The sequence below is a fragment of the Streptomyces sp. NPDC050546 genome, assembly GCF_044457425.1.
In the GTDB taxonomy this organism is placed as follows: Bacteria; Actinomycetota; Actinomycetes; order Streptomycetales; family Streptomycetaceae; genus Streptomyces.
The window spans coordinates 1-453,544 of record NZ_JBITGX010000001.1 but is presented as its reverse complement, the minus strand read 5'-3'; the positions used below and the strand labels follow the sequence as shown (position 1 = coordinate 453,544).

397 protein-coding genes and 9 pseudogenes (1 of these 406 cut by a window edge) are annotated in these 453,544 nt (G+C 71.6%); 207 read left to right on the top strand and 199 right to left on the bottom strand.

All coding sequences use genetic code 11. The features are described from left to right. The 3 genes from ACIBK5_RS02030 to ACIBK5_RS02020 all read right to left on the bottom strand — a co-directional run. Window positions 1-144, bottom strand: the start of a protein-coding gene (locus tag ACIBK5_RS02030) for a tryptophan 7-halogenase (protein ID WP_399015178.1). Its footprint begins 1,350 nt before the window's first position; only the first 144 of its 1,494 coding nucleotides appear in the window; it begins with the start codon at window positions 142-144; the stop codon falls past the left edge of the window. Next, complete coding sequence (locus ACIBK5_RS02025; protein ID WP_399015176.1) at window positions 141-8,222, bottom strand: type I polyketide synthase; 8,082 nt, start codon at window positions 8,220-8,222, stop codon at window positions 141-143. Before ACIBK5_RS02025 ends, ACIBK5_RS02030 begins: the two co-directional genes overlap by 4 nt. A gap of 70 nt (window positions 8,223-8,292) precedes the next feature. Next, the gene (locus ACIBK5_RS02020) at window positions 8,293-8,802 is read right to left on the bottom strand and encodes a DinB family protein (RefSeq protein WP_399015174.1); all 510 of its coding nucleotides are present in this window, start codon (window positions 8,800-8,802) and stop codon (window positions 8,293-8,295) included. A 441-nt stretch (window positions 8,803-9,243) separates the two neighbouring features. Between ACIBK5_RS02020 and ACIBK5_RS02015 the strand changes: the two genes are divergently transcribed. Then, window positions 9,244-10,191, top strand: coding sequence for a glutathione S-transferase C-terminal domain-containing protein (locus ACIBK5_RS02015; protein WP_399015173.1), 948 nt, complete (start codon window positions 9,244-9,246; stop codon window positions 10,189-10,191). Between the two features lie 354 nt (window positions 10,192-10,545). Continuing rightward, on the top strand, window positions 10,546-10,971 hold the full coding sequence (locus tag ACIBK5_RS02010; RefSeq protein ID WP_399015171.1) for a hypothetical protein: 426 nt from the start codon (window positions 10,546-10,548) through the stop codon (window positions 10,969-10,971). Window positions 10,972-11,013: 42 nt separating this feature from the next. Here ACIBK5_RS02010 and ACIBK5_RS02005 read toward each other — a convergent pair whose 3' ends face one another. After that, entirely contained in the window at window positions 11,014-12,522 is a 1,509-nt protein-coding gene (locus ACIBK5_RS02005; RefSeq protein WP_399015170.1) for an MFS transporter, read from the bottom strand. Between the two features lie 250 nt (window positions 12,523-12,772). Here ACIBK5_RS02005 and ACIBK5_RS02000 point away from each other — a divergent pair, with 250 nt between their 5' ends. Then, entirely contained in the window at window positions 12,773-13,444 is a 672-nt protein-coding gene (locus ACIBK5_RS02000; RefSeq protein WP_399015168.1) for a TetR/AcrR family transcriptional regulator, read from the top strand. Between the two features lie 217 nt (window positions 13,445-13,661). Then, a complete protein-coding gene (locus ACIBK5_RS01995) occupies window positions 13,662-14,195 on the top strand; it encodes an AAA family ATPase (protein ID WP_399016191.1) in 534 nt (177 codons plus the stop codon). Here ACIBK5_RS01995 and ACIBK5_RS01990 read toward each other — a convergent pair. Next, window positions 14,149-15,108, bottom strand: coding sequence for a LysR family transcriptional regulator (locus tag ACIBK5_RS01990; protein ID WP_399015166.1), 960 nt, complete (start codon window positions 15,106-15,108; stop codon window positions 14,149-14,151). The two genes, ACIBK5_RS01995 and ACIBK5_RS01990, sit on opposite strands and share 47 nt — an antisense overlap. A 95-nt stretch (window positions 15,109-15,203) precedes the next feature. Here ACIBK5_RS01990 and ACIBK5_RS01985 point away from each other — a divergent pair, with 95 nt between their 5' ends. The 6 genes from ACIBK5_RS01985 to ACIBK5_RS01960 all read left to right on the top strand — a co-directional run bounded on the left by ACIBK5_RS01985 (window position 15,204) and on the right by ACIBK5_RS01960 (window position 23,257). After that, window positions 15,204-16,361, top strand: a complete 1,158-nt coding sequence (locus ACIBK5_RS01985; protein WP_399015165.1) for a nuclear transport factor 2 family protein — start codon at window positions 15,204-15,206, stop codon at window positions 16,359-16,361. A gap of 30 nt (window positions 16,362-16,391) precedes the next feature. Then, window positions 16,392-16,805, top strand: coding sequence for a cytidine deaminase (locus ACIBK5_RS01980; protein ID WP_399015163.1), 414 nt, complete (start codon window positions 16,392-16,394; stop codon window positions 16,803-16,805). A 78-nt stretch (window positions 16,806-16,883) separates the two neighbouring features. After that, window positions 16,884-17,597, top strand: coding sequence for an SDR family NAD(P)-dependent oxidoreductase (locus tag ACIBK5_RS01975; RefSeq protein ID WP_399015160.1), 714 nt, complete (start codon window positions 16,884-16,886; stop codon window positions 17,595-17,597). A 155-nt stretch (window positions 17,598-17,752) separates the two neighbouring features. Next, window positions 17,753-20,077: a glycosyl hydrolase family 95 catalytic domain-containing protein gene (locus ACIBK5_RS01970; RefSeq protein WP_399015159.1), complete on the top strand. Its 2,325-nt coding sequence runs from the start codon at window positions 17,753-17,755 to the stop codon at window positions 20,075-20,077. 24 nt (window positions 20,078-20,101) lie between these two features. Further along, complete coding sequence (locus ACIBK5_RS01965) at window positions 20,102-21,997, top strand: glycoside hydrolase family 97 catalytic domain-containing protein (RefSeq protein ID WP_399015157.1); 1,896 nt, start codon at window positions 20,102-20,104, stop codon at window positions 21,995-21,997. A gap of 18 nt (window positions 21,998-22,015) precedes the next feature. Then, window positions 22,016-23,257: a glycoside hydrolase family 88 protein gene (locus ACIBK5_RS01960; RefSeq protein ID WP_399015155.1), complete on the top strand. Its 1,242-nt coding sequence runs from the start codon at window positions 22,016-22,018 to the stop codon at window positions 23,255-23,257. On the opposite strand, the gene ACIBK5_RS01955 is transcribed toward ACIBK5_RS01960, so the two are convergent. The 7 genes from ACIBK5_RS01955 to ACIBK5_RS01925 all read right to left on the bottom strand — a co-directional run bounded on the left by ACIBK5_RS01955 (window position 23,238) and on the right by ACIBK5_RS01925 (window position 31,347). After that, window positions 23,238-24,659, bottom strand: a complete 1,422-nt coding sequence (locus ACIBK5_RS01955; RefSeq protein WP_399015154.1) for an aminobutyraldehyde dehydrogenase — start codon at window positions 24,657-24,659, stop codon at window positions 23,238-23,240. The genes ACIBK5_RS01960 and ACIBK5_RS01955 overlap by 20 nt on opposite strands. Further along, window positions 24,652-25,971 (bottom strand): flavin monoamine oxidase family protein, encoded by a 1,320-nt coding sequence (locus ACIBK5_RS01950; protein WP_399015152.1) that lies wholly within the window; start codon window positions 25,969-25,971, stop codon window positions 24,652-24,654. Before ACIBK5_RS01950 ends, ACIBK5_RS01955 begins: the two co-directional genes overlap by 8 nt. A 31-nt stretch (window positions 25,972-26,002) precedes the next feature. Further along, window positions 26,003-27,073 carry an ABC transporter ATP-binding protein gene (locus ACIBK5_RS01945; protein ID WP_399015150.1) on the bottom strand — a complete coding sequence of 357 codons (1,071 nt, stop codon included), beginning with the start codon at window positions 27,071-27,073 and terminating at the stop codon, window positions 26,003-26,005. Window positions 27,074-27,076: 3 nt separating this feature from the next. Beyond that, window positions 27,077-27,958 (bottom strand): ABC transporter permease, encoded by an 882-nt coding sequence (locus ACIBK5_RS01940; protein ID WP_399015148.1) that lies wholly within the window; start codon window positions 27,956-27,958, stop codon window positions 27,077-27,079. After that, window positions 27,955-28,848 carry an ABC transporter permease gene (locus ACIBK5_RS01935; protein ID WP_399015146.1) on the bottom strand — a complete coding sequence of 298 codons (894 nt, stop codon included), beginning with the start codon at window positions 28,846-28,848 and terminating at the stop codon, window positions 27,955-27,957. The genes ACIBK5_RS01940 and ACIBK5_RS01935 overlap by 4 nt, the downstream gene beginning before the upstream one ends. 3 nt (window positions 28,849-28,851) lie before the next feature. Then, the gene (locus ACIBK5_RS01930) at window positions 28,852-29,976 is read right to left on the bottom strand and encodes a spermidine/putrescine ABC transporter substrate-binding protein (protein WP_399015144.1); all 1,125 of its coding nucleotides are present in this window, start codon (window positions 29,974-29,976) and stop codon (window positions 28,852-28,854) included. Between the two features lie 195 nt (window positions 29,977-30,171). Then, complete coding sequence (locus ACIBK5_RS01925) at window positions 30,172-31,347, bottom strand: aromatic ring-hydroxylating dioxygenase subunit alpha (RefSeq protein ID WP_399015143.1); 1,176 nt, start codon at window positions 31,345-31,347, stop codon at window positions 30,172-30,174. Between the two features lie 325 nt (window positions 31,348-31,672). Between ACIBK5_RS01925 and ACIBK5_RS01920 the strand changes: the two genes are divergently transcribed. The 9 genes from ACIBK5_RS01920 (at window position 31,673) to ACIBK5_RS01880 (ending at window position 40,466) form a co-directional block, all read left to right on the top strand. Then, window positions 31,673-32,092, top strand: coding sequence for a hypothetical protein (locus tag ACIBK5_RS01920; protein ID WP_399015141.1), 420 nt, complete (start codon window positions 31,673-31,675; stop codon window positions 32,090-32,092). Further along, window positions 32,089-33,312 carry an NADH-ubiquinone oxidoreductase-F iron-sulfur binding region domain-containing protein gene (locus ACIBK5_RS01915; RefSeq protein ID WP_399015139.1) on the top strand — a complete coding sequence of 408 codons (1,224 nt, stop codon included), beginning with the start codon at window positions 32,089-32,091 and terminating at the stop codon, window positions 33,310-33,312. The genes ACIBK5_RS01920 and ACIBK5_RS01915 overlap by 4 nt, the downstream gene beginning before the upstream one ends. Window positions 33,313-33,368: 56 nt before the next feature. Next, the gene (locus ACIBK5_RS01910) at window positions 33,369-33,560 is read left to right on the top strand and encodes a ferredoxin (RefSeq protein ID WP_399015137.1); all 192 of its coding nucleotides are present in this window, start codon (window positions 33,369-33,371) and stop codon (window positions 33,558-33,560) included. 1 nt (window position 33,561) lies between these two features. After that, window positions 33,562-35,616 carry an acetate--CoA ligase family protein gene (locus tag ACIBK5_RS01905; RefSeq protein WP_399015135.1) on the top strand — a complete coding sequence of 685 codons (2,055 nt, stop codon included), beginning with the start codon at window positions 33,562-33,564 and terminating at the stop codon, window positions 35,614-35,616. Between the two features lie 37 nt (window positions 35,617-35,653). After that, a complete protein-coding gene (locus tag ACIBK5_RS01900; protein WP_399015133.1) occupies window positions 35,654-36,826 on the top strand; it encodes an acyl-CoA dehydrogenase family protein in 1,173 nt (390 codons plus the stop codon). A 29-nt stretch (window positions 36,827-36,855) separates the two neighbouring features. Beyond that, window positions 36,856-38,028, top strand: a complete 1,173-nt coding sequence (locus ACIBK5_RS01895; RefSeq protein ID WP_399015130.1) for an acyl-CoA dehydrogenase family protein — start codon at window positions 36,856-36,858, stop codon at window positions 38,026-38,028. Window positions 38,029-38,080: 52 nt separating this feature from the next. Next, a complete protein-coding gene (locus tag ACIBK5_RS01890) occupies window positions 38,081-38,983 on the top strand; it encodes a 3-hydroxybutyryl-CoA dehydrogenase (RefSeq protein ID WP_399015128.1) in 903 nt (300 codons plus the stop codon). A gap of 47 nt (window positions 38,984-39,030) precedes the next feature. After that, entirely contained in the window at window positions 39,031-39,642 is a 612-nt protein-coding gene (locus ACIBK5_RS01885; protein ID WP_399015126.1) for a TetR/AcrR family transcriptional regulator, read from the top strand. Between the two features lie 86 nt (window positions 39,643-39,728). Further along, a complete protein-coding gene (locus ACIBK5_RS01880; protein WP_399015124.1) occupies window positions 39,729-40,466 on the top strand; it encodes an SDR family oxidoreductase in 738 nt (245 codons plus the stop codon). Window positions 40,467-40,476: 10 nt separating this feature from the next. On the opposite strand, the gene sigJ is transcribed toward ACIBK5_RS01880, so the two are convergent. Together sigJ and ACIBK5_RS01870 are read right to left on the bottom strand one after the other, a co-directional pair. Continuing rightward, window positions 40,477-41,391, bottom strand: coding sequence for an RNA polymerase sigma factor SigJ (sigJ, locus tag ACIBK5_RS01875; RefSeq protein WP_399015123.1), 915 nt, complete (start codon window positions 41,389-41,391; stop codon window positions 40,477-40,479). Window positions 41,392-41,461: 70 nt separating this feature from the next. Further along, window positions 41,462-43,141, bottom strand: coding sequence for an NAD-dependent malic enzyme (locus ACIBK5_RS01870; protein ID WP_399015121.1), 1,680 nt, complete (start codon window positions 43,139-43,141; stop codon window positions 41,462-41,464). Window positions 43,142-43,258: 117 nt separating this feature from the next. Here ACIBK5_RS01870 and ACIBK5_RS01865 point away from each other — a divergent pair, with 117 nt between their 5' ends. The 8 genes from ACIBK5_RS01865 to hypA all read left to right on the top strand — a co-directional run bounded on the left by ACIBK5_RS01865 (window position 43,259) and on the right by hypA (window position 49,745). After that, entirely contained in the window at window positions 43,259-44,806 is a 1,548-nt protein-coding gene (locus tag ACIBK5_RS01865) for a hypothetical protein (protein WP_399015119.1), read from the top strand. Window position 44,807: 1 nt separating this feature from the next. Further along, entirely contained in the window at window positions 44,808-45,899 is a 1,092-nt protein-coding gene (locus ACIBK5_RS01860; protein WP_399015118.1) for a hydrogenase expression protein HypE, read from the top strand. Window positions 45,900-45,969: 70 nt separating this feature from the next. Continuing rightward, a complete protein-coding gene (locus tag ACIBK5_RS01855) occupies window positions 45,970-47,763 on the top strand; it encodes a nickel-dependent hydrogenase large subunit (RefSeq protein ID WP_399015116.1) in 1,794 nt (597 codons plus the stop codon). Then, entirely contained in the window at window positions 47,756-48,307 is a 552-nt protein-coding gene (locus ACIBK5_RS01850; RefSeq protein ID WP_399015114.1) for a NifU family protein, read from the top strand. The genes ACIBK5_RS01855 and ACIBK5_RS01850 overlap by 8 nt, the downstream gene beginning before the upstream one ends. After that, a complete protein-coding gene (locus ACIBK5_RS01845; protein ID WP_399015112.1) occupies window positions 48,304-48,900 on the top strand; it encodes a DUF5947 family protein in 597 nt (198 codons plus the stop codon). The genes ACIBK5_RS01850 and ACIBK5_RS01845 overlap by 4 nt, the downstream gene beginning before the upstream one ends. Window positions 48,901-48,942: 42 nt before the next feature. Continuing rightward, entirely contained in the window at window positions 48,943-49,149 is a 207-nt protein-coding gene (locus tag ACIBK5_RS01840; protein WP_399015110.1) for a hypothetical protein, read from the top strand. Between the two features lie 34 nt (window positions 49,150-49,183). Continuing rightward, window positions 49,184-49,381, top strand: coding sequence for a hypothetical protein (locus ACIBK5_RS01835; RefSeq protein WP_399015108.1), 198 nt, complete (start codon window positions 49,184-49,186; stop codon window positions 49,379-49,381). Between the two features lie 7 nt (window positions 49,382-49,388). Then, on the top strand, window positions 49,389-49,745 hold the full coding sequence (gene hypA / locus ACIBK5_RS01830; RefSeq protein WP_391100310.1) for a hydrogenase maturation nickel metallochaperone HypA: 357 nt from the start codon (window positions 49,389-49,391) through the stop codon (window positions 49,743-49,745). Between the two features lie 50 nt (window positions 49,746-49,795). Here the strand turns inward: hypA and hypE are convergent, their stop codons facing one another. From hypE to ACIBK5_RS01785, 9 genes are all read right to left on the bottom strand, one after another. Then, on the bottom strand, window positions 49,796-50,866 hold the full coding sequence (hypE, locus tag ACIBK5_RS01825; protein ID WP_399015105.1) for a hydrogenase expression/formation protein HypE: 1,071 nt from the start codon (window positions 50,864-50,866) through the stop codon (window positions 49,796-49,798). Next, the gene (hypD, locus tag ACIBK5_RS01820) at window positions 50,859-52,001 is read right to left on the bottom strand and encodes a hydrogenase formation protein HypD (RefSeq protein ID WP_399015104.1); all 1,143 of its coding nucleotides are present in this window, start codon (window positions 51,999-52,001) and stop codon (window positions 50,859-50,861) included. Before hypD ends, hypE begins: the two co-directional genes overlap by 8 nt. Then, window positions 51,998-52,279, bottom strand: coding sequence for a HypC/HybG/HupF family hydrogenase formation chaperone (locus ACIBK5_RS01815; RefSeq protein WP_382488250.1), 282 nt, complete (start codon window positions 52,277-52,279; stop codon window positions 51,998-52,000). The genes hypD and ACIBK5_RS01815 overlap by 4 nt, the downstream gene beginning before the upstream one ends. 3 nt (window positions 52,280-52,282) lie before the next feature. After that, window positions 52,283-54,607, bottom strand: a complete 2,325-nt coding sequence (gene hypF / locus ACIBK5_RS01810) for a carbamoyltransferase HypF (RefSeq protein ID WP_399015102.1) — start codon at window positions 54,605-54,607, stop codon at window positions 52,283-52,285. After that, complete coding sequence (gene hypB / locus ACIBK5_RS01805; RefSeq protein ID WP_399015100.1) at window positions 54,604-55,347, bottom strand: hydrogenase nickel incorporation protein HypB; 744 nt, start codon at window positions 55,345-55,347, stop codon at window positions 54,604-54,606. The genes hypF and hypB overlap by 4 nt, the downstream gene beginning before the upstream one ends. A 49-nt stretch (window positions 55,348-55,396) precedes the next feature. Next, window positions 55,397-55,984, bottom strand: a complete 588-nt coding sequence (locus ACIBK5_RS01800) for a hydrogenase maturation protease (protein ID WP_399015098.1) — start codon at window positions 55,982-55,984, stop codon at window positions 55,397-55,399. After that, window positions 55,981-57,723, bottom strand: coding sequence for an enoyl-CoA hydratase-related protein (locus tag ACIBK5_RS01795; RefSeq protein WP_399015096.1), 1,743 nt, complete (start codon window positions 57,721-57,723; stop codon window positions 55,981-55,983). The genes ACIBK5_RS01800 and ACIBK5_RS01795 overlap by 4 nt, the downstream gene beginning before the upstream one ends. Before the next feature lie 77 nt (window positions 57,724-57,800). Next, on the bottom strand, window positions 57,801-59,291 hold the full coding sequence (locus tag ACIBK5_RS01790) for a family 43 glycosylhydrolase (RefSeq protein ID WP_399015095.1): 1,491 nt from the start codon (window positions 59,289-59,291) through the stop codon (window positions 57,801-57,803). After that, window positions 59,288-62,548, bottom strand: a complete 3,261-nt coding sequence (locus ACIBK5_RS01785; RefSeq protein WP_399015093.1) for a discoidin domain-containing protein — start codon at window positions 62,546-62,548, stop codon at window positions 59,288-59,290. Before ACIBK5_RS01785 ends, ACIBK5_RS01790 begins: the two co-directional genes overlap by 4 nt. Before the next feature lie 208 nt (window positions 62,549-62,756). On the opposite strand from ACIBK5_RS01785, the gene ACIBK5_RS01780 reads away from it, so the two are divergent. Further along, window positions 62,757-64,424 (top strand): glycoside hydrolase family 43 protein, encoded by a 1,668-nt coding sequence (locus ACIBK5_RS01780; protein WP_399015091.1) that lies wholly within the window; start codon window positions 62,757-62,759, stop codon window positions 64,422-64,424. Here the strand turns inward: ACIBK5_RS01780 and ACIBK5_RS01775 are convergent. From ACIBK5_RS01775 to ACIBK5_RS01750, 6 genes are read right to left on the bottom strand one after another with little or no spacing between them, the layout of a single operon-like run. Next, on the bottom strand, window positions 64,387-65,088 hold the full coding sequence (locus ACIBK5_RS01775; protein WP_399015089.1) for a TetR/AcrR family transcriptional regulator: 702 nt from the start codon (window positions 65,086-65,088) through the stop codon (window positions 64,387-64,389). The genes ACIBK5_RS01780 and ACIBK5_RS01775 overlap by 38 nt on opposite strands. Next, entirely contained in the window at window positions 65,055-67,061 is a 2,007-nt protein-coding gene (locus ACIBK5_RS01770) for a CocE/NonD family hydrolase (protein ID WP_399015087.1), read from the bottom strand. The genes ACIBK5_RS01775 and ACIBK5_RS01770 overlap by 34 nt, the downstream gene beginning before the upstream one ends. Further along, a complete protein-coding gene (locus tag ACIBK5_RS01765) occupies window positions 67,058-68,806 on the bottom strand; it encodes a dipeptide ABC transporter ATP-binding protein (protein ID WP_399015085.1) in 1,749 nt (582 codons plus the stop codon). The genes ACIBK5_RS01770 and ACIBK5_RS01765 overlap by 4 nt, the downstream gene beginning before the upstream one ends. After that, a complete protein-coding gene (locus tag ACIBK5_RS01760) occupies window positions 68,806-69,693 on the bottom strand; it encodes an ABC transporter permease (protein ID WP_399015083.1) in 888 nt (295 codons plus the stop codon). The genes ACIBK5_RS01765 and ACIBK5_RS01760 overlap by 1 nt, the downstream gene beginning before the upstream one ends. Then, window positions 69,690-70,646 carry an ABC transporter permease gene (locus ACIBK5_RS01755; RefSeq protein ID WP_399015082.1) on the bottom strand — a complete coding sequence of 319 codons (957 nt, stop codon included), beginning with the start codon at window positions 70,644-70,646 and terminating at the stop codon, window positions 69,690-69,692. Before ACIBK5_RS01755 ends, ACIBK5_RS01760 begins: the two co-directional genes overlap by 4 nt. A gap of 2 nt (window positions 70,647-70,648) precedes the next feature. Beyond that, on the bottom strand, window positions 70,649-72,232 hold the full coding sequence (locus ACIBK5_RS01750; RefSeq protein ID WP_399015080.1) for an ABC transporter substrate-binding protein: 1,584 nt from the start codon (window positions 72,230-72,232) through the stop codon (window positions 70,649-70,651). A gap of 214 nt (window positions 72,233-72,446) precedes the next feature. Here ACIBK5_RS01750 and ACIBK5_RS01745 point away from each other — a divergent pair, with 214 nt between their 5' ends. Together ACIBK5_RS01745 and ACIBK5_RS01740 are read left to right on the top strand one after the other, a co-directional pair. After that, window positions 72,447-73,205, top strand: a complete 759-nt coding sequence (locus ACIBK5_RS01745) for an IclR family transcriptional regulator (RefSeq protein WP_399015077.1) — start codon at window positions 72,447-72,449, stop codon at window positions 73,203-73,205. A 116-nt stretch (window positions 73,206-73,321) separates the two neighbouring features. After that, window positions 73,322-74,548 (top strand): PP2C family protein-serine/threonine phosphatase, encoded by a 1,227-nt coding sequence (locus tag ACIBK5_RS01740; protein ID WP_399015075.1) that lies wholly within the window; start codon window positions 73,322-73,324, stop codon window positions 74,546-74,548. Here ACIBK5_RS01740 and ACIBK5_RS01735 read toward each other — a convergent pair. Further along, a complete protein-coding gene (locus ACIBK5_RS01735) occupies window positions 74,515-75,777 on the bottom strand; it encodes an acyltransferase family protein (protein WP_399015073.1) in 1,263 nt (420 codons plus the stop codon). The two genes, ACIBK5_RS01740 and ACIBK5_RS01735, sit on opposite strands and share 34 nt — an antisense overlap. A gap of 84 nt (window positions 75,778-75,861) precedes the next feature. On the opposite strand from ACIBK5_RS01735, the gene ACIBK5_RS01730 reads away from it, so the two are divergent. Then, on the top strand, window positions 75,862-79,566 hold the full coding sequence (locus tag ACIBK5_RS01730; protein ID WP_399015071.1) for a helix-turn-helix domain-containing protein: 3,705 nt from the start codon (window positions 75,862-75,864) through the stop codon (window positions 79,564-79,566). Between the two features lie 4 nt (window positions 79,567-79,570). Here ACIBK5_RS01730 and paaK read toward each other — a convergent pair whose 3' ends face one another. Then, window positions 79,571-80,887, bottom strand: a complete 1,317-nt coding sequence (paaK, locus tag ACIBK5_RS01725; RefSeq protein ID WP_399016188.1) for a phenylacetate--CoA ligase PaaK — start codon at window positions 80,885-80,887, stop codon at window positions 79,571-79,573. A gap of 263 nt (window positions 80,888-81,150) precedes the next feature. Here paaK and paaA point away from each other — a divergent pair, with 263 nt between their 5' ends. Genes paaA through paaE form a run of 5 tightly spaced genes read left to right on the top strand, consistent with a single transcriptional unit; the run spans window position 81,151 to window position 84,892 of the window. Beyond that, window positions 81,151-82,137, top strand: coding sequence for a 1,2-phenylacetyl-CoA epoxidase subunit PaaA (gene paaA, locus ACIBK5_RS01720; protein ID WP_399015070.1), 987 nt, complete (start codon window positions 81,151-81,153; stop codon window positions 82,135-82,137). After that, the gene (gene paaB / locus ACIBK5_RS01715; RefSeq protein WP_399015068.1) at window positions 82,134-82,430 is read left to right on the top strand and encodes a 1,2-phenylacetyl-CoA epoxidase subunit PaaB; all 297 of its coding nucleotides are present in this window, start codon (window positions 82,134-82,136) and stop codon (window positions 82,428-82,430) included. The genes paaA and paaB overlap by 4 nt, the downstream gene beginning before the upstream one ends. A 10-nt stretch (window positions 82,431-82,440) precedes the next feature. Further along, window positions 82,441-83,268, top strand: a complete 828-nt coding sequence (gene paaC, locus ACIBK5_RS01710; protein WP_399015066.1) for a 1,2-phenylacetyl-CoA epoxidase subunit PaaC — start codon at window positions 82,441-82,443, stop codon at window positions 83,266-83,268. Further along, window positions 83,262-83,777 carry a 1,2-phenylacetyl-CoA epoxidase subunit PaaD gene (gene paaD, locus ACIBK5_RS01705; protein ID WP_399015064.1) on the top strand — a complete coding sequence of 172 codons (516 nt, stop codon included), beginning with the start codon at window positions 83,262-83,264 and terminating at the stop codon, window positions 83,775-83,777. Before paaC ends, paaD begins: the two co-directional genes overlap by 7 nt. Beyond that, complete coding sequence (gene paaE, locus ACIBK5_RS01700; protein ID WP_399015062.1) at window positions 83,777-84,892, top strand: 1,2-phenylacetyl-CoA epoxidase subunit PaaE; 1,116 nt, start codon at window positions 83,777-83,779, stop codon at window positions 84,890-84,892. Before paaD ends, paaE begins: the two co-directional genes overlap by 1 nt. Before the next feature lies 1 nt (window position 84,893). Here the strand turns inward: paaE and ACIBK5_RS01695 are convergent, their stop codons facing one another. Together ACIBK5_RS01695 and ACIBK5_RS01690 are read right to left on the bottom strand one after the other, a co-directional pair. Next, a complete protein-coding gene (locus ACIBK5_RS01695) occupies window positions 84,894-85,187 on the bottom strand; it encodes a hypothetical protein (RefSeq protein ID WP_399015061.1) in 294 nt (97 codons plus the stop codon). Window positions 85,188-85,265: 78 nt separating this feature from the next. Continuing rightward, window positions 85,266-86,879, bottom strand: a complete 1,614-nt coding sequence (locus ACIBK5_RS01690) for a PucR family transcriptional regulator (RefSeq protein ID WP_399015060.1) — start codon at window positions 86,877-86,879, stop codon at window positions 85,266-85,268. A 223-nt stretch (window positions 86,880-87,102) separates the two neighbouring features. On the opposite strand from ACIBK5_RS01690, the gene ACIBK5_RS01685 reads away from it, so the two are divergent. The 3 genes from ACIBK5_RS01685 to ACIBK5_RS01675 are packed head-to-tail and all read left to right on the top strand — an operon-like array spanning window position 87,103 to window position 92,689. Further along, a complete protein-coding gene (locus ACIBK5_RS01685) occupies window positions 87,103-88,371 on the top strand; it encodes an aspartate aminotransferase family protein (protein ID WP_399015058.1) in 1,269 nt (422 codons plus the stop codon). Further along, a complete protein-coding gene (locus ACIBK5_RS01680) occupies window positions 88,368-91,253 on the top strand; it encodes an FAD-binding and (Fe-S)-binding domain-containing protein (RefSeq protein WP_399015056.1) in 2,886 nt (961 codons plus the stop codon). The genes ACIBK5_RS01685 and ACIBK5_RS01680 overlap by 4 nt, the downstream gene beginning before the upstream one ends. Next, window positions 91,250-92,689 carry an NAD-dependent succinate-semialdehyde dehydrogenase gene (locus ACIBK5_RS01675; protein WP_399015054.1) on the top strand — a complete coding sequence of 480 codons (1,440 nt, stop codon included), beginning with the start codon at window positions 91,250-91,252 and terminating at the stop codon, window positions 92,687-92,689. The genes ACIBK5_RS01680 and ACIBK5_RS01675 overlap by 4 nt, the downstream gene beginning before the upstream one ends. Window positions 92,690-92,788: 99 nt before the next feature. Here the strand turns inward: ACIBK5_RS01675 and ACIBK5_RS01670 are convergent, their stop codons facing one another. Next, a complete protein-coding gene (locus ACIBK5_RS01670; protein WP_399016186.1) occupies window positions 92,789-93,535 on the bottom strand; it encodes an IclR family transcriptional regulator in 747 nt (248 codons plus the stop codon). A 269-nt stretch (window positions 93,536-93,804) separates the two neighbouring features. Here ACIBK5_RS01670 and solA point away from each other — a divergent pair, with 269 nt between their 5' ends. The 13 genes from solA to ACIBK5_RS01605 all read left to right on the top strand — a co-directional run bounded on the left by solA (window position 93,805) and on the right by ACIBK5_RS01605 (window position 108,987). Continuing rightward, window positions 93,805-94,938 carry an N-methyl-L-tryptophan oxidase gene (gene solA / locus ACIBK5_RS01665; protein WP_399015053.1) on the top strand — a complete coding sequence of 378 codons (1,134 nt, stop codon included), beginning with the start codon at window positions 93,805-93,807 and terminating at the stop codon, window positions 94,936-94,938. A 5-nt stretch (window positions 94,939-94,943) separates the two neighbouring features. After that, a complete protein-coding gene (locus tag ACIBK5_RS01660; protein WP_399015051.1) occupies window positions 94,944-95,942 on the top strand; it encodes a succinylglutamate desuccinylase/aspartoacylase family protein in 999 nt (332 codons plus the stop codon). Between the two features lie 118 nt (window positions 95,943-96,060). Further along, window positions 96,061-97,188: an extracellular solute-binding protein gene (locus ACIBK5_RS01655; RefSeq protein ID WP_399015049.1), complete on the top strand. Its 1,128-nt coding sequence runs from the start codon at window positions 96,061-96,063 to the stop codon at window positions 97,186-97,188. Beyond that, window positions 97,181-98,320, top strand: a complete 1,140-nt coding sequence (locus ACIBK5_RS01650) for an ABC transporter ATP-binding protein (protein WP_399015047.1) — start codon at window positions 97,181-97,183, stop codon at window positions 98,318-98,320. The genes ACIBK5_RS01655 and ACIBK5_RS01650 overlap by 8 nt, the downstream gene beginning before the upstream one ends. A 4-nt stretch (window positions 98,321-98,324) precedes the next feature. Continuing rightward, entirely contained in the window at window positions 98,325-99,245 is a 921-nt protein-coding gene (locus tag ACIBK5_RS01645) for an ABC transporter permease (protein ID WP_399015045.1), read from the top strand. After that, window positions 99,242-100,108 (top strand): ABC transporter permease, encoded by an 867-nt coding sequence (locus ACIBK5_RS01640; RefSeq protein ID WP_399015044.1) that lies wholly within the window; start codon window positions 99,242-99,244, stop codon window positions 100,106-100,108. The genes ACIBK5_RS01645 and ACIBK5_RS01640 overlap by 4 nt, the downstream gene beginning before the upstream one ends. Next, complete coding sequence (locus ACIBK5_RS01635; RefSeq protein WP_399015042.1) at window positions 100,105-101,505, top strand: aminotransferase class III-fold pyridoxal phosphate-dependent enzyme; 1,401 nt, start codon at window positions 100,105-100,107, stop codon at window positions 101,503-101,505. The genes ACIBK5_RS01640 and ACIBK5_RS01635 overlap by 4 nt, the downstream gene beginning before the upstream one ends. Before the next feature lie 42 nt (window positions 101,506-101,547). Further along, the gene (locus ACIBK5_RS01630; RefSeq protein WP_399015040.1) at window positions 101,548-102,501 is read left to right on the top strand and encodes a succinylglutamate desuccinylase/aspartoacylase family protein; all 954 of its coding nucleotides are present in this window, start codon (window positions 101,548-101,550) and stop codon (window positions 102,499-102,501) included. After that, window positions 102,498-103,952, top strand: coding sequence for an aldehyde dehydrogenase family protein (locus ACIBK5_RS01625; RefSeq protein WP_399015038.1), 1,455 nt, complete (start codon window positions 102,498-102,500; stop codon window positions 103,950-103,952). The genes ACIBK5_RS01630 and ACIBK5_RS01625 overlap by 4 nt, the downstream gene beginning before the upstream one ends. Next, window positions 103,949-104,887 carry an aldo/keto reductase gene (locus ACIBK5_RS01620; RefSeq protein ID WP_399015037.1) on the top strand — a complete coding sequence of 313 codons (939 nt, stop codon included), beginning with the start codon at window positions 103,949-103,951 and terminating at the stop codon, window positions 104,885-104,887. Before ACIBK5_RS01625 ends, ACIBK5_RS01620 begins: the two co-directional genes overlap by 4 nt. 35 nt (window positions 104,888-104,922) lie before the next feature. After that, a complete protein-coding gene (locus ACIBK5_RS01615) occupies window positions 104,923-105,588 on the top strand; it encodes a haloacid dehalogenase type II (protein WP_399015035.1) in 666 nt (221 codons plus the stop codon). Between the two features lie 29 nt (window positions 105,589-105,617). Further along, window positions 105,618-106,901, top strand: a complete 1,284-nt coding sequence (locus tag ACIBK5_RS01610; protein WP_399015032.1) for an NAD(P)/FAD-dependent oxidoreductase — start codon at window positions 105,618-105,620, stop codon at window positions 106,899-106,901. 76 nt (window positions 106,902-106,977) lie between these two features. After that, window positions 106,978-108,987 (top strand): heavy metal translocating P-type ATPase, encoded by a 2,010-nt coding sequence (locus ACIBK5_RS01605; protein ID WP_399016184.1) that lies wholly within the window; start codon window positions 106,978-106,980, stop codon window positions 108,985-108,987. A 5-nt stretch (window positions 108,988-108,992) separates the two neighbouring features. On the opposite strand, the gene ACIBK5_RS01600 is transcribed toward ACIBK5_RS01605, so the two are convergent. The 4 genes from ACIBK5_RS01600 to ACIBK5_RS01585 form a co-directional block, all read right to left on the bottom strand. After that, complete coding sequence (locus ACIBK5_RS01600) at window positions 108,993-110,060, bottom strand: LacI family DNA-binding transcriptional regulator (RefSeq protein WP_399015030.1); 1,068 nt, start codon at window positions 110,058-110,060, stop codon at window positions 108,993-108,995. An 87-nt stretch (window positions 110,061-110,147) separates the two neighbouring features. Further along, window positions 110,148-112,538: a beta-galactosidase gene (locus ACIBK5_RS01595; RefSeq protein WP_399016181.1), complete on the bottom strand. Its 2,391-nt coding sequence runs from the start codon at window positions 112,536-112,538 to the stop codon at window positions 110,148-110,150. Further along, window positions 112,532-114,298 (bottom strand): beta-galactosidase, encoded by a 1,767-nt coding sequence (locus ACIBK5_RS01590; protein ID WP_399015028.1) that lies wholly within the window; start codon window positions 114,296-114,298, stop codon window positions 112,532-112,534. The genes ACIBK5_RS01595 and ACIBK5_RS01590 overlap by 7 nt, the downstream gene beginning before the upstream one ends. Before the next feature lie 29 nt (window positions 114,299-114,327). Next, window positions 114,328-115,521: an MFS transporter gene (locus tag ACIBK5_RS01585; RefSeq protein WP_399015027.1), complete on the bottom strand. Its 1,194-nt coding sequence runs from the start codon at window positions 115,519-115,521 to the stop codon at window positions 114,328-114,330. Between the two features lie 173 nt (window positions 115,522-115,694). On the opposite strand from ACIBK5_RS01585, the gene ACIBK5_RS01580 reads away from it, so the two are divergent. The 3 genes from ACIBK5_RS01580 (at window position 115,695) to ACIBK5_RS01570 (ending at window position 117,680) form a co-directional block, all read left to right on the top strand. Continuing rightward, the gene (locus ACIBK5_RS01580) at window positions 115,695-116,354 is read left to right on the top strand and encodes a 1,4-alpha-glucan branching protein (RefSeq protein WP_399015025.1); all 660 of its coding nucleotides are present in this window, start codon (window positions 115,695-115,697) and stop codon (window positions 116,352-116,354) included. A gap of 35 nt (window positions 116,355-116,389) precedes the next feature. Next, window positions 116,390-117,130 carry a Type 1 glutamine amidotransferase-like domain-containing protein gene (locus ACIBK5_RS01575; protein WP_399015024.1) on the top strand — a complete coding sequence of 247 codons (741 nt, stop codon included), beginning with the start codon at window positions 116,390-116,392 and terminating at the stop codon, window positions 117,128-117,130. A 148-nt stretch (window positions 117,131-117,278) separates the two neighbouring features. Further along, on the top strand, window positions 117,279-117,680 hold the full coding sequence (locus tag ACIBK5_RS01570; protein ID WP_184595591.1) for an SseB family protein: 402 nt from the start codon (window positions 117,279-117,281) through the stop codon (window positions 117,678-117,680). 31 nt (window positions 117,681-117,711) lie between these two features. Here the strand turns inward: ACIBK5_RS01570 and ACIBK5_RS01565 are convergent, their stop codons facing one another. The 5 genes from ACIBK5_RS01565 to ACIBK5_RS01545 form a co-directional block, all read right to left on the bottom strand. After that, a complete protein-coding gene (locus tag ACIBK5_RS01565; protein ID WP_399015023.1) occupies window positions 117,712-118,101 on the bottom strand; it encodes a MarR family winged helix-turn-helix transcriptional regulator in 390 nt (129 codons plus the stop codon). 86 nt (window positions 118,102-118,187) lie between these two features. Further along, window positions 118,188-119,219 (bottom strand): LacI family DNA-binding transcriptional regulator, encoded by a 1,032-nt coding sequence (locus ACIBK5_RS01560; protein WP_399015022.1) that lies wholly within the window; start codon window positions 119,217-119,219, stop codon window positions 118,188-118,190. After that, a complete protein-coding gene (locus tag ACIBK5_RS01555; protein WP_399015020.1) occupies window positions 119,216-120,124 on the bottom strand; it encodes a carbohydrate ABC transporter permease in 909 nt (302 codons plus the stop codon). Before ACIBK5_RS01555 ends, ACIBK5_RS01560 begins: the two co-directional genes overlap by 4 nt. After that, window positions 120,121-121,098 carry a carbohydrate ABC transporter permease gene (locus ACIBK5_RS01550; RefSeq protein WP_399015018.1) on the bottom strand — a complete coding sequence of 326 codons (978 nt, stop codon included), beginning with the start codon at window positions 121,096-121,098 and terminating at the stop codon, window positions 120,121-120,123. The genes ACIBK5_RS01555 and ACIBK5_RS01550 overlap by 4 nt, the downstream gene beginning before the upstream one ends. Then, entirely contained in the window at window positions 121,095-122,414 is a 1,320-nt protein-coding gene (locus ACIBK5_RS01545) for an ABC transporter substrate-binding protein (RefSeq protein WP_399015016.1), read from the bottom strand. The genes ACIBK5_RS01550 and ACIBK5_RS01545 overlap by 4 nt, the downstream gene beginning before the upstream one ends. Before the next feature lie 184 nt (window positions 122,415-122,598). Here ACIBK5_RS01545 and ACIBK5_RS01540 point away from each other — a divergent pair, with 184 nt between their 5' ends. The 14 genes from ACIBK5_RS01540 to ACIBK5_RS01475 all read left to right on the top strand — a co-directional run bounded on the left by ACIBK5_RS01540 (window position 122,599) and on the right by ACIBK5_RS01475 (window position 138,478). Next, complete coding sequence (locus ACIBK5_RS01540) at window positions 122,599-124,620, top strand: beta-galactosidase (RefSeq protein WP_399015014.1); 2,022 nt, start codon at window positions 122,599-122,601, stop codon at window positions 124,618-124,620. Between the two features lie 112 nt (window positions 124,621-124,732). Further along, window positions 124,733-126,292, top strand: coding sequence for an arabinogalactan endo-beta-1,4-galactanase (locus ACIBK5_RS01535; protein WP_399015013.1), 1,560 nt, complete (start codon window positions 124,733-124,735; stop codon window positions 126,290-126,292). Window positions 126,293-126,456: 164 nt separating this feature from the next. Beyond that, window positions 126,457-126,714, top strand: a complete 258-nt coding sequence (locus ACIBK5_RS01530) for an ArsR/SmtB family transcription factor (protein WP_399015011.1) — start codon at window positions 126,457-126,459, stop codon at window positions 126,712-126,714. A gap of 50 nt (window positions 126,715-126,764) precedes the next feature. Further along, window positions 126,765-127,724 carry an SMP-30/gluconolactonase/LRE family protein gene (locus ACIBK5_RS01525; RefSeq protein ID WP_399016179.1) on the top strand — a complete coding sequence of 320 codons (960 nt, stop codon included), beginning with the start codon at window positions 126,765-126,767 and terminating at the stop codon, window positions 127,722-127,724. A gap of 194 nt (window positions 127,725-127,918) precedes the next feature. After that, window positions 127,919-128,401: a fluoride efflux transporter CrcB gene (crcB, locus tag ACIBK5_RS01520; protein WP_399015009.1), complete on the top strand. Its 483-nt coding sequence runs from the start codon at window positions 127,919-127,921 to the stop codon at window positions 128,399-128,401. Then, window positions 128,398-128,745, top strand: a complete 348-nt coding sequence (locus ACIBK5_RS01515; protein WP_399015007.1) for a fluoride efflux transporter FluC — start codon at window positions 128,398-128,400, stop codon at window positions 128,743-128,745. Before crcB ends, ACIBK5_RS01515 begins: the two co-directional genes overlap by 4 nt. A gap of 97 nt (window positions 128,746-128,842) precedes the next feature. Further along, complete coding sequence (locus tag ACIBK5_RS01510; protein WP_399015005.1) at window positions 128,843-129,679, top strand: undecaprenyl-diphosphate phosphatase; 837 nt, start codon at window positions 128,843-128,845, stop codon at window positions 129,677-129,679. Window positions 129,680-129,854: 175 nt separating this feature from the next. Continuing rightward, window positions 129,855-130,532, top strand: a complete 678-nt coding sequence (locus ACIBK5_RS01505) for a FadR/GntR family transcriptional regulator (protein ID WP_399015003.1) — start codon at window positions 129,855-129,857, stop codon at window positions 130,530-130,532. After that, complete coding sequence (locus tag ACIBK5_RS01500) at window positions 130,529-131,971, top strand: amino acid permease (protein ID WP_399015001.1); 1,443 nt, start codon at window positions 130,529-130,531, stop codon at window positions 131,969-131,971. Before ACIBK5_RS01505 ends, ACIBK5_RS01500 begins: the two co-directional genes overlap by 4 nt. Window positions 131,972-132,003: 32 nt before the next feature. Then, complete coding sequence (locus tag ACIBK5_RS01495) at window positions 132,004-133,020, top strand: asparaginase (RefSeq protein ID WP_399016177.1); 1,017 nt, start codon at window positions 132,004-132,006, stop codon at window positions 133,018-133,020. Between the two features lie 121 nt (window positions 133,021-133,141). Then, window positions 133,142-134,554 (top strand): aspartate ammonia-lyase, encoded by a 1,413-nt coding sequence (gene aspA, locus ACIBK5_RS01490; protein WP_399014999.1) that lies wholly within the window; start codon window positions 133,142-133,144, stop codon window positions 134,552-134,554. Between the two features lie 42 nt (window positions 134,555-134,596). Further along, the gene (locus ACIBK5_RS01485) at window positions 134,597-135,529 is read left to right on the top strand and encodes a glutaminase (RefSeq protein WP_399014998.1); all 933 of its coding nucleotides are present in this window, start codon (window positions 134,597-134,599) and stop codon (window positions 135,527-135,529) included. 184 nt (window positions 135,530-135,713) lie between these two features. Then, window positions 135,714-137,108, top strand: a complete 1,395-nt coding sequence (gene mptB, locus ACIBK5_RS01480; RefSeq protein WP_399014996.1) for a polyprenol phosphomannose-dependent alpha 1,6 mannosyltransferase MptB — start codon at window positions 135,714-135,716, stop codon at window positions 137,106-137,108. After that, window positions 137,105-138,478 carry a glycosyltransferase 87 family protein gene (locus ACIBK5_RS01475; RefSeq protein WP_399014994.1) on the top strand — a complete coding sequence of 458 codons (1,374 nt, stop codon included), beginning with the start codon at window positions 137,105-137,107 and terminating at the stop codon, window positions 138,476-138,478. The genes mptB and ACIBK5_RS01475 overlap by 4 nt, the downstream gene beginning before the upstream one ends. 35 nt (window positions 138,479-138,513) lie before the next feature. Here the strand turns inward: ACIBK5_RS01475 and ACIBK5_RS01470 are convergent. The 4 genes and pseudogenes from ACIBK5_RS01470 to ACIBK5_RS01455 all read right to left on the bottom strand — a co-directional run. Further along, window positions 138,514-139,374 (bottom strand): annotated as a pseudogene (locus ACIBK5_RS01470) (D-alanyl-D-alanine carboxypeptidase family protein); the annotation flags it as partial. 136 nt (window positions 139,375-139,510) lie between these two features. Continuing rightward, the gene (gene rho / locus ACIBK5_RS01465; RefSeq protein ID WP_399014992.1) at window positions 139,511-140,653 is read right to left on the bottom strand and encodes a transcription termination factor Rho; all 1,143 of its coding nucleotides are present in this window, start codon (window positions 140,651-140,653) and stop codon (window positions 139,511-139,513) included. 275 nt (window positions 140,654-140,928) lie between these two features. Then, entirely contained in the window at window positions 140,929-141,756 is an 828-nt protein-coding gene (locus tag ACIBK5_RS01460) for a class I SAM-dependent methyltransferase (RefSeq protein WP_399014990.1), read from the bottom strand. 25 nt (window positions 141,757-141,781) lie between these two features. After that, window positions 141,782-142,180 carry a nuclear transport factor 2 family protein gene (locus ACIBK5_RS01455; protein ID WP_399014989.1) on the bottom strand — a complete coding sequence of 133 codons (399 nt, stop codon included), beginning with the start codon at window positions 142,178-142,180 and terminating at the stop codon, window positions 141,782-141,784. A 69-nt stretch (window positions 142,181-142,249) separates the two neighbouring features. On the opposite strand from ACIBK5_RS01455, the gene ACIBK5_RS01450 reads away from it, so the two are divergent. Together ACIBK5_RS01450 and ACIBK5_RS01445 are read left to right on the top strand one after the other, a co-directional pair. Continuing rightward, window positions 142,250-142,813, top strand: coding sequence for a PadR family transcriptional regulator (locus tag ACIBK5_RS01450; RefSeq protein ID WP_399014986.1), 564 nt, complete (start codon window positions 142,250-142,252; stop codon window positions 142,811-142,813). A gap of 4 nt (window positions 142,814-142,817) precedes the next feature. After that, window positions 142,818-143,543, top strand: coding sequence for a class I SAM-dependent methyltransferase (locus tag ACIBK5_RS01445; protein ID WP_399014985.1), 726 nt, complete (start codon window positions 142,818-142,820; stop codon window positions 143,541-143,543). Here ACIBK5_RS01445 and ACIBK5_RS01440 read toward each other — a convergent pair. From ACIBK5_RS01440 to ACIBK5_RS01410, 7 genes are all read right to left on the bottom strand, one after another. After that, complete coding sequence (locus ACIBK5_RS01440; RefSeq protein ID WP_399014983.1) at window positions 143,540-144,319, bottom strand: GntR family transcriptional regulator; 780 nt, start codon at window positions 144,317-144,319, stop codon at window positions 143,540-143,542. The two genes, ACIBK5_RS01445 and ACIBK5_RS01440, sit on opposite strands and share 4 nt — an antisense overlap. Window positions 144,320-144,449: 130 nt before the next feature. Beyond that, entirely contained in the window at window positions 144,450-145,616 is a 1,167-nt protein-coding gene (locus ACIBK5_RS01435) for a serine hydrolase domain-containing protein (protein ID WP_399014981.1), read from the bottom strand. 112 nt (window positions 145,617-145,728) lie between these two features. Continuing rightward, window positions 145,729-146,697 (bottom strand): acetylxylan esterase, encoded by a 969-nt coding sequence (locus tag ACIBK5_RS01430; protein WP_399014980.1) that lies wholly within the window; start codon window positions 146,695-146,697, stop codon window positions 145,729-145,731. Window positions 146,698-146,850: 153 nt separating this feature from the next. Further along, window positions 146,851-147,435 (bottom strand): hypothetical protein, encoded by a 585-nt coding sequence (locus ACIBK5_RS01425; RefSeq protein ID WP_399014979.1) that lies wholly within the window; start codon window positions 147,433-147,435, stop codon window positions 146,851-146,853. 261 nt (window positions 147,436-147,696) lie between these two features. After that, on the bottom strand, window positions 147,697-148,452 hold the full coding sequence (locus ACIBK5_RS01420) for a ferredoxin reductase (protein WP_399014978.1): 756 nt from the start codon (window positions 148,450-148,452) through the stop codon (window positions 147,697-147,699). Further along, window positions 148,445-149,050 carry a sulfite oxidase-like oxidoreductase gene (locus tag ACIBK5_RS01415; protein ID WP_399014976.1) on the bottom strand — a complete coding sequence of 202 codons (606 nt, stop codon included), beginning with the start codon at window positions 149,048-149,050 and terminating at the stop codon, window positions 148,445-148,447. The genes ACIBK5_RS01420 and ACIBK5_RS01415 overlap by 8 nt, the downstream gene beginning before the upstream one ends. An 87-nt stretch (window positions 149,051-149,137) precedes the next feature. Continuing rightward, window positions 149,138-149,575: a MarR family winged helix-turn-helix transcriptional regulator gene (locus ACIBK5_RS01410; RefSeq protein WP_399014974.1), complete on the bottom strand. Its 438-nt coding sequence runs from the start codon at window positions 149,573-149,575 to the stop codon at window positions 149,138-149,140. Window positions 149,576-149,858: 283 nt separating this feature from the next. Here ACIBK5_RS01410 and ACIBK5_RS01405 point away from each other — a divergent pair, with 283 nt between their 5' ends. Further along, complete coding sequence (locus ACIBK5_RS01405; RefSeq protein WP_399014972.1) at window positions 149,859-150,695, top strand: putative protein N(5)-glutamine methyltransferase; 837 nt, start codon at window positions 149,859-149,861, stop codon at window positions 150,693-150,695. Here ACIBK5_RS01405 and ACIBK5_RS01400 read toward each other — a convergent pair. Continuing rightward, on the bottom strand, window positions 150,667-152,745 hold the full coding sequence (locus ACIBK5_RS01400) for a SpoIIE family protein phosphatase (protein ID WP_399014970.1): 2,079 nt from the start codon (window positions 152,743-152,745) through the stop codon (window positions 150,667-150,669). The two genes, ACIBK5_RS01405 and ACIBK5_RS01400, sit on opposite strands and share 29 nt — an antisense overlap. 243 nt (window positions 152,746-152,988) lie before the next feature. On the opposite strand from ACIBK5_RS01400, the gene ACIBK5_RS01395 reads away from it, so the two are divergent. From ACIBK5_RS01395 to ACIBK5_RS01385, 3 genes are all read left to right on the top strand, one after another. Further along, window positions 152,989-153,357 (top strand): hypothetical protein, encoded by a 369-nt coding sequence (locus ACIBK5_RS01395; RefSeq protein ID WP_215123612.1) that lies wholly within the window; start codon window positions 152,989-152,991, stop codon window positions 153,355-153,357. 111 nt (window positions 153,358-153,468) lie between these two features. Further along, a complete protein-coding gene (locus tag ACIBK5_RS01390; protein WP_399014968.1) occupies window positions 153,469-155,484 on the top strand; it encodes an FAD-dependent oxidoreductase in 2,016 nt (671 codons plus the stop codon). 32 nt (window positions 155,485-155,516) lie between these two features. Then, a complete protein-coding gene (locus ACIBK5_RS01385; RefSeq protein ID WP_399014966.1) occupies window positions 155,517-156,077 on the top strand; it encodes a PadR family transcriptional regulator in 561 nt (186 codons plus the stop codon). 66 nt (window positions 156,078-156,143) lie between these two features. On the opposite strand, the gene ACIBK5_RS01380 is transcribed toward ACIBK5_RS01385, so the two are convergent. After that, complete coding sequence (locus ACIBK5_RS01380; protein WP_399014963.1) at window positions 156,144-156,689, bottom strand: hypothetical protein; 546 nt, start codon at window positions 156,687-156,689, stop codon at window positions 156,144-156,146. Between the two features lie 322 nt (window positions 156,690-157,011). Continuing rightward, window positions 157,012-158,010: a fibronectin type III domain-containing protein gene (locus ACIBK5_RS01375; protein WP_399014961.1), complete on the bottom strand. Its 999-nt coding sequence runs from the start codon at window positions 158,008-158,010 to the stop codon at window positions 157,012-157,014. Window positions 158,011-158,423: 413 nt separating this feature from the next. On the opposite strand from ACIBK5_RS01375, the gene ACIBK5_RS01370 reads away from it, so the two are divergent. Further along, the gene (locus ACIBK5_RS01370) at window positions 158,424-159,122 is read left to right on the top strand and encodes a glycoside hydrolase family 75 protein (RefSeq protein WP_399014960.1); all 699 of its coding nucleotides are present in this window, start codon (window positions 158,424-158,426) and stop codon (window positions 159,120-159,122) included. Window positions 159,123-159,202: 80 nt separating this feature from the next. Here ACIBK5_RS01370 and ACIBK5_RS01365 read toward each other — a convergent pair whose 3' ends face one another. Genes ACIBK5_RS01365 through dhaK form a run of 3 tightly spaced genes read right to left on the bottom strand, consistent with a single transcriptional unit; the run spans window position 159,203 to window position 161,245 of the window. Beyond that, the gene (locus ACIBK5_RS01365) at window positions 159,203-159,613 is read right to left on the bottom strand and encodes a PTS-dependent dihydroxyacetone kinase phosphotransferase subunit DhaM (RefSeq protein WP_399014958.1); all 411 of its coding nucleotides are present in this window, start codon (window positions 159,611-159,613) and stop codon (window positions 159,203-159,205) included. Next, the gene (dhaL, locus tag ACIBK5_RS01360; protein WP_399014957.1) at window positions 159,606-160,205 is read right to left on the bottom strand and encodes a dihydroxyacetone kinase subunit DhaL; all 600 of its coding nucleotides are present in this window, start codon (window positions 160,203-160,205) and stop codon (window positions 159,606-159,608) included. Before dhaL ends, ACIBK5_RS01365 begins: the two co-directional genes overlap by 8 nt. Window positions 160,206-160,252: 47 nt before the next feature. Next, window positions 160,253-161,245, bottom strand: a complete 993-nt coding sequence (gene dhaK, locus ACIBK5_RS01355) for a dihydroxyacetone kinase subunit DhaK (RefSeq protein WP_399014955.1) — start codon at window positions 161,243-161,245, stop codon at window positions 160,253-160,255. Window positions 161,246-161,700: 455 nt separating this feature from the next. On the opposite strand from dhaK, the gene ACIBK5_RS01350 reads away from it, so the two are divergent. Beyond that, a complete protein-coding gene (locus ACIBK5_RS01350) occupies window positions 161,701-163,125 on the top strand; it encodes a DEAD/DEAH box helicase (RefSeq protein ID WP_399014953.1) in 1,425 nt (474 codons plus the stop codon). An 83-nt stretch (window positions 163,126-163,208) separates the two neighbouring features. Here ACIBK5_RS01350 and ACIBK5_RS01345 read toward each other — a convergent pair whose 3' ends face one another. After that, a complete protein-coding gene (locus ACIBK5_RS01345; RefSeq protein ID WP_399014952.1) occupies window positions 163,209-164,009 on the bottom strand; it encodes an MBL fold metallo-hydrolase in 801 nt (266 codons plus the stop codon). A gap of 137 nt (window positions 164,010-164,146) precedes the next feature. Here ACIBK5_RS01345 and ACIBK5_RS01340 point away from each other — a divergent pair, with 137 nt between their 5' ends. The 5 genes from ACIBK5_RS01340 to ACIBK5_RS01320 all read left to right on the top strand — a co-directional run bounded on the left by ACIBK5_RS01340 (window position 164,147) and on the right by ACIBK5_RS01320 (window position 167,817). After that, entirely contained in the window at window positions 164,147-165,046 is a 900-nt protein-coding gene (locus ACIBK5_RS01340; protein WP_399014950.1) for an AraC family transcriptional regulator, read from the top strand. 82 nt (window positions 165,047-165,128) lie between these two features. Next, entirely contained in the window at window positions 165,129-165,623 is a 495-nt protein-coding gene (locus ACIBK5_RS01335) for a MarR family winged helix-turn-helix transcriptional regulator (protein ID WP_399014948.1), read from the top strand. Window positions 165,624-165,947: 324 nt separating this feature from the next. Next, entirely contained in the window at window positions 165,948-166,559 is a 612-nt protein-coding gene (locus tag ACIBK5_RS01330) for a DsbA family protein (RefSeq protein ID WP_399016175.1), read from the top strand. A 35-nt stretch (window positions 166,560-166,594) separates the two neighbouring features. Further along, a complete protein-coding gene (locus ACIBK5_RS01325) occupies window positions 166,595-167,404 on the top strand; it encodes an MBL fold metallo-hydrolase (RefSeq protein WP_399014946.1) in 810 nt (269 codons plus the stop codon). A 2-nt stretch (window positions 167,405-167,406) separates the two neighbouring features. Next, window positions 167,407-167,817, top strand: coding sequence for a nuclear transport factor 2 family protein (locus ACIBK5_RS01320; RefSeq protein WP_399014944.1), 411 nt, complete (start codon window positions 167,407-167,409; stop codon window positions 167,815-167,817). A gap of 186 nt (window positions 167,818-168,003) precedes the next feature. On the opposite strand, the gene ACIBK5_RS01315 is transcribed toward ACIBK5_RS01320, so the two are convergent. From ACIBK5_RS01315 to ACIBK5_RS01305, 3 genes are all read right to left on the bottom strand, one after another. Further along, window positions 168,004-169,278, bottom strand: a complete 1,275-nt coding sequence (locus ACIBK5_RS01315; protein WP_399014941.1) for a multidrug effflux MFS transporter — start codon at window positions 169,276-169,278, stop codon at window positions 168,004-168,006. A gap of 306 nt (window positions 169,279-169,584) precedes the next feature. Then, window positions 169,585-169,995, bottom strand: coding sequence for a cupin domain-containing protein (locus ACIBK5_RS01310; protein WP_399014938.1), 411 nt, complete (start codon window positions 169,993-169,995; stop codon window positions 169,585-169,587). A gap of 36 nt (window positions 169,996-170,031) precedes the next feature. After that, window positions 170,032-171,048, bottom strand: coding sequence for a zinc-dependent alcohol dehydrogenase family protein (locus ACIBK5_RS01305; protein ID WP_399014936.1), 1,017 nt, complete (start codon window positions 171,046-171,048; stop codon window positions 170,032-170,034). Window positions 171,049-171,315: 267 nt separating this feature from the next. On the opposite strand from ACIBK5_RS01305, the gene ACIBK5_RS01300 reads away from it, so the two are divergent. Beyond that, window positions 171,316-172,206 carry a helix-turn-helix transcriptional regulator gene (locus ACIBK5_RS01300; protein ID WP_399014934.1) on the top strand — a complete coding sequence of 297 codons (891 nt, stop codon included), beginning with the start codon at window positions 171,316-171,318 and terminating at the stop codon, window positions 172,204-172,206. 88 nt (window positions 172,207-172,294) lie between these two features. On the opposite strand, the gene ACIBK5_RS01295 is transcribed toward ACIBK5_RS01300, so the two are convergent. After that, window positions 172,295-173,557, bottom strand: coding sequence for a cellulase-like family protein (locus ACIBK5_RS01295; protein ID WP_399014932.1), 1,263 nt, complete (start codon window positions 173,555-173,557; stop codon window positions 172,295-172,297). 76 nt (window positions 173,558-173,633) lie between these two features. Between ACIBK5_RS01295 and ACIBK5_RS01290 the strand changes: the two genes are divergently transcribed. After that, entirely contained in the window at window positions 173,634-175,682 is a 2,049-nt protein-coding gene (locus ACIBK5_RS01290) for a glycoside hydrolase family 2 protein (protein ID WP_399014929.1), read from the top strand. A gap of 63 nt (window positions 175,683-175,745) precedes the next feature. Here ACIBK5_RS01290 and ACIBK5_RS01285 read toward each other — a convergent pair whose 3' ends face one another. From ACIBK5_RS01285 to ACIBK5_RS01275, 3 genes are all read right to left on the bottom strand, one after another. Then, complete coding sequence (locus tag ACIBK5_RS01285) at window positions 175,746-176,675, bottom strand: carbohydrate ABC transporter permease (RefSeq protein ID WP_399014927.1); 930 nt, start codon at window positions 176,673-176,675, stop codon at window positions 175,746-175,748. Next, window positions 176,672-177,583 carry a carbohydrate ABC transporter permease gene (locus ACIBK5_RS01280; RefSeq protein WP_399014926.1) on the bottom strand — a complete coding sequence of 304 codons (912 nt, stop codon included), beginning with the start codon at window positions 177,581-177,583 and terminating at the stop codon, window positions 176,672-176,674. The genes ACIBK5_RS01285 and ACIBK5_RS01280 overlap by 4 nt, the downstream gene beginning before the upstream one ends. 64 nt (window positions 177,584-177,647) lie before the next feature. Then, window positions 177,648-178,991, bottom strand: a complete 1,344-nt coding sequence (locus tag ACIBK5_RS01275) for an ABC transporter substrate-binding protein (RefSeq protein ID WP_399014924.1) — start codon at window positions 178,989-178,991, stop codon at window positions 177,648-177,650. A 168-nt stretch (window positions 178,992-179,159) separates the two neighbouring features. Here ACIBK5_RS01275 and ACIBK5_RS01270 point away from each other — a divergent pair, with 168 nt between their 5' ends. From ACIBK5_RS01270 to ACIBK5_RS01245, 6 genes are read left to right on the top strand one after another with little or no spacing between them, the layout of a single operon-like run. Further along, complete coding sequence (locus ACIBK5_RS01270) at window positions 179,160-179,903, top strand: SDR family NAD(P)-dependent oxidoreductase (protein WP_399014922.1); 744 nt, start codon at window positions 179,160-179,162, stop codon at window positions 179,901-179,903. 55 nt (window positions 179,904-179,958) lie between these two features. After that, a complete protein-coding gene (locus tag ACIBK5_RS01265) occupies window positions 179,959-180,705 on the top strand; it encodes a FadR/GntR family transcriptional regulator (protein ID WP_399014920.1) in 747 nt (248 codons plus the stop codon). Beyond that, window positions 180,702-181,847, top strand: coding sequence for a galactonate dehydratase (gene dgoD / locus ACIBK5_RS01260; protein WP_399014918.1), 1,146 nt, complete (start codon window positions 180,702-180,704; stop codon window positions 181,845-181,847). Before ACIBK5_RS01265 ends, dgoD begins: the two co-directional genes overlap by 4 nt. A 52-nt stretch (window positions 181,848-181,899) precedes the next feature. After that, entirely contained in the window at window positions 181,900-182,520 is a 621-nt protein-coding gene (locus tag ACIBK5_RS01255; RefSeq protein WP_399014916.1) for a bifunctional 4-hydroxy-2-oxoglutarate aldolase/2-dehydro-3-deoxy-phosphogluconate aldolase, read from the top strand. A 41-nt stretch (window positions 182,521-182,561) separates the two neighbouring features. After that, on the top strand, window positions 182,562-183,482 hold the full coding sequence (locus ACIBK5_RS01250; RefSeq protein WP_399016172.1) for a sugar kinase: 921 nt from the start codon (window positions 182,562-182,564) through the stop codon (window positions 183,480-183,482). 17 nt (window positions 183,483-183,499) lie between these two features. Next, the gene (locus tag ACIBK5_RS01245; RefSeq protein ID WP_399014914.1) at window positions 183,500-184,378 is read left to right on the top strand and encodes an SMP-30/gluconolactonase/LRE family protein; all 879 of its coding nucleotides are present in this window, start codon (window positions 183,500-183,502) and stop codon (window positions 184,376-184,378) included. A gap of 399 nt (window positions 184,379-184,777) precedes the next feature. Here the strand turns inward: ACIBK5_RS01245 and ACIBK5_RS01240 are convergent, their stop codons facing one another. Then, window positions 184,778-185,620: an NAD(P)H-binding protein gene (locus ACIBK5_RS01240; protein ID WP_399014912.1), complete on the bottom strand. Its 843-nt coding sequence runs from the start codon at window positions 185,618-185,620 to the stop codon at window positions 184,778-184,780. Window positions 185,621-185,703: 83 nt separating this feature from the next. Between ACIBK5_RS01240 and ACIBK5_RS01235 the strand changes: the two genes are divergently transcribed. After that, the gene (locus ACIBK5_RS01235) at window positions 185,704-186,675 is read left to right on the top strand and encodes a cupin domain-containing protein (protein WP_399014909.1); all 972 of its coding nucleotides are present in this window, start codon (window positions 185,704-185,706) and stop codon (window positions 186,673-186,675) included. Window positions 186,676-186,715: 40 nt separating this feature from the next. Here ACIBK5_RS01235 and ACIBK5_RS01230 read toward each other — a convergent pair whose 3' ends face one another. Continuing rightward, complete coding sequence (locus ACIBK5_RS01230) at window positions 186,716-187,840, bottom strand: hypothetical protein (RefSeq protein ID WP_399014907.1); 1,125 nt, start codon at window positions 187,838-187,840, stop codon at window positions 186,716-186,718. Between the two features lie 305 nt (window positions 187,841-188,145). Between ACIBK5_RS01230 and ACIBK5_RS01225 the strand changes: the two genes are divergently transcribed. The 4 genes from ACIBK5_RS01225 to pstB are packed head-to-tail and all read left to right on the top strand — an operon-like array spanning window position 188,146 to window position 191,857. Further along, on the top strand, window positions 188,146-189,075 hold the full coding sequence (locus tag ACIBK5_RS01225; protein WP_399016170.1) for a PstS family phosphate ABC transporter substrate-binding protein: 930 nt from the start codon (window positions 188,146-188,148) through the stop codon (window positions 189,073-189,075). Further along, window positions 189,072-190,022, top strand: a complete 951-nt coding sequence (pstC, locus tag ACIBK5_RS01220; RefSeq protein ID WP_399014905.1) for a phosphate ABC transporter permease subunit PstC — start codon at window positions 189,072-189,074, stop codon at window positions 190,020-190,022. Before ACIBK5_RS01225 ends, pstC begins: the two co-directional genes overlap by 4 nt. Next, complete coding sequence (gene pstA, locus ACIBK5_RS01215) at window positions 190,022-190,933, top strand: phosphate ABC transporter permease PstA (protein ID WP_399014903.1); 912 nt, start codon at window positions 190,022-190,024, stop codon at window positions 190,931-190,933. Before pstC ends, pstA begins: the two co-directional genes overlap by 1 nt. Before the next feature lie 6 nt (window positions 190,934-190,939). Continuing rightward, complete coding sequence (gene pstB / locus ACIBK5_RS01210; protein ID WP_399014901.1) at window positions 190,940-191,857, top strand: phosphate ABC transporter ATP-binding protein PstB; 918 nt, start codon at window positions 190,940-190,942, stop codon at window positions 191,855-191,857. A gap of 36 nt (window positions 191,858-191,893) precedes the next feature. Here pstB and ACIBK5_RS01205 read toward each other — a convergent pair whose 3' ends face one another. Continuing rightward, window positions 191,894-192,352 carry an SRPBCC family protein gene (locus ACIBK5_RS01205; RefSeq protein ID WP_399014899.1) on the bottom strand — a complete coding sequence of 153 codons (459 nt, stop codon included), beginning with the start codon at window positions 192,350-192,352 and terminating at the stop codon, window positions 191,894-191,896. A 246-nt stretch (window positions 192,353-192,598) separates the two neighbouring features. On the opposite strand from ACIBK5_RS01205, the gene ACIBK5_RS01200 reads away from it, so the two are divergent. Further along, window positions 192,599-192,760 (top strand): hypothetical protein, encoded by a 162-nt coding sequence (locus ACIBK5_RS01200; protein ID WP_399014897.1) that lies wholly within the window; start codon window positions 192,599-192,601, stop codon window positions 192,758-192,760. Window positions 192,761-192,888: 128 nt separating this feature from the next. After that, window positions 192,889-193,254: pseudogene (locus ACIBK5_RS01195) on the top strand (hypothetical protein); the annotation flags it as partial. A 59-nt stretch (window positions 193,255-193,313) separates the two neighbouring features. Here ACIBK5_RS01195 and ACIBK5_RS01190 read toward each other — a convergent pair. Both ACIBK5_RS01190 and ACIBK5_RS01185 read right to left on the bottom strand, forming a co-directional pair. After that, window positions 193,314-194,288, bottom strand: coding sequence for a hypothetical protein (locus tag ACIBK5_RS01190; protein WP_399014895.1), 975 nt, complete (start codon window positions 194,286-194,288; stop codon window positions 193,314-193,316). A gap of 44 nt (window positions 194,289-194,332) precedes the next feature. Continuing rightward, window positions 194,333-195,031 carry a Crp/Fnr family transcriptional regulator gene (locus ACIBK5_RS01185; protein ID WP_399014893.1) on the bottom strand — a complete coding sequence of 233 codons (699 nt, stop codon included), beginning with the start codon at window positions 195,029-195,031 and terminating at the stop codon, window positions 194,333-194,335. Between the two features lie 190 nt (window positions 195,032-195,221). Between ACIBK5_RS01185 and ACIBK5_RS01180 the strand changes: the two genes are divergently transcribed. After that, the gene (locus ACIBK5_RS01180) at window positions 195,222-197,384 is read left to right on the top strand and encodes an Hsp70 family protein (protein ID WP_399014891.1); all 2,163 of its coding nucleotides are present in this window, start codon (window positions 195,222-195,224) and stop codon (window positions 197,382-197,384) included. Continuing rightward, the gene (locus tag ACIBK5_RS01175; protein ID WP_399014889.1) at window positions 197,381-198,781 is read left to right on the top strand and encodes an Hsp70 family protein; all 1,401 of its coding nucleotides are present in this window, start codon (window positions 197,381-197,383) and stop codon (window positions 198,779-198,781) included. The genes ACIBK5_RS01180 and ACIBK5_RS01175 overlap by 4 nt, the downstream gene beginning before the upstream one ends. 47 nt (window positions 198,782-198,828) lie before the next feature. Here the strand turns inward: ACIBK5_RS01175 and ACIBK5_RS01170 are convergent, their stop codons facing one another. From ACIBK5_RS01170 to ACIBK5_RS01135, 8 genes are all read right to left on the bottom strand, one after another. Further along, on the bottom strand, window positions 198,829-200,397 hold the full coding sequence (locus tag ACIBK5_RS01170; RefSeq protein ID WP_399014887.1) for a dynamin family protein: 1,569 nt from the start codon (window positions 200,395-200,397) through the stop codon (window positions 198,829-198,831). Beyond that, the gene (locus tag ACIBK5_RS01165; RefSeq protein WP_399014885.1) at window positions 200,394-202,376 is read right to left on the bottom strand and encodes a dynamin family protein; all 1,983 of its coding nucleotides are present in this window, start codon (window positions 202,374-202,376) and stop codon (window positions 200,394-200,396) included. Before ACIBK5_RS01165 ends, ACIBK5_RS01170 begins: the two co-directional genes overlap by 4 nt. A gap of 56 nt (window positions 202,377-202,432) precedes the next feature. Next, on the bottom strand, window positions 202,433-204,853 hold the full coding sequence (locus tag ACIBK5_RS01160; protein ID WP_399014883.1) for an Hsp70 family protein: 2,421 nt from the start codon (window positions 204,851-204,853) through the stop codon (window positions 202,433-202,435). Window positions 204,854-204,943: 90 nt separating this feature from the next. Beyond that, complete coding sequence (locus tag ACIBK5_RS01155) at window positions 204,944-205,141, bottom strand: hypothetical protein (protein WP_399014881.1); 198 nt, start codon at window positions 205,139-205,141, stop codon at window positions 204,944-204,946. After that, window positions 205,138-205,722 (bottom strand): RNA polymerase sigma factor, encoded by a 585-nt coding sequence (locus tag ACIBK5_RS01150; RefSeq protein ID WP_399014879.1) that lies wholly within the window; start codon window positions 205,720-205,722, stop codon window positions 205,138-205,140. The genes ACIBK5_RS01155 and ACIBK5_RS01150 overlap by 4 nt, the downstream gene beginning before the upstream one ends. A gap of 98 nt (window positions 205,723-205,820) precedes the next feature. Beyond that, a complete protein-coding gene (locus tag ACIBK5_RS01145) occupies window positions 205,821-208,130 on the bottom strand; it encodes an Hsp70 family protein (RefSeq protein WP_399014876.1) in 2,310 nt (769 codons plus the stop codon). After that, complete coding sequence (locus ACIBK5_RS01140; protein WP_399014874.1) at window positions 208,127-209,701, bottom strand: dynamin family protein; 1,575 nt, start codon at window positions 209,699-209,701, stop codon at window positions 208,127-208,129. Before ACIBK5_RS01140 ends, ACIBK5_RS01145 begins: the two co-directional genes overlap by 4 nt. Beyond that, window positions 209,698-211,833, bottom strand: a complete 2,136-nt coding sequence (locus tag ACIBK5_RS01135) for a dynamin family protein (RefSeq protein WP_399014872.1) — start codon at window positions 211,831-211,833, stop codon at window positions 209,698-209,700. The genes ACIBK5_RS01140 and ACIBK5_RS01135 overlap by 4 nt, the downstream gene beginning before the upstream one ends. A 344-nt stretch (window positions 211,834-212,177) precedes the next feature. Here ACIBK5_RS01135 and ACIBK5_RS01130 point away from each other — a divergent pair, with 344 nt between their 5' ends. Further along, window positions 212,178-215,408 carry a glycosyl hydrolase family 95 catalytic domain-containing protein gene (locus ACIBK5_RS01130; RefSeq protein WP_399014870.1) on the top strand — a complete coding sequence of 1,077 codons (3,231 nt, stop codon included), beginning with the start codon at window positions 212,178-212,180 and terminating at the stop codon, window positions 215,406-215,408. A gap of 77 nt (window positions 215,409-215,485) precedes the next feature. Here the strand turns inward: ACIBK5_RS01130 and ACIBK5_RS01125 are convergent, their stop codons facing one another. Then, window positions 215,486-218,080: a hypothetical protein gene (locus ACIBK5_RS01125; protein ID WP_399014868.1), complete on the bottom strand. Its 2,595-nt coding sequence runs from the start codon at window positions 218,078-218,080 to the stop codon at window positions 215,486-215,488. A 376-nt stretch (window positions 218,081-218,456) separates the two neighbouring features. Continuing rightward, the gene (gene rph / locus ACIBK5_RS01120) at window positions 218,457-221,075 is read right to left on the bottom strand and encodes a rifamycin-inactivating phosphotransferase (RefSeq protein ID WP_399014867.1); all 2,619 of its coding nucleotides are present in this window, start codon (window positions 221,073-221,075) and stop codon (window positions 218,457-218,459) included. A gap of 425 nt (window positions 221,076-221,500) precedes the next feature. On the opposite strand from rph, the gene ACIBK5_RS01115 reads away from it, so the two are divergent. Further along, a complete protein-coding gene (locus ACIBK5_RS01115; RefSeq protein ID WP_399014865.1) occupies window positions 221,501-222,067 on the top strand; it encodes a snapalysin family zinc-dependent metalloprotease in 567 nt (188 codons plus the stop codon). A 236-nt stretch (window positions 222,068-222,303) separates the two neighbouring features. On the opposite strand, the gene ACIBK5_RS01110 is transcribed toward ACIBK5_RS01115, so the two are convergent. Next, on the bottom strand, window positions 222,304-223,101 hold the full coding sequence (locus tag ACIBK5_RS01110) for an alpha/beta hydrolase (protein WP_399014864.1): 798 nt from the start codon (window positions 223,099-223,101) through the stop codon (window positions 222,304-222,306). Between the two features lie 98 nt (window positions 223,102-223,199). Further along, window positions 223,200-224,024, bottom strand: a complete 825-nt coding sequence (locus tag ACIBK5_RS01105) for an alpha/beta fold hydrolase (RefSeq protein WP_399014862.1) — start codon at window positions 224,022-224,024, stop codon at window positions 223,200-223,202. 300 nt (window positions 224,025-224,324) lie between these two features. Between ACIBK5_RS01105 and ACIBK5_RS01100 the strand changes: the two genes are divergently transcribed. After that, window positions 224,325-225,314: a helix-turn-helix domain-containing protein gene (locus ACIBK5_RS01100; RefSeq protein ID WP_399014860.1), complete on the top strand. Its 990-nt coding sequence runs from the start codon at window positions 224,325-224,327 to the stop codon at window positions 225,312-225,314. On the opposite strand, the gene ACIBK5_RS01095 is transcribed toward ACIBK5_RS01100, so the two are convergent. The 5 genes from ACIBK5_RS01095 to ACIBK5_RS01075 all read right to left on the bottom strand — a co-directional run bounded on the left by ACIBK5_RS01095 (window position 225,199) and on the right by ACIBK5_RS01075 (window position 228,768). Further along, window positions 225,199-225,705, bottom strand: coding sequence for a lasso peptide biosynthesis B2 protein (locus ACIBK5_RS01095; protein ID WP_399014858.1), 507 nt, complete (start codon window positions 225,703-225,705; stop codon window positions 225,199-225,201). The two genes, ACIBK5_RS01100 and ACIBK5_RS01095, sit on opposite strands and share 116 nt — an antisense overlap. Then, the gene (locus tag ACIBK5_RS01090; protein ID WP_399014856.1) at window positions 225,702-225,959 is read right to left on the bottom strand and encodes a lasso peptide biosynthesis PqqD family chaperone; all 258 of its coding nucleotides are present in this window, start codon (window positions 225,957-225,959) and stop codon (window positions 225,702-225,704) included. Before ACIBK5_RS01090 ends, ACIBK5_RS01095 begins: the two co-directional genes overlap by 4 nt. After that, entirely contained in the window at window positions 225,940-227,796 is a 1,857-nt protein-coding gene (locus tag ACIBK5_RS01085) for an asparagine synthase-related protein (protein ID WP_399014853.1), read from the bottom strand. The genes ACIBK5_RS01090 and ACIBK5_RS01085 overlap by 20 nt, the downstream gene beginning before the upstream one ends. A gap of 100 nt (window positions 227,797-227,896) precedes the next feature. Further along, a complete protein-coding gene (locus tag ACIBK5_RS01080; protein WP_399014851.1) occupies window positions 227,897-228,037 on the bottom strand; it encodes a lasso RiPP family leader peptide-containing protein in 141 nt (46 codons plus the stop codon). A gap of 212 nt (window positions 228,038-228,249) precedes the next feature. Then, on the bottom strand, window positions 228,250-228,768 hold the full coding sequence (locus tag ACIBK5_RS01075; protein WP_399014847.1) for a hypothetical protein: 519 nt from the start codon (window positions 228,766-228,768) through the stop codon (window positions 228,250-228,252). A gap of 183 nt (window positions 228,769-228,951) precedes the next feature. On the opposite strand from ACIBK5_RS01075, the gene ACIBK5_RS01070 reads away from it, so the two are divergent. Further along, window positions 228,952-230,667, top strand: coding sequence for an IlvD/Edd family dehydratase (locus ACIBK5_RS01070; protein ID WP_399014846.1), 1,716 nt, complete (start codon window positions 228,952-228,954; stop codon window positions 230,665-230,667). Window positions 230,668-230,688: 21 nt separating this feature from the next. Here ACIBK5_RS01070 and ACIBK5_RS01065 read toward each other — a convergent pair whose 3' ends face one another. Beyond that, entirely contained in the window at window positions 230,689-231,900 is a 1,212-nt protein-coding gene (locus ACIBK5_RS01065) for a cytochrome P450 (RefSeq protein ID WP_399014844.1), read from the bottom strand. Window positions 231,901-232,026: 126 nt separating this feature from the next. Here ACIBK5_RS01065 and ACIBK5_RS01060 point away from each other — a divergent pair, with 126 nt between their 5' ends. After that, the gene (locus ACIBK5_RS01060) at window positions 232,027-232,686 is read left to right on the top strand and encodes a TetR/AcrR family transcriptional regulator (RefSeq protein ID WP_399014842.1); all 660 of its coding nucleotides are present in this window, start codon (window positions 232,027-232,029) and stop codon (window positions 232,684-232,686) included. 9 nt (window positions 232,687-232,695) lie between these two features. Here ACIBK5_RS01060 and ACIBK5_RS01055 read toward each other — a convergent pair whose 3' ends face one another. Beyond that, complete coding sequence (locus ACIBK5_RS01055; RefSeq protein ID WP_399014839.1) at window positions 232,696-233,088, bottom strand: winged helix-turn-helix transcriptional regulator; 393 nt, start codon at window positions 233,086-233,088, stop codon at window positions 232,696-232,698. A 127-nt stretch (window positions 233,089-233,215) separates the two neighbouring features. On the opposite strand from ACIBK5_RS01055, the gene ACIBK5_RS01050 reads away from it, so the two are divergent. Beyond that, on the top strand, window positions 233,216-234,061 hold the full coding sequence (locus ACIBK5_RS01050; RefSeq protein WP_399014837.1) for an SDR family oxidoreductase: 846 nt from the start codon (window positions 233,216-233,218) through the stop codon (window positions 234,059-234,061). 105 nt (window positions 234,062-234,166) lie between these two features. Here ACIBK5_RS01050 and ACIBK5_RS01045 read toward each other — a convergent pair whose 3' ends face one another. From ACIBK5_RS01045 to ACIBK5_RS01020, 6 genes are all read right to left on the bottom strand, one after another. Continuing rightward, entirely contained in the window at window positions 234,167-235,066 is a 900-nt protein-coding gene (locus tag ACIBK5_RS01045; protein WP_399014834.1) for a TauD/TfdA dioxygenase family protein, read from the bottom strand. 102 nt (window positions 235,067-235,168) lie between these two features. Beyond that, entirely contained in the window at window positions 235,169-236,062 is an 894-nt protein-coding gene (locus ACIBK5_RS01040; RefSeq protein WP_399014832.1) for an ABC transporter permease, read from the bottom strand. Beyond that, window positions 236,059-236,895, bottom strand: coding sequence for an ABC transporter ATP-binding protein (locus ACIBK5_RS01035; protein ID WP_399014830.1), 837 nt, complete (start codon window positions 236,893-236,895; stop codon window positions 236,059-236,061). Before ACIBK5_RS01035 ends, ACIBK5_RS01040 begins: the two co-directional genes overlap by 4 nt. A gap of 5 nt (window positions 236,896-236,900) precedes the next feature. Next, window positions 236,901-237,917, bottom strand: coding sequence for an ABC transporter substrate-binding protein (locus ACIBK5_RS01030; protein ID WP_399014828.1), 1,017 nt, complete (start codon window positions 237,915-237,917; stop codon window positions 236,901-236,903). 268 nt (window positions 237,918-238,185) lie between these two features. After that, window positions 238,186-239,415: an acyl-CoA dehydrogenase family protein gene (locus tag ACIBK5_RS01025; RefSeq protein WP_399014827.1), complete on the bottom strand. Its 1,230-nt coding sequence runs from the start codon at window positions 239,413-239,415 to the stop codon at window positions 238,186-238,188. An 82-nt stretch (window positions 239,416-239,497) separates the two neighbouring features. Then, the gene (locus ACIBK5_RS01020) at window positions 239,498-240,190 is read right to left on the bottom strand and encodes an ABC transporter permease subunit (protein WP_399014825.1); all 693 of its coding nucleotides are present in this window, start codon (window positions 240,188-240,190) and stop codon (window positions 239,498-239,500) included. Between the two features lie 140 nt (window positions 240,191-240,330). On the opposite strand from ACIBK5_RS01020, the pseudogene ACIBK5_RS01015 reads away from it, so the two are divergent. After that, window positions 240,331-241,241, top strand: a pseudogene (locus tag ACIBK5_RS01015) (LLM class flavin-dependent oxidoreductase); the annotation flags it as partial. Window positions 241,242-241,299: 58 nt separating this feature from the next. Here the strand turns inward: ACIBK5_RS01015 and ACIBK5_RS01010 are convergent. The 5 genes from ACIBK5_RS01010 to ACIBK5_RS00990 all read right to left on the bottom strand — a co-directional run bounded on the left by ACIBK5_RS01010 (window position 241,300) and on the right by ACIBK5_RS00990 (window position 247,084). Further along, window positions 241,300-242,298 (bottom strand): sugar phosphate isomerase/epimerase family protein, encoded by a 999-nt coding sequence (locus ACIBK5_RS01010; protein ID WP_399014823.1) that lies wholly within the window; start codon window positions 242,296-242,298, stop codon window positions 241,300-241,302. Between the two features lie 26 nt (window positions 242,299-242,324). Beyond that, window positions 242,325-243,521: a Gfo/Idh/MocA family protein gene (locus ACIBK5_RS01005; protein ID WP_399014821.1), complete on the bottom strand. Its 1,197-nt coding sequence runs from the start codon at window positions 243,519-243,521 to the stop codon at window positions 242,325-242,327. 42 nt (window positions 243,522-243,563) lie between these two features. Next, window positions 243,564-245,006, bottom strand: coding sequence for a sugar porter family MFS transporter (locus ACIBK5_RS01000; RefSeq protein ID WP_399014819.1), 1,443 nt, complete (start codon window positions 245,004-245,006; stop codon window positions 243,564-243,566). Window positions 245,007-245,146: 140 nt separating this feature from the next. Continuing rightward, the gene (locus tag ACIBK5_RS00995) at window positions 245,147-246,004 is read right to left on the bottom strand and encodes a sugar phosphate isomerase/epimerase family protein (protein ID WP_399014818.1); all 858 of its coding nucleotides are present in this window, start codon (window positions 246,002-246,004) and stop codon (window positions 245,147-245,149) included. 48 nt (window positions 246,005-246,052) lie between these two features. Beyond that, window positions 246,053-247,084 carry a sugar ABC transporter substrate-binding protein gene (locus ACIBK5_RS00990; protein WP_399014816.1) on the bottom strand — a complete coding sequence of 344 codons (1,032 nt, stop codon included), beginning with the start codon at window positions 247,082-247,084 and terminating at the stop codon, window positions 246,053-246,055. 203 nt (window positions 247,085-247,287) lie between these two features. Here ACIBK5_RS00990 and ACIBK5_RS00985 point away from each other — a divergent pair, with 203 nt between their 5' ends. The 6 genes from ACIBK5_RS00985 (at window position 247,288) to ACIBK5_RS00960 (ending at window position 253,562) form a co-directional block, all read left to right on the top strand. Beyond that, window positions 247,288-248,325 (top strand): LacI family DNA-binding transcriptional regulator, encoded by a 1,038-nt coding sequence (locus tag ACIBK5_RS00985; RefSeq protein ID WP_399014815.1) that lies wholly within the window; start codon window positions 247,288-247,290, stop codon window positions 248,323-248,325. Between the two features lie 278 nt (window positions 248,326-248,603). Then, window positions 248,604-249,719 carry a sugar ABC transporter substrate-binding protein gene (locus ACIBK5_RS00980; protein WP_399014812.1) on the top strand — a complete coding sequence of 372 codons (1,116 nt, stop codon included), beginning with the start codon at window positions 248,604-248,606 and terminating at the stop codon, window positions 249,717-249,719. 99 nt (window positions 249,720-249,818) lie between these two features. Continuing rightward, window positions 249,819-250,880: an ABC transporter permease gene (locus ACIBK5_RS00975; protein WP_399014810.1), complete on the top strand. Its 1,062-nt coding sequence runs from the start codon at window positions 249,819-249,821 to the stop codon at window positions 250,878-250,880. A gap of 2 nt (window positions 250,881-250,882) precedes the next feature. After that, on the top strand, window positions 250,883-251,674 hold the full coding sequence (locus tag ACIBK5_RS00970; protein ID WP_399014808.1) for an ATP-binding cassette domain-containing protein: 792 nt from the start codon (window positions 250,883-250,885) through the stop codon (window positions 251,672-251,674). 129 nt (window positions 251,675-251,803) lie between these two features. Continuing rightward, window positions 251,804-252,904, top strand: a complete 1,101-nt coding sequence (locus tag ACIBK5_RS00965) for a winged helix DNA-binding domain-containing protein (RefSeq protein WP_399014806.1) — start codon at window positions 251,804-251,806, stop codon at window positions 252,902-252,904. A gap of 76 nt (window positions 252,905-252,980) precedes the next feature. After that, window positions 252,981-253,562 (top strand): hypothetical protein, encoded by a 582-nt coding sequence (locus tag ACIBK5_RS00960; protein WP_399014804.1) that lies wholly within the window; start codon window positions 252,981-252,983, stop codon window positions 253,560-253,562. 144 nt (window positions 253,563-253,706) lie between these two features. On the opposite strand, the gene ACIBK5_RS00955 is transcribed toward ACIBK5_RS00960, so the two are convergent. The 9 genes from ACIBK5_RS00955 to ACIBK5_RS00915 all read right to left on the bottom strand — a co-directional run bounded on the left by ACIBK5_RS00955 (window position 253,707) and on the right by ACIBK5_RS00915 (window position 262,221). Beyond that, a complete protein-coding gene (locus ACIBK5_RS00955) occupies window positions 253,707-254,960 on the bottom strand; it encodes a cation:proton antiporter (protein ID WP_399014803.1) in 1,254 nt (417 codons plus the stop codon). Between the two features lie 6 nt (window positions 254,961-254,966). Continuing rightward, window positions 254,967-255,452, bottom strand: coding sequence for a cation:proton antiporter regulatory subunit (locus tag ACIBK5_RS00950; protein WP_399014801.1), 486 nt, complete (start codon window positions 255,450-255,452; stop codon window positions 254,967-254,969). Between the two features lie 130 nt (window positions 255,453-255,582). Further along, window positions 255,583-256,038: a hypothetical protein gene (locus ACIBK5_RS00945; RefSeq protein ID WP_399014799.1), complete on the bottom strand. Its 456-nt coding sequence runs from the start codon at window positions 256,036-256,038 to the stop codon at window positions 255,583-255,585. A 104-nt stretch (window positions 256,039-256,142) separates the two neighbouring features. Beyond that, a complete protein-coding gene (locus ACIBK5_RS00940) occupies window positions 256,143-257,816 on the bottom strand; it encodes a purine-cytosine permease family protein (RefSeq protein WP_399014797.1) in 1,674 nt (557 codons plus the stop codon). Between the two features lie 121 nt (window positions 257,817-257,937). After that, window positions 257,938-259,200 carry a glycosyltransferase family 39 protein gene (locus tag ACIBK5_RS00935; RefSeq protein WP_399014796.1) on the bottom strand — a complete coding sequence of 421 codons (1,263 nt, stop codon included), beginning with the start codon at window positions 259,198-259,200 and terminating at the stop codon, window positions 257,938-257,940. Further along, a complete protein-coding gene (locus ACIBK5_RS00930; protein ID WP_399014795.1) occupies window positions 259,197-260,477 on the bottom strand; it encodes a glycosyltransferase in 1,281 nt (426 codons plus the stop codon). Before ACIBK5_RS00930 ends, ACIBK5_RS00935 begins: the two co-directional genes overlap by 4 nt. Before the next feature lie 137 nt (window positions 260,478-260,614). Beyond that, window positions 260,615-261,136 carry a cellulase gene (locus ACIBK5_RS00925; RefSeq protein ID WP_399014793.1) on the bottom strand — a complete coding sequence of 174 codons (522 nt, stop codon included), beginning with the start codon at window positions 261,134-261,136 and terminating at the stop codon, window positions 260,615-260,617. A gap of 11 nt (window positions 261,137-261,147) precedes the next feature. Beyond that, window positions 261,148-261,654, bottom strand: coding sequence for a SigE family RNA polymerase sigma factor (locus tag ACIBK5_RS00920; protein WP_399014791.1), 507 nt, complete (start codon window positions 261,652-261,654; stop codon window positions 261,148-261,150). A 201-nt stretch (window positions 261,655-261,855) separates the two neighbouring features. After that, window positions 261,856-262,221: a DUF6479 family protein gene (locus ACIBK5_RS00915; RefSeq protein WP_399014789.1), complete on the bottom strand. Its 366-nt coding sequence runs from the start codon at window positions 262,219-262,221 to the stop codon at window positions 261,856-261,858. A 103-nt stretch (window positions 262,222-262,324) separates the two neighbouring features. On the opposite strand from ACIBK5_RS00915, the gene ACIBK5_RS00910 reads away from it, so the two are divergent. Together ACIBK5_RS00910 and ACIBK5_RS00905 are read left to right on the top strand one after the other, a co-directional pair. Continuing rightward, window positions 262,325-262,699 (top strand): ferredoxin, encoded by a 375-nt coding sequence (locus ACIBK5_RS00910; RefSeq protein ID WP_382488425.1) that lies wholly within the window; start codon window positions 262,325-262,327, stop codon window positions 262,697-262,699. 109 nt (window positions 262,700-262,808) lie between these two features. Next, window positions 262,809-263,987 carry an acyl-CoA dehydrogenase family protein gene (locus ACIBK5_RS00905; protein ID WP_399014787.1) on the top strand — a complete coding sequence of 393 codons (1,179 nt, stop codon included), beginning with the start codon at window positions 262,809-262,811 and terminating at the stop codon, window positions 263,985-263,987. Window positions 263,988-264,053: 66 nt separating this feature from the next. Here the strand turns inward: ACIBK5_RS00905 and ACIBK5_RS00900 are convergent, their stop codons facing one another. Both ACIBK5_RS00900 and ACIBK5_RS00895 read right to left on the bottom strand, forming a co-directional pair. Further along, complete coding sequence (locus ACIBK5_RS00900) at window positions 264,054-264,560, bottom strand: hypothetical protein (protein WP_397663527.1); 507 nt, start codon at window positions 264,558-264,560, stop codon at window positions 264,054-264,056. Between the two features lie 471 nt (window positions 264,561-265,031). Beyond that, a complete protein-coding gene (locus ACIBK5_RS00895; RefSeq protein WP_399014785.1) occupies window positions 265,032-266,057 on the bottom strand; it encodes a hypothetical protein in 1,026 nt (341 codons plus the stop codon). 375 nt (window positions 266,058-266,432) lie between these two features. On the opposite strand from ACIBK5_RS00895, the gene ACIBK5_RS00890 reads away from it, so the two are divergent. Together ACIBK5_RS00890 and ACIBK5_RS00885 are read left to right on the top strand one after the other, a co-directional pair. After that, complete coding sequence (locus tag ACIBK5_RS00890; protein ID WP_359757736.1) at window positions 266,433-266,804, top strand: helix-turn-helix domain-containing protein; 372 nt, start codon at window positions 266,433-266,435, stop codon at window positions 266,802-266,804. A gap of 11 nt (window positions 266,805-266,815) precedes the next feature. Continuing rightward, window positions 266,816-267,370 carry an ImmA/IrrE family metallo-endopeptidase gene (locus ACIBK5_RS00885; RefSeq protein WP_392001909.1) on the top strand — a complete coding sequence of 185 codons (555 nt, stop codon included), beginning with the start codon at window positions 266,816-266,818 and terminating at the stop codon, window positions 267,368-267,370. Window positions 267,371-267,783: 413 nt separating this feature from the next. On the opposite strand, the gene ACIBK5_RS00880 is transcribed toward ACIBK5_RS00885, so the two are convergent. Next, window positions 267,784-269,562 (bottom strand): PucR family transcriptional regulator, encoded by a 1,779-nt coding sequence (locus tag ACIBK5_RS00880; RefSeq protein ID WP_399014783.1) that lies wholly within the window; start codon window positions 269,560-269,562, stop codon window positions 267,784-267,786. 223 nt (window positions 269,563-269,785) lie between these two features. Here ACIBK5_RS00880 and ACIBK5_RS00875 point away from each other — a divergent pair, with 223 nt between their 5' ends. From ACIBK5_RS00875 to ACIBK5_RS00815, 13 genes are all read left to right on the top strand, one after another. Further along, on the top strand, window positions 269,786-270,274 hold the full coding sequence (locus ACIBK5_RS00875) for a general stress protein (protein WP_399014781.1): 489 nt from the start codon (window positions 269,786-269,788) through the stop codon (window positions 270,272-270,274). Window positions 270,275-270,325: 51 nt separating this feature from the next. Further along, window positions 270,326-272,236: a molecular chaperone DnaK gene (dnaK, locus tag ACIBK5_RS00870; RefSeq protein ID WP_399014779.1), complete on the top strand. Its 1,911-nt coding sequence runs from the start codon at window positions 270,326-270,328 to the stop codon at window positions 272,234-272,236. A 9-nt stretch (window positions 272,237-272,245) separates the two neighbouring features. Further along, window positions 272,246-272,863 carry a nucleotide exchange factor GrpE gene (gene grpE, locus ACIBK5_RS00865; RefSeq protein ID WP_399014777.1) on the top strand — a complete coding sequence of 206 codons (618 nt, stop codon included), beginning with the start codon at window positions 272,246-272,248 and terminating at the stop codon, window positions 272,861-272,863. 6 nt (window positions 272,864-272,869) lie between these two features. Next, a complete protein-coding gene (locus tag ACIBK5_RS00860; protein WP_359636238.1) occupies window positions 272,870-273,823 on the top strand; it encodes a J domain-containing protein in 954 nt (317 codons plus the stop codon). Beyond that, window positions 273,823-274,230 (top strand): chaperone modulator CbpM, encoded by a 408-nt coding sequence (locus tag ACIBK5_RS00855; protein ID WP_399014774.1) that lies wholly within the window; start codon window positions 273,823-273,825, stop codon window positions 274,228-274,230. Before ACIBK5_RS00860 ends, ACIBK5_RS00855 begins: the two co-directional genes overlap by 1 nt. Beyond that, on the top strand, window positions 274,221-276,860 hold the full coding sequence (clpB, locus tag ACIBK5_RS00850; RefSeq protein ID WP_399014771.1) for an ATP-dependent chaperone ClpB: 2,640 nt from the start codon (window positions 274,221-274,223) through the stop codon (window positions 276,858-276,860). Before ACIBK5_RS00855 ends, clpB begins: the two co-directional genes overlap by 10 nt. Beyond that, window positions 276,857-277,315: a thioredoxin gene (gene trxA / locus ACIBK5_RS00845; RefSeq protein WP_399014769.1), complete on the top strand. Its 459-nt coding sequence runs from the start codon at window positions 276,857-276,859 to the stop codon at window positions 277,313-277,315. Before clpB ends, trxA begins: the two co-directional genes overlap by 4 nt. A gap of 6 nt (window positions 277,316-277,321) precedes the next feature. Next, window positions 277,322-277,585, top strand: a complete 264-nt coding sequence (locus tag ACIBK5_RS00840; protein WP_399014767.1) for a UBP-type zinc finger domain-containing protein — start codon at window positions 277,322-277,324, stop codon at window positions 277,583-277,585. After that, window positions 277,585-279,366 carry an FAD-dependent oxidoreductase gene (locus ACIBK5_RS00835; protein ID WP_399014765.1) on the top strand — a complete coding sequence of 594 codons (1,782 nt, stop codon included), beginning with the start codon at window positions 277,585-277,587 and terminating at the stop codon, window positions 279,364-279,366. Before ACIBK5_RS00840 ends, ACIBK5_RS00835 begins: the two co-directional genes overlap by 1 nt. A 47-nt stretch (window positions 279,367-279,413) precedes the next feature. Continuing rightward, entirely contained in the window at window positions 279,414-279,911 is a 498-nt protein-coding gene (locus ACIBK5_RS00830; RefSeq protein ID WP_399014763.1) for an Hsp20/alpha crystallin family protein, read from the top strand. Between the two features lie 473 nt (window positions 279,912-280,384). Then, window positions 280,385-282,316, top strand: a complete 1,932-nt coding sequence (locus ACIBK5_RS00825; RefSeq protein ID WP_399014761.1) for an MFS transporter — start codon at window positions 280,385-280,387, stop codon at window positions 282,314-282,316. Between the two features lie 21 nt (window positions 282,317-282,337). Continuing rightward, window positions 282,338-282,730, top strand: coding sequence for a DUF2267 domain-containing protein (locus tag ACIBK5_RS00820; protein ID WP_399014759.1), 393 nt, complete (start codon window positions 282,338-282,340; stop codon window positions 282,728-282,730). A gap of 35 nt (window positions 282,731-282,765) precedes the next feature. Next, window positions 282,766-283,194, top strand: a complete 429-nt coding sequence (locus ACIBK5_RS00815; protein WP_399014757.1) for a DUF2267 domain-containing protein — start codon at window positions 282,766-282,768, stop codon at window positions 283,192-283,194. A 63-nt stretch (window positions 283,195-283,257) separates the two neighbouring features. Here the strand turns inward: ACIBK5_RS00815 and ACIBK5_RS00810 are convergent, their stop codons facing one another. Both ACIBK5_RS00810 and ACIBK5_RS00805 read right to left on the bottom strand, forming a co-directional pair. Continuing rightward, the gene (locus ACIBK5_RS00810) at window positions 283,258-284,451 is read right to left on the bottom strand and encodes a PP2C family protein-serine/threonine phosphatase (protein WP_399014755.1); all 1,194 of its coding nucleotides are present in this window, start codon (window positions 284,449-284,451) and stop codon (window positions 283,258-283,260) included. Between the two features lie 149 nt (window positions 284,452-284,600). Further along, window positions 284,601-285,050, bottom strand: a complete 450-nt coding sequence (locus ACIBK5_RS00805; RefSeq protein ID WP_388166067.1) for a DUF1931 family protein — start codon at window positions 285,048-285,050, stop codon at window positions 284,601-284,603. Window positions 285,051-285,574: 524 nt separating this feature from the next. On the opposite strand from ACIBK5_RS00805, the gene ACIBK5_RS00800 reads away from it, so the two are divergent. After that, window positions 285,575-286,708, top strand: a complete 1,134-nt coding sequence (locus tag ACIBK5_RS00800; protein WP_399014753.1) for a hypothetical protein — start codon at window positions 285,575-285,577, stop codon at window positions 286,706-286,708. A 245-nt stretch (window positions 286,709-286,953) separates the two neighbouring features. Continuing rightward, window positions 286,954-289,128: an FUSC family protein gene (locus ACIBK5_RS00795; protein ID WP_399014751.1), complete on the top strand. Its 2,175-nt coding sequence runs from the start codon at window positions 286,954-286,956 to the stop codon at window positions 289,126-289,128. On the opposite strand, the gene ACIBK5_RS00790 is transcribed toward ACIBK5_RS00795, so the two are convergent. After that, complete coding sequence (locus ACIBK5_RS00790) at window positions 289,105-289,629, bottom strand: phosphate-starvation-inducible PsiE family protein (protein WP_399014749.1); 525 nt, start codon at window positions 289,627-289,629, stop codon at window positions 289,105-289,107. The two genes, ACIBK5_RS00795 and ACIBK5_RS00790, sit on opposite strands and share 24 nt — an antisense overlap. Before the next feature lie 514 nt (window positions 289,630-290,143). On the opposite strand from ACIBK5_RS00790, the gene ACIBK5_RS00785 reads away from it, so the two are divergent. From ACIBK5_RS00785 to ACIBK5_RS00775, 3 genes and pseudogenes are all read left to right on the top strand, one after another. Next, window positions 290,144-291,301, top strand: coding sequence for an acetate/propionate family kinase (locus ACIBK5_RS00785; protein ID WP_399014747.1), 1,158 nt, complete (start codon window positions 290,144-290,146; stop codon window positions 291,299-291,301). A gap of 45 nt (window positions 291,302-291,346) precedes the next feature. After that, window positions 291,347-291,457: pseudogene (locus ACIBK5_RS00780) on the top strand (DNA-binding protein); the annotation flags it as partial. A gap of 82 nt (window positions 291,458-291,539) precedes the next feature. Next, a pseudogene (locus tag ACIBK5_RS00775) lies at window positions 291,540-291,905 on the top strand (universal stress protein); the annotation flags it as partial. 113 nt (window positions 291,906-292,018) lie between these two features. Here ACIBK5_RS00775 and ACIBK5_RS00770 read toward each other — a convergent pair. Beyond that, window positions 292,019-292,261 carry a hypothetical protein gene (locus ACIBK5_RS00770; RefSeq protein ID WP_399014745.1) on the bottom strand — a complete coding sequence of 81 codons (243 nt, stop codon included), beginning with the start codon at window positions 292,259-292,261 and terminating at the stop codon, window positions 292,019-292,021. A 410-nt stretch (window positions 292,262-292,671) separates the two neighbouring features. Here ACIBK5_RS00770 and ACIBK5_RS00765 point away from each other — a divergent pair, with 410 nt between their 5' ends. From ACIBK5_RS00765 to ACIBK5_RS00735, 7 genes and pseudogenes are all read left to right on the top strand, one after another. Next, complete coding sequence (locus tag ACIBK5_RS00765; protein ID WP_399016267.1) at window positions 292,672-292,866, top strand: hypothetical protein; 195 nt, start codon at window positions 292,672-292,674, stop codon at window positions 292,864-292,866. After that, window positions 292,863-293,330 (top strand): annotated as a pseudogene (locus ACIBK5_RS00760) (hypothetical protein); the annotation flags it as partial. The gene ACIBK5_RS00765 and the pseudogene ACIBK5_RS00760, both read left to right, overlap by 4 nt. Continuing rightward, window positions 293,331-293,462 carry a hypothetical protein gene (locus tag ACIBK5_RS00755; RefSeq protein WP_399016264.1) on the top strand — a complete coding sequence of 44 codons (132 nt, stop codon included), beginning with the start codon at window positions 293,331-293,333 and terminating at the stop codon, window positions 293,460-293,462. It begins immediately after the preceding pseudogene. Window positions 293,463-293,545: 83 nt separating this feature from the next. Continuing rightward, window positions 293,546-293,869 (top strand): putative quinol monooxygenase, encoded by a 324-nt coding sequence (locus tag ACIBK5_RS00750; protein WP_399014742.1) that lies wholly within the window; start codon window positions 293,546-293,548, stop codon window positions 293,867-293,869. A gap of 72 nt (window positions 293,870-293,941) precedes the next feature. Then, window positions 293,942-294,961, top strand: coding sequence for a zinc-binding dehydrogenase (locus ACIBK5_RS00745; protein WP_399014740.1), 1,020 nt, complete (start codon window positions 293,942-293,944; stop codon window positions 294,959-294,961). 210 nt (window positions 294,962-295,171) lie between these two features. After that, window positions 295,172-295,861 carry a PaaI family thioesterase gene (locus tag ACIBK5_RS00740; RefSeq protein WP_399014738.1) on the top strand — a complete coding sequence of 230 codons (690 nt, stop codon included), beginning with the start codon at window positions 295,172-295,174 and terminating at the stop codon, window positions 295,859-295,861. 82 nt (window positions 295,862-295,943) lie between these two features. Beyond that, window positions 295,944-296,420 (top strand): 4-oxalocrotonate tautomerase family protein, encoded by a 477-nt coding sequence (locus ACIBK5_RS00735; RefSeq protein WP_399014735.1) that lies wholly within the window; start codon window positions 295,944-295,946, stop codon window positions 296,418-296,420. Window positions 296,421-296,445: 25 nt separating this feature from the next. On the opposite strand, the gene ACIBK5_RS00730 is transcribed toward ACIBK5_RS00735, so the two are convergent. Continuing rightward, window positions 296,446-297,030: a TetR/AcrR family transcriptional regulator gene (locus tag ACIBK5_RS00730; RefSeq protein WP_399014733.1), complete on the bottom strand. Its 585-nt coding sequence runs from the start codon at window positions 297,028-297,030 to the stop codon at window positions 296,446-296,448. 94 nt (window positions 297,031-297,124) lie between these two features. Next, a pseudogene (locus tag ACIBK5_RS00725) lies at window positions 297,125-297,855 on the bottom strand (helix-turn-helix transcriptional regulator). A gap of 59 nt (window positions 297,856-297,914) precedes the next feature. Between ACIBK5_RS00725 and ACIBK5_RS00720 the strand changes: the two are divergent. From ACIBK5_RS00720 to ACIBK5_RS00710, 3 genes are all read left to right on the top strand, one after another. Continuing rightward, window positions 297,915-298,658 (top strand): hypothetical protein, encoded by a 744-nt coding sequence (locus ACIBK5_RS00720; protein WP_399014731.1) that lies wholly within the window; start codon window positions 297,915-297,917, stop codon window positions 298,656-298,658. A 61-nt stretch (window positions 298,659-298,719) separates the two neighbouring features. Next, window positions 298,720-299,301, top strand: coding sequence for a TetR/AcrR family transcriptional regulator (locus ACIBK5_RS00715; protein WP_399014729.1), 582 nt, complete (start codon window positions 298,720-298,722; stop codon window positions 299,299-299,301). Between the two features lie 372 nt (window positions 299,302-299,673). Then, window positions 299,674-300,300 carry an NAD(P)-dependent oxidoreductase gene (locus tag ACIBK5_RS00710; protein WP_399014727.1) on the top strand — a complete coding sequence of 209 codons (627 nt, stop codon included), beginning with the start codon at window positions 299,674-299,676 and terminating at the stop codon, window positions 300,298-300,300. Between the two features lie 214 nt (window positions 300,301-300,514). Here the strand turns inward: ACIBK5_RS00710 and ACIBK5_RS00705 are convergent, their stop codons facing one another. Next, window positions 300,515-301,750 carry a glycosyltransferase gene (locus ACIBK5_RS00705; protein WP_399014725.1) on the bottom strand — a complete coding sequence of 412 codons (1,236 nt, stop codon included), beginning with the start codon at window positions 301,748-301,750 and terminating at the stop codon, window positions 300,515-300,517. A gap of 163 nt (window positions 301,751-301,913) precedes the next feature. Between ACIBK5_RS00705 and ACIBK5_RS00700 the strand changes: the two are divergent. The 3 genes and pseudogenes from ACIBK5_RS00700 to ACIBK5_RS00690 all read left to right on the top strand — a co-directional run. Next, window positions 301,914-302,508, top strand: a pseudogene (locus tag ACIBK5_RS00700) (transposase); the annotation flags it as partial. Window positions 302,509-302,935: 427 nt separating this feature from the next. Beyond that, on the top strand, window positions 302,936-304,915 hold the full coding sequence (locus ACIBK5_RS00695) for a M28 family peptidase (protein WP_399014723.1): 1,980 nt from the start codon (window positions 302,936-302,938) through the stop codon (window positions 304,913-304,915). Between the two features lie 54 nt (window positions 304,916-304,969). Then, window positions 304,970-306,985: a M36 family metallopeptidase gene (locus tag ACIBK5_RS00690; protein ID WP_399014721.1), complete on the top strand. Its 2,016-nt coding sequence runs from the start codon at window positions 304,970-304,972 to the stop codon at window positions 306,983-306,985. A gap of 37 nt (window positions 306,986-307,022) precedes the next feature. On the opposite strand, the gene ACIBK5_RS00685 is transcribed toward ACIBK5_RS00690, so the two are convergent. Further along, window positions 307,023-308,798, bottom strand: coding sequence for an ABC transporter permease subunit (locus tag ACIBK5_RS00685; RefSeq protein WP_399014719.1), 1,776 nt, complete (start codon window positions 308,796-308,798; stop codon window positions 307,023-307,025). A gap of 5 nt (window positions 308,799-308,803) precedes the next feature. Beyond that, window positions 308,804-310,321, bottom strand: a complete 1,518-nt coding sequence (locus tag ACIBK5_RS00680; protein WP_399014717.1) for an ABC transporter substrate-binding protein — start codon at window positions 310,319-310,321, stop codon at window positions 308,804-308,806. Window positions 310,322-310,526: 205 nt separating this feature from the next. Between ACIBK5_RS00680 and ACIBK5_RS00675 the strand changes: the two genes are divergently transcribed. The 3 genes from ACIBK5_RS00675 (at window position 310,527) to ACIBK5_RS00665 (ending at window position 315,390) form a co-directional block, all read left to right on the top strand. Beyond that, a complete protein-coding gene (locus ACIBK5_RS00675) occupies window positions 310,527-311,387 on the top strand; it encodes an oxygenase MpaB family protein (protein ID WP_399014715.1) in 861 nt (286 codons plus the stop codon). Window positions 311,388-311,453: 66 nt separating this feature from the next. Then, window positions 311,454-313,682, top strand: a complete 2,229-nt coding sequence (locus tag ACIBK5_RS00670; RefSeq protein ID WP_399014713.1) for a tetratricopeptide repeat protein — start codon at window positions 311,454-311,456, stop codon at window positions 313,680-313,682. A 130-nt stretch (window positions 313,683-313,812) separates the two neighbouring features. Further along, window positions 313,813-315,390, top strand: a complete 1,578-nt coding sequence (locus ACIBK5_RS00665) for a phytoene desaturase family protein (protein ID WP_399014710.1) — start codon at window positions 313,813-313,815, stop codon at window positions 315,388-315,390. A 4-nt stretch (window positions 315,391-315,394) separates the two neighbouring features. On the opposite strand, the gene ACIBK5_RS00660 is transcribed toward ACIBK5_RS00665, so the two are convergent. Beyond that, window positions 315,395-317,176 carry a serine hydrolase gene (locus tag ACIBK5_RS00660; protein ID WP_399014708.1) on the bottom strand — a complete coding sequence of 594 codons (1,782 nt, stop codon included), beginning with the start codon at window positions 317,174-317,176 and terminating at the stop codon, window positions 315,395-315,397. Between the two features lie 161 nt (window positions 317,177-317,337). Here ACIBK5_RS00660 and ACIBK5_RS00655 point away from each other — a divergent pair, with 161 nt between their 5' ends. The 3 genes from ACIBK5_RS00655 (at window position 317,338) to ACIBK5_RS00645 (ending at window position 321,359) form a co-directional block, all read left to right on the top strand. Further along, window positions 317,338-318,450: an NAD(P)H-dependent flavin oxidoreductase gene (locus ACIBK5_RS00655; RefSeq protein ID WP_399014705.1), complete on the top strand. Its 1,113-nt coding sequence runs from the start codon at window positions 317,338-317,340 to the stop codon at window positions 318,448-318,450. Beyond that, window positions 318,447-319,997, top strand: coding sequence for an acyl-CoA synthetase (locus tag ACIBK5_RS00650; RefSeq protein WP_399014702.1), 1,551 nt, complete (start codon window positions 318,447-318,449; stop codon window positions 319,995-319,997). The genes ACIBK5_RS00655 and ACIBK5_RS00650 overlap by 4 nt, the downstream gene beginning before the upstream one ends. A 102-nt stretch (window positions 319,998-320,099) precedes the next feature. Then, complete coding sequence (locus tag ACIBK5_RS00645) at window positions 320,100-321,359, top strand: DUF418 domain-containing protein (RefSeq protein WP_399014700.1); 1,260 nt, start codon at window positions 320,100-320,102, stop codon at window positions 321,357-321,359. A 43-nt stretch (window positions 321,360-321,402) separates the two neighbouring features. On the opposite strand, the gene ACIBK5_RS00640 is transcribed toward ACIBK5_RS00645, so the two are convergent. Beyond that, entirely contained in the window at window positions 321,403-323,829 is a 2,427-nt protein-coding gene (locus ACIBK5_RS00640) for an acylase (protein WP_399014698.1), read from the bottom strand. Between the two features lie 154 nt (window positions 323,830-323,983). Between ACIBK5_RS00640 and ACIBK5_RS00635 the strand changes: the two genes are divergently transcribed. The 3 genes and pseudogenes from ACIBK5_RS00635 to ACIBK5_RS00625 form a co-directional block, all read left to right on the top strand. Next, window positions 323,984-325,507, top strand: a complete 1,524-nt coding sequence (locus ACIBK5_RS00635; RefSeq protein WP_399014696.1) for an acyl-CoA synthetase — start codon at window positions 323,984-323,986, stop codon at window positions 325,505-325,507. A 61-nt stretch (window positions 325,508-325,568) separates the two neighbouring features. After that, entirely contained in the window at window positions 325,569-326,411 is an 843-nt protein-coding gene (locus ACIBK5_RS00630; RefSeq protein ID WP_399014693.1) for an alpha/beta fold hydrolase, read from the top strand. 65 nt (window positions 326,412-326,476) lie between these two features. Then, window positions 326,477-326,744: pseudogene (locus ACIBK5_RS00625) on the top strand (alpha/beta fold hydrolase); the annotation flags it as partial. Between the two features lie 2 nt (window positions 326,745-326,746). Here ACIBK5_RS00625 and ACIBK5_RS00620 read toward each other — a convergent pair. Then, entirely contained in the window at window positions 326,747-328,636 is a 1,890-nt protein-coding gene (locus ACIBK5_RS00620; RefSeq protein WP_399014691.1) for a sulfatase, read from the bottom strand. Between the two features lie 115 nt (window positions 328,637-328,751). Further along, window positions 328,752-330,371 carry an acyl-CoA synthetase gene (locus ACIBK5_RS00615; RefSeq protein ID WP_399014689.1) on the bottom strand — a complete coding sequence of 540 codons (1,620 nt, stop codon included), beginning with the start codon at window positions 330,369-330,371 and terminating at the stop codon, window positions 328,752-328,754. Between the two features lie 175 nt (window positions 330,372-330,546). Between ACIBK5_RS00615 and ACIBK5_RS00610 the strand changes: the two genes are divergently transcribed. The 8 genes from ACIBK5_RS00610 (at window position 330,547) to ACIBK5_RS00575 (ending at window position 337,181) form a co-directional block, all read left to right on the top strand. Continuing rightward, a complete protein-coding gene (locus ACIBK5_RS00610; RefSeq protein WP_399014687.1) occupies window positions 330,547-331,347 on the top strand; it encodes a crotonase/enoyl-CoA hydratase family protein in 801 nt (266 codons plus the stop codon). Between the two features lie 43 nt (window positions 331,348-331,390). After that, window positions 331,391-332,332: a Zn-ribbon domain-containing OB-fold protein gene (locus ACIBK5_RS00605; protein ID WP_399014684.1), complete on the top strand. Its 942-nt coding sequence runs from the start codon at window positions 331,391-331,393 to the stop codon at window positions 332,330-332,332. Next, the gene (locus tag ACIBK5_RS00600; RefSeq protein ID WP_399014683.1) at window positions 332,329-333,393 is read left to right on the top strand and encodes a thiolase domain-containing protein; all 1,065 of its coding nucleotides are present in this window, start codon (window positions 332,329-332,331) and stop codon (window positions 333,391-333,393) included. The genes ACIBK5_RS00605 and ACIBK5_RS00600 overlap by 4 nt, the downstream gene beginning before the upstream one ends. Beyond that, window positions 333,390-334,556, top strand: a complete 1,167-nt coding sequence (locus ACIBK5_RS00595; RefSeq protein WP_399014681.1) for a thiolase domain-containing protein — start codon at window positions 333,390-333,392, stop codon at window positions 334,554-334,556. The genes ACIBK5_RS00600 and ACIBK5_RS00595 overlap by 4 nt, the downstream gene beginning before the upstream one ends. A 106-nt stretch (window positions 334,557-334,662) precedes the next feature. Continuing rightward, window positions 334,663-334,905 (top strand): DUF397 domain-containing protein, encoded by a 243-nt coding sequence (locus tag ACIBK5_RS00590; RefSeq protein ID WP_382488474.1) that lies wholly within the window; start codon window positions 334,663-334,665, stop codon window positions 334,903-334,905. A 163-nt stretch (window positions 334,906-335,068) separates the two neighbouring features. Next, window positions 335,069-335,971 (top strand): universal stress protein, encoded by a 903-nt coding sequence (locus tag ACIBK5_RS00585; RefSeq protein ID WP_399014679.1) that lies wholly within the window; start codon window positions 335,069-335,071, stop codon window positions 335,969-335,971. A gap of 40 nt (window positions 335,972-336,011) precedes the next feature. Next, a complete protein-coding gene (locus tag ACIBK5_RS00580; protein ID WP_399014676.1) occupies window positions 336,012-336,611 on the top strand; it encodes a CGNR zinc finger domain-containing protein in 600 nt (199 codons plus the stop codon). 72 nt (window positions 336,612-336,683) lie between these two features. Continuing rightward, window positions 336,684-337,181: a hypothetical protein gene (locus tag ACIBK5_RS00575; RefSeq protein ID WP_003987988.1), complete on the top strand. Its 498-nt coding sequence runs from the start codon at window positions 336,684-336,686 to the stop codon at window positions 337,179-337,181. Between the two features lie 74 nt (window positions 337,182-337,255). Here the strand turns inward: ACIBK5_RS00575 and ACIBK5_RS00570 are convergent, their stop codons facing one another. Then, window positions 337,256-338,395, bottom strand: a complete 1,140-nt coding sequence (locus tag ACIBK5_RS00570; protein ID WP_399014674.1) for an aminoglycoside phosphotransferase family protein — start codon at window positions 338,393-338,395, stop codon at window positions 337,256-337,258. A gap of 234 nt (window positions 338,396-338,629) precedes the next feature. Here ACIBK5_RS00570 and ACIBK5_RS00565 point away from each other — a divergent pair, with 234 nt between their 5' ends. Beyond that, complete coding sequence (locus ACIBK5_RS00565; RefSeq protein WP_399014672.1) at window positions 338,630-340,123, top strand: hypothetical protein; 1,494 nt, start codon at window positions 338,630-338,632, stop codon at window positions 340,121-340,123. A 5-nt stretch (window positions 340,124-340,128) separates the two neighbouring features. Here ACIBK5_RS00565 and ACIBK5_RS00560 read toward each other — a convergent pair whose 3' ends face one another. The 3 genes from ACIBK5_RS00560 to ACIBK5_RS00550 form a co-directional block, all read right to left on the bottom strand. After that, window positions 340,129-341,538 (bottom strand): PP2C family protein-serine/threonine phosphatase, encoded by a 1,410-nt coding sequence (locus tag ACIBK5_RS00560; protein WP_399014670.1) that lies wholly within the window; start codon window positions 341,536-341,538, stop codon window positions 340,129-340,131. Between the two features lie 271 nt (window positions 341,539-341,809). Continuing rightward, window positions 341,810-342,904: a chemotaxis protein gene (locus ACIBK5_RS00555; protein ID WP_399014668.1), complete on the bottom strand. Its 1,095-nt coding sequence runs from the start codon at window positions 342,902-342,904 to the stop codon at window positions 341,810-341,812. Window positions 342,905-342,981: 77 nt separating this feature from the next. After that, complete coding sequence (locus ACIBK5_RS00550; RefSeq protein WP_399014666.1) at window positions 342,982-344,553, bottom strand: alpha/beta hydrolase; 1,572 nt, start codon at window positions 344,551-344,553, stop codon at window positions 342,982-342,984. 274 nt (window positions 344,554-344,827) lie between these two features. Between ACIBK5_RS00550 and ACIBK5_RS00545 the strand changes: the two genes are divergently transcribed. Then, window positions 344,828-345,511 carry a chaplin gene (locus tag ACIBK5_RS00545; RefSeq protein ID WP_399014665.1) on the top strand — a complete coding sequence of 228 codons (684 nt, stop codon included), beginning with the start codon at window positions 344,828-344,830 and terminating at the stop codon, window positions 345,509-345,511. Window positions 345,512-345,992: 481 nt separating this feature from the next. Here the strand turns inward: ACIBK5_RS00545 and ACIBK5_RS00540 are convergent, their stop codons facing one another. After that, window positions 345,993-346,727 carry a class I SAM-dependent methyltransferase gene (locus tag ACIBK5_RS00540; protein WP_399014663.1) on the bottom strand — a complete coding sequence of 245 codons (735 nt, stop codon included), beginning with the start codon at window positions 346,725-346,727 and terminating at the stop codon, window positions 345,993-345,995. A gap of 200 nt (window positions 346,728-346,927) precedes the next feature. Further along, the gene (locus ACIBK5_RS00535; RefSeq protein WP_399014661.1) at window positions 346,928-347,413 is read right to left on the bottom strand and encodes a nucleoside deaminase; all 486 of its coding nucleotides are present in this window, start codon (window positions 347,411-347,413) and stop codon (window positions 346,928-346,930) included. 146 nt (window positions 347,414-347,559) lie between these two features. Between ACIBK5_RS00535 and ACIBK5_RS00530 the strand changes: the two genes are divergently transcribed. Then, a complete protein-coding gene (locus ACIBK5_RS00530; protein ID WP_399016167.1) occupies window positions 347,560-348,483 on the top strand; it encodes an NAD-dependent epimerase/dehydratase family protein in 924 nt (307 codons plus the stop codon). A 143-nt stretch (window positions 348,484-348,626) separates the two neighbouring features. Here ACIBK5_RS00530 and ACIBK5_RS00525 read toward each other — a convergent pair whose 3' ends face one another. Both ACIBK5_RS00525 and ACIBK5_RS00520 read right to left on the bottom strand, forming a co-directional pair. Beyond that, a complete protein-coding gene (locus ACIBK5_RS00525; RefSeq protein ID WP_399014659.1) occupies window positions 348,627-348,890 on the bottom strand; it encodes a GlsB/YeaQ/YmgE family stress response membrane protein in 264 nt (87 codons plus the stop codon). 160 nt (window positions 348,891-349,050) lie between these two features. Then, window positions 349,051-349,491 carry an SPW repeat protein gene (locus ACIBK5_RS00520; protein WP_184595907.1) on the bottom strand — a complete coding sequence of 147 codons (441 nt, stop codon included), beginning with the start codon at window positions 349,489-349,491 and terminating at the stop codon, window positions 349,051-349,053. Between the two features lie 228 nt (window positions 349,492-349,719). Here ACIBK5_RS00520 and ACIBK5_RS00515 point away from each other — a divergent pair, with 228 nt between their 5' ends. Continuing rightward, window positions 349,720-349,929 carry a hypothetical protein gene (locus tag ACIBK5_RS00515; protein ID WP_399014657.1) on the top strand — a complete coding sequence of 70 codons (210 nt, stop codon included), beginning with the start codon at window positions 349,720-349,722 and terminating at the stop codon, window positions 349,927-349,929. Window positions 349,930-350,221: 292 nt separating this feature from the next. Here the strand turns inward: ACIBK5_RS00515 and ACIBK5_RS00510 are convergent, their stop codons facing one another. Further along, window positions 350,222-351,280 (bottom strand): acyl-CoA dehydrogenase family protein, encoded by a 1,059-nt coding sequence (locus tag ACIBK5_RS00510; protein ID WP_399014655.1) that lies wholly within the window; start codon window positions 351,278-351,280, stop codon window positions 350,222-350,224. A 115-nt stretch (window positions 351,281-351,395) separates the two neighbouring features. Between ACIBK5_RS00510 and ACIBK5_RS00505 the strand changes: the two genes are divergently transcribed. Both ACIBK5_RS00505 and ACIBK5_RS00500 read left to right on the top strand, forming a co-directional pair. Further along, window positions 351,396-351,746: a YciI family protein gene (locus ACIBK5_RS00505; protein WP_399014653.1), complete on the top strand. Its 351-nt coding sequence runs from the start codon at window positions 351,396-351,398 to the stop codon at window positions 351,744-351,746. Next, entirely contained in the window at window positions 351,746-352,936 is a 1,191-nt protein-coding gene (locus ACIBK5_RS00500; RefSeq protein WP_399014651.1) for an RNA polymerase sigma factor, read from the top strand. The genes ACIBK5_RS00505 and ACIBK5_RS00500 overlap by 1 nt, the downstream gene beginning before the upstream one ends. 13 nt (window positions 352,937-352,949) lie before the next feature. Here ACIBK5_RS00500 and ACIBK5_RS00495 read toward each other — a convergent pair whose 3' ends face one another. Then, window positions 352,950-354,062 (bottom strand): substrate-binding domain-containing protein, encoded by a 1,113-nt coding sequence (locus tag ACIBK5_RS00495; protein WP_399014649.1) that lies wholly within the window; start codon window positions 354,060-354,062, stop codon window positions 352,950-352,952. Between the two features lie 192 nt (window positions 354,063-354,254). Between ACIBK5_RS00495 and ACIBK5_RS00490 the strand changes: the two genes are divergently transcribed. The 4 genes from ACIBK5_RS00490 to ACIBK5_RS00475 all read left to right on the top strand — a co-directional run bounded on the left by ACIBK5_RS00490 (window position 354,255) and on the right by ACIBK5_RS00475 (window position 358,213). Next, a complete protein-coding gene (locus tag ACIBK5_RS00490) occupies window positions 354,255-354,692 on the top strand; it encodes a MarR family winged helix-turn-helix transcriptional regulator (protein WP_399014647.1) in 438 nt (145 codons plus the stop codon). A gap of 195 nt (window positions 354,693-354,887) precedes the next feature. After that, window positions 354,888-355,778, top strand: coding sequence for a glycoside hydrolase family 19 protein (locus tag ACIBK5_RS00485; RefSeq protein WP_399014645.1), 891 nt, complete (start codon window positions 354,888-354,890; stop codon window positions 355,776-355,778). A 110-nt stretch (window positions 355,779-355,888) separates the two neighbouring features. Beyond that, window positions 355,889-357,253, top strand: coding sequence for a phospholipase (locus ACIBK5_RS00480; RefSeq protein WP_399016165.1), 1,365 nt, complete (start codon window positions 355,889-355,891; stop codon window positions 357,251-357,253). A gap of 42 nt (window positions 357,254-357,295) precedes the next feature. Continuing rightward, window positions 357,296-358,213, top strand: coding sequence for an oxidoreductase (locus ACIBK5_RS00475; RefSeq protein WP_399014643.1), 918 nt, complete (start codon window positions 357,296-357,298; stop codon window positions 358,211-358,213). On the opposite strand, the gene ACIBK5_RS00470 is transcribed toward ACIBK5_RS00475, so the two are convergent. Further along, a complete protein-coding gene (locus ACIBK5_RS00470) occupies window positions 358,210-358,668 on the bottom strand; it encodes a pyridoxamine 5'-phosphate oxidase family protein (protein WP_399014640.1) in 459 nt (152 codons plus the stop codon). The two genes, ACIBK5_RS00475 and ACIBK5_RS00470, sit on opposite strands and share 4 nt — an antisense overlap. 153 nt (window positions 358,669-358,821) lie before the next feature. Here ACIBK5_RS00470 and ACIBK5_RS00465 point away from each other — a divergent pair, with 153 nt between their 5' ends. Beyond that, the gene (locus ACIBK5_RS00465; protein WP_399014639.1) at window positions 358,822-359,208 is read left to right on the top strand and encodes a VOC family protein; all 387 of its coding nucleotides are present in this window, start codon (window positions 358,822-358,824) and stop codon (window positions 359,206-359,208) included. A gap of 44 nt (window positions 359,209-359,252) precedes the next feature. Further along, window positions 359,253-360,332: an adenosine deaminase gene (locus ACIBK5_RS00460; RefSeq protein WP_399014637.1), complete on the top strand. Its 1,080-nt coding sequence runs from the start codon at window positions 359,253-359,255 to the stop codon at window positions 360,330-360,332. On the opposite strand, the gene ACIBK5_RS00455 is transcribed toward ACIBK5_RS00460, so the two are convergent. Both ACIBK5_RS00455 and ACIBK5_RS00450 read right to left on the bottom strand, forming a co-directional pair. Beyond that, window positions 360,314-360,829 carry a DUF664 domain-containing protein gene (locus tag ACIBK5_RS00455; protein WP_399014635.1) on the bottom strand — a complete coding sequence of 172 codons (516 nt, stop codon included), beginning with the start codon at window positions 360,827-360,829 and terminating at the stop codon, window positions 360,314-360,316. The two genes, ACIBK5_RS00460 and ACIBK5_RS00455, sit on opposite strands and share 19 nt — an antisense overlap. A 41-nt stretch (window positions 360,830-360,870) precedes the next feature. Then, window positions 360,871-361,755: a LysR substrate-binding domain-containing protein gene (locus tag ACIBK5_RS00450; protein WP_399014632.1), complete on the bottom strand. Its 885-nt coding sequence runs from the start codon at window positions 361,753-361,755 to the stop codon at window positions 360,871-360,873. A gap of 120 nt (window positions 361,756-361,875) precedes the next feature. Between ACIBK5_RS00450 and mgrA the strand changes: the two genes are divergently transcribed. Further along, window positions 361,876-362,868, top strand: coding sequence for an L-glyceraldehyde 3-phosphate reductase (mgrA, locus tag ACIBK5_RS00445; protein WP_399014630.1), 993 nt, complete (start codon window positions 361,876-361,878; stop codon window positions 362,866-362,868). Between the two features lie 44 nt (window positions 362,869-362,912). Here mgrA and ACIBK5_RS00440 read toward each other — a convergent pair whose 3' ends face one another. Next, entirely contained in the window at window positions 362,913-363,200 is a 288-nt protein-coding gene (locus tag ACIBK5_RS00440; RefSeq protein WP_399014628.1) for a DUF1905 domain-containing protein, read from the bottom strand. 69 nt (window positions 363,201-363,269) lie between these two features. Further along, window positions 363,270-363,653, bottom strand: coding sequence for a nuclear transport factor 2 family protein (locus ACIBK5_RS00435; RefSeq protein WP_399014626.1), 384 nt, complete (start codon window positions 363,651-363,653; stop codon window positions 363,270-363,272). A 328-nt stretch (window positions 363,654-363,981) separates the two neighbouring features. Here ACIBK5_RS00435 and ACIBK5_RS00430 point away from each other — a divergent pair, with 328 nt between their 5' ends. Genes ACIBK5_RS00430 through ACIBK5_RS00415 form a run of 4 tightly spaced genes read left to right on the top strand, consistent with a single transcriptional unit; the run spans window position 363,982 to window position 368,862 of the window. Then, window positions 363,982-364,392 (top strand): hypothetical protein, encoded by a 411-nt coding sequence (locus ACIBK5_RS00430; protein ID WP_382488502.1) that lies wholly within the window; start codon window positions 363,982-363,984, stop codon window positions 364,390-364,392. A 46-nt stretch (window positions 364,393-364,438) separates the two neighbouring features. Beyond that, window positions 364,439-366,769, top strand: coding sequence for an FHA domain-containing protein (locus ACIBK5_RS00425; RefSeq protein WP_399014623.1), 2,331 nt, complete (start codon window positions 364,439-364,441; stop codon window positions 366,767-366,769). Window positions 366,770-366,778: 9 nt separating this feature from the next. Continuing rightward, window positions 366,779-367,879: a hypothetical protein gene (locus ACIBK5_RS00420; protein WP_399014621.1), complete on the top strand. Its 1,101-nt coding sequence runs from the start codon at window positions 366,779-366,781 to the stop codon at window positions 367,877-367,879. Further along, window positions 367,876-368,862, top strand: coding sequence for a serine/threonine-protein kinase (locus ACIBK5_RS00415; protein WP_399014619.1), 987 nt, complete (start codon window positions 367,876-367,878; stop codon window positions 368,860-368,862). Before ACIBK5_RS00420 ends, ACIBK5_RS00415 begins: the two co-directional genes overlap by 4 nt. A gap of 10 nt (window positions 368,863-368,872) precedes the next feature. Here the strand turns inward: ACIBK5_RS00415 and ACIBK5_RS00410 are convergent, their stop codons facing one another. Then, window positions 368,873-370,171, bottom strand: coding sequence for a streptophobe family protein (locus tag ACIBK5_RS00410; protein ID WP_399014617.1), 1,299 nt, complete (start codon window positions 370,169-370,171; stop codon window positions 368,873-368,875). Window positions 370,172-370,545: 374 nt separating this feature from the next. Between ACIBK5_RS00410 and ACIBK5_RS00405 the strand changes: the two genes are divergently transcribed. After that, the gene (locus tag ACIBK5_RS00405) at window positions 370,546-371,478 is read left to right on the top strand and encodes a DUF6777 domain-containing protein (RefSeq protein WP_399014615.1); all 933 of its coding nucleotides are present in this window, start codon (window positions 370,546-370,548) and stop codon (window positions 371,476-371,478) included. Between the two features lies 1 nt (window position 371,479). Here the strand turns inward: ACIBK5_RS00405 and ACIBK5_RS00400 are convergent, their stop codons facing one another. The 3 genes from ACIBK5_RS00400 to ACIBK5_RS00390 are packed head-to-tail and all read right to left on the bottom strand — an operon-like array spanning window position 371,480 to window position 372,614. Then, entirely contained in the window at window positions 371,480-371,896 is a 417-nt protein-coding gene (locus ACIBK5_RS00400; RefSeq protein WP_399014613.1) for a PRC-barrel domain-containing protein, read from the bottom strand. Continuing rightward, window positions 371,893-372,477, bottom strand: a complete 585-nt coding sequence (locus tag ACIBK5_RS00395) for a PRC-barrel domain-containing protein (RefSeq protein ID WP_399014611.1) — start codon at window positions 372,475-372,477, stop codon at window positions 371,893-371,895. The genes ACIBK5_RS00400 and ACIBK5_RS00395 overlap by 4 nt, the downstream gene beginning before the upstream one ends. Continuing rightward, a complete protein-coding gene (locus ACIBK5_RS00390; RefSeq protein ID WP_399014609.1) occupies window positions 372,474-372,614 on the bottom strand; it encodes a hypothetical protein in 141 nt (46 codons plus the stop codon). Before ACIBK5_RS00390 ends, ACIBK5_RS00395 begins: the two co-directional genes overlap by 4 nt. Window positions 372,615-372,804: 190 nt before the next feature. Between ACIBK5_RS00390 and ACIBK5_RS00385 the strand changes: the two genes are divergently transcribed. After that, window positions 372,805-373,269, top strand: coding sequence for an ATP-binding protein (locus ACIBK5_RS00385; protein WP_399014606.1), 465 nt, complete (start codon window positions 372,805-372,807; stop codon window positions 373,267-373,269). Between the two features lie 170 nt (window positions 373,270-373,439). On the opposite strand, the gene ACIBK5_RS00380 is transcribed toward ACIBK5_RS00385, so the two are convergent. Then, window positions 373,440-374,324, bottom strand: coding sequence for an RNA polymerase sigma factor SigF (locus tag ACIBK5_RS00380; protein ID WP_399014604.1), 885 nt, complete (start codon window positions 374,322-374,324; stop codon window positions 373,440-373,442). 243 nt (window positions 374,325-374,567) lie between these two features. Here ACIBK5_RS00380 and ACIBK5_RS00375 point away from each other — a divergent pair, with 243 nt between their 5' ends. Then, entirely contained in the window at window positions 374,568-374,960 is a 393-nt protein-coding gene (locus ACIBK5_RS00375; protein ID WP_399014601.1) for a helix-turn-helix domain-containing protein, read from the top strand. A 21-nt stretch (window positions 374,961-374,981) separates the two neighbouring features. Here the strand turns inward: ACIBK5_RS00375 and ACIBK5_RS00370 are convergent, their stop codons facing one another. Together ACIBK5_RS00370 and ACIBK5_RS00365 are read right to left on the bottom strand one after the other, a co-directional pair. Beyond that, window positions 374,982-375,584, bottom strand: coding sequence for a ClpP family protease (locus tag ACIBK5_RS00370; RefSeq protein ID WP_399014598.1), 603 nt, complete (start codon window positions 375,582-375,584; stop codon window positions 374,982-374,984). Further along, complete coding sequence (locus ACIBK5_RS00365; protein ID WP_399014596.1) at window positions 375,584-376,225, bottom strand: ATP-dependent Clp protease proteolytic subunit; 642 nt, start codon at window positions 376,223-376,225, stop codon at window positions 375,584-375,586. Before ACIBK5_RS00365 ends, ACIBK5_RS00370 begins: the two co-directional genes overlap by 1 nt. Window positions 376,226-376,490: 265 nt before the next feature. On the opposite strand from ACIBK5_RS00365, the gene ACIBK5_RS00360 reads away from it, so the two are divergent. Then, window positions 376,491-376,973, top strand: a complete 483-nt coding sequence (locus ACIBK5_RS00360) for a VOC family protein (protein ID WP_399014594.1) — start codon at window positions 376,491-376,493, stop codon at window positions 376,971-376,973. Between the two features lie 39 nt (window positions 376,974-377,012). Here the strand turns inward: ACIBK5_RS00360 and ACIBK5_RS00355 are convergent, their stop codons facing one another. The 6 genes from ACIBK5_RS00355 to ACIBK5_RS00330 all read right to left on the bottom strand — a co-directional run bounded on the left by ACIBK5_RS00355 (window position 377,013) and on the right by ACIBK5_RS00330 (window position 384,576). Then, complete coding sequence (locus ACIBK5_RS00355; protein WP_399014592.1) at window positions 377,013-377,903, bottom strand: aminoglycoside phosphotransferase family protein; 891 nt, start codon at window positions 377,901-377,903, stop codon at window positions 377,013-377,015. A 17-nt stretch (window positions 377,904-377,920) separates the two neighbouring features. Continuing rightward, on the bottom strand, window positions 377,921-378,823 hold the full coding sequence (locus ACIBK5_RS00350; protein WP_399014590.1) for an SGNH/GDSL hydrolase family protein: 903 nt from the start codon (window positions 378,821-378,823) through the stop codon (window positions 377,921-377,923). 114 nt (window positions 378,824-378,937) lie between these two features. Further along, a complete protein-coding gene (locus ACIBK5_RS00345) occupies window positions 378,938-379,822 on the bottom strand; it encodes a geranyl diphosphate 2-C-methyltransferase (RefSeq protein ID WP_399014587.1) in 885 nt (294 codons plus the stop codon). A 44-nt stretch (window positions 379,823-379,866) separates the two neighbouring features. Beyond that, on the bottom strand, window positions 379,867-381,024 hold the full coding sequence (locus ACIBK5_RS00340; protein WP_399016163.1) for a family 2 encapsulin nanocompartment cargo protein terpene cyclase: 1,158 nt from the start codon (window positions 381,022-381,024) through the stop codon (window positions 379,867-379,869). A 610-nt stretch (window positions 381,025-381,634) separates the two neighbouring features. Further along, on the bottom strand, window positions 381,635-383,092 hold the full coding sequence (locus tag ACIBK5_RS00335) for a family 2B encapsulin nanocompartment shell protein (protein ID WP_399014585.1): 1,458 nt from the start codon (window positions 383,090-383,092) through the stop codon (window positions 381,635-381,637). 476 nt (window positions 383,093-383,568) lie between these two features. Then, window positions 383,569-384,576, bottom strand: coding sequence for a zinc-binding alcohol dehydrogenase family protein (locus ACIBK5_RS00330; RefSeq protein WP_399016161.1), 1,008 nt, complete (start codon window positions 384,574-384,576; stop codon window positions 383,569-383,571). Between the two features lie 144 nt (window positions 384,577-384,720). Here ACIBK5_RS00330 and ACIBK5_RS00325 point away from each other — a divergent pair, with 144 nt between their 5' ends. Together ACIBK5_RS00325 and ACIBK5_RS00320 are read left to right on the top strand one after the other, a co-directional pair. Further along, window positions 384,721-385,521, top strand: coding sequence for a VOC family protein (locus tag ACIBK5_RS00325; RefSeq protein ID WP_399014583.1), 801 nt, complete (start codon window positions 384,721-384,723; stop codon window positions 385,519-385,521). A 40-nt stretch (window positions 385,522-385,561) separates the two neighbouring features. Continuing rightward, entirely contained in the window at window positions 385,562-386,275 is a 714-nt protein-coding gene (locus ACIBK5_RS00320; RefSeq protein ID WP_399014581.1) for a ribonuclease H, read from the top strand. Here the strand turns inward: ACIBK5_RS00320 and ACIBK5_RS00315 are convergent, their stop codons facing one another. Both ACIBK5_RS00315 and ACIBK5_RS00310 read right to left on the bottom strand, forming a co-directional pair. After that, window positions 386,276-387,097: a tyrosinase family protein gene (locus tag ACIBK5_RS00315; RefSeq protein WP_399014579.1), complete on the bottom strand. Its 822-nt coding sequence runs from the start codon at window positions 387,095-387,097 to the stop codon at window positions 386,276-386,278. Between the two features lie 31 nt (window positions 387,098-387,128). After that, the gene (locus ACIBK5_RS00310; protein ID WP_399014577.1) at window positions 387,129-387,497 is read right to left on the bottom strand and encodes a tyrosinase cofactor; all 369 of its coding nucleotides are present in this window, start codon (window positions 387,495-387,497) and stop codon (window positions 387,129-387,131) included. Between the two features lie 398 nt (window positions 387,498-387,895). Here ACIBK5_RS00310 and ACIBK5_RS00305 point away from each other — a divergent pair, with 398 nt between their 5' ends. From ACIBK5_RS00305 to ACIBK5_RS00295, 3 genes are all read left to right on the top strand, one after another. Further along, window positions 387,896-389,359, top strand: a complete 1,464-nt coding sequence (locus ACIBK5_RS00305) for an MFS transporter (protein ID WP_399014575.1) — start codon at window positions 387,896-387,898, stop codon at window positions 389,357-389,359. Next, entirely contained in the window at window positions 389,356-389,940 is a 585-nt protein-coding gene (locus tag ACIBK5_RS00300; protein WP_399014573.1) for a TetR family transcriptional regulator, read from the top strand. The genes ACIBK5_RS00305 and ACIBK5_RS00300 overlap by 4 nt, the downstream gene beginning before the upstream one ends. 109 nt (window positions 389,941-390,049) lie before the next feature. Continuing rightward, window positions 390,050-390,589 (top strand): hypothetical protein, encoded by a 540-nt coding sequence (locus ACIBK5_RS00295; RefSeq protein WP_399014570.1) that lies wholly within the window; start codon window positions 390,050-390,052, stop codon window positions 390,587-390,589. Here ACIBK5_RS00295 and ACIBK5_RS00290 read toward each other — a convergent pair. Both ACIBK5_RS00290 and ACIBK5_RS00285 read right to left on the bottom strand, forming a co-directional pair. After that, window positions 390,507-391,313 carry an IS5 family transposase gene (locus tag ACIBK5_RS00290; protein ID WP_399014568.1) on the bottom strand — a complete coding sequence of 269 codons (807 nt, stop codon included), beginning with the start codon at window positions 391,311-391,313 and terminating at the stop codon, window positions 390,507-390,509. The genes ACIBK5_RS00295 and ACIBK5_RS00290 overlap by 83 nt on opposite strands. A 268-nt stretch (window positions 391,314-391,581) precedes the next feature. Further along, a complete protein-coding gene (locus tag ACIBK5_RS00285; RefSeq protein WP_399014566.1) occupies window positions 391,582-393,297 on the bottom strand; it encodes a cholesterol oxidase substrate-binding domain-containing protein in 1,716 nt (571 codons plus the stop codon). A 154-nt stretch (window positions 393,298-393,451) separates the two neighbouring features. Here ACIBK5_RS00285 and ACIBK5_RS00280 point away from each other — a divergent pair, with 154 nt between their 5' ends. Further along, on the top strand, window positions 393,452-394,435 hold the full coding sequence (locus ACIBK5_RS00280) for an aldo/keto reductase (RefSeq protein ID WP_399014564.1): 984 nt from the start codon (window positions 393,452-393,454) through the stop codon (window positions 394,433-394,435). A gap of 24 nt (window positions 394,436-394,459) precedes the next feature. Here the strand turns inward: ACIBK5_RS00280 and ACIBK5_RS00275 are convergent, their stop codons facing one another. Next, entirely contained in the window at window positions 394,460-394,804 is a 345-nt protein-coding gene (locus ACIBK5_RS00275) for a hypothetical protein (RefSeq protein ID WP_399014561.1), read from the bottom strand. 149 nt (window positions 394,805-394,953) lie between these two features. Between ACIBK5_RS00275 and ACIBK5_RS00270 the strand changes: the two genes are divergently transcribed. After that, a complete protein-coding gene (locus ACIBK5_RS00270; protein ID WP_399014559.1) occupies window positions 394,954-395,451 on the top strand; it encodes a DUF6328 family protein in 498 nt (165 codons plus the stop codon). Window positions 395,452-395,490: 39 nt separating this feature from the next. On the opposite strand, the gene ACIBK5_RS00265 is transcribed toward ACIBK5_RS00270, so the two are convergent. The 3 genes from ACIBK5_RS00265 to ACIBK5_RS00255 form a co-directional block, all read right to left on the bottom strand. Continuing rightward, the gene (locus ACIBK5_RS00265) at window positions 395,491-395,916 is read right to left on the bottom strand and encodes an SsgA family sporulation/cell division regulator (protein ID WP_399014557.1); all 426 of its coding nucleotides are present in this window, start codon (window positions 395,914-395,916) and stop codon (window positions 395,491-395,493) included. A 62-nt stretch (window positions 395,917-395,978) separates the two neighbouring features. Continuing rightward, a complete protein-coding gene (locus ACIBK5_RS00260) occupies window positions 395,979-397,010 on the bottom strand; it encodes a hypothetical protein (RefSeq protein ID WP_399014555.1) in 1,032 nt (343 codons plus the stop codon). A 91-nt stretch (window positions 397,011-397,101) separates the two neighbouring features. Continuing rightward, entirely contained in the window at window positions 397,102-398,073 is a 972-nt protein-coding gene (locus ACIBK5_RS00255; protein ID WP_399014553.1) for an LLM class F420-dependent oxidoreductase, read from the bottom strand. A 73-nt stretch (window positions 398,074-398,146) separates the two neighbouring features. Here ACIBK5_RS00255 and ACIBK5_RS00250 point away from each other — a divergent pair, with 73 nt between their 5' ends. Next, window positions 398,147-399,580 (top strand): serine hydrolase domain-containing protein, encoded by a 1,434-nt coding sequence (locus ACIBK5_RS00250; RefSeq protein WP_399014552.1) that lies wholly within the window; start codon window positions 398,147-398,149, stop codon window positions 399,578-399,580. Here ACIBK5_RS00250 and ACIBK5_RS00245 read toward each other — a convergent pair. From ACIBK5_RS00245 to ACIBK5_RS00220, 6 genes are all read right to left on the bottom strand, one after another. Then, the gene (locus tag ACIBK5_RS00245) at window positions 399,572-401,209 is read right to left on the bottom strand and encodes a serine/threonine protein kinase (RefSeq protein ID WP_399016159.1); all 1,638 of its coding nucleotides are present in this window, start codon (window positions 401,207-401,209) and stop codon (window positions 399,572-399,574) included. The genes ACIBK5_RS00250 and ACIBK5_RS00245 overlap by 9 nt on opposite strands. 343 nt (window positions 401,210-401,552) lie before the next feature. Beyond that, on the bottom strand, window positions 401,553-402,512 hold the full coding sequence (locus tag ACIBK5_RS00240) for a threonine/serine dehydratase (RefSeq protein WP_399014550.1): 960 nt from the start codon (window positions 402,510-402,512) through the stop codon (window positions 401,553-401,555). A 100-nt stretch (window positions 402,513-402,612) separates the two neighbouring features. Next, window positions 402,613-403,707: a polyprenyl synthetase family protein gene (locus ACIBK5_RS00235; RefSeq protein ID WP_399016157.1), complete on the bottom strand. Its 1,095-nt coding sequence runs from the start codon at window positions 403,705-403,707 to the stop codon at window positions 402,613-402,615. A 38-nt stretch (window positions 403,708-403,745) separates the two neighbouring features. After that, the gene (locus ACIBK5_RS00230) at window positions 403,746-404,813 is read right to left on the bottom strand and encodes a tetratricopeptide repeat protein (RefSeq protein WP_399014548.1); all 1,068 of its coding nucleotides are present in this window, start codon (window positions 404,811-404,813) and stop codon (window positions 403,746-403,748) included. Window positions 404,814-404,997: 184 nt separating this feature from the next. Next, on the bottom strand, window positions 404,998-405,675 hold the full coding sequence (locus ACIBK5_RS00225; protein ID WP_399014546.1) for an AIM24 family protein: 678 nt from the start codon (window positions 405,673-405,675) through the stop codon (window positions 404,998-405,000). Window positions 405,676-405,755: 80 nt separating this feature from the next. Then, window positions 405,756-407,114, bottom strand: coding sequence for a CAP domain-containing protein (locus tag ACIBK5_RS00220; RefSeq protein WP_399014545.1), 1,359 nt, complete (start codon window positions 407,112-407,114; stop codon window positions 405,756-405,758). A 331-nt stretch (window positions 407,115-407,445) separates the two neighbouring features. Here ACIBK5_RS00220 and ACIBK5_RS00215 point away from each other — a divergent pair, with 331 nt between their 5' ends. Beyond that, window positions 407,446-408,705 carry an SGNH/GDSL hydrolase family protein gene (locus tag ACIBK5_RS00215; protein WP_399014543.1) on the top strand — a complete coding sequence of 420 codons (1,260 nt, stop codon included), beginning with the start codon at window positions 407,446-407,448 and terminating at the stop codon, window positions 408,703-408,705. Between the two features lie 164 nt (window positions 408,706-408,869). Here ACIBK5_RS00215 and ACIBK5_RS00210 read toward each other — a convergent pair whose 3' ends face one another. From ACIBK5_RS00210 to ACIBK5_RS00195, 4 genes are read right to left on the bottom strand one after another with little or no spacing between them, the layout of a single operon-like run. Then, complete coding sequence (locus tag ACIBK5_RS00210; protein WP_399014541.1) at window positions 408,870-411,806, bottom strand: AAA family ATPase; 2,937 nt, start codon at window positions 411,804-411,806, stop codon at window positions 408,870-408,872. Between the two features lie 29 nt (window positions 411,807-411,835). Continuing rightward, window positions 411,836-412,198: a UBP-type zinc finger domain-containing protein gene (locus ACIBK5_RS00205; RefSeq protein WP_399014539.1), complete on the bottom strand. Its 363-nt coding sequence runs from the start codon at window positions 412,196-412,198 to the stop codon at window positions 411,836-411,838. Beyond that, window positions 412,195-413,640 (bottom strand): ATP-binding protein, encoded by a 1,446-nt coding sequence (locus ACIBK5_RS00200; RefSeq protein ID WP_399014537.1) that lies wholly within the window; start codon window positions 413,638-413,640, stop codon window positions 412,195-412,197. Before ACIBK5_RS00200 ends, ACIBK5_RS00205 begins: the two co-directional genes overlap by 4 nt. Further along, complete coding sequence (locus ACIBK5_RS00195; RefSeq protein WP_399014535.1) at window positions 413,637-415,313, bottom strand: FAD-dependent oxidoreductase; 1,677 nt, start codon at window positions 415,311-415,313, stop codon at window positions 413,637-413,639. The genes ACIBK5_RS00200 and ACIBK5_RS00195 overlap by 4 nt, the downstream gene beginning before the upstream one ends. A 188-nt stretch (window positions 415,314-415,501) precedes the next feature. Here ACIBK5_RS00195 and ACIBK5_RS00190 point away from each other — a divergent pair, with 188 nt between their 5' ends. After that, window positions 415,502-416,377: a universal stress protein gene (locus tag ACIBK5_RS00190; protein ID WP_399014533.1), complete on the top strand. Its 876-nt coding sequence runs from the start codon at window positions 415,502-415,504 to the stop codon at window positions 416,375-416,377. A 33-nt stretch (window positions 416,378-416,410) separates the two neighbouring features. Here the strand turns inward: ACIBK5_RS00190 and ACIBK5_RS00185 are convergent, their stop codons facing one another. The 3 genes from ACIBK5_RS00185 to ACIBK5_RS00175 all read right to left on the bottom strand — a co-directional run bounded on the left by ACIBK5_RS00185 (window position 416,411) and on the right by ACIBK5_RS00175 (window position 419,172). After that, window positions 416,411-417,643 carry a DUF4032 domain-containing protein gene (locus ACIBK5_RS00185; protein ID WP_399014531.1) on the bottom strand — a complete coding sequence of 411 codons (1,233 nt, stop codon included), beginning with the start codon at window positions 417,641-417,643 and terminating at the stop codon, window positions 416,411-416,413. 41 nt (window positions 417,644-417,684) lie between these two features. Continuing rightward, window positions 417,685-418,431, bottom strand: a complete 747-nt coding sequence (locus tag ACIBK5_RS00180) for an MBL fold metallo-hydrolase (RefSeq protein WP_399014529.1) — start codon at window positions 418,429-418,431, stop codon at window positions 417,685-417,687. Between the two features lie 117 nt (window positions 418,432-418,548). After that, entirely contained in the window at window positions 418,549-419,172 is a 624-nt protein-coding gene (locus ACIBK5_RS00175) for an alpha-ketoglutarate-dependent dioxygenase AlkB (protein WP_399014527.1), read from the bottom strand. A gap of 135 nt (window positions 419,173-419,307) precedes the next feature. Here ACIBK5_RS00175 and ACIBK5_RS00170 point away from each other — a divergent pair, with 135 nt between their 5' ends. Continuing rightward, window positions 419,308-419,940, top strand: a complete 633-nt coding sequence (locus tag ACIBK5_RS00170; protein ID WP_399014525.1) for a TetR/AcrR family transcriptional regulator — start codon at window positions 419,308-419,310, stop codon at window positions 419,938-419,940. A 17-nt stretch (window positions 419,941-419,957) separates the two neighbouring features. Further along, the gene (locus tag ACIBK5_RS00165; protein WP_399014523.1) at window positions 419,958-421,631 is read left to right on the top strand and encodes an FAD-binding dehydrogenase; all 1,674 of its coding nucleotides are present in this window, start codon (window positions 419,958-419,960) and stop codon (window positions 421,629-421,631) included. A gap of 19 nt (window positions 421,632-421,650) precedes the next feature. Here the strand turns inward: ACIBK5_RS00165 and ACIBK5_RS00160 are convergent, their stop codons facing one another. The 3 genes from ACIBK5_RS00160 to ACIBK5_RS00150 all read right to left on the bottom strand — a co-directional run bounded on the left by ACIBK5_RS00160 (window position 421,651) and on the right by ACIBK5_RS00150 (window position 423,649). Next, complete coding sequence (locus ACIBK5_RS00160) at window positions 421,651-422,001, bottom strand: DUF488 domain-containing protein (protein ID WP_399014520.1); 351 nt, start codon at window positions 421,999-422,001, stop codon at window positions 421,651-421,653. 75 nt (window positions 422,002-422,076) lie between these two features. Then, window positions 422,077-422,328, bottom strand: a complete 252-nt coding sequence (locus ACIBK5_RS00155) for a WhiB family transcriptional regulator (RefSeq protein WP_193478998.1) — start codon at window positions 422,326-422,328, stop codon at window positions 422,077-422,079. Between the two features lie 103 nt (window positions 422,329-422,431). After that, window positions 422,432-423,649: a saccharopine dehydrogenase family protein gene (locus ACIBK5_RS00150; RefSeq protein ID WP_399014517.1), complete on the bottom strand. Its 1,218-nt coding sequence runs from the start codon at window positions 423,647-423,649 to the stop codon at window positions 422,432-422,434. Window positions 423,650-423,761: 112 nt separating this feature from the next. Between ACIBK5_RS00150 and ACIBK5_RS00145 the strand changes: the two genes are divergently transcribed. Further along, window positions 423,762-424,469, top strand: a complete 708-nt coding sequence (locus tag ACIBK5_RS00145) for a TetR/AcrR family transcriptional regulator (protein ID WP_399014514.1) — start codon at window positions 423,762-423,764, stop codon at window positions 424,467-424,469. Between the two features lie 11 nt (window positions 424,470-424,480). Here the strand turns inward: ACIBK5_RS00145 and ACIBK5_RS00140 are convergent, their stop codons facing one another. Next, window positions 424,481-425,377: a LysR family transcriptional regulator ArgP gene (locus ACIBK5_RS00140; protein ID WP_399014512.1), complete on the bottom strand. Its 897-nt coding sequence runs from the start codon at window positions 425,375-425,377 to the stop codon at window positions 424,481-424,483. Window positions 425,378-425,458: 81 nt separating this feature from the next. On the opposite strand from ACIBK5_RS00140, the gene ACIBK5_RS00135 reads away from it, so the two are divergent. Both ACIBK5_RS00135 and ACIBK5_RS00130 read left to right on the top strand, forming a co-directional pair. Continuing rightward, window positions 425,459-426,076, top strand: a complete 618-nt coding sequence (locus tag ACIBK5_RS00135) for a LysE/ArgO family amino acid transporter (protein ID WP_399014510.1) — start codon at window positions 425,459-425,461, stop codon at window positions 426,074-426,076. A gap of 83 nt (window positions 426,077-426,159) precedes the next feature. Continuing rightward, on the top strand, window positions 426,160-427,452 hold the full coding sequence (locus ACIBK5_RS00130; RefSeq protein ID WP_399014509.1) for an MFS transporter: 1,293 nt from the start codon (window positions 426,160-426,162) through the stop codon (window positions 427,450-427,452). A 3-nt stretch (window positions 427,453-427,455) separates the two neighbouring features. On the opposite strand, the gene ACIBK5_RS00125 is transcribed toward ACIBK5_RS00130, so the two are convergent. The 3 genes from ACIBK5_RS00125 to ACIBK5_RS00115 all read right to left on the bottom strand — a co-directional run bounded on the left by ACIBK5_RS00125 (window position 427,456) and on the right by ACIBK5_RS00115 (window position 429,953). Then, the gene (locus ACIBK5_RS00125) at window positions 427,456-427,911 is read right to left on the bottom strand and encodes a cyclic nucleotide-binding domain-containing protein (protein WP_399014507.1); all 456 of its coding nucleotides are present in this window, start codon (window positions 427,909-427,911) and stop codon (window positions 427,456-427,458) included. Between the two features lie 272 nt (window positions 427,912-428,183). Then, window positions 428,184-429,662 (bottom strand): aminotransferase class I/II-fold pyridoxal phosphate-dependent enzyme, encoded by a 1,479-nt coding sequence (locus ACIBK5_RS00120; protein ID WP_399014505.1) that lies wholly within the window; start codon window positions 429,660-429,662, stop codon window positions 428,184-428,186. Window positions 429,663-429,731: 69 nt separating this feature from the next. After that, on the bottom strand, window positions 429,732-429,953 hold the full coding sequence (locus ACIBK5_RS00115) for a hypothetical protein (RefSeq protein WP_399014503.1): 222 nt from the start codon (window positions 429,951-429,953) through the stop codon (window positions 429,732-429,734). A gap of 273 nt (window positions 429,954-430,226) precedes the next feature. Between ACIBK5_RS00115 and ACIBK5_RS00110 the strand changes: the two genes are divergently transcribed. The 5 genes from ACIBK5_RS00110 (at window position 430,227) to ACIBK5_RS00090 (ending at window position 433,457) form a co-directional block, all read left to right on the top strand. Beyond that, entirely contained in the window at window positions 430,227-430,661 is a 435-nt protein-coding gene (locus ACIBK5_RS00110) for an ATP-binding protein (protein ID WP_399014500.1), read from the top strand. A gap of 201 nt (window positions 430,662-430,862) precedes the next feature. Beyond that, entirely contained in the window at window positions 430,863-431,726 is an 864-nt protein-coding gene (locus ACIBK5_RS00105; RefSeq protein ID WP_399014498.1) for a SigB/SigF/SigG family RNA polymerase sigma factor, read from the top strand. Between the two features lie 29 nt (window positions 431,727-431,755). Continuing rightward, the gene (locus ACIBK5_RS00100) at window positions 431,756-431,989 is read left to right on the top strand and encodes a DUF5133 domain-containing protein (protein WP_399014496.1); all 234 of its coding nucleotides are present in this window, start codon (window positions 431,756-431,758) and stop codon (window positions 431,987-431,989) included. A gap of 168 nt (window positions 431,990-432,157) precedes the next feature. Further along, entirely contained in the window at window positions 432,158-432,994 is an 837-nt protein-coding gene (locus tag ACIBK5_RS00095; protein ID WP_399014494.1) for a DUF1206 domain-containing protein, read from the top strand. 28 nt (window positions 432,995-433,022) lie between these two features. Next, complete coding sequence (locus tag ACIBK5_RS00090; protein WP_399014492.1) at window positions 433,023-433,457, top strand: hypothetical protein; 435 nt, start codon at window positions 433,023-433,025, stop codon at window positions 433,455-433,457. A gap of 12 nt (window positions 433,458-433,469) precedes the next feature. Here the strand turns inward: ACIBK5_RS00090 and ACIBK5_RS00085 are convergent, their stop codons facing one another. The 8 genes from ACIBK5_RS00085 to ACIBK5_RS00050 all read right to left on the bottom strand — a co-directional run bounded on the left by ACIBK5_RS00085 (window position 433,470) and on the right by ACIBK5_RS00050 (window position 442,922). Continuing rightward, window positions 433,470-435,713: an FUSC family protein gene (locus tag ACIBK5_RS00085; protein ID WP_399014490.1), complete on the bottom strand. Its 2,244-nt coding sequence runs from the start codon at window positions 435,711-435,713 to the stop codon at window positions 433,470-433,472. A gap of 95 nt (window positions 435,714-435,808) precedes the next feature. Next, window positions 435,809-437,182 (bottom strand): NAD(P)/FAD-dependent oxidoreductase, encoded by a 1,374-nt coding sequence (locus tag ACIBK5_RS00080; RefSeq protein WP_399014488.1) that lies wholly within the window; start codon window positions 437,180-437,182, stop codon window positions 435,809-435,811. Between the two features lie 218 nt (window positions 437,183-437,400). Further along, window positions 437,401-439,131 carry a PP2C family protein-serine/threonine phosphatase gene (locus tag ACIBK5_RS00075; protein ID WP_399014487.1) on the bottom strand — a complete coding sequence of 577 codons (1,731 nt, stop codon included), beginning with the start codon at window positions 439,129-439,131 and terminating at the stop codon, window positions 437,401-437,403. Continuing rightward, complete coding sequence (locus ACIBK5_RS00070; RefSeq protein WP_399014485.1) at window positions 439,128-440,513, bottom strand: SpoIIE family protein phosphatase; 1,386 nt, start codon at window positions 440,511-440,513, stop codon at window positions 439,128-439,130. The genes ACIBK5_RS00075 and ACIBK5_RS00070 overlap by 4 nt, the downstream gene beginning before the upstream one ends. Then, window positions 440,513-440,953 carry an anti-sigma regulatory factor gene (locus ACIBK5_RS00065; RefSeq protein WP_399014482.1) on the bottom strand — a complete coding sequence of 147 codons (441 nt, stop codon included), beginning with the start codon at window positions 440,951-440,953 and terminating at the stop codon, window positions 440,513-440,515. Before ACIBK5_RS00065 ends, ACIBK5_RS00070 begins: the two co-directional genes overlap by 1 nt. Beyond that, window positions 440,953-441,372, bottom strand: coding sequence for an STAS domain-containing protein (locus ACIBK5_RS00060; RefSeq protein ID WP_399014480.1), 420 nt, complete (start codon window positions 441,370-441,372; stop codon window positions 440,953-440,955). Before ACIBK5_RS00060 ends, ACIBK5_RS00065 begins: the two co-directional genes overlap by 1 nt. Beyond that, on the bottom strand, window positions 441,369-442,256 hold the full coding sequence (locus ACIBK5_RS00055) for an STAS domain-containing protein (RefSeq protein WP_399014478.1): 888 nt from the start codon (window positions 442,254-442,256) through the stop codon (window positions 441,369-441,371). The genes ACIBK5_RS00060 and ACIBK5_RS00055 overlap by 4 nt, the downstream gene beginning before the upstream one ends. Before the next feature lie 264 nt (window positions 442,257-442,520). Further along, window positions 442,521-442,922 carry an STAS domain-containing protein gene (locus ACIBK5_RS00050; protein WP_382488571.1) on the bottom strand — a complete coding sequence of 134 codons (402 nt, stop codon included), beginning with the start codon at window positions 442,920-442,922 and terminating at the stop codon, window positions 442,521-442,523. A gap of 341 nt (window positions 442,923-443,263) precedes the next feature. On the opposite strand from ACIBK5_RS00050, the gene ACIBK5_RS00045 reads away from it, so the two are divergent. Further along, window positions 443,264-443,635 carry a PRC-barrel domain containing protein gene (locus ACIBK5_RS00045; RefSeq protein ID WP_399014476.1) on the top strand — a complete coding sequence of 124 codons (372 nt, stop codon included), beginning with the start codon at window positions 443,264-443,266 and terminating at the stop codon, window positions 443,633-443,635. A gap of 61 nt (window positions 443,636-443,696) precedes the next feature. Here ACIBK5_RS00045 and ACIBK5_RS00040 read toward each other — a convergent pair whose 3' ends face one another. Further along, window positions 443,697-444,131 carry an ATP-binding protein gene (locus ACIBK5_RS00040; RefSeq protein WP_399014475.1) on the bottom strand — a complete coding sequence of 145 codons (435 nt, stop codon included), beginning with the start codon at window positions 444,129-444,131 and terminating at the stop codon, window positions 443,697-443,699. A gap of 114 nt (window positions 444,132-444,245) precedes the next feature. After that, the gene (locus tag ACIBK5_RS00035) at window positions 444,246-446,144 is read right to left on the bottom strand and encodes an AMP-dependent synthetase/ligase (RefSeq protein WP_399014472.1); all 1,899 of its coding nucleotides are present in this window, start codon (window positions 446,142-446,144) and stop codon (window positions 444,246-444,248) included. Between the two features lie 150 nt (window positions 446,145-446,294). On the opposite strand from ACIBK5_RS00035, the gene ACIBK5_RS00030 reads away from it, so the two are divergent. After that, on the top strand, window positions 446,295-446,528 hold the full coding sequence (locus tag ACIBK5_RS00030; protein WP_399014470.1) for a DUF6480 family protein: 234 nt from the start codon (window positions 446,295-446,297) through the stop codon (window positions 446,526-446,528). A gap of 52 nt (window positions 446,529-446,580) precedes the next feature. On the opposite strand, the gene ACIBK5_RS00025 is transcribed toward ACIBK5_RS00030, so the two are convergent. The 5 genes from ACIBK5_RS00025 to ACIBK5_RS00005 form a co-directional block, all read right to left on the bottom strand. Then, a complete protein-coding gene (locus ACIBK5_RS00025; protein ID WP_399014469.1) occupies window positions 446,581-447,669 on the bottom strand; it encodes a glutamate--cysteine ligase in 1,089 nt (362 codons plus the stop codon). A 112-nt stretch (window positions 447,670-447,781) separates the two neighbouring features. Next, window positions 447,782-449,989: a 1,4-alpha-glucan branching protein GlgB gene (gene glgB, locus ACIBK5_RS00020; RefSeq protein ID WP_399014466.1), complete on the bottom strand. Its 2,208-nt coding sequence runs from the start codon at window positions 449,987-449,989 to the stop codon at window positions 447,782-447,784. A 3-nt stretch (window positions 449,990-449,992) separates the two neighbouring features. Beyond that, window positions 449,993-451,363 carry a maltokinase gene (locus ACIBK5_RS00015; RefSeq protein ID WP_382488578.1) on the bottom strand — a complete coding sequence of 457 codons (1,371 nt, stop codon included), beginning with the start codon at window positions 451,361-451,363 and terminating at the stop codon, window positions 449,993-449,995. A 28-nt stretch (window positions 451,364-451,391) separates the two neighbouring features. After that, window positions 451,392-453,110: a maltose alpha-D-glucosyltransferase gene (treS, locus tag ACIBK5_RS00010; protein ID WP_399014464.1), complete on the bottom strand. Its 1,719-nt coding sequence runs from the start codon at window positions 453,108-453,110 to the stop codon at window positions 451,392-451,394. Next, window positions 453,107-453,544 (bottom strand): alpha-glucosidase C-terminal domain-containing protein (locus ACIBK5_RS00005; protein ID WP_399014462.1); only part of this gene is annotated, 438 nt, incomplete at its 5' end. The genes ACIBK5_RS00005 and treS, both read right to left, overlap by 4 nt.

Sequence of the window (453,544 nt, the reverse complement as noted above, 5' to 3'; positions counted from 1 at the left end):
GATCTGGTACCGCGGGAAGGTCTCCTTCTCGACGAGGAGGACGCGATGGCCATGCAGGGCGACGGCCGCCGAGACGGTCGACCCGGCCGGGCCGCCACCGACCACGATGACGTCGAAGTCCTGCGGGGGGTGGGCCGGATTCACCGGTCTCCCTTCGTCGTGCGCGCGTCGATCCAGGTGCGGATCGCCGACGCGGTGCTCTCCGCGTGTTCCCGCATCATCGTCAGATGGTCGCCGGGGACGTCCGCGATCTCGTGTGCCGTGGGCCAGGACGTCCGCCAGTGGTCCGCGTCGGCGGAGGCCGCCATGGCGGGTGTGGGCCGCAGCGCGCGCACAAGGAGAGTGGGCGAGGCGACCGGCTCGGGATCCCAGCCGAGGAAGATCCGGTTGTAGGCACCGATCGCGGCCAGGGCAGCGTCGTCGTCCTCGGTGAAGAGGGGCCGTCCGGTGTCCTGCGGCGGTGGGGCGCCCAGGGACAGCAGCCAGTCCTTGCCGCTGTTGTCCGGTGTGATGTGGTAGGTGTCCAGCAGGACCAGACCGGTCGGTGCCCGGCCCATGGTCTCCAGCCGGTGGGCCACCAGGTGCGCCACATTGCCGCCCGCCGAGCGTCCTACGACCACGAAGGGCTCGTCCCCGACGTGCCGCAGCACGTTCTCGGCCTGGGTGCGCGCCAGCGCGGCCCGGTCCTCCGGTACGGCGGCGCCGGCGCCGATCCCGGGGTGCGGGAACTCCAGAACCTTCAGGTCGTCCTGGAACGCGTGGTGGAAGCGAGGGAAGTCCCCGTCGTCCGACGCGAGCGAGGGATGGTAGGCCGGGAAGTAGACGACCGTCGGCCTGACGGAGCCGGAGCGGGCGTGGGAGCGGCGGATGGGGGGCAGTGCGTGCTCGCGCCCCTGGGCGGCCGGGAAGGTGGGCAGTGCCCAGGAGGCGGTGACGAGCAGATGCATCGCCGCCACCGGTCGGCCGGCCGCACTGACCGTCCTGAACAGCGAGGAGAGGGTGTACGCCTGGCGCTCGGCCCCTGCCGGCCCGGCCACCTCCGTGTTCTCGGGGACCGCGGCGGCGGTCGGTTCGCCGTCCAGCAGGCCGAGCACATGGCGTGCCAGTTCCTGGGCCGTACGGTGCTCGAACACCACCGCGGCCGACAGCCGGAGCTTCAGCGCGATGCTGAGCCGGTTGCGGATCTGCACGGCGGTGAGGGAGTCGAACCCCAGGTCGGCGAGGGTCTTGCCGGCCGGGAGCGCGTCGGCGTCCGGGTAACCGAGCACCGCGGCGACGTCGGCCCGCAGCAGCTCCACGAGCGCCGCCTCCCGCTCACCCGGGGGTACGGAGGCCAGCCGCTTCCGCCAGGCCCCCGGCTCCAGCATCTGCCCGGAAGGCCCGGCGGAACCGGAGGACGTCCCGGCGACGGCCGGCCGGTTCTGACGGACGAGCCCGCGCAACGGCGGCGGCAGGTGCCCCGCTCCGGACCGAAGCGCCGCCCGGTCCAGCAGGATCGGCGCCAGGACCGGCTCCGTCGAGCACAGCGCGGCGTCGAACAGGGCCAGGCCCTGCTGTGTCGACAGCGGCACGAGCACGTCACTTGCCTGTGAGCTCTGTGAGCTCTGTGAGCTCTGTGAGCTCTGTGGGCGCTGCTGGCGTTGTGGGGGCTGTGTGCGCTGCCCAGCCGCCATGCCGTCGGCGTGCTCCCACGGGCCCCACGCCAGCGACACCGCGGGGAGCCCCTCGGCGGCACGGCGCTGGACGAGGGCGTCGAGGAACGAGTTCGCTGCCGCGTAGTTGCCTTGACCAGCCCGGCCCAGCAGGCCGGATACGGAGGAGAACACGACGAACGCCGAGAGGTCCATGTCCCGGGTCAGTTCGTGCAGATGCCAGGCCGCGTCGGCCTTCGGCCCCAGCACGGCCGCCATCCGCCCGGGGGTCAGCGAGTCCAGCACGCCGTCGTCGAGGACCCCGGCGGCGTGCACCACCGCGGTCAGCGGCGGCTCGCAGCGTTTGATCACCTCGCCCAAGGCGGCGCGGTCGGCCGCGTCGCAGGCGACGACGGCGACCCGCGCTCCTGCCTCCTCCAGCGCGCCGCGCAGTTCCCGGGCTCCGGGCGCCTGCGGCCCACGGCGCCCGGTCAGCAGCAGATGCCGCACACCGTGCTCGGCGACCAGATGACGTGCCAGCTCCGCGCCGAGCGCGCCGGTGCCTCCGGTGATCAGCACCGTGCCGTTCGCGTCGAAGGGAGCCGCGGAGACCGAGGCAGCACCGGCCGCGACCAGTCGCGGGACCGTCACCTGCCCCTCCCGCACACGGAGTTGCGTCTCACCACCGGCGATCGCCGATGGCAGCATCCGCAGCGACTCGGGCCGCCCGTCCACATCCACCAGGACCACACGACCGGGCAGCTCCGACTGCGCCGCACGCACCAGCCCCCAGACCGCCGCGCCCGCCAGGTCCGGCACCGGCCCGGTGGCGTCCCGCGTCACGACCACCAGCGTTGAGCCCGCCGTACCCGGATCGCCCTGCCAGTCCTGAAGCGCCTTGAGTACACGGCAGGTCAGTTCGTGTACGGCGGAGAGTGGGTCGGCGCCGGTGGCACGGGCGATGGCTGTCACGGCGATGACCTCGGGGTTCGCGGGGCCGGGCAGGAACCCGGCGAGGTTCAGCTCGTCGGGCCCGCGCACCGTCCATGCGCGCTCATCGGTGTCGCCGGAGACGTCGAGGGCGGACCACTCAGGGCGTAGCAGAGCCCTTCGTACGATGTCGTCAGCCATGTTGTCAGCCATGTCGCCTGGCATGTTGCCTGTCGCGGCGGTCCGGTCGGCCGGGAGTTCCCTGGTGGCCAGCGAGTCCACGCGTGCCACGAGCCGGCCGGACGGGTCGGCCAGGGTCAGCGAGACCGTGTCCGGGCTCGTCGGCGTCACCCTGACCCGCAGCTCCGAGGCTCCCGAGGCGTACAGACTCACGCCGCTCCATGCGAACGGCACGCGGACCGTGCTCGTGCCGGCGGACCGGGCCAGCAGCGGCGCGTGCAACGCGGCGTCGAACAGCGCGGGGTGGAGTCCGAAGTGGCCCGCTTCCGACCTGTGCGACGGAGGCAGCCCGACGTCCGCGAACACATCGTCGCCGCGCCGCCAGACCGTGCGGACCCCCTGGAAGGCAGGCCCGTAGGCGAGCCCGGCCTCGGCGAGGGCGGCGTACGCGCCGGTGAGGTCCACCGCCTCGGCGCCCTGGGGAGGCCACTGGGTCAACTCGCCTTGCGTACCGCGACCCCGGCCCAGCTGTCCCGTGACATGCCTGGTCCATGAGGCGTCCTCGGCGGACTCCTCCGGCCGGGAGTAGATGTCGACCGTCCGCCGGCCCGAGTCGTCCCGCGCGCCCACCACGACCTGGACCCGCACCACCGCGGAACCGGGCAGCGCGAGCGGCGCCGGCAGCACGAGTTCGTCGACCGTGCCGCAGCCCACCTCGTCTCCCGCCCGCACGGCCATCTCGACGAACACCGTCGCCGGCACGATGACCCTCCCGGCGACGACATGATCCGCGAGCCAGGGGTGGGTCCCGAGGGACAACAGTCCGGTCAGCACCGTCCGCCCGGTGTCCGGCACCGGGAACGCCGGGCCCAGCAGGGGCCCGCCGTCGGCCGCCGCCGGGCGTGGCGCGTCCAGCCAGTACCGCTGCCGCTGGAAGGCGTACGTCGGCAGATCCACGCGGCGCGCGCCCGAACCCGCGTACACCGCCGCCCAGTCGACAGCGGCCCCGGCCACATGCAGCCGTGCCACGGCCGACAGCAGCGTCTCCGGCTCGTACGCCCCGCTTCGGGTCGCCACGGCGAGAACGGCGCCCGTCGCGGGCGCGTCGGGCAGACACTCGGTGGCCGCCGCGGTGAGAACGGGCCCGGGACCGAGTTCCAGGTAGGCGGAGACCCCGTCGTCCGCGAGCAGGCGCACGGCGTCGGCGAAGCGCACGGGAAGCCGGGCGTGCCGCGCCCAGTACTCGGGCGAGCACAGTTCCGCGGGCTCGGCGGGCCGGCCCGTCACGGTGGAGACGATCGGGATGCGCGGCGGCCGGAAGGTCAACTCCCTGGCCACACCCAGGAACGCGTCGAGCATCGGCTCGACCAGGGGTGAGTGGAAGGCATGGCTCACCCGCAGCCGTACGGCCCTGCGGCCCCGCGCCTCGAAGCGGCCCGCGACGGCGAGCACCGCTTCCCGCGAGCCCGAGATCACCACGGAACGCGGACCGTTGACGGAAGCGACCGCCGCCTGTGTCCCGAACTCGACCAGTGCCGTGCGGACTTCCTCCTCCGTCCCGTCCAGCGCCACCATCGCGCCGCCGTCGGGCAGTGCCTGCATCAGCCGGCCTCGCGCGGCGACGAGCGTCGCGGCATCGGGCAGATCGAGCACCCCGGCGACATGCGCGGCAGCCAGTTCGCCGACGGAGTGGCCCACCAGGCGATCGGCTCGCACGCCCCACGACTCGAGCAGCCGGAACAGCGCCACCTCGAAGGCGAACAGTCCGGCCTGGGTGAAGTCCGTACGGTCCACCAGAGCCGCCTCCGGTGAGCCCGGCTCGGCGGACAGCACCGCGCTGAGCGGCTGGGGGAGACGGTCGTCCAGATACCGGCAGATCTCGTCGAAGGCGTCGGCGAACGCCGGGAAGGCGGCGCGCAGTTCGGCGCCCATCCCGAGGCGCTGGGCGCCTTGCCCGGTGAACAGGAAGGCCGTACGGATCTCCGGGTCCGCCAGTCCTCGTACGACTCCTGGTGCGTCCCGGCCTTCGGCGAACGCGGTCAGCGCGTCCAGCATCCGGGTCCGGTCACCGGCCGGCACGAGCGCGCGATGGGGGAGGGCGGAGCGCGACACCGCCAGCGAGTAGGCGACGTCGGCGGGCGACAGCCCGGGCCGGTTCGCCCCGTCGGCCGCGAGCCGGCGGGCCTGGGTGCGCAGGGCGGGTTCGTCGGCGGCGGAGAGCAACCAGGGAACGATGGCGGAGACCGGACACGGCACGGGCGGCGCCGCCCCCGTTTCCACGGAGACCGCCGTCTCCCTCTCCGGCGCCTCCTCCAGAATCACGTGCGCGTTGGTCCCGCCGATCCCGAAAGCCGAGACCCCGGCGCGCCGCGGCCGGTCCGAAGCGGGCCAGGGCCGGGCGTCGGTCAGCAGTTCCACGCGACCGGAGGACCAGTCGACATGCGGTGAGGGCGAGTCGGCGTGGAGAGTCCGGGGCAGTTCGCCGTGCCGCAGGGCCTGCACCATCTTGATGACGCCGGCGACTCCGGCCGCCGCCTGTGTGTGCCCGAGGTTGGACTTGACCGACCCGAGCCACAGCGGCCGCTCGCGGCCCTGTCCGTACGTGGCCAGCAGGGCCCCCGCCTCGATGGGGTCGCCCAGCCTGGTGCCGGTGCCGTGGGCCTCCACCGCGTCCACGTCGGCGGCACGCAGCCCCGCGTCCGCCAGCGCCCGTGTGATCAGCCGCCGCTGTGCCGGCCCGTGGGGCGCGGCCAGTCCGTTGGACGCGCCGTCGGAGTTCACGGCGGAGCCGCGGAGCACGGCCAGGACCGGATGGCCGCGGCGCCGCGCGTCGGACAACCGCTCCAGCAGGACGAGGCCCACGCCCTCGCCCCAGGCCGTACCGTCGGCCGCCGCCGAGAACGACTTGCAGCGCCCGTCCGGCGACAGCCCGCGCTGCCGGCTGAACGCGAGGAACGGCTTGGGCGTCGCCATCAGCGTGACCCCGCCGGCCAGCGCCAGCGAACACTCGCCCGAGCGCAGCGCCCGCGCCGCTTGGTGCAGCGCCACCAGCGAGGACGAACACGCGGTGTCGACCGTGATCGCGGGACCGCGCAGACCGTAGACGTACGAGATCCGCCCCGAGGCCACGCTGCCCGCCGAGCCCAGCCCCAGGTGCGCCTCCAGCTCGTGGGAGCGGCTGAATCGGGCGGAGTAGTCGCCGTACATCACGCCCACGAACACGCCGGTGTCGCTCTCGCGCACCGAGGCCGGATCGATACCGGCCCGTTCCCACACCTCCCAGGACGTCTCCAGGAGCAGCCGCTGCTGCGGATCCATCGCGAGCGCCTCACGCGGCGAGATCCCGAACAGTCCGGCGTCGAACTCCGCGGCCCGGTGCAGGAATCCGCCGTGTCGCGTGTACGACGTGCCGATCCGGTCGGGATCCGGGTCGTACAGGGCGTCCAGGTCCCAGCCGCGGTCGGTCGGGAACTCCGAGATGGCGTCCCGCCCCAGCCTGACCAACTCCCAGAGGTCCTCAGGGGAGTTGACGTCACCGGGATACCGGCAGCCCATGGCGACGATCACGACGGGATCGTCGTCGGGGGACCGGTCCCGTGCGCGGGGCGCACGGTGATGGTCGTCGGACTCCTCCTCGAGGAGGGCCACGCGCAGGTACCGGGCGACCTCGGCCGGTGTCGGGTGGTCGAAGACCAGTGTCGACGGCAGGTCCAGGCCGGTCAGCTCGCCGAGCCGGTCCACCAGCTCGACGACGCCGACGGACGTCATGCCGAGATCGGCGAAGGGGCTGTCCGCGTCGGGCGGATCACCGGGCGTGGGCCGGCAGACCTCGGCCGTGGTGGTGAGCACCGTTTCGCGGAGCGCGCGTTCCCGGTCCTCCGGCGAGAGGGGCAGGAGCCGCTCGCGCAGGGCGGTTCGAGCGGTGTCGGCCCTGGCCGGAGCCGGGGCGGCCAGCGCGTGCCGGGCGATCTTGCCGGACGCGGTGCGCGGGACGGCGGCGATCTCGTGGATCTCGGCCGGCACCTTGTAGTCGGCCAGCCGAGTGCGGCACTCGGCGAGCACCCGCCGTGCGTCGATCCCCTCCGGTCCTGGTACGACGAAGGCGACCGGCACCTCGCCGAGCACGTCGTGCGGCACACCCACGACCACGGCCTCGGACACACCCGGACACCGCGCCAGGGCCTGTTCGATCTCCGTCGGGTGGATGTTCTCACCGCCGCGGATGATCAACTCGCTGACCCGGCCGGTGAGCCGGAGCTGGCCGTGCTCGACGCGGCGGCCCAGGTCGCCGGTGCGGTACCAGCCGTCCCGCAGTGCGGCGGCCGTCGCCTCGGGCTGCCCGTGGTACCCGGTCATCAGGCTCGGCCCGCGCACCCAGACCTCGCCCTCGGCACCGTCCGGGACGTCCTGGCCGCCGCGCGGGTCTACGAGGCGTACGTCCATGCCCGGGACGGGCACCCCGCAGGAACCGTCGACTCCGGGCCCGTCGGGGCGGTTCACCGCGATCATGCCGCAGGTCTCCGTACTGCCGTACGCGTCGAGCAGCGGAGCCCCGAGTGTCTCCTCCACGGCCGCGCGCAGAGCGGGACCGCTCGGCGCGCCGGCCACCACGCACATCCGCAGCGCCTGCGGGAGCCGGCCCGCCGAGTCGACCAGTCGGTGGTACGTCGTCGGCACGCCGGCCAGCATGGTGAAGGGCCCGCCGAGCCCCTCGTACGCCGTGAGCAGCTCCTGACGCAGTCCGCCCGGCGGGAGCAGCTCACCCGCGATCCGGGCGCTCGCGCCCACAGCGGTCACGCCCAGGATCGCCAGCGAGTGGCTGAAGCTGTGGAACAGCGGAAGCGGCCAGAGCAGCCGGTCGTCGGGCGAGAGGCCGAAGATGGGGGCGTAGCAGGCGGCCACGGACCACAACGCGGCCCGTTGCGTGGACAGCACGCCCTTGGGCCGCTGCGTGGTGCCCGAGGTGTAGAGCATCCAGGCAGGATCGTCGAGCCCGAGCAGGTCGATCTCCGCGGACGCGTCGCTCTCGACCGCGCTCAGGAACAGCGCGCCACCGTCCGGGACCGGTCCGGCCCCGGTGACCAGGACGCCCAGTCCGTCGTACGGCGGTCCCAGGCGCCGCAGTTGTGCGACGTGCGCGGCATCGGTGATGACCAACGCGGCGCCGCTGTCCTGAAGGAAGTGGGCCAGTTCGGCCTCGGAGGACCGCGGATCGAGCGGCACACCGACCATGCCCGCGCGCAGCACGGCGAGGCAGCTCTCCACCGCCTCCACGCAGTTGCCGAGGCAGATCGCGACGCGGTCGCCGCCGCGCAGCGCTGTCCGGGATTTCAGGTAGGAGGCCAGCGAGCGGGTGCGTCGCTCCAGCTCGGCGTAGGTGACGCTGCGCGCGGAGTCGGAGTAGGCGATCCGCTGCGGGGCCGCCTCGGCGTGCTGCCGCAACAGCTCCGGCACCGGCCGGATCAGCTCGTCACGCCTCATGTCTCCGCCTCCCAAGTCCCTCACGGTGCAACGATGTTGACCCTACGGGACCTGGGAGCGGCGCCCCGGGTCAGCTGGGGTGCGTCGTGTCGCCGAGGATCTGCTCGCGAAGGATCTCGGCGTGGCCGCAGTGCTGGGCCAGCTCGCGCAGTGTGTGGAGGTAGACCCAGCGCAGCGGCAGCGGGCCCCGGCGGTTGCCCTGCAGCACGTCGTCCAGCGTCAGCTTCTCCGTGGCCCGGCGGGACGCCGCGCACGCCCGCTGATGGGCTTCCTGGATCGAGGCGATCGTGTCGTCGTCGTGGAGGTCGAACGACTCGTCGGGCGAGTCGGGAATGCCGATCTCGCTACGGGACCGGTAGGTGATCGCCTCGTCGAACCAGACCTTCTCGACGAACGTGGCGTGCTTGACCAGGCCGAGCAGGGTGGTCTTCGACGGGACCAGCGACCGGCGCGCCTGCTCCTCGGTCAGCCCGTCGAGACTGTCGTGCAGCGCGGAACGATGCTCATCCAGGAAGACCTCGAACTGATCGCGGAACGCCGAGTGGAAGACGGCGGGTTCTGTCGTTGACTCGAAGACCATGAGCGCCACGATAGGCCGCTCAGGCTGTGCACCGTGCCGGCGTTGAGCGATCAGCGCGCCTGAGCACTGCGCACCGATCAGGGGAGGCGGAGGAGACGCGGCAGATCGCAGGCCCTCTTGACGTGGCGGGAAAGCCGCCTGACACTCCAGAGCAGAGATTCCTAGTGCATCGGTAGGAAATGATGGAGCGTCTGGAGCCGCCCGCCGACCGCGCGTCGCGCGCGGGCCGCTGGTCTCTGCTCCTCACCTCCCGCCGGCACATCGATCTCCTGCGCGTCTGCAGCGCGGCGAACCCCGTCCGCTGAACCGGCGGCGCCCCCGGCGCCGAGACCCCGCCGCGCACGGGTACGCGCCGACGCCGCCGCGCCCCCGTCCCCACGTGCGCCGCCCTCCCGCCGCACCTCCCAGAACCAGAAGCCGGATCCGGACCCAGGGAGACACATGCCCGCCGCACCCCTGACCACCGTGCCGTCCCTCCTCTCACCGCCGCCGTTCCGGGGCAGGATCGGCTGTGACGCCAACAGCGGCTACTACGCCGCGCCGCGCCGCTACCGCCTCCACCTCTCGCTGTCCTGCCCCCACTGTCTGCGGATCGCCGTCACCCACAGCCTGCTCGGCCTGGAGGACACCCTCCCGGTCGTGCTGCTGCCGGCCCTCCCCGACCGGCCCGACGGCGGACACTCCGCGCTGAGCCCCTTGTACGAGGCCAGCTCGCACCGGCATCCCGGACCAGCCCTCGCGCCGGTGCTGAGCGACACCTGGACCGGGCGGATCGTCACCACGCACTCCTCGCACATCCTCCGGGACCTGGCCCGGTGCTTCGGCGACGACGGCACTGACCGTCCCGTCCTCTACCCGGCCGGTGCGGAGGAGGAGACAGAGGCCGTCGAACGCCTCTGTGACCACGGCGTCAACGAGGCCGCACAGCTCGCCGGGCAGGCCGACACCGACGCCGCGGCACGCCACACAGCCCTCGGCAGCCTCCTTCGGGTCCTGGGCTCGCTGGAGTGGCGCCTCGCCGGCCAGGCCTTCGTCCTCGGCGATGAACTGACCGCCGCCGACGTGTGGTTGTGGGTGGCGCTGGTGCAGCTCGACACCGTCCACCGACTGCACCTGGACGCCGCCGCGGTCCACCGTGTCGCCGGCCATCCGCATCTGTGGTCCTACGCCCGACGGCTCGCCGCCCACCCCGCCTTCGGTCGCCATCTCGACCTGGACGGCATCGCCCGCAGGCACCACGCCCAGTGCCAAGGGCTGGAGGCCGCGGGGGCGGCGGTACAGATTCTCGACTGGGCCGTTCACATCGCGGAGGGGCCCGCTCGGCAGGGCCCGAACGGCCTCATGGAACCGCGAAACGCACTCCTCCTCAGTCCGCCCAACTCCGACTGACCTGCGACGACATGGGGCCCGCCTTATCGGAACACGGCGGGCTCCGTCCCCCCTCGGGAGGGCTGGTGATCCCAGACGGCCGACCTGGAAGGCACCCTCTTCGGGTCCGCACCTCCCTCTCTCCTGCTCCTGACGTGCCACCGAGACCCCGCGGCGCACCCGCCCCGGCGGCACCCTGGGCGAGTGGCGACACCTTGACCGACGCGGACAGTGACGATCTCCGCGTCCGGACCTCCTCCCGCGTCGCTCACGCGTTTGGCGGCCCTTCGCGAGAAGTGAGTGCCGGGAGCGGTCGAGGATTGACACGACATACGCGGCAGAACAGCCGGCCGCTACGCCGGAGGAGGCATCTACATGCGCCGTGCAGGTTTCGTCGTCGTCGCCACGACCGCGCTCACGCTGGGGACCGCCGGCCAGGGCTGGGCGGAGACCACCAGTGGCGACATCACCACCAGTTGGGGAGACCGGACCCGGGTCCAGCTGACCTGGGTCGACCGGAACTCCTTCCACAACGGCGCCCTGGCCGTGGCCGACCGGACCTGCGACGACCGGCCCGTCCACGCGACTCTCACCATCCAGACCGGATCCGGTGCCGCCCGACCTCTGAGCGAGTACCGCAACACCGACGGCTGCGACACGACCACCGACTTCCAGAACATCGCCGCCACCGACCCGACCGGCATCAGAAGCCTCACCATGACCCTGTGCCGCAGCGCACCCGGAACACCTGACGAGTGCGAGACCGGGTACATCGCCGCCAACCCCTACTACGGCTCCTGATCGCGGGCCGGAAGCTGCTCGTCGATCCGACCCGGCCGGGCCTCACATGTGCACCACGGGTGCCGCGTCGGGGTCGGTGGCCGGTATGTCGCGCCGGTAGAGGACGACGCTGATGACCAGGCCGGCGGCGAAGAAGGCGGCCGACCACCAGTAGGCGGTGGAGTAGCCCTCAAGACCGGCCTGCGCGAGAACGGCGGGGTCCTTGGGGTTCCGGCCGGCCAGGTAGTCGGTGACGGCGCTGGTGGAGAGGGTGTTGAGCAGTGCCGTACCGAGGGAGCCGCCGACCTGCTGCATGGTGTTCACGGCGGCGGAGGCGACCCCGGCGTCCTCGGCCCGCACCCCGGCCGTGGCCAGGCTCATGGCCGGGGCCATCACCAGGCCGAGGCCGAGTCCCGCCACGATCAGCGGGGGCAGGATGTCGGTGGTGTAGCTGCTGCTGAGGCCCAGACCCGTCAGCCACGCCATGCCGGCCGCGGCGAGGCCCATGCCCAGCGGCACGACCGCCTTGGGCCCGACGCGGGGGATCAGCACGGTGGAGGCGAGTGTCGAGGACAGCATGAGCGCGCCGACCATCGGCAGGAAGGCCAGTCCGGTCTTGATGGGGGTGTAGCCCAGGCTCTGCTGCAGGTAGTAGGTGAGGAAGAGGAAGACACCGAACATTCCGGCGCCGGTGATCAGGATGGAGACGAAGGAGGCGCCGCGGTTGCGGTCGAGCAGGACGCGCAGGGGCAGCAGAGGGTGGGTGGCGCGGGTCTGCCACCAGGTGAACGCGGCGAGCAGGACGGCGCCGGCGACCAGGAAGCCCCAGGTCCGCACGGAGCTCCAGTCGTGGCTCTCGGCGTTGGCGAAGCCATAGACCAGGCAGAACAGGCCGCCGGAGACGAGGACCGCGCCGGGGATGTCGATGGTGGCGCTCTTGTCGCGGGTGGTGCGCTGGAGCAGGAGCATGCCGCCGACGGCGGCGACAGCGGCGAAGACCAGGTTGACGTAGAGGGTCCACCGCCAGTCGAGGTGCTCGGTCAGGAAGCCGCCGAGGAGCAGGCCGATGGCGCCGCCCGCGCCGGCGATGGCGCCGTACACGCCGAAGGCCTTGGCGCGTTCCCTGGCGTCGGTGAAGGTCGTGGTCAGCAGGGACAGGGCGGCCGGGGCGAGCAGGGCGCCGAACAGACCCTGCGCGGCACGCGCCACGATGAGCACCTCGAAGCTGCCGGCGGCGCCTCCCAGCGCGGAGGCCCCGGCGAAGCCGACCAGGCCGACCAGGAAGGTCATCTTCCGGCCGAACAGGTCGGCGATGCGTCCGCCGAGCAGCAGCAGGCTGCCGAACGCGAGCGCGTAGGCGGTGACGACCCACTGCCGGTCCCCGTCGGAGAAGCCCAGATCCTTCTGGGCCGAGGGAAGCGCGATGTTCACGATCGTCCCGTCCAGCACCACCATGAGCTGGGCCAGTCCGATGACGGCCAGGATCCACCAGCGGTGAGGTGATGGTGTGCCGGCGGACGGAAGTGAGGACACGGGGGCCGCGCCGGCCGTGTCGGTGGAGGTCTTGGGCATGACGGGACTCCAGAGGAAGCGGGGCAGGGATCGGATGTCCGGTGTGATGCGGTGCGGGACGGCTGCGTCGATGGAGCTCGTCACGTGGGGCGGCCGGTGCGATGGCCGGTGATCCGGCCGAGTGACCTCGCGGGCCGGCTGACCGGCACTGCCTGACACCTGTCAGATTAGCTGTAATCTGACAGGTGTCAAGTAAGGTGATGGAGGGTCCCTAGGATGGCCCGGAGCACGAGCAGCGCAGGACGCACGCATGGAGGCAGTCGTGGGAGCACAAGCCGAATCCGCCCGACGGCCGGGGCGCCCCGGCGCGGACACTCCCGCGGTCCCGGGCGAGGAGAGCATCCTGCGGCGCGGACTGGAGGCCTTCGCAGAGCTGGGCTACGACCATGCCTCCGCGCGCGAGCTGGCCCGTCGCCTGGGCGTCAGCCACAACTTCATCAACGACCGGTACGGCTCCAAGGCGGCCTTCTGGCGCGCGGTGGTGGACCACGCGCTGGGAGCGCAGCTGGCGCGCCTGCCGAAGGTGGACGACGCGGTCGACGACGCCGAGGCCCTGCGGCGGATCATCACCGGCTTCTACCGGACCGCCGTGGACGAGCCGTTGATCGGCCGGCTCTTCGTCAGCGAGTTCGCCCGGGACTCCGAACGGCTGGACTATCTGTACGAGCAGTACATCGCGCCGACCCTGCGGCTCATGGAGCCCGGCATCGAGCGGCTCGTGGCCGCGGGGCGTATGGCGCCCGTGCCGATGCACGTGCTGTTCTTCGCGGTCATCCCGCCCGTCTCGGGCATGGTGGAGGTCCCGCTGGCGCGCCGCCTCGGCCGGCCCGACGCCGCCTCACCGGAACAGCTCACGGCCACGGCGGAGGCCCTGGCGACGCTGGTGGTCAACGGGCTGCTGGCGTCGGGACCGGCAACCTGATCCGACGCCAGGACGCCGGGACGCCGGGCCACCGGCCGAGCGGCCCCGCCTCTCGATGACGCTCGGGGGTCTGCCCGAACCGGCCGGGCGGCCCCGCCTCTCGGCGACGCTCGGGGGCCTGCCCGAACCGGCCGGGCGGCCCCGCCTCTCGGCGACGCTCGGGGGCCTGCCCGAACCGGCCGAGCCGGGCAGAGCCGTAGGTAACCTGACCGCCGTGATGGTGGGCACCGAAGAAACCCGGCTGGTCGTCCTGCGCGGCAACAGCGCCTCGGGCAAGTCGTCCGTCGCCGCCGCGCTCCGCGAGAGGTTCGGCCGCGGCCTGGCCCTGGTCGGCCAGGACAACCTCCGCCGCATCGTCCTGCGCGAGCGCGACCGGCCCGGTGCGGCGAACATCGGCCTGATCGACCTGACGGCCCGCTACGCGCTGGACGCCGGATTCCATGTCGTGGTCGAGGGCATCCTCTACGCCGACCGCTACGGCGACATGCTCGCCCGGCTGCGCGCCGACCATCGGGGCCCGAGCCACAGCTACTACCTGGACGTACCGTTCGCCGAAACCCTCGCCCGGCACGCCACCAAGCCGATCGCCGACGAGGTCGGCGAGGCACAGCTGCGCGCATGGCACCGGCCGCTCGATCTGCTGCCGGGCGGGGTCGAGACCGTCATCGGCGCCGGCAGCGCCCTGCACGAGACCGCCGATCGCATCATGCTCGAGACCGGCCTGGACCGCCTTCCCGCACTGGACCGCTGACCGGCACGGCGTGGGCCGCCGCCGGGCGGATCGAGGCGAACGCCGTGGCGAGGTGGTCGAGCAGCGGCGCTGCGGCGGGGTGCGGGTCACGGCGCGGGGTGATCGTGTAGATGCCGCGGGCCGGGGGGTCGACGAGGTCCACGGTGGTGACGTCGGTCCGCAGGGCGCGTGTCAGCACGCCGGGTATGAGCGCGATGGCGTGACCGGTCGCGACCAGGGCCAGTTTGCCGGGCAGATCGGCCGCGACGAGGTCGATACGGGCGCTGACTCCGGCGCGGGCGGCGTGCTGGCGCAGCAGCGCCGCCGAGCCGTCGTTGTCCTCGGCCCAGGTCTGCTCGGCCAGGTCGTGGATGTGCACCGGGCCGCGCCCGGCCCGCGGATGGTCGACGGGCAGTGCGACGACCATGTCGTCCAGCCCGAGGAGGCGTCGTTCGACCCGCGGGTCCTGGGGCAGCCCCGGCGGGGCGTCGGTGACGACGGCGATGTCGAGATCGCCGTCGAGCACGCGGCGGTGCAGCTCCGGGCTCAGGGCGGGGAGCAGACTCCACCGGACGGATCCGGTCTGCCGCAACAACGCCCGGATGGCTTCGGGCACGATGCCCGTGGCCAGAGAAGGCGTCGCACCGACGGCCAGCGGCCGGTTGATCGCCCCGTCATGAGCGTCTCGCGTGGCGCGAACGGCGCGGTCGGCCTCGTTCAGCGTGGTCTGGGCGTGGCGCCGGAACACCTCGCCGGCGGGCGTCGGACGGACGCCGCGCGCATGGCGTTCCATCAGGGGCACGCCGAGCTCCCGCTCCAGACCGGCGATCTGCCGGGAGACGGCCGACTGCGTGTGATGGAGTTCTGCCGCCGCCGCGGACAGCGACCCAAGGCGGCACACGGTCACGAACGTTCGCCACACCGTCAGCTCCATGGCGCCAGTATGCCCAGCGGGTATGCGAGTTCCGCAGGGCAGGGCTGCGAAGTCTGCGCTTGTCGCAGCCGACGCGGTGCACGAGTCTGGCGCCCATGACCACACCACACACGATCGCTGTCCTAGGCCTGGGGCGCATGGGCAACGCGATGGCGACCCGCCTGACCGGCCAGGGCCGGCACGTCGTCGGCTGGACCCGCTCAGGGCGCACGGCAGGCGCCGTCGAGACGACCGCCGATCCGGACGAGGCCGTGGCCAAGGCCGACCTCGTGCTCCTGGCCTTGTTCGACGGCCCGGCCTGCCTCCAGGTCCTCGACGAGGTCCGTGACGCGCTGCGCACAGACACGATCGTGCTGAACACCAGCACCGTCGCGCCCGCCGAAGCGTCCGAGCTGGCCCGGCGATTCGGCCCGTCCTACATCCACGCGCCCGTGCTCGGATCCGTGCCGGCCGCCGCCGAAGGCGCCCTGCGGATTCTCGCCGCCGGCGACCAGGACGCGGTCGGCCGCGTCCTGCCGGTTCTGGAAACGCTGGGCACCGTGCGGCGCGTGGCCGACGCCGCCACGGCCGCGGCGCTCAAGCTGATCGCCAACAACAGCCTCGCCGGCGCCGTCCTCGCGCTGCGCGACTCGCTGCGGCAGGCCGACGCCCTCGGCCTGCCCCGCGCCCAGGTGCTGGACGTCCTCGAACTCGGCCGGCTCGGCGGACTCGTGACCGCCAAGAGACCGTTCCTCGCCGGAGAATCGGCCGCTGTCACGGCCGAGTTCACCATCGGGGCGCTGGCCAAGGACATGGCTCTGCTGGCCGCCGCGTCGAACACCCCGCTGCGCGGCGCGGCCGGCCTGGCCGACCCTCCCGCCGACCCCGAGGCCGACATCGCCGTCGCCGCCACGGTCCCCGCCGTGGCGGACGCCGTGCTCGAACCGCTCCGCGCCTACATGCGCGGGCACGCCACCGGCGACCCCGCCCACTTCCGCGAGGCGTTCCTGCCCAGCGCGCACATCGAGGGACTCCGGGACGGGGCGTTCGTCTCGTGGCGCCTGGACGAGTACTGCGCTCTCTTCCCGGGCCGGCCGGCCCCGGACGAGGCGACCCGCTCCCGTCGCATCGACGCCGTCGACGCCCACGGCACGGTCGCGACCGCCACCATGACGCTGCGGCACGGCGCTGACCTGTTCACCGACATCTTCCTGCTGATCCGCGCCGACGACGGCTGGCGCATCGCCAACAAGGCCTATCAGCGACACTCGTGAGGATCCATTCCTGACGAAGGCTAGAGACCCATGACCACGCAGTCGCACCACGTCGACCACGAACTCATCAAGGCTGCGGCCGACATCGCCCGCACCCGTTGCCGTGGCGACAACCACACCATGGCGGCCGCGGCCCGCGCTCGGGACGGCCGGATCGTCACCGCGGTGAACGCCTATCACTTCACCGGAGGCCCCTGCGCCGAGCTGGTCCTCATCGGCGCGGCAGCCGCCCAGGGGGTCTACGAGCTGGACACGATCGTCGCCGTGGGGGACCGCGACCGGGGGGTCGTGCCTCCGTGCGGCCGGTGCCGTCAGGTCCTTCTCGACTACTTTCCCGCCCTCGGGGTCATCGTCGGCGAGGGCGACCGCGTCCGAACCGTCCCTGTCACCGACCTGCTCCCCGAGAGCTATGTCTGGGCCGACCACCAGATCGACACCGAGTAGGCCGCCAGTCGGAGCGAGTTGGCTCGTGGCGCAGAGCCAGACCCCGGAGAAGTCGATCTCAAGAAAGGGAGTTGACACATGGCACTGGTCCTGGTGACCGGCGCGGCCGACGGACTCGGGCGCGACACGGCGAACGCGCTGGCCGACGACGGGCACGAGGTGGTGATCCACGTCCGCAACCCGGCCCGTCTCACCGAGGTGGGCGACACGGCCCGGTGGAAGGGCGCCGTCACCGGAGATCTCGCCGAGCCGGAGGAGATCCGCGGGGTCGCCCGGCAGGCCTCCGGGTTCGGCCGTTTCGACGCCGTCATCCACAACGCCGGCGTCATGAACCGCCCGGAGGACGTCACCGTCAACACCGTCGCGCCCTATCTCCTGACGGCCCTGATGGAGAAGCCGGGCAGGCTCGTCCACCTCAGCAGTTCCATGCACCGGACCGGTTCCACCGACCTGCGACGGCTGACCTCCGGCACCGCTTCCTACGACGACACCAAGCTGTGGGTCACTGCACTCGCGCTCGCCTTCGCGTCCCGCTGGGAGGGAACGTCCAGCCACGCGGTCGACCCGGGGTGGGTCCCCACCCGCATGGGCGGTCGCCACGCACCGGACGACCTGATCGCCGGACATCAGACCCAGGTCTGGCTCGCCACACACCCCGACGTGACCCCGAGCACCGGCGGCTACTGGTACCACCAGCGGGTACAGACACCGCACCCCGCCTCGCGGGACGAACAGTTCCAGGCTCGTCTCATCGAAACCCTGGAGCACCACACGGGCGTCCCGCTCGACTGACCGCCTCCCTCGCCGCAGGCTGCGTGGCTGACGTTCCACCCCCGTGAACATACATCGGATGAGTCGCGCCACTGAGGTCATTGACAGGTGCACGAGTGCTGCTAGGTTCCGCGATACACCCGATGTATTGATGAGCCGTCAGCTCTGGAGGACGCATGACCTCACAGCCGGAGCACCATTCGAAGGTGGCCCGCAGAGCCGTACTCGGCACCGCCCTCTCCGGCGCGGCAGCAGCCGCCCTGCCCGGGACAGCGCACGCGGAGGAGCCCGAACCGTCGCTGCCGTCCGCCGCTGACGGGGGCGGCGGACGACGCCCCTGGAGACTCCGCGACACCATGACCACCGACGGTGCCTGGGCGAGGTTCCTGCGCGGCCAGGACCTGCTGTGGACCAGGCTGCCCACCCGCTGGTACGAGGGCCCGTTCCTCGGCGACGGGCTGCTCGGCAGCATGATCTACCGGGAGCCGGACGCCAACCGCATCCGCTTCACCGTCCAGCACGGCCGGGTCCAGGACCACCGCCCCGAGTTCGGCAGCGGCTGGGGCACCTGCCGTCTGCCGGTGGGGCACCTGACGCTCGACCCCGTCGGCACCATCACCGCCGTCGACTGGCGGCTGAGCCTGTGGAACGCCGAACTCACCGGCACGGTCACCACCACCGCCGGCACCCTCACCCTCTCCGCCCTGGTCCACGACGAGGTGCTCGCCGTCCGGGTCCGTGCCTCCGGCGGCGAGCGCGCCGACTGGACCTTCCACCCCGAGGAGGCCATCAGCCCCCGCAAGATCCAGGAGGCCCCGCCCGCCGGCTACACCCCCAACCCGCCCTGGACGACCCGGACCGCCGCCGACGGCACCGAGCAGGTCCTCCAGCCCCTCACCGGCGGCCAGACCGCCACCGCCCACCGGCGCGACGGCGACGAACTGCTGCTCAGCGTCGGGCACAGCGCCCCCTCCACCACCGCCGCCGAGGCCGACTCGCTCCGCAACCTGCGGCGAGCGACCTCGTACGGAACCCTCAGACGACGGCACACCCGCTGGTGGCACGCCTTCTACAAGAAGAGCTTCGTGTCGTTCCCCGACCAGCGGCTGCAGAGCTTCCACTGGATCCAGCTCTACAAGGTCGCCTCCGCCAGCCGCGCCGACGGCCCCGTGATGGCCACCTGCGGGCCGTGGCTGGAGCCCACCCCCTGGCCGGCGGTCTGGTGGAACCTCAACATCCAGCTGGAGTACTGGCTCGTCCACGGCTCCAACCACCTGGAACTCGACGCGCTCGCCACCACCCTGCGCCGCAACCAGGAACAGCTAGTCGCCAACGTGCCCGCCGCCTACCGCGCCGACAGCTCAGGCGTCGGACGCAGCTCCGACATGTTCGCCAACCGGGAGGTCGGCAGACCCGGCTCCGGCTCCGAGGTCGGCAACCTCACCTGGGCGCTGCACAACGTGTGGCTGTCCTACCGGCACTCCATGGACGAGGCCCTCCTGCGGGACACGGTCTTCCCGTTGCTGCGCCGGGCCGTCGCCTACTACCTGCACTTCCTCACCCCGGGCAGCGACGGCAAGCTCCATCTGCCCAGCACGCTCTCGCCCGAGTACCCCGTCGTACCGCCGCAGGACACCACCTACGACCTGGCCCTGATCCGCTGGGCCTGCCAAACCCTCATCGAGTCCGCCGAACTCCTCGGCATCGACGACGCGTCGGCCCCGCGCTGGCACGAGGTGCTGGCCAAGCTCACGCCCTACCCGGTCGACGGCAACGGCTACATGATCGGTGCCGGTACCCCCTACGCCCAGTCCCACCGGCACTACTCGCACCTGCTGATGGTGTACCCGCTGTACCTCGTCAACTGGGACCAGCCCGAGAACCGCGACCTGATCACCAGGTCGATCGAGCACTGGCACGCGCTCACCGGCGCCCACCGCGGCTACAGCTACACCGGGGCCGCCTCGATGTACGCGATGACCGGCGACGGCGACACCGCGATCACGTATTTGCGGAAGTTCTTCGACACCTCCACCCGCTACCCCTGCCAGGCCAACACCCACTACACCGAGGCCGGTCCGGTCATCGAGACACCGCTGTCCGCCTCGCAGTCCCTGCACGACATGTTCTGCCAGAGCTGGGGCGGTGTGATCCGGGTCTTTCCCGCTGTCCCCACCGCGTGGGCGGACCTCACCCTGCACGACTTCCGCACGCAGGGCGCCTTCCTGGTCAGCGCCGTCCGCAAGGCCGGCAAGACCCGGTTCATCCGGATCAGAAGCCTGGCGGGCGAGCCGCTCAAGCTGAAGCACGGGCTGGGCGGCCGGCTCACCGTACTCCTCGACGACGGCCGCCCCGCCCGCACCCGTGGCCTCGGCGAGGGAGTGCTCTCCATCGATCTGCCCAAGGGCCGCGAGGTGCTCGTCCACTCCGGCTCCCGCCCCGACCTCGTCATCGCGCCGGTCACTTTCAGCGAACCGGGCCCCGCCTGGGGACTGCCGTAAAGCCCACACACCTCGGAGGGTTCCATGGCCGTTCCGATCAGAACCGCGGTCGCCGCGCTGTGCACCGGCCTCGCGGCCACACTCCTCACGACCGTCCCCGCACGGGCCGAGAAGCAGGAGCACACCTGGGCGGTGTCCGCCTCCGCCTCCACACACGCACCCCGCGCACGGATCTCCCTGGACGAGAGCACCGGCACGCTGAGCCTGTCCGTGACCCGGGCCGGGCGTACGGTCATCGAGCCGTCGCCCGTCGGCATCGTCACCGAACAGGCCGATCTCTCCCAGGACTTGCGCTTCCTGCACCGCAAGAGCCGGACGATCGACGAGCGGTACCGCACCAAGTCCGGCAAACGACTGGACCGCCGGGTCCGCATGAACGAGACCCGGCTGTCGTTCGCCACCCCCAGGGGCGCCCGGCTCGACCTCCTGGTCCGGGCCTCCGCCGACGGCGTCGCCTACCGCTACGTCCTGCCCGCCGCGTCCGGCGACGTGCTCGGCGAGACCTCCGCCTTCCACCTGCCGCCGGACGCGAGCGCGTGGCTGGGCACCTACCGGGCCGACAACGAGGGCCAGTTCGTCCGGTACACGGCCGCCACCGCCCCCACCGGCGAGTACTCGGACCAGGCGCTGTTCGCGACCGACGGCGGCTACACCCTGCTCGCCGAGTCCGACCTCACCGGCGCCTACTCCGGCGCCCGGCTCGCCCACGACCAGGGCACCGGCGCCTACCGCGTCAAGCTCGCCGACGACCGGGTCCGCACCGACGGCCCCCTCACCACCCCCTGGCGGGCCATGGTCACCGGCGACCTCGCCACCGTCACCCGCTCCACCTTCACCGACGACCTCGCCCCCGCCTCCAAGGCCGGCGACACCTCCTGGATCAAGCCCGGCACCGCCCTGTGGACCTGGCTCGCCGGCGGCCGCCCGGCCGGGCAGAGCCTCGCCGCGCAGAAGGCCTACGTCGACTACGCCGCCGAACGCGGCTGGCCCTACGAGGCCGTCGACGCGGGCTGGTACTTCAAGGCCGACGCCTGGGACACCACCGACCCGGACTGGCAGACCAACAGCTGGATGCCCGAACTCGTCGACTACGCGCGCGCCAAGGGCGTCGGCATCATCGTCTGGATCCACCAGCGCGACCTCGACACGGCCGAGGAACGCGCCCGGTGGCTGCCCACCCTGGAACGCTGGGGCGTCAAGGGCGTCAAGATCGACTTCATGGACTCGGAGGCGCAGTCCACGCTCCGCTGGTACGACGCGATCCTCCCGGAGACCGCCGCCCACCACCTCCTGGTCAACTTCCACGGCTCCACGATCCCCAAGGGCATCCAGCGCACCTGGCCGCACGTCATGACCCTGGAGGGCGTCGCGGGCGAGGAGAAGCGCACCAACACCGCCGCCCACCTCACCACCCTGCCCTTCACCCGCAACGTCATCGGCTCCATGGACTTCACCCCCGGCGCCTTCCAGCGCGTCGCCCTGCGCCCCAACTCCGACGCCGCCGAGGTCGGCCTCAGCGTCGCCTACGAGTCGGGCCTGCAGATGTTCGCAGGCACCCCCGAGTCGTACGACGCCCGGCCGCTCGCCCGGGACTACTTCGACCAGGTCCCCGCGGCCTGGGACGACACCCGGCTGCTCGCCGGGCGTCCAGGACAGGAAGCCGTGCTCGCCCGCCGCGGCGGCGACCGCTGGTTCCTGGGCGGGGTGTACGCCGGCGCCGCCCGCAGGGCCGAGGTTCCGCTGACCATCGGTCCGGGACGCTGGCTGGTCGAGACGATCGAGGACGGTACCGGGGGTCTTGTCCAGAGGCGTCAGGTACTGCGCGGCGGCGACACGCTCGCCGTGGACGTCGTGGCCAACGGGGGCTTCGCCGGCATCGCCTGCGCCTGGCGCCCGGGCCTGACCAGCTGTCACCGCTGAGCTTTCTGGAGGACCAGTATGAGTGTTTCCCGACGTACGGTGCTGGCCACGGCGGCCGGTGCCGTGGCGACCGGCGCAACCGCGACACCGGCCGCGGCGACGACCTCCGACAAGACCCCGGCACCGACCCTGCGCACGCTCCGCGCGGCCGCCGACTACGCCGTCGAGAAGCTCCACGCCGTCGCACCGACCGTGACCGCCTTCCCCGTCGGCACGAAGTTCGAGAAGTGGACCTACTCACAGAGCGGCGACTGGGTCGGCGGGTTCTGGCCGGGCACGCTGTGGATGGCATGGCTCCACAGCAAGGACGAGGCCTTCCGTACGCTGGCGGCGGCCTCGGCCCGGAAGCTGGCCCCGCGCCAGTACGACACCGGCACCCACGACCTCGGCTTCCTCTTCTACCCGTCCTGGGTCACCGCCTGGCGGCTGACGGGCGAGGAAGCCTGGCGGGCGGGCGCCTTGCGGGCGGCCGACTCCCTGATCCAGCGGTACAACCCGCAGGGCCGTTTCATCAGAGCGTGGGGCGCGCTGAACGACGAGAAGAACGCCGGCCGGGTGATCATCGACACGATGATGAACCTCGACCTGCTGGCGTTCGCGAGCCGCCAGACCGGCGACGCGAAGTACCTGGACATCGCCGTGGAGCACGCGAGGACGACCCGGCGGTTCTTCCCGCGCCCGGACGGATCGACCCCGCACGTCTACGACTTCGACCCGAGGAGCGGCGCGCCGCTCGGCCCGGACACCGTGCAGGGGTACAGCCCCACGTCGTGCTGGTCGCGCGGGCAGGCGTGGGGCCTGTACGGATTCACCACGATGTACCGGAGGACCGGGAACCGGGACTTCCTGGCCACCGCCCGCGAGCTCGCGGACTTCGCGATCGGAGCGCTGACCCCGGACCACGTCCCGGTGTGGGATTACCGCGCTCCGCAGCAGCCCCACGACATCAAGGACGCGTCGGCCGGAGCGATCACGGCCTGCGGCCTCCTCGACCTGTCCGCCGCCACCGGCCGACAGGCCTATCGCGAGGTGGCGTTACGGCTGCTCACCGCCCTCTCGAAGACGTGCCTGACGCGCAACTCGGCCCGCGCGGAGGCGGTGGTGGCCCGCTGTACCCGCCACCGCCCGAACGAGGACGGCGTCGAGATCTCCCTCCCGTACGCCGACTACTACCTGCTGGAGGGCATCCTGCGAGTCTTGCGGCCGCAGGACGTCGACCGGGCGATCGACCTCTCCTCGGTCACAGCATCACGTGCTTGACCTGTGTGTAGTCGAGCAGACCGGTGAGCGAGAGATCGCTGCCGTACCCGGAGTGCCGCACGCCGCCGTGCGGCATCTCCGACACCGTCGTGCCATGGGTGTTGACCCAGACGATGCCGGTCCGCAGTGCGCGGCTCGCCCGCATGGCCCGGTCGTGGTCGCGAGTCCAGACGCTCGCGGCGAGTCCCTGGGGCACGCCGTTGGCCAGGCGGAAGGCCTCGGACTCGTCGGCGAAGGGCTGAACGGTGACGACCGGGCCGAACACCTCGCTCCGTACGATCTCGTCCTCCTGCCGGGCCCCGGCGACCACCGTGGCCTGGTGGAAGTAGCCGGAGCGGGGCAGGGCCGTGCCACCGGCGACGATCTCGGCGTGGTCCGGGAGCCTGTCCAACAGGCCGCGTACATGGGCTAGTTGCGCGGCATTGGCGAGCGGGCCGAACGCGGCCCGCTCGTCGTCCGGCGCTCCGGGCCGCAGGCCGGTTGCCCGTTCGGCGAAGCGGGCCAGGAAGCCGTCGTGGATCCGCCGGTCGACCAGGATCCTGGTCGCGGCCGTGCAGTCCTGCCCCGCGTTGTAGAACGACAGCGACGACAACTGCTCCACCGCGTCGTCGAGATCGGCGTCCGCGTGGATCAGCACCGGGGCGTTGCCGCCGAGTTCCAGGTGCAGCCGCTTCAGGTCCGTGGCCGCGGCGGCGGCGATCTCCTGCCCCGCGCGGACACTGCCCGTGACGGCCACCAGCCGCACGTCGGGGTGGCCGACGAGGGACCGCCCGGTGTCGCGGTCGCCGCACACGACGTTGAGCACGCCGGGCGGCAGCTGCTCGGTGGCCAGCCGGGCCAGGAGCACGGCCGAGGACGGTGTGGTGTCGGACGGCTTCAGGACGACCGTGTTGCCGGCGGCGAGCGCCGGGGCGATCTTCCACACGGCCATCATCAGCGGATAGTTCCACGGGGTGATCTGGGCACAGACGCCGACCGGCTCACGGCGCAGCACGGAGGTACGGCCCGGCGTGTACTCGGCGGCCGCCGCGCCCGGCAGGTTACGGGCGGCGCCCGCGAAGTACCGCAACACATCGACGATCGCGGGCAGTTCGTCGCCCAGGAACAGTGCGCGCGGCTTGCCCGTGTCGGCCACCTCGGCGTTCGCCACCGCACCGGCGTCCCGCTCCAGCGCGTCGGCGATCCGCAGCAGCGTCTCCTGCCGCTGCGCCGGAGTCGTCACCGACCAGCCGGGAAAGGCGTCTTCGGCCGCCCGGCAGGCCGCGTCCACGTCCTCGGGGCCGGAGAGCGGGGCCGTGCCGTGCGGGAGTCCGGTGGCCGGGTCGATCAGCCGCAGGGTGGCGCCGGAGGCGGCCGGTACCTCCTTGCCGCCGATGTGGTTCAGACGGTCGTTGTCATCCACGGCGCAGTGCCTCCTCGGCGGCGGCGCGGCCGGTGCGGACGGCGCCCTCCATGTATCCGGCGACCCACTGGTCGGAGCCACAGACGTAGAACGGCGGTTCATGGGTGCCGTGCAGCGGGCCGACCGCCATGACCTCGCCCGGCGGCCACTGGGTGACATAGCCCTGGGTCCACGGGTCGGTGCCCCACAGCCGCAGATGGCAGGAGGCCGGGCGGAGCGCCTCGTCGCCGAACATGCCGGCCATCTCGGCGAGCAGTTCGGGCGTGCGGAGCTGGGGCGGGGTGCCGAGCAGGACGCCGTAGCGCTCGGGTGGGATCAGGGCCGACAGGACGCCCTCGTTCTGCGGCCAGGTGCTGCCCAGCACGCCCTCGGACTCGGACAGTCCGTTGAGATCGGCCTCTCGCCAGAAGGGACGGTCGTATACGGCGGCGAACTTCGCGGCCACCGCGTGACGTTGGCGGTGCAGGGCGGCGAGCCTGGCCTCGCTGACCCCGCTGATCGCGACGGACCGCAGCGGGCCCACCGGGAGGGCGCTCACCACGGCGTTCGCCGTGAGGAGCTCGCCGGTGACCAGGCGCACGGTGCCGCGGTCCGGGCGGATGTCCAGGGCGGCGACGGGGGAGCCGAGCCGGATACGCGCTCCCAGCTCGCGGCCCATGACCTCGGCGAGCGTCGCCGAGCCGTCGGCGAGCCGCAGTCCCTCCCAGTCCTCGTAGTCGTAGTCGCCCGTGCCCGGCCCGGGGACCGCCGCGCTCTTGCGCAGCGCCGCCAGCAGGGAGATCCGCTCGTAGGAGCCGCCGGCCAGGGCGAGTTGGCCGATGTCCCACAGGCGTACCACTGCGGGCGTGGCCTGCCGGGAGCGCAGCCAGCCGGCGACCGACAGCCGGTCCAGGTCGGTCGCGTCCGGATGCGACCAGGGATTGTCGGGGTCGACGGAGGCGGCCAGGGCGCTGAACTCGGAGCTCAGGCGCTGGTGCAGGGCCGTGTCGCCGGGGCCGAACCAGTGCGGCGGGTCACCGGCCGAGCGGCCCTCCGGGGTGGCCCGGGTCATGCGGCCGGGTTCGACGACATAGCTGGGAACCAGCTTCAGGCCCAGCTCCTCGGCGAGCCGGAGATAGGCGGTGTGCCCGCGGCCGACGACCTCACCGCCCAGCTGGACGGTACGGCCGTCGGGCGTGCGGGTCTGCTCGACCCGGCCGCCGACCCGGTCGCGGGCCTCCAGGACGAGCACGTCGGTGCCGGCGGCGGCCAGGTCCCGGGCGGCGGAGAGCCCCGCCAACCCGGCACCCAGCACGATCACGTCGTGATGCATGGGTTCGCTTTCGTCAGAGATGTCGGGACGCTCAGGCCAGCACCAGACAGTGCTCGGGCCGCCAGCCGAACTCCACCGTCTCGCCGCCGCACCAGCGGTCCTCCATGCGCGCACGGGCCGTGTTCTGCTCCAGCACCGACAGCGTGACGCCGGGCGCGAGTTCGATCAGGTACGTCGTGGTCGGGCCGCTGTAGACGGTCTCGCGGATGACGCCGCTCAGCATCGACATACCGGGCTCGAAGTCCGACAGCCAGATCTTCTCGGGACGTACGGACACGCTGACGGCGGTGCCGTCCGCGATCTCGGAACGGGGGCCGACGGGCAGCGCGGGGCCCTTCTCCAGCGTCACCTCACCGCCCCGGTAGGTGCCGGTCATCAGGTTGGAGGTCCCCATGAAGGAGGCGACGAAGCCGGTGGCGGGGTGCTCGTAGATGTCCTCGGGGGTGCCGCACTGCTCGATGCGGCCCCCGTTCATCACGGCGATCCGGTCGGACATGGTCAGCGCCTCGTCCTGGTCGTGGGTGACGAAGACGAAGGTGATGCCGACCTCGCGCTGGATCTGCTTCAGCTCGACCTGCATCTGCCTGCGCAGCTTCAGGTCGAGGGCGGCCAGTGGCTCGTCGAGGAGCAGGACGGCCGGACGGTTGACCAGCGCGCGGGCCAGCGCGACGCGCTGCCGCTGACCGCCGGAGAGCGTGCCGGGCTTGCGGCCGGCCAGCCCGGCGAGCTGGACCAGCTCCAGCATCTCGCCGACCCGCCGCCGGATCTCCGCCCTGGCGACGCCCTTGCGCTTGAGACCGAAGCCCACGTTGTCGGCGATGCTCAGATGGTCGAAGAGCGCATAGCTCTGGAAGACCGTGTTGACGTTGCGCCTGTTCGGCGGCAGCGCGGTCACGTCCTCACCGCCGAGCAGCACCGATCCCTCGGTGGGGTCGCTGAACCCGCCGATCATGCGCAGCGTGGTGGTCTTGCCGCAGCCGGACGGGCCCAGCAGGGAGAAGAAGTGGCCGGCCTCGATGTCGAGATCGAGCTGGTGGACGGCGTAGGAGTCGGTGAACTGCTTGGAGACGCCGTCGAGCCGGACGGCGGGGGTCGCGTCCATGGATCACTTCCCGGAGAAGAGGTCGAGGCCGCCGCGGCGGCCGAAGAGGCGCGGGATGAACAGGGCCAGGGCGATCAGGGCGATGGATCCCGCGAGCATCAGGGTGCCGACCGCGTTGATGGTGGGCTGCACCCCGAAGCGGATCGCCGAGTAGATCCGCACCGACAGCGGCAGCGGGTCGACGCCGGTGGTGAAGTAGGCGAGCACGAAGTCGTCGAAGACCAGCGCGAAGATCAGCACGGCACTGGCCAGCACGGCGGGCAGCAGCGCGGGCAGGGTCACCAGCCGGACCGCCTGCCACCGGGTGGCCCCGAGGTCCATCGCGGCCTCCTCCACCTCCGGGTTCAGCGAGGCGACCCGCGAGCGGAGGACGACCGTGACGTACGAGATGGAGAAGGTGATCTCGGCGAGCATCACCGTGCCGGTGGACAGGGGCACGCCCAGTCCCTTGAAGAGCAGCATCGACGCGACGCCCGTGACGATCTCCGGCGTGATCAGCGGCACGAGCATGATCAGGCCGGCCAGCGAGCCCAGCCGGGTGCGGCACCGGACCAGGCCGAGCGCCAGCGCCACCCCGAGGAGGAGCGAACCGGCCATCGCCACCAGGGAGACGCGCAGGCTGGTGCCCAAGGAGGCGAGGAGGACGTCGTCGTGGGCGAAGGCGCGGTACCAGCGCAGACTGAACCCGTCGAACACCGTCAGTGACTTCTGGGAGTTGAAGGAGAACAGCGTCACCACGGCGATGGGCAGATAGAGCAGCGCGAAGAACAGCCCGGTGACCGCGACGAGGACACGGGGCCTGCGCTGGGCCCGGCCCCGTCGCGTGCGGGTGCGGGCAGCCGGACGGGACGGGGCGGTGGGGGAGGGGAGCCGGAGCAGGGTCATCGGCGTGCCTCCGCCTCGTCCTTGCGGGTCCTGCGCAGATAGCCGAGCATCCCGATCAGCAGGACCAGCATCAGCAGCATGGTGAGGGCGGAGCCGAGCGGCCAGTTCTGGCCCTGGAAGAACTTGTCCTGGATGAGGTTGCCGATCATGATCTGGTCCGGGCCTCCCATGAGCTGTGCGCTGACGAAGTCGCCCATCGCGGGCAGGAAGACCAGGACGAGCCCGGCCGCCGCGCCCTGCCGGGTGGCGGGCAGGGTGACGAAGAAGAAGGTGCGGACCGGGCCGCCGTACAGATCGCGGCCGGCCTCGATGAGGGAGACGTCCAGCCGTTCCAGGGCCGCGTACAGCGGGATGATCATGAAGACGACGAAGCCGTAGACGAGTCCCGCGACCACGCCGAAGCCGCTGTTGAGGATCTTCGTGCCGGCGTCGGCGAGACCCACCGCGCGCAGGGTGCGCAGCACGGGCCCGTCGTCGGAGAGGACCACGGACCAGCCGTACATCCGCACCAGGTAGTTGGCGAAGAACGGCACCACGATCGCGGCGATCAGCGCGTGCTTGTACCGCCCGCCGTGCAGGGCGATGGTGTACGCCACCGGATAGGCGATCAGCAGACAGATCAGGCAGGTCAGCAGCGCGTAGCCGAGGGAGCGGGCCAGGACCTCGGTGTAGGCGGGGTCCGCGAGGGCGCGGATGCCGGCGAGGTCGAAGCCGAAGCGCGGATTGCCCAGTTCGTCGGTGGTGCCGACGGCCAGGACGGCGACGAGGACCAGCGAGGCGATCAGGAAGCCCGTCATCCAGATGGTGCCGGGCAGCATGAGCCAGGTCCAGACGCGGGTGCCGTCGGCATCCCGGCGGCGGGTGCGGGAGGAGTGGCGCGGCAGTGCCATGTCTCAGCCCGCCTTCACATGGGTCCAGGCGGTGTCGCGGGCGTCCTCCGCCGCGCGGCCGCCGTTGCGGAAGAACAGGTCGGCCTTCAGGTCCGCCTCGGTGACGAGGCACTCGGGGAAGGGTGCGACCAGGTCGGCGTAGACCTTCTCGGCGCCCGCGACCGGCATCGGGTAGCCGATGTACTCGATGTTCCTCTTCACGTTCTCCGGCCGCAGCATGTAGTCGACGAACAGCATCGCGGTGCCGGGGTGGGGCGCGTTCCAGGGGATGGCGTAGCAGTCGGAGTTGATCGGCGAGCCCTCCTTGGGGGCCTGGAAGCCGAACACGGAAGGGTCCTCGGCCTGGTTGAGCATGGCGGCCATGTCGCCGCTCCACGCCTGCTGGATCAGCGCGTTGCCGTTGAGGAGGTTGTTGTAGCTGTCGCTGGAGAAGCCGCGCAGCCGCGGTCGCAGGGTGCCCAGCAGCGAGGTGATCCTGTCGAGGTCACCGGTGTCACCGGAACTGACGTCGAGACCGAGCGCGAGGGCGCCCATACCGAGCACCTCGTCGCGGTCGTCCAGCAGGAAGACCTTGCCCTTGGCCCTGTCGCTCCACAGGTCCCGCCAGCTGTCGGCGAGTTCACCGATCCGGTCGCGACGCCAGCCGATACCGGTCTTGTACGTCGTGAAGGGGACGGTGTGCGCGGAGCCCGGGTCGTACCAGGGGTCGGAGAAGTAGCTGGACGAGCCGAACACGGCCTGGGAGTTGGTGAGGTGGGAGTGGTCGATACGGCGCAGCCGGCCGCCGCGGACCAAGCGCTGGGCCCATTTCGCCGAGGGGAAGACGATGTCGTAGCGGTTGCCGGCGTTGAGCTTGGCGACCATGCCCTCCATCGAGTCGAAGTTCGACTGGACGACCTTGACTCCGTACTCCTTCTCGAAGCCCTTGAACACGGCCGGGTCGACGTAGTCGGCCCAGTTGAAGTAGACGAGATCACCGTCGACGCGCGGCTCGACCGGGGCGAGCCGGTCGGCGTCGGGTTTCTTCGCGGGCATGAACCCGCAGCCGCCGGCCGCGGCGCCCAGCAGGCCGCAGGCGCCCGCCCGCAGCACGGCACGGCGGGACGGCGGTATTGCCTCGGGGGACATGAAGCGTCCTCTCCGTCGAGGAACGGCACAACTCCAGGGCGGGACCGGCTGGTCGGCTCACTTCAGGCCCTGATTCCGCAGTGAAGACCGGTCTGGGGAGGTGCGTACGCGCGGGTCAGAAGGCGCGCGGTAAGGACGACGGGAGCCGGACGGCGGTGTCGCGCGGATGCGGTGAGCCGGCTGCTACCAAGGGCTTCACTCGGTGATCCCCTCCAGGTCCTCCCGGACCCGGCGGGCGAACCAGCCGACCGCGGCCTCGCGCTGCGAGAGCGGACCCGGCTCGAAACCGGGGGTGCGCATCCCGGCCTGCACCCGTTCCACCAGCTCGGCGTCCTCGTCGTTGGTGACCCAGCCGATGTGGATGTTGAGCCGCCGGGCCAGCCGGGTGCGGACGTCCTCGCCGAGCTTGGTGTAGAAGGCGCCGGGGATCGCCGCCCGGTCCTGGGCGGTGGGCAGGGCGGTCCACGCGAGCACGTGGTCAGGGTAGAAGTCGATGAGCGTGTTGGGGTAGATCACGGCGTACCGCCACACCCGCCGGTCCGCCTCGGCCAGCCCCGGCATCGGAGCCGCCAGCCGCTGGTAGAGCCGCTCGGTCCAGTTCGAGGAGGGCTTGTCGCGCAGCGGGGACTCGAAGAGGACGTAGTTCTCCCGCACGTCCACCGTGTACGCCTGGTAGTCGAGCAGTCGCATGAGCGAGGGATGGGCCACGGGGACGTGGTAGCCCTCCAGATAGTTGTCGACGATCACCTTCCAGTTGGCGTTCTGCTCCTCGCCGCCGGCCAGATCGTGGATGCGGTGCTTGCCGACGGGCACGAGACCGGGACCCGCGTAGCGCCCGACGGCCTCGGCGAGTCCGGCGCAGGTCTCGGAGAGCGGCGTCGCCTCGAGGTCGAGGTTGACGAAGACGAAGCCGAGGAAGGACTCGACATTGACCGGGTGCAGCCCGAGTCCGGGCTTGTCCAGACAGGGGATCCGGCGGGCCTCGGGGGCGCCGACCAGCCGTCCGTCCAGTTTGTAGGTCCAGCCGTGGTACGGGCAGCGGATCGCCTTGCCCGACGGCTCGGGGGCGGAGACCAGGCGGGTACCGCGGTGCCGGCAGACATTGAGGTGGGCCGCGAGGCCGCCGTCCTCGGTCCGCACGACCAGGACCTCCCGGCCGGCGGCGGTGGCGGCGAGCCGGGCGCCGGGCCCCGGCAGGTCGGACTCGTGGCAGACGAGCTGCCAGGACTTGGCGAAGATGCGGTCGGTCTCCGCCTTCGCGATGGCCGGATCGGTGTAGTAGCGGGCGGGCAGCGCTTCCCCGGGGTGCTCGAGCGGCGCCTGGGGCGGGGGAGAGGCGCTGGTCTCTGCCCGGGTGGTCGAGGGGTGCATGGGGTCCTCCTCCGCGCCGCTGCGGCGGCGATGGGCGGTGAGGCTGTGGCCGGTGCGGCTCCAAGAGCTGCCCATCCGGCTGACTGATTGGTTAGTCAGACTGGGACCACCGCGGAAGCAAGTCAAGACTTGTGGGCTGACTAATTAGTTAGTTAGTCTCGTGGCAGGTGGATGGCCGGGACCCGACGACGGATGCCCGGGCACACCCCGCCCGTACAGCTCCCCCGCCCTTCTCGCCACGGCGCCGGAGCATCCCCACTCACGTCATCGCCGCGCCACCCCCGTCTCCGGACCCCCGGGGGACGGCGCGACCCCGGAGGCACGCATGAGCGCTCGCCGAAGTCTGGTTTGGCTCGGCCTCACGCCCGAGCCCGAACAGGAGCTGCCCACCGCGGTGGCCGCCCTGCGGGCCCGGGCGGACGGCCGCCCGCCGTCGCCCCTCGTCGCCGCCGAGCGGCGGCGGGTCGAGCGGCTGGTGCTGCGCGGTACACAGCGCGGCTGGCTGCGCTACCTCGGCGAGGTCACCGAGCTGGTCGTCGAAGCCGCCGCCGGATCCGGGACGGCCGATCCGCGAGCCGCGCTGCTGGCCGGTGAGGTCGTCCTCGACCACCACCGCATGCTGATCGGCCTGCCCGGGGCCGGCTACGAACGCACGGCCGCACAACGGCGGGAGCTGGAGCGTGCGCTGGTCCGGCTGAGGTCTCGCGGGGCTCTGGGACGGTCCGAGCTCAGGAGCACCCTGTGACCGGCGTGTTCTCCCTCCTCCCCGAAGACGTCCTCATCCCCTCGCCCTCCGCCGCCGAGGACCTCTCCGGCTATCTCGCCGGCGGCGGCTACGCGCCGTTGCCCGCGCCCGACCGGCTGCTCGACCTGATCGGCGCGGCGGAGCTGCGCGGCCGCGGTGGCGCCGGTTTCCCCGCCGCCGTCAAGCTCCGCGCCGTCCGGGACGCACCGGGCTCGCACGTCGTCGTCGCCAACGGCGAAGAGGGCGAGCCCGGCTCCGTCAAGGACCGCTGGCTGCTGCGGCACCGGCCGCACACGGTCCTGGACGGACTGCGGCTGGCGGCCGCCGTGACCCGGGCCGGACGCGGCTATGTGTACGTCTCCGACGTCCTGGCCGAGCAGGCCGTCCGGCGCGCGCTCGCCGAGCGTCCCTTCGACCTGCGCCTGGACGTCGTACGGACGGAGCACGGCTATGTCGCCGGGGAGGAGACCGCGGTCGTACGACGCATCGACGGCGGCCCGGCCCTGCCGACCGCGAAACCACCGCGCCCCTTCGAAAGCGGTGTCGGCGGTGCGCCCACCCTCGTCGCCAACGTGGAGACCCTGGCCCGAATCGCGGCGATGCACACGCGGCCCGACGCGTCGGCCCTCGTCGCCGGTGCGCAGCTGGTGACTCTCTCGGGTACCGCCGACGCGGCGCTCGTCGAGGTGCCCGCCGGTACGCATCTGAAGGTCCTCGCCGACCTCTGCGGATACGGCAGGGCGGAAGCGGTCCTGCTGGGCGGCCTGTTCGGCGGTCTGTACGGCGAGGGCTGGCCGGACCTGCCGCTGGACCACGACCAGCTGCGCGCGGCCGGCGGAGCGCTCGGCTGCGGGGCACTGTACTTCCCGGGCCCGGACGACTGCCCGCTCGCCGTGGCCGTCGAGGCCGTCGCCTACCTGGCGGCCCAGAGCGCCCGGCAGTGCGGGGTGTGTGTCTCCGGCACCGGGGCGCTGGCCAGGACCCTGGCGTCCGTCGCACGCGGCGAGGCCGGCCATGACGCGGTCGGCAAGCTGCGCCGCTGGTCGGAGCAGCTGCCGGGCCGCGGGGCCTGCGGACTGCTCGATGCCGCCGCCCGTACCGCGGGCACCCTCCTCACCCACTTCCCGGACCGGATCGACACCCACCGCCGCCCCGGCTGCCCCGTCTGCGCGGGCGTCGCGCCCGAGGACGGGCGCCGCTTCACCGTGCCGGTGCCCTGAACCCCACCCCGCCCCCTTCTACGGCCCCGGCCCCCGCCGCTCCGAAAGGACCCGCCATGAAACTCCTGCTGGACTCCACCCGCTGCCATGGCTACGGCCTCTGCCAGGAACCCGCACCCGAGCTGATCGAGCTCGACGAGTGGGGCTACGCGCAGGTCCGCCCGGCCGAGGTGCCGGACGGTGCCGAGGAGGCCGCAGAGGCCGCCGTCGCCGCCTGCCCCAACTCCGCGCTGCGGCTGGAGAAGTGACATGGGACGTGACCTCTCCGCCCTCTTCGACCCCGTCTCCGTCGCCGTTGTCGGAGCCAGCGACGACCCGGCCAAGTACGGCCACGCCATCGCCGCCCAGGCCGTCCGTGCCGACGGCCGGCGCCCCGTGCACCTGGTCAACCGCCGCGGCGGCACGGTGCTCGGCCGCACCGTCGCCCCCAGCCTGAGCGCGATCGGCGAACCCGTCGACCTGGCGGTCGTCTCCGTGCCCGCCGCCGGTTTCGAGGACGCCGTCGACGAGGCCCTGCGGTGCGGGGCCCGGGCGATCGTCGCCATCACCGCCGGATTCGCCGAGACCGGCGACGCGGGGCGGACACGTCAGCAGGCCGTCGCCGAACGAGTCCGTGCCGCCGGTGCCGTGATGGTCGGGCCCAACTGCCTGGGGATCGCCGACAACACCACCGACCTCTTCCTGGCCTCCGACACCTTCACCCCCGGAGGTGTCGCGCTGCTCAGCCAGAGCGGCAACCTCGCCCTCGAACTCCAGCTCCGCTTCCGCCCGCACGGCCTCGGCTTCTCCCGGTTCGTGTCGCTCGGCAACCAGGCCGACGTCACCCTCGTCGACCTGCTCGCCGACTGCGCCCGGCACGAAGGCACTCGGGCCATCGCGGTCTACGCCGAGGACTTCGGCGACGGACGCGCCTTCGCCGAGGCCGCCGCCGACGCCGGGAAACCCGTCGTGCTGCTCACCGCCGGACGCGGCGACGCCTCCGCGCGCAGCGCGCAGTCGCACACCGGCGCGCTCACCACCTCGGCCGACGTGGTGAGCGCGGCCTGCCGGGCCGCCGGTGTGGAACTGGTCGCCACCCCTCGTGAACTCACCGTCGCCCTGGTCGCGTCGAGCGGCGGACGCCGGGCGTCCGGAGACAGGGTCGCCGTGCTCACGGACGGCGGCGGGCACGGCGTCGTCGCCGCCGACGCCGTCGAGGCGGCCGGGCTGGCCGTGCCCGAACTCCGGGAGCCCACCAGGCAACAGCTTCGCGAAGCCCTCTGGGAACAGTCGGCCGTCGCCAACCCGGTGGACCTCGCCGGGATGGGCGAGCAGGACCCCGGCTCGTACGCGGAGACCGTCGCCGCGCTGCTGGCGGCCGAGGAGGTCGACGCCGTGCTGATGACCGGCTACTTCGGCGGTTACGCGGCCGCCGACGGCGGGCTCGGCGGTGGCGGTGCGGCGCTCGCGGCCGGGGAACAGGAGGCCGCACGCGTGATCGCCGCCCGGCACCGCGCCGCCGCCAAGCCCATCGTGGTGCAGTCGATGTACCCCGAGTCCCCGAGCTGCCGCACGCTCGCCGCCGCCGGCATACCGGTCTTCGCCGCCACCGAGGACGCGGCCCGCGCCCTCGCCGTGACGGCTCCCGCCGGACGGCACACCGGGGTCACACCTCTTCCCCGGCCGGCATCCCCGCTGCGCGAGAGCGGCTACCTGGAGACCCGCAGAGCCCTGGAGGAAGCCGGACTCGCCTTCCCCGCCGCCCGTGAGGTCCACGACGAGGAGGAACTCCTGGCCGTCACGGAGGAGTTCGGGGGACCGTATGTCCTCAAGGCCCTCCACCTCCTGCACAAGTCCGACGCCGGGGGAGTGGCACTCGGCCTGGCCGGGCCCGGCGAACTGCTCGCCGCCTTCCGCGAGATGCGTGCCCGGCTCGGCGCCTCCTCCTACTCCGTGGAGGCCATGGCCGACCTGACCGACGGCATCGAGCTCATCGTGGGCGTCAACCAGGACCCGCGCTTCGGTCCCGTCGCCATGGTCGGCCTGGGCGGAGTGCTGGCGGAGGCACTGCACGACGTCGCCTTCACCCTCGCCCCCGTCCGCGCGGATCGGGCCGAGAGCCTGCTGCGCGGACTGCGCACCGCCGCCCTGCTCGACGGAGTGCGGGGCAAGCCACCCGTCGACGTCGCCGCCGCCGCGAAGGCCGTCGAGACGATCACGGCCTTCGCCGCCGCCCACCCGGAGATCGCCGAGATCGAGGTCAACCCCCTTCTCGTACGCCCCGACGGCGTGCTCGCCCTCGACTCCCGAGCCGTACTCGCCTGACCCAGCCGTTTTCGAACGCCCCACCGGAAGAGGCCCCATGGACATGCGCTACACCCCCGAGCAGGCCGACCTCAAGCGTCGCGCCGCCGGCTACGCACGGCTGCTCATGCGGTACGAGGACCAGTCCGAGCAGGCCGGCGGACCCCTGCCGCAGCAGCTCGTGACCGAACTGACCCGGGCCGCCATGGACGCCGGCGTCTACGCCATCAACATGCCCGCCGAATGGGGCGGCGCCGGACTCAGCCTGCTCGACCAGGTCATCGTCGAGGAGGAGTTCGGCAAGGTCACCAACTGCCTCTGGGACATTCCCTGGCGGCCCGCCAACGTGCTCGCCTACGGCGACGAGCGGCGGCGCGAGAAGTACCTGCTGCCCGTGATCCGCGCGGAGAAGTTCGACGCGTTCGCCGTCACCGAGCCGGGCGCGGGATCGGACCCGTCCTCCGGCACCTCCACGGCCGACCGCACCGACGGCGGCTGGGTGCTCAACGGCGAGAAGTGGTTCGTCACCTGCGGCGACATCGCCGACTTCCTGCTGGTGCAGGCGGACGCCGGGCCCGAGCGGCAGCCCACGCTGTTCTTCGTGGACCGGGCCGCGCCCGGCGTCGAGATGACCCGGGTCCCGCACTTCATGCACTCCGCGGTCAACGGGCACCCCGAGTTCACCTTCACCGACGTCTTCGTGGCCGACGAGGACGTGCTCGGCGGCGTCGGCAACGGTTACGAGCTCACCAAGGAATGGTTCACCGACGAACGCCTGATGATCGCGGCCCGTACGGTCGGCGCGGCCGAGCGTGCTCTCCGACTCGCCCGTGACTGGGCCGTGGAGCGCGAGCAGTTCGGAGCGCCCATCGCCTCGTACCAGCTGATCCAGGGCATGCTCGCGGACTGCGCCGTGGACATCGCCGTCAACCGGGCCTACACCCACCAGGTCGCCTGGGAGGCCGACCAGCCCGGCACCGACCGCAAGACGCTGCACGCCAAGGCCTCCACCGCCAAGCTCGCCGCCAGCGAGGCCGCAGGCCGGGTCGCCGACCGCTGCCTCCAGATCTTCGGCGGCCGGGGCTACGACCGCACCTACCCCGTCGAGCGCATGTACCGCGAGCTGCGCGTCGACCGGATCTGGGAGGGCACCTCCGAGATCCAGCGGCTGATCATCGCCAACGAGCTCATCAAGCGCGGCACACGCGCCCTTGCCCTGCCCACGCCCTGACTCCCCACCGTTCATCAGCGAGGACTTCCATGGACTTCCGCCTCACCCCGCGCCAGGTTCAGCTCAAGGCCGACGCGCGCGCCCTCACCGACTTCATCGCCACGTACGAGACACAGTGCGAGGAGGACAACGGCCTCCCCGCCGACGCCCACGCCAAGGTCCGTGACGCCGTCCTCGACGCCGGACTCCAGGCCGTCAACATGCCCGCCGAGTGGGGCGGCGCCGGGCTCACCATCGCCGAACAGGTCACCGTGCAGGAGGAGTTGGGGCGACTCACCGGCGCCCTTTGGGACATGGTGTGGCGGCCCGCGAACGCGCTGCGGTTCTGCACCCCCGAGCAGCGTGAGCGGTTCCTGGTCCCGGTGATCAACAGCGAGCGGCGCGACTGCTACGCCGTCACCGAGCCCGGCGCCGGATCCGACCCGCAGAACCTCGCCACCACGGCGACGAAGAACGACCGGGGCTGGGTCCTCAACGGCGAGAAGTGGTTCGTGACCGTCGGCGACCACGCCGACTTCATGATCGTGCTCGCGGCGGCCGGGCCGGAACGCGCACCCACCCTCTTCCTGGTCGACAAGGACACCCCCGGCATCGAGATGACCCGGGTCCCGCGCTGGATGCACACCTTCGTCTACGAGCACCCCGAGTTCACCTTCACCGACGTCCAGGTCGGCGACGACGCCGTGCTCGGCGGCATCGGCGAGGGATACGACATCACGCGTTCGTGGTTCACCGAGGAGCGCCTGATGATCGCCGCCCGCACCATCGGTGCGGCCGAGCGGGCCCTGGAGCTGTCCCGGGACTGGGCCGTGGAGCGCGAGCAGTTCGGGGCGCCGATCTCCTCGTACCAGCTGATCCAGGGCATGCTCGCCGACTGCGCGGTGGACATCGCCGTCAACCGGGCCTACACCCACCAGGTCGCCTGGGAGATCGACCAGGCCTCGGCCGAGGAGCGCAAGACCCTGCACGCCAAGGCGGCCATCGCCAAGCTCTCGGCGAGCGAGGCCTCGGGCCGGGTGATCGACCGGTGCCTCCAGATCCACGGCGGCCGGGGCTACGACCGCTCCTACGCCGTCGAGCGGCTCTACCGCGAGCTGCGCGTGGACCGGATCTGGGAGGGCACCTCCGAGATCCAGCGGCTGATCATCGCCAACGAACTCATCAAGCGCGGCTCGGGAGTTCTGGACCTGCCCAGCGCCTGACCCGCACCGTCGCGGACCAGAGAACCGTCGCAGACCGGAGAGAGGGATACGGATGACCGACATCAAGCGCGTGGGAGTCGTCGGCTGCGGGCTGATGGGCGCCGGCATCGCCGAGGTCTGCGCACGGGCCGGCGTACCGGTCACGGTCGTCGAGCGCGACGCGGAGGCGGCACGGACCGGCCGCCTCCGCATCACCCGCTCGCTGGACCGGGCCACCGCACACGGCAGACTGACCGGCGCACGACGCGAAACGGCCGGGTCCCTGATCACCGTCGGCCATGAACTCGAAGCCCTGCACGACCACGACCTGGTCATCGAGGCGGTCGCCGAGAACGAGACCCTCAAGGTCGATGTCTTCACCCGCCTCGACCGTGTGATCACCGGCGGGGACACGATCCTGGCGACCAACACCTCCTCCATCCCGGTCATCAGACTCGCCGCCGCGACGACCCGCCCCGACCGGGTCGTCGGAGCGCACTTCTTCAATCCCGTACCGGTCCTGCGCCTCGTCGAACTCGTGCCCTCGCTGCTCACCTCGCCCGCCACGGCGGCACGGGCCGAGGAGTTCGTGACCGGCACCCTCGGCAAGGAGGTGGTCCGGACCCGGGACAAGGCCGGGTTCGTCGTGAACGCGCTGCTCGTGCCGTATCTGCTGGCGGCGATCCGCATGGTGGAGTCGGGCAGCGCGACCGTCGAGGACGTCGACCGGGGCATGGTCCTCGGCTGCGCGCACCCGCTCGGCCCGCTGGCCCTGACGGACCTGATCGGCCTGGACACCACACGCGCCATCGCCGAGTCGCTGTACGCCGAGTTCCGCGAGCCCCAGTACTCACCGCCCCCGTTGCTGTCCCGGATGGTGGAGGCCGGTCTGCTGGGACGGAAGTCGGGGCGGGGCTTTCACACGTACGACGAAGAACCGCGGCAGGAGGCCCCGGTACCGGCGAGCCGGCCGTGAGGGAAGATGGTCATGGCCCACGACCACCGAACGAGGGGAGCCACCGGGTGTCCACCAAGGTGCGCACGGCAGACACGCGCGAGCGCATCCTGACCGCGGCGTGCGAGGTCATCGCCGACATCGGCTTCGAGAAGATCCGCATGCGCATGGTCGCCGAGCGCGCAGGGGTGTCGACGGCGCTGCTCCATTACCACTTCGACACCCGCGAGAAGCTGTTCACCGAGGCGATGACCCACTCCTTCGCCCACACGGCCGTCGACCTCGAACGGGACGCGGAAACGGCCCCGGCGGCGGTCATCCTGGCCCGCATCCTGCGCAACCTGCTGCCCACCGACCCCCAGCTCCACCAGGACTGGCGGCTCTGGCAGGAACTGTGGGTCAGGGCGTTGCGCGACGAGGCCACCCGGGTCTTCGCCGTGGACCTGTACGCGCAGCTGCACGCCTGGGTGGGGGACGCGGTACGGCGCGGTATCGACTCCGGCGAGTTCACGCCGACCGACGTCGACGACCTCAGCACGCTCGTGCTGTCCCTGAGCGACGGCTACGGCATCCGCCTCATGCTGCGCGACCCGACGGTCACCCTCGACTCGGCGCTCACCTCCGTCTGGCGCCATGTCTCCACCGCACTCGGCCTGCCGGACACCGTCCCTACGGATTGAGTCCCGGCCGGCTGTCACAGACCCGGGCCCTGCCCTGTCTCTCTGGTGAGTCAGCAACGTCAGCAACTCATCGAACGGAGACAGTGATGAAGATCGTGGTCGTCGGCGGAACGGGCCTCATCGGCTCGCAGGTGGTCACGCTCCTGCGCGACAGGGGACACGAGGCCGTGGCCGCCGCCCCCACCACGGGCGTCGACACGCTCACCGGCGAGGGCCTCGCCGAGGTCCTCAAGGGCGCGGACGTGGTCGTGGACGTGTCGAACTCGCCGTCCTTCGACGCGGAGCCGGCCCTGGACTTCTTCACCCGCTCGGCGCGGAACCTCTTCGCCGCCGAGAAGGAGGCGGGCGTCCGGCACCATGTCGGACTGTCCATCGTGGGTGTGGACCAGGTGCCCGGCTACGGCTACTACGAGGCCAAGGTCGCCCAGGAGAACGCCGTGCGCGGCAGCGGCGTGCCCTACAGCCTCGTGCGCGCCACCCAGTTCTTCGAGTTCATCGCCCCGGTGCTGGACATGTCCACCGAGGGCGGCGAGGTGCGCCTGCCGTCCCTGCGGCTGCGTCCGATCGCCTCCGCCGAAGTGGCCGCAGCCGTCGCCGAGGCGGCGCAGGGCGAACCGTCGAACGGCATCCGCAACATCGCCGGACCCGAGACACACGGCCTGGACCGGCTCGGTGAGCTCACCCTCGCGGCGAAGCCCGACGGCCGGACCGTCGTCAGGGACGAGACCGCCGGCCTGTTCGCGGGGATGCCCGACGTGCTCACCGGCGACGAGACCGCGCACGTCGCGGCCACCCGCTACGAGGAGTGGCTCCAGCAGCACTGAGGCCAGGAGGCTACGGGCGGTCGGTCAGCCTGCGGGCCGACCGCCCGTACGCCCTCAGCTTGTCCGGCGTCAGGACCCAGTAGAGCCCGTCGATGCCGTCAGGCCCCACGGTGGCGCTCACCAGGGCGACAGCCACCCCGCCCTGGGTGAGCAGCAGACCGGGCTGTCCGTTGGCCTGGACTATGCCGTAGTCGGCCCCGGGGAAGAACTTCTGGGCGAAGGCCGTCACCCTGGCCACGCGCCCGGCCCCCACGATCTCCAGCCGCGCCACGCCGCGCATGCCGTTGCCGTCCGCGTAGGCGACGACGTCGGCCGACAGCACGGTCTCCAGCGCGGCGACGTCACCGTGCCGCGCGGCGGCCACGAAGGCGTCGAGCAGCCGCCGGTGCTGCGCCGTGTCGACCGGTTCCCGGCGCTCGGCGGACAGCCGCTTGCGGGCCCGGCTGACGATCTGCCGCGTGTTGGCCTGGCTCAGCTCCAGCATGCCCGCGATCTCGTCGTACGCGTAGTCGAACGCCTCGCGCAGCACGTACGCCGCCCGCTCCACCGGATTCAGCCGCTCCAGGACCAGCAGCACGGCCAGCTCCAGCGCCTCGCCGCGCTCCGCGCCGACCTGCGGATCGACGCTCGTGTCCACGGGCTCGGGCAGCCATGGCCCGACGTAGGCCTCCCGGCGCACCCGCGCCGACTGCGCCACATTGATCGCCAGACGGGTGGTGATCTTCGCCAGGAACGCCCCGTGATCGAGCACCGCGCCCCGGTCGGCGCCCTGCCAGCGCAGCCACACGTCCTGCACCACGTCCTCGGCCTCGGACACGCTGCCCAGGACGCGGTAGGCGATACCGAACAGCCTCGGTCGCAAGCGCTCGAAGGCGTCCGCGGCCGCGTCCAGCGCGTCGTCGTCGAGGGGCTGCCGCTGGTCCATGCTGCCGATGCCTCCGGGGTCGACCGTCGTGTGTCCGACAGTACGTCCCCCGGAGTGCTCGGACGGGTTCCTAGGCCTCGTAGCGGGGTGTCCACTGCGCCTGTGCGACCGCCTCGCGCAGCTCCTCCTCCGTCGCCTGCGGGGCCACCCCGTCCTCGACGGCGGCGAGGGCCGCGGCCAGGGCGATCTCGCGGGCGGAGTCCCGCATCCCGGTCAGGGGCGGCAGCAGCGGCACGGGCCCGTCCTCGCCGTCCGCCGCACGCACCGCGCACTCGGCGACGGCACGCGCGGCGGCCACGAGCATGCGGTCGGTGACGCGCGTGGCGCGGCTCGCGGTCACCGCGAGCCCCATGGCCGGGAAGACGTACACGTTGTTCGACTGCGCCACCGGCACCTCGTGCCCGTCCACCGTCAGCGGCGGGAAGGGCGAGCCGGTGGCGATCAGGGCCCGGCCGTCGGTCCAGCGGGTGAGGTCGGCGGGCTCCGCCTCCGAGTGGGAGGTGGGGTTGGAGAGCGGGAAGACGACGGGCCGTTCGCACGTCGAGGCCATCTGCCGCACGATCTCCTCGGTGAACGCGCCGTGCGCCGTCGACAGCCCGATCAGCGCCGTCGGCTCGACGCGGCGCACCACCTCGGCGAGGCCGGTGCCGTCCCAGTGGGCCACCTCGCCGTCGTCCCGGGCGAACCTCCGCTGCTGCGGCGTCAGTTCGCCGCGGGAGCGCACCAGCAGGCCGTCGACGTCGAGGATCCAGAACCGTGCGGTGGCCTCGTCCTCCGGCAGCCCCCCGTCGAGCATGGCCGTACGGATCATGTCGGCGACGCCGATGGCCGCCGACCCCGCGCCCAGGATCACCAGCCGCTGGTCGGGCAGCGGGGTGCCCGCCACGTCCGCCGCGGTGGACAGGGCGCCGAGCGCGACGGCGGCGGTGCCCTGGATGTCGTCGTTGAACGTGAGCAGCCGGTCGCGGTAGCGGGCGAGGATCGGGTGGGCGTGGGCGGTGGCGAAGTCCTCCCACTGGAGCAGCGTGCCGGGCAGCTCCGCCTCGACGGCCGACACGAAGGCCTCGATCATCTCGTCGTACTCGGCGCCGGTCAGCCTGCGGTCACGCCGGCCGAGGTAGCGCGGGTTGTCCAGGAGGGCCTCGTTGTCCGTGCCGACGTCCAGGAAGATCGGCAGCGTCCGCGCCGGGTGGATGCCGCCGATCGCCGTGTAGAGGCTGAGCTTGCCGATCGGGATGCCCATGCCGCCGACGCCCTGGTCGCCCAGCCCCAGGATGCGCTGTCCGTCGGTGACCACGATGACGTCCACGTCGTGGTCCGGGTACGGGCGGTTGCGCAGGATGTCGCGGAAGCGGTCCCGGTCCTCCCAGCTCAGGAACAGCCCGCGCGGACGTCGGTAGATCTCGCTGAAACGCTGACAGGCCTCGCCCACCGTCGGCGTGTAGACGACCGGCAGCAGCTCCCCCAGGTACTCCGTGACCAGACGGTAGAAGAGGACCTCGTTGGTGTCCTGCAACTGCCGCAGATAGATGTGCCGGTTGAGGGGCTTGTCGTAGCCGTGGAACGCCTCGTAGGCGCGGGCGACCTGCTCGTCCAGGGTCTCCACGGCGGGCGGCAGCAGCCCGTCGAGCCCGAGCTCCGCGCGCTCCCGCCGGCTGAAGGCGGTGCCCTTGTTGACCAGCGGGTCGGCCAGGGTCGTGACGGCGGGGCTCGTGGTGGTGCGGGGGTGGTGATTCATGGGCTGGTCCATGAGGTGACGACTTCCCCACCCCGAACAGCCCAACCGAATGGGCCGGAGGAGGCGGGGGTGGATGAGCGGTGTGACCGTGGTGGAAGGGATGCGTGCACACACGGACGAGGAGGCGCGATGGCGGAGGGACTGGTCGAGGGCGGCAGGGCGTGCGCTGCCACCACGGGCGGGGCGGAACAGCCGCCGGAACGGTCCCGGGACGTCTTCGAGCAGCTGAGCGCCGTCGCCGACGCCGTCCTCTACGAGGGCTACCTCCTCTACCCCTACCGCCGGTCCTCGGCCAAGAACCGCGTCCGATGGCAGTTCGGGGTGCTGTTTCCCCGGGACTGGGTGGAGTCGGACGGCCCCGTCGTCCCCGGTGTGTCGGGCTCCGCCGACTCCTGGTACCAGCAGACCGAGTGTCTGCTGCGGATCCGGCGGCCCGGCGACGCCTCGGTCCGCGTGCGGATCCGCTACCTCCAGACGCAGCACAAGCAGGTGGAGGACAGCGGCCGGCACCCCGTCGCGTCGCTGCGCACCGACGACGGCACGGTGCATCTGACCTTCGACGAGGCGGTACCGCGCGAGTGCGACGTCGTGGTCCCCCTGCGTGAGCTCCTGGACACGGGACGCACCGTTCCCGTGGGCGCGGCGGCCGGCAGGGACGTCGAGCCGTTGCCCGCGGGCGCCGGGCGGGTGGTACGGCACCGCGACGAGGTACGGGCCGACACCACCGTCACCGCCGAGCGCCTCACCGACGACCTCTGCCGGCTGCGCGTCCGGACGGCCAACACCGGGCCCGCACCGGAGGGACGGGCCGCGCGTGACGAGGCCCTGCGACGCGCTCTCATCGCCACGCACACCCTCATCGGCGGCGACGGAGTGGAGTTCGTCTCGCTGATCGACCCGCCGGCGGAGCTGGCGGCACCCGCGCGCGCGTGCCGCAACGAGTTCACCTTCCCCGTCCTCGCCGGCGAAGCCGGGGACGCCGAAGGCACCGGGCCTCTCCTGCTGTCCGCGCCGATCATCCTCCCCGACCACCCCCAGGTCGCCCCCGAAAGCCCGGGCGACCTGCACGACGCCGCCGAGATCGACGAGATCCTCACCCTGCGCACGATGCTGCTGACCGACGAGGAGAAGCGCGAAGCGCGGGCCACCGACCCCCGCGCGGCCGCGATCCTCGACCGGGTCGACACCATGCCGCAGGAGGTCTTCGAACGGCTGCACGGCGCCGTCCGCTCCCTGGCACCGGTCGCCCCGGCCGCGACCGCTCCGGCGACCGCCGAACGCCCCGCCTGGTGGCAGGAGGGCGCCGACGACGGTCTCTCCCCGACCACCGACACCGTGCTCGTCGACGGCGTGCCCCTCGGCGGCGGCAGCCGCGTCCGGCTCCGTCCCCGCGGACGGGGCGCCGACGCCCAGGACATGTTCCTGGCCGGCCGGACCGCCGAGGTCGCCGCCGTCTTCCACGACGTGGACGGCAGCGTGCACCTCGCCGTCACCCTCGACGACGACCCCGCGGCCGAACTGCACACCTGGTACGGCCGCTTCCACTACTTCCGGCCCGACGAGCTCGAACCGCTCGAGCCCGCCGGAACCCCGGACGAGCCGTCGGCACCGGCTCCCGCCGCGGCACCAGCCCGGCACACGACCGACTCCGAGACCCCCGCAGCGGAGGCCGAGTGACATGACAACCAACAGCAGTACAGCCGAGGTCAGCAAGGAACCCGACCGCGCCGAGGACCGTAAGGGCTTCGACGAGATCACCATCCTCTGGATCTCCGAGGGCATGAGCTGCGACGGCGACACCGTGTCGCTGACCGCCGCCGACCAGCCCTCCATCGAGGACCTGGTGCTCGGTCTGATCCCGGGCCTGCCGAAGGTGAACCTGGTCAACAAGGTGCTCTCCCCGAGCCTGGGCGGCGAGGACTTCCTCGCTCCCTACCGGGCCGCCGTACGCGGCGACCTCGCCCCGTTCATCCTCGTCATCGAGGGCTCGGTCCCCAACCAGAACATCATCGAGGGCGACGGCTACTGGACGTCCTTCGGCAACGACCCGGAGACCGGCGAGCCGCAGCCCCTGAACTGGTGGATCGACCAACTGGCCCCCAAGGCCTGGGCGGTGGTGGCCGCCGGCACCTGCGCCACCTTCGGCGGCATCCACGCCATGTCCGGCAACCCCACCGGCTGCATGGGCCTGGCCGACTACCTCGGCTGGGACTACACCTCGCAGGGCGGGCTGCCCATCGTCAACGTGCCCGGCTGCCCGATCCAGCCCGAGAACTTCATGGAGACCCTGGTCTGGGTCCTCTACCACGCGGCCGGTTCCGCGCCCCCGCCGCCGCTGGACCACATGCTGCGCCCGCAGTGGCTGTTCGGGAAGACGGTCCACGAGGGCTGCGACCGCGGCTCGTACTACGAGCAGGGCAGCTTCGCCAAGGACTACAACTCGCCCAAGTGCCTGGTGAAGACGGGCTGTTGGGGTCCGGTCGTCAACTGCAACGTGCCCAAGCGCGGCTGGATGGCCGGCATCGGCGGCTGCCCCAACGTCGGCGGCATCTGCATCGGCTGCACGATGCCCGGCTTCCCCGACGCGTTCATGCCGTTCATGGACGAGCCTCCCGGCAGCACCCTGTCGTCGCTGGTCGTCAAGCCGTACGGAGCCGTCATCCGCCGGCTGCGCGGCGTGACCAACGAACTGGTCAACCACGAGCCCAGGTGGCGCCACAACAAGCGCAAGCTGACCAGCGGCTACGACCCGCACTGGCGGTCCTCGTGACGCCCGCCGCGCGCACGGGCGCGCACCCCACCACTCACCGGAACACCGACAGCGAGGGGCAGTACCACAGATGACCACCACCGAGGCCCGGCCCACGGAGCGCAAGCCGCCACAACTCGTGGACATGTCCTGGGATCCGATCACCCGGATCATCGGCAACCTGGGCATCTACACGAAGATCGACTTCGCCAACCGGGAAGTCGTCGAATGCCACAGCACCTCGTCGCTCTTCCGCGGCTACTCGGTGTTCATGAAGGGCAAGGACCCGCGCGACGCGGGCTTCATCACGTCCCGGATCTGCGGCATCTGCGGCGACAACCACACCACGTGCTCCGACTACGCCCAGCAGATGGCCTATGGCGTCAAGCCGCCCCCGCTCGCCGAGCACATCGTCAACCTCGGTGAGGCGGCGGAGTACATCTTCGACCACACGATCTTCCAGGACAACCTGGTCTTCGTGGACTTCTGCGAGGCGATGGTCAAGGCCACCACCCCCAGTGTGCTGGCCCGCGCCGAACGCACCGAGGCGCCCCGGGGCGAGACCCACGGCTACCGCACGATCGCCGACATCATGCGCGCCTTCAACCCCTTCGAGGGCGAGGTCTACAAGGAGGCCCTGAAGGTCAGCCGGATCACCCGCGAGATGTTCTGCCTCATGGAGGGGCGGCACGTCCACCCGTCCACGCTGTACCCGGGCGGTGTCGGCACGATGCCGCAGCCGACCGCCTTCACCGACTACCTCAGCCGGCTCATGCGGGTCATCGACTTCGTGAAGAAGTCCGTCGCCATGAACGACGACGTCTTCGACTTCTTCTACGAGGCGATGCCCGGCTACGAGGAGGTCGGCCGCCGCCGCACCCTGCTGGGCTGCTGGGGCGCCTTCCAGAACCCCAAGACCGTCGACTACCGCTACGAGACGATGAACTCCTGGGGCAAGGACATGTACGTCACCCCCGGCATCATCGTCGACGGCGAGCTGGTCACCAACAACCTCGTCGACATCAACCTCGGCCTGCGCATCATGCTGGGCAGCTCGTACTACGAGGACTGGGTGAACGAATCGCCCTTCGTCACGCACGACCCGCTCGGCAACCCCGTCGACATGCGCCACCCGTGGAACCAGACCACCGTCCCGGTGCCGCAGAAGCGCGACTTCGACGACAAGTACAGCTGGGTGATGAGCCCGCGCTGGTACGACAAGCGGACCGACGACCACCTCGCCCTCGACACCGGCGGCGGCCCGCTCGCCCGCCTGTGGTCGACCGCGCTGAGCGGCATCGTCGACACCCCGTACGTCAAGTCCACCGGCCACAGCGTGCGCATCTCGCTGCCCAAGGGCGAGTCGCTGCCGGAGACCACCCTGGAGTGGCGCATCCCCAAGTGGAGCAACACCATCGAACGCGACCGCGCCCGGCCGTACTTCGTCGCGTACGCGGCCGCCATGGCCCTCCAGTTCCTGGAAGAGGCCATGGGGATGGTGCGCGCGGGCGAGACCAAGGTGTTCGAGAACTACGAGGTGCCCGACGAGGCGATCGGCTGCGGCTTCCACGAGGCGGTGCGCGGCGTCCTCTCCCACCACCTGGTGATCAAGGACAAGAAGATCGCCAACTACCACCCGTACCCGCCCACGCCGTGGAACGCCAGCCCCCGCGACATCTACGGCACCCCAGGTCCGTACGAGGACGCCGTCCAGGGCCAGCCCATCTTCGAGGAGAACGGGCCGGACGAGTTCAAGGGCGTCGACATCATGCGCACGGTCCGCAGCTTCGACCCCTGTCTGCCCTGCGGTGTGCACATGTACGTCGGCAAGGGCAAGACGCTGACCACGCTGCACTCGCCGACGTACGGGGCGAACCATGGCTGAGGCCGCCGGAGCGCGGCTGGCCGACCCGGACGTCGAGGCCCGGCTCGCCCGGCTCGACGACCTGCTGGAAGGCCTGGAGTCCGCGCCCGGCCCCACCACCCGCTCCGCCACCGAGGCGGTCGCGCTCCTGACCGAGGTCTACGGCGAGGCTCTGGCCCGCGTCATGGACCACGTGGACGGGCAGCTGACCGAGAACCTGGTGGGCGACGAGCTGCTGGGCCACCTGCTGGTCCTGCACGACATCCACCCCGAGCCCGCCGAGCGCCGGGCGGCCCGAGCCGTCGAACGGCTGCGGCCCGCCGTGCAGGAGCGCGGCGGCGACGTGGAGTGGGCCGGGGTGGAGGGGCAGGTCGCCCGGGTGCGCCTGACCTCGGGCGGCGGGTGCGGCTCCGGCTGCGGCGGCGGAGGCTCCGAGGTCACCGACGCGGTCCGCGCTGCGGTCCTCGCCGTGGCTCCCGAGCTGACGGCGGTGGAGCCGCTGCCGAGCACGCCGGCCCCCGCGTTCGTACCGCTCACCACCCTGACGACCCGGGACGCTCGGTGACCACCGACGGGGCACTGGCCCGCCTCATCCGCTCCTCGGCCGACCGTACGGCGGCGGCCGCGGAGGAGGTGTGCGACCTGTGCGCCGCGCCCCTCGCCGACGAGCACGCCCATCTCCACGACGCCGGGCAGGACGAGGTGCGCTGTGTCTGCCGCCCCTGCTCGGTGCTGTTCGCCGAGTCCGGGGCGGGTGGCGGCCAGTCCCGGCTGGTGCCCCGGCGCCGGGTCCGGCTGCCGCACGTCGACACGGCGGTGCTGGGCGTACCGGTCGGTCTGGTCTTCTTCGTGCCCCGGGCGGACGGCACCGTCACCGCGCAGGGCCCGAGCCCGGCGGGGGCCATGCGGTGGGAGGTGGACGCGGCGGCCTGGCGGGAACTGGCCGGGACGGTTCCACAGCTCGCCACCGTGGAACCCGAGGTGGAGGCCCTGCTGGTCAACACGGTCCACGGTCTCGACCACCACTGGATCGTGCCGGTCGACGACTGCTACCGGATGGTCGCCGTCGTACGCCGGGAGTGGCGCGGCCTGTCCGGCGGAGGCCGGGTCTGGCCGGTCGTCGAACGGTTCTTCGAGGACCTCACCGAGCGGCCATGAGCACGCACTCCGCAGGTCGGAGGCGAGGAAGGAGCACACCCCATGGGCAGCATCAGAGTGGGCCGGCCCCAGGCGAAGCCCGACACCCCCGGGCACGTCACCGGCATGCACCAGGGCAACAGGGGACGGTACGAGGACCAGAAGGGGCACCACGAGGACGGCACCGCCGACGCGCGCCGCTCCACGGGGATCCACTGGAAGCGGCATGACGCCCTCGTGGAGGGCATGCCGAACATCTCGCCGGGATGAGAGCCGTTCTCGGACGGAGCAGGGAGTCGCCGCAATGAAGGTCAAGAGAGCACGCAGACCCGTCGCGCGCAGGCGAGGCGGCATGAGCGGACAGCGGGTGCTGAAGGCAGAAGCCGTCCTGGTGGGCGGTCTGGCCCTGGCACTGGTGTGCTGGGAATGGCCCAGCCTGAGGCGCGAGGCACGGATCTGGCGGATGTCCGGCGGGTTCCGCGCGGGCAACCGGTATCCGTGATCCGGCCGTGCACGAACTGTCGATCGCGACCGCGATCATCGAGCGGGCCGACGAGCTGGCCCGGGCGGACGGGACGGATGCCGTCTCGACCGTGACCGTCCGGGTCGGCGAACTGGCGGGCGTCGTCCCCGACGCCCTCGGGTTCGCCTTCGAGGTCGCCCGCGACGGCACCGCCCTCGCCGGGGCCAGGCTCGTGGTCGAGCAGGTCCCCGGGCAGGCCTGGTGCGGCCCGTGCGCCGAGGAGTTCCCGGTGGGCATGCCCCCGTTCTTCTGGTGCCCGCGCTGCGATCAGCCCTCCAGCGATCTGCGCAGCGGACGGGAGCTGGAGATCACGGGCATCGAGCCGTCACCGGCCCCCGCATAGCGCGAGTGGGCCCCGCCGGTACGTCCGGCGGGGCCCACTCGCACGCCCGGTCAGCAGATGCGCGGCAACTGCTCACCCAGTGGCAGATCCACCACCCGTGTCCCGCCGAGACCGGTGGCGACCACCACCATCCCGGGGTGCTCGGCGACGCACTCGCCGATCAGCGTGGCTCCGGTGCCCTGCGGATGGGCGCGCATCGCCGTGAGCACCTCGTCCGCCGCCGACGGGGGCACGAAGGCGACCAGCCGGCCCTCGTTGGCGACGTACAGGGGATCGAGACCGAGGAAGCCGCAGGCGTTCGCCACGGCGTCCGGCACCGGAATCACCCGCTCCTGGAGCCGCACCCCGGTCCCGGAGGCGCGGGCGATCTCGTTGAGTGACGCCGCCAGGCCGCCCCGGGTGGGGTCGCGCAGCACATGGATGTCCGGCGTGACGGCCAGCATCGCCGCCACCAGATCCGCCAGCGGTGCGGTGTCGCTGGCGACCTCGACCCCGAACTCCAGCCCCTCCCGCACACTCATGACCGCCACCCCGTGCAGCCCGATCGGCCCGCTGACGATCACGGCGTCACCGGGCCGCGCGCGCTGCGGCCGGATGTCCACGCCGTCGGGCACGAGCCCCACCCCGGCGGTGGTGACATACACCCCGTCGCCGTGCCCGGCATCGACGACCTTGGTGTCACCGGTGGCGATCGTGACCCCGGCGGCCTTCGCCGCAGTCCCCATGGCGCGCGCGATCCGCCCGACGACGGTCAGCTCCACGCCCTCCTCCAGTACGAAGGCGGCGGAGAGGTAGGCCGGCCGGGCACCGCTCATCGCGAGATCGTTGACGGTGCCGTTGACCGCGAGGTCGCCCAGGCTGCCGCCGGGGAAGAACAGCGGCCTGACCACGTACGAGTCGGTCGAGAACGCCAGCCGCGCGCCACCCAGTTCCAGGACCGCGGAGTCGGCCAGACCGGCCAGGGTGGCGTTGCCGTAGGCGGGGACGAAGACCTGCTCCATCAGCTCCGCCGACAGCGCGCCTCCGCCGCCGTGCCCCATCACCACGACCGGCTGGTCGCGCAGGGGAGCGGGGCAGGTCCAGTTCGCCGGGTCGACGGTGTCCGCGAGTTGTTCAGGCAACGGGGTTCATCTCCTCCCGCGCGGCCCGCTCGGCCTGCGGTGTCGCGGCGTTCATCCGGCGGTACAGGTAGTAGGCCGCGCAGGCGCCCTCGCTGGACACCATGGTGGCGCCGAGCGGATTGCGCGGGGTGCAGGTGGTGCCGAACGCCTCGCACTCGGTCGGCTTGATCAGCCCCTGGAGCACCTCGCCGCTGCGGCACTCGGCGGGCTCCTCGGTACGGATCCCGCTGACGTCGAAGCGGTGCTCGGCGTCGTACGAGCGGAAGGCGTCGGTCAGCCGCCAGCCGCTCAGCGGGATCGGCCCGATGCCGCGCCAGTTCCGGTCGGTGACCTCGAAGACCTCCTCGATCATGCGTACCGCGGCCGGATTGCCCTCCTCGCGCACCGCACGCGGATAGGCGTTCTCCACCCGGTGCTCACCGCGCTCCAGCTGCCGGACCGCCAGGCGGATCCCCTCCAGGATGTCCAGCGGCTCGAAGCCGGTCACCACCATCGGCACCCGGAACCGCTCGGCCAGCTCCGGGTACTCCGCCATGCCCATCACGCTGCACACATGCCCCGCGGCCAGAAAGCCCTGCACCCGGCAGGCGGGCGCCGTCATGATCGCCTCGACGGCCGGGGGAACCCGCACATGGGACACCAGCAGGCTGAAGTTGGTCAGGCCGAGGTGCCTCGCCTGGTGGACGGCCATCGCGTTGGCCGGGGCCGTGGTCTCGAAGCCGATCGCGAAGAACACCACCTCCCGGTCCGGGTGGCGGCGGGCCAGTTCCAGGGCGTCGAGCGGCGAGTAGACCACGCGTACGTCGCCGCCCTCGCCCTTGACCCGGAACAGGTCGCGGCCGGTGCCCGGCACCCGGAGCATGTCACCGAAGGAGCAGAAGATCACGCCGGGCCGCGAGGCGATCTCCAGCGCCTTGTCGATGACCTCCAGCGGCGTGACACAGACGGGGCAGCCGGGCCCGTGGATCAGTTCCACCTGCTCGGGCAGCAACTGGTCGATGCCGTGCCGGATGATCGAGTGGGTCTGACCGCCGCACACCTCCATCAGGGCCCACGGCCGGGTGGCGGTGGCGCGGATCTCGTCCAGCAGCCGCCGGGCCAGCTCGGGGTCGTTGAACTCGTCGATGTACTTCACGCTGTTCCCGCCTCCTTCGCCGCCTGCTCCCAGGCGTCCCCGAACTCCTCCTCCAGCAGCCCCAGTTCCTCGAACAGCTTCAGCGAGGCCAGGGCCGACTCCTCGTCCAGGCGCTGGAGTGCGAAGCCGACGTGCACGATGACGTACTCACCGACCCGCACATCGGACACGTACTCCAGGCACGCCTTCTTCTGCACGCCGCCGAAATCGATCAGCCCGGTGAGCGGTTCCGCGCCGTCGTCGATGGCCACGACCTTGCCGGGCACTGCCAAACACATGGGTCACTCCTCCTGTCGTAGGTGCGCCGCGACCACCAGCTGGCCGAGGGCCAGCCCGCCGTCGTTCGGCGGGACTTCGCCGTGGCGGAGCACCGCGAAGCCGTCTTCGGACAGCCGCCGCGCGCACTCCTCCTCCAGCAGCGCGTTGGCGAAGACCCCGCCGCTGAGGGCGACGGTGGCCAGGCCGGTGTCCTGACGCGCACGCCGGCAGATCTCCGCGACGGCCCCCGCCACCGCACGGTGGAAGCGGGCGGCGAGCACGGGGGCCGGAGTGCCGCGCCGCAGATCGGCGACAAGTGCGTGCAGCACGGGCGCCGGGTCGTACGTACCGGCGGTGAAGCCGAAGTCATAGGCCGAGGTGCCCTCGCCCCAGGCCGAAGCGGCGGCGGCCTCCAGCTCCAGGGCGGCCTGCGCCTCGTACCCCGCGCGATGGCACACGCCCACCAGGGACGACACGGCGTCGAAGAGCCGGCCCATGCTGGAGGTCGCCACGCAGGCCACCCCGCGCGTCAACTGCCTCCGTAGAACGGCCAGTTCGTCGGCCGCGCAGGCGGTCACACTGGGCAGATCCGCGTCCCACGCCAGGCCCGCCGCCCACAGCCGGGCCAGGGCCAGCCGGCACGGGTTGGCCACGCCCGCGTCCCCGCCGGGCAGTGGGGCGGGGGCCAGACGGGCGAAGCGCCGGTAGCCGGAGTAGTCGGCGAGCAGGATCTCACCGCCCCAGACGGTGCCGTCGTCGCCGTAGCCGGTGCCGTCGAAGGCGACGCCGATCACGGGCGCGGTGCCGTCGAGGCCGTGCTGGGCCATCGCCGAGGCGATGTGCGCGTGGTGGTGCTGGACGAAGACGGGCGCGACCCGGTGGGCCCGCCGACGGGCCCACCGCGCGGAGTGGTACCCCGGGTGCCGGTCGGCGGCGACGAGCTCGGGGGTGACGCCGGTCAGCGACCGCATGTGCGCCTCGGCCCGCCGGGCCGCCTCCAGGGTGGCCAGATCGCCCATGTCGCCGATGTGCGGGCCGAACCAGGCGTGGTCGCCCTCGCCGAGACACAGGGCGTTCTTCAGATCCCCGCCGACGGCGAGCGTCGGGCGCACCGCGACGGGCAGCCGCAGCGGACGGGGCACGTACCCCCGGGACCGGCGCAGCACCTGCTCGGTTCCGTCGGCGCGCACCCGCAGCAGCGAGTCGTCGCAGGGCGAGGAGATGGGCCGGTCGTGGGTGAGCCAGGCGTCGGCCAGACCGGCCAGCCGGGTCAGCGCCTCGTCGTCGTCCGTGACGATCGGCTCGCCGGAACGGTTGCCGCTCGTCATGACCAGCACGCGCGGGCCCGGCGGATCGTCGGGCAGGCCGAACAGCAGGGTGTGCACGGGCGTGTAGGGCAGCATGACGCCGAGATGCGGGCTGCCGGGACAGACGCCGGGTGCGAGGCCCGCCGGCTCCGCTCGCCGCCGCAGCAGCACGATGGGGCGCCGCGCGCTGGTGAGGGCGGCCACCTCAGCCGTGGAGGGGGTGGCGATCCTGCGTACCGCGTCGAGGTCCGCGCACATCACCGCGAACGGCTTGCCTCCGCGCGCCTTGCGGGTGCGCAGCGTCTCTACGGCCCGCGCGTCGCCGGCGTCACACGCCAGGTGGTAGCCGCCGAGGCCCTTCACGGCGACGATTCCCCCGGCGGCAAGCAGCGCCCGCGCCCCGGCCAGGGCGTCGGCGTCCCGCGCCGGGCGCACATCGCTCCCCGCTGCGGGCACCAGACGCAGCCGGGGGCCGCACGCGGGGCAGGCCACGGGCTGGGCGTGGAAGCGCCGGTCGCCGGGATCGCCGTACTCCCGGGCGCAGTCGGCGCACATCGGGAAACCGGCCATGGTCGTGACCGCCCGGTCGTACGGCATGCCCGTGGCGATGGTGAAGCGGGGCCCGCAGTGGGTGCACGTGACGAACGGGTGCCGGTGACGGCGGTCGGCCGGATCGGCCACTTCCCGCAGACAGTCGGGGCAGGTCGCCGTGTCGGGCGGGAGCAGGGTGCGACCGGGGGAACGGTCGGTGGAAAGGATGCTGAAGGTGATGTCGGCGCCGCTGACCGGCAGGTCCTCGAACCCGACGCCGGTGACCGTGGCCAACGGCGGCGGCTCCTGGGCCAGCCGGTCGCAGAAGTCGGCGATGCCCTGCGGCGGTCCCTCCACCTCGATGAGGACACCGCTCGCCGTGTTGCTCACGAACCCCGCGAGCGCGAGATCGGTGGCCAGGCGGTGCACGAAGGGGCGGAACCCCACGCCCTGCACCGTGCCGCGCACGGTGACGCGGCGGCGCACCGCCTGAGCGGCGGGCGCCGTCACGAGACGAGGCCGGCTTCGGTGCCCTCGTGGGAGTGAGAATGGGAGTGCGGCCGGGGTGCCAAGGGAGGCCGGTGCACGGGGGCCCCGTCCCGCACGGCGAGCACCCGCTCCAGGACGGTGTCGACACCGTCGTCGGTCCGGGCGCAGGAGAACAGCAGCTCCACCCCGGGGTTGACGCGCTGGACATTGGCGGCGAAGGCGGCCTGGTCGAACCCGGCCGGCCCGGCCAGATCGATCTTGGTGAGCACCACCAGATGGGCGGACCCGAAGGCCGTGGGGTACTTCAGCGGCTTGTCCTCGCCCTCCGTCACCGCCATCAGCACGATCCGCAGGCTCTCGCCGAGGTCGTAGGAGGCCGGGCAGACGAGGTTGCCGACGTTCTCCACGAACAGCAGCGAGGTGTCCCCGGGCAGCCAGCTCTCCACATGGCCGCGCAGCTGCCGCGCCTCCAGATGGCACAACCCGTCCGTCAGCAGCTGCTTCACCGGGGCGCCCGAACGGGCGAGCCGGTCGGCGTCGTTCTCGGTGGCCAGGTCGGCGGTGAGCGCGGCCACCGGAAGGCCCCGCTCCACCGCCCTGGCCAGCACCCGCCCGAGCAGCTCCGTCTTGCCGCTGCCCGGGCTGGACAGCAGGTTGACCACGCTCACACCCCGCCGGGCCAGCTCCTCGCGCAGCCCCGCGGCCAGGGAGTCGTTCTTCGCCAGGACGGCCTGGGTGACCTCGTCCACGGAATCGCACATGGGGCCGCTCCTCGCGGTAGGTAAGGACATCGGTAGGGAAATCAGTCCGCTACCGATCCTCCGCGCCGCCGCTCACCGTGCCCGGCAGCCCGGCCGACGACAGGGCGGCGGATTCGTCCGGGCGGCTCAACGGGGGTGTGGCCGCCGGGTCGGCGAGCAGCACCGGAACCATGGTGTGCAGCGCCGTCACGGCCCGCCCGACCGCCTCGCGCACCGTCATGCTGACGCCCGGCGCGATGTCCTCGTCGGCGGGTGCCCGCAGCTCTGGCTCGCAGGCGAGGACGAGGACACGCGGCAGCGGCTCGTCGCCCAGGTGGGCGGCCAGGGCGAGGACCTTCGCCGGGTCCATGCCGTGCGCCTCGGGCGGGGCGCCCGCCGTGCCGCCGTCCGGCAGGTCCGGCTCGACCAGCGACAGGGTGCCCGGCTCGTGCCCCCGTACCGCCGCGTCGACCAGGACGGCCGTGTCGTAGCCGTCGAGCAGCTCGTACGCCAGGTCCATCCCGCGGATGCCGAAGTCCCGCACCCGCACCTCGGGCGGCAGCGGCTTCCGCTCCAGGGCCCGGATCACCTCGGGGCCGAAGGCGTCGTCCGCGAGGAAGATGTTGCCGACGCCCGCCACGAGCAGCCGCGCGCTCATCGAGCGTCCCCGGTGAGCAGCGGCCTGGGGGAGCCGGTCGGGAGCTTGCGGACGAAGGCGGACCGCAGCGCGTGGTACGGGGCCTGACGGTCGAAGAAGATCGTGCGCATACGGGCGAGTTCGGTCCGCCGGTATTCGGCGAGGGGGCGCTGGAGCTCGTCCGCGTGACGTGCCGTGGTCTTGGCGGTGATCCGGGCTGCCAGGTCCGGGTCCTCGGCGACCGCGGCGGCCAGCCGCTCGACCTCGGCCGTGAACTCCTCTGCCCGGGTGGGCACCAGACGGTCCACCAGCCCGATCCGCTCAGCCGTCGCGGCGCTCACCGGCAGCGCCTCGGCCGTCAGCCGCTCGGCGGTCTCGGCTCCCACGCGGCGCGGCAGCGAGTACGTCCAGTACTCCGAGCCGTACAGGCCCATGTTGCGGTAGTGCGGGTTGAGGACGCCGCCCCTGCGGCACCAGACCTCGTCCGCGGCCAGGGCGAGCATGACACCGCCGGCCGCCGCGTTGCCGCCGAGCGCCGCCACCACCAGCCGGTCGGTGGTGCGCAGCACGGCCTCGACCACGTCGTTCATGGCGTTGAGGTTGGACCAGGACTCGCCCGCCGGGTCGCTCGACGCCTCGATGACGTTGAGATGGATGCCGTTGGAGAAGAAGTCACGGGCGCCGCCGAGCACCAGCACCGACGTCGGGCGGCTGAGCGCGTACCGGTAGGCGGCGAGCAGCCTGCGGCAGTGGGTCGTGCTCATCGCCCCGCCGGGGAACGAGAAGGCCAGGAAGCCGACCGCACCGTGCTGCCGGTAGCGGATGTCCGTCCAGGTGGTGCGGTCCCGGGGCAGTTCGAGCGGGGCGGCGATCTCGGGCAGCCAGTGCGGGCGGTCGCTCGAGGTCGGCAGGCCGTGGGATCCGGGCGGGGCCGGGAACGTGGCGAGGACGGAGGCCGCCGGCCGGCGGAACGGCGCCGGATCGCCGGAGCTCTTGCGGGGGCGCAGCTCCGGGATCCACACCGCGCCGTCCCGGGTGGCCCGGCAGACCGCGCCGGACCGGGTCGCGAGCAGTTCCCCGGGCTCCCCCCGCAGCCGGTCCTCGGGGTGCCCCCCGTGCAGGAACACCTCCCGGCCGCAGATCTCGTCCCGGACGCCGGGCTGCGAGTCCGCCGCGCGGAGCTTGCGCAGCACCGTCTCCGTGCTGTCCCGCTCCCAGTCGATCCGACGCCGCTCCTGGCGGAAGAAGTCCCGCCACACCACGTGGATCCCGGGCTCGCTCTGCGGGCGCGGTTTGTACGAGCCGTCGGCGTATCGCCGCACGGCCTGGAGGACCGCGGCTGTCGCCGCGTCCGCGACCTCGTTGCGGTACACGTTGCTCTTGCCCGCCGGCGGCACGGGGAAGGACCCGTCCGCCCACACATCGCCCGCGTCCATCGCCGCCTCGGCCTGAAGCACCGTCACGCCCCACTCGGACGCCCCCTCGGCGATCGCCCAGTCCAGCGACGACGGGCCCCGGTCGCCCGGCGGCCCCGGGTGCACGATCAGGCAGGTGTGCTCCTGCCACACATCCTCCGGCAGGGCCGACTTCAGCATCGGGGCGACGACCAGGTCCGGGCGCACCTCCTGTACGGCGGCCCGGACCGCGTCGGCGCCGTGCGAGGCGAGGACGACGTCGACCCGGTGCCCCTCATCCGACAGTTCCGCGTACACACGCTGGGACAGGCTGTTGAACGCGCTGACGACGAGCAAGATGTCCATAGCATGGGATGCTCGCCGGTCGGACGAGGGCCGAGAAGTACCATTGCGGCGTTTCGCGCCCCTCGCCCGCTTCCGGGCTACTCTCCCGACGGAGCGGTCAGCGGAACCCCCAGGCCGACCGGGGTGCCGAAGTTCGGCGTGCCGTCGGCGTTCCAGGTGAATTTCTGCGCCCTCGTGGAGCGGTTCATGTCGCAGCCGCCGCCCGCGGAACTGTTGGCGTGGTACACCATCCAGTCCTCCGTGCCGTCCGGGGACTTGAAGAAGCCGTTGTGGCCGGGGCCGTACACCCCGTTGGCGTTGGACCGCTGGAAGACCGGGTTCGGTGACTTGACCCAGGAGGAGGAGCTGAGCGGGTCGCCGCCGTTGTACGTGAGCATGCCCAGCTTGTAGTCGGGCGTGGAGCAGTGGCTCGCGGAGTAGACGATGAAGGTCTTCCCGTTGCGCTGGAGGACCTCGGCGCCCTCGTTGACCGCGCCGCCCACCGTCTCCCAGCCGTACGTGGGGGTGGAGAGGATCCGGCGCGTGCCGCTCGCGGTCCACGGGTTGGACAGCGGCCGGATGAACATCGGCTGCGAGCCGTTGTAGAAGGTGCCGAGCAGATACAGCTTGCCGTTCAGCTGGAGAATGCCCGGGTCCAGCTCCCAGGTGTTGTCCTGGGACGGGTCGAGCAGGTCCGCCTTGAAGGTGTAGGGGCCCATCGGGTCCTGCCCGGCGCTCTCCAGGACATGGATCCGCTGGGTGCCCAGGTCGAACGGCTCCCGCCCCGCGGTGTAGTAGAAGTACCACCGCTTGCCGTTCGGGCCGTCGAGCAGATGGAACTCCGGGGCCCACATCGTGCCCGCCCCGTTGGGCCTGGTCAGATTGAAGATCACCTGTTCGGCGGCCGTGGCGAGGCCTCCCAGCGTGCGGGACCTGCGCATGGTGACCGTCGAGTTCCAGGTCGTCGTGGCCAGGTAGTAGTAGCCGTCGTGGTAGGTCAGCCAGGGGTCGGGGCCGCGCTGGGCGATCGGGTTGGTGAAGGTGTTCGGGCTCGTGCCGCCGCCGGTGAAGCCCGACAGCCGCCACACCCTGCCGTTCGCGGCGGAGCACGGCAGCTGCACCAGGCCGGTGTTCGACGCCGGCGAACCTCCGCTCGGCGCCACGCACTTGCCCGAGGCCGTGGAGACCAGGTTGAAGGCCTTGTCGGCGCCGCTCACCGGCACCAGCCGCCACTGCTGGTTGGTGCCGCCGTGGCAGGGCCACTGGATGACCGTGGCGTTGTCCGCGGTGGACGCGCCGGAGACGTCGACGCACTGGCCGGACTGGGTGGTGATCGTGTACGTGTCATCCGAACCGGAGACCGGCGCGAAGCGGAAGTTCTGGTTCGCCCCGGAACCGCAGGAGAAGGCACGCAACTGCGTCCCGTTCGTCGACGAACCGTCGGGCAGATCCAGGCAGTTGCCACCGTTCTGGTTCACCCCCGTCGACGTGAACGCGACGGCTGCGGCAGCGGGCTGCGGCGCGGTCAGGAAGGCGAACACCATGGTGAGGACGCCGAGGAGCGCGGACAGACATCTGAGACGAGTCACGGGCCGTACACCTTCGCTTCGAGGAGGCCGACGGAGTTGGTGCCGTTGCCGGTGAGCTGCACACGCAGCCGCGTGGTGTCCGTCGCGGTGAACGTGACCGCGTTGTACTGGTTCTTCGCCACCGGGTAGCCGCTCGCGCCGGGCACGTCGACGTAGGCGCCGCCGTTCCAGTACTGGAGCTTCCACGAGGCGGGCATGTCGATGCCCTGGTCGTCGTCAAAGAAGTACACCTCGGCCTTGTTCAGCGTCTTCGCCGACGGCCAGGTCAGCTCGGCCCACTGCTGCCCGCTCTCCGGCCAGGTGCCCCAGCGGGTGTTGACGGTGTCGTTGGACGAGGGCGGGTCGACCCCGTCGTTGATCGCGGTGACGCTCTCCCAGGAGGACGTGTACGAGGCGGACGCGGTGGCCGACGTCGCCAGGTTGGCGGGTGGCTGGGGGCCGCCCCGGTTGTGGACCTTGATCTCGGTGAGGCCCGTCTTCGCCCCGGAGGCGTTGGTCGCCAGGACCCGGATGCGCTGGGCGCTGATCGCCGGGAACCGCACCAGGTTGTAGTTGGCACGGGGCGCGGCCGGGCTCTTGGTCTGGCCCTCGGCGTTCACCCAGGAGGTGCCGTTGTGGTACTGGATCGAGTACGAGGACGGCGCCCGGTAGGTGGTACTGGCGGGGCGGCTGTCCTTGAAGTACAGGCGCACCTCGTTGAGCGTCCGGGCGGTACCGAAGTTCAGCTCGTACCAGTCCTGGCTGTTCGAGGAGCCGCCCGCGCCCCAGAACGGCTCGTTGGTGGGGAGCCCGTCGACCGCGCCCGAGACGGCGCTGCCCGACCCGGTGTGGGAGGCGGACGCGGTCGCCCCGGAGGCGAGGTCGGCCGGGTCGCCGGTCAGATCGACACCGGCCTTGGCGAGCATGTCGACCATGCGGGGACTGTCCTGCACGACCTGGTTGGGGGACTTCAGCCCGGAAACCGCCGTGCGGTGGGTGACCGTGCCCTTCGTGTTGACCTCGCCGGTGGCCGGGTCCCAGGTGAAGGGCACCAGGGAACTCACGGTGGCGGCCCGGGTGCCGTTGACGTAGATCGAGTAGCCCTCCGGGATGCCGGGGTAGCGCACCACGCCGTCGGCCGGGTCGTCCCAGACGACGGACAGGTCGGCGCCCCGGTAGCGCAGGTTGTTGACCGTGAAGTGGGACCAACCGATGTCGATGGGGGAGAGCTCCACCTTGGCGTCGCCGCGCGGCCGCAGCCCCGCCACGTCCTCGATCACGGTCCAGTTGCTGCTGCCCAGGATGTTGTGGTGGATCCAGGAGCGGTAGCTGACGGAGCTGCCGTTCCAGTCGGCCCAGAACTCGTTCGCGTCCGGCCACTGGGTGTTGCCGCCGACGTACTGCGCCCAGGTGTTCCAGTACAGGAGCTTTTTGTAGTCGGTGGCGTTCATCCAGGAGTTGGAGTAGTTGCGCAGCACCGAGGAGTACAGCCGGAACTGGACGGTGGAGTTGATGGTGGAGAAGTTGTTGGAGCCCGGCTCCCCGGCCTCGGCCGCCGCCTTCTTGTCGACCTGGTTGGCCGTGTAGAAGGGGAAGACCGGATACTGCGCCGGGTCGTCGAACAGCCGCAGGGCCTGCTTGTACGTGGCCGTGTCGGGCACGGCGCCGACCGAGAACGGGTAGTAGTTGTTGATCTCCTTCCAGGGCACCCACTCGTTGGTCGACTTCAGCCGGTGCTCGAACAACTGCCGGTTGGGGTTCCACAGGACGTTGACGATGGCGTCCTTGATCTGGTTGGCGAGGGTGCGCATCTCGGTCGCCTTGGCCGTGTTGCCGGTCGCCTCGTAGGCCTGAGCTGCGGCGAGAGCGCCGCTGTACTGGTAGGCGGACTCGGCGCGGTCCATGTTCCCGGGCTTCCAGTGGAAGGAGACGGCGTCGGCGTCGTTGCCGGTCAGGGCGCCCCAGTCGTACTCGATGAGCTTGTTGTTGTCGCGGTCGTAGTGCGCGAGCTGGCCCTTGACGTCGCCCTCCGCATAGCGGGCGAGGCTCGCGGCGATGCCCGGCTGGCCGCCGTGGATCTGGTAGCTCTTCCACGCCGCCTCGGCGATGTACTGGGTGTAGCTGTTGGACCAGTTCTCCGGGTCCCCCGGGTTGTCCAGGAAGCGGCCGCCCTTGGAGGTCTGGCCGACGCTCAGCCAGTCGCCGTAGGCGTAGGACGGGTCGCGCAGGTACTTCAGGTCGTCGATGTGCATCGGCTGGGTGAGCGCGATGGCGTTGTTGTAGCCGAGGACGCCCTCGGTCGAGGTCGGGAACTGGAAGGTCTGCCCGGGGATGTCGGCGTCGAGGTGGTTGAAGCGCATCAGCCACCAGCGGTAGTAGATGTTCTTCTTGATCGCGGGCTCGGGCACGTCGATGTACGGCACGTTCTGCGCCCACCACCGGTTGTAGGCCCTGACGTGGGTGGCGAACGCGGTCGCGGGGGAGTAGCCCGCGTAGGCGTCGTACTCGCTCCGCGACTCGGGGATCTCGTCGGTGACGAAACCCATCACGACCTTCGCCGTCACCGTGGCACCGGCCGCGACCGTCACGGACCGGTTGAGTCCGCCGCTGGACACGGCGAACCCGTCACCGGTCAGCCGGGGGCGGAGGGTCGTCAGGTTGTTGTAGGCGTTCACCTGCCCGGTCAGTTCGCTGCCGCTGCCCGAAGTGGCGTAGGGCGACGTCGCCCGCACCTGGAGCGTGGTGGAGGACGAGCCGTTGTTCTTGATCGACAGGTTGGTCACGGCCACGTTGTTGTCCGTGATGAACTTCGTCTGGTCGACCGTGACCGAGCCGCTGGTGTGCACGCTCTTCCAGTGGCTGGGCGTCTGCCGGCGCTGTCCGACCTGTTCCGTGAAGGTCCCCGGGGTCACGGCGACGGTGAAGGCGTTGTTGCCGTTGATGTTCTCCCAGTAGGCGACCTTGCCGCCGAAGCCGAACCGGGCCGGGTCGTGCTCCTTCATGAACAGCGCGCGCCCCCGGCTCATCAGCCAGGGTCCGGCCGGGTCGTTGCCCGAGCGGGCGAGCAGACGGTCCATCCAGAAGTCGGTCCCCGAACTCTCCGCGTCGTAGATCGCCCGCATCATGTCGCCCGAGGTGTGGGCGACGGGCGGGGCGGGGATCGCGGGGCCGCTGAAACTGGGGAAACCTATGGTCTGCGCCGCCGCGGCCGGGGTGGCGGGGACGACACAACAGACGGCGAGTACCAGTGCGGCCAGGAGGATCTGCGGTCTTCTCATCGGAGCTCCCTGTCCGGACCTGCAGAGCACGGAAACGACCTAAAAGGTTTTCGCAACGTAGGAGCGAGCTGATGAAGTGTCAATAGTGTTGCGAGCGACTCCAGTTGGAAAACCTTTCAGGCGGACGTTGCTCGCGAACGTATTCGACATTACGGTCCTGCGGTGATCACCCGGCGCACGCCGGAGCGGCGTCACGAGGGGACATCGCATGCGAAACCGGCCGGCCGGCGTCATCCGCAACCCGGTGCTGCCCGGGTCCCACCCGGACCCGTCGATCCTGCGGGTGGGGCCGGACTACTACCTGGCGACGTCGACGTTCGAGTGGTATCCGGGCGTACGCCTGCACCACTCCACGGACCTCGTGCACTGGCGACCCCTCGGCGGCGCCCTCGACGGCACCCGCCTGCTCGACCTGACCGGGTGCCCGGACTCGGGCGGTGTGTGGGCGCCCAGCCTCACGCACGCCGACGGCCTGTTCCACCTCGTCCACAGCAACGTCTCCACCTACGTAGGCGGCTTCACCGACTGCCCCAACTACCTGATCACCGCCCCTGCCATCGAGGGCCCCTGGTCGGATCCGGTACCGCTGCACGCCCGGGGCTTCGACGCCTCCCTCTTCCACGACGGCCCCGACAGCCGGCTGCTGAACCTGGTCCACGACTGGCGCCCCGGCCACGGCGGTTCGGCGGGCCTGGAGGCCCGGCGCTACGACCGTGCCGAACGCCGCCTCGTCGGTGACCCCGAGCGGATCGAGCTGCCGCCGCAGGCCGGTTGGATCGAAGGCCCGAACCTCTACCGCCGGGGCGACTGGTACTACCTGCTCACCGCGGACGGCGGCACGGGCTACGACCACCAGGTCACCGTCTCCCGCTCGCGCACCCTGACGGGCCCCTACGCACGCGACCCCGACGGCCCGCTGCTCACCGCCCGCGACCACCCCGACCTGCCCCTGCAGAAGGCCGGGCACGGCAGCCTGGTGGAGACCGGGGACGGCGACTGGTACCTGGCCTACCTCGTGGCCCGGCCCCTGGGGCGTCGGGGACCGTGCGTCCTGGGCCGCGAGACGGCACTGGCGCCCGTGACCTGGACCGCGGACGGCTGGCCGCGTGTCGAGACCGGCCTGCCGGCCCTGGAGGTGCCGGTCGGCAGCACGCCCTCCGGGAGGGACCAGGCGGACTTCGGGAGGGACCACGCGGAACTCGGGCGGGACCGCGCGGACGAGGACGACACCGACGGATTCGACGGCGCGGCCCTGGGCCCCCAGTGGTCGACACTGCGCCGCCCCGCGACCCCCGACTGGGTCTCGCTCACCGAACGCCCGTCCCACCTGCGGCTCCGGGGCGGCCGGTCACCGCAGAGCCTGGTCGAACCCAGCCTGGTGGCCCGACGTGTGACCGAGGTGCGCTGTTCGTTCGAGGCGACGATGGAGTACAGGCCCCGGACCTTCCAGCACCTGGCCGGGATCACCGCGTACTACAACACCCGCAACTGGTACTACCTGTACGTCACCGTCGACGACGCGAGCCGGCCCGTCCTGCGCGTCGCGAGCAGCGACCGAGGAGTGCTCAGCGTCGACGAAGCGGGTGAGGCGCCGCTCGGCGACATCGCACGACTGCGGCTCGGCCTCGACTTCGACGGGGCCGACCTGCGCTTCCGGTACGACACCGGCAGGGGCTGGGAGACCTTCGGCCCCGTCCTGGACGCGACGGTCCTGTCCGACGAGCACGCCGAGCAGATCGAGGACGGCCAGATCCGCGCACTCGGCTTCACCGGCGCGTTCGTCGGACTGTGGGCCTGGGACCTCACCGGGGGCGGGCACCCCGCCGACTTCGACGAGGTCACGTACCTGGCCGGGGAACAAGCTCCCGTTCGATGAACCGGTTGAGGTGGTGCCGTGCCTCCTGTGTGGTCAGGGGAGGTGCCTGGCGCAGGCGTTGCAGGGCGAGGCCGTCGGCGAGGGCGGCGAAGCGGGCGGTGAAGCCGTCGAGGTCGTCACCGCTGAACTCGCCGTCTGCGACGCCCCGTTCGGCCAGGGCGCGGATCTGCCGGTGCCAGGCCGCGTACCGGTCGGCCTGCCCCCGGGCGAAGGTCTCGTCCGTGCTCTGCTCGCCCGCGTGCCAGAAGTCGAACCACATCCGCCAGTGCCGGTCGGTGTCCTCCGTGAACAGCGCGTCGACGAGCAGCCTGAGCGCCTCGGCCCCGCTGGTCGCGTGCTCGGCGGCCTCGCTGAGCGCCGCGTAGTACTGCTCGATGTGCAGCACCATGGCCTCGGAGAGGACCTCCTGCACGCTGTCGAAGTGGTAGGTGACCGTGCCGACGGACACCCCGGCCGCGGCCGCCACGTCGCGTACGCCGACCGACTTGTAGCCGCGCTCGGCGATCAGCGGGACGGCCGCGTCGACGATGAGGCGCCGCCGTACCTCGGTGGGCTGCCGGGTCCGGTCCCGGGCGGCGACGGCACGGCGCGGGCTCTTCCCGCCGCCCTGCCGCGGCTGCTCGGCGGCCGTCATCCCGAGGTCCTCGGGGTGGTGCGGTGCCATGCGCGCTCGGCCACTGTCTCTCCGTTCCCCCGTGCCTCGATACGGCTGTCCATGACGAACTCCGCGGCCGTGGCGCGCAGCTCCGTCCGGGCCATGATCTCAGCGTCCCAGTCGTCGCCGCGCCGCAGCCGGATGCGCCACTCGGAGACGGCTCGCGCCGACAGCGGGTCGTCGGTGCGGATGGTGTATGTCTCGCGGGCGCTCTCCTCGTAGCGCAGCCCGTCCGGGTACGTCCGGGACCCCCCGTAGCCGGGGTCGACGTCCAGGGTCCACTCGCCCTTGGCGACGTCGTGCGTGACCAGCCGCTCGGGGCGGGGGTCGGCGGGCGTGTCGTAGGCGACCGGCATCGGTACCGCCTGCTCCGGTTCCTTGAAGCGGACGGTGACCTCGTCGGCGGCCTCGCGCACGGGCAGCAGGACCGCGCTGCCGGCCGGGACGATGTGCAGCGCCCCGCGTTCGCCGTGCGGCCACACCCAGGGCCAGTACGCGTCGGAGACGGCGACCCGGACGCGGTGGCCGGGCGGGAAGGCGTAGCCGATGCCGTTGAGGTCGAACTCGACGTCCTCGTACGTCCCCGGAGTCCATTCGACGGCGTGTTCGCGGCCCTTCCTGCTGAGCAGGTTGAGCACGCCCCGGGTGACGAGCGTGGACGAGCCGTCGGGAGCGACGTCGCACACGCGGGCGATGACATGGGCCCGTGGGGCGTCGCTGTCGAGGCGGAGCCGGACACGCGGCCGGCCGAGGATCTCCACCCGCTGTTCCAGGGGCGCGGAGTCGAAGCAGACGGACCTGCCGTCCTCCTCGCGCTGGTCGGGCGGCAGGTCGGCGGCGTTGCCGAACGGGAAGAAGCGGCCCGCGTCCAGGCCGGTGTGCAGCGGAGAGCGCACGAGGACCGGGTCGCGGCTCTCGCCGAGCGGACGGGTGTCCCAGGTGACGTCGGGGCTCGGCCACTCGGCGTCGCTCACCCAGCGGCCGGGCATCTCCTCGTGCGACGGGGAGGGCGGTACGGGGTCGTTCAGCCAGGCGCGCAGCAGCGGCTCCGCCATGACGCCCGTGTCGACGCACTTGAGGTGCTGGTCCCACCAGCGCAGCGTCTCCTGGAGGAACCCGATGGCCGGGCCGGGCGGCAGTCCGCGGTCGGGGTACTGGTGCGACCAGGGGCCGACGATCCCCCGCACCCGTTCGCCGGGAAGGTGCTCCACGAGCCGCAGCACGGTGTCTCGGTACGGGTCGTTCCAGCCGCCGACCGCGAGGACGGCCGCGTCGATCGCCGGGTAGTCCTCGCAGACGCTGCCGTGCCGCCAGTAGTCGTCCCGCTGCTGGTGCTCGAGCCAGGTGTGCAGAAAGGGTTCGAGGGCGTCGAGCCGCTCGCGCCACATCGGCAGCCAGCGGTCCGCGCCCACGTTCGCGGGGTCCGGCGGGCGTGCGGCGAAGGCGAGCATGGTGCCGGCCCAGGCGAGCATGTCGATGCCGAGGACGGCACCGCCCGTGTAGTGCACGTCGTTGTCGTAGCGGTCGTCGGTGGAGCAGACCGTCACGACCGCCTTGAGCGGCTCGGGGGCGAGGGCGGCGATCTGGAGGGAGTTGAAGCCGCCCCAGGAGATGCCGAACATGCCGACCCTGCCGGTGCACCAGGGCTGTGCGGCGAGCCAGTTGACGACGTCCACGCCGTCCGCGAGTTCCTGGGCGTCGTACTCGTCGCCGGGTGTGCCCTCGCTGTCGCCGTGGCCGCGGACGTCGACCCGGACGGAGGCGTAGCCGTGACCGGCGTACCAGGGGTGGCGCTGGGCGTCGCGCGGGGCGGTCCAGTCGCTCTTGCGGTACGGCAGGTACTCGAGCAGTGCGGGGACGGGGTCCGACTCGGCGTCGGCCGGGCGCCAGATCCGGGCGTGCAGGCGGGTTTCGCCGTCCCGGGTGGGGATCCACACGTCCTCGCGGACGACCTGGCGTTCGAACCGGTCGCGGTACTTCACGAAACTCCTTCTGCGACGGGAGCGGTCGGGTTGTCGTCGGGGGTGCCGACGGGCCGCCAGCGGCGGGCCCGGTGGCCGTCGCCGTGGTCGGTCCACACCTCGCCCTCCTGGGCGGCGTCGGTCCAGTCGGGGGACGCCTTTACCGGCGGCTGGGCGTCGGGGTCGGGCTCGAGGGCAGCCGCCATCAGCTCGCGCGTGTAGGGGTGCCGGGGATCCGAGAAGACGGCTTCCGTCGGGCCCTCCTCGACCACGACACCGCCGCGCAGGACGACCACGCGGTCCGCGATGCCGCGCACGACGGCCAGGTCATGGCTGATGAACAGACAGGCCAGCTCGCGTTCCCGGCGCAGGTCGTCGACCAGGTGCAGCACCTCGGCCTGGACCGAGACGTCCAGCGCGGTGGTGATCTCGTCGGCGATGAGGACGTCCGGCTCGCCCGCCAGCGCACGTGCGATGCCGATGCGCTGCCGCTGGCCGCCGGAGAGCTGGGCGGGCAGCCGGTCGGCGAAGGCCGGGTCCAGGCGTACGTCGGCGATGAGCCGCCGGGCGCGCTCGGCAGACTCCGCCCGGCCGCCGGCCGTGCCGAAGAACCGCAGCGGTCGCCGGATGGCGTCGCCGACCGAGCGCCGGGGGTTGAGCGAGGTGTCCGCGTTCTGGAAGACCAGTTGCACCCGCCGCCGCAGGGACATCGGCCGCCGCTGCGCGGGCCGGGCCAGATCGCCCGACTCGTGGGTCATGGCGCCGCCGGACGGCGTGCGCAGCCCGGCGAGGGTCCAGGCCAGCGTGGACTTGCCGCTGCCCGATTCGCCGACGAAGGCCAGGACCTCACCGCGCCGGACCTCGAAGGAGACCCCGTCCACCGCACGTGAGCTGCCGTAGTCGACGGTGACGTCCCGGGCGGAGACGGCGACCGGCGCGTCCTCGGGCACCACGGCCCGGGGTCGTATCTCGCGCTCGCCGGTCTCCCGCACGAGCGCGAGACCGGCGTCGTCCAGTCGCGGCACGCTCGCCAGCAGCCGCTTCGTGTACGGCTCCCGGGGCAGCGCGAACAGCTGCCGGGTGGGCGCCGACTCCACCACCCGGCCCGACTTCAGCACACACACGTCGTCCGCCAAGTGCGCCACGACGCCCAGGTCGTGACTCACCAGCACGGCCGCCAGGCCCAGTTCGTCGCGCAGGGCGGCGATCAGGTCCAGCACGCCCCGCTGGGTGACGACGTCCAGGCCGGTCGTCGGCTCGTCGAGGACCAGCACCTTGGGGCGGGCGGCGATGGCCATGGCGAGGGCGACGCGCTGCTGCTGGCCGCCGGACAGCTCGTGCGGATAGCGGCGGGCCAGCTCGGCGGGGCGTGGCAGCCGGACCTGGTCGAGCAGGTCGGTGACGGGGATGTCGCCGCCCGCCTCCGCTATCTGCCGGCCGACGCGCATGGAGGGGGTCAGCGCCTGGCCCGCGTTCTGGGCGACCATGGCGACCGTCCGGCCGCGCAGCCGCCGCAGCTCGGGCGCGGACAGGGCGAAGACGTCCCGGCCGTCCACCGTCACCGAGCCGCCGGTGACGTGGGAGCCGTGCCGCAGATGCCCGAGCAGGGCCGCGGCGAGGGTCGACTTGCCGCTGCCGGACTCGCCGACCAGCGCGAGCGTCCGCCCGGCGGCGGCCTCCAGCGACACCTCGTGGACCACGGGTACCTGACGGCCCCCGGAGCGGTAGGCGACGGACAGGGAGTCGACGGAGACGAGCGGGGTCATCACAGGCCCTCCCTGATCCGGTCGACGCCCCAGGCCTTGGAGAGGCCGTCGGCCGCGAGGTTGAGTCCGATCACGAGCGTGGCCAGGGCGATGATCGGCGCGACGCTCGCCATCGGCACGACGGTGATGGCGGTGCGGTTCTCGGCGACCATCAGGCCCCAGTCGGGAGTCGGCGGGTCGGCGCCGAAGCCCAGGAAGGACAGCGAGGAGATCAGCAGCACGACCCAGGAGGCACGCATCGCGAACTCGACGCACACCACGTCGACGATGTTCGGCAGGACCTCCCGGCGCAGGATCGACCAGGTGCCCTCCCCGCGGGCCCGGGCGGCGGTGACGTAGTCGGCGGGCACCACCGCCAGGGCGGCCCCGCGCACCACCCGTACCACCTGCGGGACGAACACGACGGCGACGGCGAGGACGATGACCGCCGGTCCGGTGCCGAGGGCGGTCACGACCACGAGCAGCGCCAGCACCGCCGGAACGGCCAGTACGGCGTCCAGCACCCGTCCGATCAGGTCGTCGAACCAGCCGCCGCGCAGGGCGGTCGCGCAGCCGATGACCGTGCCGAGGGCGACGCTCACGACGGTGGCGGCGACGGACACCCCGAGCGCGTAACGGCCGCCGTACAGGACGCGCGCGAGGACGTCGCGGCCGTACTGGTCGGTGCCCGCCCAGTGGTCCGCGCCCGGACCGAGCAGGGCCTGCGAGGCGTTGCCCGCGATCGGGTCGTAGGAGGTCAGCAGGGGCGCCAGCAGCGCGATCACGATGTGGAGGGCGACGATCGCGAGCCCCACGACGGCCGTGCGCGAGGAGCGCAGGGTGCGCCACGCTCGGGTGGCGCGCGGGGCCGTGGCGTCGGCTGCCCGGACGGTGTCGACCGTGGTCATCGGGTCCTCCCTCGGGTGCGGAGCCTGGGATTGAGGGCCATCGCGCCGAGGTCGGCGGCGAGGTTGCACACGACGTAGACGACGGCGCTGATCAGGGCGATGGCCTGGATGACGGGCAGGTCCCGGTTCTGCACCGAGGAGAGCATCAGCTTGCCGATGCCCGGGTAGTTGAAGACGTTCTCGACGACGGCGACGCCGCCCAGCAGCCAGGCCACGTTGAGCGCGATCACGTGCAGGACGGGGAGCAGGGCGCTGGGCAGGGCGTGCCGGGTGACGACCCGCAAGGTGGACAGGCCCTTGAGGCGGGCGGTGGTGACGTACTCGCTCGCCATCACGTCGATCACCGAGGTGCGGGCCATACGGACGATGTAGGCGGCCATCACCACGGCGAGGGAGAGGGCCGGCAGCCAGACGGCGGGCAGCAGCTGGCCGACCGTGGCCTCGGGGCCGTAGAGGACGACCGCGGGGAACCACGGCAGCGCGACCGAGAAGCACAGCACCAGGACGGTGGCCACGACGAACTCGGGGATGCTCATGCCGACGAGACCGACCGTCGAGATGAGGTGGTCGGGCCAGCGGTCGCGGTAGAGCCCGGCGACGATGCCGAGCAGCAGCGAGCCGGTCACGGCGAACAGGATCGTGATGCCGGCGATCAGCGCGGAGTTGCCCAGGTACTGGGCGACCTCACCGCCGACCGCCTGCGTGGAGACCAGGGACGTGCCGAAGTCGCCGTGCAGGGCGCCCCACATCCAGTCGCCGTAGCGTTCGACGGCGGGCCGGTCGAGGCCGAGGCTGCCGCGCAGCTCGGCCACCGCCTGCGGGGTCGCGTCCTTGCCGAGCACCTGGGTGGCGACGTCCCCGGGCAGGGCCTGGACGGCGAGGAAGACCAGCAGCGAGGAGAGCAGGAGTGTGCCGAGCGCGGCGGCGATCCGGCGGGCGACGAAGGAGAGCATGCTCAGGCCCCCTTCAGGCCGATGCCGAGATAGTCGAACTCGAAGCCGTGCTCGGCGTAGCCGCGCACCTTGCGCGAGATGCCCACGAGCCGGTCGGCGAACATCGGGGTCATCGCGCCGCCCTTGTCGATCACCCAGCTCTGCGCCTCGCCGTAGAGGTCACGGCGCCTCGCGTCGTCGGTCTCGGCACGCGCCCGGTCGAGCAGCGCGTCGAAGCCCTTGTCGGACCAGGCGGTCTCGTTGTACGAGGAGCCGCTGCGGAAGACCTGGTTGAAGAGCTGGTCGACGGGCCGGCCGGTGTACCAGTAGGTGGCCATCAGCGGCTGCTTCATCCAGATCTGCGTGTAGTACGAGTCGGCCGACGCCGTCTTGACGCGGATCCGGATGCCGGCCCGCTTCGCCGACTCCTGGTAGGCGAGCGCCATGGGCGTGAAGAGGGGGTCGTACGCGGAGGTGTACAGGTCGACGGCCAGGTTCTCGTGGCCCGCCTTCCTCAGCAGGTACCGCGCCTGGTCCGGATCGTGCTCGGGGTGCGCGGAGCTGTGCGCCGGGTCGTCCGGGGGCACCGGGTTGTCCCAGCCGGGCCTGCCCGCGCCCTGCAGCGCGGCCTTCACGATGTGCTCGGGGTCGTAGGCGAGCTTCATGGCCCGGCGGACCCGGACGTCGGTGAAGGGCTTGTCGGTGGTGAGCATCGGCAGCACGTACCACTGGGCGTTCTTCACCCGCGCGATGGTGGCGCGGTCGGAGGCGGCCACGACCCGGGCGGTGGCGAAGTCCAGATTGGTCTGGGACAGCAGGTCGACCTGCCCGGCGAGCAGGGCGTTCGAGCGGGCGGACATGTCCGCGACCGAGTAGAAGGCGATCGCGTCGAGCACCGGGCGGCCCGCCCAGTGGTCCCGGTACGCGGTGACGCGGCCGGGGCCCGCCGGTGCGAAGGACTCCAGCTTGAAGGGGCCGGTGCCGATGCCGGTGCGTCCGATGGACTTCCCGCTGCCCTCGGGGACGACGTAGCAGTTGTAGTGCGTGAGCAGGCTCGGGAACTCCGCGTTCGGCGCCTTCAGCGGCACGACGAGGGTGTGCGCGTCGGGTGTGCGCAGCCGCCCGGGGTCGACGAGCGGGGCGAGCACGCCGGCCTGCGGGGACGCCGTCGCCTTGTCCAGGATGTGCCGCAGCGTGTAGGCCGCGTCGGCCGAGGTGAAGGCGCGGCCGTCGTGGAAGGTGACGCCCTCGCGCAGCCGGAAGGTCCAGGTGCGCGCCGTGCTGTCCGGCTCCCAGGACTCGGCGAGGTCGGGGGCCGGCTTGCCGTCCGCGCCGACGCGGACCAGCCGGTTGTAGAGGGCGCCCAGGTATTCGTAGGCGGACAGGGAGCTCGCCGGGTCGAGGGTCTCGGCGTCGGAGGCGGGCGGACGGGCGATCCGCAGGGTTCCGCCGCGGTCGGGCGCGCCGCGCTGGGCGGCGGCAGGCAGGACGGGTGCGGCGGTGGCGCCCGAGCAGCCGGACAGCAGCCAGGACGCGCCGAGCGAGGCCGCACAGGCGGTGCCCGCGGCGAGCACCGAGCGGCGTCCTGGGGAGTGCGTGCCGGACATGAACCGACCTTCCCTGTCGCTATTCGTACGCTGAACGATTGAGTGAAGTCCGTGAACGATAGCGAGCAGGCGGTTTCAAGCCAACCCTTCGAGCTGTTTCGGGCTGTGAAGAAGTCGTCACAAACGCAACGGCCGTCCCGTGAGGTCGGGGGGTGAGTCGCGCAGGATGTCCGGCCGCCTTGCCCCCGTCGTGCGCCTGACGCAGGCTGGTCCTATGGCTGAGCAAGCCGGCCCTACGCTGATCACGTCCGTCCAGCGGGCCATGCGCCTGCTTGAGGTCGTCAGCGCGCACGAGAACGGCGCACCGGCGAAGCAGCTGGCGCGGGAGACGGGCCTGCCCCTGGCCACCGCCTATCACCTGCTGCGGACGCTGGTCCACGACGGATATGTGCGGAAGCTGGACGACGGCGGGTTCGTCCTCGGCGACAAGTTGCAGACGCTGAAGTCCACCGGCCGCGCCCAGGCACTGCTGAACCGGGTCCGGCCCACGCTCGCCGCGCTGCGGGACGAGCTCACGTCCGCCGCCTACCTCACCTTCTACGAGGACGGCGAGATCCGGGTCGCCGAGATCGTCGACGGCCCCGGGACGCCCCGCGTCGACCTCTGGGTGGGCTTCGAGGACGCGGGACACGCGACCGCGCTCGGCAAGTCCGTGCTGCGGGAGCTGGACGTCGAGGCCCGCAAGGACTACCTCTCCCGCCACCAGCTCGCCGACCTCACCCCGCGGACGGTCACCAGCCTGCCGGAACTGCTCCGGCGACTGGAGGCCGAGCCCATGGCCCCGGCCGTCACGGACCTCGAGGAGTACGCCCTCGGCACGGTCTGCGTCGCCGTCCCCGTCTACAGCGGGGACACGCTCGGATCCCTCGGTGTCTCCCTGCCGGTGAACCGCTTCTCCCGGCTGAAGGAGGTCCGGGAGCGGCTGCTCCCGACCGCGAGCCGGGTGACCCGGAGCCTCTCGCTCACTATCTGAAAATCCGCTCCTTGCCGGTGCCCCAGGTCACCCCTTTATCTGGATGAAACAGACATTTCAGGGGTGCGCTTCTCGGATTCGCGCCCCACGCACAGGTGAGGGACCCGGATACCGACATGAGCCATGAGCGTGACCTTGGTGCCGACCACCGGCCTGCCGGGCCGTCCAGAAGCCGAGTGGCCGGTGCCGGGGATTCGGCCCGCAGGCGCGCCCTCGCGCAGCTGGCCGCCGGTCTGCCCGTCCTGCCCGTCCTGCCCGTACTGGTCGTCACAGCCGTCCTGCTCGCCGACCTCGCCGACGGCGGCGCGGGGATGATCTGGCTGCCCCTGCTCGCCGCCGGGCCCGCCCTCGCGGCCACCACCAACGGGCCGCGAGGTGTCGTCTGCGTGGGCCTCCTCGCCGCGGTGCTCGGCGCGCTGCTCGGGGTCCGGGACGGCGTTCCGAGCCGTGAACTGGCCGCGGTGCTGTCGGCCCTGATGGCCGTCACGCTCGCCAGCGGCCTGGCCAGTGTCCTGCGCGGGCGCCGCGAACGGGTGCTCGCGGCCGTCCGCTCGGTCGCGGAGACCGCCCAGCACGCGCTGCTCAGGCCCGTACCGGCGAACGTCGGTCCCTTCCAGGTGGCCGTCCGCTACAGCGCCGCGGCGGCCGAGGCCCGCATCGGCGGGGACCTCTACGCGCTGATACCCACCCGGCACGGGGTGCGGCTGATCGTCGGCGATGTGCGCGGCAAGGGGCTGCCCGCCGTGGGGACGGCTGCGCTGGTTCTGGGCGTCTTCCGCGAGGCCGCCCATGACGAGCCCGACCTGCTCGCCGTGGTCGAGAGGATCGAGCGCAGCCTGACGCGCAATCTCGGCCACGACGACTTCGTCACCGCCGTGGTCGCCGGATACCCGCCGGGCGGTCATCTGGAGGTGGTGAACTGCGGGCACACGCCTCCGCTGCTGGTGAGCGCCTCGGGGAGCGTCACCCCGGTCGAGCCCGACCTGCCGTCCCCGCCCCTCGGGCTGCGCGCCCTGGCCGGCCACGCGCCCGGCCTCCAGGAGCTCCCGTTCGCCGACGGCGACCAGCTGCTGCTCTACACCGACGGTGTCACCGAGGCCCGCGACCACGGCCGGGCCTTCTATCCGCTCGCCGAAGGACTGGAGCGCCATGTCTCCCACGAGCCGGCCCACACCCTCGGCGCACTCCACGACGAACTGCTGGCCCATGTCGGAGGCCGGCTGCACGACGACGCGGCCCTGCTCCTGATCCGCAAGCCGGCCGCGTCCGAGGCAGGCGTCGCGGCGGCGATCGATTCCGGCAGCGCGGCTCACGCTCCGGCATGCGAGGCGGGGTGCCGCTGACGCTCGTCGCGTGACCGCAGTCGGCGTGCCCACCCACGGCCCCAGGTCCGGCCGGGCACTTCGACCCAACGGTGGGTCAGCAGGCACAGAGGCAGCAGCACGGCGAAGAACGCCACCTCCAGCGCGAGACTGTCCTGCCGCCGTCGGCCCATCGTGCTGTCGATCACCGCCAGCAGTACCGGATGCACCAGATAGACCGAGTAGCTGATCGTTCCCAAGGCCGTCAGCACCCGGGTTACGCGTCGGCGGCGCGACCACAGTCCCGCGCCGAAGGTGAGCACGGCCAGCAGGAACGCGACGATCCAGCCGCGTCGCGTGAAATGGTCACCGTCGCCGAACCCGTACGCACTCCCCACGGCACAGGCGACCACCAAGGCGGCAGCGACAGCCGCGTCGTGCCAGGTGCTCTGACCGTTCTCGGCACGGTGGACGGCGGTGCCGAGGAACATCACGGCGAGAATCACCAGGCCCTCCCACAGCGGGACCGTGCCGTTGAACAGGACCAGGGCGAGCGCCAGGCCCCCGCCCAGCACACCCCCGAACACCCGGAGCCCGGATGACCCGGCGCTCGCGCAACAGATGGCCACCGCCATGGCGATCGAGGCGAACGCGATCAGCGGTCCGGTGCCCACCAGGCCGGACAGAGCGGAGACCGGCAGCACGGCCCCTGCCGCCACGCTCATGGCGGCGAGCCCGGCCAGAGCGACGGACACCGCCGCCGACCGCTGGTGCAGCCGGACCGTGAACAGGGCGACGACCAGCAGGTAGAAGGACATCTCGTACGAGAGCGTCCACAGGACGAGCAGGAGACTGGGTGTCCCCAGCAACTCCTGAAGCATCGTGGCGTGGGCGACCGCCACGGTGACGACGCCCTGCCCGCCGAAGTCACGCAGCTCGACGATGCCTGTGAAGCCGAGGGCGAGAAGCGCGCTCACGACAGCCGCCCACAGCGGATACACGCGGAAGATCCGTCTGGCCCAGAACGTCCGGACACAGCCCCGGCGCTCCAGCGACGCGGGGATGATGTAGCCGCTCACCAGAAAGAACACCATGATGCCGTAGCGGCTGGTGTTGAACTCCGGCATCAGCTCCCGCCGGAGTTCCGGCATGAAGGTGTACGACGAGTGGTCGAACACCACGACGAGTGCGGCGATGCCGCGCAACGCGTCCAGCCAGCCCAAGCGCGACAGATGCGTCGGGGAGGCGGGGACGAGGGGTGGGGATTCCATGCGGCCGAGTTCAGCGGCTTGATCATTGTTCGGCAGTACGGTTCTGGCGGCCTGACAATGAGGCGGGCCGGAGGGGGTGCGGGGGTGGCGGGGCGTCATGAGGTGCCGGTGGATCCGGCGGCGGGACCGGTGCAGCGGTTCGCGTTCGAGTTACGCAAGCTGAGGGCGGAGGCGGACGGGATCACCTACCGGTCGCTGGCCCGGCGGGCGGGCTACTCGGTGACCACTCTGGCGCAGGCGGCAGGAGGCGAGCGGTTGCCGACGCTGCCGGTGGCCCTCGCCTACGCGGAGGCGTGCGGCGGAGACCCGGCCGAATGGGAGGCCCGGTGGAAGGAGGCGGTGGAGGAGTCCGCCGGTGACGGCTCCCGGGACGACGACGGATCCCTCGCGCCGTACCGGGGACTGGCACGGTTCGAGACCGGGGACAGCGGCCTGTTCTTCGGCCGGGAACAGCTCACCGCCGACCTGGTCGAGCTGTTGCGCCGACGGCGGTTCGCCGCGGTCTTCGGCCCCTCCGGCAGCGGCAAGTCCTCCCTGTTACGGGCCGGACTGATACCCGTGCTCCGGCACGCCCAGGAGCCGGACCTGCGCCCGGCCGCGATCCGGATCCTGACACCGGGCGAACGCCCCGCACGCAGCAACGCCGCCCTCCTCGCACCGGTGATTCCTCGCGACGGCGACGCCGGAGCGGACACGCTCGTGATCGTCGACCAGTTCGAGGAGGTCTTCACGCTCTGCCACGACCCGGCCGAACGCGCCCGCTTCATCGACCTGTTGCTGAGGGCCCGGCAGCCGGAGAGCCGCCTGCGGGTGCTGCTGGCGGTACGCGGCGACTTCTACGGCCGCTGCGCCGAGCACCGCGAGCTGGCCGACGCACTGCGCGATGCCAACCTCCTGGCCGGAGCGATGAGCCAGGCCGAACTGCGGGCCGCCGTCGTCAAACCGGCCAAGGCCGCCGGACTGACCGTCGAACGCGCCCTCACCGCCCGGCTGGTCGAGGAGGTCGCCGACGCGCCGGGTGGACTGCCGCTGCTGTCCCACGCGTTGCTGGAGACCTGGCGCCGCCGCCGTGGCAAGACACTGACCCTGGCGGGCTACGAGGCCGCCGGATGCCTGGACGGCGCGATCGCCCGGACCGCCGAGGAGGTCCACGGCCGGTTCACCGACGACCAGGCGGCTGCCGCCCGCCGGGTGCTGCTGCGCCTGGTCGCCCCCGGCGACGGCACCCCCGACACCCGCCGTCCCGTCGACCGCGCGGAACTGCCCGGCACCGCCCAGGTGGTCGACGCACTCGCCGGGGCGCGGCTGCTCACCCTGGACGGCGACACGGTCGAGATGGCCCACGAGGCCCTGATCACGGCCTGGCCCCGGTTGCGCGGGTGGATCGAGGCGGATCGCGAGCGTTTGCGTGTGCACCGAGACCTCACCGAAGCGGCCCACGCCTGGCAGGAACTGGGGCGAGAGGAGGGCGCGTTGTACCGGGGGAGCCGGCTCGCCGCCGCCCGGGAGCACTTCGGTGACGCACCGCGCGAGGAGCTGACCGAGCTGGAGCGTGCCTTCCTCGACGCGAGCGGTGTCCATGAGCGGAAGGGCCGTCGCCGGTACCGGATGGTGCTCACGGCGGTCACCACCGCGCTGTGCCTCGCGCTCGTCGCCGCGGGGCTTGCGGTGGGGCAGTGGCAGAGCGCGGTGAGCGCACAGCACGTGGCGCAGTCACGGCAGTTGGCCGCGCAGTCCGGGGCGCTGTTGGATACCGAACCCGATCTGGCGTCGCTGCTTGCTGTGCATGCGTACCGGATCAGTCCGACGCGGGAAGCGGCTGCCGCTCTGTATGACGCTGCGGCGTTGCCGCTGAGCGAGCGTCTGGTCGGTGGGAAGGAACCCGTGCGTTCCCTTACCGTCAGCACGGACGGACGTACCGTCGCCACCCACAGCAAAGACGGCAAGGTGCGGATCTGGGAACTGCCCGGGGGACGGCTCCGGCACACGCTCACTGTCCCTGGCTCCGGTGAAGTCGTGGCGCTCAGCGCCGAGGGACGCACCCTCGCAGTCGCGATCTCCGGTGACGTCGGCGCGGTGATCGGACTGTGGGATCCGGCCACCGGCAGGAGAATCCGTACCGTCACCGTCCCCGACGGTGCGGTATGGGCAACGGCGTTCAGCCCTGACGGGCGTACCGTGGCAGCCGCATCCTTGTCGGCCGTGCAGGTGTGGGACGTGGCCACCGGCCGCACGCGGCACAGCTTCTCCAGCGATGCCCCACGGACAGTCGCGTTCGGCCCCGACGGACACACTGTTGCCGCGGCAAGCTACAGCGGACAGGTGCGGGTGTGGGACGTGACCAACGGTCGCACCCGGACCGCCCACGAGAGCCCAATCGATGGATATGCCGTGGCTATCAGCCCTGACGGCCGGACCTACGCTGTAGTCCGCAGCGACAGGTCGGTGCAGTTGCGGGACGTAGCCACCGGCAGAGTCCGGCGCACCATCGATGACGGGCCCATCGGGGTGAACGAAGTGGCCTTCGCTCCGGACGGGCGCACAGTCGCGATCAGGGGCGGTGAAGACACGGTGCGACTGTGGGATATCGCGTCCGGCGCGACGCTGGGCACCGTGACCGCAGGTCACCGTGGACGGGGCCTGACGAACGTGGCCCTCAGTGTGGATGGCAGCACCCTGGTGACCAGTAGCAGCCGGGACCCCGCCATTCGTATCCACCGACTGTCTGCCGATCACCCGCACAGCACGCTGCCAGGCCATGCCGCCGCGTTCATCTCCGACCTCGCATTCAGTCCGGACGGACATACGGTGGCCACGGTTCGCCAAGCACCGCCCGGCCGTGGGGCGGTACAGCTGTGGGATACCAGGAGCGGAGATCGCGACGGCACACTGACGCTCGACACCGAACCGGCTCCCCGGGGAGAGCAGCTGCCGGACCTGGTTCACCGCTTCGGAGCTGTGGGGTTCAGCCGGGCCGGACGTGCCCTAGCCGCCCGGGCCACCAAGAACGAGGTGATCGAAGTCCGAGAGGTCACCACGGGCCGCCTTCTTCAAAGCCGCGCTCTGCGCAACATCGACACGGCGGTCTACAGTTCCGACGGGACACGGCTCGCCCTCGTAGGCCATGACGGATCCGTTCGGATCTGGCACCTTTCGACTGACGCACTACGCACCGTCTACTCAGGCCAGGACGAACCCGTCAGGACGCTGGCGTTCGCCCCGGACGGTCGCACACTCGCCGTCGCGCACATCAGGGCGGGCCACGAACAGGTCAAGCTGCTCGACGCCGCGACCGGCCGGACCCAGCGCACCATCAAGCCGAGCGCCGGGAACCTGGTGTCCCTCGCGTTCAGCCCGGACGGCCACAGCCTGGCCACCGCGAGCAGCGCCAAGGGGGCCGTGAAGACGTGGGACGCACGCACCGGTCAGCTCAAGGACAGCTTCAATGTCAGCGGTGAGGTGACGTCGCTGGCCTTCAGCCCAGATGGACGCACTCTGGCCGCGAGCAACGCCAGGGGAGTCCACCTGTGGGACCTCGCCACCAGCCAGATCAGAAGAACCCTGCCGACCCGCACGCAAGCAGGGGCGGTGAGGTTCAGCCCGGACGGCCACACCCTGGCCATCAGCGTGGGCCCCTCCGTCGAGCTGTGGAACATCGACTTGCCCGACCCGGCCCGCGCGATCCGCGACATCTGCGCGGCCATCGACACCACGCTCACCCCACTGGAACAGTCCCGCTATGTGCCCGACCAGTCCACTGAAACCGGCTGCCCGGCGGCCAAGCGATAGGACTTCACCGCAGATCCTTCACCCGCCGCAGCTTGCCGACCGACCGCTCCAGTGTCTCCGGTTCCACGATCTCCACGTCGACCGTGACACCGATGCCGTCCTTGACGCCACCCGCGATCGCGCGGGCGGCGGTCTCGCGCAAGTCGGCGGGCGTGCCCGGGCGGCTCTCGACGTGGACGGTCATGTGGTCCATGCGGCCGTGCCGGGTCAGCTGGATCTGGAAGTGTGGGGCGACGCCGGGCGTGCGCAGGACGATCTCCTCGATCTGGCTGGGGAAGACGTTCACCCCGCGCAGGATGATCATGTCGTCGCAGCGGCCGGTGATCTTCTGGATGCGGCGGAAGGCGGGCCGGGCCGTGCCGGGCAGCAGCCGGGTCAGGTCCCGGGTGCGGTAGCGGACGACCGGCAACGCCTCCTTGGTCAGGGACGTGAAGACCAGCTCACCCTCCTCGCCCTCGGGCAGCACCTCACCCGTCATCGGGTCGACGACCTCAGGGAGGAAATGGTCCTCCCAGACGTGCAGACCGTCCTTGGTCTCCACGCACTCCTGCGCGACCCCCGGGCCGATCACCTCGGACAGGCCGTATATGTCGACGGCGTGGATGTCCATGCGCTCCTCGATCTCGCGGCGCATCTCCTCCGTCCAGGGCTCGGCGCCGAAGATTCCGACCCTCAGCGAGGTGGAGCGCGGGTCGACGCCCTGTCGCTCGAACTCGTCGAGGAGCGTCAGCATGTAGGACGGCGTGACCATGATGATCTCGGGCTCGAAGTCCTGGATGATCTGCACCTGGCGTGCGGTCATGCCCCCGGAGGCCGGGATCACCAGACAGCCGGCGCGCTCCGCGCCGTAGTGCGCGCCGAGGCCTCCGGTGAACAGGCCGTACCCGTAGGAGATGTGCACCTTGTGGCCCGGGCGTCCGCCGGCGGCACGGATCGAGCGGGCGACGAGGTCCGCCCACATCGACACGTCGTTCTCCGTGTACCCGACGACCGTGGGGCGGCCCGTGGTGCCGCTGGAGGCGTGCACGCGGCTGACCTGGTCCATGGGGACGGCGAACATGCCGAACGGGTAGGTGTCGCGGAGATCGGCCTTGGTCGTGAAGGGGAACCGGGCCAGGTCCTCCAGCGAGCGGCAGTCCTCGGGCGTGACCCCGGCGGTGTCGAATTTCTTCCGGTACGTCTCGACGTTGTCGTACGCGTGCCGCAGACTCCGGCGCAGCCGGTCTAGCTGGAGCTCGCGCAGCTCCTCGCGGGTGAGGCGCTCGGCGTCGTCCAGCAGATCGTCGTCCCGCAGATCACGGGGGAGGGGCTCGCCGGTCATCGCGACTCCTTCGACGTCGTACTCGCGCTCGTACGCCGGAGCCACGAAGGTGACGTCGGCCCCGGCCGCGACGGTCACCGAGCCGTGGCTGTTGCAGTGGGTCACCTTTCGCACCACCTTGTCTACCGACCGAACATTCGGTTAGCTTCGGCGTTGCCAAGTAATCCCATCGCCTCCGGGCATGTCAAGGGTCGAGGGCTTACCAAGGGGCTCGCCCTGTCATATCATGGGCCGAACGAATGGTCGGTTGGGAAGTGGGACGGATGGATACGACACGCTCCAGCCCCGCGGAGGCGGACGGCGCCGAGCCGGTTCTCCAGCAGCACTTCGACGCGACGATCGCGCGGGACCAGCGGATCGAGCCGCGTGACTGGATGCCGGAGGGCTACCGCAAGACACTGATCCGTCAGATCGCGCAGCACGCGCACTCGGAGATCATCGGCATGCAGCCGGAGGGCGAGTGGATCACGCGCGCGCCGTCGCTGCGGCGCAAGGCCATTCTGTTCGCCAAGGTCCAGGACGAGGCCGGACACGGGCTGTATCTGTACTCGGCGGCGGAGACGCTGGGCGCGGACCGCGCGGATCTCACGGACCGGCTGATCGAGGGCCGCCAGAAGTACTCGTCGATCTTCAACTACCCCACGCTGAGCTTCGCGGACGTCGGGGTGATCGGCTGGTTCGTGGACGGTGCCGCGATCTGCAACCAGGTGCCGCTGTGCAGGTCGTCGTACGGACCGTACGCGCGCGCGATGGTGCGGATCTGCAAGGAGGAGTCGTTCCACCAGCGGCAGGGCTACGAGCTGCTGATGACGATGATGCGCGGCACCGCGGCCCAGCGGGAGATGGTGCAGGACGCGGTGGACCGCTGGTGGTGGCCGTCCCTGATGATGTTCGGTCCGCCCGACGACGCCTCGCCCAACTCCGCGCAGTCGATGGCCTGGAAGATCAAGCGGCACAGCAACGACGAACTGCGCCAGCGTTTCGTCGACATGACCGTCCCGCAGGCCGAGAAGCTCGGCGTGACGCTCCCGGACCCGGAGCTGCGCTGGAACGACGAGCGGGGACGCCACGACTTCGGCACCCCCGACTGGGACGAGCTGATGCGGGTCATCAAGGGCGACGGCCCGTGCAACGCCCAGCGGACGGAGCGACGCCGCACGGCCCACGAGGAGGGCACCTGGGTCCGCGAGGCGGCCACCGCCCACGCCGCCAAACAGGCGGCCCGCGCAGAGAAGGGAGCGGTGGCATGAGCGCCGCCGACAAGAAGGACTGGCCGCTGTACGAGGTGTTCGTGCGCGGCAAGCGCGGCCTGAACCACGTCCACGTGGGCTCGCTGCACGCCGCCGACGACCGTATGGCGCTCACCCACGCCCGCGACCTGTACACCCGGCGCAACGAGGGCGTGAGCATCTGGGTCGTGCGCTCGGAGCACATCGCCGCCTCCACCCGCGACGAGAAGGACCCCTTCTTCGCGCCCAGCGCCGACAAGGTCTACCGGCACCCGACCTTCTACGACATCCCTGACGACGTCCCGCACATCTGAAGGAGAGGGCATGAGTGACGACCACGTCTACATGACCCTCGCCGAGGGACACGAGGACGACACCCGCTGGGCCTACGGCACCGGCTTCGAGGACCCCTTGCACGGCGTGGACACGGCCGTGCCCGACGGCGTCGACACCGGTGAACTGGCCGCCCTCTGCGTCACCCTGGGCGACGACGCCCTGGTCTCGGCCCAGCGGCTCGCCGAGTGGACCACCCGGGCCCCCGAGCTGGAGGAGGAGGTGGCCCTGGCCAACATCGGCCTCGATCTGCTCGGCCAGGCCCGGCTGCTCTACGCCCGAGCGGGCCAGATCGACGGCACCGGCCGCGGCGAGGACGCCTACGCCTACTTCCGGGACGGTTGCGACTTCCGCAACGTGCGCCTGGCCGAACTGCCCAACGGCGACTTCGCGTTCTCGACCGTACGGCTGCTGGTGTTCGCGAGCTGGCGCCTCGCGTACTTCGAGCGGCTCACCGCCCACCCGGACCCGGTGCTCGCCGCGATCGCCGCCAAGGGCGTCAAGGAGCTTGCCTACCACCGGCAGTACGCGGCCGAGTGGGTGGTGCGCCTCGGCGACGGCACCGAGGAGTCGCACCGCCGGACGCGCAGGGCGCTGGAACAGGCGGCGCCCTACCTGGGCGAGTTGTTCACGGCGTACGACGTACGGGACGAGGTCGTCGCCGTCCTGCGCCAGGTCACCGAGACGGCCGGACTGCCCATGCCCGTCTACCGGCCGCTGCCCGGCTCGGGCCGCACCGGGGAACACACCGAGCATCTCGCCCCGCTGCTGGCCGAGTTGCAGGGCATCGCCCGCGCCCACCCGGAGGCGACATGGTGACGACGCTCCTGGACGCACGGCGGGCCCGGCGCATCGCCGAGCAGGTGCCCGACCCCGAGCTGCCCATGCTCACCCTGGCCGACCTCGGAGTGCTGCGCGACGTGTCCCTGACCCCGGACGGGACGGTGGTCGCGAGCCTGACCCCGACCTACTCGGGCTGCCCGGCGATGGCGGAGATGCGCGCCGGAGTGGCCGCCCGGCTCCGGGACGCGGGCTACGCGCGCGTGGAGATCCGCACCGTCCTGGACCCGCCGTGGACCAGCGACTGGATCACCCCGGACGGCCGGCGCAAGCTCGCCGAGCACGGCATCGCCCCGCCCGGGGCCGCGCCCGCGCGCACCACCGGCCCGGTCCCGCTCGTGCTGTCGCCGACCCGCCGCTCGGTGCCCTGCCCGCGCTGCGGTTTCCACGACACCGAGGAGACCTCCCGCTTTTCCGCCACGTCCTGCAAGTCCCTGTGGCGCTGCCTCGCCTGCCGCGAGCCGTTCGAGTACGTCAAGGAGATCTGATGGACGACCTGATGGAGCCGGCCCCCGTCCCGGCGGCACGCGCGCGGGCTCGCCGGCGTCCGGTCTTCCACCGACTGCGGGTCGCCGCCGTGCAGCCGCTGTGCGAGGACGCGGCGGCCGTCAGCTTCGACATCCCGGCCGAGCTGGCCGAGGAGTTCGCCTTCGAGCCCGGCCAGTCGCTCACGTTGCGGCGCGACATCGACGGCCGGGACGAGCGCCGCTCGTACTCGATCTGCTCACCCGCCGGCACCGCCCCGCGCATCGGCGTCCGGGTCGTACCGGGCGGCCTGTTCTCCTCCTGGCTGGTGCGCGACGTACGCCCCGGCGACACCGTCGAGGTGATGGCACCCACCGGCGCCTTCACGCCCGACCTCACCGCCCCCGGCCACCACGTCCTGATCGCGGCCGGTTCCGGCATCACGCCCATGGTCTCCATCGCCGAGTCCGTCCTGGCCGCCGACTCCCGCTCGACGGTCACCCTCCTCTACGGCAACCGCCGCACCGGTACCGTGATGTTCGCCGACGAACTGGCCGATCTGAAGGACCTCCACCCGACACGCTTCCAGCTCGCCCATGTCCTCTCCCGCGAGCCCCGCGAGGCCGAGGTGCTCTCCGGCCGCCTCGATGCCGACCGGCTGTCGGCCCTGGTCGACGCGCTGGTGGACGTGGACTTTGCCGACCACTGGTGGCTGTGCGGCCCGCACGGCATGGTCCGCGCCGCCCAGCAGGTCCTCACCGGCCTCGGCGTGCCCGCCGACCGGGTCCACCAGGAGCTGTTCTACGCCGACGACGAGCCCGTACGCGAGGTCCACCACGCCGAGACAGGCCCGACCGGCCCGGTCAGCCAGGTCACCGTCACCCTCGACGGCCGCTCCACCACCTCCGCCCTGCCCCGGGAGCGGAGCATCCTCGAAGGCGCCCAGCAGACCCGCCCGGACCTGCCGTTCGCCTGCAAGGGCGGCGTCTGCGGCACCTGCCGCGCCCTGGTCACCGACGGCAAGGCCGACATGCGGCGCAACTTCGCCCTCGAACCGGCCGAGGTCGACGCGGGCTACGTCCTCACCTGCCAGTCGTTCCCGGTCTCCGACGCGCTGACGGTGGACTTCGACACCTGAGTCACCGTTCGCCCGAACACTCCTCCGGCACAGCCATGGTCCCGACGACGACCGACTGGTACGAGGCGTCCGGCGAGGCGGCGATCATGTCCTGCTGCTCTCGCCTGGCCTCGGCCCGGGCCTGCTCGATGGAGTCGTGGATCTCCTGGCAGTCGTACGTGCCGGTCGGTGTGGCCTCCCGGGCCGGGGAGTTGGAATCGTCCGTGTAGGAAGCGGAGTTGAGCGCGGAGGTGGCGGCGAGCCCGGCCAGGCACGCACCCGCCCAGACGACGGCGATCCGCCGGCAGGTACTCAAGTGCAGGCCCTTCCACCGTGCCCGACTCTCATCGAACCCCCTCAACAGCTACCGCGGACGCCTTGGCAGAGGCATCCTTCACCCGGCGCGCAGGACGCGCAACGCCGTGAGGGCGACGTGGAGTTCGGTGCGTCGCTCCCCGGACTCGAGGTCGGAGTCGAGGAGGCGCTCGATGGTGCGCAGACGCTGGTACATGGTCTCCCGGGACAGGCCGCCGCGACGGGCCGCGGTGGTCTTGTTGCCGGCGGCGTCGAGGTAGTGGCCCAGCGTGGTGAGCAGGTCGGTGCCGTGCCGGGTGTCGTGGTCGATGAGCCGGCCGAGGCGGCGTTCCGTGTAGTCCTGGACGCGGGTGTCCTCGCGCAGGGCGTACAGCAGACGGCGCAGGTCGATGTCCGGCAGCTCGTGGAAGGAGCGGTCCGGGGGGAGGGGCTGGCCGGGCGGGGTGGCCTCTATGACTCGAGCCGCCTCCCGGAAGGAGCGTGCCGTGTCGGCGAGGTCCGCCACCTCGGAGCCGACGCCGACGATCGCCCCCGGGACCAGACCCAGCGCGGTGCGGCACAGCCGTTCCGCCATGGGGCGCCAGGGCCGGTCGGGGCGCAGGGCAGGCAGGATGCCGAGGCGGCCGGGGGCGAGCTCGCCGACGAGGGCCGGGATCCCAGCCGACCGCAGCTCGCCGTGCAGCCGGGCCTCCAGCTCGCCTCCCTCGGCACCCGGGCCCAGGTCGACGAGGATCGCCAGATAGCGGCTGTCCTCCGTGGGCAGGCCCAGCGCGGCACAGCGGGCGCGGGTGTCCTCGGGGGAGTGGTGGCGCTGCTCCGCCAGCTCCCGCAGGGCGGTGCGCTGGGCCGTGTGCTCCCAGGGCGTGGAGTGGATGAGCCGGGCGACCGTCAGGGCCATCGCCGTCCGCTCCAGGACGGTGATGTGCTCCGGCCCGAAGGCCGGGCCGTCGTCGGCCCCCTGGAGCATGGCCAGGCGGCCCCAGCGTTCGCCCTGGTAGGAGACGGGCACCGTGAGCCAGCCCTCCGGGCCACGCGCCTCGGTGTGGTCGCCGGGCTCGGTGGCCCGGGAGCGCTGTTCCCAGTCGCCGAGCGCCTCCTCCACCGTGCTCCCCGACGGCTCGCAGATCAGCGCCTGGTGCACCAGGTTCTCCAGGACGACCGTGCGGCCGCTCATCTCCGCCGCCGCCCGCACCACCTCCTCCGGTCCCGCGCCGCGCAGCGTGAGCGCGGTGAACGCCTCGTGGATCCGCTGCGTCCGGCGCATCGCGTCGGCCTGGCTGCCGAGGATGAGCGCGTGGACGACCTGGGTGACCTCCAGGAAGTTGACGTCCCGCGCGAGGGTGACCAGGGGCAGCCCCCGGGCGCGGCAGGCCTGGACGAGGGCGTCGGGCGGCCGGTGGTAGCGCCGTACCAGCTCGATGACCAGGGCGGCCGCTCCCACCTCCGTGAGTTCGTCGACGTACCGGCGGACTCCCGCCGCGTCGTCGGGCAGGGGCATGCCCGTGGTCAGGACCAGCTCGCCGCCCTTGAGGAACGAGGCCGGGTCCGTCAGCTCGGTGATGTGCACCCAGCGCACCGGCCGGTCAAGACCGCCCGGCCCGGTCACGACCTGGGGCTGCCCGGCGGCCAGGACGGGCAGGGCCAGCACGTCGGCGACGCTCGGCGGGTGTGGGTTCACGGTGGCTCCCTGCATGCCTGGTCACTCTGACAAGCCGCACTGACCTGCGCAAGAGCTGTCCACAGGAGGGACGGGCGGTGCCAGGGGGGTCCGGTGGTTGACACAACGTCCGAACAACGCGTTCCGGCTGGACAGATCACGCGTTGTCGTGCCCCGCGGCGGCCCGGATGCTCGGGGTTGTCGGACCAGTACCGCGGATCACCGCAAGCAGACCTCGACGTACGGCCGGGAGACGAACATGACCGCACTGTCGCCGCACCTTCGCCAGGCCACGCCCGTGGTGGCCGCCCGGGGCGAGGGCGTCCATCTCTACGGTGAGGACGGCCGCCGCTACCTCGACTTCACCGCCGGCATCGGCGTCACCAGCACCGGGCACTGCCACCCCAAGGTCGTGGCGGCGGCGCAGGAGCAGGTGGGCACGCTCATCCACGGCCAGTACACGACCGTCATGCACCAGCCGTTGCGCCGCCTCGTGGAGAAGCTGGGCGAGGTGCTGCCGGCCGGCCTGGACAGCCTGTTCTTCACCAACTCCGGCAGTGAGGCCGTCGAGTCGGCGCTGCGGCTGGCCCGCCAGGCCACCGGCCGTCCCAACGTCCTGGTCTGCCACGGCGGCTTCCACGGCCGTACGGTCGCCGCCGCCTCCATGACGACCTCCGGGATCCGCTTCCGGTCCGGGTTCTCCCCGCTGATGAGCGGAGTCGTCGTCACGCCGTTCCCGACGGCCTACCGCTACGGCTGGGACGAGGAGGCCGCCACCCGCTTCGCCCTCCAGGAACTCGACTACACCCTCCAGACGATCTCGTCGCCCGCCGACACGGCCGCGATCATCGTCGAGCCGGTGCTCGGCGAGGGCGGGTACGTGCCCGCGAACCGGGCCTTCCTCGAAGGGCTGCGGGAGCGGGCCGACCGGCACGGCTTCCTGCTGATCCTCGACGAGGTGCAGACCGGCGTCGGCCGCACCGGACGCTTCTGGGGCCACGACCACTTCGGCGTCACCCCCGACATCCTCGTCACCGCCAAGGGAATCGCCAGCGGCTTCCCGATCTCCGGCATCGCCGCCTCCGAGGAACTGATGGCCAAGGCCTGGCCCGGCTCGCAGGGCGGCACCTACGGCGCCAACGCCGTCGCCTGCGCCGCGGCCTGCGCCACCCTCGACGTCGTACGCGACGAGAAGCTCGTCGAGAACGCCGAGGCCATGGGCCAGCGGCTGCGCCAGGGGCTGGAGGCCGTGGCCGAGCGCACCCCGGGCATCGGCGACGTCCGCGGCCTCGGCCTCATGCTCGCCAGCGAGTTCGTCACCGAGGACGGCAGCCCCGACCCCGAGACCGCCGCCCGCGTCCAGCGCGCCGCCGTCGACGAGGGACTGCTCCTGCTGCTGTGCGGCGCCTGGAACCAGGTGGTCCGGATGATCCCGGCGCTCGTCATCGACGAGGCGGGCGTGGACGAGGGCCTGCGGGCCTGGACCAAGGCGGTCGAGGCCGGCACCTCGGGAGCCGGCGACCGATGACCACCGCCACCCGCGACCTGGCGGGTCTGACGGCCCGAATCGCCGAGATCGCGCCCGGTCTGCGGGTGGAGACCGGCCCGGGGGCGACGGGCCCCTACGCCTACGACGCCTCCAACTACCGGGTACTTCCCTGGGCCGTGGCCTTCCCGCGCACCGCCGACGACGTGGTCGCGGTGCTGCGGGCCTGCCGGGAGACCGGCGTCCCGGTCACGGCCCGGGGCGGCGGCACCAGCATGGCGGGCAACGCCGTCGGACTCGGGGTCGTCCTGGACTTCTCCCGGTACATGAACCGGATCCTGGACATCGACCCCGAGGCCCGCACCGCACGCGTCGAGACCGGCGTCGTCCTCGACACGCTGCGCGCCGCGACCGCCCCGCACGGGCTCGACTTCGGCCCCGACCCGTCCTCGCACAGCCGCTGCACCCTCGGCGGCATGATCGGCAACGACGCGTGCGGCAACCGGTCGGTGCGCGACGGGCGGACCAGCGGCCATGTCGAGGCCCTGGAGATCGTGACGGCCGACGGCGTGCGGGCCGTCGCCGACCGCACCGGCCTGCACCCCGTCGATCCCCGCGACACCGGAACCATCGCCCGGCTCGAATCCGACCTCCGGAAGCTGATCGCCGACAACCTGGAGCCGATCCGTACCGAACTGGGCCGGATCCCGCGCCAGGTCTCCGGCTACCAGCTGCACCGCCTGCTGCCGGAGAACGGCTTCGACATGGCCCGGGCCCTGGTGGGCACCGAAGGCACCTGTGCGGTCGTCACCGCCGCGACGGTCCGCCTGGTGGCGACCGCACAGGCCTCGGCGCTGCTCACCCTCGGCTACCACGACGTCGTCGACGCGGCCGAGGACGTGCCGGAGATCCTGCGCTTCTCGCCCAGCGCGGTGGAGGGCATGGACGAGGCGATCGTCGCCACCATGCGCGCCCGCCGCGGCCCGGACTCCGTCACCGGCCTGCCCGAGGGCCGAGCCTGGCTCTACGTCGAACTCGAGGGCGAGGACCAGGCCGCGGTCGACGCACGTGCCGCCGAGCTGCTCGACGTGCTGAAGGCACAGGGCCGGCTGACCGGCGGGCGGGTCGTCGAGAGCGCGGCCGAGCGCCGCTCGCTGTGGCGGGTCCGCGAGGACGGGGCCGGGCTGGCCGCCCGGCTGGTGGACGGTGGGGAGTCCTGGCCCGGCTGGGAGGACGCGGCCGTCGCCCCCGAGAACCTCGCCGCCTATCTGCGCGACTTCCGCAAGCTCCTGGCCTCGCACGGGCTGACCGGTGTGCTGTACGGGCACTTCGGCGCGGGCTGTGTGCATGTGCGCATCGACTTCGACCTGGTCAGTGACGAGGGCCGGGCGGTGATGCGGCGGTTCCTCTCCGAGGCGGCCACCCTGGTCGTCTCGCACGGCGGCACCCTGTCGGGCGAGCACGGCGACGGACGGGCCCGCAGCGAACTGCTGGAGGTCATGTACAGCCACCGCATGATCAGCGCCTTCGCCGCCTTCAAGCGGATCTTCGACCCGGACGGACTGCTCAACCCCGGGGTCATCGTCGAGCCGACGCCCCTGGACGCCGACCTCGCCCTGCGTGAACTCCCGCTCGTGGACACGTCGTTCACCTTCCCGCACGACACGGACGGCTTCACGGGCGCGGTCCGCCGCTGTGTCGGCATCGGCCGCTGCCGCAGCGACTCCGGTGGGGTGATGTGCCCGAGCTACCTGGCCACGGGGGAGGAGAACGACTCCACCCGCGGCCGGGCCCGCATGCTCCAGGAGATGGTGCGCGGCGAGGCGGTGACAGACGGCTGGCGCTCGACCGAGGTCAAGGACGCCCTCGATCTGTGTCTGTCCTGCAAGGCCTGCTCCAGCGACTGTCCGGTGGGCGTCGACATGGCGACCTACAAGGCGGAGTTCCTGCACCAGCACTACAAGGGCAGGCTCAGGCCCCGCTCCCACTACTCGCTCGGCTGGCTGCCCAGGACCTCCGCACTCGCCGGATACGCGGCCCGACCGGTCAACGCCCTGCTGCGTGGACCGCTCGGCAGGCTCCTCGCCCGCCTCGGCGGCGTGACCACCGCACGCAGGATCCCGGCCTTCGCCTCCCGCCGCGCCCTGAGGAAGACCCTGCGCGCGGCGAGGACTCTGAGCACGGCGAAGACCCCGGGGCCGGCGAAGGCCCTGCTCTTCGTCGACAGCTTCACCCGGGCCTTCCGCCCCCAGGTCGCGGGAGCGGTGAGCCGTGTGCTCGCCGAAGCCGGCGTTTCCTGCACCCCGCGGGACGGCCTGTGCTGCGGACTGACCTGGGTCAGCACCGGCCAGCTGTCCGTGGCCCGCAGGGTCATGGCCCGTACGGTCGCCGCCCTCGACGACGGCGACGAACGGCCGATCATCGTGGCCGAGCCCAGCTGCGCCGCCGCCCTCAAACGCGATGTGCCCGAACTCCTCGGCACCGAGGCCGCCCAGCGCGTCGCCGACCGCGTCCACACCTTCACCGGTGCCCTCACCGACCTCGCCGACCAGGACTGGACCCCGCCGCCGCTGCCCGGGGACGTCGTCCTGCAGACCCACTGCCACGAGTACGCCACCTTCAAGGGGCGCCGCCCCGCCGACCTGCTGCGCCGTCTCGGCGTCCGCACGGTCGACGAGGCCGAGGGCTGCTGCGGACTCGCCGGGAACTTCGGCTTCGAGGCGGAGCACTACGACACCTCGATGGCCGTGGCGGACCTGGCCCTCAAGCCCCGCCTCGAGGCCCTCGACGGACGGCCCGTCGTCGCCGACGGCTTCAGCTGCGCCACCCAGATCGACCATCTCGCCGGTGACCGGGGCGTCCGCGCCCTGCACCTCGCGGAACTCCTCGACCCCTGCGCCGACCGACCAGGAGAGACATCATGACCGAGCTACTGAACCAGTTGTTCATCGGCGGTGCCTGGGTGGACGCCGCGGACGGCGCCACCCTGCCCGTCGACGACCCCGCCACCGGCGAGATCATCGGCCATGTCGCCGACGCGGGCGCCAAGGACGCCAGGCTCGCGGAGGAGGCTGCCGTCCAGGCCCAGGCCGAATGGGCCCGTACGGCACCCCGGGCGCGCAGCGAGATCCTGCGCCGCGCGCACGAGCTCATCCTCGAACGAACCGACGAACTCGCCCGCCTGATGACCTCCGAGATGGGCAAGCCGCTCGCCGAGGCCAGGGGAGAGGTGGCCTACGCCGCCGAGTTCTTCCGCTGGTTCTCCGAGGAGGCCGTGCGGATCGACGGGGGGTGCGGCACGCTGCCCGACGGCCGCAACCGCATGCTGCTCTCCCGCCGCCCGGTCGGCCCCTGTCTGCTGATCACGCCGTGGAACTTCCCGCTGGCCATGGGCACCCGCAAGATCGGCCCGGCGATCGCGGCGGGCTGCACGATGATCCTCAAGCCGGCCCCGCAGACCCCGCTGTCCAGCCTCGCCCTCGCAGGGATCCTGAAGGAGGCCGGGCTGCCCGACGGCGTGCTGAACGTCGTCACCACCTCCCGCGCCTCAGAGGTCTGCGAACCCCTGCTGCGCGGCGGCCGGATCCGCAAGCTGTCCTTCACCGGCTCGACGGCCGTCGGCAGGCTGCTGCTCGCGCAGTGCGCCGACACCGTCGTACGGACGTCGATGGAGCTGGGCGGCAACGCGCCCTTCATCGTCTTCGACGACGCCGACCTGGACGTGGCCGTCGACGGCGCGATGGTCGCCAAGATGCGCAACATGGGTGAGGCCTGCACCGCGGCGAACCGCTTTTTCGTCCACCGGTCGGTCGCCGACGAGTTCGGACGGCGGCTCGCCGGGCGGATGGGCGCGCTCGAGGTCGGCCCCGGCACCCGCGACGGCGTGGACGTCGGCCCGCTGATCGACACCGCCGGGCGCGCCAAGGTCGAGGAACTGGTCGCCGACGCGGTGGAGCGCGGCGCCCAGGTGCTGGTCGGCGGCCGTACGCCCGAGGGGCCCGGCTGCTTCTACCCGCCGACCGTGCTCGCGGACGTCTCCCCCGAGAGCCGCCTGATGGACACGGAGATCTTCGGCCCGGTCGCCGCGATCCTCACCTTCGACGACGAGGACGAGGTCCTGCGCCGGGCCAACGACACGCCCTGGGGTCTCGTCGGCTACGTCTTCACCGAGGGGCTCGACCGAGGCCTGCGCGTCAGCGAGGGCCTGGAGGTGGGCATGGTGGGCCTGAACACCGGGCTCGTCTCCAACCCGGCCGCGCCCTTCGGCGGGGTCAAGCAGTCCGGTCTCGGCCGCGAGGGCGGCCGGGTCGGCATCGACGAGTTCCTGGAGTACCAGTACATCGCGGTGCCCGTGCGGTGAGGGCGTGTCCGCCCGGCGCGTCCGGGCGCCTGACTCCGTGACGTGCCACGCCCTCTGGTGTCTGTCGTCACCAGAGGGCGTCCCGTGTGTCCCGGGCCGTTACGCGCCCAGGCGGCGCTCGGTGATCTCCTTCGCCGTGTCGGAGACCAGACGGCCCCACTCGGGCAGCCGTGCCTCGTCGTAGCGCGAGTCGGGCAGGGAGACGGCCACGGAGGCGAGCGGGGTGCCGTCCTCGTCGAGGACGGGCGCGGCGATCGCGCAGACGTCAGGGCGGTACTGGTTGCGGTTGAGCGCGTAGCCGTCGGCGCGCACCCGCTTCAGCTCGGCGCGCAGTTCGGCCGGATCGACGAGCGTCGCGTCGCTGTAGCTCTCCAGCCCGCGCTCCACCAGCTCCTCGACGTCGGCGCGCGGCAGATGGGCCAGGACCGTGCGGCCCGTCGCGGTGGCGTGCAGCGGCGAGGTGTCGCCGATCGCGTGGAACGTCCGCACGGCGTGGTGGCAGTCCACCCGGTCCACGACGACCATGCACTGCAGCGCGTCCGGCACCGACAGGTGGATCGTCTCGTTCAGCGCGTCCCGGAGCCGGATCATGGGCTCCCGCGCGGCCGCGAACAGGCTCGATCCCTGAAGCGCCGCCGGCCGCACGGCGAGCACACGCGCGCCGATCTCCCAGCGCGTGGTGTCCTTGCGGTTCGCCCGCAGCCACCCGGCCTCGTTCAGAGTGACCAGCGTGCGCTGCACGGTCGACTTGGGCAGCCCGAAGAGCTTGGTCAGTTCCCCCACCGTCACCGGCTGGTGCTGCGCTACCGCCTCCAGGATTCGCAAAGACCTGGTCACGCTCTTCATTTCCATCTGATTTCCCCCGTTAACTCGCGGAATCCCTGGCGTACACCCCTTGACTCCCCTCCTCGCCACTGCCATTCTCGTGCCAGATTCTAGCACACCGTTCCACAATGTGGCACAGCAGGTAGCGAAGAAGCAGCCTGAAGCCCCCTCCCCCGGACAGTGCGAGCCATGGCCCTTCGGTCCATCGCCTACGCCGTCCCTTCCGGAATTCCAGAGTCCGCATACCGGGCGTACAGCATCCGCGCACCGGGAGACGAAAGGAACCCCTCGTGTCTGCCAAGAAGCGCGTCGCCGTCGTCGGCGTCGGAACGATGGGCGCTCAGGCCGCCTGGCGCCTGGCCGCCCGCGGAGCCGAGGTCGTCGGCTACGACCGTTTCGCCCCGGGCCACGACCGCAGTGCCGCCGGCGGCGAGACCCGGATCTTCCGCAGCGCCCACTTCGAGGACTCCCGCTATGTGCCGCTGCTCCAGCACGCCGACACCCTGTGGGAGACGCTCCAGCAGGAGACCGGCCGCGAGCTGCGGCGCCTGACCGGATGCCTGCTGATGGGGCCCACCGCGCACCAGCAGATGGCGACCGTCCTCCAGTCGATCGCCGAGCACGGCCTCGACCACGAGGTGCTCGACACCGACGGGCTCGCCAAGCGCTTCCCGCAGTTCCGGATCGAGGACGGCGACGCCACCGTGCTCGACCGGCGCGCGGGCTTCATCCGGCCCGAGCTGACCGTCCAGACCGCCGCCCGCCGCGCCGAGGAACTCGGCGCCCGCATCCACCGCTACACCACCGTCCGCGAGATCGTGCCCACCGGCAGCGGCGTGGAGATCCGCACCGACACCGGCGGCGAGCGGTTCGACGCGGCCGTGATCAGCCCCGGCCCGTGGGTGAACGACCTGCTGCCCGACCTGCCGTGGGAGGTGGACGTCCGCCGCCTGCTCAGCGCCTGGTACGTGCCCACCACCGACGCCTGGTTCGGCGAGGAGCGCCCGGCGTTCATCCGCACCGCCCCCACCCACTGCTACGGACTGCCCTCCCCGGACGGCGTCTCCGTGAAGCTGGGCCTGTCCCGCGCCCTGCACCGCCCGGCCGGCGACCCGAACCGCCTCGACCGCACGGTGGCGCCCGAAGAGCTGGAGATCTTCACGGAGCTGATGGGCCGCTACATGCCGGACCTGAACCCCGACCCGGTCCGCCTCTCCGTCTACATGGAGGGCTACACCGAGAGCAGCCGCCCGCTCGTCGGCCCCCTGCCCGGCGCGGAGAACGTCGTCCTGCTTGCCGGATTCTCCGGCCACGGCTTCAAGCTCTCGCCCGCCTTCGGCGACATCGCGGCGGACCTGGCGCTGGACGGCGCCTCGCCGCAGCCCATCGACTTCCTCTCCACCCAGGACCGCACGGAGGCCTGACGACCATGACCGAGCAACCGACCGTGGGCACGCTGACCGTCGGGTCCCTGAGTGCCGAACCCGGCACCAAGACCCGCGGCACCGTCCCCGCCGACCTCGGCACCCTCACCGTCGACATCCCGCTGACCCTGGTCAACGGCGCCCGGCCCGGTCCCCGGGTCGTCATCACGGCCGGCGTGCACGGCGGCGAGTTCACCGGCATCGACGCCGCCACCCGGCTCGCGGCCCTGCTGGAGCCCGGCGAGGTGCGCGGCCAGATCGTCCTCTGCCCGGTCGCCAATCCACCTGCCGTGTACCAGGGCCGGCTCGGCGTCTCCCCGCTCGACGGCGTCAACATCAACCGCGTCTTCCCCGGTGACCCCGAGGGCGGCCCCACGGAGCGCCTCGCGGCCTGGCTCTTCGCACAGCTGCTGGACGGCGCCGAGGCCTACATCGACCTGCACTCCGGCGGCATCGACGAGGTCCTGCGCGACTTCGTCGGCTACCGCCTCACCGGGACCCCCGAACTCGACGCCAGGACCGCCGACATGGCCCGCTCGGCCGGTATCGAGGACGTCATCCTCGGGCTGAACGCCGACGGCGGCAACAGCCACGCGGCCGCCGCCCGTCAGGGCATCCCGGCGATTCTCGTCGAGACGGGCCAGCTCGGTGAGCGGGACCCGGGCGTCGCCCGGCGCCTGGTCGACGGCTTGTACGGGGTGCTGGCTCGGCTGGGTGTCCTGGAGTCAGAGACCCGGAACAGCACCGCCGTCCGCGAGTGGCTCTGGGTCGCGGGCGTCACGTCCGACGCCACCGGCCTCTGGTACCCCGAGTTCTCCCTCGGCGACGACGTGACCGAGGGCCAGGTCATCGGCCATGTCATCGACCCGGCCGACGGCCGGGAGCACAAGATCCACACCCCGGCCTCCGGACGCGTCTTCTACGGGATGCACGCACTGACCGTCGCCCCCGGCACCGAACTCGCCGCCATCGCCGCACCCGCTCCCCGGGACCCGGCCCCCTGACCCCACCTCCCTCGACGTACCCCCGCACTCCACAGATCCGCACTCCACAGATCGAGACCCCGCAGCACGCCTCACCCCCACGCTCCCCTTTTCCGAACAGCACATCCAGGAGGCCCCCGTGCAGAATCGACTTGCGGCTCCGCCGCGTGGCACCCGGATCGACCGCAGAGTGTTCCTGCGCGGCGTCGGCTCGGTCGCCGCAGGCATCGCCGCCGCCGGCACGCTCAGCGCCTGCGGCACCGGCACCAGCCGTTCCGTCGGCAGCGGCGGCAAGAGCTCCAAGACGCTCGTCGTCCGCAACAGCGGCGGTTCCTACGGCGACGCCAACCAGCAGGCGATCTACGAGCCGTTCACCAAGGAGACCGGCATCCAGGTCAAGGTGGTGAACATCGAGTACGCCCAGATGCTCGCCCAGATCAAGCAGGGCCGCCCCGAGTTCGACGTCATCGACGACTCGATGGCCGACTTCGTGCTCTTCCAGCAGGAGGGCGCCACCGAGGCCCTGGACTACGACCGGCTGAAGAACTTCAAGAAGGCCGGCGTCGCGAAGAACCTCGTCACGTCCAACGCCGTCGGCAAGAACTACTGGGCCAGCGTGATGGCGTACCGCACGGACGCCTTCGGCAAGAGCAAGCCTTCCTCCTGGGCCGACTTCTGGGACACCAAGGCCTTCCCCGGCAACCGCGCCCTCCAGGCCCTGGACGCCGACCTGCCCGAGCTGGAGTTCGCCCTCCTCGCCGACGGCGTGCCCCTCGACAAGCTCTACCCGCTCGACGTCGACCGTGCCTTCAAGGTCCTCGGCGAGATCAAGCCCCACGTCCGGAAGTTCTGGGACACCGGTGCCCTGCCCGGCGTGCTGCTGGGCCGCAAGGAGGTCGACGCCTCCAGCGTCTGGCACGGCCGTCTGGACGCCCTGATCAAGGGCGGCGCACCGCTCGCCTACCAGTGGAACGGCGCCCGCCGCCAGAGCAACGGGCTCGGCATCCCCAAGGGAGCCGCCAACCTCGACGCCGCCTACCGGCTCGTCGACTTCTCGCTGCGCCCCGAGGTGCAGGCCGCCTACGCCGAGATCTACCCCATGGCCCCCTCGGTGCCCGCCGCCTACAAGAAGCTCAAGCCCGCCACGGCCGCCAACCTGGGCAGCTCGCCCGAGCACCTGAAGAGCGGCTTCGACCTGGACGTCGAGTGGTGGATCAAGAACCAGGACGCCGTGTCCAAGCGCTGGCAGGAGTGGACGCATGCCTGATCTGAACGTGATGCCCGAACCCTCGCTCGCCGCCCCGTCGATGCCGGCCGGCACCGGAAAACCCCTGTCCGTCACGCGACTTCGCAAGACCTACGGTGGCGTCACCGCCGTCGACGAGGTCTCCATGGAGATCGCGGCGGGGGAGTTCGTCACCTTCCTCGGAGCGTCCGGCTCCGGCAAGACCACCACCCTGATGATGATCGCCGGGTTCTGCGAGCCCGACTCCGGCAGCATCGTCGTAGGCGGCCGGGACGTCACCCGCCTCGCCCCGCAGAAGCGCGGACTGGGCTTCGTCTTCCAGCAGTACCTGCTCTTCCCGCACATGACGGTGTGGGACAACGTCGCCTTCCCGCTGACCCTGCGGGGTGTGTCCAAGGCGGACCAGCGCCGCCGGGTCGGCGAGACCCTGGAGATGGCTGGGCTGTCCGCCATGGCCCGCCGCAGGCCGCGCGAACTCTCCGGAGGCCAGCAACAGCGCGTCGCGCTGTGCCGGGCCCTGGTCTACCGGCCTCCGGTCATCCTGATGGACGAACCACTGGGCGCCCTCGACAAGAAGCTGCGCGACCAGCTCCAGACCGAGATCAAGCGCATCCAGCAAGAACTCGGCCTGACCGTCATCTATGTGACGCACGATCAGGAAGAGGCCCTGGTCCTCTCCGACCGCATCGCGGTCATGCGGGACGGGCGGATCGACCAGTTCGACACCCCCCAGGAGCTCTTCGAACGCCCCCGCACCCCGTTCGTCGCCGACTTCCTCGGCGCCGCCAACTTCCTCCCGGGCCACCTGGAGGCGCAGACGGGGGAGCGCACCACCGTCCGGCTCGACTCGGGCGGCCTGATCACGGCCCGTCCGCAGGCCGTCCCGGACGGAGCACGGGTGCGTGCCGCGGTCCAGCCCGGCCGGCTCGTCCTGTGCCCGCCTGACCAGGGGTTCTGTACCGGGACCGTCGAGACGGTCACCTACGTCGGGACCCTCGTACGCGTCACCGTCCGTCCCATGGGCGGCGCCGGCACCGAACTCGTACGGCTCGAACTGCCCGCCGGACGCGCCCCCTCCTTCGGCGAGCGCGTCGGCCTCACCGCGGACCCCGCGAACGTCAGCGTCTTCCCCGACACGGAAAGCGGGGGTTGAGGACGTGGCCGTACTCGCTCCGGCATCCCGCCCCGCCGCCCCGGTGCCCCGCAGGAAACGACCGGCCCGTCTGCTCTCCGACCGCCGTACCCGCTTCGGACTGCTCAACGCCGCGCCCGTCGTCCTCTACCTGCTGATCCTCTTCGTCTATCCGATCTTCAGCACCCTGATGCTGAGCATCGAGGACCAGGCCGGCGGCTTCACCCTCCACTGGTACGCCGACGCCTTCCGCGGCGCCAACCTGGAGATCCTGCTCACCACCCTGCGGATCTCCGCCGAGACCTCACTGATCAGCCTGGTCGTCGGTTTCGTGCTGGCCTCCGCGATCTGCCGGCTCAAGCCCCTGTGGGCGGGCCTCGCGATGCTCGTGGTGGTCGTCCCGCACTTCATCAGTGCCCTGGTGCGCACCTACGGCTGGATCATCCTGCTCGGTGACAACGGCGTGGTGAACAACGCCCTGACCGACACGCGCTTCCCCGGCGCCCCCTTCCAGTTGCTCTACAACGAGATCGGCGTCGTCATCGGCACCACCGCCGTGATGCTGCCGTACACCGTGCTGCTGCTGTACGCCGTCATGAAGGGCATCGACCGCCGGCTCCTGGCCGCCGCGGCGAGCCTGGGCGCCGGGAAGATCACCATCTTCCGCCGCGTCTACGTGCCCCTGGTGGCACCCGGCCTGGTCAACGCCGGAGTCCTGTGCTTCATCCTCTGCCTCGGCTACTACCTGACACCCGCCCTGATGGGCGGCGAGAAGCAGACCATGGTCGCCTCGCTCATCGACGAGCAGGTCATGAAGCAGAACCAGTGGAACGGCGCCTCGGCGCTCGGCATCATCCTGCTGCTCTTCACCTTCGCCGGGCTGATCCTGCTGCGGCTGCTGAAGTCGGCGGGCGAGGCCTACCGGAACCGGGGGACGGCGTCATGATCGAGCTGCGCGCCACCCTGGCCGGACGCATCGCCCTGGCCGTCCTGTCCACCCTGATCCTGCTGTTCCTGGCCATGCCGATCATCGTCATCGTCGTCACCTCCTTCGGCAAGGACGCCTTCGGCTCCTTCCCGCCGGAGGCCTGGACCCTCGGCTGGTACGAGCAGTTGTTCGCCGACGGCAGCAAGTGGCCGGCCGCGCTCTCGCTGAGCGTCCTGGTCGCCTCCCTGACCACCGTCTTCTCCCTCGTCCTCGGCATCACGGCGGCCACCGCCCTGGTCCGCAGCGAGCTGCCCCTGCGCTCCGCGGTCTACGGCCTGGTCCTCGCCCCGCTGGTGATCCCCCAAGTGGTCATCGCCCTCGGCCTGTTCCTGCTCTTCGAACCGGCCGCGATGCTCGGCAGCCCGATCGCCATCGCCTTCGGCCACACCGTGCTGGCCTCGCCCATCGCCGTGATGATCCTCATGGCCACGCTGAAGGGCATCGACGAACGCCTGGAGGACGCGGCCGCCAGCATGGGCGCGAGCCGGCTGACCGTCTGGCGCCGCATCACCTTCCCGCTCGCCGCGCCGGGCATGATCGCCGCTGCGATCTTCTCCTTCATCACCAGCTTCGACGAGTTCTTCATCTCGCAGTTCCTGTCCTCCGTGGACACCGTGACGCTGCCCGTCCAGGTGTTCAACGTCCTCCAGTACAACGTCGACCCGTCGGTGACCGCCATCAGCGCGATCCTCATCGCGGTCGCCGTCGTCGCCCTCGCCCTGGTCGCCGCCGTGCGACGGCTGGGCGGCCCGGGCAAGCAGGCGGGCCTGCTGCCCACGGAATCCGCCGTGAGCCTCCCCGCCGGAAGTGAGACCCGATGACCATCAGCACCCAGGCCCCGGCCGGCGAACTCTCCGCCACCGCGGCCAGACACCTCCTCCTCAACATGACCCCCAACGGCTCCCTCGGCCGCTCCGGCGAGAACCTCTTCGTCGTCCGGCGCGGCGAGGGCCCCTACGTCGACGACGCGGACGGCAAGCGCTACATCGACGGCCTCTCCGGCCTGTACTGCTGCCAGCTCGGCTACTCCTACGCCCCCGAGTTCGCCGAGGCCGCCGACCGCCAGCTGCGCGAGCTGTGCTTCAGCCCCCTGTGGTCCTCCTCCGCGCACCCCACGGCCATCGAGCTGTCCGAGCGCCTCGCGCGCATCGCCCCCGTCGACATCGAGCACACCTTCTTCTCCGGCGGCGGCGCCGAGGCCGTCGAGACCGCCTGGAAGATCGCCCGCCGCTACCACGCCCTGCGCGGCGAAACGGGCCGCACCAAGGCCATCGCCCGCCGCGGCGCCTACCACGGCCTGACCCTCGGCGCCCTGTCGCTCACCGACGACCCCGGGCTGCGGGAACCGTACGGGCCGGGCGCGATCGAGACCCGGTTCGTGTCCAACACCAACCGCTTCGGCCTCGCCCCCGAGGCCCCCGAGTGCGCGGACGACGAGACGTTCACCGCCCGCCTGCTCGCCGAGCTGGAGGCCGCGATCGTGGCCGAGGGCCCGGACACCGTCGCCATGCTGATCGCCGAGCCGGTGCAGAACCGCGGCGGCTGCATCACCCCGCCCGAGGGCTACTGGCCGGGCCTGCGCGCCCTGGCCGACCGGTACGGGTTCCTGCTCGTGGCCGACGAGGTCATCACGGCCTTCGGACGGCTGGGGGAGTGGTTCGGCGGCGACCTGTACGGGGCCCGCCCCGACATCGTCACCGTCGCCAAGGGCATCACCGCCGGCTACGCCCCCATGGGAGCGACGCTCGTCAGCAACCGTGTCACCGAGGTCATCAACCGGCCCGGCGCGGTCCTCAACCACGGCTACACCTTCGCCGGCCACCCGCTGAGCGCGGCCATCGCCCTGCGCAGCCTGGAGATCATGGAGCGGGACCGGATCCTGGACAACGTCCGCGGCCACCAGGCGCATCTGGCCCGGCGCATGGACTCCCTGGCCGAGCTGCCGATCGTCGGCGACGTCCGCGGCGCCGGCTTCTTCTACGCCGTCGAACTCACCGGCGACCTCGACGACGGCGGCTTCAGCGACACCGCCCGCACCGCACTCGTCGCCGACCTGATCCCGCGCCGGCTGCGCGAGGCCGGGCTGCTCGCCCGCGTCTACAACCGCGCCGCCCCACTGGTCCAGATCGCGCCCCCGCTGATCAGCGACCGCGAACTCCTGGACCGTGTCGCCGACATCATCGCGGCCACCCTCGACGAGGCCTCCGCCCGCCTCTGACACACGTTCTGGATCTGACACACGTTCTGGAAAGGAACCCCCATGTACTCCATCGGCCCCCTGACCGTCGCCCCCGGCGAGCGCGCCCAGGGTCTGATCCCCGTCGGCACCAGCACCTACGGCGTGGAGCTCGGTATCCCGCTGATCGTCGTCAACGGCACCGAGGACGGACCGGTCCTGTGCGTGGACGCCGGTGTGCACGGCGACGAGTACGACGGCCAGGAGGCCATCCGCCGCGTCCTCGCCGAGATCGACCCGGTGGGTCTGCGCGGCACCCTCGTCGGCATCCCCTGCATGAACACCCCCGCCTTCGAGGCGGCGGCCCGCACCAGCGGCCTGGACCATCTCAACCTCAACCGCATCTTCCCCGGCGACGCGGACGGCTCCTACTCGTTGCGCTTGGCCGCCACCTTCGTCGAGCAGGTCGTCCCCGCCGTCGACGCCCTGGTCGACCTGCACACCGGCGGCACCTTCGGCGAGATCGCCCCGCTGGTCATCCTCCAGGGCGGCTACGAGGAACTGGCCACGGACCTCGCCCTCGCCGCCGGACACGAGCTGGTCTGGAAGGGCGGCAAGTGGGGCGGCACGGTCCGCCACCCCACCCTCGCCGCAGGCAAGCCCGCCATCACCATCGAGGCCGGAGGCGGCACCTACCGCGAGCAGAACGTCGCCCTGCACATGCACTCGATCGGCAACGTCATGCGCCAACTCGGCATGATCGACGGCGAGGCGGAGCTGCTCGACACCTACACCACCGTCTCCGGCACCTTCGCCCGCTCCGCCGCGGGCGGCTTCTTCCTCGGCCACGCCGCACCCGGCGAGACGTGCAAGGAGGGCGACCTGATCGCCCACATCGTCGACCACTACGGCAACACGCTGGAGGAGGTCCGCGCCCCGCAGGACGGCATCGTGCTCTGGGTGCGCCGGATCCGCACCGTCCGGCCCGGCGACGAGGTCGTCATCTTCGGCGAGGTGCAGGGAGAGATCAAGCCATGAGCGGCGAGCCCGAGCTGCTGCTCGTCGACGGCAAGCGGATCCCCGCCGCCGACGGGCGTACCCTCACCGTCCTCGACCCGGCGGACGGCACGGCCCTCACCCGGGTGGCGCTGGCCGGACCGGCGGACGTGGACCAGGCCGTGGCGGCGGCCCGCGCGGCCTTCACCGCGCCCGAGTGGGCCCGGATGCGCGCCGCCGACCGGGGCAGGCTGCTGAACCGCATCGCGGATGCGATCAGGGGCGAGGGCGAGCGGCTGGCGCGCCTGGAGTGCCAGGACGTCGGCAAGCCGCTCCGCCAGGCCAGGGCGGACGTCGAGTCCGCCGCCCGCTACTTCGAGTTCTACGCGGGCGTCGCCGACAAGCTCGGCGGCTCCACGATCCCCCTCGGACCCGGTCTGATCGACTACACCGTCCGCGAGCCCATCGGAGTCTCCGGCCAGATCATCCCGTTCAACTACCCCCTCCAGAACACCGCCCGCGGGTCCGCCCCAGCACTCGCGGCAGGCTGCACCGTGGTGCTCAAGCCCTCCCCGGAGGCGCCGCTCACCCCGCTGGAGGTGGGGCGCATCGCGCTGGAGTGCGGGCTGCCGCCGGGCGTGCTGAACGTCGTACCCGGCGACGCCGGGACCGGCGCGGCCCTCGCCGGGCACCCCGGCATCGACCAGGTCACCTTCACCGGCTCGGTCCCGACCGGCATCAAGGTGGCCCAGGCCGCCGCCGCCAACGTGGTGCCCTCCGTCACCGAACTGGGCGGCAAGTCGCCGTTCATCGTCTTCGCCGACGCCGACTTCGACCTGGCGCTGAGCGCGATCCTCGGCTGGTCGTTCAGCAACGCCGGTCAGATGTGCTCGGCCGGCACCCGGCTGCTGCTCCAGCGCGGCGCCGAGGAGTTCCTGGACCGGCTGGTGGAGAAGATCGCCGCCCTGCGTGTCGGACCCGGTCTCACGGACCCGGACATCGGCCCGCTGGTCGCCGCCCGGCAGCGCGACCGCGTGCTGGGCTACCTGGAACTGGCCCGGCAGGAAGGCGCCGTGGCCCGGGTCGGCGGCGGCGCACCCTCCGCCCCGGAACTCGCCGACGGCTACTACATCGAGCCGACCGTCCTCACCGGCCTGACCAACCAGGCCCGCTGCGCCCGCGAGGAGATCTTCGGCCCCGTCGTCACCGTCATCGACTTCGACGAAGCCGACGAGGCCCTGCGGATCGCCAACGACAGCCCGTACGGCCTGTCCTCCTACGTCTGGAGCCGCGACCTGGACCAGGCGATGCGCCTGGCCGAGGGCATCCGGGCCGGCCAGGTCTACGTCAACGTCACCAGCGCCGGCAGCGGCATCGAGCTGCCCTTCGGCGGCTACAAGCACAGCGGCTGGGGCCGGGAGAAGGGCCTGGAGGCGCTGGCGAGCTACACCCAGACGAAGAACGTCTGCATCGGATTCGGGGACCGGTCATGAGGTATCGCACGCTCGGTGAACAGGGCCCGGTCGTCTCGGTGGTGGGCGTCGGCGGCAACAACTTCGGCTCCCGCCTCGACGAGGAGGGCACGAACGCGGTCGTCCACGCCGCCCTCGACGCCGGGATCACCCTGTTCGACACCGCCGACATGTACGGCGGGTTCGGCGAGCGGGGCGGGGAACGCGGCGATGGCGAACGACTCCTCGGCGCCGCCCTCAAGGGCCGCCGCGACGACGTCGTCCTCGCCACCAAGTTCGGCATGGAGATGGGCCCCGACGCCGACCTGTACGGCCGGCGGGGCGCCCGACCCTACATCCGGTACGCCGTCGAGTCCTCCCTGCGCCGGCTCGGCACCGACCGGATCGACCTGTACCAGTACCACGAGCCCGACGGCCTCACCCCGCTGGAGGAGACCGTCGCCGCCCTGACCGAGCTCGTGGACGAAGGCAAGATCAGGTACATCGGCTGCTCCAACCTCCCGGCCGAGGACCTCACCGGCGCCTTCGTGTCGACACAGGCCCGCTACCACCTGCTCGACCGGAGCGCGGAGGCCGATCTGATCCCCGCCTGCCTGCGCGACGGTCTGGGGCTGCTGCCGTACTACCCGCTGGCCAACGGCCTGCTCAGCGGCAAGTACCGGCGCGGCGAGGAGCCCCCGCCCGGCAGCAGGCTGTCCTGGCGGCAGGGCTGGCTCACCGACGCGGCCCTCGACCGGGTCGAGGCGCTCACCGCGTACGGCGCCGAACGCGGACTGACCCTGCTCCAGGTCGCCGTGGGCGCACTGGCCGCACTGCCCGCGGTCGGCTCGGTCATCTGCGGCGCCATGAACCCCGCACAGGTCACCGCCAACGCGGCGGCGGCCGACTGGATCCCCGACCCCGCCGACCTGGCCGCACTCGACGCGATCGTCACGCCCCGCGAACGCGTCGTCTGACGCCCTCACAGAACCCCGAAACGAGGCTGCACACCATGCGAGAGATCGTCACCTTCGACGCCTACGGCACCCTGGTCGACTTCCAGCTCGGCCCCACGACCCTGAAGGTCCTTCAGGACCGGCTGGACCTGGACAACCTGGATGTCGACGAGTTCCTCGACGACTTCCGCGTCATGCGCTTCCAGGCCGTCCTGGAGGCCTACCGCCCCTACCACGAGGTCCTGCACTCCAGCCTGCGCAACGCCATGCGGCTGCACGGCCTGGAGTACCGCACCTCCGACGGCGACGCCCTCGTGGACGCCGTCCCCACCTTCGGCCCGTTCCCGGAGGTCCCGGACGCCCTGCGCGCCCTGAAGACCAGGTACGAGATCGCCATCATCTCCAACACCGACGACAACCTGATCGCGCGGAACGTCGAGAACATCGGCGTCGAGTTCGACCACGTCATCACCGCCCAGCAGGCCGGCGCCTACAAGCCGGACCGGCAGACCTTCGAGCACGCCTTCAAGACCATGGGCGTCGAGCCCTCCCAGGTCATCCACACCGCCCAGGGCTGGGAGTACGACCACATCCCGACCCGCGACCTCGGCCTGAGGCGCCGGGTATGGATCAACCGCTTCGGCCGCCCCGGCAGCGCCGACTACCAGCCGTACGACGAACTGCGCGACATGACGGACCTGCCGAAGCTGCTCGGCTGCTGACCCCCCGGACGGATGTGAGGACGCACGCCATGAAGCAGATCCCGTACTGGCTCGACACCGCCCCCGCCCTGCCCGACCGTTCCGGAAAGGACCTGCCCGACGAGGCGGACGTGGTGGTGATCGGCGGCGGCCTCACCGGCCTGTCCACCGCCTACCACGCCGCCCGCAAGGGCGCCCGGGTCGTCCTCGTCGAGAAGGACAAGATCGGCTCGGGCGCCTCCGGACGCAACGGCAGCATGTGCACCCAGGGCCTCACCATCGGCGTCGGCGAGGCCCGCAAACGCTACGGCCAGGAGCGCGCCCGGGAGCTGTACGACGCCTTCCGCGAGGCGGTCGACGTGGTCGAGGAGATCACGAAGACCGAGCGGATCGACTGCGACTTCCACCGCGCCGGCCGCCTCGGAGTCGCCTTCAAACCGCAGCACTTCGACTCCATGCGGGCCACCCAGCGCGATCTGGCCGACAACTTCGGCCACGAGACCCGGCTCCTGACCCGCGCCGAGCTGAAGTCGGAGCTGAACTCCGACTACTACCACGGCGCCCTGCTCGACCCGCTCAGCGCCGCCCTGCACGTCGGCAAGTACGTCCACGGACTCGCCGAGGCCGCCGAACGGGCCGGCGCGGAGATCCACGAACGCAACGCCGCCACCGGCCTCACCCGCCTCCCCGGCGGCGGCTTCGTCGTCGAGACGCTGCACGGCACCATCCGGGCCAGGCAGGTGATGGCCGCGACCGACGCCTACACCGACAAGGCGATGCCGTGGTTCCGCAAGCGGCTCATCAACGTCGGCAGCTTCATCATCGTCACCGAGCCGCTCGGCGAGGAGCGTGCCAAGTCACTCATCCCGAACGGCCGTCTGGTGGTCGACTCGAAGAACATCGGCCACTACATCCGCCTCACCCCGGACCACCGCCTCGCGTTCGGCGGCCGGGCCCGCTTCGCCCCCTCCAACCCGGCCTCCGACGTCAAGAGCGGCGACATCCTGAAGCGGGAGATGACCGAGATCTTCCCGCAGCTCGCCGGGGTGCGGATCGACTACGTGTGGGGCGGCATGGTCGGCTTCTCCTGGGACCGCCTCCCGCACGCGGGCGAGACCGACGGCCTGTACTACTCGATGGGGTACTGCGGCCACGGGGTCCAGATGGCGACCTACATGGGCCGTGCGGTCGCCGAGATGATGGACGGCCGCCCGGAGGCCAACCCACTGCGCGGCCTCGGCTTCCCGAAGGTCCCGGTGCCCTTCTACAACGGCACCGCCTGGTTCCTGCCGTTCGGCGGCGCCTACTACAAGGCCAAGGACAAGCTGCGCTGACGCTCGTTCGCGCGTGCCGTTCGAGGACCCCGTTAGAGGTACATGAAGGTATGAAGGGGTCTTCATGTGTTCCTGTATGGTGAGGGGCGCCCGAGCGTCCCCGCCAGAAGGACCCCTGTTGACTTCCACCCTCACGCCGCGGCCGGCCCAGGAGGCGGAACCCGCACGTAGCGGGACCGTGCCGCGGCGGCGCACCCGTGTCCTCGCGCTCCCCGAGGCGCGCTGGGCCGCGGCGGCCACCGCCTTCTTCCTGCTCGCGCTGCCGCTCCAGCTGACCGGCGCCCCCGCCTGGACCTGGGGCCCGCTGTACGCGGTGTCATACGCCACGGGCGGCTGGGAGCCCGGCTGGGAGGGGCTGAAGGCGCTCAAGGACCGCACCCTCGACGTCGACCTGCTGATGGTGGTCGCCGCACTGGGCGCCGCCTCGATCGGGCAGGTCATGGACGGTGCCCTGCTCATCGTCATCTTCGCCACCTCCGGCGCCCTGGAGGCGCTGGCAACGGCCCGTACCGCCGACTCCGTCCGCGGCCTGCTCGACCTGGCCCCCGCCAGGGCCGCCCGGCTCTCTCCCGACGGCGGCGAACAGGTCGTCCCCGTCGAGGAGCTGACGGTCGGCGACACCGTCCTCGTCCGCCCCGGAGAACGCGTCGGCGCCGACGGCCGGGTGCTGGACGGGGCGAGCGAGGTGGACCAGGCGACGATCACCGGCGAGCCGCTCCCCGTGCCGAAGGAGCCGGGCGGCGAGGTCTTCGCGGGCACCCTCAACGGCACCGGCGCCCTGCGCGTCCGGGTCGAGCGCGACGCGTCCGACTCGGTGATCGCCCGGATCGTCCGGATGGTGCAGGAGGCGTCCGAGACCAAGGCGCCCACGCAGCTGTTCATCGAAAAGGTCGAACAGCGCTATTCGCTGGGCATGGTGGCCGCGACCCTGGCCGTCTTCCTGGTGCCGCTCGCCTTCGGCGAGCCGCTCACCGACGCGCTGCTGCGCGCCATGACGTTCATGATCGTGGCCTCCCCGTGCGCGGTCGTGCTGGCCACCATGCCGCCCCTGCTCTCGGCCATCGCCAACGCCGGGCGGCACGGTGTGCTGGTGAAGTCGGCCGTGGTGATGGAGCGGCTCGGCCAGGTGGACGCGGTCGCACTGGACAAGACCGGCACCCTGACCGAAGGCAGCCCGCGCGTCACCGACGTCCGGCCGCTGCCCGGATCCGGCCTGGACGAGGGCGAGTTGCTGACCCTGGCGGCAGCCGCCGAGCGGCCGAGCGAGCATCCGCTGGCCCGGGCGGTCGTCGACGCGGCCCGTGAGCGCGGCCTCGACCTGCCCGATGCGGAGAACTTCACCTCCGCCCCGGGCGTCGGAGTGACCGCCGTCGTCGACGGCCACGCGGTCTCGGTCGGTGCCCCGGCCCGGCTGACGGACGACGCTCCCGAAGGCATCGCGGAACTGGAGGAGTCCGGCCGTACCGCCGTCCTGGTCGTCGTCGACGGCGCCCCCGCCGGACTGCTCGGCATCGCCGACCGGCCGCGCCCGGACGCCGCCGCCACGGTCGCCGCCCTCACCACGCTCACCGGCACCGCTCCCGCACTCCTCACCGGCGACAACCCCCGGGCGGCCGCACAGCTCGCCGCCGAGACCGGCATCGACGACGTGCGCGCCGGGCTGCTGCCGCAGGACAAGCTGGCCGCCGTCCAGGAGATGGAGAGCGCGGGCCGCAAGGTGCTGGTCGTCGGGGACGGCGTCAACGACGCACCCGCCCTGGCCGCCGCCCACACCGGAATCGCCATGGGCCGGGCGGGCTCCGACCTCGCCCTGGAGACCGCCGACGCCGTGATCGTGCGCGACGAACTCGCCGCCGTCCCCGCCACCGTCGCCCTCTCCCGCCGCGCCCGCCGGCTGGTCGTCCAGAACCTCGTCATCGCGGGGGTGTTCATCGCCGGCCTCGTCGTCTGGGACCTGGCAGGGGACCTGCCGCTGCCCCTCGGTGTCGCGGGCCACGAGGGTTCCACGGTCCTCGTCGGGCTGAACGGCCTGCGGCTGCTCAGGGAGTCGGCCTGGCGAAAGGCCGCCGCCGAGGGGAGTGCCTGAGCCCGTCAGCGCACCGGTGGCGGACCGCTGCTCGCGCGCACCACGAGGTCGACGGGGACGAGGCTGTCCACGCGGGGCCGCTCGCCCGGGCCGTCGATGCGGTCCAGGAGCAGACGCAGGGACCGGGTGCCGATCTCGGCGAAGTCGGTGCGGACGGTGGTCAGCGGGGGCAGCAGATGCGCGGCCTCGGGGATGTCGTCGTAACCGACGACACTGACCTCGCCGGGGACGGACCGCCCCGACTCGTGCAGGGCGTGCAGCAGGCCCAGCGCCATCTGGTCGTTGGAGGCGAACACCGCCGTCACCTCCGGGCGCCGGGCCAGCCGACGGCCCAGTTCGTAGCCGGAGTCGGCGCCCCAGTCCCCGACGAGAGGAGCCGGGACGTCGGCACCGGCCGCCTGGAGCGTCTCCTGCCAGCTCGCCAGCCGATGGTCGGCGGAGGTCCAGCCGGTCGGGCCCGCGATATGCCAGACGGTGGCGTGCCCGAGGCCCAGGAGATGCTCGGTGGCCTTGCGGGCGCCGGTGCGGGAATCACCCGTGACCAGGGGAGTGCTGGCGTCGAGGGCGCTCTCCAGCACCACCAGGGGAGTCCCGAGGTCGGTCTCCGCCAGTGCCCGGCCCACCCACTGCTGCGGGGCGATCGCGATGACGCCGTCCGCGCCCTCGGCCGACAGCCGGTTCACGGCCTCGACGACGGTCCCGTGGTCGGCCGTGTCCAGGGCGATGGAACTGACGAGGTAACCGGCCTCCTGGGCCGCGGTGTTGATCGCGGTCAGGATGGAGGCGGGCCCGTAGCGCGCTGCGTCGAAGGAGATCACCCCGAGCATCCGGGTCCTGCCGCTGGCCAGGGACCGCGCGCTGCGGCTGGGCCGGTAGCCGAGCGTGCGCATGGCCTCCAGGACCGCCTCGCGCGTCTCGGGGCGGACGGCCGGGTGGTCGTTGAGCACGCGGGACACGGTCTGCTTGGAGACGCCGGCCAGTCGCGCCACATCGGCCATCACCGGCCGCGCCCCCGCGAAGTTGCGCCTGCTGCGGCCCTTGGGAACCGGGCCGTCGGTGGCGCTCGGTGTCATGGCGGGTGATTCCTCGACGTCGGGTGAGGCGGTCCTGAACCCGCCCGGCAGGAGCCCAGCATAGGCGGCGCGGTGCCCGCGGCGGCCTCAGCCGGTCCGCACCGCCCACACGCGCCTGACCACCCACTCGGCCCGCCCCACCCCGGCCGCCCGCCAGGCATCACCCACCTGCCCCGGCACATGCACCGGCGCGTCGGCGGCCAGCGGCAGCACCTTCAGCCGCAGCCCCCGACCACGCAACTCCTCGGCGGGCAACCTGTCCAGGCCGATGTCCCAGACCCGCCCCGAGTAGAACTGGTCGGCGACCAGGACGTCCCCCACATACGCCCGTGCCAGATCACCGGTCCAGCGCAGCCGCAGCAGAACACCGGCGGGCTCCCGCAAGAGTTCCTCCGGTATGTCGACCCGGTACTCGGCGGCCACGGTGTCCACGTGTTTGTCGGCGGGCATGCTCGCCCGGCCCTGCACGCCGGTCACGGGCTCCGGGGCCGGACCGGCGGGCCTGACCAGGGCGACGTGCGCGGCGGTGTGACCGAGGGCCCCCGCCTCGACGGTGTACCGCCTGAACACACCGTCCGCCTCCTCCCGTACCCGTTCGCCCTCCACCACCAGGGCGGAACCGGGCGCGGGCAGCACCGCGAACGACGGCTCTGCGGCCGGGCTGTGCAGCCGTACCTCCTCACCGTCGAACACGATCCCGTCCCCGCAGAGCACCAGCCGCTCGGCGCCCCACGCGACACCCCGGTAGGCGGTACGGGCCGTCGCCGCGTCCAGGACCAGCAGACCGACTTGGGAACCGTCGGCCGCGTCCACCTCGACCAGGGCGTCGGTGCCCGGCCGCAGACCGGTGACCAGGATCCGGCCGTCGACCGGCGTGACCGCCCCGCCCCCGGCCGGCACGGCGACGGACGCCACCGTGTCCGCGTCCAGGGCGAGTTCGGGCGCGATACCGTCGGTCGCGGCCAGCACCAGGACCGTGCGACCGTCCGCCTCGACCGTGCACACCGGCTGCGCTGAGGCCCACTCCAGCCGCAGCCCGGCCACGTCCAGCCGCAACGGCCAGCAGAAGAAGGCGCCGGAAGGCACGGTGACGGGCGCGCTCGGCAGTGTCAGCGAGGGCGCGTCCGGGAAGTCGACCCTGAACGTCGTCTCCGGGTGGTCCGGCAGCGGCTCGTGCGGCTGGTGGTTGGTCACGAACAGGAAGCCCGAGGTGCCGTCGGTGCGGACGGCCCAGCGCAGGGTGTCACGATCGTGCTGACCGGCCGGCAGCCGCTCGGGCAGCACGGACTCCATGGGCGCGATCCGGTGCCCGAATTCGGCCAGCAGCAGGTGCTGGAGCCGCAGTTCGTGGTACGAGGGCCGCACCTGGCCGTACTCGCCGAGCGGGGCCTGGAAGTCGTAGCTCAGGACCGGCAGGTCATTGGGGTAGCCGGTGGCGTGCGACTCCTGAAGGGTGGTCAGTTCTCCGGGCGGGTTCGTGCCGCCGTGGAACATGTAGTAGCCCTGCCACACGGAACCGCAGCCGATCTTGGTCAGCCCGAGCGCGCCCACGTCGGCGGCCTCGACACGGGGCCGCCGGTGGTAGGCCGTCGCCATGCCGCCGCCCAACTCACAGGTGGCCCAGGGGAACCGGTCCGTCGGAGCCGAGTCGGCGTCGCGCACCGTCGTGGGCCGCAGGTCGGCGCCGATGCCCTCGTCGTCCCGCTCGTGCGTGAAGAAGAAGTGCTTGCGGCAGGTGTCGGGCCAGCCGCCGTCCGCCTCCGTCCAGAAAGCCTCGGGATAGCCGCCGTACAGCGGAAGCAGCTCCTCGCCGGGGAGCTGCACCCCGCCCCAGGCGGTCGAGGTCCACAGCGGGGCGCTCAGCCCGGCCTCCCGGGCGAGGCGCTTGAGCGTGCGCAGATGGCCGGGCTGGTCGTAGAGCTCGTTCTCGATCTGGATCGCGACGATCGGGCCGCCGTGCTCCCGGTCCAGGCCGCGCAGTTGCTCAGCCACGGCCGTGAACCAGCTGCGTACGGGCTCCAGATAGGCCGGGTCGTCGGTACGCGGCGCGCGGGCGCGGGCCAGCAGCCAGTCGGGCAGGCCGCCGTTGCGCACCTCCGCGTGCGACCAGGGGCCGATGCGCGGGACGAAGTCCAGGCCGTGGCGGGCGCACAGCCCGGCGAAGCGCCGGAGGTCGCGGTCGCCGTCGAAGCGGACCCGGCCCTCGATCTCCTCGTGGTGGATCCAGATGACGTAGGAGGCGACGGCGGTCACCCCGCCCGCCTTCATCTTCAGCAGTTCCTCCTCCCACTCCTCGTTCGGGTAGCGGGAGTAGTGGAACTCGCCGGAGACCGGGAACCAGGGGCGGCCGCCACGCGTGAGCCAGCGGCTGGTCACCTCGATCGGATCGGGCACGCCCGGCGCGTCGGCCAGGGGCAGATGGCCGGTGAGCGGAGCTGCGGAGGGCGCGGGAACGCGCAGTCGGTGCGGGGTCACCAGGTGTTCTCCGGGCCGAGGTCGGGCGTGTCGGTGAGCTGGGCGCGGGTGGTGGTGGTGCCGTGCAGCTCCAGCAGAACCAGCTCGTTGGCGCCCGGCCGCAGCACCGGAGCGGGGAGGTACAGGGTGTGCTGCGGGCCCCGGTTCCAGTAGCGGCCCAGAGGGAAGCCGTTGACCCACGCCTGGCCCTTCGTCCAGCCGGGCAGGGCGAGGAAGGCGTCGGCGGGCGTGTCCACCTCGAAGGTGCCGCGGTGAAAGGCCGGCACGGTGACCGCCGCCCCGTCGGCCGGTTCGAACGGCAGCCTGTCCACGTCGTCCAGCGGCAGCGGGCGGCAGTCCCAGCCCCGCAGGACGGTGCCGTTGAAGGAGACGGGCCCGAGCAGTCCCTTGGGTGCGCCGATACGGGGCCCGTAGTTGACGCCGCCCATGTTCTCGACGAGGACCTCCAGCGTCGCGCCGGAGCGTGGGACGCGCACGGGCAGTGTCTCGTCGTGGCGTTCGCGCTCCAGCACACCGGCCGGGGCGCCGTCGACGAAGACCTGGGCGCGGTCTCCGACACCGCCGGAGAAGTGCAGCAGGCCGTCGCCGGCGGCGGGAAGGGCGGTGCGGTAGAGCGCGTAGCCGGTGCGCTGCCCGAGATCGTCCATGGTCACCGGGCCGTCGGAGAGCACGGGTGCGGCGAGCGAGGCGGCGAGCGGGAGCAGAGGTGCCCGGCCGTCCAACTCGACATCGGTGGGCGGGAGTTTGGGTCCCGGCGCCGGAACGGGCTCGTCGGGGACGCCCGCATGGCGGGCGATGACCTCACGGAAGGCGTGGTACTTCGGCCCCGGGTCGCCGCACTCGGTGAGCGCGGCGTCGTAGTCGTACGAGGTGACGGTCGGTGTGTAGGCGTGCTTGTGGTTGGCGCCGTTGGCGAAGCCGAAGTTGGTGCCGCCGTGGAACATGTAGATGTTGACGGACGCCCCGGCGGACAGCAGCCGGTCCAGGTCCGCGGCGGCGTCGGCCGCGTCCCGCACATGGTGCGGACCGCCCCAGTGGTCGAACCAGCCGATCCAGAACTCCGCGCAGAACAGGGGTCCTTCGCTCCGGTGCTCGCGCAGCCGCCCGAGGCTCTGCTCGACGCGGCTGCCGAAGGTGCTCGCCGCCAGGAGGCCCGGCACGCTTCCGGCGGCCAGATGTTCCGGGTCGGCCTGGTCGCAGGTGAACAGCAGCTCCTCGACGCCTCGGGAGCGGAACGCGTCGGCCAGGTGCTTCAGATACGCGCCGTCGTCGCCGTAGGCCCCGTACTCGTTCTCCACCTGCACCGCTATGACGGGACCGCCCGCAGCGGCCAGGTACGGGCGGAGCGCGGGCAGCAGCAGGTCGAGATAGCGGTCCACGGCCCCGGTGAAACGCGGATCGCTGGTCCGCAGCCGGATGTCGGTGTCCGAGGTGAGCCAGTCGGGCAGGCCGCCTCCGTCCCACTCGGCGCAGATGAACGGACCGGGGCGCAGCAGCACGCACAGCCCCTCGTCCTGGGCGAGCCGGAGGAACCGGGGCAGGTCGAGGAGGCCGTCGAGCACCAGCGGCCCGTCGGGGTCCGGCTGGTGGTGGTTCCACGGAAGGTACGTCTCCACCGTGTTGAGGCCCATCAGCCGGGCCTTGCGCAACCGGTCGGCCCACAGGTCGGGGTGGACGCGGAAGTAGTGCAGCGCGCCGGAGAGGATCCGGAACGGCTCGCCGTGCAGCAGGAATCCGTCGGACGTCGTCGTCAGAGCGGGCATGCGGAGGCTTCCCTTCGGAGTAGGGGGAGTCAGTGGGATCGGGTGGCGCGGATGAGCCAGAGCGTGGCGGCCAGGCACAGCGCGGAGACCCCGCACAACAGGAGCGGCACCGCGCGGATCCCGGACCATTCGATGGCCTTGCCCAGCGCCGGCCCGGCCGCGACACCGCCGGCCATGGAGGCCGCGATGACCACGGCACCGGCCCGCCGGGCCCGCGGCGCGGCCCGGTTCAGCCAGGGCAGGCCGGTGGGGAAGACCGGCGCGATGAACAGACCGACACCGGCGTACGCGTACGGGGCCAGCGTGGGCACGGACGCGGCCAGCAGACACACCGTCATGCCCGCGCACGAGACGGTGATGATGGCCTGCGCGGAGAACCGCAGCGCCAGCGGGGCGACCAGGAAGCGCCCGACGGTCATCATCAGCCAGTACACCGAGGTGGCGGTGGCCGCGACGCCCGCGCCGTAGCCGACGGTCTCCAGATGCGTGGGCTCCCAGCCGCCGACACCGGCCTCGACGGCGACGTGCAGGACGTAGAGCGCGACGAAGACGGCGAGCACGGAGCCGAGGCTGCGGCCCAGAACCCGCCCACGGCCGTCCTCGGCCCCACCCGGCAGGGGCACGTCCTTCCGGACTCCCCTCAGGCACAGCAGCAAGGGCAGGTTGGCGAGGGCGAAACAGAGGAAGACGGCCGGGTAGTGCTCCGAGCCGACCACGCCGATCAGGGCGGGGCCGAGGATGGCGCCGATGCCGAAGTGGGCGTTGAGTATGTTCAGCATCGCGGTCGATCGGTGGCCGAAGCCCACGGCGAACAGCTGGTTGAGGCCGTAGTCGATGCCACCGAAACCGAGCCCCGCGAGCAGTGCCGCCGCGAGCGCGGTGGGCCAGTCGGGCGCCAGCGCGAAGCCCGCGGCGCCGACGGCCATCAGCAGATAGGAGCTCCCGAGGATGTGCCGGTTGCCGACCCGGCCGTAGAGCCGGTCGAACAGCAGCACACCGGCCACACCGCCGACGAAGTGGGCGCTCAGCCCCAGCCCGGCGGCGGAGGGCGACAGCCCGAACTCCGCACGGAAGGCCGGGATCGCGGGCCCGTACAGCGCCTGCAACGCACCGATGAGAACGAAGCCGACGCAAGACGCCCCGACGGCGGCCCTGCTGAAGACCGGAGAGGTCGAGATGGGGGAGGGGCTGGGGGCGAGCTGTGCGGTCGGCTGGTCGGTCACGCGGACTCCGGAGGACGGCCCATCGGGGTGGGGTGGGCGGAGGACACAGTCGCGTACGGCTGGAGCAGACGTGATGTTACCGGTAACATCACGGTCGTCAACATCCCCGGATCCGCTCGAACATATGCTGCGTGTCCTACGGCTCGCATCGACCCGAGGGGGAGGGGACCGGCATGGCCGTCATCCACCACACCACGCTGACACCGACCAAGCTGGAGCTCCTCACCTCCTGGCTGCCCACCCGCCCCTGGTACCGCGCCGGCGCGGCCGAGCCGAAGCTGGTCAAGGCCGGCGGGTTCCGGCTGGACGATCCGCGAGGCGAGGTGGGGATCGAGTTCCTTGTCGTCACCGACACCTCAGGCCCTCATCCGATCGTCTACCTGGTGCCGCTCACCTACCGCGGCGCCCCGCTCGACGGTGCGGAGCATGCCCTCGTCGGCACCATGGAGCACGGCGTGCTCGGGCGGCGCTGGGCCTACGACGGCTGCCACGACCCCGTGACGGTCGGCCAGTTGGCGGCCTTGATCGAGGGACGGGTGCAGGCCCAGGACCAGAACATCAGCGACGCCCCCGACCTCGAGGTCACCGCCTCCTATACCGGCGACGGGCCCCTCCCCGCGGACTTCACTGCCAGCGACGACCGGGACGGCACCCTGCTGACCACGCCCCAGGGCGCGACCCTCCGTCTGAACCGGGTCCTCCAGCCCGCCCCGGACACGCCGCTGACTCCCGCGCAGGGAGCGACCGGCCACCTCACCGGCTCCTGGCAACTGCCGGACGGCATCCGCACCCGGGGGACGCTGGCCGTTCTGCACAGCGGTCCCACGGCCTGACCTGCCCGCCCGCCCTCATCCAGAAAGGCGCCGTCGTGGCCGCCGAACCCCCACACCGTCTCGCCCTCCTCGGGGGCGGCTTCTCCACCGATGACGACGGTCTGCTGGACGACTGGGTGCTGGCTCAGGCGCGCGGGCCCCGCCCCAAGGTGTGTTTCGTGCCCACGGCCAGCGGAGACGCGCCGGCCTACGTCGAGCAGTTCCGCACGGCGTTCGGATCACGCCCTGACTGCGAACCCTCCGTCCTGCACCTGTTCCGCCGGGAACTGGACGACGACGCTCTGCGCTCCTTCCTGCTCGTCCAGGACGTCGTCTACGTGGGCGGCGGCAACACGGCCAACCTCCTCGCGGTCTGGCGCACCCACGGCGTGGACCGGCTGCTCCGGGAGGCCTACGGCCTCGGCACGCTGCTGTGCGGCATCAGCGCCGGTGCCAACTGCTGGGCCGAGGGCTCGCACACCGACTCCTTCGGGCCGCTGACGTATCTCACCGACGGGCTGGGGCTGCTGCCCGGCTCCGTCTGCCCGCACTACGACAGTGAACCGGGCCGGCGGCCCTCGTACCGTGCGGCCGTGGCGGCGGGGAACCTGACGGCGGGCTGGGCGGTGGAGGACGGGGCCGGAGCGCTCTTCACGGACGGTGTGCTCACGGAAGCCGTCACCCGGGCGCCCGGAGCAGGGGTGTACCGGGTGGAGCCGGACGGGAGCGGCGGGGTGCGTGAGCAGGGGCTGCCCTGCCGGGCCCTCACGCCTTCCAGCTCCCCGCCTCGGCGGTGATCGGCACCCGCCACATCCCACTGATCCCCTGAACATCGGTGATCCACCAGGATTGTCCCGGCCCCGATCGGGTACGCGAGCAGGACCGTGCCCGGGGCGGATCATGTCCCGGGTGGGCCGCAAGACCGCCGCTACCAGGGAATCTGCCATGGAGACACCCGCAAACAACCCCACGCCCACGCCCGCCCAGCGGGCTCTGGACGTCCTCGCCGAGAACACCGAGGACGCGGCGGCTCTGAACGCGCTCGCCGACAGCGACGTGCTCATCCCCGTGCCCGACGACGCCAACGACGCCGACGCCGCCAACCCCTCGGCGGTGGCGCTGCCGGTGCTGGAGCAGCCGGGCGGCGAACCGGTGGTGCCCGTGTTCACCTCCGAGGTGGAGATGGCCGGGCTGCTGCCGTTCGTCTCCCGCTACCGCATGGTGCCGCTCGGCGCCCTCGCCGCGCAGTGGCCGGCCGACGACCTGTCGCTCACCATCGACGGCAGCTCGGAGCACCGCCTGACGCTCACCTCGGAGGGAGTCCGCACCCTGCTGGCACGTCCGTAGGGCGACCGGTCCGGTCCGGGCCTGGGCAGCCTTACGCGCCCAGCGTCCGGGCCAGCGCCGCCCGCTGCAGCGGCAGCACCTCGGCGTGCAGGTCACGGCCCCTGGAGGTCAGGGAGACCCACACGCCGCGCCGGTCCTCCACGCACACGGTGCGTGTCACAAGACCGTCCTTCTCCAGCCGGGCGATCAGCCGCGACAGCGCGCTCTGGCTCAGATGGACCCGCCCGACCAGATTCTGCACCCGGCACTGCTCGCCCTCCTCGGGCGCGGCGGTCACGAGCATGTCCAGGACCTCGAAGTCGGAGGCGCCGAGGCCGTGCGGATGGAGCGCCCGGTCGATCTCGCACATCGTGCGCGCGTGCGCCGACAGGATGGCCCGCCACCGTTCCTCGAGCCCCGCACCAGCCGTTTTCGCTGCCATGACCGAACGGTACACCGGTCCGAGGTTCAATGACTGTGCATGGAGCGGCCTCTTTGTGGCGCCTTCCGGGGAGGGCGAGGCCGGGCCTACGTCGACTCCCGCTTCACCAACTCCGTCGGCAGGATCACCGCCGCCGGGTCCTCGCCCCCGATCTGCGCGAGCAGCACCCGCACCATCTCGGCGCTGATGCGGTCCCACGGCTGCCGGATGGTCGTCAGCTCAGGGACGGCGCCCAGCGCGGCCGGTGAGTCGTCGAAGCCGCCGACCGCGACATCCTGCGGCACCCGCCGCCCCGCCCGCTGCAGCGCAGCCAGCACCCCCTGGGCCATCAGATCCGAAGCGACGAACACCGCGTCCATGTCCGGGGCCTGCGCCAGCAGCCGCTCGGCGCCCGCCTCGCCGCTGGCCCGGCTGTAGTCGCCGGAGACGACGAGCCGCTCGTCGAACTCCAGGCCCGTGTCCGCGAGCACCTCCTTGTAGCCGGCGAGGCGCTCCACACCGCCCGGCGTGTCCAGCGGACCGGTCACCATGCCCACCCGCTGCCGCCCGAGCGACAGCAGATGACGCACCATGTCGCGGGCGCCGTCACGGTCGTCGGCGGCCACGTAGCTCACCTTGGAGGCCAGTCCGATCGGCTTCCCGCACGCCACCAGCGGCACCCCGGCCCCGCGCAGCTGCTCGGCGACCGGGTCACCGGAGTGGCTGGAGACCAGCAGCACCCCGTCGACGTGCCCGGCGGTGATGTACCGCGTGATGCGCCGCCGTTCGTCCTCGGTGCCGGCCAGCATCAGCAGCAGCGGGATGTCGTGCGCGGCGAGCGCCTGGGTGCAGCCGCGCAGCAGGACATTGAAGTTGGGGTCCTCGAAGAACCGCTCCTGCGGCTCCGTGAGCAGGAAGCCGATCGAGTCGGACCGGCCGGTGATCAGGGAGCGGGCGTGCCGGTTGACGACGTAACCCGTCCTGCGGATGGCCGCGTTGACCGCCTCCTGGGCGGCCGGGCTGACGTAGTGGCCGCCGTTGAGCACCCGCGAGACGGTGCCGCGCGAGACCCCCGCCTCGCGCGCCACGTCGTGGATCGTGGGCGGCCTGCGCCTGCCTCCCGCAGCGTTCATGGTCATGACTTTACGGCTCCGGACAGCAGATCCAGACTCCAGAAGCGCTGGATGACCAGGAAGAGGGCGACCAGCGGGAGCACCGCGAGGAACGCGCCCGTGATCACCAGCGTGTACAGCGCCGGGGTGCTGGCGCCCTGCTCCAGCAACGTGAACAGACCGAGCGTGATCGGGAACTTCTCGTCGTCGCTGAGCATGATGTACGGCAGCAGGAAGTTGTTCCAGATCGCCACGAACTGGAACAGGAACACCGTCACCATGCCCGGGATCATCATCGGCAGCGCGATCCGCGTGAAGATCCGCCACTCGCTCGCCCCGTCCATCCGCCCGGCCTCGACCACGTCGGCGGGTACGGCTGCGGCGGCGTAGATCCGCGCGAGGTAGACGCCGTACGGGAAGAGGATCTGCGGCAGCAGGACGGACAGGTGGGAGTCGGTGAGGTCGACCTTGGCCAGCAGCAGGTACTGGGGGACGGCCAGGATCACCGGCGGCATCAGCACGCCCGCGAGCAGCACGTTGAAGATCGTCTCGCGGCCCCGGAAGCGGTAGGTCGCCAGGGCGTAGCCGCTGATCGCGGACACGCAGGTCGACAGCAGGGCACCCACTCCGGCGTACAGGGCGGAGTTGCCCATCCACGCCCAGTACACGCCGTCGCGGTAGGCGGTCAGGTCCCGGACGTTGTCGGCGAATCCCGAACCCGGCAGGAACGTGAACGTGGCGAACAGCTCACGTCCGGACTTGGTGGCCGCGATGACCACCCAGGCCACCGGCAGCAGGCAGTAGACCGCTCCCAGCAGCAGGGTGACCGTCGGTATCAGGGCGATCCGGCGGCGCAGCGGCGGGCGGCCCCGGTCGGTGCCGGACGTGCTGCCCGCCAGCGGCTCGGCCTTCGGGACGGCAAGGGAACTCATCGAGCTGCCTCCTGCTTCTGACGACGGTTCGCGGCTCGCAGGAAGCCGAAGGACAGCAGGAGCGTGGCGAAGGCGATGATCACGGCCTGCGCCGCGGCCCCGTGGATGTCACCCTCGCCGAACGCGTCCCGGTACACCTTCATCAGTGGACTCCACGTCGTGGACACGGAGTTGGTGAGCGGCTTGAGGGTGGTCGGCTCGTTGAACATCTGGAGCGTGGCGATGATCGAGAAGAAGAAGGTCAGCACCAGTGAGGGCGCCACCATCGGGATCTTGATCCGCAGAGCGATCTGCGTCGGAGTGGCACCGTCCAGCTTCGCCGCCTCGTAGACCTCCGCCGGGATCGCCTGGAGCGAGGTGTAGATGACGATCATGTTGAAGCCGGTGCCGCCCCAGACCGCGATGTTGGAGAGAGCGAGATACAGCGGCCCGCCGTCCAGCAGGTCCGGCTGCGGCATGCCCAGCTTGTCGAGGACGAAGTAGAACGGACTCACGTCCGGCAGGTACAGGAAGCCCCACAGCAGCGCCGCCACCACACCGGGGATGGCGTACGGGAGGAAGATCGCGAGCCGGGTGAACGGCGCGAGCCGCACCTTCTCGGAGTCGAGCATCAGCGCGAACAGCAGGGCGAGGCCGAGCATGACGGGTACGACGATGGAGCCGTAGCCCAGCACGCGCAGGGCCCCGTGCATCAGCTCGCTGTCGGTGAGGGCGTCGGTGTAGTTCTCCAGACCGGCCCAGACCTCTGTGCGGGCGCCGGAGCCGAGTCCGAGGCCCGAGACCTTCACTTTGCGGAAGCTGAGCCAGATCGCGTAGCCGATGGGCAGCGCGAAGAACAGTGCGAAGAGGAGGGTTGCTGGGAGGAGGAAGAAATAAGGGGCGCTTCGCGCTCGTTTGAGGGTGGTGGTGGGAGACGGGTGGGCGTACGGGGCGCCCTTCGCCCCGTACGACCGCCGACGTGCCGTGCTTTTCACGGAGCGACCTCGAAGCCCTGCTTCTTCATGTCGGCGACGGTGTCGTCCTGCATCTTCTTCAGAGCGGCACCGAAGTCGGACTTGCTCTTCGCGGCGGCGCCGAACGCGTCCTTGAAGGTGGTGTAGGCGACGTTCACGTTCGGGCCCCATGCGGACGGTGCCGTGGTCTCCGCGATGTCGGCGGCCTTGGTGTAGAAGTCGGCCTGGTTCGAGAAGTAGGCCGGCGGCTTGAGGAAGGCGCCGCTGGTCTGGGCGTTCGTGGCGGCCGGGTAGATGCCGCTCTCCTTCGCCAGGGCGTTGAGGGCTTCGCTGTCGGTGTTCAGCCAGGCGGCGAACTTCGCGGCGGCCGCCTGGTGCTCGGAGTCCGTGGTGACCGCGGTGGAGGAACCGCCCCAGCTGCCGGTGCGGGTCTCGCTCGCGGACCACTGGGGGAGCGGGGCCATGGCCCACTTGCCCTTGGTGTCGGGAGCGGCGGTGGTGAGCGTGCCCGGCGCCCATACGGCGCTGACCCAGGCGAGCTGCTTGCCGGTGTTGAGCGCCTTGTTCCAGGCCGGCGTGTACATCGGCTGGTTGTCGATGGCACCCTCCTCGACCAGGCCGCCCCAGAACTTCGCGACCTTCTGTGTCGCCGCGTCGTCGATGGAGACCTTCCACTGGTCGCCGGAGGTGGTCCACCACTTGGCGCCCGCCTGCTGGGCGAGGCCCGCGAAGAGGCCGGAGTCGTTGGCGGAGAAGGTGGTGAGGTCCTTGTCGGGAGCCACCTTCTTGAGCTTGCGGGCGGTCTCGGCGAACTCGTCCCAGGTCGTGGGCACCGTCAGGCCGTATTCCTTGAACAGGTCCTCGCGGTAGTAGAACATCATCGGCCCGATGTCCTGCGGGACCGCGTAGACCGCGTCCGTGCCGAGCGTCGTCTGCTGCCAGACGCCGTCGGCGAAACTGCCCTTCGCGTCGTCCACGTTCTTCGCTATGTCCGCCAGCGCGTCATTGCTGACCAGGGTGGGCAGCGCCTGGTACTCCGCCTGCACCAGGTCGGGCGCCTTGCCCGCCTTGTGCGCGGTGAGGATCTTGGTGACCAGCGTGTCGCCGGACGCCTGCTTCTTCACCGTGACGGTGATCTGGTCCTTCTTGCCCGGACCCTTGTTCCACAGGTCCACGACCTTGTCCATGCCGGGCGTCCAGGTCCAGTACGTCAGCGAGGCCGGACCCGACTCGGCCTCGCTGTCCGCGTCTTGTGTGCCGCAGGCGGCGAGTGTGGTGGCGCCGAGCGCGACGGCGACGGCGGTTCTCACGAGGCGGCGGCGCTTCGTGTACGGCATGGATCTCTCCCCTGACCTGGGGTCCTCGCCTGCTGCGAAGACCTGCCATGCTTCTGTGAGCGTTCACAGTAGAGAAACATCCCGGACACTTGTCAATGGTTGTTGCTGTGCGGTTATGTTGGGCTCCGCACTGCTTCCTTGTGTGTGCACGTTCCCATTTGACCGATCAACCGGGAGACCATCCATGCCGGAGACCACCCCCAGGGGCCTCACCAGGCTCGCCTTCGGCGGGGACTACAACCCCGAGCAGTGGCCGGAGAGTGTCTGGCAGGAGGACGTCCGGCTGATGCGGGAGGCCGGCGTCACGATGGTGAGCGTCGGGATCTTCTCCTGGGCGCTGCTGGAGCCGTCGCCCGGCGTGTACGACTTCGGCTGGCTCGACCGCGTGCTCGGCCTGCTGCACGAGAACGGCATCCGGGCCGACCTCGGCACCCCCACCGTCTGCCCGCCGGTCTGGTTCTACCGCGCCCACCCCGAGGCCCTGCCCGTCACGCAGGAGGGCGTGCGCCACGAGTTCGGCTCCCGGGCCGCGATCTGCCACAGCAACGCCGACTACCGCTCGGCCGCCGCCGCCATCACCACCGAGCTCGCCGAGCGCTACGGCGACCACCCTGCCCTGGCGATGTGGCACGTGCACAACGAGTACGGCGTCCCCGTCTCGGCCTGCTACTGCGACGCGTGCGCCGCGCACTTCCGCCGCTGGCTCGCGGCGACGTACGGCACGGTCGACGCCGTCAACGAGGCCTGGGGCACGGCCTTCTGGGGCCAGCGCTACGCGGACTTCGAGCAGATCAACCCGCCCCGGCTCACCCCCACGTCCGTCAACCCCGGCCAGGCGCTGGACTACAAGCGGTTCGCCGACGCCACCATGCGCGAGAACTTCGTGACGGAGCGGGACATCCTGCACCGCCTCTCACCGGGCGTCCCGGTCACCACCAACTTCATGACGGCCCTGAGCCAGTGCGACTCCGTCGACTACTGGGCCTGGGGCCGCGAGGTCGACATCGTCACCAACGACCACTACCTGATCACCGACGGCCGCCGCACCCACGTCAACCTCGCGATGGCCGCCGACCTCACCCGCTCCGTCGCGGGCGGTGCCCCCTGGCTGCTCCTTGAGCACTCCACCTCGGGCGTCAACTGGCAGCCCCGCAACCCCGCCAAGGCCCCCGGCCAGATGGCCCGCAACTCCCTCGCCCATGTGGCGCGCGGCTCCGACGGCGCCATGTTCTTCCAGTGGCGGCAGTCCCGGCGCGGCGCCGAGAAGTTCCACTCGGCGATGCTCCCGCACGGCGGCACCGACACCCGCGTCTGGCGCGAGGTCACCGAACTCGGCGCGGCCGTCGAGACGTTGAGCGAGATCCGCGGTACCCGCACCGAGGCCGACGTGGCCGTGCTGTGGGACTGGCACTCCTGGTGGGCGCAGAACCTCGACTGGCGCCCCAGCGAGGACCACGACGCCCGCGAACGCGCCGACGCCTTCTACGAGGCCCTCTACGACCGCCACCTCACCGTCGACTTCGCCCACCCGGAAGCCGACTTGTCGAGGTATCCCCTTGTCGTCGTACCGGCCCTGTACCTGATGACGGAGACGGCCGGGAACAACCTCAAGGCCTACGTCGAGAACGGCGGCACGCTGGTCGTCTCGTACTTCTCCGGCATCGTCGACGAGCACGACGCCGTCCACGAGGGCGCCTACCCGGGCCCGCTCCGGGACGTCCTCGGCCTCACGGTCGAGGAGTTCTCACCGCTGCTGCCCGGTGAACGGGTCCGCGTCACCGGCCCCGACGGCTCCGACCTGGGCGCCGACGTGTGGACCGAGTTCGTGGTGCCGCGCGGCGCCGAGACCGTCTGGACGTACGCCGACGGCCTCACCGCGGACCGCCCGGCCGTCACCCGGCACCGCCTCGGCGAGGGCACCGCCTGGTACGTCTCCACCCGGCTCGGCACCGAGGGTCTCGATGCGCTGCTGGGCCGGGCGAGCCAGGACGCGGGGCTCACCCCGCGCACCGACCTGCCCCGGGACGTCGAAGTGGTGCGCCGCTCCGGCGAGTCGGGCACCTATCTGTTCGCCTTCAACCACACCGGCTCGGACGCCAAGGTGCCGCTGGAGACCCCGGGCACCGAACTGCTGACCGGTGAACCCGCGGCCGGCCGCCTGGCGGTCCCGGCCGGAGCCGTCCGGGTCGTCCGGCTCGACGGCTGAACCGACTCCCTCCGCCCGCGCGAGCCCACGAGCCGCGGGCGGAGGGGCCCCTCACCGGCCCCCCGGTGAGGAGCACCCCCCATCCCCGACGTCGAAGGGACGACGGACGACGATGTTCCATCCCAGACGCACCCTCAGAGCCCTGCTGCTGCCGCTCGCCGCGGGGCTCGCCCTCACCGCCCTGCCCGCCCAGACCGCCCAGGCCGCGAGCACCCTCACCAACGGAGGCTTCGAGACCGACGGTTCGGGCGCGGCCACGCCGGGCGGCTGGTCCGAGTACGGCGACACCGGCGCCTCGTTCGCCGAGTCCGGCGGCCACGGCGGGAGCTACCGGCTGAGCCACTGGGCCTCCACCGCCTACAAGGTCGAGACCTATCAGTACCTGTCAGGACTCACCAACGGCAGCTACAAGCTCACCGCCTGGGTGCGCTCCGGCGGCGGGCAGAAGTCCGCGTACATAGCGCTGAAGAACTGCGGCGGCGCCGAGCAGCGCACCGATCTGCCGGTCTCGGCCAGTGGGTGGATCCGGATCGTCGTGCCGGTCAATGTGACCGGCAACCAATGCACCATCAGCATCAACAGTGACGCGAACGCGGGTAACTGGATCAATGTTGACGACCTGACCTTCACGCCGGGCACGTCCGGTACGTCGATCAAGGGCGCCGACATCTCGTCCCTGGCCAAGAGCGAGGCCAAGGGCGGCGTCTACCGCACCGGCTCCGGAACGGCCGGCGACGCCCTGGCCGTCCTCAAGTCGTCCGGCATGAACTACGCGCGCCTCAAGGTGTGGGTGAACCCGGCCGACGGCTACAACGACAAGGCACGTGTCCTGGCCATGGCCAAGCGGGTCAAGGCGCAGGGCATGAAGCTGCTGGTCGACTTCCACTACTCGGACTTCTGGGCCGACCCGGGCCGCCAGGACAAGCCCGCCGCCTGGGCCGGACACTCGTACGGTCAACTCAGGACGGACGTGTACAACCACACGTACGACGTGTTGAACGCCTTGAAGGCCCAGGGCACCACCGCCGACATGGTCCAGGTGGGCAATGAGATCAACGGCGGCATGCTGTGGACCGAGGGATCCACCTCCAACTGGACGCAACTGGCCGGTCTGCTCAACTCCGGCTACGACGCCGTCAAGGCGGTCAACTCGTCCACCACCGTCGCCCTCCACCTGGCCGAGGGCGGTGATCTGGAGGGCACCCGCTGGTGGTTCGACAGCGCGCGCTCCAACGGCGTGAAGTTCGACGCGATCGGCCTGTCGTTCTACGGCTACTGGCACGGCACTCTGTCCGACTTCCAGACCACCCTCGACGACGCGGCCACCCGCTACGGCAAGCCGGTCTTCGTCGCCGAGACCGCCTACCCGTTCCGCCTCGACAGCGAGGACTCCCACGAGAACATCATCGACACCGGTGACGAGCTGGTCTCCGGCTATCCGGCGAGCGTGGCCGGCCAGACCCGGTGGATGAACGACATGGCGAGCATCGTGGAGGCCGTCCCGAACGGCCGCGGCCTCGGCATCTTCTACTGGGAGGCCACCTGGACCGCGGTCGGCGGCAACGGCTGGGACCCGACCGACGCCTCCTCCGGCAACGGCTGGGAGAACCAGGCGCTGTTCGGCTACGACGACCGGGCACTCTCGTCGATGTCCTGGTTCCGCCACCGCTGACCCCACGGGAGAGGGCGGAGCGACGCCCAGCCCCGAACTTCGCCAGAGCGTACGGCAGTTCGGTATCGGTCAACGATGCCGACTGCCGTACGCGGCGGCTTGGGCTGCGAGACAGTGGGAAGAAACGCGGTAGGAGAGCGAGAGCCGCGAGGCAGGGGCACGACATGCTGAGGACTCCCACGGACGAGACGCGGCTGCGCATCCTGGCCTGGCTGAAGGAAGCCGGCCCCGCCGAGGGCGGGGTCACCGCGGACGCCGTCGCCGAGAGGTTCTCGCTGACCCGCCCGGTCGCCGTCACCCACCTCCGGCTGCTCGAAGCCACCGGCATGCTGCGCACCAGCCGGTCCGCGGGCCGCGTCCACTACCACCGCGACGAGGTGCGGATCGCCGAGGTCGCCCGCATGTTTGAAAAGGGCTGGTAGGCGACCCGGAACAGCGGTATCTCCTCCTGAGGATGAAGGGCATGCGCACCATGGACCGTCCCCCGGCACTCGTCCCACGCCACTACATCGCCATGGGCCACGGCCCCGAGGACGTGGTCGCCGACCCGCGCGGCCGGGTGCTGACCGGCGTGGCGGACGGCCGCATCCTGCGCCTTGACGGACTGGCGGACCCCGTCACGGCCCGGACCGAGGTGATCGCCGAGACCGGCGGCAGGCCACTGGGGCTCGAACTCCTCCCGGACGGCGACCTGCTGGTGTGCGACGCCGAACGCGGCCTGCTGCGGGTCGACACCGGCGACGGCACGGTCCGTATCCTTGCCGACTCGGTGGCGGGGGAGCCGCTGCGGTTCTGCAGCAACGTCGTGTCCCTCTCCGACGGCACCGTCTACTTCACCGTCTCCAGCCGCCGCCACCCCCTGGAGCACTGGATCGGCGACATCGTCGAGCACATCGGGACGGGACGGCTGCTGCGCCTGGCTCCGGGCGACGACACCCCCGAGGTGGTGCTGGACGGGCTGCAGTTCGCCAACGGGCTCGCCGTCGGCGCCGACGAGGCCCTCCTCGTGGTCGCCGAGACCGGTGCCTGCCGGCTCGTCCGCCACTGGCTCACCGGGCCCGAGGCCGGACGGAGCGAGCCCTTCGCCGAGAACCTCCCGGGCATGCCCGACAACCTCTGGCGCGGCGCCCCGGACGGGCCGGTCTGGGTCGCGCTGGCCGGACCCCGCGTCCCGCCCCTCGACCTGCTCCACCGCGGCACGCCCTCGGTCCGCCGCGCCGCCGCCCGCGTGGCCGTACACGCCCCGTTCCGCCCCACCGGCACGATCGCCGTGCTCGCCTTCGACGACAAGGGCCGTGTCGTCCACCACCTCGCCCGCCGCCGTTCCGGATACCGCATGGTCACCAGCGTGTGCGAAGCGGACGGACACCTGGTGCTGGGCAGCCTCTGGGAGCCCGGCGTGGCCGTCTGCGAGCCGCCCGCGCCGAAGTGACCCGAGCCACCCGCTCGGAAGCGGCACCGGCACACCGGCCGGGGTTAACCTGGACCCGGCCGCGACCACCTCTCGCGGCGCGGCGGTGGGGCCCGCCGTATCCGAACCGCGGCGAGGACGCCGCCAACGGTCCCTACTTGCGACGGCACACGCCCGCACCACCCCGGGCCCCGGCGAGTAGGAGACGTACCCCCATGACAGCCCCCGAGAGCCTGCGCGTTCAGGTCCCCGCCCCACATCCGCCTTCCTGGCGCGCCCAGGTGCCCGTCGTGACCGCCGTGGCGCTCGGCGGGGGAGCGGGGGCGGCCGCCCGGTACGCGGTCTCCCTGTGGTGGCCTTCCGCCGCGGGCGGCTTCCCCTGGACGACCTTCTGGGTGAACGTCGCCGGCTGTGCCGTGATCGGTGTGTTCATGGTGGTCGTCACCGAGATCCGGACCGTCCACCCCCTCGTGCGGCCCTTCTTCGGCACCGGCGTCCTCGGCGGCTTCACCACCTTCTCGACGTACGCCGTCGACATCCAGAAGCTGCTCGAGGGCCGCGACGTCGGCACCGGCCTGGCCTACCTCGCCGCGACCCCGCTCGCGGCGCTCGCGGCGGTGTGGCTCGGGGCCCGGTCGACCCGCCGGCTCCTGGGCGGAGCGGGCAGAGCGGACACGAAGGGTAAGGAGTCGTTGTGAACTGGCTGCTGGTCATCGGCGGCGCGATCGCCGGCGCCCCGCTCCGCTATCTCACCGACCGGGCGGTCCGGTCCCGGCACGGCTCGGGCTTCCCCTGGGGCACCCTCACGGTGAACGTCACCGGCTGCCTGCTCCTCGGCCTGCTCACCGGTGCCGCCTCGCAAGTCCAGCTGCTGCTCGGCACCGGTCTGTGCGGGGCTCTGACGACGTACTCGACGTTCTCCTACGAGACGCTGCGGCTGGCGGAGACGGGGGCCCGCCTGCGAGCCACCGTGAATGTGGCGGCGAGTGTGGTGGCCGGTCTCGGGGCGGCATGCGCGGGGGCCGCACTCGCGCGTATGTGAACCGCGCGCAGACGGGCCGCGTGGCTGAGATCCGTTCTCGCCCGCGTGTAGTAAGACGGTCCTCTCCGCTCCCGCCTCCCGAGCAGAACTGGATCCCATGAGCGTCATCAGCGTCGGTCAGGCCGTCGTCCTCGGAGCCGTCGAGGGGGTGACCGAGTTCCTGCCCGTCTCCTCCACCGGCCATCTGAAGATCGTCGAGGGGCTCATGGGCATCCCCGTCGACGACCACGCCGTGGTCGGGTTCTCGGCCGTCATCCAGGTCGGCGCGATCGCCGCGGTACTCGTGTACTTCTTCAAGGACATCGTGCGGATCGTCTCCGCCTGGTGGCGGGGCCTGTTCGACCGTGAGGAGCGGTACCACCACGACTACAAGTTCGCCTGGTGGGTCATCTGCGCCACGATCCCGATCGTCGCCGTCGGACTCGCCGCCAAGCCGCTCATCCAGGGCCCTCTCGCCTCACTGTGGGTGGTGGCCGGCTCGCTGATCGCCGGCAGCGGGGTGATGTGGGCCGCGGACCGGATGGGCCGGCACAAGCGCGGCGAGGACGACACCTCCTTCAAGGACGCCATGCTCGTCGGCAGCTCCCAGATCCTCGCCCTGCTCTTCCCCGGCTTCTCCCGCTCCGGCGCCACCATGTCCACCGCGCTGATGCTCGACCTGGACCGCGTCGCCGCCACCCGGCTCTCCTTCTTCCTGGGCATCCCCGCCCTGACCGGCGCCGGTCTCTACGAGCTCAAGGACGCCCTGGGCACCGGGGTGGGCGCGGCTCCGCTCGCGGTCGGCACGCTCGTGTCCTTCCTCGTGGCGTACGCCTCCATCGCCTGGCTGCTGAAGTTCGTCGCCAAGCACTCCTTCAACGCGTTCGTGATCTACCGGATCGTGGTGGGGGTGCTGCTGTTCGGCCTGCTCGGAGCGGGTGTGCTGCACAGTTGAGTGTTCTGCCGGGAGGCGCCGTCGGCTGTCTGCGGCGCCATCGTGGCTCGTCGCGCAGTTCCCCGCGCCCCTAGGGGGCGCCTCTTGACAGCCGCCGCCCGTCGCCCGGAGTATCTCTCCCGTGAACCTGTCAGACAGCCGGACAGCCGGACAGCCCCTGCGTCGCGTCAGTGCCATGGAAGCGGTACTGGCGTACCTGCGCGGCGCCATCGAGCGAGGCGAGTACGCCATCGGCGACAAGCTCCCCTCCGAGGCGGAGCTGTGCCGCACCCTGGAGGTCTCCCGGCCCGTGCTGCGCGAGGCCCTGCGGGCGTTGCAGACCATGGGCCTGACCGTGTCCAGGACCGGCAAGGGCACCTTCGTCGTCGCGAGCACCGTCGAGGACCCCACCTTCGGCGACTACGCGGCGAGCGACCTGCTGGAGGTGCGCCGCCACGTCGAGATCCCGGTCGCTGGGTACGCGGCCCGGCGCCGTACCCCGGAGAACCTCGACCACCTGGCCCACATCCTGGACCGGATGGAAAAGGAGACGGACACCACCGCGTGGGTCGCCATGGACACGCTGTTCCATCTCGCCGTGGCCGAGGCCGCCCAGAACCCGGTCTTCCGCCGGGTCATCGAGGAGATCCGGGACGCGCTGGCCCGCCAGTCCGCCTTCCTCAACGAGCTGGGCGGCCGCCGCGAGCAGTCCAACCGCGAGCACCGCGCCATCGTCGAGGCGCTGATCGACGGTTCCGAGAACGACGCGGTGGATGCCATGGCCCACCACCTCGACCGCGTCGAGACCACCCTCACCGACATCGTGCGTTCCCCCCGCACGGACACCCCCACGGAAGGCGGAACCGAGGCGTGAGCGAGCAATCCCTGCACGAAGGCGTGCAGAAACGTTCCGGCCATGTCGACGCCGGAGATGCCGGCTACAGCAAGTCCCTGAAGTCCCGGCACGTCAACATGATCGCCATCGGCGGAGCCATCGGCACCGGCCTCTTCCTCGGTGCCGGCGGCCGCCTCGCCGACGCCGGACCCTCCCTCTTCATCGCCTACGCGGTCTGCGGCCTCTTCGCCTTCCTCGTCGTACGGGCCCTCGGCGAACTCGTGCTGTACCGGCCCTCCTCCGGCGCCTTCGTGTCGTACGCCCGTGAGTTCATGGGGGAGAAGGGTGCCTACACCGCGGGCTGGATGTACTTCCTCAACTGGGCGACCACCGGCATCGCCGACATCACCGCCGTCGCCACCTACACCCACTACTGGGGCATGTTCTCCGACATACCGCAGTGGGTGATCGCGCTCATCGCGCTGGCCGTCGTCCTCACCGTGAACCTGATCTCGGTGAAGATCTTCGGCGAGCTGGAGTTCTGGTTCGCGATCATCAAGGTCGGCGCGCTCGTCCTCTTCATGTGCATCGGCATCTTCCTGCTGGTCACCCAGCACCCCGTCGACGGCCACAGCCCCGGCCCGTCCCTCATCAGCGACAGCGGTGGCGTCTTCCCGAACGGCCTGCTGCCCATGCTGCTGATCATCCAGGGCGTCGTCTTCGCCTACGCCTCCGTCGAGCTGGTCGGCGTCGCCGCCGGTGAGACCGAGAACCCCGAGAAGATCATGCCGAAGGCGATCAACTCGATCATGTGGCGCGTCGGCCTGTTCTACGTCGGCTCGGTCGTCCTGCTGTCGATGCTGCTGCCGTGGAACAAGTACACCGCCGGCGAGAGTCCCTTCGTGACCGTGCTGGGCAACATCGGCATCCCGGCCGCCGGCGACGTGATGAACCTCGTCGTCCTCACCGCCGCGATGTCCTCCCTCAACTCCGGCCTCTACTCCACCGGCCGCATCCTGCGCTCCATGGCCATGGCCGGATCCGCGCCCAGGTTCACCGCCGTGATGAGCCGCAGCCAGGTCCCCTACGGCGGCATCCTGCTCACCAGCGGCATCTGTGTCCTGGGCGTCGGCCTCAACTTCGTCGTGCCCGCCGAGGCCTTCGAGATCGTGCTGAACTTCGCCGCGATCGGCATCCTCGCCACCTGGGGCCTGATCATGATCTGTCACCTCCTCTTCTGGCAGAAGACCCAGAAGGGCGAGCTGACCCGCCCGGGCTACCGGCTCCCGGGCTCCCCCTGGACCGAGATCGTGACACTGGCGTTCCTCGCCTCCGTCCTGGTCCTCATGTACGCCGACGGCGGCGCGGGACGCACCACCGTGCTGTGCCTGCCGCTGATCGTCGGGGCACTGGTCGCCGGATGGTTCTGCATCCGCGGCCGTGTAGCCGCCAAGTCCACCACCGGAGCCGACGCGTGACCGACGCGCCGCTCCCCGAGAAGCAGGCAGTGATGTACAGCAGTTCCCCAGCGGACGCACCCCTTGTCCGTGAACCCGTCCACGCCCCCGTCGCCCACCTCATCCGCGGTGGGATCGTCGAAGGCATCCACTACGGCTCCGTCGTCGTCCTCGGCGCCGACGCGGAGGTACAGCTCCAGCTCGGCGACATCGAGGCCGCCTTCTACCCGCGCTCCGCGCTCAAGCCTCTCCAGGCCGTGGCCATGGTGCGGGCCGGGCTCCCGCTCGACGGCGAGCTGCTGTCGCTGACCGCGGCCAGCCACTCCGGCGAGGAACGCCACCTCGCCGGCTCCCGGCGCATCCTCGAACTCGCCGGGCTCACCGAGGGCCACCTGCGCAACGTCACGGACATGCCCTACGACCCGGTCGTCCGGGACGCCTGGGTGCGGGAGGGCCGGATGCCCTCACGGCTCGCGCAGAACTGCTCGGGCAAGCACGCGGCCATGCTCTACACCTGCATGCTCAACGGCTGGTCCCTGGCGGACTACCTCGACCCGGGCCACCCGCTCCAGCAGGCCATCGCCGAGATCGTCGAGGACCTCACCGGGCAGCGCATCGCCCGGGTGACCGTCGACGGCTGCGGCGCGCCCCTGTTCTCCATCTCGCTGCACGGCCTCGCCCGCGCCACCGCCCGTATCACCACCGCGGCGCCCGGCACGCCCGAGGCCCGGGTGGCCGACGCGATGCGCGAGCACGCCGAGATGGCCTCCGGCTCCGGCCGGGACGTCGCCGCGCTGATGCGGGCCGTGCCGGGGCTGCTCTCCAAGGACGGCTTCGAGGGCGTGCAGGTCGCTGCGCTGGCGGACGGGCGGGCTGTGGCGGTGAAGATCGCCGATGGTGCGAACCGGGCGCGGGTCCCCGTGGCCGCCGCCGCGTTGGCCCGGGCGGGTGTCGACCCGGAGCTGCTCACCGAGTTCGCGGGTGAGCCGCTGCTCGGCGGTGGCGAACCGGTGGGCTGTGTGCGGCCGGTGCGTGCACTGGATCCTGTCCTGGCGACGGCCGACATGTGATCCTGCGCCGGATCCGACGGGGGACTGCGGGCGTCGCCGGTCTGCGGGCCTGTGGTTGATCGCGCAGTTCCCCGCGCCCCTGAAGGGGCGCTCACCCACCCTCACCTCAGAAAGAACTCTCATGACCGCCGCCACCCGCTCCGAACACGATCTGCTCGGTGACCGTGATGTGCCCGCCGACGCCTACTGGGGTGTCCACACCCTGCGTGCCACCGAGAACTTCCCCATCACGGGCACGCCCATCTCCGCCTATCCGCATCTGATCGACGCCCTCGCCGCCGTCAAGGAGGCCGCCGCCCTCGCCAACGAGGAACTCGGTCTGCTGGACCCGAAGAAGGCCGCCGCCATCGTCGCCGCCTGCCGGGAGATCCGTGACGGCGAGCTGCACGACCAGTTCGTGGTCGACGTCGTCCAGGGCGGCGCCGGGACGTCCACCAACATGAACGCCAACGAGGTCGTGGCGAACCGGGCGCTGGAACTGCTGGGCCACGCCAAGGGCGAGTACCAGTACCTGCACCCGAACGAGGACGTCAACCTCGGTCAGTCCACCAACGACGTCTACCCGACCGCGGTCAAGATCGCGACGGTGTTCGCGGTGCGCGGGCTGCTCTCGGCGATGTCCGTCCTGCAGGACACCTTCGCCGGCAAGGCCGTCGAGTTCCACGACGTGCTCAAGATGGGCCGTACACAGTTGCAGGACGCGGTGCCGATGACGCTCGGCCAGGAGTTCTCCGCGTACGCGGTCATGATTGACGAGGACCGGTCCCGTCTTGCCGAGGCCGTCGAGCTGATCCATGAGATCAACCTCGGCGCCACGGCGATCGGGACCGGCCTCAACGCCCCCGCCGGCTACGCGGAGGCGGCCCGCCGCCACCTCGCGGCCCTCACCGGCCTGCCCCTGGTGACCGCGGCCAACCTGGTCGAGGCGACCCAGGACTGCGGCGCCTTCGTCCAGATGTCGGGCGTGCTCAAGCGCATCGCGGTCAAGCTCTCCAAGAGCTGCAACGACCTGCGGCTGCTGTCCTCCGGTCCGCGCGCCGGCCTCAACGAGATCAACCTGCCGCCGGTACAGGCCGGTTCGTCCATCATGCCCGGCAAGGTCAACCCGGTGATCCCCGAGGTCGTCAACCAGGTCGCCTTCGAGGTGATCGGCAACGACGTCACCATCACCATGGCCGCAGAAGCCGGACAGCTCCAGCTCAACGCCTTCGAGCCGATCATCCTGCACTCCCTGTCGGAGTCCATCACCCATCTGCGCGCGGCCTGCCTCACCCTCGCCGAACGCTGCGTGGCCGGCATCACCGCCAACACCGAGGCGCTGCGTGCCACCGTGGAGAACTCCATCGGCCTGGTCACCGCCCTCAACCCGCACATCGGCTACACCGCCGCCACCGACATCGCCAAGGAGGCCCTCGTCTCCGGCCGGGGCGTGGCCGAACTCGTCCTGGAGAAGGGCCTGCTGCCCGCCGAGACCCTCGCCGGGCTGCTGCGCCCGGAGGTCCTGGCGGGCAGCGGCCCGGCTCCGACGGCCTGACCCAGGGCCTGCCGAGCGCACCGGGACCGGCACCGGGGGACAATGGTGATCATGACATCCCCGACGTCCTTCCAGCCGGTCCTGGAGCGCATCGCCGAGGAGATCGAGCGGACCCCCGGCCGGGGCCGGCCCGCCGACTACATCCCGGCGCTCGCCGCCCGCGACCCGCGCCGGTTCGGCATGGCCGTCGCCGAACCCGACGGCACGGTGTACGGCGTGGGGGACTGGCGGGAGCCGTTCTCCGCGCAGTCCCTCACCAAGGTCTTCACCCTCGCCCTCGATCTGGCCCGCGAGGGCGACGCCCTGTGGGAGCACGTGGGCCGCGAGCCCTCCGGCAACCCCTTCAACTCCCTCGTCCAGCTGGAGTACGAGAACGGCATCCCGCGCAACCCGTTCATCAACGCGGGCGCCCTCGTCGTCACCGACCGGCTGCACACCCGTACCGGCGACGCCTCGGGTGAACTGCTGGCGTTCCTCCGGGCGGAGAGCGGAAACCCCGGCCTGTCCTTCGACGAGGAGGTCGCCGCCTCCGAGACGGCGCACGGCGACCGGAACGCGGCTCTCGGCCACTTCATGGCCGCCTACGGCAACATCGACAACCCGGTGCCGGTCCTGCTCGACGAGTACTTCCGGCAGTGCTCGGTCACCGCGTCCTGCGCCGACCTCGCCCTCGCCACGACCTTCCTGGCCCGCCACGGCGTCCGCGCCGACGGCACCCGGCTGCTCACCCGCAGCCAGGCCAAGCAGATCAACGCGATCATGCTGACCTGCGGCACGTACGACGCGGCGGGCGACTTCGCCTACCGCGTGGGGCTGCCCGGCAAGAGCGGCGTGGGCGGCGGCATCATCGCCGTCGTCCCGGGCCGCTGCACACTGTGCGTGTGGAGCCCGGGCCTGGACGAACGGGGCAATTCGGTGGCGGGTGTGGCGGCCCTCGACCGATTCACGACGCTGACAGGCCTCTCTGTCTTCTGAAGGCGGTTGTCCCGCGTTCTCCGGGGGCGCGGGGCTCTGTCGATGTGCGGCTCCGCCGCGCGGCTGCGACAAGCCCTCTCCGGCCCGCGTCCGATCACCGGCCGGTCACACTGCCGCTGCCTCCTGGAACAGACCCCGTCAGCTTCCGGCCACCCGACGTCGACACCCTGACTGAGTGTTGGCCATGGCTTTCCCCGTCGATCTCCGCCGCTGCCAGATACTCGGTCTGGCCGGTACCGCCTTCCTCGCGGCGGGCGGTGAGACGGCCGGTGCCCTGCCCGTACGGGACCTCCTGCACCCGGCCTCCGCCGGCGCGGCCCTCGGTCTGGTCGGTGTCTACTTCGGCGTCGTCCTGCTGATCGCGGCCTGGGCGCTGCTGGGCCGGCTGGTGCGCGGGCCGCGGCCGCCCACTCCCCGTGCCCTGCTGCTCGTCCTGGCCGTCTGGGCGGCACCGTTGCTGCTCGCCCCGCCGCTGTTCAGCCGGGACGTCTACAGCTACCTCGCCCAGGGGGCGATGGTCGACGCGCACATGGACGTCTACGCGCACGGGCCGTCCCGGCTCGGCGGCCCGCTCGCCGACGAGGTCGCCCCGCTCTGGCAGCACACCGGAGCCCCGTACGGCCCGGTGTTCCTCGCCGTCGCGGCGGCCCTGTCCGGTCTGACCCGGGGAGAACTGCCCGCCGGGCTGTTCGGGATGCGGCTCGTCGCGCTCGCCGGCGTGGCCCTGATGGCGGCCGCACTGCCCCGGCTCGCCCGCCACAGCGGCGCCGACCCGTCCGCCGCGCTGTGGCTGGGCGCCCTCAACCCGCTCGTCCTGCTGCATCTGGTCGCGGGCGCCCACAACGACGCCGTCATGCTCGGTCTGCTCGGCGTCGGCCTGGTGGCGGCGCTCGGCCGGTGGCCGATCCTCGGCGCCGTCCTCGTCACGCTCGCCGCCCTGGTCAAGGCCCCCGCCGTCCTCGGTCTCGCCGCTGTCGTCGTCCTCCAGGTCCGCGCCGGCCGCAGTCCGGCGAAGGCGCTCCTGACCACCACCGTCGCCGCCGCGGGGACGACGGTCGCCGCCACGGCCGTGGCCGGCACCGGATACGGCTGGATAGGCGCACTGAACACCCCCGCCTCACCCCAGAACTGGGCCCTGACCACCCTGCTCGGCCGAGCCACCGGGGCCCTGCTGGAACACCTGGGCAGCGATCTCGCGCCCTTTGCGATCCCCGCCTGGCACGCGCTCGGCATCGCGGCGGCCGTGGTCGCGATCGTGCTGATATGGCTCCGGCTGCGCCCACGACCGGTCTACGCGCTGGGCCTGAGCCTCGCGGCGGTGGCCGCCCTCGGCCCGGCGATCCGTCCCTGGTACGCCCTGTGGGGCCTGTTCCTCATCGCCGCCGCCGCGCCCAGCACCTCCGTACGCCACCGCATGGCGGCCGTGACCGGTGTGCTCGCGCTCTGCGTCCTGCCCAGCGGCGGGGCGGCGGACACGGGGCAACTCGTCCTAGCCGTCTCCGGCGGCGCACTCGCGGTGGTCGTGCTGTGGCAGGCCCGCCAGGCCGAACTCGCCCCGGCGCTGGGACGCGCGGCATGACCCCGGCCCTGCCGCGCACCGACCGCGGACGGCTGCTGCTCGTGCTCGCCCTCGCCACGGTGGTGACCGTCTTCACCGCCACCGTGCCCCTGCTGCGCGACTGGTTCGACCTGCGCGTCTACTACGGCAGCATCGACACCTGGGTCCACCACGGCGGCCGGATCTACGACTACCGGGTGCCCGGCACGACGTACGGCTTCACCTACCCGCCGTTCGCCGCTGTCGCCATGCTGCCGATGGCCCTGCTGGACCTGCGCACCGCGATCGCCGCCGCGCTGCTGCTCAACCTGGCGGCCCTGGCCGTGATCCTGCGCCTGCTCACCGGCCCCGGACGGCGGCGCCACGGCTGGTACGGCTGGGCCCTGATCGCCTGTCTGCTCGCACTGTTCGAACCGCTCCGTGACACCTTCAGCTTCGGGCAGGTCAACCTGCTTCTGCTGGCTCTCGTGCTCACCGACGCGGCGCTGCTCGCCACCGGACGCGGATGCGGACGCTGGGCGGGCGTCGGCATCGGGCTCGCGGCCGCGATCAAGCTCACGCCGGCGCTGTTCATCGGACTGTTGCTGGTGGCCCGGCGGTGGCGCGCGGCGGCTCTCGCCACGGCCGTCGCCCTCGGGGCCACGGCCCTCGCGGCCTGGGTCGACGCGGACGCCTCGCGCTTCTACTGGACCGACGCGCTGTGGGACACCAGCCGCATCGGGCGCCTCGGCTACGTCTCGAACCAGTCGGTGCAGGGCATTCTGGCCCGCCTCGGTGAACCGGACCGGGCGGTGTGGGCGGTAGCGGTGCTGCTGATCCTCGGCGTGTGGGCGCTGCGCGTGCGGCGGGCGGTCGCCGGGCAGGACTGGACGGCCGCGTTCGCCCTGACCGGCCTCGCCGCCTGTCTCGTCAGCCCGATCACCTGGGTGCACCATCTGGTGTGGCTGCTGCCGTCCTTCGCCGTGCTGGTCCGGACGGGGCGCCCGCGGATCGCGGGCGCCCTGTACGCCGTGCTGTGCACCAGCGTGGTGTGGCTGTGGTTCGACGACGCGTCCGGCGTCGACGGGTTCCTGGGCAGCAACACCTACGCCTGGATCACCCTGGGCCTGCTGCTGTGGCTGCCGGTCGGTCAACTCCCTTCCGACCGGCGGACCGGGAGCCTCAGCACCAGCACCACGACCGCCGCGCCCAGCCCGACGGCACCCACGATCAGGCCCGCCTCGGTCCAGGCGGAGGAGGGTTCCTCCGGCACGGCCGCGGCGGCGGCCGCGGGCAGCGTCGTCGCTCCCGGCCGCGCGGAAGCCCGCTTCGAGGTCTCGAGCGAGCCCACCGGTTCGACCCTCGCGGCCGACCGGAACCCCCAGTCGAGCAGCGAGCGTGCCTCCTCGTAGACGGCCGCCCCGCCGCCCTGCTGAGGGTTCATCACCGTCACGACGAGGGTGCGCCCGCCCCGGCGCGCCGCCGCGACGAGCGTGCTGCCCGCCTTGCTGGTGTAGCCGTTCTTGATGCCGATCAGCCCCCGGTACGGCTTCACACCACGGGTGCCGCTCAGCAGCCGGTTGGTGTTGCGGATGGCGTACGACCAGCCACCGCCGCCCGGGAATCTGGCCTCGACCGTGGCGCAGTACCGGGCGAAGTCCGGGTTGCGCAGCCCCACCCGCCCGAAGATCGCCAGGTCGAACGCCGACGACACCTGGCCCGGTGCGTCGTAGCCGTCCGGCGACAGCACGCGCGTGTCGTGCGCGCCCAGGGAGCGGGCCTCTGCCTGCATCCGCCTTGCGGTGGCCCGCCAGCCGCCGTTCATTTCGGCCAGGACGTGCACGGCGTCGTTGCCGGAGTTGAGGAAGACACCGCGCCAGAGGTCGGCGACCCGGTAGGTACGGCCCTCCGCGACCCCGACCAGGCTGCTGCCGGCACCGATGCCCCGGAGTTCCTCCGCGCGGACCGTGTGCCGGACGCGCCCCGGCAGCGCGGGCAGCACCGTGAGGGCGAACAGGGTCTTCAGGGTGCTGGCCGGGGGCAGCCTGCGGTGCGCGTTGTGGGCGGCGAGCACCTCGCCGCCGCGGGCGTCGGCCACCAGCCACGACAGGGCGGAGACCTCCGGGAGACGGGGCACTCCGGCGCGCGGGCGGACATGGGTACCGGGGCGGTGCAGCAGCGAGGGGTGCGGGGCCGCCGCCCTCGGCCCGGCCGGCGCACTGGGCTCCGCCCTGCCGGAGACGTCCGCCGCGGCGGGCACCACCGCCAGGAGCCCCACCGCACAGAGCACACCGGCCGATACGGCCATCCGGAAAGAGAGTCCGAGGATCATATGATTAACGTAGAAACGGATGTGCTCCGCGTGGCGACGACCGGGCCGTACCGCGTCGGCGAGCACCCGGATGCCACACCGGTGGCGTCCTGGCAGGGGGTGCCGGGCTCCGTCAGCCCGAGGGCAGGGTCGGCTGGACGCGCCGCAGGAACGTCGCGTTGTCCGGTGTCTCGCGCATCCGCTCCAGGAGGGTCTCCAGGCCGCCCTGGCCGTCCCGGTTCCGCAGTACGCGCCGCAGGCCGTGCATGGCCGCCAACTCGGCCGGGGACAGCAGGAGTTCCTCACGGCGGGTGCCGGAGGGGGTGATGTCGACGGCCGGGAACACGCGGCGGGACGCCGGGTCACGGCTCAGCCGCAGCTCCATGTTGCCGGTGCTCTTCAGCTCCTCGAAGTAGAAGTCGTCGGCCTTGGAGCCGGTCTCCACCAGGGCGGTGGCGAGGATCGTGAGGGAGCCCCCCTCCTCGACGGCCCGGGCGGCGCCGAAGAACCGCTTGGGGCCGGTCAGCGCGGACGCGTCGACGCCCCCGGTGAGGATGCGGCCACCGGACGCGGCCGCGTTGTTGTGCGCCCGGCACAGCCGGGTCAGCGAGTCGAGGAGGATGACGACGTCCTCGCCGGCCTCGACGAGCCGCTTGGCCCGTTCGATCACGAGCTCGGCGAGCGCGATGTGCTGCTTGGCGCTGCGGTCGAAGGTCGAGGCGTACACCTCGCCCCGCACACCGCGCCGCATGTCGGTGACCTCCTCGGGCCGCTCGTCGAGCAGCAGCACCATCAGCCGGGTCCCGGGATGGTTGCCGGCGACGGCGGCCGCGAGTTGCTGGAGGACGACGGTCTTGCCGGTCTTGGGCGGGGCCACGAGGAGCCCGCGCTGGCCCTTGCCGACCGGTGCGATCAGGTCGATGACCCGTCCGGCCAGTCCCGCCGCCGGGTGTTCCAGACGCAGCCGCTCGTGCGGATGCAGCGGTGTCAGGTCCCGGAAGTGACGCCGGCCGCCCGGTTCCCCGGGCTCGCGGCCGTCGACCCGTACGACGTCGGCCAGGCCGCGCCGGTCGCCGCGCACGCCCTCGACGAGGTCGCCCTTGCGCAGGCCGTACCGGCGGATCAGTGCGGGGGAGACCGCGGGGTCTGCGGGTGTGGGCAGCAAGTCGTCGCCGCGCAGATGCCCCTTCCCGGCCGTGTCGATGTCGAGGACGCCGGTCGCGGCCTGGGCCTGCGGCTGCCGCTGGACGGGTGGGTTGTCGAGTGTGGTGGTCATGGTGGTGTGTCCTTTCAAGGACGGAAGGCATGGGACATGCGAAGGGAAGGGGAGAACCGCGAAGGGAGGGGCCTTGGGCACGCCTCCGGGCGGCGAGAACCGCACAGCACCGTGGCTACGACGAAGAACGTCCTGCTCAGCGAGGTGGTGCTGGAAGGTGAAACGAGAAAGAGAAAATGAACTGGCACCGGCGCCCGAGACCGGGCGTACACAAGTGCTGTTCGCACTCTACCACCGGACGCGATGCCGGGGGAGTGGAATGTGTCTCGTCCGCCTCAGCGGCCGGCCAGCAGCCCGTACAGCAGGGGGATCCGCGGCTCGGGCAGCCGCCACCAGCCGGACTCCGTACGGACCATCTGCGGCCAGCGCGGCCAGGGAAGTTCGTCGCCTTCCCGCAGCCGCCGCACGGTGAGTCCCGCCCCGGTCAACGCGTTGACGACCTCGCCCATTCCGTGCATCCACTCGTAACTGTCCGTGGCGCCCTCGACGGCCGGGCCGTCCGTGTAGGTGCGGGTCGCGTCCCGGTGCACCGGACCGCCGCCGCTCAGGTAGTCATGGCGCAGGAGCAGCTCGGGCCCTTCGCCCGGAGCGGGCTTCGGGCCGAGGGAGTTGAGCAGGGGATGGAACTCGACGATGTACAACCGGCCGCCGGGCCGCAGCAGCCGGCCGATGACTTCCGCCCATCGGTCCAGGTCGGGCAGGTAGCACAGGGCGCCCTTGCCGGTGTAGACGACGTCGAACCGCCGCCCGTCCAGGGCCTCGACGGCGTCGTAGACGTTCGCCTGCACGTATGTCACGTCCGCCCCGGCCTTCGCGGCGATGCCGTTCGCCGCCGCCACCGAGGCCTCGGAGAAGTCGAGGCCGACGGCACGGGCTCCGCGCCGGGCGAAGGCGATCGTCTCCGTGCCGAGATGGCACTGCAGGTGCAGCACGTCACGCCCGGCCAGCTCGCCGAGGTCCTCCCACTCGAAGGAGGCGAACCAGCGCTCGGGGTGGAGGTCCTGGTCGAGACCGTAGAACCGGCTGGCGAGATGGACGGGCGTGCGGGCGTCCCAGTTGGCCTGGTTGGCCCGCATCAGCGCGTCGTGCTCGGCGGACGTCATGCGGCCATCCAACCAGACGAGTTGCTCACACCGAGCGTGCTCGCGCCTCCTCGGCGATCCGCTCGAACTGCGCGCCCATGGCCGCCGCGAGTGCCTGTGCCCCTGACAACGGGCGCACCATCACGGTGAATTCGTCGATCAGCCCGTCCTCGCCGACGTGGATGAAGTCGCAGCCGCTGATCTCCCGGTCGCCCACCCGCGCGCTGAAGACGAGGGCGTGGTCACGCCCGTCCGTGTCGTTGATCTCGCGTACGTAGCGGAAGTCCTCGAAGACGCCGGCGACGGCGCGCAGGATCGCCGCCGTGATCGCCTTGCCGGTGTACGGCTTGAACACGACCGGGCTGGTGAACACGACGTCCGGCGCCAGGAGCGCCTCGGCGGCGTCCAGGTCGCTCGCCTCGATGGCCTCGCGGAATGCACGCATCGAACCTGCCTTAGTCAATTTGTTGAGTAGGTGCGGATGAGATTAGTCAACCGCTGTTACGGTGTCCATATGTCGCTGAAGTACGCCGTCCTGGCCGCTCTCCTGGAGGGGGAGGCCTCGGGCTACGAGCTCTCCAAGGTGTTCGACGTGTCGCTCGCGAACTTCTGGGCCTCGACGCCGCAGCAGCTCTACCGGGAGCTGGAGCGCCTCGCGCAGGACGGGCTGATCGAGGCCAGGGTCGTACGCCAGGAACGGCGGCCCGACAAGCGGATGTTCACGCTCACCGAGGCGGGCCGCGATGATCTGTGCGCGTTCGCCGCCACACCGCCCCGGCGGCCCACCGTCATCCGGGACGAACTCCTCATCAAGATCCAGGCCATGGACGGCGCGGACCCCGAGGCCACCCGGGCGCTGGTCGAGGAGCGCGAGTCGTGGGCCCGCGGCAAGCTCGCCCGCTACCTGCGCGTCCGGGAACGCCTGCTGGCCGGCCGCAGTGAGGAGGAGTACCTGCGGGAGACCGACCGCGTCGGCCCGTACCTCACCCTGATGGGCGGCATCGGCTTCGAGGAGGAGAACCTCCGCTGGTGCGAACGCGTACTCACGGTCCTCGAGCAGCGAGCTCCCCTAGGCTGAGCCGATGTTCAGCCCCGAAGGTCCCACGCTGCGCGAACTCGCCGTCCAGGCGCTGTCGTCCGTCGAGCGCGGCTACGACCTCCTCGCGCCGAAGTTCGACCACACCCCCTTCCGGACACCCGAAGCGGTCCTCGACGCCGTCGGGTCGGCACTGCGCCGCATGGGCCCCTTCGATGCCGGCCTCGACCTGTGCTGCGGCACCGGCGCGGGCGTCGGCGTGCTGGCGGGGGTGTGCCGGGAGCGGGTCACCGGCGTCGACTTCAGCGCGGGCATGCTCGACATCGCACGGGAGCGGGTCAAGCCCGAGGGGCCGCCGGTCTCCTGGGTCAGGGCGGACGCCCGCGCCCTGCCCTTCGCTCCCGCCTTCGACCTGGTGGTCAGCTTCGGGGCCTTCGGCCACTTCCTGCCCCGTGAACTGCCCGGTCTGTTCACCCAGGTCCGCTCGGTCCTGCGGCCGGGCGGCTGCTTCGCGTTCCCGCTGGTCGCCCCGCCCCGCCCGGGCTCGCTCGGCTACTGGATGCTGCTCGGCTTCGACGTGGTGATGCGGGTGCGCAACGCGCTGTGGCGGCCTCCGTTCGTCATGTACTACCGCGCGTTCCGCTTCGGGGACGTACAGCGCGAGCTGGCACGCGCCGGCTTCCGGGTGGACCTCCACGCGCTGCCGGAGTTCGGACAGCGACGGGACGGCAGTCCACGGGTACGGCTCGTCGTGGCCCGGTCGCCGGACTAGCCGGCGCGGCCCGGCAGGGTGAACTCGTAGACCAGCGCGTCCTGTCGGGCGTCCACGACCAGGTCGGTGATCTCCAGCGGGCGCGCGTACTGGTCGTGCACCTGCCTGGTGACCCGCACCGACGGCGTGCTCGCGGGGCGGGTGATGGCGTCGCGGTGGTGCAGCGTCAGACCGGCCCGGCGCATCCAGCCGTAGGCCCGCCGCAGGTGTGCGGTGGCGGTGCCGTCGGCGCGGTCGCGGATGGGGGCACCTCCCACGCCGTTCAGGCAGTGGGGGAGGGCCAGCTCCTCCACTTCCGCCAGTGCCACGGCCGAGAAGGACGTCACGGCGGTCCGCAGGCCGCGTCCGTCGGAGGTCGCGCACCGGTAGGTGTGGACCAGGGTGGGCCGGCCCGGGGTCAGTCCCAGCACCTCGGCGTGGTCCGGCGGGGGCGGCTCCCAGGTGACGGTGGCGCGGGCGACCGTGCCCGGAGTGGCGGCCGCCGCGCCTACCGGGAAGGCGAGCGACGCCGGGGTTTCCACCGGCAGACCGGGCAGGGTGGCGTGGCTGCCGCGCCGGTCGGTGGTGACCAGGCCGTCTCGGCGCAGCAGCTCCAGCGCCTGCCGTACGGTCTCCCGGCTGACCCCGAAGTGCCCGGCCAGCCGCCGTTCGCCCGGCAGTCGTTCACCGGGCGGGACGGTGCCGTCGCGCAGTTCGCCGAGCAATCGCGTCGCGATCCGCCGGTACAAGGGCTCTTCCTCGGCCGGCGGGTGGTCGTGCGGGGTGGTGCGGGCCATGCCGCGCCTCCTGGTGGTGACGTGCGGTAGTGGTACGGACTCGGTGCGCCACCAGATCTAGCATTGGTCTAAACCAGACGGGAAGAGCGGCCGGACGGTTCGGCCGAAACCGGACCGCCCGAGCCCGCCGTCACAGCGCGCTGTACAGGGCGTCGACCAGTGCCGTCTTCCGCGGGTCGTCCGCGATGTGAGGCCCCATACGGTTCATCACATACCCGAGGGACACCTCCGCCTCCGGGTCGGCCAGCCCGCACGAGCCGCCGAAGCCGTCGTGGCCGAAAGCGCGCGGGTTGGGTCCGTAGGAGCCGTTGGATCCGCTGAGCCACAGCCCGAGCCCCACCTCCGTCTCGTGCTCGAACCCGGCGCCGAGCACCAGGTCCCGGCAGCTGCCCTGCCCCTCGCGCACCCGTTCGGCCGCCTCGGGGGACAGGACACGGTGGTCTCCGTGCGAACCGCGCCCCGCGAAGACGCCGTAGAGCTCGGCGATCGCGAGCGCGGTGGCGTGCCCGTTCGCCGCGGGAATCTCGGCGGCCCGCCATTCGGGGGTGTTGGCCCCGGCCGCGGCCACCGACGGGTTGGTCAGCGCCGCGATCGCCGCCGGTGCCAACTGGGCGAAGACTGCGGCCTGTGCACTGCTCGCCGTCACCGGCGGCTGGACCAGCTCGGCCACCCGGCCGGAGTCCTTCGCCGGCAGTCCGATACGGAAGTCGATCCCCAGCGGCGCGGTCACCTCGCGCTCCAGGAAGGCCCCGGGGCGCAGCCCCGTGACCCGCCGTACGACCTCGCCGACCAGATGGCCGTAGGTGAGCGCGTGATAGCCGGACCGGGTTCCCGGTTCCCACCAGGGCTGCGCCGCCGCGAGCCGCTGTGTGGTCAGCTCCCAGTCGCAGAGCTGCTCCAGCGAGTGCGGTTCGCGCAGCCCGGCCAGACCGGCGCGGTGCGACAGCAGATGCCGTACGAGGACCTTCTCCTTGCCCGCCGCCGCGAACTCGGGCCAGTACTCGGCGACCGGCGCGTCGAGGTCCAGCAGCCCCCGGTCGGCGAGGATGTGTGCGCACAGCGCCACCGGGCCCTTGGTCGTGGACCACACATTGACCAGAGTGTCCCGCTCCCACGGCCGGGAGCGCTCCGCGTCGGCCCAGCCGCCCCACAGCTCCACCACCGTCGCGCCGCCGACGGTGACGGCCACCGAGGCGCCCAGCTCGTCCCGCTCCCGGAAGTTCTCCTCAAACGCCCCGCGTACCGCGGCGAACCGCGCGTCGCAGTGTCCGCTCACCTGTGTCTCGTTCTCGGACATGAGCCCCTCCGCCGACCGTCTCGGGGCCGGGCCGCCGTGGAGCGGCCCGGGCGCGAAGAACGTACCGACTGGTCGGGACCGTGCGGAAGCCCGTCGGCGGTGAACGGCCGGATCAGATGTACGAGCGCATCCAGCGCAGCTTGGCCGCCTCCTGGAAGGGGCCGCCGCCCTCGTGGTCGTTGAAGTCGTACACCTCGATCTCCTTGTCCTCGTGGCTCCAGGCGTTGAAGGCCGCGAAGACCGTCGAGGGCGGGCAGGTCTGGTCCTCCAGGGCCGCCGAGAAGAGCGCGGGGGCGTTGCCGCGGGCGGCGAAGTGCACGGCGTCGAAGTAGGAGAGCGTGCGCAGGGCGTCCGCGGCGCGACCGCGGTGCGTCTTGAGGTACAGGCCGATCTCCCGGTACGGGTGCCGGTCCGTGAGTGTCGCCGCGCGCGGGTAGTCGCACAGGAACGGCACGTCCGGCGCGATGGCCGCCAGGTCGGGGACCAGGCCGCCCACCGCGATCGTGATGCCGCCGCCCTGGCTGGCGCCGACGGCCACCGTGCGCGTGGCGTCGGTGAGGGGGTGCGAACGGGCCGCCTCCACGGCCCGCACGGCGTCCGTGAACACCCGGCGGTAGTAGTAGTTCTCCGGCGCGTCGATACCGCGCGTCATGAAGCCCGGGAAGGCCGGCGCGCCGCCCACCGGGTCCGCCGTGCCGCCGCCGGCGCCCCAGGCGCTGCCCTGCCCGCGGGTGTCCATCACGAAGTGCGCCCGGCCCGAGGACGCCCACAGCAGATGCTCGTGCGGCAGTCCGCGTCCTCCGCCGTAGCCGATGAACTCCACGACCAGAGGCAGCGGCCCGTCCGCCCCGGCCGGCAGTGTCAGCCAGCCCTTGACCGGATGACCACCGAAGCCGGCGAACGTCACGTCGAACACCTGCACGGTGGACAGGCCCGTGTCGACCGGTTCGAAGCGGGCGTCCAGCTCGTGCTCGCGCGTCTCCTGGAGCGTCTTGGACCAGAACGCGTCGAAGTCCTCGGGCTCGGGGGACGCGCTGCGGTACTCGCGGAGTTCATCGAGAGGAAGGTCGAACAGGGCCATGCAGGACCGCCTTGGGTGAGGAACAGCTGCGGAGACAGAGCGGATGATCACACTACGTGGGCGGCCGGAGGGCTCGCCAGGCATTTTGTCGTAGCCCGGATCCGGGGCGGTGCCCGTCACCCGCCATCCCCCACTCGCCGTCCCCAGGGCGCGTCAGGCGCGGCGGTGCGTCCACTCCGGTTCCGTACGGGCCCATGCCCGGTCCCACTCGGCCAGCCTGTGGCGCAGTGCCACCCGGCGCACGGCGTAGTGGCACAGAAGCACGACGAGCACCGCACCGCCCGCGGCACATGTGCCGATGGTGAGGGTGTGCTGCCAGACCGCTGTGCCGTCCACGGGAGGGGGCACGTTCCGCCCCCGGGAGTCGAACCAGATGTCCACGACCTCGCCCTGCCGGGTGCCCGCCGCGACCGGTGCCGTCGCGGTGCGCGTCCCCTCGCCCGGCTCCGTCCAGCGCACGGTGGCGCGGAACGCGTGCTGCCCGCCGGACTGCGCCGACGGCAGCGAGTCGCCCTTCCCGCCGACCACCTCGGCACGGACACGATGCCGCTCGGCCCGCTGTTCCATCGAGAGGGACGTCGCCTCGTCATGGGCCCACCGGGCCGCCGCCGCTCCCGCCAGCGGCGCGCCCACGAGCAGCAGAACGGCGACCACCAGCGCCGTCCACGCCTCGACGACATCGGAGCGGCGCCGCAGCGGACTGCTCCGCCAGCGCCAGCCGCGCACCCGGGTTCGCATGTCGACCTCCCGCTCCCTCCGCGTCATGCCACGCGTGCGAGTGCCCACACGGATCGGGTACCCCTCCGACGCGCATCGATCGCTCGTCGTGGCCGGGCCGTCGGTCCGCTCCCCGGCGGCGTCGTCGCGTGCGCGGGGAGTCACTGGCGGTCGTGTGCCGAAGCCCTCCGGCTGGGTGCCCGGGCCGATCCGGGCGAAACACCGGGGGAGAGGGGGCGCCTTCGGGATCAGCGCACCTTCGAGCACAGCGCGCCTTCCGGATCAGCCGAAACGCTCGATCCGGATGCGGTCCACGGGCTGACCGGCCGTCACCAGCAGCCGGGAGGCGTGCTCGGCGAAGGAGTTGGAGCCGCACACATAGGTCTCCCACCCACCGGACGGCTGCTCGGCCAGGAGCGGCGCCACATGTGCCGCGGTCATACGTCCCACCGGCACACCCTCCGGTGCGACGCGGGTGAACACCGGCGTCGTCTCCGCGCCGAACTCCCGGGCGTAGATGAGCTCCTCGGGACCGCGCGCGGACACCACCAGCTTCAGCGGTACGGCCAGGTTCCGCGCCCGGTGGTGCCGGACCATCGACATCAGCGGTACGACGCCGGAGCCTGCGCCGATCAGCAGCGCGGGCCGGTCGCCGGGCCAGGCGAAGAAGCCGCTCACCGGGCCCCGTACCTCGACCTGGTCGCCGGGCCGGGCGACGGTGTGGAACCAGCCCGAGACCTCGCCGCCGTCGACGTGGTCCAGGGTCAGCTCGATGTGCCCGGAGTCGTCCGGAGCGGACGCGATCGAGTAGTGGCGCTGGGCCACGTAGCCGTCCTCGGCGGTCAGCCGCACCATCAGGTGCTGGCCGGGCAGGTGCCCCGGCCAGCCGGGCACGGCGAACCGGAAGGTGGCGGCACGCGCGGTCTCGCGGCGGATCTCGGTCAGCGTGGCGGTCTGCCACTCGGAGGCGGCCTGCTCGCTCACGGCGATGCGCCCGGGCACGGCGAAGCGCGTGGGAGGCACGAAGGTCTCAGTCACCGGAGTACCTCTGCTCCTCCCAGGGGTTGCCCCGCCCGTGGTAGCCGTTCTGCTCCCAGAACCCCGGCTCCTCGTGGTCGAGGATCCGCAGGCCGGCGATCCACTTGGCGCTCTTCCAGAAGTACAGATGCGGCACCAGCAGTCGTGCCGGGCCGCCGTGCTCGGCGGGCAGCGGGCTGCCGTCGTACTCCCAGGCGATCCACGCCCGGCCACCGCTCAGGTCGGCGAGCGGGAGGTTCGTGGTGTAGCCGGTGTGCGAGTAGGCGACGGCATGGGTCGCCGACCCATGGGGCCGGACCACATCCAGGAATGCGTCCAGGGAGACGCCCGAGAACCGCACCCCGAACTTGGACCAGCTCGTCACGCAGTGGATGGCGCCTTCGTACGCAGACGGCGGCAGCCGGTGCGCCTCCTCCCAGTCCCAGGTGCGGGGCTCGTCCACCAGCCCGTCGACGCGGAACGTCCAGTCGGCGGGCGCCAGGTCGGGAGTGACCTCGGCGGACAGGACGGGCCAGTCGTCGCCGGCGTCGTACTGGCCGGGCGGCAGGCCGGGGTCGTCGACGCGCGGTCGCCCGGTGAAGCCTCTGGTGATGTGCATGGGGTGCTGCCTCCGGACCGGGCCGACGGTGCCCGTCGGGCCCGGCATGATCAGTGATTGCGCATTCAACCGTACGTGCGGTGCGCCCTAGTCGTGCCGACCGGGTCCGGAGCCCGCGTTGTAGCGCACGAGGTAGTCGGCGAACAGCGACAGGTCCTCGGCCGGCCAGTCCGCCAGCCGCTCCCGGAAGGCGATCCGGCGGCTCTCGGTGACCTGGGCCAGGATGCGTCGGCCGGCCTCCGTCAGATGCAGCACCAGAACGCGCTGGTCCTCCGTGTCGGAGCGGCGTTCGATGAGACCGGCGCGTTCCAGGGCGGCCACCTGGCGGCTGACGGTGGACTTGTCCAGGGCGTAGTGGGCCGCCAGGTCGGTGGCCCGGCAGCCGCCGCTCTCCTCCAGGTGCCCGAGCAGCGTGTACGACACCAGCGACAGCTCGGGGTGCATCCGCCCCGCCGCCGCACGGGCGCGGCGGGCGAAGACCGTCATCTCCCGCTGGATGGTCTCCACGGCTTCGGCTGCGTTCACCTGGCCTCCCTCAGGGCGTTGCCGCACATCGCTGCTGCTCACCCTCCATGGTTGCACAACCCAACCATTGGCTGGGGCGGCCGATTCCGGTCCCGTACCGGGCGGCCGGTCCGTCAGGTAGTGTTGCCGTCCGGCTGTGGACCATCCCGGCCGTCGGAAGACGAGGAGGTGAGACCCATTATCGCTGTGTCAGCTCGGGTGCTCACTCCTCGATGTCGCGCGGATCGCCGCCTGTAGGCGACCGCCGGAGCGCCCTTCGGCTCTCGAAAGGCTCCTGGCATCCATGCCGTCTGTGTCTTCTGTCCCGCCCTCCATGCCGCTGTCCCGTGACTCCATGGTCGACGCCCTGCGCACCGCGGGGTGCGTCTTCGCCGAGGACGAGGCCGACTTGATCCTCTCCACCGCGCGCACCCCGGCCGAAGCGGCCGCCATGGCCGAGCGCCGCGTCGAGGGTCTGCCCCTCGAACTCGTCGTGGGCTGGGCCGGGTTCCGGGGCCTGCGCGTCACCGTCGACCCCGGCGTCTTCGTGCCGCGCCGCCGCACCGAGTTCCTGGTGGAACAGGCCCTCGCCCAGGCGCCCGAAGCCACCGTCGTCGTGGACCTGTGCTGCGGCACGGGTGCCGTCGGTGTGGCGCTGGCAGCCGGGCTGGGCCGCGTCGAGCTGCACGCCGCCGACATCGATCCCGTTGCCGTGGGCTGCGCCCGCGGCAACGTCGCCGCCGGGGGGCATGTCCACCAGGGCGACCTGTTCGAGGCGCTGCCCGGTGAGCTGCTCGGCCGCGTCGGCATCCTCGCCGCCAATGTGCCGTACGTGCCCAGCGACGAGATAGGCCTGCTGCCCCTCGAGGCCCGTGACCACGAGCCGCGGGTCGCCCTCGACGGCGGCACGGACGGCCTCGACGTCCTGCGCCGGGTCGCGGCCGAGGCCCCCCGCTGGCTCGCCCCCGGCGGCTGCGTCCTGGTGGAGACCAGCCGGCACCAGGCACCGACCGCCGTCGCCACCTTCGAACGCCACGGTCTGACGACCCGCCTGGCCGTCTCGGAGGAGCTGTACGCGCATGTGGTGATCGGGGTGAGGGGGCGGGCGCTGCTCAGTCCGGGGCCGTCGCCCGCGCGATGAGCAGGGCCACGTCGTCGAAGTTGTCCGGCTCGTGCAGCGTGCGCAGGAGCAGGTCGCAGACCTCCTCCAGGGGCCGGTCAGGGCCGTCGAGCAGGGACAGGAGGGTGTCGAGGCGTTCGTCGAGCGGGTCGCGGCGGGTCTCGACCAGTCCGTCGGTGTAGAGGACCAGACGGTCGCCCGGTTCCAGGTCGACCGTGGTCGTCGAGAAGGCGACGCCGCCCACGCCGAGGGGCACCCCGGTCGGCAGGTCGAGCAGCTCCGGGGGGTGGCCGGCCCGGACGCGCACCGGTGGCAGATGCCCGGCGTTGGCGATCCGGCACTGTCGCAGATGCGGGTCGTGGACGGCGTAGACACAGGTGGCGATGGCCTGCTCCAGCCCTTCGGTGATCCTGTCGAGGTGTTCCAGGAGCCGCGCCGGGTCGAGGTCGAGGGAGGCCAGGGTGTTCGTCGCCGTACGCAGCCGGCCCATGGTCGCCGCCGCGGGGATGCCGCTGCCCATCACATCGCCCACGACGAGCGCGGTCGTGCCGCCGTCCAGCGGGATGACGTCGAACCAGTCGCCGCCGACCTCGCTGGTGGCCCCGGCCGGCTGGTAGCGGGAGGCGACCTCGAGGCCGCCCGTCACCGGTGGATGACTGGGCAGCAGGCTGCGCTGGAGGGTGAGCGCGGTGTCCCGGGCGCTCTGGTACCAGCGGGCGTTGTCGATCTGCACGGCCGCACGGGCGGCCAGCTCGCGCGCCAGCAGCAGGTCGTCCTCGGCGAAGGGCAGCGGATTGCGGGTGCGCTTGAGATCCAGCGCGCCCAGCACCTCGCCGCGCGCGATCAGTGGCACCGCCAGATAGGAGTGCACCCCGGCCCGGCCCAGCAGCTTCGCCGCCTCCGGGGAACGGGCGATACGCGGCAGATCCTCGTCCGTGACCTGCGGCAGCATCACGGGACGGGCCGTGCGCACGCACTCGGTGACGAGCCGGTCGGGCGCGTACCGGGCCACCTGCCCCGGAGGATCCGCCGCCTCCAGGGCCTCGACCGAGTCGTACCCCTGGACCGCCAGCGCGCGGATCACGGCCGACTCGGCGGGGCCGAGGCTGGTGCGCCGCCCCTGTACCACCGCGTCCAGCAGATCGACGGCCGCGATGTCGGCGAGTTCCGGCACGGCGACCTCGGCCAGCTCGCGGGCCGTGCGGTCCAGGTCCAGCGAGGTGCCGATTCGGCCGGAGGCGTCCGCGATCAGGGCCAGACGCCGCCGCGCGGCCTCGGCCTCGATGCCCGCCCGGTACTGCTCGGTGACGTCGACGATCGAGACGGCCACGCCCAGCACGGTCCCGAAGGCGTTCTCCAGCCGGTACAGCGAGATCGACCAGGCGTGGTCCTGGTCCGGATCGGCCGGGGTGCGGCCGATCGTGGACTGGTCGACGACCGGCCTGCCGGTGTCCAGGACCCGGCGCGCCGCGGCCTCCAGGGCCTCGACGTCCATCTGCGGCACCACCTCGTGGGCCGTGCGGCCCAGGTGCTCCTCGGCCGGCAGACCGTTGATCTCCTCCAGTGCCGCGTTGACCGAGACGTACCGCAGCTCGGTGTCCAGCACGGCCAGTCCGATCGGGGACTGCGCGATCATCCGCGTCGACAGCGCCACCTCGCGCTCCAGCCGGTGCACGGTCGACTGGTCGGCGCACAGACCGAGCGCGTAGACGTCGCCCTCGTCGTCCAGCAGCCGCATGTTGCGGAACTCCACGAGCCGTGTGCTGCCGTCCTTGCGGCGGATGGGGAAGGCGCCGGCCCAGCTCTGCCCGGTGCCCATGACGTCCGCGAACAGCTTGACCACGAGGTCGACGTGCTGCTCGTGGACCATGATCCGGGCGGCGTACTCCCCGAGCGCCTCCCGCGCCTCGTACCCGAACAGTTCCTCGGCCTGCGGGCTCCACAGCACGATGCGGCCCTCGGAGTCGAGGACCACCGAGGCCACGCGCAGGACGTCGAGCAGCCCGCTCGGTCGCGCGGACCCGCGCGGGGGCTCGTCGCCCTCGGCCACGGGAGACCCGGCTGCACTCATCCCACGCCCCGCCTTCGCCGATCCTCGCGGCACGCCGTCATGGTGCCGACACCCCATGTTCTACCGCGCGGAGCCGTTTTCTCGAGGCCCCTTCCGTCACCTTCCACCATCTCCCAACACGGCGCGTACCGCCCCGCAAACCGGTCACTGTCGACGGGGTGCTGCCGGTAGTGCTCGTCGGAAGGTGGTGCTTTGCTGGGGTAGGGGCGGATACGGCAGCGTGACCAGAAGAGGAGCGTCACGATGGACCTTGAGCGACCGCACCCCCACTCCGTCTCGGTGGAGATCAGCGGATGCAGCAAGCACGACGCCCGGATCGTGTTCGACACGCTGTGCGCCTGCTTCGAGTCGGACCGGTGCGCCGACGACGTGCCCGAGGAACTGCACGAGACCCGTCCGACCGTGTGGCTCGGCACCTTCGACGTCGCCGACACGCACGAGGGCGCGCGGCCGGCCCGGCTGTCGTCCTCCGTCGACGCCGACCTGCACGGCGGGTACTGGGCGATCGAACAGTTCCGCATGAGGCTGGACTCCCTGTTCGCGGTGCAGGACCTGACCACGGTCCCCGGCGACCAGGAGAAGGAACTGCACGTGCGCCTCGAGAGCCGGTGATTCCCTGGCCGTAGCCCGGTGTGCCCTCCATCACCTTATGCAACTAGTTGCATAAAGCGCCGATGGTCCTCTAGAACTACGGGGACGACACCGCGCACGGAGGGCCCGACGATGAGCCGTTACCCGCACCTGCTGACCCCCCTCGACCTGGGCTTCACGACCCTGCCCAACCGGGTCCTCATGGGCTCCATGCACGTCGGCCTGGAGGAGGCCGAAGGCGGTTTCGAGCGCATGGCCGCCTTCTACGCCGCCCGCGCCCGCGGCGGAGTGGGCCTGATCGTCACCGGCGGCATCGCACCCAACGACGAGGGACGACCGTACGAGGGCGGCGCGAAGCTCACCACCGAGACGGAGGCCGAGCAGCACCGGGTCATCACCGACGCCGTGCACCACGCGGGCGGGCGGATCGCGATGCAGATCCTGCACTTCGGCCGGTACGCCTACCACCAGGACCTCGTCGCGCCCAGCCCGCTCCAGGCGCCGATCAGCCCCTTCCCGCCCCGCGAGCTCACCGACGCCGACGTCGAGCGCACCATCGACGACTACGTCCGAGCCGCCCGCCTGGCCAGGCAGGCCGGCTACGACGGCGTCGAGATCATGGGCTCCGAGGGCTACCTCATCAACGAGTTCATCGCCCGGCACACCAACCAGCGCACCGACCGCTGGGGCGGCTCGTACGAGAACCGCACGCGTTTCCCGCTGGAGATCGTGCGGCGGGTGCGCGAGGCGGTCGGCGAGGACTTCATCGTCGTCTACCGGCTGTCCATGCTCGACCTCGTCCCGGGGGGCTCGACGCTAAACGAGGTGATCACCCTCGCCAAGGCCGTCGAGGCCGCCGGGGCGACGATCATCAACACCGGCATCGGCTGGCACGAGGCCCGCATCCCCACCATCGCCACCTCCGTGCCGCGCGGCGCGTACACCTGGGTGACCAAGCGGCTCATGGGCGAGGTGTCCGTCCCGCTCGTCACCACCAACCGCATCAACACCCCCGAGCTCGCCGAGGAACTGCTCGCCGAGGGCGCGGCCGACATGGTGTCGATGGCCCGCCCGATGCTCGCCGACCCGGACTTCGTCATCAAGGCGGAGGCCGGCCGGCCCGAGGCGATCAACACCTGCATCGGCTGCAACCAGGCCTGCCTCGACCACACCTTCAGCGGCCTGATCACCTCCTGCCTGGTCAACCCGCGCGCCTGCCACGAGACGGAACTCGTGCTCTCCCCGACCCGGCTGCGCAAACGCGTCGCGGTCGTCGGCGCGGGACCGGCCGGCCTCGCCTGCGCCGTCTCCGCGGCCGAGCGCGGCCACGACGTCACCCTCTTCGACGCCGCGAGCGAGATCGGCGGCCAGCTCAACGTCGCCCGCAAGGTCCCCGGCAAGCAGGAGTTCGACGAGACGCTCCGCTACTTCCGCACCCAGCTCGACTGGCACGGCGTCGACGTACGGCTGAACACGTCCGTCACGGTCGCGGACGTCGACGGCTACGACGAGGTCGTCGTCGCCACCGGCGTCAGCCCGCGCACCCCCGACATCCCCGGCATCGACCACCCGAGTGTCCTCGGCTACCTCGACGTCCTGCGCGACGGCGCCCCCGTCGGCGACCGCGTCGCGATCCTCGGCGCCGGCGGCATCGGCTTCGACGTCGCCGAATACCTCACGGACGCCGGCGACAAGGCCCACGAGAACCCGGCCACGTACTTCCGCCAGTGGGGCGTCGACCTCGACTACCGCGGCCCCGGCGGCCTCGCCGCGCCGGAGCGGCCCGCCCCGCCGCGCACCGTCCATCTGCTCCAGCGCAAGACGTCCAAGGTCGGCGCCGGACTCGGCAAGACCACCGGCTGGATCCACCGCGCCGAACTCAAGCACCGCGGCGTCACCATGGTCCCGGGCGTGAGCTACGACCGGATCGACGACGCCGGACTGCATGTCACGGTCGACGGCGCGAGCACGGTGCTGGAGGTCGACACGATCGTGCTGTGCACCGGCCAGGAGCCGCGCCGCGGACTGTACGAGGAGCTGGTCGCCGCCGGGCGCAGCACGCATCTGATCGGCGGCGCCGACGTGGCCGCGGAGCTCGACGCCAAGCGGGCCATCAAGCAGGGCACCGAGCTGGCGGCGGAGCTGTAGGGGGCCCGCCGCCCGTCCCTAGGATGACTGGTATGTCACTCCCGCACGCGATCCTCACCGCCCTGCTCGAGAAGCCGTCGTCGGGCCTTGAGCTGACCCGCCGGTTCGACCGGTCGATCGGCTACTTCTGGTCGGCGACGCACCAGCAGATCTATCGCGAGCTGGGAAAACTGGAGGCCGACGGCCTGATCCGGGCCCTGCCGTCCGAACAGCCGGCGCGCGGGCAGAAGAAGAGCTACGAGGTGCTGCACGCGGGCCGCGCCGAACTGGCCCGCTGGACCGCCGCCTCCCAGGACCCCAAGCCGCACCGCGACACGCTGCTGCTGCGGCTGAGGGCGGCGGCCGTGGTGGGCACGGCGGGCCTGGAGGACGATCTGCGACGCCATCTGCGGCTGCACGAGCGGCAGCTGGCGGAGTACCGGGAGATCGAGCAACGCGACTTCCCGCCCGGCCGGGACGGCACCGAGGACCGGCTGCGGCATCTGGTGCTGCGGGCCGGCATCGACCTGGAGACCTTCTGGACCCAGTGGCTCAGCCGCGCCGTGGCGGAGTTCGCCGAACTCCCGGACGGCGAGCCGACCCGCCCGGCCTGACCGGGGTGTGACGGTGGCCCGCCCGACCGGAGCGCTTCGGGAGGGCGGGCCGCCGTCCGTACCGGGTCAGAACCGGTACGGCTTGTTGCGCCGGCGTAGATACCAGGCCGTCCCGAACAGGCCGGCCCCGACCAGCGTGCCGCCCGCCACCAGCGTCACGGTCCCGTAGTCCGTGGCGCTTCCGCCGGAACCGCCCATGACGCCGCGGGACGGCGACGCCGACGGGGACGGGGACCTCGTGGCCGTGGGGGAGGGGCTCGGGGAGACGACGACGGACTGGGTGCCCGCGGTCGTGCCGTCCGAGCAGATGACGATGACGGTGTACGTCCCCGCGCTGACGCTCGACCAGGCGGCGGACTGGCTGGTGGACGTCCCCGACAGGGTCACCTGGCGCCCCTGGGCGAAGCTGCCCTGGCTGCTGGTGAGCAGGGAGGCGGTGCCCCAGCTGCCGTTGATCTGTGTGCAGGCGCTGGTCGTGACCGACACCGTGTTACCCGTGGTGCTCACGGAGATGCCCGGACCCGCCGCAGCGGGCATCGCGGCCAGGGCGAGGGGCAGAGCGGCGGCTGCCACGGTCAGGCCGGAGCGGAGAACTGGCGATGAGTTGCGCATGTGGACTGCCCTCCGGCGGCACGGTTGGCGGTACATCCCTAGCGCCGCCGAGGGTCGGGAAACGCCCGTGCTGCCTCAGGGGTCAGCCAAAGCTCCCCGGGCCCGGGCCGCACGCCGGATTCCGCCGTGCAGGTGACGCCGACCGCCCGTCGCCCGCCCGCCGGCCGGCCGACGGGGATACGACATCGCCGTGGGCCCGGCGCCGCCGCCGAGGTGCCCGCCTCGCCGCTTCGGGTGATCGCCGCCTCGGGTGCCCGCGTCACCGCCCGGGGTGCCCGAGTCGCCGCCTCGGGTCCCCGCGTCGCCGCTCCGGGTCCCCGTGTCACCGCCGCGCGCCCGTCGTCACCGTCCGCTCCGCCGAGAAGCCGCCCCAGGTGCCGTCCGGCAGCATCGCTCGGATGCGGACGCGGTGCGTGACACCGGCGGCCTGCCCCACGTAGAAGCTGTGCGTCGCCCGGTCGCGCGGGGCGCTCCCGCCGTACACGAGGGACGTGGCCGGGCGGCCGTCGAGCTGGATCTGGTACTCCGTGATCTCGCCGTCCAGACGGGGCGGCACCCAGCTCAGGTCGACGTGGTACGCCCCGTCCTCGCGGTGGCTCGTCACCCGGAAGCCGGTGGGGGCCGTGGCGCGGCCGTCGTCGGTGCCCGGGGTGGTGAGACGGACGGTGGTACTGGCCGGGGAGACGTTGCCGGCCGCGTCCCTGGCCCGGACGGTGAACGCGTAGGACGTGCCGGGCCGCAGCCCCGTGACCACGGCGGCAGTCTGGTCTCCGCTCACGCTGTGGATCTTTGCGTCTCCCTGGTGGATGTCGTACGACACCACGTCCCGGTCGTCCGTCGAGGCCGACCAGGACAGCTGGACCGCCCGGCTTCCGGCCGCCCGTCCGCCGGGAGCCGAGGGGCGGGTCGGCGCCGAGTGGTCGTCCGCGACGGCCGCGGGTGTCCGCGCCCGGACCTGACGGCTGGGCGGCCCGAGCCGTCCGTCGGTGTCCCGCGCCCGTACGGTGAAGACGTACACCGTGGACGGCCGGAGCCTGGTGACGTCCACCATGTGCTTCGAACCCGGTACTTCCCTGACCTTCGTGGTGCCGCGATACACCTCGTAGGCATCGGCACGCGCGGTCACGTTCCACATGACGTGCACGCTCGTCGCGCTGCCCGCCTCCGCGGTGACGCCCGTCGGCGTCCCGGGCAGACCACCGGCGTCCTTCTCCTCCGCTCCGGCCCAGCCGCAGGCGGCGACCAGCGCGAGGGTCCCGCAGAGTGCGACGCGCCTGAGGAGCCGGGCGGGAGCGGAGAACGGGACGGGAACGCGTCGCACGGCACTGCCTCCCGGTACGGCACTCGGGAATGGTCCGGACCAATATGACGCGACTGGCGCGATCACATCAAGAGGGCGGTGGTGAAGGGTGACAAGGCGCGCCGAGGCGGTCGGACGTCACCCCCGCCGTTCGTGAGCACTCGGAAGGGTTACGTATGCTGAAGTCGCTCACGGTCGAACTCCTGGCGGACACCAGCGAGTTCGGGCATGTCGCGCGGACCGCTGTCGTCGCAGATCCCGTGCCGGCGCGGGTGGCCGGGCGGCCCGGGTCCCACACGGACTCAGGCCCCCGGCCCCTGTCGGTGGTTGGGGGAGTGCGCCGTCCGGCCCTTTGAGGGTGACCGGATCAACAGCCCGGGGGAACAGATGGGGCTGAGTGCCCGTCAGGTTCCCTCACGAGAGGCTCACCCATCGTGCGTGTCCAGTCGCTCACACTGGCCGCGGCCAGCGCCGCCCTGCTCGTCCCGACGACACCGCTCGCCGCGCCGGCCCAGCCGCGCACCCAGTCGGTGGTGTGGCGCGGGGACCCCGTCAGCGCCGCCGACCTGCTGGCCAGGGCACGGGACTGCACTCCCGTCTCCCGCGGCCGGTACCGCAAGGACTACGGCGCCTCCGCGAAGATCCCGGTCTGCGGTACCCGTGACGCCGTCTTCTGGAAGGCGGACATGGACATCGACTGCGACGGCCGCCCCGGACCCCGCTGCAACCGCCGCACCGACCCGTACTTCGCCGCCACGACCGCCTACTCCCAGTCCGACGGCCGCCCCTTGAGCTCCGAACGTCTCCCCTTCATCGTCGTGCCCGCCCCGAGCCGCATCTGGGACTACCGGGACCACGGCGTGGGCGGCGGTTCGGTCGTGGCCGTCGTCTACCGCGACCAGGTGCAGTACGCGGTCGTCGGCGACACGGGCCCGCGGGGCGTCATCGGAGAGGCCTCCTACGCGACGGCCGAGGCCCTCGGCATCCGCCCCCACCCGCTCCGGGGCGGCACGGCCTCGGGCGTCACCTACATCGTCTTCAAGAACACCCGGGTGTCGCCGATCGAGGATCACGCGGCGGCCGTGACGACGGGGGAGCGGGTGGCGAGGCGATTCGTCGACGGGGCCCAGTGATTGACGGGGCGTCAGTGACAGCCGCACGCTCACCGGCCGTGGCCCGGGCCCGCCGCCGTCCGGCGTGCCCGGGTCCGGTCTCACACCTTCCGGTACGTGTACGCCTCCGCGGCGGCCGCCTCCACGGCCGCCAGATCCGCACCTGTACCGGCCGTGACGACGGCGGCCACGGCACCCTCCACGAACGGGGCGTCCACCAGCCGGGTCAGCTCCGGCAGTTCGTCGCCCTCCGCGAGCAGCGCCTTCACGGTGAGCACCGCGCTGCCCAGGTCCGTGAGGACGGCGACGCCCGCACCACGATCGACGGACGTGGCCGCCGCGGCGATCAGCTCGGCGCTGGTGCCGAGCCCGCCGCCCTCGGTGCCGCCCGCCGGAGCGACGGGCACCGCCGGGCCACCGCCCGCGAGCCCCTTCGCCAGCGCGGCGACCGACGCCGCCACCTCCGCGCTGTGCGACACCAGCACGATTCCCACAAGCCGCTCGTCACTCATCGGCGGCCTCCGCGAGCGCGGCGAGGAGGAGCGCCGACGACGTGGCACCCGGGTCCTGGTGCCCGATGCTGCGCTCACCCAGATAGCTCGCCCGGCCCTTGCGCGCCTGCAGGGGCGTCGTCGCCACGGCGCCCTCCTTCGCGGCGGCCCGCGCCGCCGCGAACGAGTCACCGAGCGCGTCCACCGCGGGCACCAGCGCGTCGATCATGGTCTTGTCGCCGGGGGCGGCACCGCCGAGCGTCATGACCGCGTCCACCCCGGTCCGCAGCGCCTCGGCCAGCTGCTCCGGACTGACCTCGGAGGCATCCCCGAGCGCCTTGCCGGTACGGCGCAGCAGCGTGCCGTAGAGCGGCCCCGAGGCACCGCCGACCGTCGAGATGAGCTGGCGTCCGGCCAGTGTCAGCACCCCGCCGGGTGTTCCGGGGGCCTCCTTCTCCAGTGCGGCCGCCACGGCCCTGAACCCGCGCTGGAGGTTGCTGCCGTGGTCGGCGTCCCCGATGGGGGAGTCGAGGGCGGTGAGCCGTTCCGCCTCACGGTCGACGGACGCGGCGGCCGCCGTCATCCAACGACGGAAGAAATCGGCGTCGAGCACTGGATCTCCTTGCCTGGTAGATACGGGGTGATCCTTTACCCCGCGCGTCACATGCCCCAGCGCAGACCCGCCGTCTTCACCGGCGCGTCCCACAGCCGCAGCAACTCCTCGTCGACCTGGCAGAGGGTGAGCGAGGCGCCCGCCATGTCGAGGGAGGTGACGTAGTTGCCCACGAGGACACGGGCCACGGGTACGCCGCGCTGGGCGAGTACTCGGTGCACCTCGGCGTTGAAGCCGTACAGCTCGAGCAGGGGCGTGGCGCCCATGCCGTTGACGAGGACCAGCACGGGATTGCGCGGCTGGAGGTCCTCCACCACCGCCTCGACGGCGGCCTCGGCGATCTCGCCGGAAGTCATCATCGCCCGCCGCTCCCGGCCGGGCTCGCCGTGGATCCCGATGCCCAACTCCAGCTCGCCGGTCGGCAGATCGAAGGTGGGGCTGCCCTTGGCCGGAGTGCTGCAGGCGCTCAGCGCGACACCGAAACTGCGGGAGTTCTCGTTGACCTGCCGGGCGATGGCCTCCACCTGCTCCAGCGGCATGCCCTCGTCGGCGGCGGCACCCGCGATCTTCTCCACGAACAGGGTCGCGCCGGTGCCACGCCGACCAGCCGTGTAGAGACTGTCGGTCACCGCCACATCATCGTTGACCAGTACCTTCGCGACCTGGATGCCCTCGTCCTCGGCCAGCTCGGCGGCCATGTCGAAGTTGAGCACGTCGCCGGTGTAGTTCTTCACGATGAACAGCACCCCGGCCCCGCTGTCCACGGCGGCGGCCGCGCGCAGCATCTGGTCGGGCACCGGGGAGGTGAACACCTCGCCCGGACAGGCCGCCGACAGCATGCCGGGACCCACGAAACCCCCGTGCAACGGCTCATGGCCCGAGCCTCCGCCCGAGACCAGCCCCACTTTTCCGGCCACGGGGGCGTCCCGCCGCACGATCACCCGGTTCTCCACGTCCACGGTCAGCTCCGGGTGGGCAGCCGCCAGACCGCGCAGCGCGTCCGCGACCACGGTCTCCGGGACGTTGATCAACATCTTCACGGGTACCTCCTAGGGAAACTAGTAGATGAGCCCTTGAACTCCAGCTTCGCAGGCCAACTTGGGTTTTACCAGTTTTCGATCTTGGCGGTTCGCGGCGGTTCGCGGCGGTCCGGGGCGGGCTGTGGCGGTACTGATGCTGACTGAATGCTGACCTTGATGACAGGGCGTCAGTTCCCTGACGTGGTCGGCGGCGGTCGGTCTGTGCGCTGCTGCCGGACATTGTGTCCCACCTTCCATGCCGCGAGTTCGGCCTGGCCCACGCAGAGCAGAAGACGCCGACGGGGTAGCGACGTTGGTCCGCTCAATGACGCGGTCACGGACGGTATCGGCGTGCCCTGTGCTAACGTCGACCGTTTGCAGGGTCGCTGTGTCGGTGCTCCGTTCGGTGTCCCTGGCCGGTGACCGCGTCCCCGCCGCGCCTTCCTCGGTACGGTTCCTTTGGAGGAAGGCTTCTTGTGAGCGAATCAGCACGTGGCGATGCCCGGCAGCAGGACCGTGTGTCCGAGGCGGCGAGCGCCACCGCGGCGCTGCCCGCGCTGGCGTCCTTCGCGCAGCTGGGGCTGCCGGCCGAGGTTCTGCGGACGCTGGACGAGCACGGTGTGACTGTGCCGTTTCCCATCCAGGCGGCGGCGCTGCCGAACGCGCTCGCGGGACGTGACGTCCTGGGCCGGGGCCGTACAGGATCCGGCAAGACGCTCGCCTTCGGCCTGGGGATGCTCGCCCGGACGGCCGGGCGGCGCGCGCAGCCCAAAGAGCCGCTGGCGCTCGTTCTGGTGCCCACCAGGGAGCTGGCACAGCAGGTTGGTGAGGCGCTCACCCCGTACGCCGAGGCGCTGCGGCTACGGCTCGCGACCGTGGTGGGTGGAGTGTCCATCGGACGGCAGACCGCCGTGCTTCGGGACGGCGCCGAGATCGTCGTCGCCACGCCCGGTCGGCTGTACGACCTCATCGAGCGCAAGGCCTGCCGACTGGGGCGGGTGCGCATCACGGTCCTGGACGAGGCCGACCAGATGTGTGACATGGGTTTCCTGCCGCAGGTCACCGAGATCCTGGACCAGGTGCGGCCCGACGGGCAGCGGATGCTGTTCTCCGCCACCCTCGACCGCGACGTCGACCAGCTGGTGCAGCGCTATCTGCGCGATCCCGCCGTGCACGCCGTGGACCCCTCGTCCAGCAGCGCGGTGCCCGCGATCGAGCACCACGTCTTCGTCGTACACGGCCCGGACCGGTACGCCGTGACCACGGAGATCGCCGCCCGGGACGGCCGCGTCCTGCTGTTCCTGGACACCAAGCACGGTGTCGACCAGCTCACGCGGCATCTGCGGGCCAGCGGAGTGGCCGCCGCCGCCCTGCACAGCGGGAAGTCCCAGCCGCAGCGCACCCGGACCCTGGCCCAGTTCAGGAACGGGCAGGTCACCTCGCTGGTGGCGACGAACGTCGCCGCACGCGGACTGCACGTCGACGACCTCGACCTCGTGGTCAACGTCGACCCGGCCACCGACCCGAAGGACTATCTGCACCGTGCCGGCCGCACCGCTCGGGCCGGCCGTTTCGGCACCGTCGTGACACTCGTCCTGTCGGGACAGCGCCGCGAGACGAGCCAGGTCATGGCGGACGCCGACGTCGCTCCCAAGGTCACCAAAGTGCGGTCAGGCGAGGCGGAGCTGAGCCGGATCACCGGCGCCAAGGTCCCCTCCGGAGAGCCTCTCGACGGCGGCCCTGCCGTATCGCGCCCCAAGAACCACAACGCCCCGTTCCGCGGCCTGGGCAGCGCCAAGGACGCGAAGAGCGGCTCCGGTGGCAGGTCGTCCCGCAAGAGCAGCGAGGCCCGCAAGCTCGCGGAGGCCCGCAAGGCGGCCCGGGTGCGGCGCGGCGGCTGACCCCGGTCTCCCGGATCCCGGGCAACGGCGAGATCAGGAACTTCACGGACAAGAGCCAGCTCACCTTCGTCGGTGACGCCGGGTCAATATCCTGTGGGCCCTTCTGCGTGTCGGACGGTGCCCAGGGACCGGTTGGCGATGTCGATGATGAACGGGCCGACGTGGGCGGGGTAGCGGTCCACGATCGCCTTCTTGTACGCCTCGCCGTCGTCGCCGAGGAGTTCGCGGGCGTCGGCGAGGTAGCGGCGAACCTCGGCGTAGACCTCCGGCCCGGTGGGCAGACCGTGGCCCGCCAGGACCGTGTCGTAGCCGGACTCGGTGGCCAGCGCGTCGACCGCCTCTTCCCAGCCGGTGATGTCGTTGTTGCCCAGGTAGAGGTGGACCTTGTTGTAGACGAGGTCCTGGGCGATCAGCACCCGCTGGTCGGGCAGCCTGATGAGCAGCTCGTCGGCGGCCTCACCGCCGGAGACGGCCTCGAAGACGAACGGGACGCCGTCGATGACCTCGGTGCCCGGAACGATCTCCACGTCGGGTGTGAAGTCCGTGACCGGGATGACCTGGCCTGTGGGCAGCGTGCTGTCGCCACGCGCGATGATCTGTTCGCACACATCGGCCAGCGCGTGGACGGGGGCCCCGAAGCGGGAGGCGCCGTTGTAGTGGTCCGGGTGGGCGTGGGTGACGATGAGCCGGTCGAGCGGCTTGCCGAGTCCCTTGGCGTAGGCGATCGCCTCGTCGGCGTAGGCGGGGAGCAGCTGGGCGTCGATCGCGATGATCCGCGCCGGGGTCTCGATCAGCTGGGTGGTGGTGTGGAAGGTGTCGGCCGGCGACATGTAGCTGTGGATGCGGACCGCGCCCTTGTCGAGGACCGTGACTGTGCCGTTCATGGGGAATCTCCTTGTGGTTCAAGGCGCATCGCGCTGCCTTGACGTCCTCCACTCTCGCCGGGAAAGCGCAGGCGGACGAGATACGCTGGAGACCCGGTGTGGTAGATCGAGGACATCTGGAGATCCTGGTGGGACCCGTGACTCCTGAGGGAGCCGATCCCGTCCCAGACGGCGGCGCCATCCTTCGGCTCGGCTTCCGTCCGCCCGAGGAGCGGGTCCCCGGCTTCGAGATCATCGATCTGGCCACGCTCCACGAGCGGCGTCGGCTGCGTGGCAGGCGGCCCGACCTGGTGCACCGGGTGGACTTCCACACCCTCACCCTCATCACCGAGGGCAGTGGCGAGCACGCGATCGACTTCGTGACCTACCCCTGCCGCCCCGGCACCCTGCTGTGGGTGCGGCCGGGCCAGGTCCAGCGTTTCGTCCGGCCGGGCACGGCCAACGGGACGCACCTGCTGTTCACATCGGCCTTCCCGCCCCACAGCAGCAGCGCCGACCGGCTGGTGAACGAGTGGTACGGGCCCGGGTGCCGGCAGTTGGGTGCCGGCCCCGAGTACGCCGTGCTGTCCACGCTGTTGGGCCAGTTGCGGGCCGAGTACGACCGCGAGGCGCAAACCGTGTCGGCGGAGATCCTCCAACTCCTGCTGGCGATCGTGCTGTTGCAGATCGACCGGCTGCCCCGCCCTGAGGGCGGCGGTGACCCGCACGCGGGCGGGGAGGTGTACGCCCGGTTCCGCGCCGAGCTGGAACGCGGCTATGCCACCACCCGCCGCGCCGCCGACTACGCCCAGCGCCTCGGCTACACCGTCAAGACCCTCACCCGGGCCTGCACGGCCGCCACCGGGCAACCCGTCAAACACGTCATCGACGGCCGCGTCGCCCTGGAGGCCCGACGGCTGCTCGCCCACACCCAGGAACCGGTGGCCACCATCGCGCGCCGCCTCGGCTTCCCCGAGCCCACCAACTTCGGCAAGTTCTTCACCCGTCACGCCGGAGTGACCCCGGGCGCGTTCCGGCTGGCCCACCAGGGCCGGTAGCCACGTCGGCGGACTCGGCGCCCAGCCGGTGCGGCATGATCGATGGTCGGGTGGAAGCAGGAACGGAAGGGGCGTCAGGACCGTGGACGAGCATGCGGAGATCTCGACATCGAGCGACGCCGCGAACAACGCGTTGATTCTGGCTTTCGGGCGTCTGCAGGGGGCCGCGAACCGGCTGGAGTACATCCTGGGGCGGGCTCTGGAGGTGGAGTGCGGTATCAGCCATCTGATGTTCGAGGTGCTGCTCATCCTGGGCAGGGCGGGGGAGCCGGGGCTGTCGATGCGGGCCGTCGCCCAGGAGCAGGTCCTGACGACAGGTGGAGCCACGCGTCTGGTGGACCGTATGGAGGTGGCCGGCCTGGTCGAACGGGTCGAGGATCCCGGTGACCGGCGCGGGAGGCTGGTGCGCCTGACGCCGCTCGGGGAGGAGACCACGGTCTCCGCGTCCCGGATCCATGTCGAGAACATCAGGCGCTACTTCCTGGCGCCCCTGCCGGTCGAGGACCGGGACCGGTTCGCCGAGGACCTGCGCATCCTGAGCCACACGGCGCGGGACACTCTGCCCCGGCTTCCGTGAGGACTGTGGGGCCCCCGCCCCCGGAGGCCCCTTCCCGCACTCGTCGCCGCAAGGGCGCACGTCAACCCGGCTGCGGCGTGGCCGTGCCCCCGGCGATCTCCCCCCGTGCAAATACTGCGGCTCTACGAGATGTGTCCGAACGGTCGCAAGCTTTGGCACTCCTTGACCCCAAGTTCCCGCTGGGTCCATGAGCTGGGCCGACACGTGGGCCAGGCTGGAATCGCCGGACAGTCGAACTCAGAAATATCTGACTAGTCAGATACTGTTGGTGTCGGTGAACCGCTCGCACCAGGCGAGCACCCCACCCCGATGCCGAGGTTCACGATGCAGCTCGTCTACGCCTTCGACGCCTACTGCGGCTGGTCGCACGGTTTCTCCCCCACCCTGCGCGAGGTCGTCTCCCGTCACCCGGACCTGCCCGTGGAGGTGATCTCCGGCGGACTGTTCACCGGCTCGCGCCGGGTGCCGATCCGCGAGTTCGGATACGTCCAGGGCGCCAACGCCCAGATCGCCGAGCTCACCGGCGCCCGGTTCGGTGAGGGGTACGACCGGCTGATCGCCGACGGCTCGTTCGTCATGGACTCCGAGGCAGCCGCACGCGGCGTCGCCGCCCTGCGCCGGGCTGCCCCCGACCGCGCACCGGAACTGGCCGATGCCCTCCAACGGGCCTTCTACCTCGACGGCTTCAGCCTGTCCGAGGCCGCCACCTACCGGAAGGTCGCCGAAGACGCCGGCCTTGACTCCGACGCTGTCGTTTCCGCCTTCGAGTCCCCCGAGGCGTACGACGCTGCGTCGGACGACTTCCGCCGCTGTGCCCAACTGGGCGTCACCGGCTTCCCCACCCTGCTCGCCGTCGACGGTGACCGCGTCACCGTCCTGGCCCACGGTCGCGCCACCGCCGACGAGGTCGACCGGCGCCTCGCCGCCCTCTCCTGACTGTGCAGTCCCCACCCATGCAAGGAGCACCAACCATGAGCAGCACCCTCTCCTTCACGATCTTCGACCTGAACTTCCCGGCCGGCAGCAAGAACAAGACCGCCACCCTCGTCACCGGCGAGAGCGAGGCGCTGCTGGTCGACGCCGCCTTCACCCGCGCCGACGGCCACCGCCTGGCCGCCGAGATCCTCGACTCGGGCAAGAAGCTGACCACCGTCTTCGTCAGCCACGGCGACCCCGACTTCTACTTCGGCGCCGAGGTCCTCGCCGACGCCTTCCCCGAGGCGAAGTTCGTGGCGACCCCGATCGTCATCGAGCACATCAAGCACTCCTACGAGGGCAAGCTCAAGGCCTGGGAGGCCCTCGGCCCCAACCTGCCCACCCGCCTGGTCGACATCGAGCCCCTGACCGGCGACCTCACCCTCGAAGGAAACCGCTTCCAGCTCAAGGGCGGCCCGGACGGACTGCCCGACCGGCACTACCTGTGGCAGGCCGAGCACCGCGCCCTTCTCGGTGGCGTCCTGCTCTTCCAGCAGGAGCACGTCTGGGTCGCCGACACCCCCACCCCCGACGACCGCGCCGCCTGGATCAAGCTGCTGGACGAGATGGCCGCGCTCCAGCCGGAGCTGGTCGTCCCCGGCCACCGCCTGCCCAGCGCCCCGGCGAATGCCTCCGCGATCTCCGCCACCCGCGACTACCTCCTCGCCTTCGAGGAGGAGCTGGGCAAGGCCGCCGACGGCGCGGCCCTGACCGAGGCGCTGGTGGCCCGCTACCCGGACAACGGCATGCTCATCGCCGCCCAGATCGGCGCCAAGGTCGCCAAGGGCGAAATGAAGTGGGGCTGACCATGACCGACTTCGCGGCGTCCACCGCCCCCGCCGACGTCGTACGCCGCCAGTACCTGGCCTCCGCGGCCGGTGACCTGGAAGCCCTGCGCGCCACCCTCGCCCCCGACGTGGAGTGGACGGAGATGGCCGGCTTCCCCCTCGCCGGCACCTACCGCACCCCCGACGGGGTCACCTCCAACGTCATGGAGCAACTGGGCAAGGAGTGGGACGGCTGGACCGCCCACGACGACACCTACGTCGTCGACGGCGAGAACGTCGTCGTCCTCGCCCGCTACACGGCGGCCAACAAGGCCACCGGCAAGAAGATCGACGTCCGGGTCGCCCACCACTTCGTCGTGCGCGGCGGCCTGATCGTCCGCTTCGAACAGTTCGTGGACACCGCGCTGGTCCGCGACGCCATGACCCCCTGACCCTCCGCCACCTGAGGACAGCACGGATGAACCCCACCGTCGTGCTCGTGCACGAAGTTCATGGTGCCCAGCGCGAGGCGGCTGACCCTCAGGTCGACGCCGCCGACGTGTGCGCACCACATGGGGGTGTCCTTTCCTTGGTGGCGCGCGGGATGGATGGGTATCCGTTCCGCGTGCAGAGGGAGGTCAGGAGGAGGCCGTCATCCGGTCGGAGACAGGCTGCAGGGTGGCGACGGTGTGCTCTGCCGCCCGGGTGTGGGGGTGCACGGCGAAGGCGTGGACGATCACGGCGAGGGCGGCACATACGACGGTGACAACTCCGAGGGGGAGGGCCGTGGCCGAGCCGCCGAGGCCGACGAGCGGGGCGGCCATGCCGCCGAACGCGAAGCGCGCCGTGCCGAGCAGCGACGACGCCGTGCCGGCGATCTCGGGGTAGTGCGCGAGGGCGAGGGACGTGGAGGGCGGGGTGGTGGTGGCGACGCCGCTGACCATGGTCAGCAGGGACAGCACGATGGCGGCGAGCGGCAGGTGCAGCGACGCGGTGGCCAGGAGGCCGGCCGCGCCCATCAGGGTCATGACCAGGCCCAGGACGAGGGTGCCCTTCTCCGACCACCGCTCGGAGAGCCTCCCGGCGACGAAGCCGAACACCATGAATCCGGCGGAGTTCAAGCCGAACGCCAACGAATAGCCCTGCGGGGACAGCCCGTAGATGCCCTGCAGTACATAGGTGGCGCCGCTGAGGTAGGCGAACAGGGCGGCGTTGACGAACCCGGTGATCAGGACGGCGCCCAGGAAGAGCCGGTCGGCCAGCAGACGGCGGAAGTCACGTCCGCTCCGGGCCAGGCCGCCGCCGGTGCGCTCGGCCGCGGGCAGGGTCTCACGGAAGACGGTGAGGCAGGCGGCGAGGATCACGGCGCCGAGCAGGGCGAGGAACAGGAAGATGCCGCGCCAGTCGGTAAAGGCCGCGAGCTGGCCGCCCAGGACCGGTCCGACGATGGCGGCCAGGCCGCCGATCACGGTGAGACTGCCGTAGTAGCGCACCAGTCTGCCGCCGGAGTACAGGTCGCGTCCGGCGGCCTGGGCGATCACGATGCCGACGGCCCCGGCCAGGCCCTGTACGAAGCGGGCGGCGACCAGCGACTCGACGCTGGGGCTGAACGCGCACAGCACCGAGGTGGCGATGTAGGCGACGGCGCCGGCCAGCATCGGGCGGCGGCGGCCGAGACGGTCCGAGAGCGGGCCGGCGATGAGCTGGCCGAACGCCAGGCCGAGGAGGCAGGCGGTGACCGTGAGCTGCGCGGCCGACGTCGACGCGTGCAGCTCGGTGGTCAGCGCCGGCAGCACCGGCAGATACAGGTCCATCGAGATCGGCCCGAACACGGTCAGCAGGGCCAGCACGACGGCGAGGGCACGGCCGACCGTCCGCTCACGCGGCGCGCTCGGGGTGGCGGGGGTGTTCACACGGCTCCGATCGAGCAGGAGAAGGGCCAGAGGGCGGGGCGGGGTGGTGCTGCGCGACGCGCTCCCGGCGTCGCGGCAGAAACCCGGTGCCGTCAAGACAAGCGTGTTCTGCCGTGGGCAGGGAGTTTCTGTCGAGGGGTGTATCGACAGCGCATGCCTGACGGTGTGTCGATGCCCCCTAGCGGTAGCCAAGGGCGGGGTCAGCGCCCGCTCGTACGCCTCATCGACCTGGCCGGCGCAGAGGTCGAGCGGGCGGTGTGCCGACTGTCTCTCGGCCACCGTCCAGGGGGGGGCGGAGAGGGCGGGTCAGTCGGTGGCGGGGGCGGCGGCGTACTCCTCGTCGGTGACGGGGGTCAGCCAGTGCACGACGTCGTGATCGGCATCGGCCTCGTTGATGGCCAGGTGGACCATGAGCCGGTTCGGTGCGGCGCCGTGCCAGTGCTCCTCGTCGGCCTCGAACAGGACGCGGTCGCCGGGCCGGATGACCTCGACGGGTCCGCCGCGGCCCTGGCACAGGCCGACGCCCTCGGTGACGAAGACGGTCTGGCTGAGCGGGTGGCGGTGCCAGTGCGTACGCGCGCCGGGCATGAAGTGCACCAGGTTCGCGGTGACCCGGGACGGGGCGGGGGCAGCGGCCACGGCGTCGATGTGGACGTCGCCGGTGAACCAGTCGGCGGGGCCCTTGACGGTGTTGATCGAGCTTCGGGTGATCTGCACGGTGTTGCTTCCTTCTGCGTGAGTGCCGTGGGTGGGTCAGGGCTTGAGGAGGGTCTTGATGGCGCGGCGCTCGTCCATCGCCCGGTAGCCCTCGGCGACCTGGTCCAGGGGCAGAGTGAGGTCGAAGACCCGGCCGGGGTCGATCGCGCCGGTCAGGACGCGGTCGATGAGGTCGGGCAGATAGCGGCGCACGGGGGCGGGTCCGCCACGCAGCCCGACGTGGGAGAAGAACAACTCCTGCCCGTCGACCGCGACCTCGTGCGGAACGCCGACGAAGCCGACGTTGCCGCCCGGTCGCGCCGAGTTCAGCGCCTGCTGCATCGCCTGGGCGGTGCCGACACACTCCAGCACGCTGTCCGCGCCGATCCCGCCGGTCAGCTCCTTGACCCGGGCGACACCCTCCTCGCCACGCTCGGTGACGATGTCGGTGGCGCCGTAGACGAGGGCCAGCTGCTGCCGGCTCTCGTGACGGCTCATGACGATGATCCGCTCGGCGCCCATCTCCTTGGCCGCGATCACGGCACACAGGCCGACCGCGCCGTCACCGACGACGACGGCCGTGGAGCCGGGCTTCACCTCGGCGGCATCCGCGGCCCACCAGCCCGTGCCCATGACGTCGGACACGGCCAGCAGGCCCGGCCAGTACTTCTCGTCCGGGGTGCCATCGGTGGCGACCAGGGTGCCCTGGGCGTTGGGGATGCGGACGTAGTCGGCCTGACAGGTGGACATGAACTCACGGTTCAGACAGCTGGACTGGAAGCCGTTGCCGCAGTTCGCGCAGGTGTTGTCCGAGGTGGCGAACGAGCCGACGACGAACTGGCCGGGCCTGACCGCGGTGACCTCGGATCCGACCTCCTCGACGAAGCCGACGTACTCGTGGCCCATCGGGTGAGCCTGCTCGGTCGGCTCCGCGCCGCGGTAGGGCCACAGGTCCGAGCCGCACACACAGGTGACGGCCGTGCGGATGATCGCGTCGGTGGGGTTGAGGATCTTCGGGTCGTCGAGGGTTTCGAAGCGGATGTCGCCGGGGGCGTGGATCACTGCTCCGCGCATCAGAGGTCTTCCTTACGTGCCGTGGTCACAGGGGGCAGGGCCCGGGCTGTCATCAGGCCGCCGCAGGCCAGGGCAGGCACCGCCGGAGCGGCGAGCGAACGCGCCTGCGCAGTCGCAGGCGGCGGTGCCGTCCAGGAAGGTGCGTACGCCACTCGGGCGGTGCCCGGCATCCAGGAAAGCGGTCTTCCCGGCGGGGAGCGAGTTACCAGTGAGGGGTGTACCGGCAGTGCATCCCTTTCACGCCTGACGGGTCGTACCGTCGAGGGCATGGACAACCGTGAGGAGGTCCGCGAGTTCCTCACCTCGCGGCGTGCCAAGATCACCCCCGAGCAGGCAGGACTACCCGCCGGCTCCCGACGCCGCGTGCCGGGTCTGCGCAGGAGCGAGGTCGCGGCGCTCGCCGACATGAGCGTCGAGTACTACGCCAAGCTCGAGCGCGGCAACCTCGCCGGTGTCTCGCCCGCTGTCCTCGAAGCCGTCGCCCGCGTGCTGCAGCTGGACGACGCCGAGCGCGCCCATCTGCTGAACCTGGCCCATGCCGCCGACGGCACCGACATCCTCACCCGTCCCCGCCGCCGCGCCCCGGGGCCGCAGGTCCACCGCAGCCTGCAGTGGACGCTGGACGCGATCACCGCCGGGCCCGCAGTCGTGTGCAACGGCCGCCTGGACATCCTCGCCAGCAACGCGCTCGCACGGGCCTTCTACACCGACCTGTTCGCGAACCCGGTCAATCAGCGGAACCTGGCCCGCTTCCAGTTCCTCGACCCCGCCTCGCGCGGCTTCTACCCCGACTGGGACCTGTTCGCGGACATGGCCGTAGCCCTGCTCCACGCACAGGCCGGCCGCAACCCGTACGACAAGGACCTGCACGACCTCGTCGGTGAGCTGTCCACCCGCGTGGAGGAGTTCCGCACCCGGTGGGGCGCGCACAACGTCCGTCGCCACGGCACCGGTACCAAGCGGTTCCACCACCCCGCCGTCGGCGCCCTCACCCTCGCCTACGAGTCCCTCGATCTGACCGTCGAACCCGGTCTCAGCATGACCATCTACACCGCCGAACCCGGCACCCCCTCCGAAGAGGGTCTGCGCCTGCTCGCCTCGCTCGCCGCCACCGAAGACAGCACACCCGCCGCACAGCAGCACCCCACCACCGGCTGAGGCACTTCTACGCGCAGGTCAGCAAGGGAGCAGTGCCGGCGGCGTGGCCGGTACGTCGTGCCGCTCGTACGCCGAGGGCCGGTCGCGTTCAGCTTGTGGTGACGCGGGCGTTGACCCGCCGCATCCAGTCGCGGTCGGTGTGCCACATGGGGTGATGCGGGGCCGCGTTCGAGGTCAGGACGACGCCCCGGAAGCCCGCGGCGAGACAGCGGTCGACGACGAACTCCGCGATGTCCTTGCCGACGGCGTCCTCCTCGAAGCGCGTCAGCAGCGGGGTGTATCCCACGACGCCTTCACCGAGCACGGCGGGGATGCCGCGCAGGCGGGCGAACTCGGCGACGGAGTCGACCCACCCGGCCAGCGTCTCCCGCATGGCCTGGCGGTGCGCCGGATAGTTCTCGTAGAGCCACAGGTCCCAGCGGTCGGGGTCGACCCAGTCGAGTGTGTAGAACAGTTCGCGGGGGATTCCGGTGGCGGCCAGTCGCCAGGGCTCGTCCGGGTGGTAGTCGGCGAAGGCGGGTGCGTCGGGGCGCAGCATGGCGGCCAGTTCGGGGGTGGGCCAGGTGGTCGTCTCGGGTGCCGCTTCGGTGCCGTGGCCGAGTCCGACCGCCTCGTAGAGCGCGCCGAGCACGCCGTAGACGTAGAAGTGGAAGTGCGCGATCTGCGCCCCCTCCGGCAGGTCGTCGATCTCGCTCGGCCAGGGCTCGCCCAGGGAGTAGGTGACGGGGATGCCGGGGTGCCGGGCCCGCAGCAGCTTCACGGCACGGTCGAGAGGGCCGCGCAGATAGGCGTAGTGGGTGACGCCGTCGCGCGGTACGAGGGAGCAGTTGTCGACCTCGTTGTGCACCTCGACGTAGGCGACCTGGTCGGCCAGTCCGCGCTCGGTGAGGAAGTCGAGGAGTCCGGCGAGTGCTTCGGCCACCGCCTCGGCGCGGTCCGGGCCGGGGACCTCGGCCAGGGCGCGGTGCCAGGCGTCGGTGTCGGCGAAGCTGGGGGACTGCTGGTACTCCCAGGAGGACACGATCACCTGGCAGTCGTGACGGGCGGCCGCCTCGAACAGCTCGACGAGCCGGCGGCGGCCGTCCAGCGGATAGCCGCCGCGCACGTCGTACCAGCGGGTGCGCTGTCCGAACTCCTCTCCCAGGCCGCGGACCTCGATCGACTCCGGATCGGGGACGCGCCCGGAGAACAGCAGGAAGGGCATGGCGCAGACGCGCACGGTGTTGAAGCCCCGGTCCACCGCCTCGGCGAAGGCGCGATCCAGGTCGGCGAACGGCTCGCCGGGGCCTGCCTGGGTGTACCAGCTGAAGTCCCACAGGGTGATGGCCATTGCTTGCTGCTGTGTCGTCATGAGGGCACGGTAGCTCAATTCATTAATTATGAATAATGCTTGACAGGGGTGGTGGGACTGCTCAGGCTCATGTGCCATGAGCGAATCCATCCACCCGTCCCGGCGCACCGTCGTCGCGGCACTCGGCGCGGCCGCCGCCGTCGCGCTCCCCGCCTGGCCGGAGACGGCACGAGCGGCGGACGGCACGGCCGCGGCGGCCACCAACGGCCCGGTGCTCGACACCCACCCGGCCACCGAGCCCTCCGGCACCCATGTGCGCGAGGTCGGCGGCACCAGCGTCGTCTTCCAGTACGGCACGGTGCTTCCGGCCTTCGACGGCTGGCGCACCCATGAGCCCACGCGCGACTATCTGTCCCTGGACAGACGCTGGCGTTTCCGGTTCGACCCCACCGGCCAGGGACTCGGCGAGGGCTGGCACTCACCGCGCCACGACGACCGGGCCTGGGGCCGTATCGGCGTCCCGGCGGCCTGGGATCTGCTGGACACCCCCGGATTCGGTTCGCAGACCGCTCCCTTCGGCCAGGGCACGGCGTTCGCCGACGGCTACGCCTGGTACCGCACCACCATCGACGTGCCCGCGTCCTGGCGTGCCCGGCACGTACGCGTCGCCTTCCTGGCCGCCGGATACAGCGCCGAGGTGTGGCTCGACGGCGAGCACCTGGGCAAACACGAAGGCGCCAACTCGCCGTTCGCGCTTCCGGTCGCGGGGGCGCTTCGGCCGGGGACCCGCCAGACGATCGCCGTGCGGGTCTTCCGCAGGGCGAGCTACACCGACTACACGGCCGCGACGCCGCAACCGGTCACCGACGACCACGAGCTGCCGTACAAGCCCGTCGACTACTGGCCCTACGCCGGACTGACCCGGTCCGTCTGGATCGAGGCGGTCCCGAAGGTCACCATCGCCAAACTGCTCGTGTCCGTCGCACGCGGGCGCCTGGAGGCACACGCGGTCGTCGAGAACCACGGCGCCACCGGCTTCGACGGCCGGCTCACCCTGGATCCCGGCCGGGGGAGCGGCGGCCGGCCCGTCGTGGTCGCGGCACGGATCGCGGCCCGGTCGGCCGGCGTCGTGCGCGTCTCGATCCCGATACCCCACGCCCCGCGCTGGAGCCCGGCCTCGCCGCACACGCTCACCGCCCGGGCCACCCTGAACGCGGGCAGAGCCTCGGGGCCACGAGTGGACACACTGTCCACCGTGTACGGCGTACGCGAACTCAGCATCGCGGACGCCCAGTTGCGCCTGAACGGCAAGCCGCTGTTCCTCAAGGGCCTCAACTGGCACGAGGAGACGGCCGCCCACGGCAGGGCGATGACGCCGGCCGAGTACGACCGGGAACTGGGGCACATCACGGCGGTGGGCGCCAACTTCATCCGCAACTGCGTCTACAACCGGCACCCGTACGTCTACGACTGGGCGGACGAGCACGGCGTGCTGGTGATGGACGACATCGACACCATGTGGCTCAACACCGCCCAGGAGAAGCTCCAGACCGAGCGCTACGGCCTCGCCCGCGCCCTGGCTCTGACCATGGCGTGGAACCAGCACAACCACCCTTCGGTGATCCTGTGGGGTCTGCAGAACGAGTCGGAGATCGACGCCGACGGCGCCCCCGTCTACCGGGCCTGGCTCGCCGACCTCAAGGCGGCCATAAAGGCGGTCGACCTCACCGCCCGTCCCGTGACCTGGGCCTCCAACACGAGCAACGACCCCGCGTTCGACCTCGCCGACGTGATCGGATTCAACGAGTACTTCGGCTACTTCTACGGCAAGGACGCCGACCTCGGTCCCACGCTGGACGCGGTGCACGCGAAGTATCCCGACAAGCCGATCCTGATCACCGAGAACGGCACCTGGTCCGTGGCCGGCACCCACGGCCCCGCCACCACACAGGGCACGGAGGAGTGGCAGGCGGCGAGCTTCACCGCGCACTGGGCGCAGGTGACGGAGCGGAGCGACTTCGTCGCAGGCTTCACCTACTGGGTCCTCAAGGACTACAAGCAGCGGGCCGGATACAACCAGGACTACAACGGCATCAGCGTGATGGGTCTGATCACCTTCGCCGAGGAACGGCCCAAGCTCGTCCACGACGTGTTCCGCAGGGCGGTGAACCCCAGGGGCAGATGACCTGACGTGGTACGGCGGAAGGGGGAAGGACGGTCTGTCCTTCCCCCTTCCGCGTTAGAGGGTTCAGGCCTTGACGCTCCCCTCGGTCAGACCACTGCGCCAGAAGCGCTGCAGGGCGACCATGGCGATCATCAGGGGGACCACGGAGACAAAGGCGCCTCCCACGGTCAGTTGGTAGAGCTGCGGTTGGCGGTCGGCGAAGGACTGCCACGACGTCAGACCGAGGGTGATGGGGTAGAGCTTGGAGTCGGACAGCATCACCAGCGGCAGGAAGTAGTTGTTCCAGATGCCGACGAACTGGAAGAGGAAGATCGTCACCAGGGCCGGGGTCATGATGCGCAGAGCGACGACCGTGAAGATACGGATCTCTCCCGCGCCGTCGATGCGGGCCGCCTCCAGCAACTCGTCCGGTATGGAGGCCGCGGCGTAGATCCGGCACAGGTACACGCCGAAGGGACTGACGAAGCTCGGCAGCAGGACGGCCCAGTAGGTGTTGGCCAGGCCCGCCTCGCTGAACAGCAGGTACATCGGCAGCGCCAGCGCCGTGCCAGGGATCAGGACGCCGCCCAGCACGATGTTGAAGATCGTGTCGCGGCCGGCGAAGGAGAACTTCGCCAGCGCGTAGCCGGACATCGCGGCCAGCAGCGTCGCCACGCCCGCGCCGACCCCCGCGTACAGCAGGCTGTTGACGGCCCAGCGCAGATAGATCGCGTCGTCGTAGGTGAGCACCTGGTGCAGGTTGCTCAGGAACTGCGGTTGGGAGAACCACAGCCCGAAGGTGCCGAACAGGTCGCCGGTGGACTTGGTGGACGCCACGACCAGCCAGTACACCGGGAGCAGGAAGTACCCGGCGGCTGCCACGAGCAGGCCGGTGACCAGGATGCGACTGCGCGTGGTGACCCCGGTGATGCCGCCGCGCGGTGTCGTGCCGTCGCCGGAGGCCGGCTTCTCACCCCTCGGCGGGACGGTGCGGGCCGCTGTCTGGAGACTCACGCGTCCCCACCTCTCTTGTTGACCAGCCGCAGGAACCCGAAGGAGAGCACGAACGCGGCGAGGGCGAGCAGGACTGCCTCGGCGGCGGCGAGGTGGTAGTTGTCGTTGGTGAACGCCTCGTTGTAGGCGCTGAGGTTGGGCGTGTAGGCGCTGTCGATGCTCGACGAGACGGGCTTGAGCACCAGGGGTTCCGCGAACAGCTGCAGCGTGCCGATGATGGTGAAGACCGTGGTGAGGACCAGCGCCGGGCGCAGCAGCGGCAGCTTGACATACCGGACCGTCATCCACGCACTGGCGCCGTCGATGCGGGCGGCCTCGTACAGCTCCGCGGGGACGGTGCGCAGCTGGGCGACGAGAACCAGGACGTTGTAGCCGGCGAACTCCCAGGTGACGATGTTCGCGATGGACCACAGCACCGTGTCTCCGCCCAGGAGGTCCACCGACACTCCCAGGTGGCGCATGCCGTCCACGAGCGGGCTGACGCCCGGAACGTACAGGAAGCCCCACAGGATGGACGCGATGACCCCCGGAACGCCGTAGGGGAGGCAGTAGGCGGCGCGGAAGAACCGCACGCCTCTGGCCGAGGCGGTGTCCAGCAGCAGCGCGAGCCCGGCGGCCAGCGCGACCATCACCGGCACCTGGACGGCCGCGAACAGCAGCACGCGACCGATGCTGCGCAGAAAGGCGTGGTCGGACAACGCCTCGGAGTAGTTGCTCAGCGCTACGAAGACGGTACGGCTGCTGCCGAGCCCCAGCGGCCCGGTGCGCTCGACATCCATGACGCTCTGGTAGACGGCGTAACCGATGGGGGCGGCGAAGGTCAGCAGGAACAGCAGGAGGAAGGGCGCGACGAAGGCGATGGGCGCCAGATTTCCGCGGCGGCGGGGCGCTCGGGTGCGGGTGGGCATGAGGATGCTTTCTGGAGTCCGGAGGGGAGAACGGCGGCGGCCGTGTCGCGCCCTCCGGAGGCGGTCACTGGCCGGTGGAAACCTTCAGACCCTTCCTCTTCAGGTCCTCGACGGTCTGCTTCTGTGCCTGCTCGACCGCGGAGACGAACGAGCCCTTGCCCGCCACGGCGGCCTGGAAGCCGTCGTTGAGGTGCTGGTAGGTGGCGTCGATCGTCGGTATCCACTTCCACGAGGTGTCGATGTTCTTGTCCGCCTGTGCGAAGACCTCGTTGTACTTCTGGCCTCCGAAGAACTTCGACGGCTTGTCCAGCGAGGAGCCCTGGTACGCGTCGGCCCCCGCCGGCCAGCCGTAGCCGCCCTGCAGCAGCAGGTCGACGCTCGCGGGGTCGGTGTTGAGCCATTCGGCGAACTTCAGGGCCTCGGGGATGTGCTTGGCGCCCTTGAGGACAGCCGTGGAGGAACCGCCCCAGTTCGCGGAGACGTTCGCGCCCTTGGTCCACTGCGGCATGGGCGCCACCGCCCATTTGCCGGTGGTCTTGGGAGCGTTTCCGCTGATGATGGCGTCGCCCCACTGAGCACTCACCCACGAGGTGATGGCGCCGGACTGCAGGTCCTTGTACCAGCCGTTGGCGAAGTCGGGTTCGGTCTTGATCAGTTTCTTGGTGCGCAGGTCGTCCCAGTAGGCGGCGACCTTGAGGGTCTCAGGGGAGGCGATGTTCACCGACCAGGTGTCGCCGTCGACGCCGAACCACTTGGCGCCGGCCTGCCATGCGAGTGCGGTGAACCAGGCCGAGTTGCCCGGGGGGAAGGTGCCGATGGAGGCCTTCGGGTCGGCGTCGCGGATCTTCTGCGCGGCCTGGGCGTACTCGTCCCAGGTGGTGGGCGGCTCGATGCCCCACTTCTTGAACAGGTCGGAGCGGTAGAACAGGCCCATCGGACCGGACGCCTGGGGGATCGCGTAGACGGCCGAGCCGAAGACTCCCTGCTGCCACTGCCAGTCCACGAACTTCGACCGGTCCTTGTCGGCGCCGTAGTCGGACAGGTTCACCAGGCCGTTCTCCAGCAGGAACGAGGGGATCTCCTGGTACTCCACCTGTGCCAGGTCGGGAGCGTTGCCACTCTTGAGGGCGGCGCGCATCTTCGCGTAGCCGCCGCTGCTGCCCGCCGGGATCTTCTCCAGCTTGACGTGGATGTCCGGGTGAGTGGCGTTCCATTTGTCGACGGCCTTGTCGACACCGGGAACCCACGACCAGAAGCGCAGATCGACCTTCTCGCCGGGCTTGGCGGATGCCTGTGCCTTGTCCTGCGAATCGGCCGGACCCCCGCAGGCGGAGATGAGCAGGGAGACGGCGACAAGGGTCGTTGCTAGCGCGCCCCGGCTTCTGCGGCGGGGTGTGGTGCGGCTCATGGGAGGAGGTCCTTCCTGGCTTCGTCCTGAAGGTGCCTGTTGCGTGCCGGTCAGTCTCGGAGCGGCATCGCCACGCCGTCAAGATATATTCATAATTAATTGAAACAGCTATGGTGGGTGCGTAGGCAGGAGCGAGGGGAGACGCACGTGATGACGGAATGCCGCAGGATGACGGGGCGCGTGGCGGTGATCACCGGGGCGGCGCACGGTATCGGCGCGGCCACGGCCCACCGGCTCGCGGCCGAAGGGGCGGTGGTCGTGGTCACGGACGTGGACGACGTGGCCGGCAAGGCCGTCGCGGCCGACATCGCGGACAGCGGCGGACGCGCGGAGTTCGTTCACTGCGACGTGACCTCGGCCGCCGACTGGGAGCACCTGGCCCGCCACGTCGACGAGCACCACGGCCGGCTGGACGTGCTGCACAGCAACGCCTTCGCCCAGCTCAACAAGCCCGCCCACGAACTGAGCGAGGCCGAGTGGGACGGTCAGATGGCGGTGCTGCTCAAGCCCGCCTGGCGCGCGATGAAGACGTTCGCGGCCCCGCTGCGCGAGGCGAAGGGCTCCGTCGTCCTGACCTCGTCGGTGCACGCGGTCATCGGCCTGCCGGGCCATGCCGCCTACGCCGCCGCGAAGGGCGCGCTGTGCTCGCTGGGCAGGCAGCTGGCCGTCGAGTACGGTCCCGGCATCCGGGTCAACACCGTGCTGCCCGGTCCCATCCTGACCGCCGCCTGGGACGGGATCCCGGAGTCCGACCGGGCGCGCAGTGTGGCGGCCACGGCGGCCGGGCGGTTCGGGCAGCCGGAGGAGGTGGCAGCGGCCGTCGCCTTCCTGGCATCGGCGGACGCCTCCTATGTGACCGGCGCCAGCCTGGTGGTCGATGGAGGATGGAGCGTCATGAAGGAGTCCTCGTGAGCGTCGCGCACCGTGCGGTGGGCCAGGCGCAAGGACCGATACGGAAACGGAGAACGTGGTGACCCATCCCCCCAAGGGGCTGCACGGTCAGGCGGTGGAGGAGCTGGGCCGGCGCATCATCCGGGGCGACTACCCCCCGGGCTCCGTCGTCGACCCGGTCAAGTTCGAGACCGAACTCGGCGTCAGCAAGACGGTCGTGCGCGAGGCGCTGCGCGTACTGGCGGCCAAGGGCCTGCTGGAGTCGAAGCAGAAACGCGGTACGACCATCCGGCCCCGCGCCGACTGGAACCTCCTCGACAGCGACCTGCTGCGCTGGCAGGGCAGCAGCGCTCCCTCCGACGGGTTCCTGGACGACCTCGCCGAGGTCCGCGCGATCGTCGAACCCGCCGGAGCCAGGCTCGCCGCGGCCCGCCGCACCCCCGCCGACCTGGACGCCCTGCGGCAGGCGCTCGACGCGATGGCGGCGGCCGGAACGGACGCGGAGGCGATGGTCGAGGCCGACCTGGCCTTCCACCGCGCCCTGCTGGACGCCGCGCACAACGAACTGCTCAGCCGGATGGAAGTCGTCATCGAGGCCGGTCTGCGCGTCCGTGACCGCATCGTGCACGGCGCCCTGCACTTCTCCGACTCCCTGCCCGTGCACCAGGAACTGCTCGACGCGGTCGAGGCGGGCGATCCGGACGCCGCTGTGACGGCCGTCGAGTCCCTGCTCGCCCAGGCGTCCCACGACCTGGCCGCCGTACAGGCCCGGGAAGACCACGACCACACCGCGACCGACCCGCTCCGCGAGGAAACCCCTTGAAGATAACCGGACTTGAGACGTTCCTGGTGGCTCCGCGCTGGCTGTTCCTGCGCGTCGCGACCGACGAGGGTGTCACCGGCTGGGGCGAGCCCGTGATCGAGGGCCGCGCCGAGACCGTACGCGCCGCCGTGCACGAACTGGCCGACTACCTCGTCGGCCGGGACCCGCTGCGCATCGAGGACCACTGGCAGGTGCTCACCAAGGGCGGCTTCTACCGGGGCGGCCCGATCCTCTCCAGCGCCGTCGCCGGCATCGACCAGGCGCTGTGGGACATCGCCGGCAAGACCTACGGCGTCCCCGTGCACCGCCTCCTCGGCGGCCCCGTCCGCGACCGGGTCCGGATGTACGCCTGGATCGGCGGCGACCGTCCCGGCGAGGTCGCCGAACTCGCCGAGGAACAGATGAAGGCGGGCTTCACCGCCGTCAAGATGAACGGCTCGGCCGAACTCGCCCCGATCGACACCCCGGCACGCACCGCCGAGGTCGTCGACCGTGTCGCGGCCGTCCGCGAGGTGCTCGGCGACGAGCGGGACATCGCCGTCGACTTCCACGGCCGGGCCTCCACCGCCATGTCACGCCGGCTGCTGCCCCTGCTGGAGCCGCTGCACCCGCTGTTCGTCGAGGAACCCGTCCGGCCGGAGCACTCCGCTCACCTGCGCGCGCTGGCGGAGTCCACGAGCATTCCGCTCGCCACCGGCGAACGCCTGTACTCGCGCTGGGACTTCCGCGAGGTCATGACCAGTGGCATCGCCGTCGCCCAGCCCGACCTCTCGCACGCCGGCGGCATCTCCGAGGTCCGCCGGATCGCCGCCATGGCCGAGACGTACGACGTCACCCTGGCCCCGCACTGCCCGCTCGGCCCGATCGCCCTGGCCGCAAGCCTCCAGATCGCCTTCTCCGTACCGAATTTCCTCATCCAGGAACAGAGCATGGGCATCCACTACAACCAGCAGTGCGACCTGCTGGATTACGTGATGGACCCCGAACCCTTCCGCTTCCAGGACGGATACGCCGTCGCGAGCACCCGCCCCGGACTCGGCGTCGACATCGACGAGAAGGCGGTACGCAGGGCCGCCGAGACCGGACACCGCTGGCGCAACCCCGTGTGGCGCGGCACCGACGGCGCGTTCACCGAATGGTGACCGCGGCGCGGCCGCCCCTCTCGAACCGAACCCGCAAGGAGAGCCCGCTTTCATGCACCTGGTGGAATCCCTCCGACGCCAGCGCCTGCTGGCGATCGTCCGGGGCAAGGACCCCGTCGCCGCCCTGCGCACCGTGCACGCCCTCGTGGAAGAGGGCATCCCGGCTGTCGAGATATCGCTGACCACCGCGGACGCCCTCGCCGTGATCAGGCAGGCCCGCGCCGCGCTCGGCCCCGACGCCCTCCTCGGCGCCGGCACGGTGCGCTCCGCGACGGACGCGGCCCGCGCGGTCGACGCCGGAGCGTCGTACCTCGTCACCCCGGCACTGGTCGACGGGCTGGCGCCGTACGGCGTGCCCGTGCTGATGGGCGCCCTGACCCCGACCGAGATCGAAGCCGCCCTCGCCCGTGGCGCCGACGCGATCAAGCTCTTCCCCGGCTCGCTCGGCGGCCCCGGCTATCTGCGGGCCCTGCGCGACCCGTTCCCCGAGGTGCCCTTCGTGCCCGTCGGGGGAGTGGACGCACAGGCCGCCCGTGACTACCTGGCCCGGGGAGCCCTCGCCGTCGGTGTCGGCTCACCGCTGGTCGGAGACGCGGCCGACGGCGGCGACCTGGACCAACTCCGGGCTCGAGCCGCCGAGTTCCGCAAGGTGGCCGAAGGGGAGACGTCGTGACGACAGCGGCTCCACCCGAGGTCGTCACCTTCGGCGAGACCATGGCGGCGCTGCGCGCCCACGGCGCCCTCCGGATGGGCGGCAGTCTCGGTCTCTCCGTGGCGGGAGCCGAGTCCAACGTCGCCATCGGTCTCGCCCGGCTCGGGCACCGGGTGCGCTGGGCGGGCCGGGTCGGCGCTGACGAACTCGGCGCGCTGGTACTGCGCACCCTGCGCGCCGAGGGGATCGACATCGGCCACGCGGCCACCGACGACGCCGGGCGGCCCACCGGGCTGCTGCTGACCGAACCCCGCCTGGGCACGCTGACCCGCGTCAGCTACTACCGCGCCGGTTCGGCGGGTTCGGCCCTCACACCGGCCGACGTCCTGCCCGCACTGGCCCCCGAAACCCGCATCCTGCACCTGACCGGCATCACACCGGCGCTCAGCGCGTCGGCCGCCGAGACCGTCCTGGCCGCCGCCACGGCCGCCCGCGACGCGGGCATCACCGTATGCCTGGACGTCAACTACCGCTCCAGGCTGTGGACAGCAGATCGCGCCCGCGCCGCCCTCCGGCCGATGCTTGCCCACACCGACCTGCTCGTCGCCTCCGAGGACGAGTTGCCGCTGGTACTGCAACGGCCTGCGGGAGGTGAGTCGGAGGCCGTGAAGAGCCTGTTGGACGCGGGCGTCCGAGAGGTGATCGTCAAACGGGGCGCACACGGTGCGACGGTCGTCTCCGCCGAGGGAACAGCCGACCGCGCCGCGCGGCAGGTCGACGCCGTCGACCTGGTCGGCGCCGGCGACGCCTTCGTGGCCGGGTACCTGTCCGGACTCCTCGACGGCGCGGACGTTCCGGCCCGTCTGCACCGGGCCGTCACCACCGCGGCCTTCGCGGTCGCCACCCGGGGCGACTGGGAAGGGCTCCCCACGCGCGACGAACTGGGGCTCTTCGACGAACCCGACGGCACGACCGTCCGCTGACCGACAGGAGGTGACTCATGGCAATCCCGACAGAGCCCGTCATGGTCGTCGTGGACGGAAGGTACGAACTCGCCGAGGGCGGGCGCTGGGTCGACGGCCGGTACGTGTACGTCGACATCCTCAGCGGCCGGCTCTTCGAACTGCGCGACGACGCGAGCCCGGTTCCACGCCAACTCGCCGCACTCGACGTGCCGTTGGGCGCCGTCGCGCCGGTGTACGAGAGACCGCGGGCGTGGATCGCCGCCGTGGGCACGGGCATCGCGTTGCTCACCACCGACGGCGCCCTGGAATGGCTGGACCGGCCCGAGGACCGGACCCCCGTCCCCAGCAGGATGAACGACGGCGTCGCCGACCCCGCCGGCCGCTTCTGGGCCGGGAGCATGGCCTACGACGGCACCCCCGGCGCGGGCTCGCTCTACCGAACGGACCCCGACGGCACGGTCGTACGTGCCCTTGACGGCCTGACCATCCCCAACGGCCCGGCGTTCACCGCCGACGGCACGACCATGTACCTGGCCGACACGGCCGCCGGCACCGTCCTCCGCTGCCACGTCGACCCCGTCTCGGGCGGACTGTCCGCCCCGACGACCTTTGCCCGGCTGCGCGAGGCCGAAGGCAGCCCCGACGGCATGACCGTCGACGAGGAGGGCTGCCTGTGGGTCGCGATGTGGGGCGCCGGCGCGATCCGCCGTTATCACCCCGACGGCCGCCTGCTCCGCACCCTGACCGTGCCCGCCCCGCACCCCACGTCGGTGTGCCTGCCCCCCGGGGACAACCGCCTCCTGGTCACCACGGCCCGGCACGGCGTGAAGAATCCGACCGCGGCCTCCGGTGCGGTGCTCAGCATCCCCGTGCCGGCCGGGGGAACAGCGGCTTGTTCCTGGCGGGGCCGCTGACGAAGGCCGTGTCCGGCCAGGCAACCCGGCGGAGAGCGGCCTTGAGCCGCGTTTCTCGGCGCGGTGGGTCGGAGTAGTGGTCAGCCGCAGCACAACGACACGGTCCTCGCGGCACAGTGATGCCGGCCCTCCCGGTGGGCCGACATCCGCAGGTGCGCTCCGACCCAGCGCACCCAACCTCGGTCCTCAGGCGGATGAAACCGCCGGCGACGTGCCCGCCGTCGAAACCCTGAGCTGTCACAGCGCGACGCCCAACGCGGCGACCCGCCCACACACGGCCCCGACCGACGCCGGCGCCCACCACAAAGTCCTCCGCCAGATCGTCACGGCGCCATCCTCGCCGCAACGCAACGCAACGCAGCCGTGCGCCTGGCTCTCTGGGATCCGCGGGCGCGCTGCCTATCGAGCAGGGGCCCAGATGCCGGTGGCGGCCGTGCCGCGGACGTAGTCGGCGAAGTCCCGGGGCGGTCGGCCGACAGCGCGCTGGACGCCATCACCGAGTCGGGCCCTGCGACCGTCGAAGACCTCGCCCATGAGATCGGCCAGCGGCTCCGCGAGCCGCACCGGTGTCCCCTTCTCCTGGAGAGCGGCGGAGAATCGTTCCCCGCTGACAGCCTGGTACCTGACTGTGCGCCCGATGGCCTCGCCGATCTCCGCGACGGCTTCGGCGAAGGTCATCAACCGTGGACCGGTCACGTCGTATGTCTCACGGACGTGGCGGTCTTCGGTGAGAGCCGCCGCCGCGACGTCAGCGATGTCTTCGGCGTCCGTGAACGGCTCCGCCACCTCTCCCGCCGGCAGTGCCACCACACCTGCCCGCACCGCACCGGTGAGGACGTCCTCACTGAAGTTCTGGGAGATGAACCCGGTACGCACGACGGTCCACTCGGCACCCGATGCGCGCACTGCCCGCTCGCAGCGCTCCGCCTCGCTCGCACCACGGTCGGCCAGCAGCACCAGCCGCTTCACGCCGCACCGCACCGCCTGGTCGGCGAACGACCCCACCGCCTCCGCGGCCCCGGGAAACGCGGCGTCCGGGTGATATGCCACGTACACCGCCTCCACCCCCCGCAGGGCGGGCACCCAGGTAGCCGTCTCCTGCCAGTCGAATGGGGGCGACCCCTTGCGGGAGCCGACCCGAACCGGCAGCTCCCGCGCGGCCAGGCGCTCGACCACGCGCCGCCCGGTCTTGCCCGTCCCGGCCAGCACCAGCGTCTTCTTGCTGCTGTTCGTTGTCCTCATGCCCCCAGTACACGCCGCCACCGGGCAGACGCTGAATAGCTGGAAAGCTCGATTTCGTGCTTGAGCGTCTAACCTGGGGTCCCATGGACGCACTGTCCGGCCTCCTGGCCGGCCCCAGAGCCCGGGGCGCCTTCATCCTGCGTTCCGTACTGAGCCCGCCCTGGTCGGTCCGGGTGGAGGACGCGGCCCCGCTGAGCGTCGTGGCCCTCGCTCACGGCGCGGCCTGGGTCACGCCCGAGGCCGGCGCGGCCAGGTGCCTCAGCCCCGGCAGCGTCGCCCTGATGCGTGGGCCGGCCCCCTACACCTTCGCCGACACTCCCTCCACGCCCGTCCAGACGGTCGTCCGCCCGGGTCCCCATCGCACGACACCGTCGGGTGAACACCTGCGCGAGGTCGTTGACCTGGGCCCTCGCACCTGGGGCAACGACGTCCCCAGCGACGCGACCGTGATGCTGATCGGCAAGTACCGGATGACCGGCGAAGTCGGCAACAGACTCCTCCGCGCCCTGCCGCCGGTGGTGGTCCTCCCTCATGGTCCTCAGCGCCCCATCGATCCGGTCGCGTTGCTCGCCGAGGAAGTCATCCGGGAGGAACCTGGTCAGCAGGTCGTCCTGGACAGGCTGCTGGACCTGCTCCTGGTCACCTCGCTCCGAGCGTGGTTCGCGCAGGCCGAGACGGGAGCCCCGGCCTGGTACCGCGCCCTGTCCGACCCTGTCGCGGGCCGGGCGCTGCGCCACTTGCACAGCGATCCCGCATCGCCCTGGACGGTGAGCGCCCTCGCGTCGCGAGTCGGGGTCTCCCGCGCGACTCTCGCCCGCCGCTTCACAGAGCTCGTCGGCCAAGCGCCGATCGCCTACCTCGCCGACTGGCGGCTCGACATGGCCGCCGACCTGCTCCAGGAACCAGAGGCGACGATCGAGGCCGTGGCCCGACAGGTCGGCTACGCGAGCGCCTCCGCCCTCAGCACCGCGTTCAAACGAGAACGGGGGATCACCCCGCGACAGCACCGGACCCGGTTCCGCAGAGGAACTGCGACACAGGAGCCGCCGCCATGAGTGGGATGCCCCTGCAGCCGACGACCGCACCGGGCAGCGGTCAGACCCGCTCCCGCGTCCACACCCTCCGCACCCGGCTGTCGGTGCCGGCGCGGACCGTGCGGGCGTCACGGCCGACGTGCGCGTTCATCGCTGACCGCAGCCGGTGGCGGAAGGTGAACCCCGGGGCCGGACCCGCCTTCGCGGACCGCTCCCGTACGTCGGCCTTCGCGCACAGCACGTCCCACACCCGTTCCGGGCACTCCCCGCGCCGCCACAGGAAGTCGCAGTACGGGATGTGCGCGATCTCCAGGTTCAGCCAGCCGTCCTTGTGCAGTACGCCCTCCCACTCGGACAGACCGAGCTTCAGGTAGCCGCGCGGCCGGTCGGACTTGTCGACGCTGGTGATGCCGAGCACGCGGACGAAGCCGGGCGTGCGTTCCAGCACGACCACCGGCCGCTCCTTGTAGGTGTTGTCGTCGTGGGTGAGCTCGGCCGTCCACACGTCGCCGACGGCCGGCGGCCAGGACGCCACTCCGGGCGGCGCGGGACGGTCCGGCGGCCCGGTCCTCAGCCAGGGCGCCAGACGGACGGCGGCGGCCACCGCACAGCCGGCGGACAGCCCCACCAGCGACCACCACAGGACGGCGAGCAGCAGCGCCCCGGCGGTGGCGTCGTCCGGGTCGGGGACGAGGGTGCCGCCGGTGTGGTGGATCCAGTACCCGGTCACGACGGCCAGGAGCGCCTTCCACAGCGCCGTCCGCAGCAGGACCAGCGGAAAGTACCCGTGGTCCACGATCCGCATCAGCCCCAGTACGGCGGCGGTCGTCGCGTAGACCACGGTCATCCCGGCCATGGGCTGCTTGTCGACCTGGGTTTCCAGCGGTGCCATGACGGCCGCCACGACGCAGCAGAGGCCCACCGCGCGTGCCGCGACCAGCGTGCGGCTCCCCTTGAGCCGCGCGGGCGCCGCCATCCGGACCATCGGCCGGGCGACCAGTACGCACAGGAGGAGCAACGCGGCGCATATCCAGGTGTTCCTGGTATCGGTGAAGCCGACGCGGAGCACCGGGAACATCAGTACCCACATCACCCAGGAGCCGAGCCCCACCGCCAACGGCGCCCCTGCCGAGTACTCGGGCGCCAGCCGCTTCGTCCTCAGCCGCGGCTGCTGCGTCCCTCCCATCAGCGGCGTGCTCAGACACACCAGAAGTACCGCCCCCGCCAGAATCGCCTGCACGTTCCCCCCGGCTCTCGTCGCTGGGAGCAGCTTGGCCCCGCGACCGGTTGGCCCGGTGCCGTTTCGCTCTTCCGGACCCGCGCGCCGGGCGGTCTGGTAAGGCGCGTCGCAGGCGGGGATCAGTCCGAGTAGTGAGCTTTGTCCATCTGGTTCATAGTGGCGAAGGGGGCGCCGACGCGAGGATCGGGAGCCACGTGGACCTTCATACTTCGTTGCGCAGATGCCTGACCCCTGTCGCGCTGTTGGCCGCTGTGCTGCTGACAGCGAGTGCGTGCGGTGGTTCCAGCCATGACCTCGGGGCCGGCGAAGGTGCTGTCGAGGGCGACGAGTCCGGCACCATCCGGGTGGACGGCTCCAGCACGGTGGCTCCGCTCTCCACGGCCGCGGCCCAGCTGTTCCAGGGAGAGAACCCCGACGTCAGGGTGACCGTGGGCACGTCGGGTACGGGCGGCGGGTTCGAGAAGTTCTGTGCGGGCGAGACCGACATCTCCGATGCCTCGCGCCCGATCGAGAGCGACGAGAAGGCGGCCTGCGAGAAGAACGGCATTCAGTACGCGGAGCTCCAGATCGCCAACGACGGGCTGTCGATCGTGGTGAACAAGGACAACGACTTCGCGGAATGCCTGACCGTGGCGCAGTTGAAGAAGATCTGGGCGCCCGGCTCGAAGGTGAACAACTGGAACCAGGTCGACTCCAAGTTCCCGGACGAGAAACTGGAGCTCTTCGGCCCCGGCACCGACTCGGGCACCTTCGACTACTTCACCGAGGCCATCAACGGTGAGGAGGGAGCCTCCCGTACGGACTACTCGCCCAGCGAGGACGACAACGTCACCGTGCAGGGTGTGTCCGGCTCCAGCGGCGGCATGGGCTACTTCGGCCTGTCGTACTACGAGGAGAACAAGGACGAACTGAAGCTCCTCAAGGTCGACGGCGGAGACGGCTGCGTCGCTCCTACCACCAAGACCGTGCAGAACGGCAGCTACAAGCCGCTCTCCCGGCCGCTGTTCATCTACCCGAAGGCGTCCTCGCTCGACAAGTCAGAGGTCGAGGCGTTCGTCGAGTACTACGTGCAGAACAGTGCCGAGATCGCGGAGAAGGCACAGTTCGTGCCGCTGAACCAAGAGCAGCAGGCCGAGCTGAACAAGAACTGGGACAATCTGCGGGAGCAGCACGGGGCATGACCTACACGCGCGGCAGGGGCACGGCCGCTTCAGGAAGCCCCGGCTTCCTCAAGCGGTCCCAGCCGCGCTATGGAGAGCAAGCCGTCAAGGTGCTGCTCGTCGCCGCCTCACTGGTGTCGGTGCTGACGACCATCGGAATCGTCATCGCCCTCATCCCGCCCGCCACCGACTTCTTCGGCAAGGTGAGCTTCGGCGACTTCATCACCGGCACCACCTGGGCACCGCTGTTCAAGCCGCCGCACTTCGGCGTACTGCCCCTGGTCACCGGCACTCTGATGGTCACGCTGATCGCGCTGCTGGTCGCCGTGCCGCTGGGTCTGGGCGCGGCGGTGTACCTGAGCGAGTACGCCAGACCCCGGGTCCGCCTGGTCCTCAAGCCGATCCTCGAGGTACTCGCCGGCATCCCCACCGTCGTCTACGGGTTCTTCGCACTGCAGGCCGTCACCCCGCTGTTGCAGGACATCTGGCCGGCCGGCGAGGGGCCCCAGGTCTTCAACGCGCTCTCGGCGGGCTTCGTCATGGGCATCATGATCATCCCGACCATCGCGTCGCTCTCCGAGGACGCCATGAACGCCGTACCGAACGACCTGCGCGATGGCGCCTTCGCCCTCGGATCGTCCCGTATGCAGGTCTCCACCCGGGTCGTGTTCCCGGCCGCGCTGTCCGGCATCATCGCCGCGATCGTGCTGGGTGTCTCGCGCGCGATCGGCGAGACGTTGATCGTGGCCATCGCCGCGGGCGGCCGGCCCAACCTGTCCTTCGATCCGCTCGAAGGCATGCAGACGATGACCGCGTTCATCGCCGCGGCCGGCATCGGCGACCTGCCGACCGGCTCCCTCGGCTACCAGACGATCTTCGCGGTGGGCTCGCTGCTGTTCGCGATGACGCTGGTGATGAACCTGGTCAGCATTCGCCTGGTGCGCAAGTACCGGGAGGTGTACGAGTGATGGACACGCGTGTCCTCGACGAGGGACCGGAAGCCGACGTCCCGGAGGTGCGCCGGCTCAAGGGCGACGGCACTCCGTGGCGGGAGAGGTTCTTCCAGCTGAGCCTGTGGGCCTCGCTCGCCGTCGGTGTCGTCTTCCTCGGCTCCCTGCTCGTCTACGTCGTGGTGGAGGCGTGGCCGCGGCTGGACTGGCGGATCCTGACGAACTTCCCCGACATCATCGACCCGTCACAGGCCGGCGCCCAGTCGGCGATCACGGGCACCATCTGGGTCATCGCCTTCACCGCGCTGTACTGCCTGCCCGTCGGCATCCTCACCGCCATCTACCTGGAGGAATACGCCGCCCCCCAACGCTGGTGGAACCGCGCGATCGAGATCAACATCCAGAATCTGGCGGCGGTACCGTCGATCGTCTACGGCATCCTCGGGCTCGGCATCATCTCCCGCGGCCTCGGATTCGGGCAGACCGTGCTCACCGCCTCGCTCACGCTGTCGCTGCTGGTCCTGCCCACCGTGATCATCGCCGCCCGGGAGGCGATTCGCGCCGTACCGCAGTCCATCCGCGAAGCCTCCCTGGCGCTGGGCGCCACCCAGTGGCAGACCATCTGGCGCCAGGTGCTGCCCGCCGCGGTGCCCGGCATAGCGACCGGTTCGATCCTCGCCCTGTCCCGCGCCATCGGCGAGGCGGCGCCGCTCCTGCTGCTCGGCGGGCTGACGTTCATCACCTTCAACCCCAGCGGCCCGGACAGCGCCTTCACGGTGCTGCCCATCCAGATCTTCAACTGGATCAGTCAGTCCCGTGCCGAATTCGTGTCACTCGCGGCCGCCGCGATCGTGATCCTCCTGGTGATCCTGCTGGTCATGAACTCACTGGCCATCTGGCTCCGCAACCACTACTCCCACCGCTGGTGACGCGCCATGACCCCACAGCCTCCTCGCCGCCTCCACCGCCTCCGTCAGCGGATCCTTCGGCCCGCGCCGCCGTCGGTGGCCTCCCGACCCGACGCCCCCGACTCCACGAGCGGCGGTCAGGTCTCTTCCCGCGATGTCCCGCCGCTGGCCACCCCGGTCTTCGAGGTAGGCAGCCTGTCGGTGTTCTACGGCGACCTCGAGGCCGTCCGCGACGTCAACATGACCATCGTCGACCGGCAGATCACGGCGATGATCGGCCCTTCCGGCTGCGGCAAGTCCACCATGATCCGCTGCTTCAACCGGATGAACGACCTCATCCCCACGGCCCGGGTGACCGGCAAGATCCGCTACCACAACGAGAACCTGTACGGGAAGGAAGTCGATCCCATCGAGGTGCGCCGCCGCATCGGCATGGTGTTCCAGAAGCCGAACCCCTTCCCCAAGTCGATCTACGACAACATCGCGTACGGGCCGCGCGTGGGCGGTTTCAAGGGCAACCTCGACGATCTGGTCGAGGAGACCCTCACCCACGCGGCGCTGTGGGACGAGGTCAAGGACAAGCTCAAGTCCTCCGCGCTGGCGCTGTCCGGCGGCCAGCAGCAGCGGCTGTGCATCGCCCGCACCATCGCGGTCGAGCCCGAGGTGATCCTCATGGACGAACCCTGCTCGGCCCTTGACCCCATCGCCACCGCGAAGATCGAGGACCTCATGGAACACCTGGCCCAGGAGTTCACGATCGTCGTCGTCACGCACAACATGCAGCAGGCCGCCCGCGTCTCGCACCGCACCGCCTTCTTCACGGCGGAAGTCGACGACAACGGCGAACGGCACGGCCGGCTCGTCGAGTACGACGAGACCGAGCGGATCTTCTCCACCCCCTCCGACCAACGCACCGAGGACTACATCTCCGGGCGCTTCGGCTGATGCCCGCGGCCCGGGAACCCCACGCCGGCTGAGACGTCAGCGCGGATAGATCGCCGCTTCGGCTGCCGCCTTGATCCGGGCGCCGAAGCTCGCGGCGTCCTTGCGGGCAGCTGCCAGGGCCAGTCCGACGAGGAGCTTGCCGAAACCGTGGCCCTCCAGGACGTTGAAGATACGGACCCGTGTCCTGTCACCGGACAGAGGCTCCAGGTCGTAGCCGCCTTCGTCGGCCGTCACACTGTTCTTCGAGACCTCGGCCCACCGGATCCTGACCGGGGCTTCGAGGTCGGTGATGCGGAACTCCCTGGCTGTCTTCATCCCGGCGTCCTTGACCGTGCTGCGGAAGACCGTCCCCACGGCGGTCGGGGTATCGGGAACCCGCTCGATCTTGAGCACGCGGGGGCTGAACTGCGGATCGTTGCGTCCGTCGGAGAGATAGTCGAAGACCGCCTCGACTGGCCGATCGATCTCGATGGTCGCTTCGAACTGTCCTGACATGAGCACTCCTCGATCGCTTGAGCCGTAGCGTGCCCGCGACTCTCTCCGGAAGATGCCCGCCCGGCCGCCGGCGCGTGCGGTACCGCTCCGTACACACCCGAAGGGCCCAACCGCGAGCCGTCGGACGAGGCGGATGGTCACCTGCGGTTCCCGGGAACATCGGCCTGCCGCCCGGAGTCCAAGGAGTTGCCCCGCTGACATCCGTGAACCGCCGGCGATCTCGTGAGCGATGAGGGGAATGACGACATGACGGAACCGACGATCGATACCTGGGACGACGGGGAGTACACCTCCGACGAGGTGATCGAGGCCGCCGATCACCAGGGCTATCTGTCCATGGACGACTACATCCACGACCACAACGCTCTCGCCCCGGACCCCTCCCCCCGGCCCGTCGACGACGACTGACGCTCCGGCGTGTCCCGCGGCCGAGCGGCACGGGCTCATTCGAGGCGTTTGCCCGTGCGGGGGCGAACGGCCTCGCCCTACCGTCCTGGGCAGATCCGGTTCCGCCCGTGGGCACAGACAGGAGAGCCATGCGCATCGACGAGAGGGAAGCGGCGCGACTGATCGACTCCGAGCGCGGGGAACTCGTCGCGTTGGCCGCGCTCATCACCTGCGGCGGTGCCGGCGACGTACAAGACGCACTGCGGGACGGGCTGAGGGCGGCCTGCGCGGACGATGCGACGGCCGACCGGATCCGGTTGCTCGGAGCGGTCGCGTCGGCTGCCGAGCGCCGGGCCCGCCCAGCCGGCCCGGCGCGGACTCCAGAGGCGGGCACCCACCTGGCGGAACGTCCCCCGCTGATCGTGCTGCACGCCGAGACGCGTGCCGTGATCGTGCTGCGGTACCGGATCGGGCTGACGTGCCAGGAGACGGCGGCGGCGCTCAATATCCCCGAGTCCGCGGTGCGCTGCGAGCTGCTGCTCGGAGGGTCCGCGCTGCTGGGCCAGCTGACGGCTCAGGGCCAGTCCTCGTCGTCGGGCGAGGAGGGGTCGCCGCCTTCCCAACTGTCCGCCGCGGTTGCCCCGTTGTCTTCGGACGCGCCGATGTCGGAGCCGTGGAACGAGTCCTGCTGTTCGTGCGGATCCTCCGGATCGACCATGTGCTCGTGATGCGTCTGCTGTACGGCTCGGTGAGCGGACGGGCCGGAGGCCGTCGACCCGCCCGGCGCCCGGCCGGCGTCCTCGTGGCTCCGGTGTGCCTCGGTGTACCCGCCCTGACCGCCGTGGTGCTCCAGCCCCCAGAGCGCCACGGTGGTGAACGGAGCCCCAAGATCGAACCGTGGTTCGATCCATCGGCCCGCGCCGCGCGATGCGGGGGTCGCCACCGGGTCGCTGCCGGGCGGCCGGCTGTGGGCGGCGGGCCGGTCGGGGCCGGGGGACAGCTCCCCGCCGGGCCCGAACAGACCGAGCCAGGCGCGGAAGGGGCGTCCGTCCACGACCGGCGTCAGCGGCTGAAAGCGGTCCGGGGGCAGGCCGTCGTAGCCGTGTCGTACCAGATCCCGGTAGAGCTCCTCGCCGACCGTGAAGCTCACCTCCGCCCACGGCGCCGCGCGGAAGGCCTCCTTCAGCGCGCCCGCCTCGACCAGCCGGCACGCCTCGACGACGCCGTTTCCCGCGAAGCCCAGCGCCGAGCGGTGCACGATGCCGACCGCGGCCGCGGTCCGTACCCGCAGCCGCTCAGGTTCCGTACGGCCCAGGTTGTCGCGGCGCAGCGCCAGTGCCAGGACCCGCAGAAGTTCCGGCACCGCCGTGGTCTCCACGACCCCGGGCGGCAGGATCAGCAACTCGCCGTCGCCCTGGTCCTGCCGGTCACAGATGTCCCGGTCGATCCCGGCCGCCGCGCACGCCTCCCGCAAGGCACCCAGCAGCCGCTCCTGGGCGGCGGCCTGCCGGGGCACCGTGCGCGCCCCGGAGTCCGCGGTGTCCACCACGAACGCCAGCCTCCTGACGCCTCCCGGCCATGCCGTCCCCGCGTTCATCCGGCCTCCCCCGCCAGACGGGCCAACCCGTCCCCGTCCAGGATCACGATGCTGCGGTACCCGGTGCTGATGGCCCCGGCGCCGCGCAGAGCGGCCAGCGCGCGCTGCACCTGGGCCCGGGAGGCCCCGACCAGGGCGGCGATCTCCTGCTGGGTGAGCGGCGCGGTGATCACTGTGCCGCCCGCCTCCTCGCTGCCGTACGAGCCGGACAGCGAACGCAGCAGCCCGGCCGTCCGCATCTCCACCGGGTCCGTCGCCCGCAACCGGAAACGCGTCGCCTCGCGCAGCTTGGAGCTCATGTACTGGTGCAGCACCAGTCCGGCCTCCGGTACCCGGCGGAGCCAGCCGTGCAGATCGCTCTGGGCCACCAGCAGGGCGGTCACCGGCGACACGGCCAGAACCGACGCGGTACGCGGACGGCCGTCCAGTGCCCCCAGCTCTCCCACCATGTCGCCCGGGCCCCGCAGCGCGAGCAGCGTCGGCTGCGGGCGGCCCCTGGCGGCCACGACCTTGACCCAGCCCGCCCACAGCAGCAGCGCGTGCCGCGACCGTTCCCCCTCGGTGAGCAGGACGGCGCCCGGACGGTACGTCACCCGGCGTCCGACGCCCCGCAGTTCCGCCACGGCGGCGGCGGGCAGCCGGGGCAGCAGGGCACCCGCGCCTCGCCGGCCGGCGGGCCACTCGGGCTGACTCATGTCCCCAAGTTGAGCCCCAGGGACGGGAGTCGTGCAAGCCCATGAGCACAACTGGCGCTTCCGGCGGACGACGGCACGCACCACGAGGAACACGACGATCACGAGCGGGCGGGAACAAAAGGCGTCAGGCCCGGATCCATAGGACCGGTGGGCGGCCACTGGGCCGGCTGACACGGGTGGGGGTGCGGCGGTGGAGGAACCGGTGCTGTGCGTGGACATGGGTGCGACCGTCACTCGGGCCGCTCTCCTCATGGGCACCCGGGTACGGACGCTCCGCGACCCCGTCGGCGGCACGGCGGACTGGCCCACCGCGGTGTTCGCCGACGGGACCGGCCTCCTCGTCGGGGAGGCCGCCGTACGACGGGGCCGCGAGCGGCCGGAAGCGCTCCGCGGGGAGCTGCCCGGGGACCTCGGCCGCCGGGCCAGGATCCGGGCGGGGGAGCGGTCCTGGCTGCCGGACGAACTGGTGGGGGCGCTCCTGCGGGTCCTGCGGGACCAGGCGGAAGTGACCGCGGACCGGCCTGTGACCACGGCTCTGCTGACCCTCCCGGCGGGCATCGGCGCGGTCGATCCGCGTCGCGCGGGGATGCTCTCCGCCGCCCGGCGGGCCGGGCTCACGACGGTCGAGTTCCTGGCCGAACCGGTTGCCGCGGTCCTCGCCCTCGGGCACGGGGGACGGTTGCGGGACGGCGACCTGATCCTCGTCCACGACCTGGGCGGCTCGACCTTCACGGCGGCGCTCGTCCGTATGCGCGGCCCAGGGCGGGCCGATCACGACGTGCTCGGTCATCTCACGCTGGACGGCTGCGGGGTGCGGGACATCGAGGGCGCGGTCTCCGCCACGCTCCGCACGGACGGCGCCCCGGGCCCGGCGGCGGCGGACGCCGCCCGCTTCGCCGAGATCGCGGCACCCTTCCTCGACCGGGCCGTGGCGTGCTGCGAGGAGGTCATGGCCACCGCACGCGTGGAACCGGGGCGGGTCACCGCAGTGGTCCCGGTGGGCGGCGGCGGGGACAACCCGGTGGTGCTGGCCCATCTCACCCACCGGCTGGGTGTCCCGGCGCGGTCCGTCGAGCGCCCCTCGCACGCGGTCGTGCGGGGAGCGTGCGTCCGGGCCGTGTACAGTGCGCGCCGCACCGCCCGTCCTCGCCGCCCCGCCGCGGGAGCGGTGCCGCTCACCTGGGATCTGCCCGGCGGCCGCGGCGTTCTCGTCGAGCGGCGGATCGAGGCGGGGACGGCGTTCGCGGAAGGCGATCTGCTGGCCCGGGTCCGGGTGCCGGACGGCTCCCTGCACCAACTGGTGGCGGATGCCGGCGGCCGGATCACCACCTGGCACGCGGCCGTGGACGACGAGGTGTTCACCGGAGACTGGCTGGTCACCGTGAGCGCGGACCGGCCGGCGGCCGGGGCCGGCGGACTGCCCGCTCCGCCGGGACGGGCCGTCTGGCGGACACACGCGCAGGCCGTGACCGCCGTCGCCTTCAGCCCGGACGGCCGATTCCTCGGCACGGGCGGCGCGGACTGCTCGGTGAGCGTCTGGGACCTGGGCACCGGCGGCGAGCGCGCGTCCGCGGAACTCGACGACGACGTCACCGCCGTCACCTTCTCGCCCACGAAGCCGTTGGCCGCCGCGAGAGACCTGGCCGGCGGACTGGTGGTGCTCGACCACGAGAAGGAGACGCCCGTGTTCGAGGAGGAGTCACTCAGCGAGGGCGGCGACCTCGTCTTCACCGATGACGGCGGACTGCTGGTCGCGGTGGAGCCGGACGACATCGACTTCGACGCGATGTGGTTCACCGAGACCTGGGAGGAGGCCGAGCCGGAGACGTTCGACGGCTTGCCGGACGGAATACCCCCCGTGCTGGCGTTGATGGACGACGAGATCGCCGCACTGAGCAGTCCCTCCTTCTGGTTGAAGTTCGAGGCGTTCGACGACCAGGACGACTTCACCAAACTGGCGGACGCGTACGACGACCTCTTCGGCGAGCACGCCCGGCTCACCGTCTTCGCCACGCCGGCCGCCCTGTTCGTCGCCGGCCACCGCCGGGACAGTGTCCTGAAGGTTCCGGCGCGGGGCGTCACCTTCTTCACCTGCTCGTCCGCCGCGGGCCTGCTCGCCACCTGTGCCCCGGCGGAGGGCGTGACGCTGTGGAGCCTCGAGGACGGCCAGCTCCTGCGCGCCCTCCCCGTGGAGGACGACGCGCTCTGCCTCGCCTTCGCTCCCGACGGCAGCCGGCTGGCCGCCGGCCTCACGGACGGCACGACCGTCATCTGGACGCTGACCCGGACCGCTGCCCCACCCGTCGCCGACAGCGTCTTCCGCAGCGACGAGCGGCAGGAGACAGCCTCATGAGCGGTACCACCACGGAATCCGTGCTCGCCATCGACTTCGGCACCACCAGCACCTGCGCCGCGCTCGCCAGGGGCGGGACCGTGCACCGGCTGCGCGAGCCCGTCGGCGACGGATGGTGCTGGCCGTCCGCCGTGCTGTTCGACGGCACCATGCCGTACGTCGGTACCGCGGCCGAGCGGCGCCGCCGGCTCGCTCCGGCCGCGTACCGCGACGAGATCAAGCGCACCCTGGGCCGGGGCACACCCGTAGACCTGGCGGGGCGCGGACACCGGCCCGGACTCCTCGTCTCACTCATCCTCCAGGCGGTACGGGCCGAGGCCGAACGAGTGGGCGGCGGGCCCGTCAGCCGTACCGTGCTCACCGTTCCCGCCGCGTACGGCCCGGCCGATCCGCGGCGCGACGAACTGCTCGGCGCCGCCCGGTCGGCCGGGCTGCCCGCTGTCGAGCTGTGTCCCGAACCGGTCGCCGCGGCCCTCGCCCCACTCGCCGGCGGCCCCCTGCCACCGGGAACCACCGTCCTGGTGCACGACTTCGGGGGAGGCACCTTCGACACGGCGCTCGTGCGGCTGGCCGCCGGAGAGGGCGAGGACGGCGACGACGGGGAACACACGGTCCTCGCGCACGGAGGTGTGGAACGCGGGGGACGGGACGTCGACGGCATCGTCCTCGCCGAACTGCGGGCGCAGGGCGGCCCGGAGCTGGACGGACTCCTCCCGCCGCCCGAGGGCGAGCCGACCGTCCGCGCGCTGCGTCACCGCATCGAACTGCTCGATCTCGCACGGCAGCTCAAGCACCGGCTCGCGGCCGAGAGCGCCCCGTCCGATGTGTTCACGCCGGCCGAGCGCACCTTCACCCTCCACCGGGACCGCGTCCTGGAGCTCGCCCGGCCGCTGTACGAACTCACCACCGGGTGCTGTGCACGGCTGCTGGCCGAGACCGCTCTCCTGGACTCCTCCGGCCGGCCGCCGAAGCCCGACGCCGTGGTCGTCGTGGGGGGATCGAGCCGGCTGCCCGGGCTGACGGCCCATGTGGAGGAAGAGCTCGGACTGCCCCTGTACCGGGCCGAGGATCCGCGCACCGCCGTCGCGGAAGGTGCCGCCGCCTGGGGGAGGGCCAGGACGGCGCGCACCGTCCTGGCGACCGGCCCGGTTCCGGGACGCACCCCGCTGTGCTGGCCGCTGCCCCCGGGCACCTCGACCCTCGTCGACTGGTACGTGGCGCCCGGCGCCCGGTTCCAAGCGGGCGCCGTCCTCGGCCGGGTGCGTGCCGAGGACGGTTCGGTCCTCCATCTGTCGGCTCCGTCGGCGGGACGGGTACGCGCCCACCACGCCCGCCCCGGCGACCGTGTGCGGGACGGGGAGTGGCTGTTGACCGTGGTCCGCGGCGACGACGGCTGAGCAGGCGAGCGGGCAACGCAACGGCCTCCCGCCTCTCAGACCTCCCGTCAGCCGTCACCGTGGGTGTCCGGCACGTCCAGCTCGTGCAGCAGATGCTCGTAGCCGCGCACCACCGTGCGCGCCGCCTCACGGGTCGCGCCGTACAGCGTTCCGGACTGCCAGCGCACCAGCCAGACGGAGTGCCGGCGCCGCGCCTCCGCCCGCAGCGTGTCGGCTCCGGCGTCCCCGGGCAGTCCCAGCCGGGCGGCCGGGCCACGGCCGAACTCGCCCAGGGCACGCCGTAGTTCCGCGCTCTCCTCGGAGCCCAGCCGCAGCCGCCCGGAGTACAGCTCGCGCAGTGTCCGCAGCTCCGCGAAGCCCGGTTCGTTCAGGGCCAGGGCCTCGAAGCCGCCGATGGCCGCATCCAGCAGGGACCGCTCGCGGGGCCCGGCTCCGGCCGCCAGGTCCCTGGGCATCCGGCGGATGCGTTCCAGTGATCCGTCGAGCTTCAGCAGCGCGGAGCGGTGGCCGAAGTGGTCGGTGAGCCTGCTTCGCAGGCCGGTGAGCCCGCTGTCGTCCAGCAGGGTCGTGCGCAGCTTCGCGGGATCCCGCACGCCGTCCCGCAGCAGTCCGCAGACGGTGTGGATGCCGTACGGGCCGAAGCGGTCCCACAGGACCCTGCGTCGCGCCGCGTCGAGCGGGAACCCCTCCCCGGCGTTCACGAACATCTTGGCGTCCGTCAGCCGGAGCGACAGGGTCGCCGCGGGGCCCTGCGCGAGTTCGGCGAAGGCGGCGACGGTCTCCTCGTCCAGGGTGGCGGCCGCCTGGCCGAGCAGCCCGCACACCGGCGTCAGGTCGAAGAGCCGCCTGCGCATGCCGGGTGCGTCCTGCATGATGCGGTCCGCCTGGCGGCGGCCCAGCACCAGCGGATGCGGGCCGCCCTCCTCCCACAGGTACTCACACTTGGTGAGCACTCCCAGGGTCGTCAGGGGCGTCGAGGTGGCGAAGTCGGGGCCGAGGAACTGCGCGACGACGTCGGCGTCGGTCCGGGAGGGACCACGCACCGGGAGGACCAGGATCAGGGCGTCCGCGGCCGAGGCGTGGCGGAGGCTGGCGTCCATCACGTCCTCCGGCCGCAGCCGCAGGAACTCCAGGGTGTTGAGCGAGTCCTCGCCGAAGACACAGTCCAGCCCCGGCGTGTCGATGAGCTCGAAGTCCTCCAGATAGGGGGCCGGGATCTCGACCACGACCTCCGCGATGCCCCGCAGCTCCTCCAGATGGTCCTCCCGGCGCGCCGTCAGCTCCTCCAGCCGGTCCGGCGTGTAAGGGACCGACGGGCGGCCGTCCTTGTAGCGGACCAGCAGCCGGGGCGTCTCGGCGTACCGCAGCCGGTTGACGTTGAAGGTCAGCTCCTGCGAGCCGGTGGCCACCCGCTCCTCGCCGATCAGCGCGTTGACCAGCGTGGACTTGCCGGTGCTGATACGGCCGACCACGGCGACACTCATCTTCTTCCCGGCCCGCTCCCGTTCCGCCTCGAACGCGGCCCGCAGCACCTCCGCCGAGCCGCCGCCACGGGCCATCAGCCGGAGTGCGGAGTCGAAGGCCGCCTTCACGCGGTCGGCCAGGCCCTCGCTCATGCCGCTTCGCCCTCCGCGTGCGGTCCGGAGCCGGGACGCCCCTCGGCGAGCCGGTTGACCGCGCGCACCAGGGCGGCGATCCGCTCGCGGCCGTCCTTGAGCGGCCGCTGTTCCGTCTCGAGTTCGCCCAGCCGCCGGGTCGCCTCCTCCGCGGTGCGCTGGGCGCTCTGCTTCAGCCGCTTCAGGGTGTCGGTGGTGCGTTCCTGCTCGCGGGCGATCCGGCTGTCCAACTCGGACGTGATCTCCCGGGAGAAGTCGCCGATCGCCTCCTGCGCGGCCTGCTCGATCCGGGGCGCCTGGTCGCGTCGGGCCCGCTGGACGGAGTCGGCGAGCTCACGGCGCCGCTGCTCGATGACGTGCTCCGGGATCTCCCGTTCGACCGTCTCGTACCAACGCTGTTCCGGGGTGTCGAGCACCTTCTTCTCGTAGGTCTCGTACACCGGCGAGAAGAAGTCCTTGGTCCGGTTCCAGCCGTGCTTGACCTTGTTCCAGAAGCCGGACGGCGGAGGGCCGGAGGCCCGCTTCTTCTCCCGGGTCCTGGTCTCCTTGCGGTAGGTCGCGGGGATCACGTGCTGCACACGCTCGGTGGGCCGGTGCAGCCGCCCGAACGCCGCGAGGTCCACCACGGGCGGCGCCGGCATCTCGCCGAGTTCACTGCCGCCCAGCTCCAGGCCGATGTCCCGGGCCAGCCCCCGCTGCAGCTCCGCGGCACGCCGCGCCGCCCATTCGGAGACCGTCGTACGCGCCATGCCCAGGTCACCGTTGACCCGCAGGGCCAGCAGATCGGGCTGCTCCAGATGCATGCGCACCGCCAGGTACTCCGTCTCCGCCCGGCTCCACACCCGGTCGAACTCGCGCGCCGTGCGCTCGCTCACCTTGGCGCGCAGCCCGTCCAGTTCGTCCTCCAGGCGCTTGCGCCACGGAGCCGCGCCGGAGGACAGCTCGGCCAGCCGGGCGGACTCCCGCTCCGTCTCCCGGTTGAGTTCGTCCAGCCGGGCCCTGCTGGTGTCGCGCAGCGCGCTCTCCTCCGCCAGCAGCGGATCCAGCAGCGTACGGACGGCCGCGTCCGCCTCGCCCAGCGCGCCGCCGAGCAGGACCCGGGCGCGGTGGCGGGCCAGCCTCGACCAGAGGACCTCCTCGAGCTGGGGGAAACCGGAGTTGTGGAGCAGCTCCGCGCGCAGCTCGGGGTCGTCGCCGCCGATCCCGGCCAGATACTGCTGCTTGAGTTTGCTGGAGACCGGCACGATGAGCACGTCCTCCGGGGACCTGCCCGTGATCGCGGCGATTTTCCTGCGGTTGGCGGCCAGGTCGGTTTCGATGTCCGCCCTCCGGTCCGACTTGGTGAGCACGTAGAACATCGCGTCCGGGTGGTCGGCCGCCTTCACGGCGTGCGCCGCCTCGCGCAGGAAGTCCGTCTCGCTCTCGGTGAGCGGTTCCTCGGCCGACACGACGAAGAGGATCGCGTCGGCGGTGGGCAGTTGCTCCTGCGTCACCAGTGTGTGCTCGTGGTAGACGCCCCCGACTCCGGGGGTGTCCACCAGCACCAGACCGGACTTGAGGCGGTGCGAGTCCAGCCTCAGATCGAGGAGGACCGCCTCGTCCTTCCGGCTGCCGCTCTCGGCCGCGTACTCGCCGATCTGGTCGAGCCTGATGGGCCGTACGACGAGCGAGCCGTCCGGCGCCTTCAGGGTGACATCGGCGGCCTCGGTCTCCCCCCGGCGGATCGTGGCGGCGACACAGGTCGCGAAGTAGTGGTCGACCGGCAGGATGTTGGGGCGGTCCAGCAGGGCGTTGAGCAGGCTGGACTTGCCGCGGTTGAACTCCCCGCACACCACCACGGTCAGCTCTCCTGAGCGCAGCCGCTCCTGCGCCCCGTACAGCCGGTCCGCCGTCTGCTCGGCGGCCCGTTGCCGGGCCACCTCGACGATATTGTCGAACACGGTCAGGATCTCATCGCGGATGGACTCGTAGTCGGCCACTTCCGTCCTCTCCTCCGGGTGGAGATCCCAGGTCGGAGATCCCCTCTGGTCACAGGTCAGAGATCCCAGACGCGGATCTCGCGGTCGGTGGCGGCGATCAGGGTGGCGGTGTCCGCGCCGAAGGCCAGGTCGTGGAGGGAACCCGGGAGCAGCATGCGCCGTGCGGCGCGGGGAACCCGCAGCGGCTCGTCGGGCGTTTCTTCCACGGGACGCGGAAGCTCCCAGAGCGCGATGACACCACCGGGGTCGGCGGCCGCGAACAGACGTTCGTCCGTGCTGACGGCCAGGAGATGCGGCTTGAGCAGGGCAGGGTCCTGCACGCGGACGGCGTGCCCGCCGAAGCTCCACACGTCCACCGCCTGCGGGACACTCGCCCCCGAGGCGAAGCCGGCCGTCGACGGCAGGGCGAGCAGCTTGCCCGGGTCGTTGACGGTGAGCTGCGAGGGCTGGGCGAGCTCACGGCCCTGTACGTGGCAGATGATCACTTTGCCGCCGGCGGGGAACGCGGCGATCTCGAGCGCCGGGTCGAGGACCAGCCGCTCACCCGTCATGCTGTAGCGCGAGAGATCGGTCTCGTGGAGAACCTCCCCGGCGGCGAGGGCGGAGATCCGAAGGTGCCGCTGATTGTTGAGCACGGCGAGCCGAGTGCCGTCGGAGGAGAAGGCGGCCATGAGGCAGGCCCCGTCGAAGGGGACGGATCCATGTGCCTCACCGGAGACGACGTCGACCACGTCGACCCTCCGGGCGTGGCCGCCGCCCTCCATCGGTACGACGGCCAGGAGCGACCCCGAGGATCCCGCGGACATCACCCGGAACACCGAGGGCAGCTCCCACAGCGGCTTCAGCCCGTCCGGGTTCCGTTCCCAGCACACCGTCTCCTGGCCGTGCTGGGTCACGACATGGCGGCCGCCGGGCACCAGCAGGACGTGTCCGAAGGCCGTGGCGCCGTCACCGATGGGCAGGGCGGTGCCCGGCGGGGGCGCGAGGTCCTCCCAGGACGGCATGGCGCCCGCGCGGCTGCCGCGCCGCCGTGGCCGCCCCGACGGCTCACCCCGTCCGGTGGTGACCAGCCAGTCGCCGGAGGAGACCTCGGATCCGGCCTCCGAGTGCAGTTGGGCCACCGAACCGGGGCGCCTGTCCCCGCGTAGCTCCCACAGCCCTCCGTCGGTCAGCCGGACCAGGGCGAACACCGCGTCGGCGGGGTAGTCGTCGCCGGGTCCGACATACCACTGCAGCAACTTCCCGGTTCCTCCTGGCAGTTCCCAGGAGAGCGGGACGGTGAACCCGGCGGGCCGCCCGGCGACCGAGTACCGCTCGGTGGCCGCCCCCGCCCACGCGGCCGCGCCCTGCGCCACCGCCAGCTCCGGGTCCTCCACTCCGCGCAGCAGTCCGGGGAACGCCTGCTCCAACGCCTCCCTGACGGCCGGCATCCGGGTGGAGCCGCCGACCAGCAGTACGGCGGCCAGCCGGTCGGCGTGCTGTCCGCAGCGGTCGAGCAGGTCCCGGCAGCAGACGACGGTACGGGTGACGAGGGGCGCGGTGAGTTCGGCCAGCCGGGCGCGGTCGAGGCCGACGGGCAGGCCCGCGGAACGGAAGTAGTCCTCGATCTCCGCCTCCACGCTCAGCCGGTGCTTGAACCGGTGCGCGAAGTCGCCGAGGTCGAGAGTGCGCCGCAGCCCCTCCTCCACGTTCGCCGTCGGGCCGGAGGACTTCGTCGAGGACCTCCCCGACGCCTTGCCGCCGCCCTTGTCGTCGTCCTGCCCCTGCTCCGGGTGCAGCCAGGACGAGAGTGCGGCACCGCCGCGCCGTACGAGCTCCTCCGCGAGCAGGACGTCGATGTCATGGCCGCCGCAGTCGTCCAGCGCCGCGTGTCCCAGGACCTCCACGGTCCCGTCCGGGTCGTCCTGCGCAGCGGTCCTGATCAGCGCCGCGTCGAAGGTACCGCCACCGAAGTCGTACACCAGAACAAGACATCCCGGTTCGAAGGCGGCCCCGGCCAGCGGGGCGAACGCCGCGGCCACCGGCTCCGGCAGCAGATCGACGGCGGTGAGACCGGCCGCCTCGCCGGCGCCGATGAGCAGGGCGCGGCGCGGGTCACCGGGACCGTAGGAGGCGGGGCAGGTCAGCACCGCCCGGGCGATGGGCCGGCCGTACAGCCGTTCCGCCTCCCCACGCATGGCGGAGATCAGCGCGGTCACCAACTCCTGCGCCTGATACGAGGTGTCGCCCAGCACCAACGGGGTGCTCTCGCCGAGGTTCCGTTTGAACTCGCCGCGGAAGGAGGACGGGTACATGGCCTTGCGGTGCTCGGCCGGGGTGCCGACCAGGAGCCGGGAGCCCTCCCAGGACACGGCCGAGGGCCATGCCCAGGAGTCGCCCGAGGGTTCCTTGACCAAGCGGACCCGGCCGTCGGCGAGCAGCGCCACGGCCGAGGTGGAGGTGCCGAAGTCGATGGCGAGGACGGGTTCGTGCGCCATGGGGCGGGGCCGCCTTTCCTTGGGGCCTGGGGCCTGGGGCCTGGGGCCTGGGGCCTGGGGCCTGGGGCCTGAGGCCGGTACGGAAGCTCTTCAGTGCTGCCGGGCAGGCATGTGGTCCAGCGCGTCGGCGACCAGCGCCTCCCAGGACACGTCGTCGATCTCCGGCAGGGGCAGGACGGTGAGCAGGGCGTGCAGCCGGGCCAGGATCTCGGGCGCGGCCACCGCGTCCGGGTCCGTGTCAGGTGGTTCCGGGGGGTTCGGCAGGTGGTCCCGCCGTTCCTCGTTCATTTCGGTCTCCTCTTCGCGACGGGGCGGGCATCGGTCGTGTCGTCGAGCCGGAGCAGCTCCAGCAGATCCAGCCGGGCCCGGGACAGACGGCTCTTGACCGTGCCCATCGGTATCCGGAGCACATGTGCGATCTCCTCGTAGCTGCACCCGCACAGATGCCGCAGGACGACGACCGCGCGGAAGTCGACGTCCAGCGCGGCCAGGGCCTGCTGCACACGCAGTCCGTCGGTCACCCGTCCGTCCACCGCACGGACGGGTTCCGTGGGCAGTAAGTCGTCGCCGACGGGGCACGGGCGACGGCCCCGCTGCGCGATCTCGGCCTTCGCGGCATTGACGGCGATGGCGCGCAGCCACGTCGTGAAGCGGGCCTCGGAGCGGAACCCTCCGATGGCTCCTGTCACGCGTATCAGCGCGTTCTGGCAGGCGTCCAGGGCGTCTTCCCGGTTGCCGGTGATGCCCGCGCACACGGTCAGCACCGTGGTGCGATGCCGGCGCAGTAGCTGTTCGAGCGCGTGCCGGTCGCCCTGCACCGCGCGCGGTACGAGTTCCTCGTCGCCCAGACCCGTCAGGTCCTGCGACATCACGTTCCCCAACCCCAACCCCCCACAGGTGTGCCCTTGTCAGTCGCGTCCGCCGGCCATGTGGCGGAGAACCGACGCCCGACGGCCCATAGATCGGGCTAAGGCCGGAAAAGTTCCCCGTCCCATACGGATACTTTTCCGCCACCGGCGAGGGCCAGTCGTGTTCCGTCGTGGGACCAGGCGAGATGGGTGATCGGGGCGGGGGAGTGGGCGAGTTCGGTGACACGGGCGCAGGAGGAGCTGTCCACGATCAGGCACCACCCGGTCCGCAGCGCGATCGCCAGGGTCCGGCCGTCCGGTGAGAACTCCAGGGTCGTCGGGGTGGTTGTCGTCAACTCCGCCTCACCCACTCGAATCGTCGCGGTGGTCGATGACCGGCCGTGCACGAGCGAGTGGGTCACCGCGACCGGGCCGTCGGGGTGCACAGCCGCCATCCGCAGGTTCCTGCGCAGGGCGAGGGGCCTCTCCCCGACGACGTGTCCGGCACCCTCGTCAAACGCGACCAGGGCGACAGCGGCCTGTTTCGACGCCCAGACGACGTCGTGCCGTCCTGAACACCAGCCCATCAGCAGCCGCTCAGGCACCGCTGCCTTGCGGGCCGTCAGGTTCAGCACGTGCCGGCCGTCGCCGCGAGTGGTGTCGATGGTCCAGAGAGAGACCGAGGGCTTTGGGGCATCCGGATTCTGTGTGACGGCCACCACCAGGCGATCCGGGCCCACCGGCAGCGCCTGCACGACGCGAACACCCTGGGCGCAGCCTGGAGGAACCAGTCCGACCTGGCGTTCACGCCCTGCCCGTCCGCCGTCCAGTGCGAGAAGGAACGCGGTCCTGGAGTCCGGGTCGGCCACCACCAGTGCCTCGCCCCCGGGTTCAAACCGTGCTTCCCCTTCCGGCAGGCGGGCGGTCGCGACCCTTTGTTCTCTGCCGCCTTCCGGCCACTCCTTCACACCGTGCGGCAACGCCAGTCGCAGTGCCCCCTCCCTGGTCCAGCCGATCGCCCTGACGCTGTCCACGGCCGCTCGTCGCAACGGACCCTGCGTATCCGGTGCCGCCTCCGAGGTCGTGACCAGCCAGTCTCCCGAGACGAACCGCTCGCCCGGTTCCGCGTGCCAGCGCCGGATCTCGCCGCGGCGCTCCGCCCGCAGCCGATGCAGGGTGCCCTCGACCGACCGCACGTCCGCGACCACCGCGCCCGCCTCGTACGCCCTACCCTCCGCGACCACCGGACCGAGGAAGATCCCGGAGCCCCCCGGTACCGTCCATGTCAGAGGTTCCGTCCCGGGCGGCCTGACGGTGGGCCGCAGATCACGGGACGGGGCCCCTGAGGCCCAGGACGCCGCACCCCGCACCACGGCGAGCTGAGGGTTCTCCACGTGCCGCACCGCGATGCCCAGGGCCCCTTCGAGATGCTCTCGGACCACCGGGCTGCGGCTGCTGCCGCCGGCCATCAGCACGGCCGCGAGCCCCTCCGGCCGGACATCGGCCTTCGTGAGCAGGTCACGGCAGCATTCCACGGTGCGGCCGATCAGCCCCTCCGCCATGGAGTCCAGTACGGCGCGCTCCAGCAGCACGACGTCGCCGCCGGGGGAGAGGTCCTCCACCTGGCCCGCGGTGCTGAGGTCGTGCTTGAGTTCCCGCACGAAGTCGCCCGTGGCGATCCCGCCTCGCAGCGCCGTGATCTCGTCGGCGTCCCCCGGCACTCCGGAGAGCCCCGAGTGGCGCTCGGCCAGATGCCGCAGCAGCGCCGCGTCCAGGTCCCGGCCCCCGCAGTCCTCCAGCGAGGCGTGCCCGAGCACCTCGTGCGGTGCCCCGTGCCGCCCGGTCCCGATCCGCACCACGGCGGCGTCGAAGGTGCCGCCTCCGAAGTCGTGTACGAGGATCACGTCCCCGGCGGCGAACGGGGCTCCCACGGGAAGGGAGTACGCCGCCGCCACCGGCTCCACGAGCAGTTCCGCCCGGTCGAGCCCGGCGCCGGCCGCTGCCCGGATCATCGCGTCGCGGCGCGGGTCGGCGGGGCCGTACGCGGCGGGGACGGTGAGGAGCACATGGCGCGGTGACCGGCCCAGCACCCGCCGCGCCTCCGCGGCGACCGCCCGCAGTGCGGCGCTCACAAGATCCTCCGGCTGATGGGGAGTTCCGTCGATCAGAAGTGGTACGGAACTGCCCAGATCCCTCTTGATCTCCGAGCGGTAGCGGGTCGGGCGCAGCCGCTTGCCCCGCTCCGCCACGGAGCCGACGAGCAGTCCGCCCGCCCCGTCGGCGAGCACCGAGGAGGGCCAGGACACCGCCCCGGTGGCTGGTTCGTGCAGGACGCGTATCGAGTCCCCCTCCACCAGGGCCGCCTGGGTGGTCGTCGTCCCGAAGTCGACGACCAGGATCGCTTCCGCGGGGTTCTCGCTCGGGCTCATCCGGCCGTTCCTTCCTGCCCGGAGGCGATGCGGTGGTGCAGCGCCTCATATGCCTGCCGTACCGTCAACTGAGCCTGGAGCGAGGCCCCGTACGCCGTGGGCGCCGACAGCTCCGCGTGCCAGCGGTCCAGCCGGGCGCGGGCCGTGCGCAGCAGCAGCGAGCGGTCCGACTCGGCGGGCAGTCCGAGCCGGGCGGCCGCGCCGGTGCCGTGCTCGCCGGTCACCCGGAGGAGCTCCGCGGCCTGCTCGGCGGGGAGATCGAGCCGTCCCTCGAAGTGGTCGCGCAGCGCCCGCAGCTCCGCGTACGCCTGGGAGTGCCGCAGTTCCACGGCGGTCAGCGCGCCGGCCACCGCCTCCACCGCCCGCGCCGGTTCACCACACAGCGACCGTGCGGTCCGCTCGGCGAGACGCGGCACGGTACGGAACGCCTGCGCGGCCTTGATGAGATCGGCCCGGCCACCGAAGTGGTCGCGCAGCAGGGCGCGCAGCGCCTCGACGCCGGACACCCTGAGCAGCTCGCCCCGCAGCGTGCCGACGGTGTCGGCTCCCGCACGCAGCAACCGGCACGCTTCCACCACGCCCCAGCCGCCGAAGCGCCCGAACAGCCGGGCACGTTCCCCGGGGGAGAGCGGGAGTCCGGTGTCCGGGCCGGTGAACGCGTCGCTGTCGGCGGCACGTTCGGCCAGCAGCCGCGGAGCGGTCGTGGTGGCCAGTTGCGACAGGCCGGCGAGGTCGGCGGCGTCCATACAGGCGGCGCCGGAGCCGAGCAGTCCCGCCACCGGGACCACCGCATACAGCAGCCGGGAGGTTCCCGCCGTGCGCATCAGCTGGTCGGCGACCCGCCCGGCGGGCCGCATCGGATCGGGCGCGTCGTCCGGATCCCACAGCATTTCGACCTTGTTGAGGACAGCGACGGTGTTGAGCGGACCGAGCCCGGGCACCTGGGCCGTGAACTCGGCGGTGAGCCGTATGTCGTCCCGGTGGGCGCCGCGCGCGGTGAACGTCAGCACCATGGCGTCGGCCCTCGCGCTCTCCGCGAGCGTCGAGTCGGTGAGGTCCTGTCCGGTTCGGCCCAGGAGACGCAGTGTGGACGCCGACTCCGGGCCGGTGAAGGAGTCGAGGCCGGGTGTGTCGATGATCTCCAGTTCGGCGAGCTGTCCGTGCGGGTGACAGGTCTCCAGGTAGTCGATCCGCCGCAGTGTCGCCTGCCGGTCGGGACCGGCCGCGGACCGTGCGGTGAGCGACTCCAGTTCGGACAGGTGGTGGTGCCGGGTCACGGTGCCGTCCAGATATCGCACCGTCAGCGAGGGCTCGGTGCCGTGCCGGAAGCGGTTGACCGTCATCGTCAGCTCAGTGACGCCGGTCGGTGCGATGCGCTCGCCGAGCAGCGCGTTGACCAGGGTGGACTTGCCCGCGCTGACCCGGCCGACCAAGGCCACGGAGAACGGTGCGGACAGCCGGCCGGCCTGGTCGGCCAGGGTGCGGCGAAAGGCCTCCGGCAGACCATCCGTGGTCGCACTGTCCCGGAGCACGTCCAGCGCGGCCTGCCGGAGAGCCGCGGAGTCGCTCACGCTTCCGGCCCCGACTCGGATGCTGTCTCCGACGTCGGGCCCGGCTCGGCGTCCCGCCCTGTTCCCGGCTCCGGCCCCGTGGTCCCCGGCTCGGCGTCCCGCCCTGCTCCCGGCTCCGGCCCCATGGTCCCCGGCTCGGTGACGGCCGTTGCTCCGGGTCCCTCGTCGCTGGCTTCCTCGTGTCCGGCTTCCTCGTCCCCGGCGTCCTCGTCCCCAGCTTCTTCGTGTCCGGCGCCCCGCGACGGGTGCGGCAGGTCCGTGTCCGCTTCCGTGACGACTTCGCTGACCAGGGCCGCGAGCGTGGCCACCTCCTGCCCGGCGGTGAGCAGCTCCGAGTGCTCCCGCGCCAGCGCCTCGTGACGGGCGCGGGCCTGCTCGCGCGTGGCGTCGGCGGTCGCCTTCAACCGTTCAAGGGTGTCGCCCACGGTCTCGGTCTGCTGCCGCAGCAGGCTGTCGAGTTCCTGCTCCGCCCTCTCGGCCGCGGTGTCCAGCAGGTTGCCGAGCCCATGGACGATGACCCGTTGCTGGCGTCCGCGGGCCATGCCGAGCTGGTCCCGCAGATTCCGGCGACGCGTTTGCAGCTCCTGGTGGCGGGCGGCCTTGACCCCACGCAGCAGGCCCACCAGCAGCCCGGCCGCGGACCCGATCAATGCGCCCACCGGGCCGAACACGGTGCCGCCGATCGCCGCCCCCATCGACGCCCCGAACGCACCGTCGCGGCCGATGGGCATCACCTTGCCCGGCTGCTCCTCGGTACCGAGGTCCGGTTCCAGCCGCAGCGGGCCGACGGCGTCGATCCGGCTGTTCGCGGTGGGGCTGAGGCCGATGCCATGACGTCGGGCGAATCCGGCGACCAGCGCGTTCAGTTCGGTCTCCGCGCGGCGCGCCGTGGCACCTGCCACCGCCGTGTACGCCGCGGACACCTGCGCGGCCAGCTCGTCCGTGTCGTCCTGGAGAGCCTCGTCGTAGAGGTACTCGGTGCACACGCGCTGCCACACGGTGTCGAGTTCGTCGTGCAGGGACATGACCAGATCCCGGCGCAGTTCCTTGAGCAGCGACCGCAGTTCCGTGCGCCACTGGGCTCCGGTGCTCCTCAGCTCGGTGATGCGCCGTTGCCCGGCCTCGGCCTCCGCCCGCATCCGGGAGAGCGTCTCGTCCGTCTCCCGGGCGAGTGCCTCCTGTTCCGCCGCCAGCGGGCGCAGCAGCGCCTGCACCGCGGCACCGGCCTCCTCGAGTGGGCGTGCCAGCAGCAACCGGGCACGGCGCCGCCGCAAGCCCCGCCAGAGGACGGCCTCGAACAAGGGGTAGCCGCTGTCCTCGTCCGGCGCGTCGGAAACGGAGGCCAGATGGCGGAGCCTGAGGCGGGTCGAGACCGGCAGCACGGATGTGTCACCCGTGGGCCGGCCGGTCAGCTCGGCGAGCTTGGCGCGGGTGTTGGCCAGCATCTCGCGCCGGTCGGCGGGGGCGGCCTGGTCCGCCCGGGTGAGGACGACGAGCAGCCCGTCCTCTTCGGGTCCTGAGCCCGTCGCGGTGACCGCATGCCCCAGGAACCGCAGTTCGCTCGCCGTCAGCGGAGAGGTCATGTCGGCGACGAACACCACCGCGTCGGCCGAGGCGAGGAACCCCGTGGTCATCGCGGTGTGTTCGGGGAACACGCCTCCCACGCCCGGTGTGTCGACCAGGGTGACGCCGTCGGCCAGCTTCGGGTGGGGCAGCAGCACTTCGATGAGCTCGGCCCGGTGACGGTTGCCCGGGTTCGAGCTCTCCGTCACGTACTGCGCTATCTCGTCGAGGGGGATCGCCCGTTCCTCGGTCTCGCCGCCCGTGTCGCGCAACCGGGCGGTGGCCTGCGCCCGCGGACCCCAGCCGACCGTGGTGACCACGCTGGTGGTCTGCAGCACATCGACGGGGAGGAGCCCCTTCCGCTCCACCAGGGCATTCACGAGGCTGGACTTGCCGCGGTTGAACTCGCCGCAGACCACGACGACGATCCGGCCGTCTGCGAGTCTGCGTGCCGCCTCGCGCAGGCGTGACTCGGTCTCCGCCAGCGCCCGCTTGCCCGCCGCTCCGGCGAGGTGCTCCAGCATTCGCGCAGTCCGGGCCGTCAGTGCGCCCGTATCGAGTCGTTCCATGCCGTCCTCCGCCTCGCGACACCCGCGGTCGTTCGCGACGACCACTGACATCACTTGGATTCGGCGTACGGCGGCTTTGTTCCTGGCTGTCCCTGCCGGACGCGCTCACCGCGTCTTCCGGTAGCGGACTCGGCGTAGAGGTAGGAGTTCAACTCCTTCGACGCGGCGCGCGGTTGCCGCCCTCCCGGATTGGCTCCCGAGGCGGGTGGCGCGCGGTGTCAATGACGCCCGCCTATAGACATCCGATCTATTCCCCGGCGACGATGTGGGCGCCCTCGACATCGGTCGATGCGGCTGCCACCTCCTCTGTGAAAGAGCCGATGAATGGGGCGGGAGATCTCACCGTGATCAATGAATCCCAACCACAGCGACGCAGCGTTCTCAAGGCCGGCGGTGGCCTGGCCTTCGCGCCTCTGCTTGCTCAACTGGCCGGCGGAACTCCCGTGGGGCAGGCCGTCGCCGCCGGGGCCGGCGCAGCGTCGGCCGCCCGGTGGCCGACGCTGTCGCGCGAGGCGCTGACCTACTCCGCACCCGCCCTGGACTGGCAGTCGCAGGCACTGCCGATCGGCAACGGCCGACTCGGTGCCATGCTCTTCGCCGATCCCCACGAGGAGCGCGTCCAGTTCAACGAACAGAGCCTGTGGGGCGGTGTCAACAACTACGACAACGCCCTCGCGGGCAAGCCGGACAGCGATTTCGACACCGGCATGACCGGCTTCGGCTCGTACCGGAACTTCGGCGAGTTCGCCGTGACCTTCGCTCCTCGTGCGAGTCCGAAGGTCACGGCCCCGGGCGGGCCGTACAGCAGTTCCGCCTCGGAGGGCGTCGACAAGACGTACGACGGTGACTCGAGCACCAAGTGGTGTATCGACGGGCCCGGTTCGAAGGTGCGGTGGCAGGTCGAGCTTCCCGAACCCGTCGTGGTCGCGTCCTACCGTCTGACAAGCGCCAACGACGTACCGCAGCGCGACCCGCAGGAGTGGACGTTCTCCGGTTCCGCCGACGGCGTCACCTGGACCCCGCTCGACAGCCGCACGCTGGAAGCGCCCTTCGAAAGCCGCTTCCAGACCAAGGAGTTCACCTGTGCCGATCCCGCACCCCACCGCTTCTACCGGTTCGATTTCGTCCCCAAGGCAGGCGTCAGCCACTTCCAGGTGAGCGAGATCGGCCTGTCCGGCGTCGACCTCGGCGCGGGCGGCGCCCTGTACCTGTCGTCGCCGAGCGGGCACTCCGAGGGCTCCGGCGACGGGCCCGGGGCCGGGGCCGTGTCCCGGACAACGGACATCTCGAGTTCGGTGGACGGCGATCCGGCCACGGTCTGGCGGATCGACGCCCCCGCACCAGCGGTCGTATGGCAGGCCGAGTCGGCCCGCGCGGCCGTCGTCACCTCGTACACGCTGACGGCGGCACCGGACCGTCCGAAGGACGACCCCCGGGGATGGCGACTCGAGGGATCGCAGGACGGGACCGCCTGGACGACCCTCGACACGCAGAACCCCGGAGCGTCCTTCGCCGGCCGCGGCGAGGCCAGGACCTTCCGGATCGCCAACAGCACGGCCTACCGCGTCCACCGCCTCACCCTGACCCCCGGCGCGTCGTCCGCCCGCTTCCAGATCGCCGGGATCGCGCTCGAAGGCAAGGGCTTCGACACGCGCACACAGCGGACGGTCGTCGACTACCGGCGCTCCCTCGACTTCGTCAAGGGACTGCACGTCACCCGCTTCGGCGCGCCGGGGCGGCGCGTCCTGCGGGAGGCCTTCGCGAGCCGGTCCGCGGACGTCATGGTCTTCCGCTACACGTCGGACCACGCCCGAGGACTCTCCGGAGCGATCTCGCTGACGTCCGCACAGGACAACACTCCGACGACCGTCGACGCCCGTGCCCGCCGGATCGCCTTCCGCGGTGTCATGGGCAACGGCCTCAAACACGCGTGCACCGTCCAGGCCGTGCACACCGACGGCGACCTCCGCGCCGACGGATCGATGCTCCGCTTCAGCGGCTGCACCACCCTGACCCTGCTCCTGGACGCCCGCACCGACTACCGGCTCGACGCCGCCGCCGGATGGCGCGGACCCGATCCGGGGATCGGCATCGCCAGGGCGCTCGGCAAGGCGGCCTCCCGGCCCTACGTCCAGCTGCGCGAGAAGCACATCGCCGACACGCGCGCCCTCATGAAGCGTGTCTCGGTCGACTGGGGCAGCTCCGACGCCGCCGTCGTCGCACTGCCGACCGACGCCCGGCTGGCGCGTTACGCGGCGGGTCGTCAGGACCCCACACTCGAGCAGACGATGTTCGACTACGGCCGCTACCTGCTGATCAGTTCCTCGCGCCCGAACGGTCTGCCCGCGAATCTCCAGGGCCTGTGGAACGACAGCAACCAGCCGGCGTGGGCCTCCGACTACCACACCAACATCAACGTCCAGATGAACTACTGGGGAGCCGAGACGACCAACCTGCCGGAGTGTCATGAGGCACTGGTCCGGTTCATCGAGCAGGTGGCGGTGCCCAGCCGCGTGGCGACCCGCAACGCCTTCGGCAAGGACACGCGCGGCTGGACCGCCCGCACCAGCCAGAGCGTCTTCGGCGGCAACGCGTGGGAGTGGAACACCGTCGCCAGCGCCTGGTACGCACAACACCTGTACGAACACTGGGCGTTCACCCAGGACCTGGACTACCTCCGCACCCTCGCCCACCCGATGATCAAGGAGATCTGCGAGTTCTGGGAGGACCATCTCAAGGAACGCGAGGACGGACTCCTCGTCGCGCCGAACGGCTGGTCACCCGAGCACGGGCCGCGCGAGGACGGCGTCATGTACGACCAGCAGATCATCTGGGACCTGTTCCAGAACTACCTCGACTGCGAGGCGGTGCTCAAGGCGGACCCCGCCTACCGGGCCAAGGTCGCGGACATGCAGGCCCGCCTCGCGCCGAACAAGATCGGAAAGTGGGGTCAGTTGCAGGAGTGGCAGGAGGACCTCGACAGCCCCACCGACATCCACCGCCACACCTCGCACCTCTTCGCGGTCTACCCGGGCCGTCAGATCACCCCGAGAACACCCGAGTTCGCGGCCGCCGCCCTCGTCTCCCTGAAAGCGCGATGCGGCGAGAGGGAAGGTGTGCCCTTCACCGCCGCGACGGTGTCGGGCGACAGCCGCCGCTCGTGGACCTGGCCCTGGCGGGCGGCCCTCTTCGCCCGCCTCGGTGACGGGCATCGCGCCCAGATCATGCTGCGCGGACTGCTGACCTACAACACCCTGCCCAACCTGTTCTGCGACCACCCGCCCTTCCAGATGGACGGCAACTTCGGCATCTCGGGCGCCGTGGCGGAGATGCTCCTGCAGAGCCACGACGGCGTCATCCACCTGCTGCCGGCCCTGCCGGACGACTGGAAACCCAAGGGCTCCTTCACCGGACTCCGTGCCCGTGGCGGCTACGAGGTCAGCTGCGCGTGGCGCGAAGGGAAGGTCACGTCGTTCAGCATCACGGCCGACCGGGCGCGGAACCGGAGGAAAGTCACCGTGCGGGTGAACGGCGTCGACAGAAAGGTGAAGCCGGGCACCGAGGCCCGGAAATGAGGGACGCGGGGGTCGTGCAGTGCGGCCCCCGCGCCCATTTCCGCCCGGCCTCGGTCAGGGAGCGCCAGGCGTTTCGGCTACGGCGCGTCCACCACCGTGCCGTCGAGCATCGGGCCCTCCACCCGTCCGCGGTCGTCCTCCCAGTCGGACAGCCGCATCCGCAGTGACTCCTCCGGCTCGCTCACGCCGTCCACGACGGTGGGTACGGTCACCTCCGTGCTCAGCTCTCCCGCGGGTACGGCGATGTCCGGGTAGAACACCTCCACCTGGGACAGCGGCCGGGCCGGGCTCGGTGACTCGCCGGTGTTCCGCTCGAACCATTGCGGGTCGACGTCGGTACTGGACAGTTCCGCGGCCCCGTCGACCGGCGCGAACGCGGCCGCGAGCCAGAGATCCGTGTCGGCGACCGCGGACTGGTCGATCCGCCACTTCAGGCTCTGGCCCTCGGTGACCCGGCCGGCGAGCGGCGTCGCCTTGAACGTGGGCATCGGGTCGTCGTCCGTCACGGTCAGGCCACCGAGGTGGTTGCCGACCACGGCGCCCCGGACGGCCTTCGCGAACACGTGGTGCGCCGTGCCGTAGCTGAAGCGGGTGTTGCCGGGCACGTCGACGGGCACGTCGACGCTGCCGCCGCCGGGGCGCACCGTCACCAACCGGGACGTGACCTCACGCGTCTCGGGGTCCGCGACGAAGAGCCTGATCTGGCCACCGCCCTGCCCGGAGAGCCGCACCGGCACCTTGTGGGTACGGACTCCGGAGTCGCCCTCTTCGGCCGTCAACAGGCCGATGTCCACGCGCGGCAGCGCGACCGGCCGCACCACCGCCATGCCGGGACGCCAGCCCCAGGCGTCCATCAGCCACGCCTGTCCCGATCCGCTGCGCGGGGTCAGTACCAGCGACTTCACCCGCTTCAGGTCCAGCCCGGCCGCCGTCGCAGCGGTCAGCGGTACGCGCACCTCCTGCCCCCAGTACGAGGCCGTCCGGTCGGATCCGGGCAGCCCGTCGAGGCGGACGGCACCCAGCGTCGCCCGCCGGCCCGCGGAGTCCGTGAGGGACACGTCCACGCGGGTGCCGGTGGTGTTCGGCGGCACGATGACCCGCAGGGCCAGCGCCTTGGCTCCGCTCAGGGACACCGGCCGCGCGGGCCGCACCCGTACCGCGGAACCCGGCGCCGACCAGTCGAAGGCCACTGCGTCGCGGCCCGGTTCCCGCTCCGTCTCCCACTCGGCGAAGTGCGGTGACCTGCCGGGGTTCTCAGGGTCCAGGCAGGCGGTGGCGGGGTCGGGATCCACCTGCGCGCACAGCCGGCCGCCGTCCACCGTGACCGGGGCGTCCGGCAGGAACGCGGCGGTGCGCCGGGCACCGACGGCGTGCGTCAGGACCCGCGCGGGACCCGCGGACGCCGCGCGGACACCCGAGCCGTCCAGCAGCGGACGGACCCGGTCGTCGCCCGCGACGAACAGCCGGGCCGCGGCGGCTATGTACGTCGAACCGGCGGCCTGCTGCCGCTCGGCCGTCAGCCGGGTCGCGGTGCCCGGCGCGCACACCGGGTCCGGCGGTGTCTCCTCGTCGTGCCAGAAGTCGTCGTCGGCCGGTGCCTCGGCCTGTCCCGGGGTCCACTCGGTGTTGAAGTAGTTGTGGTTGGCGCCGACCATGTAGACCGCGCTGTGCAGGGCGGCACCACGGCTCACACCGCGTGTCCCGTCCACGTAGATCTCGCCCTGCAGATCGGACACGTCACCGTCGCAGCCCGGCAGGATCGTCATGGACGGCACATCGGGAACCGGGTTCTGCCCGAAGACGGTGGGGCCGATGAGCACGGTCCCACGGATCTTCCAGCGCGCCGGACCCCGGTAGCCGTCCTTGTCCGCGGGCGGCTTGGCGAGGCTGTCCATCGCGGCCCGGTTCACGCCCTCGCCGCCGCGCGAGTGACCGACCAGGAGGACACGCGACAGGTCAGCCCGTGCGGCCTTCCGTACGATCGCCGGTGCCTCGGTCCGTCCGGCGCCCGACCAGTCGGCCCAGCGGGCGAGGTGCTGCCGTACCAGGGAGGAGCGGGCCTGGGTCCCGGCGTCCTGCGCCGCGTAGTCCTGCCCGTTGACGCCGTTGGCGGATATGGACACCGTCACATACCCCTGGGACGCCAGGAGTTTCTGGTCGTGCAGATAGCCGCGATAGCTCGGTATCGGCTTCGAGCCGGTGGGGCAGGGCCACGCGCCCAGTGCCTCACCGTCCGCGCCCCCGGTGAAGCAGGTGGCGTGGCGGCCGTGCAGGAAGAGGGCCAGCGGCCGCTTGCCCTGGGCACCGGCGGGTGCGGTGACGGTCGCGCGCATCTCCACCGGGGCGGGGAAGTCGGGCAGTCGCACCGACTTCAGCGTGTACTCGCCGCTGACCGTGCGGTAGGGGCCGGGGACACCGGGGTCCACGGGGTTGGCCGGCGGCAGGGCTGACGGCTCCGCCGGCTTCACCTGCTTCCTGGCGGACCGGCGCTTCGCGTCGGCCTTGACACCGGCCTCGTCGAGACGCCGCCCCGCGGCCCGCACTTGCAGGTCCTTCGGGGCCCCGAGCGTCACGCCTTCGAGGTCGAGGCGGAACGTGTGCCCGTCCTTGCCGGGCACGGGCCGGCCCAGGAGCCGGTCCCCGGCGTAGAACTCGACGGCGGCGTCACCCATGGGTACGGGTCTGTCCGAACGCCAGGTCAGCTGCTGACCGGATCTTTTGCCGGTGATCTGCCAGCCGGCCGGCAGGCCCTGGCCGGCGCCGGGGCCTGCGGATGGGGTGGACGGAGTCGACGGGGTGGGATCGGCGGCCGGTTGGGCGTGCGCCAGTCCTGGCGACCCCACCACCGCCAACAAGGCCGCAACGGCGACCAATGTGCGCCGGGCATGGTTCAACGTGCTTCTCCTCCGGATGGGCGCCTCTTTCGTTTCTTAGGAGAAGATGAGAAAGAAGTGTCGAAGGGTTGCTCGGTATTGATCGCCTACGGCGTCAAAACCAGCTAGTCGCACCGGAGTTGCTCGGGTACGCATGCCGGATGAAGGACAGTGGTCAGGACAGGAGCTCGATGTACCCGTCCGTTCCGTGCACACGGATCCGCTGCCCGTCCGAGATCAGCCGGGTGGCCCGCTCCACGCCCACGACGGCAGGCAAGCCGTACTCCCGGGCGATCACCGCGCCATGGGTCATCAAGCCGCCCACCTCCGTCACCAGACCCGCGATTCCGACGAACAGCGGCGACCAGCTGGGATCCGTGAAGGACGTGACCAGGATGTCGCCCGCTTCGAGATCGGCGTCCGCCATGTCGAGGACGACGCGGGCCCTGCCCTCGACGGTCCCGGCGGAGACCGGGAGGCCGATCAGGGCACCGGCCGGCACGTCGTCGCGCCGGTACGCCCCGGTGAGGGCGTCACCGTCCGAGGTGAGCACCCGGGGCGGTGTGAGCGCGTGGTACGACCGGAACGCCTCCTTGCGCCGCTGGACGAGCTGGTCGTCCACCCGGTGTGAGCGCACCACGTCGTGGAGTTCCTGGAACGTGAGGTGGAAGATGTCCTCCTTCTCGGGAAGCACACCGGCCCGCACGAGGCGCCCGGCCTCCTCCAGCAGGGCCCGCTTGTAGACGAAGCAGCGGCTGACGATGCCGTACTTCGGGTACTCCCGGTACCCGATGAAGGTTCTGACCCGGTCGATCATCCGCTTGGCCTCGCCGGCCTTCCGCTCCCCGTCCGGCAGGGCCCGCAGGCGCGACAGCACGTCCTGTTCCTTCGCCCGCGCCTTCTGCCGGCCTTCCTCGAAACGCCGCTCGGCGGCGCCCGGCTCGAAGTTCCTGACGTTGTCGAGGATCACGGGCACGAGCGTGGTGGGGCGCTCGCGCCAGCGCGGTCTCGTGATGTCGATCTCGCCGACGCAGCGCATGCCGTACCGCTCCAGGTAGGCCTCGATGGCGTCGCGCGCCTCGGTCCCGCCCGCGAGCTTCGGCAGCTCGTCCAGGAAGTCCTCGTCCTCGACGTTCTTCAGGAACGCCACCAGTTCCGGATGCGGGCGGATCACGTCCGCGACGTCGAGCAGCGCCAGTCCCATCTCCGAGGTGACGTTGCCGGGGGCGGACAGGGTGAGCGTGTCAGCCGCGTTCTTCTCGCCCAGCCACTCCCTCAGCTTGTCGTTGAGCCACCACGTGGCCTCCATCCCCGCTGTGATCGCCTGCATGCTCAGCGGATCGGAGAGGACTCGCCTGTGCTCCTCGAAGGCCTCCAGCAGGAAGTCGAACAGCGCCGGTCCGGTCTTCGTCCGGATGCCGTCCTCCAGAGCGGCGATGGACGCCCGGCTGCGCTCGATCAGCTCGGTGACGACGGCCGGGTCGGTCTCGACCGGGGCGGGCGCACCTCCGGCCGGCGGTCCGCCGGGAGTCGCGTCCGGGAGCGACGGGACGAAGCCGTCGCGGTCGAGGACGGTCTCCAGAGCGTCCCGGGTCAGCGGATCGCCTTTCCCGATGACGTCCAGGAGGCCGGCTCGGCTCGCGGGCGAGGCCAGGCGCCGGGTGACGTCGACGAACAGCCTCCCGCCGGCCTCATGCATCGGCACCATGGCCATCAGCTGCCACATGGAGAGCCCCAGGGGCTTCATGGGGTCGGTCATCATCTGCTGATGGCCGACGGAGACGTAGACGTGATTCTCCTGGTCGCCGGTCTCGGGGACGGGGAACAGCGTCGTGATCGGCCGGCTCTGCACGATCTGGAAGTCGTCGTCGGCCAGGCACCATTCGATGTCCTGCGGGCGGCCGAAGTGCGCCTCGATCCGCCGCCCGAGCGCTACGAGCCGCACGGCCTGGGCATCCGTCAGCGCCGGCTGCTCCTGCCGCCGCGAGTCGATCGCCACTTCCCGCGTACCGCCGTCCGGCAGCGCCTGCACGGCCCGCTCCTTGGCGGCGATCGCCCTGGCGACGACCTCGCCGTCCCGCACCTTGAAGACATCCGGGTTCACCATGCCGGAGACCAGGGCCTCGCCGAGGCCGAAGCCCGCGTCCACGGCGGCGACCTTCCGGTTTCCCGTGACGGGGTCGGCCGTGAACAGGATGCCGGCCGCGTCCGGGAAGACCATCCGCTGCACGACCACGGCCATGTGGACCGTACGGTGGTCGATGCCGTTGCGCTGACGGTAGGTCACGGCCCGCTCGGTGAACAGCGAGGCCCAGCACCGGCTGATGTGCTGGAGGATCGCCGTCGGCCCCACGACGTTCAGGTACGTGTCCTGCTGGCCGGCGAAGGACGCGGTCGGCAGGTCCTCCGCCGTCGCGCTGGAGCGGACGGCGTAGGGGGCCTGCTCGCCGAGCCGGGTGAGCGCACGGGTGATCGCCGCAGCGAGTTCCTCCGGCAGGGCGATCCCTTCGATGGCCCGGCGAATCTCCGCGCTCAGTGCGCGGATCGCGTCCCGGTCGTCCGGGTTCAGCCGCGACAGCTGGTCGATCCGGTCGTCGATCGACGGGGCTTCCGCCATGATCCGCCGGAAGGCGTCCGTCGTCACACAGAAACCGGCCGGAACGCTGATGCCTTCGATCCGCGACAGCGCGCCCAGGTGTGCGCCCTTGCCGCCGACGACCGAGACCCGCGTCCCCTCGACCTCTTGAAGATCCCACACGTACTGTCGAGCCTCGTACGTCGACAACACACGCATACCGTGCCCCCCATATACCCAGCTTGTGGCCTCGGCCGGAGATTCTGCGCCACCACCCGGGCCTTGCCGCAAGCCCCCCTGTGCGCTATAAGTTGAGAGTGGCAAGGAGAGGATCTCCTTGCCTTTGTCTTTTGTCGGCGAGTGTCGGCGAGGCTTGCCGCTACCGCGCCTTCCCCGAGCCGTCGAGACAGGCTGATGAATGCGAGCCGGCGATCCATGACTGCTGGGTAGGCGGGCCCGCGCCCGTCGCCAAGCTTCCGGCCCAAGGCGCCAGGCGCGTTTGAACGGGCGCGCGGAAGCAGTCGTTGCGAGATTCCGCTGGGCGGTCTCTCGCTCGAATTGACGGATTCATCTTCCTTCCCACTGGGCAGTGGGCCCAGAGAATGTCATGAGCACGACTACCTTTCCCCACAAGGAGGTCGATCATGCACGTCCGTACGCTGACCGGCGGCCTGGCCGCTGCCCTGGTGGTGTCCTTCTCCCTGGCCGGTGGCCAGGCCGTCGCCGCTTCACCCGACGCGGAGGGTGCTTCCCTCGCCGCCGCCCGTGTCCTCCTCTACGACGCCAGTGGTTCCGCGGAGTTCAGGAGCGCGGTCGACCGCGGCGCGGCCATCTGGAACGAGAGTGTCGACGCCGTCGAGCTGCGGCCGGCCGCCGCCGGGCAACGCGCGAACATACGGGTGCTCGCGGACAACGGCTGGCCGCGCGCCCTGCCCACCACCCTGGGCAACGGAACCGTCTACATCGGGCGGCAGGCCGTGAACCAGGGCTACAACACGATTCGTATCTCCGCCCACGAACTCGGGCACATCCTGGGCCTGCCCGATCGCAAGCCCGGACCGTGCTCGAGCCTGATGTCCGGCTCCACCGCCGGCACCGCGTGCACGAACCCGTATCCGAACGCGGCGGAGAAGACGGAGGTAGAGGGGAACTTCGGCGGCGCACTCGTCGGGACGGCCCCGGCGGCACGTGCCGAGCTGATCGTGGACTGACTCGTGCAGCTCCACACCTGAGGAACGCCCGCCCGTGTACCCGGGGCGGGCGTTCGCGCGTCGGGCCTCCTCCTCGGCGGCCCGCATGGGCACTGCGGTCTGCGGGCGCAACTGGCGGCACCCGTCCACCAATCGAGAGACCGGCCGTCATCGTGCAGCGGACGGGGGCCGGTCACCGGGAACCGCACGCCGCCCAGTGGAGCGTGGCCGAGCCCGTGGTCTACAGGGCCTACGCTCTACCGGGCCTGCTCAAGCGCCCAGTCGAGGGCCTGGTCGGCGACCTTCTCCCAGCCGGGCGCCGCGGGCAGCAGGTGTGGCATCCCCGGGAACTCCCTCACCTCGGTGACCGTGTTCGACTTGTAGTGCCGGGCATTGGACTGCTGCACCTTGGGCGGCATCAGGTGGTCCTTCTCGCCCGAGATGAACAGCAGCGGCGCACGGGCGTCGTTGTGGTAGTCGACGTACGTGCTCTGGTGACCGGGGCGCAGGGTGGCCAGGGCGCTGTCCCAGAAGATGCCGCCGGAGGCGGGGATCGCGTACCGCTCGTACAGCGCCTTCGACTCCTCCTCGGAGAAGGTGTTGGCGAAGGCGTAGTGCCACTGCTCGGCGGTCAGACCGACCGCGCGATGCCGGTTGGCCGGGTTCTTCAGGACCGGGAAGGCCGCCTTGATCTGGGTCAGGGGCACGACGGCGACGCCTTCCGTGGGCGCGGAGCACATCGCCACCCCCGCGGCACCGAGGCCGCGGTCGAGCAGGATCTGGACGAACACGCCGCCGGCGGAGTGGCCGATCAGGACGGGTGGCTTGTCCAGGGCCCGGACCTCTTGCTCCAGGCTCCCGATGATTTCCTCGACCGTGACCTTCTCGATGGGCGTGGTGTCGGTGTTGAGGGACTCGACCTCCGCCTCGAAGCCGGGGTAGGCGGGCGCGAGGACACGGTAGCCGCGCTTCTTGTAGTGGTCGATCCAGTGCTCCCAGCTGCGAGGGGTCACCCAGAAGCCGTGGATGAGGACGATGGTGTCCGGGGTGCTCATGACTGCTGTTCCTTCCGGAGTCAGGAGTGAGGAGCCGGCAGTGAGGAGCCGGCAGTGAGGAGTGAGAAGTCGGAGGGGAGACGGCAGGCGCCGAGGCGTCAGGTGCCGAGGAAGTCGAGCAGGTCGGCGCCGAGTTGCTCCCTGTGCGTGTCCGTGATGCCGTGCGGAGCACCCGGGTAGACCTTGAGCGTCGCGTTCTTGATCCGTGCCGCCGACGCCTTGCCGCCCACCTCGAACGGCACCACCTGGTCGTCGTCGCCGTGGATGACGAGAGTGGGGACGTCGATGGCGTCCAGGTCCCCGCGGAAGTCGGTGGCGGAGAAGGCGGCGACGCACTCGTAGGCGTTCCTGTGCCCGGCCTGCAGGCCCTGGCGCCAGAACGCGTCACGGATGCCCTGGGAGACATCGGCTCCGGGGCGGTTGTCGCCGAAGAACGGCCCGTCGGCCAGATCGCGGTACAGCTGTGACCGGTCGGCCAGCGAGCCGGCTCGGATCGCGTCGAACACCTCGGCCGGCACCCCGCCCGGGTTGTCGTCGGTCCTGAGCATCAGCGGTGGTACGGCGGAGACCAGGACGACCTGGGCGACCCGGGCGGTGCCGTGCCGGCCGATGTAGCGGGCGACCTCACCGCCGCCCGTCGAGAACCCGACCAGAGTGACGTCGCGCAGGTCGAGGGTGTCGATGAGGGCGGCCAGATCGTCGGCGTAGGTGTTCATCTCGTTGCCGTTCCAGGTCTGCTCGGAACGTCCGTGTCCGCGTCGGTCGTGTGCGATAGCGCGGAATCCGTGGGTGGCCAGGAGCAACTGCTGGGCTTCCCAGCTGTCCGCGTTCAGCGGCCAGCCGTGGCTGAGCACGACCGGGCGGCCCTCGCCCCAGTCCTTGTAGTGGATGTGCGCTCCGTCGGCTGCGGTGACGAACGGCATGGGAACACTCCCGGTGACAGGGGATCTTCCGGCTCATTGACCAGTGGCTCTGCGGAACGTGAAGCAATGGTGAAGGGGAGCATGGCACGGGCGCCGGTCACCGGCTTTGCCCTGTGTGCCAGAGCCTTGCCCCTCTGTGCCATGACGCTTCCGGGTATCGCGTCGCACCTCGGACCGCGTACCGGAGCCGCCGAGTCAGGTGTCCGATGAACACACCTTTGTCACGAGTGGCCCCCACGCCGCAGACTGCTCCCCGGGGAAGCAGCGGCGGCAGGCCGCTACCGCAGCCTGGGAGGCGCCGTGCTGGTTCTCGACACCGACGGCTTACCCGTCGCCGACCGCTACGAGGCTCTGCGCACCGTGGTCGCCCGGGAGGGCGGAGTCGACGGGGTCGAGGAGCAGGAGCCGGCGGCGGCGATGTGGAAGCGGGTCGAGGTCTGGCACATCGGGCCCCTCACCCTGTTCGACACTCGCGGGACGGGCGCGCGATTCGTGCGCAGCTACCGGAAGACGCGCCGCGAACTGGTGGACTCCGTCTCGATCACGACGCAGGCCGAAGGGTTCGGGACCGGCCACTTCGGCTGCGACGGATACCAGCGGCGGCTGGGGCCGGACGGCGTCGGCCTCAGCCCCCACATGGTCGCGTCACTCGAGTACGGATGGACGGGCACCGGCCGCTCCGTGGCCTTCTCGGTCGACGTCGCCCACCTCGCCCTGCCCGTCGACACGGTGCGGGCCGCCATCCCTCTGCTGCACCACAGCCCCGTCGAATCGCTGTTGGTACAGCACGTCCGCGGGCTGCGCCGGCACGCGGACCGGTTCAGCGGCGGCCCCGAGGCGGAAGCCCTCGCCGCCGCGACCGTGCACCTCACCCGGGCCCTGATCGTCTCGGCCGCCGGCGATGGCCCCATGCGCCGGGAGGTGGCGCGGGAGACGCTGTTCACACGGGTCCTGGCCTATCTGCGAGCCCACCTCACCGAGCCGGATCTCACGCCGCAGCGCGTCGCCCGGGCGCACGGCATCTCCGTGCGCACCCTCTACCGGCTGTGCGAGGAAGGCGGACTGAGCCTCGAGAAGTGGGTCATCCGCCGTCGGCTCGAGGGCGCCCGCGAGGACCTGGCCGCAGCGGAACAGGCTCATCGCACCGTGGAAGCCATCGCCCGCTCCTGGGGCTTCACCCACCCCGCCCACTTCTCCCGCCGCTTCCGCGAGACCTACGGCACCAGTCCCAGCGCATGGCGAAGGCAGTCCCGGGACGGCCTGTCCTGCCGCGCGGTGCCTCCACCGTGATCAGCGTCCGGTAGGTGGCGGTGTCCGGGGGTTCGCCGACCGGGCGGTCCTCCGCCTCCACCCAGGCGTGGGCGGCGAAGGGCGAGGTGCGTACTCCGGAGCACCAGGTGGGCCAGTGGCCGTGCATGCGGCACAGCAGGGCGGTGGCCAGGGAGCGGGGGAGGCAGTAGCGGCCCGCGCACAGGGTGCTGACGGCGGTCACGTCCTGCCGGGCCCGGAGGGCTTCGTCATAGCGGGCGGGCCGGGCGCCGCGGCGTGCCAGGCCCAGGGCGGTGCGGATGCGGCGGGGCGGCAGGAGCGCGATGAGCCGGGCGGCGGCGACGGCGGTGCGGGCGGCGATGCGGCGGCTCACCGGCGGCCGGACGCCGCCGGTGTCCAGGACCTGGCTCACCGGGCCGTCACCAGCGCTTCCTTGAGGAGATGGCCGAGGAGGGCGGTGACATCGGCGGCGGCCCGCTCGCGGGACACCGGGCGGGTCGCGGCCAGGCGGTCGGCCACCTGATCCGGTGCGGCGCCGTCGAGGAGGGCCTTGACCACGAGTGCGCCGGTGCTGTTGAGCTGCCAGTACCGGCCGGTGCGCTCGTCGAGCAGCACCATGCCGTCGCCTGTGGAGCAGGCGGTGACATCAGGGCGAAGTCGGTGCAACGTCCTTCTCCTGTGCGTCGTGTCGGGCATCGTGGTGTTCCAGGTCGCGCAGCCAGCCTTCCGCGCCGAGGGTGGCCTCCAGCTCCGGGGCCCCGCCGGTGAGCAGTTGGGGCGAGAGCAGGGCCAGGCGCAGCTGATCGGCGTCGGCCACTCCCATGGCCACCAGCCGGGAGTCCTCGGCCCAGGCGGCCAGGGTGGGCCGGTGCCGCCGCAGGCCCTCCCGCCATTCGGGCCCGCAGTGGTCCTTGGTGGTCCGGCGCAGGATGTGGTCGGGCACCAGGCCGTTCATGGCGGCGGCGAGCAGCGGCTTGTACGACCAGGGGGACGCCGCCTCGTGCGGTTGGGCGGCCAGGGCGGCGTCGATGACGGCGTCGTCGCAGAACGGCGCATGGGCGGGCAGCCCCGCGAGCGTGGCGCGGTGGGTGAGGTGCCCGGCGGCCTGGCCTGCCTGCCGCGCCGTCCGGACCCAGGCGTGCCGGCCGCGGTCACGGTGCAGGGGTTCGGCTCGGTACGCCGCCGCGCGCAGCTGCTCGCGGCACAGCTCCACGGCCTGTGCGCTCGCCCACGCCGGGAGCCGCGGGCCCGGACCCCAGCCCAGCGATGCCGGTGCCGCCGGCGAGAGCAACTGTTCTGCGGCCCGCGTGAGCCACGACGCGTACGAGCGGCCCTCCACCAGAGCGCGCACGGTCGCCCCCAGCGGCCATCGGTGGCGCGCGCGACGCGCGGCGGCATGCCGAAGCCCCGCCGCCGGCGAGTGCCGCAGCAGCCCGTGCAGGTAGGCGGGCGGCGGCTGGACGACATGGTCCCCGCCGTGTCCCGACAGCCGCCGTCCGGCGCCGCGCGCGAGCATGGCTTTGGCCAGGTGGCGCTGTTGTGCCCGGTCGCGCAGCCCCGCCGTCGGCTCGTCGGCGGGCTCGCCACGCTCGTCGAGCCCGCTGAAGTGGCCCGGCAGACCGGCGGAGGGGAACACCAGGTGCTCGAGGCCGGGCAGCCGGCCCGCGGCATGGTCGGCGTAGGCACGGTCCTGGTTGGTGGGCGCGCTCCAGCCCAGGGTCACGGCGACCAGCCGCGCGCCCGCCTCGGCGGCCAGGAAGCACAGGGAGGTGGAGTCCATGCCGCCGGACAGATCAGCGCCCACCACCGCACCGGGGCCCACCCGCAGCGCGACCGCCCGGCGCAGTGCCTCCCGGAGACCGGCGGCGGCCTCGGCCAGGGGCAGCTCGGCCACCGGCGGCTGCCACCAGCCGCGCGTACGCACCCGGCCGTCCGGCCCCGACTCCAGGGCCTGCCCCGGCAGTACGCCGTGGACCCCGCGCCACAGCGCACCCCCGGCGAGCGGGTGCGGGACGCGGCCACCGGCCAGGCGCAGGGCCAACTGGGCGGTGTCCAGTTCCGCTCCGGTCAGCCGGGCGAGTGTCAGGGAGCGGTCGGCACACACCGTGCCGCCCTCCACCTCCGCCCGGAACACCCTCCGCTGTCCTGAGTGACTGCCCCGCACGTAGGTGTGCCCGGCGACCGAGGCGATGACATGGAAACAGCCGTGGGCGCCCGACAGCGCCGCCTCGATATGTGCCGGATCGCCGATCCGCCGGGCCCGCACGGTCAGTTGCGCGGGGTCGAGCGAGCAGGTCCCGGCCACGGCCAGCCGTACCGCACCGGCGGTGCAGACGGTCATCTCCTCGTCGGTCCAGCGGCCGGCCAGCCATGGCCGGCCGGAGGGATGCGGCACGACCCGGAGCGCGTCCGGGCGGGCGCTGTCCCGCAGTCGGGCCATGACGCGGGGGTGGATGTCCCGGTCGGGGAGAACGACGAACCAGCAGCCCTGGGCGGAGCGCATGGGCCTCTCCAAGAGGGGTGGGTGACTACGGAGGGGTGGGTGAGGGCGGAGCGGGTACCGGCCCGCGGCGTGAGAGCCGCGGGCCGGTACGAGGGTGTGGTCACTCGTCGTGGTAGAAGAACTCGCCTTCGGGCTCCCCGCCTCCCTCGCCCTGGGTGAGGTCGGCGTAGGCGCCGGCCCCGGCCAGCAGCGGTGGCTCGTAGAAGTCCACGGTCTCCATGGCCATGAGCGCTTCGTTCACAGCGGTCACCTCCGGTCGCGGGGCGGAATTCCCGCCCCCGGTCAAGCAGTTACGCATCCCGGAACCGGACCAGGCCAGGGGAACCCGGACAAACCCATCGTGTGAGGGATGAGAGACCGGCACCTGCCGCACGCCGGGGCGGTGCACCGGCGCTCGGCTGAACTCCTGAACGCGCCACCGCCTCCCACCCGGCCCGGTGGCCGCCGGAGGCGTCAGCTGAGTCCCGACGCCCGGAACACCGCGTGCCCCGCCTCGTCGTCGATGCGGTGGCCGAGCCGTTCCAGGACATCCGCACCGTGGCGCAGCGTGCCCCGCTCCAGGGAGCGGCGGACGCCCGTGTCGAGTTCGTGCCAGAGCATGGGGTTGGCCGCGAGGATCCGGGGGTCGAGTTCCAGGCGGTGGCCGTGGACGTCCCGCAGAACCAGGTGGGACGAGACCCCGTCGTACTGACGTACGGACGTCAGCGCGTCCGTGCGGACGACGATCCGGCGCCAAGGGGTGCGAACGGCCAGCCAGCCGGGGCCCGCGCTGACCTGTGGCGGCAGCAGGACGCCCAGCACCGTGGCCGACAGGACGCCCCAGAGCAGAGCGCGGAGAAGTGTCAGGCTTCCGCCGTCCCAGTCGACGAGAAGGCACATGGCGCAGAACACCAGGGCGCAGCTCACCGCGAGCCGCGCACCGTCACGCCAGTGTCGGTCGCCGACCGGGGCCGCCGGTGAGCTCCGTTCCATGTTTCTGAAAGTAGGACGCCGTCAGGGCTCTGTGACCACTGCTGACGGGGTTCTGGCGCCGCGCGGGCGAATATTGACGGGTTTCCGACGCGCTCGGCGCGGTCTGTCGATCCGTCGGCCGGCTGCCTATGCTTCATCACGTTCCGGAACTCAGACCTCCGTACCGTCTATCGGAAGGGCTCCATGGAATGGCTCCGCAGCGCGCAGTGGTACGAGGGACAGGACCGCAACGCCTACATACACCGGGCCTGGATGCGACGCGGAGTGCCGGGCGACGCCTTCAGCGGGCGGCCTCAGATCGCGATCGCCAACACCGCCTCGGACCTGACTCCCTGCAACGCGCACCTGAACGAGGTCGCCGCCTCGGTCCGCAACGGCGTGTACGAGGCGGGCGGCATCCCGCTGGACCTGCCCGTGGTGTCGCTGGGGGAGACGCAGGTGCGGCCCACCGCCATGCTGTGGCGGAACATGGCGGCGATGGCCACGGAGGAGATGCTCCGGGCCAATCCCATCGACGGTGTGGTCCTGCTCGGCGGCTGCGACAAGACGATCCCGTCGCTGCTCATGGCCGCGGCCTCGGTGGACCTGCCCGCGGTCGTGGTTCCCGGCGGTCCGATGCTCAACGGCACCTTCCGCGGCGGCCTGCTGGGCTGCGGCACCGGTGTGTGGAAGCTGTCGGAGGAGGTCCGGGCGGGCACGCTCTCCCAGGAACAGTTCACCCGCTCCGAGTCGGCGATGATCCGCAGCCGCGGCCACTGCAACACCATGGGCACGGCCTCGACGATGGCCCTGGTGGCGGAGGCGCTGGGTACGGTCGTGCCGGGTACCGCGGGCATCCCGGCCCCCGACAGCCGTCTGCTGGAGGCCGCGCACCACACCGGCCGGCTGGCGGTGGACATGGTGGGCGCGGACCGGCGACCCGGGACCTTCCTGACCGAGGCGTCCTTCCGGAACGCGATCGTGGCGCTGGCAGCGATCGGCGGCTCGACCAACGCCGTCGTCCATCTCCTGGCCATCGCGGGCCGGTTGGGCATCGACCTGACGCTCGACGACTTCGACCGCATCGGCTCCCGGGTACCGGTCCTGGTGGACCTCCAGCCGGCCGGGCGTTTCCTCATGGAGGACTTCCACCGCGCCGGCGGGCTGTTGGCCGTCCTGCGCGAGGTGCGCGACCTGCTGGATCCCGACGCGCTGACCGTCACCGGCAGGCCCTTGGCCGACTTCCTCGACGACGCCGAGATCTGGGACGGCGAGGTCATCCGCACCCGGGCCGAACCACTGGTCGCCGAGGGCGGCATCGCCGTGCTGCGCGGCAACCTCGCCCCCGACGGCGCGCTCGTCAAACCGGCCGCCGCCTCCCCGCACCTGCTGCGGCACCGGGGCCGGGCCGTCGTCTTCGACAACGTCGAGGACTTCCACGCCCGGATCGACGACCCCGGACTCGACGTCGACGCCGACTCGGTCCTCGTGCTGCGCGGCTGCGGCCCCAAGGGCTACCCGGGCATGCCCGAGGTCTCCAACATGCCCTTGCCGAAGAAGCTGCTGGAACAGGGAGTTCGTGACATGGTCCGCGTCTGCGACGGCCGGATGAGCGGCACCGCGTACGGCACGGTCGTCCTGCACGTGGCCCCCGAAGCGGCGGCAGGCGGCCCGCTCGCCCTCGTGCGGACCGGCGACTTCATCACCCTCGACGTCGAGGCGCGCCGTATCGACGTCGACGTCCCCGCGGACGAACTCGCCCGCAGAAGCCCGGAGGAGGCCACCGTCACCGGCTTCGCCGCCCCCCGGCGCGGCTGGGAACGCCTCTACGTCGACCACGTCCTCCAGGCGGACACCGGCGCCGATCTCGACTTCCTCGTGGGCTCCAGCGGCTCCGAGGTGACCCGCGAGTCGCACTGACACCGGGTCACCTCGGGAACATCACCAGGTCACGGGCAACTCGGTGACACCACCGGTGAGGGTCGTGCGCACCTCGAGCTCGTCCAGTTCCTTGGCGAGCCGCAGCCCGGGCAGCCGGCGCGCCAGGGTGGCGAACACGATGCGCAGTTCGACACGGGCCAGGCTCGCGCCGATGCAGAAGTGCACGCCGTGGCCGAAACCGAGGTGGTTGCGTTCCGGGCGGTCGGGATCGAAGGTCTCGGCGTCGGAGTAGACGGAGGAGTCACGGTTGGCGGCGTTGATCGACAGGACCACGGCGTCGCCGCGCCGGATGGTGACACCGGCGACGTCGACATCGGTGTGGGCGTACCGCAGCAGGCCGAGGTCGCCGGGCGCGCCGAGGCGCATGATCTCCTCGACGGTGGCGTTGACCCGGCCCTCGGGATCGGCGGTCAGCGTCCGCCACTGGTCGAGGCGTGTGAGCAGGAAGAGCGTGCCCAGGCCGATCCGGTTGACCGTGGTCTCGTGCCCGGCGAACAGCAGCCCGACGCAGAGCTGGATCATGTCGGCGTAGTCGTAGTCCGCGTCGGTGCTCTGCGCGTGGACCAGGTCCGAGATCACGTCCTCGCCCGGCTGCGCGCGTTTCGTCTCGGCGAGTCCCGTCATGTACTCGTTGAACTCGTCCCGCGCCTGGTGGGCGGCGTCGCCGATGGTGTAGTCGGACATGCGCTCCGACAGCGAGGCGAAGCGCTCGCGGTCGCTCTCGGGTACTCCGAGCAGTCGGCAGATGACCGCGACCGGCAGCGGGAAGGCCAGCCCGGACTGCAGGTCGACGACCCCGCCGGGGGCGGCGGCGTGCTCGGAGATCAGCTGGTCGACGCAGTCGTCGACCAAGCGCTGGACGTGATCGGTCAGCATCCGCATCCGCTTGGCCGAGAACGCCGGGGTCAGCAGCCGGCGCATCCGCGTGTGGTCGGCCTCCTCGGTGTCGTAGTTGCCGGTGGGTCCGTCCAGTACGGCGGCGGACGTCAGGCGTGAGGCACGTTCCGGTTCGGGATGGGAGCGGCCGAGGCGCTTGTCGCTGAGCAGGTCGCGGACCTCCTCGAAGCGGGTGACCAGCCAGGCGGGGTCCCCGGCCGGGGTGGTGACCGGCGTGACGGGCGCCTCCCGGCGCAGCACGTCGTACAGAGGTGCGAGGTCCAGGACGTTCGGCCTCGGGAAGGGAAGTTGCTGACGCTCGGCGGTAACGCTCACGGCGCTCCTCCTGTGATCTCCGAATGCGATCTTCGAGCCGCCCCGACCGTAGCAGTTTGTTGGCAGTCACTGTCATTAAAGTTTCGGTCAGTCCTCCCATGGCGCGGGACATGTTTAGATCGCCTGATGGAGGACTTCGTGGCGGGCAGCGGGCGCGTGCCCCGCCGGGGGCGGCCGCCGGTCAGCGACGAGCAACGCGGGCGGCAACGCCTGGACATCTCCCGCCACGCCGTTCGGCTGTTCGCCGAGCAGGGCGTGGCGGCCACGTCCGGCGAGCAGATCGCGAAAGCCGCCGGGGTCTCCGAACGCACGCTGTGGCGTTGCTTTCCCACCAAGGAGAGCTGTGTCGAGCCGCTGCTCACGCAGATGATCGACGCGTTCCGGACGGTGCTGCACGCCTGGCCGCCCGGACTCGGTCTGATCGAGCATCTGCGTACGGCCTACCGGCCCGTCGTCGACTCGCCGTCCGGCGGGGATGTCGAGGCGGTTCTCGCGGTGGTCCGGCTGACCCACGGCGAACCCGCGCTGCGCGCCGCCTATCTGGTGCTCCGGGAGCGTGCGGAGGAGACGTTCACCGAGGTGCTCGCCGAACGCATGGGCATGCGGCCCGACACCTTCGACGTCCGGGTTCAGGCCGGCGTGATGAGCGCCGTGCTCAAGGTCGCGGCCGACGATTTCGCCCGTGAGACAGCCGGCCGACGCATCACCCCGGAAGCGCTGGAACTGCATCGCGACCACCTCGCCGACGCACTCGGGTCGGTCACCCGGGGGCTGTCGGGGCAGTAGGGCCGCGTCCTAGCGAGCCGGGTCGCCGTCGTACTCGCGGCGGGCCCGGTCGACCTTGTCCAGATTGCCGGCCGCCCACTCGGAGAGATGCGCGAAGAGCGGGGCGAGACTGCGGCCCAGTTCGCTGATCTCGTACTCGACGCGAGGGGGGACCTCCGGGTGGTACGTGCGCACGACCAGCCCGTCGCGCTCCAGTTGCCGCAGCCGCTGGGTCAGCACCTTCGGGGTGATGCGGGCGATACGCCGTTGCAGTTCCACGAAGCGCTGCCGGCCGTGTGCGTGCAGGGTCCACAGGACAGGTGTGGTCCACCGGCTGAAGACGATGTCGACGACGGGCGAGATCGGGCACGCGAGCGCCGGTTCGGTCGTGTCGGACGCGGTCGGTGCGGCGTCGTCGGCCATGCGCTTCCCCTTCAGGTAGTCACTTTCCTGTAGGTACCTACTTTACTTCCGGTGTTAGCGTCCCCGTGTCTCGCCCGGACTTGCCGTCGGGCGGCATCAACCACAGGACGCACAAGGGGAGTTACTCATGATCGTAGTGACGGGGGCGACCGGCAACGTCGGCGGTTCGCTCGTACGGACGCTCGCCGCGGCCGGTGAGCGGGTGACCGCGACGTCCCGGAACATCACCGGCGGGGACGTCCCGGAGGGCCTTCCGCATCGCAGGGCGGACCTGACCGACGCCGAGAGCCTTCGCCCGCTTCTCGACGGCGCCGACGCGCTGTTTTTGCAGAACGGCGGCCCCAGCGCGCACCTGCTGGATCCCCGGCACCTCCTGGACGTCGCCAAGGCCGGGGGAGTCGAGCGGGTCGTCCTGCTGTCCTCGCAAGGAGTCGCCACGCGGCCGGAGTCGGCCTCGCACGGTGGAACGGCTCGCGCCATCGAGGACGCCGTGCGGCAGTCGGGCCTGGACTGGACCGTCCTGCGTCCCGGCGGATTCCACTCCAACATGTTCGCCTGGGCCGAGTCGGTACGCACCCGAAGGGCCGTCGCCGCGCCGTTCGCCGGAGTCGGCCTGCCCACGGTCGATCCGGGCGACATCGCCGAGCTGGCTGCCGTGACACTGCGCGAGAGCGGGCACGGCGGCCGGACATACGAGTTGACCGGACCCGCGCTCAGCACGCCGAGGCAACGGGCCGAGTCGATCGCGGTCGCGCTCGGCGAACCGGTCCGCTTCGTCGAGCAGACCCGTGAGGAGGCCCGGGCCCAGATGCTCCGCTTCATGCCCGAGTCCGTGATCGAGACGACACTGGCCATCCTCGGCGAGCCCACCCCCGCCGAGCAGCGGATCAGCCCCGATATCGAGCGGATCCTCGGCCGCGCACCCCGCACCTTCGCGGCGTGGGCCCGACAGCACGTCGCGGCCTTTCGGTAGAGCTGAGGAGTCTCGGGGCGCTCCCGGCCGCGCGTCGGCCCATGGCGTCGAGGTCTGCCGCGGCTGCGGGGAGGGACATGTGCCCCTCCCCGCGGCGCGGGCGGCTCAGGCCACCGAGGGTGTGTAGTGGGAGGCGTCGTCCCCCTCCACGACATGGCTGAGGGTCCCGTCGATGCCGGCGGGGACATCGCCCGCGACGGTGACGCGGTGGAGCAGGCGGGGGAGGTCGCCGTAGTCGTCGGGGGCGTAGTGCTGGGTGATGCGGTTGTCGAACAGGACGACGTCGCCCGGCGTCCAGGCGACGCGCACGATGTTCTCCGGGCGGGTGACGTAGGCCTGGAAGAGGCGCAGCAGATCGCGGGAGTCGGACGGGCCGAGACCGACGATGCTCTGGGCGAACCCGCCGATGAACAGGCCCCGTTCCCCGGTCTCGGGGTGGACGCGGACGACCGGGTGGGCGGTGCGGTACTTGCGGGAGACGAACCGCTTACGGTGTTCGGCGGCCTTCTCGCTCTTCGGGGCGGCGTAGTCGTAGTCGTTGGTGTGCACGGCCCACAGCTTGTCGGCCAGCTCACGCAGCGGCTCGGGCAGGTCCCGGTACGCGGCGGCCGAGTTGGCGATGAGGGTGTTGCCGCCGTAGGGCGGGACCACGATGCTGCGCAGCGTGGACGCCTTGGGCGGTGTGCGGACGAACGTGACGTCCGTGTGCCACTGGTTGGCGCGGATGCCCTCGTCGCCGTCGACGGGCAGAATCTGCGGTTGGCCTTCGACGGAAGGCACGGTGGGGTGCGCGGTGGTGAGCTCGCCGAAGAGCGAGGCGAAGCGGAGCTGGCCCGCGTCATCGAGGTGCTGGTCGCGGAAGACGAGCGCCTTGTGCTCCAGAAGCGCGGAGTTGATCTCGGAGACGAGAGCGGGGTCGAGGTCGCCGGAGAGGTCCACACCGTGGATCTCGGCGCCGATGCGGCCGCCGATCCTGCGGATGTCGAAGCCGGTGCTGATGGTCATGCGCGGTGTCCTTTCAGAGGTGCCGGCGAGGGTGCCGGCGAGAACGGTCGGTGAAGGGGTCAGGCAGGGGGGTGTGCCCGGTCAGCGGTCCGCCGGCAGCCGTCAGGAGCTGAGCCGTCGCTCCACCGCCACCAGGAGCTGGTTGAAGGCCACCCCGATGGCGGAGATCGTGACGATGCCCGCGTACATCTGCGGGATCGCGAAGTTGTACTGCGAGGCGTTGATCAGATAGCCCAGGCCCGCCTTGGCGCCGATCATCTCGGCGGCGACGAGCACGAGGATGGAGACTGCTCCGGCCAGCCGGATGCCGGTGAAGACGACCGGTACCGCGGACGGCAGGATGACCTTCTGGAACAGCCTCGGCGCGGACAGGTCCATCGACTTCGCCAGCTTCAGCAGCGTCGGGTCGACACCCCGCACCGCGCTGATGGTGTTGAGCAGGATCGGCCAGGTGCACGCGTAGAGCACGATGGAGATCTTCGAGGTCTCGCCGATGCCCAGCAGCAGCACGAACACCGGCAGCAGGGCCAGCGCCGCGGTGTTGCGGAAGACCTCCAGCAGCGGGCCGAGGAAGTCGGCCACCGGCCGGTACCACCCGATCAGCAGACCGAGCGGCACGGCGACCGCCACGGCCAGCCCGAACCCGCTGAACGAACGCACCAGGCTGGCACGGGCGTTGTCGGCGAGCGAGCCGTCGGCGGCCAGCTCCCACCAGGCGCGGGCCACCTCGCTGAACGGCGGCAGGAACGTCCGGTCGACCAGCCCCAGGCGCGGCGCGGTCTCCCACAACAGCAGCAGAGCCACGATCGCCGCGGACCTCGTCGCCCCGCTCACCAGCGGATCCCGAAGCCGGCGCACCACCCGGCGTGCCCGGGCCGGCGTGCCGGGAACCCGGCGCGCGTGCGGCGGGGACACCCCGGGGGAGGGGGCCGAAGCGAGCTCGGTGGAGCCGGACGTCGTGGTCTTCGCGGTGACCGTGTCGGTTGCCGGACTCATACGGCAGCCCCCTCCTTCTCCAACTGCTGAGCCCTGGCGACCTCGTCGTGCAGCAGCGACCAGATCTCGTGCCGGTGGCGTGCGAACCCGGGACTGGAGCGCAGGTCGTCCGTCGCGTCCCGGGAGCCGAGGGTGATCGGCACGATCTGCTTGACGCGACCCGGCCTGGACGTCATGACGGCGACGCGCTGCCCCAGGTAGACGGCCTCGTCGATACCGTGCGTGATGAAGACGACGGTCTTTCCGGTGCGCTGCCAGATCCGCAGCAGTTCGTCCTGGAGCGACTCGCGGGTCTGGGCGTCCAGCGCGGCGAACGGCTCGTCCATCAGCAGTACATCGGGGTCGTAGGCGAGGCTGCGGGCGATCGCCACGCGCTGCCGCATCCCGCCCGACAGCTCGTGCGGATGGCGGTCCTGGAACCCGGACAGACCGACCAGGTCAAGGAACTCCCGTGCCTGTGCGGCGCGTTGGCGTCGCGGGACGCCGGTGGCCTCCAGGCCGAACTCGACGTTGCCCTGCGCCGTGCGCCAGGGCAGCAGCGCGTACTGCTGGAAGACGATGCCGCGGTCCAGGCCGGGCCCGGTGACGGGGCGCCCGTCCAGCAGGATGCGTCCGCCGGTGGGCCGGGTGAGACCGCCGAGAAGATCCAGCAGGGTCGACTTTCCGCAGCCGCTGGGACCGACGAGGACGACGAATTCGCCGTCCGCGATGCGCAGATCGATTCCGTCGAGGGCGGTGAACCGGGTGGTCTGCCGAGCCCCCTTCCGATCCTTGACGGTGAATTCCTTCGTGATGTTCTCGAACTCGATCTTCGGTGTGGTGGATTCCGGCATGAGGGTCAGCTCCCGCTGGCGTTGAACTCGTTGGTGTAGAGGTCCGGCAACGTGATCTGGTCCTTCTTGATGTCGCCGCGCTCGGCCAGCCAGTCGACCCACAACTGGAGTTCCTTGCCGGTGATGCGGCCCGCCTTCTCGGCGACGCCCGTGGACCGCCAGTACTTCAAGGGTGCGGGGTCTTCGTTGCGGCCTCGCTTCCTCACGATGTCCGTCATCCTGTCGACGACTTCCTCGCGTGGCGTCGTACGGGCCCATTCGATGGCCTTTCCTACGCCGGTGACGAAGGTCCGTGCGGTGTCGGGGTTCTGCCGCAGGAAGCGGTCGGTCATCACGTAGGTGCCGGCACTGAACGCGCCGAGCAGCCGGTAGTCGGTGAACAGCGGGCGGATGCCTCCGGTGGCCAGGGCCTTGTCGCGCAGGAGGCCGCCGAGTACGGCCACGTCGATCTGCTTCTGACGCAGGATCTGCTCGGTGTTCACCGGCGGCACGACCAGGGGCTCGACCTTGCCGATGTCCGACGGTGACAGGCCGCCCCGCTGGAGGTAGATGTCGAGCATGGCCTCGGAGTGCGCTCCGAGGGTGTTCATCCCGATCTTCTTGCCGAGCAGGTCCCGGGCCGAGTGGAGGGGGCTGTCCTCCAGGACGTAGAAGCCGTTGTAGGCGTCCTTGTCGGCGCCGTAGTAGCTGATGACGGCCTTGATGGGAGCCTTGTTCGCGGCCAGTTTGACGACCGCGCCGTTGAACGCGCCGCCGAAGTCGACCTGGCCGGTCGCCGCGGACTGGATGTCCTGCGGTCCGCTGATGGTGTTGCCGACCCAGTCCAGCTTCACGTCCCCGAGCAGGCCGAGGTCCTCGGCCAGCTCCGGCAGGATGACCTGTCCGGCCCAGCCCTGATAGCGGAGCGTCTTGGTCCCGCCCCTGCCGGACGAGGCTCCGGCGGTCGTACCACAGCCCACCGCCACCGCCGAAAGACCGAGCAGGGAGAGGAATTGGCGTCGCGTCGATGCCGTCGTGGCCATGGAAAGGTCCTGTTCGAAAGCGAGAGAGGGCCTGAATGCCTTCTGCGGAAACTCGGAAAAGGAAAGAGCAGAGAGGAATCAGTCGACGACGAGGACGGCGGAACGGCCGTGGTGGTCGACTGTCAGAGGGAGCGGGGACAGTGGTTCCCGGAATTGCGCACGAGAATGAGAGTCGCAGCGAAATCCGGCCAGGTCAACGGTGATCGGGAGGGTGACACAAGAGCGAAGCGCGCTGTTCACAATCGCCGTCGAGCCGGCCCGGTGAGAGTTACACAGGCAGGACGAAAGGAGGGTGTGTGCCGTTGAGGAAGTAGTCCCCGACATCGCGGAGCCGGTGGGCGACGGGCTCGTAGAGGGTGTGGGTCCGGGCATTGCGCCAGAAGCGGTCGAAGCCCAGCCGCGCGGACGCGGAGCGGACACCGATGATGTCGAGGGCGCGGGCGGTGGACTCCTGTACGGCCTTGGACGCGGCGGCCTCGGCCATGGCCACGAGGACGGAGATCTCCGCGTACTCCTCGTAGCCGAGGTCCTCGCCGCGTGCCAGCCCGTCGTGCACGGCGTCCCGCGCCTGGTCGGCGAGTGCGGACGCGGAGCGGGTGAGCACGGTGAGTTCCCCGTACGCGGTCAGCACCTGCGGGTCCTGCGGGGAGCCGACCGGCCAGTCCGGGTGCCAGGGGGAGTGGCCGGTCCTGCTGTACTCACGGGCTTCGGCGAGCACGCCCTCGGCCATGCCGAGACGGAGCTGCACCGAAAGGAGGCGCCCGACCGGGGACACCAGAGCAGTGCGGGGAGAGAGCACTTCCTCGTCGGCGGCCAGGGAGCCCAGCACATCGTCGGCGCAGACCGGTACGGCGTCGAACTCCGCGCTTCCGCCCGCCGCGAGCCGCTGCCCGAAGGGGTCGGCGTCGCCGTCGACCACCACGCCCGGGAGGGCGGGATCGACCACGACGGCGAGCGGCTCGCCGGTGTCGGCCCGCACCGCCCGCACGGCGAGGCGGTCGGCGACCAGGACGCCGGCGGCGTAGCTCTGGCGGCCGTTCAGCACAAACCCCTGCGCGTTCCTGGCAAGTGACAGTGCCGGTTCCTGCCGCGCCAGACCACCGCCCCAGCACCACTGCTCCGCCGCGGAGCGCCTCTCCAGCCGGGAGGCGAGAGCGGGGTCGCTGAAGAACCGGGCGCTCCACGACATGAAGTAGTGACAGCCGAGCAGTTGGCCGATCGCACCGTCGGCCGCCGCGATCTCCCGGACCACGGCGTACGCCGTCGGCCAGTCGGCGCCGCCGCCCCCGAGCCCGGCCGGGATCAGAAGCCTCAACAGGCCCGACTCACGCAGCCGGGAGACCTCGTCGAACGGGGGCTTGCCGGCCTGGTCCCTGGCCACCGCGTCCGTGGCCAGATCGTCCGCCGTCTCACGGGCCACGCGCAGCCAGTGCGTACGTCCCGGCCCGGTCGGCTCGGACTCCGAGCCGGGGCCGGTCGGCGCAGGGACTGGGCCCATGGCAGAGGTCTCCTCAACGTGTGTGGGGCATGCGTCATCCTGTTCGGCGGCCCGAGGCGCCGTCAATGCTTCCCTAGTAATTCTATAGGAAATGTAGGGAACGTAGGGGGCGGCGGTATCCGGCCAGCCGGGCCCTCAACCTCTGCACGGGTGTGGGCGGCAGGGCCCGCGCCGCGCCCCGCGCGTAGTGGCGCTCGACACGGAACTGCCCCACGCTGAGCACGGTGGTGACGGTGATGTACCAGAGCGTGGCGACCATCAGCAGCGGGATGACCTGGTAGGTCTGGTTGTAGATCAGTTGCGCCGAGTACAGCAGGCCGTGCACGGCCAGCACGCTGACGATGCTCGTGCCCTTCAGGGTGCCGACCAGCATGTTTCTCCCTATCGGCACGATGGAGCGCATCGACTGCGGCACCACGATCCGGCGCAGTGTGCGCGCCCTGCCGATGCCGAGGGCCTGGGCCGCCTCCGTCCACCGGACGGTCACGAACTGCGCGCCGAACGGGATGCCCAGTCCGAGCGTCGGGTAGAGGGCGCCGAGGTACAGGCCGACCACATCCCACTGGAAGGCGCGGTTGCGGACGACGGAGTTGACCACCATGGCGAAGAGCAGCAGCGCGAGGGCCGCCGACAGCAGGCGGCCGACGCGACGGCGGGGCACGATCCGTCGGAGATCGTCGTCGGGCCCCCGGTCCGGAATCCGGCCGGAGGACGCTGTCGGAGGCCCTGCGGACGCGGCAGGTGCGGAATCGGTGAGATCGGGCAGCGAGACCATCGGTGAGATCGGGCAGCGAGACCATCGGGAGGATCTCCAGGGAGGGAGACGCGGCACGGGTACGGGACCGGAGTCCGGCTTCGGCGTCATCACGCTCGCCGCGTCCCTCAACGCGGTGCGCCCGATCGTACGGGTCCGGCAGGATCGGCGCCGGTGCCGTGCAACTCGGCCACCGCACCGCCCTGTCCACCGTCGAGGAGTTCGGCCTGATCGACGCCGTGCACCCGGGACGGCTCGACCTGGGCCTCGGCCGCTCCGGCGGCCGACCGCCCGGACGGACGGCGGAACCCCGTCCGACCACCACCCCGGTCGTCGACGGGCGCACCCCCAACGGCCTAGGATCCCGCCCCGGTTCTCCTTCGAGCACCTGCGCGGTTCACCCCGACTCCGGCTCCAGCAGCGGTTGTTGCAGCAGCCGGGCGCCGGCCACCAGGACTACGGCGAACAGATCGACGACATCCTCGCGCTGCTGCGCGGCGACTACCGCTCGCCGGACGGCCTCGAAGCACACGCCGTCCCCGGAGAGGGTGCCGACCTTCAGGTGTGGATCCTCGGCAGCAGCGGCAGGGAGAGCGCCGACGTCGCGGGCCGCAACGACCTGCGCTTGGCGGCCAACTACCACGTCAGCCCGGCCACCGTGCTGGAGGCGGCCGAGGGCTACCGAGCCGCGTTCCAGCCGTCCGGCCACCTCGACAAACCCTTCGTCAGCGTCTCCGCCGACGTCGTCGTCGCCGAGGACGACGAGAGCGCCCGCGAACTGGCCGCCGGCTACGGCCCGTGGGTGCGCAGCATCCGCACCGCCGAGGGCGCGATCCCCTTCCCGACCCCCGAGCAGGCCCGCGCCGCCGCCTGGACGGAGCAGGACCAGGCCCTGGTCGCCGACCGCGTCGACACCCAGTTCGTCGGCTCGCCGGGGCGCGTCGCCGACCGCCTCGAACAACTCCAGGAGGCCACCGGCGCCGACGAACTGATCATCACCACCATCACGCACGACCACGCCGACCGTGTGCGTTCGTACCAACTCCTCGCGGAGGAATGGCAACGCCGGTGAGCCGGTCGCGACCCGGCCCCCGTCCCGGAAGAACGGGGGCCGGGCATGAACCTTTGTTCTACAGCGCGGCCGCCGCGCCGTGCAGGCTCTTCGCGGCCAGGGCCAGGCCCTCGGTCTGCGAGTAGGCGGCGTCCTCGTGCTCGATGTTCACCGCCATGTCCGGGTCGACCTCAGCGAGGGCGCGCAGGAACTCCGTCCAGTAGGCCACGTCGTGTCCCTCGCCGACGGCGACGAACTTCCACGCCGGGTTCTCCGGCCAGGCGTTGCACCAGAAGCCGTAGCCGGTGGGCACCTTGCCGGGCGCGTCGGCCGGCACCCGGGCGAATGACGTGTCCAGGACACCGCGGATGTCGGCACCCGGGCAGAGCGTGGCGTCCTTCGCAGCGGCGTGGAACACCAGCGGGCCCAGCCACTTGACGCAGGCGACGACGTCCATGCCCTGCCACATCAGGTGCGAGGGGTCCATCTCGGCACCGACGTTGGTCAGGCCGCCCTCGTCGACCAGGCGCTTGAGGGTGACCGGGGAGAACACCACGTTGTGCGGGTGCATCTCGATGGCGACCCGGACATCGTGCTCCCGGGCCAGGGCGTCGATCTCCTTCCAGAACTCGACGGCCACACCCCACTGGTAGTCCAGGACGTCCATGTAGACGCCGTCCCACGGGTTGACGACCCAGGAGGGGTACTTCGCGTCCGGGTCGGAGCCCGGCGTGCCGGACATGGTGACGACGTGCCTCACCCCGAGCAGACCGGCGAGCCGGATGGTGCGGCGCAGGTCGTCGGCGTGCTTCGGGCCGACGCCCGGCAGCGGGTTGAGCGGATTGCCGTTGCAGTTCAGCCCGGTCAGTTCCATCCCGCGGTCGGTGAACGTCGCCAGGTACTCCTCGCGCGCGGTGGCCGAGGACAGCAGCAGGTCCACCGGGCAGTGCGGGGCGGGAATGAAGCCGCCGGTGTTGACCTCGACCGAGGACAGCCCGTTCTCCTTCAGGATGTCGAGGGCCTCGGTGAGGGTCCGGTCGTGCAGGCAGGCGGTGTACGCGCCGAGCTTCAGGGCCATGGTTCGTGCTCCTTGTGTACGGGTGGTCAGGCGGCGGGCGGAACGTCGACGGCGGTGCCGCCGAGCCGGGAGGACTCGACCACGGCCCGGATGATCTCCATGGTCCGCAGCGCGTCGGCGAACGTGGCGCAGGCCGGCAGCGGCTCGGCGACCCCCGCGACCTGGTCGAGGAAGGCCCGGGCCTGGTAGGTGAAGTTGTCGGCGTTGCTGGCGCCCACGCCCGGCGCCTCCATCGGCACACCGCCCGCGAAGTACGGCAGGTTCGGTCCGGCGATGATGTGCCGCGCGCCCCGGGTACGGGCGTCGGGCTGGGCGTCGTCGAAGAGGTACTCGGCGGGCCGGTGCTGGTCGAACGCGGCCCGGCCGCCCACGCCCAGGACATCGAAGGCGAGCCCGTTGGGCAGCCCGAACGCGGTGCGCGACACCGAGAAGGTGCCGACGAGGCCGGACTCGAAGCGGGCGGTGAAGGACGCGGTGTCCTCGTTCTCGACCTCGCCGAGCTCGTCGGAGACCGGCGCCGCGTTGTGCCCGACGACCGCGCCCAGCGGCAGGGGCCGCTTGGGGATCTGCGTCGACAGCGTGGCACCGGAGACCGAGACGATGGGCCCGGCCACGTACTCGGCCGCGTCGATGACGTGCGAACCGACGTCACCGAGCGCACCGGAACCCGGTCCGCCCTTGAACCGCCAGCTCAGCGGCCCCTTGGCGTCGGTGGCGTAGTCGCACCAGTAACGGCCGCTGAACAGCGTCAGGTCGCCCAGCTCACCCCGCAGCACGTGGTCGCGGATCGCGGCGATGCCGGGGGAGCGCCGGAAGGTGTAGCCGACCGCGGTCACGACCCCGGCGCCGCGCTCCAACTCGGCCATCGCGCGGGCGTCTTGAAGCGATCCGGCCAGCGGCTTCTCGCACAGCACGTGCTTGCCCGCGGCCACCAGCGCCTCCGCGATGGGCCGGTGCAGATCGTTGCCGACGACGATGCTGACGGCGTCGATCGTCGGGTCCTCGGCGACGGCCTCCCAGCTCGGGAGGGCCTTCTCGTACCCGTAGCGGCGGGCGGCGTCCTCACCGAGCGCGGTGTTGGCGTCGGCGATCGCGGCCAGGCGGACGGGCGGCAGCCCCGCGCCGTAGACCGTGTTGACGTTGCGGTACCCGGCGGCATGGCTGCGGCCGGCCATACCGGCCCCGATCACGGCGACGGAGAGGGGCTTGCTGGACGTGGTCATGGCGGTGCCTTTCGAAGGTCTTGGAACGAGAAAGGGGCGTGATCAGATGGCGAACTGACGACGGAAGTGGGACTCGATGGCCTCCATCGAGCGGCCCCGGGTCTCGGGAACGGTGCGCACGTAGTAGGCCAGCGTGACGGCGTTGATCGCGGCGAAGATCAGGAACGTGGCGCCGCCGATCGCGTCGATCAACGGCGGGAACGCCAGCGTGACGACGAAGTTGGCCATCCAGGTGCCGAAGACGGCCGTGCCCATCGCGAAGCCGCGCAGCCGCAGCGGGAAGATCTCCGCGAGCATCAGCCAGAAGACCGTCGCGATGCAGCCCTGCATGAACAGCAGGAAGGTCAGCATGGACGCCAGCACGAGGTAGCTGCGGGCGGTCGACTCCGGCAGGACCAGGAAGCAGAAGGCGATCAGCAGCAATGAGACGGTGACGCCGACCTGCCCGGTCAGCAGCATCGGGCGCCGGCCGTAGCGGCCCAGCAGCCACATGCCGGTCGACACGGCGAGGACCGCCACGACGCCGTTCGCGATGGTCGCGGTGAGGGCGGCCTGGGTGCCGAGCCCCGTGTCCAGCAGGATCGTCGGCGCGAAGTACATGATCGAGTTGACGCCGGTGAGCTGCGTCAGCGCGGCCAGACCGAAACCGAAGATCACGATGCGCCGCACCCACGGCGTGCCCAGATCCCGCCAGCCCGCCCGCGGCTCATGGGCGTCGGCGGTGACCCGGCGCTTGATCTCGTCGAACTCCGCGTCGACCACTTGCGCGTCCCGGATGCGGCCCAGGGTGCGGGCGGCGTCGTCGAACCGGCCGCGCGAGGCCAGCCACCGCGGCGACTCGGGCACGAACAGCATCCCGAACCACAGCAGCACGGCCGGGACCGTGGCGATCGCGAGCATCCAGCGCCACACCGCGCCCTCGCCCACCGTCTCGGCCATGACCGCGTTCGAGGTGTAGGCCAGCAGCTGACCGGTCACGATCATCAGCTCGTTCTGTGTGACGAGCCGGCCGCGGCGCTCGGCCGGGGCCAGTTCGGCGATGAACACCGGAACCGTCGCGGACGCGCCACCGACGGCGAGCCCGAGCAGCACCCGGAACAGCACCATCACCACGAGATCGGGTGCGATCGCGGTCCCCAGCGCGCCGACGAAGAACAGCACCGCGAGCCCGAGAATGGTCCGCTTACGGCCGTAACGGTCACTCAGCCGGCCCCCGAACAGGGCTCCGAACGCCGCGCCGAGCACGAGGGACGACGCGACGATTCCCTCGGTCAGCGGCGTCAGTCCGAGCCCGCCCTCCTCCGGCGAGAGAGCCATGAAGGGCAGCGCGCCGGAGATGACGCCGGTGTCGTAGCCGAAGAGAAGCCCGCCGAACGTGGCGATGACGGTGATGAAGCGCAGCCGTCGGCAGACCTCCGGCGAGGTGCGGTCGGTGGCGGTGGTGCTTGGTGCGGGGGCCTGGGGCGTGTCGTCCGTGACGTCCATGGCCACCTCCCCTTCTTTAAAGCGCTTTAAATCGGTCCATGGCAAAACGATGCCGCCCCTTCAAATGTCATGTCAATAGGGCTTCGCAGAAAGAAGGCGGCCACCCCGGGTGAGGTGCGGGCCGGGGTGGCCGCGGCTCGTCAGGACGGGTCGGTCAGGTACTCGTCGATCTTCTTGCGCATGAAGAGGGAGGACTCCTCGGCCCGTTCCTCCCAGGCGAAGACGCAAGCCGTCAGCGTGCCGTCGAAGCCGTTCGCGCGCAGCGCGCCGAAGAGTTCGCCGAAGTCGACCTCCCCCTCCCCGATGTCCAGGTGCTGGTGGATACGGGCGGGGGTGCCGGGCGGGTTGAGGATGTAGCGGTTGCCGGAGGACGCCGTGTGGTCGAAGGCGTCCGCGAGATGTACGTGGGTCAGCAGGTCACCGGCGTACTCGATGATGCCGGGGGCGTCGTCGCCGATGTGGAACGTGTGCGGCGCGCAGTAGAGGAACGACACGTTGGGGTGGTTGACGCCCCGGATGAGGTTGATCGCGTCGTAGCCGTTCTCGATGAAGTCGTCGGGGTGCGGCTCCAGCGCGAGGTTGATGCCCTCCCGTTCGAACAGCGGCAGCAGGTCGTCCATGGACCTCCAGAACTGGGCCTCACTGCGGTCCGGGTCCTCGGGGCGGCCGTTGAACTCGGAGATCATGCTGGTGACGCCGAGGTCGGCGGCGATCTGGATGGAGCGCGTCCAGTAGCGAACGGCGGCCTGCCGGGCGTCCTCGTCCGGCCCCGACCAGCGGAACAGGGGCAGGAGCGAGGAGATGCCGACGCCGGCGGAGTCCAGGGCCTTGCGGAACTTCGCGACCGTGCCGTCGTCGACACGGGGGTGCCGGAAGAAGGGGATGAAGTCCTCGCGGGGCGACAGTTCGATCCACTCGTAGCCCAACTCGGCCACCACGGCGGGAAGTTCGAGCAGCGGGACGTGGCGGATCATGTAGGGGTCGAGGGCGATCTTCACAAGCGTCTCCGGGTAGAGGGGACAGGTGCGGTGTGACGGTGCGGGCGGTCAGCGCGTGCCCTTGGCGGCGAATCCGGCGACGCTGTCGATGTTGTTCCTGTCGACGAAGGCCGGGCCGGTGAGGACGGGTGCCTCGCCGCCGCCCATGTAGTTGCCGTTGTTCCTGTAGAGCCACAGGGAGTCGACGGCGAGATAGCCCTGGAGGAAGGGCTGCTGGTCGACGGCGAACTCGATGTCGCCCTTCTCGATGGCGCCGACCAGGTCCTTGCTGAGGTCGAACGTGGCGACCTTCGCCTTGCTGCCGGAGTCCGACACCGACTGCACGGCCGTCAGCGCGAACGGCGCGCCGAGCGTGACCACCTGGTCGACGGCGGAGTCCTGTCTGAGCTTGGCGGTGATCGTGGACTTCACGGACGGCATGTCGTTGCCGTTGACGTAGATGTTCGAGACCTGGCCCTTGAAGGTCTTCTTCACCCCGGCGCAGCGGGCCTCCAGTCCGACATGGCCCTGGACCTGGACGACGCAGACGGCCTTCTTCGCCCCGGTCGTGTTGAGCTTCTCGCCGAATGCCTGGCCCGCGACGGACTCGTCCTGGCCGAAGAACTCCAGCAGGCCCTGGTCCTTCCACTCGGCCATGCCCGAGTTGAAGCCCACGACGGGGATGCCGGCGGCGCGGGCCTTGGCGACGGCCGACTTCATGGCGTCCGGCTTGGCCAGGGTGACGGCGATGCCGTCGACCTTCTGGTCGATCGCGTTCTGGACCAGGTTCGCCTGGCCGCCCGCACTCTCGTCGTTGGAGTAGATCAGCTTGACGTTGTCCTTGGCCGCGGCGGCCTCGGCGCCCTTGCGGATGATGTCCCAGAACGTGTCGCCCGAGGGCGCGTGAGTGACCATCGCGACGGTCATCCGGGGCGTGTCGGCCTTGCCGGCCGCGGCGTTCGCCCCGCCCTCCTCGGCCTTCTTGCCGCCGGAGCCGCTGGAGCAGCCGGTGGCGAGCAGGGCGGTGGCCGCGACGGCGACGCCGGCCGCAGTCCAGCCCGTTCTGCGGGGGCGGGTGTCTGGAGCGGTTGTGCGGTTCATGATCGTGCACCTCACTGGAGGACAGGGGGTCGCTGCCTCCCACGGGCGGGGAGCGGAGACGGGCCTCGTGGTGACGGCTCATCGACCGGACAGGGCGGCTCAGGCAGTCGAACCTGCTCGCTTAAAGCGCTTTAAGTGCTGGTACTATCTGTGGCGTCACAGTCCTATGTCAAGAGTGTTGCCGCCGATCGACGGGAGGTCATGTGGACGAGCTCGACTCCCCAGCTCCCGCGGGCGGCAACGGCGCGGCCGCGCGCCCCCGGCTGGAGGACGTCGCCGCGCGGGTCGGTCTGTCCACCGCGTCCGTGTCGCTGGTGCTGCGCAATGTGCCCGGGCCCAGCGAGCGCACCCGGCAGCGTGTCCTGAAGGCCGCCGCCGACCTGGGTTACCGCCCCGACCGCACCGCCAGCGCCCTCGCCAGCAGGCGCAGCAGGCTGCTAGGCGTCATGGTCGACATCCACAGCCCCTTCCACGCCGAGCTGGTCGAGCATCTGCACACGGCCGCCGAGGAGATCGGCTACGACCTCGTCCTGAGCACACTGACCCGGACCCGTGACGAGCGCGCGGCCGTCGAGACGCTGCTCGCCTTCCGCTGCGAGGCGCTGATCCTCCTCGGCCCGGTGGCCCCCGCCGCCGCCCTGGCCGACCTCGACCGCAAGGCGCCCGTCATCTCCGTCGGCCGCCGGATCGCCGACGCCGACCTCGATGTCGTACGCACTGCGGACGACGACGGCGTGGGCCAGATCGTCGACCACCTGGTGGGGCTCGGCCACCGCTCCATCGTGCACGTGGACGGCGGCAAGGGTGTCATCGCCACCGACCGGCGCCGCGGCTACCGCGGCGCCATGCGCCGGCACGGGCTCGACGAGCACATCAGGGTCCTCCAGGGGGACAGCACGGAGAAGGCCGGTGAGAAGGCCGGCCGGCAGCTGGTCGGCGGCGGTGAACTGCCGACCGCCGTCGTGGCGTACAACGACCAGAGCGCCATCGGTCTCCTCACCGCATTCCGGCGTGCCGGCGTCGACGTCCCCGGCACGGTCTCCGTCGCGGGCTACGACGATGACACCCTGTCCCGGCTGGACGCCTTCGACCTGACCACGGTCAGCCAGAACGCCGAGGAGCAGGCCCGGCAGGCCGTCACGGCCGCCGTCGAACGCCTCGACCGGGGCCGTACCGAGTCTCGCGAGATCGTCCTCGCCCCCTCCCTGGTCACGCGCGGGACGACGGCAGGGCCGCGCTGACCGTCGCGTGCCGCGGGTGCGGATAACCCGCTGCGGATAACCGGGTGCGGATAACAAGGCTCGCAATTCGGGGTCGAACCCTTGACACCCCTCCGAAACAGAAGCATGCTCTGCGACACCCACTTAAAGCGGTTTAAAAGATCGCAGGGCTTTTCGTCACCGTTTCCCGGCCGGGGCAGGCACGCCTCCTTTCTTCGCCTGCCCGCCCCCGGTTCTCCGGCCTCACCTCTCGCCTCGCCCAGGCCGCCGCCTGGTACCGCACGAAGGAGACCCCGCACATGGAACGCAGCATGCCTGGGCGCCCGTTGGGCCGCCGCCTCTCCCGCAGAGCCCTGACCGCGGTGAGCCTGCTGACCCTGGCGGCGAGTGCGCTGACCGGCTGCGCCAGCGGCAAGGCCACGGGCACCACCGACGGGCAGACGGAGGCGTCGGGCGGAACCGACTCGGCCGGCGGGGCGAAGAACACCGGCAAGAACACCGGCAAGAACAACGGGAAGAACTCCATCTACGTCATCGGCGGAAAGCCCGACGACCCCTTCTGGTCCGCGATCAAGCGCGGCGGCGAGGACGCGGGCAAGCTGGTCAAGGCGAAGGGCGGCTCGGTGACCTTCCTGGGCCCGAAGACCTACGACAACCTCGGTCCGGACGCCGCCAAGCTGACGCAGACCGCCCTGTCGCAGAACCCGTCCGCCATCGTCGTGCCGGACTGGGTCCCCGAGAACCAGGACGACGCGATCAAGCAGGCCGTGCAGAAGGGCATCCCGGTCTTCGTCTACAACGCGGGCGGCGTCGACGCGGCCAAGCGGACCGGCGCGCTGAAGTACATCGGGTCGGACGACTACGAGGCGGGCAAGGCCGGTGGCGCCGAGTTCGCCGGCGAGGGCGCCAAGAACATCCTGTGCGTGAACACCGTGCCCGGCGCGGCCAACTCGGAGGCCCGCTGCGACGGTATCGCGGACGGAGCCAAGGCCGAGGGTGCCAAGTCCAGGCAACTGCCCCTGCCCTCCTCCAACTTCGGCAACCCTTCCGCCGTGACGCAGGCGATCAAGGGCGCGCTGCTGAAGGACGACAGCATCGACGCACTGGTCACGATCGGCGTGCAGGACGCGGACAGCGCCGCCGCCGCGATCGAGCAGGCGAAGGCCGGGGACAAGGTCCAGCTGGGCACCTTCGACCTGTCGGACTCTCAACTGGAGCGGATCAAGAGCGGCAAGCAGCTGTTCGCGATCGACCAGCAGCCGTACCTCCAGGGCTTCTACGGGGTTTCGGTGGCGGATCAGTACCTGTCCTACGGCGTGATGCCGCCCCAGAACCCGCTGCTGACCGGGCCGCTCCTGGTCACCTCCGGCAACGTCGACGCGGCGATCGACGGCACCAAGGCCGGCGTCCGCTGACCCGCCCCGCGGGGGTGCCCGGCCCTGCCCGGACCCGGTACCCCCGGCCTCGCGTCCCCGCGCGGCACATCCCGGATCCACAAAGGTGGTAGCAGTCCGATGACAACGTCCCTGACCGACACGACGGCCGACGCGCAGAGCGCCGCCGCCCCGCCGCAGCCGTCCGAGAGCCGGCTGACCCGACTGCGGCACCGCCCCGAGGCCGGGGCGCTGATCGGAACACTGAGCGTCTTCGTCTTCTTCGCGATCTTCGGCGGTGAGAGATTCCTGGCCGCGGCGGGCGCGGCCAGCTGGCTGAACATCGCGGCCGAACTCGGCATCATCGCCATCCCCGTCGGACTGCTGATGATCGCCGGCGAACTCGACGTCTCCGTCGGCTCGGTGCTGGCGGGCAGCTCGATGACGCTGGCCATCGTCTCCGGCCACTGGGGCGCCCCGATGATCGTCGGCATCCTGCTGGCCCTCGCACTGGGCCTGCTGACCGGCCTGCTCAACGGCATCATCGTCACCCGGACCAATGTCCCGTCCCTCGTCGTCACGCTGGCGACCCTGTTCGCCCTGTCCGGCCTCACCCTCGGCCTCTCCCGCGTCACGACCGGCACCACGAGCGTCGCCATCCACCCGGACCCCACCTCGAAGGCGCTCTTCGGCCAGCTGATCGGCGGCCAGTTCGAGGTCGCGATCTTCTGGTGGATCGCCGTGGCCGTAGGGGTCACGGTGCTGCTGCAGATGATGCCGTACGGCAACTGGATCTTCGCCATCGGCGGCGACAAGGAGAGCGCCCGCGCCACCGGAATCCCGGTCGCCAAGGTGAAGATCGCCCTGTACATGGCCAGCGGGTTCGGTGCCGCCCTCGTCGGTGTGATCCAGACGATCCTCTACAACGGGGCCCAGGTCGCCAACGGCCAGGCGTTCGTCTTCAACTCCATCATCGCCGTGGTCATCGGCGGCGTGCTGCTCACCGGCGGCTACGGCTCGGTGGTCGGCGTCGTGATGGGCACGCTGACCTTCGCCATCGTCAACCAGGGCATCTACTACACCGGATGGAACTCCGACTGGGCCGCACTGATCCTCGGCATCCTCATCCTCGTCGCGGTGCTGATGAACAACACCTTCCGCCGGCTCGCCCTGTCCACCCCCCGCTCCCCGAGGAAGGCCTGACCATGACCGCGCCCCTGCTGCGTCTGACCGACATCGGCAAGTCCTTCCTCGGCACCCACGCACTGCGCGACATCTCCCTGGAGGTGGACGCCGGAAAGGTGCTGTGCCTGCTCGGCGACAACGGCGCCGGAAAGTCGACCCTCATCAAGATCCTCTCCGGGTTCCACAAGCCGACCACCGGCACCATCGAGGTCAACGGCGAGCAGGTAGCCTTCGAAAGCCCGCGGGACGCGTCCGCGCACGGCATCGCCACCGTCCACCAGTTCGGCGGCACGTTCCCGCTCATGGGCGTCGGCCGCTCCTTCTTCGTCGGAGCCGAACTCACCAAGGGGTGGGGCCCGTTCAAGCTGTTCGACAAGAAGCTGGCGGGCGAGATCGCCGTCCGTGAGATGCAGTCCCTGGGCATCACCCGTGTCACCGACGGCGCCCGACTCGTGGGCAGCCTGTCCGGCGGCGAGCGCCAGGCCCTGGCCATCGCGCGCGCCGTCTACTTCGGCGCCAACGTCCTCATCCTCGACGAGCCCACCGCGGCGCTCGGAGTCAAGGAGGCCGCACACGTCCTGCGCATCATCATGCAGGCCCGCGCCAAGGGCGTCGCGGTCATTCTCGTCACCCACAACGTCCGGCACGCCATGATGGTCGGCGACCACTTCGCCGTCCTCATCCGGGGCCAGAAGGCCGACGACTTCCGCAAGGGCGAACGCACCCGGGAGGAGATCACCGACCTCATGGCCGGCGGCGAGGCCATGGCCGACCTGGAAGCGGAGCTGGCCCTGCTGCAGTCCGGGTCCTGAGGGCGCGACACCACGGTACGACGCCGGATGCGGTCACGACCTGACCGCATCCCGTGCGACGGTGACCGGCAAGCCGCCCGGACCACTGGAACCACGGGCCGGCACACGACTCGAAGGCCGAGGTGCCCCTTGACCGTTCTCGACACCCGGGCGCTCAACCGCGCCACCCTCGCGCGGCAGTTGCTCCTCGACCGCGCCGACCTGCCGGTGCTCGACGCTGTCGCGCATCTGTGCGGTCTCCAGGCACAGGAGCCGCAGGAGCCGTTCATCGGGCTCTGGTCCCGGTTGCGGGCCTTCGAGCCGACGGTGCTTTCGGACCTGCTGACCGGGCGGCGCGTGGCGCGCACCCACCTCATGCGCCGCACCGTCCACCTCGTCACCGCCGACGACCTGGTGGCCTGGCGGTGGCGCCACGATGCCATGCTGCGCCAGCGGGTGCTCGGCACCTACCGCCGCGAGCTGGAAGGCGTGGACCTCGGCGAACTCGCGGCGGCCGGGCGGAAGGTCATGGCCGACGGCGAACCTCGCGCGATGGGCGACCTCGCGCGCGCCGTCGTCGACCGCTGGCCCGCCGCGGGGCACCGGCCCCTGGGCGAAATGCTGATCGCCGGCCTTCTCCCGACCGTGCAGCTGCCGCCGCGCGGGCTGTGGCGCACCACCGGGGGAGCGCGCTACGAGCTGGTCTCCTCCTGGCTGGGGCGCGAGATCGACCCACCGGACCCCGACGGCTCCGACCCCGTGGGCCAGACACTGGTACGGCGCTATCTGGCCGCGTTCGGCCCCGCCGCCTCCGCCGACCTGCGCGCCTGGTGCGGCCTGGCCGGACTGCCCGCCGCCGTCTCCGCCCTGCGCGAGGACCTGGTCTCCTTCCGCGACGAACGCGGCCGGGAACTGCTGGACCTCCCCGACGCGCCGCGCCCCGACCCCGACACCCCCGCACCGGTGCGATTCCTGCCGGCCTTCGACAACGCGATCCTCGGCTACCACGACCGCGGCCGGATCATCGACGACGCCCACCGCGGCCTTTCGGTCGCCGGAGCCCGCGTCGTCCTGGTCGACGGCCGGGTCGCCGCGACCTGGCGCGTCGAGGCGGACACCGTCCTGATCACCCCGCTGGGCCGCTTCACCCGGGCCGAGCGCACCGCCCTCGACGAGGAGGGAGGGGCGATGGCGTCCTTCCTCTCCGGCGGTGACAGCCGTCGCGTACGGATCGAGGCGTCCCCCGGCTGAGTCCCACGCCGACAGGGGCACCGATCAGGCGCACACTGGAAGGGTGCTGCCGGTGCTCACGAGGGGGTGTCGGCCGATGGAAGCGTCAGAGCGTACGACCATGCGGTGGTGGCGGTGGCGACGCAACGCGCTCAAACGGCGCGTCGACGTCGTCGAAGCCTGGGTCGTGCTCGCCGGCTGGGTGTTCGCCCTGCTGGGCGGGCTGGCCGGAGGACTGATGGCGGCGGGTGCGGTCGAGCAGGCCGTCGAACGGCAGCGGGCCGCGAGCCGTCAGGTCTCGGCGGTCGTCGTGAAGGACGCGCCGGGTCCGTCACCGGCCCGCGCGGCGAGCGACCACCGGGTGTGGGGCGAGGTGCGGTGGACCGCGCCGGACGGTTCGGCGCACAAGGACGAGGCACGGGTGCCGCCCCGGGCGCCCGCCGGGAGCACGGTACCCGTGTGGGTGAACAACAGCGGTGACATCACGACCCCGCCGGTGTCCGAAGGCGAGGCCTGGCTCCACACGACCATGGGCGGCGCGCTGGCCGGAGCCCTGGCGGGCGGGGCGGTGCTGGGAGCCTCCTGGCTGATCCGGCTGTCCCTGGACCGGCGGCGCATGGCGCAGTGGGACGCGGAATGGGAGCGGATCGACGCGCGGCGGGGGTGGAAGACCGGCTGACCGGGCGGTGGCTCGGCGCCGTGGCCGCCAGAAGGCCGCTGCCGAGGAGGCCGTCGGACTGACGGGCCTGCCGCGGCCGAGCAGGCCGTGCTCGTGAGCAGCCGAAGGAACACCGGCCGGGGTGGGCTCCGTGGACACCCCCGGTCAGGTGCTGCCGACGGTGTCCTGGTCGTCGATGGCCTCGTGGGCATCCGGAGGAACAGGCGCCTTCTCCCCGGGCGCCGCCGCCTTCCTCCGGCGCGCCCGTCCCGTCAGCAGCGTGGCCACGGGCTCGGTCCAGCGGGCGGTCAGCGGGCCGAGGAGGACCAGGATGAGGACGTACGCCGTGGCCAGGGGGCCCAGGGACGGCTCGATGCCGGCCGTGACGGCGAGTCCCGCGATGACGATGGAGAACTCGCCGCGGGCCACGAGCGTGCCGCCCGCCCGCCAGCGGCCCTTGGGCCCGATCCCCGCCCGGCGCGCGGCCCAGTAGCCGGTGGCGATCTTCGTCGCGGTGGTGACGGCCGCCAGGGCGAGCGCGGGCAGCAGGACGGGCGGGATGCTGGCGGGGTCGGTGTGCAGACCGAAGAAGACGAAGAACACCGCGGCGAACAGGTCCCGCAGCGGCGCGAGCAGACTCGTGGCGCCCTCGGCGACCTCGCCCGACAGCGCGATGCCGACCAGGAAGGCGCCCACGGCCGCGGACACCTGGAGCTGCTGGGCGAGCCCGGAGACCACGAGGGTGACGCCGAGCACCACCAGCAGCAGCTTCTCGGGGTCGTCGCTGGAGACGAAGCGGGAGACATGGCGGCCGTAGCGCACCGCCAGGACGAGGACGACCGTGGCCACACCCAGGGCGATGGCCAGCGTGACGGCGCCCGCGGCGAGGCCCACCCCGGCCAGCAGGGCCGTGACGATGGGCAGGTACACCGCCATGGAGAGGTCCTCGAGGACCAGGATGCTCAGGATGGCCGGTGTCTCCCGGTTGCCGAGCCGCCCCAGATCACCGAGCACCTTGGCGATGACGCCGGAGGAGGACACCCACGTGACGCCGGCCAGCACCACGGCGGCGACCGGGCCCCAGCCCAGCAGCAGCGCCAGCGCCGCCCCGGGCAGGGCGTTGAGGACGGCGTCGACGACTCCGGCCTGATAGTGGGTTCTGAGGTTGGAGACCAGGTCGGCGGCCGTGTACTCCAGGCCCAGCATGAGCAGCAGCAGGATGACGCCGATCTCGGCGCCGATGGCGACGAAGTCCTCGCTGGCGCCCAGCGGCAGCAGCCCGCCCTTGCCGAACGCGAGCCCGGCCAGCAGATAGAGGGGGATCGGGGAGAAGCGGAAGCGCCCGGCGAGCCGGCCGAGCAGCCCGAGCCCGAGGATGAGGCAGCCGAACTCGATCAGGAAGACCGCGGAGGAGTGCATGGCGGGTCACTCCCGCCCGAGTATCTCGGCGGCCGCCTCCACGCCCTCGCGGGTCCCGATGACGATGAGGGTGTCCCCGCCGGTGAGCCGGAAGGCCGGAGTGGGGGAGGGGATCGCCTCGGTCCGGCGCAGCACCGCCACGACGGACGCGCCGGTGTCGGTGCGGATCCGGGACTCGCCCAGCAGCCGGCCGTTCCAGTGCGAGGAGCCGGGCAGTTCGATCCGCTCGGCGACGAGGCCCAGGTCGGTGGTGGACAGCAGGTTCGGCGTGTGGTGCGCGGGCATCAGGGCGTCGATGAGTGTCGCCGCCTCCTCCGTCGTCAGGCGCACCGAGAGATCACAGGCGTCCGGGTCGTCCCTGCGGTAGGCGCTGATCGTCCGGTGGCCGTCGCGGTGGGCGACCACCGAGAGACGGCGGCTGTCCCGAGTCGTCAGGTCGTAGCGGACCCCGATGCCCGGCAACGGCGTACTGCTGAGGCGTGGCGCGCTCATCCCTGTCCCCCTTCGGTCGGCGTGCGTTCCGGTGACTCGCCTGCGGGGGGCCGCGCCCGGACCAGGGACCGGATCCGGCCTGTGGGCTCATCCTAGGCGGCGGGACGGGACGGCACCCGTCCTGCGTGAGCTACCCGGACGGCTCAGGGAAAGGCGATCCGGAAGGGAAGGGAGTGGCCGAGGGCAGCCTCACGGTCGCCCCCTCCACCTGCCGTACGGTGCCCGTTCCCGGCTGGTGGCCCGTGCCCGCGCCGGTGGAGAGCTGGGACCAGGCCCCGAGGGCCACGGCCACCGCGGCGGCGGTGGCGACGACCCGTCCCACGCGCCGGGCCTTGGCGCGGCGGTCCAGGTCCCGCCAGGCCACCCGGACCCACAGGTCCTCCGGCTGCCACAGGTCACCGACGGAGTGCGGGGGTTGGAGCCGCCGTCCCGCCGCGCGCTCCTTCGCGGAGGGCTCCCTGGGAGCGGAGGCGCGTATGGAGTGCTCGCTGTCCGAGAGGAACCTCAGCCACACCTCGTCCGGGATCGAGGGAACGCCGTCCGGCTCGTCGGGCTTTCCCCGTCTGCCCGGTCCTTCGGTGGTCATGTCCGTCATCCCCTCTCCGACCCTTGGCCTGATCACTGCGCAGCGCAAGATCAGTATGCCGCCCGATGAGGTGAAAGGCTCCGCCGGAGAGGGGAAACCGGGCCTCACTGTGCGGCGGGCGCCTCCGGCAGCACATGGTCGCCGGCCTTGTCGGTGCTCAGGCAGAGCGAGCAGACCACGGCGTCGTGCGTCCGGCAGGCCGCCACGTCCGGCCGCTCGAACCGCTGCCGGCACACATGGCACTCGTAGGCGACGGCGCTGGGGTTGCCGTCCTCGTCGAAGAGCGGCTCGGCGATGCCGTCGTCCGTACGGCGCAGGTAGTACTCGCCCTTGGTGGCGACGGCCATCAGCGGCGTGAGGACGAAGGCGATGACGGCCGCGGCGACGGGGGAGTACGGCTGGAGCGTGTCGCCCAGCGCGTGGAAGTACATGGCGATGGACAGACCGGACGCGGCGACGAAGGCCACGACGCCGACCGGGTTGACGGCGTAGAGCATGCCGCGGCGGAACTCGGGGGCGTGCGGGGACAGTTTCAGCACGTACTTGTTGATGCCGATGTCGGTGGCCACGGTGACCACCCAGGCGATCGCGCAGTTCGAGTAGAAGCCCAGGATGCTGTTGAGGAAGCTGAACATGTCGGCCTCCATCAGGGCCAGCGCGAAGCCCAGGTTGACCAGGACGAAGACCATCCGGCCCGGGTAGCGCCTCGTGACCCGGGTGAAGGAGTTGGTCCAGGCGAGGGAGCCGGAGTAGGCGTTCGTCACGTTGATCTTGATCTGGCTGATCACGACCAGGACCACGGCCAGCGGGAGAACGATCCAGGACGGCATCATCGCGTCGAAGGCGTGCTTGAACTGCTGGATCGGCTCGGGTGCGGCGGTGGGGCCTACCTCGGCGATGATGTAGACCGCGAGGAACACACCGATGGCCTGCTTCAGCGCGCCGAGCACCACCCAGCCCGGCCCGGCCATCACCACGGCCGTCCACCAACTCCGCTTGTTCGCCTCGGTCTTGGGCGGCATGAAGCGCAGATAGTCGATCTGCTCGCCGATCTGCGCGATCAGCGACAGGCACACGCCCGCGCCCAGCATCACGGAAGCGGTGTTGACGCCGCCCTCCCCGTCGGTGCCCGCGTAGGCGAGGAAGCGGTCGACGGTGCCCGGGTCGGTGGCGACCAGGTAGACCAGCGGGCCGACCATCAGCACCAGCCAGATCGGCGTGGTCCACACCTGGAGCTTGCTCAGCGCCGTCATGCCGTAGATCACCAGCGGGATCACCATCAGGGTGGAGACCAGATAGCCCAGCCACAACGGCAGTCCGAGGCCCAGCTTCAGGCCCTGGGCCATGATCGAGCCTTCGAGGGCGAAGAAGATGAAGGTGAAGCTGGCGAAGATGACGCTGGTGAGGACCGAGCCGAAGTAGCCGAAGCCGGAGCCGCGCGTGATCAGGTCCAGGTCGATGTTGTAGCGGGCCCCGTAGTAGGCGAGCGGGAAGCCGGTCACGAAGATGACGACCGCGGCGACGCCGATGGCGAGGAGCGCGTTGCCGGTGCCGTGGGCCAGGCCGATGCCGGCGCCGATGGAGAAGTCGGCCATGTAAGCGATGCCGCCGAGCGCGGTCGTCGCCACCACCATCGGAGTCCAGCGCCGGTAACTGCGCGGCGCGAAGCGGAGGGTGTAGTCCTCCAGGGTCTCCTTGACGGCCTGGTCCGTACCCCGCGCTGCCTCCTGCGCGGGTTCCGGATCGATGACTTCTGCCAGTCGTGGCTCGGTACTCATGCCACGCCTCCTCGCTGCGGGTTGGGGACGACAAGGCAGGCACCGTAGGCAGCGGGCGTTACCCCTAAATACTTCCTGCGTGAAGAGAATGTTTCGGAGCCATCTCACACGCCGACAGCGGCTACGGCACTCCGAGTTCGAAGAGCACGTATCCCGCGTACGACCCGGAGGCCAGCGCGGCCGTGCCGAGGACCGTGGCCAGGGACGGCCATCCCAGCCGGCTCATCGCGAGGGCGAGGGGGACGAACAGCGGGAAGAGGGGCAGCAGATAGCGCGAGACGTTGCCGAAGATCTGCTGGGTGGTCATCACCATGAGGTACGACAGCACCGTGTAGACGACGAGCACGGCCGGCGGGCGCAGCCGCAGCAGCAGCACCGTCAGCGCCGGCACCGCCAGCACGACGCAGACGCCGATGACGTCCTCGAAGGCCCTGGCGAAGAGATAGTCGAAGTGCCCGACGGGGAGGGACGTCAGCACCTTGAACGTATGGGCTCCCCCGTCGAACTTGTGGGCCCACGCGCCGTCCTGGAGCTTGGAGTAGCCGTTGATGTCGCCCATGCGGTAGTTGACCCAGGCGAGATAGCCGAACAGCCCCAGCGGTGCGATCGCCACGGCTGCCAGCGGACGCAGGACACCGTCCTGGCGCCGGCGCAGGGAGAGCAGCGCGGCGACGGCGAGGGCGGCGATCAGCGCGGCGGCAGTGGGCCGGCAGAGCCCGGCCGCACAGGTCAGCAGACCGGCGGTCAGCCAGCGGCGGGACATGACGGCATGGCAGGCCCAGACGGCGAGAGCCGTGTAGAGGGATTCCGAGTAGCCCGACCACTCCGTGCCCGAGCCGGGCCAGACCGCCCACAGCCCGGCCGCGACCAGACCGGCCCGGTGGCCGCCCAGCCGCCGCGCCACGGCGTAGATGCCGAGCGCCGCGACGAACGAGGCGACCACGGACACCGTCATGCCGGCGCCGAAGAGCCCGAGCCCGGTGCACTCCGAGACCAGGCGCATCAGCGCCGGGTACAGCGGGAAGAACGCCGCCGAGTTGCCCTCGAGGGTGATCAGGCCGGTCGCGCCCGGGACCGGTTCCAGGGCGGGGTCGTATCCGTGCTCGGCTATCTGCTGGTACCACCAGCCGTCCCAGCTGGCCAGGACGTCCCAGGCGTGCTCGCCGCCGCCGAAGCGGGGGTTCTTCTTCCGGAAGTCGCCCGTGGAATCCAGCAGATACATGAAGACGGCGAAGCCGGCCAGCTTCAGCACGCCGTACGTCAGCAGCACGGGACCGTAGCGCACCGCGGCCCAGCGCAGCCGATGGCGGAACTCCCGCGACCTTCCGGGCACTTCAGGAGGCTCGGGGCCCGACAGCGGTCGGCTCAGCTCGATGGTGCTCATGAGGATCCTGTCGTACGGCGGTCGTGGTCACGGGCGGGGAACACCCAGGCCCGGAAGAGGAGGAAGCGCAGCAGCGTCGCGGCCAGGTTGGCGGCGACGAGCGTCGCGAGCTCGACCTCGCGACCCGCCCCGGGCGCGGTGTGGTGCAGGGCGGCCAGGGAACCACTGGTCAGAGCCAGCCCCACCAGGAACGCCGCCAGACCCTTGAGCTGGTGGCGCAGCGCGCCGCCGCGCCCCCGCACCCCGAAGGTGAGCCGGCGGTTGGCCGCGGTGTTGGCGACCGCGCTGGCGAGCAGGGCGAGGGCGTTGGCGGCCTGCGCCCCCGTCGCCGGTCTGAGCCCGAGGTAGAGCAGCAGGTAGCACAGGGTGCTGGCGACGCCGACGGCGGCGAAGCGCACCGCCTGCCGTGCCAGGCCCGTCGGCAGCTCCCCGGCGAGGTCGCCGTCGCCGCGGTGCAGCGCGCTCAGCGGCAGCCTTCCGCAGGCCAGGGCCCGGCCCAGCCTCGCCATGCCCCGCAGATCGGCGAGCGCAGTGGAGACGATGCGCACCCGGCTGTCGGGGTCGTCCACCCAGTCCACCGGCACCTCGTGGATCCGCAGCCCGGCGCGCTCGGCGATGACCAGTAACTCGGTGTCGAAGAACCACCCGCGGTCCTCCACCAGAGGCAGCAGCCGCTCGGCGACGTCCCGCCGTACCGCCTTGAATCCGCACTGCGCGTCGGAGAACCCCACGGCGAGCGTGGAGCGCAGCAGCCCGTTGTAGCAACGCGAGATGAGCTCCCGCTTCGGCCCGCGCACCACCCGCGAACCACGCGCCAGGCGGGTGCCGATGGCGATGTCCGAGTGCCCCGAGATCAGCGGCGCGACCAGCGGCAGCAGCGCCGCGAGGTCGGTGGACAGATCGACGTCCAGATAAGCCAGCACCGGTGCGCTGGACCGCGACCAGGCGGCGTGCAGAGCGCGGCCCCGCCCCTTCTCGGCCAGCCGGATCCAGTCCGTGCCGGGCAGTTCTGCGGCCAGGCGTGCGGCGATCCGCGGGGTCCGGTCCGTACTGGCGTTGTCGGCGATGGTGATCCGGAACGAGTAGGGGAACGTCTCGCCGAGGTGCGCGTGCAGGCGCCGGACGCACGGCTCCAGGTCGTTCTCCTCGTTGTACACGGGGACCACCACGTCGAGGACGGGGTCCGGGTGGTGCGCGGGCAGGGGCGCCCGGCGCGGCAACGCGGCGAGCTCTGAGGTCGGGCGGTCGACCAGGGCCGACCGCCGATCGGTTCTCATGGCTGCTTACCGGTCTCTTTCTGGCGCACGACATACGCGAGCGCCGGTTCGGGGCATGGTGAAGGCGCCCGTGTCGGTGGTGCGGTGACGAGAGGCAGGGGCGACGACGCCCCTGGCGGGAACCGCCTCTCAGGCGGCTACTCGGTACTGACCGATGCGGAGGGCTCCTGAGTCGTCTCCAGGACGGACGGCGGCGCCGTCGTACGGGTCGGGGGAGGGTGTGACGAGGGGAATTCCGTCGTGGTCCCGGTCGCGGAGGGCGTGGCCGTCGGCGCGAGGCCCGTCGGCGTGCTCGTGGTGCCGGCCGGTGTGCTGCTGCCGGGCAAGGTCGCGGGCATCGACGAAGCCGACCGGGTCGGAGTGGGGCTCGGGTCCGGGATGCCGGTTGTGGGCCCGCTGTCGTCCGTGGGCGTCGGGCTCGTCGCGGGCCGCGGCCGGGGATCCGCGGGCTGGGCCTTGGTGAGCATGCCGGGCAGCAGGGCGAGCCCGACACTGAGCCCGGCCACCGCGACGGCGGAGCCGCCCGCCTTCCACAGCATCCGCGACCGGCGGCGGGCCCGGATGCCCTGGTGCAGTCGCTGCCGCTGCGCGGGCTCGTAGGGAGTGTGCTGCTGGGTGTCGCGCATCAGCCGCGACAGGTCCCGCTCGAAGTCGTCCATCGTTTCTCCCTTCACCTCACGGGCCTGACGGCGTCGGACAGGATCTGGCGGAGCCGTGCGACTCCGCGTGAAGCATGGGACCGTGCGGTACCGACGGGGCAGCCCAGCGCCTGGGCGACCTGGGCCTCGGGCAGGTCCTCGTAGTAGCGCAGCACCACGGCCGCCCGCTGCTTCGGCGACAGCAGGGCCAGCGCGGCCTCCAGGCGCGAGCGCTCCGCCACGGTGGAGGACACGTCGCCCGGGTCGGCCCGGTCCGGCAGCTGCTCCACCGGGCGCTCGCCCCACCAGCGCCGTCGCGCCGAGCGCGCCGCCATCCGCACCAGCACCGTGCGGACGTATGCCTCCGGGGCCTGCTCCGCGACCTTCGGCCAGGCGAACCACAGCTTCACCAGGGCCTCCTGCACCAGGTCCTCGGCCCGTTGCCGGTCGCCTCCCGTGAGCAGCCGCGCGACATGGAGCAGCGCCGACCAACGGGCGGCCACGAACTCGTCGAAGCCGTCCGCCCGAACCTGCTCCATCCTCACCGTCCCGCGTCTCAGTGGCCTCTTACACCTCTGAAAAGACGCTGGACCCCACCCCACGCTGCACCTGGATCCTGTGATCCACCTCACTTCGGCCGGACCCGGGCACGGAAAAGGGCCCGTGCACAGGCACGAGCCCTTCGGATGTACGACTGAGGACGGCGCCTCTGCGCCTGGGGACGGCCATGCGGCGCGGGATCACCCGCCGCCCGGGCCTCCGCTGCCGAACGAACCGCTGCTGCCCTCGTTCCACCGCTGGCGCTCCTGCGACGCGCTCCTCCGGTCGCTCACGTTGCCGTGGGCCTTCAGCCGGTGCGGCGTCAGGCGGTCCTGGCTGCGCGGCACCTCCTCGGGCTCCCGGCGCTCACTGACCTCGCCGACCGGTCCGCCGTCGGGCAGCCGCGGCTGCTCCTCGGGACGCGGGGTGGGAAGCTCCCTGCGCTTGATGCGAACGCCGAGGGCGAAGGCCCCCAGCAGCAGGGCCACGACCACCACGCCCGCCACGATCAGCCCGATCCCGAGGGCACCACGGCCCGCGGCCATCTCCATCCATGCGGTAGTCATGGCGCGCGGGTACCCCTGGTCCTCACCATGAACCTGTCCACCTCGGACGCACCCCTCGGGCGCGCCGGGTTTGACGGGCATCGACCGGGGCTACCCGCCCGGTGTGACTTCGACGACATCCCAGCAGGAGCTGTTCCGGTTCCTGGAGGACCGCTTCGCCTGCGCGCAGGCGTGTACAGAGTGCGCACGGGCGTGCGCGCTGCGCGCGAGCCTTGTGGATCCCGACGGCACCGAGAACCAGGAACTCGTACGACGCAAGGGCATCATGTGCGCGGAGGTCTGCGACGCGACCTGCCGTGTGCTGTCCGAGCAGAACCAGGTGGACGAGGGCACCATCCGCGCCCAGGTGGAGTGGTGCCGGACCGTGTGCCTGGAGGCCGCCCACGCCTTCGACCGGCAGCCGGGGGCGGAGGACTCGGCGACGGCGTGCCGCGCGTGCGCGCGGGCGTGCACGGACTTCCTCGCCACGCTGAACTGAGCCCGCCGAACTGAGCCGACCGACACCGAGGTGGCATCGCCATTCCCAATTTCTGAAACACGTTCTACGGTGTGCGCCGACAGGACCGGCCTGGGAGCCTGGAGGCGCCGTGCACCTCGAATACACGCCCGAGCAGCAGCGGCTGCGCACCGAACTGCGCGCCTACTTCGCCGAACTGGTCCCGGACCACGCCTACGCCCGGCACGGCGACCCCGCAGCCCAGAAGCGGTTCTACCGCGAGACGATCCGACGGCTCGGCACGGACGGCTGGCTCGGGGTGGGCTGGCCCGAGGAGTACGGCGGGCGCGGCCTGACCGCCATGGAGCAGTTCATCTTCTTCGACGAGGCCGCCCAGGCCGGCGTCCCGCTGCCCCTGATGGCGCTGAACACCGTCGGCCCGACGATCATGCGGTACGGCACCGACGAGCAGAAGGCGTACTTCCTGCCGAGGATCCTCTCGGGCGAGATCGACTTCGCCATCGGCTACAGCGAGCCCGGCGCGGGCACCGACCTCGCGTCCCTGCGGACCCGTGCGGTGAAGGAGGGCGACGAGTACGTCGTCGACGGCCAGAAGATCTGGACCACCAACGGTGACACCGCCGACTGGGTCTGGCTTGCCGTCCGCACCGACCCCGACGCCCCGCCCCACAAGGGCATCACGATGCTGCTGGTCCCGACCACCGACCCCGGCTACTCGTGCACCCTGATCAACACCCTGGCCTCGCACGACACCACGGCCAGCTACTACGAGAACGTCCGCGTCCCCGTCTCCCGCCGGGTCGGTGCCGAGAACCAGGGCTGGCGGCTGATCACCAACCAGCTCAACCACGAGCGCGTGACCCTGGCCGCCCACGGCACCATGGCGATCCGCGCCCTGCACGAGGTGCAGCGCTGGTCCACGGAGACCAAGCTCGCCGACGGCCGCCGGGTCGCGGACCTGCCCTGGGTGCGCCGCCTCCTGGCTCGCACCCACGCCCGGCTGGACGCCCTCAAGCTGCTCAACTGGCAGATGGTCAACTCCGTCCAGGATGGCACCCTCACCCCGCAGGACGCCTCCGCCGTCAAGGTCTACGGCTCCGAGGCCCGGCGCGACGCCTACGCCTGGCTCATGGAGATCGTCGCGGCACCGGGAGCCCTGAAGGAGGGCTCGGCGGGCGCGGTCCTGCACGGCGAACTGGAACGCGGCTACCGCTCGGCGGTCATCTTCACCTTCGGCGGCGGCAACAACGAGATCCAGCGGGAGATCATCTCGTGGATCGGGCTGGGGATGCCGCGGGTGCGCCGCTGAACTGTTGTGACGAGGATTTTTAGTTGGCACAAAAGAGGGATAGTTGGCACCAAGATCACGATCCTTTCAGAGGTGTTGGCGCATCACCTCGATGCATGTGGCTCGGGCCGCGTTCGATCGGTCCCGGGGGTACGGGATACCGAGGTTCATGCCGCTGTCGGTAGTGATCGGTGGTTGCTGCCAGGCGAGGCTCATCTGCGCGCCGGCTTCCGCTCGCGCCGTGGCCACGAGGGTCGCGTAGGGGCCCGCGACGGTTGTGGCCTCGATCTGGAGCCATGCCTGGTGGAAGGCCATTCGCGCCAGCAGACTGCTGACCTCGTCGGTGAGCTGCTGTCGTACGGCGGACGAGGACTCGGAGCGGCGCCGTATGCGGTACGGCATCTCCAGGTACTCCTCGACCGCCGTCAGTGCCTCGGCGAAGGTCTTGGCCCGGCGTTCCCTTCGTACGGCCCGCTGGTTGAGGGTGTAGGTCAGGAAGGCGCCGAGGAGGGCGATGCACGGGACGATCAGTGCTGCTGTCTCGGCCCAGGTCCATTCGTCGCCCGTCGCCTGTCCCGCCGCGAAGACCTCCACGCACCACTCCCCGGCATGCCGTGAGGCGCATCCTCCACCAACCACCGGCCGCCGTGCTCACCGCCAGTGAGCCGCCAGTAGTGTTCGAGGAACAAGTGTGTGCGGATTATCTCGATGAGGTCCAGAAGGCCCTTGGCGCTGGTCCAGCGCCGCTCTTTAGGGTCGAGCGGGTGCCAGAGGCAGAGGGCGCCGTCGTCGGAATAGCGGTGCTTCGACGGAGCTCCCGGTTTGGCGTGCACCCGCGGGAAGTCCCGGGGATCTTGGCCGTAGGCCGCATAAGGCGGGTTCTCGTAGAAGCGCACCTTGACGCTGACCGGGGCGGGTTCACCTATGACGTCGAGTCCGGACAGTTCGTACGTCAAGGAGCCGCGGTGATACGTGTGACGGAGAGCGGAGCCGAATCGTCGGCGGGCGTCTCGTTCGAGCGGGGCCCACCAGGCAGGCTGGACCCCGTACCAGACCGGCATGGCGTCAGATTCCCCAGGCGCGGGTCGGAGTGACGAGTCCGACGGCGAGGCCCAGACCAGAGGCGGCCGTCCCGCCCGCCCCTACGGCCATGGGGAGACGAGCGGCCTCTTCCTCCGTGGGGTCCGCGTCCGGGATGAGGTCCGGGAGGACCTGATGCAGGGCGTGCTGAGCGCTGAGTGGGCGTCCATCCATCTCGTGCTCGATCGCGAGATCGATGTAGTCGCGGGCAGTGCACAGCCGCTTGTGTACCTCGCGGCGCGGCATGTTCAGAGGAATGGCGCCGGCCACGCCGGCCGGGTCCGGCGTCGGTCCCTTGTCGAGCTCGTCCGCCGCGTAGATGAAGAACATCTGGAGTGCGTCGATGAGCGGCATCGGCTGGTCGAGGCACCCTAGCGCAAGCGCCTTGATGTTCCAGGAGCACATGGGCTTGCTGTGCTTCGCGTTCCAGTGCTTGAGCAGCCGGACTGTACGAGCGAACGCGACCTTCGTGTCGGCAATCGCTTCGAGCACCATCCGGGTGTGGGTGACCGGGTCGGCGCGGTCCCACTGGTCCGCGATTTTCGTGTTCGGGATGTACAACCCGCGGCCGGAGGGATGCGGGATCGCGGTCATGATGTCCGCCGTGAAGTCTGGCTGTCCGTACGTCACCGGGTCGCCGAAGCGCACCAGGACGGCGCGGCGCCGGCCGGCGACCTCGATGGTGAGTTTCGGGAACTCGTCGTCGAGATCCTCGTGCACCACATCGCGCACTTTCTCCATCAGGGACAGGGCGCTCTTCTTGCCCGGGCCGTACGGCTTGGCGTCCGTCTTGCTGAGCACGACGCCCAGGTCGACGTCGGTCAGGGGCGTGTTGGCGTCGCCGTGTGCGACGCTCCCGTTGAAGTACGTGGTCGAGCCGGGGAACGCCCGGCGCGCGGACGCAGCCAGGAGTCGGCGGCGGCGCCTCGCCTCGTCGAGTTCCTCGGCCGTTACCTGGATCTTGCGGCGTCCTTCGTCGAGAAGTGACGCCAGGGAGTTGTTACTCGCCATCGGTACCTCCGGTATGCGGCTGGCGGAAGACGCGAGTTGCGCCTCACGCCCGTGTACTTGGCGTGCTACTTCTCGCGGCGGACGCCCTTGAACGGCCGGCCGCCTGTCTTGCCGTCCGTGAACCTGCCGTTCTCGCCCCGCTTCGTCCATGTGCGCGTCTGTGAATTCCAGACGTGGCTCCGCTGAGAGACGCTGCCACGACGGGAGTCTTTGCCGGTGTTCGTGGCCATGCCTCCACCACCCTTCGTGTCGGACCATCCGTTCGCTTGCGAGATCGGCATTGATTCCGATCTTGCAATCTGGAGGGTAAGGGGTGCGCTTCGACTTTCGCAAGCGTTTCCTGATATGCAAGGATGGGGTCGAAGGGAGGAGATCGTGAGCGAGCGGAACGCTGCAGGACGGTTTGACGCGGTCGCGTTTCACACGGCCCTGGATCGCACGCGTCAGGACCGCGGGCTTCTCTGGAAGGACGTGGCTCAGCAGGCTGGCGTGAGCGCTTCGACGTTGACGCGGTTGGCGCAGGGGCGACGACCCGATGTCGACGGGCTCGCGGCCCTCGTCACGTGGGCGAATCTGAGCGCGGATGACTTTGTCCGCCGGACCGACGAGCCGCGCAGCCCGGACACTCTGACAAAGGTGGCTACGCACCTGCGGGGCGACCGAAATCTCACGCCCGAGGCCGCAGAGGCCCTCGAAGCTCTGATCACCGTTGCCTACAAGCAGTTGGTGTCTGATCGGCCAGAGTAGGGGAGCTCCCTATGGCGTTGCGTCATGGCTTCAAGGCTGAAGCCAACCGCCTGGCAGTGCAGATGCGCAGAGAGTTGGGGCTCGGCCCCGCCTCACCGCTCGCGCCTTCGCGGCTTGCCAAGCATTTGATGATCCCTGTCCGGATGTTCAGCTCGGCCATAGCGGATGACCCTCGCATTGAGCGACTTCTCACTACCGAACGGGAAGCCGTGAGTGCTCTCACCGTGCACGCTGGTTCCCGGCGACAGATCTGGGTGAATGACTCGCACGACATGGGGCGGCAGAACAGCTCGGCCAGCCATGAGATCGCCCATGCCCTCCTGATCCATCCACCCGGTCCGGCGCTCGATGTGCGCGGCTGCAGGCACTGGGACGGGGACATCGAAGAAGAAGCGGACTGGCTGGCCGGCAGCCTATTGATCACGAATGAAGCTGCGTGGTCGATCGCCAGAAGCGCGCTCAGCCCTGAGGCAGCGATGTTCCGGTTCGGGGTCAGCAGGCGGATGCTGACGTGGCGCATGAACATGAGCGGCGCGAGCGCTCGGCGTGATCGGTCCGCGAGTTGAATTGGTGCCTGGCTGTGCCGACGAGCGCGCCAACCCGCCATGACCTGGGTTACTGGGGCGGGCATCACCGGCCATGACTCAGCCGAACTGGGTCTCGCCGACCCCACCACAGTGGGATCGTTCTCGACCAGACGATGAGGTTTCCCTGGAAACCGGGGCGGCGGGCCTTTCGGTGGCGGCCGACGGAACCGGCCCCGCATGCTCAACCCCGCTGTGATCGCAATCCGGGCAGCTACTCGAGTTCCGCGGCGCGGAGTAACCGCTCGGAGCGGGATATTTCGCAGTGTGTATACGGCAAGGTCGCATTCGAGCCGCTGCCGACCGTCTGGTGATAGCTGACGAGCCTTCGGCGGAGGGGCAGCCTGCTCCTACGGCGATGGGGACAGTGGAGCGGCCCGCGGTGCGTGGGCTCCTCAACCCGGTCCGCCCAGCATGATCTTCCACACCCGGGTGGCGACCTGCAGGTTGAGGCGGTCCTCCACGCTCGTGAGGTCATGGCCGCTGATCTCACGGATGCGCTGGAGCCGGTAGCGCAGCGTGCTGCGGTGGATCGCCAGGGATTCGGCGGTCTCGGCGTAGTTGCCACCGCAGTCGAAGTACCGGGACAGGGTCTCCACGAGCGCCGTACGGTGCCGGCCGTCGTAGTCGACGAGGGGTCCGAGCCATTCCCGAACGAACGCCTCCAGCTCCTGGTATTCGTTTCCAGGCCCCAGGATGCGGTAGAGGCCCAGATCGTCGAAGAACGTCGTGCCGTATCGCCTTCGGGACCGGCGGCGTACCTCCAGGGCGCGCAGTGCTTCCTGGTAGCGGCCGGGGATACCGTCCGGGGTGTCGCAGCGGGCGCTCACCCCGATCGTCCCGTCCGGTGTTCCGGTCTCCCGGGCGAGCGTCTCGTACAAGGCGTGGTCGTGGGGGCTGCCCTCGGCGACCAGGACCACGTGGTCGGAACGCCGAGTCACCAGCGACGGCATGCCCACGGCCGAAGCCGCCCGGCCCACGGTCCGCGCGAAAGCGTCGTCCGCGGCGCGGTTCCTCCACTGCACGACGACCACGTACTGGATGCGGTGCAGGTCGTGTCCGAACGCCTCGGACCGGGCGTAGGCGCTCGCCTCGTCCGTGCCCCCCAGGAGATCGTCGACCAGTTCGCGGCGCAGTCGCAGCTCGACCTCCGCCAGATGGCGCAGGTGCGACAGCTCCACGGCGAGTGACGTGGTGGCGTGCTCCAGCGCGAACACGGTGTACTCGTCGGCGTCGTCCTTGGGATCGACCAGGGCCAGTATTCCGAGGACCTCACCGCGGGGGCGTACCAGGGAGATCAGCCGGTCGTCGATGCGCACGGGTCCGCCTCTCCGGGCGACCCCCTGGAGCATCTCCTCATGGCGTGTGGGGTCCGGTTCCGGATAGGGGTCGGGCCGGCCGGGACCGGTCCAGGACCGCAGTCGGCCGAAGCGGTCCTCCACCAGCACGGGAAATCCGGTGAGCGCATGCAGTGCGCTGGTGATGGCTTCCTCGCCGCCGCCTGAGGCCGCGACCTCCGCGAGGGCCTCGTGCACGGCCCGCTGATATCCCAGCTCGACCACGAGAGAGACCAGCCGTCGCTGGAAGGCTGTCCGTTCCCGTCGCAGTCGGTGCAACTCCAGGGCGTCTTCCCGCTGGCGGCGGTGCGCGACGGCGACCGACAGGGCCGCGGCGGTGAGGCGTACGAGCGTGGCGAGCAGGAAGTGCTGGGCCTCGGTAGGCCGCGAGCGAGACGTCACCACAAGGTAGCCATGCAGTCCACCGGGTCCCTGCAGGGCCAAGGCCCTGCCCCTGCCCCTGGACCGGCCGGGAACGGTTACAGGGACGTCCCGCCCTGTCAGCTCTCGCACCGCCCGGTCCACGGCTGAGGCATGACCCGGCCCGACCTGCGGGCTGGGGACCATATGGCCGTGCACCCTGAGGTATCCGGCCTCGGCTCTGTACGGGCCGACAGCCGACACGTGGTTCATGGCCAGGCGCAGGATCTCGCTTTCGTCTCGAGTGTCGAACAGGGCGCGAGAGACTGCCGGCCACTTGTGGGATGCCAGGGTGGAAAGGGGCGGGCGAGACCCGCGCCGCGAGATCGTGGGGTGCTGTCCCAGACGGCCCGGCGGAAGGCCGCCTTCCCGGTCGGGACGGCGTCGGTACACGCTCCGGCCCCTGAAACCGGCCATGGGATTACTCCCTTCCCTGAGCCCCCCAGAGAGGTGACAGTGCCTCTTCCTCTACGCGTTCCCCGACCAACGTACCCGAGATGTCCGGAGTGTCCCGCTCGTGCTCGCGGGGGGACGGGCTCCGTTGTTCTTTGACCTGCCGGGTGCAGGCGCTGAGCTGCTCGGTTCGCGAGTCTGGGGGCGTGCCGGGGCCGCCGTGCACATGGGCAGGAAGGACTGGGCGATGAGCGAGCAGCCTCGTAGGCCCGTCGCCACGTACGAGACGTACCAGGAAGCCGAACGCGCCGTCGACCACCTCTCGGACCAGGGGTTTCCCGTGCAGCGGGTGGCCATCATCGGACAGGACGTCAGGCTCGTCGAGCAGGTCGTCGGCCGTATGGACTACGGCAGGGCCGCCCTGCACGGAGCGGCGAGCGGGGCCCTTCCCGGAGCGCTGATCGGCTGGCTCTTCGGCCTGGTCGACTGGGTGGACCCGCTCGTATCCGCCCTGCTCGTCGCCCTCTACGGCCTGATTTTCGGAGCGATCGTGGGCGCGCTGTTCGGCCTGCTGCTGTACACCCTGCAGGGCGGCCGACGGGACTTCGCCTCCGTCCGCTCGATGCAGCCCAGCCGGTACGACGTCGTCGTGGACGAAGCGGTCGCCGACGAGGCGGTACGGCTGCTCGGCGCGTTGCGGACCGCCGGTGCCGGTGGACGTCCCGCCCCTACCTGAACGATCAGATCCGCAGTGCCGGCGCTTGCCGCCGCACGGGAGGAGTTCCTCATGGCCAAGGCAGTGGGCATCGACCTGGGCACCACGAACTCGGTGATCGCCGTGTGGGAGGGCGGCGAAGCTTCCGTCGTGCCCAACACCGAGGGCAACCGTACGACACCCTCCGTGGTGGCCTTCACCGACACCGGGGAACGGCTGGTGGGCCAGCTGGCCCGGCGCCAGGCGATTCTCAATCCCAAAGGCACCATCTACTCGGCCAAGCGGTTCATCGGCCGGCACTTCGACGAGATCCCGGACGAGGCCAGGGCGGTGGCGTACGACGTCGTCGAGGGCCCGGGCGGCGTCGCCCGCTTCAAGGTGCGCGACAAGCTCCATGCGCCTGAGGAGATCAGCGCGCAGGTCCTGCGCAAGCTCGCCGACGACGCGTCCAAGCAGCTCGGGGAACGGGTCACGGAGGCGGTCATCACCGTGCCCGCCTACTTCAACGACGCCCAGCGCACCGCCACCAAGGACGCCGGGCGGATCGCGGGACTGGAGGTGCTGCGGATCATCAACGAGCCGACCGCGGCCGCCCTCGCGTACGGCATGGACAAGAAGCAGCACGAGACGGTGCTGGTCTTCGACCTCGGCGGCGGCACGTTCGATGTGAGCATCCTCGACGTGGGCGACGGCGTGGTGGAGGTGCGTTCCACGGCGGGCGACAGCCACCTGGGCGGTGACGACTTCGACCGGCGCCTGGTGGATTACCTCGCGGACGACTTCCAGAAGGAGAACGGCATCGATCTGCGCAAGGATCCGCAGGCCCTGCAACGCCTGTTCGAAGCGGCGGAGAAGGCCAAGACCGAGCTGAGCTCGGTGACGCAGACACAGGTCAGCCTGCCGTTCATCACGGCCGATGCCTCGGGGCCCAAGCACCTCACCGACTCGGTCATGCGGTCCACGTTCGAGCAGATCACCAGCGACCTGGTAGAGCGGTGCCTGGGGCCGGTCCAACAGGCCATGGCCGACGCCAAGGTGGGCGAGAGTGACATCGACGAGGTCATCCTCGTCGGGGGTTCCACCCGTATCCCCGCCGTCCAGGCCCTCGTGCGCCGGCTGACCGGCGGCAAGGAACCCAACATGAGCGTCAACCCCGACGAGGTCGTGGCCCTGGGTGCCGCGATCCAGGCGGGGGTGCTCAAGGGCGAGGTCAAGGACGTCCTGCTGCTCGATGTCACGCCCCTGTCGCTGGGTGTCGAGACACGCGGCGGCGTGATGACGAAGATCATCGAGCGGAACACCACCATCCCCGTGCGCCGCACCGAGACCTTCTCCACCGCCGAGGACAACCAGCCCGCCGTCGACATCGTCGTCCTGCAGGGCGAGCGCGAACGGGCCGCCGACAACCGGGTGCTCGGCCGCTTCCAGCTCACCGACATACGCCCGGCGCCGCGCGGCGAAGCGCAGATCGAGGTCACCTTCGACATCGACGCCAACGGCATTCTCAACGTCAAGGCCCGAGACCGGGACACCGGCAAGGAACAGGGCATCACCATCACCGAGAGCTCCAACCTCGACCGTGGCGAAGTCGAACGCATGGTCCAGGAGGCCGAGCGCAACCAGGGCCAGGACAAGGCCCTGCGCGAGGCCGTCGACGCCCGCAACGAGCTCGACGCCGTCGCCTATCAGGTCGACAAGCGCCTCGCCGAGCTGGGCGACGCCGCACCCTCGCACGAGAAGGCACGCGCCGAGATGCTGGTGTCGGATGCCCGGGCGGCGGTCAAGGAGGAGGCAGGTGTGGAGCGGGTGCGGCCCCTGACCTCGGAACTCCAGCAGGTGCTTACGGGGCTGGCGGCGCATCAGGGCGGCGCCACCACGGCCGGCCCCGACCAGGGCGCCACCGGGGACGGTGCGACCGGCGGCGGTCCGAGCGGCGGTGGGGATGCCGACGACGTCATCGACGCCGAGTTCGACAAGGACTGAGGAACCGCCATGCCGATCCACCCCAGGGAATCCGACCCGGCCGTGCCGGACCCGGCCGACCCGGCTCCGGAGGGCGCCGTACGCCCTCCCCGAGGGGATCTTCCGCGCTCGGGCCCGCCGACCGGGCCGGGGCCTGACACGGACGAGGAACCCGGCCCCGACGCGGCGGGCGGCCCCGCACCGTCCGAGGACGAGCCCACGGCCGAGCTCAAGGAACTCGAGGACCGCTGGCGGCGCGCGCTCGCCGACCTCGACAACCTCCGCAAGCGCCACGCCAGGGAACTGGAGCGGGAGCGGACGTCCGAGCGGTCCCGTACGGCCGCAGCCTTCCTGCCCGTCCTGGACAACCTCGAACTCGCCCTGACGCATGCCGGATCCGACCCCGGCGCGATCGTGGAGGGCGTCAGGGCGGTCCGAGACCAGGCGGTGAACGTCCTCGAACTGCTCGGCTACCCGAGGCACGCGGAAACCGGCGTCGCCTTCGACCCGGCCCGGCACGAGGTGGTCGGCGTCGTCCAGGACCCCGACGCCCCACCGGGCACGGTCGTCGAGGTGCTCCGCCCGGGCTACGGGGACGGTGAACGCCAGCTCAGGCCCGCCGCCGTGACTGTCGCGAAGCGGGAGTGACCAGTCATGGCACGGGACTTCTACGAAGCGCTGGGCGTGTCACGGACCGCGAGCCAGGACGAGATCCAGCAGGCATACCGCAAACTCGCCCGCAAGTACCACCCCGACGTCAACAAGGACCCGGGCGCGGAGGAACGCTTCAAGGACCTCAATGAGGCGTACAGCGTCCTGTCGGACCCCAAGACACGGGCCCGTTACGACCGCTTCGGCGAGGACTTCCGGAAGGTCCCCGAGGACTGGGAGGAGCGGGTCGGTGCCGGCGCGGGGCCCGGCGGCGGCTTCCGTGCTCGGAGGACCGCGGGCGCGGGCGGCCCCCATGTCCGGTACACCGGCTTCGGCGACGACTTCGCAGCGGAGGGCGTCGACATCGAGGACCTGCTCGGCTCGCTCTTCGGAGCCGGCGGCGCCCCCGGCGGTGTACCGGGAGCCGACCAGGAGGCCGAGCTGCCGCTCACCATCGAGGAGGCCTACAGGGGCGGCCGCCGCACCGTCACGCTCGCCGGCCCCACCGGGCAGCCGCGGCGGTACGAGGTCGACGTACCGCCCGGCGTCACCGACGGGCAGCGCATCCGTCTGGCGGGCGAGGGCGGCCGGGGCAGTGGTGACGCCGCCGCGGGCGACCTGTACCTGCGGGTGCGTATCCAGCCCCACCCCCGGTTCCGGCTGGACGGCCGTGACGTCCACGTACAGGTCCCCGTCACCCCCTGGGAGGCGGCCCTGGGTGCGACTGTGCCGGTGCCCACCCCCGGCGGCGGCACGGCCAAGGTCACGGTGCCCGCGGGCTCCTCCAGCGGCCGGCGACTGCGGCTGCGCGGCGAGGGCATGCCGAACCCGCGCGGCGCGAACGGCGACCTGTACGCCGAACTCCGTGTCATGGTGCCGCCCGCCCTCGGCGACCGGGAGCGCGAGCTGTTCGAGGAGCTCGCCGCCACCTCTGCGTACGACCCCAGGAGGACGTGATGAGCGACCGACCCTCATGGGCGGCGACCGGCGGTCGGACCGCCCGGGCCGACGCGGGCGGGCGTCCCGTACGGACGAGCGCCGGCTCCACGGCGGTGCGGTACGCGCTCGTCCCCGTGCCCAGGCTTTCCCTGGACGCCGTGGCCCGCCGCTCGGGCCTCCACCCCGACCTGGTCCGCCGGTTCGTCGCCCTCGGACTGGTCGATGCCGAGCGCGACGCCTCGGGGCGCCTGGTGTTCGACGCGGCGGCCCCGGCGGTCCTCGCCCGCGTCCAGCGGCTGCGCTCCGGACTCTGCCTCAACTATGCATCCATCGGTCTGGTGCTCGACCTGCTCGACCGCATCAGCCTGCTCGAAGCCGCACTGCGCGACCGCGGCAGGAGGAGTGACTCACCCCCATGGACATGAACCGTCTCACCCAGAAGTCACAGGAAGCCCTCCAGGAGGCGCAGACTGCCGCCGTCCGCATGGGCCAGACCGAGGTCGACGGTGAGCATCTGCTGCTCGCGCTCCTCGACCAGGAGGACGGCCTGATCCCGCGGCTGCTGCAACAGGCGGGCAGGGAGCCCGAAGAGCTCCGTGCGGCTGTGCGTGAGGAGCTTTCCCGCCGGCCCAAGGTGACCGGCCCGGGTGCGGCGCCGGGCCAGGTGTTCGTCACCCAGCGCCTGTCCCGGCTGCTGGACGCGGCAGAGCGGGAGGCCAAACGCCTCAAGGACGAGTACGTGTCCGTGGAGCACCTCTTGCTGGCCCTGGCCGAGGAGGGCTCGTCCACCGCCGCCGGACGGCTGCTCAAGGAGCACGGCATCACCCGGGACTCGTTCCTGAGCGTGCTGACCCAGGTCCGTGGCAACCAGCGCGTGACCTCGGCCAATCCCGAAGTGGCCTACGAGGCGCTGGAGAAGTACGGCCGCGACCTGGTCGCCGAGGCCAGGGAGGGCAAACTCGACCCGGTCATCGGGCGGGACGCCGAGATCCGCCGCGTCACCCAGATCCTCAGCCGCAAGTCCAAGAACAACCCGGTCCTCATCGGCGACCCCGGCGTCGGCAAGACCGCCATCGTCGAGGGCCTCGCCCAGCGCATCGTCCGCGGCGATGTGCCCGAAGGACTGCGCGACAAGACCGTGTTCGCACTCGACATGGGCTCCCTGGTGGCCGGGGCGAAGTACCGGGGTGAGTTCGAGGAACGCCTCAAGGCCGTGCTGTCCGAGGTGAAGGCCGCCCAGGGGCACATCCTGCTCTTCGTCGACGAACTCCACACCGTCGTGGGTGCGGGCGCCGCCGAAGGAGCCATGGACGCGGGCAACATGCTCAAGCCGATGCTCGCCCGCGGCGAACTCCACATGATCGGTGCCACCACCCTCGACGAGTACCGCAAGCACATCGAAAAGGACGCCGCCCTCGAACGCCGCTTCCAGCAGGTCCTGGTCGAGGAGCCGAGCGTGGAGGACACCATCTCCATCCTGCGCGGACTGCGCGAACGCCTGGAAATCTTCCACGGCGTGAAGATCCAGGACACCGCGCTGGTATCCGCGGCCACCCTCAGCCACCGCTACATCACCGATCGGTTCCTGCCCGACAAGGCCATCGACCTCGTCGACGAAGCGTGCGCCCGGCTGCGTACCGAGATCGACTCGATGCCCGCCGAACTCGACGAGATCACCCGCCGCGTCACCCGCCTGGAGATCGAGGAGGCCGCCCTCTCCAAGGAGACCGACCCCGCGAGCAAATCCCGCCTGGAGGAGCTGCGCAAGGAACTGGCCGACCTGCGCGGCGAGGCCGACGCCAAACACGCCCAGTGGGAGGCCGAACGGCAGGCGATCCGCCGCGTGCAGGAGCTGCGCCAGGAACTGGAGCAGGTCCGCCACGAGGCGGAGGAGGCCGAACGCGCCTACGACCTCAACCGCGCCGCCGAACTCCGCTACGGCCGCCTCCAGGATCTGGAGCGCCGACTCGCCGCAGAGGAGGAGCAACTGGCCGCGAAGCAAGGGGAGAACCGGCTGCTGCGTGAGGTCGTCACGGAGGAGGAGATCGCTGAGATCGTCGCCGCCTGGACCGGCGTTCCCGTCGCCCGCCTCCAGGAGGGCGAACGTGAGAAGCTGCTGCGCCTCGACGAGATCCTGCGCGAGCGCGTCATCGGCCAGGACGAGGCCGTTCAGCTCGTCGCCGACGCCATCATCCGCGCCCGTTCCGGCATCCGCGACCCGCGCCGCCCCATCGGCTCGTTCATCTTCCTCGGCCCCACCGGCGTCGGGAAGACCGAGCTGGCCAAGACCCTGGCCCGAGCCCTGTTCGATTCCGAGGAGAACATGGTCCGCCTCGACATGAGCGAGTACCAGGAGCGGCACACCGTCAGCCGGCTGATGGGGGCCCCGCCCGGGTACGTCGGCTACGAGGAAGGCGGACAGCTCACCGAGGCCGTACGCCGCAAGCCGTACTCGGTCGTCCTGTTCGACGAGATCGAGAAGGCGCACACCGATGTCTTCAACACCCTGCTGCAGATCCTCGACGACGGCCGCATCACCGACGCCCAGGGCCGCACCGTCGACTTCCGCAACACCGTGATCATCATGACGTCCAACATCGGCTCCGAGCACCTCCTCGACGGCGCCACCGCCGAGGGTGAGATCAAGCCGGACGCCCGCGCCCTGGTGATGGGTGAGCTGCGCGGGCACTTCCGTCCGGAGTTCCTCAACCGCGTCGACGACATCGTGCTGTTCAAGCCGCTCGGTGAGCGGCAGATCGAGCGGATCGTGGAGCTGCAGTTCGACGAGCTGCGGCAGCGGGTCGCCGAACGCCGCATCACCGTCGAACTCACCGACACGGCAAGGGAGTTGATCGCTCACCAGGGTTACGACCCGGTGTACGGGGCCCGGCCGTTGCGGCGCTACATCTCCCACGAGGTCGAGACGCTGGTCGGGCGCGCCCTGCTGCGCGGCGACGTGCAGGACGGCGCGAAGGTCCGCGTCGACGCCGAGCACGGCGAGCTGGTGGTCACTTACGACCAGCCCGAGGACGAGAAGGGAACGAGGGCGGCATGAGCACCGTACAGGCCACCAACATCACCTGCCCGCACTGCGGGCGCACCAACCGGGTACCCGTGGCCGCCGAGGGCCGCCCCACGTGCGGCAACTGCAAGCAGCCGCTGCCGTGGATGGCCGACGCGGGCGACGACGACTTCACCGAGGTCGTCGAGCAGGCCACCGTGCCCGTCGTCGTCGACCTGTGGGCCACCTGGTGCGGCCCCTGCCGCATGGTGAGCCCCGCGCTGGAGAAGGTCGCCGCCGATCTTGCGGGAAAGATCAAGCTGGTCAGGGTCGACATCGACAAGAACCCGCGGCTGGCGCAGCGGTTCGAGGTCCAGGCGGTACCGACCCTGTTGGTCCTCGACAGAGGACAGACCATCGCACGGCAGGCGGGTGCCGCACCTGCCCCCGCCCTGCAGCGGTGGGTGGAGCAGTCGATCGCGGGACGCGAACCGGCCGGGAAAGGGTGATCAGCCGTGACCGTACGAACCGATCCTCACCTCGCCCTCGTCCGGCCGGTCCAGCCACTGACCCTCGAGGGGTGTCAGGAGTGTCTGCTGCTCGGCTCCCCGTGGGTTCACCTCAGGCTCTGCCTGACCTGCGGCCACGTCGGCTGCTGCGATTCCTCGCCGAACCGGCACGCGCGCCGTCACGCCGCCGCCGACGGCCATCCGATCGTGGCGTCGCTGGAGCCCGGCGAGGACTGGCGGTGGTGCTTCGCCCACGAGGCGTTCGTGTGATGGCCGGCGACGAGACGCGGCCGGGCGCAGCGCCTGTGCCGGCCGAGGCGGAGGAGAGCGTCCCCTTCGAGACCGCTGACATCTACGGCGCCTATCCCCGTCTGCCGGATGACCAGATGGCCCGTTTGGCGCAGCACGGTCGGCGGCGCGCTGTTGACGCCGGTGATGTGCTGATCCGGGAGGGGGAGCCGTGCGAGACGTTCTACGTCGTCCTCAGTGGTTCGGTCGCCATCGTCGAGGGTTACGGCACGACCGGTGAACGCCTGCTGCGTGTGCACGGCCCCGGCCGCTTCATCGGGGAACTCGGTCTCCTGAACGGGCAGGTGGCCTTCTACACCGCCGTGATCAGGGACCCCGGTGAGGTCCTCGCCCTGTCTATGGATCAGCTGCGTGACCTGGTGGCCCGGGACTCCGTCCTTGGCGATGTGGTTCTGCGCGCCTGCCTGGGCCGCCGTGCTCTGCTCGTCGGACAGGGCGCCGGTTTCCGCATCATCGGCTCGCGCTATTCGCCTGACACCCGGCGGCTGCGCGAGTTCGCCGCCCGCAACCGGCTGCCGCACCGCTGGATCGATCTGGAGACCGACGAGGAGGCCGAGGAACTGCTGCGCCGCTTCGGCGTCGGCCCGGCGGAGACACCGCTCGTCATCTGGCGGGACACCACTCTGCTGCGCAACCCCAGTAACGCGGAACTGGCCCGGCTCATGGGCCTGCCCTCGCTGCCTGCCGGAAACCATCACGGCGATCTCCTGATCATCGGCTCCGGACCCGCTGGTCTCGCCGCCGCGGTGAACGCCGCCTCGGAGGGCCTGGACACGACCGTGGTCGAGGCCATGGCCAGCGGCGGCCGGGCCGCCACGTCGTCCCGCATCGAGAATCTGCTCGGCTTCCCCTCCGGCATCTCCGGCGCCGAACTCACCGAACGCGCCGTGCTCCAGGCCGACAAGTTCGGCGCCAGGATCAGCGTCCCGGTGGAGGCGGCTCGGCTCGAACCGCGGGACGGGCACTACGCCGTCGGGTTCGCTGACGGCAGCGAGATCACCGCCCGTACCGTCGTCCTGGCCACCGGCGCCCGCTACCGCCGCCTCCAGGTGCCCGGCATCGAACGCCTGGAGGGAACGAGCGTCCACTACTCGGCGACCGTGTACGAGGCCCAGCAGTGCAGCACCGACCCGGTGGCCGTCGTCGGCGGAGGCAACTCCGCGGGCCAGGCCGTGCTCTTCCTGGCCGGGTACGCACCGCAGGTGAATCTGCTCGTCCGTGGGCCGAGTCTCGAGGCGCACATGTCCCGCTACCTGATCGATCAGGTCGAGCGCCACCCGCGGGTGCGCGTGCTGCTGCACACCGAGATGACCGAGGCACTGGGCGACGAGGTGCTGGAGGCGGTCACCGTGGTCGACCACCGTACGGGCGAGAACCACCACCTGGCGGTGCGGGCCCTGTTCGTCTTCACCGGCGCTGAGCCCCACACCGAGTGGCTGTCCGGCGCGCTCGCCCTCGACGCGCGCGGTTTCGTGCTCACCGGGGCCGAGGCGCAGGCGGGCTCCGTCCCCGAACTGTGGCAGAGCCAGGGCCGCGACTGCCTGACGTTGGAGACCAGCCTGCCTGGCGTCTTCGCCGCCGGCGACGTCCGCAGCGGCTCGGTGAAACGCGTGGCCTCCGCGGTCGGCGAAGGCGCGATGAGCATCCACTTCGTGCACCGCTACCTGGGCCACACGGCCGCGCCTGGCGGCACCGACAGCTCCCCGCACACCCGTCGGAAGGAGTCCGCTTGGCTCGCATGACACCCAGCGGGCGACGAGATCACGAGAAGGAGAAGGAGGCGATGGGAATGACCACGCCCGTCAGGCGCCACCGCGGTGGCGCAGTGCAGGAAAGGCCCGTTGGCTGGGCACGCAATCCGCTGACGGAGTTCGACCAACTGCTCAGCGAGATGAGCGGACTGATCGAATCCACGGTGGGAGGCGCGGCGCCCGCAGTCGCGTGGACGCCTCTGGCGGATGTCACGGAATCCGACGACGCCTTCCGCATTGAGATCGAACTCCCCGGTGTCAAGAGCAAGGACATCGACGTCGAAGCGAACGGCCAGGAGCTCGTGGTCACCGGAGAGATCAAGGAGAAGGAACGCAAAGGTGTCCTGCGACGGAGCACTCGCCGCACCGGAGCCTTCGAGTACCGGCTGCGGCTGCCCGGAGAGGTCGACACCGAAAAGATCAATGCGCAGATGTCGGACGGGGTGCTCACCATCACCGTCCCCAAGGCCGAGGTCGCAAAGCCCCGGCACGTCGAGATCAGCGAGACGAGTGAAAGCACCGGGAGCAGCGGCTGAGACGCGAACGCCGCGGTTCCGGACACCCGTCCGGCACCGCGGCCGGGCCGGCGAGGCCAGACACCGGGGTGACTCATGAATGACGTCCCGTATCACAACCCCTCACGGCGGCGGAGGCTCGGCATGTGGCTCGCCACCGGCTTCCTTTCGGCGCCGCAGACGCCAGGCACGCAGCAGCCGAAGGGGGAGCAGACCCAGCGGCGCTCGACGGCCCAGGTCCGCCTGGTCCTCGCGGTCGAATGCCCGTGCGTAACGCTCGGCGTCCTGGGCCGTCGGATATCGCTTGCTTCCCTCCGCTCCGCACCCACGCGCGCAGTGCCAGAGCATCGTGTCGCCCTCATGGCGAAAGCGAAAACGGTGTCCCAGAAGGTGGCAGCGCAGCACAGAACACCACCCTAGGCGGACCGGTCCATTCTGGCCTGTTCTGTCCCTCTCCAGGCAACAGTCCAGGGCCCTGAACGAGGAGGCATGGCATGACCACCACCGCCGAACTTGGTGTCGTCACGACCAAGGTCCCGGCCCGGCTCGACCGCCTGCCGTGGTCCCGATTCCACTGGCGGATCGTCATCGGTCTGGGAACCGTCTGGATTCTGGACGGACTCGAGGTGACGATCGTCGGGGCGGTTGCCGCCCGTATGACCGAGCCGGGCAGCGGCATCAACCTGACCAGCGCCGACATAGGCACTGCCGCCGCCATCTACGTGGCAGGCGCATGCGCGGGCGCTCTCCTGTTCGGGAGGCTAACCGACCGCTACGGGCGCAAGAAGCTGTTCATGCTCACGCTCGGCATCTATATCCTCGCCACCGTCGCGACCGCGTTCGCCCACGACGCCTGGTACCTCTACCTCGCCCGCTTCATCACCGGTATGGGCATCGGCGGAGAGTACGCCGCGATCAACTCGGCCATCGACGAGCTGATTCCGGCCCGCAACCGCGGGCAGGTGGATCTGGCCATCAACGGCAGCTACTGGGTCGGCGCGGCGCTCGGCAGCCTGGTCGCCGTGCTGCTTCTCAACGAGAGTCTGCTGGCAGCCGACCTCGGCTGGCGGCTGGCCTTCGGCCTGGGCGGCATCCTGGGCCTGGGCATCATGCTGGTACGCCGCCATGTGCCGGAGAGTCCGCGCTGGCTGTTCATCCACGGGCATCAAGCCGAGGCTGAACGCATCGTCGACCGGATCGAGGCCGAGGTGCGCCAAGAGACCGGCAGCGAGCTGCCGGAACCGGGCGAGGCGGTCACCGTACGGCAGCGCGACGTCATTCCGTTCAGGGAAATCGCCGGCGCGGCTCTGCGGCGGTACCCCCGTCGCGCCGTTCTCGGTCTGGCGCTCTTCGTCGGACAGGCGTTCCTGTACAACGCGATCGTCTTCGACCTGGGCACGATCCTGAACGGCTTCTTCGACATCGGCTCCGGCTCGATCCCCTACTTCCTGGCCCTCTTCGCCATCGCCAACTTCCTCGGGCCGCTCCTTCTCGGCCGGCTGTTCGACACCGTCGGCAGAAAGCCGATGATCGCGGGCACCTACTTCGGCTCGGCGGTCGTGGCAGCCGTCCTCGCCGTCCTGCTGGTCAACGGCTCCCTGACGACGTGGTCGTTCTTCCTGCTGGTCTCGCTGACCTTCTTCGTGGCGTCCGCGGGAGCGAGCTCGGCCTACCTGACAGTGAGCGAGGTCTTCCCCATGGAGACCCGAGCCCTGTCCATCTCGCTGTTCTTCGCGATCGGCACGGCCGTGGGCGGGATAACCGGCCCGCTGCTGTTCGGCCACTTGATCCACAGTGGTGATGCGGACCTGGTGGCCATCGGCTTCCTCGTCGGAGCGGCAGCCATGGCGCTGGGCGGGCTGGCCGAGGTCTTCTTCGGTGTCCGGGCCGAACAACAGTCCCTGGAGAACATCGCCCGGCCGCTCACCGCTGAGGAAGCCGAGGCATCCTGGCGCAACGAGCCCGCGCCACAGGATGCACGAGACCGCCGCCGGCCCGAGCACGTCCGTCAGGCCGCGGACGAGCGGGAACAGCGGATCGCCGACCGCACCGCCCGCCGCCGGGAGCGGGAGCACGCCGGAGCCCGCCGCTACCGCCCGGGCACCGGACCGGGCAGCAGGATGTACTCGCCGGGGATGGCCGGCACCGCGGGCACGGCAAGCCGTACGTCCGCCATGGCCGAACAACGCCTCGACGACGAGATCGAACAGATCACCCACGCGCTCCGAGAAACCGGCCCGACGAGCCGCGACCAACTCGAACAGGCCGTGGGCGGCCGTTCCTGGGGCCCCGGACGCTTCCACCGTGCCCTGCGTGAGTCTGAGCGGGAGTCCAGGGCCAAGAGCCTTGCCAACGGCAGCTACGCGCCGACGGACGGACCCCGCCGGCCCGACAGCGCACCGGGCGACCCCCATGACCAGCGGTGACCGGCGCAGAAGGAGGCAGCGATGAAATACGACGGATTCCTCGCCCATGTACGCGAGCGAGGCGAATACAAGGACCAGGCCGAAGCCGCGGACGTCACCAAGGCCGTGCTGGAGGTGCTGGCCCAACGGATCAGCCCGGGAGAGGTCAAGGACCTCGCATCCCAGCTGCCCGGCCCGCTGGAACAGGTTCTGGACCGTGCCACGCCGCAGCAGGCGCAGAGCTTCGGGATCGAAGAGTTCTACCGCCGGGTCGCCGAGCGCACCGATGCCCGGCCGCGTACGGCGCAGTGGGACGCCAGCGCGGTCCTGACCACCGTTGCCGACGCTGTGACTGGCGGAGAACTGAATCAGATCATCAGCCAACTCCCCTCCAGTTACGCGGTCCTGTTCGGAAAGGCCGACCTCGCGGACTGAGCCCTTGAGGCGCCCACAACGAAAGGCCCACGCAAATGGTTGACACAGGTTTCTCCTCGTTCGACACCATGGTGGACAAGGCCAATCGGCTCCTCAAAGACGTCGAGGAGGCTTTCGGGTGGCCCAAAGAACGGCGTAAGCAGTCGTACGCGGCACTGCGGGCCGTGCTGCACCCGCTGCGGGATCGTCTCCCGGTCGAGACGGCCGTACAGTTCGGCGCCCAACTGCCGACCCTCGTCAGAGGCGTCTACTACGACGGCTGGAGGCCTGCCGACACGCCCGTAAAGATGAGCAACGAGGAGTTCTTCGCACGGGTCCGGAGCGAATTCCCCTACGCCGTCGAAGGTGGCGACGAGAAGCTGGTGCGCACCGTATTGAAAACTCTGGAGCGCCATGTGAGCGCCGGCGAATGGGAGCACCTCAAATCCCGGGTGCCGAACTCGTTTGCCGCGCTCCTGCCGTGACCACCGACTCAGCGTCTGCGCCCGCGGAGTCCGGCGCCACGGCTGCGCCTTGGGCTCTTGCGGTCAGGGATCAGGGGGCTGCCACTCGAACATCAAGATCGTGGCGTCGTCACTGAGTTCGTTGTGCTGATGCGCGAGGATGGCATGGATGAGCAGGCGCAGCACTTCCGGGGCGCTCTGCCCTGCTGCGGTCGACCGGATGATGTAGTCGGTGAAGCGCTCCAGGCCGAACTCCTCGCCGGCCTCGTCGCGTGACTCCACGACGCCGTCTGAGTAGAGCAGTATTCGGTCACCGGGTTCCAGGCTGACGTCGTGCACCTGACGGGCGGTCCCGGCGAGATTGGCGGGCAGACCCAAAGGAGGCTCCGGTGGCCGCTCCAAGGCCTTGTGGAGCAGGCGGTGTCGACGGATGAGCAACGGAGGCGGGTGGCCGCAGTTGCACCACCGCAGCACACCGGTGGGCATGTGCAACTGGGCGAAGACACCCGTGCAGAACTGCTCCGGAAGCCACTTCGCCAACGCCTCGTCCATGGTGCCCACGAGTTCGTTCAGATCTGCCCCGCTGCGTCGGGCGTTACGGCAGCCTGCCATGGCTACAGAGGTGGCAAGTCCGGACGCCAGATCGTGCCCCATGCCGTCAAGGATTGCGGCGTGCAGAACGTCCTCGGTGAACGCATGGTCGAAAGCATCGCCGCCCAGTTCGTACGCGGGCTCCAGAACCGCCGTCGACACGACCCGCCCGGTGCCGATCGACCTGGGAGGGAGAAATGCCCTCACCATCTCCGTGGGCAGGTGCATCGGCCTGGTACGCATGCGCTGCGCGATGGTGTCGCTGTAGGTACGCTTGGACGTGATGATCAGTGCGAGGAGCAGCGCCGTCGTTCGGCAGCGCCGTAGCTTGAGCCCGTCCAGGGTGCTCACGTTCAGCTCCACGACGCCCAGCCGCTCCGCCCCGTCGGCCAGGGGCAACCACACCTTCAGCCCTCCGGAGGGGTCTTCTTCCATTCGGAGAGAGTCGGTGCGGTAGGCCCATCCGGCCAGCGAAGTGTCGAGCTCCAGTTCCGGCTCGCCTTCGACGAACGGCACCAGCAGTCTCTGCTGGATGTCGACCAGATAGACAACGGCCCTGCCCAAGCCCATGGCCTCGGTGTACCGGTTCAGGACCGCGGGCAGTTCCGCAGGTGATGCCAACTGGGCAGCCCTGACCAGTTCATCCAGCAGCCGCTCCCCGGACCCGACGGACACGTTCCTGTCCATGCCTTCGATGATCCCTTCGAGGACGAGCTGTCACAATCTGAGCTCTCCGACACCCGAGCCGGGGGCTGATCAGGTCGCTGCGCAGCCGAGGGAGCAGAACGCGCTGACGCTGCTCGGCCGTGGCCTGCACCGCCTGTTCCGGTCGCCACTCACAGCAGGAGGTCGAAGACGGCTCGAGCCTCGTCCCAGTGCTGGGTCTGGGGGTTTTTCAGGTCGGGGTGGAGAATCTTGAAGCTCTGGGCAAGGGCCAGGCTGAGTCCGCCGATGATGTCCGGATAGGCCGCCTCGGTCTCCTCATCGGGCGTGCGGTCCAGAGCGGGATGGGTGGCGAGCTGTTCCAGGATCGGCTTGAGTTCTATTTCCTGGTCGATCTTCCGGAAGTGGTGAATGCTCTCCTGCAGGCCCTTCGTGATCGGCAGGTCACTGGTCCGGATGATGTCGCGCCCGTTGGCTTTGGCCGTGGCCTGGGCGACGGTGAGCAGATCGTAGAGCTTGGCGTCGACGAAGTCGCTGTGGCGCTTGAGATCGTTCTTGTCGACGTCCAGCCCTGCGGCCGCACGGAAGAACCTCTCGAATCTGGCGATGGACATCACGGTCATGACGGCAACCTCCGGCTGCGGGCGCCGGGTCGCTTCCGGCGCCTGGGCTTCCCAGCCAGCCTGGCCGACGGGGGCGCGCGAACGCATGCTCATGTCGGGCCCAATTAGCCTCCCTGTATTGCCCTGCCAGGCCCAGGCGTCCGACAGCCCGGGGTTGTCGGACGGGCGTGCGGACCCAGCGCAGGGCCGGAGCGCGCTCCGGAGAGGCCGGTGAGCAGCAAGCCGGGGCCGGTTGACTCATCCCGCCCACCAGCCGCCCCGACCGGGCAGGACGTAGCGCTGTGCCTCGCAGGCGTTCGGGATTACCCGCGTGGCAGGGCTCTGCCGGCCTCCGGTTCCTGGGCCGGGCACGGAGAAGCGGGGTGGTCGATGGCGCGGCGTGCAGTGCGTGCCGGAGCGGGTGTTCGCGGTGGCACAAGCGATGCCGGCCCGGTGGTGGGAGCAGGCCCTGCGGCGTCGACGTTACCTCGGCGGAGTCTGTGGGCACTCGGGACCGCGGGACAGCCGACTAGGAGGGTCCGCTCATGCGGGTGTCGTCTCAGGGCGTTACGGTCGTGGCTCTCCTGGCGGATCCGGACGCGCCGACGGAGATCGCGCAGCGCATGGCCCGGACACTTCCTGCTCGGCTCGCCGACAAGTCGGGCCAAGGGCGTCGGTTCGACGTCGAGGTTGTCAGTGAGCCCTTCACCTCCGGGACGGAGGACCCACCCACTTTGATGCGCCGGATCATGGACCGTGGGAGTGCGGAGAACTGGGACATCGTCGTGGCCCTCACCGACCTTCCGCTGCACTCACACGGGCGCAAGCTCGCTGTGAATCTGAACCACGAACACGGCTTGGCGCTGTTCTCTCTTCCTTCACTGGGAGGCCTGCGGCTGCAGACGAGGGCCCGGCGGGCCGTCGAAGAAGCCGTGCTCGGCTTGGCGGGTCCGCGAACTACCGAGGCTGAAGGACCTCCAGGAAGTCAGCCGCTTCTGGTGCCCTTCGTCAATCGTCTCGCGCCTGTTCATCCGGGCCGAACCGATGAGAAGGAGACCGACGATCTTCGGTACGTCGCCAGCGGGCCGCGCGGTTACCTGCGGGTGCTCGCCGGTATGGTCCGCGCCAACCGGCCGTGGCGGTTGGTGCCGGGCTTGTCGAAAGCCCTGGCGGCCGCACTCGCCACGGGAGCGGTCGCCACCGTAAACTCCACCGTCTGGACCCTGGCCGCGTCACTCAGCACGCCACGCCTCGTGATTGCCACGGTCGGATCCGTCGCGATCATGATCGGCTGGCTGATCATAGACGCGGAGCTGTGGCATCGATCAACAGAGAGCTCGCCGGAGGCGAGGCAGAGGGCGCGGCTGTACAACGCCTCGACGGTCGTGACTGTGGGTATCGGCGTGCTCGTCTGCTACGTGGGTTTGGTGGTCATCAACTGGGTGTGGGCGCTGTTCATCCTCAACGACCAAGTGTTCGCTTCCATGACACGAAACCCACTGCACGCCGAGGAGTACTTGACGTTGTCCTGGTTCGTCGCTTCGCTCGCCACCGTGGGCGGCGCGCTGGGATCGGGCTTGGAGAGCGACGAGGCGATCCGGGCAGCCGCCTACTCCAAGCGCGAACAGGAACGTCGCCACACGCTCCAAGACGACCACGGTGACCAGCCCTCGAAGTGAACCGACACCGGCCACAACTGGCTCCCGGAGACGTGTGCGGCATCGCCGCTCACCGCGGCCCGCGTACCGGGACTCATGGTCACCTGCAGCGGTCATCCGGACCAATCAACGCCCGCTGAACCGGGGCCGCCCCAGAACAGCCGGGCGGTCGGCTCGGGGGTGCGCGTCCGCCGAGCGCGGTGCCGTCAGGAGGCGGCGGCGCGGCCGACGCGCCCCGGCAGGGCGTTCCGGCTAGGCTCACATGGGTGAGGTGGCTGCGGACCTTCGGGGAGGTCGTGCGATCCGGGCTCACGATCGAGGAGGCGCGGCTGGAGCCCCTGCTCGCGCTGCGTACGGCTGCTGGGGTGGCGCTCGTCATCGGGCCGACGCTGTGGCTGGTCTCCCCTGCGTACGCCGCGTCCGCCGCCCTCGGTGCCTACTCCGCGGGTGCGGCCACCTTCCAGCGCACCTGGCGTCCGCGCAAGGTGATCGCGCTCGGCGCGGGCGCGGGTCTGGCGCTCAGCACCTTCGTGGGCTACCTGGCGGCGGGGCGACTCGTGACGTTCCTCCCGCTGCTGGCCGTATGGGCCTTTGCCGCGGGGATGGCGTGGGCCCTCGGATCGACCGCTGGGATCGTCGCAGCGACGACGGTCGGCAGCATGCTGGTGACCATCACCCTGCCCACGAGCGTCGGACGAGCCCTGGAACACGCCGGGGTCATCGCGCTCGGAGGCATGGCGCAGGCCGTACTGATCTTGCTGTTCCCGATTCGTCGCTGGGGGGCGCATCGTGACGCGCTCGCTGACGCGCTGGCCGCCGTGGCGGACTACGCCCGTCGGCTGCGGCACGACCCGACCGCGCCGTTCGACCCGGAGCCACTGATGACGGCCCGGGACGCGGCTGCCGTGACGCCATCACAGGCCCGCACCCGTCCCCCCGTTCTCCACGGCCCCCGGGGCCTCGCCGAGCGCATCCTGCCGGTCGTCGCCGCGCTCGCCGACCCGGACGTCGGCGCCCCGGCGGAGGGATCCGGGCGGGACCGCGCACGGGAGTTGCTCGACGCGGCCGCCGACGTCCTGGACGCGGCCGCCCGTTCGATCCGCCGCGGCACTCCCGCCGAGGTGCCGCCCGCGAGCGCGGAGGTCCTGCGCGTCGACGAGGAGGGCGAGGTGTTGGAGGGGCCCGCCCGGCAGGCTGCCGAACGGCTCGTGGAACTGCTCGCCGAGGCGTTGGAAATCGCCGGGAGCGGCGGGGAGCGCGACAATGCGCCTGCGCCGCCCGGGCCCGCGAGCGCCCAGTTCTTGGTGCGCCCGACCATGTTCCGGCTGCTCCCGGTCGTCGTCCGGGCGGTTCGCCGGGAGCTGCGCCGGGACTCGCCCGTGTTCCGGCATGCCGTCCGCCTGGCGGCAGTGGCCACGCTCGGCTATCTGATCGCTTCCCGGCTGCCCCTGGAGCACGGCTACTGGGCGCCCATCGCCTCGGTGATGGTGATGCGGCCGGACTTCCACCGGACGTACGCGCGTGCGGTGGGCCGTCTCGCCGGGACCCTGGCGGGTGTCGCGCTCGCCACCGGCATGGTGCAGGCCCTGGGCCCGGACGCCCCTGTGTTCGGCGCACTGGCGGTGGTCTCGGCGGCTCTGTCGTACACGCTGCTCCGTACCGGCTACGCCTACTCCCAGTGCTTCACTGCCGCGTACGTCGTCTTCCTGCTCGGCATGGGCGGTCAGGCATGGGAGCAGACGGTCCCGGAGCGGGTGGTGCTCACCCTGCTCGGCGGGGCCCTGGCGATGCTGGCGTACGTGGTGTTCCCCGCATGGGAGACCCCCCGGCTGCCGGGTCGGCTCGCGGACTGGCTCGCCGCCAACGGCCGCTACGCGGCCGCAGTGCTCCGCGGCTACGCCGAACCGACCCGGGAGCGTCGCGCCGACATGCGCAGGGCCCTGCTGGCGAGCAGGGAGGCACGTGCGGCCTGGCAGGAGGCTTACGACCAGGCAAGGCAGGAACCGGTCCGCCCCAGGGGTCTGACGTCGCGCGAGGCGGAGGATGCGCAGGAGGCGCTCAAGGGGTTCGACCGGGCGGCGATGCTCATGGAGAGCCACGTCCCGCGGGCCGATAGTCGTTTCGCCCCCGAGGCGGAGCGGTTCGCCGAGGCCTTGGAGGCGGACACCGCGCGGGCGGCAGTCGACGTGCGCGAGCACAGGAATCCGGACTGGGGGCGCGTGGAGGAGGCGCTCCACGCGTGGGAGGGCGCCGCCGGGGACCGGAGCCCGGTGCTGCGGCGAGGGGCGGAACTGCAGAAGCGGGCCTTGGACGACCTTGCGACAGCCGTAAGCCGCACACCCCTGGAACGGGACGTCGGCTCTGCTCGCGAGGAGCAACGGGTGCGGGCGGCCGTGGCTGCGGAAGGTGACGGATCATCACCCGCGCACCGGGCTGGGTGACGGCTCCGGCGACGGGGAGCGCTGCGCCTCCTGGAGCGGGAAGTAGTCCCGCGGCCGCGTCGAGCGCCGCCACACGTACACCGCTGTCGCCATCACGAGGATCAGCCCCGCCAGGATGAGCAGTTCGATCCCCTCGACATTCCACCGGAAGGACTTCTCCGCCTCGGCCGTCACGATGAGCACTTTGCGGACGCCGGCAATCAGGCCGACGACGAGGAACGCCTCCGCGTCGAGGGTCCGGTTCCTGATGGTGAGGCGGACGGTGTGGAGCAGCTCGGCCACGATGAACAGCACCAGGCCGCTGTCCAGGGCGGAGAGAACGACCGTCTCCTCGCGGTACGGCCCCTGGATCGACCTGATGACGTCATGGACGACCCCGACGGTCAGGATCCCCGCGAGCAGTACGAGGAGCGCCGCGACGACGAGGTGGATGCCGTCCTCGACGAGCTGTAGGAGGCCCTGTACCCGGCCGCCCTCGATCTTCGGGAGAATGGGTCGCACATTCGCATGCTAGGGGTGCCCCGGCCCGCAGGCGCGGCGTGCTGCCGAACGGGTGGACGCGCGGATGCCTCCCTGTGGTGGCAGCCTGGGGGAAGCGGCGAGGCGCGACATCACCGAGGCTTACCAGGCGGCAGGACAAATGTTATGAGGCAGCCCGACGCGGACACGAACGGCAGGAAGCTGCGGCCCGTCCTGGCGCCGACCGGGGTCTGCCCTCCGATTCGGCCCGGGACCTCGCCTGCGGCCTGCGGGAGGAACCGCGCCACCGCACCGCCAGGGGCATCCGCCGGCAGACGGACACCGACGGCGCCCCTGGCGGCGAACGAACAGGTCGACGTGTCCGACGTGGCCGAAACGTCGGCGCCCGCCTGGAGGACGGCGACTGGGACATCGGCGTCTTCCTCACCGACCTGCCGGGCCGGGCGGAGCACAACCCGGTCGGACCCTGAGCACAGGGTCGCACTCCGTGGCGGGCGCACCGTGCCGGAGGACGCGGGTGCACTGGAGGTGTGTGATGAGTGCTGCCCGCTCCCACGAGAGCCGTGATGGTCACATACTGGTCCTCGATGCCGGCTCTTCGAGCCTTCACGTCGCTCTGTTCGCGGCGGACGGTGAACGAGTGGCGGATCGAGACGCCTCGGAGCCCCCGGGGCCTGCTGCGGCGGCGGAGCTGCGGAACTTCCTCAGCGAGGTGCCCGCTCCTGCGGCGGTTGGTCACCGCATCGTCCACAGCGGTCCGCATCTGACTGGACATACGCTGATCGACGCACGCGTACGGGCTCTGCTGGCGGACGTCGCCGATCTCGCGCCGCTGCACGTGACCCCTGCCCTGCATGTGGTCGACGCCGCACGAGAACTCCTGCCCGACGTTCCTCATGTCGCCTGCTTCGACACTGTCTTTCACAAGGATCTGCCGGCACAAGCGCGCACGTACGCCGTGCCGGAACGATGGCGAGCCGAATACGGGCTGCGCCGGTACGGCTTCCACGGGCTTTCCTACTCGTGGGCACTGCAGAGGACGGCGCAGGCCCTGGGCCGACCCGTCGACAACCTCCAGGTCGTGCTCGTGCACATGGGCGGCGGCTGCTCGGCCTGCGCCGTCCGGAACGGACGCAGCGTGGACACCACCATGGGCCTTACTCCGCTGGAAGGCCTGGTGATGAGCCGGCGCAGCGGCAGCCTCGACCCCGGAGCGCTGCTGTGGCTGCAGCGGCGGCACGGTCTGAGCACGGACGAATTGGACGACACACTCCACCGGCATTCCGGTCTGCTCGGCCTCTCCGGCACCTCGGGAGACACCCGGGAACTGGTGCGCGCCCGCGCGGAGGGTGATGCCGCGGCCGCGTTGGCGCTGGCGACGTTCACACTCAGCTGCCGCAGGGGCATCGCCTCGATGGCCGCCTCGCTGGACCGGCTGGACGCGCTTGTCTTCACCGGCGAGATCGGCGAAAACCAACCCGAGGTTCGCGAGGAGATCTGCTCGGCCCTGACTGTTCTCGGTGTACGAGGCGGGCTACTCGTCCCCGAACTGGAGGATTTGATGCGGGAAGGCCTCCGCCGCATCGATCAGGCGGTGAGAAGTGTCCCGGTCCTCGTGGTCGCAACCGGCGAGACACAGCAGATCGCCGCCGAGACCCGACGGGTGCTCGGCGTTGCTGACCGGACACGGTAGCTGTCACCAGTTGGACAAGTTTGTTGTCACGTCTGGTGCGTGGCGCTCGCCCGTCGCGCACACACCACGCCATGGGCGGGCGGTGAACGCGAGATGTGGGTGTCGGTCCGCCCCACCACCCTCACCGGCCGCCGCATCACCACCACCGACCGATAACCGGCCACCGCCTACGGAGGGCGGCCCCGCCCAACGTGCCGCCGACTCGCGAGGGGAAGCCTTATAGCTCGCCGAGCACGAAAGTGCCGACCTTCTCGTCACTGGCAGCCCAGGCCTAAGTGGCCTGGGCGGATTCGTGTTCAGATCGGTTGCCATGGCCACCGCGGCTCGTTCGAAGCATCCTGTCGTCCTGGTACGGGCGGGTGAGTCGGAGAGTCTGCCGGCAGCCGAGGCGAAGTCCCCTCGGTCCGCACGCCCTGCCGCCGATGTGGCGGCAGCCGTCAACTTTGACGAACCGTCCGACGCGATCCTGTGCTTCGCCTTCCACGCCGCCGAGTTGCGCAGGGCACAGCTGCGCGCGGTACACACTTGGCGGATACCGTTCTCCCACGGCTTTGCCGACGCCGAGGCGCGTGCCCGGCGCACGGCGGAGGGGAGCGCGAGCTGACGGAGCTCGCACCGCGGCGCGAGAAGTACCCGTGCCGCCGTCGTGAAAGAAGAGCTCCACGAGGGATTGCTGGCGCCGCCCCCCCATGATGCCTGCTCGGACCGGCGTGACTGCTATTCCAGCGGTAGGTCGATGCCGTCGAGCGTGAAATGGCTGTTTTTCCTTTGCTCTCCGGTTTCACCCTGGTGCCACATCGACCGCTTGTCCGCTGATACCGATGCCTCCGGCAGCAGTTCCCAGTGCAGATCTCCCGAGCCGGAGACAACGTGCCAGCCGATGAGACATTTGGCCAACCGATCGAGCACAGCGATGAGCTCCGCGGGAACGAGTCCGGCCTCACGCGCGATCCGCTCCAACTCGGCACATCCTCGACCAGCGGAGGCATCTGTGTGCGCCGCAAGGCAGAGAGCGGTAAGCCGCAGAGACAGGTCGCCGGCGGCCATACATCTACCGCTCGCCATACGGAGAGCCCAGTCAGCGGCGCTCCTGCGGTCCGGACGCGCGGGACTCTGAGCAAACAACACGCCGTCGAGGAGCTGGGCGGTCACCACGCCGTCGGCTGCCCCGGTAGCAGTAGGCGTTCTGCGGAGCCAACGTGACTGCTCCATGGCCGACGGGGACGAGATCCTCGACTACCTGCGGCGCACCGTGGAACGGTTCGGCATCGACCGCCACATCCACTGCTCCACGAAGGTGATCTCGGCCAACTGGTCGGGTAAGACGGCCCGTTGGACGGTGACCGTCGAACGCCACATGGATAACCGCGGTGCCGCGCCGGGACCGGTTCGCCGCCGGGGTCCGGCGGCGGCTGCCCGCCGGACTGGCACACCGGGTCGTCAGGGCGCGCAACGCCGCCTACTCCAACGGCTTCTACCACTACTGCCGGCGCTTCCCCGACCGGGCGCGGGCGCTGCTGACCAAGGCCGCCGCGCGGCGGCCTTGGTCAGGACGCGGTGCGTGAGCACTTCACGCCGTCGTACGCGCCGTGGGACCAGAGGGTGTGCATCACGGCCGACGCGGACCTGTTCAAGGCGATCCAGCGCGAGGAGGTCGACGTGGTCACCGATCAGATCGAGGGCTTCGTCGCCGAGGGGATCCGGTTGCGGTCGGGCATGGTGCTGCCGGCCGACATCGTGGCGTCCCGAGTGGCGTCGCGCCGAGATCGGTGCCGCGAACGGTCATGGCAACGCCCGGTCGCTCGCCCGGATCCACTCCGTCATCGCCTGCGGCGGCACGCTGGACGGCGTACGCCTGCTCTCGCCGAAGACCATCGACCTGATCTTCGATCAGCAGTCCGATGGCCCCGACCTGGTGCTCGGGGCTCATCTGCGATTCGGGATCGGATTCGGGCTGCCGTCGCCCGCGGTGCCGTATCTCCCGCCAGGACGGATCTGCTTCTGGACCGGATGGGGCGGATCGATCGTCGTGATCGACACCGAACGCCGGGCGGCGATCTCGTACATCATGAACCGGATGGGCACCGGGATCCTCGGCAGCGACCGCACGAACCAGTACGTCAAGGCCGCTTTCGCGGCACTGGAGAAGGCGCGCCCGTGAGTTGTGGTCTCCGCCCGTGAGAACCGGCAGCACGACATCTGCCATAATTATAACGAGTGTCATAACGTGAAAGGTGTAGCCCCATGACCAACCCGGTAGTGCTGGTGGCGACGATGGTCGCCAAGCCCGGTCAGGAAGAGCTGATCGAGAAGACGCTGACGGAGGCGGCGGCCAGGGTGCACGCCGAACCCGGATGCCTGCGGTACGCGCTGCACCGCAAGGCCGGTACCACCGGTGAGTTCGTCATGATCGAGAAGTGGGCCTCGCAGGAGGCGCTGGGCGCGCACATGAAGGGTGCCGCGATGCGGGAGATCGGCACCGCACTGGCGCACGCGCTGGCCGGTGCTCCGGACATGGTCTTCCTGGACGCGATCCCGGCCGGCGCCCCGGACGCCGGCGCCGTCTGACCGAGTACGGCGACCGGGTCGACCGGCACACCGGCCGACCCCGGCTTCCCCACGAAACCGAGGAGCTTTCCCATGAAGAGCCTGATGTTCGTCGCGCCCGGACAACTGCGCTTCGACGAGGTCGACGCCCCCACCGTCGTCGAGGGCACGGACGCGCTCGTACGCCCGCTCGCGGCCACGACGTGCGATCTCGACCACCATGTCATCGGCGACAAGACGCCGTTCTCCGGATTCGGCCCGTTCCCGATCGGCCACGAGTGCGTGGGTACGGTGGTCGAGGTCGGCCCCGACTGCACGGATGTCGCGGTCGGTGACGTCGTCGGGGTCGCGTGGCACATAGCGTGCGGCAGTTGCGCGCAGTGCGAGCTCGGACACCCGGCCCGCTGTCTCGTCCACGGCGACGCCCAGTACGGACTTCCGGTGAACGGGGCCTGGGGCGGGACCTTCGACGAGCTCATCCGCGTTCCCTACGCGGACTTCAACCTCGCCAAGCTGCCCGCCGGGGTCGATCCGGTGCACCTGGCCTCGATCGGCGACAAGCTCGCCCTCGGCTGGGAGACGGTGATGCCGACCGTCGCCGGTATCACCGACCCGAAGGTCGCGGTGTTCGGCGGGACCGGTTCCATCGGTCTGTACTGCGTCGACGTAGCGGTCCACTGTGCCGGAGCCCGGACCGTGTACTACGACGACGACCCGGTCAGGATGAAGGTCGCCGAGCAGCTCGGCGCCGAGGTCCATGACATCAACGGCAAGCGGGAGAAGGACTTCCACCTCGCGGTGGACGCCAGCTGCGACGCCGCGCGGCTGCGCAAGGCGCTGTTGTCGGTCATGCCCGAGGGCTACGTCAACAGCGTCGGCATCTACTTCGACGAGGTCCAGCTCCCGCTGCTCGCGCTGTACCAGCGTGGCGTCCACTTCCACAACGGCAAGGGGCACGCGCGGCCGAACATGACACCGACGCTGGAGGCGGTGGCCGCCGGGACGCTCCACCCCGAGCTGGTGACCAGCGGCGTGTACGGCTGGGACGAGATCCCCGACGTGCTGACCTCGGACCGCGCCGGCCACAAGCCGATCTTCGTCCTGGAGAACTGAGGCGCCGGGCCCTACGGCCCGTCGTGGCGTTCACCGTCGTGGGGGGAGGGGGTCGATGCCCTTCTCGGCCGAGAACAACTTCCCGACGCCCTGCCCAAGAAGAACCTCAAGCCCGTCTCGTCCTCGTACGCGACACCGCCCCGACCCCCACCACAACAGGCTGCCCCCCACCGGGCTGCGACGTGCAGCACGGCGACACCCGGAAACGCGATGAACTCGTCTTTGAATGACCAGGCCACGACCAGCGCCGCCCCTGAACGACCGGCACAGCAGGACCCAGAAGGCGAACGGGCCGCGATCGCCGCACTGGGCCACGAGCTGCGTGCCCTGGTCGACGCCACTGTGCGTACCGCGGCCTCGCCGGACACCCTGCACCGCGTGACGGACGGAGTCCGCAGTCTCACCAGGCAGCTGACCGGGCGGCGTCGCGCACGCGCGGAGATCCCTTCGGTGGACGAGTTCCCGGGAGGGGTACGGATGTACAGCCCCGTCACGGGTGCCGGCAGCCCACTCGCACCCCCCATGACCTTCACGCCGGCCGACGGCGGAGTGGCGGGAACCTGTGTCCTCGGCAAAGCGCATGAAGGCCCGCCCGGTTACGGACACGGAGGCATGAGCGCCATGCTCCTGGACGAACTGATGGGCTGGGTCTGCGTCGCCGCCGGGACGCCTGCGATGACCGTCTCACTCCAGTTGCGCTACCACCGTCCCGTTCCTCTGGACACGCCTCTGCGCGCGTTCGCCCAAGTCACCGGCGTCGAGGACCGAAGGCTCTCGGTAGTCGGCGTCATCACCACCGAAGAGGACCACGCCACGGTCCTGGTGGCAGCGGACGGCGTCTTCGTGTCTCCGGACCCCGACCGTGCCCGTGCGCTGTTCCCAAGCCTGCCGATCACCTGACGACTCGTCGACCGTGCCGTCCGCGCGGCCCGGCCATGATGTCGTAGCCTGCCGTCTATAACGACTGTCATAGGAGGATGTTATGACCATCATTACCGTGAACGCGCCGAAGGGCCGTCTGAGCCTGGAGCAGCGCCGCGAGCTGGCCGAGACGCTGACCGACGCGGTGCTGGTGCCCGAGGTGGGGCAGCCCGCCCCGGCGGCCCGGGCCGGGTTCCAGGTGCACTTCGTCGAGCGCGAGCGGGACATGATGGCTGTCGGCGGCAGGCTGCTGGCGGACGCCGAGCAGGAACTCGACGTGATGGTGATCGACCTCGCCGTCATGGACGCCGCCTGGCAGCGGGAGGTGCGGGCCGAGGTCATCGAACGCGTCCTGGCCGCACTGGCGGTGGCCTGCGGGCTGGAGAAGCCGGCGCCGGCCTGGTGGGTCAACTTCCGGGTGATCGAGGAGGGCGGCTGGGGCTCCTCGGGCGGCGTGCTGTCGATCCTGCCGTTGCTGGAGAGCGGGGTGTTCACGGAGGAGAGGGTCAAGGCCGTCCGTGCCGCGCTGGGCGTGTGACAGTCCGGGGAGTGTGAGGGTCGGCTCAGTCCTTGATCGTGGCCAGGATGAGCGACTGGAGTTGCTCGGCGGTGTGATCGAGGGGCTGGGTGCTGCGCTTGGCGCGACACATGGCCACGGTTCCCTCGACGGCCGCGACAATCAGTGTCGCGAGCTGGGTCGCCTGATCGGGCTCGGCGCCGTGCTCGCGCAGAGAGTCGGCGAGCAGACTCTCCCATGTGGCGAAGACGTCGGCGGCGGCCGCGAGGGCGGCCGGCATCTCATCGATGGCCGATTCCTCGATGGAGACGGCGAGCACGGGGCAGCCGGCCCGGAAGTCGCTGTCGACGACGATCTTGCGCCACAGGGCGAGGAAGGCCCGCAGTCCGGCTGCCGGACCCGCCCGTAGTTCCGCGCGGAGGCTGCGGGTCGTCCACTCGCCCGTGTGGCGGACGGCTTCGGTCGCCAACTGCTGCTTACCCTCAGGGAAATAGTGATACGTCGACCCGAGCGGCGCTTCGGCGTGCTTGGCGATCTCGCGGATGCTCGTCGCGTTCAGGCCGCGCCGACTGATCATGTCGGCCGCACCGGCCACGATCCGCTCACGTGCTGACGGGCTGGACTTGTTCACCTGCGAGGCCCCTTCTGGTCCCACTGTCTATAACAATCGTCATAGTCTATCGCGATTGTCGTGCACGGAGATGGCAGAGAAGCCCAGCCAGGTACTACTCGGCAGTCAGGCTCTGCGTACCGACCACCGCCAGCAGCGCCAGCAGCGCCAGCTTCTCGGCGTCCTCGGTGCCCGGCTCGGCCGAGTAGCCGAGGATGCGCAGGCCGCTGCCGTCATCCGGAGCACGTTGCAGTCCAGGGTCAGCAGGCCCACCTGCGGATGTTCGATCGTCTTGCGTGAGACCTCAAGACTGCCGACGACACCCGCCTCCCACAGCTCGGCGAACCGCTCGCTACCTACGCGCAACTCGGTGACCAGTTGCCGCAGTTGACGGTCGGCGGGATACCTGGCGGCGGCGGACCGCAGCTCGGACACCATGCCGATCTCCAAGGCGCGCTGTTCTTCCGGTGTGTGCTTGATCCGGGGGGGACGATCCCAGGAACACCCCCCCCACGCTCCGTTGCGTTCGAGGCCGCGTGCGCCGGACGTGTCGCCCAACAGCGCCTGGTACAGCGGGTTGGCCATCAGCAGCGTCAAGGCGGCGTCGGTGACCGCGACCGGTGTGTCCACCAGCCGGTCCAGCAGTCGCAGGACACTGGGCGGAATGTACGACGGCACCAACTCGGGTCCTGGGAGCACCAGCCCGGCCAGCCCGAACAGATACGCCCGCTCGTCTCCCGTGAGCCGCAGTGCCCTTGCCAGGGCCTCGACGACCTGATCGGAAGGGTTGGTCGCCCGGCCCTGTTCGAGGCGGGTGACGTAGTCGGCCGGGATCCCGGCCAGCAGCCCTCGACGCCTACGTCCGCCTTCTGGGGCAGGTCGGCCCGAAGTTCCGGCCGCAGGACGTGTACAACTCGACCCTGGCCGGCGCGCTGGAGTGCCTTGACTCGGGCATCACCACCCAGCTGGACTTCGCCCACATCGCGTACTCGCCCGAGCTCGCGGACGCCGCCGTCGACGCCCTGAGGGCAGCGGGGCTGCGCGCGGTCTTCGGCTACGGCACCCCGGTCGACGTGACCGAGGGCGGGAAGCTCACCGACGTCCGCCGGATCCGCGAGCGCCTGGCCGACGACAACGCGCTCGTCACCATGGCGTACGCCCCGCTCGGCCCCTTGGCCACGCCCATGGAGACGGTGGCCAAGGACTGGCGCTCAGCCGACGAGATGGACCTGCCGCTGACGATCCAGCTCGCCAGCACCCCCCTCAACGAACGGCCGCTCTTCGCCCTGCGCGACGCCGGCCTGCTCCGTGAGAAGACCGTCTACGTCCACGGCAACGGAATCGGCGACGACGAGCTGAAGCTGATCGGCGACTCGGGTGCCACCGCCTCAGCAACACCCGGCGACGAGGCCGACAGTCCTCGTGGCAGGGAAGGTCGTGAAGTTCGCGGGCCGACTGGTCCACGCCGATCTCCGCCGTACCGCCCGGGCCCTGCGCGCCACCTCGGCCGCGGTCAGCGCTCGCTGATTGCTCAGCGGACCACTGCCCGCTACCAGCGGTCGTTCCTCATGGTGGCACGTGCCACCGAGGTGAAGACCCCGGCAGTCCCGCCCGCTATGGTGGAACGTAAGCGGACAGGAGTCCGGTAGAGGGCTGCTGTATGGGTCCGGTGTTGCGGGGCTCGGTTGTGGGTCTGCTGAGGAGGGGCTTGTGGAGCCGGGAAATGACGGGCCTCAGCGGTCGGACGCGCAGCGCAACAGGGAGCGCATCCTGAACGTGGCGCTGGTCGAACTGTCGCTTTCGGCGGACGCCCCGCTGAGTGCGATCGCCAAGAAGGCGGGCGTCGGGCAGGGGACGCTCTATCGCAACTTCCCCAACCGGGAGGCGCTCGTCCTGGAGGTGCATCGCCATGAGGTGGAGCAACTCACTGACAGTGCCACCGAGTTGCTGAAGACCATGGAACCCGACCAAGCTCTGCGTGCGTGGATGGACCGTCTCTCCCGCTTCGCCATGGCCAAGGCAGGTCTGGCCGACGCGCTGCGGCAGGCCGTCAACGCGACGGGAGGGCCGGAGAGGCCGGGATTCTCGCTGGTGGTCGACGCGATCGACCTCCTGCTCAATGCCAACCACGAGGCAGGCACCATTCGCCCGGACCTGAGCTGCGACGACTTCCTCCTGGCCGTCGCCGGCATCTGGCAGATCGACACCCGCGGAGACTGGCCTGCTCAGGCCACCCGGCTGCTGGATCTCGTCATGGACGGCCTGCGCGCAGGGGCTCCGGGGCGGCGCTGAGCGCCCGCGTTCTTGGTGGCGCAGGCGAGGCGAGGTCGGCGGATTCCCTGAGGGGTATTCGTCCGTCGTCCACGGGCTCTGGGGTCCGTCGCACTGTGGTCTGTATTCGTTCGAGTGATTCCCGCCTGCCTCGCGTGCCGCGGCCCCGCCCCGGTCCCCAGTGGACGCGCTGCCTGGCGGACCTGCCGTTCGCGTCCGTGGCCGACCGAGCCGGGATTCGGTATTGCCTTACCGGACAGCTGTCCGCTACGTTCTTCGTAACGGACAGCTGTCCGCTTAGTTCTTCTCTGTCGGCGCGGCCCGGATGTGGCCATCGGCGCGACAGACGCACGCCCGATCCTCACCCCCACGCTCACGGAAGGTTCCCGTGCCATGAAACTGTTCGTTCTCGGTGCTACCGGTCCCACTGGTCGTCATGTAGTTGACAGGGCCCTGCGCGCGGGTGACTCGGTCACGGCCTTTGTGCGCAACCCCGCGGCTCTCGGTGACCTGGCCGAGAGGGTCACGGTGGTCACCGGAGACGCCACCTCGCCCCACGACGTCCTCGCGGGCGCGACCGGGCAGGACGTGATCGTCTCCGGCCTGGGCCGAGGGACGTCCGTGCGCGCCGACGAACTCTTCACGCGTTCCTCGACGGCAGTGATCGACGCGGCCAAGGATGCGGGCGTCTCCCGTCTGGTGTGGCTGTCGTCGTTCGGTGTCGGACACACCTTCGGCTGGGCGAGCACCACTCAGAAGGCGATCTACCGCACGCTTCTGCGGTCGATCTATGCCGACAAGGAGATCGCCGACGAGCGCATCCGCTCCAGCGGGCTGGATTGGACCGTGGTCTACCCGACCCGGTTGGTCGACGGTCCCGCCCGGGGCACGTACAGCACGGGGGACCGGTTGCCCATGAAGGGCAACCCGGCGATCAGCCGTGCGGACGTGGCCGCCTTCATGTACCAGGCGGCCCATGGCAACGAGTGGATCCATCGCAGCCCCGTGATCACCGACTGAGAGCCACGCCCTTCAGGGGCCGCATCCGACGCGAACGATGACCATCTGCTCGAAAGCTCCGACTTGGAAGCGAAGTAAGGCTTCTCCGGAGTTGCTTCGGCATGGCGCCCTATGCGCTCCCGGGCGCGGGCCGGGACAAGACGACCTGGAAAGCGCGGTGTTGGCTACGCAGTCCGATGCCGGACGCCTCCCCGACCCGATGATTCCGCATCGTTCAGACGGACTTGGGTGGCGTTTCCCCGCCGACCGCATCGAGCAACAGCCTCGCAGCCACCGTCGTCCCGTCGGTGCGGATCGTGCCGGCCACGGCCGTCGCCCGCGCGCGGGTCTCAGGGGCCAGGGCCGTCCTGAGCGCAGCCGACAGGGAAGCGAAGGTCGGCGTCGGACCGTCATGTGCCGCGCCGATGCCCAGGTCGGTCACCCGGCCGGCCCAGTACGGCTGATCCGTCGCCTGAGGCACCACCACCTGGGGCGCGCCGGCCCGGGCGGCCGTGGTCGTGGTGCCGGCGCCGCCGTGGTGCACGACGGCGGCCACCCGGCCGAACAGCGCCTGGTGATTGGCCTCACCGACGACGAAGCAGTCATCGGCGTCGTCGATCAGGGCGAGGCCGGCCCAGCCGCGGGAGACGAGGGCACGGTGGCCCTGTGCGCGGATCGCCTCGATGACCACCTTGGGGAGGTCCTCGGAGGTGTGCATGGGCATGCTGCCGAAGCCCACGTACACCGGCGGTGTGCCCGTCTCCAGGAACGCCACCAACTCGGCCGGGAGCGGACGGACATCGGGCAGGATCCACGCACCGGTCTGGACGACATCCAGGTCCGGCGTCTCCCGCCACGGGTCCAGGACCGGGTCCGTGGCCAGCCACGGTCGGTTGCCGATGACGTGGTCGCGGACGTGGGCCACCGGTGGTAGGCCGAGCGACGCCCGGTTGGAGTTGAGCGCCTCACCGAACAGTGCGTCCACGCTCTGCGCGTCCAGGTCCCACAGCACCCGGTTGTCCGTCACCTCCGGTGGGAACGGCCGACCCGGATACGCCAGCGGTGCGTGGTGCGGAGACGGCAGGACCATCTTCTGGAAGCTCGCGTACACGGGCCGGATGCCCAGTTTCTCGGCCACCGACAGCGCGCCGGCCGCAGCGGGAAGCATGCCGGTTGCCAGCAGCACGTCACATCCCTCGGCCGCCGCGGTGACCGTGTGGAACTGCGCGGCGATCAACTCGGCCGCGTATTCGGGCAGGGACGAGGGCGGCGGCGCTGCGGTCGTCAGCGCCCGCGCCGACCGACCGACCGGCACCAGGGGCACGCCCACACCGGCCAGCAGCCGGGCGAAGTCCTCGTCCGGCGGCGCGCACACCCGCACCTCCGCGCCGAGTTCCCGCAACTGCACCGCCAGTCCCGCCATCGGCTCGACGTCCCCGCGCGACCCATACGTCGATAACAACACACGCACCGTGCGACTCCTCATTCCTCAACTTCCGGCTTCGGACGGTGATTCTGCGGCACCACCAGGGCCTTGCCGCAAGCCCCCCGGTGCGCTATAAGTTGAGCATGGAAAGGAGCGGGGAACTCCTTTCCTATTTCTTTTTGCCGCCTGGTACAGCGGACCGGCCCTCGCGAACCTCACCATGCGGCAGCTCGCACCTCTCTTCGGCTGCTCGCCCGCCACCGTCTGCCGGGTTGTCCAACGCCTGCGACCCTTGCTTGCGCTGGAGCCGGCGCCCCGTCTCGTGGCAGGCACTGACCGGCTATGGATCGTGGACGGCACTCTGATCCCGGTCCGTGACCGGCAGGTCGCAGCCTCCTCGGGCACCTACCGGTTCTCGGCGAATGTGCAGGTCATCATCGACGCCGACACCCGCCTGGTGGTGGCCCCGGCCCGGCCTGGCCCGCACCCGGCAACAAGGCAGACGCCCACGTCTGGCGCGAGTCCGACCTGCCCGCCGTAGCGGCCGGGGCGACAGTGATCGCGGACGGCGCCTACCTGGGCACCGGGCTGATCGTCCCGCACCGCAGACGAGCCGGGCGCCCCCTGCTGCGCGGCCAGGAGGAAGACAACGCCGAGCACCGGCGGGTGCGGGCCCGTGTCGAGCACACCCTCGCCCGGATGAAGACCTGGAAGATCCTGCGCGACTGCCGCCAGAGAGGCGACGGCCTCCACCACGCCGTCCGGCCGTCGCCACCATGCACAACCTCGCCCTAGCCGGGTGAAACAGCACGACAGGCGTTACTCAGCCATGCCCGCCACCGTACCTTCCGCAACACCCTTTAGAAGTTGGCGCGCAGGCAGTGGCCGAACGTGTGCTGGACGCCGAGGCCTCGTGGGTGACCATTCCGACGGGCGCGGTATGGCGCGTACGCAGCACCCGGGCGAAGCGCCCGCCACCGTGCCAGTCCTTCGAGGTCGCTCGCGCTCCGTAGCTCGTTCAACTGTCCCGAGTTGAACGGAATTCGCCCTACATCCTGGGATGCGAGCGCGCAACCGAAGGCGGACGATGGAGGACAGGGGCAAACCAGCGCGGGACCTATCACGGTTCCCCTGTCGTGATCACCTCGTTCTCGAACGGCCCGTGCCGCTCGGGACGTTCACTCGGTCATGCGCCGATTCCGGACCGGTTCACTGTGTGGAGGCACTGAAATGTCCGCGCTCTTCTTCGACATAGGAGCGACCCTGGCAGACGCCCGGGAGGAGGCGGACGGTTCGCTGACGTTGCTGCCACGGCCTCGCGTCCTCGCCGTGCTCGACGCCTTCCGCGACGTCCCGAAGGGCGTCATCTCCAACCCGGGCCCGAGTGAAGGCGCCGCTGAGCGGGCCGCGTCAGCCCTGCGGGAGGCCTTCCCCGGCCGGTTCACGGACGACGCGCTCATCCATTGGGGCCCCAAGAACAACCGGGAGATCTTCGACGAGGCCGTCGCCGGAACGGCGGGCGAGGGGGTCCCGGCCTCCGCACCCGGCGAGTGCGTCTTCGTGGGCGAGGATCACCAGGAGCGCGCGTTCGCCGCGCAGGCGGGGCTGCGTACCGCCGCCCACCCCGTGTTCACCGGCGCCGCCCTGGAGAACCGGCTCGTGCTCTGGGCCCGTATCGAGCTGCCCGAGGACCGGGGCCTGCCCGCGCTGGAGACGGTCGCGAACCAGACCGAGGTCGTTCCCGTGCACATCGCCTCCCCACGGCTCGTGCTGGCCATGGCCAGCATGCGCGGCGCCGCCGCACTCGAGCGCGCCGGGTTCGCGGTCGACCTCCGGGGGCCGGTGGAGGACACGGAGGCCTTCCTGATCCGCGACGACCGCCCCCTCACCACCGGCCCGGACTTCGCGGACGCCCCGGACCGGGCGACGACACGCGCCACGTCCGCTTTCGGCGTCGTCGCCGGGGAACTCGCCGCACTCGACGCGCCGCCCCTCCTTCCGCTGGGCGCCGCGCCGGGCGGCGTCTACGTCGCCGCACCCGTCGGCGCTCCGATCGAGGACGTCCATCTGCCGGGCGCGAAGCCTGGCCATACCGAGCGACTGCTTCCGGACCCGGCGCTCCTTTCCCGCCCCGGTGAGGCACGGGCGGCACAAGGACGCGCCGCAGGCCTCACGGAAGGCCCGGCGGAGCCGGGCCCACCCGCGTCGGCAGCCGGTGACGGCCATCCCTCCCCGGAAACGGTCGCCGCGGTACGGGCGGCCGTGACCCCCGGGGTACTGCGGGGTCATGTCGCGCGTATCTCCGGCGTCGAACCGCTCAGAGCCGGCGAGGCGCTCCTGGTCCGCAGCCGTGACGCGTCCGCCGCGGACAACCCCCGAGTCGTCGAGGCACTCGCGGACCGCTTCCAGAACCTCGGCCTGACGGTACGGCTGCACCGATTCCGGTGGCGCGGAAGCCGGTTGTTCAACGTGGAGGCCGAGCACCGTGCGGCAGGGGCGGACTCCACGGTGCTCATCACCGCGCACTTGGACTCCACCGCCTCCAGCGGCGAATTCTTCGACGAGAACGGCGCCCCACGCCTCTACGACCCCGCTGTGGACCCCGCACCGGGCGCCGACGACGACGGCAGTGGAACCGCCGCCGTCATGGCCGCGGCCGAGTGCCTGCACGACTTGCTCACCGAGGGCAGGACACCGACCCGGAACGTGCGCTTCGTGCTCTTCAACGCCGAGGAACAGGGCCTGGTCGGCAGCAAGTTCTATGCGCGGGCCGCCGCCGCTGCGGACGACCGTATCGCCGGTGTCTTCCAGATGGACATGATCGCGGGCCGCCAGGAGGGCAGCGCACCCACCGTCGAGATCCACGCCGGTTCCTCGGTGCCGGGTCCGGTCGTCGGAGCCTCCGACGCGCTGGGCGCCCTCGTCGCGGGCACCCTCCCCGCCATCGACCCCACGGTGACCGTCCAGCAGCTCACGGGCCCCGACGATCCGGCGATCGGACGGAGCGACCACGCCAGCTTCCATGAGCGGGGGTGGGCGGCCATCGCCGTCTCCGAGGACATCTTCGCTCCGGACGGCGGGCCCGGTACGGGCACCAGGCAGTACCACACCCCGGGAGACACGCTCATCGACCAAGATCACAGCCCGGAGTTCGCGGCCACGGTCGCCCGCTCCGTAACGGCGACCGCGCTCACCCTCGCGGGCCTGTGACCACAGGACGGCAGAAGCCGGGCTTCCCGCGCCCGGTGAACAGGAGCAAGCGTCATGACACAGCTGATCGACAAACGGGACATGGACTACGACCGGCTCGCCCGGGTCCAGGGCGCCGAGGCGTTCCTCGCCGAGACCGATCGCGTGGCGGAGTCGGTGCACCACACCCTCATCGCCGACGACAGCAAGGTCAACCGCTTCACCGGGCACCTGACCGAGCTGCGGGTGGAGGGCGCACCGGCGGGCCTCGCCGAACGGGCGGGCGCCGGGTCCGCCGACGGCGACTACATCGCCCGCGCCAAGGAGTACCTCTCCTCGGTATCCGGGGCGATCGGGTTCGCCGCCGGAGAGCCCGCCGAGTTCGAAGCCGATCCGAAGGTGACGTCCACGAGCGGCGGCATGCGCGTGGTCAGCCTCCAGCAGACGCTCAACGGCATCGACGTGTGGGGCATGGCCCCCAAGGTGTGGCTGCGCGAGGACGGCACGGTCGACGGGGTCGTCGGGGACACGGCGAGCGTGCCGGGCAGCGTGCCCACGATGCCCGTGGTGCCGGTCGAGGCGGCCCTCGCCGCGGGCGCCGCGAAGGCCGCCGCACCGGTCACGGTCGAGAGTCCCTTCGGTGACGACGCCCTCCCGGCCCTGGACACCTCCGCCGGCTTCCGCCGGCTCAGTGCCCAGGCGCGCAACGACCAGCCGATGACATTCGACCAGGGCGCCTTCGACGAGGCGATCCCCGCCCGGCTCGTGTACTTCTACATGGGCGACGCCGTCCGGCTCGCGTGGTCGTTCAGGTTCTCCCGCGCGAGGGGGGCCGTGCAGTACCACGCGCTCGTGGAAGCCGACGAGACGACGTCGGACAGGACGGCACCCCAGGTCCTGTATCTCCAGGACCTGTCCAACCATGTCATCGGAGGCGTGGTGGTCCGGCAGAACCCGGCCGAGACCGGATTCGCGCTGGCCTCCTTCCCGCTGCCCCTGAGCGACTACCCGGTCAAACCGCCACCGGCGCCGGCGCCCGGCCTCTTCGGACCCTGGGTCACGCGACAGAACGGGCATGTGGCGACCGTCGGGAACAACGTCGAGGCCGTCGACGGTGTCACCGGCAAGAGCTTCGAGGTCGACCTCGACGCGGCGGGCAACGCGCTGTTCGCCCCGGACCCCGACACTCCTGAGCAGCTGGTCACCAACATCTTCTACGGCTGCAACTACATGCGTGACTTCTTCGTCATGCTCGGCTTCACGGAGGAGCACGGCAACTTCCAGACCGTCAATGTCTCGGGCCTCGGCCACGGCGCCGACCCGGTCCGCGCCTTCACGCATCCCGTGGCGATTCCGGGCACCGCCACCATGCTCACGCGCGCCGACGGTCTGGCGGCGGAGATGAACATGGGGCTGGTCGAAGAGACCGGCAGGCACACGGCCCTGGCCATGGACGTCGTCGTCCACGAGGCCACACACGGCACGACCAACCGGCTCGTCGGCGGGCTGCACGATGCCAACGGCCTGCGCGAACCACAGTCCCGGGCGATGGGCGAGGGCTGGTCGGACTACTTCGCGCTCACCATCTTCAACTTCTCCCGCGAGCACGAGCACACCGTTGTCGGCGACTGGGCCATCGACGACCCGGGCGGTATCCGCCAGCGACCGTACGACGACCGCTACCCCGGTGACTTCGGGGACATCGGGCAGGCCACGGGCGGACTCGACTACACGAGGATCCACAACGTCGGCGAGATCTGGTGCGCCGCGCTCCTGGAGATGACCCGCCGGATCAGCGCGGAACTCGGCGGCAGGGAGCGCGGCTACCGGGTCGCCTGGCAAGCCGTCGTGGACGGGCTGAAACTCACCCCGAAGAACCCGTCGTTCCTCACCGCCCGTGGCGCGATCCTGCGGGCCCTGAAGGACCTCAAGGGAACGGCGTTCACCGAGGCCGAGTACGCCGGGGTGCGCAAGGCGGCCTGGGGATCCTTCGCCCGGTACGGCATGGGCTTCGACGCCTTCTGCCCCAACACGTCCTTCATCGGCTGCCGGGCCGGCACCAAGCTGCCTCCGGCCGGGCACGAGGACTGAGGCGGTCCAGCCGGTCCAGCTGATCGAAGAGGCCTTGTCACACGAACGCCTGGCCGCCGTGCGCGCCCTTCTCGCGCCGCACCGCGCCGGCCGTCACCGCCAGCACGGAGAGCAGCACCAGCGCGGCGGCCGGGCCCAGGACGGTCCAGGGGGCCAGTTCGGCGTACGGCTGGTTCTCGGAGAGGAGCCGGCCCCACTCCGGGGTGGGCGGCTGTTCGCCGAGGCCGAGGAAGCCGAGCGAGGCGAGGACCAGGACGGTCGTGGGCAGCCGGAGCAGGGCGTTGCGCAGCAGGGCCGGCACCACCGCGGGGAGCAGGTGGCGGCGCAGCAGGTGCAGCCGCCCGGCCCCGAGTGCGACGGACGCGGCGATGTGACCGCTCGCCCGTTCCTGTTCGAGCAGTGCGGCGGTCTGGGCGGCGTAGGGGCTCCAGCCCACCGCGCAGACCGCGCAGGCCGCTCCCCACACCGACGGTCCGGTCACACCCGCGATCAGCAGTCCCGCGAGGACGGCGGGCAGCGTCGACACGACCTCCGTCGGACCCGAGCTCGCCCGCGGTGCCATGCCCAGCAGCAGTCCGGTGGCGGCGCTGAGCGCGGTCACGGCGAGGGCGACCCCCGCCGTGCGCACCGCCCCGTGACCCAGCCGGGCCAGCAGATCCCGGCCCAGAGCGTCGGTGCCCAGGGGGTGTTCGGGAGAGGGGGACAGCAGCCGTGCCGCCGTGTCGACCCCCAGGGGGTCGCGCAGGAGGCCCGCCGTGACCAGGGCCAGCAGGGCCAGCGCACAGACCGCGGTGATCCAGCGCAGGGAGCGCGGCGCGACGAGCGGGGGCCGGTGCAGCGCCGGCAGGGCGCCGTCGCGCAGGGGACGGCCGAGGAGCGCGTGGCGCAGGGCCCGGATCAGGACGCCGGCGCTCACGCCGAGCAGCACCAGGGCCAGGGTCGCGGTCTGCAGCACCGGGAGGTCCTGCGCGACGGCGGCCTCCAGGGCGAGCCGGCCCAGCCCGGGGATGTTGAAGATCTTCTCCACGGCGACCGCGCCGCCGACCAGGGCCACGACGGTCGGCAGCAGTTGCGGCAGTATGCCGGGCAGGGTGCGGCGCAGCGCGTCGCGCGCGATGTGGCCCGGCGGGAGACCGACGGCGTACGCCGTGCGCGCCCATGGTTCGTGGAACGCGGCGGGCAGCGCCTGGTCGAGCAGCCCGCCCAGCATCGCGCCCGACGGGATGCCGAGGGCGAGCGAGGGCAGCACCATCGACGGCGGTCCCTCCCAGCCGCTGGAGGGGAACCACCCCCACCACACCCCGCACACCGTGGCCAGCACCGAGGCGAGCAGGAACTTCGGCAGCGCGGCAAGCACAGCGGCCGTCGTGCCCGTCCGGTCCTGACGCAGCCGGCGCCGGGAGCCGAGGAACACCGTGCGGACGCACACCAGCGCGGCCACCACGGCGGTGACCACGAACGCGCCCAGCATCAGGGTCAGGGACACCGAGAGGGCGGTCCCCACCTGCGGCATGACGGCTTCCCCGGACACCCACGAGACTCCCGCGTCCCCGCGAGGCAGCCCTCCCAGCCAGTGCCCGAGATGCGCGAGCGGCCCCTCGTCCAGGCCCAACTGCTCCCGTACCACGGCCAGTTCGTCCGGTGTCGGGTTCTGGTCCGCGGAGCGGGCGCGCAGCACCGTGCGGGCCGGGTCCGCGCCGGTCAGCCACGGCAGCAGGGCCACGGCCCCGAGCAGCGCGACCGCGGCGAGCACACGGCCGGCCGCCGCCGGCCAGAGGGACGGGCGGGCGGCCGGGGCGTGAGCGACGCTCATACGGGCTACTTGACGCGCGTGTCGACGTCGACGAGAGAGCGCTCGCGCGGGTCGAGGATCACGCCCTCGACATCGGACGCGATGCCCTGCACGGCCTGCTCGTGGACCAGCGGCAGCACGGCGTCGGTGCGCAGGATCTCCGCCTCCGCCTTCATGATCTTCTCCTGGCGGCGCTCCGTGTCGCGCTCGGCGGCAGCGGCCCGGATGGCCTTGTCCACCGCGGCGTCCTTCAGGCCGGGGATGTTGTAGACGCCCTCGCTGGTGAAGTCGCTGGCGAGGTAGTCGACCGCGTCACCGGTGTCGAGGAGTGTCACCCGGGAGAAGACGAGGGCGTCGTACTTGCCCGCGAGGAGGTCGGCCTCCATCTGCGTGTACTCACGCACGTCCTGCTTCACCGTGAACCCGGCCTTCTCCAGCTGCTGCTGGAGCACGCTCGCGGCCTCGGGAAGCTCGGCCCGGTTGGTGTAGGTGGCCAGCCGCAGGGTCCTGCCCTTGGACGCGGACTTCACCTGGGCGGTCGTCGCGGGCTCAGCGCGCCCGGACACCTTCACACGCCGGTCGTCGGCCCACGGGACGGCGGGCCCGAACAGGCCCTGCGCGGGGTCGGCGTAGCCGCCGAAGACGGAGTCGACCAGCGCGGAGCCGTCCACGGCCTCGCGGGCGGCGGCGCGCAGCGGGGCGTCGGTGAACAGGCCCTTGCCGGTGTTGAGGATCAGGCTGTCGGTGCGCACCGAGGGCACCTCGTGCCGGGTGTCCTCTTCGAGCAGCTTCGCCTGGGCGGTGGGGATCCACTCGGCGATGTCGGCCTCGCCGCCGCGCAGGGCGTTGGCGCGGGCCGTGCCGTCCGCGATCCAGCTGACGTCGATGCCCGGCGCCTTCGCCTTGCCGCCCCAGTAGCCGTCGAAGCGGGTGAGCGTCGCCTTGGCCTTGCCGCTCAGCCTGGTGATCTCGAACGGGCCGGTGCCGGTGCCGACCGGGCTGACGGCTCCGTCCTTCGCGTACGCCTTCGCCGACAGGATCGCCAGCGCGGGACTGGCCAGCCGCAGCGGCAGCACCGGGTCGGGCGACTTGGTGGTGAGGGTGACGGTGTCGGCGTCCTCGGCCTCGGCGGTGAGGGCCACATCGCTCAGCACGCGGGGCTTGGGCTTGGCCCGGCCCGCGTGGTCGAGAGCGTCGACGACCGACTGGGCGGTGAGCTCGGTGCCGTCCTGGAACGTGGCCTTGCGCAGGTCGAAGGTCCAGGAGGTGTCGCCGTCCTGTTTCCAGGACTTCGCCAGCGCGGGCTCGGCCGTGCCGTTCTTGCCGAGGGCGGTGAGGCCCTCGGCGACGGACAGCTTGCTCAGCACGGTGGCGTCGTTGCTGTACGGAGACAGCGCCTGCACCGGCGGCACGGCCAGCGCGACCCGCAGCCGACCACCCGATCCGGCTCCGGCGCCCTCGCCGCTGTCGCTCGGTGCGAAGCAGCCGGCCAGCAGAGGGGGGAGAGCGAGTGCCGCTATGAGGCCGCGGGAGGTGGTGCGCATGTCGAGTCCTGTCGTGCGGGAGGCCGGGCATGCCGTTGCGGCCCGGTGCGGGCTTGATCGGCGGCGCCAGCCTATAAGGGGAGCCTTACCAAACCTTTAACCGGGTGGGTGAAATCTCAACGACTGGACAGTCCTCTGCCTGTTCTCGCGGTGTCGACCTGTTGTTCGAGCTGTGTCATCGTGGGCGCCGGGCGGAGGTGAGTCCATGACCGGCGCGGACCCGAGCGCGGACCCGGGGCTGTTCACTCCTGATTCGGTGACCTGGCAGCTGCACGGCGACCCGATGATGTGGATCGCCGGCATCCGGGCGCTCTACCTCCAGGCCCTGCACCCGCGCGCCGTACGCGGAGTCATGCAGAACTCCGACTTCCGCCGCGACGCCTGGGGCCGGCTGATGCGCACCGCGCACTTCGTCGGCACCACGACGTACGGCACCACCGAGGCCGCCGAGCGGGCGGGCGCCCGCGTCCGGAAGATCCACCGCATGCTGACGGCGACCGACCCGGACACCGGCGAGTCCTACGGCGTCGACGAACCCGAACTGCTCATGTGGGTCCACTGCGCCGAGATCGACTCCTATCTGCAGGTGCTGCGCGGATCCGGGTTCCGGCTCACCGACGCCGAGGCCGACCGCTACATCGCCGAACACCGCCGGAGCGCACGTCTGGTGGGACTCGACCCGGGCACCGTACCGGCCGACCGGGCCGAGCTGGCCGCCTACTTCGAGAAGGTGCGCCCGGAGCTGGCCGCCGGACCCGAGGCACGCGCAGTGGACGACTTCCTCCTCCACCCGCCGACGCACCCGCTCCTGGTACCGGTGCGCGAGGTGCTGTGGCGGCGCGTGGCACAACTGGCGTACGCCTCTCTGCCGCCGTACGCCCACGAGCTGTACGGCAGACCGGCCCCCGCACCCGCCACCGCCGCCCGGCAACTGCGCCTCACCGGTCTCCTGTTGCGCCGGATTCCCGCACGTCTGCGGTGGCAACTCCCGCCCAAACACATCCTGCGCGCCATGGCGAGGCTCGGCCCGGACGCGCGCCCGGCACCGTACAAACTCGGACGATAGGCCGCCATACTGAGTGGGCCAGTGGGAGGAGCGAGCGAACAGCTACCGGGGGGAGCGTCGCGCGACATGGGGGAGACCAGGCTCATCCACGGCCGATACCGGCTGCTCGATCTGATCGGGCGCGGCGGCATGGGCGAGGTGTGGCGGGCACGGGACGAGTCCCTGGGCCGGCACGTCGCCGTCAAGTGCCTCAAACCGCTGGGCCCCAACCACGACCACGCCTTCACGCGGGTACTGCGGGAGCGGTTCCGGCGTGAGGCCCGGGTGGCCGCCGCGCTCCAGCACCGGGGCATCACCGTCGTGCACGACTTCGGAGAGTCCGACGGCGTCCTCTACCTCGTCATGGAGCTGCTGGACGGCCGCAATCTCAGCCAGCTCCTGGAGGACAACAAGCAGCATCCGCTGCCGGTCGCCGACGTGGTGGAGATCGCCGAGCAGGTCGCCGCGGCGCTGGCGTACTGCCACGAACAGAACATCGTCCACCGCGACCTGAAACCCGCCAACATCGTGCGGCTCGGCGACGGCACGGTGAAGATCTGCGACTTCGGCATAGCCCGCCTCGGCCACGACATCGGCTTCACGTCCCGGCTGACCGGCACCGGCATCGCCATGGGCACCCCGCACTACATGTCCCCGGAGCAGATCAGCGGTACCGAGGTCGACCAGCGCAGCGACCTGTACTCCTTCGGGTGCGTGCTCTACGAGATCGCCACCGGCGTACCGCCGTTCGACCTCGACGACCCCTGGGCGATCCTCGTCGGCCACCGCGACACCCCGCCCCGGCCGCTGCGCGAACACCGCCGCGAACTGCCCGAGTACCTGGAGCGCGTCGTCCTGGACCTGCTGGCCAAGGAACCCGGGCACAGACCCGACGACGCCCGCGAGCTGGCCCGCCGGATCAGCATGCACCGGGCCGCGCCCGCGTATGTGCCGACGGTGCTGGCGGCCCGTCCCGCGCCCGGCGCGCTGGCGGGAGCGGGTCGCATGCCGTCCTGGACTCAGGGCATGACCACCGGTCACAAGGCGGCCGGTGCCGGGCTGCGCACCACACCGCCGGACCCGGCCGCCGGGCTCTCCGGCGAATGGATCGCGCGGCCCGCCGCCGGCCCGGTCGAGGAACCCGTCCCCGAGGAACGGCCCACCCCGTCCCCGGACGTCCTGACCGCCCTGGCCGGCCGCCACAACGCGGGCCTGAGCCTCGGCCGGCTCGGCCGCTGGGCGGAGGCGGGGGAGGTGCACCGGGCGGTAGCCGCCGAACGCGAGCACCTCCTCGGCCCCGACCACCCCGACACCCTCGCCAGCCGGTACGAGGTCGCCTTCACCCTCAGCCGCACCGGCCGTGCCCCGGACGCCCTGCGCGAGTACAAGCACGTGGCCGAGGCCAGGATCCGCAGCCACGGCGCCGACCACCCCGACACGCTCGCCGCCCGCCAGGAGATGGCCTACGTGCTCGGTCAGTTGGGCCGTCCCTTCGACGCCCACCGGGTGTACACCTCGGTGCTCACCGCCCGGGAGCGCACCATGGGGCCCGACCACCCCGACACCCTGCGCTGCCGGCACAACCTCGCCTTCAACCTCAGCCGCCTGGGCCGCCTCGAGGACTCGTACCGCATGGCCCGCGAAGTGGCCGCCGCCCGCGCCCGGGTGCTCGGCCCGGACCACCCCGACACCCTGGTCACCCGCTACGAAGTCGCTTACGCGCTGGGTCAGTTGGGTCGCTGGGCCGAAGCCCTGGAGACCTACCGTGAGGTCGCCGAGGCCCGCGCCGGGGCCCTCGGCGCCGACCACCCCGACACCCTCGCCGCCCGGCACGAGATCGGCATCAGCCTGGGCCGCCTCGGCCGCAGCGCGGAGGCCCTGGACCTCTGTCGCGACCTGGCCGAGGACCGCACCCGCGTCCAGGGCCCCACCCATCCCGAGACCCTGCGCGCCCGTCACGGCTGCTGCGTCAACCTCGGCCGGCTGGGCCGCTGGGAGGAGGCCCTCGCCGAGTCCCGGGACGTCGGAGCCGTCCGCGAGCGGATCCTCGGCCCCGACCATCCGGACACCCTGGTCAGCCTCCGCGAGGTCGCAGTCGGCCTGGGCTGGCTGGGTCGCTGGGCCGACGCGCTCACCGAGTACCGGCGCGTGGCCGCCGCCCGTGAACGAGTCCTCGGCGCGGACCACCCCGACACCCTCGCCAGCCGTAACGACGAGGCGCACTGCCTGCAGCAGCTGGGCCGCGGCGCCGAAGCCGTGGCGCTCTACCGCCAGGTGGCGGCCCTGCGGGAGCAACGGGCGTCGGCCGGGCGGTGACACGAGGCGGAACCAGGCTGGGCAGCCCGGCAGGACAGGGCCGAAGGCCGCGAGCTGACCTGCACACGGCGGCCGGGGGCCCGGCCGTCGTCATCTGGCCGACCTGGATCACCCCGTGTTACGAAGAACCATGACCGCACCCGAGGGACCCCGCGCACACCGGACGTACGACGCCGTCATCGTCGGCGGTGGACACAACGGCCTGGTCGCCGCCGCCTACCTGGCCCGGGCCGGGCGCTCCGTGCTGGTCCTGGAGCGGCTGGACCACACCGGCGGCGCGGCGGTGTCCACCCGGCCGTTCGCCGGGGTCGACGCCCGGCTGTCCCGGTACTCGTACCTGGTGAGCCTGCTGCCCAAGAAGATCGTGCGGGACCTCGGCCTGGACTTCCGCGTCCGCACCCGCACCGTCTCCTCCTACACGCCCGCCGAGCGCGACGGCCGGCCCACCGGGCTCCTCGTCGGCGGCGGCGAACGGCGGACGAGGGAGGCATTCGCCCGGCTCACCGGCTCGGACCGCGAGTACCGGGCCTGGCAGGAGTTCTACGGCATGACCGGCCGCGTCGCCCAACGGGTCTTCCCGACCCTCACCGAGCCGCTGCCCACCCGCGAGGAACTCCGCGGCCGCCTCGACGACGAGCAGGCCTGGCGGACGCTGTTCGAGGAGCCGATCGGTGCCGCCGTCGAAGAGCGTTTCGCGGACGACCTGGTGCGCGGCGTGGTCCTCACCGACGCGCTCATCGGCACCTTCGCCGACGCCCACGACCCCTCACTGAAGCAGAACCGCTGCTTCCTCTACCACGTGATCGGCGGCGGCACCGGCGACTGGGACGTGCCGGTCGGCGGCATGGGCGCCCTCACCGACGCACTCGCCGACACGGCACGCGCCGCGGGCGCCGTCCTCGCCACCGGCCACGAGGCGCTGCGCATCGCCACGGACGGCCGTACGGCCGAGGTCACCTACCGGACGGCCGAGAGCGAGGGCACCGTCGCCGCCCGGCACGTCCTGGTGAACGCCTCCCCGCAGGGCCTGGCGGAACTGACCGGCGGCACACCTCCGGCTCCCGCCGAGGGCGCCCAGCTGAAGGTGAACATGCTGCTCACCCGCCTGCCGAGGCTGCGGGACAGCGCCGTCGACCCGCGCGAGGCGTTCGCCGGCACCTTCCACATCGCCGAGGGCTACCAGCAACTGGCCACCGCCCACGCCCAGGCCGCCGCCGGTGGTCTGCCCGCCGCGCCGCCCTCCGAGATCTACTGCCACTCGCTCACCGACCCGACCATCCTCGGCCCCGACCTGGCCGGGCAGGGCTACCAGACGCTCACCCTCTTCGGTCTGCACACCCCGGCCCGCCTGTTCGAGCGGGACAACGACGCCGTACGCGAGGAGCTGCTGAAGTCGACCCTCGCCCAGCTCGACGCCCACCTGGCCGAGCCGCTCGCCGACTGTCTGGCCACCGACGCGGACGGCCGGCCCTGCATCGAGGCCAGGACCCCCCTCGACCTGGAGCGGGATCTCGGCCTGCCCGGCGGCAACATCTTCCACCGCGATCTGAGCTGGCCCTGGGCCCAGGACGGCACCGGCCGCTGGGGCGTGGAGACCGGCCACGCGAACGTGCTGCTGTGCGGCGCCGGAGCGGTGCGCGGCGGCGGAGTGAGCGGGGTGCCCGGGCACAACGCGGCCATGGCGGTACTGGAGAAGGAACCCCGGTGACCCCTCAGTCCGCCGACGGCGTCCACCCCACGGCCTGAAGGCGCGACGCGTCCGCCGGGCGGGTCTCGTCGAACAGGGCGCCGCCTGCCGCCTCGACCCGCAGTCCGTCCACGTAGCACCCCCGCCCGACGTACAGCCGGTCCGTCGCGTACCGCCAGCGCAGGCCGAGTTCCCGCGCGGCGGGGACGTCGGCGGTGAGCCGGTGCCAGTCGCGGCCGGACCAGCCGGTGACCGAGCCCGACGGATGCTGCCGGTGGTCCTCGCCCCGGCGGGACGTCGTGAAGGGCACCGGCTGCCAGGTCGTGCCGCCGTCGGTCGTCGCCTCCAGGACCAGCACGTCGGCCTTCGGCTCGGTGTCCCACCACAGCGCACAGCGCAGCCGCGCCCCGCCGCCGGACGTGTCGAGCGGGGGGAGAGCGAGCGTCGCCGTCGCGGAGACCGCCATCCCGGAGAACCAGGCGCCGCGCCCCCGCACCGGCCGGACCGCCACGGCTCGTGCCAGGTTGTTCGCGGCGGCGACCCGAGGGGCCGACCCGGAACGCCAACTGCGCACCGGATGCACGGAGTTGCCGAGCACGACCAGGAACGAGTCGGTCGTCGGGTCGAGCACCAGCGAGGTGCCTGTGAAGCCGGTGTGCCCGGCGGTGCGCGGCGTGGCCATCGCGCCCATGTACCAGTGCTGGTAGAGCTCGAAACCGAGGCCGTGCTCGTCGCCGGGGAAGGCGGTGTTGAAGTCGGTGAACATCAGCTCCACCGACTCCGGCGTCAGGATCCGCTCCCGCCCGTAGACACCGCCGTTGAGCAGCGTACGGCCGAGGACCGCGAGGTCCCAGGCGTCGGAGAAGACACCCGCGTGTCCCGCGACACCGCCCAGGCTGAAGGCGTTCTCGTCGTGCACCTCGCCCCACACCAGGCCCCGGTCCAGGCCGGACCACGGAGGACGGGCGTCCTCCGTGGCCGCGATCCCCGGCCGCCAGGAGGCGGGCGGGTTGTAGCGGGTGCGGCGCATGCCGAGCGGCGCGGTGATCTCCTCCCGCAGGAGGGTGTCCAGGGAGCGGCCCGTGATCCGTTCCAGCACGAGCTGGAGCGAGACTAGGTTCAGGTCCGAGTACAGATACGCCGTGCCCGGCGCGCTCACCGGCTTCTCGTTCCAGATGAGCTCGAGCTTCTCCTCGTACGTCGGCGCGCTGTACAGCGGGATCCAGGCGCGGAAACCGGAGGTGTGCGTGAGGAGCTGACGGATCGTGACGTCCTGCTTGCCCGCGCGTGCGAAGTCCGGCAGGTACGAGGCGACCTTGCCCTCCAGCTCCAGCTTGCCCCGCTCGATCTGCTGCACGGCGAGGATGGAGGTGAACAGCTTCGACACCGACGCCAGGTCGAAGACGGTGTCCTCGGCCATGGGAATCCGCTCGTCCGGCGGGAACTCCACACCGGTGTCGGTCTTCTCGTCGTAGGACCGGTAGCGCACCGCCATGCCGATGGGCCGGTGCAGGGCCACGGTGCCGCCGCGCCCGGCGAGCAGGACGGCGCCCGCGTACCAGGGGTGGGTGGGGGAGGGGCCGAGGAACGCCGCGGCGTCGGTGACGAGCCGGCGAAGGTGCGAGGGGAGCAGGCCGGCGCGAGCGGCGGAGCCGTGCCTCAGGGTCGGGCGGTGGCCGGTCGCCGCCGGGGAGGCCTCGGCGGGTCCGGCGGGCAACGGCGCGAGAGTGAGCGCTCCGCCCAGGGCCAGGCCCGCTCTGCCCAGTTGACGGCGGGTCAGTTCATTGCTCGCCGGTCTGTCGGTCACCGCACACACCCCTTCGCCTCAACCGCCTCGCATGTCCCGTGAAGTATGTCCGCCGTAGGCCTCCGCACAAAGACCGCACGCTCGAACCCACCACGTCTTGAATCTGACGGAGCATCAGAAAAACCCTTCCGTCCTCCGGAGGACTCCGGCATCCTGCGCCCATGCAGACGGAGCTGAGCCAGAAACTGGGAGTCGAGCACGCCGTCTTCGGCTTCACGCCGTTCCCCGCCGTCGCCGCGGCCATCAGCCGGGCCGGCGGCTTCGGCGTGCTCGGCGCGGTCCGCTACACCGCCCCCGACGAGCTCAAACGCGACCTGGACTGGATCGAGGCGCACGTGGACGGCCGGCCGTACGGCCTGGACGTCGTGATGCCGGCGAAGAAGGTCGAGGGCGTGACCGAAGCGGACGTCGAGGCGATGATCCCCGAGGGGCACCGGCAGTTCGTCCTGGACACCCTCGCCAAGCACGGTGTGCCCGAGCTCGCCGAGGGCGAGGCGTCCGGCTGGCGCATCACCGGCTGGATGGAGCAGGTTGCCCGCAGCCAGCTCGACGTCGCCTTCGACTACCCGATCCGGCTGCTGGCCAACGCCCTCGGCTCCCCGCCCGCCGACGTCATCGCACGCGCCCACGACCAGGACGTGCTCGTCGCCGCCCTGGCGGGCAGTGCCCGGCACGCCCGCAAGCACCAGGACGCCGGGATCGACATCGTCGTGGCGCAGGGCTACGAGGCCGGCGGCCACACCGGCGAGATCGCCTCCATGGTGCTCACCCCCGAGGTCGTCGACGCCGTCGCCCCGCTGCCCGTGCTGGCCGCCGGCGGCATCGGCAGCGGACAGCAGGTGGCCGCCGCACTCAGCCTCGGCGCTCAGGGCGTATGGCTGGGCTCCATATGGCTGACCACCACAGAGGCGGACCTCCACTCGCCCGCCCTGACCCGCAAACTGCTCGCCGCCGGCTCCGGCGACACCGTCCGCTCCCGCGCCCTGACCGGCAAACCCGCACGCCAGCTGCGCACCGAGTGGACCGACGCCTGGGACGACCCGGCAGGACCCGGCACCCTGCCCATGCCGCTTCAGGGCCTGCTGGTCGCCGAGGCCGTCTCACGCATCCAGAAGCACGAGGTCGAACCGCTGCTCGGTACCCCGGTCGGGCAGATCGTCGGCCGCATGAACAGCGAACGCAGCGTCCAGGCCGTCTTCGACGACCTCACCCGCGGCTTCGAACAGGCCGTGGACCGCGTCAACCGCATCGCCGGAAGGAGCGGCCAGTCGTGAGCACACCCGCAGTGGGCTTCTGGGCCCAGGCCACACAGGACCCCGGCCGCAGCGTGCTCGTCGCGCCCGACGGCGAGGAGTGGACCGCCGGGCGCCTGCACGCCGCCGCCAACCGGCTCGTGCACGGTCTGCGCGCCGCCGGGCTCGAACGCGGCGACACCTTCGCCGTGGTCCTGCCCAACGGCGTCGAGTTCCTCATCGCGTATCTGGCCGCCAGTCAGGCCGGGTTCTACCTCGTCCCGGTCAACCATCACCTGGTCGGACCGGAGATCGCGTGGATCGTCTCCGACTCCGGCGCCAAGGTCCTCCTAGCCCACGAGCGCTTCGCCGACGCGGCACGCCACGCCGCCGACGAGGCCGGCCTACCGGCCACCCACCGGTACGCCGTGGGCACGGTCCAGGGCTTCCGGCCGTACGCCGGACTCCTCGACGGACAGCCCGAGTCGGCGCCCGCCGACCGCACCCTCGGCTGGGTCATGAACTACACCTCGGGCACCACCGGCCGCCCACGCGGCATCCGCCGCCCCCTGCCCGGCAAACCGCCGGAGGAGGCCTACCTCGGCGGTTTCCTCGGCATCTTCGGCATCCGGCCCTTCGACGGCAACGTGCACCTGGTGTGCTCGCCGCTCTACCACACGGCCGTCCTGCAGTTCGCCGGAGCGTCCCTGCACATCGGCCACCGGCTGGTCCTGATGGACAAGTGGACGCCCCAGGAGATGCTCCGCCTCATCGACCACCACCGCTGCACCCACACCCACATGGTCCCCACCCAGTTCCACCGTCTGCTGGCCCTGCCCGACGAGGAGAAGGACCGCTACGACGTCTCCGCCATGCGGCACGCCATCCACGGCGCCGCGCCCTGCCCCGACCATGTGAAGAGGGCCATGCTCGACTGGTGGGGCCCCTGTGTGGAGGAGTACTACGCGGCAAGCGAGGGGGGCGGCGCCTTCGCCACCGCCGAGGACTGGCTGAAGAAGCCCGGCACCGTCGGCAAGGCCTGGCCCATCAGCGAACTCGCGATCTTCGACGACGACGGCAACCGGCTGCCGCCCGGTGAACTCGGCACCGTCTACATGAAGATGAACACCGGCGGGTTCTCGTACCACAAGGACGAGGCCAAGACCCGCAGGAACCGCATCGGCGACTTCTTCACCGTCGGCGACCTCGGCCACCTCGACGAGGACGGCTATCTCTTCCTGCGCGACCGGAAGATCGACCTGATCATCTCCGGCGGCGTCAACATCTACCCGGCCGAGATCGAGTCGGCCCTGCTCGCCCACCCCGCCGTCGCGGACGCCGCCGTCTTCGGTATCCCGCACGACGACTGGGGCGAGGAGGTCAAGGCGGTCGTAGAGGCGGCCCCCGGACACCGGCCCGGACCCGCCCTCGCTGCCGACCTCCTCGACCACTGCACGCACCGGCTCGCCGGGTACAAGCGGCCCAGGAGCGTCGACTTCATCACCGAGATGCCCCGCGACCCCAACGGCAAGCTGTACAAGCGGCGGCTGCGGGAGCCGTACTGGGAGGGCCGGAACCGACCGGTGTGAGGTGACGCGGCGGCTTTGGTCGCACAGACGTCATCCTTTGGTCGGAGGGCGCTCGCCCTCCGGCCGATGTCCCGCCGTGTCCCGCTTCCCTAGCTTGACGACATGACGATAGCGACCGAAAAGGGCCCGCTGCGGCGGGGCGCCGTACGGCCGGGCGAGCGAGCACTCGCCCCCGATCTCGCACGCGGGATCATGCTGCTGGGCATCGTGCTGTCCAATACCGCCTTCCATCTGTGGGCGGCCCGGCGCGGGCCCTCCGGATGGCAGCCTGTGGACGGCTCGTGGCTGGACCACGCCGTGCAGTTCACCATGATCATCGTGCTCGACCTGCGGGTCTATCCGCTCTTCGCCTTCCTCTTCGGCTACGGCATGACGCAGCTCTACCTCCGCCAGACCGCCGCCGGCACCGACGGGCGCGACGCCGCGAAGCTCCTGCGCAGGCGCAGCCTCTGGCTGATCGTCATCGGTCTCACGCACGCCGCCCTGCTGATGGCGGGGGACATCATCGGCTTCTACGGAGTCCTGAGCCTCGTCCTCGGCCTGGCCTTCCTGCGGCGCGGCGAACGCGCCCTGAAGTGGTGGATCTGGATCGGGGTCGCCCTGATCGTGCTCGTCTCGGCCGGACCCGCCCTCTCGGCCCTGTTCCGCGGCGAGCTGGGCACGTTCGGCGACGCCGGAGCCGACCCGGGCTTCAAGGCGTACGCGGCGGACGAGGCGAACTGGCATACCGCCGCCGGCACCCGGTTGCGGACCGGCCTGTTCATCACCTTCGTGGCCGCTCCGCTGACCCTCGTCGGCGGTGGGTTCATCCTCTTCCTGCTCGGCTTCTGGGCCGCACGGCGCCGCGTCCTGGAGGAACCGGGCCGCCACCGGCCGCTGTTGCGCCTGACGGCGCTGCTCGGCATCGCGGCCGGCTGGCTCGGCGCGCTGCCCGCCGCACTCGCCCACATCGGCGTCCTGCACGTCCCGGACGACACGCAGAGCGAGTCCGGAGCGCTCACGGTGCTCCGCGACATCACCGGCAACGCCGCGGGCCTCGGCTATGTCGCGGCCGTCGCCCTCTTCACGCACTGGTGGACCACGCGCACGACCCGGCGCGGTGCGACGGCGGTGACCGCGGTGGCCTCGGTCGGCAAACGGTCCCTGTCCTGCTACCTCGCCCACTCACTGCTCTTCGCCCCGGTGCTGGCCGCCTGGGGACTCGGCCTCGGCGAGCACCTGGGCAGTGCGACCATGGCACTCTTCGCGTTCGCTGTCTGGCTGGTCACGGTGGCCGGAGCGTACGCCCTGGAGCGCGCCGGACGCCGGGGTCCCGCGGAAACGGTGCTGCGCCGGCTGATGTACGGCCGCCGGGCGGGCTGAGCGGGGTGCCGCCCCACCGGGAGCGGCACCCCACCCGGCACGGTCAGCGCCGCTCGTGCACGCGGACGACCTTCAGCTTCGGCGAGGACAGGATGTCCTTCTCGCAGAAGCGCGACGTCACCCACTTCTCACCGGAGAACAGCCGCGTCTGATCGGCGAAGTGCGGCGACTCGGGGTTCGACGACTGGGAGTACGTCAGCAGGGTGCGGGCCACCGGACAGCGACTGCCGTCCCAGCCCACCGCCTGGAGGTGACTGGAGCCGAACGGCACCTCCGTGTAGCCACCGCCGGCCGCGTCCCACGTCGGCTGGATCACGTTCCACACACCGAGCTGCCCCGCACCGCCCGGCACCGGAAGGCGCTTGCCGTCGCGGACGACGAACTGGTGCGCGCCGAGCGGCGCGTCGAGCGCGATGCCCGCCGCCCGCAGCTCCGTCACCGTGTCGGCGAGGGCGGTGGCGACGCCGGGAGCGTCCGTGTTCAGGGTGCGCGGGGTACGTACCGGGTCGGCGGCCGAGAACGGTACCTTCCACAACTGCTCCGGAGGCACGGCCTGTTCGAGTTTCCGCCAGAACCGGTCGAAGAGCAGCGCTCCCCGGCTCCCCGTGTCCATGGTGCGGTCCCACGCCTTCAGCACCCCGCAGGCCTCCGACACGTCGACGGACGTGCCGTCGTTCCCCGTCGCCTTGGCACCCGGCAGCGCGGCACACGACCGTGCCACGTCCTCGGCTGCGAGATCACCCGCGGGCACCCGGTTGGCGAACTGCTGCCGCTGCAGGTCGCGCACGGTCAGACGGCCCTTGTCCGCCATCGCCGCCACGTCCTCGAGCCCGCCCCGTGTGCGCAGGCCGAGTTGTGTGCCCACCGTGCCGAAGACCCGCTCGTAGCCGGTGATCGGCCGGTCGGCGTTGGTCATCCACGCGGTGCCGTTCGAGTTCTCCACGTACGGCGCGTTCTTGAGCGTCGGCATCCGCGCCGGGCCGAAGATGCCCGGCCCCACGGCGTCGGGATCGCTGCCGAGGGCGCAGTCGCCGCGCGAGCCGTCGAGGATCGCGATGCCGGACGCCGGATACGTGGTCCTGCCGAGCTCCGTCGAGCAGCGCTCCGCCAGCCCGTCGGTGATCCGGGGGAGTACCTGGGACTGGGTGTAGAGGGAGTGTCCCGCCCGGTCGGCGGCGATCGTGTTCACCCAGGGGATGCCCTGGTGCCGGTCGAGGGACGCGAGGACCTCGTCCGTGCTCCGTGCCTTGCCGAAGCCGAGCGAGGTGTCGGCGAAACGGAGGTTGGCGGCGTTCGGGTCGTACAGGGCGTACGCCGTAGTGCCGGTCCACGGCAGCGGGACCTGCGGGCTGAGGGAGGTGACGACGGGGCCGTAACGGGTCCACCACTGGGTGCGGGTCACCGGCGCGCCGTCCTTCACCGCTACCGTCACGGTCCGCTTCCTCATCCGCTCCGGCTCGCCGTCCACGAGGTACGTCGTGGGATCGGCCGGATCCAGGGTCAGCCGGTGGAAGTTGGCCGGAATGCCGGTCGAGACGGTGTGGCTCCAGGCCACCTGCGCGTTGAACCCGATGGAGATCGCCGGGGTGCCGAGCAGGGAGCCGCCGGAGACGTTCAGCTCACCGGGGATCGTCTGCTGCGACTGCCAGAACCGGCGCCCGCCCTCCCAGGGGTAGTGCGGATTGCCGAGCAGCAGACCGCGGCCGTTCGCCGTCGTGTCACCGCGGAAGGCGACCGCGTTGGAGCCCATGCCGGGGTCTCCCCACAGTTCGTCCGCCGCTTTCGCCACGGCCTTGGCGTCGGGCCTGGGAGCGGCGGGACCGCTCCCGGCGGCCGGGGCTCCGGCCGGGGGCCGCGCGGTCGTGATCGTGTCCACGAAGCGCCCCTCGCCGGCGATCGAGGCGATGGCGAGACCACGGGCCGCCACATCGAGCTCGGTGACCGGCCGAACCCAGGAGGCGCCCGCACAGGCGGGATCCGTGATCTTGTTCTTCTTCAGCCAGGCGTTGTAACCGGCCGCCCAGCCGCGCATCATGCCCTTGGCGTCGCGGCTCGGGCCGACGGGAGCGGGCTCGGCGAGCACCTTCTCCACGGTGCGGCTCTCACGGACCCCGCGGAAGTACAGGTCACTGGCGAGGTTCGTCCGGGCCCCGGACAGGGCGCCGTCGGCCGCCGTGTCGGCGCCGAAGTACCGGGAGCGCTCGCCCCGCAGCGTCACGAACCCGTCGGCGAGCGTGCAGACCTCGTCGGCGGCCTGCGCCCAGCCCGTGCCGAAGCCCAGGTCGGCGTAGTTCTTCGCGAGGATGTGCGGGATGCCGTACTCGGTGTAGCGGATGACGGCGGACAGGCCGTCACGGGAAGGGTGCTGCTCCGCTCGCCCCTGGCTCGGGGCGGCGGCCGCGGGTAACGCGGACGCGGCGGTGAACAGGGCCGTGGCCCCGAGGACGAGGCGTCTCAGGCGGCTGCGCATGTGCCCTCCAACATCGTTGAGGGAAAGGAGACTTGAGCGTACAAATGTTCTGGGTTCATACGTCAGTACCATCACAGCGGACGCCTCTGGCGACGGCAGGGTTGAGCCGGTCGGTCCTTGACCTCCCCGGGCGGCCGACCGAGGATCACTTGTCATGACGACGCCCGGACACGGCAGCACGGTCGACGGAGTCCTACGGCGCAGCGCCCGGCGCACACCGGCGCGCGTCGCGGTGGAGTACGGCGAACGCACCTGGACCTACGACGAACTCGACACCGCCGTATCCCGCGCGGCGAGCGTCCTCCTCGACCAGGGCCTGTCCCCCGGGGACCGGGTCGGCGCCTACGGCCACAACTCCGACGCCTACCTGATCGCCTTCCTGGCCTGTGCCCGGGCCGGCCTGGTGCACGTACCCGTCAACCAGAACCTCACCGGCGACGACCTCGCCTACATCGTCGGCCAGTCCGGCAGCTCCCTGGTCCTCGCCGACCCGGACCTCGCCGGCCGGCTCCCCGACGGCGTACGGACATCGCCCCTGCGCGACGCCGGAGACTCGCTGCTCGCGCGGCTGGCCGAGGCGCCCGTGTACGACGGCCCCGAGCCACGCCCCGAGGACCTCGTGCAACTGCTGTACACCTCCGGCACGACCGCACTGCCCAAGGGCGCGATGATGACGCACCGGGCCCTGGTGCACGAGTACCTGAGCGCCATCTCGGCCCTCGACCTCAGTGCCGGCGACCGCCCCGCGCACTCGCTGCCCCTCTACCACTCGGCGCAGATGCACGTCTTCCTGCTGCCCTACCTCGCGGTCGGCGCGACGAACATGGTCCTCGACGCACCCGACGGCGACCGGCTCCTCGACCTGGTCGAGGCGGGCCGCGTGGACAGCCTGTTCGCCCCGCCCACCGTCTGGATCGCCCTGTCCAACCGCCCCGACTTCGCCACCCGCGACCTGGGCGGCCTGCGCAAGGCCTACTACGGGGCGTCGATCATGCCGGTCCCCGTACTGGAACGGCTCAAGGAACGCCTCCCGAAGCTCGCCCTCTACAACTGCTTCGGCCAGAGCGAGATCGGCCCCCTCGCCACGGTCCTCGCCCCCGAGGAGCACAAGGGCCGCCTGGACTCCTGCGGCCGTACCGTGCTGTTCGTCGAGGCGCGCGTGGTCGACGAGGACGGCGAGGCCGTACCCGACGGCACCCCCGGCGAGATCGTCTACCGCTCCCCGCAACTGTGCGAGGGCTACTGGGACAAGCCCGAGGAGACCGCCGAGGCCTTCCGCGACGGCTGGTTCCGCTCCGGCGACCTCGCGGTCCGCGACGCGCACGGCTACTTCACGATCGTCGACCGGGTGAAGGACGTCATCAACTCCGGCGGCGTCCTGGTCGCTTCACGCCAGGTCGAGGACGCCCTCTACACCCACCCCCGGGTCGCCGAGGTCGCGGTCGTCGGCCTCCCCGACGAACGCTGGATCGAGGCCGTCACAGCCGTCGTCGTCCCGCGCGGCGAGGTCACGGAGGCGGAACTGATCGACCACGTCCGCGAGAACCTGCCGCACTTCAAAGCGCCGAAGAGAGTGTTCTTCGTGGACGAACTCCCGCGCAACGCCAGCGGGAAGATCCTCAAGCGGGAGCTCAGGAAGGACCTGGGAGGCGGGACGGGGGCGGTAGCCTCCGGGTAGCGGCACGAGAGGCTGACAACTCCGTTGCCACCGGCCGTGCTCGCGCCCGATGATCGACGGCATGCCGATCTTCAGCGCCCCGGACGGGACCCGGCTCGCCTGCCACCTCCGCGGCCGGGGCGAGCCGCTCGTCGTGCTGCCCGGCGGCCCCATGCGGGCCTCCGCGTACCTGGGAGACCTGGGCGGACTGGACGCGCACCGGCAGTTGGTCCTCCTCGACCTGCGCGGCACGGGCGGGTCCGAGATCCCGGCGGATCCCGCGACGTACCGCTGCGACCGGCTCGTGGACGACGTGGAGGCGTTGCGGCGCCACCTGGGCCTGGAGCGGATGGACGTGCTCGCGCACTCGGCGGGCGGGAGTCTCGCCATGCGCTACGCGGCCCGGCACCCTGAACGGTTGGGACGGCTGGCGCTGATCACCGCCACCCCGTGGGCACTCGGCATGCCCGCGACGCCCGAGGACCGGCTGGCCGCGGCCCGGCAGCGCACGTCGGAACCCTGGTTCACGGACGCGTTCCCGGCGTTCGAGGCGTGGCTGTCCGGCACCGGGGACTTCGACCCCGTCTTCGTCCCGTTCTTCCACGGGCGGTGGGACGACACCGCCCGGAGCCATGCCGAGCGCGAGGAGGACGAGACCAACGACGACGCGGCGGATGTGTACGGGGCGGACGGCGCATTCGACCCGGACGCGACACGCACCGGGCTCGCCCGGGTCGCGGCACCGGTACTCGTCCTGGCCGGAGAGATGGACGGTGGTCCGAGACCCGCCCTCGCCCGGCGCACCGCCGACGCCTTCCCGGCGGCCGAGTTCGCCGTGCAGCCCGGCGCGGGACACTACCCCTGGCTCGACGACCCGGAGTGGTTCGTGCGGCGCGTGACCGCATTCCTCTGCGGACGGAAGTGAGAGGTCCTTCTGCCGTGGGCAGAGCGAGCCCGGCCGGCCGGGCTCACCTCGCTGGCGTGCCCGGCATGGACACAGAACCGCGTACCGTACGGGCGAACGGCATCACCCTGGCCTACCGCGCCTGGGGGCCGCAGGACGCGCCGCCCGTCCTGCTCCTCCACGCCCGCGGGGCCGACGGTGCCGACTGGTCCGGGATCGCCCCCGCCGGCCGCCGGGCCCCGCCGGGTCCACGCCCCGGACCTTCGCGGACACGGCCGCAGCGACTGGCCCGGCGACTACGCCTACGAGACCATGCGCGACGACGTACACGCCTTCCTCGGTCGTGCTGGACTTCCTCAGCCCTGCGGGCCGTACGCCGTCATGAAGCGGTCGCGGAACTTGTCCATGCCCCACCGGGGCGCGTTCTCCGCGGGCTTGAGGCCGTCGGTCCAGCCCCAGTCGGCGACCCGGTCCAGGACCTTCTTGTCCTTGGCGACGATGGTGATCGGCACGTCCTTGCCGGTGTCCCCGGCGGTGACGGTCGGCACCGGCTGGTGGTCGCCGAGGAAGACGAGGACCGTGTCCTCGTCGCCGTAGCGCTCCAGCCACTCGGTGAGGCTGCGGATCGAGTACTCGATGGCCTTGCGGTACTCGGTGCGGACCTTCTCCGGGTCCTTCCAGACCTCCGTGGGGTTGGTGCCCTCCTTCTTGATCTGGTGGAACACCGAGCCGTCGCCGAGGTCCTCCCAGTCGATCATCTTCGCGATGGGCGACCAGGGGTTGTGGCTGGAGGCGAGGATGATCTCCGCCATGATCGGCTCACGGTCCTTCTTGCCGTGCTCCAGACGCTGGAAGGCCTCCATGCTGAACTGGTCGGGCACGGGCGTCCAGCTGAAGTACGGGCCGTGGTAGCCGAGGTGCTCGGAGTCGTAGATGTGGTCCAGGCCGAAGTACTTCCCCTCCGGCCAGGCCCGGCGCACCCCGGGCACCACACCGACGGTCCGCCAGGCCTTCGTCCTGCCGAAGTAGTTGGTGAGCGTCATACGGTCACTGGTGGTCAGGCTGCGGTACCGCTGCTGGTTCTTGATCCACAGCCCGGACAGGAACGTCGAGTGGGCGAGCCAGCTGCCCGCGCCCGTCACCGGCGACTGCAGCCAGCCGCTGCGCGACTCGAAGCCGGCGGTCTTCAGCGAGCTGGTGCCCTCCTTGAGCACCGAGTCGATCCGGGGCGCCATCGCCGGGTCGTCGATCGCGACACGGCCGTAGCTCTCGATGAAGGTGAACAGCACGTCCTTGCCGCGCAGCCCCGTGAGCAACTGGTCGGGCGGCGTCTTCGCGAAGGCGTCCCTGGCGGCCTGCTTCCGGAACACCCGCGCGTCCTTCAGGCCCGCTTGCACCTGGTCCACCCGGTTGCCGATGAACTCGGCGTTGCCCTTGGTGGCGAACGGCACGCTGCCGACCTGCACGCCCAGAGTCATCGCGGTGATCCACGCCGTGCCGAGGACCAGTGTCGTACGGGCGGCGACGGGACGGTGGCTGACCATCAGGTTGGTCAGCCGCACCACGGCGAGCGTCGTGAGGACCAGCACCGCGACGAACAGGACGATCACACCGGTCACGGCCAGCACCTGGCCGGTACGCCCGAACGTCTCCCTCAGGAAGTCCGTGCCGTTCTCGATCAGTATCCAGTCCAGGACCAGATCGAAGGGCCGGGCCAGGATCTGGTAGAAGCCCATGTCGACGAATTTCAGGATGGTGACCAGCCCGAGGAACGCACCCGAGACGACCGCCGTGATCCGCCGGGCCCGCGGCGGCAGCGCGAGCAGCAGACCCGCGAGCAGCACACCCTCGGCGGGGATACGGACGAACGAGGCGAACTCGATCTTCTCCATCTGGTTGGGCATCAGGAGCGCGAAGAACACGAGCGCCCCGGCGAGGACGGTCGTCCCGACGCTGACACCGCGTGCCGTACGGGGATAGCGGCGCCGCCAGCCGAACCAGCCGGGCTTCGTCACGTCCGGTGTCTCTTCGGGAGCGGCTTCATGTGCGACGTCGACGTCCGGGGTCTCCTCGGGGGCGTCCGCCGCGACGTCGACGTCCGGGGTCTCCTCGGGGGCGTCCGCTGCTGTGTCGGTGCCGTCGCCGACCGGTTCCTCCGTGACGGCGTCACCGCCGGCGTCGTCTTCCGGTTCCGCCCCGCCCCCGGCCGGGTCCGATTGCTGACGGGAGCGAGTGAAGAGCGACACCCGGAGGTCCTTCCGTGCGGTCTTGCTAGGCATGGCAAACAGAGCCCGGTGAACCGAGCCTGCCACCACCAGTACGTCCGCACGTCACCTTAGGTTCAAACGACAGGCCGGAGAATCACCCGTCCGCCGCCACCGCCACCTCCCGCGCCCACCGGTAGTCCGCCTTGCCGCTCGGCGACCGCCGGACCGACTCCGCGATCACCAGCTGGCGCGGGATCTTGTAGCCGGCGAGCCGGTCACGGCAGTGCGTCCGGATGTCCTCCAGCGACGGCCGCACCGCCCCCTGGCGCAGCTGCACCACAGCCGCCACATGGTGGCCCCACTGGGGATCCGGCACCCCGGCCACCAGCGCGTCGTAGACGTCCGGGTGTGACTTGAGGGCCTGCTCGACCTCCTCCGGGTACACCTTCTCGCCGCCGGTGTTGATGCACTGCGAGCCGCGCCCCAGGACGGTGACCACGCCCTCCTCGTCGACCGTGGCCATGTCGCCGAGCAGCACCCACCGCTCGCCGCCCCTCTCGAAGAAGGTCCCGGCGGTCTTGGCGGGGTCGTTGTAGTAGCCGAGCGGCACATGTCCGCACTGGGCGATCCGGCCCACCTCGCCGGGCGCCACCGGTTCGTACGTGGCCGGGTCCACCACCTGCGTCCGGGCATGAACCCGGATCCGGAAGCCACGCTCGGGCCCCGAGTCCTCGGTCGCCGTGCCGTTGAAACCGGACTCCGACGAGCCGAAGTTGTTCAGCAGCATGGCGTTCGGCACCAGCTCCTGGAACTGCCGGCGCACCGTGTCCGACATGATCGCGCCGGACGACGACACGCTGAACAGCGACGAGCGGTCGATGTGCTTCAGCGGGCCGGCCAGCGCGTCGATCAGCGGCCGCAGCATCGCGTCGCCCACCAGCGAGATGCTGCTGACCCTCTCCTTCTCCACGGCCCGCAGCACCTCCTCGGGCGCGAACTTGCGGTGGATCACGACCCGCTGCCCGAAGTTGAAGCCGATGAACGCCGTGAGGGTGGAGGTGCCGTGCATCAGCGGAGCGGTGGGGAAGAAGGTGATCCCGGCCCCACCGGCCGCCACCCGCTCGGCCAGTTCCTCCGGCTTCTTCACCGGCTCACCGGTCGGGGCGCCCCCGCCGAGACCCGCGAAGAACAGATCCTCCTGCCGCCACATCACACCCTTGGGCATACCGGTCGTACCGCCGGTGTAGATGATGAACTGGTCGTCCGCCGAACGCGCCGGGAAGCCGCGCGCCGGCGACCCCGCGGCCTCGGCGTCCGCGAACTCCGCACACGGCACCTCGGCGGCACCCCGCGCGGGCGCACCCACCCGGACCAGATGCCGCAGCCTCTCCGCCCGCGGCCGTGCCGCCGCCACCCGGTCCGTGAACTCCGCGTCGAAGACCAGCGCCACCAGATCCGCGTCCCGGTAGAGGTACACCAACTCCTCTTCCACATAGCGGTAGTTGACGTTGACCGGGACGATCCGGGCCTTCAGGCAGCCCAGCACCGTCTGCAGATACTCCACCCCGTTGTAGAGGTGGAGGCCGAGGTGCTCACCGGGCCGTATCCCGCTGTCGAGCAGATGGTGGCCGACGCGGTTGGCCGCCGCGTCCAGCTCCGCGTATGTCAGACGGCGTTCCGCGCCCGTGCCGGGATGGTCGGCGTACACCAGTGCCTCACGGCCGGGGACGACGTCGACGACCGACTCGAACAGGTCGGCAAGGTTGTACTCCACCGCTCCTCCTGACCCGGGACGTGCCTGGCATCGGACGGTTCGCCGGTCATCAGAGCAAAGGGCGGTCCAACTGTGAAGGGTCCGCGCGAAGAAAACTGACTACCTGTCAGAAAACCCTTGAAGTGCCTCACGCCCTACTGCAACCTGTTCTCGTTCTTCGAGAGGGGAGTTGGCCATGGGTGGGACCGAACACCTCACCGTGCAGCGCGAAGGCGCCACACTGGTGCTCACGCTCAACAGGCCGGAGGCCAGGAACGCGCTCTCGCTGCCGATGCTCGTCGGCCTTCACGACGGCTGGCTGGAGGCCGACGCGGACGACTCCGTCCGCTCGATCGTCTTCACCGGCGCGGGCGGCTCGTTCTGCTCGGGCATGGACCTCAAGGCGCTCGCCGGGAACGGCATGGCCGGCGAGGAGTACCGCGACCGGCTCAAAGCCGACCCCGACCTGCACTGGAAGGCGATGCTGCGCCACCATCGCCCCCGCAAGCCGGTGATCGCCGCGGTCGAGGGATACTGCGTCGCCGGCGGCACCGAGATGCTCCAGGGCACCGACATCCGCGTCGCCGGTGAATCGGCGACCTTCGGCCTGTTCGAGGTGAAGCGCGGCCTGTTCCCCATCGGCGGCTCCACGGTCCGGCTGCAACGCCAGATCCCGCGCACCCACGCCCTGGAAATGCTCCTCACCGGCCGCCCCTACAGCGCCCGCGAGGCCGCCGCCGTCGGCCTGGTCGGCCACGTCGTCCCCGACGGCACCGCGCTCGCGCGGGCACTGGAGATCGCCGAACAGATCAACTCCTGCGGCCCGCTGGCCGTCGAGGCCGTCAAGGCCTCCGTCTACGAGACCGCGGAGATGACCGAGTCAGACGGCCTCGCCGCCGAACTCACCCGGGGCTGGCCGGTGTTCGACACCGCCGACGCCAAGGAGGGCGCCCGCGCCTTCGCGGAGAAACGACCGCCCGTCTACAAGCGCGCCTGACCGCCCCTCCCGTCCGCGCGCCTGACCGAAGGAGCCCTGTGGCATGCCCGAAGTCCTCAAAGCCCCCCTCGTCGTCGAGTTCCCCTTCACCCGCTCCCTCGGCCCCGTCCAGAGCGCCTTCCTGACCGGCCTGCGCGAACGCGTCGTGCTGGGAGTACGGGCGAGCGACGGCCGCGTTCTCGTCCCGCCGGCCGAGTACGACCCCGTCACCGCCGAGGAGATCCGCGACCTCGTCGAGGTCGCCCCCACCGGCACGGTCACCACCTGGGCCTGGAACCACGACCCACGCCGCGGCCAGCCCCTCACCACCCCCTTCGCCTGGGCCCTGGTCCGCCTCGACGGCGCCGACACCGCCCTCCTGCACGCCCTCGACGCCCCGGGCCCCGACGCCGTGCACACCGGCATGCGCGTCCGCGTCCGCTGGGCTGAGGAACGCACCGGAGCCATCACCGACATCGCCTGCTTCGAGCCCTACGACGGCGACCCGCCGCAACCCACCTGGACCACCGGCGAATTCGAGGACCCGGTCACCGGCATCGTCGCCGCCGCCCGCCTCGACTACACCTACTCGCCCGGCCGTGCCCAGACCGCCTACATCAACGCCCTCGGCGGCCGGCGCACCGTCGGAGAGCGCTGTCCCTCCTGCCGGAAGGTCTACGTCCCGCCCAGGGGCGCGTGCCCCACATGCGGGGTCGCCACGGCCGAACAGGTCGAGGTCGGGCCGCGCGGCACGGTGACCACGTTCTGCATCGTCAACATCAAGGCGAAGAACCTGGACATCGAGGTGCCGTACGTCTACGCCCACATCGCCCTCGACGGCGCCGGCCTCGCGCTGCACGGCCGTATCGGCGGCATCCCCTACGACGAGGTCCGCATGGGGCTGCGGGTCGAACCCGTGTGGACGGAGGGCGCCCGCTATCCCGACCACTACCGGCCGACGGGCGAGCCCGACGCGGACTACGACACCTACAAGGAGCTGCTGTGACGAGCGCACCGCGGGACCGCGAGATCGCCGTCGTCGCCTTCGCCCAGACCGCCCACCGGCGCACCAGCGAGGAGCTCTCCGAGGTGGAGATGCTCATGCCGGTCCTGCACGAGGTCCTCGACCGGACCGGCCTGAAGACCGCCGACATCGACTTCACCTGCTCCGGCTCCAGCGACTACCTCGCCGGCCGCGCCTTCTCCTTCACCCTCGCCCTCGACGGCGTCGGCGCCTGGCCACCGATCTCCGAGTCCCATGTCGAGATGGACGGCGCGTGGGCCCTGTACGAGGCCTGGACCAAACTCCTCACCGGCGACGCCGACACCGCGCTGGTCTACTCGTACGGCAAGTCCTCGCCCGGACCGGTCCGCGACGTGCTGACCCGCCAGCTCGACCCGTACTACGTGGCACCCCTGTGGCCCGACTCCGTGGCGCTCGCCGCCCTCCAGGCACAGGCCCTCATCGACGCCGGCGCCACCGACGAGCCCGCCCTCGCGGCCGTCGCCGCCCGCAACCGGGAGGCGGCCGCCGCCAACCCGCACGCGCAGCTCAAGGGGCCCGTGGCACAGGGCGACTACCTGGTACGGCCCCTGCGCACCGGCGACTGCCCGCCCATCGGCGACGGGGCCGCCGCCGTGATCCTCGCGGCCGGAGACCGGGCCCGTGACCTGTGCGCACGCCCCGCCTGGATCCGGGGGATCGACCACCGCATCGAGGCCCACGGTCTCGGCGTGCGCGACCTGACCGACTCGCCCTCCACCCGTCTTGCCGCCGAGCGGGCCGGCGCCTTCGAACGGCCCGTCGACACCGCCGAGCTGCACGCGCCCTTCACCGCGCAGGAGATCGTCCTGCGCAAGGCCCTCCGGCTCGACGACGGCGTCCACGTCAACCCCTCCGGCGGAGCCCTCGCCGCCAATCCGATCATGGCCGCCGGTCTCATCCGACTGGGAGAGGCCGCCGCCCGCGTCCACCGCGGCGAGTCCGACCGCGCCCTCGCCCACGCCACCTCCGGCCCCTGCCTGCAGCAGAACCTGGTCGCCGTACTCGAAGGGGAGCCCCGATGAGCAAGGAGCCCGTGGCCGTCGTCGGCATCGGCCAGACCAAGCACGTCGCGGCACGCCGTGACCTGTCGATCGCCGGGCTGGTCCGGGAGGCGGCACGACGCGCGCTCGACGACGCCGAGCTGACCTGGGCCGACATCGACGCCGTCGTGATCGGCAAGGCGCCCGACTTCTTCGAGGGCGTCATGATGCCGGAGCTCTACCTCGCCGACGCGCTCGGAGCCGTCGGCAAACCCATGCTCCGCGTGCACACCGCCGGGTCGGTCGGCGGGTCCACCGCGCTCGTCGCCGCGAACCTCGTCGCGGCCCGCGTCCACGGCACCGTTCTCACCCTCGCCTTCGAAAAACAGTCCGAGTCGAACGCCATGTGGGGCCTGTCCCTGCCGATCCCCTTCCAGCAGCCCCTGCTGGCCGGGGCCGGCGGCTTCTTCGCCCCGCACATACGCGCCTACATGCGACGCAGCGGCGCCCCCGAGTCGATCGGCGCCCTGGTCGCCTACAAGGACCGGCGCAACGCGCTCAAGAACCCCTACGCCCACCTGCACGAACACGACATCACCCTGGAGAAGGTGACCGCCTCGCCCATGCTGTGGGACCCGGTCCGCTACTCGGAGACCTGCCCCTCCTCCGACGGCGCCTGCGCCATGATCCTCACCGACCGGGCAGGAGCCGCCCGGGCACCACGACCGCCCGCCTGGATGCTGGGCGGCGCGATGCGCAGCGAACCGACCCTCTTCGCGGGGAAGGACTTCGTCTCCCCGCAGGCCGGCCAGGACTGCGCGGCCGACGTCTACCGGCAGGCCGGGATCACCGACCCCCGCCGCGAGATCGACGGCGCCGAGATCTATGTGCCCTTCTCCTGGTACGAGCCGATGTGGCTGGAGAACCTCGGCTTCGCCGGCGAGGGCGAGGGCTGGAAGCTCACCGAGGCGGGCGTGACCGAACTGGACGGTGACCTGCCCGTCAACATGTCGGGCGGCGTCCTGTCCACCAACCCCATCGGCGCCTCCGGCATGATCCGCTTCGCGGAGGCGGCGCTCCAGGTGCGCGGACAGGCCGGGGAACACCAGGTGGACGGTGCCCGCAGGGTCCTCGGGCACGCCTACGGCGGCGGATCGCAGTTCTTCTCGATGTGGCTCGTGGGGGCACAGCCCCCCGAGTCCTGAAACGACTCCCGGAACGACTCCTGAAAGGTCCCCCTCACGTGCCCTGTTGGCCATGGGACACGATCGCTAGGCTGGCCGCGGACGACGAATCGGGAGGAGCACGGACGTGGCCGAGACCACCACCCAGCAGCGCCCGCTCATGGGCTGGGACAAGCCGGATCTGGACCTCACCAACGCGGAGTGGCAGTCCAGCAGCCGTGGCGTGGGGGATGTCCAGATCGCCTTCGTGGAGGGCTTCATCGCGATGCGGAACAGTGGCCGCCCGGAGAGCCCTTCCCTGATCTTCACGCCCGACGAGTGGGGCGCGTTCGTGTCGGGAGCGCGGGAAGGGGAGTTCGACCTCACCTGACGCGGGCCGGTTGAGCCGTCCCGGACGGCCGTGATCCGACGGCCGATCCGGGGGTGTTGTGCCCGCATTTCCGGACACGCGACCCGAGACATCCTCCCGGGGCCGGCGCCTGAGCCAGGCTGGCCCCCGGAAGGGACGGTCGTATCCCGGAGGTGAGGAACCCGTGAGCAACCTGCCGGTCATCGCGGCGGTCGACGGTTCGGACGACAGCCTGCGTGCCCTGGAGTGGGCCCTCGACGCCGCCCGCCTGCGTTCGGCGCCCCTGCGTGTGGTCCACGTACGCCAGTACGCCCACTGGGCACAGCCCGAGATCCTCGCCGCCGGACCGGCGGACCCACAGGACGACCCCGTCCTCGACAGGGTCCGCACCCGGCTGGAAGGACGCGCCGACCAGCCGGACACGGAGTACGTCGCACTGGAGGGCGTGGTCAGCGCCGTCCTGCCCGAACTGGGAGCCTCCGCCCAGCTGCTGGTGCTGGGTTCCCGGGGCCGTGGCGGCTTCGCCAGTCTGCTGCTCGGCTCCAACGGCATGGCCGCCGCCCGTGACGCCGAGTGCCCCGTCGTCGTGGTGCCCCGGGCCGCGGGTGACGTGCGGGACGAGACGTCCGGCGGCCCCGGCTCGCGCGTCGTCGTCGGCCTGAAGGTGGACGGCCCCGACGAGGCCACGCTCGAGTTCGCCTTCGCCGAGGCCGCCCGGCGCGGCGCGCGGCTCCAGACGGTCGCCGCCTACCCGTGGCCCGCGCAGCCCTGGATGATGCCCGGGGAGATGCCCCCGCCGGTGGTCGACCAGGACGTCATCGAGGACGAGGCCCGGATCCTCGCCGAGGGCTTCCTCGCCCCGTACCGCGAACGGCACCCCGATGTCCGGGCCGAGCCGCTCGCCGCTGCGGGCGACGCGGCCGGACACCTCGTGGCGGCCTCCCGGGACGCCGGCCTCGTCGTGGTGGGCAGGCACCGCCGGCACCTGCTGGCACCCGCCCGCATGATGGGCTCGGTCACCCACGCCGTCCTGCTGCACGCCGCGAGCCCCGTCGCGGTGGTCCCGCCGGCGCCGCCGGAGGACTGACCTCGGCGTAATGGATACGGGCAGGCCTATCATTAGCCCCATGCGGGAACCGATCAGCAGGGACACCCGGCTCGCCCTGGACCTGGCCCTCACCGTCCGGCACGACGGCGACGGCGGCGTAGCCGACGATCTGACCGACCCGGCGGGCCTGACCGCCTGGCTCCGGGCACACGCCGAGGTCCTGCCGGACACCGAGGCGGTCACCGCCGACGCCGCGCGGCTCGCCGCGGTCCGCGAGCTGCGTGCCGCCACCCGCGCGCTCTTCGCCCGCGCCGTGCGCCCCGGCGAACCGAGCCCCGCGGACGCGGCCCGCCTCCTGCCCGAGAGCGAGGCCGTGCGGCGCCTCAACGAGGCAGCCGCCCGCACCCCCACCGTGCCGGTCCTGCACTGGCCCCAGGAGGCCGGACCCGTCGTCCACCAGCGGCCCGTACACGGCGCCTACGACCTGACGGCAACCCTCGCGCACGCCGTGATCGCGTTCCTCGCGAGCCCCGACCGCGACCGGCTGCGAGCCTGCCACGCACCGCGCTGCGTGCGGTACTTCCTCAAGGAGCACCCACGCCAGGAGTGGTGCAAACCGTCCTGCGGCAACCGCGCCCGGGTCGCCCGCCATCACCAGCGGCACCGGGCGACGACCTGATGCCCTGTCGCGGGCCGACCGGGCCGCCGCCCGCCCGACACTTCGCAGGCCGGGGCACGTACCATTGGCGACATGTCGTTCCTCCGCCGCCGCAGCGCCACTCCCGCCGGGCCTGACTTCGACGTACTGGCCATGGACCCGGGCGACTGGCCCGGCAACCTCGGTGCGGGACTGCTGCCCGCCCCCGACGGCACCTGCCAGGGCGTCTTCCTGCGCTACGACCTGTTCGGCGGCCGCGGTCCCGCGATGATCATCGGCAATCTGCCGGAGGGCTCCCCGGCGCGCGAGGTCCCCGAGGGGCAGGTGCCCTTCGAGGTGGCCCAGCTGCTGCTGGCGCTGGAGAACGACGAGGAGGTCACCGTCGTCAGCACCGAGGACGTGCCGGTGATGCAGGGCGACAACCTCCTGATCGTGCGCCGCGTCAAGCTCTCCGAGGGCCGGATCTCCTGCGTGCAGTTCGACCGCAGCGACAACGTCCTGGTGACCATCGCAGCCTGGGACCGCCCCATCACGGATGATCTGTACGCCCTTCTCAAACCCCTGCCGGCTGAGCTGTTCCAGCAGGGCTGAACCGGCGGCGGTACGCCACACACGAAAGGGCCGCTGTGCGCCTCCCCAGGCGCACAGCGGCCGCTTCGTCCCCGTCAGCGAGTGCCGACCGCCGCGCGCACGGCCCGCCGGGCCAGCTGGCAGTCGTCGTGCAGCCGCCGCAGCAGCAGGCGCTGCTCCTCGCCGGACGGCGCAGCACCAGGGTGGGCCGGGCCCGGTGCCGCCGGGGCCGCGTCGTGCATCGAACGCTGCACGGCCGTCTCGTACGTACGGATCTCACGGGTCAGCACCAGCATCAGGTTCACCAGGAAGGCGTCCCTGGACGCCGGGCCCGCCGACTGGGCGATCTGGCTGATCTGGCGACGGGCCACCGGTGCGTCCCCGAGCACCGACCACAGCGTCGCCAGGTCGTAGCCCGGCAGGTACCAGCCCGCGTGCTCCCAGTCCACCAGCACTGGACCGGCTGGTGACAGGAGGATGTTGGACAGCAGTGCGTCGCCGTGGCAGAACTGGCCCATTCCCTGCCGCCCGGCCGCCTGCGCGATGCCGTGCAGCAGCTTCTGCAGATCGCCCAGGTCCCGGTCGGTGAGCAGACCCAGCTCGTGGTACCGCGAGATCCGTGCCGCGTAGTCGAGCGGGGCGTCGAACGTGCCCGCCGGCGGCCGCCAGGCGTTCAGCCGGCAGATCGCGCCCAGCGCGGCTCTGATGTCCGCCCGCGGCGGCGCCTCGGCCGGATGCCGCTGGAGCGCCGCCACCCGGCCGGGCATCCGCTCGATCACCAGTGTGCAGTTGTCCGGGTCCGCCGCGATCAGTCTCGGCACCCGCACGGGAGGGCGGTGCCGGACGAACGAGCGGTACGCCGCTATCTCGTGGTGGATCCGCTCGGACCAGGCGGGGGAGTGGTCCAGTAAACACTTGGCGACGGCCGTGTTGCGACCGGTCGTACCGACCAGGAGTACGGACCGGCCGTTGCGGCGCAGTACCTGCACCGGGGCGAACTCCGGGCAGATGCGGTGCACCGACGCGATGGCGGTGCGCAGCTGCGCGCCCTGGGGGCCGGACAAGTCGAGTCTTCCGCTGAGCGGTTGCGTTCCGAGGACCGCGCCGCGCCGTGCCCTGCCCGCACCGAGCACGGGGGCCGCCGGCCGCGCGGGGGCGAGGTAGGGGCCACTGTCCGCGGGACGCGGGTGCAGCGACCGGGGCGGTGCGGACACGGAGGATGATGCTGCGTACATGGGCGAGACAGATCCCTTCGTGTGCCTGCGACGACAGCGCACCACCCGGCCCGGACTCCCGGGTGCATCCTGGGGAATGTCCCTGCGGCGACCGGGTCGGGGTGGCGCGTTCCTACCTGACACCGGATGCCCGGTGGCACACCATCTGGCGAACCCTGGCGAACCCTGGCGAATAGTCGCCCGGCAAGTCTCCCCGGGCTACTGTCAACTCAGCCGAGTACCTGGGGGCTTGATGTGAGCGGACAACCCAACACCCGTCTCTCGGACCTGTTCGGCCTGGCCGGCTGGTCGAAGGGCGAACTCGCGAGGCTGGTCAACCGGCAGGCGGCGGCCATGGGCCACCCCCAGCTCTCGACCGACACCTCCCGGGTGCGGCGGTGGATCGACACGGGAGAGATCCCGCGCGATCCGGTGCCGCGGGTGCTGGCGGTTCTGTTCACCGAGCGTCTCGGCCGTGTCGTGACCATCGAGGACCTCGGTCTGGTCCGGCAGGGGCGTGCGGGGAAACGGCAGGACGGCGGGAGTGCGGAGCCTCCCGACGGTGTGCCGTGGGCGCCCGAGCGGACCGCCGCGGTCCTCACCGAATTCACGGGAATGGACCTCATGCTCAACCGACGCGGCTTGGTGGGCGCGGGCGCCGCGCTCGCCGCGGGATCCGCACTCAGCAGCGCCATGTACGACTGGCTGCACACCGACCCTGCCCTGGCTGCCGACGCTCCCGACCTCGATCCGTCCCTGCACGCCGACCCCGCTGGGTTCGACCGCTACGAGGCCGCCCCCATCGGGTCGCAGGAGATCGAGGAACTGGAGCGCTCGGTCGAGGTGTTCCGTGCCTGGGACGCCGCCCGCGGCGGCGGGCTCCAGCGCAAGGCCGTGGTGGGCCAGCTCAACGAGGTGGGCGGCATGCTCGCCTACCGTCACCCACCCCATCTCCAGCGGCGCCTGTGGGGCGTCGCCGCCAACCTGGCCGTCCTCGCGGGCTGGATGTCGCACGACGTCGGCCTGGAACCCACGGCCCAGAAGTACTTCGTCATCGCCGCGCACGCGGCCCGGGAGGGCGGGGACCGGCCCCGCGCGGGTGAGGCACTCTCGCGTGCGGCCCGCCAGATGGTCCATCTGGGCAAGCCGGACGAGGCCCTGGACCTGATGAGGCTCGCCACGTCCGGCTCGGGCGACGACGTGCTGCCCCGCACCCGGGCGATGCTCTGCACCATCGAGGCCTGGGCACAGGCCGCCATGGGCAAGGGCCAGGCCATGCGCCGCACGCTCGGGCAGGCGGAGGACCTGTTCGTCTCCGACAAGGCCGACGTACCACCGCCGGACTGGATGCAGACCTTCAAGGAGGAGGACCTCTACGGCATGCAGGCCCTGGCCTACCGCACGCTCGCCGAGTTCGAGCCGGGTGCGTCCGCGCATGCCCAGCACTACGCGGAGAAGGCGCTGGCCCTGCGGGTCGACGGCCGGCAGCGGTCGAAGATCTTCGACTATCTGTCGATGGCCTCGGCCTGCTTCATCGCGGACGACCCCGAACAGGCGGACCGGTACGCGCGGTTGGCCCTGGTGTCGATGGGATCCAACTCCTCCCACCGCACCTGGGACCGGCTGCGCGAGATGTACCGGCTCACCGCCGAGTACGCCGGTTATCCGAGGATCCAGGAGCTGCGGGAGGAGATCAAGCTCGCCCTGCCGAAGACGAAGGGCAGGGGCGGCAACAGCGCGCGGGCCTGAGTCTCCTATGACGTGACCTTGGCGACGAGCACACAGGCGTTGTCCTCGCGCGCGCTCTCGCCGAACTCCTGGACGACCGTCGCTATGCAGTCCTCCGCGGTGCGGTTCCCTGCCAGGCGCGGGGCCAGCTCCAGGAGGAGGTTCACGGCCGCCCCTCCGGTGTGCCCGGGTACCAGCCCGTCGGTGTGCAGGAGCAGCAGGTCGCCCACCTCGAGGGTCTCTTCGGCCTGCCCGTAGACGGCGCCCGAGGTGGCGCCGAGCAGGACGCCGTCCGGTGTGTTCAGCACATGCCCCGTCCCGCCGCGGAACAGCAGCGGGGCGGGGTGCCCGGCCTGCGCCCACACCAGGGTGCGGGTCCCGGGCCGGTAGCGGCAGCAGACGGCGCTGCCGAGGGCGGGTTGCACGGTGGCGTCGAGTAACTGGTTGAGCCAGGCCATCAGTTGTCCCGGCGGGGCGCCGGCCATCGCCATGCCGCGTACGGCGCCGAGCAGCATGGTCATGTTCGAGGTGACATCGACTCCGTGTCCGGTGAGGTCGCCGACGCTCAGGAGTGTTTCACCGTCGGTGATTTCGAGCGCGTCGTACCAGTCGCCGCCGATCAGCGTGTGCGTGGACGCCGGCAGGTGGTGGGCGGCGAGGTCGAGGGCTCCTGGGCTCCGGTGCGGGAGTCGCAGGGAGCCACGCCACGGCGGCGGCACGGCCTCCTGCGACTCGACCGCGAGCCGGTGTTCGGTCCGCGCGGCATGCCCCTGGTGGCGGAGCGAGTCACGGGTCTCGCTGACCACCCGCTGGCTGCGGCGCAGTTCGCTGACGTCGCGCAGCACGGCCCACATCGAGGCGGTGCTGCCGTCAGTGTCGAGCACCGGTTCGCCCATCATGTGCACGGTGCGGACGTCGCCGTCCCGGCGTGCGATGCGGAACTCGCCGTCGATGGGCCGGGCGTCGACGAGGCAGTTCGTGACCATCGCCGTCAGCTTCGGCCGGTCCTCGTCGAGGACCAGGGACGGCATCTCGTCGAGGGTGAGCGGTGGAGCCTCGGGGTCGCGGCCCAGAATCTGGTAGAGCTCCCCGGACCAACTGGCCTCGTCCGTCAGCAGGTTCCACTCGGCGCTGCCGACCCTGCTGAGCAGCGAGCCCTGCGGGGGCGCGCCCGGGTCCAGGGGGGCCGCCGCGGGCGGCGGGCCGTCCCGCAGCTGGGCGAGATGCTCGTCGAGGTCGTTGAGCTGGTGCAGAGCCAGGTCGTACAGGGCGCGCTGCCAGCGGCCCCGCGGGTGGTCCGATCCGTCCCCCTCGGCGTCGCGCCGCACCGCGTCCATGTCGCCCTTGAGCCGCCGCGTCTGCGATATGAGCGCGTCGACCGAGCCGCGTCCGGGCGGCTGGGCGGCTGGGCGGTCCGCGGAGAGGTGGGACGGCATGACGCACTCCGATGCGGGGACGGTACGACCAGGGCGGACGGAGGGACCGTTACGACTGTCGCACAGCCCGCGACGCCCTGTAAGGGATTCGGCGACACACGATACGGTGGTGCTTCTGGCATATGCCACAGTCTCGCGGAGTTACTCCGAGGTAGGCGCGAAGTGCGCCGCACGGATGCCCAAGTCGTAGGTTACACAGGGTATTTGGCGACCCGTGGGTAACGTCGCGCCCTGGTGTCGCGCGTGTTCGACGGCCGTGTGTTCGATCTCTTCAGTACCGCAGCACCCCGGCGATGCCGTCCGCCTCACCGAGCGCGCCGTCCGGTACGAAGCGGACGTCGGCACCCGTCTCCAGGCACTGCTCGACGATCTCGTCCACGATGTCCTCGCGGGAGTCGAGGTCGTCGCTCTCGGTGAGGATCAGATGGTCGCCGGCGTCGCGGACCGTCACGCGGTAGTTCTCCTCGACGGCCAGCAGCCGGACGCGGCCGTCCCGGGCGCTCTGCCACAGTTCGTCGACTCCCGCGGCGAACTCCCGTCGTCCGCGGGCCGTTTCGAGGGCGCGGCTCACGGCGTCCGTGCTCCGGCGGGCCTCCGCCTCGATCACCGGCCGCATGGCCTGCCACACGGTGTCGGGGGTCCCGTGGGCGAGGCCGCCGCGCGGAACGTGCACCGCGCCCCTGGCGGTGGTGCCGGCCTCGTCGATCAGGGAGAGGGCGGCCGGCTCGCCGGTGACGTACAGCCGTCGCGGGTGGTCGCGCAGAACGGCGCTCATCGCGGTGTCGGCCTCGCGCAGGAACTGCCGGGTGCGTTCCTCCCGGAAGGCGCTCGGCGTGTCGCCGATCCGTTGTAGCCGTTCCGGGTCGAAGTTCTCCACGCGCCTGGTCAGGGGGAAGCCGCCGACGCGCGCCGCGGCGACCCGGTCGGCACCGCCGTTCCACAGCGTGACGCGGTCCGCTGCGAGTGACAGCACCCAGAACGGCCGCCCGGCCGTCTGGGCGGAGACCAGGTTCCGGGTGAGGAAGGTGTCCGAGAGCACCACGCGTTCCGGTACGGACCGGGCGAGCGACCACACCTGGTGCTCGCCGGGGGCCGCGAAGATCACCAGGCCGTCCTCGGCGTGCGTGAGATCGACCTCGGACAGGGCCCGGTCGAGGTGCCGGGCGACCTCGGCCCGGCGTTCCCGGGTGACGGCGGGAACGACCTCCAGTTGCCTCTTGGCCTCGGCCACGGCATTGCGCAGCCGGACCTGGTCCTGGGCGTTGTAGGGCTCGCGCCGGTGGGTCGGCGTCAGCACGGAGACCGCGGGGTAAGGGCGCGGGCGCCGCAGCTCGGCAAGGGTCGCGGGACTCAGAACGTGCTCCATGACAGCACGATAGAGCCGATTCGTGATCGGGGCATTTGGGGCAATCGGTTCGCCGGTTCGAGTGACGGAGCGGCGACTCACTCGGTGTCGTGGTCGGAGCCGCAGGAGCTGCCGTCCGGCGGGAGGGTGCCGTACAGCAGGAAGGCGTCGACCTTGCCGTGCACGCACTTGGAGGACCCGTAGCCGGTGTGGCCCTCGCCCCGGTTGTCGAGCACCACGGCGGACGAGCCGAGCCGCTCGGCCGTCTCCACCGTCCAGCGGTACGGCGTGGCGGGGTCGCCCCGGGTTCCGACGAGCAGCATCCTCGGCGCGTCGACGTCTTTGACCTCGTCGCGGATGAAGTCGGTGCCCTTGGGGCGGCCGTAGCACAGCAGCACCTGGGTGAGCCGGTACCGGCCGAAGACAGGTGACGCCTGCTCGTACCGGGCGCGCAGCCGGCCGAGGTCCTTGGTGACCTGCGCGGCGGCGGGGCGGTCGGGATCGTCCGCGCAGTTGACCGCCATCAGCGCCGCCGGCAGGTTGTCCATGGGCACGTCCTCAGGGTCGACGAGTCCGCGGTGCTCGCCCCGCAGCGCCGGGAGTGTGACACCTCCGGACACGAAGGCCTCCAGGCCGCGCGTGTCGCCCTCCTCGAGCAGCTGGGCGACGGCCCGCTGCAGCAAGGGCCACAGCTCCCGGCTGTAGAGGCCCTGCGTGAGCGCGCCCGCGAAGTCCTGGCCGGAGAACGCCTCGCCGAAGTCCGTCGGCACCGGGTCCTCGTCGAGTGACCGGACCACCTGTACGACGCTTTCTCTGGCCTTACGCGGATCCTGCCCGAAGGGGCAGGCGATGTCCTCCGTGCACCAGGTCAGGAAGTTCTCCAGCGCGGTCTGCAGTCCCCGGGCGCTCACCATGCCCTGCTCGGACAACGGCTCGGTCAGCGTGTCCACGCCGTCCAGTGCCACCCTGCCGACCTTCTCGGGGAACCGGGCCGAGTACACCGCCCCGAGCCGGCTGCCGTACGAGAAGCCCAGGTAGTTGAGCTTGTCGTCGCCGAGCGCGTCGCGCATGACGTCCAGGTCACGGGCGGCGTTCACCGTGCCCATGTGGCGCAGGACGGGTCCCGAGTGTTCGGCGCACTCGGCCGCCGCCGCGCGCAGTTTCTCGAGCACGGCCTGCGGATCGGCGGCCTCGGCGTTGCCGTCTGTCGCGTCCAGTGCGCCGGTGGAGGCGTTCCCGCAGCTCACCGGTGCGGAGCGGCCGACGCCGCGGGGGTCGAAACCGACGACGTCGTAGCCGTTCGTCAGGCCCATGAAGTGTTTGCCGCCGAGGGCGAGTTGGGTCACGCCAGGGACGCCCGGGCCGCCGAAGTTCAGCAGTACCGAGCCCCGGGACTTGCCCGTGGCCCGGTAGCGGGCCACGGCGAGATCGAGAGTGCCCTGCTCGGGCCTGGCGTAGTCGAGCGGGACGGTGACCTTGCCGCACTGCAGGTCCTTGGGCATGTCCACGCCCTGGCACGCCGACCACTTGACCTTCTGGTCGTAGAAGCGCGTCAGACCGGGTGGCGGGTCGTCGGCCGCCGGCAGGGTCGCGCCCAGCAGGGCCAGCCCGGCCACGCCCGTGACCGCGCAGCGCCGGATCGAGAGGTGCGTGGACAGCTTGGCCAGCATCAATGCCTCCAGGGGCGCCCCACAGCGGACCGGGAACCGGCGCCCTCGCCCACCATAAGCGGGCCCCGGAAGCGCCGCCTCCGGGCGGGTGCGGCGGCTCGGAGTTCCTCGGGACGGGCTGCTCCGTGCCGCATACGAAGGGCTTTACCGCTAGTTCGACAACCGGGCCGCTCGATGGAGTGAAAGGCCGATAAGCCATAACTCGGATCGTGCGCCCCGCGTTCTATCCCGTGCGGGTGAGTGCCCGCGACGATGTCTGGAAGGCAGGGAACCTATGAGACGGGTTACCCGAAACGGTGTGATCGCCGTCGCCGCCGCCTCGGGCGCGATGGCCGTGGCGGTCCCCGCGTACGCGGACTCCGCGGCGGACGGATCGGCGGCCGGTTCGCCCGGGGTGGTCTCCGGCAACACCGTTCAGCTGCCGGTGCATGTCCCGGCGAACGTGTGCGGGAACACGGTGAACGTGGTGGGGGTCCTGAACCCCGCCGCGGGCAACAGCTGCGAGAACAAGGGCGACGGGCGGGCGGGCCGGCCGGGCAAGCCCGGCGGTGCGGTCGCCGAGAGCAGCGGAAAGGATTCACCGGGTGTGGTCTCCGGCAACGGCGTACAGCTGCCTGTCGATGTTCCGGTCAACGTCACCGGCAACAGCGTGAACGTGGTCGGCATCGGCAACGCGGCGACCGGCAACGAGTCCTCGAACACCCCCGGCGGCCGGCCGGTCCGCCCCCACCACCCACCGAAGCCGGAGGCCCCGAAGCCGTCCGTCCCGCCCCGGGCGCACCCCGCCCCCGACCCCGCCCCTGCCCCGCACTCCGTGCCGCAGGCCACGGGTGCCCTCGCCCACACAGGCTCGGACCACACCCTGCCGGCCGTCGCGGCGAGCGCGGCGCTGGTGCTCGGGGGAGTGGTGCTGCGCCGACGGTTCCGCCCGGCGGCGGACGGCTCGCAGCGAGGCTGACGCGGCGGAGCCCTGGCGGCTCGCCGCGCGGCGGTACGCGATCCCGCTCCCGTGCCCGGAAACGGCGGCATCCTTGCGGCCCCGCCGTTCGGTGGCAGGCGACACCGAACCGTTCAGGCCCGGGAGCCGGGACATCCTGGCGGCTTCGCCGCGTGGTGGCACGTCGTGGTGCTCCGGGGCGAAGCCGCCAAGCGCTTGCGGTTCCCGCGGACGGCGGAATGCGGCGCCGCTGTGGGGCCCGAGGGCTGTGTGGTGCCCGCGGCGCCGCCCCGTGGCGACACGGTGCTAGCGGGCCCGGGAGCGGCGACGCCCCGGGCCCGCCGGGCCCCGCACCAGAGGGGGCCGGTCCTGCGGGTGGCATCGGCAGCGTCGGCGCCGTCGGCGGCGCATAGGGGCGCCGGACGGCGGATGTCGTGGGCGGCGGTGCACTGTGCGCGTGGTCGAGGCCGACGTGGGCGTCGATGTTCGGCGTCCGATGGTGTCAGAGCGGCTCCGCCACCCCCGTGAGCAGCACCATTCCGGAGTCGCCGTGGTCCGGCAGGGTGCGGGCGGTGTCGATGTGGGTGACGTCCAGGTCGTGGGTCAGAGGGGTGAAGACCTCCGTGACCGTCGTCGGGTTCACGGGGCAGCCCGGCCAGCGGGACGCCGGGCCGATGCGATGGGTCGGCAGGTTCTCCCAAAAGGCGGCGACCAGGTGACCGCCGGGCGTGACCGTGCGGACGAAGGTGCGGCAGAAGTCGGCGAACTCGGCGAAGTCCTCCGTGGCCCCCTCGGCGACGAAGTGCATGGAGGCGAGTTCGTAGAAGCCCGATGGCAGGGTCCGGACGTCGGCGTGCACGACGTTCACCGGGGCCAGGGCCCCGGCCAGGGTCGCCGGCACGCCGGGGTTGAGCTCCCGGCATAGCGCGTGGAAGGGCAGCCAGCTCGCGTCGAGGCGATGACAGATCTGCTCCTGGAGGTAGGCGACGCTGCTCGCCCCCGCCTCCACGGCGTCGATCCTGCGGCACGCGGCGGACGCGAGGATCAGCGGATAGAGATTCGGGCCCGCCCCGAATTCCACCGAGCGGTCGATGGCACCGGGCGGGAAGCGCCGGTAGAAGACGCTGTGGTGCGCGATGATCGCCGCGTCCGAGGGATGCACCTCGCGGTAGTTCTCCGCGAGGTAGTCCGCGACAGGCCAGCGATCCCAGTCCACGTCGTCGTTGTGCGTCGTCATGGCCGTTCAGCCCTTCAGCCGCAGCGGGAAGCGCTCGGAGTGCGCCGCCGCGCACATCGGGCAGTGCTCGCTATGCGCCTCCCCTCGTCGGGGAGTCCGGGGCGTGACGCCTGGTCCAGTTGAATTCGATCGTAGATTCGCCCATGCGGCCCTGCACCTCGGGCGGGCCGGGGGAATCCACTGGGGAATCCAGGGGCGGATCAGCCGCGCCCGCGATGGAACCGCACGTGCAAATCCCGGATCCGCTCCGTCAGTTCGGGTACCGGACCGTCCACGATCACACCGGGTGCTACCTCGCGCACGGGGAGTGGCCGCACTGGCGGAGCGGGGACGCCCAACTCGCTCAGCCAGTACACGAGTTGCTCGGACGAGGCGACGTAGGCGATGCGTCCCAGACCCACCCAGGCGTGCGCCGCCGCGCACATCGGGCAGTGCTCGCCGGAGGTGTAGACCGTGGCCGCCGCCCGCTCCTCGGGCGTGAGACGGGCGGCCGACCAGCGGGCCAGCTCGAACTCGGGATGCCGGGTGCGGTCGCCCGAGGCCACGCGGTTGCGGTCCTCGGCGAGAACCGTGCCGTCCCTCCCCACCAGAACGGAACCGAACGGTTCGTCCCCGGCGGCCAGTGCCTCGGCCGCGAGCTCCACGCAGCGGCGCAGGTGAGGCAGTTCCGTGTCCTTCACGACCATGGTGCCGGGCCTTCCTCGTGACGGAATGATCAACAGAACTGTACGGCGGGCGGGGCGTACGGCCCCACCGGACGTCGCGTCGCCAGGCCGCCGTCGGGCCGCCGTGGGGATGTCACATCCACGCTCGTCCGATCCGTCGCATGGTCATGACGACGAACCAGAAGAACCAGAGCATCCTCCTCGCCGGCGCGAGCGGTGTCCTCGGCCGGCACATCACCCACGCGCTCACCGAGGCGGGCCACAAGGTCACCGGACTCGGCCGGGGCCGGGACAACGGTGTCCGCGCCGACCTCATGGACCGGGACGCGCTGCTGCGCGCCGTCGACGGACACCACTTCGACACCGTGATCCACGCCGCGACCGCCCTGCGCAAGCCCCCCATGCGGGACCGTGACATGGACGCCACCGACGCGCTGCGCACCCAGGGCACGGCCCACCTCGTCGAGGCCGCCCGCGTCACCGGTGCCCGCCGCTTCGTCGCGGAGTCGATGGTCTTCGGCTACGGCTACGGGGATCACGGCGACCGCCCGCTCACCGAGGACGACCCCTTCGGCCCCCTCGGCAGGACACCGAGCCTGGAGCGGCACATCGCCGCCATGCGGACCAAGGAGCGGCTCACCTTCGAGTCGGAGGCACTGGAGGGCATCGCGCTCCGCTTCGGTGTGTTCTACGGCCCCGGCGGCACCGACAACCTGCTGCCGCTGCTGCGCAGGAGGCAACTGCCGATGCCCGGCGACCGCGACCGGGTGCTGCCGTGGGTGGAGCTCACCGACGCCGCCCGCGCGGTGGCCGCCGCCGTGGAGCGCGGCAGGCCGGGGCAGGCGTACAACATCGCGGACCGGACGCCGCTCGGTTTCCGCGCCCACATCGAGAGCGTGGCCGAAGCGTTCGGACTGCCGAAGCCGATGACCGTACCGCTGTGGCTGATGAGGCCCATGTCGTACGCGCACACCGTGATGGCGTCGCGGCTGCGGATGTCCTGCGCCAAGGCGGAACACGAACTGGGCTGGACTCCGCGCTACGCGTCCAGCGGCGAGGGGCTCGCCGCGCTGCGGGCAGCGGGCCGTTGACGCCGGGGGAGTACCGGCCGGGTCCCGGTCCGGGTCTCCGGCTCCGGTGTGCCGGGCCGCGGCACACCGGGTGCCAGGTGACTTCCTGGTGTGACTCCTGGTGTCGCGCACGTACTGTCGATACGCCGTCGCTCGCTACGCCGTCAGCGGCCTGCCTTCGAACGGTCCAGCGCGGCGACGCCGAGCGCGGCGAGGCCGATCTGGATGAGCCATTCGACCCAGTCGACACCCTTGGTGTCGGCCACGCCGAACGCGCCGGCGAGTGCGGAGCCGATCAGCGCGGCGATGATGCCGACGACGATCGTCCACAGAACTCCGATGCGCTGACGGCCCGGGACCACGAGCCGGCCCAGGACGCCGATGACGATGCCGATCACGATGGCACTGATGATGCCGTCGACTTCCATCTCCGCCCCTCCTCCTCAGGACCCCCGCTGCAGTGCGTCTGCCCCCTGGCGGCCGGGACACTCCGGCTCCCGCGCCGCGTGGCCGCTCACGTCGTGGGTGTGGACGCGAAAGGGCCGGTCCGGGAGCCCGGACCGGCCGTCGTTTCACTCCCGGCGGGGACTACGGCTTCGGTGAGGCCTTCGCCGCCGTGCCGGCGCACACCAGGCCCAGGAGAACGGCCAGTGCACCGATGATGATGTTGTTCCACACGACCCCGGCGTCCGGGCTCTCGCCGACGATCCACGGCGAGATGATCATCCACACCCCGAGGGCGCACATGGCCCAGCTCAGCCCGTACATACGCTCCGGAGCACGAGTGAACCCGAGCGCCAGCAGGCCGATCGCGATCCCCATGATCAGGTTGTGCGTCACGAGCGGCGGCTGGCTGGTCGTGTAGTGGACTATCCACGGGGAGGCCGCGCAGTACAGACCCAGCAGGAACACCGGGCCGTCCACGAGCGCCACATCGCGTCCGCCGAGCATGCGGGCGTACCGATCCCGCATCTCGGAGGCATCAGGGTGGCTGGTGATGTCACCTCTGGTGGGCGAGACGTTGGCCATGACTCGTCTCCTTCGTCTTACAGGGCAACCGCGTCTGGTGGGGTATGCGGTAAGCGCCGCGTAAGCACATTCTGCTCTTATTTTTCCTTTATGTGTAGAGGTTGTACGGGGGTGTGGACTCCTACCGGGCGGTACATGTCCGGGCGGATCGCGGGCAACCGGAGGGATACGGCAGTGACCGATCGATGTCGCCCGGCGGGCGGCGCGGGACAGCGGAGGGCAGTGGACATGGCTACGGCGATCAGCGCGAAGGTGTTGGAGCGGTTCCCGGCGGGAGCCCCGCGCGGATCGTGGCCGGCGGAGGAGTACGCGGCACGCCGCCGCGCCGAGGGTGAGCCCGCCACCGTCGTGATGGACCTGGAGTCGGACGCCTTCCTCGTGGTGGTTCCGCCGGACGACGACGCCTGTGCCAGCGCTTCCCGTCGCGCGGCAGCCTGAGCCGAACTGTGCGCGCGTGCCGACGGCCGCGCTGCTCGGACGCACCCCGCTGCGGGCCGTGGCGGGCTGACGGCTCCGGCTCTCCAAAGATCAGCCCTGGGAGCAGACTCAGGCGTCATCCGCACCGTCGCACACTCCGAGCACGGCCACGAGGCGACGCGAACCGCACTGCGGGATCTGGCCGGGAAGGGCGGCTCCAGGACGGGGCGTTCCACGTCGCTGTGTTCGAGGCGGAGTTCTGCGGCAAGTCGCCGTCCCCGACCGGAAGTCCGACCGGCAGGCCGCTCCTGCCTCAGCTCGGCCGGCCGGACGCCAGCGTCCCGAGGTGCCTCCGGCGTGCCTCGGCCGTCTGACCCTGCACCAGCAGGAACATCCCCTCGCGGGCCAGCCGCTGCGCCCGGCTGTCCAGGGCCATGGACCGGCCGCCCCCGGCCACGACCGCCGCGGTCGTCGCCGCGCGCATGAGGTCGTACGCGCGCGTCTTGACGGCCAGGCGTTCCGGGACGCACTCGTGGGGGACCGGGTGGTCGGCCAGCGTGTAGGCCTCCCGCCGGACCTCGTCGAGCCGGGCCCGCAGCGACCGGGCCGTCTCCTGGCCGTCCGGGGTGTCCGCCACCAGGTCCAGCGCCGCGTACCCCACCCCGAAGACGGCCGGACTGGCGTTGGCGGCCCTCGGCAGATCGACCAGGGCGAACTCCTGCTGCGGCACACGCAGTACGACGGCCTCGTCCGGCACCCACAGGCCGTCCAGTTCCAGAGAGACCGTACGGGCGGCGGTGAGGGCCGCGAGCCGCATGGGCGCCGACGCGGACAGCCCCGGCTGCTCGCGTGCCTCGGTGAGGACGAACACCACCTCGGCCGCATCCGTCACACCGGCCAGCAGCATCACGTCGTTCAGGCCCCAGCCGGTGAACCAGGGCACCGTTCCCTCGAACCGCCAGCCGCCCCGCTCGGGCACCGCCCGCACGGGGACGCGGGGAAAGGCACGGACATGGGCGAACGCGATACCGGCCATCACCTCGCCGGTCGCCAGCGGACGCAGGAACTTCTCGCGGACGGGCGAGTCGTAGGTGGCGATCAGCTTCACCGGGGTGTGGTGCTGTGTCTGCACGAACCAGGTGGAGCAGCACGCCCCGGCCAGGATCTCCGCGGTCTCCCGCGCCACGCCGACGGGCGCGTCCGCCCCGCCGTACGCCTCCGGCGCGCCCACCCCGAGCAGCCCCGACCGCTTCACGGCCGTGATGTGGCTCGCCGGCACACCCTCCTGGTCGACCCGCTCGGCATGCGGGACGAGGAGATCGCGCGCCAGTCGCTGTGCGCGGGTGACGAGGGGATGGGGTGTGGTGGTCATGGGAGAAATTCTCCCGGTCGCGCGGCGCGGGGTGTCGATCCGGGGGCGTGTCGTTCGTGTAGGAGGTGCAAGGACACCCCGACACCCACACACCCGAACGCCCATGGAGGCCGTCATGAAGTACTACCTGCTCGGTGTGATGCAGCCGGTCGGCGATCCGCCCGCCCCCGAGGTCCTCGCGGAGATCGGCAGGAACCTCGACGCCTTCCACCAGGAGTTGCGCGAGGCGGGCGCCTGGGTCTTCGCCGGCGGGCTGCACGGCCCGGAGTCCTCCACCGTGCTGCGCCCCCGTGACGGCGACGTCCTGATCACCGACGGCCCGTACGCCGAGGGCAAGGAGATGCTCGGCGGCATCTGCCTCCTCCGGGCGCCCGACCTGGACGCCGCCCTGGAGTGGGGGCGCAAGGCCGCTCTCGCCACCACACTGCCGATCGAGGTGCGCCCCTTCATGGGGGACGCCGACTGATGGACGTGGACGTCGAGGCGGTCTTCCGCGCGGAGTACGGTCGCGCGGTCGCCGTCCTGGTCCGCTTCCTCGGTGACATCGACCTCGCCGAGGAAGCGGTCCAGGACGCCTTCACCACGGCCGTGCGGTGCTGGCCGGAGACCGGCGTCCCGCCGAGCCCCGCCGGGTGGATCATCACCACGGCCCGGAACCGGGCCGTCGACCGGCTGCGCCGCGAGTCGTCGAGACAGGCCCGGCACGCCGAGGCCGTCCTGCTGCACGCCTCCGACACACCGCCCGAGGAGGGACCCGTGCGCGACGACCGGCTCCGTCTGATCTTCACGTGCTGCCACCCCGCACTCTCCCTTCAGGCCCGGGTCGCCCTGACCCTGCGGCTGCTCGGCGGGCTCACCACCGCGCAGATCGCCCGTGCCTTCCTGGTACCGGAGCCGACGATGGCCCAGCGGCTGGTCCGCGCCAAGGCGAAGATCCGCGACGCCGGGATCCCGTACCGGGTGCCCCGCGACGCCGACCTGCCCGACCGGCTCGGCGGGGTCCTGGCCGTCGTCTACCTGATCTTCAACCAGGGCTACGAGGGCTCACCCGGCCTGTGCGCCGAAGCCCTGCGGCTCGGCCGTCTCCTGTCCGGGCTGATGCCGGACGAAGCCGAGGCGACCGGCCTGCTCGCGCTGATGCTCCTGATCGAGGCACGCCGCGACGCCCGCGAGAACGACCAGGGCGAACTGGTGCCGCTGCCCGAGCAGGACCGGGCCGGCTGGGACAGGGACCTGATCACCGAGGGGCAGACACTCGTCCGTCGCTGCCTGCGCCGCAACCAGCCCGGGCGCTACCAGGTCCAGGCCGCCATCCAGGCCGTGCACAGCGACGCACCGACCGCGGACGCCACCGACTGGGCCCAGATCCGGCAGCTCTACGACCAGCTCATGATCCTGGCCCCGAGCCCGGTCGTGGCCCTGAACCGGGCCGTCGCCGTCGCCGAGACCGAGGGCCCCGGGCCTGCCCTCGCCCTCGTGGACGCCCTGGACCTCGACGGCTACCACGTCCTGCACGCCGTCCGCGCCGACCTGTTGCGGCGCCTGGGCCGGAACACCGAGGCCGTAGCGGCGTACGAGGCGGCCCTCGAACTCGCGCGGAACCCGGCGGAACGCGCGTTCCTCGACCGCCGCAGGACAGCGCTCGCCCGGAGCTGACCGGACGGTCCGGTCAGGGACGCGAGCCGCGCGGCTCCAGCTCCGTGAGCACATCGAAGTCGAGCCCGTCCGCACGGGCCAGATAGATGCGCTGGCGCACATGACCGTCCCGCAGGTGCAGCAGTCCGCGCGGGCCCTCGTACGACACCGCGTCCGCCGCCGCGCCGATCGCCGACACGTCCAGTGTCCCGGCCCTCCTCAGCAGCGCTGCCAGCAACAGCACGCCCTCGTAGCAGGACTCGCCGAGGCTGCCGAGGGCGGGTGCCTCGACGCCGTAGCGGGTGGCGTACCGCCCGTGGAAGTCGAGCGTGTCCCGGTTGGCAAGCGAGGCGAAGAAGCCGGCCGTGCTGTAGAGGTCCTCGGTGGCCGCCGGGCCGCTCGCCAGCAGCATGTTCTCGTCCATCAGCGTGCTCAGCCGCAGACAGCGCGCGTGCAGCCCGTACGCCGCGAACGCCCGGTTGAAGCGCACCGCGTCGCTGCCGACGAGCAGCATCAGCACCCCGTCGGCGTCCGCGCGCTCGACGCGACGCAGTACCGGCTCGAAGTCGTCGGTGCCGAGCGGGAGATAGGCCTCACCGGCGACACACCCGCCGGACGCGCGGGCGTACGCCCGGGCAGCCCGTGCCGTACGCCGCGGCCACACATAGTCGTTCCCGACGACGAACCACCGCCGCACCCCGCGTTCGTGCGCCAGCAGGTCCATCGCGGGCCGCAGTTGATCGCGCGGGGTCTCGCTCGTCAGGAACACGCCCGCCGTGTCCTCCCCGCCCTCGTACAGCGCCGTGTACACGTACGGGACGCGGTGCGCGATCCTCGGCGCCAGCGCCTGGCGCACCGAGGAGATGTGCCAGCCGGTGACGCCCTGCACGACGCCCAGGTCGACCAGCGCCGCTACCTGTCCGGCGACCTCGTGCGGCGGGCCCGAGCCGTCGACCGGCACCAGCCGCAGCTCCCTGCCGAGCACGCCGCCGTCCCGGTTGACCTCCTCGGCGGCCAGCCGCGCGCACAGCTCGCACGTCGGCCCGAAGATCCCGGCCGGCCCCCGCAGGGGAAACACGAGAGCCACGCCGAGCACGGAGCCGTCGGCCGTGAACCACTCGGGCGCGGTGAGGTCGTGCCGGAACATGGCGTCATGATCCCGGCTCCGCCGTGCGAACTCCAGTACGTCTCTTACCATGGACGCACCTCTGAGCTGGGGTCTGTCGTCTGGACCAGGTCGGCTGAGAGAGACTGCGCCTTTCACCGACCCGAGCGGGGCGTGGTGCGTGCCACGCCCCGCGACACCGACATGATCCAAACGACAGGCCCTAGGAGCGGCATGCCCACCCCACCCCCGCGTCGCCCCGACGACCTGGTGCAGTTGCTGACGCGGGCCGAGCGGCTCGCGGCGGGGCGGCTGCGGGCCGTTCTGGAGGAGGAGGGCTGCTCCCTCGACGCGTGGCGGGTGCTGGCCCTGCTGTCCGACGGCGAGGGGCGCCACATGGCGGCGATCGCGGAGGCCGCCTTCCTGCCGCCTCCGACGCTGACCAAGCTGGTCGACCAGCTCGTCGACCAGAACCTCCTGCACCGCCGGGTCGACCCGTTCGACCGCCGCCGCGTCCTCGCCCACCTCACCCCGCGCGGCCGCGAGTACTGGCAGCGCGTCGACCGAGCGGTCCGCACCGGCCGGCCCACGCTCGGCGACGGCGACGACGAACTGCTGCGGTCCCTGCTGGACCGACTCGCGGCGGCGCTGACGGAGTCGGCCCCCGTGTGAGCCCTCGACAGCCGCGACGCGGATGACTGGTCTACACCCTTGACTGGTACAGACCAACGCGGTTGAGTGTGCCTCCACAACCCCCCACCACGGCCGCCCCCACGCCGTGACCGGTCCACCGGTGCGCGCGGTCAAGGGTCAGCTTCGCCCTTCCCTCGTCAGGGTGCGGCCGTGCTCCGCAAAGGAGTTGATCCCGTGTCGAGACGCCGCATCTCCGCAGTCCTGGCCACGCTCGCCCTCGCGGGTGCCGCGCCGGTGTTCCTGCCGGCCTCCACCGCGTCCGCCGCCGCGTGTTCCAGCTACCCGAACTGGACGGCCGGCAAGTCGTACAACGCCGGCGACATCGTCCGCTACACCGACGGCAAGGCGTACATCGCCGAGCACGCCAACCCGGGCTACGACCCGGTCATCAGCACCTGGTACTGGGAGCCGTACGCCTGCGACAGCGGGCCGGGCACGCCCAACGCGCGCTTCGTCGTCACCGAGGCGCAGTTCAACCAGATGTTCCCGAACCGGAATTCCTTCTACACCTACAGCGGCCTCACCGCGGCCCTGAGCGCCTACCCCGGCTTCGCCAACACCGGCAGCGACACGGTGAAGAAGCAGGAGGCCGCGGCCTTCCTCGCCAACGTCAGCCATGAGACCGGCGGCCTGGTGCACGTGGTGGAGCAGAACCAGGCCAACTACCCGCACTACTGCGACTGGAGCCGGCCCTACGGCTGCCCGGCCGGCCAGGCCGCCTACTACGGGCGCGGCCCCATCCAGCTGAGCTGGAACTTCAACTACAAGGCCGCGGGCGACGCGCTCGGCATCGATCTGCTGAACAACCCCTGGCTGGTCCAGAACGACTCGGCCGTCGCCTGGAAGACGGCCCTGTGGTACTGGAACACCCAGACCGGCCCCGGCACCATGACCCCGCACAACGCCATGGTGAACAGCGCCGGCTTCGGCCAGACCATCCGCAGCATCAACGGCTCCCTGGAGTGCGACGGCAAGAACCCGGCGCAGGTGCAGAGCCGCGTCAACAACTACCAGCGGTTCACGCAGATCCTCGGGACGTCACCCGGCGGCAACCTCTACTGCTGACGCCGGACCCCAGGGCGTGGTGTCATACGGGATGTCATGCACCTGATCAGCCTCCATCTGATCGGCTCGATCGGTCCTGATCAGTCCGACGAAGGGCATCCCTCATGCGTCTGCGCACCCCCCACGCCCTGCTCGCCACGACCGCCGCGCTGGCCGCCGCGGTCGTGGCCCCGCCGCCCGCCGCTGCCGCCGCCGTTCCGGCCCCGGGCACGTACTACGTCCAGAGCGCCACGACCGGGCTCAACGCGGCCGACAGCGGCGGAGCGGTCGAGCAGCACAGACCCCGCGGCAACGAGGACCGCCAGCAGTGGCGGCTGCGGCCGAACGGGTCGGCCCACCTCCTGGAGAACACCGACACACCGGGCAACTGCCTCGGCCGCAACGGCGACCAGGCCGCGGCCGTCGCCTGTACGAGCGCCGACGCCGCCTGGGAGATCGCTCCGGCCGGCACCGACCGCTACACCCTCAAGGCCCCGGGCACCACGCGTCACCTCACGGTCGCCCCCAAGCCGTCCAACGCCAACTATCCTGCCCGGCTGGCGGTCGGTGGGGCAGGCGACCTCGCCGCCTGGTACCTCACCCCCGTGGACCCCGCGACCGGCCCCATGCCGCCGCAGGATCAACGGACCCTGGACCAGGTCACGTTCCTCACCTCGCACAACGCGTACGCCAACGGTGTCGACGGCGGCTTCGCCCCGCCCTTCGTCAATCTCGTGCCCAACCAGACCCGCGGTATCGAGCGGCAACTCGCCGACGGCGTCCGCGGATTCATGCTCGACATCCACCAGACCCCCGACGGCGCCATCCTCTGCCACAACAGCTGCACCCTCGTCAGCAGGCCGGTCGCCCTCTGGGTCGACCTCCAGCGCATGGTGGACTTCCTCAAGGCCCACCCCGACCAGTTCGTCACTGTCTTCCTCGAGGACTACGTCGACCCGGGCGTCCTGCGCGCGGAACTCGCCCGCGTCAACGGCCTGTCGGACGTGCTGTACCGACCCGACCGCACCGGCGTACGGCAGAACGGCTGGCCGAAGATGGCGGACCTGGCCGCCGCCGGCGACCGGCTGCTGATCTTCACCGACCACAGCCGCTCCGCCGACCAGGCGGCGGGCCTGACCCGGGACAGCTTCGGCGTCATGTACCAGCGTGAATGGACCGTCGAGAACTACTGGTCCATGGGTTCCGGCATAGGCTCCTCCGACTGGTCCTGCTACAGCCGCTGGTACGACTCCGGCACGAACCTCCCGCTGACCCGCACCGAACCCGGCTTCCGCCCGCTGTTCGTCATGAACCACTTCCGCGACGCCGGCATCACCTCCACGGCCACGACCGACAACAGCAAACTCGCCGACCGCGCCCGGCGGTTCTGCCAGCCGGCCGCCCGCAAGAAGCCCAACTTCCTCGCCGTGGACCACTACGACCGCGGCAACCCGGCCTCCGCCGTGACCACGCTCAACTCGTACACGTATCCGTAAAGTGGCCGCATCCGTCCGTGCGACGTGTGTGAGACTCCGCCGATGAGCTCACAGACGATCACCGCGGACGCCGCGGGCACCTGGAAACTCGGCGACCTGCCCGTCCACCGCCTCGGCTACGGCGCGATGCGGCTGACGGGCAGCGCCGCCTTCCATCACGGCACACCGAGCGACCGCGCCCGGTCGATCGCCGTCCTGCGCAAGGCGATCGACCTCGGCGTGAACCACATCGACACGGCCGCCTTCTACTTCTCGTCGCTGCGCTCCGCGAACGAGCTCATCAACACCGCGCTGGGGCCCTACCCGGACGACCTGGTCATCGTCACCAAGGTGGGCCCGTACCGGACGCACGACGGGGAGTGGGGCACCTCGGCCCGTCCCGAGGATCTGCGCGGCCACGTCGAGGAGAACCTGCGCCAGCTCGGCCGCGACCACCTGGACGTCGTCAACCTGCGCCGGATGCCGAAGTACGACTCGATCGCCGAGCACTTCGGGGCCCTCGCGCAGCTCCGGGAGGCGGGCCTGATCCGGCACCTGGGGGTCTCCAATGTCGAGCCCCGCCACCTCGCCGAGGCGCAGGCCATCGCGCCCGTGGTGTGCGTGCAGAACCGGTACGCCCTCGACCGTCCCGACCCAGCGACCGACGAACTGCTGCGGATCTGCGGCGAACAGGGCATCGCCTTCGTGCCGTTCTACGCCGTCGCCGGCGAGGGCGGGGAGCAGGGTGCCACCACCGCCCACGACGAGGAGGTGCCAGCCGTGGCCCGCGCCCATGGGTCGAGCCCCGCACAGATCCGTCTCGCCTGGACGCTGCACCAGGGGGCGCACGTCCTCGCCATCCCCGGCACCGGCAACCCCGACCACCTCGCCGAGAACGTGGCGGCGGGCGCGATCCGCCTCACCGACGAGGAACTGGACCGGCTGGGCGCACCGCGGCAGAGGGCCGGGGCGACCGGCTAGAGCGCCCAGACCCCGTCCCGCATGAGATGCCTGCGGGGCAGCTCGTGCTGCTCGCACCACGCCTGCACCGCACGCGGCCCCACCCGGAAGAACGCGTACGACGCGTGGTCCTCGCGCGGATCCCAGCCGGTCTTCGCGCGGAACGCCTCGGCCGCTGCGGGCGGCACCTCGGCGCACGTGAAGGTCTCCGCCTCGCCGTCGACGAGGACGACGTCCCGGGTGTCCCCGAGGGCCAGCCGGGCCCGCCGGCCGTCCCGCAGGTTACGGCCGGTGGGGTTGGTCAGCAGGGTGCACAGCCATACGGCCTGGTCGTGCCACACGAACCACAGCGGAACCAGACACGGCACCCCTTCGGCGTCGGCCGTGGCGACCCAGATGTCCCTTTCCCGCTCCAGCCGGACCAGCAGGTCCGCCTTGCGCTGGGCGGGGGTGCGAGGTGGCTCGGTGATCTTCATGAGTGGGACGCTAGCGGGCTTGCGGTGGGTACCGCCTCGGGCCGGGGGCGTAGGCCGAAGACCTAGGACTTCGAAGAAGCCGGGAAGGTAGTTGGCACCCCGGGAGTTTTACGTATAACCTCTCCCGTCAACCGCACGCTCCGAGAGGTCCCGATGAGTCGTATCGCCCTGGTCACCCTCGTCGTCGACGACTACGACGAGGCGATCCGCTTCTACACCGAGGCCCTCGGATTCCGGCTCGCCGAAGACGCGCCCCGGCCCGACGGGTCCCGCTGGGTCGTCGTCGAACCCGGCGCCCCGGGCAGCGGCCTGCTGCTCGCCCGGGCGAAGGGGGAGGCCCAGGCCGCCCGGGTCGGGGACCAGGCCGGAGGGCGGGTCGGGTTCTTCCTGCACACCGACGACTTCGCCCGCGACCACGCCCGGATGACCGCCGCGGGCGTCACCTTCCTGGAGGAGCCGCGGCACGAGCCGTACGGCGTCGTCGCGGTCTTCCAGGACCTGTACGGCAACCGCTGGGATCTCCTCCAGCCCGCCGGCTGACCTCTCCCTCGCTCCGAACCGCCCGCACAAGGAAAGTCCCACCCATGACTGCTACGCGCGTAGATGCCGAAGTGATCCGCCGTCTCCCGAAGGCCGTGCTGCACGACCACCTCGACGGTGGTCTGCGCCCCGCCACCGTCGTGGAGCTCGCGGACGCGGTCGGCCACACCCTGCCCACCACCGACCCCGACGAGCTCGCCGCCTGGTACTACGAGGCCGCCAACTCCGGCGACCTGGTGCGCTACATAGCCACCTTCGAGCACACCCTCGCCGTGATGCAGACCCGTGAGGGCCTGCTGCGCACGGCCGAGGAGTATGTCCTCGACCTCGCCGAAGACGGTGTCGTCTACGGCGAGGTGCGCTACGCCCCCGAGCTGAACACCAACGGCGGGCTGACCCTGGCCGAGGTCGTGGAGACCGTCCAGGAGGGCCTCGCGGCGGGCATGGCCAAGGCGGCCGCCGCGGGCACACCCGTGCGGGTGGGCACCCTGCTGTGCGGAATGCGGATGTTCGACCGGGTGCGCGAGGCCGCCGACCTGGCCGTGGCGTTCCGGGACGCCGGTGTCGTCGGCTTCGACATCGCCGGAGCCGAGGACGGCTTCCCGCCCGCCGACCACCTCGAGGCCTTCGAGCACCTGCGCCGTGAGAACGTGCCGTTCACCATCCATGCCGGGGAGGCGCACGGCCTGCCCAGCATCCACCAGGCCCTCCAGGTGTGCGGCGCCCAGCGCATCGGGCACGGCGTGCGGATCACGGACGACATCCCCGACCTCGCGGCGGGCAAGCTCGGCCGGCTCGCCGGCTGGGTGCGCGACCGGCGCATCGCCCTGGAGATGTGCCCGACCTCCAACCTCCAGACCGGCGCCGCGACCTCCATCGCCGAGCACCCGATCACCGCGCTGAAGGACCTCGGCTTCCGCGTCACCCTCAACACCGACAACCGGCTGGTCTCGGGCACGACGATGACCCGCGAGATGTCCCTGCTGGTCGAGCAGGCGGGCTGGGGCGTCGAGGATCTGCGCACGGTCACGGTGAACGCCCTGAAGAGCGCGTTCCTCCCCTTCGACGAGCGGAACGCCCTCATCCGGGACGTCGTGCTGCCCGGCTACGAAGCCGCGCTCTGAAGGAGCCCCCGCAGGTAGGCGGCCTGTCCGATGTGCTGGAGATCGTCGGACAGGACGCTGACCAGCCGGACCCCCAGGGTGACCGGCGGGTCCCAGCGCTCGTCGACGACCCGCTCCAGGTCCTTGGCGGCAAGGCCGCGCAGGGCGGTGCGGCTCTGGTCGTGCACCGCGTCGTAGTAGCCGGTCAGCATCTCGCCCGAGTCGACCCGGACCTTGGCGACCTTGGCGGGGCTGTGGCCGTAGCCCGTGTCGTGGCGGGGCAGGCCAAGACCGAAGCGCTTGTCCCACTCCTGGGAGAGCCACACCTGCTCCAGGCCGAAGGCGTCGGCGAGGTGGTCGTCCTGGACCCGGGTGAGGTGCCAGACGAGCCAGGCGACGGAGTTGGCGTCGGGGGAGGGGCGGGCGGCCAGTTCGTCGGGCCCCAGACCCTCGACGGTGGCGTGGACTTCTTCGCGGATGCGGTCGTAGCCGTCGATGAGGATGTCCTTCGCATGCATGGCTCCACCATCGCGCATCGCCGCGCGGCGTGCGCCCCCGCTCACGCGCTGGTGACCTCCAGCAGCCCCATCAGCGCACGGGCCGCCGGACTGGTGGCCCCCGGGGGCGGCAGCAGGGCCACCGTCTCGTACACCGCCTCGCCCGTGCCCTTGACGGGCAGCGCCGTCAGGGAAGCGCGCTTGTGCGCGAAGTGCCGCGGCACCACGGCCACGCCGAGATTCTCGTCGACCAGGTCCAGCAGGGTGTGCACGTCGTTCACCTCCAGGGCCACGGTCCGCCGTACGCCCGCGGCGGCGAACACCGTGTCGGTGCTGCGGCGCGGCCCCCAGTCCGGGTGGAAGTCGACGAACACCTCCCTGCCCAGCTCCTCCGGCGTGACGGCCGCACCGGCGGCGGCGAGCCGGTGACTGGAGTGGCACAGCAGCGTCATCGGCTCGCTGGTCAGCGACACCGACCGCAACTGGTCGCCGTCCTCCTGCGTGCGCACGACGAACGCCAGGTCGAGCCGGCCCGCCGCGACATCCTCGGCGAGGGCGCCCGACCCGGCCTGCCGCAGGCAGATCTCCACGTCCGGGTGACGATGCCGGAACGCGGCGAGCAGCCCCGCCACATGCACCCCGGCGATGCACTGCTCGCTGCCGAGCGCGAGCATGCCGCGCAGCACGCCCTGGACCGCCGCCACCGCCTCGTGGGCCGTCCGCACCTGTGCCAGGATCCGCTCCGCCTCACACAGCAGCGCCCGACCGGCCGGGGTCAGCGTGACCCGGCGGGTCGTCCGCACGAACAGCGGCGTCTGCAGCTCCCGCTCCAGCGCCCGGATCGAGGCGGACAGGCCCGACTGGGAGACCAGGAGGCGTTCCGCCGCCCGGGTGAAGTGCTGGTCCTCGGCGACCGCGACGAAATGCTGCAAGTGGCGCAGTTCCATGACTGAGAAGCGTAGCCGCTGAATTCCATCGGATTCTTCTGTTGGACGCATGGGCGCAGGTCACGCCAGAGTGGACACCGGTTTCATCCGACCGCGCCAGCCAACCCCTCTGGAGTCGCGTTGTACACCGCACACCCCGACCGCTACGCGGACATGCCCTACCGGCGCACCGGACGCAGCGGCCTGAAGCTCCCCGCGCTCTCCCTCGGCCTGTGGCACAACTTCGGCCCGGACCGGCCCGTCGAGACCCAGCGCGCCATTCTGCGCCGCGCCTTCGATCTCGGCGTCACCCACTTCGACCTCGCCAACAACTACGGCCCGCCCCCCGGCTCCGCCGAGTCCGCGCTGGGAGGGTTCCTGAAGTCGGACTTCGCGGCGTACCGCGACGAGCTGGTCATCTCCACCAAGGCCGGCTACCTGATGTGGCCCGGCCCGTACGGTGAGTGGGGCTCGCGCAAGTACGTGCTGTCCTCGCTGGACCAGAGCCTCACGCGGATGGGCCTGGACCACGTCGACATCTTCTACTCGCACCGCCCCGACCCGGACACTCCGCTGGAGGAGACGATGGGCGCCCTGCACTCGGCGGTGCAGCAGGGCAAGGCGCTGTACGTCGGTGTCTCCAACTACTCCGCCGAGCAGACCCGCGAGGCCGCCCGCATCCTGGGCGAGCTGGGCACCCCGCTCCTCATCCACCAGCCGCGCTACTCGATGCTGGACCGCCGCCCCGAGGACCAGGGCCTGCTGGACGCCCTCGACGAGCTCCAGGTCGGCTCCATCGTCTTCTCCCCGCTGGAGCAGGGCATGCTCTCCGCCCGCTACCTGGACGGCATCCCGGAGGGCTCCCGGGCGGCGAGCGACAGCCCGTTCCTGAACTCCGACGCGCTCACCGAGGAACTGGTGGGACGGCTGCGCGACCTGAACGACATCGCCAAGTCGCGCGGCCAGACCCTGGCCCAGCTGGCGCTGGCCTGGGTGCTGCGCGGCGGCCGGGTCACCTCCGCGCTGGTCGGCGCGAGCAGCGCGCAGCAGATCGAGGACAGCGTCGGCGCCATCCGCAACCTGGACTTCGACGCGGACGAGCTGGCCCGGATCGACGCGATCGTCAAGCAGTAGCCGTCTCCTCGGCCGGGGGCGGCCACCGCCCCCGGCCGAGCCGTCTAGGAGCTGATCCGCTCCTCCAGGCGCACGGTCACCGTGTCGCCCTCCTCCTTGCCGATGGCCTTGCGGACGCCGGCCTTCACGGGCAGCTTGTGCGTGCCGTCGCCCAGCGCCATGAAGGAGCTGCGGAACGGGTGCCCGTCGATCGTCCCGCGGACCTTGACCAGGCCGCGGGTGCCGAAGAACTCGACGGACCGGGGCCAGACCAGGTAGGTCCAGCCGCCCTCGGCGGGGCTCTTGCGCAGGACCGCGGTGAACTCCGCGTCCAGATCTGCGGTCGTGGCCATGGCGTCCTCCGGTGCTCGGCGGCCTCTCACACATCAGACCGCCGGACACCCGAGAACTCATCGCCGGCCTCAGGCCCCGGCGGGGACCCGGTCCAGAAATCCGAGCACGGCCCTGATCCGGCCCTGCCCGTCCAGCGTGATCACATCCGAGCCCGCGACGGGCGCCGAGCCCTCGGTCTCGCTGACCAGCTCCCACGAGAAGCGGGCGGTGTCGTGGTGCCCGTCGACGGCCCCGGCGAGCCGGAACACCAACCCCGGGAACTGCTCGCGGACCGCCGCGATCAACCCGGCGATCTGCTCGTGGCCCCGGACGTCGGCGAGAGGGTCGGTGTAGCCGCCGTCCTCGGTCCACGCGGCAGCGACCGCTTTCTCTCGCGCCGACGGGCTTTCGGCGTTCCAGGCCTCGAAGTAGCGGGCGACGGCGTTCTCGTAGCGCTGGGCGGGTGCGGACATGGGAGATCAGCCTCCGGAAAGGTCGTGCCTGCTGGTCAGGGCCCGGATCACCGCTCGCGGCGGACCCGGTACGCACCACCCTGCCCGCGCCCGGCGGGACCGTCGATTACCTCCGGAGTCATGCCCTCTGGGGCAGCCTGCCGGGTTTCGGCCAACTCGGGGTGTGAATATGCCAGGAGAGTGGCCGGAAAGTCGTGGTGACAGTGTTTCAGCAGTGAACATACTGACCTGCGAGAGCGTTTTCACATCGAGCGACGGCGCCCTCACGCACAGCACGCGAGCCGCGGAGGCTAGTCCGGCGGGCGGGCAGGGCAACGGGGGAGGTCACGTGCACGACGAGTTCCTGTGTCACGTCACTGCGTACGGGGTCTGCGACGGCCGCCGCATCGGGGTCCCCCTGGGGACCTACCGGGCGCCCACCCTCGCCCTCGCCCTGTGGTGGCTGCGCGACCGCGCCTCCTGGATCGCCCAGCGCCTCGACCCCCAGCCCGACGCCGAGCACTTACCGCCGGGCGCGCTCGTGCCGGTCGCCGACACCGTGCCCGACGTGCCCACACAGCTGCGCGCCTGGTGTGCCGACCCCGGCTACCAGGAGCGGGTCGCCGAGGAGTTGGCGGCCGGACGGCTGGTGCGCATCGCCACCAGCGACGACACCACCGAGTACGAACTGCTCGCCGAGTCCGTGGACGCCCTCCGGATGCAGCGGACGGCCCCCGGTCTGGGGATCCCCGTGGCCTGACCCGCTCGCAGAGGCACACACCAGGCAAATCGGTAGAATCTTGGTCATGGCGCAGTCTTCGGTAGCACCAGAACTCGTCCTGGAGACCGAGACGGGCTCCACCGTGATGATTCCGGGTCACGACTATCACGTCGGACGCGACCCGTTGAGCGACATCGTCATCGACGACGACCGGGTCTCCTGGCACCACGCCGTGCTGCGGCCCACCGACGGCCACTGGACCATCGAGGACGAGAACAGCACCAACGGCACCTACGCCGAGGGCCGCCGCATCCACGAGTGGGACGTCGGTCCCGGCACCGTCATCCGTTTCGGCAACCCTGCCGACGGGCCGCGTGTGGTCCTGCTGGGCCGTCCCGAACCCGCCCCCGAACGCCCCTCCGCCGTCTCCATGCCGGCGGCGACCGGCACCTACCGGCAGCCCACCACCGTACGGCCGCTGCCCGCCCGCACCGTCCGCATCGGCCGCGAGACCGACAACGACCTGGTCATCGACGACCTGGTGGTCTCCCGCCGGCACGCCGAGCTGCGCGCCCTGCCCGACGGCACGTACGAGATCACCGACCTGGGCAGCCACAACGGCACGTACCTCAACGGCAGCCGCGTCACCAGCGCCCCCGTCAGCCAGGGCGACATCGTCGGCATCGGACACTCGGACTTCTGTCTCGTCGGCGACGAACTCCAGGAGTACGTCGACACCGGCGAGATCTCCCTCGACGTACAGGACCTCGCGGTCACCGTCGACCGCGGCCGCAAGACACTGCTCGACCATGTGTCGTTCCCGGTGGGGGAGAAGTGCCTGCTCGCCGTCGTCGGCCCGAGCGGCGCCGGGAAGTCCACACTCCTCAACGCCCTCACCGGCCAGCGGCCCGCCGACCACGGCACCGTCCTCTACGACGGCCGCGACCTCTACCGCGACTACGCCGAGCTGCGCCAGCGCATCGGCCTCGTCCCGCAGGACGACATCCTGCACGCCCAGCTCACCGTCCGCAAAGCCCTCACCTACGCCGCCGAGCTGCGCTTCCCGCAGGACACCGCCAAGGCCGAACGGCGCGCCCGGGTCGACGAGGTGATCCGCGAACTGGGCCTGGAACAGCGCGTCGACCAGCCCGTGCACAGCCTGTCGGGCGGCCAGCGCAAGCGCGTCAGCGTGGCCCTGGAACTGCTGACCAAGCCGTCGCTGCTGTTCCTCGACGAGCCGACCTCCGGCCTCGACCCCGGTATGGACCGCTCGGTGATGCACATGCTGCGCGGCCTCGCCGACGACGGCCGGACCGTCATCGTCGTCACCCACAGCGTGCTCAGCCTGGATGTGTGCGACCGGCTCCTCGTGCTCGCGCCCGGCGGGAAGATCGCCTACTACGGGCCGCCCGAGGACGCCCTGGCCTACTTCGGCTTCGAGCAGTGGCCCGAGGCCTTCGAGGCCTTCGAGCGGGACAAGGACCGGGACTGGGCGGGCGACTACAGCGCCTCGCCGTTCCGGGACCACTACGTCGCCGACGCCACCGCCCAGCCCCGGCAGCCCCGGTCCGGGCCCGTCGTCATCACCGCGCCGCCCCGGCCGCGCAGCCGGGCCGCCCAGCTGGGCACCCTGGTGCGCCGGTACGCCTCCGCGCTGAGCGCCGACCGCACGTTCCTCATCATCATGATCGCCCTGCCGTTCGTGATGGGTGTGATGGCGCGCGCCCTGTCGGGCGGCAAGCTGAGCTTCGACACCGCGATGAACACACTGCTCATCCTGTGCGTCGGCGCGGTGCTCACCGGCGCGGCCAACGCCGTGCGCGAACTCGTCAAGGAACGCGTGATCTACCAGCGGGAACGCACGGTGGGCCTGTCCAGATCGGCGTACCTGATGTCGAAGGTCGTCGTCCTCGGCGTCATCACCGTGCTCCAGGCGGTGGTGCTCACCCTGGTCGCCCTGCTCGGCGTGGACCTCGGCGCGCCCGGCGACGAAGGCGTGCTGATGCCGCCCCTGGTGGAAATCGCGGTCGCCGTCGCCCTGTTGGCGTTCACGGCGATGATGCTCGGGCTGCTCATCTCGGCGCTGGTGCGCAAGGAAGAGGTGACGATGCCGCTGCTGGTGCTCGTCGCCATCGTCCAGGTCGTCTTCTGCGGGGCCCTGCTGAAGCTGGACGGCGTACCCGGACTTGAACAGCTGGGCTGGCTGGTGCCGGCGCGCTGGGCGCTGGCCGCGATGGCCAGTACCGTCGGGCTGGCCCGGATCGTGCCCGACGAGCTGACCAAGGATCCGCTCTTCGAGCACTCGGCGGGCATGTGGCTGCTCGACATCGGGATGCTGGTCGTGCTGTCGGTGCTCTTCGGCTTCCTCGTGTCCCGGCTGCTGCGCCGGCACGAACCGGCCGTGATGCGGAAGTAGGGAGTGACTGTGACGACTCCCGGCTTCCGGCCCACGCACGTCGTCCCGCAGCACGGGATGCCCGCCTGGGAGGCCCCCGACCCGGCCCGGCCCACCGTGGACCTCGACCCCCTGCTGCCGGTGCAGCTCGTCGAACAGCAGGGCGACTGGGGGCATGTGCTGTGCTTCAACGGCTGGTCGGCCTGGGTCGACGGCCGCCGCCTGGTCGCCGTACCGCAGGATCCGCCCGCCGCGGACGGGCCGCTCACCCGGACCGCCGACCCGCGTCCGCTGCTGACCCGCGCGCAGGAGGCCCTGGCGCGCTACCGGTCCGCGGTGGAGGACCTCGCGGGCGGCCTCGACCGGGAGTCCTTCCACTCCCGCACCCACGGGTTGCGGATCGGGGTCGTCGTCGACGGGGAGTCGGTGTGGCTCTACGACGCCGCGCACGGGCACTGGGTGTACGCGGACGGCACCCGGGCGGCCACGTACGCGACGGACGAGACACCGAGTTCCCAGCCCGCGTCCCGACCGTCCGAGACCCCGGTGCCGGCGCGTACGCCCACCCGGGTGGTGCCCCCGGAGGCGGTCGAGGAGCATCCTCGGGCCGAGGAGCCGCCCCGGGTCGAGGAGCCGACCGGGGGTGAGGAGCCGACGGGGGGTGAGGAGCCGACCGGGGGTGAGGAGAGGCCTCAGGCTGAGGAGGTCGCGCATCCGGCCGCTGTGCCGCCCACGCCGGTCGTTCCGCCTGAGCCGACTCGGGTGGTGTCGCCTGAGGCTCCCGAACCGGCGAGTGCCGTGCCGGCTGAGGCTCCTGAGCCGACGCGGGTGGTGTCTCCCGATGCTCCCGAACCGACCCGGGTGGTGTCTCCCGATGCTCCCGAACCGACCCGGGTCGTGTCTCCCGATGTCCCCGAGCCCACTCGTCTCGTGTCCCCCGAGGAGGCCGGGGAGGCCGGGGGAGCCGGGGAGAGCGCTCGCCCCGGGGACGCCCCGCCCACGCGTGTCGTGTCTCCCGAAGAGGCGGAAGAGGAGGCCGAGCAGCCGGACAGCGCCGCCGAGGCGCCGCCCACGCGCGTCGTGGGGTCCGAGCCCACCCGGGTCGTTTCGCCCGAGGGTGACACCCGTTGACCCGCGAGACGAGCCTGTTCTCGGGGCGGCCCTCCGAGCTGCTCGGACAGCAGATCGCCGGGTACCGGATCGAGAAGGAGATCGGGCGCGGCGGCATGGCCGTCGTGTACCGGGCCCGCGACCTGCGTCTGGAACGCACCGTCGCCCTGAAGCTGCTCGCCCCGGAACTCGCCCGCAACGACACCTTCCGGCGCCGCTTCACCCACGAGTCCCGGGCCGCCGCCGCGATCGACCATCCGCACATCGTGCCGGTCTTCGAGGCCGGTGAGACGGACGGCGTGCTGTACATCGCCATGCGGTACGTCGTCGGCAGCGACCTGCGCCACCTCCTCGACCGGGAGGGCCCGCTGTCGCCCGCCACCACCCTCCGTATCGCAGCCCAGGTCGCCTCCGCGCTCGACGCGGCCCACGACCACGGTCTGGTGCACCGGGACGTGAAGCCCGGCAACATCCTGGTGGCCCGCGGCACCGACAGCGACCATCCCGAGCACGCCTACCTCACCGACTTCGGCCTGACGAAGAAGTCGCTGTCCCTGACCGGCTTCACCACGGTCGGCCAGTTCGTCGGCACGCTCGACTACGTCGCCCCCGAACAGATCTCGGGCCGCCCGGTCGACGCCCGCTGCGACGTGTACGGCTTCGCCTGTGTCGTGTACGAGATCCTCGCCGGCCATCCGCCCTTCCGCCGGGACGACGACATGGCCCTGCTGTGGGCCCACCAGTACGACGAGGCGCCGCCGCTGACCGAGGCCCGGCCCGACCTCGACCCGCAGGCCGACCCCGTCCTCGCCAAGGCCCTCGCCAAGAGCCCCGACGACCGGTACCCGTCCTGCCTGGCCTTCGTCGCCGCTCTGCGTGCCGCGACGACCGGCGGCGAGCCCGGCGTCGGGTACATCCCCGCCCGGGCGAGCCGGGAGCCGGGTGAGGAGCGGCCGAAGCCACCGCCGCGCTGGGCCGAACCGGTCTTCCCGCAGCGGACGTAGCGCCCCGGCGTCAGCTCCGGCTCTCGGAGCGGACCTCACCTCGGCGCCGTACGTGCCGTGCCAGCAGCGCCCCGGCGAATCCGGTCACAAGGCCCCAGGGGACGGCCAGGCCGACGGCGCCCCACAGCCGGGGTCTGAGGAACAGTTCGCCCCCGAGGCTCCCGCCCAGGTCGCCGATGCCGAGCACGGACAGGCCGTAGTGCGCGGAGATACGTCCGACGAGGCAGATCATGAACACCGTGAGCATGAGGGCGACCGCCATGTGCACGGCGTGCTGCCAGGCCCGGACCCGGGCCGGTGACCGGGCCGCCATCACGAACGCGGCGGCCAGCAGCAGCACCACGTCGACGACCAGCAGCCACCACACCCGGCCGTCGTGCTCGGAGAGCGTCCGCAGGTTCAGCTCCGAGATGTCCGGAGTGCGCAGCACCTCGTCGAGCACCTGCGGCATGGGCAGCCCGAACGGCCCTTCCACCCGGCCCGTCCAGGTCGCGCCGAGGCCGATCGTCAGCGCCAGCCACACCAGGTTGGGCATGCCGAGCAGAATCACGGCGAACGTCTCCGCCGCGTGACCCCGCGTCGCCGCGACGACCAGCGCGATGACCACGCCGAGGGCGACGTACGCGAGCAGCAGCGCGACCATCGCGTACGCGGCCGGCCGCACCGACGTCTGGAAGCGCAGCAGCCCGGCCGGCAACGGGGCGCCGCGCGACACCAGCAGGGCCAGCACCAGCACACCGGCCAGCCAGACCAGGCCGACGAACACGGACAGGGGAACGTCGGTCGTGAAACCGATCTTCGGCGAGGCGCCGAACAGGTCACCGAGTTCCCCCAGCTGCTCGTCGCCGAGGGAGATCTCGAACGTGTGGCGGGCGGCGAGGGTCACGCCGATCAGCGCGAGCAGCCACAGGCCCGCGATCCTGGCGGCCCAGCCGGCCAGCTCCGCGGCTCCGGCGACCGCGCGATGGCGCAGCGGCCGCAGGAAGCCCCAGGCGATCACCAACGCCCCGGTGAGCGTGACGGACAGCGGGATCACGGTCAGTCCCGCCTGGGTGTCGGCGAAGTCACCGGCACTTCCGGAGAGCTTCACCGTGCCCCCGAAGGCGGTGACCACGGTCGCCATGACGACCGGGGCGAACGCGCCGTCCGGAAGGTCCGCGGCCCCGGCGGCCCACAGGCCGAGCGTGGCCACCACCGCCATGGCGAGCAGCCCGCCGAGCACCGTGACGAGGGCGTGCACCCAGCCGTGCCGGGCGACATCCCGCGCGCCGGAGGTACGTGCCTGGCCGGAGGAGGTGCGCGAACTCACGCTGCCACGCTAAGCAGCGCCCGCGCCGGGCGCCCGTCGGGAGGTCCGTCCGCGTCGGCTTGCGGGCCGGACGGGACCGGGGCACACAATGAACTCGTAGTGGAAGAAGCGGTATATACCAGGACTGATCGCCTCGGGTGTGCGAAGGCCGCACAGAACCCACGTGGGAAGAAGAGCTCGTGAGCGTCGAACCGCCGTCGTCCGGTCGCCCCACAGGACCTCCCTCGGGCCCGCTGTCGGGTCCCTCCCAGCCGCCCTCGGGGGGCGGCGCGCCACCCCCCGAGCCACCGAGCGGGGGTGGTGGTGAACCGCCGGAGCCCCGCCGCCCGTGGTGGGGGTCCGTCCCTCGTGTCGCGCTGATCGCCGGCGCGGTCGTGGCCGCCGTGGTCCTGGCCGTGGTGTTCACCCGCCCCGACGGCGGCACGGGCGCGTCAGACGGAGGTACCAGTACCTCCGACAGCGATGTGCTGCTGCAGCCCGCGGCGGACACCGGCCCGGACCCGTTCACCGACTCGACGGCCAAGGAGAGTTCCGCCCCGTCGGTCACGCCGACGCCCGCCGGATCGGCGTCGCCGAACGCCGTCCGGGCCGTCCGGGGCGGGGCGCCCGGCCTGTACGGCGGCACCCGCAACGTCGCGAGCTGCGACGTGGAGAAGCAGATCACGTACCTCAAGCAGGCCCCGGACAAGCAGCGCGCGTTCGCCTCGGTCCAGCGCATCGAGCCCTCCGAGGTCCCCGCCTACCTGCGCTCGCTCACCCCCGTGCAACTCCGCATGGACACCTGGGTCACCAACCACGGCTACAAGAACGGCCGCCCCACGCAGTACCAGGCCGTCCTCCAGGCCGGCACGGCCGTGCTCGTCGACGACCGGGGCGTTCCCCGGGTGCGCTGCGCGTGCGGCAACCCGCTGACCCCGCCGGTCTCCCAGCAGGGGAAGACGACCGGGGACAAGTGGGCGGGCTACAAGGCGTCGGACGTCGTCGCGGTCAAGCCCGCCGAGGAGCCGATCGACGTGTTCGTGATGTGCGAGCCCGACGGCGAGTGGTTCAAGCGCGACAAGGGCGACACGGGCGAGAACGACCGCAAGACGGCTCCGCCCAGCAAGCCCACCCCGTCGGCGACCGTCACCACGCCGACCGGCTCGACCTCGTCAGAGCCGACCACGAGCGAACCGCCGACCACGGAGACGACGTCCGGACCGACGACGGACGAATCGCCGCCGGCGGACGACTCGCCGCCCCCGCCCGCAAACGACACAGGCCAGGACACCGGGGGCGGCGCGACGGACCAGGCCCCGGCCTCCTGAGTCACCCGGCGCGGACCACCAGGGCGTAGTCCCCGAGCCCGAGCAGCCGATCGGCCGGCACATCGCCCTGGGCGGTGACGACCGCCTCGACGCGACCGGTGTCCGGTTCGAACGCGACGTCCTGGACCGTGCCGAGCCAGTCGCCCGTCTCGGTGAGGATCCTGAGGCCCGGCAGCTCGTGGTGCGAGGGCACCTCGGCCGGGACGGCGGCGGAGCGGACGAGCACGGCGTCCGGGCCGAGCGCGTGCAGGGCACCCCAGGCCAGCACGGTCTCCTTGCGGGAGTGCCGGCCCCGCACCCGGACATGTGTGACCACACCGGCCGCCGCGTCGACGGTCAGCGACCGCACGACGCCGAGCTCGTCCGCCTCGGCCAGGGTCAGCACCGGCAGGCCCCGCGCCTGCGAGAACAGCATCATGACGGCGTCTCCTCGTGCCCCTCCCGGAAGGCACCCACCCGGGCGACGAAGGCCGGCAGGTCGTCGGCGACGTAGCGGGTGGCGTCCGCCGGGATGACCAGGGCGCGGCCGGAGACCGCGAGCGTCTCGCCGCGCGGTACGTACACCCGGTGCCTGCGCCGCCGGGAGCCCCGCACCAGCTCTTTGGCCGCGGCGATCCGGAACCCCACGACCCGGCCGCTGGTACCGCCCTCGACGACCACGTCGAGCACCGTGCCGACCTCGGCGCCCTCGTCGGTCAGCACCTTGGCGTGCAGTACCCGGCCCTGCTGGGCCTCGCGGCGTGCCACCACGACGGGCGTGTCCGCCAGGGCGCCCGCGTCGACGATCATGACCGCGTACGGGCCCAGCGCGTGCACCGCGTGCCAGGGCAGGCTCTGCCTCAGCGGGCCCGACAGCAGACCCCTGCCGCTGAGCGTGAAGCCGGTGATGCGCCCGGCCGCGGCGTCGAAGACGGTGTCCTTGACCTGCGCGACGGCGTCGCCGCCCAGGGTGACCACCGGCAGGGTCGTCAGGCTCCGTGCCGCCATCAGCTGGTTCATCGCAGACCCTTCCCGCCGGGCCGGCGCCGGACCGCGATGACCGTCCCCGACCGGCGGCCGGCCTGCACGGCGAGCGTCAGCACGGCGACGGCGGCAAGCGCCGCGACCACCACGACCAGCCATATCCACCAGGCCACCGCACACCTCCGGCGATCCGGCCCGGCCGCCCTCGGCCGGTCCTGATTCCTTCCGAGTGCCCCGCGCTCGGGGGACAATGCGCAGGGCACGGGACGGACGAAAACGTGTCAGGACTGCGAAGCCCGGCTCGGGGTACGAGCACTGGTGCAGAGCGTCCGGCCAGTCCGGCTTCTTCCCAGAAAGAAACGAATGATCGACCACCTGGACGGGGCAGTGATACCGACTGGTTTCGACGTGCCCGTTGAACCGCTGAGGCGGGCGGCACACTACTCAGGCGAGCAGGGATGCATCGCCGAGGCGCGGTCCTTCGCCGCGCTCTTCCTCGATCAGCTGCGGACCGAGTGGTGCGCGAGCATCGACGACCGGGCCGACGGCGCGGTGCAGCTCGTGGTCAGTGAGCTGGTCACCAACGCCGACCGGCACAGCAACGGGCCGTACATCCTGGAGCTCGTGGGCACGGACACCGCCGTGACCGTGTCGGTCTACGACAGCAGCTCGGCCCTGCCCCGCATCTTCCCGCGCAACCCGGAGCGCGTCGGCCGGCACGGCCTGGAGATCGTCCACGCGCTCGCGGAGCAGGTCAGCGTGGAGCGGGTCCCGGTGGGCAAGCGCGTGCGCGCCGTCCTGCCGCTCGCCGAAGCCACCGGCGCCTGAACCGTCCGGATGAGGTGTCCCCTCCTCCTGGGGGCTCCTGCTCCTGTGCCGTCGAGGGCTCCTGTTTCTGTGCCGTGCGAGTGAGTCGACACGGTCACGGGTGCCGTCCCCTCCCGCATGGGGGACAGCACCCGCTGGTCGCCGTGTGCCCGGCCGGCCCGCCGACTGTCTCAGGCGCAGCCGAGCTCGCCCAGCATGCCCTCGCGCAGCCGGGTGATGATCCGCTTGATCAGGCGCGAGACGTGCATCTGCGAGCAGCCGAGCTCCTCGCCGATCTCCGCCTGGGTGGCCTCCTCCACGAACCGCATGTGGATGATCTGCCGGTCGCGCTCGCTGAGCTCCGCCATGAGCGGGGCGAGCGAGTGGAAGTCCTCGACGAGCCGCAGTCCGTTCTCCTCGACGCCGATGAAGTCGGCCAGGACCGCCTCGCCGCCCTCCGGCCCGTCACCGGTGAGCGCGGCGTCCAGCGACGACGAGTTGTACCCGTTCGCCGCGATCTGTCCCTCGACGACCTCGTTCTCGGAGATGTTCATCAGCGTGGCCAGCTCCGCGACGGTCGGCTCACGGTCCAGCCGGCTCGCGAGTTCCTCGCGGGCCTTGGCCAGCTCCACGCGCAGCTCCTGCAGCCGCCGCGGCACATGCACCGCCCAGGTGGTGTCCCGGAAGAACCGCTTGATCTCACCGACGATGTACGGCAGCGCGAAGGAGGTGAACTCGACCTCGCGCGACAGCTCGAACCGGTCGATGGCCTTGATCAGGCCGATCATGCCGGTCTGGACGATGTCCTCCATGTCGTCGCCGCGGCCCCGGAATCGGCCGGCCGCGAACCGCACGAGCGACATGTTCATCTCGATCAGCGTGTTGCGCGCGTACTGGTACTCGTGCGTGCCCTCTTCGAGTTCCGTCAGACGCTGGAAGAACTGGCGGGACAGCGCCCTGGCGTCCCGCGGGGCCACGGACCGCGGGTCCACGACCGGCAGTGCTCCGTCACCCGTCCCGGCCTCGGTGTTCTCCCCTGCGACCTCTGCCTTCGACCGGATCACGGCGGTCTCCATTACCTCTCCCCACGAAGTCACGGCTGCGTCTGCCTAGGTCCTTCCGGGTTGCGGGTACCCGGGAAGGCGCCACACATGCCCGCGAATGCCGTACGGCGGAAAATCGGTGGAGCACGGCATTCCGGTCTGCCCATGCTCACCCATTCGGCCGACAGCGGGCAAGGGGCGTGCCCCGCCCGTGATTCCACCCAGGGCGCAACGTCGATGCCTTCCCCTCGCGTCCGGCGCTCCTAGGCTGGACAGGTGACCAACCACGTGCCGAACGAAGCCCGCGTCATCCCGCTGCGCCCGCAAGGTGCGAGCCCTCCGGCCCCCGCGGTGAAGGAGCCGCTCTGGCGCGACCTGGTCGGCGACGTCCTTCGCCGTGAACGCCTCGCGCAGGAGCGCACGTTGAAGGACGTCGCCGGCGAGGCACGGATCTCCATGCCGTATCTGTCGGAGGTCGAGCGCGGCCGCAAGGAGGCCTCCTCGGAGGTCCTCGCGGCCGCCGCCCGCGCCCTCGGACTGAGCCTGAGCGACCTGCTGTCGAGGACGCAGGGCGAACTGACCCGCGTCACCTCGCGGTACGCGGGCAGTGCGAGCCGCCGCGGAGCGGCGACCCCGTCGTCGTACGACGGAATGTGCCTGGCCGCCTGAGTCCGCCTGCCGGCCGGTGCCTCAGACCTCCACGAGGCGCCGGCTGAGCACCTCGTCGGCCAGCCCGTAACCCACCGCCTCCTGCGCGGTGAACACCTTGTCGCGGTCCATGTCGGCCCGCAGGGTCGCCACCTCGTGGTGGGTGTGCCGTGCCAGCACCTCCTCGACCTGGGAGCGGATCCTCACCATCTCCCTGGCCTGGAGCGCCAGGTCGGAGACCATGCCGCGCTGCCCTCCGCTCGCCGGCTGGCCGAGCAGCACGCGCGCGTGCTCCAGCACGAACCGGCGTCCGGGGTCCCCGCCGGCCAGCAGCACGGCCGCCGTGGAGGCCGCCTGCCCGACACAGAACGTCGAGATCGGCGCCCGCACGTACGACATCGTGTCGTAGATGGCCATGAGCGAAGTGAACGAGCCCCCGGGCGAGTTGATGTAGATCGCGATCTCGCTCTCCGGGGACGAGGACTCCAGATGGAGAAGCTGCGCGATGATGACGTTGGCGACGCCGTCGTCGATCTCCGTGCCGAGGAAGATGATCCGCTCGGACAGCAGCCGGCTGAACACGTCGTAGGACCGCTCGCCCTGCGGGGTGCGCTCGACGACGTTCGGAATCGTGTAGCTTCCCATCACTGCAGCCCCATCCTTCGCCGGCCGGCCGTCGGGCGAACGTCCGTGAGGGACTCCACGACCCGGTCGACCATGCCGTACTCCTTGGCCTCCTCCGCCGTGAACCAGCGGTCCCGGTCGCCGTCCCGGGAGATCGTCTCCTCGCTCTGGCCGGTGTGCTCGGCGGTGATCCGTTCGATGGTCCGCTTGGTGAACTCCAGGTTCTCCGCCTGGATCTCGATGTCGGCGGTGGTGCCGCCGATCCCCGCCGACGGCTGGTGCATCATGATCCGCGCGTTGGGCAGGGCGTAGCGCTTGCCGGGCGCGCCGACGCTGAGCAGGAACTGGCCCATGCTCGCGGCGAAGCCCATGGCCAGGGTGGAGACGTCGTTGGGGACGAGCCGCATCGTGTCGTAGATGGCGAGGCCCGCGTGCACCGCGCCGCCGGGGCTGTTGATGTACAGGCTGATGTCGGTGCGCGGGTCCTCGGCGGACAGGATCAGCAACTGGGCGCAGACCCGGTTCGCGGAGACCTCGTCGACCTGGGTGCCCAGCAGCACGATGCGCTGCGCGAGCAACTGGGCGGCCAGCTGGTCGTCGAACCGGGTCGGAGGGGTGTCGCCCTCCTCCGCCCGTGGGGCGAGTGTCGTGAGTGGAGTCATCGGTTCTCCTCATGGTCGGGGATGCCCTCGACTCCACTCTTGACCTCGGGCGACGCCGCTGTGCGGATTCTCTGCCCGTGGCAGATTCGCCAGGGGCAGAGCGTCAGCCGTTCTCGCGCAACCGCCGGAAGAACGCCCGCACATGGAAGCGGGCGGTCCCGTCGGTGTAGCAGCCACCTGAATTCGCCGGCAGGCCGACCGATGAGTTCCGGGGCGGGAGTCGGTCGACAGTGGTGACAGCGTTCCACGCGCCCAGGAGGTACTCATGGCCACCGACGGATTCACCACGTGTCTCTGGTACGACGACCAGGCCGAGGAGGCCGCCCACCACTACGTCTCGATCTTCAAGAACTCCAGCATCGGCGAGGTCGCCCGCTACCCCGAGGGAACGCCCCACCGGGCGGGCACCGTCATGACCGTCGAGTTCACGGCCAACGGCCACAAGTTCCTCGCGCTCAACGGCGGCCCTCAGTTCAAGTTCACCGAGGCGGTCTCCTTCATGATCTTCTGCGCGGACCAGGAGGAGATCGACTACTACTGGACCAGGCTCACCGAGAACGGCGGCGAGCCCGGTCCGTGCGGCTGGCTCAAGGACAAGTACGGCGTGTCCTGGCAGGTCGTCCCCGACAGGCTCCAGGACATGATCACCGACCCGGACCCCGCGAAGGTGGCCCGTGTGACCGAGGCGTTCATGGCGATGACCAAGTTCGACATCGCGGCCCTGGACAAGGCCTACGCGGGCGAGTGAGGTGCTCCCTCCGGTCGAGGGGCAGGTCCCTGCCTGCCCCTACGCCGTCTCGGCAAGGATCTCCCGGATCACATGCCGGGAGTTCTCCGCGACCGGCGGGTTCGTGTCCCAGTAGTACGGCAGCGCGATGACCGCGATCGACAGGGCCCAGCCCCGGCCCCGTTCCCACTCGGCCTCGCCCGCGCCCGCCGCCTCGCGAAAGGTGCCGCGGACCCCGGCGGGCAGCACGCACCAGGCGCTGATGAGGTCGACGGCGGGATCTCCCACCCCCACCGTGCCGAAGTCGATCACGGCGCTCAGCCGTCCGGCCGTGACCAGCAGGTTCCCGGCCATCAGATCGCCGTGCGCCCAGACCGGCGGCCCGGCGTACTCCGGGGCGCGCAGCGTCTGCTCCCACACCTCCGTCACCGCCGCGGTGTCGACCCGCCCCGCCAGCTGTTCGAGCGCCTCGCGCACGAAGCGGTCCCGGGCCGCCAGCGGCACTCCCCGGTAACCGGTCGGGCCCTCCGCCGGGTCGATCCTCCGCAGGGCCGCGACGTAGGCGCCCAGGTCCTCGGCGAGCGGTCCCGGATCGTCGAGGGCGCCGGGCACCGGGTTGCGGCCGTCCAGCCAGCCGTACACGGACCAGGGCCACGGGAAGCCCTCGCCGGGCTCGCCCCGTCCGAGCGGTTCGGGCGAGGCGGCGGGCAGGCCCGGGCCCAGCCGGGGCAGCCAGCGCAGTTCGTGCGCGATGGCGTCGACGGCGCGGGGGTGCCTGGGGAGCCGCACGACCTTGTCCGTGCCGAGGCGGAACATGGCGTTCTCGGTCCCGGACGACTCCAGACGCCGCAGGGGCAGCCCGGCCCACCGGGGGAACTGTCCGGCGATCAGCCGGCTGACGAGCGGGACGTCGACCTCCCGCTCGTCCTCATGCATTCGCACAGCGCACATGACGCCCATTCGAGCGGTCAGTTCGCCGGCTGTCGAATGGTTTTGGTGATCTCCCGGGCGATGCGCAGGATGCCGGGGGAGCGCACCGGGCAGGGCTTCGGCGTGGACGTCGTGGGGGCCAGGCAGAAGTGCAGATAGTCGTCGTCGCGGTGCAGGGCCGTCCGGTCGCGGCCGGGCTGGGTGCAGTAGTGGGGGTGGGCCCGCTCGTAGGCCGTGCAGGGGAGGTGCTGCGTCCACGTGTAGCGGTCCGAGCCGGGGCTCACCGTCCCTCCGGCGTCGGCGACGATGTCGCCCGAGCCGGCGGCCAGCCGCTCGTACAGCCCGTTGACGCGCCGCACCCGGTCGGGCGTGATCGGGTCCGGGCCCTGGAGCACCCACACGATCCGCGGCCGTCGCGCCCCGCCGGCCGTCGCGATCTGCTCGACGAGTCGGCGCGCGTCGGCCTCGTACCGCTCGAAGTACCGCTCCCGCGAACCGTCGTACGTGATTTTGTCCATGCACCAGGTGAAGTCCCAGGCGTTGCCCCAGAACTGGAGCACCACGAAGTCCGGCCGCAGCGACCGCACCAGGGCGGCCGCCTTGTCCCGCGCCGGTACGAGCGACCGCTCCGCCGTGCCCTCCAGGTAGTCGCACAGGGTGGTGCCCGAGTAGGGGGCGCTCGTGTATGTCGCGCGCAGGTCCCGGCGCAGCTCCTGGCCGAGGACCTTCTGGTTCTCCATGGCGAGCGAGTCGCCGAGATACAGCACGCGGGGCGCTTTGACGGGGGCCCGGGCGCTGGGTGAGGCCGGGGCCCGCTGGTGCTGCGTCGTGGACACCTCCGGCGCGGACGGCGGGGACGCGCCGGGTCCGGACGACGGATCCCCGCACGCCCCGAGCAGCAGCCCGGCCAGCAGGACACCCACGATCCACGGTCCGCGCATACGGCAACTCCCGCCCCGGCCGGTGAAACGGCTCCCCAGGCAAGCACAGCCGGGCCCGGGGCGGAAGACGCGCGTCGGCCACGAGCTGCCCGTGGCCGACGATATGGCGACCGGTCAGACGCGATCGGCCACGATCATCAGGTACTGGAAGCTGCCGTTCTTGTACGCGGTCAGGAACGTGTCCTCGATGCCCGTGACAAGATGGTCGGCCCGCTTGCGGAGCTCCCAGTAGGGGATGGCCGTGTCGGTGAGGTCCTGCACATGGACGGGGACGAGCCGGTTGCGGGCCATCGCCCTGAAGTACTCCGACCGTGGATGGATGTCGCAGATGTAGTGGGCGTTGATCAGGGACACCTCGCGGGAGGCCCGCCCGTAGGTGTCGTTGTAGCAGCCGGTGATCACCACGTAGCGTCCGCCCTGGCGCAGCAGCCGGGCGTGCTCGGCGAAGAGCAGGTCCAGCTCCACGTACATGGTCGACTCGTTGTTCCACGACGCCGCGAACGCGCCCGACGGGAAGCCCGTGTCGAGCATGTTCCGGCAGTGGTAGCGGACCTTGCCGTCGATGCCGCGCTGCCGGGCCTGCTCGTTCGCGAAGTCCGCCTGCTTGGCCGAGAGCGTCACGCCGTCGGCGCGGCAGCCGTACCGAAGGTTCGCCACGACGCTGCCGCCGCCGCGTCCGCAGCCGGCGTCGAAGACGCGGTCGGCGGGCGAGAGGGGGCCGAGGTAGGTGGCGAGCAACTCCGCCTGGGCGTGCTCCAGGCGGTGCAGTTCGGTGGTGACCCGCTCGCGGAGCAGCGCCGGGTCGGGCTCGTCGAGCACGGACCAGTCGGCGTCTCCGACGCCGTAGTGATGGTGGTACAGGTTGTCGATCTTCCCCAGTTCGAGGTTGACCGGGTTCTCCTCGGCGTTCCAGTAGTCGGCCACGCGGGTCTGGTACGTCGACTGGGCGGCGGACGGGGACCGCGGTGCTGCGGCGGTGGCGTCGGCGGTGGTGGTCAAGGACGGCTCCTCGTGCTTCTCGCGTGACGTCAAGGGACTGTGCTCTACCAGTAGTCGGGCAGGTGGTAGCGGTGGGTGTTGGTGGCGTGCCACTCGTGGTTGCCGGCCACCCAGGCGGCCAGGCTCCGGGTGTAGCGCTCGACGAGCGGCGAGGCGGCGGACAGGACCGCGGACTCCTCCTCGAAGGCGTCCATGATCTGGTTGTGGATCTCGACGGCCTTCAGATAGGCGGCCTTGAGTCCGCACCGTTCGTCGGCGGCGATGACCAGCGGCAGGTTGAAGTGGTCCGGTTCGGCCGCGAGCTCCTTGGTGAAGGAGTACAGGTCGTTGACGATCGTGGTGGCGTTGCACGCGAGCGCCGTGATCCGCTGGATCTCCGGCCGGGCGTATACCGCCTCGGGCAGTTCGTAGCCGTCCACGGCGTCGACGATCGACAGGCAGGGGCGGAAGTTGTTGAACTGCCGCATCACCAGGTACTCCCAGACGCGCGGCACGTACCGTGTCTCCGCCCAGGCTGCCTCGGCGACGTAGCCGAGGTGCAGCCGGGCGATGTCGTGCACGAACCGGTCGGTCTGGCTGGGCGTGGCGAAACCGGCGTAGTCCCGCAGGGCGCGGTGGTACGAACGCAGCGGGCCGTCGGCCGTCAGCCCCTGGCGCCATTCCTTCTCCGCCTCGGGCGGGCCGTGGAAGGGGTCGAGTGCCGACTGGGCGATGACCAGCCGTCCGCCGAGACCGCGAGACGATCCGCCCCGGTCCTCGTCCTCCGAGCAGTAGCAGCTGTCGACGAGGTTCTCGGCCAGCAGCAGCTCGCCCGCGACGGTGAGGCGGTCCAGATCCACCGCCCCCGGATGCTGGAGCACCACGGCCCGGCCGAACTGGAACCCCGCGAAGTCCCCCGTCCAGGCCGGGGGAAACAGCTCGAGCTCGTGCGCCCAGGCCTCCAGCCTCCGGTCGACCTCCTTGACCTTCTCGGGATCGGCGGGCACGGCGGCCCGATACCGAAGCCCGGGCACGGGCCCACCACGCCGGGCCCGTCCGGTACGGGCGAGACTCGGAGGGCCGGGTGGGGTGCGGCGGTGGGTGGGCCGGGCCGGGGAGCCGGAGGTCGGTCGGGTCGTTGAACCCGGGGGTGCGGGGGTCGCTGAGCCCGGGGGCAGCGAAGCCGGAGGTCCGAGGGCCGCTGAGCCCGAGTGGCCTGGGATCGAGAGGCTGAGTGTCGGTGGGGCGGGAGGGCGGAAGGCCGGGCGGGACGCGGAGCTCAGTGGTGGAGGCGGCGGGGATTCCGCGGTCGTTGCGAGGCCGAGCGATGCCGGGGCCGAAGGGACGCCGGCTGGACGAGCCTCGGAGCCCGGGGCAACCGCGGAGCCCGCGGGCGGTGGCGCCGACGCCGGAGACCTGAGGGCCGGAGCGGCTGAGAAACCTAACACCGGCGGGGACGGAGGCCGGAAGACCGCCCGGTGCACGGAACTCGGCGGGGTCGGAGTCCCCGGGCCCTGGGCGCCTGGCTGTGGCCCGGAGGCTGAGGGCGGCGGGGCCGGGCAGCCGGTGGCCGGTGGGGTCGGCAGGCCGGGGCGCGGCGGGGTCGGAGTCCCCGGGCCCGGTGGGCCGGGTTGGGGCGCGGAGGCTGAGGGCGGTGGGGCCGGGGAGTTGAGGGGCCGTAGGGCCGGTGGGGCGGGGGAGCCGGTGGTCGGTAGGGGCGGAAGGTCGGGCGTCGGGTGGGGCTTGGAAGTGGAGGGCTGGTGGGTGTCGGTGGCCGGGAGCTGCGAGCCGGGGGGCGGGGGAGTGTTCATCGGCGTACTCGGCTCCACCCCGTCAGCCGGCCGTCCGGCCGATCTGGACGTTCTCCAGGATGCCCGCGGCGTCGGGTACCAGGATGGCCATCGAGTAGTACGCGGTGACCAGGTAGCGGATGATCGCGGTCTCGTCGACGCCCATGAACCGTACGTTCAGGCCGGGCTGGTACTCCTCCGGGATACCGGTCTGGAACAGTCCCACGACCCCCTGGTCGGCCTCGCCCGTGCGCAGCGCGATGATGCTGCTGGTGTGGTGGTCGTTGACCGGGATCTTGCCGCACGGGAAGAACGGCACACCCCGCCAGGCGGGCACCTCATGCCCGTCGACGTTAGCCGTGCCGGGCACCAGCCCGCGCTTGTTGCACTGCCGGAAGAACGCCGCGATCGCCTTGGGATGAGCCAGGAACAGCCGGGTCTTGCGCCGCATCGACAACAGCTCGTCCAGATCGTCCGGGGTCGGCGGCCCCGAGAACGTGCTGATGCGCTGGCTGTAGTCGATGTTGTGCAGCAGCCCGAACTCGCGGTTGTTGACCAGCTCCCACTCCTGCCGCTCACGGATCTCCTCGATGGTCAGCCGGAGCTGCTGCTCGGTCTGGTCCATCGGGTCGTTGTAGAGGTCGGCGACCCGGGAGTGGACACGCAGCACGGTCTGCGTGAGCGACAACTCGTACTCGCGCGGGACGAGTTCGTAGTCGACGAAGCCGCCGGACAGCACCGGCTCGCCCACATGCCCGGCCTGCACCGGCACATCCGCCTCGCCCTTGCGGTTCATGGGCTTGCTCTGCCGCTCCGCGTACGCCTCCAGATGGGCCGCGAAGGACGGGACACGGTCCGTGTACTCCCGGAGGGCGTCCCAGGACAGCACCAGCACGACGCCCGAGGTCTCCGCCCGTACGGACGTCAGCCACAGCGGGTCGGCCCGCCCCACGGCCTCGTCACCGAGCCCCTCGCCGTCCGTGACGACGCCGATGACCTCCTCCTCGCCGTACTTGCCGGTGGCGTACCGGGTGAAACGGCCGTGCACGATCAGGTAGGCCTCGGTGACGGGCTGCCCGGCCTCGAAGAGCACCTCGCCGACACGCACCTCACGGACCTCGAAGCGCGACGCGATCTGCTTCAGCACCTCGCCGTCGGAGTAGCCGCGCAGCACGGGCAGTTCGGTGAGCGTCTGGGGGATGACCCTGATGTCGTCGGCGCCGTTCTGCTCGAACTGCACCCGGCCCCGGCCGAGACGCAACGTCAGACGCCGGTTGACCCGGTAGGCACCGCCCCTGACGTCGACCCAGGGCAGCATCTTGAGCAGCCAGCGCGAGGTGATGGCCTGCATCTGAGGCACGGACTTGGTGGTTGTGGCGAGCTGGCGCGCCGCCTGCGTGCTGAGACTGGTGAGCTGCGCCTCGGCCGCGCCGGTGCCTGCGGCGGGGCCGGGGGCCGGGTCTTCGGTGGCGGGGCCGGTGGTGCTTTCGGGGGCGGACACATTCCCTCCCGGGGATCGAACGGGGTGTTCGCTGAGTGAGCGGGGTGGCCGGCTGGGGCGGGTGGAGTGGTGGCAGGGACGGTGGGGTGGCCGGCGAAGGCGGCAGCCTTGTGGCGCCGGTGAGCCGGACGCGCCGCGAGTCATAGCCAAACAGCGGCAGAGGCGGCCGGATAACCGCGTGAAGGGGGCGGTTTCTCGCGTCGGAGGTGGCAAACCCACAATGGGTGTGGAGGACGAGCGGGTGTGTGCCCCCACGCCGGTCGCCCGCCCGGTGCCGCCCGGCGCGCAGGGCGCACGGACGTCGCGTGTCGCCGGAGTCACCGCCCGTACCTCTCCGGCGCACACCCCGTGGCGACGCACACTCCGTCGCCACCCACATCGTCGCCCCACGCGCAGCACGTCTGTTCGCCCGGCCCTGGGGCCGCGCCCACGACCCGCCCCCGCACGCACCGGCCGGCCCCACCGAGGGCCCAGCCTCACGACCAGTCGTTCACCAGCACCGCCGCCCCGTCGAACCGCCCCGCCTTCAGGTCCCCGAGCGCCTCCGCGGCCCGCGACAGCGGGTAGGGACGCGTGGTCGCGCGGACGCCGTAGCGGGCCGCCAGCGTCAGGAACTCCCGGCCGTCCGCACGCGTGTTGGACGCGACGCTGCGCACCTGCTTCTCGTAGAACAGCTCGGTCTCGTAGTGCAGAGGAGGCGTGTCGGTGAGGTGGACACCGGCGATGGCGAGGACGCCGCCCCGGTCGAGGGCGCGCAGGGCGACCCGGACCAGTTCGCCGACCGGGGCGAAGAGGATCGCGCTGTCCAGCGGCTCCGGCGGCCTCGCGTACGCGTCCTGCGCGGAGGCGGCGCCCAGCTCCAGCGCCAGCCGCCTCGCGGCCGCACCACGCGTCATGACGTGCACCACGGCGCCCTCGGCCAGGGCCACCTGCGCACACAGATGCGCGCTGCCCCCGAAGCCGTACAGCCCGAGCCTCCCGCCGGGCGGCAGTGCGGCCCGCCGCAGCGCGCGGTGTCCGATGATGCCCGCGCACAGGAAGGGCGCCAGCGCCACGTCCGGCACGCCGTCCGGCATCGGATAGGCGAACGCGGCCGGTACGGTCGTGTACTCCGCGTAGCCGCCGTCGGTGTGCCAGCCCGTGTACTCGGACTCGGGACAGAGGTTCTCCGCGCCGCGCGCGCAGTACGCGCAGCCGCCGTCCGTACGGCGCAGCCAGGCCACGCCCACTCGGTCGCCCACCGCGAAGCCGCGCACCGCCGCGCCCGCCCCGGCCACCGCCCCGACGACCTCGTGACCGGGCGTGACACCCACCCGGCGCACGGGCAGATCGCCCTCGGCGACATGCAGATCGGTACGGCACACTCCGCAGGCGCGCACCCGCACCAGCAACTCGTCGTCCGCGGGCACCGGCACCGGCTTCTCCACCAGCCGGAGCGACCCCTCCTCGACCGGCCCGGGCCGCTCCACCGACCACGCGCGCATCGTCCCGTCCGCCATACCGCTCCCCGTCCTGCCGAGGGCTCCCGCCCAGTCTGCGGCGGGACCGCCCGTTCGGCGCGCGGGCCGCCCCGAGGGTGACTAGCGTGAGGAAACGGACCATCCACCCATCCGGAGAGGGTCGCAGCCATGGCCGTGCAACCTGAAGGAACCCCCTGCTGGGCAGACGCGACGTTCAGTGACCTCGAAGGGGCCAAGAACTTCTACGGGGACGTCCTTGGCTGGACCTTCGCCGAGGCGTCGGCGGAGTACGGCGGCTACACCCAGGCCTACGCGGACGGCAAGGCCGTCGCCGCCGTCGTCCCGCCCATGCCGGGCCAGCCGGAGGCCCCGTCGCAGTGGTGCCTGTACTTCGCCGCCCGGGACACCGCCGCCACCGCCGCCCGGATCCGCGACAACGGCGGCGAGGTGCTGATGGAGCCGATGCAGGTCGGCGACTTCGGCACCATGTGCCTGGCCCGCGACCCGAGCGGTGTCGTCTTCGGCGTCTGGCAGGCGGGCACCCACGAGGGCTTCGAGGTGATGGCCGAACCGGGCGCCTACACCTGGGCCGAGGTCTTCACCCGCGAGCCCGAGAAGTCCGACGCGTTCTTCCCCGCTGTCTTCTCCTACCGGCAGCGGGACATGCAGGACGGCGAGATCGACTTCCGCATCTACGACCTCGGTGAACGCACCGTCCTGGGCCGGATGCAGATGACGGAGGAGTTCCCGCCCGAGGTGCCGCCGTACATTAATGTGTACTTCGCCGTCGGGGACTGCGACGAAGCCGTGGCGAAGGCGGCCAAGCTCGGCGGTGTCCTGCGGTTCGGCCCGATGACCACGCCGTTCGGCCGGTTCGCCGCCCTCAGCGATCCGCAGGGCGCGCTCTTCTCGGTGATCGACGTCACGACGACCGAGGGGGACATGCCGAACCTGTCCGACGTGTCGTAGCCACCCGGCCCTCCGGCCGGGCGGACCGTGCGGCCATGGCATGATCGAGCCCATGCGTGAACGTGTTGTGGCCGCGTGCGACGGGGCTTCGAAGGGAAACCCGGGGCCCGCGGGCTGGGCCTGGGTCGTAGCCGACGCTTCCGAGAGCCCGGTGAGCTGGGAGGCCGGGCCGCTCGGCAAGGCCACCAACAACGTCGCGGAACTGACCGCGCTGGAGCGCCTGCTGACGGCGACCGACCCGGGCGTACCGCTCGAGATCCGGATGGACTCGCAGTACGCGATGAAGGCCGTCACCACCTGGCTGCCCGGCTGGAAGCGCAACGGCTGGAAGACGTCCGCCGGCAAGCCGGTCGCCAACCAGGACCTCGTCGTGCGCATCGACGAGCTCCTGGACGGCCGCTCGGTCGAGTTCCGCTATGTGCCCGCCCACCAGGTCGACGGCGACCGGCTCAACGACTTCGCCGACCGCGCCGCCAGCCAGGCCGCCACCGTCCAGGAGTCCGCGGGCAGCGAGCTCGGTTCCCCCGAGCCGCCGCCCGCGCCGGACACCCCGGTCAAGGCGCCCCGCTCCCGCCCGCGCGGCGGCTCGGCCCGCACCGCGAAGACCTCCGGCGCCAAGGGATCCTCGCGCACCATCAAGGCGAAGTTCCCCGGCCGCTGCCAGTGCGGCCGCTCCTACGCGGCGGGCGAGTCCATCGCCAAGAACGACAGCGGCTGGGGACACCCGGAGTGCCGCACGGCCGCGACCGCCTGATCAGGCGTCGAACGTGTAGTGCGCCGTGTGGTCCAGCAGGTCCGCCGGGCTCGTGTCGTGCCACGGCCGCATCGTCTCGTTGAGGTCGATCACGTTCGGCGTGCCCGAGACCGGCAGATAGCCGGAGCCGGGGTGCCGCCGCTGCCACTCGGCCCACAGCTTGTCGATATAGGCGTGGTGCAGCCAGAACACCGGGTCGTTCGGCGAGGCGCCGGTGGCCATGTGCCCGCCCACCCAGACGTGGACGCGGTTGTGCAGATTGACTCCGCGCCAGCCTTCGAGATGGTTGCGGAAGCCGTCCGAGCCGCTGTTCCAGGGCGCCATGTCGTACGTCGGCATCGACAGCACCGACTCGACCTCGGCCGCCGTCGGCAGCTGACGTCCCCCGGAACCGAGGGAGCGTCGCAGGAACGTACGCCCGTCGACCCGTACGTTGATGGTCCAGTTGCCGGCGGACGCGGCGAACGGCCCGTCCGGCACCCGGCCGTCCCGCTCGCGCCCGGTGCCCCCGAGGAAGTCGGGCGCCCACAGTGAGGCACGCGGCGAACGGTCGACGGTCCAGTCCCAGTACGGCAGGGCCACCGACGCGTCCACCGACTGGAGCGCCCGCTCGAACTCCAGGAGGAATCTTCGGTGCCAGGGCAGGAAGGACGGTGAGCGGTGGCCCGTTCGCTCGCCGTTGTCGGTGTCGGAGACGATGAAGTCGTTGTGCGTCGTGACGAATTCGTCGTAGCGGCCGCTGCGCTTCAGCTCCATGAGGGCGGCGACGAAGCGCCGCTTCTCGTCGGTGGTCAGGGCGGACTGGTTCTTGCGGACGGTCATGTGCGGGTGCTCCAGAGCCTTTCGGGGCGGGTCAGTTGGCGGGGAAGGGCAGCAGCGGCGCGCCCTGCAGCTCGTCCACGGCGGCGCGGGCGGCGGCGCGCGGGGTGGCGACCGGGTCGTAGTGGCTGACGACGCTGATCCAGGTGCCGTCGGCGTTGCGCATCACATGCAGTTCCACACCGTCGACGAACACCGCGTATCCGGCGCCGTGGTGGTGATGACCGGTCCCGCCGGCCGGTCGGCCCTGTATCCGGCGGCCCTTGTAGACCTCGTCGAAGGTCCCGGGGGAGTCGTGGTGCCCGGTGGCGGCCGTGGCGGGTACGACGGCGGGCAGTACGCCGGCCGTCCCGGCGAGGACGGCCGCGGCGGTGAGCGCGCGGCGACGGGTGAGTTCCGGCATGCGGACCTCCTGGGTCGGTTCGGGTGTTGACCTGGGCATGCCTACCGGCCTGTCCGGTACCGGGAGAAATCCGCGCGAGCCGGTTGGCTACGATCCGGGCAATTCCCCTTATGTCGTGCAAGGTTGAACGAAGGTGATCTTGCCTTCAGGGGTGGAGGTGCGGGTGCGGAAGGGGAAGTTCCGCCCGTGGGGGCCGTCGGGGCGGTTGTTCCTCCCCGTGCGGTCCGCTGCTCGTGGTGCACGTCACGCCGCGAAAGTGGCGCGATCCGGCGGTCCGGTCTCCCGACGGGACCCCAGGGCCGGACCTGACCTCCCGGCTGGGTGAATGGTAATTCACCAGCTATGGTGAATTACCATTCACCCGCCACCTCGCCCGGGCGCCGCCCACTGGAGTGCCGATGCGCCGGACCGCCGCGATACGGAACCGGCTCACCGTCCCGGTGCTCGCGTTCGGCGGCATCCTCATGGCCGTCATGCAGACCGTGGTCGTGCCCCTGCTGCCCGACCTGCCCCGGCTGACCGGCGCCTCGGCGGGCACGGTCTCCTGGACGGTCACGGCCACCCTGCTGTCCGGGGCCGTCCTCACCCCGGTCCTGGGCCGGGCCGGCGACATGTACGGCAAGCGACGGGTGCTCATGGCGGCCCTCGCGCTGATGACCCTGGGCTCGGTGCTGTGCGCCCTGACCTCCGACATCGGCGTGCTGATCGCGGCCCGCGCCCTGTCCGGCGCCGCCGCCGCGGTCGTCCCGCTGTCCATCAGCATCCTGCGGGACGAGCTGCCGCCGGAGCGCCGGGGCTCGGCCGTGGCGCTGATGAGCTCCACCGTCGGCATCGGCGCCGCGCTCGGGCTGCCGTTGGCCGCGGTGATCGTGCAGTACGCGAACTGGCACACCATGTTCTGGGTGACCAGTGCCCTCGGGGCCGCGGGCGTGACCCTGGTGTGGTGGGCGGTGCGGGAGTCGCCGGTGCGCGAGCCGGGCCGGTTCGACGTGCCGGGCGCGCTGGGACTGGCCGTCGGGCTGGTGTGCCTGCTGCTCGGGGTCTCCCAGGGCGGGCAGTGGGGCTGGGGCGGCCCGCGCGTCGTCGGCCTGTTCCTGGCCGCCGCCGTCGTCCTCGCGCTGTGGTGGTGGCAGCAGCTGAGGGCCGAACAGCCGCTGGTGGACCTGCGGTTGGTGGCCCGGCCCCGGGTCGGACTGTCCCATGTGGCCGCAATGCTCGCCGGATTCGCGTTCTACGCCAACACCCTGGTCACCGCCCAGCTCGTGCAGGCGCCCGAGGCGACCGGGTACGGGCTCGGGCTGTCCATCGTCGCCACCGGTCTGTGCCTGCTGCCCAGCGGTGTGGTCATGCTGCTGCTGTCGCCCGTCTCCGCCCGGATCTCCGCCGCGCGCGGGCCGCGCGTCACGCTCGCCCTCGGGGCGGCGGTCATCGCCGCCGGGTACGCGGTCCGCATCGCCGACAGCCGCGACCTGTGGATGATCATCGCGGGGGCCACGGTCGTCGCGACCGGGACCACCCTGGCCTACTCGGCGCTGCCCACCCTGATCCTGCGTGCCGTGCCGGCCGGGCAGACCGCCTCCGCCAACGGCGTCAACGTCCTGATGCGAACGATCGGCCAGGCCGGCTCCAGTGCAGCCGTGGCCGCCGTCCTCGTGCACCACACCAGCCTCGTCGGCGAGGCTCCGGTCCCCACCCTGCGCGGATACCTGCTGGCCTTCGCGATGGCCGGTGCGGTCGCGCTCCTGGCCGTCGTGGCGGCGCTGTGCATCCCGGGCGACTCCGCGTCCGACGAACCGGACGGTCCTGAACCGGCCGGGGACCGCACCCGGGGAGCGCACGACCGTGCGATGGAGGGAGCATGAGTGCCGTGAGCACTCCACCCGTCACGCCCACGCCGGCCCGCAGGGACGCCGAGGCGACCAGGGCGGCCATCCTGAAGGCGGCCCGTCATCTGCTGGCCCGGCACGCGCACGCCGACATCACGCTCAAGGCGGTCGCCGAGCGCGCCGGTGTGAGCCCGCCGCTGATCCTCAAGTACTTCGGCAACAAGGACACGCTGTTCGCCCGGGTCATGTCCTTCGAGAGCGACGCCACAGCCCTGCTGTCCGCACCACTCGAGGAACTCGGACCGCACATGGTCCGGCACGTCCTGGTCAGCCAGTCCGAGCAGGGCGCCGACCCGCTGCTGCGGATCGTGTTCGCGCCCCTGCACGGCGAGCGGGGCGACATCCTGCGCGCCAACTTCCGCACCCAGGTGACCGGCCGCCTCACCGGCCGCCTCACCGGCGTCGACGCCGCCCTGCGCGCCGAACTGGCCGTCGCCACTCTGCTCGGCCTGGGCGTGATGTACGGCATCGCCCGTGGCACCGAGGTGCGGGCGAGCACGGTCGACGCCCTGGTGGACCGCTACGCGCCCGCGGTGCAGGCTCACCTCACCCCTTAGAGGTCGTTCTCTTTCCGAACCTCGTGTGCGGATTCTGCTGGTCAGGCATGAGATTGCGGCTGCCGCGGGAGCCTCGAGTCGTTGCTGATCGAGTTGCTGTGGAGGGCGGATGCCGTCGATGCGGGCGGTTCTGGAATCGCGGCGGAAGGCCGCAGCCGTGCGGGTAGAGGAGCTCGAAGCCGAACTCGAGCGGGTGCGGGTGGACTTGGCGGACGCCGAAGAAGTCCTCAGACGCCGGGCGATCGGCCTCGAGCAGTATCTGGAGGCGCTGGCCGAAGAAGAACAGCCCGCTGAGATGGCTGTCGGTCCGTCGCGAAGGAAGTCGGCGGGACCGCGCCGTGCGGTGCCGCATCGCCAGAACGCGGCCGGACTCGAGGACCTGTCGGTGGATTATCAGGCGGTGATGGAGGCTGCGGCGGAGGTCGGCGAGGACGGGCTGGGTGCCCGGCGAGCGGCCGTGGTGCTGGGCTGGGACAGCGCCTCCGCCTCACGGGTCGAGGGTGCACGAGCACGGCTGAAGAGGCTGGTGGAACGGGGCTGGCTGGTGGAGGTGAAGCCTGGAAGATTCACCCTGCCGACAGGACAGCGGACTGATGAGACTGTGCGGCCAGGCGGCGGTTCATCAGGGCGATCATCGACCAGCGGATGACTGCTTCGCTCGTGTCGGTGCGGCGTTCGTAGTCCCGGACCAGGCGCCGACTGCGCAGAAACCAGGCGAAGGACCGCTCGACGACCCAGCGACGGGGCAGTGGCTGGAAGCCGCGGACGTCCTCGCCTCGGCGGACGATATCGAGAACGATCCCCAGATGCTGGCTGGTCCAGTCGGTGAGGTGGCCGGTGTAGCCGCCGTCGGCCCACACCCGTGCCAGCCGCCTGAAGCGGCCGGCTGCCGTCGGCAGAAGAGTCCGGGCGCCGTCCCGGTCGGTCACGGACGCCGGCGTGACCAGCACGGCCAGGAGGAGCCCGAGCGTGTCGGTGAGCAGGTGCCGCTTGCGCCCGTTGATCTTCTTGCCCGCGTCGAACCCGCGTGAGGTGTGGGCGACGGTGGCGTCCGCCTTCACCGACTGCGAGTCCACCACCGCCGCACTCGGCTCCGGACCACGGCCCTCGGCCTGGCGAACGGCCTGGTGCAGGCGATCATGCAGCTCGCCCACCAGCCCGGTGTCCCGCCATCGGGCGAAGAATGCATAGACCCGCGGCCAGGGCGGAAAGTCGGACGGCATCGCCCGCCACTTGATGCCGTTGTCGACGAGATAGCGCACCGCGTCGATCATCTGCCGGTGGCAGAACCCCTCCGGCCGGCCGCCTCGGCCCGCCAGCCAGCCCGGAACCGGCAGTAGATCTTTCACCACAGCCCACTCGGCATCGCTCATGTCCGAGCCGTACCGGGGCCGGTGCCCCGGCTGGTCGGCCGCGTTCCCGAACCTGTGGGCGAGACAGTCACACCCAGGAGTGGACGGACTGGACCCGGCAACCATGACCACGCGACACTTCGACAACAGGGCCTCTTGCTCCTCGCTGGACTCGACATCCGCGAGCTACCAAGAGGCCCTTCTTCCATGCATCCGCACCGGCCGACTCACCCGAACCAGGCCCCTGTTCGAACCCCGCCGACCACCCGAGCGAATAGAGAACAGCCAGTTAGGCACTCGGGCCGAACAGCCGGTCCAGGAAGGCGTTGCCGTACACGCGGTGCGGGTCGAGCCGGTCCAGCACCGCGTCCGCCTCGGCCCACTCGGCCGGACCGACCGCCGCCGGCACCGCCGAACCCAGCACCTCCTGATCGCTCCACACCCCGTCGTCCGTGTACGCCCACCCCTTGGACCACTCCACCCGGGTGAGCGCGAACCCGCCGTCGAAGGTGCGCAGCAGGAACCGCTCGATCTCGCGCAGGAAAGCCTCCGCGCCCGGCGTGCCCGGCAGCGTCAGGACGTCCAGCCACACGGCCGTGTCCCACTCGGGGTGGTCCTCGCGCGGCCGGAGCGCGGACAGCAGCGGCGGGCGGGCTCCGGCCACCCCGGTGTCGCCCGGCTCGTCCAGGCCGGTCACCCGGATCTCCACCGAGCCGTTGACCGGGAAGCTGCCCCGGGCCGCGTACGCCGCCAGCCGCTCCCGATAGCAGGCGGCGAACTCGGAGACCACCCGCTGTACCTGCTCCCGCGAGGTGAGTACCGCGTAGCCATTGGCGTGCACCCGCAGGGTGCTCGGCTTCAGATACAGCAGCGTGTTCTTGGACGGCCCCCAGAGGTCGGCGGACAGCGTCGTCACCAGTCCGAGCGCGGCCGCGTCGTACTGCGCGGTCCCCAGCACCGGCGCCAGATACCAGGCAGCGTCCGACGTCATCCGCCCCACCAGCTCCGCCACCGGCGTCGGGATGTTGTCGGAGAACGGGTAGTTGTACGGCCGCGTCACGCGCCGTGAGGTCAGCGGCCGGGTGGGGGAGACGCTCCACACCTTCAGCCAGGGATGCTCGGTGAAGGCGAACCAGATCGCCTCGACCCGCCCGGCCTCGTCCAGGAAGCGCGAGAGGGTTCGCCCGTCCGAACCGGGTGCGGCGAACAACTCGCCCGCCGGGATGTCCGTACGGCTCACGCACCGCAGGTTCGCGTTCGCGCCCACCCGCAGCACCACCTCGGTCACCAGGGACCGTCCGAGATGGGTCAGCAGCGCGGCGCAGTCCGCCTCGTCGCGGTGGAACGTACGCACCACGTAGGCGCCGGCCCGGGAGTCCCAGACGACCGCCGTCAGGGAAAGGATCAGATTGCTGAGCGAACCGTATGTGTGCCCCGGCCGCCGGTCTTCGTCCCGTGCGGGGACGGCGGTCCCGTGCGCGTCGATCGCCAGGGCGCCGCCCAAGGTGAGGACCCCCGGAGCGGGAGCGGCCGTGACGCCCAGGCCGTGCTCCTCCAGGAAGGTCAGCAGGGCCTCCATGGTCACGCCGGTTCCGGCACGCACGGCCGTCGGCGAGTCCAGCGCGAGGCCGGTCAGACGATGCGTGGTGTCGACGAGGAGGACGGGCGCGCCGGACGGCGTCCCCTCCGTCACGGTCAGGGGCGACCAGCCGTGCGCGGCGCCCCGGGCGCGCACCCGCCACCCGTGCCGCCACGCCCAGTTGACGACGTCGGCCACTTCTTGCGGGCTGTCCGGCGCGCAGGCCCACAGCCCGTCGGCGGTGATCTCGCCGACCCAGTTCCGGTACGCCGAGCGGTACAGGGCGACGTCCGCCGGGAAGTCCGGCAACTCCGCCGCCGCGGCCGCCGGATCCGCGGGCAGGCCCGGCACGGCGGTCAGGGCGGCCGCCGTGAGGAGGAAGCCCCGGCGCGTCCAACGCGGGTCCTGCGAAGGGACGTTGCTCACTGAACCAGTAGTCACGTGGAGTCACGCTAGGGGCCGGTTGACACGTGACACATTCTTGTCGCACCTATTCACTCGTGTGAGTGAATTTGGCGGGTCCGGCGGGCCGGAGCGACACCTTCCGCGTGGAGCCGTGACGGATGACAGACTGACGCCCATGGACGAGCGCACATTCGACAGGTCGGGTCAGCACGCCTCCGTCGTGGGTCTGGGCACATGGCAGCTGGGTGCCGACTGGGGGGACGTCGACGACAAGGAAGCCCTCGCGGTACTGGAGACGGCGGCCGAATCAGGGGTGACCTTCTTCGACACCGCCGACGTGTACGGCGACGGCCGCAGCGAGCAGACCATCGCCGCGTTCCTCAGCGGCAGGCCGGACCTGCATGTCCTGGTCGCCACGAAGATGGGCCGCCGGGTCGACCAGATCCCCGGGAACTACGTGCTCGACAACTTCCGCGCCTGGAACGACCGCTCCCGGCGCAACCTCGGCGTCGACCGGATCGACCTGGTGCAGTTGCACTGCCCGCCGACGTCCGTCTACTCCACGGACGAGGTGTTCGACGCCCTCGACACCCTGGTCGAGGAGGAGCGCGTCGCCGCGTACGGCGTCAGCGTCGAGACCTGCCAGGAGGCGCTGACCGCGATCGCCCGGCCGAACGTGGCGAGCGTGCAGATCATCCTCAACCCGTTCCGCATGAAGCCCCTGCGCGAGGTGCTCCCGGCCGCCCGTGCGGCAGGGGTAGGCATCATCGCCCGCGTCCCGCTCGCCTCCGGCCTGCTGTCGGGCAAGTACACGCGGGAGACGGTCTTCCCCGAGAACGACCACCGCGCCTACAACCGGCACGGCGAGGCCTTCGACGTGGGCGAGACCTTCTCCGGCGTCGACTACGCCACCGGTGTCGAGGCGGCCGCCGAGTTCGCCGCGCTCGCCCCCGAGGGATACACCCCGGCCCAGCTGGCCCTGCGCTGGATCGTCGAGCAGCCCGGCGTCACGACCGTGATCCCCGGCGCCCGTTCACCCGAGCAGGCCCGCGCCAACGCGAACGCCGCCCGCCTGCCGGAGCTGTCCGGCGAGACGCTGGCGGCGGTCCGCGACCTCTACGAGCAGCGCGTCAAGGACCAGATCGAGTCCCGCTGGTAGAGACCGCCTGGCTCACGGCATCCGTCACGGCACCAGGAGCAGCTGCCGCTCCTGCTCCTGGTCGCCGGAGGCGACACCGTCGTCGCGGGCCGTGAAGGCCCGGGTGAGCGTGTCGCTCGCCCTCCGCACCGCCTCCGGGGTGCCCTGCACGGTCACGGTCACCGGCGCGGACAGCCGCTCGGCGCTCTCCCCGGCACTGCCGGCGCGCCCCGCCTCCGCATCGCCGAACGTGGCCATGTGTACCGTCGCGTTCTCGTCGGCGGGAAGCTCGTCCGGCGCCCCGAACGTGCCTTCCAGGGCGCGGACGACCGCTCGTGCGTCGTCCGTGCCACCGCCGCTGAGCGTCACGGTGAGCTGCGTTCCGGACATGCGTCCACGACCTCCTCGGGTTCTGCGTCATTCGCGTCGTCCGTGTAACCGACGCCTGATCGCTCAAACCGCCGCGCGGCCCGGGACGACGGCGTTTTACGGGGAACTCGCGGGAGAGAAGGACGCGAGGTCTCACACCGGGAGGAACAGTGTCGGACGCGGTAGAGGGCGGGGCCAGGCGCCGGGGGCGCGACGAGACCGAGGAGGAGAGAGCGGACCGGATGTGGCAGGAGCTCATCCAGGAGGTCCGCGTGGCCCAGATGGGCGTGCAGATCCTGTTCGGTTTTCTGCTCACCGTGGTGTTCACCGAGAAGTACGACGATCTGACCAGCACGGACCAGACGATCTACCTCGTGACGGTCGTCCTCGGGGCGTGCGCGACCGGGGCGCTCATAGGCCCGGTGTCCCTGCACCGCATCGTCTCCGGGCGGCGCGTCAAGCCGCAGGCGGTGCGGCTGGCCTCCCGGCTGACACTGCTCGGCCTCGCGCTGCTGCTGGCCACGACGACCGCCTCCCTGCTGCTGATCCTGCGTGTGGCCACGCACGACGGCTTCGTGCCCTACCTGGTCGCCGGAGTGGTCGGCTGGTACCTGCTGTGCTGGTTGGTCCTGCCCCTGTGGACCAGGTACCGCCATACGTCGGAGTGACGGCGGTCGCCGCCGCGGGACCGGCCGCGGAGCCGCGGATCAGCCCCCGGCGATGACGTCGGCCAGGAAATCGTCCACATGGACCTCCTCGCGGCCCGGCGGGACCATCTCGTGGGTCTCCCGCAGGAACGCCGCGAACCCCGGGGCCCACGCGAACACCAGGGCGTGGTGACGGCCGCCGTCGGGACGGGCGTCACCGAGGAACTCCAGGCGCAGCTCCTGCCACATGCCCCGCGACACCGGGCGGATCCGCACGTCCCCCAACCCGACCGGACGCCGCAGCCCGTCGGCGAGCATCTCGCGGTCCAGCTGCCACCGGGCGAGGACCCGGCCGTCGTGGCTGAACACGAGCGTCACGGCGAACGGGTCCGCGGCGTCGTAGCTCAGGTGGGCGAGTACCGAGAAACGGTCCGTGTCACCGGCCTGGAGCTGCACCACCAGGGTCTTGTGCACGAAGGAGTTCACGAAAGGGCCTCCGGGATGAACCGACGTAGAGCCCTCTAGTACCCCTCACACGCGCAAGATGCTCAGCCCTCCGGGTGATTCCCGCGGGCACCGCGCAGGGACTCGATGCACACGGCCACGGCCCGCTGCAGCTCCTCCAGGCGCTCCACCATGTCGTCCTCGTAGAACTCCGGGGTGTCGTCGAAGGTCAGCTCCTCGAACACCTTGGTCGCCTTCTGCAGGCTGCTGTAGAACTTCGTGCGCCGCTCCTGCACCCGCAGCCCCGGGTCGGCCTCCACGGTCTCGACGACGAGGGACTTCATGGTGTCGTAGGCCTCGGTGGCCCACTCGCCGGAGTCCTCGTCCTCGTCCAGCTCGTCGATGAGCGACAGGTGCCGCTCGGCCTCCTGGCGCAGATCGGCCGGCGCGTCGAGGGTCTGTCCGGCGGGCGTCTTGATCTGCCCCGACTCGGCGATCTGGCGCACGTATCCGATGCGGTCGGCCGCCCTGCTCTCGCCGGCGACGGCCTTCTTCAGCTCGTCGGTGCGCACGACGTCACGGGCCAGCTCGGCCTGGAGGTCCGGGTCCTCCCGGACCCGGTCCAACAGGGCCTGACGGGCCGCGCGGGCGGTGGAGGGGTCGGCGAGGATCGCGGCACGCAGGGCGGTGGGGTTCTCCGCGACCTCCAGCGCCTTCGTGGGCCGGATGCCCTCGGCCTCGGCGGCCTCGGTGATGGCGGTGCCGCGCTCGGAGGTGGCGCTGTTGCGGGAGACGTAGTAGCTCAGCCACACGTCCGCGTCCGGCAGTTCCACGTCCTGGCCCGGCGTCAGCGCCTCGAAGTGCGGGACCAGGCCGTCGTCGGCGGCCCGGTCCCACGCCTTGTAGTAGCGCATGACCCGGTCCGGGGAGCACCCGGCGAGCTCCGCGAACTCCTTCGCCGACACCTTCGGCGTCTCGTCCGCGCCCTGCCCGCCGGGCCGCACGCTGCGCGCCACCTTCAGCCCGAAGGCCCACCCTCCGGTCCGGGCGTACGCCCCGAACTCCCGCGCGTCCAGCGCGACCAGGTCGGAGACGGGCGCCGGGGAGGTCTCGGGCGGGGTGATGGCTACGGTCACGGACGACTCTCCTGAAGGGGGTTGGCTGCATCGAGTACGTGCAGGCCAGCAGCCTATCCCCACCGGCGGAGAGCCATCCGCGCCACCGGCCTCAGCCGAAGGCGTCGCGCAGCGCGGGCAGCAGGGTCTTCTCCGACCAGTCCAGATACGCAGGCTGCGACTCGCCGCCGATCTGGACCAGGGCGATCTCGGTGAAACCCGCCTCGGCGTACGGGCGGACGGCCTCGACGAACGCGTCCGGGTCGTCACCGCACGGAATGGCGTCGGCCACGTCGTCGGGCGTGACGAACTGGGTCGCCGCCTCGAAGGAGTCCGGGTGCGGCAGCTCCGAGTTGACCTTCCAGCCGCTGCCGAACCAGCGGAACTGGGAGTGGGCGCGCTCGACGGCCGTGTCCCGGTCGGGGTCGTAGCAGACCGGCAGCTGGCCGATGCGGGGCTTGCCCGCGCCGCCGTGCCGGTCGAACGCCTCCAGCAGCCCCGCCTTGGGCTCCGTGGCGATCACCAGGTCGCCGAGCCGGCCCGCGAGTTCGCACGACCGCTCCCCGGAGACCGCGACGCCGATGGGCGGCGCCTCGTCCGGCAGGTCCCACAGCCGGGCCGACTCCACGTCGAAGTGCGTGCCGCGACGGTTGACGTGGCCGCCCTTGAAGAGGGCCCGGATGATCTCCACGGCCTCCTCGAACATCTCGTGCCGTACGTCGACGGACGGCCAGCCGCCGCCCACCACGTGCTCGTTGAGGTTCTCCCCGGAGCCGAGCCCCAGCCGGAACCTGCCCTCGGACAGCAACTGCAGCGTCGCCGCCTTCTGCGCCACCACCGCCGGGTGGTAGCGGAACGTCGGGCACGTCACGTACGTCATCAACGGAATACGTGACGTGGCCTGGGCGGCCGCGCCGAGCACGGCCCACGCGTAGGGCGAGTGGCCCTGCGAGCGCAGCCACGGGAAGTAGTGGTCGGAGGTCACCGAGAAGTCGAAGCCCGCCTCCTCCGCCCGCACCACATGGTCGACGAGCTCTCGGGGGCCGGCCTGCTCGGTCATCATCGTGTATCCGATTTGCACCATAACCGGCGAGTCCCCTGACAGCGGGCGTGAAAACGGCTCGATCAAGGTCCGCGGGCAGGGGGAGGATGCCTCCATGAGTGCCTCCGCCCTGCCGTCCGGCAGTCCCGCCTCCCAGGGTGTCGACGCCTCCGGCGTCCACGCCTTCCTCGACGCCCTCGAAGCGGCCCCGGACATCGAGCCGCACAGCCTGATGATCATGCGGCACGGACACCTCGTCGCCTCCGGCTGGTGGGCGCCCTACACCCCCGACCGCCCCCACCTGCTGTACTCGCTCAGCAAGAGCTTCACCGGGACCGCCGCGGCCCTGGCCGAGGCCGAGGGACTGCTCGACTTCGACGCGCCCGTGATCTCCTACTTCCCGGAGTTCGAGGCCGACATCACCGACCCCCGCAGCCGCGCCATGCTCGTACGGCACGTGGCGTCCATGGCGAGCGGCCACGAACGGGAGACCGTCGAGGAGACCTACGGGCTGGACCGGGCGGAGCCCGTGCGCGGGTTCCTGCTCCTGCCGCCGGACCGCGACCCCGGCACGGTCTTCGCCTACAACCAGCCCACCACCTACACCCTCGCCGCGATCGTCCAGCGGGTGACCGGGCAGCGGCTCACCGAGTATCTGCGCCCGCGGCTGCTGGATCCGCTCGGCATCGGCGAGGTGTTCTGGCAGCGGGACCGCGCCGGCCGCGAGATCGGCTACAGCGGTCTGCACGCCACCACCGACGCGATCGCCCGGCTCGGCGAGCTGTATCTGCGCGACGGGGTCTGGGAGGGCAAGCGCCTGCTGCCCGAAGGGTGGGCGGCCCGGGCCGCGCGCCCCCACATCCCGACCGCCGATGGAATGGGAGACACGGACCGGCAGGACTGGGACCGGGGTTACGGCTACCAGTTCTGGATCTCCCGGCACGGCTACCGGGGCGACGGCGCGTACGGCCAGTTCTGCCTGGTGCTGCCCGAGCACGACGCGGTGATCGCGACGACCGCGGCGACCGAGCGGATGCAGGACTTCCTGAATCTCGTCTGGAAGCATCTGCTGCCCTCCTTCGGCCCCGAGCCGCTGTCGGGCCGGGAGGCCGCCGACGCGGCCCTGCGCGAGCGTCTCGCCGCGCTCGTGCTGCCGCCCGCCCCGGGCAGTCCCGTACCGCCCGGACGTGCCGAGGACTGGGCCGCCGCCAAGTTCCGTTCCCCGGAGGAGAACGGCCCGGCCTGGTCGGCCGGGCTCGTACCGGACGCGGACGGCTGGACGCTCGGGCTCACCGAGGGCGAGAGCCGGCTGGACCTGCGGATCGGGACGGCGGGCTGGACCGTGGCGGAGAAGCCGCTCCCGACCGCGGTGAGCGGCGGCTGGACCGACGCCGGCACATTGGCCCTGGAGGTGGCGTTCCTGGAGACCCCGCACCGCCTGGCGCTGACGTGCTCCCTCGCGGACCGTACGCTCACCGCGCGCTGGCACACGCAGCCCCTGCGTCCCGGTCCGCTCACCTCCCTGCGCGCACCGCGCGGCTCAGTCTGAGTCCGGCCGGAAGGTCTTGAGGACGGTGCGCAACGTCTGCTCGTTGGCGCTGTCCTCCCAGTCGGCGGCCGGGGTCGTCCAGCGCAGCGAGAAGCTCCGGCCGCCGCCCAGCAGGATGCCCCGGCCGAAGGTGCGCACACGGGTGTCGCCGATGTCCGCCGTCCACTCCATGTCGGCGGCCTCGCGCCCCTGGTACGTCGTCGCGCGGATCGCGCCGATCCGGTCGTAGTCATCGGACTGCTTCAGGTTCGGTTCGACGTCGTCCCGCCACACGGCCACGGGGTCCGGGCCCGCGTCCGCGCTGAAGGTGACGGCCAGCGTGCGGTCGTCACCTTCAGCGCCGAAGACGACCCGGTACGCCTGGCCCTGGCGGTCGGTGTCCAGCCGCTTCCAGTTCTCGGGGAGTGCGACGGAGAAGCCCTCTGGCGCCTTGTAGCGGTGGAAGCCGGGAGGCAGGCCGGTGGCCGGGGCGGAGGGCGTGGGCTCGGGGGACGACGGGGTGGGCGTGGGGGAGGAGGGCTTTTCCGTCGGGCTGGGCGTCCGGGACGGCTCGGGAGCGTCGCCGCCGGTGCTCTCGCCCGGCGAGGCGGCGGAGGCGGGCGGCCGGGCCGGCGAGTCGGCCGCCTCGCTGCCGGTGTCACTGCCGGGCAGCCCCTGGGTCGCGGCGAGCACGGCGACCGCGACGGTGACCACGGCCAGGGCCGTTCCGGCCACCATGGTCCGTCTGCTCCAGGCCGGGTTCCCCGGCAGCATGGCGGCGTACGAGCCGCGCAGCCGCGGGGCCTGCACGGACCCCAGGGCCGCTTCCGGGTCCTCGCTGAGCGCGCGGGTCAGCGCCTCACGGACCACCGGGCGGGTCAACCGCTCCCGCGAGTCCTTGCGGAGCAGCCCCTGTACGACCTGGGTGAGCGGCCCGGTGCGCACCGGCGAACGCAGCGGCAGCCGGTCCACGGCCTTCAGGGTGTTCTCAGGGCGCCCCCGGTCGCGGAACGGCGGACGTCCCTCGACCATCGTGTAGAGGATCGCCCCCAGCGCCCACAGGTCGGCCGCCGGGCCGATGCGCTCGTCCCGGGCCTGTTCCGGCGAGGCGTACGCGGGGGCCGTGAGCCGGGGCGCGAGGGTGGCGCCCGCCAGGCCGTAGCCGGTGACGACGACCGAGTGGTCCTCGCGGACGAACACCTGGCCGGGGCTGAGCTCGCCGTGGGTGATGCCCTCGGCGTGCGCCGCGTCCAGTACGTCGAGCAGCTCCAGGCCGACGCGCGCGGCCCGCACGTAGTTGAACGTGCCCTGCTCCGAGAGGAGTTCGCCCAGCGGCGTGCCGTCGATCCACTCGTTGACGGTCCACAGGGCGCCGGCCTCCTCGACGGTGTCGACGACCGCGGCGATCCGGCCCGGGCACAGCAGCGCCATGTTCTCGGACGTGCGCAGCAGCCGGGCGGAAGCCCGGCGCTCGGGTTCGAGGGGGTCGTCCGGAAGCCCGATCTGGGTGACGAGACACGGCCGCGAGACCTCGCCGGCGCCGGTGTCCTCGGCGTACCAGCAGATGCGGTTGGTCTCGCGCTGGATGATCTCGAGCAGCCGGTACCGGCCGGCGACCAACTGGTGTGTGGAGACGTGCGCCCTGCCCATGGCCATCCCTCGACTGGAAACCTGGCTTTCAACCTTTTCCAGAGGTACGGGGAGTGAGGCGCACTCCGTTCAATCGGAGCGCAACTCCGCGTTCATTCTTGTCTTTTGTTCAAGAGACGGGGGCAAGTGGGCGAGGAAAAACGGTCTTTCAAGGGCTCAGGGGCGGCTTACCTCGGCCGCCCGGTGCTCCGTCGACGCGAAGAAATTGCCCGTCACCGACCGCGGATTCGCAAATTCCGGGCTGGCCTGGTGGTAACCGCCGGTAAATGCGACGGTGTACAGCAGCTGAACTCAGAGCCCTCCGATGAATTCCGCTCCGGATTCCCCGCGGCCGGCCGGACCCTCAGCGCAGACCGAAGCGATGCGACCAGGCGGTCATGTCCTCCGTGGTCACGTTGCCCCCGCACACCACCAGACCGAGCCGGGCTCCGTCACCGACCCGCTCCAGGACCCGCCGGGCGGCGGGCAGCAGGCAGCCGGCGGCCGGTTCGGCCCACACCTTGGCGTGCTCGGCCAGCTCCAGCGAGCCCCGCACGGCCTCCCGGTCAGGGACCACGAGCACCTCGGTGACCAGGGCCGAGACATGGTCGTACGTCAGCCGCGACACGGACGGGGCGCTGAGCGTGGAGACGATCGACGACAGGGTGACCGGCTGCGGGCCGCCCGCCGCCAGCGCCTCGGACATGGCCTGGGCACCCTCGGTCTCCACGCCCCAGACCCGCACCCCGGGCCGCCGCGCCCGCAGTGCCGCGGCGACGCCGGAGATCAGCGCACCGCCGCCGATGCTGACCAGCACGTCGGTGAGCTCCCCGGCGTCGTCGGCGAACTCCAGACCGACCGTGCCCTGCCCGGCGACCACCACCGGGTCGTCGAAGGGGTGGACCAGGGTCAGACCCTCCTGCTGAAGCCGCGTCATGAGCGCGAACGCGCCGTCCATGTCGTCGGTCAGCCGCACCGACGCGCCCGACGACTCCGCGATCTCCACGGCGCGGGAGGGCGCCGAGCGGGGCATCACCACCGTGGCCTTCACATCGAGGGCCGCTGCCATGACCGCGAGGGCGATCCCGTGGTTGCCGCCGCTGACCGCCACCACCCCGGCCGCCCGTTCCGCCTCGCCCAGCGACAGCAGCTTCGCCGTCGCCCCGCGCGCCTTGAACGAGCCGGTGCGCTGCAGCAGTTCCAGCTTCGCCGTGACCGGGGCGCCGAGCAGTTCCGACAGCCCCGGGCTCGGCACGGTCGGGGTGCGCACCACGTGTCCGGCGATCCGCCCGGCCGCTGCTTCGATCTCCGAGATGCCGATCACGGCTGTCGTCCTTCCGGCGCGGGGTCGTGGAACACACCTGGTCACCATCCTCGCCCGCCGACCGGCCGAGGTCTATCACGGCCGGGTGGACGGCACCGGATCAGACGTCGCGCCGTACCAGGAAGTCGAGCAGCGACCGCAGTTCGCCGACCGCCCCCGCCGCCAACGGCACCCCGGCGAGCGCCGTCTCGACGGCGGCGAGGTGACGCCGGGCCTCGGCCAGGGCCGCCGAACGGCCGCCCGCCTCCTCGATCAGCGCCGCCGCCGCACCGGGCTCGTCGCCGCTCTCCAGGAGCGCGGCGAGCCTGCCGCCGGTCGGGGAGCCGAGCGCGACCAGCACCGGGAAGGTCTTCTTGCGCTCCCGCAGATCGCCGTGGACCGGCTTGCCGGTGACCCGGGGGTCACCCCAGATGCCCAGCACGTCGTCGACGATCTGGAAGGCGATCCCGAGGTGCCGGCCCGCCCGGTCGAGCGCGGTGGCCGTCTCCGGGGCGGCACCCCCGAGCACGGCACCCAGCGCGGCGGCGCAGCCCAGCAGGGCGCCCGTCTTGTGCTCCGCCATCGTCCGGTACTCGTCGGGACGCACCCGCCGCGGTCCCGTCCAGGGCCGCTCGGCGAACAGCAGATCGTCCGCCTGCCCGCGCACCAGGTCGCCCAGCGCCCCGGACAGCGTCCGTACGGCACCGGCGCCGCCCGGCTGCGCGGCGAGCGTCTCGACGGCCAGCGCGAACAGGGCGTCACCCGCGAGCACCGCGGGTCCCGTGCCGTAGGCCTTCCACACGGCCGGGCGGCGTCGCCGGTCCGCGTCGCCGTCCATGATGTCGTCGTGCAGCAGGGAGAAGGTGTGCACCAGCTCCACCGCCACGGCCGCGGCCACCCCGGCCCGGCCGGGCGCACCGGCCGCCTCGGCGCCGAGCACCGCGAGTGCCTGCCGTACGCCCTTGCCGCCGGAGGCGACGGCCGGGGCACCGCCCACCTCGCACCAGCCGAAGGAGTACGCGGCCATCTCGCCGACCCAGGGATGCAGCCGCCCGACGGCCTCGGCCAGGGCGGGGCGCACGAGGGTACGGCAGCGATCGAGGACCGCGTGGGCGTCGCCGGGGCGACCGGAGTCGCGCCCGGGCCCCTGTCGCTCGCCGCGTGTCGCCGCGTCCTGCCGTGTCGCGTCCGCGGTGGTGAGGGACGGCGTCGCCATGTCCGGTCGTGCCGCCTGTACCGCCGTGGGGAGCGCCGTCATCGTGCCGCCTCCGTCGCCCCCGCGAGAGCGAGCCCCGTGTCCGGTATGCCGAGCTCCTCGTGGGCGCGGGCCACCATCCTGCGGGCGTGCTGGAGGCCGATCCGCTCCAGCGTGCCGGCGAGGTCGGCCAGTTCGGCCGCCGTCTCGCCGCGGTCGCGGCCCAGCCGGGCCAGCGACTTGGCCAGTCCGAGGCGCGAGAGCGCCTCCCCACGCGGCTCGCTCATCTCGCGGAACTCCGCGAGCGCCTGCTCGTACAGGGCGCGCGCCTCGGCGTAACGCCCGGCCCGGTACAGCACGTTGCCGCGCATCTTGTGGTTGTACGCCAGCGCGCTGGACAGCCGCATCACGCGGCATGCCGTCTCCGCCTCGCTCAGCAGCTCCAGGGCCCGCTCGGTGTCCCCGTCGCGCACCGACACCACGTCGGCCAGACCGCGCAGCGCCCAGGCGTGTCCGCGCCGGTCCTCGGCGCGCGCGGCGATCTCGGCGGACTCCTCGAACAGGGCATACGCCTTGTCGAAGTCCCCGGTGTTGCGGTGCATCTGCGCGATGCCCTCCAGCGCCCACACCGTGTGCCGGGCCTCCCCGCGCCGCCGGGCCTCGGCGAGCAACTGCTCGTGCAGCCGGCCGACGGCCTCGTAGTCGCCCTGGATGCGGCCGGTCTCGGCCAGGCCCGCCAGTGAGTAGCCGCGTACGACGATGTCCCCGCCGCGTTCGCCCAGGTCGGCCGCGAGCTGGAGGAGACGGCGGGCCAGCGGGAGCGCGCCGCGCTGCCGGGCCAGCGTGCCGCCGCTCCACAGGGCCCAGGCCATCGCCCCGGTGTCCTCGGCCTCGCGGGCGGCGCGGTAACTCGCCTTCCAGGCCCGGTCCGCGTCCGCGACCCTGCCCAGCCGGCGCTGCGCCTCGGCCACGGCGAGTCCGGAACGCGCCACCTCACCGGGCTCGCCGGCGCGCTCGGCCGCTCTCAACTGCTCGGTGCCGGCGGCCAGTACGTCGGTCAGTGAGGAGTTGACGGACAGAGTGGTGAGCGCCCCCTGGTACTCCGGGGCGAATGCCTTGCCGTACATCGATGCCTTTCGGTCCGTATACGCACCATGTATACGCGCTGTGTATACATGGTGCGTATAGAAGGGGGGAAACCGGCCCTGGCCACAAGGGCCAGGGCATCACCTGTTGCCGATCAAGACGTCGGGGGAACGGACCGGGTTGCCTGTGAGGCGTAGATCACCCGAGGGGGCCTCGGTGCCGGAATCAGTGCTGCCCGGGCTTCTGCGGCGTCGCCTCGCTCGGCCGTACGACGACGTGCCCCTCGCCCTGGAGGAGCAGTTGCACGGCCTCGCCTGAGCCGCCGCGCAGCATCGACCCGATGGACTGGGAGCGGTGCAGGGAGGTCTGCAGGCCCGCCGTCCAGCCGACGATCGCGTCGGTGTCGACGTACACCGGGTACTGCGCGGAGACCGGGATGACGAGCGGGGTGCCCTCGCAGACCAGGCCCAGTTTGCCGTGCCCGGTGAAGACGCTGTTGAACAGGCCGCCGCCGGTGATGCCGGCGCCCTTCACGGTCGCGATGCGATACGACAACGTGGCGTCGAAGCACAGCACGTTGCGGCCGTTGACGGTGAACTCGTCGCCGGGTTCGACGTCGACGATGAAGCAGTTCTGCGCCTCGTGGGCGAACCAGGCCTCGCCCTGCCCGCGCACCGCCATCAACGGCAGTCCCTCCCCGGTGACCGCGCGCTTGAGCATGCCGCCCACACCCTGGCCCTTGCGCTCGAACTGGAGGTTGCCGCGGTAGGCGATCATCGCGCCCTGCCGGGAGAGCATCTCGCCGTTCACCGTGTACCGGACGCACTTGGCGTTCTCGATCGTCATGCCCGCCGCGACGGCCGGCTGTGCCATGTGCTCGCTGGAAAAGAGGTCACCCTTCATACGGGCATCCTCGCCCGGAGCGTCTCCCTCCGCCAAGATCGCGGGCAGGGCCGGCGGTTGCGGAGCGCGGTGGTGCGGTGTCAGGCGCCGAAGAGCTGCGTCCAGTACGTGCCGGCCCGGCCGCCACCCGCGAAGCCGACGCCGATGTGGGTGAAGCCGGGCTTGAGGATGTTGGCCCGGTGACCCGGGCTGTTCATCCAGCCCGCCACGACATCGGCGGGGGAGCGCTGGCCGCAGGCTATGTTCTCGCCGATGGAACGCCGGGTGGAGCCCGCTTGGGCGGCCCGGTCCCAGGGTTGGCCGCCGTCGGGCGCGGTGTGTGAATAGAAGGCGCGGGCCACCATGTCGGCGCTGTGCGCCTGCGCGGCGGTGGTGAGCAGAGGGTCGACGGCCAGAGGCGGGAGTCCGGCCCGTGCCCGCTCCCGGTTGGTGAGGTCGGTGACCGCCGATGCCGTGGCCCGCAGCCCGTCCGGTGTGAACGGCCCGGCCCACAGAGCCGTCCAGTAGGTGTCACCGGAGGGACCGTCGTGGACGTGGGCCGGCCCGGTGTGGGTGAACGCCGGGTCGAGCAGGGTGCGGCGCGCGGTGTCGGTGCGCAGGCAGTACGCGACGAACTCGGCGGGGGAGCGGGGGCCGGACACGAGGTGCTCGCCGATGGTGAGGTACGCGTACCCGGCGCCGGTGACGCGCTGGTAGACGGAGACACCGTCCCGGCTCTCAATGCCGAGGCGTCCCGTCATCGCCATGGCGGCCGCGTGCTCCCGGGCCGCGGACGCCAGACGGGAGTCGAGCGCTGCCGGCGGTGAACCGGCCTCGGCCCGCGCCGAGTTGACCAGGGCGACGAACCCGTCGGGATCGGGTGCAGGGGGCGCGAAGGCCGCTTGCCGCGCCCCGCCGTCGAGCGGTCCGGGCCGCGCGCCCGGCGCCCCGGCTGCCGAGCCCGGCCCGGACGCGGTCGTGTCGTCCACGACGTCGACGCCGAAGTCCCGGGCGACTCCCGCCAGTCCGTCGGCGTACCCCTGGCCGAGGGCCCGCAGCTTCCAGCGGTCGCCGCGTCGGTAGAGCTCGGCGAGGAGCAGCACCGTCTCCTGGCGGGGGCGTGGCGGGGTGAACCGGGTGAGCGGGCGGCCGGTGGCGTCGGCGACGTGCAGCGTGGGGGAGGGCAGGCGGCCGAGTGCGGTTCCGGGATCGGAGGCGCTGACGGCGACGGTGACCCGGGTGGCGCCGGTACGCAACCCCGCCGGGTCCACGGTGAGCGTGTCGCCCCGCAGCACGGCTCCCGGCGCGGCCGGCTGGTTGTAGAAGACGAAGTCGCCGTCGCCCCCGACCTTTCCGCTGTCGCCGGTGATCAGCGCGGACACGTCGAACGGTCCGGGCACCCGGACGGTCACCGCACCGCCCGGCAACGCCAGATTGCCGCCGGGGACCAACTCGCTCATCACGCCCGGACAACGGCCCTGGGGGAGCGAGGGTTCCCGCCTTCGGACGACCGCGGCACCGCCACGAACCGGGGTGGTCCGGCACCTGGAGGATTGAGTCCACCAACTGCAAGTTCCTTGCTCCGGCGACCGGAGGTGGTTACCCCTACGCGACGGCCAAGCCGTCCCGACCGGCCCAGAAGGCACCTGGGCGGACACGAACCCCCTCTCCGCCCCCTCCACCCGCACGGCGTCGGAGGCCGCACCGCTACCGTGTCGTACGCCGGGCCGACCCGGACGAACGGCCTCGCGCCGTGAGAACGCCCACCGACCGGCCGAAGGAGCGCCGACGATGCCCCGCGCCGCACGCCCCCGCCGCCGCACCGCCCTGGCCGCCCTCTCCACCTGCCTCATGCTGGGCTGCGGAGCCGGCGCGGCACCCCAGGGGGCCGAGCAGACCCGGCCGCCCAGCGCCCCGGCGGAGCCGGGGGACGGGGTGGTCACCTGGGCCTCCTCGGCCGACCGCGTCGGCGAAGCGGTCGACGGTCGCGGCTACCGGCTGGTGGTGCACACCAGCGTGGGCGGCAGCGGCCTGCGGGTGCGGCTGTCCAACGCCTTCGGCGACCAGCCGGTGACCTTCCGCAACGTCCACGCGGGCCTGCGGCGGGACGGGGCCGCGCTCGTCCCGGGCAGCAACAGACGCCTCACCTTCGACGGAGCGCGCTCCGTCACCGTCCCGGCCGGCGGCATCGTGTACAGCGACCCGCTGCCCGGCCATGTCCCCGCCGCGAGCTCGCTCGCCGTCAGCCTGTACGTCCCCCGGGCGGGAGGCGCGCTCACCGGGCACTGGATGGCGATGCAGACGTCGTACACCGCCGAGGGCGATCACACCGCCGAGGAGAGCGCGGTCCACTGGAAGCAGCGGACCGGCTCCTGGTTCTACCTCGACGCCGTCACGGTGCGGCCACGGTCCGCGTCGGGTGCCGTGGTGGCCGTCGGTGACTCCGTCACCGACGGCTGGCAGTCCACCACCGGCCTCAACCGGCGCTGGCCCGACTACCTCGCCCGCCGGCTGGCCGAGTCCCCCACCACGACCGTCGAAGGGGTGGCCAACGCGGGGATCGCCGGCAACAGGGTCCTGACCGACGTCCCCGGGCAGAGCGCCCTGAACCGCCTCTCGCGGGACGCGCTCTCGCTGCCGGGCGTGCGCACGGTGTTCCTCTTCCAGGGCGTCAACGACATCAAGGCCGAGCCGGGCGCCACGGCCGCCAGGCTGATCGCCGGATACCGCGCCCTGGTCAACCGGGCGCACGCGGCCGGCAAGTGCGTCGTCGGCGCCACGATCGCCCCCTTCAAGGGCTGGCGGGAGTGGGACCCCGCCGGGGAGGCCGTGCGCCAGGAGGTCAACGCCTTCATCCGCACCAGCGGCGAGTTCGACGCGGTCGCCGACTTCGACCGCGTCCTGCGCAGCCCCTACGACCAGGAACGGATCCTGCCCGGCTTCGACGGCGGCGACCATCTGCACCCCAACGACAAGGGGATGCGGGCGATGGCCGACGCCGTCGATCTCGAGAGCCTCGACTGCGGGAGCAGCCGGCCCGGTCAGGGATAGGCGACCGGACTCGCCACGTTCGCCGCCGGGTCGGACGGCCCGCCCCGGTCCGTTGACGGACGTGATGGTCCCGTTGCCGCCCCGGGGAGACAGTGGCGAAGGCACGCAGGCGCGGGGGCCCGCCGCCCAGGCCCGTCCGGCAGTAGGCCGGCCGGTCGTGCCGGTCAGCCGGACGCCGACGGCTCCGGGGTGATCAGACCCTCCCGGTAGGCGATCGCCACCGCCTCGCCGCGGCTCGACGCGCCCAGCTTGGCGAGGATGTTGGAGACATGGACGCTCGCCGTCTTGCCGCTGATGAACAGCTCGTCGCCGATCTGCCGGTTGCTGCGGCCGAGGGCGAGCAGCCGCAGCACCTCCTGCTCGCGTGCGGTGAGCGCCCCGGCCCGGTCGCCGGTGTCCGGTGTGTCCGAGAGCCGGCCGCGACGGACCAGTGCGTCGACCCGCTCCCGCAGCGGCGTGGTGCCGAGGGCGTCGGCGGTCTCGCGGACCGCCCGGGCCTCCGCCACCGCCTCTTCGCGGCGCCCGGCCGCCACCAGGGCCTCGGCGTACCGCAACCGGCAGCGCGCCCGCTCGTAGACATCGCCGTAGCCGAAGGCCTTCACCGCCTCCGACCAGGCTGCCGCGTCCGGCCCCGACACGGCGCGGAGCCACTCCGCCTCCGCCCGGACCAGCCATGCCTGTCCCTCGGGACCCTGGGGCGTGCCGTTCTCACCGTGGGTGGCGGTGGCCCGCGCCATCTCCACCAGTTCGTTCGCGGTGTCCGTCCAGCGACGGGCCCCGGCCTCGTCGCCGGTCAGCCGCAACCCGACGGCCGAGTCGGACACCGCGGCCAGTGCCAGGGCGGCGAGCCGGACCGTGGCGTTCGGGCGGGTGACCGTCTCGTCGGTCAGGGCCGTGACCGTGGACCGCATCCACCGCACCGCGTCCTCGGGATCACGTCGCAGCCCAGCGGCGTCGGTGAGCACGATGCCCGCGACCAGGGTGGCCATCCAGTCGAAGGGCCCCTCCAGCAGGGCACGCGCCCGGTCGGCCGCCGTGAGATCGCCGCGCGCCAGCATCACGTACAGCGCAGGCCCCACGGTGTAGCCGCCGGCCGCCGGCAGTACCTCGGCATCGGTCGCCGCCGCACGCACGCACTCGTCCCAGCGGCCCAGCACATGCAGCACCATCAGCCGCAGATACCGCATCTCCAGCGGGTACGGCGAGGACAGCAGTCCGGCACGCCGGGCCCGGTCCAGGCCCTCGGTCAGCCAGGGCACACACTCCGCCAGGGCGCCGGACTCGTAACAACCCATCGCCAGGTTGAACAGGGCCCGCAGCTCCACCGAGGCGTTGCCCGAACTCCGCGCCAGATCCCGTGCCTTGAGCAGCCGTTCACGGCCCTCCGGGCCACGCCGCCCCTCGCCGTCGAAAACCGCCAGGGAGATCAGCAGGTCCGCCCGGGCGTCGGTCACCCGCAGCCGCTCCGCCACCCCCAGGGCCCGGCGGGCGACCCGCAGGGCGGTCTCGTTCTCCCCGACATGGCGTGCGGCCAGGACATGGGTGGCCGCCGCCCACACCCACGTCCGCGACGGAGGATCCTCGGGGATCATCCCCAGGGCCTCGCTGCTGTAGGCGAACGCCGCCGTCAGGCTGTCCACGCTCAGCAGATTCCCGGCGAGGGTGTAGCGGACCCGGGCGGCCAGCTCGGAGTCGGCGTCCTGGCCGAGCTCGGCCAGCGCGGACCGGCTGAGGGAGACCGCCCGGTGCAGCTCCCCGGCGTGCGCGGCCGCCGCCGAGGCACGCAGCGTCAGCGTCACCCGGTCGACGCCCCCGACCGTGGGCCGGGCTTCGGGAGCCACCGCCGGCCACAGATCGAGGGCCGCTTCCAGATGCCGCTGCTCCTCGGCGGGCGCACCGACGCGCTGCGCGTGGTCGGCGGCCTCCAGGGAGGCGGCCAGCGCCTCGGCGAGGTCGTGGCTCTCCCGGTAGTGGTGCGCGCGCTCGGCTGCGCTCTCCGCGGTCCGGCCGCGCCCGGCGAGCAGCCGTGCGAACGCGCCGTGCAGTCTCGCCCGCTCACCGGGCAGCAGATCCGCGTACACGGCCTCACGGGCCAGGGCGTGCCGGAAGGAGTACGTGTCGTCGTCCCCGGCCACGAGCAACTGCCGCCCCACCGCCTCGCGCAGAGCCGACTCCAGCTCCTCCTCGGGCAGCCCGACCGCCTCCCGCAGCACATCGTGCTCCACCCGGCGTCCGGCGACGGCCGCGGTCCGCAGCGCCTGCTGCGCGGTGTCGGAGAGCTGCTCGAAGCGGATCAGCAGCACATCGGCGAGTCCGCCGGGCACTCCACCGGGCTCCGAGTCGGAGGCCGCCAGCAGTTCCTCCGCGTAGAAGGCGTTCCCCTCGGCGCGCTCCACGATCCGCCGCACGGTGGTGTCCGGCAGCGGCCGGTGCTCCAGGGCACGCACCAGCCGGGCCACATCGGGATCGGCCAGCGGCCGCAGCTCCAGCCGCTCCACGGCGGGCAGCCGGATCAACTCCGCCAGCAGCGGCCGCAGCGGATGCCGTCGGTGCAGGTCGTCGGCCCGGTACGAGGCGAGGACCGCCAGCCGGTGCCGCAGCACACCCCGGCCGAGCAGGAACCGCAGCAGATCCCGCGACGACTGGTCGGCCCAGTGCAGATCCTCCAGCACGAGCAGCAACGGGGCGACGTCCGCCGCATCGGCCAGCAGCCCCGCCATCCCCTCGAACAGCCGCAACCGCCCGTCCACGTCCCGCACGCCACCGGTCCCGGCCCCCAGCAACCGCTCGACGACCGGGTGCGCGGACAGAGCGGCGGCGAACCGCTCATCCCCCGCGAGCACCCCCAGCACCTCGGTGAACGGCAGGTACGGCAGCCCGACGTCTCCGAGGTCCACGCAGTGACCGGTGACGACGGTCATCCCGGTTTCGGCGGCCTGTCCGGAAACCTCCTCCAGGACCCGCGTCTTACCGACCCCTGCGTCTCCGGCGACCAGTACCGCACGCGCTTCCCCACCCCGGGCACGCTCCAGCACGCCACTCAGCCGGGCAAGTTCGGACTCGCGCCCCACAACCGGCGTGACGAATGAACCCTGGGGCACTGAACCAACCTTCTTCTGTCAGGGGGCTCCTAAGCCCGCAACACCTTCGCCCAATCCACCGGCACCCGCCCCGCGGGCCCCGGCGTCGGCTGATCCGCGGGATGACTCACCGGCGGAGCCAGTTCAGGCCCGGCCTCGTACAACTCGTTCGCCGAGTAGTCCCAGTACCAGTTCTCCCCGGGCTCGAAGCTCTGCACCAGAGGATGCCCGGTGGCCCGGAAATGCCCCGTCGCGTGCTTCGCGGGCGAACTGTCGCAACACCCCACATGCCCGCACTGGGCACACCGCCGCAGATGGAACCACCACCCGCCGGCCGCGTCGCAGTCGACGCACCCGTTGCCGCTCGGCGGCACGCCCGGGTCGATCCCGCTGACACCACTGTCGCCACTCATGAAGGTTCCTCCTCGACCGTTGTGAGCGGAAGCAGCACCTGGAACCGTGTGTCCCCCGGCTCCGACTCCACCTGGATGCTCCCGTGGTGCTTGTTGACCACGATCCGCCAGGAGATGTCGAGGCCGAGCCCGGTCCCCTCACCCACCGGCTTCGTCGTGAAGAACGGATCGAAGATCCGCCCCCGGTCCGCCGCGGGGATACCGACGCCCGTGTCCCGGAACTCCACCAGCAGCCGGTCGTGGTCCGGAGCCGTCCGCACGGTCAGCGTCCCCTGGCCGCCCGCGCTGTTGATGGCCGACACCGCGTTGTCGATCAGGTTCGTCCACACCTGGTTGAGCTCCGCCGGGTACGCCGGGATCCTCGGCAGCGTCCGGTCGTACTCCTTGACGACCTTGATCTCCTTGCCGATCTTGGCCGACAGCATCAGCAGGGTGGAGTCGAGGAGTTCGTGCACATCGGAGTTCTGGAAGGGCGCGCGGTCGAGCTGCGAGTACTGCTTCGCCGCGTCGACGAGATGCGAGATGCGCGTGGTCGAGTCGTTGATCTCGTCCATCAGCAGCTCGGTCTCGACGGTGTAGTTGAGCCACCCGATCGCGCTCGGGAGCATGTCCTCGTCGACGGCCGCCGCGACCTGGTCCAGCCAGTCCACGTCGAGACCGGCCTGGACGAAGGTGGGCGCGATCCGCCAGCCGTCCGGGATGCCCTGGTCGTCGAGCCAGTCGCTGAGTACGTCCTCCCGGTCGGAGGCCTCCAGCGGACTCAGCGCGGGAGCCTTCGCGACCCGCTCCGCGGTGCGCTCCTGGATGTCGATGAGGTTCGCCATGACCTCGGGGGAGTAGGACCCCTGCGCGATGATCGCCAGCTTGTGGCGCATCTTGCCGACCCGCTCCCGCAGGGTCGCGGTCGCCCGTACGGCCGCCGCGGCGGGGTTGTTGAGCTCGTGCGTGAGCCCCGCGGACAACGAGCCCAGTGCCAGCAGCCGTTCGCGCTGCCCGATGGCCCGCTGGGTGCTCTTCGAACCGAAGAACAGCCCCTCCAGCAGATGCACCGCCATCGGGAACCACTCCTGCATGATGTCCGCGAACGTGTCGGCGGGCAGCACGAAGAACCGCGTCGGCTCGGTGACGCGCATGGAGTTGTTGTAGACCTGCCGCACCCGGTCGCCCAGATACGCCTGCATGGATCCGGCGTACACCCCGCGCTGGGAGGTCCGGGTCACCTCCACGTCGTCCCCGCCGACCCGGCGGTACAGCACGACCGTGCCCTCGAGCATCACGTAGAAGCAGGTGGCGGGCTCGCCCTCGGTGTACACGGGGCCGGGTTCGAACCGCTCCACCCGCCCCTCGCCGCACAGCCTGCCGAGCTGCTCGGGCGTGAGCTTCTCGAACAGGAACAGCGCCCCGATCTCCTGCGGGTCGCAGGGCATCGACTGCCCGCTCATGACTGCTCCAGATACCGGTGGACGAGCATCACGGCCATGGCTCCCTCTCCGACGGCGGACGCCACGCGCTTGGCGGACTCGGCACGGGCGTCGCCCGCCACGAACACCCCGGGCACGTTCGTCTCCAGGTGGTACGGCGGCCGGTCCAGTTCCCAGTCCTGCGGCGGGCGGCCGTCGGGGGTGAGGTCGGGCCCGGCGAGGATGAACCCGCGCTCGTCCCGCAGCACCGTGCCGTCCAGCCAGTCGGTCAGCGGGGCGGCGCCGATGAACACGAACACCCACTGGGCGTCGACCTGTTCGGTGTGCCCGCTGTCCACGTCCCGCAGGGTCAGCCGTTCCAGGTGGCCGTCGCCGTGCGCGGCCTCGACGACCGTGCGGGAGCGCACCTGGATGTTGGGCGCCTCGTCTATCTGCTGGATGAGGTAGTGCGACATCGAGGCCGACAGCGACGCGCCGCGCACCAGCAGCGTCACCGACTTGGCGCCCCTGGAGAGGTACATCGCCGCCTGGCCGGCCGAGTTGGCGCCGCCCACGATGTACACGTCCTGCCCCTGGCAGGAGGGGGCCTCCGTCAGGGCCGACCCGTAGAACACCCCGCATCCGGTCAGGTCGTCGCAGCCGGGGGCGGCCAGCTGCCGGTAGGACACGCCGGTCGCCAGGATCACGCTGTGCGCGGCGACCGCCGAGCCGTCGGAGAACCGCACGATCCGGGCGGCGCCGTTGACCTCCAGCGCCGTCACCTCACGGGCGGTGAGGATCTCGGCGCCGAACTTCGCCGCCTGCCGCCGGGCCCTGTCGGTGAGCTGCGCCCCCGACACACCGTCGGGGAAGCCCAGGTAGTTCTCGATGCGTGAGCTCTGTCCCGCCTGGCCGCCGGTCGCCGACCGCTCCACCAGCACGGTGCGCAGCCCCTCGGAGGCACCGTAGACGGCGGCGCCGAGCCCGGCCGGTCCGCCGCCGATCACGACCAGGTCGTAGAAGTCGGCCGTCGGCGTCGTCGCGAGTCCGACCCGGGCGGCGAGGTCGACGGCCTCCGGTTCGACCAGGGGCGTCCCGTCCGGCGTGATCACCACCGGCAGCCGCATCCCGTCCGTGCCGGCCGCGGCCAGCAGCCGTCGGCCCTCCGGCTCCTCGGCGGAGTACCAGCGGTACGGCACCTGGTTGCGGGCCAGGAACTCCCGTACGTCCGAGGACCGCGAGGACCAGCGGTGCCCCACGACCTTGGTGCTGGGCACCGGCCTGAAGTCGCTGTTCCGCCACGCCTGGAGCAGATCGTCCACGACCGGGTAGAGCTTCTCCTCGGGCGGGTCCCACGGCTTGAGGAGGTAGTGGTCGAGGTCGACGACGTTGATCGCGTCGATCGCCGCGTTGGTGTCCGCGTACGCCGTCAGCAGCACCCGCCGCGCGCCCGGGTACACGTCCAGGGCCTGTTCGAGGAACTCGATGCCGTTCATCTGCGGCATCCGGTAGTCGGCCAGGATCACCGCAACGAGATCGCCGCGCAGCTTCAGCTCCCGCAGCGCGTCGAGCGCCGACTCGCCGGACTCCGCGCGCACGATCCGGTACGACGCGCCGTACCGCCGCCGCAGATCCCGGGCCACGGCCCGGGAGACCCCCGGGTCGTCGTCCACGGTCATGATGACGGTCCGCGCCGCGTCGGCGGCCTGTGCCATACGTCCCCCACACCGGGCGGTCGACTACCGGCACGGCGCCCCGGGGCACCGCACCGACCTCCGCCCATCGTATGTTCGATCGTCGCGCCGCGCTCCGATACGGAGATCAGCTCCGGCTGCCTCGGCTCACCGACGGGGGGTAGTGAAGACTGGGCAGCACGCAGTGACCTTCCACAGGAGGCAGCCGGATGACACGCCCGATCACCGCAGGGGTCGACGGATCGCAGGAGAGCATCGCCGCCCTGGCCTGGGCGGCGCGCGAGGCGGTGCGGCGCGGGACCGGGCTCAGGGTGGTGCACGCCTGGCGGCCCCAGCCGCAGGAGGCGCCCGAAGCGCGCATCGCCGGGGACGCCGACGGCCAGGCGGAGTGGGTGCGCGGCGCGGTGACCGAGGCCGCCCGGACCGTCACCGAACGGCACCCGGACCTCGACGTGACCACCGACGTCGTGGAGGGGCCGGACGCCGACACGCTGGTCGCCGCCGCTGCCGACGCCGAGCTGCTGGTGCTCGGCTCGCGTGGGCACGGGCGGATCCTCGGCTTCCTGCTCGGCTCCGTCGGGCAGCAGGTGATCGCCGGGGCGGCCCGGCCCGTGGTGCTCGTCCGAGCCGACGACGAGCCGTCGGCCGAGGCCGCCGGGCGCGAGATCGTCGTGGGCCAGCAGGGCGGCCCGGAGGACAGCGCCGACGCGCTGCGGTTCGCGTTCGAGACGGCGGCCGCGCGCGGGGCGACCGTGCGGGTCGTGCGGGCCTGGACCCTGCCGCCCTTGTTCGCCTACAGCCCGGGCTCGCTGAAGCTCCTGGACGAGGCCGGGGGACTGGAGCCGTACGAGAAGAAGAGCCTGGACGCGGCGGTCCGGCCGTGGCGGGAGCGCTTCCCCGATGTGCCGGTGACGGAACATGTGGAGATGGGCAGCGCCGGCCAGGTCCTGCTGTCGGTGGCCGGCACGGCCCAGCTGATGGTCGTGGGCCGCCGGGCGCACCGTACGGCCGTCGGCGCCCGGATCGGCTCGGTGGCGCACGGGGTGCTGCACCACGCGGACTGCCCGGTCGCCGTGGTGCCGTGAGAAGCCCGACTCACGCCTGACGGCCGCGGCGGCTCAGTCCGCGGTCGGCTGCAGGGTCTTGCGGGCCTTGGGCAGGATGTTCCGGATGTAGTCCTCGACCGCGGTCTCGATGCCGATGTCGTGCTGGGCCCGCTCGGACATGTACCAGCGGTGCTCGAGGAGCTGGTGGTAGATCTCCGCCGGGTCCACGGCACCGCGCAGCTCGGGCGGCACGGCCCGCACGGTCGGCCGGAACACCTCCCGCACCCAGCGGTGGGCGAGCACCTCCGGGCGCGCGCCCAGGGGGTCGCCCGGCGCGTAGTCCTCCTGGGTCGCCATCCAGCTCTCCAGGTCGTTCAGCAGCCGCCGGGCCTGGTTCTCCTCCGTGTCGAGGCCGGTCAGCCGCAGCAACTGCCGCTGGTGGTGGCCCGCGTCGACGACCTTGGGCACGAAGCTGACCGTGTCACCGTTCGAGGCGTGCTCGATCTGCATCTCCGCGACGTCGAAGCCGAGTTCGTTCAGGCGGCGGATCCGCCGCTCGATGTGCTGGTACTTGCCGGCCGGGTAGACGGAGGTGCGGGTCAGCTCGTCCCACAGGCTCCGGTAGCGGGCACAGATCTCCATGCCGAACTCGATGGGGTCCACGGACGGGTGCAGCGCCCCGGACGCCTCCAGGTCCAGCAGCTCCCCGCTGATGTTCACCCGGGCGAGATCCAGGTCGTACTCGCGCTGTCCGAGGCTGAGCTGCGGATGCAGATCACCGGTCTCGGCGTCCACCAGGTACGCGGCGTAGGCACCCGCGTCCCGCCGGAAGAGGGTGTTGGACAGCGAGCAGTCGCCCCAGGCGAACCCGGCCAGGTGCAGCCGCACCAGCAGCACGGCGAGCGCGTCCATCAGCCGGTGCATGGTGGCCGGGCGCATGGTCGTCTCGAACATCGAGCGATACGGCATCGAACCGCCCAGATGCCGGGTGATCAGGACGCTCTCCAGCGGGGCGCCGTCCGCGGCGGTGCGCCCGGTCACCACGGCGAGGGGGTCCACCGACGGGATGCCGAGCCGGTCCAGGTCGCGCAGCATGTCGTACTCGCGCTGCGCGGGCCGCTCGGCCAGTTCCTTGACGGCGATCACCTCGTCGCCGGCCCGGGAGTAGCGCACCACGTGCCGGGAGATACCGCGCGGCAGCGGCACCAGGTACTCCTCCGGCCACTCCTCGAGGGGCACGTCCCACGGCAGTTCCAGCAAGAGCGCGGGATGCTCCGGGTTGGTCGCGCTGATCTGCAGTGCCATGGGCCGGGTGTCCTTGTCTCGCCGCCGGTCGTCACATCAGATTAGAGGGCGCGCTCGCGGGCCCGGTGCGCGGCGTCCCGCACCGGTCCGTGGTGGACCGGCCCGTGCCCGGGCAGCAGCAGCTCGCCCTCCAGTTCCGCGAGCAGGTCCAGGGAGGCCACGGCACGCGGGCGCTCGTGGTGGAACATGTCCGGCAGCAGCTGCGGCCCCTCGATCCGCGAGGTGGGGTGCCCGCTGACCAGGGCGTCGCCGGAGATCAGCACGCCGGTGCCCGGCACGTGGTAGGCGCAGTGCCCGTCGGTGTGGCCCGGCGTGTGCACCGGTACGGGCCGGCCCGGCAGGTCCAGGGCACCCGCCGTCGGGAACGGCTCGGGGGCCGTGACCGGGTTGTGCGTCGTGCCGCCGGAGCGCAGCGCGTGCACCACCCAGGGCAGCACGCCCGGCCGCCAGGCGTTCCCCAGCACCGTCCCGACGGACACCTGGTGCAGGAACTCCCGGCGCGCGTGTGGCACTTCGGCCTCGTGCAGGTAGACGGGCGTGCCGTACGTGGCGCGCAGATACTCGGCGGAACCCAGGTGGTCGTTGTGCGCGTGCGTGATCAGCACGGCGGCGACCGCCTCGGGGGTGCTGCCCACCTCCGCGAGCGAGGCGAGGACCTGCTCCCGGTCACCGGGGTAGCCGGTATCGACCAGCGTGACGGCGTCCCCCTCCGTGAGGATCACCCAGTTGGTGTTGGAGCCGTGCACCAGATAGGTGCCGTCCGCGACTTGCCGTACGTCTGCCCGCATGATCGCCCCGCGTTGTGTGGTCCCAGCCCGACGAGAGAAGGAAAGCAGAACCCGCAACAGGTGGAATCACCGGGTCCGCAATCAACGGACCCGGGCGACAGTGCGGTTCGGGCGGCCTCAGTGCACGCCGTGCGGGCGGAACTGGACGCTGATGCGCGGCCCCGTCGCCCGCGTGCTCTTGGGGACGGAGTGTTCCCAGGTGCGCTGGCAGGAGCCGCCCATCACGACCAGGTCCCCGTGGCCCAGTGGCCGGCGCACGGTGTCCCGGCCGCCCCGCATCGGGCGCAGCAGCAGATCCCGGGGTGCTCCCACCGACAGGATGGCGACCATCGTGTCCTCGCGGGCGCCGCGTCCGATCCGGTCGCCGTGCCAGGCCACGCTGTCCCGGCCGTCGCGGTAGTAGCAGAGCCCGGCCGTGGTGAACGGCTCGCCCAGTTCGCCGGCGTAGTGGGCGGACAGGGCGTCCCGCGCCTCGTCCAGCACCGGGTGCGGCAGCGGGTCGTCCGCGCCGTAGAAGGAGAGCAGCCGGGGGACGTCGACGACGTGGTCGTACATCGTGCGCCGTTCCGCACGCCACGGCACCTCGGCGGCCAGCTGTTCGAACAGGTCGTCGGAACCGCTGAGCCACGCCGGCAGGACGTCGAGCCAGGCGCCGAACCCGAGGTCGGTGCGGCTGATCCCGTCGAGAGGACCGATACGCAGCTCGTCGGTCTGGTCGAAGAGGGAGCCCTGGAGGTGCATGCGCCCAGCGTACTCCGTAATCGAAAATATGTTCCATCGGATTCCGTCGGATCGGAGGGTCGGAGGGCTCCACGCCGTGAGGCTTTCGATACATCGGTGTATCGAATACAGTGATGTATCGAAAGGGGGCCGGAGATGGCCATGGAGGGAGCGACGGGGCGGGTGACCAGGCGCCGGGTGCGCACGCGGGCCAACCTCCTGGACGCGGCGTTCTCCGTGTTCGCGGCCAAGGGCTTCGGGCACGTCTCCATCGAGGAGGTCTGCGAGGCCGCCGGCTACAGCCGAGGCGCCTTCTACTCCAACTTCTCCAGCCTCGACGAGCTGTTCTTCGCCCTCTACCGCGAGCGGGCCGACCTGATCGCCGAGCAGGTGTCGGGGGCCCTCGCCCTCGACGGCCCCGGCCTCGACGTACCGGCCGCCGTGGACCGCGTCACCGACGTGCTGCTCCTCGACCGGGACTGGCTCCTGGTGAAGACGGACTTCCTCGTGCACGCGGCCCGGGACCCGGACGTGGCGCGCAGTCTGCTGGAACACCGCGCACGGCTGCGGCAGGCGATCGCCGACCGGCTCGGCCGGGCCCGCGGGCACACCGCACTGCCCGCCGTGCTGGGCGACACGGACGGCGCGGCCGGCGCCGTGGTCGCGGCGTACGACGGCGTCACCACGCAACTGCTGCTGGACCGGGACGTCGAGCACGCCCGCGGCTGGCTGAAGCAACTGCTCACGGCCCTGCTGACCGACGGCAGCGGCACCCCCGATCAGAACTGAGGAAGGGAACGGTCGCCATGGATGCCGACGTCATCGTCGTAGGAGCGGGCCTCGCCGGCCTGGTCGCGGCTCACGAGCTGACCAGCAAGGGCCGCAGGGTCGCCCTCGTCGACCAGGAGAACGCCGCCAACCTCGGGGGACAGGCCTTCTGGTCCTTCGGCGGACTGTTCCTCGTCGACTCGCCGCAGCAGCGGCGCCTGGGCATCAAGGACTCCTTCGACCTCGCCTGGAGCGACTGGCGCGGCAGCGCCGGCTTCGACCGGCTGGAGGACGAGGACTCCTGGGCCGTGCGCTGGGCGCGGGCCTACGTCGAGTTCGCCGCAGGGGAGAAGCGGTCCTGGCTGGACGGGCACGGCATCACGTTCCTGCCCACCGTCGGCTGGGCCGAGCGCGGCGACCTCACGGCGCACGGGCACGGCAACACCGTGCCCCGCTTCCACATCGCCTGGGGCACCGGCACCGGCGTGGTCGAACCGTTCGTGCGCTACGCCAGGCAGGCCGCCCGCGACGGCCTGCTCACCTTCCACCACCGCCACCGTGTCGACGAACTGGTCGTCGAGAACGGCGCCGTCCGGGGCGTACGCGGCACGGTCCTGGCCGACGACTCCGCACCCCGCGGCGTCGCCTCCAACCGTGACCCGGCCGGCGAGTTCGAACTCACCGCCCAGGCCGTCGTCGTCACCAGCGGCGGCATCGGCGCGAACCACGACATCGTCCGCCGCCACTGGCCCGAACGCCTGGGCACCCCGCCGCGGGAGATGGTCACCGGCGTGCCCGCCTACGTCGACGGGCGGATGCTGGACATCAGCGCCCGGGCGGGCGTCCGGCTGGTCAACCGCGACCGCATGTGGCACTACACCGAGGGGTTGCAGAACTGGGACTCGATCTGGCCCGGCCACGGCATCCGCATCCTGCCCGGGCCGTCCTCGATGTGGTTCGACGCCCTCGGCCGGCGCCTGCCCGGGCCGTACCTGCCCGGCTACGACACCCTCGGCACCCTGAAACACCTGCGCACCACCGAGGACATCGCCGGGTACGACCACTCCTGGTTCATCCTCACCCAGAAGATCATCGAGAAGGAGTTCGCGCTGTCGGGCTCCGAGCAGAACCCCGACATCACCGCCAAGGACCGCGCCGGGTTCCTCAAGGAACGCATCCTCGGCAAGGGCGCGCCCGGACCGGTCGACGCGTTCCTGCGCAAGGGCGCCGACTTCGTGACCGCGCCCAGCCTCGAACAACTGGTCGCGAAGATGAACGACCTCACCGACAAGCCGCTCCTCGACGCGGCAGGGATCAAGCGCCAGATCGAGGCGCGCGACCTGCAGATCGCCAACCCCTACGCCAAGGACGCCCAGGTGCAGGGCATCCGCAACGCCCGCCGCTACATCGGCGACCGCCTAGGCCGGGTCGCCACCCCGCATCGCATCCTCGACCCCGCGGCCGGCCCTCTGATCGGCGTCAAGCTGCACATCCTCACCCGCAAGACCCTCGGCGGCATCCAGACCGACCTGGACTCCCGCGCCCTCGGGGCGGACGGCAAGCCGGTGGAGGGGCTGTACGCGGCCGGCGAGGTCGCCGGCTTCGGCGGCGGCGGTGTCCATGGCTACAACGCCCTGGAGGGCACCTTCCTCGGCGGCTGCCTCTTCTCGGGCCGGGCGGCGGGCCGGGCGGCGGCGAAGCAGACCGCCTGACCGGCCCGGGCCCGTCTCCTCAGCCTTCGAGGAGGCGGGCCAGCACCGTCGCGTGGCTCTGTTCCGGCGTCTTGGACGCGGTCAGCAGTGTCACGTCACCCTGGCGGACCAGGTCCCGCACCCGGCCGAGGAGTTCGGCGGCCTCGTCGCCGGTGAGCTCCGCCTCGTACCGCTCGGCGAACTCCTCGTAGGACGCCTCGCCCGCGTGGTACCAGCGGCGCAGCTCCGTCGAGGGGGTGATCGCCTTCGGCCACTCGTCCACCTGGGCCGCGTCCTTCGACAGTCCGCGCGGCCACAGCCGGTCGACCAGGACACGTGTCCCGTCGTCCGGCCCGGGCGGATCGTAGACACGGCGGACGCGCACGCTCATGGCCGGCCCCTTCTGTGACGGACGGGTACGGCGCGAGCGTAACCCCGGCCGCGCCGAACGGCCGGTGGAGGGAGGTCAGCCGGAGCGGCGCCGCGCTGCCGCGCGCCGCTTCAGCGCACGCCGTTCCGTCTCGCTCGTACCGCCCCACACACCGATGGACTGGCCCGTGTCCATGGCCCATTGCAGGCACTCGTCCTGGACGGGGCAGCGCCGGCACACCGACTTGGCCTGCTCCGTCTGCAGCAGGGCAGGGCCCGTGGTGCCGATCGGGAAGAAGAGCTCGGGGTCCTCGTGCCGGCAGGCAGCGTGGTCTCGCCAGTTGTCCATCGAAGTCACCTGCATCACAGTAGAAACGTGCCCGTTCGGATGCTTACTCCTTTTCGGGTCACCTGTCGATGCCTCGTGAAACAAAACCGCACCGACGAGCAGGTCACTGCTCGCGCATGCCCCAGGGTGAGCCGTAGGCCGTCAGCAGGTCCAGGAACGGGCGGGCCGGGAAGGCCTCCGGGCCGAGCACGCCCGTGCCCGACCAGGCGCCGGTGGCGAGGAGTTCGAGCGCGACGACCGGGTTGACGGCGGTCTGCCACACCACGGCCTGGCTGCCGTACTCCTTCATCGACCACTGGTTGTCGACCACGTGGTACAGGTACACCTCGCGCGGCTTCCCGTCCTTGACGCCCCGCACCCAGGTGCCCGCGCACGTCTTGCCGTGCATCCGCTCGCCCAGGGTCGCCGGGTCGGGCAGGCACGCGGCGACCACGTCCCGGGGCGAGACCGCCACCGGGCCGTCCGGCCCCGGCACGGTCACCGGGCCGGTGCGGTCCAGACCCAGCAGGTGCAGCGTCTTCAGCGTCTCGACGAACTCCCGGCCCAGGCCGTACTTGAAGGTGACCCGGCGTGCGTCGACCCAGCGCGGGACGAGCAGCACCTCCTCGTGCTCCACGTTGACGCACTCGACCGGGCCGATGCCCTCGGGGAAGTCGAAGACCTCGGGCTCGCTGAAGGGCTCGGTGGTGAACCAGCCGCGGCCGGTCTCGTAGACGACCGGCGGATTGAGGCATTCCTCGATGGTCGTCCAGATGCTGAACGAGGGGGCGAAGTCGTAGCCGTCGACGGTCAGGTTCGCGCCGTCGCGGATGCCGATCTCCTCGATCTCGTCGAACAGTTCGTCGGCGGCATGGCGGGCGAAGACGTCCGACAGGCCCGGCTCCACCCCCATGCCGACGAGGGCGAGGACCCCCTCCTTCTCCCAGTCGGCCGCCTCGGCGAACTGCTCGTCGCCGAGCTTCACCCCGCACTCCGCGTACGGCCGTTCCTGGTGCGGGTGGGACAGCGACATCGCCATGTCGAGATAGGTGGCGCCGGCGGCGCGGGCCGCGCGGAACAGGGGCATCACGAAGCGGGGGTCCGTGGCGTTCAGCAGGACGTCGCAGCGGTGCCGTGCCAGCAGGCGGGCCACCGCCGCCTCGTCACCGGCGTCCACCCACTCGGCGGTGAACCGCGCGTCGCCGCCGAGCGCCGCGACCGCCGCCTCCGCCCGGGCCGGGTCGTAGTCGGCCACCACCATCGCCTCGAAGAACGGTCGCCGGGCCGCGATCCGGGTGATCGCGCCGCCCACACCACCGGCACCCACGAGCAGAACACGCATGACAGAAACTCCCTATTCGCGAAGAACGTGACGGGCCCTTGAGGAGATGAAACGCCGCCCTCTGTCCTAAGGTCAATGGCGTTGGCATAAGGCCTCGAGGGAGGGAGCCGTCGTGCCGAAGCCCGTGGTGCCGGAGGAGAAACGCCGCCGGCGCAGGCCCACCAAGAGCGGCACCGTGCTGTCCGAGGAGCTGATCGTCGAGACGGCGTTGCGCATGCTGCACGAACACGGCAGCGCGGGACTGACCGCCCGCAGGCTCGGCCTGGCCCTGGACGCCGACCCGAGCACGCTCTACCGGTACTTCCGGGGCATGGACGACCTGACGCTCGCCATCGGCGACGCGCTGATCGGGCAGGCGCTCGCCGGCTGGGCGCCGACGGGGGAGTGGCGGGCGGACCTGCGGGCCGTCGGACTGCGCATCCACGCCGCGTACGTGGCGCATCCGCAGGCGGCCGTGCTCACCGCCAGCCGTGTCTCGGGCCGGGCCCACGAACTCGCGGCCGACGAGGCGGTCCTGGACCTCCTGCGCACGGCGGGCTTCCCGATGCCGGACGCGGTGCGGATCTACCACGCCTTCGTCGACACCACACTGGCCTTCGCCGCGCTCGACGCCGCCTCGCTGGCGCTGCCCCGTGCCTCACTGCACGCCGACGAGGAGATGTGGCGCTCGACGTACGCCCGTCTGCCCGCCACCACCCATCCCCGCATCGCGGAAGCGGCACCCCTGCTCGCCACCCGCATGCTGACCAGCGCCTATCCGACGGCCCTCGACATGCTGCTGCACAGCGCGGCGGCGCAGTTGCACGGCGCCGGGGAGTAGGGCGGCACGCCTCAGCCGCGCAGCGCCTGCGCGGCGGTCGCCGTCACCGTCTCCGCGACCTGCGCCAGCGCCGGGGAGTCGAGCTTCCACTGCTGCCAGTACAGGGGGACGTCGACCGTACGGCCCGGGGCGATCGCGACGAGCTCCCCGGTGCGCAGCAGCGGGTCCGCCTGGGCCTCGGGCACCAGGCCCCAGCCCAGCCCGGCGGCCACGGCATCGACGAACCCCTCCGACGTCGGCACATAGTTCCGCAGCGCGCTCGCACCGCTCCGCCCCCGGGTGAGCCGGCGGACGAAGCCGTCCTGGAAGTCGTCCCTGCGGTCGAAGGTCACGACGGGCACCTCGACAAGCACCTGCTCCAGGGGGCCGCCGAGGTGGCGTGCCGCGAAGTCCGGCGCGGCCACCGGGACGTAGCGCATCCGCCCGAGGGACCGCACCGAGCAGCCCGGCACGGCGTCCGGCGACGAGGTCACAGCGGCCATCACCACCCCCTCCCGCAGCAGCGCCGCCGTGTGGTCCTCGTCCTCACGGCGCAGCTCGAAGTAGAGCCGCAGCTCCTCCGGGACGCGGGTGAGCACCCCGAGGAACCAGGTGGCCAGCGAGTCCGCGTTCACCGCGACCGAGACCCGGGTCGGCTCGCCCGTACCGCTCAGGCCCAGCTCCGCGTACGCGTCGCGTTCCAGCCGCGCCACCTGGCGGGCCAGCCGCACCAGCACCTCGCCCGACTCGGTGGGCCGCACCGGCTTGGTCCGCAGCAGCAGGACCCGCCCCGTGCGCTGCTCCAGCGCCTTCACACGCTGGCTGATCGCCGACGGCGTCACATGCAGCGCGGCCGCCGCCGCGTCGAAGGTGCCCTCGTCCACGACCGCGAGCAGGGTCCGCACCTGGTCCAGAGGCAGGTCCGCCATCACCGAGTCCATCACGTGAGCTAATGATACGTAAGAATCTTTAGCTGTACCCGGGGCGGGTCCATCCGTAGCGTCAAGGTCATGACCAGCACCTTCACCGCCGCGGCCGCAGGCTTCGGCACCGGACTGTCCCTCATCGTCGCCATCGGTGCCCAGAACGCCTTCGTCCTGCGCCAAGGGGTCCGCCGCGAGGCGGTCCTCGCCGTCGTCGGCATCTGCGCCCTGTCCGACGCCGCCCTCATCGCGCTCGGGGTCGGAGGGGTCGGCGCGGTGGTGGTGACGTGGCCGGGCGCGCTGACGGCGGTCGGCTGGATCGGCGGCGCGTTCCTGCTCTGCTACGGCGCCCTGGCCGCCCACCGGGTGTTCCGGCCGGGCGGCGGCGGCCTCCGGGCGGAGGGCGAGGCCGCCGGATCACGCCGCCGCGCCGTGCTCACCTGCCTGGCGATGACCTGGCTCAACCCGCACGTCTACCTCGACACCGTGTTCCTGCTGGGCTCCGTCGCCGCCGACCACGGACCGCTGCGCTGGACCTTCGGTCTCGGCGCCGTGCTGGCCAGCCTGTGCTGGTTCACCGCACTCGGCTTCGGTGCCCGGCTGCTCGGCCGTCACCTCGCCAGGCCCGCCGCCTGGCGCGTCATGGACGGCGTGCTCGCCGCCACCATGATCGTGCTCGGTGCCGCGCTCATCGCCGGAAGCTGAGACCGCGGCTCCGGGGCGCTCGGCGGCCGGTGGGATAGTGATCCCCGGCCGGGTAGCTGTAGCGAGCATCCAGGAAGCGGCGAGTGGACACGAGCGAGAGCAGAACGGAAGAGCAGGATCCGGTGCCGGAGGCACCCCCGCGCCGCGGCTGGCGGCGCTGGGCCATGGACACCCGCCCCCTGCGCCGCCCCGCGTACCGGCGACTGTGGGTGTCGACCATCGTCACCGCCGTCGGCAGCCAGCTCACCGCCGTCGCCGTACCCAAGCAGATCTACGACATCACCGGCTCCTCGGCCTGGGTGGGCGCGGCGAGCCTGGCCGGCCTCGTGCCGCTGATCGTGTTCGCGCTGTGGGGCGGGGCGATCGCCGACAGCATGGACCGGCGCAAGCTGCTGCTGATCACCAACAGCGGCATCGCCGTCACCTCGCTGCTGTTCTGGCTCCAGGCCTTCGCCGGTCTGGAGTCGGTGGCCGCGCTCATGGTGCTGCTCGCGATGCAGCAGGCCTTCTGGGGACTGAACGCACCGGCCCGCACCGCCTCCATCGCCCGGCTGGTCCCCGAGCACGAACTGCCCGCGGCGGGTGCCCTCGGCTCGACCGTGATGCAGACCGGCCAGGTGGCCGGTCCGCTGCTCGCGGGCGCCCTCATCCCCGTCATCGGCCTGCCCGAGCTCTATCTGATCGACGCCCTGGCCCTGTGCGTCACGGTGTGGGCGGTGTACCGGCTGCCGTCGCTGCCGCCTCTGGACGGCACGGGCGAACGCCGCGCGGGCGTGCGGGAGATCGTCGCCGGATTCCGCTACATCTCCGGGCACACCGTGCTGCTGCTGTCGTTCCTCGCCGACATCATCGCCATGGTCCTCGGGATGCCGCGCGCTCTGTTCCCACAGCTCGCCGCCCAGACCTACGCGCCGTACGGGGAAGGGCTCGCGCTGGGCCTGCTGTTCGCGGCGATCCCCATCGGGGCCGTGCTCGGCGGACTGTTCTCCGGCACCTTCTCCCGGGCGCGGCGGCACGGCTGGATGGTCATCGGGGCGGTGGTCGCCTGGGGCGCGGCCATCGCGGGCTTCGGGCTGAGCGGCAGTCTGTGGGTCGGGGTGGCGTTCCTCGCAGTGGCCGGTGTGGCCGACATGGTCTCGATGGTCTTCCGGGGCGCGATCCTGCTGTCCGCCGCCACCGACGAGATGCGCGGGCGCATGCAGGGCGTCTTCATCGTCGTCGTGGCGGGCGGCCCGCGCCTCGCCGACGTGCTGCACGGCACGGCGGGCTCCGCCTTCGGCCCGCGTACCGCCGTCACGGGCGGCGGCCTGCTGGTCGTCGCCTTGATGCTGACCCTGGCCGCCGCGGTACCGGCCCTGCGCCGCTACCGAGTCTGAGTCTCACAGGACCCCTCGCCGGTGCAGTGTGTACTGCTCCATCAGCTTGCCGCGGGTCATCTCCAGCCGGTGCGCGAGCACCTCGGCCACCGATCGCACCAGCAGCAGACCCAGCTGGGAATCCTCCTCGCACAGCTCCAGCACTGCCGCCGCGTCGAACTCGTAGGCCCGTACGGGACTGAACGCCACCGCGCCGAAGTCCCAGGTGTGCGGCGGGAACAGCCAGGACCAGCCGAGCAGGTCGCCCGCGCCGAGGCTGGCCACGGTCACCCGCTGCAGGGAGTTGACCTCCTGATCCAGGGAGACCGCGCCGGAGCGGATGACCCAGAAGCGGTCGGCCGCGCCGCCCGCCTCGAAGATGCGTGTGTCCTCGGAGAAGGACACCTCCCGAGCGAGCGCCATCAGACGGTGCCGCTGGGGCGGGGGCAGGGCGGTCAGGAGTTTGATCGCTTTGGTCATGACGCGGAGCTCCTCGCCGGGCGGTCGACTTCCGGTGCTTTCTCCCTACGCCCATTTCAGCCGCTGGCGGGGCCTCGGGCACCTCGGCGTGGGCAACTTTCTCCGGGCATGAAGAAGCCCTGGCTGGACGGGGGAGACCAGCCAGGGCCGTTAGCGGTGATGGACGGAGGAACGCGGGTTCGACCCCGTCATCACGTATGAATGAACGATAAACCATCCGGGGGCCGCGTGTGCACCCCGGACCGGGTCGGGTGACCCGTTTCACGCCGGAGTCACCGCCCGTCTCCGGCGACGACCCGGACCGTATCCAGCTCCGGGTCCGTGGGATCGGGGAGGTGCATGCCCGCCGCCAGGCCGGTCCGCAGATACGCCAGCACCGGCTCGGTGAGGCGCTCACCCGGGAGGACGGCCGGGATACCGGGCGGATACGGAGTGATCATCTCCGCCGCGACCCGTCCGGCCGCCTCGCCCACCGGCGCGTCCTCGGCCGGGCCGAAGAACGCGTCGCGGGGCAGCACCACCTGCTCCATCCGCAACTCGTCCGGCGACGGCACCTCCACCCGCGGCGCCCGGGGCAGCTCCCGCGCGGCCCGGGCGAGGTCGCCCAGCGCCTCCAGCAACTGCCCGGTCGTCTCCCGGTCGTCGCCGTGGGTGATCTGCATGCCGATACGGCGGTGGTCCACCAGATGCGCGTCGATGTGCCGGTGCTCGCGCAGCCAGTCCGCCGCTTGGAAGCCCGTGATCCCGAGCCCGGTGAGATCGATGACGCCGGGCAGGGGGTCGAAGTCGTCGGAGAGCCCCGGGCCGCAGAAGTCCCGCCGGTCGTTGACGTGCAGCCCGTCGATCTCCTCGACGGCGGACCGGACCTCGGCCGCGAGAGCCAGCGCGCCGCCCATCAGCTCCTCGCCGTGCAGCGCCATCTGCCGGCGCCAGCCGTCCAGACCCGCGAAGATCAGCACCGACGGACTGGTGGTGCCCAGCAGGTCCGCGCGCATCCCCAGCAACTGCGGCGGGACCAGGTCGCCCCGCAGATGGAAGACGGAGCCCTGTTCCAGGCCACTGCCCATCTTGTGGATGCTGGTCACACAGATGTCCGCGCCCGCGTCCATCGCCCAGGACGGCAGATCGGGGTGGAACGGCAGATGCGCGCCCCACGCCTCGTCCACGATCAGCGGCCGCGCACGCCGGTGGCACACCTCGGCGACCGTCCGGAGGTCCGCGCAACCCCCGTACGGCGTGGGGCTCGTGACCAGCGCGCCCCGTGCGTCCGGCTGGGCCCGGAAGGCCCGCTCGAAGTCCTCGGCGGACGGCGGATGGGCCAGTTTCCGCTCGGCGTCCCAGCGGGGGTCGACCCAGACGGGTTCGATACCGGAAAGGATCAGCCCCGCCACCACCGACTTGTGCGCGTCACGCCCGATCAGCAGCTTCTCGTGCGGCCCCGCGACCGACAGCATGGCCGCCTTCACCGACAGGGAGCTGCCACAGGTACTGAAGTACGTGTGCTCGGCGTGCACCGCGTCGGCCATCAGCTCCTGGGCCCGCCGCAGCACCTGTCCCCGGGTGAGCCGGTCGTCCAGGCCGCCCGAGGCCAGTACGTCGCCGTGGAACACCGCGTCACCGAGGACCTCCCGGACCATCGGGTCGGCGCCGCGCGCCTGTTTGTGCCCGGGCGGCGTGAACGACAGATGCCCCTTGCGGCGGTACTCGTCCAGGGCTTCCAGAACCGGTGCCCGGGTGTGGTCGACTGTCATCCGCACCGGGTTCCCGGCGCGCTCTCTCGCAATCGGCCTCTGTCCGGTACGGGGCAAGGACCCTCCCGGTCAGCCCTCCGTACCGTGCTTGCCCGGCGTCAGGATCTCGTCCAGCACCGTGACCACCGCCTCGTAGGACATCCCTCGTACGGTCGCGTCCCTGGCCCCCTTCGGGTCGGTCGCACTCAGTTCCTCGCTCCTGGCCCGCCACGTCCGCTCCTCGCGCATGGCGCAGGCCCTCGCACGCCGGATGCGCCGCAGCAGTTCGTCCGAGTCCACCACATCGGTCATGCACCCCGCCTACCCACACAACGCGCCGAGATGGCACCGACCGGCGGCCGTTCGGGCGCTTTTCGGCAGGAGGAGACGGACCGGAGGTTTGCAGGTGCGGGGAGAGGTCAGCCGAAGAGAAGAGACCCGCGGCGCTCGCGAGGTGCGCGCCCCGAACGCCGCGGGAGGTTGAAGGAAGCAGCGGGCACCGTGAGCCCCAGGCGTGCCCGTGCGGGCGGCCGTGGAACGCGGGCCGGACCCGGCTTCCGTCTTCACCGACCAGGGAGCTGAAGGATGTGCGACGAGCACATGATCGAATCCGTACTCGGGTCGCTCGGCGCGGACCGGGACCGGCCGTGCAAACCCGCTGAGGCGCGCCGGGCCGTGGAGCGCGCCGTGGCCGAACGCTGCCGCACCACTCGCACTCCGTGCGACGCGGACGCCCTGTCCGACGCGCTGCTCGTCGTCTCGGAACTGACGACCAACGCGATTCTGCACGGCGGCGGCGTCACCGACTTCCGGGTCGACGTGGACGGCCCCGGCGTGCGAGTGTCGGTGAGCGACCGCAGTGACGAACTGCCCGTGACCGCGCCGCCCGTGGATCCGCACGGACGGCTGCGGCACGGCGGTCACGGCTGGCCCATCGTGTGCCGGCTCTCCCGCGACGTCCGCGTCGCGGACCTGCCGGCCGGCGGCAAGTGCATCACCGCCGTCGTACCCCTCGCCTGAAACCCGGTTGCCGGCTCCCGGGCAGATTGCACAGCAAAGTGGAGTTTGTTCCACCGGGGGCAGGGCAGTCGCAATCTCGTGCTTCGGACCGGAGGCGCGCCAGCGGGAGCGGTATGACTGCCCCGGAGGCCCTCCAGGCGATCCGGGCAGCGACCTTCCTGCGGTAGACCCTGAAATCACCGTTGTCAGGAGCGAATCCGCATGCTCATCGACACGCCCACGAACCGCCCCGACACGCCCGGAACCACGACCACCGCCGCCCGGCGGCGGCACGACGACGCCCCGGACACCGCGGCTCTCTTCACCCGGCTGGCGGAACTGGAGGAGGGCCCTGAGCGGGAAGCCGTCCGGGACGAGCTCGTCACGCTGTGGCTGCCCATGGCCCACCGCATCGCCGGCCGCTTCCGCGAGCGTGGCGAGTCGCTCGAGGACCTCAAGCAGGTGGCGGCCCTGGGGCTGGTCAAGGCCGTCGACCGGTTCGACCCGAGCCGGGGAGCCTTCGAGAGCTACGCCGTCCCCACCATCACCGGCGAGGTCAAGCGGCATTTCCGGGACCGGATGTGGGCCCTGCGGGTCCCCCGCCGGGTGCAGGAACTGCGCAACAAGGTGCGGGTGGCACGCCGTGAACTCACCCAGAACCCGGGCAGCCCCGAACCCTCCGTGGCGGACCTTGCCGCCCGCACCGGCCTGACCGAGGAAGAGGTCGGCGCCGGGCTCGAAGCGCTGGAGAGCTTCAGCACCCTGTCGCTGGACGCCGAGCTCTCGGCCGACGACGACGGCTACAGCCTCGCGGACACCCTCGGCGCGGCGGACGCCTCCTACGACGTCGTGGTCGACCGGGAGTCCGCCAAGGAAGGCCTGCGCCGCCTGCCGGAACGCGAACGGGCCATTCTCTACATGCGCTTCTTCGAGGACATGACGCAAAGCCGCATCGCCGACCACCTCGGCATCTCCCAGATGCACGTCTCCCGTCTCATCAGCCGCAGCTGCGCCCGCGTGCGCGACGAGGCCATGGGGCAGCGGACGGGCGCCCGGGACAGCGGCGGCACCTCCACGACGGCCTGACCGACCGACCCACGAGGAGCGAGAACCACATGCTGAGACCCCATCCCGCGGTGCTGCGCCGCCTCGTCGACGAGTACGAGGCCCTGTCGGCCGCCGGGGCCGGAAACGCACCGGCGGAGGCCGGTCCGAGGGCACGCGACCTGGCGTACACGCTGTGCGTGTCCACCGGCACCCGGGACGTCGGGCGAGCCCTGGAAGTCGCTCACCAGTGGCTCGCCACCGCACCCGCACCGGCCCGGGAGACCGCTGCCCTGGCCACCTGACGACCGGCGGAGCAGGGGCCCGGCCGACGGCATCAGCCGCGGCCGGGCCCTTTCGCGTCCCGCGACGCCCACGCCTCCCCGGGGCGGCCAGGCCGGAACGCGCTGGTCCGGCGGCCGCCCGGGTGTGTGGCCGCCGAGCCGGGGCATCCGGAACGCCGGGAGGTCGACATGAACACGAGTGCGCTGGCACAGACCGGACGGTTCCGGGCCCGACGGGTGGCACGGGGTTCGGTGACGGAGGGGGCGGCACGGGCGGGACTCGCCGCCCGGGGCGTGATCTATCTGCTGGTGGGCGCGCTGGCGCTGCAGATCGCCTTCGGCGACACCAAGGAGCAGGCCGACCGCGGGGGAGCCCTGGCGGCGATCTCGCAGAAGCCGTTCGGAGCGGTGCTGCTCTGGGCCCTGGGCATCGGGCTCGTCGGCATGGCCCTGTGGCGGCTGTCCGAGGTGTTCTTCGGCTCCGTCGGACAGGACGGCCGCAGCGCCCGCAAGCGGCTGATGGCGGGCGTCCGCTTCGCGTTCTACGTCTTCGTCGCCTACTCCGTGCTCTCCTTCGCCTCTAGCCGCAATCAGAGCGGCGGCTCCAGCGACCAGCAGTCCCGGGACGCCACCGCCAGGGCACTGGAGATACCCGCAGGGCAGTGGCTGGTCGGCGCGGCGGGGATCGCGATCGTCGCCGCCGGCGGGTGGATCGGCGTACGGGCGGTCCTGCGCAAGTACCACGACAAGCTCCGGCTCGGGCAGATGGGCCCCCGCATCCGGCGGCTGGTGGACGTCACGGGCGTGGCCGGCGGCGCCGCCCGCGGGCTGGTCTTCGCCGTGGCCGGTGTCTTCGCCGTCCGCGCCGCGATCGACTACGAACCGGACAAGGCCAAGGGCCTGGACGACACCCTGCGCACCTTCGCCGGCACCCCCCTCGGGCCCTGGCTGCTGGTCTGCGTCGCGGCCGGGCTCGTGCTCTTCGGGGTGTTCTCGTTCGCCATGGCACGCTGGCGACGCGTCTGAGCCGCGTCGTGCGGGGAACACGAAGCCAATGAGCGATTCCGAGATTCCGCATGGCGACGACCGGCCCGTGGACATGTACCTGGACCTCCTGCGCATCCGGATGGACACCGAGGACTACCGCCTCCTGATGCGCGTGGTGGAACCCGTCCTCGAGGCGATCGACGAGGAGCGCCTGTCCAGCCTCGACTTCGCGCTCGACTCAGGGGCCGGCGACGAACTGCCCCAAGAGGTGCGTGACGAGGTGGCCCTCGTCATCGCCACCGCCGTCACCGGCCGCCTGGACAACGAAGTGGTCGAACTCGACGTCGACGAGACCGGCCCGGTCAGGATCGTCACCGACGCGACCACCGCGTCCGACCCGGACCGCCTCGGCGAGATAGCCGACTACATCAAGGAACGGCACAAGCAGACCGAGGAGCTCCGGGGCATCGCCGAGGTGAGCGGACTGCCCACGGACTTCTGAGCGGTAGCCGCCTCAGCCCCGGGGTTCCGCGACCGGCACGCCCAGCGGCCGGGCGAGGCCCACCACGGCCTCGTCCAGCCGCTCCAGGTGCCGCAGCACGCGGTCGGTGATCCGGCCGTAGCGCGGTGTGCCGGCGTCGGACCCCAGCAGCGAGGCGATGCTCGGGCCCGTCTCCACCCGGGCCCCGGTGTGCTCGTCCTCGACCCGGGCCGCGATGGTCCCGATGTTGCGCACGGTTCGCGCGGCGGCCCCGCGCAACCGCGGGTCCGCCGCGATCGAGGGATGCGTGGGCAGCAGCTCGGCGGTCGCCGCCAGCGTCCGCGCGTGGTACGCGCACGTCTCCAGCAGCGCCACCACGTAACGGGCCGTGTGGCGCCGGGCCCGCAGCGGCGTGACCGGGTGGGTCAGCGGCTGCGTGGCCGCCCGCAGATCGGCCAGCGCCTGGTCCAGGTCCCGTGCCTTGTCCAGCAGCTCGTCCGCTGGCCCGCCGCTGAGCTGCCCGACCGCGGCCTCGGTGACATCGGCCAGCCGCTCCAGCACGGTGCCGAGCAGCTCGTTCGTACGGCGGTCGGTCCGTACCGGCAGGACCAGCGCCGCCGCGACCACGCCGCAGGCCGCACCCAGGGCCGTCTCCTCCACCCGCAGCAAGAGCACCTCAAGGCTGTAGGTGTGCAGCAGCGTGTACAGCAGCCCCAGCATCGCCGTGACGAAGAACGACATCAGCGTGTACGACAACGGCGCCGAGTAGAACATCGCGAAGATCAGCACCAGCACCAGCGCGAACGCCGTCCAGGTGTGCTGCCCGACCAGGCCCGCCAGCACGATTCCGGCCACGACGCCGAACACCGTGCCGAGCAGCCGCCGGTAGCCCTTGACGAGGATCTCGCCCGTCGAGGCGGTGTTCAGAAAAACGATCCAGCAGGTCAGTACCGCCCAGTACCAGCGCTGTGTGGACAGCAGCTCGCCGCCCACGATGGCCAGCGTCGAGCCGACGGCGACCTGTACCGCGGCACGCGTGGTGGGCCGCCGCAGCCCCGTCTCCTCCTCGGCGGCCGGTTCTTCGCCGCCGCCGTCGATCGCCGCGTCCTCGGCGTCCAGCTCCTCGCGGGAGCGGGCCGTGGCCGGGGTGTCGTCCGACTCGTCCTGCGGGCCGTCCAGCGCGATCCGCAGACCCATGACCGCGCGGGCCGACTCGCCGATGCCCCGGAAGACGTCCTGCACGGCGGCGGGCGCGGCCGGCAGGTTCTCCTCGTCCCGGTAGCCGAGCAGCCGGTTGCGTAGATGGGCCAGCGCGGTGCCGGTGTCGCCGCTCCCGGCCCGCAGCACGAGGGTGTGCAGCGCCTGGAGATCCCGGCGGAGCGTGGCGGTGGCCTCGTCCGGCACCGCCGGCGCGCTCAGCGACGGCGCGGGCGCGCCCGGCAGATGCAGGGTGAGCGTGTCGGCACGCTCGGCGCTGCGGGCGGTCAGCAACAGCAGACCGAGCCGCTCGGCGGCGATCTCCGCGTCCGCGACCCGGCGCTGCACGAGCCGCGCCACCGACTCGTCCGAGGTGCCCTCGTCCAGCTGCGCCTGGATCATCATCGCCGTCTCGTGCAGCCGCGCGGTGCCCTCGCGCACGGCTTCCAGCGCCTTGTCCACCTCGTCCCCGTCGGCGTCGAGGAGGTCGAGCTGCGCGGCCACCAGCTGGGCCAGCCGGGCGCGGAAGGCCAGTCGCAGCCGCATCAGGACGCCCGCGGGCGTCGCGGGCACCACCGCGAAGCGCAGTACGGCGCTGCAGCAGAACGCCACGGCCATGACGCCGCACAGCGCGGGCAGCGAGGAGACGGTGACGCCGACGAACAGGGACAGGAAGTAGACCTGGAAGCCGATCAGCCCCAGCGCGGTGCCGCGGTCGCCGAACCGGCGGCCGTAGACCGCGCAGAAGATCAGGACGACGAAGAAGATGTCACCGACGTAGACACGCGCGTTGAGCGCCGCGCTCAGGGACACGGAGGCCAGCGCCACCGGCAGGCCCAGCGCCAGCGTCACGGCCTGGGGTCCGAGCTGCTTCTCCCGGATGGCGAAGGTGGCGACCATCGCCGCCATGGCCCCCGCCACCAGCTGGTGCACATCGGCCCCGAACAGGCTGAGCACGGCCAGCGTGAGAGCGATGGCACCGACCGTGCGCAACCCGGCCGTCAGGCGCAGCAGTCCGGGGTCGTTCGCCGCGATCCGGTCCCGCAGTCCTGTCCACACCGACCGTCCTGCTGCCCTCACGCCGCCGCACTCTCTCCCGACCCACACCAAGATCCGTGTCTCAGCATGTCATGCCGGAATCGGAAGCTCCCCTTCGACCCTGTTTCAGTCCTGGCCTAGTCCCGCCGAGCGGTCCCCGCGATGTGCTCCCGCACCTGTTCCGGCGTCAGATAGGCGTCCGTGTACTCGAAGTCCTTCAGCCTGGCGGCCTTGCGGGTCTGGAACCCGGTCCGTACGAAGTCGTCGCCGGCGACCGCGTTGAGCAGCCAGTTCGTAATCACCCGCGTCTTGGCCACATTGGTGCGCAGCGCGGACCAGTGGTAGCCGCGGGCCACGGCCTGGGCGGGCAGGCCGCGCAGTTCGATGCCCAGCGGCTTGGAGACCGCGTCGGTGCCGCCGAGGTCGACGACCAGCCCGAGGTCCTTGTGGACGTACGGCTGCAGCGTCTGTCCCCGCAGCGTCGCGATGACGTTGTCGGCGACGTGCTTGCCCTGCCGCAGGGCGTGCTGCGCGGTGGGCGGGCACATGGCGCCGTCGTCGCCCTTGGCCAGATCGGGCACGGCGGCCGAGTCGCCGAGGGCGAACACCCCGTCGTCGCCCGGCAGGTTCATCTCGGGGGCGACCGCGAGCCGCCCCTTGACCGTCTCGGCGCCGAGCGTGGCGATCAGCGGGCTGGCGACCACCCCGGCGGTCCAGATCAGTGTGCGCGTGGGGATCACCCGGCCGTCGGTGAAGGTGACCTCCTCGGGGCCCGCCTTCGCGATGGAGACGCCCAGCGAGATCTCGATGCCCCGCCGCCGCAGGATCTCCTGCGCGCTGCTGCCGAGCTTCTCGCCGAGCTCCGGCATCAGCTTCGGCGCGATGTCGATCAGATGCCACTTGATCAGCCCCGGGTCCAGCCGCGGGTAGCGCTTCACGGCGGCGTGCGTCAGGCGCTGCAGGCACGCCGCGGTCTCGGTGCCCGCGTAGCCGCCGCCGACCACCACGAACTGCAGCCGCGAGGCCCGCTCGTCCGGGTCCTGGCTCGCGTCGGCCAGATCCAGCTGCGAGATGACGTGGTCACGGACGTACGCCGCCTCGGCGAGGGTCTTCATCCCGAACGCGTGGTCCGTCAGACCTGGGATGTCGAAGGTACGCGTGATGCTCCCGGGGGCCAGCACGATGTAGTCGTACGGCTCGTTGACGATCTGGTCGGTGATGGTGCGGATGACGCAGACCTTGGACTTCAGGTCGACGCCGACGGCCCCGCCCGGAATGATCCGCGTGCGGTACTTCTTGCTGCGGCGCAGGGAGACGGCGATCGACTGCGGCGTCAGCACGCCGGAGGCAACCTGGGGGAGCAACGGCAGGTAGAGCTGGTAGGCGAACGGCGTCACGAGCGTGACGTCGGCCTCGTCCGGGGAGAGTTTCCGTTCCAGGCGGCGGACGCACTCCACGCCGGCGAAGCCTGCGCCAACCACCAGGATCCTGGGTCGTGTCACGGTGTTCATCCCTTTCTGCGGCTCCAGGCGGTCTGCCTCGAACGCCTTTCGACTGCCCATGGATCGCTGGTTCGCACCCCTTCGATCCCACCCTGTGTCCGGCCGGCACGCCAGCCGGACGCGGCAGGCAGACGAACGCGTCGATCACCACCATGCCCGCCCCGTGGCCGAAAAGCACCGGGCGGGAGTGAAGAACGCGTGCAAGGCACGGCCGGCCGGACCCGCCGTCAGGACGTGGCGTCCCCTTGGAGATGACACAGCAGCAGACACACGTCGTCGTCGCGCTCGGAATCGCTCAGCAGCGGAGGCAGAAGCCGGTCCGCCGAGCCCTCCAGATCCGCGTCCAGCTCCGCGGAACGGAACCCGCCGAGCGCCGCGGCCAGCCGCCCGATACCCGGATCTATGCCCTGCGCGCGCCGCTCGACCAGCCCGTCCGTGTACAGCGCGAGCGTCGAGCCGGGCTCCACGTGCTCCGTGTGGTCGGCGATCTCCTGGGTGAGCGGGATGCCGAGCATGGCGCCGGGTTTGGCGTCGAGCGTGCGCACGGACCCGTCGGGCAGCCGCAGCACCGGCGGCGGATGCCCCGCGGCGGCCCAGGTCAGCGTGGGCTCGTCCGGGTGGAAGCGCGCGATGACGGCGGTGGCGTACAGATCGGGCTGCAGATGGTGCAGGAACCGGTGCAGCCGGGTCAGCAGCCGACCCGGGCTGTCTCCGTCGACGGCGTACGCCCGCAGCGCGGTGCGCAGCTGGCTCATCATGACGGCCGCGTGCAGCCCGTGCCCGGTCACATCGCCGATGACGGTGATGAGACCGCCGTCCCGCTGACGGAACGCGTCGTACCAGTCACCGCCGATGTTCATCCCGTGCGTCGCGGGCAGATACCGCGCGGCCAGGCTCAGGCCGGGCGTCGTCGGCAGATCCGTGAGCAGGGCGCGCTGCAGCGTCTCGGCGATGTCGCGGTTGTGCTCGAAGCGCCGGGCGTTGTCGATCGCGATGCTGGCCCGCCGGGTCAGCTCGATCAGCATCACGGCGTCGTCCGGATCCCAGCGCGCACCGGGCGGCGACAGGGTCAGGACGCCCAGCGGCGCCCGCCGCGTCGGCAGGGGGACACACAACAGCGGCCGTCCGGGATCCAGCGCCGACGGCGGCTGGTCCTCGACGCCGGGCAGGCCTCCCGGATGGTCGGCGGCGTACTGGGGCCGCCCGGTCCGGGCCGCCACCACGGCGGCGGCCGGATGCGGCGCCGACCCGTGCCGGTCGTCCTCGTGGTCGAACAGCCAGATGTCGACGCTGCGCGCGTACTCCGGCACCAGCAGGTCAGGCAGCCGGCGCACGATCTCCTCGTGATTGAGCGAGGCCGTCAGCACGGCGCTCGCGTCCGCGAGGAAGGTCAGCCTGCGGCGGGCGCTCTCCGCCTCGTTGCGTGCGCTGCGCTCGGCGGCGAACGCCTCGCGCTGGGCCCGCCCGGCCGCGTCCAGCTCCGCGTGCAACGCCAGGACGCCCTGGTTCGTCTGGTGCAGCTCCTCACGGTGGAAGGAGACCAGGTCCTCCTGCTCGGTGAGCTTGTCCAGCACCACAGCCGTGTCCTCGTCGGCGCCGAGCAGCGCTTCCGCGAGGGCCGCGGGGTCGTCCGTGACGGCGCCGCTGTCCCCGGCCCGGGCCGCCTCGGGGCAGGGGACCGTGACCTCCCACGGTGGCTCCCCGGCCGCGGCGGACGCGTCCGGCGACGGTGTCACCACGGCGTGCAACAGCCCCTCCTCGGCGGGGGAACCGGCGAGGTCCATGGTGAGCAGCCAGGTGCCGCCCTTGGTGAGGCACTGGCGCAGCTGGGCGCTGAGGGCGGCGGCCAGCCTCGTCCGTTCGACGGTGGACACCCCGTACGCGGCGGCCAGGCGCGCGAGAGCGATGCGGGCGCGTGCCGCGTCGGTGACGGTGGTGATCTGCCAAGTGCGCATCATGGGAGTTCCGGCGGGGTCGGAGTCAGCACGGCCACGGCGGTGTCGTCCCGCACCGGCCGGGCAGGACTGCTCGCGTCACGTATCGTCACGGCGGCCGTCACGGCCGGGTCGGCCGCGGGCGGGCCGGCGTCGGCCGGCGGCGTCCAGCGGCTGGGCAGACCGTCGGTGTGGAGGATCAGCAGCCGGTCGTCCGCCCAGTCGGCCTCCTCCTCGCGGAGGGTGCCGGGCCGGTGGACCCCGACGATGCCGGGCCGCGACAGCAGGTGGCGCCAGGTGCCGTCCGTGCGCAGCCGCGCCCCGACATTCCCGATGCCGGCGAACCGCAGCCGCCTGGCCCGCAGGTCGAGCTGGGCCACGGCGACGGCCGCGCCCCGGGTGCCCTTCAGCGCGTCGTGCAGCCGCCGCAGCGCGTCGGCGGGGGAGAGGTGGGACCACCGGTGCAGCGCCCCGACCGCGGCGGACGAGGCGCGAGCGGCCTCCGGACCGTGTCCCAGACCGTCCGCCAGCATCAGCGTCACCCGCTCCCCGGCCCGCACCCACGCCCAGGCGTCGCCCGAGCACTCGGCACCGGCGTAGGGGATGTTCACACCGCCGGCCCGCACCCCGGCGACCGGCGCCGGGCCGCCGTCCGACGGGTCGCTACGCACGTCACGCCGCGGTCCACCGGAGACCGGCTGGGGTCCGGGCCCCTTCCCGGGGCCGTTCCCGGCTTCGCCCTCGAGGACGCCGTCGGCCACCGCCGCGTGCCCCGTCAGGCCGCCGCACGCCATGGCTCCGACCGTCGGCCGGTCGCCTCCCGGTATGCCCGACGGCCACAGCCCCCCGCCGGAAGCCCCGCCACCGGACCACTCCGGGACGGCACCGCCCGGTGCGCCGGGCCCGGGCAGATCGCCCCGGCTCCCCGAGGCCCCGTCGGCCCACACCCGGACGGCCGGCCCCGCGGGTGTGCCGTCGCCGCGGGGCGTGACTCCCACCCGGGCCACCGCGACCGTGCCGCGGCCCGGCGCGCTGTGCAGGCCGAAGTCGTCGGCGAGACGCAGACATGTGCCCAGGCCCGCGCCGAGCGAGCGCGTCGTGGAGAAACCGTCGCGCAGCGCCGCGGGCACGTCGGGAATGCCCGGGCCGTGGTCGATCGCGGCGATCTGCACGACCCGGGACTCCTCACGCCCCTCCCGCAGCACGGGCGGCGCCACGACGTCGATGAGCACCTGACCGCCTTCGGCGTGCTTGAGCAGATTCGTGGCGAGCTCGGTCGCCACCAGCGCGGCGGCCGCGGTACGCCGCTCGTCGAGACCGGCCGTCGCGGCCGCGTCCTCCGCGGCGACCCGCGCGTCGCGCACCCGCGTCGAGTCGCGCACCGGGACGTCCCACACGCGCGGCATCAGGCCTCCTCGCGCGGACGCGGCGGCCTGGCGACCCAGCAGGTCACCCGCACGGTGGTGCCGTCGCCCGGCGTACTGTCGATGTGGAAGTCGTGCACCAGGCGCCGCGCGCCGCTCAAGCCCATCCCCAGCCCGCCGCCGGAGGTGTAGCCGTCGCTGAGCGCCCGGTCCAGGTCGGCGATGCCCGGCCCCTCGTCGGTGAAGGCCAGCCGCAGGCCCTGCACACCCGCGCTGCTGACCCGCGTCACCTCCATCTGCCCGCCACCGCCGTGCACGAGGGTGTTGCGGGCCAGCTCACTGGCCGCGGTGACCAGCTTGGTCTGCGCCACCAGGCCGAAGCCGAGCAGGGCCGCGGCCTGCCGTACGTGCTGTCGCACCCACACCAGGTCCAGGTCCGACCGGATGGGCAGGCAGGCCTCCACGCCCGCGGCGGTGTGCATCACGGACTCTCCTGACGCGGGCCGCCGGGACGGGTCACCGGGGTCTGCTGCGCGAGGAGCTCCATGCCCGCCTCGGTGCTGAGCGCGGTGCGCAGCCCCGGCAGCGTCAGCCCCAGTTCCACCAGGGTGATGGCGACCGCCGGGCGCATGCCGGCCACCACGGTCCGCGCGGCCAGCAGCTTGGCCTGCGCGGCGATCTCGGCCAGCACCCGGCCGAGGAAGGAGTCGACGATCTCCACGCCGGAGATGTCGATGAGCACACCGCGCACCCCGGTACGGGAGATCGTCTCCGCGAGGTCCTGCTGGAGCTGCTGCGCCGTGCTGTCGTGCAGGTCTCCCTGGAGCGTGACCAGGAGGACGTCGCCGAGCCGCAGGACCGGCACATGGCCCGGGACGGGACGGAGGTAGGCGTCGCTCACCGCTGTCCCGCACCCGCGTTCACGATGTCCGCGCCGAGCTGGTGCAGCGCGTATCCCAGCGCGTCGGCGAGGTTCGCGCGGGTGATCACGTCCAGATCCAGACCGAGGTGGACGATGGTCTGCGCGATGGCGGGACGGATGCCGGAGACGATGCACTCGGCGCCCATCAGCCGCGCGGCGGCGACCGTCTTCATCAGGTGCTGCGCCACCAGCGAGTCGACCGTGGGCACGCCGGTGATGTCCAGGATCGCGAACCGGGCGTGCTGATCGACGACGGCGTCCAGCAGCGTCTCCATGACCACCTGGCTGCGAGCGCTGTCGAGCGTCCCGATCAGCGGCACGGCCACGATGCCGTCCCACAGCCGGATGACGGGCGTGGCCACCTCCATCAGCTGCAGCCGCTGGCGGTCGCTGAGCGCCTCCCACTCGCTCAGCGCCGTCTGCATGGCCACCAGCCGCAGGGTGCCCATCAGCACGGTGAACGTCGTCGAGCACGCCCGCAGATGCTCGGGCGGCGCCTGCTCCAGGTCGGCGGCCAGCAGATTCTCCACGGGCGGCCGCAGGGCCGCCAGCTCGCTGGAGACCTGGGTGTTGGACAGCCCGGCTCGGGAGCGGGCCGCCCCCATCCGGGCCAGCTGCTCGCGCACTCCGCTGAACCCCGCGGCGTCCGGGTCCTCCACCTGGTCCGAGTCGGCCACCTGGGCCAGCGCGTCCACGACGGCCTTGCCCGCCTCCACCGCCTCGTCGCGCGAGACGGTGAACACGGTGCGGAACAGGGGCTCGTCCGCCCACCGCTGTGCGATCTGCTCCCGCCGGCGGTCCAGGAAGTCCCTGACCTCCCGGCTGGGCGTGGCGAGCTGTCCGTCCGCTTCGTGCTCCGGCACCTGGTTCTCTCCTCATCCGCGTTGCGTCGACCGAGCCCGCTTCGGAAACGAGAACGGCGTGGTGACACTTGCCGGGCGACAACTCTAACCATGCCCCGACCTCGTACGACACCTGATCCGGCGCAAGCGATCCGGTTCAGGGAGACGGCGGTTCGCCACCGCCGGCGGCCGGCGCGCGCAGGGCGATCCGCCGCACGGGCAGCGCGGAGCGAGGCCACCGGGCCGCCGGTCCGGCCGGGCGGCGCACCCGAGGGCCCCCGGTCGTCAGGCGCCCGCTTCCCCCGGCTCCTCGGGCGTGTCCGGTACGTCGTCGGCACGGGCCAGGGCCTCGTCCACGCTCTCCGATATCGGCACCGTGATGCTGACGCCCGTCAGGTCGAGGATGCGTCGCACGGCGGACGTCGGGCTGATGACGTGCACACTGCCGGCGGTCTTACGGGTCTCCTGGTACACGCGGAGGATGATGTTCATCCCCGACGAGTCCATGAAGGGGACGGACGACAGGTCGAGCAGGAAGTGCCGTCGGCCGTGGTGGAGTTGGTTGGCCAGGTGTGCCTGGAACTCGGTCGCGGTGTCGACGTCCAGGTAGCCGTCGACCGTGATCAGGGCCACGTCCTCCCGGGGCAGCTCGACTTCCACGGACAGCGGGTTCTGGGCGAGGGGCACGGATACCTCCAACAAGTGCTACGGCCTGGTCTGGTCACCTCTCAGGGGTGACCGCGGTACGGGGTGACGCCGGTCGTGGGACGGGCGCGAACGCCATGTCTCATGTGCCTCCCTTCGCCACCGGGCTCCGTTTTCACCGCGCCCCCGCGATTACCCCGGAAACCGCCCTCCATTCACTCTGCCCCGAACCTCTGCGAGACCTGCCGCTCCGCGTCGTACGGTGGCAGGGGTGTGCGCCGAATGCGCTTGCGGCAGGAGGGTAATTGCTGCTGTGGAGCCGAGTGGGCGGACCGTCCGCCGGGAATCCGCTATCCGCACACCGCGAGGGAGGATGGGGCAGCGTGGCCATCGACAGAATCTGGTCGTACGCGCCGGGCAGCGGTCACGTCGAAGGGCAGGACCTGACCGGGTTCACCGTCGCCGCGACCGACGGCACGATCGGGCACCTGGACCGTGAGGCCGCCCCGCACGGCATGCGGCACCTGGTCGTCGACACCGGAGTCTGGGTGTTCGGCCGCAGCGTGCTGGTGCCGGCCGGAGTCGTCATCGGCATCGACACAGGGGCCCGGAAGATCACACTGGCCTGCACCAGGGGAGACGCGAAGGAGGCCCCCCGCTTCCAGACGGACAGCGAGACCAGGGACCGGGAGTACCTGAAGGCAGTGGGCGAGTACTACGACCGGCTGCCGCCACGCGAGACGACCTCGGTCTGAGCCGGTCCGAGCCGGTCACGGGCGTACCGCGCCCGTGACGCTCCCGGCTCCTCGGGGCGGCTCACCAGGGCAGGAAGACGTGCACGTCCTTGCCGCGCTCGTCGGCCACCACGCTGACCTGGTCGCACAGGGTGTGGATCAGATGCCAGCCGATGCCGCCGCCACCGCTGCGCGGATCGAAGGGCCGCGGGGCGGGCTCGCTGCTGCTGGTGTCGTGCAGCACCACGTGCACCCCGTCGAAGGTCCGGCGCATCCGCAGCGCGAACGGACCCGGGGCGTACTGGACCGCGTTGGCGGCCAGTTCCGTCACCACCAGCAGGATGTCGTCCCAGTACTCGGGGGCAGAGGGCGGCGCGGTTCGTGCCAGATCACGCAAGAACCCCTCCGCGGCCAGCCGCGCACCGGTCACGTCGTGCGGCTCGCCCACGAAGCTGTTCGTGCGGCTCGGGATGTCCTCGGAGGTCAGTGCGTCGTCCCCACGCGGCTCGGTTGACATATCGCCTTTCCGGCCCGGTCGTCAGCAAGGGCTGTCGTCAGGGCTGTCGTCCTCTCTCTTGCGTCGCCACTGTCGTGTTCCCGTGCGAGCGCGGACTACGCGTCCGGTCCACGTTCAGCGGAACACGTTGTCCGAGTCGTCCCAGTGCGACGGCTCCTCCGGGGTGCCCGTCCGCCCGGGACGCCTGCGCGACTCGTACATCGCGTCGATCTCGGCCGCGTAGTGCCGCACGATCTCGTCCCGGCGCAGCTTCATCGACGGCGTCAGCAGCCCGTTGGTCACGTCGAACGGCTCCGGCAGGACCCGGAACACCCGGATCGACTCCGACCGCGACACGGCACTGTTGGCCGCTGCCACGGCCCGTGCGACCTCCTCCCGAAGCGCGTTCTCCTCCCGCGCCTCCCGCATCTCGCCCTGCAGCGCCAGCGCCGCCCGCCAGTGCGCCAGGAACTCCGGATCCAGCGTGATCAGGGCGCCGACGCAGGGCCGGTTGTCGCCCACCACCACCGCCTGGTGGATGAGCGGGTGCATCCGCAGCCGCTGTTCCAGGGAGGCCGGGGCGACGCTCTTGCCGCTGCTCGTGATGATGATGTCCTTCTTGCGGCCGGTGATCGTCAGATAGCCCTCCGAGTCCAGTCGCCCGAGGTCACCGGTGGCCAGCCAGCCGCCGCGCAGCGCGGCCCGGGTGCCGGCGTCGTCACCCACGTACCCCTGGAACACCGACGGGCCGCGCACCAGGATCTCCCCGTCGTCGGCGACCTGGATCTCCGTGCCGGGCAGCGCCTGCCCGACGGTCCCCGACTTCTCCCGGCCCAGCGGCTGCATCGTCACCCCGCCGCTGGTCTCCGTCAGGCCGTAGCCGTCGTTCACATAGATGCCGATGCCCTCGTAGAAGAGGGACAGGTCGCGACTGAGAGGGGAACCGCCGGAGGTCGCCCGCCGCACCCGGCCGCCCAGCGCGGCCCGCAGCCTGCGGTACACCGTGCGGTCGTAGAGGGCGTGCTGGAGCCGCAGATCGAAACCGGGTCCGCGGCCCCGGCCCAGCCGCTGGCGTTCGAGGGCCGCGGCGAAGTCCCGCGCCGTCTCGGCGGCCCGCTCGAACAGCCCGCCGTGACCCTGCTGCTGTGCCGTGCGCAGGTAGTTCTTGTAGATCTTCTCGAAGACCGACGGGACCGCGTAGAAGTACGTGGGCCGGAAGGAGCGCAGCGCCGAGAACAGCGCCTCCCCGCCGAGGTCGGCCTGGTGCCCCATCAGCAGGCCGCCGCGCACGCACAGGCCCTGGATCATGAGCCCGTACACATGGGAGAAGGGCAGGAACGCCAGCACGGAGCCCTGCTCCCCGCGCGCTGCCGCCGTCTGACCCCAGCCGGCCAGCAGCGTGTCGCAGGTCCCGGCCAGATTGCGATGGCTCAGGGCGCAGCCCAGGGCGTGGCCGGTCGTGCCGGAGGTGTAGGCGATGACGGCCGTGGAGTCCGGCAGCACGATGCGGCGCATCGAGTCGACCGTGGCGAGCGGCACGGACTCCCCGCGCACCGCCAGCTCCTCCAGCGCCCCCGCGTCCAGCTGCCAGACATGGCTCAGCAGCGGCAGGGCCGCGCACACCGAGCCGACGGTCATGACGCCCAGCTCGTCCTCGACCACCACGGCCACACAGCCGGAGTCCCGCAGGATCCACTCCACCTGCTCACGCGACGACGACGGGTAGACCGGGACGACCTCGGCGCCCACGGCCCACAGCGCGTAGCACAGGACCGTCCACTCGTACCGGGTCCGCGCCATGATCGCCACACGGTGGCCCGGCGCGATCCCGGACGCGATCAAACCCTTGGCCACGTCCACCACTTCGTCGCGCAGCTCGATCGCCGTCACCTCCTCCCAGACGGCGGAGGCCGGGTCGGTGCGGCGGGCGAGCATCGACCGGGTGGGTTCGCGGTCCGCCGTCTCGAAGACGCTGTCGGCGAGCCCGCCGGTCAGGGGCGAAAGGGCCGGTGGAGCTAGGGCCGTGTCGCGCATGCATGCTCCTGACGTGTACGGGGTGTGACATTGCCGACGGGTACCGTCATCGGCGGTGCTCGAATGTAGTCGAGTCGGGACCCTTCGGGGTCGGGAAATACGGAAGTGGCACCGCAGATGATCTCGGCGTGATCGGGGGATCCGGGAGGCATGAGTCACATCAGTCCCGATCCCGAACCCGAACGCACCCCCGGCCTGGAACCCGGCGGCGGCGTACCGCCGGGCGAGACCCCGCCCGCGGAGAGCAGCCTGCCCGAGGCGGGCCCCCGGGAGACGCACAACCCTCCCAAGGGCTGGGCCAGGACACCTCTGACCCTGATCATCGTCCTCGTGGTGCTGATCGCGGCGTTCTTCCTGGCCTACGCCGTGGTCCTGATGGTCTGAACACCTGGCACTCCGAGCCGCACACCCGTGGAGAAGGGGCGGGCGGGAGGCCTCACGCCTGTGTGTGGCGCACGCACTCGGTGACGACGTCCCGCAGGCTGCCCGTGCGCTCCATCAGCTCGCGCTGCACCTGTGCGCCGTTGCCCGACCGCAGCAGTTCCTCGCAGGCGGTCCGGGCCCGCTCGAAGTCACGGGTGTCCGCCAGGGCCTGCCCGACATGGTCCAGCAGGGCACGGACGACTGCCTCGGCGGGCATGCGCCGCATGGTCGCGGGGTGCAGCAACTCGCCCGTCAGGCCGGACCGGGCGGCCTGCCAGTGGGCCAGCCGCAACAGGCTGACGCTGTGGCCGAGGGGCTCCTCGCCCGCCCGCCACGCGCGTGCGGCGGTCTCGACCAGTCCGCGGACCAGGGTGGCGACCAGCGCGGCCGTGCCCGAGTGCAGGCAGACGTCCGAGACCCGGACCTCCACCGTCGGATACTGCCGGGACAGCCGCGCGTCGAAGTAGATCATCCCGTCGTCGAGGACGGTCCCGGTGGCGACCATCTCCGCGACCAGCCGGTGGTACCGCTCGGCCGAGCCGAAGATCTCGGTCGGGCCGGCCGACGGCCAGCGCTGCCACACCCGGCTGCGGTAACTGCTGTACCCCGAGTCGTGTCCCTGCCAGAAGGGCGAGTTCGCGCTGAGCGCCAGCAGCACCTGCAGCCAGGGCCGCACCCGGTCGACGACCGCGACGCCCTCCTCGTCGGACTCCACGGCCACGTGCACATGGCAGCCCAGGACGAGTTGCTCCCGGGTGGCGATGCCGTATTGCTCCGCCATCCACTGGTAGCGATGGTTGATGCTGACGGCGGGGCTGACCGGCAGCGGGGACGTGGCGAGCGCCGCCACGGTGCAGCCGATCTCCCCGGCGTGCCGTGCGGCCTCCTTGCGGCAGCGGACGATCTCCGCGCGCAGACTCTCCATGGACGACTGCGGATGGGTGGCGAACTCCAGCATCTGCTCGTGGAGTTCCTTCTCGAAAACGTCCTGATCCGCGTCGTCCTGCGCGGCCCGGGCGAGCACCGCCGCGGACAGCGCCCGCGGCTCGCCGGTCTCCGGATCGACGAGGAGGAGCTCCTCCTCCACTCCGACGGTGCGCACCTGATGCCCGCCCTTCTGCGACCCTGCCGCGTCGTACCACCGGGCTCTCCCGGTGGTACGACCCCCAGTGCCCCTCACAGGCGGGTAGGACACCTGGTGCGGCGACAGGACTTCACGGAGCGAACGGCCTCAGCCACACGGTGGCCAGAGGCGGCAGCGTGATCCGGACCAGGCCGTCCTCCGGCTTGACCGGATCCGGGCTGGTGACGCCGCTGCCGCCGTAGCGCGTGTCGTCGGTGTTGAGGGTCTCCTGCCAGGCGACGACGTCGTCCGGGACCCAGAGGCCGTAGTCGTGCCGGACGACGGGGGAGAAGTTCGACACCGCCAGCAGCGGACCGCCCTCGGCGTCGTACCGGAGGAACGCGAAGACGTTGTCGTCGGCCGAGTCCACCGCCACCCACCGGAAGCCCTCGGGACGGGTGTCGCACTGCCACAGCGCCGGGGTGGCCCGGTAGACGGTGTTGAGGTCGCGGACCAGATCGCGCACGCCCCGGTGGTCACCCGCCGAGTGGTAGCCGTCGTCGAGCAGCCACCACTCCGGCCCGTGCTCCACCGACCACTCGGCCCCCTGCGCGAACTCCTGCCCCATGAACAGCAGCTGCTTGCCGGGGTGGCCCCACATGAAGCCGAGGTAGGCGCGGGTGGTGGCACGACGCTGCCACCAGTCGCCCGGCGCCTTCGACACCAGCGCCTGCTTGCCGTGCACGACCTCGTCGTGGGAGATCGGCAGGACGTAGTTCTCGCTGTAGGCGTACACCATCGAGAAGGTCAGCTCGTGGTGGTGGTACTTGCGGTGCACCGGCTCATGGCTCAGGTACTCCAGCGAGTCGTGCATCCAGCCCATGTTCCACTTCAGCCCGAAACCGAGCCCGCCGGAGTCGGTCGGCCGGGTCACGCCGCCCCAGGCGGTGGACTCCTCCGCGATGGTGACCACGCCGGGAGCACGCCGGTACACGGTCGCGTTCATCTCCTGCAGGAACGCCATGGCCGCCAGGTCCTCCCGGCCGCCGTAGGCGTTGGGCTCCCACTGGCCGTCCTCGCGCGAGTAGTCCAGGTAGAGCATCGAGGCCACCGCGTCCACCCGCAGCCCGTCGATGTGGAACTCCTCGCACCAGTACACCGCGTTCGCCACGAGGAAGTTGCGCACCTCGGTGCGGGCGAAGTCGAACTCGTACGTCCCCCAGTCCGGATGCTCGGCACGCCGCCCGTCCCCGGGCTCGTACAGCGGGTCCCCGTCGAACCGGGCCAGCGCCCAGTCGTCCTTCGGGAAGTGCGCCGGCACCCAGTCCATGATCACGCCGATGCCGGCCCGGTGGCAGGCGTCGACGAAGAACCGGAAGTCGTCCGGGGAACCCAGCCGCGCGGTCGGCGCGTAGAAGCCGGTGACCTGGTAGCCCCACGAGCCGTGGAAGGGGTGCTCGGCGACCGGCATCAGCTCGACGTGCGTGAAGCCGAGGTCCTTGACGTACGCCGGGAGTTCCTCGGCGAGCTGCCGGTAGGTCAGCCCCGGACGCCAGGACGGCAGATGCACCTCGTACACCGACATGGGCGCCTCGTGCACCGGCGTGTCGGCGCGGTGTGTCATCCACTCGGCGTCGGCCCACTCATAGTGCGAGGCCGTCACGATCGACGCCGTGTTCGGCGGCTCCTCTGTACGGCGGGCCATCGGGTCGGCCTTGAGGAAGCGGTGCCCGTACCGGGAGTGGATCTCGAACTTGTACGCGGTGCCCTCGCCGACGCCCGGCAGGAACAGCTCCCACACCCCGGACGCGCCCAGCGAGCGCATCGGGAACTGCGTCCCGTCCCAGTGGGTGAAGTCCGTGGCGACCCGCACGCCCTGGGCGTTCGGCGCCCACACCGTGAACCGGGTGCCGGTCACGCCCTCGTGGGTCATGGGCTCGGCGCCGAGCGCCTGCCACAGCTGCTCGTGCCGGCCCTCGCGGATCAGGTGCAGGTCGAGCTCGCCGAGCGCGGGCAGGAAGCGGTACGGGTCGTGCGTCTCCTGCTCGCCGCCCTCGTACACCACGTGCAGGGTGTACGAGGGGATCGCCTCCAGCGGCAGCACGCCGGAGAAGAGGCCGCCGCCCTCCGAGACGAGGGCCGTACGCCGTCCGTCGATCACGACGCTCACGGAGCGGGCGAAGGGGCGCAACGCCCGGAACACGATCCCGCCGGGGACCGGGTGGGCGCCGAGCAGTGCGTGCGGATCGTGGTGGGCGCCCGCCAGCAGACGCCCGCGGTCCTCCGGGCTCAGGGCGGGCGCGGTCGCGCTCGGGACCGGGCCGGACGGCTCCGGGATTGAGGTGTCTCGCAGGGCCACGGCTCAGTCTCCTCTCACAGCGAGGCGCTCGATCGCCGCCATCGGTACAGGCAGCCAGTCGGGGCGGTGCCGTGCCTCGTACAGCACCTCGTACACGGCCCGGTCCGTCTCATAGGCCCGGAGCAGTCCGTGTTTCTTGCGCGGATCCCAGCCGGCGCGGGCGGCATAGCCCGCGCAGTAGGCCTCGCGGCAGCGCCGCGCCCACTCCGGGCGCCAGGGGCGGCGCTGCCGGGCGGCGTAGTCGAAGGAGCGCAGCATCCCGGCGATGTCCCGCACGGGGGAGTGGGCGCTGCGCCGTTCGGAGAGCGGCCGGGACGGCTCGCCCTCGAAGTCGATGACGAACCACTCCCGCCCGGCCCGCAGCACCTGACCCAGGTGCAGGTCGCCGTGGATGCGCTGGGCGGGCGGCCCGGCATCGCAGGTGGTGAGGGCGGCGAACGCGGTTCGCAGGCCCGGCACGAACGGCTGGAGCGCGGGCACGCAGTGCGCGGCGGCGTCCAGCCGCTCGGTCATCGCCGTCGCCGTACGCCCGTTCTCCCCGGGCGCGCCGACCGGGAAGGCCGAGGCCAGCGCGAGGTGCACATCCGCCGTGGCCGCGCCGAGCGCCCGCGCCTGGACTGTGAAGTCGTCCCCGGCGGCCAGGGCGTGCAGCGCCAGCGTCCAGCCGTCGGAGGCGTCCCGCAGATACGGCTGGAGCACACCGAGGGTGGCCTTGAAGGGATGGTTCATCTGGAACCAGGCCACGGGCGCGGGAACGCGGTGGCAGCCCTGGCGGGCCAGCGCCCCGGGCACCTCCAGGTCCGGGTTCACACCCGGCTGGATGCGCCGGAAGATCTTCAGGATGTACTCGTCGCCGTACACCAGCGAGGAGTTGGACTGCTCGGCGTCGAGCAGCCGGGGCACCAGCCCGGCGGGCACCTGCTGGTCCGGGTCGCAGTCGAAGCGCAGCGGGCCCGCGGTGCCGGGCTGTCGTAGCCGGTCCAGGAGCAGCTGGGCCGAGCGGGGGTCGTGCAGCGCGTCGTAGACCGTCAGACCGGCCAGCGGCCCGTCCTGCACCTGCCCGATGAGCGCCCGGCCGAGGCGCGGTGACGGGTGTTCCCGTACGCCCAGCAGGAGCTGGTAGCAGTCACCGGCCGGGGGAGCACCGCCCGGCGACGGCACACCCGTGTGCCCGGCGTGCCCGGCGTGGACCAGCAGGTGCAGACAGCCCGGGAACAGCTCGGTCATCGACAGCAGGCCGAGCTCCGTGACGGGCCGGTCCTTGCCCGCGAACCAGCGCTGGCGGGGCAGCCAGTCCCGCAGCAGAGCGCCGAGCGACTCCATGGGCTCGGCCAGGCGCGTGAGGCTCGGGCGCAGGGATGCGGTCTTCGGCATGGTCACGCCTCCTTGTCCCGGCGCGTGCTCACAGTCGCCGGCCGATGCGGGATGCGACTCGGGTGAGCCGGAACCAGTAGAAGCCGTGACCCCCGAGGGTCAGCAGATACGGCAGCTCGCCGATGGCAGGGAAGCGCACCCCGCCGAACAGCTCCACCGGGTGACGTCCGGCGAACTCGCGCAGATCGAGTTCGGTGGGCTGCGCGAACCGCGCGAAGTTGTTGACGCACAGCACCAGGTCGTCCTCGTACTCCCTGAGGAAGGCCAGCACCGCGGGGTTGGAGGAGGGCAGCTCGGTGTAGGTGCCGAGTCCGAAGGCGGGGTTCTGCTTGCGGATCTCGATCATGCGGTGGGTCCAGTGCAGCAGCGACGAAGGCGAGGACATCGAGGCCTCGACGTTGGTCACCTGGTGGCCGTAGACCGGGTCCATGATCGCGGGGAGGAAGAGGCGCCCCGGGTCGCAGGTGGAGAACCCGGCGTTGCGGTCCGGGGTCCACTGCATGGGGGTCCGGACGGCGTCCCGGTCGCCGAGCCAGATGTTGTCGCCCATGCCGATCTCGTCGCCGTAGTAGAGGATCGGCGAGCCGGGAAGGGCCAGCAGTAGAGCGGTGAACAGCTCGATGGTGTGCCGGTCGTTGTCGAGCAGGGGAGCAAGGCGCCTGCGGATGCCGATGTTGGCGCGCATGCGGGGGTCCTTGGCGTACTCGGCCCACATGTAGTCGCGCTCTTCGTCGGTGACCATCTCGAGCGTGAGCTCGTCGTGGTTGCGCAGGAACATGCCCCACTGGCAGTTCGAGGGGATGGCCGGTGTCTTGGCCAGGATCTCGGAGACCGGGTAGCGGGACTCGCGGCGAACGGCCATGAAGATGCGGGGCATGACCGGGAAGTGGAAGGCCATGTGGCACTCGTCGCCGCCGCTCGCGAAGTCGCCGAAGTAGTCGACGACGTCCTCGGGCCACTGGTTGGCCTCGGCGAGCAGCACCGTGTCCGGGTACTGCGTGTCGATCTCCTTGCGCACCCGCTTCAGGAAAGCGTGGGAGGCGGGCAGGTTCTCGCAGTTGGTGCCCTCGGCCGCGTAGAGATACGGCACCGCGTCCAGCCGGAAGCCGTCGATGCCCAGGTCCAGCCAGAACTTCAGCGCGGCCAGGATCTCCTCCTGGACGCGCGGGTTCTCGTAGTTGAGGTCGGGCTGGTGCGAGAAGAAGCGGTGGAAGAAGTACTGGCCGCGCACCGGGTCGAACGTCCAGTTCGAGGTCTCTGTGTCGACGAAGATGATCCGGGCGTCCGGATAGCCCTTGTCGTCGTCGGCCCACACGTAGTAGTCGCCGTAGGGCCCCTCGGGGTCCTTCCTCGACTCCTGGAACCACGCGTGCTCGTCGCTGGTGTGGTTCATGACGAAGTCGATGATCACGCGCATGCCGCGCTGGTGGGCGGCGTCGACGAACTCCACGAAGTCGGCGAGGTCACCGAACTCCGGCAGGACGGCCGTGTAGTCGGAGACGTCGTAGCCGCCGTCACGCAGGGGCGACTTGAAGAACGGCGGCAGCCACAGGCAGTCGACGCCGAGCCACTGGAGGTAGTCCAGCTTGGCGGTCAGGCCCTTCAGGTCTCCGACACCGTCGCCGTTGCTGTCCTGGAACGAGCGGACGAGCACCTCGTAGAAGACGGCGCGCTTGAACCACTCCGGGTCCCGGTCCCTGACGGGGGTGTCCTCGAAGGTGTCCAGCACGGGCTCGTTCACTGTCATGACGTTCCTGCCCCTCCGATCGCTTGCGCGGCGGGCGGTGACAGGACGTGGAAGACGTGCGCGGGAGCCCGCCCCGGCTCGAGACGCACGTAGTTGTTCCTGCTCCAGTGGTAGGTCTCGCCGGTGAGCTCGTCCCGTACGGGCACCGACTCGTGCCAGTCCAGGCCGAGTTGCGGCATGTCCAACGAGACCGTGGCTTCCTGGGTGTGGTGGGGGTCGAGGTTGGCGACCACCAGGACGACGTCGTCTCCCGTGCGCTTGCTGTACGCGATGAGGGAGTCGTTGTCGGTGTGGTGGAAGCGGAGATTCCTGAGCCGGCGCAGTGCCGGGTGTTCCCGGCGGATGGTGTTGAGCCTGGTCAGCAGCCGGGTGATGGTGCGTCCCTCGCGTTCGGCGGTGTCCCAGTCGCGGCGGGTGAGCTGGTACTTCTCCGA

What these genes read in the sequence shown, in the direction of transcription:
- ACIBK5_RS02025 (WP_399015176.1), bottom strand. Translation starts at nt 8,222, where the DNA reads ATGAGGCGTGACGAGCTGATCCGGCCGGTGCCGGAGCTGTTGCGGCAG.
- ACIBK5_RS02020 (WP_399015174.1), bottom strand. Translation starts at nt 8,802, where the DNA reads ATGGTCTTCGAGTCAACGACAGAACCCGCCGTCTTCCACTCGGCGTTC.
- ACIBK5_RS02015 (WP_399015173.1), top strand. Translation starts at nt 9,244, where the DNA reads ATGCCCGCCGCACCCCTGACCACCGTGCCGTCCCTCCTCTCACCGCCG.
- ACIBK5_RS02010 (WP_399015171.1), top strand. Translation starts at nt 10,546, where the DNA reads ATGCGCCGTGCAGGTTTCGTCGTCGTCGCCACGACCGCGCTCACGCTG.
- ACIBK5_RS02005 (WP_399015170.1), bottom strand. Translation starts at nt 12,522, where the DNA reads ATGCCCAAGACCTCCACCGACACGGCCGGCGCGGCCCCCGTGTCCTCA.
- ACIBK5_RS02000 (WP_399015168.1), top strand. Translation starts at nt 12,773, where the DNA reads ATGGAGGCAGTCGTGGGAGCACAAGCCGAATCCGCCCGACGGCCGGGG.
- ACIBK5_RS01995 (WP_399016191.1), top strand. Translation starts at nt 13,662, where the DNA reads ATGGTGGGCACCGAAGAAACCCGGCTGGTCGTCCTGCGCGGCAACAGC.
- ACIBK5_RS01990 (WP_399015166.1), bottom strand. Translation starts at nt 15,108, where the DNA reads ATGGAGCTGACGGTGTGGCGAACGTTCGTGACCGTGTGCCGCCTTGGG.
- ACIBK5_RS01985 (WP_399015165.1), top strand. Translation starts at nt 15,204, where the DNA reads ATGACCACACCACACACGATCGCTGTCCTAGGCCTGGGGCGCATGGGC.
- ACIBK5_RS01980 (WP_399015163.1), top strand. Translation starts at nt 16,392, where the DNA reads ATGACCACGCAGTCGCACCACGTCGACCACGAACTCATCAAGGCTGCG.
- ACIBK5_RS01975 (WP_399015160.1), top strand. Translation starts at nt 16,884, where the DNA reads ATGGCACTGGTCCTGGTGACCGGCGCGGCCGACGGACTCGGGCGCGAC.
- ACIBK5_RS01970 (WP_399015159.1), top strand. Translation starts at nt 17,753, where the DNA reads ATGACCTCACAGCCGGAGCACCATTCGAAGGTGGCCCGCAGAGCCGTA.
- ACIBK5_RS01965 (WP_399015157.1), top strand. Translation starts at nt 20,102, where the DNA reads ATGGCCGTTCCGATCAGAACCGCGGTCGCCGCGCTGTGCACCGGCCTC.
- ACIBK5_RS01960 (WP_399015155.1), top strand. Translation starts at nt 22,016, where the DNA reads ATGAGTGTTTCCCGACGTACGGTGCTGGCCACGGCGGCCGGTGCCGTG.
- ACIBK5_RS01950 (WP_399015152.1), bottom strand. Translation starts at nt 25,971, where the DNA reads ATGCATCACGACGTGATCGTGCTGGGTGCCGGGTTGGCGGGGCTCTCC.
- ACIBK5_RS01945 (WP_399015150.1), bottom strand. Translation starts at nt 27,073, where the DNA reads ATGGACGCGACCCCCGCCGTCCGGCTCGACGGCGTCTCCAAGCAGTTC.
- ACIBK5_RS01940 (WP_399015148.1), bottom strand. Translation starts at nt 27,958, where the DNA reads ATGACCCTGCTCCGGCTCCCCTCCCCCACCGCCCCGTCCCGTCCGGCT.
- ACIBK5_RS01935 (WP_399015146.1), bottom strand. Translation starts at nt 28,848, where the DNA reads ATGGCACTGCCGCGCCACTCCTCCCGCACCCGCCGCCGGGATGCCGAC.
- ACIBK5_RS01930 (WP_399015144.1), bottom strand. Translation starts at nt 29,976, where the DNA reads ATGTCCCCCGAGGCAATACCGCCGTCCCGCCGTGCCGTGCTGCGGGCG.
- ACIBK5_RS01925 (WP_399015143.1), bottom strand. Translation starts at nt 31,347, where the DNA reads ATGCACCCCTCGACCACCCGGGCAGAGACCAGCGCCTCTCCCCCGCCC.
- ACIBK5_RS01920 (WP_399015141.1), top strand. Translation starts at nt 31,673, where the DNA reads ATGAGCGCTCGCCGAAGTCTGGTTTGGCTCGGCCTCACGCCCGAGCCC.
- ACIBK5_RS01910 (WP_399015137.1), top strand. Translation starts at nt 33,369, where the DNA reads ATGAAACTCCTGCTGGACTCCACCCGCTGCCATGGCTACGGCCTCTGC.
- ACIBK5_RS01905 (WP_399015135.1), top strand. Translation starts at nt 33,562, where the DNA reads ATGGGACGTGACCTCTCCGCCCTCTTCGACCCCGTCTCCGTCGCCGTT.
- ACIBK5_RS01900 (WP_399015133.1), top strand. Translation starts at nt 35,654, where the DNA reads ATGGACATGCGCTACACCCCCGAGCAGGCCGACCTCAAGCGTCGCGCC.
- ACIBK5_RS01895 (WP_399015130.1), top strand. Translation starts at nt 36,856, where the DNA reads ATGGACTTCCGCCTCACCCCGCGCCAGGTTCAGCTCAAGGCCGACGCG.
- ACIBK5_RS01890 (WP_399015128.1), top strand. Translation starts at nt 38,081, where the DNA reads ATGACCGACATCAAGCGCGTGGGAGTCGTCGGCTGCGGGCTGATGGGC.
- ACIBK5_RS01880 (WP_399015124.1), top strand. Translation starts at nt 39,729, where the DNA reads ATGAAGATCGTGGTCGTCGGCGGAACGGGCCTCATCGGCTCGCAGGTG.
- sigJ (WP_399015123.1), bottom strand. Translation starts at nt 41,391, where the DNA reads ATGGACCAGCGGCAGCCCCTCGACGACGACGCGCTGGACGCGGCCGCG.
- ACIBK5_RS01870 (WP_399015121.1), bottom strand. Translation starts at nt 43,141, where the DNA reads ATGGACCAGCCCATGAATCACCACCCCCGCACCACCACGAGCCCCGCC.
- ACIBK5_RS01865 (WP_399015119.1), top strand. Translation starts at nt 43,259, where the DNA reads ATGGCGGAGGGACTGGTCGAGGGCGGCAGGGCGTGCGCTGCCACCACG.
- ACIBK5_RS01860 (WP_399015118.1), top strand. Translation starts at nt 44,808, where the DNA reads ATGACAACCAACAGCAGTACAGCCGAGGTCAGCAAGGAACCCGACCGC.
- ACIBK5_RS01855 (WP_399015116.1), top strand. Translation starts at nt 45,970, where the DNA reads ATGACCACCACCGAGGCCCGGCCCACGGAGCGCAAGCCGCCACAACTC.
- ACIBK5_RS01850 (WP_399015114.1), top strand. Translation starts at nt 47,756, where the DNA reads ATGGCTGAGGCCGCCGGAGCGCGGCTGGCCGACCCGGACGTCGAGGCC.
- ACIBK5_RS01840 (WP_399015110.1), top strand. Translation starts at nt 48,943, where the DNA reads ATGGGCAGCATCAGAGTGGGCCGGCCCCAGGCGAAGCCCGACACCCCC.
- ACIBK5_RS01835 (WP_399015108.1), top strand. Translation starts at nt 49,184, where the DNA reads ATGAAGGTCAAGAGAGCACGCAGACCCGTCGCGCGCAGGCGAGGCGGC.
- ACIBK5_RS01815 (WP_382488250.1), bottom strand. Translation starts at nt 52,279, where the DNA reads ATGTGTTTGGCAGTGCCCGGCAAGGTCGTGGCCATCGACGACGGCGCG.
- hypB (WP_399015100.1), bottom strand. Translation starts at nt 55,347, where the DNA reads ATGTGCGATTCCGTGGACGAGGTCACCCAGGCCGTCCTGGCGAAGAAC.
- ACIBK5_RS01800 (WP_399015098.1), bottom strand. Translation starts at nt 55,984, where the DNA reads ATGAGCGCGCGGCTGCTCGTGGCGGGCGTCGGCAACATCTTCCTCGCG.
- ACIBK5_RS01795 (WP_399015096.1), bottom strand. Translation starts at nt 57,723, where the DNA reads ATGGACATCTTGCTCGTCGTCAGCGCGTTCAACAGCCTGTCCCAGCGT.
- ACIBK5_RS01785 (WP_399015093.1), bottom strand. Translation starts at nt 62,548, where the DNA reads ATGAGAAGACCGCAGATCCTCCTGGCCGCACTGGTACTCGCCGTCTGT.
- ACIBK5_RS01780 (WP_399015091.1), top strand. Translation starts at nt 62,757, where the DNA reads ATGCGAAACCGGCCGGCCGGCGTCATCCGCAACCCGGTGCTGCCCGGG.
- ACIBK5_RS01775 (WP_399015089.1), bottom strand. Translation starts at nt 65,088, where the DNA reads ATGGCACCGCACCACCCCGAGGACCTCGGGATGACGGCCGCCGAGCAG.
- ACIBK5_RS01765 (WP_399015085.1), bottom strand. Translation starts at nt 68,806, where the DNA reads ATGACCCCGCTCGTCTCCGTCGACTCCCTGTCCGTCGCCTACCGCTCC.
- ACIBK5_RS01760 (WP_399015083.1), bottom strand. Translation starts at nt 69,693, where the DNA reads ATGACCACGGTCGACACCGTCCGGGCAGCCGACGCCACGGCCCCGCGC.
- ACIBK5_RS01755 (WP_399015082.1), bottom strand. Translation starts at nt 70,646, where the DNA reads ATGCTCTCCTTCGTCGCCCGCCGGATCGCCGCCGCGCTCGGCACACTC.
- ACIBK5_RS01750 (WP_399015080.1), bottom strand. Translation starts at nt 72,232, where the DNA reads ATGTCCGGCACGCACTCCCCAGGACGCCGCTCGGTGCTCGCCGCGGGC.
- ACIBK5_RS01745 (WP_399015077.1), top strand. Translation starts at nt 72,447, where the DNA reads ATGGCTGAGCAAGCCGGCCCTACGCTGATCACGTCCGTCCAGCGGGCC.
- ACIBK5_RS01740 (WP_399015075.1), top strand. Translation starts at nt 73,322, where the DNA reads ATGAGCCATGAGCGTGACCTTGGTGCCGACCACCGGCCTGCCGGGCCG.
- ACIBK5_RS01735 (WP_399015073.1), bottom strand. Translation starts at nt 75,777, where the DNA reads ATGGAATCCCCACCCCTCGTCCCCGCCTCCCCGACGCATCTGTCGCGC.
- paaK (WP_399016188.1), bottom strand. Translation starts at nt 80,887, where the DNA reads ATGACCGGCGAGCCCCTCCCCCGTGATCTGCGGGACGACGATCTGCTG.
- paaA (WP_399015070.1), top strand. Translation starts at nt 81,151, where the DNA reads ATGGATACGACACGCTCCAGCCCCGCGGAGGCGGACGGCGCCGAGCCG.
- paaB (WP_399015068.1), top strand. Translation starts at nt 82,134, where the DNA reads ATGAGCGCCGCCGACAAGAAGGACTGGCCGCTGTACGAGGTGTTCGTG.
- paaC (WP_399015066.1), top strand. Translation starts at nt 82,441, where the DNA reads ATGAGTGACGACCACGTCTACATGACCCTCGCCGAGGGACACGAGGAC.
- paaD (WP_399015064.1), top strand. Translation starts at nt 83,262, where the DNA reads ATGGTGACGACGCTCCTGGACGCACGGCGGGCCCGGCGCATCGCCGAG.
- paaE (WP_399015062.1), top strand. Translation starts at nt 83,777, where the DNA reads ATGGACGACCTGATGGAGCCGGCCCCCGTCCCGGCGGCACGCGCGCGG.
- ACIBK5_RS01690 (WP_399015060.1), bottom strand. Translation starts at nt 86,879, where the DNA reads ATGCAGGGAGCCACCGTGAACCCACACCCGCCGAGCGTCGCCGACGTG.
- ACIBK5_RS01685 (WP_399015058.1), top strand. Translation starts at nt 87,103, where the DNA reads ATGACCGCACTGTCGCCGCACCTTCGCCAGGCCACGCCCGTGGTGGCC.
- ACIBK5_RS01680 (WP_399015056.1), top strand. Translation starts at nt 88,368, where the DNA reads ATGACCACCGCCACCCGCGACCTGGCGGGTCTGACGGCCCGAATCGCC.
- ACIBK5_RS01675 (WP_399015054.1), top strand. Translation starts at nt 91,250, where the DNA reads ATGACCGAGCTACTGAACCAGTTGTTCATCGGCGGTGCCTGGGTGGAC.
- ACIBK5_RS01670 (WP_399016186.1), bottom strand. Translation starts at nt 93,535, where the DNA reads ATGAAGAGCGTGACCAGGTCTTTGCGAATCCTGGAGGCGGTAGCGCAG.
- ACIBK5_RS01660 (WP_399015051.1), top strand. Translation starts at nt 94,944, where the DNA reads ATGACCGAGCAACCGACCGTGGGCACGCTGACCGTCGGGTCCCTGAGT.
- ACIBK5_RS01650 (WP_399015047.1), top strand. Translation starts at nt 97,181, where the DNA reads ATGCCTGATCTGAACGTGATGCCCGAACCCTCGCTCGCCGCCCCGTCG.
- ACIBK5_RS01640 (WP_399015044.1), top strand. Translation starts at nt 99,242, where the DNA reads ATGATCGAGCTGCGCGCCACCCTGGCCGGACGCATCGCCCTGGCCGTC.
- ACIBK5_RS01635 (WP_399015042.1), top strand. Translation starts at nt 100,105, where the DNA reads ATGACCATCAGCACCCAGGCCCCGGCCGGCGAACTCTCCGCCACCGCG.
- ACIBK5_RS01630 (WP_399015040.1), top strand. Translation starts at nt 101,548, where the DNA reads ATGTACTCCATCGGCCCCCTGACCGTCGCCCCCGGCGAGCGCGCCCAG.
- ACIBK5_RS01625 (WP_399015038.1), top strand. Translation starts at nt 102,498, where the DNA reads ATGAGCGGCGAGCCCGAGCTGCTGCTCGTCGACGGCAAGCGGATCCCC.
- ACIBK5_RS01620 (WP_399015037.1), top strand. Translation starts at nt 103,949, where the DNA reads ATGAGGTATCGCACGCTCGGTGAACAGGGCCCGGTCGTCTCGGTGGTG.
- ACIBK5_RS01615 (WP_399015035.1), top strand. Translation starts at nt 104,923, where the DNA reads ATGCGAGAGATCGTCACCTTCGACGCCTACGGCACCCTGGTCGACTTC.
- ACIBK5_RS01610 (WP_399015032.1), top strand. Translation starts at nt 105,618, where the DNA reads ATGAAGCAGATCCCGTACTGGCTCGACACCGCCCCCGCCCTGCCCGAC.
- ACIBK5_RS01605 (WP_399016184.1), top strand. Translation starts at nt 106,978, where the DNA reads ATGGTGAGGGGCGCCCGAGCGTCCCCGCCAGAAGGACCCCTGTTGACT.
- ACIBK5_RS01600 (WP_399015030.1), bottom strand. Translation starts at nt 110,060, where the DNA reads ATGACACCGAGCGCCACCGACGGCCCGGTTCCCAAGGGCCGCAGCAGG.
- ACIBK5_RS01590 (WP_399015028.1), bottom strand. Translation starts at nt 114,298, where the DNA reads ATGCCCGCTCTGACGACGACGTCCGACGGATTCCTGCTGCACGGCGAG.
- ACIBK5_RS01580 (WP_399015025.1), top strand. Translation starts at nt 115,695, where the DNA reads ATGGCCGTCATCCACCACACCACGCTGACACCGACCAAGCTGGAGCTC.
- ACIBK5_RS01570 (WP_184595591.1), top strand. Translation starts at nt 117,279, where the DNA reads ATGGAGACACCCGCAAACAACCCCACGCCCACGCCCGCCCAGCGGGCT.
- ACIBK5_RS01565 (WP_399015023.1), bottom strand. Translation starts at nt 118,101, where the DNA reads ATGGCAGCGAAAACGGCTGGTGCGGGGCTCGAGGAACGGTGGCGGGCC.
- ACIBK5_RS01560 (WP_399015022.1), bottom strand. Translation starts at nt 119,219, where the DNA reads ATGACCATGAACGCTGCGGGAGGCAGGCGCAGGCCGCCCACGATCCAC.
- ACIBK5_RS01555 (WP_399015020.1), bottom strand. Translation starts at nt 120,124, where the DNA reads ATGAGTTCCCTTGCCGTCCCGAAGGCCGAGCCGCTGGCGGGCAGCACG.
- ACIBK5_RS01545 (WP_399015016.1), bottom strand. Translation starts at nt 122,414, where the DNA reads ATGCCGTACACGAAGCGCCGCCGCCTCGTGAGAACCGCCGTCGCCGTC.
- ACIBK5_RS01540 (WP_399015014.1), top strand. Translation starts at nt 122,599, where the DNA reads ATGCCGGAGACCACCCCCAGGGGCCTCACCAGGCTCGCCTTCGGCGGG.
- ACIBK5_RS01535 (WP_399015013.1), top strand. Translation starts at nt 124,733, where the DNA reads ATGTTCCATCCCAGACGCACCCTCAGAGCCCTGCTGCTGCCGCTCGCC.
- ACIBK5_RS01530 (WP_399015011.1), top strand. Translation starts at nt 126,457, where the DNA reads ATGCTGAGGACTCCCACGGACGAGACGCGGCTGCGCATCCTGGCCTGG.
- ACIBK5_RS01525 (WP_399016179.1), top strand. Translation starts at nt 126,765, where the DNA reads ATGGACCGTCCCCCGGCACTCGTCCCACGCCACTACATCGCCATGGGC.
- crcB (WP_399015009.1), top strand. Translation starts at nt 127,919, where the DNA reads ATGACAGCCCCCGAGAGCCTGCGCGTTCAGGTCCCCGCCCCACATCCG.
- ACIBK5_RS01510 (WP_399015005.1), top strand. Translation starts at nt 128,843, where the DNA reads ATGAGCGTCATCAGCGTCGGTCAGGCCGTCGTCCTCGGAGCCGTCGAG.
- ACIBK5_RS01505 (WP_399015003.1), top strand. Translation starts at nt 129,855, where the DNA reads ATGGAAGCGGTACTGGCGTACCTGCGCGGCGCCATCGAGCGAGGCGAG.
- ACIBK5_RS01495 (WP_399016177.1), top strand. Translation starts at nt 132,004, where the DNA reads ATGTACAGCAGTTCCCCAGCGGACGCACCCCTTGTCCGTGAACCCGTC.
- aspA (WP_399014999.1), top strand. Translation starts at nt 133,142, where the DNA reads ATGACCGCCGCCACCCGCTCCGAACACGATCTGCTCGGTGACCGTGAT.
- ACIBK5_RS01485 (WP_399014998.1), top strand. Translation starts at nt 134,597, where the DNA reads ATGGTGATCATGACATCCCCGACGTCCTTCCAGCCGGTCCTGGAGCGC.
- mptB (WP_399014996.1), top strand. Translation starts at nt 135,714, where the DNA reads ATGGCTTTCCCCGTCGATCTCCGCCGCTGCCAGATACTCGGTCTGGCC.
- ACIBK5_RS01475 (WP_399014994.1), top strand. Translation starts at nt 137,105, where the DNA reads ATGACCCCGGCCCTGCCGCGCACCGACCGCGGACGGCTGCTGCTCGTG.
- rho (WP_399014992.1), bottom strand. Translation starts at nt 140,653, where the DNA reads ATGACCACCACACTCGACAACCCACCCGTCCAGCGGCAGCCGCAGGCC.
- ACIBK5_RS01460 (WP_399014990.1), bottom strand. Translation starts at nt 141,756, where the DNA reads ATGACGTCCGCCGAGCACGACGCGCTGATGCGGGCCAACCAGGCCAAC.
- ACIBK5_RS01455 (WP_399014989.1), bottom strand. Translation starts at nt 142,180, where the DNA reads ATGCGTGCATTCCGCGAGGCCATCGAGGCGAGCGACCTGGACGCCGCC.
- ACIBK5_RS01450 (WP_399014986.1), top strand. Translation starts at nt 142,250, where the DNA reads ATGTCGCTGAAGTACGCCGTCCTGGCCGCTCTCCTGGAGGGGGAGGCC.
- ACIBK5_RS01445 (WP_399014985.1), top strand. Translation starts at nt 142,818, where the DNA reads ATGTTCAGCCCCGAAGGTCCCACGCTGCGCGAACTCGCCGTCCAGGCG.
- ACIBK5_RS01440 (WP_399014983.1), bottom strand. Translation starts at nt 144,319, where the DNA reads ATGGCCCGCACCACCCCGCACGACCACCCGCCGGCCGAGGAAGAGCCC.
- ACIBK5_RS01435 (WP_399014981.1), bottom strand. Translation starts at nt 145,616, where the DNA reads ATGTCCGAGAACGAGACACAGGTGAGCGGACACTGCGACGCGCGGTTC.
- ACIBK5_RS01430 (WP_399014980.1), bottom strand. Translation starts at nt 146,697, where the DNA reads ATGGCCCTGTTCGACCTTCCTCTCGATGAACTCCGCGAGTACCGCAGC.
- ACIBK5_RS01425 (WP_399014979.1), bottom strand. Translation starts at nt 147,435, where the DNA reads ATGCGAACCCGGGTGCGCGGCTGGCGCTGGCGGAGCAGTCCGCTGCGG.
- ACIBK5_RS01415 (WP_399014976.1), bottom strand. Translation starts at nt 149,050, where the DNA reads ATGCACATCACCAGAGGCTTCACCGGGCGACCGCGCGTCGACGACCCC.
- ACIBK5_RS01405 (WP_399014972.1), top strand. Translation starts at nt 149,859, where the DNA reads ATGCCGTCTGTGTCTTCTGTCCCGCCCTCCATGCCGCTGTCCCGTGAC.
- ACIBK5_RS01400 (WP_399014970.1), bottom strand. Translation starts at nt 152,745, where the DNA reads ATGAGTGCAGCCGGGTCTCCCGTGGCCGAGGGCGACGAGCCCCCGCGC.
- ACIBK5_RS01395 (WP_215123612.1), top strand. Translation starts at nt 152,989, where the DNA reads ATGGACCTTGAGCGACCGCACCCCCACTCCGTCTCGGTGGAGATCAGC.
- ACIBK5_RS01390 (WP_399014968.1), top strand. Translation starts at nt 153,469, where the DNA reads ATGAGCCGTTACCCGCACCTGCTGACCCCCCTCGACCTGGGCTTCACG.
- ACIBK5_RS01385 (WP_399014966.1), top strand. Translation starts at nt 155,517, where the DNA reads ATGTCACTCCCGCACGCGATCCTCACCGCCCTGCTCGAGAAGCCGTCG.
- ACIBK5_RS01380 (WP_399014963.1), bottom strand. Translation starts at nt 156,689, where the DNA reads ATGCGCAACTCATCGCCAGTTCTCCGCTCCGGCCTGACCGTGGCAGCC.
- ACIBK5_RS01365 (WP_399014958.1), bottom strand. Translation starts at nt 159,613, where the DNA reads ATGAGTGACGAGCGGCTTGTGGGAATCGTGCTGGTGTCGCACAGCGCG.
- ACIBK5_RS01345 (WP_399014952.1), bottom strand. Translation starts at nt 164,009, where the DNA reads ATGAACGGCACAGTCACGGTCCTCGACAAGGGCGCGGTCCGCATCCAC.
- ACIBK5_RS01330 (WP_399016175.1), top strand. Translation starts at nt 165,948, where the DNA reads ATGCAGCTCGTCTACGCCTTCGACGCCTACTGCGGCTGGTCGCACGGT.
- ACIBK5_RS01325 (WP_399014946.1), top strand. Translation starts at nt 166,595, where the DNA reads ATGAGCAGCACCCTCTCCTTCACGATCTTCGACCTGAACTTCCCGGCC.
- ACIBK5_RS01320 (WP_399014944.1), top strand. Translation starts at nt 167,407, where the DNA reads ATGACCGACTTCGCGGCGTCCACCGCCCCCGCCGACGTCGTACGCCGC.
- ACIBK5_RS01305 (WP_399014936.1), bottom strand. Translation starts at nt 171,048, where the DNA reads ATGCGCGGAGCAGTGATCCACGCCCCCGGCGACATCCGCTTCGAAACC.
- ACIBK5_RS01300 (WP_399014934.1), top strand. Translation starts at nt 171,316, where the DNA reads ATGGACAACCGTGAGGAGGTCCGCGAGTTCCTCACCTCGCGGCGTGCC.
- ACIBK5_RS01295 (WP_399014932.1), bottom strand. Translation starts at nt 173,557, where the DNA reads ATGACGACACAGCAGCAAGCAATGGCCATCACCCTGTGGGACTTCAGC.
- ACIBK5_RS01290 (WP_399014929.1), top strand. Translation starts at nt 173,634, where the DNA reads ATGAGCGAATCCATCCACCCGTCCCGGCGCACCGTCGTCGCGGCACTC.
- ACIBK5_RS01280 (WP_399014926.1), bottom strand. Translation starts at nt 177,583, where the DNA reads ATGCCCACCCGCACCCGAGCGCCCCGCCGCCGCGGAAATCTGGCGCCC.
- ACIBK5_RS01275 (WP_399014924.1), bottom strand. Translation starts at nt 178,991, where the DNA reads ATGAGCCGCACCACACCCCGCCGCAGAAGCCGGGGCGCGCTAGCAACG.
- ACIBK5_RS01270 (WP_399014922.1), top strand. Translation starts at nt 179,160, where the DNA reads ATGACGGGGCGCGTGGCGGTGATCACCGGGGCGGCGCACGGTATCGGC.
- ACIBK5_RS01255 (WP_399014916.1), top strand. Translation starts at nt 181,900, where the DNA reads ATGCACCTGGTGGAATCCCTCCGACGCCAGCGCCTGCTGGCGATCGTC.
- ACIBK5_RS01250 (WP_399016172.1), top strand. Translation starts at nt 182,562, where the DNA reads ATGGCGGCGCTGCGCGCCCACGGCGCCCTCCGGATGGGCGGCAGTCTC.
- ACIBK5_RS01245 (WP_399014914.1), top strand. Translation starts at nt 183,500, where the DNA reads ATGGCAATCCCGACAGAGCCCGTCATGGTCGTCGTGGACGGAAGGTAC.
- ACIBK5_RS01240 (WP_399014912.1), bottom strand. Translation starts at nt 185,620, where the DNA reads ATGAGGACAACGAACAGCAGCAAGAAGACGCTGGTGCTGGCCGGGACG.
- ACIBK5_RS01235 (WP_399014909.1), top strand. Translation starts at nt 185,704, where the DNA reads ATGGACGCACTGTCCGGCCTCCTGGCCGGCCCCAGAGCCCGGGGCGCC.
- ACIBK5_RS01230 (WP_399014907.1), bottom strand. Translation starts at nt 187,840, where the DNA reads ATGGGAGGGACGCAGCAGCCGCGGCTGAGGACGAAGCGGCTGGCGCCC.
- pstC (WP_399014905.1), top strand. Translation starts at nt 189,072, where the DNA reads ATGACCTACACGCGCGGCAGGGGCACGGCCGCTTCAGGAAGCCCCGGC.
- pstA (WP_399014903.1), top strand. Translation starts at nt 190,022, where the DNA reads ATGGACACGCGTGTCCTCGACGAGGGACCGGAAGCCGACGTCCCGGAG.
- pstB (WP_399014901.1), top strand. Translation starts at nt 190,940, where the DNA reads ATGACCCCACAGCCTCCTCGCCGCCTCCACCGCCTCCGTCAGCGGATC.
- ACIBK5_RS01205 (WP_399014899.1), bottom strand. Translation starts at nt 192,352, where the DNA reads ATGTCAGGACAGTTCGAAGCGACCATCGAGATCGATCGGCCAGTCGAG.
- ACIBK5_RS01200 (WP_399014897.1), top strand. Translation starts at nt 192,599, where the DNA reads ATGACGGAACCGACGATCGATACCTGGGACGACGGGGAGTACACCTCC.
- ACIBK5_RS01185 (WP_399014893.1), bottom strand. Translation starts at nt 195,031, where the DNA reads ATGAGTCAGCCCGAGTGGCCCGCCGGCCGGCGAGGCGCGGGTGCCCTG.
- ACIBK5_RS01175 (WP_399014889.1), top strand. Translation starts at nt 197,381, where the DNA reads ATGAGCGGTACCACCACGGAATCCGTGCTCGCCATCGACTTCGGCACC.
- ACIBK5_RS01170 (WP_399014887.1), bottom strand. Translation starts at nt 200,397, where the DNA reads ATGAGCGAGGGCCTGGCCGACCGCGTGAAGGCGGCCTTCGACTCCGCA.
- ACIBK5_RS01160 (WP_399014883.1), bottom strand. Translation starts at nt 204,853, where the DNA reads ATGGCGCACGAACCCGTCCTCGCCATCGACTTCGGCACCTCCACCTCG.
- ACIBK5_RS01155 (WP_399014881.1), bottom strand. Translation starts at nt 205,141, where the DNA reads ATGAACGAGGAACGGCGGGACCACCTGCCGAACCCCCCGGAACCACCT.
- ACIBK5_RS01150 (WP_399014879.1), bottom strand. Translation starts at nt 205,722, where the DNA reads ATGTCGCAGGACCTGACGGGTCTGGGCGACGAGGAACTCGTACCGCGC.
- ACIBK5_RS01145 (WP_399014876.1), bottom strand. Translation starts at nt 208,130, where the DNA reads ATGAGCCCGAGCGAGAACCCCGCGGAAGCGATCCTGGTCGTCGACTTC.
- ACIBK5_RS01135 (WP_399014872.1), bottom strand. Translation starts at nt 211,833, where the DNA reads ATGGAACGACTCGATACGGGCGCACTGACGGCCCGGACTGCGCGAATG.
- ACIBK5_RS01125 (WP_399014868.1), bottom strand. Translation starts at nt 218,080, where the DNA reads ATGGGTGACGCCGCCGTCGAGTTCTACGCCGGGGACCGGCTCCTGGGC.
- rph (WP_399014867.1), bottom strand. Translation starts at nt 221,075, where the DNA reads ATGCGTGTGTTGTCGACGTACGAGGCTCGACAGTACGTGTGGGATCTT.
- ACIBK5_RS01115 (WP_399014865.1), top strand. Translation starts at nt 221,501, where the DNA reads ATGCACGTCCGTACGCTGACCGGCGGCCTGGCCGCTGCCCTGGTGGTG.
- ACIBK5_RS01110 (WP_399014864.1), bottom strand. Translation starts at nt 223,101, where the DNA reads ATGAGCACCCCGGACACCATCGTCCTCATCCACGGCTTCTGGGTGACC.
- ACIBK5_RS01105 (WP_399014862.1), bottom strand. Translation starts at nt 224,024, where the DNA reads ATGCCGTTCGTCACCGCAGCCGACGGAGCGCACATCCACTACAAGGAC.
- ACIBK5_RS01085 (WP_399014853.1), bottom strand. Translation starts at nt 227,796, where the DNA reads ATGCGCTCCGCCCAGGGCTGCTGGTTCGTCGTTCTCCCCGACCGGGAC.
- ACIBK5_RS01075 (WP_399014847.1), bottom strand. Translation starts at nt 228,768, where the DNA reads ATGGAACGGAGCTCACCGGCGGCCCCGGTCGGCGACCGACACTGGCGT.
- ACIBK5_RS01070 (WP_399014846.1), top strand. Translation starts at nt 228,952, where the DNA reads ATGGAATGGCTCCGCAGCGCGCAGTGGTACGAGGGACAGGACCGCAAC.
- ACIBK5_RS01060 (WP_399014842.1), top strand. Translation starts at nt 232,027, where the DNA reads ATGGAGGACTTCGTGGCGGGCAGCGGGCGCGTGCCCCGCCGGGGGCGG.
- ACIBK5_RS01055 (WP_399014839.1), bottom strand. Translation starts at nt 233,088, where the DNA reads ATGGCCGACGACGCCGCACCGACCGCGTCCGACACGACCGAACCGGCG.
- ACIBK5_RS01050 (WP_399014837.1), top strand. Translation starts at nt 233,216, where the DNA reads ATGATCGTAGTGACGGGGGCGACCGGCAACGTCGGCGGTTCGCTCGTA.
- ACIBK5_RS01045 (WP_399014834.1), bottom strand. Translation starts at nt 235,066, where the DNA reads ATGACCATCAGCACCGGCTTCGACATCCGCAGGATCGGCGGCCGCATC.
- ACIBK5_RS01040 (WP_399014832.1), bottom strand. Translation starts at nt 236,062, where the DNA reads ATGAGTCCGGCAACCGACACGGTCACCGCGAAGACCACGACGTCCGGC.
- ACIBK5_RS01035 (WP_399014830.1), bottom strand. Translation starts at nt 236,895, where the DNA reads ATGCCGGAATCCACCACACCGAAGATCGAGTTCGAGAACATCACGAAG.
- ACIBK5_RS01030 (WP_399014828.1), bottom strand. Translation starts at nt 237,917, where the DNA reads ATGGCCACGACGGCATCGACGCGACGCCAATTCCTCTCCCTGCTCGGT.
- ACIBK5_RS01025 (WP_399014827.1), bottom strand. Translation starts at nt 239,415, where the DNA reads ATGGGCCCAGTCCCTGCGCCGACCGGCCCCGGCTCGGAGTCCGAGCCG.
- ACIBK5_RS01020 (WP_399014825.1), bottom strand. Translation starts at nt 240,190, where the DNA reads ATGGTCTCGCTGCCCGATCTCACCGATTCCGCACCTGCCGCGTCCGCA.
- ACIBK5_RS01010 (WP_399014823.1), bottom strand. Translation starts at nt 242,298, where the DNA reads ATGGCCCTGAAGCTCGGCGCGTACACCGCCTGCCTGCACGACCGGACC.
- ACIBK5_RS01005 (WP_399014821.1), bottom strand. Translation starts at nt 243,521, where the DNA reads ATGACCACGTCCAGCAAGCCCCTCTCCGTCGCCGTGATCGGGGCCGGT.
- ACIBK5_RS01000 (WP_399014819.1), bottom strand. Translation starts at nt 245,006, where the DNA reads ATGGACGTCACGGACGACACGCCCCAGGCCCCCGCACCAAGCACCACC.
- ACIBK5_RS00990 (WP_399014816.1), bottom strand. Translation starts at nt 247,084, where the DNA reads ATGAACCGCACAACCGCTCCAGACACCCGCCCCCGCAGAACGGGCTGG.
- ACIBK5_RS00980 (WP_399014812.1), top strand. Translation starts at nt 248,604, where the DNA reads ATGGAACGCAGCATGCCTGGGCGCCCGTTGGGCCGCCGCCTCTCCCGC.
- ACIBK5_RS00975 (WP_399014810.1), top strand. Translation starts at nt 249,819, where the DNA reads ATGACAACGTCCCTGACCGACACGACGGCCGACGCGCAGAGCGCCGCC.
- ACIBK5_RS00970 (WP_399014808.1), top strand. Translation starts at nt 250,883, where the DNA reads ATGACCGCGCCCCTGCTGCGTCTGACCGACATCGGCAAGTCCTTCCTC.
- ACIBK5_RS00960 (WP_399014804.1), top strand. Translation starts at nt 252,981, where the DNA reads ATGGAAGCGTCAGAGCGTACGACCATGCGGTGGTGGCGGTGGCGACGC.
- ACIBK5_RS00955 (WP_399014803.1), bottom strand. Translation starts at nt 254,960, where the DNA reads ATGCACTCCTCCGCGGTCTTCCTGATCGAGTTCGGCTGCCTCATCCTC.
- ACIBK5_RS00950 (WP_399014801.1), bottom strand. Translation starts at nt 255,452, where the DNA reads ATGAGCGCGCCACGCCTCAGCAGTACGCCGTTGCCGGGCATCGGGGTC.
- ACIBK5_RS00945 (WP_399014799.1), bottom strand. Translation starts at nt 256,038, where the DNA reads ATGACCACCGAAGGACCGGGCAGACGGGGAAAGCCCGACGAGCCGGAC.
- ACIBK5_RS00940 (WP_399014797.1), bottom strand. Translation starts at nt 257,816, where the DNA reads ATGAGTACCGAGCCACGACTGGCAGAAGTCATCGATCCGGAACCCGCG.
- ACIBK5_RS00935 (WP_399014796.1), bottom strand. Translation starts at nt 259,200, where the DNA reads ATGAGCACCATCGAGCTGAGCCGACCGCTGTCGGGCCCCGAGCCTCCT.
- ACIBK5_RS00930 (WP_399014795.1), bottom strand. Translation starts at nt 260,477, where the DNA reads ATGAGAACCGATCGGCGGTCGGCCCTGGTCGACCGCCCGACCTCAGAG.
- ACIBK5_RS00925 (WP_399014793.1), bottom strand. Translation starts at nt 261,136, where the DNA reads ATGGACGACTTCGAGCGGGACCTGTCGCGGCTGATGCGCGACACCCAG.
- ACIBK5_RS00920 (WP_399014791.1), bottom strand. Translation starts at nt 261,654, where the DNA reads ATGGAGCAGGTTCGGGCGGACGGCTTCGACGAGTTCGTGGCCGCCCGT.
- ACIBK5_RS00915 (WP_399014789.1), bottom strand. Translation starts at nt 262,221, where the DNA reads ATGACTACCGCATGGATGGAGATGGCCGCGGGCCGTGGTGCCCTCGGG.
- ACIBK5_RS00895 (WP_399014785.1), bottom strand. Translation starts at nt 266,057, where the DNA reads ATGGCGAGTAACAACTCCCTGGCGTCACTTCTCGACGAAGGACGCCGC.
- ACIBK5_RS00885 (WP_392001909.1), top strand. Translation starts at nt 266,816, where the DNA reads ATGGCGTTGCGTCATGGCTTCAAGGCTGAAGCCAACCGCCTGGCAGTG.
- ACIBK5_RS00880 (WP_399014783.1), bottom strand. Translation starts at nt 269,562, where the DNA reads ATGGCCGGTTTCAGGGGCCGGAGCGTGTACCGACGCCGTCCCGACCGG.
- ACIBK5_RS00875 (WP_399014781.1), top strand. Translation starts at nt 269,786, where the DNA reads ATGAGCGAGCAGCCTCGTAGGCCCGTCGCCACGTACGAGACGTACCAG.
- dnaK (WP_399014779.1), top strand. Translation starts at nt 270,326, where the DNA reads ATGGCCAAGGCAGTGGGCATCGACCTGGGCACCACGAACTCGGTGATC.
- grpE (WP_399014777.1), top strand. Translation starts at nt 272,246, where the DNA reads ATGCCGATCCACCCCAGGGAATCCGACCCGGCCGTGCCGGACCCGGCC.
- ACIBK5_RS00860 (WP_359636238.1), top strand. Translation starts at nt 272,870, where the DNA reads ATGGCACGGGACTTCTACGAAGCGCTGGGCGTGTCACGGACCGCGAGC.
- ACIBK5_RS00855 (WP_399014774.1), top strand. Translation starts at nt 273,823, where the DNA reads ATGAGCGACCGACCCTCATGGGCGGCGACCGGCGGTCGGACCGCCCGG.
- clpB (WP_399014771.1), top strand. Translation starts at nt 274,221, where the DNA reads ATGGACATGAACCGTCTCACCCAGAAGTCACAGGAAGCCCTCCAGGAG.
- trxA (WP_399014769.1), top strand. Translation starts at nt 276,857, where the DNA reads ATGAGCACCGTACAGGCCACCAACATCACCTGCCCGCACTGCGGGCGC.
- ACIBK5_RS00835 (WP_399014765.1), top strand. Translation starts at nt 277,585, where the DNA reads ATGGCCGGCGACGAGACGCGGCCGGGCGCAGCGCCTGTGCCGGCCGAG.
- ACIBK5_RS00830 (WP_399014763.1), top strand. Translation starts at nt 279,414, where the DNA reads ATGACCACGCCCGTCAGGCGCCACCGCGGTGGCGCAGTGCAGGAAAGG.
- ACIBK5_RS00825 (WP_399014761.1), top strand. Translation starts at nt 280,385, where the DNA reads ATGACCACCACCGCCGAACTTGGTGTCGTCACGACCAAGGTCCCGGCC.
- ACIBK5_RS00820 (WP_399014759.1), top strand. Translation starts at nt 282,338, where the DNA reads ATGAAATACGACGGATTCCTCGCCCATGTACGCGAGCGAGGCGAATAC.
- ACIBK5_RS00815 (WP_399014757.1), top strand. Translation starts at nt 282,766, where the DNA reads ATGGTTGACACAGGTTTCTCCTCGTTCGACACCATGGTGGACAAGGCC.
- ACIBK5_RS00810 (WP_399014755.1), bottom strand. Translation starts at nt 284,451, where the DNA reads ATGGACAGGAACGTGTCCGTCGGGTCCGGGGAGCGGCTGCTGGATGAA.
- ACIBK5_RS00805 (WP_388166067.1), bottom strand. Translation starts at nt 285,050, where the DNA reads ATGACCGTGATGTCCATCGCCAGATTCGAGAGGTTCTTCCGTGCGGCC.
- ACIBK5_RS00800 (WP_399014753.1), top strand. Translation starts at nt 285,575, where the DNA reads ATGCGGGTGTCGTCTCAGGGCGTTACGGTCGTGGCTCTCCTGGCGGAT.
- ACIBK5_RS00785 (WP_399014747.1), top strand. Translation starts at nt 290,144, where the DNA reads ATGAGTGCTGCCCGCTCCCACGAGAGCCGTGATGGTCACATACTGGTC.
- ACIBK5_RS00750 (WP_399014742.1), top strand. Translation starts at nt 293,546, where the DNA reads ATGACCAACCCGGTAGTGCTGGTGGCGACGATGGTCGCCAAGCCCGGT.
- ACIBK5_RS00745 (WP_399014740.1), top strand. Translation starts at nt 293,942, where the DNA reads ATGAAGAGCCTGATGTTCGTCGCGCCCGGACAACTGCGCTTCGACGAG.
- ACIBK5_RS00740 (WP_399014738.1), top strand. Translation starts at nt 295,172, where the DNA reads ATGAACTCGTCTTTGAATGACCAGGCCACGACCAGCGCCGCCCCTGAA.
- ACIBK5_RS00735 (WP_399014735.1), top strand. Translation starts at nt 295,944, where the DNA reads ATGACCATCATTACCGTGAACGCGCCGAAGGGCCGTCTGAGCCTGGAG.
- ACIBK5_RS00710 (WP_399014727.1), top strand. Translation starts at nt 299,674, where the DNA reads ATGAAACTGTTCGTTCTCGGTGCTACCGGTCCCACTGGTCGTCATGTA.
- ACIBK5_RS00695 (WP_399014723.1), top strand. Translation starts at nt 302,936, where the DNA reads ATGTCCGCGCTCTTCTTCGACATAGGAGCGACCCTGGCAGACGCCCGG.
- ACIBK5_RS00690 (WP_399014721.1), top strand. Translation starts at nt 304,970, where the DNA reads ATGACACAGCTGATCGACAAACGGGACATGGACTACGACCGGCTCGCC.
- ACIBK5_RS00685 (WP_399014719.1), bottom strand. Translation starts at nt 308,798, where the DNA reads ATGAGCGTCGCTCACGCCCCGGCCGCCCGCCCGTCCCTCTGGCCGGCG.
- ACIBK5_RS00680 (WP_399014717.1), bottom strand. Translation starts at nt 310,321, where the DNA reads ATGCGCACCACCTCCCGCGGCCTCATAGCGGCACTCGCTCTCCCCCCT.
- ACIBK5_RS00675 (WP_399014715.1), top strand. Translation starts at nt 310,527, where the DNA reads ATGACCGGCGCGGACCCGAGCGCGGACCCGGGGCTGTTCACTCCTGAT.
- ACIBK5_RS00670 (WP_399014713.1), top strand. Translation starts at nt 311,454, where the DNA reads ATGGGGGAGACCAGGCTCATCCACGGCCGATACCGGCTGCTCGATCTG.
- ACIBK5_RS00665 (WP_399014710.1), top strand. Translation starts at nt 313,813, where the DNA reads ATGACCGCACCCGAGGGACCCCGCGCACACCGGACGTACGACGCCGTC.
- ACIBK5_RS00655 (WP_399014705.1), top strand. Translation starts at nt 317,338, where the DNA reads ATGCAGACGGAGCTGAGCCAGAAACTGGGAGTCGAGCACGCCGTCTTC.
- ACIBK5_RS00645 (WP_399014700.1), top strand. Translation starts at nt 320,100, where the DNA reads ATGACGATAGCGACCGAAAAGGGCCCGCTGCGGCGGGGCGCCGTACGG.
- ACIBK5_RS00640 (WP_399014698.1), bottom strand. Translation starts at nt 323,829, where the DNA reads ATGCGCAGCCGCCTGAGACGCCTCGTCCTCGGGGCCACGGCCCTGTTC.
- ACIBK5_RS00635 (WP_399014696.1), top strand. Translation starts at nt 323,984, where the DNA reads ATGACGACGCCCGGACACGGCAGCACGGTCGACGGAGTCCTACGGCGC.
- ACIBK5_RS00630 (WP_399014693.1), top strand. Translation starts at nt 325,569, where the DNA reads ATGCCGATCTTCAGCGCCCCGGACGGGACCCGGCTCGCCTGCCACCTC.
- ACIBK5_RS00610 (WP_399014687.1), top strand. Translation starts at nt 330,547, where the DNA reads ATGGGTGGGACCGAACACCTCACCGTGCAGCGCGAAGGCGCCACACTG.
- ACIBK5_RS00605 (WP_399014684.1), top strand. Translation starts at nt 331,391, where the DNA reads ATGCCCGAAGTCCTCAAAGCCCCCCTCGTCGTCGAGTTCCCCTTCACC.
- ACIBK5_RS00595 (WP_399014681.1), top strand. Translation starts at nt 333,390, where the DNA reads ATGAGCAAGGAGCCCGTGGCCGTCGTCGGCATCGGCCAGACCAAGCAC.
- ACIBK5_RS00580 (WP_399014676.1), top strand. Translation starts at nt 336,012, where the DNA reads ATGCGGGAACCGATCAGCAGGGACACCCGGCTCGCCCTGGACCTGGCC.
- ACIBK5_RS00575 (WP_003987988.1), top strand. Translation starts at nt 336,684, where the DNA reads ATGTCGTTCCTCCGCCGCCGCAGCGCCACTCCCGCCGGGCCTGACTTC.
- ACIBK5_RS00570 (WP_399014674.1), bottom strand. Translation starts at nt 338,395, where the DNA reads ATGTACGCAGCATCATCCTCCGTGTCCGCACCGCCCCGGTCGCTGCAC.
- ACIBK5_RS00560 (WP_399014670.1), bottom strand. Translation starts at nt 341,538, where the DNA reads ATGCCGTCCCACCTCTCCGCGGACCGCCCAGCCGCCCAGCCGCCCGGA.
- ACIBK5_RS00555 (WP_399014668.1), bottom strand. Translation starts at nt 342,904, where the DNA reads ATGGAGCACGTTCTGAGTCCCGCGACCCTTGCCGAGCTGCGGCGCCCG.
- ACIBK5_RS00550 (WP_399014666.1), bottom strand. Translation starts at nt 344,553, where the DNA reads ATGCTGGCCAAGCTGTCCACGCACCTCTCGATCCGGCGCTGCGCGGTC.
- ACIBK5_RS00545 (WP_399014665.1), top strand. Translation starts at nt 344,828, where the DNA reads ATGAGACGGGTTACCCGAAACGGTGTGATCGCCGTCGCCGCCGCCTCG.
- ACIBK5_RS00540 (WP_399014663.1), bottom strand. Translation starts at nt 346,727, where the DNA reads ATGACGACGCACAACGACGACGTGGACTGGGATCGCTGGCCTGTCGCG.
- ACIBK5_RS00535 (WP_399014661.1), bottom strand. Translation starts at nt 347,413, where the DNA reads ATGGTCGTGAAGGACACGGAACTGCCTCACCTGCGCCGCTGCGTGGAG.
- ACIBK5_RS00530 (WP_399016167.1), top strand. Translation starts at nt 347,560, where the DNA reads ATGACGACGAACCAGAAGAACCAGAGCATCCTCCTCGCCGGCGCGAGC.
- ACIBK5_RS00525 (WP_399014659.1), bottom strand. Translation starts at nt 348,890, where the DNA reads ATGGAAGTCGACGGCATCATCAGTGCCATCGTGATCGGCATCGTCATC.
- ACIBK5_RS00520 (WP_184595907.1), bottom strand. Translation starts at nt 349,491, where the DNA reads ATGGCCAACGTCTCGCCCACCAGAGGTGACATCACCAGCCACCCTGAT.
- ACIBK5_RS00515 (WP_399014657.1), top strand. Translation starts at nt 349,720, where the DNA reads ATGGCTACGGCGATCAGCGCGAAGGTGTTGGAGCGGTTCCCGGCGGGA.
- ACIBK5_RS00510 (WP_399014655.1), bottom strand. Translation starts at nt 351,280, where the DNA reads ATGACCACCACACCCCATCCCCTCGTCACCCGCGCACAGCGACTGGCG.
- ACIBK5_RS00505 (WP_399014653.1), top strand. Translation starts at nt 351,396, where the DNA reads ATGAAGTACTACCTGCTCGGTGTGATGCAGCCGGTCGGCGATCCGCCC.
- ACIBK5_RS00500 (WP_399014651.1), top strand. Translation starts at nt 351,746, where the DNA reads ATGGACGTGGACGTCGAGGCGGTCTTCCGCGCGGAGTACGGTCGCGCG.
- ACIBK5_RS00495 (WP_399014649.1), bottom strand. Translation starts at nt 354,062, where the DNA reads ATGTTCCGGCACGACCTCACCGCGCCCGAGTGGTTCACGGCCGACGGC.
- ACIBK5_RS00490 (WP_399014647.1), top strand. Translation starts at nt 354,255, where the DNA reads ATGCCCACCCCACCCCCGCGTCGCCCCGACGACCTGGTGCAGTTGCTG.
- ACIBK5_RS00475 (WP_399014643.1), top strand. Translation starts at nt 357,296, where the DNA reads ATGAGCTCACAGACGATCACCGCGGACGCCGCGGGCACCTGGAAACTC.
- ACIBK5_RS00470 (WP_399014640.1), bottom strand. Translation starts at nt 358,668, where the DNA reads ATGAAGATCACCGAGCCACCTCGCACCCCCGCCCAGCGCAAGGCGGAC.
- ACIBK5_RS00465 (WP_399014639.1), top strand. Translation starts at nt 358,822, where the DNA reads ATGAGTCGTATCGCCCTGGTCACCCTCGTCGTCGACGACTACGACGAG.
- ACIBK5_RS00460 (WP_399014637.1), top strand. Translation starts at nt 359,253, where the DNA reads ATGACTGCTACGCGCGTAGATGCCGAAGTGATCCGCCGTCTCCCGAAG.
- ACIBK5_RS00455 (WP_399014635.1), bottom strand. Translation starts at nt 360,829, where the DNA reads ATGCATGCGAAGGACATCCTCATCGACGGCTACGACCGCATCCGCGAA.
- ACIBK5_RS00450 (WP_399014632.1), bottom strand. Translation starts at nt 361,755, where the DNA reads ATGGAACTGCGCCACTTGCAGCATTTCGTCGCGGTCGCCGAGGACCAG.
- ACIBK5_RS00440 (WP_399014628.1), bottom strand. Translation starts at nt 363,200, where the DNA reads ATGGCCACGACCGCAGATCTGGACGCGGAGTTCACCGCGGTCCTGCGC.
- ACIBK5_RS00435 (WP_399014626.1), bottom strand. Translation starts at nt 363,653, where the DNA reads ATGTCCGCACCCGCCCAGCGCTACGAGAACGCCGTCGCCCGCTACTTC.
- ACIBK5_RS00425 (WP_399014623.1), top strand. Translation starts at nt 364,439, where the DNA reads ATGGCGCAGTCTTCGGTAGCACCAGAACTCGTCCTGGAGACCGAGACG.
- ACIBK5_RS00400 (WP_399014613.1), bottom strand. Translation starts at nt 371,896, where the DNA reads ATGATGCTGTTCTCGCAGGCGCGGGGCCTGCCGGTGCTGACCCTGGCC.
- ACIBK5_RS00395 (WP_399014611.1), bottom strand. Translation starts at nt 372,477, where the DNA reads ATGAACCAGCTGATGGCGGCACGGAGCCTGACGACCCTGCCGGTGGTC.
- ACIBK5_RS00385 (WP_399014606.1), top strand. Translation starts at nt 372,805, where the DNA reads ATGATCGACCACCTGGACGGGGCAGTGATACCGACTGGTTTCGACGTG.
- ACIBK5_RS00380 (WP_399014604.1), bottom strand. Translation starts at nt 374,324, where the DNA reads ATGGAGACCGCCGTGATCCGGTCGAAGGCAGAGGTCGCAGGGGAGAAC.
- ACIBK5_RS00370 (WP_399014598.1), bottom strand. Translation starts at nt 375,584, where the DNA reads ATGGGAAGCTACACGATTCCGAACGTCGTCGAGCGCACCCCGCAGGGC.
- ACIBK5_RS00365 (WP_399014596.1), bottom strand. Translation starts at nt 376,225, where the DNA reads ATGACTCCACTCACGACACTCGCCCCACGGGCGGAGGAGGGCGACACC.
- ACIBK5_RS00360 (WP_399014594.1), top strand. Translation starts at nt 376,491, where the DNA reads ATGGCCACCGACGGATTCACCACGTGTCTCTGGTACGACGACCAGGCC.
- ACIBK5_RS00355 (WP_399014592.1), bottom strand. Translation starts at nt 377,903, where the DNA reads ATGTGCGCTGTGCGAATGCATGAGGACGAGCGGGAGGTCGACGTCCCG.
- ACIBK5_RS00350 (WP_399014590.1), bottom strand. Translation starts at nt 378,823, where the DNA reads ATGCGCGGACCGTGGATCGTGGGTGTCCTGCTGGCCGGGCTGCTGCTC.
- ACIBK5_RS00330 (WP_399016161.1), bottom strand. Translation starts at nt 384,576, where the DNA reads ATGCGCGCGTGGTCGGTGGAGCGGCCCGGGCCGGTCGAGGAGGGGTCG.
- ACIBK5_RS00325 (WP_399014583.1), top strand. Translation starts at nt 384,721, where the DNA reads ATGGCCGTGCAACCTGAAGGAACCCCCTGCTGGGCAGACGCGACGTTC.
- ACIBK5_RS00320 (WP_399014581.1), top strand. Translation starts at nt 385,562, where the DNA reads ATGATCGAGCCCATGCGTGAACGTGTTGTGGCCGCGTGCGACGGGGCT.
- ACIBK5_RS00315 (WP_399014579.1), bottom strand. Translation starts at nt 387,097, where the DNA reads ATGACCGTCCGCAAGAACCAGTCCGCCCTGACCACCGACGAGAAGCGG.
- ACIBK5_RS00310 (WP_399014577.1), bottom strand. Translation starts at nt 387,497, where the DNA reads ATGCCGGAACTCACCCGTCGCCGCGCGCTCACCGCCGCGGCCGTCCTC.
- ACIBK5_RS00305 (WP_399014575.1), top strand. Translation starts at nt 387,896, where the DNA reads ATGCGCCGGACCGCCGCGATACGGAACCGGCTCACCGTCCCGGTGCTC.
- ACIBK5_RS00300 (WP_399014573.1), top strand. Translation starts at nt 389,356, where the DNA reads ATGAGTGCCGTGAGCACTCCACCCGTCACGCCCACGCCGGCCCGCAGG.
- ACIBK5_RS00295 (WP_399014570.1), top strand. Translation starts at nt 390,050, where the DNA reads ATGCCGTCGATGCGGGCGGTTCTGGAATCGCGGCGGAAGGCCGCAGCC.
- ACIBK5_RS00290 (WP_399014568.1), bottom strand. Translation starts at nt 391,313, where the DNA reads ATGAGCGATGCCGAGTGGGCTGTGGTGAAAGATCTACTGCCGGTTCCG.
- ACIBK5_RS00280 (WP_399014564.1), top strand. Translation starts at nt 393,452, where the DNA reads ATGGACGAGCGCACATTCGACAGGTCGGGTCAGCACGCCTCCGTCGTG.
- ACIBK5_RS00275 (WP_399014561.1), bottom strand. Translation starts at nt 394,804, where the DNA reads ATGTCCGGAACGCAGCTCACCGTGACGCTCAGCGGCGGTGGCACGGAC.
- ACIBK5_RS00255 (WP_399014553.1), bottom strand. Translation starts at nt 398,073, where the DNA reads ATGGTGCAAATCGGATACACGATGATGACCGAGCAGGCCGGCCCCCGA.
- ACIBK5_RS00250 (WP_399014552.1), top strand. Translation starts at nt 398,147, where the DNA reads ATGAGTGCCTCCGCCCTGCCGTCCGGCAGTCCCGCCTCCCAGGGTGTC.
- ACIBK5_RS00245 (WP_399016159.1), bottom strand. Translation starts at nt 401,209, where the DNA reads ATGGGCAGGGCGCACGTCTCCACACACCAGTTGGTCGCCGGCCGGTAC.
- ACIBK5_RS00235 (WP_399016157.1), bottom strand. Translation starts at nt 403,707, where the DNA reads ATGGCGACGCCGTCCCTCACCACCGCGGACGCGACACGGCAGGACGCG.
- ACIBK5_RS00230 (WP_399014548.1), bottom strand. Translation starts at nt 404,813, where the DNA reads ATGTACGGCAAGGCATTCGCCCCGGAGTACCAGGGGGCGCTCACCACT.
- ACIBK5_RS00225 (WP_399014546.1), bottom strand. Translation starts at nt 405,675, where the DNA reads ATGAAGGGTGACCTCTTTTCCAGCGAGCACATGGCACAGCCGGCCGTC.
- ACIBK5_RS00220 (WP_399014545.1), bottom strand. Translation starts at nt 407,114, where the DNA reads ATGAGCGAGTTGGTCCCCGGCGGCAATCTGGCGTTGCCGGGCGGTGCG.
- ACIBK5_RS00215 (WP_399014543.1), top strand. Translation starts at nt 407,446, where the DNA reads ATGCCCCGCGCCGCACGCCCCCGCCGCCGCACCGCCCTGGCCGCCCTC.
- ACIBK5_RS00205 (WP_399014539.1), bottom strand. Translation starts at nt 412,198, where the DNA reads ATGAGTGGCGACAGTGGTGTCAGCGGGATCGACCCGGGCGTGCCGCCG.
- ACIBK5_RS00200 (WP_399014537.1), bottom strand. Translation starts at nt 413,640, where the DNA reads ATGAGCGGGCAGTCGATGCCCTGCGACCCGCAGGAGATCGGGGCGCTG.
- ACIBK5_RS00195 (WP_399014535.1), bottom strand. Translation starts at nt 415,313, where the DNA reads ATGGCACAGGCCGCCGACGCGGCGCGGACCGTCATCATGACCGTGGAC.
- ACIBK5_RS00190 (WP_399014533.1), top strand. Translation starts at nt 415,502, where the DNA reads ATGACACGCCCGATCACCGCAGGGGTCGACGGATCGCAGGAGAGCATC.
- ACIBK5_RS00185 (WP_399014531.1), bottom strand. Translation starts at nt 417,643, where the DNA reads ATGGCACTGCAGATCAGCGCGACCAACCCGGAGCATCCCGCGCTCTTG.
- ACIBK5_RS00180 (WP_399014529.1), bottom strand. Translation starts at nt 418,431, where the DNA reads ATGCGGGCAGACGTACGGCAAGTCGCGGACGGCACCTATCTGGTGCAC.
- ACIBK5_RS00175 (WP_399014527.1), bottom strand. Translation starts at nt 419,172, where the DNA reads ATGCACCTCCAGGGCTCCCTCTTCGACCAGACCGACGAGCTGCGTATC.
- ACIBK5_RS00170 (WP_399014525.1), top strand. Translation starts at nt 419,308, where the DNA reads ATGGCCATGGAGGGAGCGACGGGGCGGGTGACCAGGCGCCGGGTGCGC.
- ACIBK5_RS00165 (WP_399014523.1), top strand. Translation starts at nt 419,958, where the DNA reads ATGGATGCCGACGTCATCGTCGTAGGAGCGGGCCTCGCCGGCCTGGTC.
- ACIBK5_RS00160 (WP_399014520.1), bottom strand. Translation starts at nt 422,001, where the DNA reads ATGAGCGTGCGCGTCCGCCGTGTCTACGATCCGCCCGGGCCGGACGAC.
- ACIBK5_RS00155 (WP_193478998.1), bottom strand. Translation starts at nt 422,328, where the DNA reads ATGGACAACTGGCGAGACCACGCTGCCTGCCGGCACGAGGACCCCGAG.
- ACIBK5_RS00150 (WP_399014517.1), bottom strand. Translation starts at nt 423,649, where the DNA reads ATGCGTGTTCTGCTCGTGGGTGCCGGTGGTGTGGGCGGCGCGATCACC.
- ACIBK5_RS00140 (WP_399014512.1), bottom strand. Translation starts at nt 425,377, where the DNA reads ATGGCGGACCTGCCTCTGGACCAGGTGCGGACCCTGCTCGCGGTCGTG.
- ACIBK5_RS00135 (WP_399014510.1), top strand. Translation starts at nt 425,459, where the DNA reads ATGACCAGCACCTTCACCGCCGCGGCCGCAGGCTTCGGCACCGGACTG.
- ACIBK5_RS00125 (WP_399014507.1), bottom strand. Translation starts at nt 427,911, where the DNA reads ATGACCAAAGCGATCAAACTCCTGACCGCCCTGCCCCCGCCCCAGCGG.
- ACIBK5_RS00120 (WP_399014505.1), bottom strand. Translation starts at nt 429,662, where the DNA reads ATGACAGTCGACCACACCCGGGCACCGGTTCTGGAAGCCCTGGACGAG.
- ACIBK5_RS00115 (WP_399014503.1), bottom strand. Translation starts at nt 429,953, where the DNA reads ATGACCGATGTGGTGGACTCGGACGAACTGCTGCGGCGCATCCGGCGT.
- ACIBK5_RS00110 (WP_399014500.1), top strand. Translation starts at nt 430,227, where the DNA reads ATGTGCGACGAGCACATGATCGAATCCGTACTCGGGTCGCTCGGCGCG.
- ACIBK5_RS00105 (WP_399014498.1), top strand. Translation starts at nt 430,863, where the DNA reads ATGCTCATCGACACGCCCACGAACCGCCCCGACACGCCCGGAACCACG.
- ACIBK5_RS00100 (WP_399014496.1), top strand. Translation starts at nt 431,756, where the DNA reads ATGCTGAGACCCCATCCCGCGGTGCTGCGCCGCCTCGTCGACGAGTAC.
- ACIBK5_RS00095 (WP_399014494.1), top strand. Translation starts at nt 432,158, where the DNA reads ATGAACACGAGTGCGCTGGCACAGACCGGACGGTTCCGGGCCCGACGG.
- ACIBK5_RS00090 (WP_399014492.1), top strand. Translation starts at nt 433,023, where the DNA reads ATGAGCGATTCCGAGATTCCGCATGGCGACGACCGGCCCGTGGACATG.
- ACIBK5_RS00080 (WP_399014488.1), bottom strand. Translation starts at nt 437,182, where the DNA reads ATGAACACCGTGACACGACCCAGGATCCTGGTGGTTGGCGCAGGCTTC.
- ACIBK5_RS00075 (WP_399014487.1), bottom strand. Translation starts at nt 439,131, where the DNA reads ATGATGCGCACTTGGCAGATCACCACCGTCACCGACGCGGCACGCGCC.
- ACIBK5_RS00070 (WP_399014485.1), bottom strand. Translation starts at nt 440,513, where the DNA reads ATGCCGCGCGTGTGGGACGTCCCGGTGCGCGACTCGACGCGGGTGCGC.
- ACIBK5_RS00065 (WP_399014482.1), bottom strand. Translation starts at nt 440,953, where the DNA reads ATGCACACCGCCGCGGGCGTGGAGGCCTGCCTGCCCATCCGGTCGGAC.
- ACIBK5_RS00040 (WP_399014475.1), bottom strand. Translation starts at nt 444,131, where the DNA reads ATGTCAACCGAGCCGCGTGGGGACGACGCACTGACCTCCGAGGACATC.
- ACIBK5_RS00035 (WP_399014472.1), bottom strand. Translation starts at nt 446,144, where the DNA reads ATGCGCGACACGGCCCTAGCTCCACCGGCCCTTTCGCCCCTGACCGGC.
- ACIBK5_RS00030 (WP_399014470.1), top strand. Translation starts at nt 446,295, where the DNA reads ATGAGTCACATCAGTCCCGATCCCGAACCCGAACGCACCCCCGGCCTG.
- ACIBK5_RS00015 (WP_382488578.1), bottom strand. Translation starts at nt 451,363, where the DNA reads ATGCCGAAGACCGCATCCCTGCGCCCGAGCCTCACGCGCCTGGCCGAG.
- treS (WP_399014464.1), bottom strand. Translation starts at nt 453,110, where the DNA reads ATGACAGTGAACGAGCCCGTGCTGGACACCTTCGAGGACACCCCCGTC.